We start from the raw sequence: 461,373 nt of genomic DNA on the forward strand, positions 1-461,373 counted from the left end.
GCACACACCAAGTGATTGTTTTCTTTATTTACCAGAAGAAAAAATAGCATTTATGGGGGACATTGTAACAGTGGAGACCCATGTACCTATTTATAACCCTGAAGAATTTGTTGCTATTTTGAATAAAGTAAAACAAATAGATATAGAAACAATTGTACCGGGGCACGGATGTGTAGGTAATTTGAAGTTATGTGATATATTAATCGATTATTTATCAATTTTAATACAGAAAGCAAAGGAAGCTCAGCGATACAACTTATCGCAAGAGAACTTTATGTCAGGATTTTCAACGCCTGCTGAATATAATAATTGGAAGAGTCCTAATGGAATAAAACGGAATCTTTCAACTGTATATAATTTTTACAAAAAGCCAGAATAAATTTTTAACGAACGTGAGCGTAAGTGAAACAAGCAAGCAATTATTGATGGGGAAAATAGTGAAAACATTTTAAATTGTATATTGGGGGAAATGATGTGAAATCTATTGATGTTCATCATTATGATGTGTTTAGTAAAGAACCTAATAAAGGGAATCCTGCTGGAGTAGTATTAAATGGTGATGACTTAACCGAGACAGAAATGCAAGAAATAGCTTTCAAAGTAGGATTTAATGAAACAGCTTTTGTAGTTAAGTCAGATGTAGCTGACATTAGAATACGTTTTTTTACACCAGGACACGAAATGAATTTATGTGGTCACGGAACAATGGCTACTGTGTATGCATTAAAAACCAAAGGGGTATTAGGGGATAAAACGAATTTCACCATTGAAACAAAAGTAGGGATTTTGCCGATAAAAATTAACTCAACTACTGATAGTGATATTTTAATAACTATGAAACAAGCTTCACCTCAATTTGAAGAATATAAAGGTTCGAAGGAAGATCTAGCAAATTCGATAGGATTACAAGAATCGGATATTCGTAATGATTTACCGATTCTATATGGGAGTACTGGTACCTGGACTCTATTAATTCCAATAAAACAACTTAATGCTTTTAATAAAATGAAACCTAAAAATAAGGATTTCCCTACTATTTTGAAAGAAATGCCTAAATCATCTATCCATCCTTTCTGTTTGGAAACCAATGATTCTAACGCTGATATGTATGCCAGACACTTTTCTTCACCTTATTCTGGCACAATTGAGGATCCAGTTACGGGAACCGCTTCAGGTGTAATGGGAGCATATTATGCTAAATATATAAAAAACAACATTTTTGATGAACCTCTAAATCTTATTGTTGAGCAAGGTTACGAAATTCAAAAAGATGGTCGAGTTATGGTACGGATTTCAAAAAATAGTGAGTTTTATGATGTTGATATTACAGGGAATGCGGTTCATGTTAAGGATTTTGAAGTTTTTTTAGAAGATGAATAATGTCTACACTGGGAAGCCTCCAAACTGGAGGCTTTTATCTATTACTTGATTTCATTTTATCTATAGTTTCATTTGTAGACCATGAGGCACTAGCAATTATACGAAAGTTTATTTTTGCAGCCTTGTCTCCATCTAAATCATTTATCTTTACGGAACCTGTTGCGTCGTGTACTACTGACACTTCAAATCCTTGTTCAATTAGTTCGCGCATGTGAGATTCAACGCACAAGTTCCCAGCCATACCTGCAAGAATGACGCGGGTAATTCCGTGTTTTCGCAGTTGCAAAACCAAGTCATTGGCTTCGGGTCCGTAAATTTTATGCGGACTTGTGATTATGGTTTGCCCATCTTGAATATAAGGCTTATATCGTTCAAGAAAGTCCGCACCAGAACCTTTAAAGCCTTTAAGTGATAATGGATCTTTACGCTGATACATTTTGAGATTGTGCATCGAATGTTCCATAGCTCCCCCAAACCTCCATTTTAGGTCATAGGGATAATAGTAATGAGGGGACACAAAAACTTGGAACTTATTTTCCTTTGCTGTTTTTAATAATAATTCAATGTTCTCAATCGTATGATTTTTAGCAACGCTGTCTTTAACTAAATCCCATGCTACACCTTTTGGACTTAAAAAGTCATTTTGCGGATCAGTGATCACCAAAGCGGTATTCTTTTGATACACCTTCATTCCCGGCTGTGGAAGTGTTATGGTTTGTGCTGCTGCACCATTTTGATGATAACCATAAAGATGAAGGTTGATAAAAAACGAGAACACAAAGAAACGTTGTAGAATTTTTCTCATTGAGAATCTCCTTAAATAAATTTATATACGTTTATTAAGTAATGTTTTCAATGATTGATTCATATTCACCACGGGCAAATTGTTGATTGAAAAACATATCATTATGTTTACTAACGGGTCCTGAATTCAACAAAGTAGGGTTGTTCCGACGAGCTTTTTCGTATGGTAGTAATACGCAGAATAGTGTAAGAAGCATAGTACTTAAATTTGCATTTGAGCCAAAGTGGAACAACAAAAAAGACATGGAATTTCCATGCCGGTAGTGGATTTCATCCTTTTATCACCAATATTGCAGATGCTGGAAAAAATAAGGGTTTGTTGGTTGTATTGGAAGTGTTGGTTTAAATATTGATGGGGCATACTTTCTGGTCCTCTATTGCAATTCTGGTAGGGGCCTATATAGGTTTCGGGTTTTACTGATGCAGTAATTTGTTTCCACTGATTTTCATTCATACAATAAGTATGTGACATAATATTTGAAGGCGTAAACTTTAAGATGTCAGAGCCCAAAATTACTTGTGGAGTGGGTGCATTAAAAATCGTCAAAAGATGAGTGTTATCAACAGCAGCTACTTCATAATGCCACCAAGCTTGTGGAACGTTTGCCACTTGTCCCGGTGAAATATAGTAACTGAGAATTTGCTTTGTAAATGGATTTAACATTGATACAGTCGCAGCACCAGAAATACAATAGACTAGCTGTGCAGCATTTTGGTGATAGTGAGGTTCTACAACATTATTAGTACTAAGGAAAATGTCTAACAGCGAAACATTTTCCAATGTATTCAACTGTTCCACACCTAATATGTTTATATAGTTGTTGGTGTCTTTTTTAAAAAAGGGACTTTTATTTATGTCAAATGAGTATTGGGTTGATGGAGATTTGTGATCAATATTTGAAACCATAATTTTTCTTCACTCCCTAATAAATGCAATAAAAACAAACTTTATAGGCATGTTTTGTACCTTCAATTATTTTGGTGATTTTAGTTATTAAGAATTAATTCTTTGCCACTACGAAGATAAAACGCAATAAGTGGAGAATAAGTTTGTGAATATAATGTAATGACAATATATGATTAAAAAGGGGAGACTTATATGGGGAACCGTGATAATAGTGGTAATGATAATTTGATTGATCGAATTATCAAAGATTCTAAAATTGATGACGAAATGAAGAAAAACCCTGGTTTCGGAAAACCATTTCCAAAAAATTTCTATAGTGGAGATACATACAGTAATTTTTTAAATACTGCAAAAAATGCAGGTTATTTACCCCCTTGGATAAGTATACAAAAGGAAATACGTGAGAAAATTGCTTTAACATTGAAAATGATTGAACAAAATGCCATTGAAACTAAAATAAAAAGCTCAATTGATGAAATTAACGAGAAAATAGTAAAATATAATGGTTCTTGTCCACCAAATATGCAACGTGGAAAGATAAGCATAGAAAACATTGCGAAACAATACAAAGTTTGGGAATAGAAAATTTATCGAAATTTATGTTTCACAAACGGGTGTAAATATTCAAGAAGGTAATCGCCTCTCAGTCCTTGAACTATTAATATGAAAATTTCATAAAGCAAGGAGACATTTTAACATGACAACTCCAAATAAAAATTTAAAGATTTGTAACAAAGGACATCAATATTATAAAAGTAGCGATTGTTCAACTTGTCCGATTTGCGAGCGGGAACGAAGACCTGAAAATGGATTTCTTGCAATGCTTTCAGCACCAGCAAGACGAGCGTTGGAAAACAATGATGTAACATCATTACAGAAGTTATCATCATATAGTGAAAAAGAGATTTTAAAATTTCATGGTATGGGACCTGCTTCCTTACCGAAACTTAGGTCTGCATTAAAGGAAAAGGGGTTATCTTTTAAAGACTAATTTTTATACTTTAAATAGGGGTTCTTCTTCGAATAAATGGGGCTTGAGCTGAGGATTGGGATTGCAACAGCGATCCATTTTTCTTCTTGTTCTAACGGAGCAGGATTCAACAAAAAAATGAGGCTATTTATAACAGATAGCCTCATTTAATTTATAAATATAATTCAACCATGTTTTAAAGGATTTACTTTTGCAGATAAATGGTGATAAGTAGAATGAGCTTTTAAATTCTAATAAAAAAAATTAATGGATTTTTTTGGAATTATATCCTCGTTCTCCATAAGGTTTAAGTTGTTCTAACCATTTTTCCTCAAGTTCTAACAATGCTTCTTTCTCGGTAAAATACGGGTCATCTTTCTTTTTAAGGATCTCTAATACTTCAAAAGTAAAAATGTCTTTCCCAAATTGGATCCATTCTTCTTGAAGTGCCTTATTGGAATGGGTACCTGTTTCAAGCATTACCTTTACCCCATTTAGGGATTTCAAATTTTTAGTGCTTCCGATAAAAATTTTTTGGTTTTTGCTATTTTTAATTTGATAGACTCCTGCTTCAATAGGTATTTCTTTATAAATTTTTTTAAGTTCTTTTTTTCGGTCCATTTATTCTTACCTTCTTTCTACGTTTATTTTTTTAGCCAGTATTGGCTTCCGTCTGGTTTTCTGTCTAAAAAGCCGTATTCGAATAAATATCTTCTGATTACGACATAATCATCATAAATGGTTTTTAATATTTGATTTAATTCATTTTCATCATAAGTATGTTCACTATCTAAGTTTTTCGCGATTTCCCGAAGGACAATAAGCCGCTGCTTTTCCTTAGGAGGGAATTTCTTTAAGGTTCCGCTTGTTCCTTCAGGGAAGAATTTCTTAATAGTTTCATCCTGTTCATCTAGTGTAATATCGTATCGATCATCTACCAATCTGGCTGTTTTATGAGGAGGTATAAAAGCTGGTGCATACTGATCTCTATCTTTTAATAGTTCCATTATTGCTAAAAAAATCTTTGCTTGACGCTCCTTCTCTTTTAGTGCAAAACGGTGATGCCTAATGGTGGAGGTACTTCCAATATCCATGTCCATTTGGACTTCTTTATCGCTTTTTCCCTGATAAAAGAGACTAAGGAGTTGATTCTGATGGTCAGTAAGACCGGTGAATTTCTTATCCAGTCTTATTAAGGAATCAAATACCGAATTATGTGTCCTTTCGATATGAATACGTGTATATCTTTCAGCTTCATACAGAATCCCCTCATAAGGATAAATAATTCCTTTTTCGAATTCCTTCCCACATAACAGGCATTTATAAGAATCAAAATCTTGAATGTATCCCCGTTTAAGTTCTTCTAATGACGCGTTCCAAAAAAAATCCGAAATTTCCATTATGAAAACACAACCAATCAAAGATTAATCGTTTCATAAACAAAAGTAATTTATGTTTATGTATATATAAACATAATAAATAAGTGTTTGTATTACGTCAATGAATTTAATGGAATTTAAATAAAAATTTGACGGGCTAGATGATTACTTACCGACCTAGAAAGGAGAAAAAACCATGAAAAAGAAAAGACGTAAAGAACTGAAGCCCAAAAGGAGTATAATCCTCTCGGGCTTCTGATGTGGTTTATCTGTTATGGTTAATTTCATTCATGAACCGTTCAATTGTTTCTTGTATATTCATCACACCAATGTTCCCTTCTTTTCGCTTTCTTAACGCTAAGGATTGGTTCTCGACCTCTTTATCGCCGATAACAAGCATATAAGGAATCTTTTGTTTTTCTGCTTCTCTTATCTTCAATCCCATTTTCTCAGACCTGTAATCGACTTCCACACGTAAGCCTGCTGCTTCCAAGTTGGATTTCACATCATTTGCATAAGCTACTTGTGATTCCGAAATAGGAATTATTTTTGCTTGAACAGGTGATAGCCAAAGGGGAAATTCTCCAGCAAAGTGTTCAATTAGAATAGCCAAAAAACGCTCTACTGAACCAAAGATGGCTCTATGAATCATAACGGGACGATGAAGTTTATTATCCTCACCCACATAAGAACAATCAAACTTTTGAGGCATTTGAAAATCCAATTGGACAGTGCCACATTGCCAGCTTCGTCCTAGTGAATCTAAAATATGAAAATCAATCTTCGGACCATAAAAAGCCCCATCACCAGGGTTGATTTGGTAATTAACCCCTTTACTCTTCAAAACAGATTCCAATGCTAATTCAGCTTGATCCCAGATTTCTTCAGAACCCATGAATTCTTCGGGTCGTGTAGAAAGCTCTACCTTATAGTCAAAACCAAAGTGAGAGTAAAACTCATCAATTAACGCTAGAACCTTATCAATTTCGGACTCAATCTGGTCAACTCGAACAAATAAATGTGCGTCATCTTGAGTAAAGGAACGAACTCTTAATAGTCCATTTAAAGAACCTGAAAGTTCATGTCGGTGGACTAATCCAAGTTCAGCAAAACGGATTGGCAATTCCCGATAACTTCGTCTCTTGCTGTTGAAAATTAAGATAGCACCAGGACAGTTCATTGGCTTAATGGCATAATTTTGTCCATCAACATTGGAAAAGTACATATTTTCGTGATAGTGATCCCAATGACCTGATTGTTCCCAAAGTTCCTGTTTCATCATTATGGGTGTTTTAATTTCCTGATAGCCTGCCCTTTGGTGTTTCTTTCTCCAGAGATTTTCAAGTTCGTTCCGAATGACCATGCCATTTGGTAAGAAAAAAGGCATTCCTGGAGCCTCTTCCATTGAAGCGAATAGTTCTAACTCTTGACCTAACTTTCGATGATTTCTTTTTTCTGCTTCCATTTGGTTCATCATGTTTGTCCTCCTAATTTTAAAGTTATATAAAAAAAACGCACTCATCCCAACAAAAGGGACGAGTGCGGTCGTGATACCACCCTAATTCCAAAAAGTGCGCCAAAGCCTACTTTTTGCTCAAAAAGATAACGGATTTACCGATTATAGATACTCTGGTTGACCCATTTCCCCACAATAGCTCCAAGGTGGTAAACCATTCGATTTTCTTCAGGGCTTACAGCCAATGACCCTGTTCTCTGGAAAGAAAATACTCAAATGATTCATGTCCTTTTCATCGCATTTCCTTATTCCTTTTCTAAAAATAAAAAACGCACTCATCCCAACAAAAGGGACGAGTGCGGTCGTGATACCACCCTAATTCCAAAAAGCGCGCCTAAACCTGCTTTTTGCTCAAAAAGATAACGGATTTACCGATTATGGATAGTCTGGTTGACCCATTTCCCCACAATAGCTCCAAGGTGGTAAACCATTCGCCTTTCTTCAGGGCTTACAGCCAATGACCCTGTTCTCTGGTAAGAAAATGAACGTATGATTCATGTCCTTTTCAACGCAATAACTAATTATTTTTTTATAAAATAAAAAACGCACTCACCCCAACAGTAGGGACGAGTGCGGTCGTGATACCACCCTAATTCCAAAAAGCGCGCCAAAGCCAGCTTTTTGCTCAAAAAGATAACGGATTTACCGATTGTAGATATTCTGGTTGACCCATTTCCCTACAATAGCTCCAAGGTGGTAAACCATTCGATTTTCTTCAGGGCTTACAGCCAATGACCCTGTTCTCTGGTAAGAAAATAACCAAATGATTCATGTCCTTTTCATAGCTAAATTAGATTTGTTATTTATTGTTAATGGCAATTTTAATACACATTTTTTAAAAGGTCAAATATTTTTTGAACAATATATAATGATGGAATATGAATTCGAATAACTAAGTATCGAATTTATTTAAAAATTTTTACAAGGGAAGTCTATAGGAGGATTAAATAATTTTCTTATTATTTTAAATTGGTTGTTATTTTAAATTGATATTGTAACAGCAATAGTGTATGATACATAGTATAAATTGTATACTGTATGACATATAGCAAATAAAAAACGAGGTGGGTGAATGAGTACTTTATTGAATTCATTAATTACAGAGCTTAGGAGAGGAACGTTAACATTAGCCGTTTTAAGTCAATTACAAACTCCTCAGTATGGATATTCACTTGTTCAGTTATTGGAGGAATCGGGCATCACCATTGATCAAAGTACCTTATATCCATTGCTTCGCCGATTAGAAAAGCAGGAGTTAGTGACGAGTAGTTGGGACACATCTGAGAGTAGACCCCGTAAGTACTATGTTTTAAGTGAATATGGTTTAGAGATCTTTTTGCAGTTAAAAAGGGAATGGATTAAGAATTCGAAAGAGCTCTATGGCTTATTAAAGGGGGAAAAAGAGGATGAATTTGATTGATATATATATCCACGAAGTTACTCGGAGGCTGCCTGAAAAAAATCGCGAGGACATTGCTCTGGAGTTACGGTCAACCATTGAGGATATGCTTCTTGATAACTATAGCGAAGAAGATGTAAAGGCGGTCCTTGAAAAATTGGGGAACCCAGTAACATTAGCTAGTGGATATCGAGATCAGCCAATGCATCTAATTGGTCCACGTTATTTTGATGTATATATTACGTTATTAAAAATGATTTTACCGATTGCCACTGTTATTTCTTTGATCTCAGTAATTGCTGAATATGTTATTGGATATGGTGGTGAGGAAACCGTAATTAATAGTGTTTTGACTATTATTGGTGGAGGAATAAGGGGAATCATTGAAGTAGGGATCCAAACCTTTTTTTGGCTAACACTTGTTTTTGCCATTTTGGAACGAACAGATAAAGGAAAAGATGGTCAGCCATATACAACAAAGTTAACAAAATGGACTCCTGATGATTTGAAAAAAATTTCTGTTATTCCCAAGAAAAAAGCTATTTCGAAGCTTGAAGTATTTGGAAGTTTGATGTGGACTGCAATTTGGGCAACTTTCTATTTTTATGCGAATCATCTAGTAGGTGTATATGAAGGCGGCGACAGATTTAAATTTGTGACTCCATCTTTCAATCAAGAAGTATTACTTGAGTATTGGCCAATCGTTCTTGTTGTGATCGGTTTTGAAATAGCATTAGCACTCTACAAACTAATCAAAGGACAATGGACGAAAAGAATGGCATTATGTAATGCTGCTCTCCAGCTTATTGCTACTATTACATTCATTGTAATAGTAAGAAACCCGAATATATTGAACCAAGATTTTATTACGTATATGACTAATTTATTTACCATTACTTCTAATCAATTTGAAACGTGGTTAGTTAGCGGAGGAATTTCCATCTTTATTTTATCTGCGGTAATCACTGTAAATGATGGCTTTCGCAAGGCAAGAATTCGATAATTGGTATTAGCATATTAATGTGAAGGGTGCAAGAATTGAATAAAGCAACGCTCTCGGTGCGTTGCTTTTTATCGTACCTTAATCTAAAATATTTTTAGTTTACCAATTTTAGGTTCTTTTATTTTTCGCTGCGGGATTTTATAAAATATGTCCCTCCTATTGTGACAAGTGGAAAAATGCATGAGAAAAGGTTAGGAAATTAGGAATGTTAAAAAATTTAATTAACTTAAATACAAATTATGACAAATTTCACATCTTTCAATCAAGTAGACTAAAACTAATGTCTTAAGAAAAAGTAAAGTTTAGGATGTTATAAAGTTAGATGACACTTACGTCTGGGACACAGGTTAGGGGGAAGGTTTGTGAGAAGTACGTTAAATGAAACAGGTGTAGAAATAGAAATTGATAAAGGACGGTTTAACACATTCAGAAAGCTTATGAACTGGAAGTTCATTACAATCAGCGTAATCATTATAATTGCACTCATTTTTACAGCTATCTACTTTTATCAGACAACCCGGTTCAATGCACTTATCACCATCAATAACATAAAGGTCGGTGGACTGACTGCAGATCAAGCACTAAAAAAACTAGAATCATCTGTATTAAAAAACGAAGTTTATGTTGGAAAAGAACGAATATTTGATGGGAAAGATACGAAGATGGGATTTACGAAAGAGGATCTGCCCAGTGTCAAGAAATTATTAGGAAGCCAGTGGACGTTCTTACCTTCCTCAAAGGCAAAAAATTATTCCTTGATGCCAAGTCAAGGCGATCAATACCGAAGCCAAACGTTGAAAAAGCTATTAGAGGATAAGCTTACACTCATGAATGAGAGCTTAAAAGCCCCTCAAGATGCTGATGTCCGTTTGGAAAATGGCAACATCATCATCTCCAACAGTACTCCGGGAACGCAATATGATGTCGCCAATTTAATAACGCAGTATCAAAAACAGGAATATACAAGTGAAATTCATTTGAAACCCATATACCTACAGCCAAATAAAGAGGACAGTCCACTTGTAACAAAAAAAGAGAAAATGCTTCAAGATTTTCTTCAACAAACCGTTGATTATAAGGTGCAGGATAAGGTTTATTCTGTAAAAGGCAGCGATGTCATTAAAAATGCTTCTCTGTCAAAAGATATGCAAGTTGTTTTTGACCCGGCTGATATTAAGAACAAAGTTTCTGAGATTAATAGTTCACAATCAACATTAAATAAAAATTTCTCCTTTAAGACCCATTCAGGTTCAGTCATATCGGTAAAAGGAGAGTCCTATGGCTGGGCCCTTGATGTTGATAAAGAAACAAAGCTGATTCAGGAGGCCTTTGAAAAAGGCGAAAAATCAATTTCTGCCGAAGCTATTTACGGGGATGGCTGGAGCACCTATGGCACCGGCTATCAAACAACAACGAACAATGGCATAGGCGACACTTATGCGGAAGTATCCATTGCGGAACAACGGATTTGGATTTATAAAAATGGACAATTAATGGTCACTACCAATGTGGTTACAGGCTGGCATGGTGTTGATCAGGATACACCTCCAGGAGTGTGGTATATCGAGTTTAAACGATCACCATCCATCCTTAGGGGTAGTGAAGTAGGTAATCCGAATTATGAGGTTCCTGTAACTTATTGGGCACCCTTTACACTCAGTGGCTGCGGATTCCACGATGCCGGCTGGCGGAGAAACTGGGCAGGTGATGCCTATCTAACGCAAGGATCAGGTGGCTGTGTCAACGTCCCGCCAAGTGTTATGGCTTCCGTATATGACAATCTTGTCCAAAACGAGCCAGTTGTCATATATTAAGAAAGGATTAATTGAAATCTATTTTAGCTAATGTAATGGCTAATAATTATTCAACTAAACGTGGCATTACTTTAACAAAAAAGTAATGCCATTTTCTTATGAGAATGATCTGGTTAGTAGCAAAGTTGTAGAATAGAATTTAGATAAAATGGTATTCTTGACTTTTCTATTGTGGGATCTAGGAATCTATTTGCCTACCATCTTTGCTGGATAAAAGAGCTTGGACATTTTGGCAGTACACAGACCGCGGACGATTGGATGGATATAGTGGAGAGGAAAAGTCCATTGACCTAAATGTATTTTATGGTAGCAATAAAGAATTTTTAAAATATGGATATTAGAGAACAAGTTTTGGGAGGGGAGTGTAATGAGGGTTACTCCAAAAGAATTTTGTATTCATAATTTACGTTATATTGTAAGGTCTGCAATAGTGAAAGATGCGAAAAGCTTGTCTGAAGTAAGATTGCAGATAGATGGTGAAACAGAAAATTTAGATCGAGAAAAAGGCGAGGCGTACATAGATGAATCAGGTTTTAAACAGATCATTAAAGATGACACAGAAAGTAGTAGTAATCTATTTTTAGTTGCTGAAGCTAATGAAAAAATTGTAGGTTTTTCAAGATGTGAAGGGAACAAATTGAAAAGATTTTCTCATAAAGTAGAATTTGGAGTCTGTGTATTAAAAGAATATTGGGGATATGGAATAGGAAGAAACCTTTTAAAAGAATCTATTGATTGGGCAGATTCAAATGAAATAAAGAAAATAACTTTAAATGTTCTTGAAACCAATGATAAAGCTATAAAGCTTTATGAAAAATATGGTTTTGAAGTGGAAGGTATTTTAAAAAAAGACAAAATTCTATCTGACGGGAATTACTATAATACCGTTGTGATGGGAAGATTTAAAGGATAGGGATTAGATAACAATCCAATTCTAACGGATGGTTGAGGGAGTTCTGGAGAGTGTTTTTTGGAACCCTTTTTTAAAAAATCCAGTATGGTAACCGTAATAGGATGAGCAACGATGAGGGTAAATGATTATTACAAATTAGTAAAATAATTATAACTATAATGATATCGAAGGTGAAAGATGAATATTAAGGTTATATTACAAGGTCTACTTATTGGAATTATTATGATAATCATTTTAATTTTATTTCAGAAAATAACCCATATAAATGTGCCTACTTGGCTCGGTAATATTATAATTTTGGGCCTTATTGTTTTATTTTGTAAAAAGACTAAATCCTCTAATTAACCAGTATCAAATAAGAACGTATTTTTATATATTTTCTGTGGTGAAGTACTGATAAGTGAAAAATTTCACTTAAATTAACGGATCAGGAGTTGAAAAAGGAATTTAAACTGGGTTAGTAGAATTAGTTATATTGAACTTTGAATTATTTTAATATTAAAATAATTTATCGTTTGACTAATTTTCTAAATACGGAGGGATTTCGTGAAGACACTTTTTAGATATAACTGGATGGTAAGAGAAGAATGGTATCGGTGGTGTGAAGGATTAAGTGAAGAGGAACTTCTACGAACAAGAACTGGCGGAGTAGGTAGTATACTACATACACTCTTCCATATAGTTGATGTGGAATGGAGTTGGATACGCCTTTTACAAGGTAAAACAGACTTTGATGAGAGTTTCGATGGTTATAAAAGTTTGAATCAGGTTCGAAAATTGGACTCTGAATTTCGTTCGGAAGTGGAGAACTTTGTGAACAATTGGGATGATAGTATGGAAAATCAACTATTATACGATACTCTACCAGATGGAAGAATTGTAACTGACACTTGGGGTGAGGTTATACGACATGTCATTGCCCACGAAATTCACCATATAGGACAATTATCAATCTGGGCAAGGGAAGAAGGGAAAAAGCCTGTGTCTGCAAACCTTATTGGACGTGGGCTTATCTCTCAATCTAATACATAATGGAAAAAGTAATTAATTTAGTTGTATTCTTTTTAAACGGGGCGATTGTTCATTAAGGACAGTCGCTTCTTTTACTAACGCTCAAGCTAGCGAAAGACAGTCATTATCGAGAGGGTGAAAGAAACTTTGAACAACATGGATAAAGATAGATTCTTTTTAGAAATGGCTCTTGAAGAAGCCGAACGATCCTTAAAGGAGAACACATATCCAATAGGAGCCGTTATTGTTGATGAAAATTATAATTTAATTGCCAAAGGAAGAAATAGAGTATATCCTCAGCAAGATGCCACAGCTCACGCAGAAATTGATGCCATAAGAAATGCTGGACAAGTAATATTAAATGCAAAAATTAACCGAGAGATATTTACTATCTATACCTCCTTAGAACCTTGTCCAATGTGTACAGGTGGGATTTTGTTTGCAAATATAAAAAAAGTAGTTTGGTTGTTAAATGATGACTTGGGTTTTGGTGGGTTTAGAAAAATAAAGAGTACAAACATTTTTGATGAAAGATTTAAAGAAGTGGAACTAATTGAAGAACCTTATGACGACTTAAAGAAGAGACAAAAAGAACTTATGAGCAAATGGGCAATAAATTCTAATAACATTGTAAACTTACGGGATGCTATAAAGAAATAATTCCTTAAGAAAAGGAAAGTAATGTGTGAAGTAAACGAATTCTAATATTGAATGGTTGACCTAATTTTGTAAAAATATTTTGCAGTTCCATTGATAGGCAATAGCCTCCAAATAAAATGGTAAACCAGTAGAAAAAAACAACTGGTTTTCTTTGATAATTTATGTAGATCCTCAACAATTGTTGGAACTTTGTTGAAAGATAAGAGCGTACATTTAACCATGACTTATGCTAAAAATTTTCAAGGCGACTTAGCAACTGTATGATAAAAGAATAAACCCTACAAAATGGTGCACAAAATGTCGGATGATTAGATCAAACTCCTGCTATTCTCTTTATATAAGGAGGTCATTGAATTGGATTTGCTCAAAAATATGAATAGTGCCATTAAATTTATTGAGGAAAATCTGACAAACGATATTGACTTTAAAGAAGTTGCAAGGCTGGCTTACTGCTCGGAATATCATTTTAAAAGGATGTTTTCCTTCCTTGCAGGTATTACACTATCCGAGTATATTCGCCGAAGACGACTTACGCTTGCAGCGTTTGAGCTTAGAGATAACAACATTAAGGTCATTGATATTGCGATAAAGTACGGTTACAACTCACCAGACTCTTTTGCAAGAGCGTTTCAAAATTTGCATGGTATCACACCATCAGAAGCGCGAAGTAATGGCCATTCACTTAAAGCCTATCCACCGATGTCCTTCCAATTATCTATTAAAGGAGGCAGAGAATTGAACTATCGAATTGAAGAAAAAGAAGCATTTCGGCTTATTGGAATTAAAAAAAGAGTTCCTATCATTTTTAATGGGGTTAATCCTGAGATTGCTTCTATGTGGGAAAGTTTAGATGAGCGAACCATAAATGAACTTAAAAAACTATCGAATGTCGATCCTGCAGGATTGCTAAGCGCATCTACGAACTTTTCCGAAGGCAGGATGGAGGAAAAAGGGGAGCTTGATCATTATATAGGCGTAGCAACCACAAGGGATTGTCCAGATAACTTAACACTGCTTGAAGTTGCTTCATCTACATGGGCGGTATTTGAAGCAGTCGGCCCTTTTCCTGAAACACTTCAAAATGTATGGGGACGAATTTATTCCGAATGGTTTCCATCCTCTAACTATGAACCAATAGAAGGGCCAGAAATCCTTTGGAATGAAAAAAGAGATGTAACCTCACCAACATTTAGAAGTGAAATATGGATCCCCGTTTTAAAAAAGTAAGAATAAATGTAGGATAAAAGCAGACACATATTAGATACATCTAACATGTGTCTGCTTTTTGTTTTTATTTAATTACCCTCATCCGATTGATTTTCCTCAGTATTTTTTTAAATTGAACTTTTATCTAGTAGGGAAGGGATAATCAAAAAAGCCTACCTTTTTTTCTTTTTTGAATTATCTACAATAAGTTTATTTTTATTAACGGTTTCTAACAAAACTTGCACATGATAGTTTTTTTCATCAATACTTACAACACTCGAAACTTTTCCTTTACGGCCTTTAATTGTTAAATCTTCACCCACGGACGGAACACGTTTAAGCAGCTGATTTAATAAAAGTTTTTTGTTATCGAAAAAATGAACTACAAACATTTTGGTCTCACCCATTTCACATGATATGTTTTACATAAAAATACTTAAATTGTATCTTTCATATAAAATATAGGTTTAGAGATAGATTTAGACCAAATTACTAAAATAAAATCTTCGTATATTCCATGAATCATATGAAAGAGGCAAGATAAATGAATAAATAATGACATATGTCCTTTTTTTATTTTAGGAAATATTTTATATATGGAATATATAACCAACAGGAGGGCTATAATGAATGAAATTTTTAATAAAGACTTACTAAAGTTTTACTTACAAGAACATAAATTAGATAACCTGTTCAATCAAGAAATTTTGCAAGAAATGCAAATGCTTCAATTGAATAAAGGAGAAATTCTTTGCAGGCAAGGGGATAAGCTAGAGCAAATGTATTTCTTGGTTAAAGGTAAATTGAAAATATCTAAAACACTACCAAATGGAAAATCTCTTCTATTAAGATTTAGTAATCCTTTGGCAATTATAGGGGATATTGAGTTTACAACTCAATATGAGATTATGATAAATGTAGAATCTGTATATGAGAGTTTGTTAATAAGAGTTAATTTTAATACATTATATAAAAATTTTTATAATAATCCTGAATTTCTACAATTTATCCTTAAAAAAGTTAGTCATAATTTATACTTATTTTCTAATTTTACAAGTTTTCTTCTTTATCCAGTTGAAAACAGACTCGCCAGTTATCTTATATCAATTACTAACGAAGAAAACCACTATATATTTTCTGAAGAAATGAAAACGCCAAAACTGACTGAATTAGCTGATTTACTTGGTACTAGTTACAGGCATTTAAACAGGGTCATAAAAAAACTTAGTTTAGAATCTATTATTGAAAGGAAAAAAGGAGTTTTTTACATAAAAGATATACAAAAATTAAAGGAATTAGCTATTGGTAATATATATGAATAGCAAAATGGAGGGAAGGAAATGCAAGGAGTTATATTTTCATTAATCGCAGAGTGTTAATCAGTCTTCAATCGGTTTTTAATACTAGACTTAGTGAAAAACTTGGGCTATGGCAGACTAATACAGTTGTACATGGGTTAGGATTTCTTGTGTCTATGCTATTATTTTTGATTATAAGGGACGGCAACGTTAGTAAATGGAATGAGATTGATAAAGTTTACCTTTTGGGTGGGGTTTTTGGGGCGTTTGTTGTTTACACTGTTATGCAAGGAATAACAAAACTCGGTCCTGCTTATGCGGTTACATTATTGCTGGTATCTCAGTTAATCGTAGCATTAATCATTGATACTTACGGGTTATTTGGAACAGAAAAGGTTGCATTTACAGCCAATAAAGGTATAGGAATAGCAATAATGATTATTGGAATTTTAGTTTTTAAACTTAAATAATCTCAATGATCATTAGTGAATGGGCCACTTGTGGTTTGTACCTCCTGCACCCTGTGATGAATATGAATTTTAAATAGCAATTTTGGGGTTCATTTTCAATTGAATACATAGAAGTTGTTTAGTTAAAAGAGCATTTCTTTAAGAAGGGGAAATGCTCTTTTTCATTGAAATTAAAGTCAGTTTAATCGCTTTATCACTCTAGATAATATGTTCTGCAATATAACCGAGTAGATTCACTTTTTCACCTAGTTCATGATAATCAAGAAAAATACCAGGGTTATCTGTCGAACCAATAACTGCCTTGGACTGAATCTTTAATCCTTCTTTCTCTAAATTATTCTCCAGATAATTTGGATATAAGACATGTTGATGTGAATTCGGATAAAGCGTACGAAAATTTAGTAAAGAGGTTGCTCCTTCATGGTAATATAAGTAGTTACCAATAACCTTAGTATCTTGATTAATATAAGTTTGCAATAAAGTAATGGGGAAAACATTCTTATTCGAACAAATATCGTTTATGGTAATACTATCTATTATGATATCTATTGACCCTGGTTTTAAAGGAAGATTATAGTCAGTATTTTGAATATAAATGACATGAAGTTTCGGATTGTTTCTTTCGATAAACTGCCTCAATTTTTTAATCATAGTCAAAGAGAATCCACAAAAAATATAAAAGGTGTCAAGGTCAAGTGATGATACGTACTTTGGTAAGGAAACAGAGACATCAATATTTGTTTCAATTACGACTTTATTGGATAAATTTTGTTCCTTCAATAACTTAATGATCCATTGATCGCCTTTTTCTCTTAAACTGACAAAGTTTGGATTGAATTCTGTCATTGTATCATCATCTAGGATGCAGTAGGGAGATTCCTCTAAATTTGAAGTAATAATTATTCCATCCTGTATCGAGGTAAAATAACCACATGAACAAGTTAGTTTTGCTTCAGAAATATTACTGTTCAATATGGATGCATCAGAAATAATCAATGGGATTTTACAATACGGACAATAAAAAAATGGAACAAATGATATTGGGACACCGGTAGAACTACATGAAACACTAGGCTGATCGAGGGAATGTAATTTATTATCCAAAAGCTTAATGAATCGGTTTAGTTCCTTTTTTGCTTCTAAAAAAGTGTTTTTCTTCTCCAATAAGAGTTTTTTGTAATAGCCAATGTCAATATTAATCGTTAAACGTTTGTACGAAAGGAATTGCTGAATTTCTTTTAATGAGAATTGCAGAGTCTTTAGTTCTAATATTAATTTCATGTCATCAAGGCAGGATTGATTCATATGAAACTGGGTTCCCTTTTTCTCCGGAACTAAAAGCCCTAGTTCTATATAGTAACGAATAGTGTCGATAGAAACATTAAAAAGTTTCGCAAAAGATCCGATTTTCAATTTTACCCCCTCCAAACTCCTAAAAAAGTGGTCATTAACTCCATATTTTTAAGAAAAAATCCAATAATATGCTATTGACATAAAGTTAAACCTAACAATTATTATAATTATAGAGATTTTACAAAACAATCAAAATATATGAAAAATTCTAAATAATTTTTCAGAAAAAAAGGAGGTAATTGTGTGGCTGCGGAAATTGTATTTCTAAATGGTGAATAATAATTTGTGATATGAAATTATGAAGGAAAAAAATTAATGAAACTACTAAAAAGGAGTCGCATTTTCATGAACAGTTTATCATTATGGGCTGCTACAGCCAATCCAAAAAAAAATCGACCTGTACTAATAGGAAATGAAACTACTGACGTAGTCATTGTAGGAGGTGGCTTTACTGGTATATCTGCTTCCCTCCATTTACAGCAAAAGGGGTATAACACGGTTGTATTGGAACAAGAAACCGTGGGCTGGGGAGCAAGTGGCCGTAACGGTGGGATGCTTTTGCCTGGATACAAACCTACATTAGTAGAGCTTGTCGATAAGTGGGGCTTAGATGAAGCAAAACAACTTAATGAACTTTCATTAGAGAGTTTACAACTTGTTGAGCAATTAATAAATGATTATCAGATTGATTGTTCCTTCCAAAAAACAGGATATGTTGTTGCTGCTTTTAAAGCAAAGCACTTCGAAGGGATGAAGAAAGAAAGTGAATACGTCAACAAGCATTTTGGATATGAAACAAAAATAATAGAAAAACATCAAATGGGTGAGGTGATCAATTCAACAGCATATCATGGCGGTTTGGAAGATCCTTTGGCTTTCTCCTTTCATCCTTTAAATTATGTACTTGGTTTAGCGGAGGCGGCTGAATCACATGGTGCAAAGATCTATGAAAAATCGAAAGTTTTAAATGTGAAAAGAGATTCAGGATATGTGGAAGTATATACAGAATCAGGAAGAGTAAAAGCAAAAGAACTCATTATGGCTACAGATGCTTATTCTGAAAAAATAATGAAACCTTTGCATCGGGGGATTCTTCCTATTAGTAGTCAGATCATTGCGACAGAAATTTTACCAGAAACCACGCTAAAAAGACTTCTTCCAAAAGGACAAATGATATTTGATACGAGTAACTTCTTATACTATTTCCGGAGGACACCAGATTCCCGAATTGCATTTGGTGGAGGAGATATTATTCCGAACCGCGGTGAAAGCGTATACAACGAAGTGTACGACGCGATGATTAATGTCTTCCCCGATTTAAAGGGATGTAATGTTACTTATCGCTGGGATGGATTAATTGGTGTAACTAGAGATATGTTCCCTGTACTCGGAAGAATGGAAGATGGCACATTCTTCGCTGCAGGTTATTGTGGTCACGGTGCTTCTTTAGCTACTCTTTTTGGAAAATTACTTGCACAATACGTTGTGAAAGAAAGTGAAGAAATGTATCGATTTGGACAAATGAAGTTAAAACCATTTCCGTTTTCAAGTCAGAAAGGATTACTGATCAATTTAGCAAGTAAGTATCATCGTTTACTTGATTGGTTGGCGTAAAGGAGAGGGTAAAAATGATGGAACTTAATATGTATATTGATGGAAAATGGATTACTTCTATATCTGGGGAAAAAAGGGAAGTTAAAAATCCCGCAAATGGGAAGGTAATTGCATTAGCTGCTGAAGGTACTGCTGAGGATACAATTTATGCTATATCGATAGCACGTAAAACCTTCGAGAGTGGCGTCTGGTCTACACTTCCTTTTAAAGCTCGTGCAAATTATTTGAATAAAATCGCTAATTTGTTGGAAGAAAACGCAGAGGAAATAGCGATGCTTGAAACATTAAATAACGGAAAGATGTTATTGGCTGCAAAAACAGATGTTCAAAATGCGATTGATTGCTTCCGATACTATGCAAGCCTTATTACTCAACCAGAAGGTGAAATGTATAATGCCGGCGACTTAGTTCAGACAATCGTTATTCGTGAACCAATAGGGGTGTGCAGTCTTATTGTTCCATGGAATTTTCCACTCCTTATGGCTTCGTGGCAGATTGCGCCAGCACTAGCAGCAGGAAATACTATAATATTAAAACCTTCAGAGATCACACCTGTTACAGCTGTTAAGCTGTTCGAAATTATTGAAAAAGCTGGTGTGCCAGCAGGAGTTGCAAATTTAGTGTTGGGAACTGGAAATATTGTTGGTAGTGAAATGGTAGATAGTGATTGGGTAGATAAAGTGGCTTTTATTGGTGGGACGGAAACAGGTAAGAAAATTATGCGTCATGCTGCAGAAAATGCAAAGAAAATTTCATTAGAGTTAGGAGGGAAATCGCCAAACATTGTGTTTGCTGATAATGACTTGGAAATTGCAGTAGATAACGCATTATTCAATATTTTCTTTAATAGTGGTCAGGTATGTACGGCAGCGTCCCGTCTTCTAATTGAAGAGAGTATTCACGACAAATTTGTCGATAGATTGATAGAGCGTGCAAAAAAGATTGTCATTGGTCAAGGTAATAAAGATACAAGTGAAATGGGACCGCTTGTTAGTGAAGCCCATATGCAAAAGGTATTAAGGTATATCGAAATAGGAAAACAGGAAGGTGCAACACTTGCTTGTGGAGGTAATAGAATTATAGATAACGGGTTTGAAAACGGCTTTTTTGTTGAACCAACTATTTTCACCGATACTAGACCGGATATGAGAATTGTTCAAGAAGAGATATTTGGCCCAGTATTAGTTATTCAAAAATTTAAAGATGAAGAAGAAGCAATCACATTAGCAAATGACACAGTATATGGATTGGCTGGTGCTGTTTTTTGTAAAGATATAGAGAAAGCGATGCGTGTAGTCAGAAAAATTCAGGCGGGAATTACCTGGGTGAACTGCTATCATGTAGCAACGGTACAAGCTCCTTGGGGTGGTTATAAACAGAGTGGAATCGGAAGAGGTTTAGGAATATTTGCCCTTGATGAATTTTCAGAAAGAAAACAAATTAATGTAAGCTATAAGGCACACCCTGTTGGATGGTTTTCTAATTAACAAATGCAATTAAGGGAGGAAAGTTATGAAGAATATAGATGTTCAAGAACAAACTATTATTAATCCTAAAGCATTTGCAGAAAGGGAATTAGGAACAAAAAACATAAAGAGTTTGTTTTACCGTTATATTCTCCTTGCTATTCTAGGTAACATTTTTTTGGTCATTCCTTCATTTGTGGACGGAAATATTGTAGGGCAATTGGGGACAAAAGAGATGGCAGGGGTTGGTATTGGTTATACCGTACAAGTTCTCTCTCGTGCTATAGGTGTACTTATTGGAGTTGGAGCAGGAGCGGTTGTTGCCCTAAGATTGGGAGCTGGCAAAATCGATGAAGCGAGAAGTATTGCTGGTCAATCGATCTGGTTAGGTGTGATCTTGTCGACGGTTATAAGTATCTTTGGTTATATCTATAATGAACCTCTAATGCGTTTATTTGGTGCGAATGATGCGGCTCTACCATCCGCAATACAATTTGGAAACCAAGCTTGGATTTTTTTCCCGTTTCAGGTATTAGCGGTCATCCTTAGTATTCTTGCTATTCTCGATGAACGACCAGGACTTAGCACGTGGAGTTGGTTAGCTGGATCGATTTTGGCAGCTGTTGTTGAATTAATTCTATTTCATAAGTTTCAATATGGAGTAGTAGCTTCTGCTTGGTCTAATAATATTTGTACGTCGTTCCCATGTCTTCTAATTTTTTATTTTCTTTTTAGTAAAACTTTGTTAAAACCTAAGCTGAAGGACATTAGAATAAAGTTTAGCAACATTATAGAAGTTAATGCCACTGGTTTTGCCTCATTCTCAATTCAACTTACTATGTTTATCTCCATTATTGTCATCAATAATTTGTTAGCTTCTTTAGGGGGAGAGTTACATGTATCTGCCTTTACAATTCAAAATGGATATATTGCCAACTCTCTCATCCTTTTAATTCTGGGAATCACAACAGGTATTCAACCTTTAATTAGTTATAATTACGGCGCTAGACTTTATAATCGAGTAAGGGAAGCTACTTCGTTAGGAATAAAATTCACATTAATAATGTCTATTTGCTTTACAGCATTATTATTTATTTATACTGATTCAATCGTTCGTTTCTTTACAGGAGGAGACGCTGCTTTGCAAGATATTGCTGTATGGTCGACCAGAGTGTTAAACTTTACTTTTCCACTTGGGGCGATCATTTTGCTAATATCATGTTACTTTGAAGCAATCGAGCAAAACATTAAGGCAACATTTATAGCAATTGGGAGATCCTTTATTTTTTCGATACCATTATTCTATATTCTATCTCATTTTTTGGGGGTAAATGGTGTATGGTACTCAATGCCGGTGGCGGACGTACTTTCATTTATAGTAGCTATTTTCTTTATGTATAGAGAGTTTAATAGATTAAAGAGTATTAATGAAAATGAAAAATATAGAGATATTGAAGAAATAATTTAATTGATTTTGTATTCATTATAGTTTTATGAGGAGGAAGAATTATGGCTTTTGTAGTTAAAAAAATCTCAACTCAAGAATTTGAGCAACTAGGGATTGATACATGGGAGCCTTGGGAAAACACAACACACAAGGCTCCATGGAAAGTAGAAGAAACTGAATCATTCTATGTTCTTGAAGGAGAAGTGAATATTACAGTAGGAGATACAACTTATAATGTAACAGAAAATATGCTGGTTTCTCTTCCAAAAGGACTTGTTTGTATTTGGGATATTCCTAAATACTTAAAAAAAGTGTATAAGCTAAATTTTGAGATGGATTAAGTCGCGTGTCGGATAACATAATGTTTCAAGAAGATTGGATGAAACCCACATAAAAGTAAGAGAACAAAGGATATACCTATAATACTTTCTTTATTTAAATGAAAGATTGTAGCAGCCAAGAGCTTTTTCAAAAAAAGCCTTGGCTTTTTTAATCTATATCAATTACTAAGAAATAACTGTTTTATAGGTAAATACACATATTTGAGAGTACAAGTTGATAGGACAATGACTAGAGAATATGATGACGTAAGATTAAAAGTAAAGGAGGTTTTTTTATGTATCCTAGTCATTCAAATTTGTATTATAACAATCCATATAGTCAGGAATCTTATTTTTATTCAACGCCATCCCAAGAGGAGAATTATTATAATACAACCGTTGATGAAAGACAATTTGGCACATTTTTTCCCCCAATGGTACCACCAACGGCTCCACCACCGGGTCTGGGACCACAGGTTGGACCACCCGGGGCTCCACCACCGGGTCTAGGACCACAGGTTGGACCACCAACTGCTCCACCACCGGGTCTGGGACCACAGGTTGGACCACCCGGGGCTCCACCACCGGGTCTAGGACCACAGGTTGGACCACCAACGGCTCCACCACCGGGTCTAGGACCACAGGTTGGACCACCAACGGCTCCACCGCCATCATTTGTTCCTCAACAACAAGTAGAAGCCTTTGCAGTGGATCCAGGTAGTATTAGAAGATGTTTATTCAGATATACGTATGTATGGCTAAGAGGTTTTGAGCAATTTTGGTTTTATCCAATATTTGTAGGTCTAACTTCTGTAGCAGGGTACCGTTGGACCGGCTTTAGATGGGTTTATTTCGGAATTAGCTTACGACAAATTCAATCGTTTACTTGCTTTTAATAGGAAATAATGAGTTTTTTTGAAAATTTCCTTTTACTAATTAAAGAAAAAAGAAGAAATGCACTTGGCACTTCTTCTTTTTATGTTAAATGGTAACAGGTTCTTTTTGATCAGTTTCTTCTAGGCTGTCCATTGGTCCAAAAAATTCAAAATGGATTTGTTCTCCTTTTACACCTAAATCCTTTAAGGAACGATTGATCGCTTTCATAAACGGCACTGGACCGCAGAAATAAAAGTCAACATTCTCAAGAGATACATTTTTTTCAAGCCAATCCCGAGTTACATATCCTTCTACATCAAAGCGATTGTTGTTTCGATCTTCTTCGGTTGGTGAATCGTAAAAAACATACGAATTAACATTTTCGAGATCTGACAAAGCTTGTATTTCTTCCTTTAGTGCATGCACATTGCCATTTGCAGCTGCATGGATAAAGGTAACTTTTCGTTCAGGTTGGACATCAACCACTGTTTTTAACATACTAACCATTGGAGTTAAACCAACACCTCCACTTATCAATACAACAGGGGTGTTACGGTTAGTATCTAGAACAAAGTCTCCTGCTGGAGCACTTACCTTTAGAGTGTCTCCTTCTTTTACCTTAAGATGAAGATAGTTAGAAACCATTCCATCAGGATTGGAAGTACCTGCTTCTCGCTTAATACTAATACGGTAATAGTCTTTTCCAGGTGCATCAGATAAACTATATTGACGGATATGTGTATATTCCTCTCCTTCAATTTCTAGTTTAATGCTGATGTACTGACCTGGAAGAAAAGAAGAAATTTCTTTTCCGTCCTCAGGTTTTAGATAGAAGGAGGTAATTACTTCACTTTCTTTCACCTTACGATCAACAACAAAGTGGCGGAAACCGTCCCATCCACCTTGCTGACTGGATGCCTTATCATACATTTCAGCTTCTACATTGATAAATGCATTGGCAATCTCGCCATATGCCTTTCCCCAAGCATCAATAATTTCATCATTAGCTGCTTCTCCTAAAACATCCTTAATGGCTAATAAGAGATGTTTTCCGACAATCGGATATTGTTCGGGTTTAATTCCAAGACTTCTATGTTTATGTCCAATTTGCTTAACTACAGGAAGGATGGCTTCAAGATTATCAATATTCTTTGCGGCCGCATAAACAGCACCGGCAAGTGATCTTTGCTGTCTGCTCTGTTTTTGGTTTGCATGGTTAAAAATATTAAGTAATTCAGGATGGTTACTAAACATTAATTGATAAAATCGAGTAGTAATGGCTTCACCATGCTTTTCTAATACAGGTACTGTTGATTTAATAATGTCGATTGTCTTTTGATCTAACATAATAAAACACTCCTTATACAGTAATCTCTATTTCTATAGTGATTATATAAAATAATTAAAATCGAGTTAGTGATTCAGCTCACTTAAAACTAAAGTTAGTTAATTATTCCTATTTTAAAAGATTTAATATACTTTAGTCACATAATTGTCCATAACTTTTAAAAGTAAGTATCGACGTCCCTAACCTAAGGACTTTCATAATGAGCGATTCCGCAGCTCGCTTTAGTAAATTATCTTTGAAGGAATTGACATATTGACCACCTTCTCAAAGAACCCCACTATCCTTGAGGTTTATGATAAAATAAGGCATAAGTTAAAATAGGATCACATATTTAGCTGGAATAAAATGCTGAAAGGCTGGTGTATTACCTTTGAATATTCTTGAAACAGATCGACTTATCCTTCGCTTACAAACAACCGAAGATGCGGCGTTTATCCTTGAGCTCATGAATACCCCTTCTTGGTTGCAGTTTATAGGCGATCGGGGTGTGAGAACGATAGAAGACGCAAGGGCCTATATTTTAAATGGACCGATTCGTATGTATGAACAATCCGGTTTCTGTCTTTTTTTGGTGGAACGAAAAGAGGATCAAGTCCCGCTTGGAATCTGCGGCCTTGTAAAAAGAGATTCATTGGAAGATGTGGATATTGGATTTGCATTTCACCCAAAATATTGGGCAAAAGGATACGCCTATGAAGCAGCTTCTGCGGTGATGGCATATGGAAAAGATACGCTTGGGTTAAATCGCATTGTGGCGATCACTACTCAAGACAACCACGCTTCAGCTAAGCTGCTCGAAAAGGTGGGCTTGCAGTTTGAACGATTGGTTCAGCTGGCCAATGATCCTGAGGAGCTTAAGCTATTTGCATTTGATAGTTGAAAAAATAACCATATAAATTAATAGTTGAAGCGCCCAGCGAAGAGATAACTTCGCTGGGCGCTTCTTCTTTTCTTAATAGATCCATGATGGTATGATTCTAAGTCTTAGAATATTTACTAAAGTATCTCCTTAATCTGATAATTATCAAGGTCAAGACCTCGTCCTTCGTGAATAATAAGATTGCCCCATACACAACCACACAAGACATTATAGTGACAAAAAAATAAATTGTTGGACGGGTGAAAAACATTTTAATGACGAAAGAAATAGGAATAAACAGCAATGAAAAATATAGGTACTTGATTTTAGAAAAATTAAACAGCGAATAGTTCATTTTTAATGATTTTCGGATAAAGATATTTTCAAGCGCAAGCAATAAGAAATTGGTAATTGTAGTAGTCACAATGGCTGTTGTTGGCGATAGCCATTTCATCTGAAGTAATCCCACTTTTAATAGAAGGTTAAGCAGACCACAGATAAAGACTAATTTAACAAGTACATTTTCCTTCCTTTTAACATAGATAATTTGGTTCGATTGGATCGATTCAATTCCGACCGATATCATATAAATGGAAAATACAGCCAGTACTGGCCCGGAACTTGCAAACTTTGCCCCCCCATAAATTAGTACACTAGCATTTGATATAACTAAAAGCCCGATGGACGCAGGGAAAAGAAAAGCAGAATAAATTTTCGAGATATTGTTAAGGAGGATGAGATAGGAGTCCTCATCCTTACTTCCCGATAGATACGACAAGCGCGGAATCGTTACTTGAATAATACTTAGGATTAATGTATTGATAATCCCCATCATTTGTTGTGCCATTACATAATAGGAGACTGCTGCGTCACTGATATACTGCAGCATAAACCGGTCAAGCTGGTTATAGAGAACATTTGCATTTGAAAAAACAACTACTATTAATAATGGTTTGATATGCTGCTTGATAGTGATGTTAGAAAAATCAAGTTTAATTTTTCTTTTAACATAGATGAAACTAACAACATAATTGAGAACCGTCGTAAGAATTAATAAAAACGCGTACTCTTTATAATCATTAGTCGTTTTAACAAGCCTAAACAAGAGTACGACATAGATTATTTTAATGATGATCGTTTTGACAGTGATAAAATCATATTTTTCAATCGCTTCATTTACCCATTCTACATAAAAAATATTACAGACTAAGTTGATGGAATACATCATTAAAATCGGAAAGTAGGCTGTCCCTCTATATCCCACATATGAAAATAGTAAATAGGAGAGAAAAGAAATGAGGCTTGTCGCTATATTGATGATAAACATGCTTGAAAAGAATTGATTCACCTTTACTGGGTCATGCTTGATCCGACTCATTTCTCTTAATCCGTATTGATAGACACCGAAAACCGCAAAAATGAAAAAATAATTATAGATTGTTTCTGTTATTTGTACCTTTCCAATGGAATGGGCACCAAGTGTTCGGTAGACATACGTACCGATCAATAAAGGAATAACGATATTAAATAAGTTCAGTAATATTTTATAAATAATGTTTTTAACTAAAGATGTCTTTTGCATAGTACACCAATTGCCCCTTCTTGAAGAAAGAACGCCAGTATCAATGATCGAAATTATTTCTTTGAAAATTGCATTTCTGACATTTTGCTCACCCGAATACTTTCCTCCTGGATGGCCTAAAAAGGCCCGTCAAATTGTGGCTGGCAGTTGTGAGTCATAAAACCAACCATTTTCAAAAAATGCCTATTGAAAGTGAAATTATCGCTTACATCAAAATAAGTAAACCGAAAGTAGGCTGGTTCAATCTTATAGGTAAAATAATTCATTTCATGTTTGAAAATACTATATTCATCTTGAAAACATCCCTATTTAAATATTCTTCTGTGCTGATTTTTCATTTTATTTTCATTATCGGGTATTGAAATCTAACAATGCAGGGACATTTTCTGTTTATAGTGTTATTTTTCCTTCAAAGGTATAATCAAAAGAGAAAATATTAATCAATCCATTCGAAAAGGGTTTTAACTAATTGTGCTTACCATGTATACGATCCGTATCCGTTTCTACTTTATATTTCTAGGAAGATTTGAGATAACGATTCGTTTTTTAGCCAGTTAAAATCTATCCTTAATATTGCATTGTCTCGGCATCTAAGTTCCAATTTACACAAATAATAAGAGTAAATCAATTAGTTTTCTTTTATTTTCCATTACTTTCCTTTTTGATCTTGAGCGAAAATTAAGGTTCTTTTGGAAAAATTAAAATGACTGTCATCTCCAAGTAGATAGAAAGCATCTAATTGAATCCTTTTGGATGAATGACTAAATATTCATTAGATGAAGCAACGAGAGGAGTTACACATGATTGATAAGATAAAAAAATCGATAATTTCGTTTATCATTACAGGTATTTATGTATTTTTATTAATCTTCGTCGTCGAGTGGATTTATCTTGGAAGCTTTAATAATTCATACATATGGATAAAGAATTTTACCAAGCCATTTACCTATAATTTTATTATAGTCTTTTTACTTTTTAGTTTGTTACAAATTTTTCGTCGGAAATTGTGTATCATTTTCACATTTCTTTTAACGGTACCGTTTATTGTTCTTGCCATCGCTAGTAGATTAAAAGTTGAAATCCGTGGTGAACCGGTATTACCGCCAGATCTTTTCCTAACAACTGAGGCATCAAATATGACCAGTTTCTTCTCGCATAATTTGATTACTTGGCTGATAGTCGGGGCAGTGGTCGCCATTGCTTTTGTGACCTTTCTTGTCTTTATCATTCCGAATCAGAAGAAGAGAAACTGGATACAAATCTGCTTGGCAGCCCTGCTGTTTTTTACCTTTATCGGTGTTTATAATGTGGAAACGAAACAGGATGATACCTTATTAAAACGAAAGCTGGATATTACATACTATGGTTGGAATCAAAAAGCAACTACACAACAAGACGGTGTTATTGCAGGTTTTCTTCTTAATATGAAGCTGTTAAAGGTTGAAACGCCTAATAACTATTCACAAAAGACGATCGAAAAGATTACGAAAAAAATACCGACTCCTTCATACTCCGATTCGGACAAGCCCAATGTCATTATGATTCAGAGTGAGGCATTTTGGGATCCCACGGTCATGAAAAATGTTGAATTTAATAAAGATCCATTACCATTTTTCCATAAATTGCAACAAGAAAATACGTCAGGTACGGTGACCGTTCCTGTATTTGGAGGAAATACAGTTAACACCGAATTTGAGGCATTGACAGGAATGTCTTTGCAATTTTTACCGGTAGGTTCGATTCCTTATATCAATTATGTTACGAAACCAATTCCGGCCTTACCTTATATTTTTCGAGAAAACGGATATGAGGCAACAGCCATTCATACCTACCATAATTGGTTTTATTCACGAGATACGGTATTTAAAAACCTGGGTTTTAATCGCTTTGATAGTTTGGAATATATGCCAAATCCGATTCCAGATGGGGACTTTTACCATGATAAAACCATAACAGATGAAATTATGCGTAAAATCAATATGGGCAGGGATAAGCCTAATTTCATTTATGCGATTACGACGCAAAACCATGGACCTTATCCAACAACCGGGAAAAAGCCTTATGCCAACATGGAGGTAAAATTAAAATCTGGCCAGGACTTTACTCCTGATGCCAAGAACCAACTAGAAACCTATTGCGATAATCTGACGGAAATTGACAAACAGCTTGAAAGTCTAATTACCCAATTGCAAAATACCAAAAAGAAAACGATTGTCGTCTTCTGGGGTGACCATCTACCGCTCTTAGGTGATGATTATAAAGTCTATCGTGAGGCAGGCTATTATAAAGATGCACCACAGGACTATGATCAATATTTAAGAATGTATTCAACTCCTCTTCTTATTTGGGACAATTTTTCTGGGAAAAAGGAAAACCTTCACATTGGGTCAAACTTACTTGGACCCGTTCTTTTGGACCGTATCGGCATGCAAGGTGACAATTTGACGAATTATTTATTAAATGAATACAAAAATGATGGGTTAACGAAAATTGTAAGACCGGATTTTCTCGCTAAAGAAAATATTAAACCAAATGTCATCTCAGATTTAAAACTGCTCCAATATGACACGCTCTTTGGAAAGATGTACGGAGTGAAAGATAAACAGACCATTCAACCGGATCCGACCTATCGATTAGGATATGTAGACCCAAAAATAACGGGTGCAAAGTTAGAGACGATCGATGGAGAGCAAATGCTGGTCGTGCAAGGGGAGAACTTTACCCCGCAGAGTTATGTTAATGTCAATGGCAAAGATATAGCCAGAGACTCCGGTGATGAAAATGGTATCCGCGTTCCAATGGCAAAGCCATCGGATACGATGAAAATTGGCGTCAATATCATGGATACAAATGGAAAAATCCTTTCAAAAAGTAATACAATCGTATTAAAGAAATAGGCAAAAAAACTTAGGGAAGGGAGATCCCTAAGTTTTTTTTTCATATGATATGAAAATTTCTACTGGATCAACAGAATATTTCAATTCACGCTATCAAATTTTGTATAGATCAGTTTCGTTTGTGAAAAATTCGGTATCATTTGCGAAACTCAATTAATAAAGCTTTCAATTTTTTCTAAAGCTATTTTAATAGTTACCGATACAGATAATAGTGTAAAACTTTTCACATCCTACAAAATAAGTTTTATAATAGCTTTTTCATTCCATTCATAGAAATTCACCAGAAGTTTAAGGAGTTACAAAAATGAGTCCAGTACAAATATTCCAATCCCTTTTTAATACTGAAAGCTTCCAAAATGGTTCGCTAGTTTCTTTAAAACCAGGACAATTGCTTTATGGTCGAGTGGAGAAATTTCTCCCTAATGATACGGCTATTATCCAGATTGGGAATGTAAAATTATTGGCTCATGTTAAAGCATCTCTATCGACAACTGATCATTACTGGTTTGAAGTTCGTTCTAATGGCGATGATGGAATTCAGCTCAAAGTAGTTGAGGGACAAGGAAATCAACCATCTCATTTGTTGGAAGAGCATTTCAAACTTTCTGAAACGAAAATCACTGGACAGCTTTTACAGTCATTTTTAGAAAGAAATGTCCCATTTACCAAAGAACAGCTGCGAACATCCATCACCTGGATCAATCATGACGGGGATATATCCCAAGAAATAACGGCTCTAGAATGGATGATGAAAAAGGATTTACCGTTTACGAAACAAACCTTTCAATCGTTAGTAGCCGTACAAGAGTCGGCCTCCTTTTCAAGTCAATTAGAAGAAATAGGAAGATATTTAGAAGACCCTAAATTCGCCTCATTTAAGACGACCGAACCATTAAAACAAATGATCGCTACTATTTTTGAGAATCATATAATAGACAAAGTAAGTACTGGTACAGACGTTAAACAAATGCTGCAATCTATGGTTCATCAATTAGGTCTTGAATACGAAAAAGAAGTGAAAAACACGCAAAAATTAATAGAACTTCATTCCTTAAAACCGCTATTAATGAGTGCTATCCATGAGCTAGGGACAAACGGAAGGGAATTAGAACCAGTTCTTAATCGTTTAACGGGAATGCAATTAATCGCTCAGGATCCAATTGGACAAATGCAACAAATGGTGATGCAGCTGCCAATATCATTTAGGGAAACGCAAACGGATGTCACGCTGCAATGGAGCGGTCGTAAAACAAAGAATGGAAAAATTGACCCCGATTATTGCCGAATCTTATTTTATCTAGATTTACAGAATTTGAAGCAAACCGTAGTAGATATGCAAATTCAAAATAAGCTGATTCATGTTTCAGTTCTAAACGATACGAAGGAAATAGAATCGATTGTTCCTGTTCTAACGCCAACATTAAAAGAAAAACTCGAGAACCTTGGCTACAAACTCTCGTTTATAAAAGTGATTCCCTTCTCAGAAAATAAAAAGATGGTCCTTCTACGCATCAATTCCTCAAATGTATTAAGCGAGTATTATCAAGGGGTGGATATTAAAATATGAACAAAAAGATGAAAAAGGTTGTTGCTCTTTCCTATGATGCTACGATCCAATCTGCACCAAAGGTAGTTGCAAAAGGGAAGGGGATGGTGGCTGCAAACATCATTGAAAAAGCAAAAGAGCATCAACTGCCCATCCAAGAGGATGCCTCCTTGGTTGAGCTATTAAGTCAGGTACAAATCAATGAAACCATCCCTGAACAGCTGTACGAAGCAGTTGCGGAGGTTTTTGCGTTTATATATAATGTAGACCGTCAACATTCGAAGTCTTGAAGTTGAAAAAGAGTGCCTGACACCCATGTAGTTTACAAAATACTCGACATCGTTTCGACAAATTTAGTTCGTTTCGATTATGGTATTATGTAAACATAATGATTCATAGGGGGATATAGAATGTTTGATGTTTTACTGAAAGAAGCTGAGGATTTTATTCGATCGTGCTATGGCGAGTTGAATAAAACCGAGCAGGAGATAGAGACAAGAATTGAAGAAATAACGAAAAAGGTACAAAGCGAAGGTTTTTATGAACATACTGCAGAGGAATTAGAATATGGAGCCAAAGTGGCTTGGCGCAATAGTAATCGATGTATTGGGAGATTATTTTGGGATAGTTTGAACGTAATTGATAAGAGATATGTAAACAAAGAAGAAGAGATTGCTGAAGCCTTATTTGAACATATTGAAACGGCAACGAATTATGGCCGAATACGCCCGACGATCACCATTTTTCCACAAAAAAAGGATTATCACTCCGTCCGGATCTGGAATCACCAAATAATTCGCTACGCAGGGTATGAAACCGAACAAGGTGTTATCGGAGATTCCGACTCGGTATCTTTTACAGAGACGTGTATAAAATTAGGGTGGGAACCGAAGTATGGCAAATTTGATGTATTACCTCTTGTTATCCAGATAAATGATCATCAGCCAAGGTTATTTGAGATTCCTGCTAACCTTGTTCTTGAAGTACCTATTCGTCATCCTCAATATGAATGGTTTTCAGACCTACAGCTTAAATGGTATGCAGTACCGATTATCTCCAGTATGAGTCTGGAAATTGGTGGTATTACATATACGGCTGCTCCTTTTAATGGATGGTACATGGGAACTGAGATAGGGGCAAGGAACTTAGCAGATGAATCGCGTTATAATATGCTTCCACAAATAGGATCTTTAATGGGATTGGATATCAGTACTAATATTTCTTTATGGAAGGATCGGGCTCTATTAGAATTGAATGCAGCTGTCCTGCATTCTTATAAGGAAGATGGGGTAAGTATCGTTGACCATCACACGGCTGCACAACAATTTAAAAAGTTTGAAGAAATCGAGATAGACAAGGGAAGGCAAGTAACGGGTAATTGGGCTTGGCTCATTCCACCATTAGCACCAGCAACAACACATATATATCATAAACCATATAAAAATGAGATTAAAAAGCCTAATTATTTTTATCAACCTAATCCGTATTGATTTTGAAAAAATAGCCAACATCATGTTGGTTATTTTTTTTGATCGAAAATGAATAAACATGTTGGTTTGAAATAAAGTTTGATTAAAAGTGTGTTGAAAACGTTGATTTTATAATAGAAGAAAACCACGCATTTTGAAAAAAGATTGATCATCTCCTTCCCTGCTTGTTCAACAAACGGACCATATTCTTGAATAACTAATTGTGGAAATAATGGAATTTTGAGATGATTGTTATTAAGTTAAGGCAGGTTTAATAACATCAGTAACTTTATTCAGAAATAAATGCTGAAAATAATGGAAATATTAAACTTGGCGAGAGATACAATATCTAAATGATTAAAGGGAGGAAGAATTATGGCCAATAACGTAAGATCCAGAAGAATAATTTTAGATTTAGCAGTTACTTTAGATGGTTTTATTGAAGGGAAAAATGGGGAAGTTGATTGGTGCATCATGGATTCTGAGATGGGGTTTATTAATTTCTTAAATCAAATTGATACTATTTTGTATGGAAGAAAAAGCTACGATTTATGGGGACAATTTACTCCAGAAATTGAAGATACTGACACTGAAAAAGGAATATGGGAATTAGTTTATAGTAAAGAAAAATATGTGTTTTCCAGAACGCAAAAAGGGACTGATAGTAAAGCAATATTCATAAATGATAATATTCTTGAAGAAGTAAATAAATTAAAGAATAAGCCTGGTAAAGACATCTGGTTATATGGTGGAGCAAGTCTTATTACAACTTTTATCAATTTAGGGCTTGTTGATGAATTTAGATTATCTGTTCACCCTGTTATTTTGGGAGAAGGAAAACCGTTGTTTATTGATATAAAACAAAGATTGAATTTAAAAATGGTTAATACAAGAACGTTCTCCTCTGGCGTTGTGCAACTAATCTATCATTTGAATAGGAATTAATATATTACACATTCCAAAGATAAAATACAATTAATATCATTAGGAAATACTCGATAGTAATTTTCACTTCTTCAACAAGAGGCCGCAAGATTTGAACAATGATGGACTGTTTTAGCAGTCCATTTTTCTTGGCCTTAATCAGTTAAATGGTAGTTTAATTGAAAAAGGACGGAACTCCTAAACTATCTCGATATTAGAATTTTTCGCAAATTTGGTAACTATATACCAGAAGGTATCCACTCCCTTTGTATAGAATTGGTTTAGATAAGATCAAAATTTTATCAATTGGGAGTGGTTCACTATGTTAGCTTTTGCACTACAAGGCATTGGGGGAATGAATTCATTTGCGGCTGGTGTACTTCAAACGCTTCGGAAAAAGGGTGTTAAACCAGATTTGATTTCAGCTACCAGCGGTTCTATTTTGTCAGCATATTTATTTTTACAAAAAGATCCTAATGCTATTGAAAAATATTATGATGAGTATTTTAAATCCGAAGATAATGGAATCCCAACTTTTTTCAAATTCATGCAATATGCATACTTTGGCATTCCTAATAAATTTTCTCCTAATTACCTCAACATTTTGGAAAGACTGCGTGACAATTGGCCTTTCTTGACATTGGAGGAATGGATTAACTTCTACTTCCCTAACAAAGTTTACAAATCTGAAATTCCTCAACAATTTTTTGATGATATCGCCAATTGTTTTTCCACCAATGAGGAAGTAGGAATTGTTATGAATGCATATAATGTTAATAACGATCAGGCAGTTTTGTATGTGAACGAACGTGCTCTGAATACAATGGAATTAACTAAGAGGGGAAATTTTGAGATCAAACCAATAACTCCGGATGGTGTGAGAGCATGTATACAGCTGCTTCAATATGGAGACTTTAAAGGGGAGTATGATGGAGCTTATCAATATAATCCGATATTGTCTCCGTTAGTTGTAGCCGACGAGATTATTTTGGTGACAGTGGAGCCACTTGGTAAATCTCTGGCCCCAATCGAAAACTACTTTGATATCGAAGACTTTCAATTGAAGATGTTATTTAAAAATGCCCTTTATGCAGAGCTTAATGATATTTATCAGATTAATAAACTTATTGAATACGGAAATAAGCTGGTTCGTCCAGAATCAGAAACTAAACCGTATAAAGAGTACAAACCGATTAAAGTACAAACAATTCAGCCTACAATTCATCGTGGATACTTTGAATATTTTGTGGAAACCCCTGAATTTTACCAGGATGGTGTGTCGCAAGCAAAAAAGTTTATTGAAGATAGTCTAAATAGGGAGACACAGATTGTAGGTGGATACTAATCAACATGTTGGGATAGCCGCTAGACTAATGAAGAATCATTTAACCATGCATGGTAAATCTTTATCAGTTAATGGTTCTCGTAAGACTAAAAGAGGTTTATCTTCCAATGGAGGCACCGACTTATTGAAACGGAAAAATTGAGTCACGGAAGATATAACGATTTCAGAAGTGTTGATGGTTAAATTTATTTGGATGAGGTGGAGCGCCGGATGCTATGAAAGGGCACGTACTTGTTTGAACGGGGAGAAAAGGGAGTGATAACTTCAAACCCTTACCTATGTGTATAAATAACTAAAAAGCCATTTTTGCAGCTCTTTTGCACTTTTCGATCTTCCGCAAAAGGGCGCGTTTGTGGAACAAGAAGGAAAAGGGTGATACATATTATACATGACTAATATGTATTACCCTTTTTTTGACTTTTTCGTTTTAGGTCTTGAAAACTTCAAAATGATCAATCTTTTTAATAAAACTACAAAAAACATTTTAAATGTAGTCAAACGTTCCTATCGGCGAGAAATAGAGGAGGAAGACGCTTGAAAATTTCACCAAAAAGGCATATTGGTAAAACAAAACGAGAAAAACAAATAGCTAGAATATAAAACTTTGTATTCCTCTCTATCAGCATACCAAGTTAATAAATTTGACTAATTAACTTACTAATAGTAAGATACTTTTGCTGTAGGGTCTGCCCTCAGCGGTTTAATAGATTTAGTACAAAGGGGGAACTGCCCCAGAAAGGAGTTAGCATGGTAATGAATCCTATACCTGTATCTGTTTTAAATCTGGCTCCAATTAGGGAGGGACAAACTTCCAAACAAGCCATAGATGCGATGGTGGAACTGGCGCAGGTCACAGAAAAAATGGGGTACCGACGATATTGGATCGCAGAGCATCATAATTCACCGACATTAGTTAGTTCAGCGACATCTATATTAATTAAACATACGTTAGAACATACCGAGAACATCCGTGTTGGATCAGGCGGAATTATGCTGCCTAACCACTCACCATTAGTGGTAGCCGAACAATTCGGTACCATGGCAACCATTTATCCAGATCGTGTGGACCTCGGTTTAGGCCGAGCACCTGGAACAGATATGATGACCGCTAGTGCCCTTAGAAGAACGAAACATGATTCTGTTCATTCTTTTCCAGATGATGTTCGTGCATTACTTACTTATTTAGGTCCAATAGAACAACAAAGCTATGTAAAAGCTTATCCTGGAGTTGGAACGAATATTCCGATTTATATCCTAGGGTCATCCACGGATTCTGCTTACCTAGCAGCAAGTTTAGGACTGCCTTATGTATTCGCAGCCCATTTTGCCCCAAGATATATGGAAGAAGCCATTTCAATTTATCGTAATCGATTTCAGCCTTCTGAATACTTGGACAAACCGTATATGATGGTGTGTTTAAATGTGATTGCGGCAGAAACCGATCAAGAGGCCAAATGGTTATCCACCACTATGCAGCAATTTTTCTTGAATGTGGTACGTGGTACTCGAAACCCATTGCGGCCGCCTGTTGAAAATATGGACGAATTGTGGAATCCGATGGAAAAAGAAATGGCTACATCGATGTTAAATGTGACGTTACTGGGGAGTAAAGAGTCGATAAAAAAACAATTAACAGACTTTCAAGGAAAATATGATGTGGATGAACTCATGGCTGTTTCGTATATCTACGACCCAGAAAAACAAAAACATTCATATGAACTATTAAAAGAAGTGGTAGAAGGGAAATAAGCAATACCAATAGAAACGGTGCCTGACACCCAAAGAGAAAAGTAGGGGACAGGCATCAGTTACCTCGATTTTTCACGATTTTTAACCCACTTCATTAGAACATGGATCACTTCTTCCAGTCCTTTTCCCTCAGAAGTTAATTCATATTCCACTTTTTTAGGGGAATTGTCAATCATTCTTTTGATAATTAATCCTTCTTTTTCTAAATCACGCAACCGCTCTGTTAAAAGTCGATCCGAGATTCCAGGGATCGATGAAATGATTTCATTGTATCGTTTAGGTCCCTTTATCAGAGTATAAATAACTGCACCCATCCATCGTTTGCCGATAAATTCAATGGCACTATGAAAATTAACGCAAATAGGCTGCATTTCATTTTCAGACTGTGGTAAGCAATTGTGTTTAATTTGTTCACTCATCGTTAAATACCTCTTTTTACTTTTCTCTTACATCATATCATGTTTTTAAAGTTGACGAAATGTACTTACAAATAGTAAGATAATTTTGTCCTTACTAAAAGTAAGTTATTAAACGTCATTGGAGGAATAAGGAATGCAAACAGTGTTAACAAAAAGTTTGTCTGAAGTGATTAAGGAACGTCACTCCGTTAGAAAATATGATCCAACCTATAAGATTTCTCAAGCAGAAATAAAAGATATACTATCAGAAGCAACACTAGCACCATCTTCTAGTAATCTTCAACCATGGCGCTTTATCGTCATTCAAGACCAAGAGACAAAAAAAGAGCTAAGATCGATTGCTTTCAATCAAGAACAGGTTGAAACAGCCTCAGCAATCATTGCTGTTTTGGGTGATAAAGAAATGTATAAAAGTGGAGAAAAAATTTACGGAAGTGCCTTGGAAGCTGGCTACATAGATGAAGTGACTATGCAAAGGTTAATCGAAGGCACCAATTTTTATCCGCAAGCTTCTGAAGAAGTGAGAAAAAATATCGCTTCCTTTGATGCAGGACTTCTATCCATGCAATTGATGTTGATTGCAAAAGATCGTGGCTTCGACACTGTCACAATGGGTGGCTTTAATAAACAACAATTTGCAGAAAAATTCAATGTTCCTGAGCGGTATTTCCCAGTCGTTTTGATTGCAGTTGGGAAGGCAGCTGCACCTGCCCACAATACGACTCGCATGCCACTTGATGATGTAATGATTGATTATATTTAAGGAGTCCTTATAAGGGACAAGCTCACCACTTGTGAAAAAGTAAAGGTGGAATAGGTGGGGTTAGATTAAAGAGGCTGAATCAAAAGTTCGTTCTTAAATGGGCTTTTTGGTTAGTCTCTTTTTTTGGAATGAATAGAAGCCCTTTAGTTTCCCGAAAAATAGAATTTTGTCTGATTTTGGGAAAGTATGAGACCCCTAGATTCCCTAAAAATAGGATTTCCCCTGATTTCAGGAAAGTAGAAGGCCCCTAGATTCCCAAAAAATTAAAACTTGCCTGAATTCGGGAAAGTAGAAGACCTCTAGATTCCTGAAAAATATGATTTTTCCTGATTTCGGGAAAGTAGAAGGCTCCTAGGTTCCCGAAAAAAAGAAATTTGCCTGATTTCAGGAATGGTTCAAGTTACTTATTTATATATTAAAGCATTTTTGAATCGGTGTATCAGGCACCCCTGAGATCAAAAAAGTATTTTTTGTAGTGCTTGTTTTTCTTCTTCGTTTAATGGTACCAATGGTAGTCGGACTTCTCCTACGTGGATCCCTCTTAAATTTAATGCAGCTTTTACCGGTGATGGGCTTGGAGCGGCAAATAATGCTTTCATAATTGGGAGAAGGGCTCGATGCTGAGAAGCTGCCTCTTGAACAGCACCATTTTTAAATTGATTGATCATTGCTTGCATTTCATTCCCGATAACATGGGAAGCAACGGAAACAACACCCGCTCCTCCGATGGCCATGACCGGTAACGTTATTCCGTCATCTCCACTGTACAGCGTAAAATCTTCAGGCGTTTGGCTAATGATTTGGGCCATGGCATCAAGATCGCCACTTGCTTCTTTAATTGATACAATATTGTCGATTTGTGAAAGACGAACAATGGTTTCAACAGAAATATTGACAACACTTCGGCTAGGGATATTATAAAGCATGATCGGTAATGACGTTGATTCGGCAATCACTTTAAAGTGTTGAAATAATCCCTCTTGGGATGGCTTGTTATAATAAGGTGCAACAAGCAAAATTCCATCGACTCCCGATTCCTCAGCTAGCTTTGTTAAGGCAATTGATGCTCTCGTATTATTTGAGCCGGTACCAGCGATGACCGGCACTCTTCCAGCAGCAACTTCCACAACAAATTGAAATAGCTTCACTTTTTCATCCGTCGTTAAGGTAGGGGACTCTCCAGTGGTGCCGGCAACTACTAATCCATCTGAACCATTGTCTATTAAGTAATTGACGAGTAATCTTGTAGCGTTAAAATCCATCTCGCCATTTTGATCAAAAGGCGTAACCATCGCGGTTAAAACTTGGCCAAAATTCATCAATCTCACCCTTTTACTTTTTTTTGAAAATGAAGCGGTGGTTCAAGCCATAGAGAATCAACGCAAAAAAGCAGCAACGAGGGTTCGCTGCTGCATTGGAAACAGAAAATAAATCGTTCCTCAGCGTGAGATAGCCCTCCATATAGTTTCCTATATGACAGTTCTGTATTTCTTCAATAACAGAACCAGCTTCAAGAACAATGAGGTTCTCTGAAGCTTCGGCAAATTCCCCTTTTCACCATCGTCACTGGATCTCATCATCCTCAGACGGTGTACTAATGGTCTTTGCGCCTCTATCCTCACTTCAAAAGGTAATGAAGTAAGAAAATTTATAATTGAATGTAATATAACAGAATCAATATGCTGGCGCAATACTTTTTTGAAAAGTTAGTAAAAAAGGAAAAATAAAGAATTCGTGAACGTAGTTGGTGCCTACGTGCATGAAAGAGGTAAAAAACATAGAAATCATGAACGTAGAAGAGGTCTAAGTAAACGAAAAAGCAAAGCAAGAGACAAATCGTGAACGTAGAAGAGATCTACCTGAATGAAAAACCTAAAAAATCGAGAAATCATGAACGTAAAAAAATGCAGTAATCATCCGTTCTAGCTAGTTCATCGACTAGAATTACTTTCTCCCCAAAAATTTATTTCTCTACCATTCTCTTCGCTTAAGAACCATAATATTTAATAAGAGACATGTAAAAAGACCGCGAAGAGCGGTCTTTTCAGTGAAATAAGAGTGGTATCTAATGAAACTGCACATCAATTTTCTTTTTGTCGTCTTTAATTAATTTTGGCATTTTTACTTCCAATACTCCATTTTTATATGTAGCTGAGACTCCCTCATGAGAAACGCGGCACGGTAGAGTAATAGTTCTATGAAAACGGCCTACATGGCGCTCTCTCCTGTGCATGTTTTCTTCTTTTACTTCATGAACTCGATTGATTCTGCCACTGATATGTAACTGATTATTTTCAATATCAAGATCAACATCTTCTTTCCTTTCAAGGCCAGGGAGGTCGCAAGTGGCAATTACCTCATGGTCTGTTTCATGAACATCCACACGAATTCCACCTAAATGTCCCGCATGTTCAAATGAAATAGGGGAACCTGAAAAGAAACGATCAAAATCTCTCCTCATGTATGGTAGATGTTTAAAAGGATCATAAGGCACCAATTCCATGATTATTACCTCCTAATCATATTTGCACATATAGATATTGTTCCTCGGTTTCAACAGAATATTCTCCCGTATTCATGATTCTCACTGTATTTCTAGACTTAAAGGGTATATTAAGACGCGCTTGTTCATACAAATTACTACAAATAAAATCCACACCAAGACAGTGCAATCCACAACTTTACGCAAACAACTTCGTGGTATTCTGTTGCTTTTTAAAAAAGCTCAAAAAAAGGAGTGGTTTCTATGTTTAATTCGGTAAAAGGGAAAACGGTGGTTGTAACAGGTGGCAGTAAAGGGATAGGGAAAGGAATTGCCCGAGTTTTTGCAGAGCAGGGAGCGAATGTGGCAATCGTGGCGAGAGATGTAGAAGCGGCAGAAGATTGTGCAGCGGAAATCAAGGCCGGAGGGGGAAAGGCCAAAGCATTCCTTGGTGACGTAAGAGAACGGGAATCGATGCAGGAAATGGCCAAAAAGGTTGCTGAAACATTTGGTGGTATCGATGTATTGTGTGCCAATGCAGGAATTTTTCCATCCGCACCTCTCGAAACGATGACGAATGAAGAGTGGGACATAGTGATGAATACGAATGCAAAAGGAGCATTCCATGCTGTTCAGGCATGTATTCCATATTTAAAACAAGCAAAATACGGGCGAATCATCCTAACATCCTCCATTACCGGTCCTGTTACAGGTTATCCCGGTTGGTCCCACTATGCGGCAAGTAAGGCTGCTCAGTTAGGTTTTATGAGAACAGCAGCACTAGAATTAGCAGGAGATAACATTACGGTTAATGCGGTTCTACCGGGAAATATCATAACGGAAGGTTTAGAAGGTTTAGGCGATGATTATTTACGAGAGATGGCCTCAGTTATTCCAATGAAAAAATTGGGCAGGGTTGAAGATATTGGTTATGCCGCACTATTTTTAGCTTCAATGGAAGCAGGTTTTATTACGGGGCAGACCATCATAGTGGATGGCGGACAAATTTTACCAGAGAACTAAGTAGCATTCTACTCTGTTCATGAAAAGGTAGGTGGTCCTCTAAATGTCGTTATCTTTTGAAGAACGCAAAAAAACAATCTTAGAAACTTTAGAAAAAGAAGAGAAGGTTCAAGTAAAAATTCTTGCAAATTTCCTTCAGGTATCAGACGAAACCATTAGGCGCGACTTAGATCGACTTGAAAAAGACGGCATCGTTAAAAAGGTGTATGGCGGAGCGATAAAGTCAGCGGTTCATCAGTGGGAATTACCTTTTGATCAAAAAAAGACGATGAACCAAATGGAAAAACGAGCCATTTGTAAGACGGCGTCAAGCCTTGTGGAAGATGGGGACATCATCATGATTGGAAATGGCACCACTCCGCTAGATATGGTGCATTATTTAGCGGAGAAGGATATTACGTTGATTACTCATTCTGTTCCCGTGATGCTCCTTGCCATGGAAGGATTTAATGGACGGGTTATTTTTGTCGGCGGTGAATTTGAACGAAATCAACAATACACGAGTGGTCCTCTATCGGAAAGAACGCTTGAGCTTATGAAGGCAAACAAGGCCTTTATTGCAGCTGGAGGAATATCTGTTGGGAACGGGATTACCGATTATGATATTACTGGTTCAAGCATCTCCCGAAAAATGATGGAACGTGCTGAGGAAGTCATCATCTTGGCTGATCATACGAAATTTGGTAAAACGACCTTTGCCCATATGTGCTCATTAACAGATGTGTCAATGATCATAACGGATAATCTTTGCCATGAGGATTGGATGAAAATATTAGCCGAAAAGAATATAGAGCTCATAATTGCGAATGAAAAAATATAAACGATTCTACTAATAAAGGAGTGAGATTAGCAGAAATGTTTGAATGGACGAGTAAAAAGGGTGTCCTAGAAGATTCGATCAATTGGTGGAATCCAGGTAAAACGAGTCAATGGCAAAAAGACGGAATTGATTTAGTTATGGACAAAAGGGAAGGCTATTATTTTTACGATATGGATGGAAAGCAGTTAATGGATGTCCATTTGAATGGAGGTACGTATAATCTGGGTCACCGAAATCCAGAAATCATTGCAACGTTAAAAGAAGCTTTAGATGATTTTGATATCGGAAATCATCATTTTCCTGCGATGACACGGGCCAAGCTTGCTAAAGAAATGGCCAAATGCACACCGGATGCTCTTAATTATACGATTTTCTCCAGTGGTGGAAGTGAGGCGATAGACGCTGCGATTAAATGTGCTCGATATGCAACGAAACGGAAAAAAATCGTTTCCATTCAAAATGGATACCATGGTCATACCGGACTTGCTGTTTCCTTAGGGAACGAACGATATTCCCGTCCATTTTTAAGTGAAGGGGATCCGGATGAGTTTCTTCATGTTCCATTTAATGATATAGAAGCAATGGAGCAGGCACTCCGATTTGAAGAAGTTGCAGGTGTGGTGATCGAAACGGTTCCAGCAACTTACGGATTTCCAATGCCGAAGAGAGATTATCTCAATTCTGTTAAAAGAATGTGTGAAAAATATGGTACATTATTTGTGGCAGATGAAGTCCAAACAGGGTTAATGCGGACGGGAAAACTGTGGGGAATTGAACATTACGGGGTAGAACCGGATATTTTGGTCACCTCTAAAGGCTTAAGTGGTGGTATTTATCCAATCGGAGCTACAGTTGTCAGCAAAAAAGCAGGTAATTGGATGAATGAGGATGGCTTTGCCCATATTTCTACATTCGGCGGTTCGGAGCTTGGATGTATTGTCGCATTAAAGGTGCTAGAAATTTCACAGCGGCAGGAAGTAAGACAAAATGTCGATTTTGTTGCCCGATACGTTCGAACAGGACTTGAACAAATCAAACAACAATATTCAGATTTTTTTGTGGGTATTCGTCAATTAGGTGTGGTCATGGGGCTGGAATTTAGCCACCCGAAAGGCGCTATCTATGTCATGCAGTCTCTCTATAAAAATGGCGTATGGGCCATTTATTCGATGCTAGATAATCGAGTACTGCAGTTTAAGCCAGGACTTCTTTTAGATAAAGGATATTGTGACGAATTACTGTCACGATGTGAACAAAGTATAAAACAAGCTGTGAAAATGGTTTATAACTATAGCTAAAACATCTATGAAGGAGGAAAAAATGTGAGTAATACCTCTTTTGACCCTTTGAAAGAATCAATCGAAAAATTTACAAGGATAGCAGGCAATGCCGTTAAATTTTACCCCATATTATCTCAATCTACGATTCAACTATTAAATTATTCCGAAAATGCCACTTTTTTAGTGAACACTACCACAGGTGAAAAATATATTTTACGGGTTGGGCGCCCGTTATATCATTCAAAAACAGAAATCGAAAGTGAACTTGAATGGTTGAAATTGATTAATAAACATTCTTCGATAAAGGTTTCATTGCCGATTGTAGGAGAAAATGGTGAATATGTTCAAGAGGTAGAAGACGAAAATATATCACACTTCTGTGCCTTATTTACATTCTTAGAAGGTGATGCTCCAAATGAAGAGAATGAACATGATCTCATCAGTCAATTTGAGGTTCTAGGTGATATTACGGCTCAATTGCATGAGTACAGCATTCTGAATCGCCATCAGCTTCAACAAATGAAACGCATCGAATGGGACTACACTTCGATTTTGGGAACAAAACCGAAGTGGGGAAGATGGCAGGATGGCTTAGCAATGACAGATGATCGTTTAGAGCTGTTTGAGAAAGTATCAGAAAAAATTAAACAAAGATTAGCTCTCTTTGGAAAAAGTCAAAGCCGATACGGATTAATTCATTCCGATTTACGACTTGCTAATTTGCTTGTTGATGGCCAGCAAATCAAAATAATAGATTTTGATGATTGTGGATTTGGCTGGTATTTATATGATTTAGCTACCTCTTTAAGTTTTATAGAACACAAACCTTATATTCCTACTTTAATTAACGCCTGGCTGAAGGGATATCGCAAGGTTCGTTCTCTTTCGCAAGAGGAGGAGCTTGAAATTCCTACCTTTATTTTAATGCGCAGATTACAGCTAATAGCTTGGGTAGGCAGCCGCCATAATGAAACCACTCGGGAGTTGGGGAGTGCATTTACCGAAGAGACAGACGAGTTGGCAAAAAAATACTTAGAAAAGATGGAAATTTAGTACCTGGAAAAAGCTTGTGATCAGGTTACAGCGAGGAGGTGAGGAAATGGATCAGGAGTTAGTTGAAAAAATCACAAAATTAGTGCTCTCAAAGTTAGAAGAGTATTCAAATCCTTCTGAAGAACATTATGTTCCTCTTACACACGAAGAGTTACAAAAATGGGATGAAATCTCAATCGGATTTTCCAAAAAGTCAAATTCCTCGCTAAAGGAGGATCCTGAATATAAACCGCTAACACAAGAGGAAATCAAAAAATGGAATCAGTTCACTTCCTCAACGGTTTTTTCTAAAGAAAATCGCTCATCATTGAAATAAAGAAGGTTGAAAAAATTTTTAAAATAAATTATTAGAATATTATAAAAATTTATCGAAAACACTTTAAGAATACATTCACTCATCTAAAACAATTGTTAATTAGTTAGGAATGATGATGGATAAAATTTTCGGTGATTAATCCGTTTGCAACCTATTGGAGGGAAGGGATGAAGAATGTCGAAAGCTGGTTTAGCGTTGTTTGAACAGAAATCAACGGTTGGCGTTGCAAGGCAAATCAGTCCAATTGATACAATGATTTACTCTGCAGCAAATCCAGGTTTAATGTTTGCGCTCGTTTATATTATGTGGGCGCCATTTTTGTATCCAGGTGCCCACATGGTTTGGGCCATTTTAACAGTAGCCCAGATGTTTATTATTGCAGGTCTTTATTGGTTATTCTCAGTCTCTATGCCTCGGTCCGGTGGGGAATATATTTACATTAGTCGGATTCTACACCCGTCAGTAGGTCTTATGGCAAGTTTTATGATCACCTTTACCTCAATCTCTTGGACTGGAATCCTCTTGAATTGGATTATCAAATGGTCCATCGTCGAATTCTTTTATTCGATTGCGTTGATCAATGGAAATGACACAACTTGGCTCCATTTAGCAGAGTTTTTTAATAAAAATTGGATGCATGCCATTATCGGAACCGCTTTGCTATTGTTCATTTACTTTATCTATTATAAAGGAACAAAGTGGATGGTAAGATTGGCCTATTTAACCTTAGGTGCAACACTCGCTGGGGCAGTTGTCTTTATTGTAGCAAACCTCATCACTGGTCAAGGAACATTTGCGAATAATTTTACTCATTTGTCTGGCTTGGCATACGGTGATGTCATTAAGCTTGCTGCAGCTGATGGTTATCCGACAAAATTCCTGTTCGGTGCAACGGTGATGGCTGGTTCTACTTATATTATATTAAATACTCTAGGTTCCACTTTTGGGGCCAATCTTGCCGGTGAGGTTCGTAACGTGCAGAAGTCCCAGCTGCTTGCATTGTTTGGATCACTGACGATTTTAATGGTTGTTTGGGCGATTTTCTATTTAATGTCATATCTTAACTTTGGCGATGTTTGGTCAAACAGCTTGTATTATCTTTACAATTCAGGACATGATGCCTATCCATTTAAGGGGTATGATCCATTTATCACAATAATGATTGGAATTATGACAAAGAATCCGATTTTTGTATTTTTAATTGCTGTCTGTTTCGCGATCGCCACCTTTGGTTCAGCAGCAGGCTTAGGATTTGGACCATCCCGAAATATTGTGGCCTGGTCATTTGACCGCTTAATCCCCAGTAAATTTATGGAGTTGAATCCAAAGACAAATTCACCAACCTATGCTTTAAGAACCGTTATTGTGGGCGCTTGGGTGTTCCTAATGCTTGATATTTTCTTACCATCATGGACAGCCAATATCGCCTACACCATTTTCACCTGGTTTTTAGCGTGGATCTTTTTGGGGATTTCTGGAATACTTTTTGCAAGCCGAAAGAAAGTATTGTTCAACTCTTCTCCGCCCGTTGTCAAAACAAAATTCTTGGGCGTGAATTTAGTAACAATTTTAGGCTGGCTGACGCTTGCCATCAGTGTTTCCATTTGTTACTACCTTCTCATTCCATTTTTTAGAGGAGATTTACCGTTTACGATGATTGTAGTCTCCCTATTATTAATGTTAATTCCCATTCTTGTCTATTTTTTGATGAAACGTTCTCACGCAAAAAAGGGGATTGATATTGATATCCAATTCCAGGAAATACCTTCTGATTAATAGTTTTTGAGATTGAATGTGAGTTTCCAAAATTGATATGGGGTGAGGGATTTGAAGATTTTTTATGCAGGGGACCTGCATGGTGGAGAAACAGCCTTTCGGAAATTTACGAATGCCGGTCCGTTTTATAAAGCTGACCTAGTCTTATATGGTGGCGACTTTACTGGTAAAATGGTTGTACCGATTGTGAAAAAATCAGGAGTATATACTTGTAAATATTACGGTTCAACTGTGAAGGTGAAAAAAGTGAAAGAACTCCCAGATTTAGAAAGGAATTTACGGGATGCTGGATTTTATCCACTCGTCATAACAGAGTCGGAACTAAATCAATTAACCGAGGAAGATGCTGAACGAATCATTAAAGAAAAGCAAATCGAAGTTTTGAAACAGTGGGTTGAACTGGCCGATGAAAGATTTAAAGCTGCCGGGATCCCGTGTATCTGCATTCCTGGTAGTGTGGATGACTTTTATCTTGATGAGATTTTAACCTCAGGAACGTATATTCAAAATGGCGATGGAAAAATAATCGAGATGGCTGGATATGAAATCCTTTCATTAGGCGGCGGCAAACCAAGTGTATTTCAATATCCACGTGAATTTAGTGAAGAAGAATTAGCAGATAAGATTGATAGTTTGGCAGCGCAAGTGAAGGATATGGATAAATGCATCTTTAATATTCATATCCCACCTTACGATACCGATTTGGATCAAGGGACCTTGTATGATGAAGAGTTAAAGCCAGTCTTGGATGGAGATGCCTTAGCGACAGCACCTACTGGAAGTAAATCTGTTCGTCAAGCAATTGAGAAATATCAACCATTACTCTCTTTACACGGTCATGTTCACGAAAGCCGTGGAGTAACAACGATTGGTAGAACCGTCTGCATCAATGCCGGCACAGACTATGACCAAGGCATGCTGCGCGGAGCATTAGTCGATATCGGTTCTGATGGAAAAGTATCCTACTCGCTTACAGCAGGATAAATAAAATTTGCAGACCCGAGTCGTTTTAGTGTTTAGATTAAAGATTTTTGAAACCGTTTTCAGACATTACTTTGGTATGATTAGTGGATTTTACACATAGAAGATAACTTTAAAAAGGCTGACCTGAAATGATATTCGGGTCAGCTTAATTATTTTTATAAAATATTTTTTCATTATCTATATTTTTTAATTGGCAAAGGGAATTAAAGAAGCAGTCAGTAAGAAGGGATCATAGAAAAGTTTTTTTAACATATCCAAACGGTTATAATAAAGGATGATTTCATTCATCTTGGAATAGATAGTAAGCAGTAGACAGGAATTAATAAAGGGGAACCATTGATGTCAAACGAAAATGAATTGATTAGATTTGAGCATGTGTATTATACATCTGGCGATGTGCCAATTTTAAAAGATATTACAGGCTCATTTATCGAGGGCAAAATCACTACACTTGTCGGTCCTTCTGGAGCAGGGAAGACAACGTTAATAAAATTATGTAATGGACTGATATCTCCGGATTCAGGTGAAATTTTTATTAAAGGGAAAAAGATTGAAAATTATAACCCAGTCGAATTGCGTAGGAAAGTGGGGCTTGCCCTCCAAAGTGCAACGATGATAAGCGGAAGTGTTTGGAGAAATCTTTCACTGCCCTTGACTTTACAAGGAATGCAGCTAACTGATGAGAAAGCGAAGGAATTATTAAAAATGGTCGGCCTAGAAGAAAGATTCCTGCACCGAAATGTGATGGATTTATCCGGTGGTCAGCGTCAAAAAGTTTCCATTGCCCGAACACTTGTTAACAAGCCAAAGGTACTGTTGCTTGATGAAATAACATCTTCGCTTGACCGAGTATCCCAACAGGATATTGAAGAACTTATAGTAAGAATTAATAAAGAATACTCAACTACCGTAGTTTGGATCACCCATAATTTAGACCAAGCAGTTTCGATTGGAAACTATTCTTGGGTTATGATGGGTGGAGAAGTGGTTGAGATCGGGGAAAGTGAAATCCTTCAACATCCTAAAGATGAAAGAATACAACGCTTTGTAAGGGGGGACATGGAATGAGTTATCTAACTTTAGCAATTGCCCTTATTTTCGTTCTAATCCCGCTTATTTTATCGAAAACATTGAATCTAGGATTAGAAAAGGATACCATCATTGCAACCGTTCGATCGACATTACAATTATTGATTGTCGGGTATATCTTGAAATTCGTATTTGCTTCAAACAATTATATTTTTATTATCCTAATGTTGATGCTCATGATTGGAGCAGCAACACAAAATACAAGAAAAAAAGGAAAATCCATTAAGGGCATGACATGGAAACTGGTGGTAACCTTCGTGTTCGTTGAAGTGCTGACCCAAGCAATCCTGCTCGGATTTCACATTACACCTTCAACAGCACAATACATAATTCCTATTAGTGGGATGGTCGTCGGGAATTCCATGGTGCTAGCCATCTTGTTTCTTAATAGGTTCACTGCAGAAGTTGAAGCACGTCAGGATGAAACGGAACTGATTTTGTCACTTGGTGGAACTCCAAAGCAGGCAATCCATACATCCTTGATCACCTCCATCAAAGCAAGCACTATTCCAACCATTGAAAGCCAGAAAACAATTGGTCTCGTTCAACTTCCAGGAATGATGAGTGGTCAAATTATTGCAGGTGCCAATCCCATTCAAGCTGTGCAGTTTCAGTTATTGATTCTTTTCCTATTATTAACAACAGCAGTTGTCACTAGCATTAGTATCGGCTTTTTATCTTATCCAACCTTATTTAACAAGCGTATTCAAATGCTAAGGCAATAAAAAAGAAAACTAGCATAAGGTGCCTGACACCCATGACGTTATAACGCCATGGGTGTCAGGCACTTTTTTTGATCATAGTGTGGTAGGTGTCAGGCACTAATGATTAATTAACTAAAAATTTACAATAAATAAACGTATTGTTAATAATGTAATAGTTTAATTAAATAGTAAAATGATAGAAAAAAAGGGAGCGAGAAGGGAATGGAGAAAGTGAAAAAGAAGAAAATTATTTCAGCAGGGCTAACATTGGGGCTTACATTGAGTTTAATGATCCCAGCGGCAACTCCTTTTCAGGCAGCAGAAGAGGTAAAAATTAAGTCAGTAAAATTCAATGGAATGGAAGCTCCGAAGACATTAGATGAAATGGCAAGTGTACAATCGAAGGCTTCTGTAAATGTTACATATTCAAATGGAGAAACAAAGACTTTTCCATTAGTCTACAATAAGCTTTTCCAAACGAATGATAAAATTGTCACAAACAAAGGTCAAAAAATCGCTGCTGGTACTCCAATCGATGTGAATGGAAACCCTATAATGGACCACAGTGTTCCAACAGATGTAGTTCCATTTATTTCTGATTCGCCGGACTCTAACAGCTTAATGCGTCCAATGGGGAATGACAATTCTTTATATTTAGTAACTCATTATGAGTATCAAACTATAGATCATACTGGCAAGTCTGCTTATGGGGTTGTACCTGCTTCTATGACTGTTTCAAAGTTAATGCAAAATACACAAACAGGCGAATTACAATTAATGGATGCAGTTAAAGCCGATATGTCAGCAGGAAATGGTATTTGGATTCCTTGTAATGGTTCCCTTACACCGTGGAATACTCACTTAGGCTCTGAAGAATATGAACCAGATGCTCGCAAGTTTGAGAGCAATCCAACTTCTGATCCAACAAACGTAAAGTCTTTTGCCAAATATTACTTTGGAGATGAAGCAAAAGCAAATCCATATTTCTATGGATTCATTCCAGAAGTGACAGTCAGTCCGACCGGCACAACAAAAGTAGTAAAGCACTATAGTGCTGGAAGAAAGTCCAATGAGCTAATGCGCTTCATGGATGACAAGCGTACTGCATATTTTGGTGATGACGGTTCATATACGACTATGTTTATGTATATAGCGGACAAGGAGGCAGACCTGTCTGCAGGGACATTATACGCAGCTAAATTTGCCCAAACTGGAACCGAAAATGGTGGAAGTGGAAACATAAACTGGATTAAGCTAGGCCATGCAACGGATGATGAAGTAAAAAACATCATTGATAAGGGCGGCGCTAACGGTCAACCGATTAAATTCAGCGATATATTTGATGTTTCCGATAAACCTCAGGATGGTTTCACCGCTGTGAAACAATATTCTTATGGTAGTATTGAATATTTAAAATTAAAACCAGGAATGGAGAAAGCTGCTGCTTTCCTAGAACCACGTCGTTATGCGGCCATGCTAGGAGCTACTTCCGAATTCAATAAAATGGAAGGAATAGCTGCAAACAATAAGGATAAAAAATTATATATGGCGATAACGGATGTAAGTAAAGGAATGGAAGCAAACTCCAACGATCCAACTGATGATATCCATTTACCTAAAATTAACTCCGGCGTTACATTTGAATTTAACCTGACAAACGGTTTAAAAGATACAAATGGCAATAATATTAACAGCAACTATGTTGCCGCTAATATGCACGGATTAGTTGTAGGTAAAGATTTACCGACACCAGATGAATATGGAAATACCGCCGATCCAAATTCAGTCGCGAACACTGACAATTTAAGTTATTCTGAAGAACTTAGAACATTATTTATTGGTGAAGACAGTAGTAAACATATAAACAACTTCGTATGGGCTTATAATGTAGATACGAAAGAATTAACTCGAATTTTATCAGTCCCTGCTGGAGCAGAAGCTACAGGTCTTATGGTATCAGAGGCCATTAATGGGTATACATACATCATGAGTAACTTCCAGCACCCTGGTGATGAGCTAGACAGTTTTAAACCAACCAAGTTTGCCATTAATGATTTAAAAAATGCCGTTGATAAATATATTGGAATTAATAAAGCAGGAATGGTAGGTTACTTAACTTTGGGACAACCAGTCCAGACATCTAATAATAATGACGCCAATACAACACCTGGAAACGACAATGGGAATAATAACACAACACAAGGTACAAATGATAACAACGACAAAGGAAATGCACTCCCTAATACAGCTACATCTAATTTTAATTTTATATTAAGCGGATTGGCATTAATCTTAGCTGGAGTTGGTGCATTCTTCTTCCGAAAAAGGTTATCCAAATCGGAGTAACATTTATTTAGAAAACGATTGTTGATAGGGAGTCTCAATGACCGAAACCGCACTATTTTTATGAAAATGGTCGTTGATAGAGAGTCTCAATGACCGAAACCGCACTATTTTTATGAAAATGGTCGTTGATAGAGAGTCTCAATGACCGAAACCACACTATTTTTATAAAAATGGTCGTTGATAATGGGTCTCACCGACCGAAACCGCATTATTTATATAAAAACGGTCGTTGATAGTGAGTCTCAATGCCCGAAACCACTCTTTATATATAAAAAAGGTCATCGGCGAGGTATCCTCGAATGCACAAAGAGTTTTAATGATTCCAACTAGTTGCATTAGAAGCTTTTCCCTGTTATACTGAAAAAGAATTATTTTTGTTTTCGGTGGGATTAAAAGTGGTAAACTTTCTGTCTTGAAGACCTGAGCAAGGATAGTAACAATATGTGTGCAAAGCACACGAGGAGGATATAAACAATGGAACAAGGTAAAGTAAAATGGTTTAATGCAGAAAAAGGTTTCGGATTCATCGAACGCGAAGCAGGAGACGATGTATTCGTACACTTCTCAGCTATCCAAAGCGAAGGTTTCAAAACACTTGAAGAAGGCCAAGCTGTTACATTTGATGTAGAACAAGGTCAACGTGGCCCACAAGCTACAAACGTTCGTAAAGCATAATTGAAACCAATAAATAAAAAGACTCTCTCGCAGAGTCTTTTTTTGTTTGGGTTTTGTTACAGCTTATTGTTGATTTTTCCACTATGTTGATTGGAGCGGAAATCAACAGGCAAGTTTAACAGAGCCAAAAAAACCCTACTCAGGTACGAGTAGGGCGGAGATGCGAATAACGTAAAGCAAATGGTAGATAAAGTATAGCATACATTCATTGTAATCCAAAATTTTTTAGAAATCCTTGCCCGATTTGAAGCTAGGATTCTAAATGAGTTAGACACATATAGAATAACTAAGAGCTGTCGTGAGTTTTGGTATAACTACAACCATTCATCAGGAACTTGGCTATTATCGGCGATTGAGTAAGCTGCATTCGTTATGGCTTGTGCTAAAGTATCTCCAGTTGCGCACACGTTATCAAAGCAAACCTCGGAAACTCCATTTGTTGTATATGTAAAGCCTAACTTTTCTAATCTTTCAACGATTACCATTGCATTTTCAAGGGTCTGCTCGGGTTGAAACTCAGAAACATTAATGAAAACACCTTTTTCATAATCATACCATCGATCCCATCTATTTAATTTCCAGCCTAGGATTCTACGTGCTATAATTTCTATTTTGTTCATTCCGTATTGACTCCTTCTCTCTTAAAGAGGCTGATTTGAAAAGGTCGTTTATAACGATCTTTTGGATCAACCTTATTTTTATGAAAATTTATACTCTCTATAATGCTCTTTTGTGCACCGAAACGATAAAGGATTTCAAGGAATCATTTTAAAAATTGTATAAGTGACAGGATAATCTCAATAAAAATGAGAATTACCACGATCCATTCAACGAATAGTCCCCGGATTGAATGACTGATGGTGGAAAAACCGTCCATAATGTTATATAAAATTTCGGTTTTGCTCTTTAAGATTTTATACCGATCGTTTAATTCAAAAAACTCCGTTAACTGGTCGTAAAATTCACCAGCAGTTTTGCTTGTCCATGTAATATCAGGTTTATCCAGAATCATGATATAGGCAAGGGTGTTGTACTCGTGACGAACGATTTTCGCGGTCATCCTTGCCAGTTCTTTGTTGCCGATTCGGAGATTGCCTTTTTCGAGCCGGTCGATCAGGGTTTCAAGCTTATCGTGGATCTTTCCGAGTTGTTCTTCCGTTTTCTCGAGCGCCACCGATTTAGCAAGCACAGTGGAAATTAATTCTGGGTAGAAAATTTCATATTCAGGTACTACCACATATTCGTCCGCCAATTCGATGTTTTCGGTTTCACTAATGTGAAGGCTATAATCGTCAGTGTATCTATCAAAATTCTTGATATCGATGTCCGGCACCAAGGAATGGATGTATTTTAAAAAGACCATAATCTCATCGTCGTGCGAGTGATTAATGAAGACAACGCTGCCAAAGGAGAAAAGCAGAACTCTTTGAGATTCATTTACCTCTTTATTGAGGATGGATTTTAGAATATCGTCTCTCAGGATTAAGGGCTCTTCCCAGGTGAATTTTTTGGGAATGCTGCAATGAACCGCGATTTTGTTTAAATTAATTTCACCAGTAACTGCAAATGCTTTAAAAGTAATAGGTTCCATTATGCTCACTCTTTTCTGCGATTTGGTTATGCTTCAATTTAATACTATTTTATCCTATCCAAAAACAAATTTGAACAAATCTTTCAATTATGAAAGTTTTGATCTGGATCCTGCATTTTGGATGAATTTTATAAAAACTGGACATTGTGTCATCACTTAATTGACAAGTGACACGGCGTCACATATACTTGTTTTGTATTTTGTATGACACAGTGTCATATTGGTGATAGATTGGAGGGTGAAATCGTGCCAAAACCAACTTTTTTTAATCTTTCAAAAGAAAAAAGAGAAACTTTAATGAAAGCTGCTATAAAAGAATTCTCAAGAGTTCCACTGAATGATGCATTGATTGCTAATATTGTAAAGTTTGCCGGAATTCCGAGAGGCAGTTTTTATCAATATTTTGAGGATAAAGAAGATTTATTTTTTTACTTGTTAGACCAATACGCCGAGGAAAATAAAGAGAGTTTTATTTTATCTTTAGAAAAAGCAAATGGAGATCTCTTTGATACATTTATTGTAGAGTTTAAACGCATGATTGTAAATTTTAGAAAAAAAGAGAATCGAGACTTTTTTAAAAATGCCTTTCTAAATATGAATCATAAAGTAGAGACCGCCATATTGAAATCTTCAGATGAAGAAAAATTTTATCATCATTTTATTGATATTAAAAACTTTATAAATATAAGTAAGCTAAATATCGCTGATGAGCATGAACTACTACATGTCATACAAATACTCATGGCGGTGACTATGCACAATCTTATTCAAAATTTTGCTAGAGAATTACCTTTTGAGGATTCACTAAAAAATTATACTCTAGAAATTGAATTATTAAAGAAAGGTCTTTGTAAGAAGATAGATGGATGAAAATAACACCTACTTTGGTGATCAAATAAACAAAAACACTCGATGTTAATGCGGAAAGGTAATAAAAAATGCGAAAAATTATACAATTTTCTTTATCTAACAAATTTGCATTATGTCTCTTAACACTTATAGTAGCTGTTGCTGGATTGTATTCTTCAATGAATATGAAAATGGAGACTTTGCCAAATATTACAATGCCAGTTATCACCATTTCAACGATTGACCCTGGTGCAACACCGCAAGAAGTAGACGACCAAGTTACCAAGCCTGTTGAACAGGTCGTTCGTAATTTATCCGGTGTGAATAATGTGTCATCGAGCTCCAATAAAAACGTTTCCTCTATCCAAATTGAATTTAATTATGGTACCGATTTGGACAAAGCAGAGAATAATTTAAAGGATGCAGTTAGTAAAATTCAATTTCCAGAGAACGTCCAGAAACCTACTATAACTCGCTTGTCCTTCAATGCATTTCCGATTGTTATGTTGAGTGTGACTCAATCTGGACAATCGCTAGCCAGCCTGACGGACACAATTAACAATAAATTAGTTCCAAGTCTTCAAGGAATTAAAGGTGTCTCTTCAGTTGATGTTTCGGGACAAGAGGTAAATGAAGTTGATCTTTCCTTTAAAAAAGATCAATTAGAGAAGTATGGTTTAGATGAACAGACAGTCCAAAATATAATTAAGGGTGACAATCTGAATTATCCACTGGGATTGTATAATTTCAATGATACACAGCAATCAGTTGTAGTGAATGGAAAATTGACAACCCTTGATGAACTGAAAAATTTACCGATTCCTATTGTAGGCTTGGGTGGAGCTCAGCATGCGAATCCACAAGCTGCTGGTCCATCTGCTAATTTGAATCCAGCTGGACAAGGCCAGGGAGCAGGCATGATGGCACCGCCAAGTGAAGTGCAGCTTCCAACTGTAAAGCTTAGCGATATTGCAGATATCAACATGGTTGGGAAATCGCAATCGATAAGCCGAACTAACGGAAAGCCGTCGATTGCTGTTCAAATTGTTAAATCTTCAGATGCAAACACCGTTGATGTTGGGAATGCCGTTCATAATGCGGTTGTAAAGGCTCAGAAAGATATACCAGGTCTTCATGTTGTGACGACAATGGACCAAGCACAGCCAATAAAAGATTCTGTTAAAACGATGCTTGAAAAGGCCATCCTAGGTGCCATTTTTGCGATGATCATTATTTTGCTTTTCTTAAGAAACTTTAAATCGACCATCATTTCAGTTGTTTCGATTCCATTATCCCTTTTAATTGGAATGGTTTTACTAAATCAGATGGGGATTACGTTAAATATCATGACGTTAGGTGCTATGACGGTTGCGATTGGGCGGGTCATTGATGATTCCATCGTTGTAATTGAAAATATTTACCGTCGTATGTCACTTTCGGATGAACCATTAAAAGGTCGTGAACTCATTATTTCCGCAACAAAAGAAATGTTTGTTCCGATTATGAGCTCAACGATCGTAACGATTGCCGTATTCCTGCCAATGGGCTTAGTTACCGGGATGGTCGGAGAACTCTTTTTACCATTCGCTTTAACCATTGTCTTTTCTCTGTTAGCTTCCTTATTGGTCGCTATCACAGTGGTACCTATGCTGGCACACAGCTTTTTTAAAAAGGGTGTTAAACAAAAGTTAAGGCATGATAAAAAGCAATGGAAGCTAGCTACCTATTATCGAAACATCCTCAATTGGTCATTAAATCATAAATGGGTCGTTTCGATTATTGCGATTTTTCTACTAGTTGGTTCGTTATGTCTTGTTCCATTTATTGGTGTCAGCTTTATTGGTTCTGATGAGCAAAAATCAATAGCAATTACGTATAGTCCAAATCCAGGCCAGACCCTTGATGATGTAAAGAAGGTTGGAACAGAAGCTGAAAAGTATTTCGAACATCGTTCACATGTGGAAATCGTTCAGTACTCCATAGGTGGCGGTAATCCAATGATGATGGGACCTGGTCAAGATAATAGTGCATTATTCTTTGTTCAATACGCGAAAGACACTCCAAACTTTGCAAAAGAACAGGAAAAAGTGATCGCGGATCTGAAGAAAATGACAACTAAAGGTCGATGGGGAACCGTTGATATGTCAAGCTCTGGAAGCTCCAATAATCTAACAGTTAATGTTTATGGAAATTCTATTGAACAAATAAAACCGACCATTTCGAAAATCCAAGCCATCATGAAGGATAACAAAAATCTCAAAAATGTAGATACAAGTCTTTCAAAAAATTATGTTGAGTACTCGCTTGTAGTTGATAAAGAAAAGCTAAGTGAGCTTGGTTTAACAACGGCTCAAATTGGTTCGGCCCTAGGGCAAAACAATCAGCAGCAACTTTTGACTTCTATCAAACAAGATGGAAAAGATATGAATGTCTATCTCGAAAGTGACACAAACACCTATAACAATATTGATGATTTAACGAATAAAACAGTGACGTCACCAACTGGAAAGACGGTGAAAATATCTGATGTCACGAAAGTAGTGAAAGGTCAAACATCCGATACCATTACACGAAAAAATGGTGACATTTACGCGAGTGTTACAGGCGAAATTAAAACCAAGGATGTCTCTAAGGTGAGTCAGGATGTTCAAAAGGAAGTTAATAAATTGAGCTTGCCTACAGGGGTAAAAACATCTATGGGTGGTGTGACACAAGATATTAACCAGTCATTTTCACAGTTAGGCTTAGCTATGCTTGCAGCGATTGCCATTGTGTATTTAATCTTAGTGATTACGTTTGGAAGTGCTTTGATACCATTAGCGATTCTTTTCTCGCTTCCATTTGTTATTATCGGTGCGTTCATCGGCTTATTTATCGCTGGGGAAACGATCAGTATCTCTGTTATGATTGGTGCACTCATGTTAATCGGTATTGTAGTTACAAATGCGATTGTATTAATAGACCGCGTTGTTCGTAAGGAAAAGGACGGATTATCTACGAGGGAAGCAATCCTTGAGGCAGCATCGACTCGATTACGCCCGATCTTGATGACTGCAATTGCGACCATTTGTGCCCTTATCCCACTTGCTGTTGGGATGGAAGGAGGAAGCAGTGGTCTGATTTCAAAAGGTTTAGGTATTTCCGTAATCGGCGGTTTAACCAGCTCGACCTTATTAACCTTGATTGTAGTTCCGCTAGTATATGAATTACTAATGAAACGAAGAAACAAGAAAGCAAAAATGAAGATTGAAGAATAAAAAGGAGGCTTCGGCCTTCTTTTTTTTTGACTGTGTTTAAGGTCATTGTTGATTTTTAAAACTATGTTGACTGGAGCGCAAATCAACAGGCAAGGTTAATACAACCCTTTTTTTAACTCAATAAAAAATCTGAAGCTAATTTTTAGATTAATTTACCAATGGTATCATTTGTTTTTGGAATGCGTGGCAGGTGTCATATATTGTATGTCAACGTTTACATTTTTTCTATTTTGTTTTTACAAAATTTCAGTTATTTTCTAAATTAGGTGAATATTTATTTGATATAAAGCAATTTAGAACAATTATCGAGAAATGGTAAAAAATAAATTTGTATTTTGTTCAAATACTATTTAACATTTGTTCATAACATATGCTATAGTATTTGAGGAGATAGTAAAGGTAAATATGAAAACGTTACCCATAAAAATGTAAGTGGATTCAAAATAAGTTACTTCTCAGAAAAAATCACATCAAATTGGAGGAAATCATGAAATACATCATTGCCATCATTGGATTACTTGTTGTTTTAGGACTTGCATACGTGGCAAGTAATAATCGGAAAAATATTAAAGTCAAACCGATTATCCTAATGGTTATCATTCAAATAATATTAGCAAGTTTATTATTAAATACAAAGTTTGGATTAGTAGTAATTAAAGGATTTGCAGACGTTTTTAGTAAAATATTAGAATATGCTGGCAGTGGAGTTTCTTTTGTGTTTGGAGGACTTGCCAATAAAGGTGAAATGTCTTTCTTCCTTAACGTCTTACTTCCAATTATTTTTATTTCAGTATTAATAGGTATTTTCCAATATTTAAAAATACTCCCACTCATCATGAAGGGTATTGGCTTATTGTTAAGTAAAGTCAACGGTATGGGTAAATTAGAGTCGTATAACGCAGTTGCTTCCGCTATGGTTGGACAATCAGAAGTATTTATCACCGTTAAAAAGCAGCTAAGCAAATTACCTCCTAATCGTTTATATACGCTATGTGCTTCAGCCATGTCGACTGTTTCGATGTCAATTGTCGGTGCCTATATGACAATGATTCAACCAAGATATGTTGTTACAGCACTTGTCATTAATTTATTTGGGGGATTTATTATTTCATCTATAATTAACCCATATACGGTTAAAGAAGAAGAAGATATTCTCATTATCCGAGATGAAGAAAAACATTCCTTTTTTGAAATGTTAGGGGAATATATTCTTGATGGATTTAAAGTTGCAATCATTGTCGGTGCGATGTTAATCGGTTTTGTTGCATTAATGGCAGGCATCAATGATGTCTTTCATATAATTTTCCACATTTCGTTCCAAGATATTTTAGGTTATATCTTTGCGCCTTTTGCTATTATTATGGGGGTTCCAGTTTCAGAAGCTGTACAAGCTGGTGGAATTATGGCAACAAAACTTGTTACAAATGAGTTTGTAGCAATGATGGACTTAACAAAAATTCAAGGACATTTTAGTCCTCGTACATTGGGAATTATTTCTGTTTTCCTAGTATCATTCGCAAACTTTTCCTCGATTGGAATTATTGCTGGAGCTGTAAAAGCCTTGAATGAAAAGCAAGGAAACACAGTTGCGAAATTTGGATTAAAACTATTATATGGCGCAACATTAGTTAGTGTATTATCAGCTGTGATTGTAAGTATTGTTTTATAAATAATCATTTGAAAAAGCAATTTCTTTTCTAAATAGAAACTGCTTTTTCTATTTTTGAAGGAGGGAAAGAGGATGTTTAAGAGTGCCTGACACTTTTGAACATCCACATTTATATGGGTTTTGTTGGTTTATTTTTATCCGGTGCAGTATTATTTCTCAACAGTCTTTTGCTATTAGGGAAGGCAGAAGCAAAGAGTGTTGGAATCTTTAATATTTTCGTAGGAACCATTCAAATGATTATTCCATTTTATTTAATCGTTGTTTCAAATCAAAATAATTGGGAACTATATAATGATGCGTCCATTTTTTTATTTGGCTTAACCTATTTATATGCTGGGATAACCTTTTTGAAGGGGCTTGAGGGAAATGGTCTCGGTTGGTTTTGTTTATGGGTTGCAATAATTGCGGTTGTTTATACCATTACAGCAATGATTCATTTTCATGATGTTGTCAATGCATTAACATGGGGAATGTGGGCATTTTTATGGTTTCTATTCTTTTTATCAAATACGCTTAAAAAGAAAATTGAATATTACATTGGTCTCGTTGCATTTGTTCAGTCCTGGGTAACGCTAACTATTCCAGCATTGCTTTATTTCTTAGGTGTCTGGAATACACAAATTGTTATTCATATCTGGACTTACGTTTTAATACTTTCTATTATCTTTTTTGTCGGAAGCCTTTTTAAATTGAAATATTTATTTAAAAAAGAGAGTGTAAGAGAAGAAATTCAAGTGGTATAGACTTGACTTACAGGTGTCAGTCCCCCGTCGCTTTAATGCGGTAGGGGACTGACACCAGTTTCTCTTAAAAGTACGGTTAAATAATATTGCCGTTTTTTTTGGCATCATATGTTAATTGTTCACGAAATTTCGGATGAGCGATTCTAATTAATGCCTTTGCCCGTTCGGAAATACTCTTTCCTCTTAGTTCCGCTACTCCGTACTCCGTCACAATCCGGTCGACATCATTCTTCGAGGTTGTTACGACCGAACCAATTGTTAATTGTGCTTTAATTCGTGAAATGCCTTCGTCACTTGTTGTTGAATGCATGCAAATAAAGCTTTTTCCTTGCCTAGCAAAAAGAGCACCCCTTACAAAATCAAATTGTCCTCCGCTTGAGCTATAATATTTACCACCAATTGTTTCAGACGCACATTGACCGAAGAAATCTACTTCTGTTGTTGCATTAATAGAAATCATATGGTCTTCTTTAGCAATTTCCCTCGGATCATTTACAATATGAACTGGTAGAAATTCGACACTTGGATTCTCATGGATAAAATCATATAGTCGTTGTGAACCTAGTGCAAAAGTGGTGACAATTTTCCCGATATATGTGTTTTTGCATGTACCGTCAACAGCCCCCACCTCCACTAAATCAACAATCCCATCGGATAATAGTTCTGTATGAATGCCTAAATGACGATGATGTTTTAATAGCCCCATGACTGCATTAGGTACTGACCCTATTCCCGCTTGAATCGTATCCCCATTATTAATACTTTCGGCAATGTAGCTCGCAATTTTTTTATCCTTTTCACCAATGACAGGAATTTTTGTTTCGAATAGCGGTGTAGTCGCCGTACAATACCCTTCAATTTGACTAATGTGAATTTGATTTTCCCCAAATGTTCTCGGCATGTTTGGATTGACTTCTAAGAAAAATGGTGCCTTACCGATGAAGCTAGCTACATAATCCGCTTGAGTACCTAGAGAAAAATAACCATGCTCATCCATCGGAGCAGCAACCGCTAATACAAGTGATGTTTTCGTATTCTCAGCTAAAATTCTCGGAACATAGTGAAAATGATTTGGAACGAGCTCACATTTTCCTTGTAAATACGCTTTTCTTGTTGCTCCACTTAAAAAATAGGCGACATGAAGTAGGGAACCCTTCATCTCCCCATAAATATAGGGTCGAGGTCTTAAGGCGTGCATTTGATGAATACGGACCCCTTTGATACAAGAAGCATTTGCTTCTATTACATCGAGTAAAATATTAGGCTCCCCATTAGCTAGTGGTAAAATTATATCATCTCCATCTTGGATGATATCTAACACATCTTCTGGCCTTTTCTCCTTTTTTGTTACCCAATCATGTAATAATAATGTCATCTGCATCCCCTTACTTTGTCAATTAATGTCTATATTTACATAATTATCATAATATATTATGCTACTTTTGTATTATGAATTTTTTATCAATTCAGAAACACTTTTGATAATCTAAAATTCCTTTATTCTATACCCCAATGATAATGTTAAAATGAGTGAAATCTTGTGGGAGGATTGTGTTGGAACCAATCGGCAAATTAAAAACCGAATTTTAACAATATATACAAATTCTAATTAGACAGGTGGAGTAGCCAAAGTCATTTCTTTCCTTGCAAAAAAATAACCAAGCAGAATGAGTATACGATAAACTCACGATGCCTGGTTTAATGTTTTTTGATTCTATCATTGGATTTATTCCTGTTAAATTTTCCTCAAAACCGCACGGACCGGACTTCCATCTGCATCAACTAATGGAAGAGGGAGGGCTGCTAGTTCATAATCTCCCGGCTGTACTTCGTCTAACACAAGTCCTTCTAATATATGAATTCCATTATGTGTGAGTTCATGATGTGCGGAAAGTTCTTTGCTATCTAGTGGATCGACTGATGGTAAATCAAGACCAATCAGTCGAACTCCAAGCTTTGCAAGATACGCTGCTAGTTCCGGTTCTAAAGGCGGGATCGATTCGGGAAACAAATATCTGTTCTTCCATGTATCTGTTCGGATTAACAGGCGTGTTACCCCTGCTAAATCTAGCTTTGATAATTCATTGACTCCAATTGATTTGATATTTGGCAGGTGGACCACTCGAGCCTTACCAATATATAAATTGATATCTAAATCAATTACTTTTTTTCCATTATTATCAAAGTGAAACGGAGCATCAATATGAGTACCAGTATGAATGCTCATCTTAATTTGACCTACATTAACAGAACCACTTTCCTCTTTACTCCAAATGACTTCATAACGAAAAGGGGTATCCCCGGGCCAGACCGCGACCTCTTTATCAAGCCGCTGAGAAATATCAATCCAGGTATTCATGCACTTGACCTCCAATTTTTATAGTTTTGTACGAAGACTCAATAGTTCCGGAAAAAATGGCTGGTCAAGAACCCGTTTTAAATAATTGACACCTGAAGAACCACCAGTACCTTGCTTATGGCCAATAATCCTTTCAACAGTTGTCATGTGATGAAATCGCCATAATTGCTGTTGATGTCCAATGTCAACTAGCTTCTCAGCCAACTCATATAGATCCCAGTATTTCTCTGTATTTCGATAAACAGTTAGCCATGCATCTTCAACACTAGCATTAGAGGCATAGCTTTGTGACCAATCCCTGTTTAACGCTTCTTCATCAATAACTAGGCCATGTGCTGCAAGAGCTAAAACGGCTGCATCATATATACTTGGTTCATGAAGAGATTTGTTTAACACCTGATATAATTCTGGCTGATGCTTATAAACAACAAGTGTGTGAGGATTCTTTTTCCCTAAAGCAAATTCAATCAAACGATTTTGATAGGATTGGAATCCTGAAGCATGACCCAATTTTTCACGAAATTCCATGTAATCAGATGGAGTCAAAGTAGAAAGGACACTCCATGACTGAATTAACTGCTGCTGAATCCGTGAAACGCGTGAAAGCATTTTAAACGAGGGTTCCAAATTGTTACGGTGGATACACTGAATTGCAGCATTGAGCTCATGAATAATAAGTTTCATCCATAGTTCACTCGTTTGATGAATAATAATAAAAAGCATTTCATCATGATGATTGGAAAGTCGATTTTGACTTGATAAGATCATGTCGAGACTGAGATAATCACCGTAAGACATTTCCTTATGAAAGTCTGTCTGAATGTCTTTTTCTAGATTTTGATTGTTGATCTCCGGATTTCCCATGATTATATGCCTCCAATATCGTAGTTTATTAGTTCTTAGTCAATGCGGGCCCAGGTTTGTTCGTTACTAAAAGGGGGCATCTGTTTTTCTTTTATGCTATGACTTCTCGTTCATTCGAAAATTTTTCATATTCCTTTTCTGTCATAATTTTTTTAAGGGTTTGAACCACTCTCCAAACTTCCTCATATGAGGTATAGAGGGCAACAGGAGCCAAGCGTATGATGTTAGGTGCACGGAAGTCAGGAATAATCTCGTTTTCTTTTAATGACTTACATATGCGGGCGGCTTCTCTATGCTCAAGGCAGACATGACCACCGCGGCGCTCGTCTTCTCTAGGATTTCCTATCACAAACTCCATATCTGCTAACTCAAGTTCAATTAAGTTCATAAAATATTGATTGATGTGAAGCGATTTTTGGCGGATCCTTTCAATGCCAGCTTCTGCAAAAATTTCTAAAGAACCAATTAGAGGCGCAATGCTTAACACATGAGGCGTGCCAATTTGATAGGCTCCTGCTGATTCAGCTGGTATAAATGTATGTTCAAGGTCAAATTGAATGTCTTTTTTCGAACCAAACCATCCTGCGAGTCCGGGATTTGTTCCGAAATGTTTTCGATTGACGTATAAACCACCCACAGAACCAGGACCGCTATTTACATATTTGTAGTTACACCAATACGCAAAGTCAACATCCCAATCACTAAAGGAATGAGGAATAGCGCCAACAGAGTGACAAGCATCAAATCCGATGAGAATCCCGCGCTTATGTGCTTCTGCAGTTAATCGTTTAATATCCAATAGTTGACCGCTGCGATACAGGACCGTCGGTAGGACAATTAATGCTACATCATCGGTCATGGCAGCAATCAGGTCATCTTCTTCTATTAATCTTCCATCCCTGCTTTTTACACGAATAAGTTGGGTATAATGGTTAAACCCGTGGATGCGAAGCTGGCTTTGTAGGGCATAGATGTCGGTCGGAAAGGTAAGTTCATCTGCTACAATTTTTGTTCGTTTTCCTTTAGGCCTATAAAAAGTAGCCACAAGCTGGTGAAGATTCACTGTTGTGGAACCGCTTACAATAACTTCGTCAACAAAAGCACCTACTAAGGGGGCCATCATTTCTCCCAATTTCTCTGACATGAAGAACCATGGGTGCTTTCCTTTTGTCCAGCCATCGATTCCATACCTCTTCCAATCTTCTAACGTTTCTAGAAGTGTACGCTCTGCTCTTTTTGAAAGGAGGCCCAATGAGTTCCCGTCCATATAGATGGAATGGGGGTAAACATAAAACTCTTCTCGAAAACAAGCAAGTGGATCGTCCTTGTCCAGCTGTTTTGCGTATTCAAATGTAGGTTGAAAATGGTCTATGTTCATGAACATCCCTCGTTTCTATGATTCAATCAATCATGAAAAATCATAACAAAGAATCAGACATGATGCCAAGGAAATAATAAGAAAAAAATTAATTTTGCAAATAATTCATATTTTTAATAGAAGTGAATAGGTGAGGAAAAAGAAATGATTAAAATAAAAAGGCGGACTGCAGACGGACATTGAAATAGGGGATTTAAAGATAATTAAAATGAAAAAAGCTTGGATAAAACAGTCCCAATTGGACGTATTCTCCAAGCTTTTTTTCATCAATATTACTAGAGTGAGGTTGGAAAAACGAATCCTGTTATTGGTAAAATCATCATAGCTTGAAAAATATAAGCTATACATTTACCCTATATTTTCGATAGGGCAAACCGATTCGATTAAACCGAGGCGCTCTAAACCGTATCGTACCCCGTCTTCTTCTGAAGAGAGTGTAACCATTTTGGCAGCTTGTTTCACTTCATCACGGGCAGAGCCCATCGCCACTCCCATTCCTACCAAAGAAAGCATTTCAATATCATTTAAACCATCTCCAAATGCAACAGCTTCATCGGGAGCAATGCCGAGCTTTTCTAATAATATTTTTAGACCCACAGCTTTATTGGAATTGACCAAATTCACATCACATGTTCTTGAGCCTGTTGAAGACCACCTTCTGATTGATAATTCAGGAATCTTTGATTGATAAGTTAACTCTGCCTCCAAGTCACAATGAAGGAATAATTGGTAAATATCTTGTTCCATCCAAAAATGAGGTGGTGCAAGTTCTGGCTTCCAGTAATCATGCTGGAACGCCTCCATTACGAAAGGATGGCTTAGATCAGTTGTTTTAAAGTTTTTACCACCTAAAAAAGTAAGAGGATGTTGATATTTATGAGACAAGTGAAGTAATTTCTTTAGGATATTTTTCTCAATTGTATTCTGGTAAATTTCTTTTCCTTCATGATGAACATACGCACCATTAAAAAAGACCATGGAATCCACGCCTATTTCTTGAATAATGCTCTCAGCAAAATAGGGAGCTCTCCCAGTAGCAATGACAACTTTTATATTATTCTCTTTTAACTGCCGAACCGCTTCCTTTGTTGCGTGACTAATGGTTTTTCCATGCGGAAGAATGGTTCCGTCAATATCTAAGATGACAATCTTGTATTTCATTAAACATTCTCCTTACAATGCTAATCTTTTCAATATGAATCTTGTACTTCCTAAGTACAGTATAACATGTTTGCCGAAAAAACTTATGAAACTAGCATTAAGACTATGTAAATCATGTAACAAATCATTTTTAAAGCCAGAAGATATCCTTTTATTGTTAGGTATATGTCAAACGCTGACGGAACTGGCTGGGGGATCTATAAAGCTTTAAGGGATTCTTATTTCTTAATTAAGTGATTCCATGAGGAAGACGAGGATGAAGATGAATAGGGCTTCTAAATGCCAAGAAGTAGGCCGAGCATGTTACTAGCATCTTTGGTTTATTTATATCTTGATGATAATGCATGTCCGCCCTTGTGTCGAATTGGTTGAGGGGGAGAGTCAGGAAAATGCGAATTTACAACGTTAAGGAATTTCCAATATTATAAACCCAATTCCTCATTAAAATTGAGAAATTGGGCTTTTTCAGAAAACATCAAGATTTAAAAATGTACTCTGTTTTAAAAGAAGAGTATTAATTATCTCTATGTATATACCAAATTGAAGATTAATCCATCTTTAAAAACTGGTTAAGAAATATTTAAAGGAATTTTCTTTATCCATTTAAATTCCCCAAACTTAAATAATATCAGGGAGTTTTCTTCAGATATCATTAATTGCCTCGATCCTTTCCTTGTTGTTAAACTTTCTAATTATATCTAAATAGTTCTAATTGTTTACTACTTCTTCCGGCGAGAGATTGGCCGCTTAAAATAATAAAATTATTAATTGTAAAACAATTAAAAATATTTTGAGTTGACAAATAATTAATATAAATAATAAACTTAGAGATGTAATTTTACATTAATATATTAAATGAATGGGGGTCTTATTTTGAAAAATAAAAAAATATATGGATCTCTTTTACTTGCAGGAATCCTTACCACAGGCTTGTTAGCCGGTTGCGGCAGCACTTCTACTACATCATCAAACGCCACTGGATCTTCTTCACAGCAAACAATTAAGGTAGCAGCAGATACAACTTTTCCTCCATTTGAATCCGAAAAGGATGGAAAGGTCCAAGGATTTGACATTGACATGATTAACGCAATTGCTAAGAAAGAAAATCTGAAGGTTGAACTTTCTACTATGCAATTTACTGGCCTTATTCCTGCTCTTCAGGCTAAATCAGTCGATGTGGCAGTAGCCGGAATAACCATAAAGAAAAGTCGATTAGCTGTAGTTGATTTCTCAAACGCCTACTATAAGTCGGGGATTTCAGTTCTTACTAAAACGTCCTCTTCTGCTAAAAGTTTAAATGATCTAAAGTCTAAACTTATTGCAACCAAAAAAGGTACATCATCTGTTGACCTGTTAATATCGAAAGGTATTCCGGCTCAAAACATTAAGCAATTCGATAATATCTCTGATGCTTATAGTTCACTGGAAAGCGGCGGCGCTGATGCAGTTGTGTTTGATAGTCCGGTTAACTCGGATTATTCCAATAGTCATAAGGATGTACATGTCATTCAATCCATCCCTACTGGCGAGTATTACGGAATTGCTGTAGTTAAAAAGAATCCAGATTTATTGAAAAAAATCAATGATGGTTTAAAGGCCATTAAATCAGATGGTGAGTATGAGAAACTATTTGACAAATACTTTGGCGGAGATAAAAGTGGAGTCGTCAATGAGGATCTTGCCCCAGATAAGGCAGCATTAAACGAATAAATATGCTGAATAAATATGTAACCTGATATGAGGCGTAGCTCTCTTCTGCTACGCCTTTGATTGTGGACATCAAAAGATGTCAATGCATCGGCCATATAGGCCCGCCAATAGGTGTGTTTTTGCTAACATTAAGGGGGTAATCCTTTGAACTCTTGGAACATTATGGTGAATGCTTTCCCTCAATTATTTCATGCTTTAGGGCGAACCGTTGAATTTTCACTGATTGCGATTATTCTTGGAAGTATTATCGGACTTATATCTGCATTATTCAGGCTTTCCCGTTTTCGTGTATTACGGGGACTAAGCTGGGTATACGTTGAGGTGTTCCGCGGAACTCCGCTCCTTGTTCAACTTATTTTTATTGCCTTGGGACTACCTACGGTTATTCCATTAAATCAATGGTTTGGTTCAGGTGTATACCCATACATTGCAGCCGGAATTGGATTGGCCTTAAATGAAGGCGCATATATTACAGAGATCATTCGGGCCGGTATTCTTAGTGTAGATCGTGGGCAAAGCGAAGCGGCACATAGTATCGGGATGACCCGCTTTCAGGCAATGATCCATATTATTTTGCCGCAGGCGTTTAAACGAATGATTCCACCTTTGGTCAACCAATTTGCCCAAACAATTAAGGATACGTCCTTGCTCGCTCCTATTGCAATTGTCGAACTCCTTTACACAGGACAGATCATTGTTGCTCAAAACTTTGCCGGATTTCAAATTTATGGTGAAGTGGCCATTCTGTATCTAGTCGTTATTTTCGCACTTACACGTTTTGCCGGTTACCTGGAGAGGAGGCTGCAAATTGATAAACGTTGAGCATTTGAAAAAATCATTTGGCATATTGGAAGTTTTAAAAGATGTCAATGTAGAAATCCATCCCCAAGAAGTGGTTGTTGTAATCGGTCCTTCAGGCAGTGGAAAAAGCACCTTTCTTCGGTGCTTAAATGGATTGGAAACAACAACGGGTGGAAAAATTACAATATTCAACACAGAAATCACCCATCCCAAAACAAATATTCATCAAGTTTGTCAAAAAGTTGGGATGGTTTTTCAACGATTTAACTTGTTTCATCATTTACGCGTCCTTGAAAATATTACGATTGGACCTCGAAAAGTGTTAAAAATGTCAAAGGAAGAAACTGACGCATTTGCACGGAAGATACTTGAAAAAGTGGGACTGGCTCATAAAGAAAACAGCTATCCGGACGAGTTATCCGGAGGTCAGCAGCAGCGTGTGGCCATTGCTCGTGCCTTGGCCATGAAACCTGAGGTGTTACTCTTTGATGAACCAACTTCGGCACTTGACCCCGAAATGGTGGGTGAAGTGTTAAAGGTTATGAAGGATTTGGCAAAGGAAGGCATGACTATGGTTGTAGTAACCCACGAGATGGGCTTTGCAAAGGAAGTTGGGGATCGAGTTTTATTTATGGATGGGGGAACCATCATCGAAGAAGGAAAGCCAGATGAGCTGTTTACGGCTCCTAAGCACGAAAGGACCAAAAGCTTTCTTGGGAAGATTCTACGATAATTAAAGACTCCCCGGAACCGAATAGGACTGTTGGCTAAATCGGAACAATCGATGGGCCGGCAGTCTTTTTTAGTTGTTTTCATACGAAATTAAAATGACCATTTTTGGGAGGTGCCCATACAGAAAATTTTTTTTTGAGAACGTGTGCTCTTTTTTAGGCTTTGAGCTGAGTAACTACGTCAACTCATTTTTTCGTTGTCAGTAATAGTACAAACTTTCTTGTTCATATTCTGACAGTAGGGAGAGTGGGGCAGCGTGAGAAAAAACAGAGAAGAAATTCTAAAAGGGAGAAAGCTTACTAGAGAGACACATGTTGAAGGAATCTGAGTTGTTCGAGTATATGGGGAGCTTAACTTGGAGAGATTGATCAAACGCTTATTGAAACGTAAATCAATTATTGGGTAATACCGAGGAAGAGAGTTTCAATTCATTTGGAGCATCTTTTTTTTGCATATTTGTTGCAAAATTTAAATAGTAAGTTTAAAAACCAAAAACACTGAAATCGAAGACGTGGTGTATATATTTTAATCGTCTACTTTTACCTTAATATCCCCGACAGTATCGATGTGAAGTTTTTCTTCCTTTACGGTATCATTAACCCGTTTTAGTTCTTCAAATTGCTTCTTAAATATGTCAACTTCCTCGAGGACCGTTGGATGCAAGCTTACCTCAATACGCACTTCACTCAAAGGAATTCGTATGGTTTCCATTTGTGCATCAGTGTTACCTTTTGGATTTGCGATCTTTTTCTCAATGATAAGCTCTTCACGGGTTACAGGAACCGTAATTTGCTTCGCCTCGATATAGGTTTTTTTATATACCTTAACATCTGCTGTATCAACCCATTTCTTGCTTACCTGCATTTCCTCCTTATGTAGGTGGAACGTTACATCTTCAGGATGGTTATGTTTTGAAATTTCCTTTTCGGGCACATTTATCCCCTCCATAAAAAAATGGTGAAACACCTATTCACAATTTGAAATGAATAGGTGTTTTGATTTTTAGCTTTGATTTATATCGCTTAAGTCTGATTCATCGGTAATGATATCAACACTTCCAGTTGTATTTACATGAGCCTCTTCGCGTTTGAGCGTCTCTTGAACGTGCTGAGTTTCCTCAACTTGACGTTTGGATGCAGTGATCTCCTCAGTCGTAACAGTATACTTGTTTACTTCTACTTCCTCCTGGCTAACAGGAATATGGATGGTTTCTTCGGAGCTGATGGAGTCATCACTACGTTCATTATTTATCTTCCTTCTTTGTATGACAACTTCTTCGTGCATGACAGGTACATCGACGGATTTTTGTTCTTCAACAATATCTTTAGAGAGGACTACCTCACCAGCATCGACATTATTCTTCGAAATGTCTAATTCTTCCTTATGAAGCTGGAGTGATCCGTTCGTTTCAGGATCACGGGAAGCAGAACTCGTATCGTTCTCTTTAGTCCTTGTAGTGTTTTCTGTTTGGTCATCCCCGAATAGACCTAAAAAGTCGGCCATAATAATCCCCCTTTAAGCTGATTTTGGGCAAGCCTTTTTATCATGTGTTAACGCGAGGTATTTATCCTAAAATTAATTGGATTAATTAAATTTTTTGTTGATAAAAATAAAGAAGAAAAAATATTTTTTTGGTTCATTGGTAACCAGTTTGGTGGTTTGTTTTAGATTTTGGTCACCAATTTTTTTATGGTTTTATTTAGGATACTAATAACAGGAGAATGGCTCAAACGAACCGAGTAAAATATTTAGTTATGGTTGGTGAATAATAATCGCTTTTGTTCAAAAAAAACACTAAATCAAAGGAAATGCATGCTGCTAATTATTTAACAAGTGCCATATGTCTTACGGAATCAAGTTATTCATATTCCTATTTTTTTAAATTAATTTATTGACGATTACCCTATTTTAATATATTATGAATTTGAGATATTAATAACTGAGATAAAAGGGAGAATAGAAATTATGAACATATTAGTTGTAAAAGCAAATAACCGACCAGCTTCCGAAGCTGTATCAAGTAAAATGTATGAGACATTTATGGAAAATGTTGAAGGTGTAAATGTATCTACATACGATGTTTTTGCAGAGGACATGCCTTACTTTGGCCAAGATTTATTCAATGCTTTTGGTAAAGTACAATCAGGAGCTGAGATGACTGATGTAGAACAACGCATTTTAGCTGCAAAACAGAAAGCAATGGATGCATTAGCTGCAGCAGACGTCGTTGTATTTGCTTTCCCACTATGGAACCTAACAATCCCAGCTAAATTACAAACGTTCTTCGACTATGTTTTCCAATCAGGTTTCACATTCAAATATAACGAAAATGGTCAATTAGAAGGCTTAATGAAAGACAAAAAGGCTATTATTCTAAGTGCACGTGGAGGGATTTATTCAACACCAGAAGCAGCCCCAATGGAAATGGCTGCGACTTATGTTAAAAACGCTGTTAGCTTTTTCGGGATGGAAATTGTGAATGAAGTCATTATCGAAGGTCATAACGCAATGCCTAACCAAGCTGAGACCATCATTGCAGAAGGCTTAGCAAAAGTGGCAGAAGTTGCAAAAAGATTTTCAGCAGTAAAAGCATAAGTTGGGGGCAGTTCCCCATTCAGCTAAAGATTAATGTATAAAAGTAGGGCAGAGGGAGAAATCTCTTTGCCTTTTTTGTTGTATTTGCTATTTTTCTTGGGTAATCGGATTATCGTGTTGAAGTAGTTCAAAAAAAGAATTTCCATTTGAGCTTGAACCTTACGTAAGGTAATGTTTTATTATGGTCTTAACAATAATTAAAATAATAGAAAGGAAAAATACTATGGAGAATACAATTGTTAAGACACTAATATTTGATAAACATGTTCGTTTACTTTTTGTTGATAATACGAAATTGATTAATGAAATTCTTAGTCTGAACAAAATAACAAACAAAATTCTAAAACTTATATTAGGTAAAACTTTATCTGTTGTTAGTTTAATTTCTGGTACCTTAAAAGGAGATCAAAGAATAAGTCTTCAAATGATAATGAGTGACCCAAAATATAAAGTTTTTGCTGATGCTGATGCACAAGGAAATGTTCGTGGGTACCTCAATGGAGAATTATTGAAAGCTCCTTTTGATTTTATTACGAATGTATCGCTTGATCATCTTATTGGTCATAAAGGAACTATTCGTGTGATAAAAGGCTCTGCTATGAACCAATTTACAGGTATAACTGATATGCCTTACCGAAACATTGTTGATGACATTTCACATTATTTTAATCAAAGCGACCAAACTCAAACTTATATTGGAGCCAATATTGGATTTGGAAATGATGGTCGCCTCCTTTTCAGTAATGCTGTATTTGCTCAATTACTTCCAGGTGCTCCACTTGGTCTTATTGATGAAGTGAAGCACGTTTTTAATACAAATCAAGAGCTTTTTATTAATTTAAGGAATTTTATAGGGAATAATATTGAAGAAAAGCTGAGTGAGGTATTTACGGATGTAAATGTTATAGGATATAGTTCCGTTCAATTTTTCTGCGGATGTTCAAAAGAAATGTTATATGGGATGCTTCATTCTTTAAACAAGAACGACTTAGAGCAAGCAATTAGTAATAAAGAGCTTATTGAAACAGTTTGTCAAATTTGTGGAAGGACATATACCTTTGGACAAAGTGAAATCCAAGGACTTCTTAAATAGAAATTTTAGAGGAGATTGGTAATTACATTTCAAAAGGATGTGACATGTGTGAAAGAATACTGGAAAGTAGGGGAGCTTGCAACATTAACGGGATTAACGATTAGAACTTTAAGATATTATGATCAAATAAAATTATTTTCTCCCTCTCAATATTCAGAATCTGGACACCGTCTTTACACAAAATCGGATTTGACCAAACTACAACAGATTTTAGCTTTAAAACAAATAGGTTTGTCTTTAGATGATATACAGGATGTAATGACGAACCTGGATAAAAATTCTGCTACAGACATTATTGAAACTCAAATAACTCGTATAAAAAGAGATATACAAGTTCAACAGAAATTACTATATGAATTAGAAAGAGCTTTAATAACGATTCGCAGTAAAAATATAATGTCCGTAGAAGAAATAACAAAATTACTAGGGGTAATGAAAATATATCAAGAAAAATACTTTACAAAAGAGCAATTAGACATCATGAAAAACTATTATGATAATACTAATGCAGACGCTTTAAAAGAAGTAGAGCAAGAGTTTAAAATAATATTAGAGAAAATTCGATTAGAAATAGAAAAAGGCACATCCGCTAAGAATAGTAAGGTGCAAGAATTGGCAAAAAAATGGAGTGATATTGTTTACTCATTCACAGGCAACGACCAAGATATAACGAAACAAGCTGAAAAATTCCATAACGAAAACCCTGGAAATGAGTTGCAATTTGGGATGGACACCGAAGTTTATAAATATATAAAGAAAGCATTAGAATGAAAAATACCATTCTTCACTTATATTGAGTAAATGTAAATGATAAGCTGTTAGACAGCTTTTTTTATTTTGTTATACAATGGCAAATAAAGGGAAAATAAAAATGTAAGACAATATGCTTAACATCCAGAATCTATTCCCCCGACTTTTCACAAACTGCTTATGAAAAAGTATATGGTGCTGACTTTTCCACACTGTCTAAGCTAATAGATGAGGGTTCTTTTTAACCCTCTATCCACACTATTTTCCGATTACCTGTTTTTCTTTTGCATCACTAGTACTTTACTGATCGGGTATTAAAATGGAGAGGTGTTAGGTGGTTTAATTATAAAATTTTTATTTTACAAGAATTTTATAGAATAATAGGAAACCTACTCCAATTTACTTGTGATAATGTATAAATTCAAACTAGCCCGCAAGCCCCCGCCTTCAGGTGTGGGGATAGGGCATTTTTAATCAAAAGTAGTTTATTTGATTTAGTTGTATGGTATAATTTACCTATGGAAAGTTATATGAAGTACAAGTCAAATAATAATGTCGTTTATTCCTGTAAGTATCATGTTGTATGGAGTCCAAAGTATCGGAGAAATGTTTTAGTTGAAGAAGTAGATGAAAGACTCAAATCTATTCTCTTTGAAGTGGCCAATGGAGTGAAAGCGGAGATTATCGAATTAGAAGTCATGCCCGACCACGTTCACCTTTTAGTCGAGGTAGACCTCAATTTGGTATCAACAAATTGGTTCGCCATTTAAAAGGGGTTTCTTCCCATATTCTTCGCAAAGAATTTCCTTGGCTAAAAAGCCGTATTCCTTCTCTTTGGACAAACAGTTATTTTGTTTCCACCGTTGGTGGAACTACTTTGGATGTAGTGAAACAATACATTGAAAATCAGAAAGGAGTTTAAAAGGATATGTCAGAAGAAGAAAAACGAGAATCCACCCCTACTTTTACCGCTACGATTCGCTTAAAAACCCCTCCTAAACAAGTAAAACATCTTCTGATGCTATCCGATTGTGCAAGGCAATTGTATAATGCTTGTTTAGGAGAAGGGATAAAACGACTTCACCGCCTTCAACACACGACCCTCTACCGAGAAACAGTTCAACTCCCTAAAACAAAGAAGTTTAAAACACAGCGTTCTTCTCAATTTAAATTTTTAAATGAAACCTTTGGATTTAAAGATTTATTCAATGCTTTTGGAATTAAAACGAAGAATGATTCAAAGTTTATAGTCGAACATCTTGGTACGCATGTTTGCCAAAAAATAGCGACAAGAGCCTTTAAAGCGGTACAAAAAGTAGCTTTAAAACAGGCGAAACGGGTCTTTTTCAAGTCAAAAGGTGAGTTTGTTTCTTTTGAAGGAAAAAACAATGAAACCTTTCTTACCTATTCCAATGGGTATGTATTCATCGGGGATATGACGTTAAAATGCCTAATTAACCCAAAGGATAAATGGCTTCAACATGCTCTACAGCATCGAGTGAAATTTTGCCGGATCATTTCTAAAATCATTAAAGGAAATCCACACTTTTATGTTCAGCTAATTTTAGAAGGATACCCCTATCAGAAGGTCAAAATGGGAGACGAGACAATGGGATTAGATATTGGTCCTTCCACGATTGCCATGGTATCGGACACAAAAGCGGAACTGAAAGAGTTTTGTAAAAAAGTGGTAAAGATAGATAAGGAAAAACGGGTAATTCAACGAAGGCTAGATCGTCAACGAAAAGCCAACAATCCGCAACATTACAATGTGAATGGAACCATCAAGAAAGGCAAAAAGGTATGGAAAAACTCCAAACGCTATATTAAGACAAAAAATGAGTTGGCAGAAATGGAACGGAAGTTAGCGGAGACCAGAAAAATGCTTCATGGATGGGAAACTAACCGAGTCATTGAAAGGGCAAATACCGTAAAATTAGAAAAGTTGTCGTATATTGCCTTTCAAAAACTCTATGGCAAGAGCGTGGGAAGAAAAGCCCCGAGTATGTTTGTCAAAATGTTAAAGCGGAAAATGATGGCTTATGGCGGAACCGTACAGGAATTTTCCACTTACTCTACCAAACTATCACAAACCTGTTTATGTGGAACAATAAAGAAAAAGCGATTGAAGGACAGATGGCATGTCTGTGAATGCGGAATCCACGCCCAACGAGATTTGTTTAGTGCTTTTTTAGCTAAACACGTTACCAAGTCCCATAAGTTATCGTTAAAAGAAGCCAAAAAGGAATGGGATAAAATCAAACCCTTGTTAGAAACTTGCGTCAGTGATTTAAAAGAAATGAAGAAAGAAAGGAAATTAATTTCTACGTTTGGAGTCTAAAATAATAAACAACGGTGTAGACACGCTCCGTGGGTCAATAAGCTGTGAGATGGAAGGAAATCCAACCACACGAACGAAGTTCGTCAGAACGGTTTCGACCTAAAAAGTTTCATTAGGCAAAGGTGATGCCAAGCCTCTTTCTTTTCGCATTTAGGTTTGGAGAGCCAAAGTTGGTATGAAATAGAACCCCCTGCCTTCAGGCATGGGGAGTGTCAGAGACGATTCATTATGAAGAAACCAATTTTAAAATCGCATAAACAAGCGAACTAATCACTACCGTATTCGGGCGGATACAGTTTGTGTAGGAATTGTTAGTCAAACTAGGCAAGAGTTTTTAGATTGAGCTGCTGTTATGGCACCTTTTATTATTTGATGTCAAAATTAGGTATTGCTTTAGGACAAGGCAAAAAGATATATCTTTACTCTACGAACAAAGAAGTTAATAACTTTGAAACTACAACTAAATTTTTCATTTGTCGTTGATAAAGTTATTGGAAATATAGATGATTTTTTAGAAAAAGTAACTAATAAAGAAGGTTGTTAAGCTTACAGGAGCTTTTGTACAATAAAAGATTGCGAAGAATTGTACTGAAGTTAACGGATGCTATACTTCAAGATGGGACGCTACGGTGACCCCATCTTTTTTGTTCTTCAACTTAAGGTCGGGTTTAGTTAAAGAAACAACAAAGAATTATTTTAGATAGAAAATAAAAATGAATATTAAAAAATTCTTATCTTAATCAGAATAAGATTTTTTTTGGAAATGTTTTATTCAAAACACGTAATAAGACCGTAAACTTTTATATTATATTTAATTGTTAAAAAATGTGAATTTTAATAGTCTGGATAAAAAGCCATTGCTAACAGGCAGTTAGTTAAGAAAAGGGAATTGTATATAAAATTTCTAATATAATGTAAAATCAAGAAATAAAAGAGTCGTAAGGTGGAAGTAAAGTCGATAGAAATATACTCTTAATAAAGAAGATAATAATGAAATTGGAAATTATTATTCAATTTCTTGATTTGCCTTTTGAATTATTGCAATTAAATCAGATGAATGATATGGAGGAGTGGGGAAAAGTATGATTCGTGCTATAGATGTTTTATCTGATCAGTTGTTAGCAAATGCTAATGACCCTAGCTGGTATCTACCATTTTCAGACTCAGTAGAAAATTTGTCAGAAGAAGAAGCATTATGGAAGCCTAATGAACATAGTAATAGTATCGCTGAAATAGTGCAGCATCTACTTTATTGGAATGAAACTTGGCAAACTAGATATCAAAAATCTCATTTCAATGCTGTACCTTCCATAGGAAATAATAATAACAGCTTTATCATTCCAGAAAATCAAACATTTAATGATTTAAAAGAAGGATTATTAAAGGTTTTATTACAGTGGCAAGATCTACTTACAGAAGAAAAAATCGAAAGCAATGTAAATGGTTTCCCTGTACCTGCCCAATGGTGGGCGATACTTGGAAATGTAGCAACTCATAACGCTTATCATATTGGTCAAATCATTTATATTCGGAAGCAGCAAAAAAGTTGGAAAGTAAATGCTGGAGAATAGGAATTCAATAACATCTTTGAATAAATCTTCCTTAATCAATCGCTTTATGGGGGAAGAATCACAGAAATGATCAAACTATTTTATTAACAAATGATTCAATTGAATATATTAAGAGTGTATTTTAATCAAACATTAATCTTCAGTTTATTGCAGGAAGGACAGGACATCTAATTTCAGCTGAGGAAATTGAAGTGGAATCCATTAGCGTAGTGAAAAGCTGCTGAATGTTCAGCAGCTTTTTAAATCAAATAATTTTAATGTTCCAACACAAATTCATTTTTACCTTTATCTAAATTTTGAATGTTAAACAACTGTTCATATAGTCCTTTTTTGTTCATTAACTCTTCGTGAGTTCCATGCTCCAGTATTTCTCCATCTTTTATGAAGATAATTTGGTCCACGTTTGTAATAGTCGATAAGCGATGAGCTATAATAATGGTTGTTCTGTTTTTTGCTAATTTATCAAGAGAGTCTTGTATTAATGCTTCAGATTCCAAGTCCAACGCTGATGTTGCTTCATCTAGGATCAATATTTTGGGGTTCTTTAGAAAAACTCTTGCAATCGCAATTCTTTGTTTTTGACCACCTGATAATTTAACCCCTTTTTCTCCGATCTCCGTATCATATCCATTAGGAAGATTGAGAATAAAATCATGGGCGTTAGCAGCAATTGCAGACTTAATCATGTCCTCCTCAGATGCGGAAGGATTTCCTAATAAAATATTTTCCCGAATAGTACCACTGAATAAGATATTGTCCTGTAATACCATACCTATGTGACCTCTAAGACTTTGTTGAGTAACGTCACATATATTCATATTATCAATAGTGATACTGCCTTTTTCAATATTGTAAAATCGAGGAATTAGACTAATAAGAGAGGATTTTCCTCCACCACTCATTCCAACCAAGGCAACTGTGCGACCAAAGGAAATAGTTAAATTTATGTCCTTTAAAATATAATCCGAATTCTTATCATATCTAAACCAAACATTTTTAAATTCGATTTCACCATTTACATTTGTCAGTTTCTTAGCAGAAGGTTGGTCTAAAACATCATAAGGTTGATTCCATAACTCTAACACCCGATCAAGAGAAGCAGTTGCTTGAGTTAGGAGAGTAGATGAATTGACTAACCTCCGTAGAGGACTATAAATATTATTTAAATAGCCAAAGAAGGCAACAAATGTACCTAAAGTTAGTTCTCCTTTAATGACTTTATATCCCCCATAGGCAATAACAAGCAAGGGAGCTATATCAGTCAAGGTATTAATAATTGCGTTAGTTAAAGCATTCCACTGGGCCACAGCCATCGCTTTAGTTAGAAAATTTTTGTTTCTCTTGTCAAATTGGTTTTGATCATATTCCTCTAATGTAAAACTTTTTACAACTGGTATTCCAGCTAGCCGTTCATGAAGATAAGACTGCACATCTGCAAGAGATTGTGATCGTTGTTTTGTTAATAATTTTAACCGTTTATATAATGTCTTTACAGAAATAGCATAAAGGGGAAGGATGGCAATAGCCATAAATGTCAATTTTACATTCATTGTGAACATAAAACCTAATGCAATGGTTAAGGTGAACATATCTAACCAAATATTCATCATACCTGTTTCTACGAGGTTTTTGGTTTGCTCAACATCGTTCATGACACGAGAGATGATTTCTCCAGTTTTATTGTTTTGATAAAACCGAAGAGACAGTTTTTGTAAATGCCCATACAGCCGGTCACGAATATCATAGAGAATCCTACTTGTAATTTCTTGGGCAAAATACTGACGATAATATTCAATAGGAAACCGAATGATAATAAATAAAACGGATGCTATTGAAATAACATAGGTTAGATGCATAATTTTATCACTTAACGGGATTTTTGCCAAAAGAATGGAATCCAATGAATACTTCATAATCAATGGCAAAGTTAAAGGAATTCCGAACTTTATAATTCCAATAATCAATGTGATAATAACTAGCTTCCAATAAGGTTTAACAAACTTACTGTATAATTTTAAACTAGACAAATAATTAACACTCCTTGCTGTATAATAAACCTACTAAACTGTTACAAAAAAGAAAGCCAAAGTCTGAAAAAATTTACAACCTTGGCCCTTTTCTTCATAAATATCCGATTTTGGTAAGAGAATTAAGGAAACATATCCGTAAAGATATTTTATTTAATAAAACCTTTTATGACAACCGATTTATTACGCTTGTCATGATTAAGTTTTTTATATATGGAGCAACATCATCACCATAAACAAAAATCAAAAATTCTTCGTTGAAATTAATTTTTGAAAAGAGAAGGACATTAAAATTGCAGTTTTCAAATAAAGCCAAAAAAGTTTTTAGTATTGCATTGCCAGCCATTGGCGAGTCATATCTTCAGAGTTTGCTTGGAGTAGTTGACTCGTTTTTTGTCTTCTAGCGATTATGCAGTAGGCGTTACAAATATCTATAGCATGACTTATATAGGGGTTTTCAGCCATTTCAGCAACGCTTTCCGTGTTTTTATCGAGAGCATTTGGAGCAAAGGATGAAAAACGAAGCAAGTCCGTTATTTTTCATGGTCTTTTTATATCTATACTAATTGGATTGCTTTTTTCTGTGGTTTCAATTGTTTTCTCTAATCCATTATTAGCAATGGTTGGAGCCAACGAACAACTGAAAAACACCGCATTTGTTTATTTTAAAGTGGTTTTAGGCTTAACCCTATTTATTGCATTATTTACTCCTCAATCAGCCTCTTTCGTGCAATAGGGGATTCAAGGACCCCTTTCCGTGTTAGGATTGAAATGAATGTTATCCATATTATATTGGATTATGTTTTGATTTTTGGGATTGATTCATATACTGGTTTAAATCATATGTCGCTAAGTGAGTATGATCAATCAGTCCACAGAAGGACCATAAGAAATACGATAAGTAATGCGGTCCTTTCCATTGAAACGTTGTGTCCGGTGGTAGGCTCTATTCCAAATGTAATCTCTAATATAAAACCACGGAAGTGGTGTACTCTTTTGGTTTAGATAAATTTGATTTTTCACGGAGTAATCTGTTAAATATAAAATAAGTTCTTTACTTTAAAAAATTTATTCACAGATGTCCTCTAATTTTTTAAATAGGGGGCATTTTTAAAACTAAAATGTCAAACATTACATAATAAAAGGGTGAAATTATTTAGAATGACGCGTTCAAATAAGGTATTTCGTAAATTTCTCAAATGGCTATCTTTGTCCGTTGTAATTATCATAGTTTTCTGTGTTGGAGTTACTCTTTTTATACAATTTTATCCTTTTGGGAAGAGTCCAATATTTTCAAAAATGGACTATCCTATAAAGAATACAACCAAATCTGGAAAACCTGGTGATCCAATTAATATCCTCATTTTGGGGTCTAAACAGACAATTAACAGATATTTTCAAGAAGCAGGGTGGAAGATCCCAGATCCATTAACTGATAAAACAAGTGTAAAAATAACGGAAGCTACTTTGGGTAATTTCCCGTATCCCACAGCTCCTGTAAGTGACCTTTATTTATATCATCGAAAGCAAGATTTAGCTTTTGAAAAACCAACTAAAAGCGTCCAAATTAGGGACCACATTCGACTTTGGAATACCAATACAACAATCAATGATGAGGAAGTGTGGTTGGGTTCAGCTACCTATGATCACGGGATTGAACTTAGTGGTAGGACGCATATGCCCACTCATCATATTTCACCTTCTGTGGACGAAGAGAGAAAAACGGTTGTCCAAGATTTAAAACCATTTATGAAATCTACACTTGTTGTATCGTTTGATCAACCTAACCTTTTTGGCTTCAATGGTGGCGGAGATTGGTATTACACGGACGGGAATATAGCAGTTTTATCTGTCCAGCCTTTGAATAAAAATGAATTTTCTACTCATTCAATGGCACTATCTTTAAAACAAAGAGTGTTCCAAATCCTTTCACCACTACTAAATTTATTTTGATAACATTTGATCAAATGATTTCTTATTCATTGCCATATTGAAAGTTTGTGAATTATTCTACTTATACGAACGGGTACTTTAATTGAGGAAGGGATTGCTGCGGCGATCCTTCTTTTTTTGCTATTCAACAAACAGACAGTTTAGTTCATAAAGGGATAGTATAAGTATCCACTCCTATTTATAATAAAATTAGGTATTTATTACAAAGGAGTTAAATTGATGGAATCCTATCTTTCAATTGGAAAAATAACTGTTAATCTCCCTGATCATAGTTCCAAGGAGTTTTTTATCTTCGAGGACTTCGCAACTTTATTTAATTTGGAATCTAATTATGAAGCTGAGAGTTTTATTAAAAAGAAAATAAAAGAAAACGGTATTACGAAAAAAGTTGATATTGATTCAGAAACCGACTTTGTTTCCATACGAATCAAAAATGCCAGTGCAATTTTAGAAATTGCAATCTTGATAAATGAAATAGCAAATGTCCCAATCAATAAAGATTTAATTAAAGATTTGAAAAAGAAACTAATGGCATTTAAGCCACCAAGGAAACAACAATGGGGAATTGGTGATATTTTTTCAATACCGTTATCAGACAAAACTTTTTATTTTGGGCAAATAATAGCTGTGAATGGTTCGACTCCTGCTTGTATAATTCTTAACCTCAACAAGAATATCAATAACCTTGTGGGAGATACTGAACTGACCTCGAAGGATGTATTAGGTGCATTAAGTTTTATTCCCGACAGAATAAATAATTTTACCTTTACTTAGGCAGGTTGATGAAACGGTTAAAAGAAATCCAATAATTAATTCTCAGCATAGCAGCGTTGGCATAATTAATTTTTGCGAAGAAATTAAAACCAGAGGAACTACATCTCCTTATTGGGGGTTTATTGATAATAAAAACTATCTTAAATAAGTTGATTGTGAATTGTATCACTTAAACAAACTGGTGCATTACTGAAACAACGGTAATGCTTTTTCTTCAAGAAACGGTTCAATTTAATTGAACAAGGTGAATGAAATAAAGGATTAAATTTCCGTATGCAACAAATGATGGGTATAGTAGAATACGCTTGTTTATAACAATGAAAAAGCTTGCTTTAGAAGAGGTATGAAAAATGAAATTTCTTGCGTTTTTTATAATCTTTATTATTTTTTATGGCATCTTTGATTGGATCATAAAAAAAACTAATTTTCATCACAAATTATTTAATAACAAATTACTTGGTAAGCCTCGAAAGTATAAATTTAAATTCACCAGATCTGTTTTAATTATTATAATCTTTCTCTTTACATTCATCTTAGAGTTAGAGAAAAGTTCCTTTAATGAAAAATATGGTAAATTTAATTATATAAGTATTATAATAGGTGCCTTTTTGGGTTCTATCTATGTAAACTTTGCTCCATTGATTTTTAGTAGAAATCCATCATTAAGAAAAGATAATTTAAAGGGTATAGCAAAATTAATGTATCAGGATGTCTCAGATGATCTTTGGGATAAAGAGAACCTTACGAAAAAAAATTTAGATTTCACTATTGAAAGCATACGATTTATTGATATGTACTCAAAAAGATTAATGAATTCCAATCTTCTGAATGAGCACAAGGATAATTTCGTGCTTCGAATTGGTGCATATATTGGTGAAGTGATTAAACGTAAAATAAATCAGGACTTTAACTGGTACGAGATGGATTCAGTGAAAGAATATTCCTACAATGTTGGTGGATTAGATAGTAGAAAAAATCAAAGTGTTCTTTATTCCGAAAAGAGGGATATTGTTATTTCACCCTTGTCTGTGGTATTTCAATTCCTAGAAGGAAACTCCCCATATACTAATTTACAATCTTATGTAGAAGAAATGATTAAGAACAATTCTTAAAAAAAATAAATAATATTCCACTTTATAACAACAAAATGAGAAAAAATTATTCAACTATCGGGGTGCGTTGATCCTAGAGGGATTAACTCTTATTTTTGTGGAACTTCTTCAAAGGTTTAGTTGAAGTAGGAAAAGTATAAGACACTACAAGAATCAGAGACTACTATGTTCTTCGGTATTGCCGACTTCATAGTAGTTGAAGGAGGCATCCCAAACCCACCTCATCCCATTAACGATGAAAGGAGCAAGGTAAGAGTTAGCTGACCATTTGGCGTGTACTACGTAAAGTTAAGAACTTCTTTGTATTTGCATATGAGAGTACATTTAATCTAATTCATTAAATTTTGAAAATTGTGTTTTTTATCAACGAGTTTATCCCATACAAAAAGCTCTCTAACGAATATATTAAAATTAGATTAAAAATATTTTTTTAATCTAAAAAAATATTAATAGAAGGGAGTTTTTTATCTAGAATGAAATTACGAAATGACTTTCTCTACATTGGTGACGGCTCTGACAACACCGTGAAGACTTTCGACGCAGAAACAGGGAGGTTCCTAGGCAGTCTTGTCGTATTAGACTGCAACTGTTTGCAAGGTCCTGTCGTACCAGGAAGCAACTGTTTGTTCGGTCCCCGAGGGATTATTTTCGACCATAGAAACAATCTTCTTGTCACCAACCAAAACGTAGGACAACCTCAAAATGGTGACGTTTTGAATTACAATGGACAGACCGGTGCGTTTCTGGGTGAATTTGTAAAATCTAATGAACCAGGTGCCCCGTTTGCACCACGCGGCATCGTTTTCTCGAAACAAAATATCCTGTTTGTGGCTGACATGGGTGACGTAGGCGTACCGGGAGAAGTACGGATGTATGATGGCACCACTGGGGTGTTTCTTGGAAATCTCGACCACTCCGGCTTCACCGGACAGTTCCATCCACGCGCTGTGGTCATTGGTCCTGACAGCTTGCTGTATGTTTCTGTACGCAACCTTCCACAGCTGGAAGGCGGATCGGTTCTGCGCTTTAACCCGAAAACTGGGCAGTTCATTGGAGTTTTCATTGAAAGTAATAATGTCAACGATCTTAACCGTCCGGAAGGTTTGGTCTTCGGTCCCGACGGCAACCTCTATATCACCAGTTTTAGAAGGGACGGGAGTGACACAGACAAAATACTAATCTTTCACGGCAAAACGGGCAAGTTTCTCGACAAGATTGATCTCGATGCAGTAGGGCAGCCGCGTGCATTTGCACAGGCACTCCTGTTCGGTCCCGATGGAAAACTGTTTGTCCCCATTAATGGCGACGGTCCTGACACAGGATCAGTGCGACGATACGACGTCCATTATCATCAAAAGACATTCGATGTGTTCGTACCACCTGCCTTAGCAGGAGGACCGTTAGGGATGCCGTGGTATCTGACATTTGGCAATACGGATCCCGCGACACTTGATTACATGGGTGACGAGGAAGAAAGTAGCGACCAACATTACCATCATCCTCCACATCCACCTCATGAAAGTAGTGACGAGACCAGTAGTTGACTTATGAAAATACAAGGAAAGACCGTTACTAGCGTTTAGATAGCGGTCTTTCTTTGGACAAGGTGTAACTTTTCTAAAAGGTCAGATTCACAAATTTCTTTGATTTGTCATACAATATTCCTTACAGCGAGATGAGTTTGCCAAGTTTAGAACGTCACACAGGTCAGGGTGGTTCTCACGAGAATGCTATTACGTCTTTATTTTTCTCTCATGTAGATAGTGAAGGAATATACTTAAGCTAAAGGGGGCGATGCTTAAATAAGGCATCGCCTTTTCCTTGTTCGACTAATGGACAGTTGAACAATCGTCATTAGCTTTTTTTCAACAATCGGGCCATTTATTGAATAAATTACTTTAAAATAAACCGGATATTTATATAAATATACAGATAAGATTGTGAGGGGTTGAACTTAAACTGTATTATAAGGTGTACTACGAGCAAAACGATGAAAACATACGTTAAGGATCTGTTTAGAAAATCAGGAATAATTGAATACCTTATTGCAGTCTTGTTTAAAGTGCATCCCGGAACACATTTTGTGCATACTTCTCTAGAGCTTAAAATACCTATAACTAATAGTTAAAATACCATGTCTTGAATTGCGTAACAGGTTATATTGTAAATTATTCTCGAGGCAACTTACTACACTGTGATGTTGTTGAAAATATCACATCTGTAAATATGTGTAAAAGGAGAATGAAAATGAAACACCGTAAGCTTGGAAACAATGGTCCGTCAGTATCTGCCATAGGCTATGGTGCTATGGTATTAGTTCATGGTATGTATGGCGAAGTCGAAGACACGCTATCGGTAAAAACGATTCAACACGTGATTGACAGTGGCATCACAATGATTGATACGGCTGACGCATATGCTAACGGACACAACGAGGAACTTGTAGGTCAAGCCATAAAGGACCGTCGTGACAAGGTTTTCCTTGCTACGAAATTCGGCATCGTATTTGATGCAAATGAAACCAGCACACCGGTGACAACAAACTGGAATGTGTTACCGATTAACGGGAAGCCTGAATACGTTCGAAAAGCAATTGATGGAAGCTTAAATCGCCTGGGCGTTGATTACCTCGATTTGTGGTATGCGCATTTCCCTGATCCGAGCACGCCAATCGAAGACACAGTCTCTACCATGGCGGAAGTGGTTCAAGCAGGTAAAGTGAAGTATTTAGGTCTAAGTAATGTGACTGCGGAGCAGCTCCGGCGAGCCCATGCTGTTCATCCAATAACCGCTGTTCAATATGAATACTCCCTGTGGTCACGTAATGCAGAGACAGATTTGCTTCCAACAGCCCGTGAACTGGGTGTGGGATTTGTACCATGGGCTCCGCTTGGCAGTGGATTTTTGACGGGTACAGTCAAGTCAGTTAGTGAAGGTGATTTCCGAAACTTTAACCCACGATATCAGGGTGAAAATTTGAAAGCCAATCAGGATCGATTTGCGCCAATCAAGGCGATGGCCGAGGAACTGAATGTAACACCTGCCCAACTGGCCTTGGCATGGCTATTGCACAAGGATGAGCACATTGTGCCTATTCCAGGGTCTCGAAATCCTGTACACATAGATTCCAATGCAATGGCAACTGAAATTAGTTTGACACCTGAACAGTTAAAACTGCTTGATACTTTAGCACCGCGAGATTTGGCAGCAGGCAAAACCCTGCTGTAAAACTACCAATACAGATTGTCTTAAATTGTCTGATTTTGGCTGGTTTAAGACGATTTTTTATTAGAATGTTTAGGAGTAATCATCTTGGGTGGCTTGAATCGTTTCCGCTACCTCTTTTACCACACTAACGAATTCCTGGACCAATGAAGAGTGTTGGTTCAATTCAATCCAACCTAAAGCGATTCTTAACGGTTCAACATTGCGGATAGGTAGCCAGATAATATCCGGTCAAGCGTAGAATTAAACCATAGATATTGGTAACTTGGATAAGGGATGGTAAAATGTTGAAAAAATTGACCGTAATTGGATTTGGAAGCACGCTAATTGGGGTAGGAATAAATGGTTTTATTCTTCCGTTTCAATTGATTAATGGAGGCTTTTTTGGTATCAGTCTATTGTTGAATTATCTATGGGGATTAAAAGTAGGTCTGGTGTTTATCCTTTTAAATATTCCTGTTTACTTATTTGCCTTAAAATCTGAACCATCATATTTTATTAACGGGTTGATTGGTGCGATTTTTTCAGGAATGATGCTTGAATTTTTGATACCGCTAAATGGAACCATTCACCTTCCGATTGTGAGTAGTGTAATTGTTGGCGCTGTCATCATTGGAATTGGTGTTGGGGTCATGTTACGAAATAAGATTAGTCCTGGGGGAATGGACCTGCTTGCATTATTAATTGCAAAATGGTCAAAGGTGAATGTAGGTGTGATTATTTTTTTCACTGATGTTGTAATCATTATAACCGGTCTCCTGCTTATAAGGGATGCCCAATTTTTTTATTCCTTATTAATTGTCACAATTGTTGGTTTACTAGCAACCATTATTACCTCTTTTAAAAGTGCAAATATATTTACCGAATAATGTAAGAAGGTTAATACCAAAGGTATAACAAGTAGCGAATTTATAGTTTTTGTTAAATTAACGGAAGCCTTAGAAAAATAATTAAGAAACCATATTTGCAGCCTTTTCACTTTTATCATTATTCCACGAACGGGCGCTTTTCTTTAGTAAGAAGGCGTCTTTTTGATATGCCCCTGCACATTAAGGTATTAGATTTGTTGAGGTAAAAAAGATTGTGAGGATTTTCACTTAAACTAACTGGGCAGTTTAGTGGAAGAAGGAATATTCCTTATCCATAAAGATTATTTATGTAAAACCACCAAATAATGCCTTACGGCCAATTTCAAACCATAAAAAAAGCACCCATTTTTAGAGTAACGGGTTCTCTTTTGAGGTGCAAACATCTAAAAAGCATACTAAATAACAATCGAAAAAGCATGGTAATACGCATAAGAATTCGCCATGCTTTTTGTTTTAATAAGAAGAATTTAACAGATTGGCATATAAGAAAAGAAATAGGCTTGATATAATATATAAAAAGGAAAATTATGCAATTGTTATACCTTTTATCTAACTCGTATAGAATATAGGAGTTTTATAAAGCTGGTGTTTCTGATTGAAACAATAGATGGTATTAGAGGTGAACAAAGTTGATAGGTGATTTGATGGAATTCCTAAGTATTTTATTTCTTAATTTTAACCCATATAAAAAACGTTATGCAAAGGAAAATCTTGAATGGGTGAAACAACAAAACTGGTGTTTAAGTTACAAAAGTGACCCAAAGTGGGAAGATATGTTAGACCATGACAAAAAGATGTTTCGAATTTTAGGTTCGTATCCAAATAAAAAACTAATAAATGACAGAGAGATACAAGAAATTTTAAAAAGGAATTAATAGGTCATTATGAAATGTGGAAATTGGCTTGGAAACTTAAATAATCTAATAGGTGGAAGAAAATCTAAAAACTGCAAAGGATTGTTGTCCTTTGCAGTTTTTCTTGCATATAGATAATGGCCTTGAAATCAAACACTTTATTTGTTAATCCAATTCGTTAGCAGGGAATAGAATTTGTTGATTCTTGTTTTTTTATACAATAATTAACATGGCTATTCACATATTATTAAACAACCAAATTAGCAGATGAAGAATATTCATTCGTAAGAGCTTATTTACTATGTGATTTACCATACGATTTCGGACTCTATTAGTGTTGAGATTTGCTGTTTTACACCCTTAAGGAGAACCCGTTATTTGTAGAGCACTTTTTCTACTTTTCTTTTACCGAATTCTTTTTATCCTTTGTTCCCATTGTTGCCGCAGCAATCAACAAGCATACAATAGCTGAACTAACCCCTATTACCCCTTGATGCAGAAAATTCGAGAAAATAATATTTAAAACACTTGATAAAATAATTAAAATGAATGTAATTTTTTTTAATCTCATACAATCTCCCCATTCCTCATTTATCTATTTCGAAATTTTAGCATTATTTAACAAAAAAAAGAATGGATTTTTTTTAAATGTTAACAAAGTTTGTGAAGGATTACACTTAAAGTAACGGGTGCATTAGTGGAACAAGCTACCAAAAAAGAATTAAGAACTAGCGAAAGGAAGTAATTACCACAAACTATTTGTAAAGGTTGTATAAGGATTTGAACCAATTCAAGTTGGAAATATTACTTCGGGGGTTGAGGTAAAAGGGAGTTACTATTTATGTCAGAGCAATTAACATCCCTAATTCTATTTTACTTTTTAACTTTAGCGATTATACATAGTGTTAGGGTAATAGAATTTATAAGATGCCAAGTAAATCCAAAGGTCGTACCCCATATCCACGCCGACAACAAGATGTTTATCGGAAATTCTTTCTATTAGTTGATTTTGTTTGTTCTACATTTTAAACTTCATAGTAGGGTTCCTCCTAAAGTTGTGAGTTAGAGTGGTGTCTATACTCATTTCTTACTGAGGAGCCCTATTTTATTCAAAGTAGAAAAATAACGTTCTACAGGAATGCTAACGTGGCAAGTTTATTGAAAATGGGACTACTTTTAAATGACTTCGTTTGATGCGAAATCAATTTTAGATTAAATGGGTGATTAAAATTTTGAGATTTTCAAGTATTGTACTATGATAAATTTAATTTCATTATTTGAGTTGAGCAATGGTATGGGACAGTGACCTTTACTATTACACAATCTAGAGAACATTTTACCTAAGGAGTGGTTATAATGGCATGTGTTTTATTTATTAACGGTTGATCAGAAGGACATATCAATCTAACTATTGGAGTTGTGCAAGAGCTTATTTCGCGTGGAGAAGAGGTAATGTACTTTACGATAGAAGCTTTTCGAGAGCGTATTGGGGAGCTATTGTACGAACATTTGACGGTCAAAAATTTTTAAAAGCCTTTATCTCAGGTGGAAGAAATTATTTACTCACTGGCAATGGGAACAGTTCATCCATTTAAAATAGGAATGGCTTCAGGGATAAGTAATGTATGTCGGCAAATTGGAACAGCTTTTGACATTGCTTTTATGGGGGGCAATGCTTTCAAACCGTTACAATATCTATATACACGATAAAATCACAGCTCTGGACGTTCCTAGTTTGCCTGCCGTTGCAAAACAAAACATGATTCTGGAATTCAAAAAGCAGGAACCATTGCAGGAATTTTTCGACTTTTAGGCAATACATCCCAGAAGACTTACGCACATGAACCAATCTTTCCAACAATTCAACATATTGCACGAACATCATTTGTTAATGGAACGATTGATATTTTTAAAATTGCTGGATGCATATTGGCTGCGGGTGCGATCCTTACCCTTATTCTAATTTGAAATAAAGATATGGTTCATATCTAACAAGAAACATAGAATAAAATTTGGTAGATAAAATGAACCTTTTAAAATGATTTCCCCCACTAAAATAAACATTCAAAAGACATGGCGAAATTTAATCCTTGTTTTTATTAAATTATTTTTCTATACCATAAATAAGCAGTTTTTATTTTCAGGAGGTAGTATTTATGCATCACATACTTATATTTTTACATGTATTAAGTGCTTTATTGCTAGGAGCTTTTATTATTGTCCCTTTTATTGTCAAGCGTCTTAATACTTTATCGTCGTTGGAGCAAACGGAATTATCTGGTACTTTGTTAATTTTGGTTAAAGTGGGGGAAATTGCATTAATTGGATTACTGTTGACTGGCGGTGGAATGATTAGTGAATTCAGTGAGATGCCTTCATCACTATGGATGACCGTATCGGGTATTTTATTACTTATTATTGGGGCTTTACTTGGTATGATGCATAGTAAATTAAAGGTATTAAGTGCATCAAATCAGGATAAAAACAAAACTAATGGATACCGTAAAAGATTACGAGTTTATAGTTGGATAACAATGGTGGCTGTTCTTCTAGCTATTTTAGTTATGACTAATCCTGAGCTTTTATAAAATAATCATAATAATTTTCTTGATCTTCCACAATCGGGCGCAATTCTACAGCAGGAATAGTGCTCTTTCTTTATGTTAAGTGGCCAGATTATTGAGGAGAGACTGAGCTATATACATTATTTATTCAACAATTTAATATCAATCAATTTCGGTGAGCCTTTTCATAAGTAAATGAGGTTGAAATAGAATCTTTTTATAATTGAATTTAAAATGCATATCGTTTCATTATGGAAAATTGAACCGAGAATGAGTAAAAGCACCTGATCATTTATAAAGGATCAGGTGTTTTTATTTCGTAAAACATATAATTTTTTACAACCTTTTTATAATACAACTTAAAATAACTTTGAAATTGTGATTCAAATCCTGATTTGATTTTTTTAAGTGTTGTACGATGAATTTAAGTTAATTAAGAAACACTTTCAATAAAAATTAAGGGGGACTAAAACAGATGAATAAAGTGATGTTAGCAAAGAATACTTACTTGTTAGGAAAAATGGACGACAGAGAAGTACCATTCCATAGATTAATTTTAGCAAAAGGAACAACTTACAACGCCTACTTGCTAAAAACGGAAAAGCCGACGGTTATCGATACGGTAGATTTGGAGTTTGGCAGAGAATTTGTAGAGTACTTAAGTGAATTAATCGATCCTAAAGAAATCCAATATATCGTCATTAACCATACGGAACCAGACCATTCAGGTGGATTAGCAGCGTTAGCAGGAAGAGCACCTAATGCGACGATTGTTTGTACAGAAATTGCAGTAAATGAACTAAAAGAAATGTACAAGCTCCATAGCAGAAGTTTCCTAGTTGTAAAAGATGGAGATACATTAGATATCGGTGGAAAAACACTGAAGTTCAAGGAAACCCCCTATCTCCATACTGAAGAAACGATGATTACTTATTGTATTGAAGATAAAATTCTATTCCCTTGCGATATCTTTAGCACTCATGTTGCAACTAATGCGTTTTTTGCTGATGAAGCAGACTTTGATATTATAGAAGACTTTATCGGCTACTACAATGCGATTATCCACCCACATAGAAGATATGTAAGAACAGTAATTAATGCATTACAAGAATTAGATGTTCAGATGATTGCCCCTTCTCACGGCTATATTTTACGAGAAGACATCCAAAAGTACATTGATCTATATGCAACAATGAGTGCTGATACGATTAATGACAAAAAAGTAACGATCGTGTATACAACGATTAGGAACAGCACGAAAAAGGTAGCAGACAATTTAAAGAAGATTTTTGAAGAAAATAACATCCAAACATCTGTTTTCAATGCTGATAAGTCAGATAAAGCTACAATCCTAGAAAGTATTAAGGAAGCGGATGCCGTATTCATCGGTAGTTCCACTAAATATGCAGATATGATTGGAAATCTTGAGGATGTTCTTAAAGATCTGATAAAGATGGATCTTGAAGGGAAAATTGGCGCTGCCTTTGGGTCATATGGTTGGAGCGGAGAAGCAATCGAAGTAATACAGGACTACCTAAATCAAACAAATTTGGATGTTCAAAGCACATCACATGTCATTAAAACAACTGGCATGACTCATGTGGAGTTTCCTGTGAGAGTGAGGTTCACTCCTAAAGATGAACAATTGAAAAAAATTGAGCACTCAGCAACATACGTAGCCGATTTACTACTAAGTGCAATTTAATATCACTATAAGTGGGTGAAGTAATGAATAAAAATTATTGTATTATAGGGACAGGCGTTGCAGCGGTAAATGCAGCGAAAGAAATCCGAGTACATGATAAGGAAGCAAATATACTTTTATTTGGAGCTGAAAAGTCATTACCCTATAACAGAATCAAATTATCGAAGGAATTATTTTCAGACTTAAGCAGTGAAAAGGTCCTGATTAAAAAGAAAAAATGGTATCAGGATCATAATATCCATACACTATCTAATACAAAGGTTGATAAAATCGATATAGATAATCGTGCCATCATTACGTCAACGGGTGAAACGATTCATTATGATAAATTACTCATTTGTACGGGGGCTAAAAATAGAAAACTTCCAATAAATGGTGTGGATAAAAAAGGTGTCTTTACGATTAGAGAAATGCATGAGGCAGAAGACTTCAAAGCATTTATAGAGGACAAAACGAGTATTGTAAATATTGGTGGGGGCATCCAAGGAATAGAAACTGCTTGGTCCATCTATATGGCTGGTAAAAAGGTTTCGATCGTTGAAGTTGCTCCGAGGCTAATGTCTAGACAGCTTGATGAAAAAACTAGCACTTTACTAAAGAATAAAATTGAAGAGGCAGGGGTAGATATCTATTTAAATACCTCAATTAAGCAGATAATTGGTGAAAATGAAGTAGAAGGTATCATCGTCGGTGACCAAACGATTCCATGTGATAGTGTCATCTACTCAATCGGAGTGGTTCCAAACATTTTCTTAACAGAAAATACTCTAATCAATACAAATAGGGGTATTGTTGTAAATGAAAGAATGGAAACGAATGTTGAAGATGTTTATGCAGCTGGCGATGTAACAGAGCTAAATGGTGAAGTGGAGGGCCTGTGGGGCAGGGCAATGGATCAAGGAAAAGCTGCAGGTAAGAATATGGCATCTGCTTCCGAGCTTTATCAGAAGACGACCCCGTTTACTGTGTTTAATGCCTTTAATCTTGCCCTCTTTTCAATTGGATTAATAGATGAAAGTCATTGTGATACAACTATCATTGAAGAAGATGGCGACGAAAAGTACACTAGAGTATTTATTAAAGATCATAAAATCATTGGTGCTATTTCTCTTGAGGGTATAGCGGCCTCTACTCCATATAAAACAGCTATTGAAAGCCAAGTTTCATTAGTTGGTCTGGACTTAAAAAATATCTCTATAAGAGCTTTAATGAGTGAAGTGAAAGACAGGCTTGTAGTATCACACTAAATAATAGGAGGCATTTAGCCTTGAAAAAATATATTTGTTTACCCTGTGGTTATATTTACGATCCTGCTGTAGGGGATCCGGATGAAAGTGTTGAACCAGGAACAGAATTTCAGGATTTACCAGAGGATTGGGTATGCCCAGTTTGTGGCGAAGAAAAAGATAAATTTGCAGAGGTAGAAGAATAAGGACTATATGTGAGTAAAGAGAACTATCATTTGCTAACGACTCTTAAATCATTTACTTTACCACAGCTTTTGGGCTGTGGTATTTTTTATAAAATCAGTGTGATTTAAAACACACTATCGCCTATAGAACTATGGTAAATTTCCGTTATTAATATTCATTATCAAATGAATAATAGGAATAAGATATAAACTTTTACGGCAAAACCAGAGGCGGAAGGATGTCATATCAACCTCATACGTGAGTAATTCCGTTTTAAAAAATAAAAACAATAAATTATTATAGGTGATGGTAATGAAGGAACATAATTGTAACCATGATAATCATAAAATTAAAGGGCCTTGCCCTAAAAAAGTTCCAATTTTTGGGGAACTATCTGATAAGGAAATCCTAAAAGTAGCTAAAATGACAAAACATATCCAATTCAAAAAGGGGCAAATGCTTCTACATGAGGGAGAGAAGTCAGATAAATTATTTATTGTGAATAAAGGGCAAGTAAAAGTGTCTAAACTAACTTTGAATGGAAAAGAACAAATTTTATATATTTTGACAAGTGGGGAATTTTTTGGGGAACTGGATCTTTTTAATAGTGATGAAGTAAACAATTTTAGTGTATATGCAATTGAAGATACCGAGATTTGCCTGTTAACTAAATATGATATTGATCGTATTATGGAAGCAAATCCAGAAATTTCATTAAAACTTTTAAAAGCTGTGACAAAACGGTTAGCCCATACAGAAAATTTAGCACAAAATTTAGCAACTAAAGATCCTGAAGTAAGATTAATCTATATGATTTTGGAATTCTGCCAAAAATTTGGAACAAAGAAAAATGAGGGAATTCTTATTGAGTTACCATTAACGCGAGAAGAAATAGCAAGTTACGTAGGTGTAACAAGAGAAACGATAAGCCGGAAACTTAGTAAGTTTGAGAATTTAGGCTTAATATCTTTATCTGGTAATAAACAGATCTTTGTTAGGAATCATTTAGCTTTAAGAGAATATATACAGTAGATATAAAATACACAACATTGTGGTCAGATCTCCACTCAGCTAAAGTTTAATGCGGTAAAGTATAAGCTAATGGGAGGAATTCTACAGCATGAATTGTGCTCTTTCTTTATATTTGGGCGCAAGAATTGAAAAAAATGGACTGTTTCAGCAGTCCATTTTTCTTGGTCTTTAATCAGTTAAATGGCAGGATAATTGAGGAAGGAATTTGAATACCTTTACGAACTATGTATTAAAATATTCGAAACAAAACAAAAATGGACTAACTTTATGACATTAAATAAATACGCGATTTGTGCATTTAATGCTGCAATTCTTTCTGTTGTTTTTAGTTCCTTACTACGTGCCAATGGGATTGGTGTTACTTGGAGTCCATAAAACAATTTATGTCAGACAAAAGGAAGAAGTTATTCAAAAGCTCCTGACCGAAAATTTAGTTCAGAAAGTGTAATTTATTAAGTTATTTTACTCGCAGGCAATTCTATTTGAGTGATCATAACCTAAATAGTATTTATTTTATTGGAATGAGTGAGGTGCTTGTAAATCCACATTTATTTGATGAACTGTCAATACTGACCGATATGGAGTCTTTGAAAGATAAAAATACAGAGTAAAATTATCATGTTATGAAATGTAAGTCATACAGAATTACATAGAGTTAAGGGCAAACCTGCCAAAAGGCAGGGACGCAAAGCTACAGGGTCTAAAGCGCTTAAAGTGCTATGATAGCCTAGCCGCCAAATATTGCTAAGAGCCTGCCCTCTCATAGGACAGGCTTTTGTTTTGAGAGACATAGCAATTTTTGATGAATGTTTTTGGAGGACTCTCCTTTGCTGCCCTTTGCTCGCGGTGAAAAGGGGACCTGTATGTTTCTAGTGGCCATTAGCAATGCATTTTATACCTTATTTAATTTTTTCTTATAATTTGCCTTTTTGTGCTCAATAAGAGCCAGTTGTGCTTCAATCTCCTGTTTTTGGGCTAAAAGGATTGTTTCCTGATTTAAGACAATGGAGTATTTTTCTTTCAACTCTATTGTATCATCATTTGAGAGGCCAATATAATGACGAATCATGTCAATTCCCATTCCTGTGCTTCTCATACATTGGATCATTCTTAATCTCATGATTTGATCATCAGAGAACAGGCGGATATTATTCCGGTCCCGCGCTATATTTTGCAATAAGCCGATTTCCTCATAATAGCGGATTGTAGGTTTGGGCAGGTTCGTTATTTTTGATACTTCCTTGATGGGGTATTTCGGCTCAGTGCCATAAATAAATTCTTCCATAATTTTCTCCTATTTCACTTGATTCAAGTTACTTGAAGCGTTTGAAAATTATTATAGCATACGAGTCAAGAGTTTTTATTGTTGAACCGGCAGATTCCATAAAAAGTTCTTTTTCAATATTTTATATTTTTTATCAATATTTTTTATTGACTTCAAGTTACTTGAATAGAGTACAGTGATCCAGGAAGCATTAATTATAAATATCGCATAGGAGGTAAAGGAATGAACAGAAACGTTAAAATCAAACTTATTGACAAGGTATATATCAATGGAGAATTTGTAAAACCTGACGGGACAGAAAGGATGGACATTATCAACCCGTCAACAGAAGAAGTAATCGGACATGTGGTTTTGGGAAATGAGTCAGATGCCCGAAAGGCGATTGGAGCTGCGAAAGAAGCATTTAAGTCTTTCTCAAAAACTTCCATTGCGGAACGGGGACAAATGCTTGAAAGGATACATGATGCAATCTTATCAAGGGCTGCTGATTTAAACCAGGCGTGCATGGAGGAATATGGCGCTACAGCTAAGGCAGGAGATTTTAGAACCCGAATCTCAGCTGACAGCTTCCTTTTGGCAAAAGAAGCGATGGAAGCCTATGAATTTACAAAATGCATCGGGAAAGCCAAGGTTGTTCTTGAACCCGTGGGTGTCATCGCTGCGCTCACACCCTGGAACGCAAATAATTCCCAGATCGCTATAAAGGTTGCTACAGCCATATCAGCAGGCTGTACGATTGTTGTAAAGGCCAGTGAATTTTCCTCCATTCAGACTCAAATACTGGCCGAGTGCTTCCATGACGCCGGATTGCCTGCCGGGGTAGTCAATATTGTATACGGGCTAGGTACTACCGTCGGCGCCGAATTATCCCGCAATCCGGACATTGCAATGATTTCGTTTACGGGCTCTGTGAATACAGCAAAAGCCATACACCATAGTGCTGTTGACACAATGAAAAGAGTCGTTCTTGAATTGGGCGGCAAATCAGCAAATATTATTCTGGATGATGCAGACTTTACAAAAGCGATTCCTCGTGCCGTTACAAGTTGCTTTGGAAATCACGGACAGATGTGTATTGCTGGCAGCAGATTGCTGGTTCCGGAGCATCGGCTTGATGAAGTGAAAGAACTAATAAAACAGGCGGTTGCAAATACTAAGGTGGGCTATCCCTGGGAAGAAGATACATTTATTGGCCCCATGATGAATGAGAATCAATACAAAAGGGTTCAGCGGTATATCAAAATCGGTATGGAAGAAGGTGCGGATTTAGTCATAGGCGGTGAAGGACACCCAAAAGGTCTGGAAAAGGGGTATTTTGTAAAGCCGACCGTTTTTGCAAATGTAACCAGAGATATGACGATTGCGAAAGACGAAATATTTGGACCCGTCCTGTCAATTTTAACGTATAGAACAGAGGAAGAAGCGGTAGAAATTGCAAACGATACAGAATATGGATTAGGCGCATATATCAGTTCCTCTAATTTGGAAAAAGCCAGCATAATTGCCTCCCAGCTCATTGCCGGAACCGTGTACATTAATGATGTCATTCTTGAAATGAGGGCTCCTTATGGTGGGTTTAAGCAATCAGGAATCGGTAGAGAATGTGGCATATATGGTCTTGAAGAATATCTTGAACCCAAAACCATACTGATCTCTGATTGATATATTTCACCGATAGACTCCGAAAGCTGTTTGTCAGTATTGAAAAGGATAGGTCTAAGCTATCGTAAAAATTTCAGGGCAAATCCATCTAAAGGTGGAGACGCAAAGCCGTAGGGTCTAAGGCACTTTGTGCTATGATTGCCTGGCGGCCAAAAATCATAAAATATCATATAAAGAGGTATTATGATTTTTGACGGATGATTCATAGGTAGTCCACTGGTCTTTTGCTGTTTGCTATCGTGAAAGGATTCCGTATGACTACCTGTTTTTATTATATTAGGAGGGCGAAATAAAGACGGCAGAATACATGCCTTCAGCCCTCCTATAATTCTATATAACCAAAAGCCAGCATTTTGCCTTAATGGACAAAGTGCTGGCTTTTTCTTTTCGACAAAATCATGGAAAATCCGTCCTGAAATACCTATATGTATTGGGATAGGGAGGCGAACACCTGACCATAACGCTGCCAGAGGCATTCCAGTTAATAAACTGAGTTAAATAAGTTCAATTAAAATAAATAAAGTCAGCGTTTTTTGGAGCTAACAGGGTGTTTATCTTGAACAAGATTTAAACAATGATCTTCCACAATCGGGCGCGTTTATTTAGGAACGCGTCTTTATTATTTAAGGGCCATTTTGTGGAATAAGCAGGAGTCTGTTCAAGAATTTCAATCATTATTAATGCTTAGTTATTTCAACTATCTGTCAGGTAAATAAAGAGTAATGCCTTCAATTAAAAACGCTTCAATCCATATTAATTTTTAAATTCGTCGGAACTTGTGAAAAAATAAAATGTGTTACAGTATGTGCGATTGGATTTACTTCATCAATGAATTTTTCTGCTTTAGCGAAAGTTTCAAACTGCATTTTAAGCATATAGCACGCACTTCCTGCTATTCGATAACAGAATTCTACATTTGGAAGTTTCTCAATATAATTTTTAAAAGATTTATAGTCACCATTTTTAACTGTTGCTTCAATTATGCATTGGATTGGTAAACCTAATTTCTCATAATCAACTTCTAAAGTATATTTCTTTATAATTCCAAATGACTCCATTTGTCTTACCCGTTCAGTTACTGATGGGGAGGACAGATTCACCCTTCTCCCAAGCTCGCTCATTGATAAACGGCTGTTATTATGTAGTTCATCTAAAATATTTTTGTCAATATCGTCTATTTTCATTTTTATAGTTTTCCTCCTATAATCATTAATTTTAAAAAGAATTAATTTGAAAATTATTATAAATTTAATGTGATTTAGTTATTTTGTTTTTTATAATTAATTCATGATCAAATATAGCAAGGAGGAACTTACATGGCAAGAATTGTTGAATCTAATTTCGGGGAAACACCTTTTCAAAGACTATTGGGGCATAATAAAGGTGTAATGGAAGGATGGAATCAGTTAGGAAATGTGTTAGAAAAAGATGGACTACTAACATCTAAATTAAAGGAACAAGTAAGGAGAACATTAGCTCAAAGTAACGGATGTGAGTATTGTAGGGCCAAAGGAAAACCTGATCCAGGTAAGTTTGATGAAAAAACATCAATTGCAGTTGGATTTGCAGAAGTCTTTTTAAAACAAAAAGGTGACATAGATGATTCAACTTTTGATGTTTTGGGAGAATGTTTCACTGAAGAGGAAATAAGTGAATTATGTGCATTTATTTCTTTTACGACTGCTTCACAATATTTTGGTGCAATGATGAAATTAGAACCTGAAATATAACCAATAGACTTATTCAATAAAAGGGCGCTATCCTTGAAGAAGAAGGATAAGCGCTCATTTTCCATTTAAGGGCCATTTAGTTGAATAAATTAACCATTTACCAACCGCTTCAAGAAGTAGACACAGGACAGAAAATGAAATGATTGCTTTACTTAGCAATCTGTTTTTACAATATTGACATTGATTCAAAGTACAAATAACTCTTGAATTTTTTTCCATATCTTTTATAATTTATTTATCAATAAATAATTGAGGAGATGGAAGTATTGGCTGGCCACGAAGATCGCAAACAACAAATTATCGATAAAGCGGTAGGACTATTTGCAGAACTTGGATATTATAAAACAACTACAGCTATGGTGGCTAAAGAAGTAGGAGTTACACAACCGTATGTGTTTCACTTTTTTAAAAATAAAGAAGAACTTTTCAAGGCAGTTAATGACAGGGCAATGAATCGAATATATGAAACGTTCACCCAAGTTGAAGCACCTCCTGATCGATTGATGGAGACGATGGGGCACGCTTTTATTCAAATCATGGAAGTCCATAGAGATGAGATTCTCATGGTCATGCAAGCTCATGCCATTTCTGAACCAGAGATTCGTGATTATATGAAAAAGCAGTTTCAGATCATATATGAAACTATTGTCGTGAAGTTTAAATCGGCAGGAATTTTGAACCCAGAGGAAGCAGCTTCGCAATTTATTGGAACAGGACTCTTAATTACGGTCTCAGAAGTTTTAGATTTACCACAATTACTCTGTTTTAAATCAAAGTAACCATTCAAACTATAAAGACGAAATAAGGCAGAAGAAAAGCTGCCTCCTTTATTCTAATTTTATTTATTTATTAATAAATAAATTTTAATCTAGTTCCATTCAAAAATGAAAGAAAGGAATGATTGATTGATGAAAGCGAGTAAGGGAAAGGTTGATATTTCTGAATTGAAGCTATTTAGAGGAGAAAAGCTGCTCGTAATGATTAGTTTGCTCGGGTTTTTGCTTGCAATTGGGGTTGCTCTTTATATCGGAATATTTGGGAATGTGGTTTTACCAGAAGGAAAATTAGATCGTGCGTTTTCCTTTGACGCAGCAATTGCATTGTTTCTTTTGTCCATAGCAGCCATTTTACCAATATCGGGTCTAAGTTTACGCAAACGTGCTGCTGCTCGTTGGTTTTTTATTCCTGCAATTCTCTATGCTTATGCGATCGAAACAATTCAGCAATTTCGCGGGATAAATCCACGATTTTCAAAAACTGGTTCTAAAACAGCCGATATAATTGCTGGTGCTTTATTCGGGCTTGATTCGCTATTGATCATCATTGTAGTTGTGCTGATTGCTATCTCGTTCTATCGCAAAAGACAGGCGAATGAACGTCCCCTTGTAGTTCTGGGCATCCGGTATGCATTTCTATCCGTCATGTTTGCCTTTGCTTCTGGTTTATGGATGATTGTTCTGCAAAGTAGATATACAGGGGATTCAGGAAACCTAATTGTCCTCCATGGTCTTGGTTTTCATGCTTTGCAAGCATTACCGTTGTTAGGATGGTTATCCGAGAAGGCACGAATTGAAAATCAGTACGCACGACGGCACATCCATTTTGGGAGTTTAGCTTGGACTATATCTATCCTGTTGATTACTGTACAAACAGCCTTAGGACGTTCCGTTTTTGAATGGACTGCACTTCCAATCCTTTCAGGCGTTATGCTACTTATCTGGTTTGGAACAGTTGTTAAAATTGTATTTAATCTTATTTGGCCGAAGACGGTGAATCTCGATACATCATCGCACAGTGACTAATCAAAGGAGGGGATATTAAAGATGTATGAAAAGTTATTTTCTCTTGCAAGCTTAGTTATGCCATTTTGGCTTGTCTTAATAATCGTTCCGAAATGGCGAGTTACACGGTTTCTAGCGAATAATGCCGTTTTTCCTATCTATCTTGCCGCACTTTATGTTATTGGAATAATCATTACGATTGCAGGATCTGGCTTAGGATTCGTCCATAATTTTGGTTCTGTAGAAGGTGTCATTAAATTGTTGTCCCAACCGAACTTCGCTATACTTGTCTGGATTCATATACTTTGTTTCGATCAGACTATCGGCCATTATGTTTTTAAAGATAACATGGAACACCGATATTTACCCATACCGGTCCAATCAATTATCTTATTCCTTATCCTAATGTTCGGCCCTCTTGGATTTTTGTGTTATCTAATACTGCGAAAAATACTGAAAAAAGAGAAGAAGATTTTTCATGTCTAGACCAGTCGCGAAAGCCACACTATATATAAAGCCACATCTTGTCGTATCATAATTTTAGTTTACGAAAGTACAAAAAACCGACTTTCTTAAAGGAAGCCCTTTTATGTTCAATTTCATCCCTGTATATAAACCAAAGCACTCCTATTCGGAATCGTTAGCTTAGAATCAACCCTACTTTATTCTACAATCGGGCGCTATCATGGAACAACGATATGCGCTCATTTTCCTTTTTAGGGCCAGATTTTTGATTAACATTTTTAATTGTTTTGTGAAGATTTTGCAGAAATGTACTTAAGCTAACGGGGCAGGATAGTTTAATAACAAAAAAGGATGCCTCCAACATTTACGGGTTCCGTTTTGGTGGAGGAAATGCAATTTAATATCTAAATTTTTCTCCCTTCCCAAGTGATTTCACATCTAAAATTACGAAAAAATAGCTTACCTATTCGGTATCCTTAGATTGTCGAGAAAGTTATTAGGTAACATATTTATGGAGAAACATGAATAACTTTAATAATACGTGATTTAATAAAAAATCAGCGAAGTTGATTTTTACGCTTCATCATAAGGTTCCTTAGTTTTATTCCCTATCAACATGAAAATCACTCGATGTGGAAAGGAATGAAACGTGATGAAGGTTTTTTTTTCAGGTCTTTTTGCGTTCATTGCAACCAATGTTGATGACCTTTTTATATTGGTGACTTTATTTTCTCAAAAAAACGACACATTTAATAAAAAGCACATAGTTGTAGGTCAATATATCGGCTTCTCGATGTTAATATTGGTAAGTTTACTTGCATCTTTAGGATCTTTATTTATTCCGAAACAATGGATTGGTCTTTTAGGCTTTCTACCCCTGTACATGGCTTACAAACTTTGGAGAGAGCTTGGAACCGAGAAAAAACAGGAAATTGATCTGAATCTTGAAATACAAGATGGTTTGAAACCAACTTCCTTTTGGAATGCATTTATAAACCGAAACACTTATAAAGTTGCTACCATTACATTTGCAAACTGCTCGGATAACTTTGCAATCTACATACCTATTTTTGCAGTTGCTTCTCTTTGGGGAATCTTCTTTACGGTTTTCGAGTTTATGATATTAGTTGGATTATGGTGTTGTCTTGGATTCTTCATTAGCAAGCGTCCTGTTGTTGCAAAAACCGTTGAGAAATACGGTCATATTTTACTTCCATTTTTGCTAGTCTTCTTAGGAATTTATATCCTTATTAGTAGCGAAACCTTCAAATTATTGGGACTTTGAAATAGGCTTCTTCAGCGTACTCCAAATTTAGGAAATTCAAAACATTGGATTGATTAGGGGAAGCTAATCAATAGAAAAACGAGAGAACGGTCCTGTTAAGGACTAGTAATTTGTGAAGTATTCTACTTTATGTAACGGGTGCTAGAGTTCAAGAAGGATTGCTGCTACGATCCTCTTTTTTTGTTCGACTAACGTAGCAGGTTAGTCTTACAATAATTCTCGAATTACACTTTACATATACTCACTTATATGTTAGATTACTCAATAATAAATTTGACAAAGGGAGGTGCAAGCAATGTTAACTGTTTTTAGAATTCTGTTTGGTAAAAATGTAAAAATTGGAAATGGTTTAGCGGACAAAGGGAGTAGTCTGTCCTTTTTTATGCTATACAACCATACAAAAACAGTTATCGGAGCTTTGCCTCTATGGCAAATAAATTACAAGGCAATGACTTAGAGTCCTTATTTATTTGTGCATATTTTTTTGGCACCGATAATTCTATCGGTGCTTTTTTTGCGTTTATTTTTAACTTAAGGGATAGACAACTCCTTTCTATTTACTCCTATAAAACTAGTGAGTCTTATGGAAGGATGAGAAAGATGCAATTAATACAAAGCAATAAGTATAGAAGAATAAAAGAATTCTTAAGGGAACATAATTACCCTAATTTTAGAATGAAACAAATATTGAATGCCATTTTTAAAGAAAGAATAAATAAATTCAACGAAATTAATGTACTTCCAAAATCGTTAAGAGAAATTTTAGTTAAGGAATTTGGAGAGTCTATTTTAAATGTTGTTCCTTTAAAGGAACAACATTCTGAGCAAGTCACTAAAGTCTTATTTGAAATTTCAGGAAATGAAAAAATAGAAACGGTAAATATGAAATATAAAGCTGGGTGGGAATCATTTTGTATATCTTCTCAGTGCGGATGTAATTTTGGGTGTAAATTTTGTGCAACAGGTGACATTGGATTAAAAAGAAATTTGACCTCAGATGAAATAACTGACCAAATCCTCCATTTTTACTTACAAGGTCATTCAATTGATAGTATTTCTTTTATGGGGATGGGAGAAGCGTTAGCCAATGTACAAGTTTTTGATGCCTTAGATGTACTCACTGATCCTACGCTGTTTGGTTTAAGCCCTCGTAGGTTATCTATTTCAACTATTGGTATTATACCAAGTATAAAAAAAATGACTCTGACTTATCCGCAAGTCAATTTGACGTTTTCGTTACATTCTCCATTTAATGAACAACGAAGTAAGTTGATGCCGATTAATGATAGGTATCCATTATTAGATGTAATGGACACATTAGATGAACATATACGAATTACATCAAGAAAAGTATATATTGCTTATATTATGTTACCTGGTGTGAATGATTCTATTGAACATGCTAAAGAAGTAGTAAGTCTATTAAAAGGTCGATATAAAGAAGGACGTTTATATCATGTAAATTTAATCAGATATAACCCAACCGTCAGTTCTCCTTTAAGGTTCGGTGAAGTTGATGAAGGTTATGTTGTTAATTTTTACAAAAAATTAAAATCATCAGGTATTAATGTGACCATTAGAAGTCAATTTGGAATTGATATAGATGCTGCTTGTGGTCAATTGTATGGAAATTATCAAAAGAGCAACAAGCAGTAATTTGGGGTGAAGATGATGCTGATATTGTAATCCATAAAAAAAATTGTTAATATAAAAATACAATGATGAAAGGACTGATGGATGGACAATGATTAACTAACCTTTATTTTTATTTGAAATGAATAACTTCAAACTACAAAATATAGGGTTAGTCTATCCATTTTTATAAATCAGTTAACACTTTATTTGTCATGATTCTAATGGGCAAAAAAGAACTTATTTAATATAAGTGTAAGACTAATCCTTCCAGTTACAAATTGGGAGGATTTTTTATTCTCTCATAGATAGGATTAATTTTTTTTAATCTGTAACTTTAATCTAATAAATAAAGGAGAGAGAGAAATGAGCAATTCAGACACTATTGTTACGCATGTAATACTCCGTATAAGTCGTTAATATCCATCAAATTTATACGGAGAAATTTAGAATAGATGGATGTGCCGACTTTGTATAAAAAGTAAAAAGTGTTGATATACAAAGGAGGAATTATCATGTCAATGATACAAGTTCAAGACTTAACTTTTTCTTATCCAGGTAGCTTTGACAATATTTTTGAAGGTGTAAACTTTCAAATAGATACGGATTGGAAACTTGGATTTATTGGTAGAAATGGACGAGGTAAAACAACATTCTTTAATTTATTATTAGGTAATTATGAGTATAGTGGGAAAATCACTTCTTCAGTAGAATTTAATTATTTCCCTTACCCAGTTTCGGATAAGAACATGTTCACTCATGAAATCCTTGAAGAAATTTGTCCCCAAGCAGAAGATTGGGAATTTCTGCGTGAAATATCCTATTTAAATGTTGATGCCGAGGCCATGTATCGACCATTTAAAACATTATCAAATGGAGAACAAACAAAGGTGTTGCTTGCTGCACTTTTTTTGAATGAGGGTCAATTTCTATTAATTGATGAGCCAACCAATCATCTAGACACTGATGCACGAAAGATGGTCTCTGATTATCTAAGGAAGAAAAAAGGGTTTATTTTAATTTCACATGACAGAATCTTTATAGATGGATGTGTTGACCATATCTTATCTATAAATAGAGCAAATATTGAAGTTCAAAGTGGTAACTTTTCTTCTTGGAAGTTAAATTTTGATAGACAGCAGGAACACGAAGAGGCAACAAATCAGCGTATACAAAAAGACATAGGGAGATTAAAACAGTCTTCAAAGCGTTCAGCAGGTTGGTCTAATCAAGTGGAAGCTTCCAAAAATGGGACAACGAATTCGGGTTCTAAGTTGGATAAGGGTTTTGTAGGACATAAAGCGGCAAAGATGATGAAGAGAGCAAAGAACCTTGAATTAAGGCAACAAAATGCAATTGAGGAAAAGTCAAAACTGCTAAAAAATGTGGAAAAAACCGAGTCATTAAAGTTAGAACCATTGGAATTTCAGTCAAATGAATTGATTGTTTTGGCTGATGTGTCTGTTAAGTACGATGACCAAATAGTGAATAAGCCAATTAGCTTTATAGTTGAACAAGGTGACAGAATTGTACTTGATGGAAAGAATGGAAGCGGAAAAAGTAGCATCCTAAAATTAATTCTAGGAAATCCAATACAGCATACAGGCTCAATGAATTTAGGTTCAGGCCTCATCATTTCCTATGTCCAACAAGATACTTCTCATTTGAAGGGACTGTTATCGGACTTTATTGAAGAGCATGAGATTCATGAAACGTTATTTAAATCCATCCTACGTAAGATGGATTTTGACCGAATTCAATTTGAGAAAGATATATCTCATTATTCTGGTGGACAAAAGAAAAAGCTGCTTATAGCTAAAAGTTTATGTGAAAAAGCTCATTTATATATTTGGGATGAACCGTTAAATTTTATTGATATTTATTCGCGCATGCAGATTGAAGAGCTTATTCAAAGTTTTAATCCTACAATGGTTATTGTTGAGCATGATCAGGCATTTCAACAAACAGTTGCAACAAAAACTATATCTATGTAGTTAAATATGAAGAATTGAAGATATAATCAGTAAATCAGGTTATTAAATTATAGGGTGCTTTACTTTAATAATGAGTAAAGCCCTTTTCTTCTTCAACGAAATTGCTGGGTCATTATCCTGACGATTATCTAAATATCTTTTTAGCCAAATTTCACAACGTATATTAAAATAAACTTCCCTTTCTTTATCTCCTTTTCCACGGACAATTGCTGATCGGTTTGACCAATTAATGCTATTTTTCTCTTACGAAACAATTTCTCCAATACGGCAACTAGTGGAAAACATAAATTCAAATAAAGCTTTTTCCATAGGGGTGTAGCACACTTCACGTATATGTTCAATTTCTCTTTCCGTTAGAAACTTGTGTATACGCTTTCCTACTTTAGGTTCTTTAATCTTTGCTAAATATGTCCTTCTTCGTGTGACCAACGAAAAGGTGACTTTATATACCGTATACGATGAGCTAGGCTTGATGGCTTTAAATTTTCACTTGATTGTGACAAGTATTCTTTTAATTTTGTTGTGGTAATTGATTCAATAATCACATCGCCAAAATTTAGAGGAATTATTGATGTAATAATCGAAATTAAAACGGGATGGTTAATTCAACTATAGGACAGGTTAGCTCAATAAGTTGTGTGGTAAAATTAGGTATAAAGAGCAGCTGAAACAAGAGGGGATCTTTGTAGCTTTAAAATAAAGGTTGATCAAATGTACCTTGCAATCCTCATATTTATGCTAAATAAAAAAAATCCATTTTGAAAAAAGATGATCAAAATGGACTCTTTTTCAGTAGATTTAAGTTTGATTTTTATAAAAAAGTTTGATTATTTTCCACCTGTGTTTTTTCACCATTGCGCCTTTTTCTGGAAGACCCCCAAGAGGCATATCCTTTAGATAAGAAATAAGCAATAATTATTAGGATAGCCAAGCTACCGTCAATCAGTCCAATAAACCCAGCCCCTTCGGCATTGTCCTTCATCAGAACTAAGGCGGAGACTGCCATAGCAATCTTGTGGAATATTACCAGTTCCCATATTCCGGTATAACGAGTCGGTTTGAAGGCTAATAATGTAAAAATACCTGCAAAGGTAATAAATCCAAGCAATCTCCACAGTTCAACAATCTTTTGATTAGTTGAGGCTATGACAACATTTTCAAAACCGCTGATAAAAGCAACGATTGCACTCAAAGCACAAAACAACATGATCCATCGAGCAATTTTTACTGCCATTGAACCACTCCTTTTTAAATTACTCAACAGTTCCTTAATCCAATTTTCCACTTCAAGTATTCCTATTTACTATAAAAATCACCCCTTTAGATAATCATATCCAAAGGAGCAAAGCTTCGTAACTTTTTTATAAACGTTGCAACTTTATTTTAAACATCGCATCTTTTTTACAAGCGTCCCGACTTTATTTTAAATCCACAATCTTTTTAATTGGTTCTCATTTTTGTTTATAAAAAGGAGCCTTATTCCATAAATGGGCATGAGAACAGAATAAGAAGTGCGTCCTTTCTTGCTTTAATACCAGATTTTTAAAGAATCAAAGGAATACTACAAAACACTAAATAGAATTTGAATACGGGGTATTGCAAAAAAACAGGATCACAGGAGATGTGGGATATGAAGATCAATAGAATAGATCATGTGGGTGTAATCGTAAATGATCTTTCAGCAGCTAAAGCGTTTTTTCTCGATTTTGGACTTGAAGTGCAAGGGGAAGGAGAAGTGGAAGGAGAATGGGTGGATCGGGTAGTTGGGCTTAATAACGTTAAAGGAAAATGTGTAGTATTGCAGCCGACAGACGGTCAGGCAAATATAGAGCTATTTAAATTTTATACGCCGTCAGATGAACAAGATATTCAGAAACCTTTTGCAAATACGCTGGGTATCCGACATATTGCATTTGCTGTTGAAGATATTGAAGCTGTTGTTGCCAAATTGAAAAAGAAGGGCACGGAAATCTTCAGTGAGATACAGCAATATGAAGATAGTTATAAGTTATGCTACGTTCGTGGACCAGAGGGAATTATTTTGGAGTTGGCTGAGGAAATCAAATAAATATTGAGGGGGACTTTGAATTGATTTTAATCTCCAACTTGGTATTCAAACTGGTTCTAACGTAAAAAAACAACTTTGTTGCATTGAACTTCAATCATATTGACGGTATCCATTTAAAAGACGTTGTAAAGTTAAGCAAACGGACGCGATTGTTGAGTAATTTTAGCAACTTTATATCAGTTCTATATTGGGCTTGAACAGGATTATTTTGCAGGTATTTTTTGACAGAATCCACTTCTCCCTGGGGAAAAGTGGATGTACTGCGCTTGTTTCCATTTATGCCCATCTGTTTGCCGATTTCGCAGCTTCGCTGGTACTGCCCCTAATTTATCTTCTTGTTATTAAAACTGGTAAGAAGTTTAAAAAAAGAGTAATTACAAATTTAAATCCTTTGTTCGTTGTGCAACGGGTGCTTAGTTGAATAAGAAACCCAGAAAAAGGACCTCCGAAGGGGTCCTATGTTTTTTTACAAATTATTTTTTAAAAGAGCCTTTGAAAAAATTTTATGGATTACTTAAGTTTCTTGTAATGTTCACTGAACACTTTAAAAAGCCTTTCATCTCCGCCGCGGTCGGGATGGAGGGCTTTGAGCAGTTTCTTAAATTCTTTTTTAAGATTATGACTGTTCGAGTCTTGATTCAATCCCAACAACTCACCGTAGTGAAAAGTACTAGGTTCGGTGACTTCAATCTGTGCGTTAAGTAATTTTTTTAAGGTGCGTACCTTTGATTGTTCAATATGTATACGTGTTTTTAAAAGCTCTATTTGCTCGGTAAGGTTGCGGTTTTCTTGAAATGACTGTTCTAATTGGGAAGTAAGGTGATCGAAATGCTTTTGTATTATAAATTCAATAAGATCCTTAACATTGATTGTGTATGTGGTTTCTCTTCTTTTGTTTATTTTGGCTATTATTTTGCCTTCCTCAATCCAATTCATTACTTCTTCAGTACTGGTGGCTATGCCAGCCGAGGTTAATTGTTCTGTAGCTTCTTTTATGTTCAGCATAAATTATCACTCTCTTTTTTAAAAAAACTTGGAATTTAAAGATGGTTCCCCAGCATTCTTTAATGCAGATAGTATTATCATATCATTGAATTTTTTCAGAAAAAGAACAGGAGTGTGACATTAAATTAAAGTCTTTTTAAAAGGTGACTACAGACTTAAAATCTGAAGTCTTATAAACAACGAAAAAAGTGTCTTGGAATCGTAGTTTTATTAGTATAAACAACTGATTAACATACGATGAAAGAAGAATCTTGAAAATAGGCATCAACCATAAGTTGTATTTTAACAACATTCTATAATACTTCAACGTGAAATAGGCTCTTTGTTTAGTAACAGGGACCTAAAAGCAATCATAATTTGTTGAAGAGAGTACAAATCGTATCTGATGTTTTCATTACACAAAACTGACAATTGACTTTCAACTCTCTATTCAAGTTTAACATGAGCAATTAAATACAATGAGGAGGAGAGAATACAGAATGCTACAAAATGATCTACAAGGGTTGGGAATCGACCCTTACCAAGTTGGTCAGTTAGTTCCTATGGATCCTCAGAGCCAGGATCCGCGCTTGATGGGTATGCGCTGTGGCGGTATCGGTGGTATCGGCGGTATGCGTTGCGGCGGTATCGGTATGCGTTGCGGTGGTATGTGTGGCGGTATGCGCTGCGGCGGTATGTGTGCAGGCCGTTGCGCAGGCTTTCGTTGTGGAGGTTTCCGCTGCGTTGGTTTTAGCTGTTTCGGCTGTTTCGGCTGTGGAGGCTGTGGTGGCTGTGGAGGCTGTGGTGGCTGCTATGACGGCTACTATAACTGCTATAACTGTGTCGAAGTTGTTGTTGTTTAAACATTGTTTTGACTTGTTGGAATTAAAGGTGAAATTTTATGAAAAGGAAGTGTCCCTGCAGGTTTTGCCGCAAGGGCACTTCTTGCATTATGGGGCTTTTATATTTATTGGAGATCTGGTAGCACAATTTACTGAAAGAAATACTTCCATTTTAAGAGATTTCATTGAGGAAGTTCCTTACCTAGTTACCGATGGATATAGTAAACTTAGCCATTCAAGCCCATTCATATGGGTTATTTTTATTTTTGACGTTATTTTGTATAGGGGAGGATTACTAGTTTTCATAGAAGAGATTTAGTATGAGAAGACTTATTGCCCCATATGTCACCTTTAGGTTGGGAACATCACCCATAAGTTGTATTTTAGTAACATTTTATATACTTCAACGTGAAATAGGCTCTTTGTTTAGTAACAGGGACCTAAAAGCAATCATAATTTGTTGAAGAGAGTACACATCGTATCTGATGTTTTCATTTACACAAAACTGGAAATTGACTTTGCAACTCTCTATTCAAGTTTAACCTGAATAATTAAATTCAATGAGGAGGAGAGAATACAGAATGCTTCAAAATGAGCTATATGGGTTGGGAATCGACCCTTACCAAGTTGGTGAGTTAGTCCCTATGGATCCTCAGAGCGAGGATCTTCGCATGATGGGTATGCGTTGTGGCGGTTGTGGCGGCTTTCGTTGCGGCGGTTGTGGTGGCTTTCGTTGCGGCGGTTGTGGCGGCTTTCGTTGCGGCGGTTGTGGCGGCTTTCGTTGCGGCGGCTGTGGTGGTTTTCGTTGTGGTGGTTTTGGCTGCTTTGGTTTTAGCTGTTTCGGTTTCGGTTTCGGTCTTAGCTGCTTCGGCTTCGGTAGCTGCTTCGGTTTTATTTAATTGTTTTGGCAGTTTTAGCCGTTTGGGTGCTGGTAATTTCCAAAAGAAAAAATTAATTTTATGAAACGAAAATGCCCTTGCGTGATCTATCGCAGGGGCACTTCATTACTGGTTATCATATTGGACAAAAAATCGTACATAAACTGATAGTGCATAATTAGTACGATTATGAATAAGGAGGAGCTGAATGACAAAACTGAACTCGTCCTCACGTCTGAAGGTCAAAAGGGATACATTTTTTCTTCCGGATCCAAATGGTGGTGTGTATTTTAGAAACAACTCAAGCTCATTCCGAATGGAAGGTAATACAATCTATCAGTGGATTGAAAAATTGATCCCAATGTTCAATGGGGAGCATACATTGGGAGAATTGACAACGGGATTAACTACTCCGTATCGGGACAGAGTGTACGAAATTGTAGAAACGTTGTACGAGAACCATTTTATTCGAGATATAAGCAAAGAGGCTCCACATCAATTAAATCGAATCGTTCTTGAAAAGTATGCTTCACAAATCGAATTTTTAGAGAATTTTATGGAATCTGGTGCGTACCATTTTCAAGAATACCGTCAGGCTAAAGTTCTGGCTGTGGGCTCTGGCCCCTTTATGGTTTCATTGGTTTCCGCGTTAATCGAATCAGGTCTACCCAATTTAAATGTCTTGGTCACAGATTCCATTCCTACCAATCGGCAGAGGTTAAATGAACTGATGCAAAATGCCCGAAAAACCGATCCCGAAGTCGAGATAAAGGAAGTACCCTTTCATAAAGACGCCGGGAGTAGTTTCTGGAGAGAAACAGTTCAGCCCTACGATTGGATTCTATATGTCTCGCAGGATGGCAATGTAAATGAGTTAAGGGATCTTAATCTGGTTTGCAAAGAAGAAAAGAAGGCATTTATGCCCGCCATCTATTTAGAACAGGTGGGGTTATCTGGTCCATTTGATCATCCGGATTCAGAGGGATGCTGGGAGTCGGCATGGCGCCGAATCCATCAATCTGCACTAGAAAAAGATCGGCCGCCTCATTCCTTCTCTTCAACAGCGGGATCTATTCTGGCGAATGTTTCCGTATTCGAATTTTTCAAAAAGGCTACAGGGATTGCAGATTCCAATGAGAGCCATCAAATTTACCTGCTTGATCTTGAAACCCTCGAAGGAGACTGGCTTTACTTCATCCCACATCCATTGATTACGTCAAAACGTACCCCGAGACAGGTGGAAGATTTTGATGTGGGGCTCAGACAGGAAACAGACAGAAATGAACCATCGAGTAACCTTCTCGCATATTTTAGTGGATTAACTTCAGAAGAAATCGGAATTTTCCATACCTGGGAAGAACGAGATTTAACCCAACTTCCACTTGCACAGTGCTATGTTCAAGCGGTTAACCCTTTGTCAGAGGGGCCGGTAGAGCTGCTTCCAGAAGCTGTCTGTGCGGGACTAACACATGAGGAAGCAAAAAGGGAGGCCGGGCTGACAGGGTTAGAAATGTATGTGTCACAAATGATAGATTCTCACGATTTAGGATTAAAGCATCAGAAAAATAAGGTGGGTGCAATTATACCAGAGGGTTTTATTGGTATCGGTGCAGGAGAAACAATCGCAGAGGCTGCTTGTAGAGGACTTCAAGTGTATCTAGATGAAGAACTGAAAAAAACACACCCAAATGCGGTTTATCGTTTTAAGCTGGGAGCCCTCGAAGATAAGCAATGCAGATTTTATTTTAATGCCCTGACTACCTTGAATGGTGCGCCGACAATTGGTTTAAAAGAGGATGTACTAGGCTTCCCTGTAGTATGGGTAAGGTCGAATAGCCGTTGGTACACCAGGGCAGGTTTAAATACAACATTGGCATTACGAAATGCATTGCAACAAGCGCTTTTGGATGCTCAAAACCAGGTGAATACCGCAGTAAGGCAAGAGCAGGAGTCAACGGTTTTTCTGGAAAAAAATGAAGCCAAACTCGATATCCCATCTTGTGATGAAATAACGTCTCAGGAGCTATTACAATCGTCCATTCAGGTATTGAACCGGAACCATATACGGCTAGTAGTCTATGACCTTGCATTCGAGCCTTTTTTAAAACAAGAGCTGGCAGGGGTGTTTGGTGTTCAGGTACAAGAGGGGGGATCCTAATGGCTGCTCATATATTAATAGATGGTGAGGGTTTATTAGCGGATTATGTCTATGATCAATTGTCCCCCAACTATCTTGTAAGGCGCCAAAGCATTCTTGAAGAGGTACCCGAAAATACGCAATTAGCTCTTGTCCTTCACGATACGTGGAATCCATTCATTCATCAAAAAGCGGAAGAGAGGTTCAGGGCTTTAGGTATTCCGTGGCTTCGAGGTTTCGTTTCGTTTGGTGAGGGAATCATTGGTCCATTGGTACGCCCTGATATACCGGGATGTTCTAACTGTGCTGACATCAGGCTTATGTTAGCTGGACCTGATCGCCAAGAAATGTGGGGGCTTCGTGTGAAAACGGCTGCAGGAGAACGATTACTGCGTGATGCATGGGCATCACGAACGGGACTATCGCAAATGGCAATCTTGATCAGTAACGAAGTGCAGAGGGTTCTTCAAGGAGAAAGCAGCTGTTTAGAAGAACGGGTGTTCATTACGAATCTGAGAACGTTAACAATCTCTAGCCACTTTTTCTTGCCAGATCCGTTGTGCCCTATGTGTAGTCCATTACCTAAAGACACATCTGAATTAGCGCAAATTAGGTTAGAATCTAGTCCTAAATTGAATCCTACTGGTTACCGCTGTCGTTCGATGGATGAATTAAAAAACGTGCTAGTCAAAGATTATCTTGATTATCGTACTGGGGTCATGAATGGGAAAATGCAGGATTTCAGGCTGCCGTTTGCTGATGTTTTAGTGAACATGCCGTTGTTTGATGGGGACGAGGGAGTAGCAGGGAGGACAAATTCTTATGAAATGAGTGAGCTAACTGCCATTTTGGAAGGTTTGGAAAGATATTGTGGGATCGAACCTCGCGGAAAAAAGAGGGTAGTTCGTGACAGTTATCACAATTTGGCGGATAAAGCACTAAATCCTGCAAAGGTAGGTTTACATGAGAAGGAACAATATGCAAAACTCGATTTTCCGTTTAAACCCTTTCATCCTGATAAACCAATGAATTGGGTCTGGGGATATTCATTTTTACAAGAACGTCCTATTCTGGTTCCAGAGTTACTTTCCTATTACAGTTTGGGTAATGGAGAAGGCTTTGTTTATGAAACCTCCAACGGCTGTGCGTTAGGGGGAAGTTTAGAGGAGGCCATTTTCCATGCGATTATGGAGGTTGTCGAGAGAGATTCATTCTTATTAACTTGGTATGCAAAGCTTCCCCTTCCTCGTCTTGACCTTAGTTCTGCTAACGATAAAGAATTACAGATGATGGTCAGCCGTATACGTGAGGTGGTTGGTTATGACCTGCATTTTTACAATTCGATGATGGAACATGAGATTCCAAGCGTTTGGGCAGTGGCAAAAAACAGAAGATCCAAGGGTACTAACCTCATTTGTGCAGCGGCAGCGAATCTAGATCCTATAAAGGCAGTGAAAAGTGCGATTTTCGAGCTTGCAGGAATGATGATTAGGCATGACGAAATATTGGAGAAAAATCGACAGAAATATGAAGAGATGTTACAGGATCCGTTTGCAGTACGTACCATGGTTGACCATGGCATGCTCTATGGACTAAGAGAAGCAGAGGAACGTCTTAATTTTTTAATGGATGAAAATCGTCCTTTACGAACGTTTGAACAGGAATTTAAATGCCCACCGGTGAATACCGATTTGAAGGATGATCTTCAGGATATTCTTGATAGGTTCCGCCGGTTAGACCTGGAGGTTATTGTGGTTGACCAAACGTCACCGATAACCAAACGAAACGGCTTATTCTGTGTAAAGGTATTGATTCCTGGAATGTTACCAATGACATTTGGGCATCATCTTACCCGTATAAAAGGACTTGATCGTGTACTCAACGTACCAGTGAAACTTGGGTTTTATAAGCAGCCATTAACATATGAACAACTTAATCCCTATCCCCATCCTTTTCCATAACTGAAGTGTAGGAGGGTACCAGGTTGGAACTAGATACATTTCTTTACAATCTGCATTTTGACACAGATAAAATCGGTCCGCCGGATTGGCAACCGGATTGGGAAGACGCACCACTTCCCTATAAACTCTACCGTGGCTTACCAGAAATTCCATTAACCGCAGATGTACCGTTAACTCTCAAGGAGCGAGAAGCTGATGCAATACCCAACCTGGAGGAGTTGGGTCATTACTTATGGTATGTGTACGGACTAACTAGATACGCTCAATCTCCTTTCATTGAGGGCACCGATGAAAAAGCTGAAGTGAGCTACGCCCAGTTGTTACGAAGATTTGTTCCTTCTGGAGGGGCGTTATATCCAAATGAATTATATGTGTATGTAAAGTTGGAGGACGTACCAAAGGGAATTTACCACTACGATGTTGCACACCATCGCCTTTTATTGCTGCGAGAAGGAAATTACGATTCCTACTTATCCAGAAGTCTTGGAAATCGTTATAATCTTTCAGACTGTTTTTGCGTTGTTTTTGTATCGACTGTTTTTTGGAAAAATTTTTATAAATACAATAATTTTTCCTACAGGCTACAAGGGTTAGATGCAGGTGTGCTAATTGGGCAATCGTTGGAAGTGGCCAATCGGATAGGGTTCTCATCACGGGTATGTTACCAATTTCTTGATCGTTCTATCAATCATTTGCTTGCGCTAGACCAACAGGACGAAAGTGTATATGCTGTGATCCCATTATCTATTTATCCAACTATTTCTAATGTTGACCAATTTAAAGAAAATATTTCTGCAACGGAATTGTCCCGTGAGGTTCCATTCCTCAAGCATGAAACATATAACCGTTCAAAAAGAGTCATTGATTACCCGGTGCTGAAAGAGATGAATGAAGCCTCGATGTTGGAAACAACACAAGCATTTGTGAACATAAAAAAAGATGAGTGTCTTAACAATTCCTTAGGTACGGAGTTGATCATGTTGCCATTTACGGAGGCAATTTCGTACGATCTATCATCCGTTTGCAGGGAGCGGCACTCTCCTGATATTGATTTTATGATGGGGAAAGTCAGTCTAACAAAAATATCCACTTTGTTAAAAGAGACTTTTTCATTATCGTATCAAAAAGACCTTGACAACTTACATGGGAATGCTGAGACTGGTTTAAATTTGTATGGCAGTTTTTATAACGTGGAGGGTGTTCAAGATGGTGCTTACGCCTATGACAAAAGCGCTCATGCACTTCGGAGAATATCTAATGGGGATTTCCGGGAGTATATGCAATATAGTTTAACAATGCCCAATCTAAATCTGTTTCAGGTTCCGCTCTGCCTGCATGTTGTTGGAGACAAGGACCACCTCAAAAAGGAACTGGGCTATAGAGGATACCGAATTCAACAGATGGAAGCGGGTATACTCGTGCAAAGGCTGCTCTTGATAGCTTGTGCCCTAGAGATGGGGGGGCACCCACTATTAGGATTCGACTCGAACCAAAGTGATGAACTTTACAGAGTCAATTCGAAAGAAAAAACATGCCTGATACTAATCCCTGTCGGTCCATACCGTCCCCGCGCCTGGTTAAAAGGAAATTTGAATAGCTAAAGATAGACAAGAGTAAAGAAGCATTTTGGAATTGATGGAAGTGAATTTGGAGAGACTTCAAGGATTGGACTGGTGAAAAAAGAGAATGATCCATTTCCTGGTAACGAGTTCTCTTTAAGGGTGAAAAACGGCAAATCGCAAAGCAAATAGGGTACGAAATCGCATAGATTTTCTACCCTATTTTTTATTGTTAAAGTGTTAGTTATATTTACTAGTTTCTTTGACATTTTAAAAAATACTATCCAGCGGTCATAGTTTAATATTAAAAAGGATGCCCCTCTTTAACTATTTAAAGGGGGCATTCGTTTGTTTTAGGGGTTACTTATGAATCATTAGAAAATGAGTCAAAAGTCGGAAGGTGGTTTTTTTTATTAGGTAGAATTTTCATAACATTCAAATAAATAAGGGGGTTTTTTTATGAAGAAAAAAGGACTGAAGCTGGCATGTACAGGCTTAGCGCTTGTCTTGTTGACGTTGGGAAGCACCCAATCCATCTTCGCTGACAAGCAGGCCGCACAGAAGAAACCGGTTGTTGGAACATTAACTGTTGCAAATAAGGAGCAATTCAACAAAACGGATAATCCCATTTCAATTGGTGTTCCCCTTTCTATTCCTTCAACAACACCAACCATTGTAAAAGTGCTGGATAAGCAGAAATTCGGAAATGCGGTGCCATCGGTAAAAAGTGAGGTCGATCTGCCGTCCGGAAAATGGGGGAAAGTATTGTTAACTATTACAGGGGCTCAGCAAGGAAGACAATATGACCGCCTTTTCCAAATTTGGGCCGGCAGCTCCCAACTATTTGTAGGGGTTACACCTGAACCGACAAAAGACGGAATTGAATGGAAGATTCAAAAGGATGTTACGGAATATCTCCCCATCCTCCAAGGGAAACAAGTGCTGACAACAAAGCTTGAAAACTATGTAAATAGCACTTATACAGGTGTACCGGAGATGTCCGTGCAGCTTGAATTTTACCCCGAGGAAAAGGGCAACAAGGAAAAAGATGATGATCCTTTAAAAATCAAAACACCTGAAAAAATTGTCTCTATCACCAAGGATGCGTCCCCTTTTTATTTGTATGATAAAAATCCATCCATGGATGTTCCGCTTGATTTACCGAACGACTTGATTGGAGCATATCTAGACCTTTATGTGGTTCCACAAAATGATGATGAATTTTGGTGGTCATTGCAGCCGGCATTCCGTGAGATAGAGGTTTATGTTGACGGGCAGCCCGCCGGGGCAATATGGCCGGATCCTACCTTATTTACGGGCGGTGTGAATCCATATTTATGGCGTCCGATACAGGGTATTAATACGCTGGACATGCCGTCTTACCGCGTTAATTTAACGCCATTTGCAGGACTATTAGGGGGCAAACATACATTAAGTCTGAAAGTCGGTCAGCATATTAATTATTGGCTCTTGAGCGGTTCCTTATTTTTATACGAAAATGACGGGAAACCAACAACAGGGAAAATTGTAAAAAATACTTTATCATTCCCAACCAATTCCGATAAAACGAAAGATGATTTGTTTGGAAATGACAATAATTTGTTCGGAGAAAATGCTAACCAAAGCTATGAAATCGAGGGGACTATTGAGTCCAAAGGGGAAAGTTATACTTCTCGCATCCAAATGAACCGGAATCTGACCAGTGATCAAACGAATTATAATGAAGGCGGCGTTCAGCTCGTTCATAATGCACAGGTTGTTACTTCAGATGAATCGTTTTCGAAGCGGGGCCAAAGGGCAGCAACTAAGCATACTGAAACGGTTTATACCCTTGATTGCGGTTCAGGCTATATGACTCCAACTAATGGAACATCAGGATTCTTGCTGCCGTCAAATTTAATTCAATCCTTGCATGTTTACAATGTGCTTGATGGTCCTGCCATGAAGGCACCTTATGAAAGCACACTGTATTTAAATACACAAGGTTATGCCACTCTCAATCGCGCAAGTAAAGATACAGCGCAAGGTGCCACAACCGCAACGGTTGATTTTAAAGATTCAATGGAACACTCTTATCATCAAGTGTTAATGTCCCATGGAGGGCAAGTGACTTACAATTTAGAGCTTGGGTCATTAGCTAAAAAGGGGAAAGGAAATAAATAGTCGTTTTTAATGGCCCATCCTAAACAGGAAGGGCCCTTATTTTTTTGCCTTCCTTTTCAGTATCTATGATAACTTACACGTCGGCCCGCTACGACCAAAATTACATTGATAAGAGTTCTAAACAAGCTCAAAAACGAATAAATTTTTTGAGACATCAATGTACATCAAGGAGGGATTTATTTATGTCAATAGAATCTCAATTTGTTGAGGCGTTAAGTGGTTTACTATATGCCTCTGCTACAGCTGGGATTGCTGTGATCACACCAAAAATAAAGGACTTTGTGAAAGCACATACCAAGGAAAAAACGGCAACTGTAGCCTTTAATGCTTTAGATGGTTTAGCCAAAATTGCGCAGTCGGTTGTAACTGATTTTAATCAACGAATTGTGGCCGATGCTAAAGCAAATAAGGCAATGCATGCTTGGACACCAGAATTAGCTAAACAAATAAAAAAGGATGCTGTGGCAGCTGTTCTATCTCAGGGATCCTGCTTTATTAAGCTCTTCGATAAAACGTCAGAAGAAATTAAACCGTTAATTTCAGTATTAATAGAACAAGCTGTTTCTAAAAGTAAGATTCTAACTTAAAAGAATTTAATGTATGAATTCTGAATTTGAAGATGAGATTGACGAGGAAAAATAAACAAAAATTTCCAATACTAGCTAATAAAAAACTTATTAGTTATTCAATTAAAGTGCGCTTTTCTGGAGTAAGATAATTATTTATGGGCTGATCGGTTTTTACCGATCAGTCTATTTTTTTCTCATAGGGTACACCCTATTGAGAGGACTGGAACTTATTAAAATTTAAAGGCTCTGAAATATCTTGAATACATTATCAAAACTGTTTAAATGGTACTTACTTCCAGAGCGGCCCTTCATTTCTCGAATCGTTTCCTTACCCCATAACAAGATTTTGTTATAAATTGTGCAACATTCCCAAAACAGCATTTTGTTTACTATTATGGTAAACATTATAATGTAAAAATTCAGAAAATTAAATTGACAGATGGTGTAGCATCACATAGAATAATGATGATAGAAATTTCAAAAAAGTAAGATAGGAGCTGATTAATCATGAGGCATCGAAAAAAAATAGTTCAATATTCAGAAATGACTATAAAAGAGGCTGGACTCCAATTCTAATCAGAATCGGAATCCAGCCTCTTTCTTTATTTTACTAAAGCATTAGAGGAGTGAGATAGATGTTAACATTAACAGGTCAAAGTTTAACTTTAGAACAAATGAAGGAAGTTTTATACGATAATCAGAAGGTAAGAGCTTCAGAAAACAGTTTTGAGGCTGCCAGAAAGAGTAGGGAAGCCGTAGAAAGAATTGTTTCAGAATCAAAAGTCGTTTATGGAATTACAACGGGTTTTGGTAAGTTTAGTGATGTCCTTATTAATAAAGATCATGTTCAAGAACTTCAGCTTAATTTAATTCGTTCACATGCATGTGGAGTGGGTGAACCATTTCCTGAAGTTGTCGCAAAAGCAATGGTTCTCCTTCGCGCTAACGCACTTTTAAAGGGCTATTCTGGAATTAGACCGCTTGTTATTGAAAGGTTATTAGATTTAGTAAACAAGGATATTACCCCAGTGATTCCACAACAAGGTTCTCTTGGGGCAAGTGGAGACTTGGCACCGCTTTCACATTTGGCATTAGTGTTAATCGGAGAAGGAGAAGTATTCTATAAGGGAAATCGAGTGAGCTCACTTGAAGCATTTCAAAAAGAAGGAATCTTTCCAGTTACGCTTCAGGCAAAGGAAGGACTTGCTCTCATTAATGGAACTCAAGCAATGACAGCAATGGGAGTGGTAAGCTATTTGGAGGCAGAACAACTTGCGTACCAAAGTGAGTTAATTTCCTCTATGACCATTGAAGGGCTAAATGGAATTATTGATGCCTTTGCTGAAGAAGTTCATATTGCACGAGGATACAAACAGCAAATAGATACAGCAGCGCGAATCCGCGGTTACTTAAGCGATAGTCTATTAACGACGATGCAGGGAGAATTAAGAGTACAAGATGCTTATTCACTCCGATGCATCCCGCAAGTTCATGGTGCCACATGGCAAGCACTCGATTATGTAAAAGAAAAATTAGAAATCGAGATGAATGCTGCAACGGATAATCCATTAATTTTTGATGATGGGGAGAAAGTAATCTCTGGGGGCAACTTCCATGGCCAGCCAATTGCTTTTGCAATGGACTTTATGAAAATTGCAGTTGCGGAAATGGCCAATATATCAGAAAGAAGGATTGAACGATTAATCAATCCACAGTTAAATGATTTACCGCCATTTTTAAGCCCTGAGCAAGGCTTGCAATCAGGGGCTATGATCATGCAATATGTAGCTGCATCTCTTGTATCAGAAAACAAAACTTTGGCACACCCGGCAAGTGTAGATTCTATTCCATCCTCAGCAAACCAAGAAGATCATGTGAGTATGGGAACGATCGGTTCAAGACACGCACATCAAATTATTCAAAATACGAGAAGAGTTCTGGCCATTGAGATGATTTGTGCGATGCAGGCGGTTGAATACCGTGGAGTGGGAAAAATGGCAAGTACAACAAAGCGGTTTTATGATATAGGAAGATTAGTTGTTCCTTCCATTATAAAGGACCGGATTTTTTCTAAAGATATTGAAAATGCTGCTGAATGTTTGAAAACTATGGATTTGATAAAATTACTTCCGCAATTAAACGATGTAAAATCTACTAACCAATTGTAATAGAAATCATGGAATTGAAAGAAGTTTTATCTGAAATTCTCCGTTAATGATTGGTTTTGGTATCCTCAGAACAATTCTTGACGGGGAAGCTGTTCATATTGATCGAGCATACAAAGAGCCCTATTGTTGCTTTCTTGCTTATGATGATGGGTCTTACTATAGTTTTCGCTTACATTATATGTAAAGAAAGAAAAGTTATCTTTTATTTTGGAGGGGTTTTTTGATGTGGGTAATCACTGTCTTTGCAAATGAAAACACTACCATGTTTGAATTTGACACAGAAGAAGAAGCAAGAGAAGCTTTTAAGAAAATTTCAGGTTTTACGATTCTTACCGAGGTTGTTTATTTTAATGATCCTTGCTTCGCTTAAAATCTTTACTTTATAGGTTCTGGTATAGAGCCTTCCAGTTATCGAGCAGAGAGGTACCCTCCTAAGGATACGACAATTGAAATTTGAAATGTAGTTATTGGGGGCAGTCAATTCATGGTGGCAGGACTATGTTTAGTAAAAGAGCTTAGATCCTAAGCAGCTTGATTTCGATTCGCCTTCACCTCTTTTGGAAGGTAAAATCGCCAAAGAGGTTCCAGGTACCTTCGTCTTAATTAAATTGATAGATATTTGGAGTGGAAATATGACTTATTCAATAAAACTTGTAAAAAAAAATGAACAAGCTACGAATTTATGGTCTAGTGGAAAAACAACGCAATTGGCTATTTATCCTGAAGATGCGGATTATAGTAAAAGGAATTTCCAATGGCGCATTAGTACTGCTGATGTCGAAGTAGAAGAATCCCTATTTACGCATCTACCAGGTATCCAAAGAGTAATAATGATAATTGATGGTGAAATGTATCTTGAGCATGAAGGAAAACATTCGGTGGTTTTGAAGCCTTTTGAGCAAGATCGCTTTGATGGTGGATGGACAACAAGAAGCAAAGGGATCGTTAAGGATTTTAATTTAATGTTATCAGAGGGATGGGATGGAGGGCTTACCTGCATTCAGGTTAATAAGGATATTCAAGATTTAATATTGGATTCGACAGGAAAGGCAGAGGTTTTTTATTGTGTTGAAGGAATGGTAAGAGTTGAAATAGGTGAAGAAGAGCCTTTATTTTTCGAAAAAGGTGATACATTGATTATTATGAGGGAGAATTTATCTGAAGAAATGAGTATTAAGTTTTGTAATAAAATTAAAAAAGAGGTTTCTATTATTAGAGCAAGCATTGTTGATTAATACCAGGAGGCCTGATTCTCAGGACGGTAAATCTCTTTGAAATGTGTCATTATGTTAGCACCTACCTATCATTTGTCTTAAATTTTAAATTAGAGGTATCGCCAACATTTCGGAATTTTGTACGTTAAGGGGTTACGACAATGGTGTTACCCCCTAAATATAATTTTTTGCATATTGAAGCAAAAAACTTACGATTATACCTATCGTTATCTGAATATTCTTATTAGCTTTTATTTGGTACAAAAACTGCATATCAACTGAGGGCGCTTATGAAGTTATTTAGGTTAATAAAATTAACTGCTAGATATTTTTAGACATGTTGAAGAAAATTTTGTAAGTGCTTTCACAAAAAAAGGGAATATATTGAAGCAAAAAACTTACGATTATACCTATTGTTATCTGAGTATTCTTATTAGTTTTTATTTGGTACAAAAATTGCATATCAACTGAGGGCGCTTATGGAGTTATTTAGGTTAATAAAATTAACTGCTAGATATTCTTATACATGTTAAAGAAAATTTTGTAAGTGCTTTCACGAGGAGGAAACAAACGAACAAAGGGAGGATGAAGTGAGTATGAATTTATCTCAACAAAAATTGGACGTTGCAGAGCAATCGCCTCAAGAAGAAAAAAAGTTAAAACGAGCTTTGAAATCTCGGCATTTAACGATGATTTCGATTGGAGGGGCAATCGGAACAGGATTATTTCTCGGAAGCGGTGCGGCTATTTCCCAAGCAGGACCGGGAGGGGCATTGTTTGCTTATCTATTTATCGGGGCAATGGTGTACTTTGTCATGACAAGCTTAGGGGAACTATCTGCCTTTATGCCGACAAGCGGTGCATTCAGCACATACGGGACCAAATTTATTGACCCGGCATTTGGTTTTGCTCTGGGATGGACATATTGGTTCAGTTGGGCTATGACCATTGCCGTAGAGTTAACTGCCTCAACGATGGTGATGAAATTCTGGTTTCCGCATAGTCCATCATTCATATGGAGTCTTTCATTTTTAGCCTTAATTTTTCTATTAAACTATTTATCCGTTAAGGGGTATGGTGAAGGGGAATATTGGTTTTCCATTATTAAAGTGGCTGCGATTATTATCTTTATTGTCATTGGGCTGCTAATGATTGTTGGAATTATGGGCGGACAAGCAATCGGATTTAAAAACTTTACAGTAGGAAAGGCGCCTTTTAGTGGTGGTATACTTGGCACTTTTGCGATTTTCCTTGCTGCAGGATTCTCTTTTCAAGGTACGGAAATTGTTGGGGTTGCTGCTGGCGAAAGTGAAAACCCTGCTAAAACGATACCGAAGGCTGTTAAAAGTATTTTCTGGAGAATCCTCATCTTTTACGTATTGGCAATTTTTGTAGTAGGGCTCATTATCCCCTACAACAACCCAGATTTGCTAAGTAATGATATTATGGTTAGTCCATTCACGCTTGTATTTAAAAAGGCTGGGCTTGCCTTTGCAGCGGGACTTATGAACGCTGTCATTTTAACAGCCATTTTGTCGGCAGGGAATTCAAGCCTATATGCTTCAACTCGGATGTTATATGCCATGGCAAAAGAAGGACAGGCGCCGAGGATTTTTGCAAAACTTAATAAGCGTGGTGTTCCTTTTGCAGCCATTATTTTAACCACGCTTATAGGCATGCTTGCCTTTTTATCTTCCATCTTTGGTGATGGCGTTGTGTATATATGGTTAATGAATGCAGTCGGCATTACAGGCTTTATTTTCTGGCTTGGAATTTCTGTGTGCCACTATCGGTTCCGCAAAGCATATGTTGCTCAAGGTTATTCGCTTGATAAGCTGCCTTATCGGGCAAAATGGTATCCATTTGGACCAATCTTTGCGCTTGCTGTTGGTTTACTCGTCACTTTAGGCCAAAACTATCAGGCGTTTCTTGCAGACAAAATTGATTGGGGCAGCGTAATTGCCTCCTATCTTGGCATTCCTCTATTCCTTTGCTTATGGTTTGGCTTTAAGTTCATAAAGAAAACAAAGGTAGTAAAACTGGAAGAATGCGAATTTGATTTTGACTATGCGAAAAAACATGATTGATCATTTTTAGGATAGGGAGTCCCGATTTTGGGACTCCTTTTACATATATATGGGGTACGGCAAGAATTCGTTCTTTTTGGGGCCACTCATAAACAAGAGAAATTTTTTTATAGAAGGCTTAGTGACAAGGTTCTTGCTCTAGACCGCAAATTAAATAGGCCCAGTAATAGCGTTGCTGGGGTTTGAGTGTAAGTTCACAATCAAATTCAAGGAGGAAATAAAAATGAACAAGGTACAAACTATACGAAAGTAGGAAAGTCCATAAGTGGTGATTAATTTTTGTTTATCAATTGGGTTATTGCAGGATGCATAAAATTCTCCTTATTTATGCATCGATCAGGCCTCGTAAAAAGCTGGAAACGTTGATTTTTTAATATCTATAAAATCATTCATAACAATAAAAAACGTGATAATTCTAAATCATCATTGAGAACTAAATATGATACTTACTTCTTCAACCGGTGCATTACTTTAATTAAATACGGCTCCTTTTCGTGTGTAGCTCTACACTTTGGTTTTATTTTTGAGTAGTAACATTGTGACCAAGTGCAATCTACAATTAAAGACTGTTGCGATTTAGAGTTTTTACATGGATTCAAAAAAATTTAATTTCCTACAATAAAAATGTTGATATTAATTATTGAATGATGTTATAATTATTAATTTGCTAAAAAATTACCTGTATGTTATACTTAATAAGGTTTCAAATTTGGAGGTGTTCTAGATGTTTCATGTTGGTGATTCCATCGTTTATCCAATGCAGGGTGCCGGTGTTATTGAAGCAATAGTAGAAAAGGAAATTCTAGGCGAGAATCATAGGTATTATTTGATAAAAATGCCAATCAGGGACATGCAAGTAATGATTCCTATTGTCAAAGTAAAAAAATCACGGATTCGCTTAGTTGCCAATATACCTACACTTGAACACGTATTGAACATTTTTCAATACGGGCAAACAGATACAACACTTTCAATGAAAGAAAGATACAAGATTAATGCGGAAAAGTTGAGAACAGGTAATATTCAAGATGGTGCAGAAGTTGTACGAGATTTAATGCGCTTAAACAAAAAGAAAGCTCTCAATTCAAGCGAAAAGCAAATGCTAGAGAGCGCACGGAAGATTTTCATTAGTGAACTGGGCATAATTAGAGGGATCACTGATAATCAGGCAAAAGATTTGTTAAATAAAATGGTTGGATGAGTGCCTTTTTTTAATATGACCTAAAATGCTTCTGTCTTTAAATTAGCTAAAGTTACTTTAAAACCAGGGGGAATAATTTTTTGGCAAACACTCATACATTCTCCAAGGGAGAAGAAATTGCGAATTCTATTAGCCATGGGGTAGCAGCACTTTTAAGTGTTGCAGCATTGGTTATATTAATTGCTTTATCAACTGTTCATGGAAATGCATGGCAAATCGTTAGTTTTACGGTTTTCGGAACAACAATGTTACTTCTATATACTTGTTCTACTCTTGTACATGCACTTCCACCTGGTAAAGCAAAAGATATTTTTGAAATTCTTGATCATTCCGCCATTTACTTTTTTATAGCAGGATCCTATACACCCTATTTGTTTCTAGTGATTAAAGGTTGGGAATCTTGGACTTTATTTGGAGTCGTATGGGGATTGGCGATTATTGGTACAGTCCTTAAGTGCTTCTTTGTTAAAAAATTTTTGGTAACATCAACAATTTTATATGTCATTATGGGCTGGCTCATTGTGATTGTTTGGGACCCCATTACAAGCGCAATCCAACCAGAAGGAATAATCCTTTTAGTATCAGGTGGTATTTTCTATACTATAGGATCCGTGTTTTATGTTTGGAGAGGTTTTAGGTATCATCATGCTATATGGCACATTTTCGTCATTGCTGGTTCGGCAGCTCACTTTTTTGCGGTATTATGGTATTTAATTTAGTGGATTTTAGGATAGTCCTTGTTGTTCATTAGATTAAAGAACTATCTCAGTATGCATCCGAATTAATGGGTGTTTTTTATTGGGGGAAAACAAAACAGGACCCATCCGGGGTTGTTGACAAATAAAGGCCCAAAGCAAAAAGAAGACAAATCACTACAGTATTTAGTGGTTCGTCTTCTTTTTTATTACTATATTTTGTGCCTTGGAGTACCAAAAAGCAGTTTGTCAACAGCCCCATCCGTTTACTTTTAATAACACAAAAAGAGAAATAATTTAACATAAGAAAAAACCAAAAATTAGATGAAAGGAGTTGACTTAATGATCCTAAGATAAGTACATTCTAATAGTCAGAAATTTCGATTTCTTTATTTCGCTACTTCATTCCTGTATATCCCTCGCATCCTTCTAAACGGTGAACCCAGCCAAAAAAGGAGCGAATTGGAACGGCTTGCATCTGCCTATTACTATTAATGGAATAATCACCAAAAGCGTAAGATTGTGAAGAGTTACACTTAAACTATCGAGATACTTGAGTTCAAGAAGGATTGCAGTCACAGGATCCTTATTTCTTATTCGAATAACGGAGTTTTGTTGATAAAGCACATACCTTCGTATTGTCTATTTACTGGTATAAACTTTAATTATTAACAAATAATCATCTTATTACAAACTTTTTTTGTCAATTATTATCGTGTAAACAGGGATGTCTGCCTTTCTTTCCTAATTAGCTTGTAAAAATAATACATATGTGCATTCTATCAAGTCGTTAAGTCCAATATAAAAAATAGTAAACAAATAGAAGGGGATTGAAGTATGACAACATTTCATGAAATGGGCATTAGTGAACCCATTCAAAGAGCGATTACGGATATGGGATTTGAAGAAGCATCTCCTATTCAAGAAAAAGCAATTCCCATGGCTTTGACAGGGAAGGACATTATTGGTCAAGCACAAACAGGTACAGGAAAGACAGCTGCATTCGCCATACCGATCTTGGAGAAAGTGGATACGAGCAAAAAATATGTTCAGGCGATTGCAATTGCACCGACAAGAGAATTAGCTATTCAGGTTTCAGAAGAGATCAATCGGCTTGCGAAATACGTGGGCATATCTTCTCTCCCTATTTATGGAGGGCAGTCAATTGACCGCCAAATCAAAGCATTAAAAAAGGTCCCACACATTATTACGGGAACACCTGGAAGACTTTTGGACCACATTCAACGTAAAACGTTGAAGTTAGATCGCATCTCAGTGGTGGTACTGGATGAAGCTGATGAAATGTTAGATATGGGCTTTCTAGAGGATATTGAACGAATCCTCAAAGAGACCCCTGAAGAAAAACAAACCTTGCTGTTCTCTGCAACCATGCCCAAACCGATTCAAAATCTTGCGGAAAGGTTTATGAACGATCCGGAGTTAGTAAAGATAAAAGCGAAGGAAGTTACCTCTCCATCGGTAAAGCAAATATTTTATGAGGTTAATGAACGAGATAAATTTGAAGTGCTTTGCCGTTTGCTAGACGTGGATAACCCAGAATTAGCCGTAATTTTTGGAAGAACAAAAAGACGCGTGGATGAATTAAGTGATGCATTGAATAAAAGAGGGTATCTTGCTGATGGGCTACACGGAGATTTAAATCAACGACAGCGAGATGTGGTGATGAATAAATTTCGTGAGGGAAACATTGATATTTTGGTTGCGACCGATGTGGCTGCGAGAGGAATTGATGTTTCAGGGGTTACCCACGTCTACAATTTTGACATTCCTCAAGACCCGGAAAGTTATGTTCACCGAATCGGAAGAACGGGGCGAGCAGGTAAGACAGGGTTGGCTATTACATTTGCTACACCGAGGGAAACCGGACAGATTCACAGTATTGAAAAAGCCTCGAAAGGAAAGATCCAGCGCAAATCAATACCGACGGTAGCAGAGGCAAGGGAGTCTATACAGAGAGCCGCAACAGAAAAGATGATTCAATTGGTTGAAAAGGAGGAATACAAACAGTTTAAACAAGCAGCAAGCGAATTGCTAGAACAATACGATTCGATAGCGTTAGTTTCAATTGCCTTGAAATTGTTGTCGAAGGAACAGAGGGATGTTCCCGTTCAGCTAACGTCCGAGACACCGCGATATGCAAATAAGCCTAAAATAAAGGCACAAGAGAAAACAAGGAGAAACTATAAAGGGAATAGGGAATTTGCGGGAAAAGGGGCAATTGGTAAGCAGAGATCCTCTCGAAAAAAGAAAGGATTATGATATTAATGGACGAAAACAGCCCAGATATAATTAGAGAAGCATTATGCGACAGAGGATGAGTATTATTGGGTATGCATTGGTTGCTACAATGATCTTAAAGGGCACTTTGTTCCTATGCGCATTAAAATCACCCATGTTTGTAATAAATATCCTTTACTTGGAAAAGCTATTTAGGGATATTCTGTATCACACCGCTCTTTTTAAATGTATCCGTATCCCCAATCCAACAGTCAGCTACGGATACATCTTCTAATCACCGTGATAATACACAATAAATAAAAAATATCTTGAATATAATTATAATGGTGATAGTCAAAATCTGAACATTTAATAATCGCTACTTCGGTGGCAGAACATATACATCTTAATAGTTAGGATCCTTGCAAACACATTCGAAAGATGCTATTCTTTAAAATAATTATTTTTGTTCGGTGTAAAGGATAGCATATGTAAAGCTTTTCGTCTTGATAATCACTGAGAGCAAGGATAGTATTACATTGTGTGTATTTACACACTAGGAGGCAACACAAATGGAAAAAGGTAAAGTAAAATGGTTCAACAGCGAAAAAGGCTTCGGATTCATCGAACGTGAAGGTGGAGACGATGTATTCGTTCATTTCTCAGCGATCCAAGGCGAAGGGTACAAATCTCTTGAAGAAGGTCAAGCAGTGACTTTTGACGTAGAGCAAGGTCAACGTGGACCCCAAGCTTCAAACGTTCATAAAGCTTAATTATAAGAACGAATATAGAAAGACTCTTTAGAGTCTTTTTTATTTTCTTAATAACATTAAAACCCCACTCACGAGTGAGTAGGGAATGGAGAACGGTAAATCAAATGGTAAAATTAGTGTAACATACAATTACGAAATTTCCTAATTATAATATATCCGGTTGAAACGTTCGCTCTTTTTAAATTTTATTTGTTTAAATCGAGGGATTGCTTCTCATTATTTTTTTTATAAGAATTTATGAGACAAATTGGAATCTAAATTAAAGGTGATTTAGTTTAAAGAGGAAATTTTTCCTAACTACAAGTTAATGATGATAAATTGTTATTATTCTTCAATTAATTCTTCTTCAAAGAAAAAGGTTTTTGGATATTCATTAACAATGTAAGAGTACCTTTTCATGTTTTTAACATACTGACATTTATAGATTGTTACTGATTTACCGGACGCTTTAATTTTTACTTTCTCCCCAATAGTAAATAGACTTTTCCTCATTCTCTCACCCAATTTTAGAAATCCAAAATAATTAAATGATAAATTATTACTTATTGTCTTTGATGCATACTTTATAATATATAAGTTTGTCAGAACTTCATAATAATATCCAGATCTTTAGCTTAAAATTTATTTTTTAATTCTGCTGATATGAGCGTATTTCTGTGTAAAAGGAAGAAACGTTGTTTCACTAAGGAAGAGGGTTACTCATATGAGAAAGTGAAATTATTACCATTCATATTGAATATCGTCTTTTGTCACCGTTGCATTTTGAGAAATAGAAGGAATATATTTAGCATTTGATATGATTCCTCTAAATTTGTTATAATAAAATGCTTTTAACATTTTTGAGGGGGAACATCATTTTTATGTCAGTAGCAATAGGCAGCAAAGTACAAGGTAAGGTAACAGGCATTACTAATTTCGGAGCTTTTGTGGAATTACCGGAAGGCTCAACCGGTCTAGTGCATATCAGTGAAGTTGCAGAAAGTTATGTAAAAGACATTAATGACCATCTTAAAATGGGCGACATTATTGAAGTAAAGGTACTTAGTGAGAAAGACGGAAAAGTTGCTTTGTCGATTAAACAGGCGATTGATCGGCCTGAAGGACAAACCTCTTATGGACAACGTTCACAACGCCAAGGAAGAGCTGATAACCGTTCAAAGGACTTTCGATCAAAAGGTAATTTCAAACCAAAAGAAAGTTTTGAGGATAAATTGGCACGTTATTTAAAGACAAGTGAGGAGAATTTGTCTACCCACAAAAATAACACTAGCGCAAAACAGGGTGGTAGAGGCGGAAGACGCGGATAAATTGTTACGTTTTTTAATACTTCATCATATAGATAAAGGTAAGCCTGTAATTGGCTTGCCTTCTTTAATGTAATTTAACAGTCATAAAAACAATATCAGAGCAATCTTGTCACAGTTACAATTAACGTTTTTATAGTCAAAAGAAAGAACATTAAAGCTTCCAAGTAGGAAAGTCACTATCCTTTTGTATCTCATAGTCTTTCATTCTGGAGTATGCGTTAGCTAATTTAGACACTATAAATCCTTCAGGACTCGAGATTTCTATACGATCGTTTAACTCGTGAATTCTAATATTCGCAAACATATTTGCTACCTGGGCTAAATTTTCAATAGTATCCATTAATTCAGGATGGTTATTATAATTAGATTTAGCTATGAAGTAAATATACTCCAGTTTATTTCTAATTAGTTTAAGCGTTTCGATATCAAACTGTTGACTTTGCATAAGTTTTTCACTCCTCGTAAATACAACATATGGGAGTAGAGGAAATTAAATACCAAAAACGATAAATATAAGAAATGAGATAGGAGAGCAGCAAGTCCAAGTCCATTTTTTACTAATCCGATACTCGAAAGCAATACACATATATCCACCGTATCAGCATATTATACTGTGACACAAAAGGAGGATAACAACTATGATCAGTGAAGAAGTGAGCAAGAAAATTGAAAGTATCATTCATCCGAAAGTCCGGAATATTGTAAGAGCTTGTGTAGAACAAGGCTGTAGGTTCAGACAGCACCCCAGCAATCCTAATTTAATTAACTTGTTTGATCCTGTTCGAAGAAAAACGATCATAGGGGACATTAATCCTTTAAGTCAAAGAGGGTATTTTACACTAGAAACGAATAATGGCCGCTTTAAGTCTTTTAGAAATGAAATGATTGGATTGGATATAAATCAAGTGGATTTTGAAGAAAGTGTACTTAAACAGTTAAACCATTAGGCTTGTTAACAACAACAAATAATCCTGCTCACAGGAGATTCCGCTCAAACTCTGCAAATCCGCTCAAAATGGTTAAAATCAATTTCTCCGTTTCCGTATTCTAAACTTGGCCCATATGAAAACATGTACTTTGACGACATGTTAAAATTGGTCTCTAATGATTTGAATTGCGTCTACAGCTGAACGGGCAAAATGGACCAATTTTGTTACCATAAGGGTATCGCCCACTTTCAAAAGTGAAAGTACTATTTGAAACTGAGGCCGTTCCTCCTTTATCCCAGTGGATTTTTCGGGAAAAATCTTGTCACAACCTTCCTGGTCTAGTGAATCTGTGCTTCTCTGATTATTGAGCGGACACAGGAGGGTAAAGTTATTGCAAAGCAAGATCTAAATTTTAAAGAAGGTAGACCGGGTAAGTTTAAAAAGGCGCAGATCGAGCACGCCTTAAAGCTGCTGAAAAAAAACTCTTACAAACAAATTGGGCAAATGACGGGAATCAGTAAAAGCACGCTGATCTGGGCAAAGAAGCGCATGGAAAGTGAGGAAGCATGAAAGAACTCTGCGCTTACTGCGGTAATTGGTTCTTGAAATAGGGAATGTTGCAGATCTCCAGTAATGGTATGTCATCACAGCCAGGATTTTCATATACAATAAAAAAACCAAAAACGATCCATCTTGAATTGAATGTGCTTCTTTATTATTAAAATAATGGAGCAGATGTTTGGAATAAGTCTCTTTTAACGGAGACTTTTTTATTTGACAATTTTTCTTCATTATAAGTTCCCAATTGGGAACCCAAAGTTATTCCTTGGTTTCCTTTAATAGTTTCCCAAACAACCATATACAACTTGAAAACACTTTGTTTTGAAAATATGTAGAAAAATATATTGGCATTTGAGCAACATCAACTCATTTTCGTTGTCGGTAATAGGACAAACTTTCTTGTTCATATTCTGACAGTGGGGAGAGTGGGGCAACGTGAGAAAAAACAGAGAGGAAATTCTAAAGGGGAGAAAACTTACTAGGGAGACACGACTTGAGGGAGTCGGAGTTGTTCGAGTATATGGGTACTTGACTTGGAAAGACTGATCAAACGCTTATTAAAAAGTAAATCAATTGTGGGATAACTCGGAAGGATTGAGTTCCAATTCACTTGGAACAGAGCCTCTTTTTTTTGCATATGTGTTGCAAAAAATATGTTTGTTGATTGCTGCGGCAACAATGGGAACAAAGGATAAAAATAATTCGGTAAATGAAAAGTAGAAAAAGTGCTCTAAAAATGTAACGGCTTCGGTTTTTAGGTTGAAAAATCGAATTAACAATACATTTAGCAATACTAATTGGTCTGCTTTAATTTGTTGATATATAAGGATTATGAAACGTTTAAAAAATAAAAACAAAGCAGTTGATAATGCGAAATTGAGCTTTTTTTCTATTTTGTTAATTTGCTTGCAAATTAAGATACTTATTCTATTGTGATTTCTCCCGTTGATTAACATTATTTACTACATAACAGAACCCGTTAACATAATGTAGGCTTTTTATCATACATTTAAATCGGAGGTGAAAAGGATGCCGAGAGCAAAATATAGATCAGCGGATGTTGGTCTGATGGCAAGGATGATGAGAGCAGAAGCCGAAGGTGAAGGAAAAGTGGGAATGTTGCTTGTAGGGAATGTCATAGTTAATCGTCTAAAAGCAGATTGTTTAGACTTTAAAGGTCTAAGGACAATTTCACAAGTAATTTTTCAAGTACAAGGAGGAAATTTTTCTTTTGAAGCTGTGCAAAAGGGTAATATATTTTACCAAGCTCCAAGAACTGCAGAGAAAAGATTAGCAAAACAAAATTTGGATTACTGGAGGAATTATCCAGCTAAACATTCCTTATGGTATTTTAATCCTCATGCTCCATGTCCACCAACATGGTACGACCAACCATTTGCAGGGCCATATAAACAGCATTGTTATTATGAGCCGAAAGAATGTGAAAGTGCATATAGGTGGTAAAAAAATTAATCCCACACAATTTGTGGAATTTTTTTTTTCTTCATTGCCTTCATAAGAAACTAGTGTTAGTCCTAATAGTTGCTCTAATTGATTGATCTTTTCAATTCTTTTTCTGTAAGAGTAGCAATTCTGTTATTCATTTTTTTCCATCTGCGTGGGATTATGAACCTTATACTAGATATATTAAAGAAGATATCTAAAAGAAAGATTGTGAATAATTGTACTTAAAGTAACTGGGGTAAGAGATTATAGTGCCGGAGAAGATTGTATACACAGATACATTTGTAGATGCAGATGGTAATCCTATCGGCAACATCCCCGAAATCCTTGTAACAATGACATTTATTGAACAAGAAGGTAAAACGAAAGTTATTACACTTTCCCAATTCGCTTCAAATGAGACCCTTCAACAAGTAAAAGATATGGGTGTAGTCGAAGGGTTTGCCTCACAATTTGACCGCCTCGGCCTTCTTTTGGAAGATATGAAATTACTCATTAACAATTAGAGGAGTTGTTGTAATGGCAGCTCCTTATTATTTATTTGTGGCATATAGGTGTTAAATATGCTCCTTTCGAAAAAAATAAGGCTCCAGAAAGTCAGTCAAAACTGACTTTCCGGAAACCTCCGTTTTAAGTAATAATTGATGAAACTTCTTTGGATTCTTTCCGAATCACTTCATCTATTTTTTTAATAAACATATCAAAAACTCTTCTTTTTTCTTCTAAATCTTTTATGTATTCCTTAAGTTGATTATAGTTTTCTTCAAAAGGTTTATGATACATTTCTCGAATGTTTCCTATAAGCTCCTCATTGACAGTCGATTGAATGACTTGTTTTGTTATACCATATTTATAGGAGTAAACCTTTAATTCCTGTGCCACTTGGTCGTATTCTTTTGCTATTTCTGAAAGGACTTGGGAAATATCATCCTTCCATTCATCTAATGATTTTTGTAAATAAGTTTTTGCGATCGACTCTTCCATACAGACACCTGCCTAATTCCTTCATTATCATGTGTCTTTTATTATAACGTTGTTTATTTACAAAGAAATTTCGGTTAGATTACAAAGCATTGTCATTATTTGAAGTTCGGAAGAACGCTAAGGTACATAGTGGAATGGAACCATAGAAAAAAGAATTAGGATGTTAAGGAAAAAGGACTGTTATACGTTTGATAAACAGTCCTCTCATTTTTAGAGATGATGCCTTTTCTCTGAAGTTTTAGTTGCCCGTTTTCTATAGATTAGAAACATCCCTATACCGTTTACTAAAATTAAACCAAAAATAGTGTTACCAAGAGGTGCCCATCCGTCCTTTCCTATCAAAAGTAATGAAAGGATAACTTTTCCAATGAGGGTAACATTTAATATGACTAAACCTAGTTTCAGTGAATGCTTCCAAAAGGCCATTCCGACCGAAAACACAAAAATCATCATAAAAGCAACCGTAATAATCGCAGAAACGGGATTGCTTAAAAGCATTTTTTCGTATTCTAAAACTGTCTTCATTTGCGAATTTATCGTTTCTGGTGCAGGGAACCAAACCATACTACTCATCATTATTACAAATGTTAGGATAAGACCTTTCCAGCTATGTTTATATGCAAAATAAGCCAATATAATTAGGAAGAGGGGGCGAATATACCAGCTTAATGGATTTAAATGGCGCTGAAAAGCCCAATTGAGAATTTCATGAAAGTCCATATCATTCACTCCTCATGTTTGTTCGGCGAAGTTGTCAAAGCATTGGCAACAGCACTAAACATAATATCTTCAACCTTCGAATAGACCTCTTCTCCAAAATCTTTTCTGTGAATTTCCATCAACATAGCCGCACGCATAACGCCAACTATGACCACCGGATCATCATTAATCATCCGTCCCATTTTTTGCTGTTTGGTAATATAAGTCATCAAAGGGATAACATTCCGCTTCATTTTCCTTTCAACAAATTCAGGAGTTACCCTCAGCTTGACCATTTCTAATTCTTCCGGATGTGTCATAAGCCTTTGTGAGAGTAAATTTGTACGTAGTTCATGTACCATTTGATGTAAATAAGCTAATATCCCATCATAAACACTAACTGTCTCTTTTACCCTCCCCCAAACACGTTCCTCCATTCCGACAGCTTCAATCTCCAATAGTTCTAAATACATCGATTCTTTTGAGTCGTAAAACGTGTAAAATGTACTTTTTGCAATCCCAATTGCCTGAGTTAATTGTTCAAGTGATGTTTTTTTCAAACCCTGGGCAATAAATAACTTTTTTCCAACATCCATTAAATTTTGATGGAGTTTCTCTTTTTCAAAGGGAGGCAACTGTGGCATCTTGTCATACTCCTTTCTTTAAAAACAAAAAAACAAATTGTATTTTTGTTTTTTTATATATTCTATGCTCCAATATTTCAAAGTGATTCCATTTTTTATCGCGGGGATAAATTATTATTGCTAATTGGGGTAGGTTTAGGGATATTTGTTGGTTATGTGGTTGGTTTAGCAAGAGGAATTATGCGAGTAATAAAAGTAACACAAAAAGAAGATGTGTTCTTACCTACTGGAAAATTAAAATTTGATAAATTGGAAAGTTAATCTTTATGAAAGGAGAAATAATGAATTATAAGGTTCTAAAAGATATAAAAGCAATGTCTGGTTTTGTTTCAACTATAAAATTGAGTGCAATAGCAGTAGCACTTGCAATATTTAATATTAGCTATTGGGTAATTTTCGTCATTTTATCTATTTTAGTTTTGTCTCTAAGCGTATTTAAGGCTGATAAGTTATACAATGGTAATAAAGATAATTAGATAACTTCATTACTTATTACAATAACGATAATTTGTTGTACCTTATGAGCAGATTCGATAGCTCTTTTTTATTGTAGTTTTATAAAAAAGATTGTTCATTTAAAACAAAGTTCGATTATTTAAAATAAAGATTTATTATTTAAAATAAAGTTTGATTATAAATCCTGTGTTGATATGCAGGATTTTTTTTGTTCCACAATCGGGCCAGATTGTTGAATAAGATTAACAAAGGATTTAAAAAGCAGGATGTTTTATAAAAATGTAGAATCTTATACAGAGTTCTTTTATTTGTTAGAAAATCCTTGGAATTGTAAAGGAGGAGAGGACTTTGCAACGAATTAACTTGCTTTTAAACGTCCTAGATTCAACTTTCGATAAAGAGAGTTGGTATGCACCGTTAAAACATGCAATAGAAGGACTTACAGCCGAACAGGCTAACTGGAAACCATCTGGAAAGGCAACTAAAACCATTTGGGAGAATGTTAACCATCTCATTTATTATAAAGAGAGACTTGCTGTAAACTTAGAAGGCAGTGAATGGACACATAATCTCGACGGTGATGAAACATTTAATCTTACCAATCAACCTAATGACGATAAGGAATGGAAAAAAGTCGTTGAACGTGTCGAAAGCGCTCAACGCAATTTAAGACAGGTATTGAGTACAATTTCCGATGAAAAGCTTGACCAAAATTCACTTGAGAGGAAATTACTTGACATCATGCTTCATGATGCTTATCATACAGGGCAAATTATTCAATTAAGAAAAATGCAAGGGTCTTGGCCGTCAAATCGTTAATTGAACAAAAATTTTTTTGTTTTGGTGAATTAATTTAATGATAGGGGCTTCATAGTTTTTCCATTATAGGGCGCGTTTATTTAGAAACGCGTCTTTTATATTTAAGGGCCAGATAATGGAATAAACTAAAAGGACAGTTAGATATGGTTCCTTTATCACACAACCATACAGTTGCTTATATTCAAGGAGGTAAAACATGGATTACATTTCACCGAAAGAAGCGGTGTTAAAGGTGAAACGGTGGCCTAAAGATACCATAGCGGTGGGTCGTCGTCATACCGTTGGGCTTAAATCTGACGGAACGGTGATGGCTGTGGGTGATAATAAAAATGGCCAATGTGATGTAAGCGGCTGGCGCGATATTGTGGCGGTCGCGGCTGGTAATGTTCATATGGCGACGAACACGGGTAATGCTCATACAATCGGGCTTAAATCTGACAGTACTGTGGCGGCTGTGGGGTGGAATAAGCATGACCAATGCGATGTAAACGACTGGCACGATATTGTAGCGGTTGCGGCGGGTTGGCGTCATACCATTGGGCTTAAATCGGATGGCATGGTGGTAGCAGTGGGCCGAAATAATGAAGGTGAATGCAATGTAAGCGGCTGGCATGATATTGTGACGGTCGCGGCGGGTGACTGGCATACAATCGGTCTTAAATTGGACGGAACGGTGACGGCTGTGGGTAATAATCGGTATCGCCAGTGCAATGTAAGCGGCTGGTGCGATATTGTGGCGGTCGCGGCGGGTTATCTTCATACAATCGGTCTTAAATCGGACGGAACGGTGACGGCTGTGGGTTTGAATAAACATGACCAATGCGATGTAAGCGGCTGGCGCGGTATTGTGGCGATAGCGGTGGTTAGTAATCATACCATTGGCCTTAAATCGGACGGTACTGTGGCGGCTGTGGGTTGGAATGAGTATGGCCAATGTAATGTAAGTGATTGGCGCGATATTGTGGCGATAGCGGCGGGGTGTGCCCATACCGTCGGACTTAAATCGGACGGCACGGTGGTTGCAGTGGGTGATAATGAATATGGCCAATGCGATATAATCGGCTGGCGCGGCATCCAACTGCCCGGCAATTAGTTTTTAATAACAACAAGCCAGAGAATCACTGAACGATTAATGAGCATTGTTTTAGAAATAAGGCTATTCCATTAAAGAGTGCAAGAATTGAACAAAGATGGACTGTTTCAGCAGTCCATTTTTCATGGTCTTTAATTAGTTAAAGCGGCAGTTTACTTTAAGAAGGATTAAGGGCGGATGCGTTTTTGGGATGCTGCTATGCTGCATGAAGGAACTAGGAGAATGAAAAAATTGTTTAAGGTGACGCAATAAAAAAAGGTGTCTAAATTAAACTTAGTCACCCAAATTTGTTAGAAAAAGCTTTAAAAAGTGAAACTACGACCTGTTAATAGACTAAAAAGTGCAACTATTAATGCAATACGAATTAACATTCTTACTCTTCGCCCTCTAATTCTAGTTGACAAAATGATGCTATCACTACCCACATATTCAAGTGTCCCTGTATATGTTCCATTACTTGTGACAACTTCTACTTCTTGGCCTTCAAGCTGAGAAGCAAAGTGTCTAAAATCTTTACTGCTGCTCATCTAAAACAACAACTCCTTTCAATTTATTAAATGAATTTTTTTTAAAATTGTTTGGATATTTGTAGGACAAACTCAGAATTTTTTCAATTGGGTGTGTTTTTTCCTCAATGAAACTGCGATGATCTATTAAAGCACAAAAGGCTGAAAAAACGTTAGCCATGATTCCGTTAAAGGGCCAGATTGTTTAGAAAATGAATCTTCAATAATATATATATATTTTGAAATAGGTATGGTAATCTAATAGTAATTTTGTTAAAAAAAGGGGAATTTATCCAGTGAAAAAATTATATTTAATTTTAGGGCTAATTGGTACTGTTTTTCCGTATTATTTTTTTATACAGTTCCTCAGGGATAATGGACTTGATTTAGGTTTATTAATGGAATTATTATTTACTAACACGATATCGGCCTTTTTTGCAGTTGATTTTATAATCTCATGTGTTGTTTTCTTGGTATTTATGTTCAATGAATCGCGAAAGTATAACATTAAAGAAAAATGGATTTGTCTTTTATCTCTGTTTACAGTTGGATTATCTTTAGCACTACCTTTATTTTTGTTTTTTAGACATTCTTATATTAATAGTAACGATGAAGTATAAATTAGAAAATAAGCATGTTCCAGCTAAGATAAGTAAAATGTTTATTCAAGTATCGGGCGCAATTCAAGAATAAGAATGCGCTCCTTCTTTATGTATAGGGCCATTTAATTGAAGATAGAGGAGAAATTATGGGGTATGTAGAATAAAAAAGTACGAATTTAAATGCATTTCCAGTTACATCATTTTAGAAAAAAAGGAGAGAAATGAATGACATCATTTGTAAAAATACACGTAATGCATTGTGGAGATGTAAAAGTAGATAAAAGGTTAGCTTTTAAAGATAATGTTTTATCTAATGTACCAAAGCTCGGAGAAAGGTCTAAAGAAGATCAAATTTGGATTCCAGTGTCGTGTTATTTAATTGAGCACCCACTTGGCTTGACCGTAATTGATGCTGGCTGGAGTGAAAAAGTACGTACAAGTCCAGAGGAACAATTAGGATATGCTTATCAATATTGCCATCCAAGACTATTAGAAGGACAATCTATTAAAGAACAACTTGCAGTTAGAAACTTAACCCCATCAGATATTGATTACCCTCATTTCTCATCTGGATGTGGATCATATAAGTGGTATTCATTTACTGGAGGGTGCAAAAAAATTTATTGTAAGTGAAAAAGAATGGAATGCTGCTAAGGATTACCAAATAGCAAGATGCAAAGAAATCGATTTTCATCCATTTTCACTTCAACCAATTCCTTTCGGTCCTTATCAATTAGGAAAAGACTTATTTGATGACGGACTTGTTTATCTTGTATTTACACCTGGTCATACTCCCGGACTCATTTCTGTACTTGCTCGTGTGGAAGATGGTTGGATATTACTGGCTTCAGATGTTGGCTATTCTCAAGAGTCATGGAATCACTCTATACTTCCTGGGTATACCTCTAATGATCAGCAAGCTTTAGAATCGTTGGAGTGGGTTAAAACATTCTCCCAAAGAGAGGATTGTGTTGCAGTGATAGCCAATCATGATCCTTTTGTGAAATTTGGTATTTATTAATTGTTAGATTCAAATTCCAAAACTAAAAAAAAAGAGAAAAAGTGTTTAGTTCATTAATAAACCTGTCGATGACCTAACTAAAGCACAAAATTTCTTCGACTTTGAAATGTTTGATAAAAAAGCAGATGTTATTATGATTAATGGTGAAGGTTTTACTCTTGTACTAAGCAATCCACATGCATTTGGAGGTGTTACTCCAAATATCCTGAACTCATGTTGATAGGGGGAATATACCTATGAAAAAGCGAGTAATTGGTCATAACGGTTCTCTGGTTTCAGAGATTGGCCTTAGATTTATGGGGATGTCGTGGTTATATGGTATGGTAATGCTAATCGAAACGAAAGCATTGCAACAATTCACGCTGCACTTGAAGAAGGCAGTACACTCTTTGATACAGGGGATTTCTATGGCGATGGACACAATGAATTTCTTCTACGTGAAGCTTTACAAGGATCCACCGGGACAATGCGTTTATTTCAGTGAAATTTGATGGTAAGCTACACTCGCAGGGCAAGAATTTATCAGGATGGAGATAACCAACCTCATGCAATAAAGAATTTCCTTGAGGATACTCTACTACGTCTAGGTTTGGAATACATCGATCTTTATTAGCCAGCCCGTTTAGATCCAAACGAATCAATTGAAGAAACGGTTGGTGCAATTGCCGATATGTTAAAGCGGGATATGTGCGGTATATTGGTCTTTCTGAAGTAAGAGTGGATACAATTCGTTGCGCACATGCAGTACATCCAATTAGTTGGTTGCAAATAGAATACTCACTATTTAATCGGGACATTGAAACCTGTTATCAAAAAGAACTCTTTCCCTTTTTGTAGTGCTTTAAAAATCTGTCGTAGGATTGAACTTTATGTGCAATCAATAATAAGAAAACTTAATATTAATAAGGTCCTCTAATTTTTATAACTCATTAATCCTTATATATCGAACCTTTCACTATTTTCCTTATTATCCAAAATGGACTGTATAGAATATAAAAGCTCAAAATCATCGCTAGCTCCACAGTGAGAAGATACCACGGCCAGGGCCCGAAATAATTTAAAATAGTCATTCCTGCCTTTTTCATAATGTAGAGGTAGTTCGAACCCAATACCTTATTAAGGAAAAAGACAAAAACACCATATATGTTTTATCCACCAATATGATAATTGCCAGAGTGAAACGAAAAAGATTTCGATTCCTCTTCTCCTGAAGATTTTTTCTAAACACAAACAGGAGGATACAGAGAACCAATATAATTGCCATAGTGATGAGATGATCGGCTGAATGTTGCAAATAAATGAAAAAATCCGTATATTCGACAAAAAGATCATGATATACGGCTATTTTGTGATGCGTACCAGAAGGTGTGCTTATTTTTTATAATTCGGGGTTACAATTCAGCTATCTACTAACCTATTTAATTCGGATTAGATATCCCTAATTTGTCAATTTTTCTGTATATGGTTCTGACACTGACTCCTAACTCCTTAGCTACTAGCTCTTTCCCTTCAAAATCATATCCATATTGATTGAGTTTTTGGATAATGACATCTTTCTCCATATCATTTAAGACTCCTTTATTTTGTTGTATAGAACGAATGATAGGTTTCGATTTACTGATAAAATCCGGTAGTGACAATTCGGTTAATTGTGTGCTTTTTTCCATGTTCATGCTGTACTCGAGAACATTTTCTAGCTCACGGATGTTCCCAGGCCAATGATATTGCTTTAATTTCTTCAAAAATTCCTTATCAAATGTGTTAATGAACTTTCCGGTTCGTGTTTGTAATTTTTCCACTAAGGTTTGTACTAGATCTTCAAGGTCATCTTTTCTTTCCCTTAATGGCGGTAAATGGAGTGGAATCACATTTAACCTGTAATAAAGATCTAAACGAAACTGTTTTGCTTCCATTAGTTTTTCTAAAGGTTGATTAGCTGCGGCAATAATTCGGGCATTTACTTTTTTTGTAAAGGTTCCGCCGATTCTACGTACCATTCCATCCTGCAAAACCTTTAAAAGCTTAGGCTGTAAATGCATAGGAAGGTCTGTAATCTCGTCCAGAAAAAGTGTGCCTCTATCGGCCATTTCAAAATACCCAGGTTTGCCTTTTTTTCTTGCCCCTGTAAATGCTCCTTCTTCATAACCAAAAAATTCGCTTTCAAACAAAGATTCGGGTATGCTAGCACAGTTTATTTCGACAAAATCACCATTTCGAAACATACTTTGATCATGAATGAGCTTTGCAAGTAAGCTTTTTCCTGTTCCTGTTTCTCCTGTAATGAAGATAGGAGAGGAGCTATTTTTAATATTTTTTATTAGCTCCTTTAATTTTTTTAGTTTATGACTGTTTCCAAGAATGTACTCCATGTGCTTTCGATTTTTCTTAAAAACATAACTGCTCGGTTCATTCAGGTTGTATACTATAATATCACTTAATTGTGACATCCAATATATATACTCTATTTGACGGCCAATCAATTTTTCTTGCCCATTTAAAGAAAAACTTACGAATGAAAGATATCCGTAATGATTTCCATTTTGCACAATATTTTTCACAATTTCTGCTGTTGACGGACAGTTTTTTTGGAAATGACAGCCCTGACACATCTTCATATGGCCTGGTTTTATTACAAAATTGACAGGTTGTTCACATTGTTTTTGAAAAAAAGGCAAATGGACACGGGTTCCTTTCTTGTTCTTGTACTCTTTTGTAGATGCAATCAATATACCTTCAGGATTAAAGAAAGCGATTTCAATTTGTAAAAGTTCTGCAAATGCATGAATCACTTTGGTGATTACAATAATTGAAGACAATAGTAAGCACTCCCTTTATTTTAATATATTTTCCATTTTTAGAAAATTCGATTAAAGAAAAAGAATTGTAAAGGTTTAAGTTCACTATTATTTTATGGATACCGAACGATTGGTTTAAAATGGTAATTAGATAATGACTATCTACAATCTTATGTAAGAAAAAAGGAAGTTTACTCATTTTGAGTATAATTCTGAAAATGCATAATTGTCAATTTATTGACAAGATTGACAAAATATATGCTGATAATTCATTAAAACCTATTGATTTTATTGGCCTAGTAAGTTGGCACGTTTATTGCATTATAGAATATTGACATAACTGATTAGGAGGGGGATACACATGGATTAGGAAGGTGTCGGTTGATAGAGGTTAATTTTGGAATAATCAAATGATTTATAGAGTTATAGTAAAGTCTTTCCTGCGGTTAGGACTTGATACGAGTAAAAGCAGATTTTTCATAAGGAATCAGCGTCTCATCCTAGTTGCACCAGTCCTCTTTCTATTTATAAATTATCGATTGTACAAGAACTTGTTTAACCCCCTATCCAGCATTTTTTATCAAGTAACCTATACAAAAATAATTTGAATAAGAGGTGTATTTTATGAAGAAGAAGGTAACGTCATTAACTCTGCTTATTGGTGTGATTTTCCTTTTTATTTTAAGTGGTTGTGGTGTATCCAACAATACAAAGGTGTCGGGAACAACTGATGAGAAAAAAGAAAAGGACGTAAAGATGAATCTGATAAACAAAGGAAAATTGACATTTGCCATGAGTGGTTTACTTAAGCCTCTTAATTATAAAGAAGGGGATAAACTGGTTGGTTTTGATGTTGAAATTGGCATGGAAATTGCTAAGCGGATAGGGTTAGAGCCCAATCCTGTAACAAATCCATGGGAAACGATTTTACAAGGGCTAAAAGGGAAAAAGTATGATGCAATCATCGGTAGTATGACGGCTACTGAAGAGCGTGCGAAACAAGTGGATTTCTCAAATCCTTACTATATTTCTGGCGCGCAAATCTTTGTAGCTGATTCTAATAATACTATTAAAACAAAAGCAGACTTGAAGGATAAAAAAATAGGAGTTGTACAAGCAAGTACGTATAAGCAAGATGCTGAGCTTTATACGAAAGACATAAAAAGTTATCCAAGTGATATTTATGCATTACAAGACCTTGGTCCCGGCCGCGTTGATGCTGTAATTACAGATAGGATCGTGGGGATATTTGCTATGAAAGAGTCAGGGTTAAAAATCAAGCCTGTAGACGATGTTATAAAAAAAGAAAACATTGCGATTGCTGTTAATAAAGACAACCCAGCACTATTGAAAGCAATAAATGATGCAATTAAATCTATGGTTGAAGACGGTACTTACGAAAAGATTAGCATAAAATGGTTTGGAGTGAATCTTCTAAAAAAATAAACAGTTTTAGATGGTTTATATTACTGAGGGGGTGAAGTACTCTTGAATTTTATAAGAAGTATTGCTTCTATTTTCCAATCACATGGTATTGAATTTCTAAAAGCAACCTCGATTACTATAGAGCTAACAGTTGTTTCATTGATGATTGCGATGGTAATTGGTATGATTTTTGCCTTTTTTAAAGTTTCTAACATTACCATTCTTGAAAAACTGGCCGATGTTTATATTTTCCTTGTTCGAGGAATGCCTTTGATAGTACAGCTTATGTTCTTATATTATGGTATATCTAGCGTGTTCGTTCTAAGTGATTTTACTGCAGGTGCACTTGCCCTAGGGATTCATTCTGGTGCCTATATAGCTGAAATTTTTCGAGGAGCGATTCAATCAATTGATCGAGGACAAATGGAGGCAGCTCGCTCCTTAGGGATGCCATATTCTCTATCAATGCGCCGTATCATTCTTCCCCAAGCATTTAAAAGGGCTATTCCATCATTAGGTAATCAATTTATTATTGGATTAAAAGATTCTTCCCTTGTGGCATACATTGCTGTAACAGAGTTGTTCAACCATGCTCTCTCTGCTCAAGCTGAAAACTATATGCCTTTTGAGACCTATTTTGTGGTCGGAATTTATTATCTGATTCTTGTTCTAATTTTTACCCTAATCTTTAACAAAATTGAGAAGAAATTAGACGTTGGTAAGAGTAAGAATAAAGGAGGTAAACGATTTGATCAAAGTAAAAAACTTGTGCAAAGAGTTTGATGGATTGCAAGTTTTAAATAATATTTCTATTGAAATTAAGAAATCAGAGGTTGTAGTACTAATCGGGGCAAGTGGATCAGGAAAAAGTACTTTACTAAGATGCCTTAATTTTCTTGAAATAAAGAATAGTGGAGAAATCGAGATTAACGGACAAGAAGTTGATTTAAACAAAATGGACCTCAACAAAGTAAGGGAAGAAATGGGAATGGTATTCCAGCACTTTAATTTATTTCCGCATATGACGGTGCTGGCTAACGTGATTGAAGCACCTGTTCATATTCGGAAGAAAAGTAAACAGGAAGCAATTGAGAAAGCAATGGAGCTTTTAAATAAAGTAGGCTTGGCAGATAAAGCACATCAATATCCTGAACAATTATCCGGTGGACAAAAGCAAAGGGTCGCAATTGCCAGAGCGTTGGCAATGGAACCGAGTGTCATGTTATTTGATGAGCCTACATCGGCATTAGATCCCGAACTTGTTGGAGAAGTGCTTGAAACTATGAAAAACTTAGCAAGAGACGGAATGACAATGGTGATAGTTACACATGAAATGGGGTTTGCACGTGAAGTTGCGGACCGTGTAATAATGATAGCAGATGGAAAAATAATCGAGGAAGGCCATCCTAAGGACTTCTTTACTGATCCAAAGGAAGAACGGACACGTAGATTTTTACAACAAGTGTTATAGAGTAATTGCGAGAGATCTATAAGGCGCGAGCTCAGGCTTAAATATCAGAGAAATATAAATAAGTAATAGAATGCAAGAAGGAGCGTGTATACAAATGCTTTCTAGTCGCGAAGAAGTATTAAAATTGACTGATAAATTAGTTAATATTGAAAGTGTTGTCAATACTGTTGGTGAAATTGATATTGCAAACAGTTTATATCATCTTCTAGACTCCTTACCTTATTTTCAAAAAAACCATTCTCATCTTGTTAAGTCAAGAACAGAGGATGATGAAATTGAACGTTATAATGTACTTGCATTTGTGAAAGGCACAAAGGTGAAGAGTAATAAAACTGTAATCTTAATGGGGCACATTGACACAGTAGGAATTGAGGATTATAGCCATTTAAAAGACAAGGCATGTTTTCCAAAAGAACTAATGAATGCGCTTTCATGTGAAAATTTGCCAGATCTTGTACATGAGCACTTAGATTCAGGTGAGTGGTATTTTGGTCGTGGTGTTTTAGATATGAAAAGCGGGGTAGCAAGTCATCTTTATCTACTAAAATACTATTCCGAGCACCCTGAAGAATTAGTCGGCAATCTTGTATTATTAGCTGAGTGTGACGAAGAAGATAGTTCTCATGGTGTTTTGTCCGCGCTTAAGGATTTAAAGAGATGGAAAGAGGAGCATCAATTTGATTATCAAGCCCTTATAAACTCCGATTTTGTAGCACCACGATTTGAAGGTGATGAAAAACGTTATATATATAAAGGGACAGTTGGGAAGTTGCTTCCTTCCTTCTTCATTACAGGATCGGAAACGCATGCAGGCTCGTGCTTTGAAGGGGTGGATCCGAACTATATAGCAGCGGAGTTGACAAGACAAATTAGCTACAATCCTGATTTGTGTGATGAATCACTAGGAGAAACCCCCGTCCCACCAGTTTCTCTAAAACTAACGGATTTAAAGCCAACCTATACAATACAAACAGCTTTATCCTCCTACGTTTATTTTAATTTCTTTATTCATTCATGGTCGCCCCAAGATGTACTGATAAAGCTTAAAGATCAAGCAGAAATCGCATTTAATAATGCGTTAAAGAACTTGAAAGAGAGACATCGAAAATATTGTGAAAGAAGTGGGATGTCTTATAGCGATTTACCATGGAAAACTAGAGTACTAATCTACGAAGATATGCAGAAACTACTTGTCGAACAGTATGGAGAGCAATTTATCCAGCATATGAATAAATTTAAAGCAAAACTTCTATTAGACAAAACACTGGATACGCGAATGTTTGCAGCGAGGGTCGTTGAAGAAGAATGGAACTGGATGAAAGATAAAAGTCCAGCTATTATCTTGTTCTATTCATCGCTCTATTCACCTCGTATAGAGTTGACTGGTAAAACTGAACGTGAACAAAACTTGTTAGATGCTCTTGATCACGCAATTGAAGTTGTTCAACCATATTACCCCTATCCGATTGTAACAAGGAACTACTTTCCATATGTTTGTGATATGAGTTGTGTAGCGTTAAGCGATGACGAGGAAGGTATTCGAGCAGTGAGTGAAAACAATCCCAGCTGGGGTACAAAACATTACGTAAATTATCAAGCAATTCGAGAGATTAACGTGCCTACTATCAATATTGGACCATATGGCTATGATGCACATAATAGGTACGAGCGGATGGAAAAGCACTATTCAACTGAAATTGTACCGAATATCACGAATGAAGTTATTTGCAGGCTTTTAGGCATGGATAGCAAGCAAACTATCAAACATATAGATGACAAAAAGGCTAAACGATAAACTTTAACATAGCTTTTTATAAAGACTAGATCACATATTCATAATAAATGAAAGGAGAATGCAAACTAATAAAGTGGATGCAAAACGGTATTAATTATTAGCATCACTTAGGATGAAATCGAATGAAAAGTGGGGTGGAAAAATGACGAAACCAAGTAATAAGGAATTTAATAATAAAAATAAACCTCTTCCAAAAGTGGATGTTGAATTTGGGGGAGAAAATGAACTTGAAAATAAAGCTTTAAGAGCGCAAAAAAAAATGGCAAAACAAGTGAACGAAAAACTATAAATAAATTGGGCACGAGGCTGTTGATCAAGAGATTGTCAACAGCCTCGAATGTTATGAAATACAAGAGAAAAAGCGTATGAGTTATCGTTTGTTCAAGGTGAACTCTCGATCATTTTAGACTAAATCATGCATGAAATTAGCATGAACAAAGCAATACCATAGATTACTACATAGATTACTACAGAGAAAAAAATCTATGTTGTTTCTATTAAATAAATTCATTAAAAAGACTGAACACATGATTGTTTATTTGTGAACACTCTATGTTAGTCTTTTTCTTTTTATCAACCAAAATGGACTGTATAGAATATAAAAACTCAAAATCATCGCTAGCTCTATCGTGAGAAGATACCACGGCCAGGGCCCGAAATAATTTAAAATAGTCATACCTGCCTTTTTCATAATGTAGAGGTAGTTCGAACCCAATACCTTATTAAGGAAAAAGACAAAAACGCCATATATGTTTACAAGAAGAATGGTCACCCACATAGAAGGAATGGTCGGCCAGTAGTTATAGGCCACCACCATAAACAAACAAGCCAGCACCACTCCTCCATGTGAAATAAAAGACTGGAAATATAGAAAGTGAGGAAAGGAAAACTTGTAAAGATCAGGTGTCAAGATCACTTGGATGGCACTGCCTAACCCCGCAAAATACATGAATTGAAAAATTCTGTAGCTTTCTGTTAGCAGCATCACAACGGCAAGAAGAGCAGCAAGATCACTAAGCTGAAGCGGTAATGCCTTTCTTGCTGTCCAAGCATGCTCACTTACAAGCCAAAGATGGTATAAAATATTATCCACCAATATGATAATTGCCAGAGTGAAACGAAAAAGATTTCGATTCCTCTTCTCCTGAAGATTGTTTCTAAACACAAACAGGAGAATACAGAGAATGATTATAATAGCCATAGTGATGAGATGATCGACTGAAAAAGGACGAAATAATTCAAGTTTTGAATGATATTGAAAATATGGTTTCATCTTATTATCTCCATTGCCTGTACCGATTTTTAGGAAGATTTCCTAACGTTAATATTCGAAAGAGTGCCTTTTTTAATACAATAAATCCATTCCTTTTCCAAGGGTAAATACGTTCTATATGGGTATACTGTGGAAAGGATACGCTAAGATATTGGTCTCTGTTATTTAATGAGAATCGCAAGGACTTTAATTTTTGGTTGTGTAAAAGGTCATTGTTGATTTTTGAAACTATGTTGATTGGAGCGGAAGGCGCGAGACTCCTCGAAAATGCTATCGCATTTCCTTCGTGCGTGGGCGGATTCCAGGAAGTAATTCAATGTCCTGCGGGAGTACGGGGCAGGGCAGACCCCGCAGGCGCTCAAGCGCCGAGGAGGCTCCCCGGAACGCCCGCGGATGCTCGCTTCTTGAGCGCAAATCAACAGGCAAGTTTAACACAGCCTAATTTTTTTATTGAAAAATTAAGTATTGAGGTGAAAATATTCTGGAAATTAGTGTTATGACATTTAATATCCACCATGGCAGGGGAAGAGATAAACAATTAGATCTTAATCGAATTGCCGAGATTATCGCAGGAAGCGGTGCTGATATCATTGGTTTGAACGAAGTGGATAAATATTTTTCAAAAAGAAGTGATAATCAAGACCAGATTGGTTGGCTGGCAAAACAATTAAACATGCAGCATGCTTTCAGCCCTTCATTGTCTCTAAGGTTTAAAAAAACAGCTCCTGCAAGGCAGTATGGAAATGCACTTTTGTCCCGTTATCCAATCGTCAACGCAAAAAGTCATCTACTTAATATCCTACCAGGAATTGTCGAAGGAAGGTCAATACTCGAAGCCACACTACAGATAAACGAAAAATGTTTGAAAATCAATGTGACCCATTTAAGTCTGAATCCCATTCTGCATCGAAAGCAAACTAATTTTATGATCAACCAGTTCATTAATTCGTCTGATCCCACCATTATTATGGGTGATTGGAATATGAAACCAGAATCAAGAGATTGGAGAAAAATAACGCATGAATTCCAAGATGCATGGAATATTGCCGGCAAAGGGGCTGGATTCACTTATCCATCGCTTCGACCAAGGTCCAGGTTGGACTACCTGTTTGTCAGTCCTCATTTTCGTGTTATTAACGTAGATATTATCACAAATAACCCAAAAGCCTCCGACCATTTACCGCTAAAAGCAACATTTTCATTCTGTTAATATGATATTTCCTTCTAACATAATTTTAAAAAAATATTCCATAATAATACAAAAGTCTATTTGAAGAGAGGAGCGGAATGAATGACATCAGACCAAATTCAAAAAAAGAAAGTCATTCTGCTTATGATTGATACATTAATGGATTCGTCTTTACAAGAAGCTATTAAAAGTGAAAAAGCTCCTGCCTTACAATTTTTTATTGAAAATGGAAAATACTTTTCAAATCTTGTTAGTCCATTTCCAACCATGTCAGTAAATGTTGATAGTACTTTATTAACAGGTGTATACAGTGATAAACACAAAGTTCCAGGCTTAGTTTGGTATAACAAAAATGAAGAGAGAATTGTAAATTATGGAGGTCATGTTTTTGAACTGATTAAACTGGGTCTAAAGAAATCCATGGAAGACATATTTTATAATTTAAATCATGAGCATTTAAGCAAAAAGCACCCAACCATTCATGAAATTTTACATGAAAGGGGAATTCAAAGCGCATCCATAAATACCCTTTTATATAGGGGGGATATCCAAACCAAATTGAAAATACCCTTTCTCTTATCAGTGTTTACGGGCTTAAATAGAGAGATGATGTCGTTTTCGCCGAACTTATTCACTTATGGAGCCATGCACAAGATTAATCCATTAAAAAAGAACTCATACTTTTGGCAAAAGTATGGATTCAACGATAAATTTTCAGCAAATGAACTAAAATACCTTATAAACCGAAATAATCTACCCCCTTTTACGATTGTTTATTTTCCTGATTTAGACCATAGCACACATGTAAATGGAAGAAATGATATTAAGGGAATTGCAAAAGTAGATCAACAGCTGCAAGAAATTTTAAATCAGTTTCCATCCTGGGAAGAAGCTTTATCCAATATCATATGGATTATTCTTGGCGATAATGGTCAGGCGTGGATCGATCAAAATCGAAATCATGCTTTAATTGACCTTAGAAAGAGTTTGGGTTCGTATCGAATCGTAAAATTGAGAAAAGGGGTTTCGGTGGAAGACGAAATTGTTCTTGGTGTAAACGAGAGAATGTCGTTTATATACACTCTCGATTCTCAAAAGATTCCTTTAGAAGAAATCGCTAAGATCTTACAGAAAGATGATCGAATTGATGTGGTTGCGTTAAAAAAAGGAAATACAGTAACTGTAACATCTGGAATACATAGTGGGAATCTTCAATTTCATCCTGAAGGGGAGTTTTTCGACGAGTATAACCAATCGTGGTCAATAAAAGGAAATAATGAGATATTAAATCTAACTATTACTGAAAATAGTATCGAATATGGAGAATACCCAGATGCCTTAGCAAGATTATATTCATCATTTTATTCCCATGAAGGGGAATACATCATTGTAAGTGCAAAACCTGGATACGAATTCAAAGGTGAGGGTTCCCCTACACATGTAGGTGGAGCAAGTCATGGGGGATTACACAAACAAGATTCTTTAGCGTCTATGATCATTTGTGGAACCGATACAACCCCAAAGCATATGCGTATTTTAGATCTTAAGGATTGGCTTTTGACGTTAATTTCATAAAAAAAAACTGCAAAGCGTATCTTAAAGAAACCTTTGCAGTTTTTTCATGTTTCTAAATTGGTATTTTTTCACAAAACCGTTAACTCGGTTTCAATGGGATATCTTCGCATGAATTCCTTCGTCGAAATGGCAATGATTTTGGGACTGAGGAGCTCTCCTTTTGTTTGTAACCTTTGTTTTCCTTGAGGATGAACAACGAGCAATAAAAGGCGCAAATAGATATTGGTTAAGAAAAAGAATAGCCCTCTAGGCAAGTCAGTTACGGTAAAACCGAATTGCTTGGTCCCTCGATGGATCATAGAAATCCCGTATAAGCCTTTAATCTCTTCATATTTCGGATGATTAAGAATGAAACCAAGCGTTTTCGGCAATAATTGTTCGGTTGTTCGAATCATTTGGATGGCTAAATGAATAGAGGAACGGGAATTTGTCCCCATTCTAAAAAGCATTTCATTATTAAGATGAAGTTCAAGCACACGATCTCCTCTTTTAATGATCTCTCCATCCAACAATTGTATCGGTTTACCCCAATAAGTGCGTACTCTTACGTTCAAGAATGGCTGATTCTTATCAATGGGCTGAATAGTAAATAACCTATAAAATAAATGTTCCCATTGGATCCATAAAAAGATCATTATTTTCTTTTTCCAGCTAATTTCCGGTGTCAATACTGGTTGATCTAATTTCATTTGGTATTCCTCTCTTCATTTGTTCTAATTCCTCTACTTCAAATTACCCTGTAACAGAGAAGTTTGGGATAGATACTTGACGTTTCATTTGAACAATGACATCGAGAGCATCAAATGTGGATCTTTTTTTAGAAAAAAGTCTAGTGTTTTCTTTCATTTTTTTTAGGAGCTTAGGATCAAATAATAAATGTAAGAGCTTTGTTTTTAAATCAGTAAGATTTTCAGCCAACATGGCCACGCCCGCATGCACTAAAAACTGAGCATTATCCTGTTCTTGACCAGGAAGGGGGTTATAAAGCAACATGGGTAATTCCATCGCCATCGCTTCTGAAGTCGTTATTCCTCCTGGTTTTGTGATCATGATATCTGAGATGGCCATAAGTTCATGAATATAGTCAATATATCCGGTCAAATAGATGCGATGCTTCGAGTGTTTAAATTCCTCTGTTACCTGATGGCGTAATTTCTCATTGTGTCCACATACAATAATAAGTTGTATGGATTGTGGTAAAGCATTTAACGCTCGAAAGGTCGTTAATCCATCGCGTATGATACCATATCCTCCGCCCATTACTAAGATCGTAGGCAAGTCAGGATCTAGCCCAAATTTATTTATTAATTCTATCTTATCATGTGCTTGAAAAAATTTGGGTCTAATGGGTATTCCTGTATCAGAAATTTTAGAATCATCAATTCCTTGGTGATTTAAAGCTTGGCGAACCATATTCGAACCAACGATATATTGATCGGTAAGGGGGTGAATCCAATAACTATGATCAGTATAATCAGTGATGATGGTCACGGTAGGAATATTGATTAATCCATATTGTTTTAGTTTTGACATGACCCCAGCTGCAAACGGAAACGTACTTACAACAACTGAAGGCTGGACTTCCTGTATCAATTTCAGGGTTCGTCCCATTCCGGGTGAAAGAACGGCATTCAACTTTATTGAAAAAGAGTTAACCTTACGTGTTTTTTGGAAAAAATAACCATATAAACGAGGGAATTTTTTAATTCCTTTCATGTACACATATTGGCTTAAGGGGTAAAGATAAGAATATCCCAACGCCATAAAATCAAAAACGACTGATTCTACATCTGGCAGACTCAATTGTGTTGCCTCGTGGATCGCGTTAGCAACTTGTTGATGTCCCTCTCCAAAGGTGCCAGATAGAATGAGAACTTTATCTATTTCCCTGGAATTTATAGCATTCACCCCTCTATATGGTATTTTCAAGGCCCAGAAAACTGAATCTAGAGTTCATATGTACGACTCTTGTTATCTTTTCCCTTTCCTTTTCCCTTCTATACGCGAGATATGACCGAGATACTTGTAAAAAAGAGGCAAAAGCATAGATTCGTTTTCCAGTTTTCAAAAATAAATAATTTGTTCTCTTATAAACATATTCGGAGAGTTGAAGATGGCTTGTACACATGTCACTCATTAAATAAAACTTTTTAGTGCGGGTTTAAAGGAAAATGATGAACGGTGGAAGCCCTAATAAACCGCTTTTTTTGATGTTCCGGTATTAGATGAATACGGAAATCAGAATCATTATATTTAATTTGTTCTCGTAATACTCCTTTATTAAGGTATATGCACTTCTATTTGATTTTCATACACCATTCACGTCATCGGTAAAATAGGCAGGAATGTTAGTTATCCAAGTAGAATATTATTAACAATTATTTGGATAAGGTGGTGTTTGGATGTTAAAGGCTTGCTGGAGGAATTTGCGATATATCCTGGATCATAAACTGAATGTCCTGGTTGAATGCTGGATTGAAGGATTATATATCCAAGGGATTACCCACGATTTATCAAAATTTTAACGAAAAGAATTTTTCTCGTATGCGAAGAAATTCTTTTACCGCGGAGAAAAGACGGCTGACAATGAACTGAAATGGAAATATGCGTGGCTTCACCACCAGCGAAAAAACAAACACCATTGGGAATACTGGGTGGTTGATCCAAATAATAAGCAGGCTTTGCCCATGCCGAGAAAATATCTCATCGAAATGGTCTGTGACTGGCGTTCGTTTTCAAGGAAATGGGGAAGGAAGGTCAAACCTGCGACGTTAGATCTTTCCGAAAAGATCGTGTTACATCCTGATACCAAAAAAGAGTTAGAGATGATTATGAAGAGAAAAAGGGAAGAGGATGCCAGAAATACTGCGGTCAAATTATACAAATCATCGATTATGACCGCCACCATGTTTTTTGAGTTCCAAACAGTAAGCAAAATGGCTGTTCATTTAGCTTTTCTTGTTGAACGGGTGCAAAACTGGAACAAAGGAAATGCTTTTTCTTCTTCAAGTAACGGATCATTGTGATTTATTGAATCTAAATAAAACCCCATGATTTAAGACACTATTTCTGTTCACTTCAATCTTTAGACCCTTACACATGAACGGCATCCTTTCTTTATATATACTTCAGGAAAGTTAGCAGGCTTTGTCTTTGTTAGAGAATTTGAGAGACTTGAAAAAGGGAAAATTAAATGGCTCGTGTCAGAGTCCTTTATCATAAAAAAGGATCAGAAACAAGGAATTGGTCGATTAGCTGCTCAACAAGTTTTTGACATGTTCAGAAAATGGATTGTTGCGCAAATTGAAAGCGGTATTATTTCGCAATTGTTTTGGGAACAGGTAATTTCCGATTATACCCAAGGTCAATTTACGAAAACGCATCTGGGAAAACAACCTGCATACGAATTTGAATCAATCTGAAAGTCTAAGCTAACGAGCAACGAGAGTGGGGTAGCGTGCCGCGCCACTGCTGAAGAATATACAAAGCTAATTGCAAAAGGAGGTCGGCATCGTGCGAAATGAAGCAATCTTAGTGGTCGATGATGAAGAAGGCATTCTGATCATGCTTGAGAATCTTCTTCGAAAAGAAGGATATACCAATATTACAAAAGCCGGCTCCGCTGCTGAAGCGCTCATGGCTATGCAGACGGCGCGCTTTGATATGATCGTTTTGGATGTCATGCTTCCGGATATGGATGGGTTTTCCTTATGTGTGGAGCTGCGTAAAATCGTAAACAGTCCTATCCTGTTCCTTACCGCCCGCTCTAGCGATTTGGATAAGCTGCAGGGTCTGTACCTGGGCGGAGACGATTATGTAACGAAACCGTTCAACCCGATGGAAGTTATCGCACGGATTCAGGCTCATTTGAGGCGGAGCTCTCTATATACGTCTGATGTTTTAAGCGCTGAGGAGATGTATCGGTACGATACGTTTACAGTTAACCGTGCCACTGGCCAACTGATCGTAGGCAATGTGGACACACCTTGTCCTGCCAAAGAGCTCGAATTGCTGCTCTATTTTTGCAAACATCCGAACCGGGTATTCACCGCACAACAATTATACGAACAAGTGTGGGGCACTATGGTGCTAGGGGACGAGAAAACTGTCGTGGTCCACATCTCCAGACTTCGAAAGAAGCTGGAGGCCGATCCGTCCGAACCCAAGCTAATCGTTACGTTGAGAGGGATCGGATATAAGTTTGTTCCGCCCTCGGGAGGTTAGGACAATGAATTTTATGCTCCGTGTAGCTTTGCAGCTGTTGGTAGTTTTCGTTTTCATGTTTGCATGCATTCAAGCGATTGTCATAGGAGTGGCGTGGTTATTTTGGCCGCAGACGATCTTGACCGGGAACAGTTCAAGCGGCTTTAGGATCTTTGTCATAACCTTGTGCTCCATACTTTTTATACTGACTTTTCTCCTGATCGGCTGGTATTTGGGGAAGCCGGTTTATTTCATCATCGTATGGATCAGACGCTTGGCGAACGGTCAATATGATTTTCCCATACGATGGGATAAGATACACTCCCATAAGAAAGGAACGTTGAAAATTCCGTATGCGGTCTACAAGGAATTGTTCCAGCATTTACGAATGCTTGCGAACACGCTGCAAACAAACGAGAAGGAACTGCGGGAGTCGGAACAAGCGAAACAAGAATGGATTCGAGGCATATCACACGATTTAAAAACGCCGTTAACCTACATATCCGGTTATTCCACCATGCTGATGAATACAGAGTATCGGTGGAGTGAAGCGGAACAAAAGGAGTTTCTAGCCATCATTCAACAGAAAGCGGTTCATCTGCAAGAACTGGTGCAGGATCTCAATGAAACGATTCAAGGGCAAATCCCGCTAAAACCCGAGGAAGCAAATATCGTTGAGCTGGTACGCAGAACGGTGGCGGATGTTAGTAGTGCGCCTTGGGCAAACGGCTATCTTTTTATGATGGATGCGAAGTCAGACCCAATTCCGTTATCCTTCGATCCGAAGCTACTGACACGGGCTGTTCGCAATTTGCTCGTCAATGCGGTCGTTCATAATCCGGAAGGCACAGAGATTGCGGTTCATATTTCATGTTCCAATGACAGGACGGCGGAGATACGGATCGACGATAACGGAATCGGATTCAGCGAGACGCTCGTTAAAAGCGATGCAGCCATACCACCTTTCGAACGTGGGGGTTTGGGACTGTCCATTGCCAAGCAACTCATTAAAGCCCATGGCGGAGATTTGATCGTCGTCAGCCAGCCGAATGAAGGAACCTCTCTGTCCATAAGGCTGCCATTGATGAAAAGTTAGGATGAAGTTTGTTTTCCGTTTACCTGCTGTTTACTTGCGCTCCTTATAATAACGGTAACAACACCGTTTATTAGGAAGGAGACTTGCAATGATTGAGAAACATGCATGGTGGTTGTCTAAAAGATGGGGATATGCAGCGTCTGTCGCATTAGTTCCCTATGCGATTTTAAAAAGCCTTTGGGCGATAGGGTTCGCCGTTCTGGCTTCGGGGAAAGGCATTGAGGAGCTTCATGCCGCTATGAAGGGCGACTCTGGTCAAATCATCAGCTTTCTATACTCTCACGGAATCGACATTACCGCCATATTGGCTTTAATCGCATCTCTGCTTGCGCTTGCTTTGGTTCAAAATTGGGGACAGAAGATCCCGCGCTGGTTTTTGCTCGTCCCAGCGGGGGTGGGCGGCTTGTCATTCATTTACATTAGCCTCGTAACATTTTATAAGCTTATCGTCGGCGACATAAGTTTTTCCAACACCTCGACATTTTCTCCTTGGGTGCTGCTCCCGGTATACGGAGGATTCTTCACATGGGGAGTTACGATCTGTTTGGCCGCTTTGTCTTACGGGATCAGAACGAGAAAGCGTACCGGTCCGCTAAAACGAGGGATGCTGAAGCAGAAGTCGCACATTGTAGCAAGCGATGGAATTTCATGTAATGTACCAAATACCAAGGAAATTGAATGGAAACCTTCTTCGCTTAGCTGGTGGAGGCGTTGGCCGGAATGGGTCCGGTACGCAGCCATCGTTTGGACACTCATCTATGGTGCGTTGGGGTTGTACTGGTCGCTTGGAGGCTCTGGCTTTCCATTAGGATTGGTGAACGACCCAATTACGCAAAATTCGTTTTTTAAAAATGTCACAGCCACGGAAGCTGGGCCGGTTATTTCTATGTTCTGCTTTCTTGGCGTGATAGTACTTTTCAAGTGCAATTTCAAAGCGCGCGGTTTTATCCGTACGATGCTCCTCTTTTATACTTGGAGCGCTGCGACGATTCTCTGCTTAGCAATCCCTGATGCCCGGGCGCTTATTGTAGTGGCTTACGCTCCCATTTATTTGATTGTGTCGCTTTTCTGGACGTTGCCGGTCCATTATTTCGATCACATCACATGGCCAGTGGTAAACCAATTTATTTGCATTGCCGGCGGTTTGCTGTGGGCAGCCACGGCTTTGTCCTTCCAACGCCTATCCAGAGACGCTTGCCAATATTGTGGTCGCAAAATCGATTCGAGCCATTGGATGGCTTCCGACTCCGCGGCTCGTTGGGCAAGATGGATTACCTATGTTGCCATCCTTGCCCCCGCTTATTACGATATCACCCGCATCGCATGGCTGCTGGGAATCCCTCTGGGGATTACAAAGGAATTATTTCAAAGCCTTCAGGATACAGGGGCCAATTGGGCCGGAGCGGGTCTTGCCTTGGTATCGATCGGCGGCACCATCCTGACACGTGGGCTTATTAAGTCGTGGGGTGAGGTCTTCCCTCGTTGGATTCCGTTATGGGCCGGAAAGCGCGTCCCTCCTGCTCTGGCCATCGTTCCTGCTGGGCTGGTCTCTATCATGTTGACCATTACCGGCATTGAAGTCGTCCTCGGGTTCTCAATTAGAAATTTGCAAAACTGGGGAGCTTCAACCCCGCTCTTGCTGTTTCTGATTTGGGGGATAGCGCTGGGAGTAGCTACGATTTTCTATTATTACCGGAGGCAGGGGCGTTGCAACCGCTGTGATCTATAAAGTGTGCAAGAGTTGGAGTCGACAATGGACCCAAGAAAAATAAGACCATATAAAAAATGGTCAACTCGAAAAATCTGGCAAACCTTATATTACGAACGGGTGAAAGAGTTGAAGATCAAGCCGCCAATAATGGCGGCTTTTGTTATTGTGCTCCCACAGTTTGATACGATTTTCTCTCGAACGAAGATTCCGCCCAAAACAACTTTAAGAAGCCATAATCGGTTGGGTACTTTTGTTTTTGTTTTTGTATAACATATTTTAAAAATCGTATAAGGGGTTATCAGACTTTAATATTTCACTTATTCGCAGCATTTGCAGAATTTGAAAGAAATCTGATCGAGGAACGCTCTGTTGCAGGAAGGGTAACTGCAAGAGCGTTTGGGCATCTTGGTAGGCGACCGGAGAAGTACGGATCAATAGAAATTGAAATGATGAAACTTTAATCGAAAGTGGTACACCGATTAATGATGTTGCGGAAAAGTGTGGCGTGTTTCGCACTACAATTTATCGCTATTTAGAAAAACAGTAAATCGGAAGTAATGAAGAAACCCAGCTAATCTACTCATGAAAGGTAGATGGGTTTTAAAGTTGTATGTGAAACTCTTGATGTGGATAGAAATTTTGATTTAACGGATAATGGGGACCCGACTGTACCGTCTACATTTTCATGTGAGCAATGTGGAGGGCAAATGTATCCTTTGCATTATGAAAGTGTTCACGGATATGAGCACAAACTACCGGATTTTCTCTAAACAAAAAAGGACCGGGCAGTTTGCCCGGTTTTTCTTAAGTTTTTTATTGTGAATATTAGGTCTATTCAGTATATTTAATGTAATATCAAAGGAGTGAGGAAGGTAAAATGAATCAATCCTATTTTTATTTAAAACTAGAAACACATCAATTACATATGTCTTATAAAAATGAAAAACGTCGCGTGCGTGTTTTATTGCCGAAAAATTATGATAAAGATGAGGCTAAAAATTATCCAGTTGTCTATATGCATGATGGACAAAATGTTTTCTTCAGTAGTGAAGCTTATAGCGGGTATTCATGGAAAGTTATTTCGGCAATTAAACTAAGCCCCGATTTACCGAAGATGATTGTTGTTGGGATAGATAACGCTGAACAAGATCGAATTAATGAATATACGGCTTGGAAAATTACTGAAAGCCCACTTCCTGAAGATATTGAACTAGGTGGAAGAGGCGAGGAGTTTGCTGAGTTTATCATGACAGTCGTGAAGCCGTTTATCGATAAGCATTACCGAACTAAATCGGATAAATATCATACAGCGATGATTGGCAGTTCACTTGGAGGAAATATTTCGTCTTTTATGGGTATTGAATATAAAGATCAAATTGGTGGTTTAGGCATTTTTTCTTTAGCCAATTGGATTACAAGTAAAGCCTTTGACAGTTATATTGCTAGAGAAGAGTTGGATCCTGAACAACGCGTGTACATTCAAGTTGGGACTCAGGAAGGCGATGATGCCGATCGACAATTGATGTATGGAAATATGAAGCAGGCATATATCGATTGCTCCCTTAAGTATTATAAACAACTGATAAAAGGCTCTGTTCCAATTGATAGCATTCGTTTAAATATTTTTGCGGATGAAGAACATGATGAAAAAGCTTGGGCAAAACACCTGCCAGAATGTTTACGTTTCTTAAGTGAGAAGTGGTCTTGAATGAACTGAATAATTATATTTGACTGCATTAGATCATGGGAGGAATCTATCACTTTTTTTGAATATTTTTGGAAGTTTAGATTGATTCTAAATTGAAATAATTTTACCTTGGTTGTAAAAATAATGAATTTTTTGATTCTGAGAAAGGAGCTTTTTTATGAATTATATTTTGATATCACCATATTATCCAGGTAATTTTCAGTCATTTGCTCATCGTTTAAAAGACGCAGGTGTCAATGTTTTAGGAATTGGCGAAGAGCCATATGACCAATTAGGTTCCGAATTACAAAACGCTTTAACAGAATATTATCGTGTGAATAATTTAGAAAATGTAGATGAAGTGAAACGTGCTGTTGCATTTTTATTTTATAAACATGGTCCAATTGACCGCATTGAATCCAATAACGAATACTGGTTAGAACTTGATGCGCAGTTGCGTGAGCAATTTAACGTGTACGGCAATAAAACGAATGACTTGAAAAAAGTTAAGTATAAATCTGAAATGAAGAAGCTGTTTAAAAAAGCAGATGTGCCTGTTGTAGATGGAAGAATCGTTAAAACTAAAAAGGAGTTATCTAAAGCCATTGATGAATTAGGATTGCCAGTTATCGCTAAACCGGATAATGGAGTTGGATCAGCTGCAACCTTTAAATTAAGTTCAGAAGAGGCTGTACGTCATTTTGAAGAAGAATGGGGAGAAGCACAAGTGTACTTCTTAGAACCATATGTCGAAGGAGGCGTGCTTTGTACATTTGATGGTTTAGTGGATCAGAAAGGGAACATTGTTTTCCAAACAAGCTTTACATATAATGTGCCAACTCTGGAACTCGTTAAGGGTCAGTTGGATTTAGCTTATGTGATTCAAAAAGAAATTGATCCAAAGCTCGAAACTTATGGAAAGGCGATTGTGAAAGCTTTTGGCATGAAAGAACGCTTTTTCCATATTGAGTTTTTTAAAATAGAAACTGGGGATTATGTTGCACTTGAATATAATAACCGCTTGGCTGGCGGCTACACGATTGATATGTACAATTTCGCGTACTCCATTGATTTATTTGCTCAGTATGCTTCTCTTGTGACAGGAGGAGAATTTAAGGAGTCCGATGCCGAAAACCAGTTTTGTGTCGGTGTAACACAGCGTGATGCGTATGAGTATAAACATGATACGAATGCTATTTATGAACGGTTTGGCGACCGTGTAAAGTTTGAACAGCGCATGCCAGATGCGTTTGCGGAACTCCAAGGAAATCAATTTTATGCGATTAATGCAGATTCGCATGAAGAAGTCGATGACATTATCCGTTTTGTACATGAACGAAAAAATAGCAGCATTGCAAACGTATAGGGATAGGAGATTTTTCTATGCATATAGAACAGTTAAACCATTGGAGTGGCGAATTAGGACGTGAAATGCTGTTGAACAGATATGGACACAGTGGCATGCCAATCGTAGTTTTTCCTTCATCTGGAGGGACGCATTTTGAATACTATGATTTTGGAATGATTGATGTGTGTCATGACTTTATTGAATCCGGAAAAGTTCAGTTTTTTACATTGGCTAGTATAGATAGCGAAAGTTGGCAGCACGACTCAAAACCGGCGCATGACCGTGCATTAGCTCATGACGCATATGACCGTTATGTGATTTCAGAAGCTATTCCATTTATTAAACATAAAACAGGTTGGTTTGATCCAATGATGACAACGGGGTGTAGTATGGGGGCATATCATGCGTTGAACTTTTTCTTGAGACATCCGGATGTCTTCCAAACAACCGTTGCACTTAGCGGTGTTTACGATGTGCGTTTCTTTTTTGGGGATTACGGAAATGATCCGCTTGTATACGAAAATTCACCGAGTGATTACATATGGAATCAAAATAATGGCTGGTTTATTGATCGATATCGTTCAGCAGATATCATTATTTGTACCGGGCTGGGTGATTGGGAACAGGATGGGCTGCCTTCATACTTTACATTAAAAGAAGCCTTTGAAGAAAAACGAATTCCAGCATGGTTTGATGAGTGGGGCGAAGATGTTTCGCATGATTGGGTTTGGTGGCGATGCCAAATGCCGTATTATTTAGGAAAATTACTTTAATAAAATGTCAAAAAAACATCAGTACGGTTGAGTCGCTGGTGTTTTTTGACAGTTGATTTTTAGGTAATGAATAATTGATGTCGTATTAAAAGTAGCAATAAACACTTAATTGTGGTGATAAAAAGGCAATAAAATAACAATATACTGTCGTCGTTAAAAGAAACCCATAATAATATATTATGGACAAAATTCTCACTAAACATATAAAACCATTTAATATAAAAATAGACACCTTCGGTGTCTATTCAGGAGACAAAAACCCCACTATTCATAAGTGAGGAACTTTAATTACTTTTTTAGGGCTACTCTACTTAGGTAGATCTTTTTATATTTTGAAAGTAAGATTGTGAAGAAATGTACTTACACTAACGAATGCGTTGCTTAAAGATCCAGCTGCCATAATTGGTGGCTTTTTTGTTATTCAACTAAAGGTTCAGTTTAGCTTAAGAGGGATTTGGAATGAAAGTGTAGAATTTAAATTGAAAACACTTTAATTTTAGGAGATAAAATGAAAAATAAAGTGGTTGAGGATTTTTTCCGTTCGGCAGTGCATTATTGCAACATAATAGAAAATTTTGATTCCAATCAGGTACACAATAATTTAAAGGCTCTCCTGGTTTCACTCGTAGATTTGTATTCCAAAGCATTGTATCTTCCCAAAGTTGAATTAGAAAACGATGAAGTAGCTGACGTTGATATATCTGTACCCCAAATTAATTTTAATTAATACGATTATTATTGGGAGGTCTTTAACCCTTATGACTTAGAGGAGCCTGTGGGGGCAAGTTTATCTGATGACATATTAGATATTTATAAAGATGTTAAAAAAGGTATGCTTTTATACGAGAAATACGAGCATATAGAGGCTATTTGGGAATGGAAATTTGGGTTTGAAATACATTGGGGCAGTCACGCTGTTGATGCAATACGTGCTCTACATTCGGCTAATTTTAATTAATTTTTATTGGGATAGGGACTAATATGTATAGGAAGAGAGTGTATTCTGGTGGATAAAAATGATTGGAGACTTACTAATCAAGAAAAATATCTGTTCGGTAAAACTCTTACCCTAAAGAAATTTATTCCCACAAAAACAGACCACGAACACTGTGAGTTTTGTTGGCAAAAGATTGTGGATGAAAACCACCCAGATATAATTAGAGAAGCTTACACGACAAATGATGAGTATTATTGGGTATGTCCTGATTGCTACAATGATTTTAAAGAGATGTTTAAGTGGAAATAGAAAATGATGCATTAATATATTGTGATTTGTTTCACTTACACTAACGGGTGCAATAGTCGAAGATTGGGTTGTTGAGACAGCCCTTTTTTTGTTCCACTAAAGGGCACTTTAATTTAATAAAACTAGAGAACATATTATATATGACTAATCTTGGAGTGAAGGTTTATTTTGCTAGGGTTTTGTTAAAGCAAAATTGGTATATGGTTAAGTAACATACATTGACTTAAAAAGTATCCCATTAGCTTCATGGGGGATATGCAAAAGATACTTCTGTTTCATCTAAGCATCCTTTTGCAAAATAAAAAGAGGTGGGAGACCACCTCTTGATAAGATGGAAAATCTATTACAGACTATTAAGCCCCTTGCCTGTGCCATACATATTTTTTACTAGCAGAACCATTAATTTATACCTGGTATTTTTTTCTCCATTTAGTACTAAATGATTGTTTGAGTGCGTATTTTATTGGTGGACAATAAGTCATACTATTCTATTTTTTTAGGAGTGATTTCCCAATGAGGACCTTTGACACGATTATTATTGGAAGCGGACATAATGCCTTAATCACGGCAGCCTATTTGTCTAGAGCCGGTCGAAGTGTGTTAGTTCTGGAAAAGAACGACCGGCCAGGCGGGTTTCTCCGTACCGAAGAATTAACTTTACCAGGATTCAAGCATGATGTATTTTCAGCTGCCCATCCTCTATTATTAACCGGCCCTGCTTACGCTGATCTTGGCCCATCGCTGGAGGCTCGGGGTCTACGATATCTAAATACCGATTTGCCGACTGGTGTATCGATGGAAGACGGCAGGACTGCTGTACTCCCTCGTGCCTTTGAGGATTTCGTGTCTGAAGCGGAGAGGCTTGCTCCTGGGGATGGTGCTGAACTTGCCAAAATGTTTGAGGGATTCCAGCCTTACGCAAATGATGTTTTTTCATTATTTAATGTCGACCTCTCCCTTCCTGGCTCTTTGGAAAAAATAAACCGCCTTATGCATAACGAAGCTGGCAATGGTTTTTCACCATTCGCGGCTTCTCTATTCTCTACTGCACGAAACACTGTTCGCTCCTTTAAATCTCCAGTTTTAAAAGCGATGATTGCTTCCTGGGTCACCCATCTGGGCCGGACGCCTGATGAAGTCGGAAGTGGAATCTGGGTTCCACTTACCGTTATGGCATTAATGGGCGGAGGGATGCCGATACCTGAGGGCGGAAGTGAAATGCTTGCGAAATCTCTTGCACAATTTGTAAAAGATCATGGAGGCATTATACGAACAAACACACTTGTTAACGAGATTTTGGTAAAGGACGGCCGTGCAATTGGCGTCCGTACGAATGATGGTGAGAAATACCATGCAGCCCACTCTGTGGTCGCTTCCACCACGCCAGATCAACTCTATTTATCTCTACTTAAAGATACAGAGACTAGTCCTGTAATTCGGACTCAGGCGAATAAATATCGTTATGGAAGAGGTTGTGTGCAAATAAACCTTGCTTTAAGCGAGCCGCCAAAATGGGCCGATGAGCGCTTTAACAAAGTTGGCCAGCCGCATTTGACAGATGGGTTGGATGGTTTTACGCTGGCCATCGCTCAAGGGACGGCTGATCTTTTGCCAGAGAAACCGACATTTACTGTTGACTGTCCTACAAACTTGGATCCGACGCGTGCTCCAGCGGGTAAGGCAATCATGCGGATTCAGGTACTTGAAGTGCCCTGCCGCCCGCGTGGTGATGCTGCTGGAAAAATTAATGTCGGAGATGGAACATGGACGAAGGATTTAACGGAGAAGTTTACTGAGAGAATCCTAAATGTGGTAAGTAAACATATTCCTAATATACCGAGTGCAGTTATCGGTAAACATGTCGTGACTCCAAATACGATTGCCCAGTTCAATCCAAATGCCGGGCCTGGAGATCCATACGGCGGGGCACACGACCTCGGTCAAAGTTATTTGTTCAGGCCTCTTCCAGGACAGCCAAGCCACCAAACAGTAATTTCGAACCTGTTTATGCTTGGGGCAGCAACCTGGCCAGGGCATGGTGTGAATGGTGGATCGGGATTTATTGTCTCCAAGAAGCTTCTTTCTCAGTGAGCTTTTATGTAACATTTATAATGTTTATTTTAATAGAAGAGCATTCGAATTAGGAGAATCATTAACATCATGGTTTGCGGTCTATTGTATGGGAATACGAACCATCAATTATCTTCCCAAACCACACGTTTTTGATCGCTTTTTTTACTGCGCTTCTTCAACTAAAGGGGCATTAGTGGAAGAACAATTTTAGGACTGAGACATATCTTAGTTAGTCCATTAAGGGCCCTTTTCTTTAGTAAGAAGTCGTCTTTTTGATATGCCCCTACACATCAAGGGATTAGATTTTATTAAGATAAAAAAAGATTGTGAATATTTTCGCTTAAACTAATGGGTAGCGTTTATCCAAGAAGGATAACGCTTCTTTTTGTTGAACTTATTGTACTAACGATTCAGTTTTGTTTAAGAAAGAATATACAATATGTTAAAATTTTGATAATCAGGAAAAAAATTGCCAGAAAACAATATCGTATTAGGGAGAGAAGAAAATAGATGTTTGGACTATCAAAAAAGGAAACCAAAAAGGACGATGAAGATATTTCACAAGAAGAACAGGAATACATTGATAGTAAAAAGGGGACAAATCCCTATGGGATGATTGTTTTCTTTATGGGTGGATTATCCTTTATGAAAGGATACACTTATGTATTTATTCCGATTATAACAATAATCTTTGGAATAATAACTTATAGAACATATGATAAGGAAAAAGAAGATAATCCGTTTCCATTTTATATCGGTATCCTTTTAGCCTTAATTGGTATATTTACGTTTATAACACATCAAACACCCATATTTGCTTAATATTTTTACAAGGGGAATGTTTTCTAAACATGGCTTTAGTTGAAAACTATAATATATTATTGGCTGCTTTATTAGAGTTTTTGCACCATATCAACATTAGAATTTGGCAAATCAAAATAAAAAAAGTGATGATTAAACCATCACTTTTTGTTATGTAGTAAGAGTAAGTTATTTACCAGCTACAGCATCCTTTAATTGCTTTCCAGGCTTAAATGCAGGTACTTTTCCGCCTTGGATTTCAATTTCTTCTCCAGTTTGTGGGTTACGTCCCTTACGAGAAGCACGTTCACGAACCTCAAAGTTACCGAAACCTATTAATTGAACTTTATCTCCATTTTTTAATGCTTCTAAAATAGAATTAAAAACCGCATCTACAGCTTTGCCAGCATCTTTCTGTGTAAGTTCGGAAGTTTGGGCTACTAGACTCACAAGTTCTGTTTTATTCATTGATAACACTCCTTAAAAATAAATTGAACCCTTATGGGGCGTACCTAAGTTTTACCATATCGCACATAAGTTCGCAACTATTAAACTAAGGTGAATGTTACCTATTTGTGAGAATTTTCACTTAAACTAAAGTGGCAGTTTTATTTAACAAGGGTATTCCCTTTACTTTAGTGAATTATTAATATTGAAAGTATTCTTAAAAATAAGGAGTTGATTTGTTGTGTGAAGGATTAGAAACTAAGCACAAAAGGTCATGAGTATATCCACACTTATACTTTATTAAAAATGGGGAAGATGTAGATCGTGTTACAGCGCCAGATGCCAATGAAAAAACAATTATAAAATTTGTGAGCAAATAAAATGACTGGATCGCTGCCATGCTCGGAAGCCCATCGTTTGATACATGCCGTACCCGGTTCCTAATGACCTAAGGGTGAATAGTATTGTGTATAAACTAACTGGAAAGGAAGAGAAATATACTATGGATATTACACCACAAGAAGAATCCATGATTAAGGCTTTCCGTGAGACTGACTTACCTCCTTTATTTGTGCTCATACGAGTCAGAAATGATATTGCAAATGACATTGCAAATATCAATGAGAACCAAAGAGGTGACATTGTTAAAGCATTAGAAAAATATATCGGCTCACTATGGGAGGACTATCATGAAGGGAAAAAGTCACAAGATAAAGAAAGCACTTAACTAATACAATATAGTAGCTGCAACCCCGCACCACTGTTTTATTCTACTGGACTTTTTGCGGGATGGATTTGCTATGCGGCATGATTTTTCGCCTATAAAAATCGATGAGATAACCTCGATTTTTTCGCTAAAGGGGCCGATTCTTAAATAAGGGAGATTGCCTTTCTTATTGAACATACCCCGCTAATAGAAATAACTCAGTTGTTCCATTATAGGGCGCTTTTCTTAAATAAGAAGGCGTCTGTTTGTATTGTACTGGATTCTGGAACAACACTTATTAGGGATTGGCGTAATATTAAGGTGTAGAAGAGATTGTGAAGGATTCCACTTAAACTATCGGGTGCAAGAGTTTAAGATTGGGATGGCTGCGGCGATCCTTTTTCTTGTTGAGCTAACGTGGCAGGTTAGTGGAAGAAGGACTATTTTTATAGACTAAAAAAAGCTAAGATTTAATCTCCTAGCTTTTTGTGCGTAAGAATATCATTTTAAATAAAACGAACATCTCTATAAATAAAATCACCGTTTGGATTTGTTTCATAATCAAAACAGATTAACTGAAAAGGAATACTGTCTTTTGTTTGAATTGAACCTAATATTTTAATCCCATTTTTAAAAAATATTTCTTCTACTTGTTGAAGCGTTTTACCTCCTTCAGAAAAATTTAATTCGTTTATGATTTTTTCTTTATCCTGCGCATCTTTTAGGATTATTTGAGTGTTATACAAGGATTGAATTGGAGGAAAGGCACTGTTTACAAGAAACAGAACCCTTTTTCTTAAATATGCTGAAGAACATCCATTACATAGGAGGAGTAAGACCAGTAAGCACAGGAACGACTGAAGTTGCTGTAATGGCAAGTTGCTGAGTTTGTAATACTTTTACAGTAAGTTCCAGAATGGTTTTTTCCGTCAACGTGATAAAAGTTCCCTCAGCCGGCGGTTCTACTGGTGAAAAATCAAGTTCAAAGAAGTTTGCGGCTACTAACTCACCAAATGGCTGTTCATTGAATTTGACAAGATTGTTGAAGAAGAATTTATCCAAGCGAGCATTTAAGTTGTTTGTATCACTAAGGAAACTAGACTCGGAAGTTTCATTGATACCGAGGATTGGTAAATTAATAAGCGTTCCAGCCGTTGTACTAAGTTCTGTAAATCCAGTAAATGGAATATCGAAAACTGCATCTCTAAGCGATGTAGTACATGGCGTAATCGGTCCCCCAGCCGCAGTATATTCAATATTTTTGCGAATATGCCCTGCTATAAATAATTTAGCTCTTGAAAAGGTAAAAAAGTCAGTGCCGACAACACGTGTAAATGGTGCTTCCGGAACAATTTTCACTTGATCCAGAAATACATTTTTTTTCACTCTTTTAATTTCAGTTGTTAGAATTTCAAGGTCAATTGTTGCCTCTATAGGAATTTGGACTGTTGGCTCTGCTAATACAACAGGAACTTTAATCCTAGTAACAGTTGGTCCAGCTGTTGTTGTGGTATTTGCACTCGTAAATGAACTCAGTGGTGTTGGTGTTACTGGACAAGGACCTGGGGGGGGCGGATTGACTTGCTCGATTGGGTTGAAGATTATCATTACATCCCATTAAAAACACCTCATTTCATTATAATTTTTTTAGGTGTTACATTGTTATAGTATTCTTTGTACAAGTTAAAGAATGGACAAGCATATTAGTCATTAACATATTTTTATAGAAATGGGCTTTTTGGGCGAGCAGCCAGGTCAAACGGAACAACCAAAAGAGAAAGATACGATTAATAGAGAACTGATAGCGACTACAATCCAAGAGAAAACACGACATGGGAGGATTTCGTTAGTTACCAACGGCATGTATCCGTACCGTTCTATCATTTTACACATCACTTATCACAATTAAATGGACTCGAGTAAAGGCAAGAATTGTGAAGAATTGTACTTAAACAAACGGGTGCTTTAACTAAAAATTTGGGCATAAAAAAGGTGTTACCTTATCTGGTAGCACCTATTTTTATTATTTAAAGTCAGTTTTTATTAATAGAAGTACATTTTTTGAAATTATAAAATTATAAGGCTTAGGCAATCTGAGAACAACCCCCTGTACCAACTTGTCCCGATTGTAATAAATCATTTAAGACTTTCTGATTAATCACTTCATTAAAATCAGAAGGATGGTCTAAGGAAATTCCTCTCCGATTAGCAACAGAAATAATTATGCCTAATTCATAATACATATTTTTTGTAAGAATATCTTTTTCAATATTTTTAATAATTTCATTATAAAAATGAATTAAAAAATCAACAGGTAACTTTTCATAGAAATCCATTATCTATTCACCTCAAACTTCAACGATTGTAAGCCTTTTCAAAAATTATACCATTATTTGTTTTATTCATGATGTTAAAATTGTGTAAAAAATCTAAAAAATATAAAACATTATTGGTATTGTAAAATACGGAGTGTTTGAAGAGGATTATAAAACCGCAACTAGTATAAATTGGTTTTGTTAAAAACTACTTTAACCAGTCATTTACTGACACTACCAAGTGCAACACTAGAACAAGGAAAATGCTCTTTCTTATTAAAGTAACGGGGCAGTTTAGTTTAACAAGGGTGGGGGGGAAATGATAAAATACAATATATATTTCTTATTACATAGGTAAAGGATTGGTTATTTATGAAAAATTCAAGAAACCCTGGCAGTATTCACCCACCAGTGGCTCCATATGTGCACCAAATTGAAATAACAGGAACTAATAGATGGTTAACTTTATCAGGACAATTGGGTATGGATGTCGATGGCACAGTGCCAGAAAATCCTTTAGAACAAATGAAATTAGCTTTAGAAAATATTAAGAGAAACCTTGAAGCTGCAGAGATGGAAGTTAATGATTTAACCAAGTTAGTATTTTATTTAGTTGGTGACTTTAAAGCTAATCAAAGAAGAAAAATTATAAGTGATTTTCTCGGTGAGCACCTCCCATGCACAACAATGGTTTATGTAGTTGCATTAGCTACACCGGTGTTTAAAGTTGAAATTGATGCTTGGGCGTGTAAAGAGGCTAAATAATACTATATATAACTTGTTGAACTAACGGGTGCTAAGAGTTAAAGATCCAACTGCCATCGTTGCAGCTTTTTTTATTATGCTAACGGGGAGTGAAAGAAGGAAGCCCTAGGCTTTACAATTGTGTACTATATTTCCCAATATGATATAGCAAAAAGAAGTGCCCATACAGCAGATCATGCGAGGCACTTCTTTTTATAAAAAAATTTTTGTCGAGATTTACCTACCTTCAAAACAGCTAAAAAAACCAACTAAATAAAGCCGAAACACATCATGCCGCCAAACATCATGCCACCGCCGCACATCATGCCACCGCCGCACATCATGCCACCACCGCACATCATGCCACCACACATCATGCCGCCACAACGCATACCACCGCACATCATGCCGCCACAACGCATACCGCCACACATCATGCCACCGCAACGCATAGCCCCCATTATGCGCGGATCCTGACTCTGAGTACCCATAGGAATTAACTGACCAACTTGGAAATTTTCCATTCCTAAAATTTGGAGTTCATTTTGAAAATTGTGCATTTTTACCTCCCCTGTTTATTTAATAATTAGGTTAAACTGACATCTAACAAGAGATTTGACCGAAGAAATTTTGTCAGTTCTTTGTAAAAAAGAGATACTAAGTGTGCTCTCTTCAACAAAATATGATTCCAATTAGGTGGCTGTTACGGGTTTAAAAGCCTATTTCATGTTAAAAGAATCATAAGATGTTGTTCTGGAAGCAATGATGGCTGAATAATTTTATTCAACTTGCTTTAATGCTCAACGAAATATATCTTGAGGGGGAAGATTTGCTTTTGAAAAGGAAGGTACCCCGTCAAGCCTTATTCTTTTTTGGAACTAAAGGTGGAATACTACCCTTGTTTTGTATCGGAATAAGATTGTGAAGCATTACACTTAAACTATCGGAGGCTTTACTTCAATAACGATATTCAGCAATCGGGCGCGATTGTGAAGCAACACATATAGAAAATGATCCAACTTTTTTATAAAAATCTTATTCTTAGTTAGAAAGATGGACTCCATTTTAATCAATCTTTGTTCAAAATGGAGTTCTTGTGTTTAATAATAAACCAGGGTTTGTGATTTCATTTTAATTAAACTTTATTAAAATGCTACACATTGAGAAAAATGGCAGAACATAAAAAAGAAATAGCAAGTCAGTTATAAAACACTGGCTTGCTATTTTTTATATTTATCAAGTTTATTGCTTCTAACAAAGTTAGAAAACTGTGAAAAATGAAGGTTTGAAAGAAAGATGCACCGTTTTTATAAGCGGTCCCAGTAGCCCATAAACATCAATTCTCATAGTTTCTTTAAACAATCATTTAATTTCCGTGCTTGATTTTTGAAGTAAAGAAAAAATGCAACCCAAAAGATCGTATAGACGACAAAGGAAATTAAGAGTGTTAACAAAATATTTATGATATTAAATGGGATCCATCCGATCGTGAGTGCCAAGATGAGGTATAGGATCGTGACGGTTAAAAACTGAAGAATGGTTTGCTGGGCAAGTTTCAAATTCCTGTTTTTAAAGTACAAAGAACTGACTAAATAAATCCAGCCACAGAGAACTGAACCTATGGAGCTTTTCAAAAATAATGGTCCATCTATCATTTCTAAGCCACCGAAAAGGATATTCAAATTGGTGATTAAAACCGCAATAAAGCTTCCGAAGAAAATACCGATAAAACTACGGATAATAAATGTTTTCATTCTACTTTCCTCCTATTCAATTTTAGAGCTTCTTTAATCGCAGGGACATAGGTACGAGACACATATTCTTTCTTTCCTGATTTGAAGTAAACGCAGAGTGTACCATTGAATGATGCTTCAAAACGGCTCAATTGATTCAAATTGGCGATAACCGATTTAGACAGGCGGATAAATTTTTTAGAAGGGAGCATGGCCTCGAGCTCATATAATTTCTCTTTTAAAATAAATGAATCTGTTTCCGTTACGGCGATAATATGAACGTTTTCAGTATGAAAATAGTGGATGTCATCCGGTTTGAGAATATGTTGCATTTCTCCCTTTTTTCCAATTAGGAATTGTTGCTCCCTTCCATAGATGAAGTCAATTAGTTCCTGTATATTTTCGTCCAACTCAGGCCCTTCGATGGTAACTCTCGTTTCTTTAATTACTTTGTCAATATTAAGGAAAAGTTTCAAATTTCTGACACCTCTTTTCACCTAAAAGTATAATCGTTTAAGCTCTTGATGTCTGTCAATAAATGTTCTTTTAATTTCCTCCTCTCATTGACTTTCTAATCAAATTGTATGATGAAATTCCTTTCAAGTCTGCAAAATCCCAGTAAGTGGAGGGGAAAGAAAAGGTAACTTGTGGAAAATAGTTGATGACTTACATATAAGGAATCCCATGCTCCGTTTAACGAAAACAACAATTTGTTGAGGTAGTTATAAAGAAAGCCATAAAACCTTCAACTGTGAGAGAAGAATTGTTACAGTATTTTTTGAAAAGTTTTATTCATTACTTTGTGTAGTATTGTACTTAAAGTAAACCATCTAATAGTTTGTCAACATTTTTTATTAAAAACTTAAAATGTTTCATGATATACTAAAAATGTGCATGCCAAATAACCTTCCTAAATTCTACTTTTGGAAGGTTTTGTATTGATTAGTTTTATTTATTATTTAAGCTATATCTTGGAAAGTCGAGTTGTTTTTTAATATTGCGTAGATCCATTGTAAAAGCTTATTTGCACAGGCTATTACAGCTACTTTATAAAGCTTTCCTTCTTCGCGTTTCTTATCATAGAACTCTCGTAATCTCTTGTTGCGCGGGATGATATCTTTGGTCGTTTTCTTTTTACGACAATCACGGATGGCACATTTAACAGCTAAATATAATGCACGTCTTAGTCTGCTGGACCCTCTTTTTGTTATTCTGTTTACAGTTCCTTTGAACCTTCCTGATTCAAAGATACTAGGGTCAATTCCGGCAAATGCTACAAGTTTTTTTGGGTGATTAAACCGATCAATCTCACCAATTTCAGAAATAATCGTTGCAGCGATTTTTTCTCCGATACCAGGGATGGATTGGATAATCTTATATTCTATAAGTTCTTTTGCTAAAGCATCTATCTCAACTTCAAACACAGATAGGTGCTTTTGGTATTCTAAAAGCATATTGATATACATTTTTAGGGTTAATATATGGCTTTGATATAAGGTTTTCCGAAAAGGATTCCGTGCTGCTGCAACTATCAGTTCCTTTGCCTTTGTAGCCGCCCACTTACGAGAACGACTTTTACAGTGCTCCTTGATTTTAGCTGCTATTCTTTCTTCTTCAGCTTCTAAGACATCGTTAGATGTAGGATATTCTAGTAGAGTAAGTAAAGAAACAACAGAATATAAATCCCCAAAAACACCTCTATACTCAGGAAAAACCTGATCAAGAACTGCTTGAAACTGTAGCTTAGCTTGTACATATATTCCTGTTAAGTTTTCGTGTTGTCTTGTAAGATTACGAAGGTTTAAGAGTTGAATCCCACGCTTTTTATATGGCTCTAAATCCTCTTTATAGTACAATTCACAGAGATGATTAGCATCGATTATATCTGTTTTTACTTTCCGTAAACTCGAGCTCTTAGCTCGATAGGAGATAAGAGGATTAACAATAATTAATAAATAATCCTTCTCCTCAAAATACTGTACAACAGGGGTATGATAATGCCCTGTAGCTTCGAGTACGATCGGAAGTTTAACCCCAGTTAAACTCTCAATTTCTCTAAGAAATTGGTGTAAATTTTCTAGTCCCTCAAGGGTATGTGTTACTTTAAAACTAGTTTTGTATGGCTTTTTCTTTTCCAAGTAAGCTTGAACCTGACTTTCACCTTTAGCTACATCCAGACCTACGACTGGATTCATTTTTAAATCTCCTCCTCCAATAATGAAATTCACCGGTACCCCTAATCCTTCTTGCAGTATCATAGCTTCGCTTGTTATACGAGATCAATGTCCCAACCAGCCTCAAACATGTTTCTACAAGTAGGGGGCGAACTGTTTACTTTACGGGATCTAAGCCCCACGGGTGCTTACGTTCTACCCCGGCTACCGTAATAATAAAACCATATAAAAAATGGTCAACCAGAAATATCTGGTGACCTTATAATACGAACGGGTGCTTGAGTTCAAAGTCTAGGGTTGCTACTGCAGCCCGTTTCTTATTTCGCTAACGTGGCAGGTTTGTTGAAGAAGGAAAGTTTACCCAAAATGAGGAATATAAATGAACAATGTCAAATGAAAGGGGTGTTTGTGATGTTTAATTTTATTAAAGTTTCCCTTGAACATATCGATACAATAATATGTTTACGGCTGACACTTTTAAAGGAGTTAGGCGAATTGAATACTCCTCAAGAAGAACAACTTATGGAAACTTCAACAAGGGAGTATTTACAAACTTCACTTTCAAACAATGAATTTATATCCTATATGGCTGAAACGAATGGTAAACCTGTAAGTATTAGTGGTATGGTTCTATTTAAAAGACCACCATATTTAGAGAATCTTCAAGGTATTGAAGCCTACATTCTTAATATGTACACTGTTCCCAAATATCGTGGAAAAGGTTTGGCAAGAAGATTACTTGAACATTGTATTGAAGAAAGTAAAAAAAGTGGAGTTAAACGAATTTGGTTGCACGCCTCTAAAGGTGGGGAACCCCTATATAAAAAAATGGGTTTTACAGATAAAGATAGTGAAATGGAACTGTATCTATAATCCGTTTTGATCTTCAACTAACAGGGACGTTTCTGTAATAACAGGAATACTTTTTACTAACGGTGTAGGATACCTTTAGAATGATTTTCGATAAAACTTTAGAAGTTTAGCTATATGAGTTATAAAATAGAACTCCTGTTTCGGCAGGTTTTGATTTTTATCAACGGGAGGTTATCATGCCATTTGGTGCGTTTTTGATGGATGTTTTCTTGTTGTTATTGGTAATTGTTTATTTTGTCAGGACTTTTTTAAAGGGAATCAAGAATAAAATGACATTTATCGAAATTATAAAATCAAATTACTTTTGGATGGGTTCTATGTTAGTTTTTGCTTCCTACATGATTAACAATGTAATTCACTATTTACTAAAATAATAACGAAATGACTAACTATATACTGATTGTGAAGAATTGTACTTAAAGTAAAGTGTGCTTGAGTGAAAGATCGATTTCCGGCAATGATCGCTGCGGCGGTTATTTTTTTTTTTTTAGCTAAAGCAGCAGTATCCGAAGAAAAAAGCACCCTTTTTACAAAGGATGCCTGCATTTAGTTATTTCGTTCGGCTTTAACCTTCTTCTTTTGAAATCAATAGCCTGCCACTCTATGGTTTTTTCATTACTAAAAGTGATCGTCACTAAGTCATGTGGGGGACTGTGGGCACCTTCAAATGTTGTTACCTGGACGGTGACATTAAATAAGGAACTGCCTTGTGGCAGTTCCTTAATTTGGGTTATATTACCACAATAATTTTGTTTAATTTCGCCATATTGCCTTCTAAATAACCCTAAATCACATATGATTTATATGATTTATCAAGATAACGTTCTATAAACTCAGCTACACCATCATTTTCGTGGTGTTCTGTAACAAAATCAGCCGCTGCTTTAACTTCTTCGCTAGCGTTCCCCATTGCTACTCCAGTACCGACATGACGAAGCATCTCTATATCATTGGGTCCGTCTCCGATGGCTACGACTTCATTTGGACTAATTCGAAATGCGCGAAGTAAACTTTTTATAGCAGACCATTTGGAAACATTAGGAGCAACTAATTCAAACCCGTTATTCCAATTGATTACGTCTGCTTCCTTTTTAAACAAAGCAGATAAATCATTACTTGGTTCACCTGTTAGAACACTATATTTAAGAACATTTTGATAATTTGCCTGTCTTAAATCTCCGATATACCGTGGCGGAATTTGCCCAATTTTTGTCCAGTAATCGATTTCTTCATTTGTTTCCTTACAATAAAGCCCATTTGCAGTATGGATAATAATATTACAAGGATTTTCAGCGGTCAGATGGTGGAATCGTTCTTCATTCAGTTGGACGGTTTTCATTTGCATAGCTTTTCCTGTCTTTTCATCGTAAATCGCGGCACCATTCAAACAGATCATAGGAGTTCGTAAACCAATTTCTTTATGGTAGGGAGCGGTTACTTCATAGTGTCGACCAGTAGCTAAAAAAACCTTGACCCCCTGATCAATGAGCCTATAAATGGCTTCCATATTTCGGCGGGAAATGTTGTTTGAGGCTTTTAGTAGTGTACCATCCATATCAATAAATACAGCACGTACATTCATTTATATTGCCTCCTCATTTGTTGGTAAAACCATCATATCATCTGAATATTAAAGTCTTGTAAACTTAGTGTATGGAATCAATAAAGATTATTGGTATGCAGGGGATGGTCCAATGAAGTTAAATATATTAATCCAATAACGGGGCTTTCGTTAAAGATGGGATGGCTACGGCTATCCTGTTTTCTCATTAACTAACGGGTGATAGAGTTCAAGATGGGGTTCCAGCAGAAATGAAAGAAAATAATCGCTGCAGCGGTCATTTTTTCTTGTTGAACTGATATGTACGAAACTGTCAATCATCTGTTATCAACAATAGAAAAGGATATCTTTGATTGATCTTCATCGGACAAGCTTTGAAATATACCCAGCAAGCCATCTTAGTATACAAAATAGCTTTTATATAAGTGATATTTATAATTAAATTAAAATCTTTAATTTTATTTAATCAAAATTTATGAGTATGCTTAGTGTAATAAATGATTTTTCAGAAAATTTAGGAAATAGGATGGGAAAGGAGTGAAGTGAACTATGACCCTAAAAAGTGAAAATCCAGAAGCAAAGCAATCCCTCGTTCATGCTGATTCGAAAGTGGGTATGTGTATATTTATTAAATAAGAAAACTAATTTAATAAGAAATGAGGGGATAGTGTATGGAAAATGTTTATTTAGTAGAGGCTCTTAGGACTCCTATTGGGAGTTTTGGTGGTTCATTGAAAGATGTAGGTGCTGTGCAACTTGCAACAGAAGTCATGAAGGAAGTTTGGAAGCGATCCAGCCTTTCGGGTGAATGTATTGATGAGGTCGTGCTAGGTAATGTACTTAAATCGGGAGTCAAAGGGAACCCTGCTAGACAAGCTGCGATCCACGCCGGGATACCTGTGTCAGTACCTGCTATGACAATAGATAAACAATGTGCATCTGGCTTGCGTGCAATTACACTAGCCTACCACCAAATTCAAGCTGGAGAATCAAATGTTGTGATCGCAGGGGGGACAGAAAGTATGAGCAATGTCCCGCATTTGGTGTTGAATGCCAGGTGGGGACAGAAAATGGGAGATTTACGGACGGTAGATGCACTATTTCATGATGGACTTCATTGTGCAATTGAAGGATACCATATGGGGATTACAGCTGAGAATCTAGTGGAACGCTATCAAATTTCGCGGGAAGAACAAGATGTTTTTGCTTTAGATAGTCAGATAAAGGCGCTTAAAGCTAGAGAACAGGGTAAATTCCAAGAGGAAATCATTCCAATTCAGATAAAAACCAAGCAAGGTACCGGGATATTCACAGAAGATGAGAGTATAAAAAATACCAATCTAGGGAAATTACACAATCTGAAACCAGCTTTTAAAGAAAATGGAACGGTGACTGCAGGAAATTCTTCTGGATTAAATGACGGGGCCGCGGCTGTTATTGTTGCTTCTGAACAAGCAGTAAAGGAATACAACTTAAAACCACTTGCCAAAATTCGTTCAGTTGCAAGTGCTGCAGTGGCACCTTCTATTATGGGGATTGGGCCAGTGCCGGCGACACAGAAAGCCCTTGAGAGAGCAAATCTAACCATCCAGGATATTGAACTGGCAGAATTAAATGAAGCTTTTGCAGCACAAGTACTGGCTGTAAATAAAGAATTATGTTTGCCAGAGGAGATTATAAATGTTAATGGAGGAGCCATTGCCTTAGGGCACCCAATAGGATGTTCAGGTGCACGGATCGTGGTTACCCTAGTCCATGAATTACGACGACAAAAGAAACAAATTGGATTGGCATCCTTATGTGTTGGCGGTGGACAAGGCGTATCAATCATTGTCGAAGCGATATAAAGCGGTTACATTTTTTCTGCATTTTCGAACTCCAGCGAAATAAATAGATTGAAACCCTTAATAAATAAGGGTTTCTGATGTTTAAGCCACTTTTCATAAAGTGGTTTTTTATTTTTTTATAGGTAGATATGGACCGAAAAGAAGGAGGCTGTCCCAAAAGGTGACAGGCACCACTATATGTACAAAGTTTATGATAATTTTTCCGCAATGTTGATTGGAGCGGAAGGAGCTCGATCCTCGAAAATGCTATCGCATTTCCTTCGTGCGGTGTTGATTCAAAGATGATGATTCAACGTCCTGCGGGAGTGGGTCATGAGAGACCCCGCAGGCGCAGGCAGCGCCGAGGAGGCTCCCCTGACCGCCCGCGGAAAGCGAGCTTCTTGAGCGGAAATCAACAGACAAATTTCTTAATGTTCATGACTGAATCTCTTTATCATATTAGTATTTTTTATTTACAGATTAAAATCTTTAATTTTATATAACTGATATTTATTAATATACTTAATGTAATAATATTTTAAATATTCACAATAGAAGGTAAACAAAACGCCTATGTGAGAAAAAGGAGGGATTATTAATGAGTTATAACTTAGACGAAAATCTGCGAAGAAGTGCAATGAATTACCCAAATAGTATCGCTTGTATCTATGAAGATAAAAGTGTTACTTATCATGAACTAAATAAGCAGGTTGAAGGATTGGCTGCCGGTTTGTTTGCCCAAGGAATCAAAAAGGGTGATGGAGTGGCGCTAATATTAGGAAACAGCCCTGAATTTGTTATTGCGTATTACGGCATTTTACGGCTAGGAGCTTATGTTGTTCCGATAAACCCCATGTTTACCAAGGGGGAGATAAACTACATTTTACACAATAGTCAAGCCAAAGCGGTTATTTCTCAAGTTTCCGTAGAACATAAGTTAAAAGACATAAGGGATCAATTGGAAAATCTAAAGCTCGTAATCTATACGGACGCTGAAGATCATGAAAGTACATGGAAGCAACTGATAGAAACAAATAATAACAATTATGAAAACCCTTTCATCAACGAAGAAAACCTAGCAGTCATTCTTTACACTTCAGGAACAACTGGTAAACCAAAGGGTGCGATGTTAACGCATAAAAACTTGGCTTCGAATGCTGACGCCATTTCAAAATTAATTGAACTTAATGATAAAGATCGAGTAGTAGCTGTCCTTCCAATGTTTCATGTTTTCTGTATGACTATATGTCTAAATGCGCCAATTGCCTGTGGGGCAACGGTCCTGATCATGCCTAAGTTCAGCCCGCTCCAACTTGTAAGCACTATTCGCGAAAGAAAGGTTACTGTGTTTGCCGGCGTTCCAACTATGTACAATTTCCTTTATCAATTTCCTGATTCCACGGCGGAGGATTTCTTATCAATTCGTGTGTGTATATCTGGGGGTGCTTCGATTCCGGTCGAGCTGCTGCAAAAATTTGAAAACAAATTTAATGTTTTTATTTTGGAAGGGTATGGCCTATCTGAGACTGCTCCTCTCGTTGCCATCAATCCTTTAAAGGGAATTCGCAAGCCCGGCTCAATCGGTCTAAATATTCCAGGTGTTAAAACTAAGGTGGTAAATGAAGAGGGGAAACAATTACCTAGAGGAGTAGTAGGAGAATTAGTAGTTCAAGGACCAAATGTTATGAAGGGATATTTGGGAATGTTGGAAGCTACATCATCCGCCTTAATAGATGGATGGGTTTACACAGGTGATCTGGCAACAGTGGATGAGGATGGATACATTTACATTGTTGACCGCAAAAAGGACATCATTATTATTGGCGGATACAATGTGTACCCTCGTGAAGTAGAGGAAGTATTGTTTCAACATCCTGCAGTTGTAGAAGCAGCAGTAATTGGTATCCCGGATGGAGAGTACGGGGAAAAAGTAAAAGCCTTTATCGCAGTCAAGGATGAGCAGATTTCCGAGAATGATATTATCCAATTCTGTCAGGAGCGACTAGTGAAGTACAAGCTTCCTAATCAAGTAGAGTTTTTGAGAGAGTTACCAAAGAACTCAACTGGAAAAATTTTGCGCAGAGAATTAAGACAATTAATTGAAGTGAAGTTATAAACTTACCATATTATTGAAGGAGGATTATTTATGTCATCCATTTTAAAGGAAAAAGTTAAAGGACCAGTAGCGTGGAAAGGTGTTGACCTGGCTAAAGATGAATCATGGGTTTATTATTTGTCAGAAAAAACGATTGAATCTCTAGAAAATGCGTTATCCCATGTTAAACAAAAGGGTCTACAAGCACCTGATTTTACCAAGGAGGACTTCCCAATTCCTGATCTTGCCGATGAAATCACTTACTTTGTTGAAGAACTGGAGAATGGAAGAGGGTTTTTATTAATTCGTGGATTACCAATGGAAAGGTATTCAGATGAAGATGCGAGCATTATTTACTGGGGTCTCGGGCTTCACATGGGCATTCCAGTATCACAAAACGCAAATGGCGATCTTTTAGGGCATGTCAAAGATCAAGGTCTAAGTTTAAAAGATTCTAATGTTCGCGGATATCAAACAAAACTGCATCTTCCTTTTCACGCAGATGGATCTGATGTTGTTGGATTATTGAGCCTTCGTAAAGGAAAATCCGGGGGTCACAGCAGCATCGTAAGTTCGATGGCTGTTTATAATGAAATTCTGGAGAAGTACCCAGAATATCTTGGTATTCTTTGCCGTCCATTCATCTTTGATCGTCGCGGAGAGGAAGCGCCAGGTGAATCTCCAGTATTTTCATCACCAATCTTTAGTTTTTATGATGGTAAATTGAGCTGCAGATATGTTCGTTTATTTATCGAATCAGCACAAGAGAAAACAGGTATCAAATTGTCAGAAGTTGAAATTGAAGCATTAGACGTACTGGATTCCCTCCTTCATGATGAAAATATGCATTATAATATGTTGCTCGAAGAAGGTGATATGCAGTTCGTCAATAATTATACCGTTCTTCACTCACGTACCAATTACGAAGACTATGAAGAACCGGAACGCAAACGTCATTTATTAAGATTGTGGCTTACGATGCAAAACGGCCGTGAAATTTCGCCTGATTTTGCGATGTTTATTGATGAGAAAACAGGTAAACCTGGCCGCGGCGGTATTCCTGTCCGTCAGAAAACATCTGGTGGTATTATTGAAAACTTAAAGTAATACGGCTCAGCCCGGAAGACTTACCTTTATAATCCATTTCATGACAACATTGTTAGATTATTTGATGGGGAGCACCTTTTCAGTTTTCGGGAAAAGGTGTTCCCTTGATGGCAAAAATAAGGAGGATTTAAATATTGAGAACTCCCAAATATTCTTGGATTATATTAATATTTCTAGTTATTAGCGGTATGATCAACCAAGTAGATAAAATTGTGATTGGTTTGGTTTCCGTTCCCGTCATGAAAGAGTTCCATTTAAGTCCTTCCCAATGGGGAATGGTGGGAAGCTCCTTCTTTTGGTTTTTTGTCCTTTCCTCTATCATTCTTGGAGGCATGGCAGACTCTAAAAACACGAAAAAAATGCTGACTTGGATGTCATTGATTTGGTTGACGATTCAATTTGCTACACCTTTTGTTTCCAGTCTGTCAATGCTGGTTATCACAAGAATGATCCTGGGTGCGGGAGAAGGCCCAGCTCCTGCTCTATCAACGGCAATAATGGGAAAATGGTTTCCGAAACATAGACATGGTATAGGCTTTGGCGCCGTTCTTTTAGGAACAACAGGGGGCTCAGCAATTGCATCGCCACTATTAATCTCTTTAATCGGTCAATATGGATGGAGATCTGCCTTTATATTCATGGGGATTGTTGGACTGATTGTGCTAGTCCTATGGATCGTTTTCGGTAAAGAAAGTCCCGAAGAAATCGGGATGCCCTCATTTCATATGGAGGCTCAGCAAACATCCAGCCTTTCAAAGGTTTCTTGGCGTGAGTTTCTTCCACATTTACTGTCTAAAAATTTTATATTTACCGTTTTGTGTGGAGGATGTGCCTATTGGTTATTATCTATTCAGGCCATATGGTTTCCCGCATACTTTACGAAAGTTCAACACTTTAATGGTCAAACATTGAAACTTGCGGTGTCTTTACCTTTTCTTTTCGCCGCCATTTGCCAAATCGGATTTTCGCTTGTTTCAGATAGGCTTTATCGCAAAACTGGGGATATTCGAAAAGCACGAATAAATCTCGCCAGTTCTATGATGGTGTTATCTGCAATTTGTGTATACCTGGCCATTACTGTGAATTCAAGCGCAATTTCCATACTGTTCTTTACACTTGCTCCAGGTTTTGCGTATGTCATTCTTTCCCTTGCACCTGCCATATTAATGGATTTCTTTTCTCCTCAAAATATTGGAAAAGCACAGGGAACGTTCATTGCTCTTTCAAGTTCAACAAGTATTATTGCTCCACTCGTATTCGGATATCTTATCCAATATTCCGCGACTGAGGTAATCGGATATCGTTATGGGTTTGAAGTAACTGCTTTGGGCATGTTTGTTATCGGATTATTGTTCTGGATCGGTGTACGTCCCACAAAGAAAAGTCACATAGCGATAAAAGCAGAGGAACAATTGAACATTTAAATCATTTCCAGCAAGGAATTTAGTTTTTTGAATATGTCAGTTTGAGAGATTGGTTGAGATTAAATATTAACAATACTTATTTACAAGTTAAAAATAATAATTTTACTTAATTAATAGTTATAATTAAACTAGAAATAATAAATTCGCAATAGTCAGTCAATTTATACATGCAATCTCTAACAAATGCGAATTCCAAAAAACATATTCTTGAAGGAGGCATATTTATGTCGAGCATTTTAAAGGAAAAAGTTCAAGGGAGATCAGCATGGAAAGGTACTGAATTGGCTAAGGATGATTCATGGATTTATTATCTGTCAGAGGAAACTCTCGCAGTTCTTGAAAAGGCTGTATTACATGTTCAACAAAAAGGATTAAAGGCACCTGATTTTAAAAAGGAGGATTTCCCAATTTCAGGTCTTGCTGATGAAATTGCTTATTTTGTAGACGAGTTGGAGAATGGGAGAGGGTTTCTATTAATTCGTGGATTACCAATGGACCGATATACTGATGAAGAAGCGGCTATTATTTACTGGGGTCTCGGACTTCACTTGGGTCTGCCGATTATCCAAAGCAAAAAAGGGGATCTGTTAGGGCATATCAAAAACGTAGGTAAAGACTTTAATGATAATACAAAAGTACGTGGTTACCAGACAAATGTACACCTTGACTATCACACAGACCTCGCCGATGTCGTCGGATTATTATGTCTTCGCAAAGCGAAATCTGGCGGTTTAAGCAGTATCGCAAGTGCGATGGCGATCTATAATGAGATTTTGGAGAAGCACCCAGAGTACCTTGACATCCTCTTTCGTCCATTCGATCATGATCTTCGCGGGGAAGAAGGAGCAGGTCGATCTCCAGTAGTTCCATCACCAATCTTTAGCTATTACGATGGTAAATTAAGCTGCAGATATATGCGGCAATATGTCGAATCAGCGCAAACGAAAACAGGTATCTCTTTATCAAAAGAGGAAATCGAAGCATTTGATTTTATAGATTCCCTTACTCATATTGAAAACTTTCATATTGATATGATGATGGAACCGGGTGATATGCAATTCGTCAATAATTATTCCGTTTTTCATTCTCGGACCCATTTTGAGGATTACGAAGAAGAACACAAGAAACGCCATTTATTAAGATTATGGCTCATGATGCCAAATGGCCGGAAAATTGCCCCGGATTTTGAGTTTTATATCGGGGGAGTACCTGTTAAATAAACAGTTAGCGTTAGATAAAATCCCTTTTTTCGTACTCATACAGTATGGTGGTTTTTTTCATCGAAAAATGGTGGAAAAAACCACCATTTAATGTGTTGAAATTTAATTTAATATAGTTGGAAGTGAGGATGATGTTTCATGGCAAATTTAGATCCGCAAGCAGAGAAATATTTACAGGCATTTAATATGATGCCTCCTATTCATACAATGGATCCAAAGACCGTGAGAGAGATGCTTTTGAAAGCTCCGCATGCTGACGTAACTGTAGATCAACTTTCAAATGTAGAGGATAGAATGATTCCGGTGAGTCTGGATGATGAAATTAAATGCAGGATATACATCCCGGAAGGGGAAGGTCCATTCCCGCTATTTGTTTACTATCATGGCGGCGGTTGGGTCCTTGGAGATATTGAATCGGTGGACCCCAGTTGCCGAATGATTGCAAATAAGACGAATAATATTGTCGTATCGGTAAACTATCGTCTTTCACCTGAGTATAAATTCCCGATCCCAGTCGAAGACGCTTATGCGGCATTGGAGTGGGTCTTTAAAAACGGGACCTCTTTTAACGGAGATGTTACTAGATTGGCAGTAGGCGGGGATAGCGTAGGTGGGAATCTGGCAACGGTAGTCACGATGATGTCGAGAGACAGAAAAGGTCCCGCCATTAATGCACAGGTCCTAATCTACCCTCCGACAAACCTTGAGTTAAATACGGAATCCCATCGAAAATTCGCAAAAGGATTTGGTTTGGATCGGGAGCAATTGATATGGTTCCGTGATCATTATTTAAGGAATGAAGCGGACAGGTACAATGAGTACGCGTCCCCTTTGATTGCTAAAACTTTAAGCGGACTTCCGCCAGCCATCGTGATTACTGCGGAAAATGATGTCCTTCGGGATGAAGGAATGGCTTATGCTGAATGTCTGAAACAATTTGGTGTACCAGTTGAATATGCATGTGAGACCGGGATGATCCACGGCTTTTTTGGACACATGGCTATTTTCTCCAAGAACATTGAATCGACTGTATCTAAAATCGGCAAGTTCTTGGAGAGCACCAATATGTGAGTTAGTCTTACCATAGGATAAAAAGTTCAAAATGAAACGAGCCCCGGATTTTAGTAACGGGTCCATTGAAGGGGACAAAACAATCAAATAGTATTTAATATCACAGACCTATCCACAAAATCGGGTAGGTCATTTTTATTAATATAAAGCCATTTACACAATTTAGGCAGCAAAAAAAGCACTAATTTTAGGATAAAAATATACTTTTACAATAGCTCTTGTACGTCGGTGTTTAGTCTGATTTTTTATAAAACAAAAGGGATGCTGTTGTTACTTAGGCAGAGCAAGATTAATTTGTGATAAAATCAGCCAAAGGAAGTTGAGGAAACAGGTATTTTTCAAAAATGTGGAAATATTATGATAAAATATGGGTATAGTTGGATAAAAAAAGGGGGTTCAAAATGAAACGATATATTATGCCTTTAGGCTTAATATTACTTTTTACTCTTTTAACAGCTTGCTCATCTAAATCATCTTTAGAACTTGTAAATTCAAAAGCTGATATTGTTAATGATAAAAATAAGGTCGGTGCAATAGGTATAACAGAAGGTGATAAGAAAGGGCAAGAACTCGTACCAACGGTGTTATATTATGAATTTGAAATTAAAAATAATGGTCATAAAAAAATAGGAGGAATTGGTAAGGGGTTACAAGTTAAAATTGAACCAAGTGATAAATTAGTAGCTATCTCCAAAGAAACAGCTGGTTTTAATATTTTTAAACCCTCTTCATATGATGGAACGGGCGTAGGATACGGAACTTCTTTTGATGGGGAAATCTATCCTAATAAAAATGGGAAATACATTTTAACTTTCGATTTGGGTGTAAGCGAAGAAAACCCACAAGTTCCTCTAATAGTTCCATCAAAAGAAAAGCTAAATAAACTTAAGGATAATGCTTTAGATGCTTCTCTTATAGTAACTTTAGATGGTATAGAAATAACTCGATTTAACTTAAAAAAGAAATAGTTAAAATTGTGCTATTTAATTTGATGAAAAACAAATTAAAAACAGTAAAGCATCGGTGCTAAAACCGATGCTTTTTTAGGTGTTAAATGCTAACGAGGGTCAGTTTTGTTCATAAATTTACTTACTGAAAATATCCTTAAGGTAAGAAAGGGGAGGGGAAATGAATTCATTTACAAATAAGGTAGCTTTGGTTACAGGCGGGGGTTCAGGGATTGGAAGAGCTATAGCTATAAATTTTGCTAATAAAGGTTCAAAAGTAGTTGTGGCAGGAAGATCACCTAAAACGATTAAAGAAACTCAGAACTTAATTCGAGAAATGGGGGGAGAAGCTCTTTCATTTCAAACCGATGTGAGTTCTACTGAACAGGTTAAAAAATTAATTCAATTAACCGTAGATAATTTTGGAAGTCTGGATTTTGCTTGTAATGCTGCAGGAGTAATAGGAAGTCTTGCACCAATTGCTGATACTATAGAAGATGATTTTGAGACAGTTATCAATACTAATCTTAAAGGTGTATGGCTATGTATGAAATTTCAGATACAACAGATGCTGAAGCAAGGTTACGGAAATATTGTAAACATTTCATCGATTAATGGTTTAGGAGGAACTCCGACTGCATCAGTTTATGCTGCAAGTAAAGCTGGAGTTATTAGTCTAACAAAGTCTTCCGCACTTGAATATGCGAAATCAAATATACGTATTAATGTTATCTGTCCTGGTGCGATCCGCACACCTTTATTAGAAAAGGTATTTATGGAAACAGGAGTTACTGAAAGCCAAACTGAATCAGTTATTCCTCTAGGAAGAATTGGAGATCCAAACGATATAGCTGACTCTGCAATTTGGTTATGCTCTGATCAAGCTTCATATATAAATGGGCACGTTATGGTTATAGATGGCGGTGAATCAGCTAAAGGATGAATCTAATATCAAATTAATCTATAGGATGTTGCTTGTTCAACAATCGGGGGTTTTAGTTGAAGATGGTTTGGGAATTATGGAATCAAGAAAACTCGCCAAAAAAAGTTGCGGCGAGTTTTGCTTTTTTATATGCCAAAAGCTACGTCAAAACGATTGTCATTTTGATACAAATTTTTAAAAAAGGACCTCAAAACGGAACCCTTTAGGATTTTAATGAGGCTCGTTTTTTTAATAAGCTTTGCATATTCTACTTTTTTAATATTCTTAGTAATAAACGTTATTCCCAATGCCGCCAGTTACCGAAATGACATCGCCGGTAATCGATCCCGACAAAGGTGAAGCTAGGAAGGTAACGACATTAGCAATTTCCTCCGCTGTGATTAAGCGGTTAAGCGGACTCAATGCTGCTGCCTTACTCAAAGCCTCCTCACTTGTCATTCGTTCTCTATTTGTTTCCGTATCGACAATTCCTGGATAAATCGCATTGACAGTAATTCCATGCTTGCCTAATTCCAGTGATGCCGATTTTGTTAAATGGACAACAGATGCATTGCGGGGACCTGAGCTAAAATAGTTTCCACCGATTCTGGCAGCCAAGCCGCTTATATTGATGATACGTCCCCAATTATTTTCAATCATATAAGGTGCAACAGCCCGCATACTGCGGAAATACCCCATATACTTTTCTTCAAAATCTTTTAAAATAAGTTCATCTTTAATGCCGTGAAAATCCTCTGGATCTCCACCGCCAACCCGTGCCCCACTGTTGACGAGAATATCAATACTGCCCATGGCAGCCGCTGTTTTTTCTACCAAATTTTTGATAGATTCAGGATCCGTGATATCTGCCGTGATCGGGTAAATATTTCTTTTTGTTTCTTGCGCTAATTCATCTGCAGCAGCCTTTAAAGAGGATTCATTTCTTGAACAAATTGTACAATCTGCACCTTCCAGTGCTAACTGGCGGGCAATCGCTTTCCCAATCCCGCGGCTTCCTCCTACTATTAGCGCTTTTTTTCCAGATAACTTTAAGTCCATTGTATAACCCCCTAGTTCGATTTAACCCGCAAAACCCGGAGTGGATTTTGGAATAATTAACTCATATCTACCTCTCTTATTCTACATAAAAAGTATAGTTTATCAAAATTAAAGATTTTAATCTGTAATTTAATAGTACTAATATAAGTAGGGTGAAAACTACTTTGTTAATAAACGAAAATAAAGAAAATCACCATACTAAAACGCATCGAATCTTAAAACAGGATCGAGTCCTGGTTTCTATATAAGTAATTCTCATATGCAAATTGATAATTTTAATTTTATTTAACTGAAAATTATGAATATAATTAATGTGATAGCAATATTAACACTATTTCAATAGTTGTTATTAAAAACGCTTCCATTTAAGTAAAAGGGGGGAGAAAGCAATAGGGAAAATTTAAATTATTCCATTAGGAAACTAAGGAGGGAGTATCGTGGTGTCCATTTTAAAGGAAAAAATTCAAGGACCTGCAGCATGGAAAGGGATTGAACTGGCTAAAGATAATTCATGGATTTATTATTTGTCCGAGAAAGCGATTACATCCCTTGAAAACGCCTTAATGAAAGTTAAACAAAAGGGTTTGCAAGCACCTGATTTTACCAAGGGAGACTTCCCGATTCCTGAGCTTGTTGATGAAATCGCTTACTTTGTTGACGAACTGGAGAATGGAAAGGGATTTTTATTAATTCGTGGATTACCAATCGAAAGGTACACCGATGAGGAAGCGAGCATTATTTACTGGGGTCTTGGTCTTCATCTGGGCACCCCGGCAACACAAAATGCAAAAGGTGACCTCTTAGGGCATGTCTTTGACCAAGGACTTGACATTCAAGATTCAAATGTACGGGGTTACCAAACGAATGCACATCTTCCCTTTCACCCAGATGGATCTGACGTAGTCGGGTTATTAAGTCTTCGAAAAGCAAAATCTGGTGGATTCAGCAGTATCGTTAGTTCGATGGCTGTTTATAATGAAATTCTTGAGAAATACCCGGAGTATCTTGGTATTCTCTACCGACCATATTTATTAGACCGCCGTGGAGAGGAAGCTCCGGGGGAATCTCCAGTCTATTCATCACCAGTCTTTAGTTATTACAAAGGTAAATTAAGCTGCCGATTTAATCGCGGTTATGTCGAATCAGCGCAAGCGAAAACGGGTATCTACCTGTCAAAAGTTGAAATTGAAGCGTATGACTTAATAGATTCTCTCCTTCATGATAAAGATATGCATATTGATATGCTGCTGGAACCGGGTGATATGCAATTTGTCAATAATTATACCGTTCTTCATTCACGAACTGTTTATGAAGATTATGAAGAACCGGAACGTAAACGTCATTTATTAAGATTATGGCTCACAATGCCCAATGGCCGTGAAATTGCACCTGATTTTGCGATGTTTATCGATGAGAAAACAGGTAAAGCTGGCCGTGGCGGCATTCCCGTCCGTGAAAAAACAGCTGGTGGTATTGCAGAAAACATTAGGTAATGGAAATGAAATAATAAAAATTTAATGGTTAACATTAGTTTAATCAGTATGAATTTACCTTTATAAACCATTTCAAAAGAACACCAATTAGATTCATGTGATGGGGACTCTCTTTTCGAATATCTGGCAAAGGTTTCCCCGAATAGTAAAAGTAAGGGGAGATTTTTACATTGAAAACACCAAAATATTCCTGGGTTATATTACTATTTCTAGTTGCAACGGGTATGATTAACCAGGTTGATAAAATCATCATTGGTTTGGTTTCCGTTCCCGTTATGAAAGAGTTGCATTTAAGTCCTGCGCAATGGGGAGTGATAGGAAGTTCCTTCTTTTGGTTCTTTACCTTTTCCTCTTTCATTCTTGGAGGCGTGGCCGATTCCAGAAACACAAAAAAAATGTTAGCTTGGACCTCATTAGTATGGCTGATCGTTCAATTTAGCACACCTTTTGTCTCCAGTCTGTCTCTGCTGGTGGCTACCAGAATGGTCTTGGGAGCAGGTGAAGGGCCAGCCGTTGCTATATCAACGTCTTTAATCGGGAAATGGTTCCCGAAGCACAGACATGGTATAGGCTTTGGTGCTGTGCTCTTTGGAGCAACAATAGGGCCTGCAATTGCTTCACCACTATTAATCTCATTGATTAGCCAGGATGGATGGAGAGCTGCTTTTGTAGCAATGGGGATCGTTGGACTTATTGTGCTAGTCTTATGGATGATTTTCGGTAAAGAAGGCCCGCAAGAAATTGGTTTGCCTGTAATTGAGGAAGAGGAGCAGCATTCATCCATGCTCCATAAGGTTTCGTGGCGCCAGTTTTTCCCCCATCTTTTTTCTAAAAATTTCATTTTTATCGTTTTATGTGCAGGGTGTGCCTATTGGTTATTAGCCGTTCAAGCGGTATGGTTTCCGGCATACTTTACCAAAATTCAACATTTTAATGGTAAAACGCTAAAACTAGCTGTGTCATTACCTTTTCTTTTCGCTGCCCTTTGCCAAATTGGATTTGCGCTTGTTTCAGACAGGCTTTACCGCAAAACTGGAGATATTCGTAAAGCCCGTATAAATGTTGCTGGTCTTACGATGCTGTTATCTGCTATTTGTTTATATATTGCAAGTACGGTAAATTCAAATGCTGTCTCAATATTGTTCTTCATCCTGGCTCCTGGTTTTGGGATTGTCATTCTTTCACTTGCACCAGCCATGTTAATGGACTTTTTCTCTCCGAAAAATATAGGAAAAGCGCAAGGGGCATACGTTGCACTTTCAAGTTCAGCAAGTATTATTGCTCCGCTTGTGTTCGGGTTTCTAGTCCAATATGCACGGACTGAGTCCATCGGATATCGTTATGGATTTCAAGTAACTTCCTTGATCATGTTCGTTATCGGTTTAGTTTTTTGGGTCAGTGTGCGTTCCGCAAAGCGAAGTCAACCATCGATAAAGCCGGAAGAGCAAGTAAGTATAACTATTAATGGATGAAACGAGGAGGAGAAGAAATGAGTAAAGTTGAAAAAGAAGCAGTGGAAATTGATCGTTGTGTATCTTGTTATCAAGAATTAGCTATTATGGAGCAAAATCGCAGTGTATGTTGGGATTGTCAGAACAAGATATCCGAGACTTACTCTGATGACCATTGAAAATGGAAAGTCAAAATAAACTCGTTAGTCTTACAAAATAAAAGGGAAAATTGTGGAGTGTGAAAAAAATTGGCTGGACTTAGAAAAGTAATGACAGAATTTAATAAAGCAATTCAAGATATACAAGATGGTGCAACCATCATAGTCGGAGGTTTTGGACTTTCGGGAATACCCGAGAAGCTGATCCTTGCGTTGCGGGAAAAGGGGACAAAGGACTTAACCATCGTTAGTAATAATTGCGGCGTGGATGATTGGGGGCTGGGTCTTCTCCTTGCCAATAAGCAGATTAAGAAAATGGTAGCCAGCTATGTGGGTGAGAACAAGATCTTTGAAAAACAATTTTTAAGTGGAGAATTAGAAGTAGAGCTAGTTCCCCAAGGGACATTGGCGGAGAGAATTCGGGCAGGTGGAGCTGGTATCCCTGGATTCTATACACCGACTGGTGTTGGTACCCCGATTGCGGAGGGCAAGGAACACAGGATTTTTAATGGGAAACTGCACATTCTTGAAGAAGGGATTGTTGGAGATTTTGCTTTCGTCAAGGCATGGAAAGGCGATCTGTTAGGAAATCTTGTTTTCCGGAAGACGGCACGAAATTTTAATCCGCTTGCTGCAACCGCAGGCAGGATCACGATTGCCGAAGTGGAGCAAATCGTTGAACCCGGTGCCCTTAATCCGGATGAAATCCATACACCTGGGGTCTATGTCCAAAGGATATTGGAAGGAACCGATTATGTAAAAAGAATTGAGCGCCGTACTGTCAGAACTGATTTAACGCACGCGTAAAGGGGATAACATACCACCAAAACATTTAGGGGGAATAAACAGTGATGGATTCCAGAACAAAAATCATTAAGCGTGCCGTTCAAGAGATTCAAAATGGAATGAATGTAAATCTCGGCATTGGCATGCCTACTTTACTGGCAAATGAAATACCGGATGAAATTCAGGTATTATTACAATCAGAAAATGGCTTGCTTGGTATTGGACCGTATCCGGTAGAAGGAAGTGAAGACCCTGATCTTATTAACGCAGGGAAAGAAACGGTTACCGCGGTAATCGGAGGTTCGTTCTTTGATAGTGCGGAGTCCTTTGCGATGATCCGGGGAGGGCACATTGATTTAGCCATCCTGGGCGGTATGGAAGTATCCGAACAGGGGGATTTGGCCAATTGGATGATTCCAGGAAAGATGATTAAAGGCATGGGCGGAGCCATGGATCTTGTTAATGGTGCCAAAAGAATTGTGGTTATCATGGAACACACGAATAAGTACAATGAATCCAAAATCAAAAAAAATTGTACACTTCCATTGACAGGCCAGAAAGTGGTCCATCGTCTGATTACAGATTTAGCTGTGTTTGATTTTACATCTGAGGGTATGATTCTTAAGGAAATTCAAGAAGGTGTTACACTTGATGAAGTAATCGAGAAGACGGAGGCTTCCTTTACAATCAGCACCCATTTAATGAATGATAAAAACGATAGACAAAAGGCTCCTAGTTTAGTGTAAATGATCGAAAACTTATTTCTTCCTATTATATATAGTTTCGTAAAAAGAGAAGCTCTGTTCTAAATAGAACAGATGCTTCTCTTTTTTTCTTTCTTAACTCTTATTAATTTCGGATTTTAGATAATGAATATATTTGTTTGTAAAAGTGGATAAATGTTTATTCTCTGATCGAACTAAGCCTAAAGAAATATTTACTGCTCCATGATTCACCAAATCAACCGCAACGATGTCCCCATAGACTACAGGAGGATAATTTTTCATAACGAAATCTGGTGCGAATGTAATAGCCAGACTTTCAATGATGGCTTGGCCAACTCCTTCCATATTATTTGATGAAAGTAGGGTTTTCATGGGCTTATATTTGTTAAAGAAATCTTGAACAAAATACTTCATAAATTCACCGTTATATGTGACTAGGGTTTGATCAAGTATATCTTGCGGAGTTACGGTACCAAGAAATGCTAAGGGAGAATGTTTAGAAACATAAACCTTCTGTTTCCCAAGGATTAGTGGTTCACAAACGATTCCATCCATGTTTATGTTCCAATCGCTTGAATATGTAACCAACCCTATATCAGACTTATGTCGGTGAACATCTTCAATCACATCTGAACCACTTTTTTCAGCAACCTCCATATTTACGTGTGGAAAATCATGTCTAAAAGCTGCTATTGCTTTTACTAGTAACGTCATCAATCCGGGTAAAGATGATATTTTTAGTTCCCCCACTTCCGTGGAATTGATCATGTTGACTGTCTCTCTTATTTCCTCAAGCTTTTTCAGTACTTCAAAGGAAAGTTTTAGAATCATTCTGCCTTCATCAGTTGGCACAGCACCGTGTCCCCGGGAGCGCTTTAGAATTTTAAGACCTAATTCCTTTTCTAAGCCGGTAATGGACTGGCTGATTGTTGATTGTGTTACATGTAGGTTCTGTGCAGCTTTAGATAAAGAACTGTATTTTGCGACTTCAACAATATATTGTAATTGTTCAATATTCATAGCATTTCTCCCTTTTGAATATTAGTAATAATTACTTACACATTAAAATCTTTAATTTTATTTAATAATAATTTATAAGTATAATCAATATAGATTTAAAAATTTTTAAAATATTCTCAATTTAGGAGGAAATCAAGAATGACAACAAAGCAATTGTTTGATTTAAGAGGAAAGACAGCAATGGTTACCGGAGGAGGTAGCGGATTAGGGCGTGTAATGGCACTTGTGTTGGCAGAAGCTGGTGCAAATGTGGTAGTTTGTTCACGTCGTGTAGAGGTTTGCGAAGAAGTCGTGAAAGAAATCGAGGCGTTAGGAAGTCAAGGTCTTGCACTATCATTGGATGTAACAAATCCTGAATCTGTCGTTCAATGCTTAGATAAAGCGCTTTCACATTTTGGGAAAATCGAAATTTTGATCAACGCCAGTGGAACAGTTTTTGAAGCACCTGCAACGGAAATGTCTTTAGAACAGTGGCAATCCATGCTCAATACAAATGTGACAGGAACATTCTTGATGTGTCAGGCTGTAGGAAAACATATGATCGAAAATGAATATGGTAAAATCATTAACATTTCTTCTAGCATTGGCTTTAAAGGTGTAGACCCAGAGGCAGTAGATTCTGTAGGTTATACAACAAGTAAGGGTGCAGTTATGACTTTAACAAAGGATCTTGCTGTTAAGTGGGGCCGCCATGGAGTGTTTGTGAATTCCATTGCTCCTGGAGTTTTCACGACTGGAATGAATAACCCGGAAATACCGGGAACACTTGTTAACAAAGCAGGTGCTTTCATTGCCACCCAAGTACCGGTTAGAAGATTAGGTACAGACAATGATTTAGCAGGAGCAGTCCTTTACTTTGCTTCATCAGCTTCTGATTATTGTACGGGACAAATTTTGGTTCTTGATGGGGGCCTTGGGGCTAAGTAATTTACAGCTAGTAAACTTGTTTTGGGAATCTATCAAGTAGCTGTGTAGATTAACAATACTTAATTGCATGTTAAAAATAATAATTTTACTTAAAAGATAATTGTAAATATACTAAATTTAATAAATTCGCAATCGTTGACTACCGGAATATTGGAAGCGTTAACAAGGTGAATTTAAAAAATACATGGAAAGAGGAGATAGATATGACAGAAGTAAAAGAAATAAAAGAAGTAGTAGCATATCATGCCAATAATGTTTGTCCAGATGATCTGCCTTGGATTCCTTATTTTGGAGATGCGAAATTTAAATTACTAAAGGCCAACCCTGTGACAGGACAGAATATTACATTATTATGGGTTCCTGCGAACATGCAGCTACCGGCCCATTTCCATCCTGGAACAGTCATCGTATATACTGTCCAAGGTTCTTGGAGATATCTTGAGGATCCTTGGGTTTCCAAACCTGGTGATATGGTTTATGAGCCTGCTGGCTCCAAGCATACACCTCAGGCTGTAGGGGATGAAGATGTTATTACGTTCAATATTGTAGAAGGAACATTAGACTACATTGGTGAGAATGGGGAAATTCTTGCTAGAGATAATTGGGAGACATTCCTAAAAAAATACCATGACTATTGCGCCGCTGAGGGTATTGAACCAATTGATGTGACAAAATTTTAAAAGAATAGATTGCTAAAATATGAGGTGACTCTTTCAAAATGGGAGTCACTTTTTTATTTTCATTTTTAATAGAGTTTAACCTTGAGTATTATTCTTGTTTCCACTGTATATAAGTTATTTTTAATTATAAATTAATATATTTAATTTTATATAATTAAAATTTATGAGTATAATCTTAATAAGATTTCAAAATATTAGAATATTCTCAATAAATGAGAATTAAACGACGTAAGCCAACAGAAACTGTTTTGGAAGATGGGTAACGATCTATACCCGAAAGTTTCTAGAGCAAACAGTGTAATAAACATAATATTCCCATCCTTTAAGCTGGGAGTTTTTACACGTAGCGTTGTTTGAAAATACATATTCAAAAAGGAGTGCAATTATGAACTTTCTATTGTCTGAAGAACATCAAATGATGAAAAAAATGGTGCGTGAGTTTGCACTGAACGAATGTGAGCCAACTGCGGCCCAGCGTGATGAAGAAGAATATTTTGACATGAATATTTGGCATAAGATGGCTGACCTTGGTCTATGCGGGATTCCTTGGCCGGAAGAGTACGGAGGTGCAGGTGCCGATTATTTAAGTTATGTAATCGCGGTGGAAGAACTGTCGCGGGTGGATGCTTCCATAGGGACTACGCTTTCAGCCCACACATCGTTAGCTGGATGGCCGGTTTATAAATTTGGTACCGAGCAGCAAAAGCAAAAATATTTAAGAGCCATGGCAGAAGGAAGAAGCATGGGGGCATACTGCTTAACGGAACCTGGATCCGGGTCTGATTCCAGCGGGATGAAAACAACGGCTGTCCTTAATGGGGATGAGTGGATCTTGAACGGTTCGAAGATTTTTATTACGAACGGAGGCTATGCGGACACCTATATCGTATTCGCACAGACCAATCCGGAACTAAAGCATAAAGGTATTACCGCATTTATTGTGGAAAAAGGCTTCCCTGGCTTCTCTGTAGGAAAGAAGGAGAAAAAGATGGGCATTCGCTCTTCCGCAACGACGGAAGTAATTTTTGAGGAATGTCGTGTTCCAAAGGACAATCTTTTAGGTCAAGTGGGTGAAGGGTTCAAGATTGCGATGATGACCCTCGACGGTGGTCGGAACGGCATCTCTTCGCAAGCGGTGGGTATCGCTCAAGGGGCATTTGATAAAGCACTTGAATATGCAAAGAATCGCGTCCAATTTGGCAAACCGATTAGCTCGCTTCAAGCGATCCAATTCAAGTTAGCTGATATGGCCACTAAAATAGAAGCTGCCCGGTTATTGACCTACCAAGCAGCATGGCGTGAGGATCAAGGAATATCTTACGGACTTCAGTCTGCAATGTCCAAACTGTTTGCTGGAGACACCGCCATGGAAGTAGCGGTAGAGGCCGTTCAAGTATTTGGCGGATATGGTTATACAAGGGAATATCCGGTTGAGCGTTATATGAGAGATGCCAAGATCACCCAAATCTATGAAGGAACGCAAGAGATTCAACGACTTGTTATTGCTGGAAATCTGCTCAAATAATATTTTAAATTTTTATAAAGAAGATGGGGAGAAATTAAAGGGGATAATGGAATGACGTTCCCTGGTAAATCAATCCAAGTGTTGGGAGAGTAGTAGAGAAAAAGGCTGATAACTCAATGGTGGGAGAAGTACAAGTTTCCGGTCTTTTTGAAGCGGTCTTGCCATCTAGAAAGGATACAAGAAAATGAACATCTTAGTTTTAATCAAGCAAACGTTTGATACAGAAGAGAAAATTGTCCTCAAAAGAGGATTCGTGAGTGAAGAAGGGGCAAACTTTATTATCAATCCATACGATGAATATGCAATTGAAGAAGCACTTCAATTGAGGGATGATCATGGCGGAGAAGTAACCGTTATCACAGTAGGTCCGGAACGGGCTAAGAATGCTTTGTATAAGGCACTTGCTATGGGAGCAGACAAAGCGGTAATGGTTGATAGTGAAGATTTAAACCTTGATGAATACAGTACAACCAAAATCCTGGAGGCTGTTATTAAATATAGGGAATTTGACCTTATCTTAGCCGGCAGTGTGGCAGTTGACTATGGCTGTGGACAAGTTGGGCCGCGCCTTGCTGAGGAACTGAATATACCGCAGGTAACGATGATTACAAAGCTGGAGATTGATGGCAACAAAGCGATTATTGAGCGTGAAGTTGAAGGGGATAAAGAGATTGTCGTGGCTGAACTTCCGGTATTGGTTACTGCACTGCAGGGATTAAATGAACCGCGTCTACCTTCACTAAACGGTATCAAGAACGCGAAGAAAAAAACAATCGAGCGGCTGGAGATAGACGATTTAAATCTAGATAAGGTTTTAGAGGTAAAAACAATCACTACTGAAACATTTTTTTCAATGAAGAAAGGACATGGCCGTATCTTGAACGGAGAAATCAATGCTCAAGTTTCTGAATTGGCTGAAATTCTTCGCAGTGAAGCCAAGGTAATCTAATCACCTAGGGGGACCAAAATGAGAAAAGTACTAGTTTTGATAGAAGCTAAAGCTGGGAACCTAAGAGGTGTTTCGCTGGAGGCACTGACTGCTGCCCAGCGCATTGCGGAAGATGGGGAAATTATTGCTGTCGTTTTCGGAAGTGATGCCGTTCATTATGCAAATGTCCTAGGGAAGCATGGGGCAAATAAAGTATATATCATTCGTAACGAAGAGCTGAAGGTGTATACAACAGATGCTTACTCACAAGCGATGCGTCAGGTAATTGATGAAGTCGAACCAGATGCAATTTTAATGGGACATACAGCAATCGGGAAAGATCTTGCACCACGCATCGCAGGCCGTTTTGGGCTGGGGCTTGTTTCCGACGTTGTAGATGTCCAGGTAGAAGATGGAGAAGTAATCTTTACGCGTCCAATTTACTCAGGAAAAGCGTATGTCAAAAAGAAAGTTGTATCCGGTATCCCATTTGCAACAATCCGCCCAAATAATTTTCCAGTGTCAGAACTCAACCGAAAAATTGAGATTGTCCATTTTTATGTTGAAATTAAAGATTTACGGACGATTGTAAAAGAAGTAGTTCGAAAATCAACTGGCGGCGTAAACTTATCAGAAGCGAAAATAGTGATTGCTGGCGGGCGGGGAGTTATGTCGGCAGAAGGTTTTAAGCCGCTTCAAGAGCTTGCGGATGCCCTGGGAGGGGCTGTAGGCGGATCCCGTGGTGCATGTGATGCAGAATACTGTGATTATTCACTGCAAATCGGCCAGACAGGGAAAGTGATCACTCCAGATTTGTACATCGCGTGTGGAATTTCGGGTGCCGTTCAGCATTTAGCTGGGATGTCTACCGCTAAAGTTGTTGTAGCGATCAACAAAGATCCAGAAGCACTCATTTTTCAAATAGCGGACTATGGAATAGTCGGTGATTTGTTTGAGGTGGTACCACTTCTAACTGAAGTATTTAATAAAGTACTAGTAAACTCTTAAAAATAATTGGATGAGGGTCTAGTAGGGGGGACAGCTCATCGAATAAGGACAGGCTTTCTATAAAATTACTTCTGGAAAGGAACTTGTACATGTTTAAAAAGGTTCTTATTGCTAATCGAGGAGAAATTGCTGTTCGGGTAATTAGGGCGTGCAAGGAAATGGGGATCTCTACAGTTGCCGTATATTCTGAGGCAGATCGTGAAGCACTTCATGTGCAAATGGCGGACGAAGCATATTGTATCGGACCAACGGCATCCGCAGGGAGTTACTTGAATATTCCCAATATAATAAGTGTTGCTGGATTCACAAATGCAGATGCTATCCATCCGGGATACGGATTTTTAGCTGAGAACGCCAATTTTGCAGAAATCTGCGCAGATTGTGGCATAACGTTTATTGGTCCTAGTGCAGAAGCGATTACTAAAATGGGGGATAAATCGGTCGCTAGAGATACGATGAAAAGTGTAGGTGTGCCAACCGTTCCGGGAATAGATGGTCTAATAGAAAACCTTGAAGAAGCTGTAGTAATCGCAAAGGAAATTGGATTCCCTGTTATTGTGAAGGCAACAGCGGGCGGTGGAGGCAAAGGAATGAGAGTAGCAGTTGATGAAGAGGATTTATGTAAAGCTATTCGTCAAGCTCAGAAAGAAGCTGAAACCGCATTTGGCAACGCCGGCGTATATTTGGAGAAATACATCGAGGAACCACGTCATGTTGAAATTCAAATTATTGGAGACAGGCTTGGTAATATTGTTTATTTAGGTGAAAGAGATTGTTCGATCCAGAGACGCCATCAAAAACTTGTTGAGGAAGCCCCATCACCAGCTCTTGAGCAAGAGACCCGTGAGCGGATGGGTGCTGCAGCCATTGCTGCAGCAAAAGCTGTTAATTATCATGGAGCAGGCACGGTTGAGTTTCTTTTAGATAAAAACAACCAGTTCTATTTCATGGAAATGAATACACGGATTCAGGTAGAACATCCAGTGACAGAAATGATCACAGGGATCGACTTAATAAAGGAACAGATTTTAGTTACAGCAGGATACCCTCTATCTTTTGGACAGGAAGATATTAAAATCAACGGGTGGGCAATTGAATGCCGTATCAATGCCGAAAATCCTGCAAAGAATTTTATGCCGTCACCGGGGAAAGTCGAAATGTATTTGCCTCCAGGGGGATATGGTGTACGAGTGGATAGCTTTGTCTATCCCGGTTATGAAATTACTCCTTTTTATGATTCGATGGCAGCAAAACTTATTGTTTGGGGAAGAGACCGTGAAGAGGCCATATCGCGGATGAAAAGAGCGCTTGATGAATTTGTCATTAGCGGAATCAAGACAACGATTCCATTTCATCAAAAATTATTAGAGCATGAATCCTTTGTGAAGGGGAATTTTAATACAAAATTTCTTGAAACGAATCCATTGAAGATAGAGGTTTAATTCATCTAGTTAACAACTATTAAGGAGAGAGAAAGATGTTTAAAATCCAAGAAATTAGAGAAATAATCAAATTGGTTGATCAGTCTTCAATCAACACTTTAGAAATAAAAGAGGGAGATTCTAAAATTTCCATACAGAGAAATGCTGGATCAGCTCTAGTCGTTGGGCAGGAGGTGAAATCTGTTGAAACCCAAGCAAAACAAGTTGTTTCAGAGGCTCCATCCGTCTTAACAACAGCTGTGGACAAGGGAATTTCAAATGCCCATGTTCAAGTAGCAACAGCGAAAGAAATCATTGAAGAGGTATATAGTACACCCAAAATGGATTTAAATGAAAACCTTTCCAAAATTGTCTCGCCAATGGTAGGTACGTTTTATAGGGCACCAGGAATGGATGCAGCACCATTTGTTAAAATTGGTGAAAAAGTTGAGAAATCGACCGTTGTTTGCATATTAGAAGCTATGAAACTATTTAACGAAATTGAGGCTGAAATGGATGGAGAGATTGTTGATATCCTTGTAGAGAATGGTCAGCTCGTCGAATATGGCCAGCCTCTTTTCTTAATAAAACATACATCCTGAATCAAAGAAATAGGAAAGATTAGCTTAAACGCATTTGCAGAGGGGTGAGGCAAAAATGAGCACAGTTTATGAGAAAATTTATGATTTATGGGATCGAAAAAGTAAGGTCGTCCTAGGCGGCGGTGACGACAGAATTGAAACCCAGCATAAACGAGGTAAACTTACGGCGAGGGAACGTATTGATTTACTGCTCGATGAAAATTCCTTTGTGGAATTAAATCCATTCATTCGGCACCGTGCAACCAACTTTGGAATGGATAAATTAGAAAGCCCAGGAGAAGGCGTCGTAACGGGTTACGGCAAAATTCATGGCCGTCTTGTCTACGTATTCGCCCAAGACTTTACTGTTTTTGGCGGGGCATTAGGAGAAATGCATGCAACAAAAATATGCAAAATCATGGATTTGGCTGCAAAAAATGGGGCACCTATTATAGGTTTAAATGATTCTGGTGGGGCCAGGATTCAAGAGGGTGTTGTTTCTTTAGACGGATACGGTCAAATTTTTTATCGGAATGCCATTTATTCAGGGGTAATCCCGCAAATATCCGTGATTATGGGACCTTGTGCAGGAGGGGCCGTCTATTCACCTGCCATAACAGATTTTGTGTTTATGGTCGAAAAAACCAGTCAAATGTTTATTACAGGTCCCAAGGTAATTGAAACGGTAACTGGCGAGAAAATTTCTGCAGAGAATCTTGGCGGTGCAAATGTTCATTCCTCGATTAGTGGTTGTGCACATTTTACCGGTGATTCTGAACCGAAAGTTCTTGAAGATGTAAGAAGATTAATTTCCTATCTTCCTCAAAATAACATGGAAAGCCCGCAGTCTCAGGGAAGCGTCGAAGAAGATGATTGGCGGGAAAATCTGCTTGACTTGGTACCGCTTAATGGTACAAAGGTTTATGACATTCGTAAGGTATTAGAGCAAGTATTGGATTTTGGGGATTTCATGGAGGTTCAAAAGGACTATGCCAAAAATATCGTGGTGGGATTTGGTCGAATCGATGGAAATAGTGTTGGAATTATTGCCAATCAGCCCAAAGTAATGGCTGGGGGCTTGGATATTAACTCCTCGGATAAGACCTCCAGATTTATTCGGTTCTGTGATTCGTTTAACATCCCGATTATTACGTTCGAAGACGTAACAGGTTTTTTCCCTGGAGTTAAACAAGAGCACGGAGGAATCATTCGCCATGGTGCAAAAATTCTGTACGCCTATTCAGAGGCAACCGTGCCCAAAATAACCGTCATACTTCGAAAAGCATTTGGCGGAGCCTATGTGGCCATGAATTCAAAAGCGATTGGTGCAGACATAGTATTTGCCTGGCCTAACGCAGAAATCGCCGTAATGGGTCCTGAAGGAGCAGCAAATGTTATTTTCGCAAAAGAAATTAATCAAAGCAGTAATCCGGAAGCGACTCGTTCGGAAAAAATTAATGAATATCGAAATATGTTTGCGAATCCATATGTTGCGGCTTCGCATGGAATGGTTGATGACGTCATCGATCCTAGGGATACAAGGAAAGTTCTGAAACAGGCTTTAGAAATGCTTAGAACAAAAAAAGAAGCACGACCGAATAAAAAGCACGGCAATATTCCGTTATAGATGAATAGGAGGAGAAAAGATGATACAAAACTTTAATTTATTTGATACTTGGAAAGACTATTATTCCCAATACAGCAACCTTTTTGATGAACAAACTGCTAAGGAATTTCCGGCACAAGGAATTGGGCAGCTTTTAGAACTCCATCTTCAATTCAAAAAATGTTTGAATGAAACGACAGAACGTTATTATGAATTAATCAATTTACCATCCATACATGACCTTGCGCATATTTCCTCTCTAATTGTCAATTTAGATGCGAAAGTGGATGATTTAGAAGAATTTATGGAAGAAACCATTCAAGATGGTTCAGGGCAGCAGCAAAATGAAATAGCAAATTTAAAAAAAGAAATGAAAAGTCTTGATACGAAGCTGAACCAAATCATTTCGATGTTAAAATCTCCAAAAGAACCTATTGCAAACAGTAATGTTTAAGTGTTTCATGTAAAAAATGAATAATTCTAATAAGGGGTGGAGAAATGAGCGTTATTTTATCAAATGAATTCGAAAAGTTTATCGATCTGATACCTGAGGAGCATCAACACTTGTTAAAACGTGTAAACAAGGCAACTAAAGTATTAATGGTAGATGCGGAGCCGGAAATTGGCCCAACACCGAAAGAAGTGATTTGGACCAGAAATAAAACGAAGCTCTATCGATATATTTCTGACCAACCGAATAAACATAAAATTCCCCTTCTTTTGGTTTATGCACTGATTAATAAACCTTATCTCATGGATTTAACTAAGGGTAGCAGTTTAGTTGAATATTTGGTTAATCGCGGATTCGACGTCTATCTCCTTGATTGGGGTACACCAGGCTACGAAGACAAAAACATGAAATTAGATGATTATATAATGGACTACATCCCACGTGCAGTTCGTAAAATAATGCGGAAATCCAATGCGAAGGAAGTATCCGTGCTTGGTTACTGCATGGGCGGTACAATCACATCCATATTTGCTGCGCTGCACCCTGAATTGCCGATCCGTAACCTTGTTTTTATGACTACTCCATTTGATTTTGAAGAAACAGGTCTATACGGCGAAATGCTAGATGAGCGGTATTTTGATATTGATAAAGTGGTCCAAACACTCGGTATTATTCCTCCTGAAATGATTGACATGGGAAACAAATTACTTAAGCCGATGGCAAACATCTATGGACCTTACGTCAGTCTTTTGGATCGTGCCGAAGATGAAAAATTCGTTAAGAGCTTTAAATTATTGCAAAAATGGTTAAACGATGGCATTCCATTTCCAGGTGAGGCTTATCGACAGTGGATCAGAGATTTTTATCAAAAAAACAAACTGATTAAAGGGGAACTCGTCATTCGCGGACGTCAGGTTAACCTTAAGGCAATTACCGCTAATGTGCTCAATTTATCAGGTGAAATCGATATTATCGCACAGCCGCATCAAGTAGAAGCATTGATGGATCATATATCAAGCAAAGATAAGCAATATATTAAATTACCTGTTGGGCATACCTCGATTTCTTTTGGAAGTAAAGCTTCAAAAATAACATATCCTACGATTGGCGACTGGCTCGAAGAACGGTCTAACTAATCGTGATAAAAATGACCAGTAATTCAATTGAGTTTTTTAATATTCAAATGAATTCTCTTAAAAATCAATCATCAGAACTCCTCACAATCTCTTTAAACAATCTAGTAAAAAGTAAAAATGCAGAAGCTTTTATTCTCACCCTAGAAAAATATCTTGAACTTAGACGAACGAATCGAAACCTGTATATTAAAAATATGAAAGAAATATTTTCTATGATTCAAAAGAATAAAAGAAAATATTCCATTATGTATCCAATTAAGAAAACATTCTTTCCATTCAATAAATATATGAGATATTGAAGATAACAACGAAAACAGTATACATCTTGCAATGAAAAGAATTTGCCATTACTGCTTAATGAAGGAGTTGAAATTATGTGGGTCTGTACAAAACACATGAAAGAGACATTAGCATTGTTAGAAACTCCCCATGTTAGTAAAGCTTCATATCAAATTAAGTGTTCGCTATGTAGTAATCTTGCTATTGCAAAAGTATATTATTCGCACCAAACCAACTATTTTTCTAAAGAACAATGTAAAGCTTCTTTAAAAATAGAAACCTTTCAAAAAACAAGTTAATTGATTTTTGAAAGAATATATATGATTTAGGAAAAGAGATTAGCTACATTCTGTAAACGATGACTAGGAGGAGCTGTGTGCATTAATAGTGAAAGCACGGTTCTGGGAGGGGAGAGCACAATTTACCGCAAGGTAGAAAGGCTCCCTTCTACTCGACTAGTTAAAGTAGAGCCACCTTCGAATCCTCCTCCTTCCGAAAAATGAGCAAATAATTCACTGTACTTAAATTATACAAAAGGCTGTGCAAAAGTTCATTGTTGATTTTTCCACACTGTTGATTGGAGTGGAAGGCGCGAAGACTCCAGCGGAAGTACGGGACAGGGGAGAACCCGCAGGGCTGAAGGCGCCGAGGTGGCTCCCCGAACCGCCCGCGGAAAGCGAAGTGCCTGGAACGGGAAATCAACAGACTAGTTTAATACTGCCTTACAAAAAAAGACTGTCAATAAACCCGAAATTTTTCGAATTTGTCGACAGTCTGAGGCAAAGACTAAGGTCGTTGTCTCTATTCTTTTTTTTCTAGATTATTATCTAGATTATCATATTGAAATTTCTTTTTTAAAACATTTATTCGTTTTTTCGATTGTATGAAACTAATGAAACAAAGTAGAGACATTGGAGCACAGTACCAAACAAAAACTAATCCTCCGTTGTAATAGAATGGAAGATAAGCAACGGACACCCCAAATAATACAAACGATAATATTAAATAAACGCCTACGCATAAATGATAAAATTGATATTGAGTAAAGGTCGTTATTCCCTCTTTCATGAAATCATTTAGATGCTTATCTGTTTGATAAAAAAGGAATAAGGAGATTAGCAGTAAAAATGCATAGATTGGAAGTGAATAAATATAAAGGGGTACCCCTAATATACAAAAGTAGAAGCTAAGGCAGAAGGAAACACCGGAAAAGAATAAGGATGATAAAAATTTGTGAGTGTTAATATTTTGCTCTAATTGTTTCATACAATTCCCCCTTGAATTCTGTATCTAGTTAATAATTCATTTTATGCGCAAATATTTAATTTATGTAGTAAGGAAGGAAGAACGAAACGAATAAAAGAAAATATTACATTATTAATCCCATTAAGAAAACATTCTTTCCATTAAATAAATATATGAGATATTCAAGATAACAACCAAAATAGTATACATCTTGCAATTAAAAGAATTTGCCATTACTGCTTAATGAAGGAGTTGAAATTATGTGGGTCTGTACAAAACACATGAAAGAGACATTAGCATTGTTAGAAACTCCCCATGTTAGTAAAGCTTCGTATCAAATTAAGTGTTCGCTATGTAGTAATCTTGCTATTGCAAAAGTCTATTATTCGCACCAAACCAACTATTTTTCTATAGAACAATGTAAAGATTCTTTAAATAGGGAAACCTTTCTAAAATCAAGTTAATTGAATTTTGCAAGAACAAGAGTGGAGGGATTGAGGATGATCTCAAAAGGCTTAAAAAATGTAGTGGCTGCTGAAACGGCTATCAGCTTGGTTGATGGTGAAAAAGGAAGATTAATTTACAGGGGATATAATGCTAAAGAATTGGCTTTACAGTATTCCTTTGAAGAAATAGCCTATTTAATTTGGTATGGATTTTTACCTAATGATCATGAAAAACAAATGATTTCTGAATCATTGAAAAATAATCGTGAATTACCTTCATATGTGTATCAATTAATTCAAACCCTTCCCTGTGACATGGAAATCATGAGCCAGATTCGAACAGTTGTTTCTGCTCTAGGTACGAAAGAATTTGGTTGGAAACCTACTGTAGAACAAGCCATTCGATTAACAGCAGTCATTCCAGTCATTACAGCTGCGATTTATCGAAAAGTGAACGGCGAAAAGATTATTCTTCCAAATAGAGAGTTAGGTCATGTAGAGAACTATCTATATATGTTAACTGGTAAACGCCATTCTTTCGCACTTATAAGGGCGTTGGAAGGATATATGATCTTAACAATGGAGCATGGGATGAACGCTTCAACTTTTACATCCAGAGTCGTTTCTTCTACCGAATCAGATATGGTTTCTGCCGTAACAGGCGCGATCGGAGCCATGAAAGGCCCATTGCATGGCGGTGCACCTACAGGAGTAATCGATATGTTAAATGAGATTTCAAATAAAGAAGATGCAGAAATATGGATTCGTCAAAAGCTAGAGAGGAAAGAAAATCTAATGGGCTTTGGACACCGGGTTTATAGAACACGCGATCCGCGGGCAGAAGCGCTAAGTGAAATTACCAAACAAATTGGAGCAGATGATGAATGGCTTGAGCTAGCTTATTATGTTGAAAAGCTTGCGGTACAATTACTTGAAGAATATAAACCTGGAAGAAGAATCAACACGAACGTTGAATTTTATGCTGCTGCAGTCATGAAGGCAATTGATATGTCCCCTAGTTTGTTTACACCAACTTTTACGGTCAGCCGGATGGTAGGCTGGACAGCCCATGTTATTGAACAGTCACTGGATAACACCATTTTCCGTCCGGAAGCAAAGTATATTGGGAAACAAACTGTTGAGCTTCAATCCTTAGTTTAAATAGAGCTGTTAAGCCATAATGCAATCCCCTTCAAGTGTACAGAGGACATTAAATTAACTTTCTCGAAGGGGATTTTTTAAAACTAAAAATATCGAAATAGACTTGAACCACTTTAAATGTACAAGTTGTTCCTAAAAAGCTCTGTAATAGTGCTTTATTCGATTTTATAGATATCCAATTTTTGTTGAAAGACGCGTGTTTCAAGTTATATTGGCATTGATACCTTGCAGAAGGTATGGATTTTCAGCAACTTTATTCCAACCATTATAATCATCCCTATAAAGGGTATGTTCTAAAAAAAAGGCTCCCTTCTACTCGACTAGTTGAAGTATCGCCACCTCCTTCTGAAAAATGAGCAAATCCATTCAAGAACAAATTACCAATATTTAAAGCAAATTAACATTTTATAAAAAAGGAAGGAACGTGCCCATGTATAATTACAATCCGTATTATCAAAACGGAATCAATGAACAACAGCAGGTTTCAGTTAAGTCAACTGTGATGAGAAGGTGGACTTGTGGCTTGAGGTACTAAAAAGGTATTTATTCGATGAAATCGAGGGAAACTTGTTTTCCTATGTAGAAAAGTCATGAAATCCCCCGTGTTTGTACGACAACAAGAAGGGACAAGGACTATTTCTAATGCGGAAGAGCAAAATTCTATTCAACTGTTAGATTGTGTCTAATTAGGGACAATATGTAATGAATTGATTTGTTTTGTAATTTCTCCTTTACAATTAACATGAGAATTAAATGGAGGAGGACTTGTATGAATTTTGATACTAAGGAACTAAATGTTGTGTTTCCAAATGAAGTGCTTAATGGGAAGAAAATAGAAAGTGTAATGATTAGTCCAATTGATAGGCAAATTGGTGTAGCGGCATTGACAGGAAAAATTAAAAACATGCAATTATTAAGACTTTATCAAATAATTAAGGTGGAAGATGGGAATTTTGTACCCACCCATGAAATTGGAGCATTCACATTCAATACAAAGGATAAATTAAAGGATTTTATAAAAAGTCTGCCGGAAATGTCTGCAATAAAAATACTTATGTTAATGAACCCTTATCCATTACTATCTAATTAATATTAGTTTGGTATTTAGGCATTTTTTATAAAAAGCATTATCGAAAAAACTGGGTTAGAATTAATCCAGTCTTTTTTGTTAGACGCACGACTCAAAATCGTGTTCCGTGAGGAGTGTCGGTTCGACCCCGACCACCGGTATCAAAAAGTTACGAAAGAAAAACGAGAATGCTCGTCATATCAACGTTTTAAGCGTTCCTGCTACGGTGGGGACGCTTTTTCGTTGCCCAAAATGCCGTCTACGAATAAGTTCAAATCTGACGCACCTGTTAATACGCAGTGGAGGTCGAACAAGTCGATGAGCAGAAGAAAAAACGTGTTAGATCAACGGGAAATACGGATTATGGAGACGAAGGTGAAGACATACGTAGAGTCGTTTGCATCAGCGTTGGATTTATTTTTGAAGGACTGTGAGATACGCAATTTACGTCCCCACACAATTCGTTACTATCAGAATGAAATCTATGCGTGTTTAAACCAACTAAGAGAACAGGGGATTAACGTTGATACGTTGTCTCCCATTCAGATTACGCAGGAACATATTCGAGAGAATGTGATTACTTTTATGCGTCACCAAAAGGGTTTACGGATTGTAACAATTAATACACGGTTACGAGCCTTACGAGCGTTCTTCAACTATCTGTACAAAGCTAAACATATTCCAAATAATCCGTTTGACGGAATAACCTTGCTGAAAGACAGAAAGACCGTAATAGCAACTTTTACAGCAGAACAACTTAAGAAACTGTTTAAACAGCCAGACCTTAGGACGTTCACAGGAGTACGTGATTACACGATTCTAATGCTGTTATTGGAAACAGGTATACGTGCTAACGAATTGGTCGGAATCACCTTACAAGACATTTTGTGGGGGGACGACTTAATCGTAATCAGACAAGCTAAAAGCTATCGTCAGCGTCAAGTGCCAATTACTAAGCCAATGCGACAGCAACTGAAAAAGTACCTTGCGATTCGTGGCAGTGTCGAAACGAATGCTTTGTTTGTAACAGTCGATAACAATCCGTTATCTAAACGAGGTCTGCAGAATCAGATTAAAAAGTATGGCGACTCAGCAGGGATTAAGGGAGTACGTTGTAGTCCTCATACCTTTCGGCATACGTTTGCCAAATTATCCGTGCAGAACGGTGCTAACATATTCGAGTTACAAGCAATCTTAGGACATACATCATTTGAAATCGTTAAGACCTACGTTAACCTATTTGGGAATGACGTAAGGGATCGGCATAAGGAATTTTCTCCCCTGAAAATGTTGAATAACAGAATATAAGTAATAAATAGTCTCGGGCGTAGCCATTTAGGTTACGTCTTTTTTGTGTTCAACCAAAATTTTTTTAGGTGATTGCGTTATATTTGCTGATTTTGACCGGACTATTAAGTGAATTTATTTTGAGGGAGGCGCAACCAAGTTACGCAACTTACAAGAGAAAAATTTTTTTAAAATCGTTATAAAACTGATTTCTGACCGGATTGTTAAGGTGATAGGGGGGTGAATCAATCAAATCGTCAAAGCGTTCCTAGAATTATCAAAACCAATGGAAAAAATTCTAACAAATTATTGAAAGCGAGGAAATAAAAATGAGTGAGCAAAGTAAGAAAGAGTTAACAAAGGAAGAAATTCAACAGATTCGAAAACGGTATGCAACTGAGAAATGCGACTACAAGCAATTAGCAGAGGAATTTGGCGTATCTAAGAACAAAATCAAAGAAGTTTTAAAAGGAATCGTCAAACTTAAGCTAACGGTATTACAACGTTTTAACGAAAAGTGGTCTGAAGACGAGAATGGATGCCACATTTGGAACGCATGCACGGACAAGGACGGCTATGGAAAGTTTAAGATGGATGGTAAACCGATGCGAGCAAATCGTGTATCGTATCAACAGCACAAGGGAGAAATCCCCAAAGGACTGATAGTACGTCATACTTGTGACAACCCAGCTTGCGTTAATCCTGATCATCTAATTTTAGGTACGCAGAAACAGAATAATGATGACAAAGTTGAACGCTTCAGAGATCGGCGGAAATACTCTGCCATTGACTGCCTAGAAATGCTCTTTCGGTCTCAAATCAATGTTTCAGAGGACTCAATTATGAAAAGTTTCCGCATTACGAAAGATACGCTGAAAAGGAAATTAAAAGACATGGCAAAGACAGCTGATGATCCGGCTGAAGATAAGGTGTTTTACTACAGGGGGCGAGCAATGTTTGAAGAAAAACAGTCTGAGCAGGAGCCATTTAATCCTGTGCAGATTGATTGGGTAATCGAATAGTTTGTTAGATTCATAACTTCATAGACGGTTTCTCTGTTGTCGTGAAATCCATGGAAACGGGGAGCCGTTTATAACATAAAAGCACAACCTAATTACGGAAAGAGGTTAACTTGATGTCAACTAATAGACAACTAATGGATACAATTACAGGAGAATTATATGATATGGATCAGTATTACTTACGAGCCAAATCGTCCGATGAAGCATTTAAACAATTTATTACGAAAGACAACCGCCATTTCTCATTTGCAGATATGGACACTATCAAAATCATTATTTCCAACGTCTCAACCGTTCATTGTGGCTACCTTTTAATTCTTCTATGTTATATGGAATATGAGTCAGGCAGGTTAAAACTTACTAGAAAAGAGCTGCCAAGAGCGTTAGGAACGTCTGAATCGACATTCATTAGGCTCTGGAAAGAAATGTATAGCTACGGAATAATTAGTGAAAAAAATGGGGAATTCTACGTGAATCCCTATTTTCATTTCAGTGGCCAGCCAAAGCATAATCGTGTCATTAAGTTGTTCAAAACCACGTTAAAACAGTTAAAAGACCAGTTAACAGCATCTGAACTCGGATTTCTGTACAAGTTGTTGCCTTACGTACATTACGATACAAATATGATCTGTGCTAATCCGTTTACAGACCCAGAGAATATCCAGTTTCTGAACAAAACTCAGATTGCGTTACTAGTCGGAATGGACGAAAAGAAGACGTCCAAGCTGTTGGATAAACTACGTAAAATAGGAGTGATAGCCGAAACAATACGTCAAGATGATAGACGTGACCGCATTTTCACTATGAATCCTTACGTGTTCTTTCGTAAGAGGGGACAACCAGACGATACCTTATGTGGTTTGTTCGCTTCAACTCCTTATGGTAAATGAGAAATAGGTGTCTTTTTTGACAGTAAAATGGCGTAATAGGTGTCCTTTTTGACATTAAGAAAAAGTGCCTTCAGCCGTTGGTACGTATGGGTTAAAGGCACTTTGATGCCAAAATTACTTCTTTATCTTAGACACTTACGTATTTATCATTCTAGAAAATGAGTATTAAGGTTATTCGTAATAAACGTTTTAACGTAATAAGCCTTCCCCTTTATTAACCTTTACAGGCTAAAAAGGAAAAGGTAATGTCCCCAAAGCTTATCATCTTTAGTAACATTAAATAATATAAACGATATATTTTTGGTGAATTCTGCGTTTAGCAGGATTCTAATAAGTGGAGCGTTAGCTACCTTATTACTTAACGATATAAACGTTTAATACGTTAATAAAAACGAAATTACGTTATTGGACGGATTTTAGGTAACTGATAAGAACGTTAAACCAAAGTGTTAACCTAGTTAATCGTAGTAATACCATTCATCACTTGTTAACGTAAATAAAAACGGCACAGAATATGTGAACAGCGTTTGTATACGTCTAAGTGACGGCTTTAATCGGTATTACCTAATTACACTAGATGTAACACGTCCCTAAATGACCTATATGAAAATCTCGGGGTTAACGACTCTGAAATTCAACAACCTAGATGTACCAAGCGTTTGGAAGGGATTGTAAATCCGATTGTAAGGTAGGTTCGCTTGACGTTATGACATTAAAAAAGAGACGGTATATTCCGTCCCTATCTGCTTTCGTATTCCTTCATTTTCTTGTAGAACGTTGCTTTCTTCATATCGACTTGTCGCATAAATTCGACCGCTGTAATCTCGCCAGACTTCCAACGACCGTACAGGAACTCCCAGTTTGACGGTAATTCTAACGGTGGTCTACCAAACTTAACTCCTTTTTTCTGTGCTAAAGCGATTCCCTCAGACTGTCTAGAACGGATTTCTTCACGTTCCTTTTGTGCGAAGGCAGCCAATATCGCCAAAACCGCCTGTTGGATCGCTTTAAGTATTACGTCATCTTGTTTAGCATCTGTATTCAGCATCGGTTCTTTAATAAACTGTAGGTTAATGCCGTTCTCAACGAAATAACGGTACTCTTTCAACGTATTATCCATGTTTCTGCCCATCCTAGTGATACTGTCGAATACAACGGTATCTTCCGTACGTAGGATATTCTTTAGTGATTGATATTGAGGACGGTCAAACGTTGATCCGCTTTGTTTGTCGATGAAAATATCTCGTTCCTCAATGTCATTCTGAAGCATCGTTTCAACCTGTCTACCTTCGTTCTGTTGCTTAGAACTAACACGGACGTAACCAAATCGTTTAGTCGTCATTGTCAATCTCTCCCGTCTTATTGTCTATGAGATTAGCATACAACGACAGTCTACAAATGTCTATTTAAATTTATAGACGTATATAAAATCAATTTATCACGTTTATAGACGCTAAAATACTGCATTTCGGAACGTCTACTATTGTGTACTTTTATAGACGATACCGTTGGTATCTATGCTATATGACGGAATTCGGAAGAGATCAATTAGAAACGATTGAACGTTGTAATGACGAATCAGTGGTAGCCACCTTATCACAAGACTTACACCATGTTTATATCGTAATACGCCTAGTGTAATTCAGGTATGCAAACGAAATCTCAGAATCCCTGAATGGTACATTAAAGCCGATAAAAATTGTTTTTTGAACTAGCAGGATTGTCTAATAAGAAAATGGTAAAACATGTTATCATTTAATGTGAAGAGAATACTAAAAAGTGGGTGGTATCCGATGGATTGGATAAAAGTTAAAGATAGTAAAGATATTGAAAATCTTTTGAGCAAATTTGGTGGATTCCATGATAGTTGTTTAAAGGAATTGTACATGTGGACTGAGAGTTACGTTGATAAAAGTTTATCGATGGGTATATCACCAGAACTCGGTACTAATGTAAGAATACTTTTCCAAAGGCAGTATCGTGACCCATCCGCAATTGAATTATTATTTGAAGGTGTAACCCAATTTCACATCGTTCCAAGACCAGATTCAATCATTTATGGTGCAAAACTGATTTTACATGAAGGTTTCTTTTATTGGGCTGATGAATATGGTTGGGAACCAGAAGACTATATTCTTGGTACAGATAACTGGCTTTCTGCCGAGAGTCTAAAATGGCGTGAAGTTAGTTCATGGATGGGGAAACAAAATAGATACGGTGTAATTAAAGAAGGCTGAAGGATGAGTTATTAAACAAACGGGTGCTTTACCTTAGTAAGATTCGTTAAGACGTAAGGGTAGCCACCGTATCACAAACGAAGGGGGGCGTTCATATCGACATTTGCTTAGTGATGAACGAACATGAACGTCAATTCTCGAACCCTTGATGAGTCAATTATGGGAGATACCACTGTCTCACCGACATCAGCTGTTCCATAGATCCCATACCCGTTATAAATAATTTTTCGGAGTCGTAAATCTCGAGGGTCTCATTAGACGATTTAAAACCAAAAAATACGTTATTGACTAACGGTTCAGCTTACTTGAAGAAGGATTATAGTTATACAATGGCAAAATAGATTAATTAAAAAAAGTTCTAAACAAACGGAGGTTGGAGTCGACAATGGACCCAAGAAAAATATTTTTAATTGAACTACACGAGATAATTAAAAATAGTTCAGAAGAGATACGAAATCATATAGTGAGCCCATCCGAAGATAATATTGTATGGGATGAGTTTAAATTGAGCGAAGAAGAAGTAGCTGCTTTAAAAAAATATAAATTTGATGATGTAGCCTTATCAGCGATTGAAAAAACAGTTAGAGATACTATTCTTGTGGCATTTCACGATGCTTTTTCCTTATTGGACGCTGTAAGGGACCCAGAAGTTGTTGAGCTTGATGATACTTGGCTTGGATTAACACTTAGCGAGCCTAATGAAGAAGAAGAGAACGAGGGATTTCTCCACGATGAGGTTTATGATGCCTATTGGGATTGGTCGGAACAGAGAAATAAAGATGATGATTAATAATGAATAAACAGCTTTAGTTCGCAATAGTTTGTGATATTTTGTTCTTACGCTAACGGGGGCAAGAGTTGAAGATCAAAGTTGTCATTGAGGAATCTTTTCTTATTGTGCTAACGGTTCAGTATACTTGAAGAAGGATAATTAAATATCGGCATTGAATATAACAATTGATTGTTAACCGTCAAATGAGGTGATTTGGTGACACAAGAACGCAAAGAAATAATAACTTTGAGGATAAATCAAGACAAGGAAGACGAATGTCTTATTATAGTAAGTTTATTTGGGAACAAAGAGGTTGGAATTGCTGTGTCGGAGGTACAAAATGGAGACGCGGAAATATGGTTAAATTTAGATTATGCTAAAAAAATTTCTGAGGCTTTGAATCAAGCAATAAAGCAAATTGAAGAGAATTATTAAGGTTTCCTTATTCAGCTAAACTGGGTGCTTTAGTTGAACTAAGAAATATAGGACAGCTATATGGATTTACGTCTTCCCGTTTTTCTTATTTCACTTAAGAAAAGAATATTAATTTACAAAAAGAGGTAATTTTCTTGCGTATAATCGTATTATTCGTCTCTTCATGTGTATTATTTCTTGGGATTTTCATCCTTCATGATTCTCTTACTCCTCCCCCTGAGAAAAGTGAAATGAGTTCTATATCAGGTGAATTTGACCATTATGTACCAGATGGAGGAAAATACCCTAAAGCTGAACTGCATCTTACAAATGGATCTGTATACTTCATAGTAAACCCTGAGTATCAAGTATTTGCTGAAGATGCATTTTTGAAAAATGTTAAAAAAAGGCAAGAAATCGATCTTATTGTCGATAGTACTTCCGGCTCAAATTTTATTATGATGATAAAATCAGGGAAAGTAACTTATCTGTCATTTCGGGACGCATATAACTCCGAACGACAAGACAAGATATGGGGGCTTGTTTTAGGCAGCATCATCCTTTTGCTTTCAATTATGTGTTTAGGCGGAGGGATTCATCTCACGTCTTGGAGTATCACATTAAACGAGTCGAATGACAATTTTATTTATAAGACCGCTTTCGGGCGAACATACACCATCTTTTATCATGATATCTCTTACTATAAAACAGGAAAGCTCGCATTAATATTTAAGTACAATGGGAAATTTTTTGTGGTCAACCCTTACGCAGAAAACTATCGTCCTTTTCTTCATATTCTTATTAAGAAGGATGTAAAAAAAATATTTAAGCGTGTTAATATACGTTATTAACAATCCTGTTTTCGTTTGTTTTTATTGAGTAAACATTAATTCTGAAGAATTGTTCTTAAACTATAGGGTGCTTTAGTTGAAAAAGAACGGTCGTCAAAATGGCGATCTTTCTTCATTTTCTATAGCGTAAGAACGTTCTTTTTAATGATACATAGCCATAAGGGGGGCTACCGTATCACAAAAACGACCCCATGTGTTATATCGGATGTGCCTAGTGATATACGAACATGGACGAGGAATCTCGAACCCCTGACGGTCGGCCATAGGAACGCCACCCCGTCTTAACGAAATCAATCGCTCTACATTGCCAAATTCGTTCTAAAAATTTTGCGGTAATCGTAAACCTCGGGGGCCTATGCAGTACCATCCCTAGTTGATATAATGTATGCCAACAGGTAATCGTGCGAATGAACTTTTTCGTTCTCAGTAGTCGAACGTAAGAAAACGCTGAATGGACGGCATATCTCGTAAATAATTTCGTAATTGAATTTTTTAACACGACTCAAAATCGTGTTCCGTGAGGAGTGTCGGTTCGACTCCGACCACCGGTATCATAAAACATACGTTATCATTCGTCCAATATGCGAGAATATGGCGTAATATCAAGCGTTTTCTACTACGGTAAGAGATGCTTTTTATTTTGTTTAGCGTCATATGTACCGTCAACTACTACGCTCTAATCGTGTGCGAAGATTATTACGCAATCTAAGGAGGTAGTAGTAAATGGCAAGACGTAGCAACATTTTAGACGAAGAAGAATTAGCAATAATAAGTAAAAAAACGAAAGTGTATGTTGAAACGTTTGAGGACGCAATTAACCTGTTTTTAAAAGACTTCGAAATACGCAACCTTAGACCCCACACGCTCAAATTTTATCGGAGTGAAATAAACACTTTTTTAAGCTATCTTAAGGAGTAGGACATAGTCGTAGAAGCGCTTAAGCCGTACCAAGTCACAGTGGAGCATATAAAAGAAAACGTAATTTTATACCTACGGAAATATAAAGGCGCTAAAGTAATATCAGTAAATACACGCTTGCGTGCGCTACGTGCGTTCTTTAACTTTCTTCATAAAGAGAAGCATATACTAAAAAATCCATTCGAACATATCACGCTGCTAAAAGATCGCAAGCATATTAAAGCGACCTTTACGAAAGATCAATTGAAAAAGTTGTTCGCTCAGCCTGACCTAAAGACGTTCACAGGAGTGCGTGATTATACGATAATGCTGCTTTTATTAGAAACGGGTATACGTGCGAATGAAGCGAAAGGGCTAACGCTAGCAGATATTCGTTGGGAAGACAGCTTAATATGTATACGAAACGCAAAGAGCTAAAGAGAGCGTGTAGCAATACAGGCGACAATGAAGGAGCAGCTAAAAAAGTATATTGCGATAAGAGGTTATGTTGAGACAGACGCATTATTTGTGACAGTAGACAATACACCTTTATCGAATAGGGCGCTACAAAACAGAGTAGAAAAATACGGAAAAGAAGCTCAGTTAAAGGGCGTTCGTTGTAGCTGCCATACGTTCAGGCATACATTCGCAAAACTATACGTACAGCAGGGCGCAAATATATTCGAGCTTCAAACGATATTAGGGCATACAAGTATGGAAATCGTTAAGACATACGTAAACTTATTCGGTACAGATGTACGAGACAGACATAAGGAGTTTTCGCCATTGAAAGTATTAGAGCAAAAGAGATAAATGGCACTAACAGTAGCGTTATTTTTTGTCCATATACACGCCCACGGCTGCCTTTTTTCATTGTATAATTAAGGAAATGTTAGTAGGAGGACACGATGACCATTTATTTGTTTCAGTTAGAGGCAACCCCACTCCCAGATAATCCAGAAAGTGAAGAATGTATAGGCGCATATGTAAATTGTTGGGTTAAATCAATAAATGAAAATTCAGCATGGATTAAAGTTAAAAAGTACGTCAAAAATGAAGGTTGGAAAATAATAAATATTGAAGACCAATTTTATCGCTAATCGAGAAATGTATGAAGTAGACGAAGAACTTCTTGAATGCTTTGACGAAGCATTTAGAGAGGGAATTTCCGCAATCTTTTATACTTTCGCTAGTGAGGACGATGAATACGTTAATTAATCACATATCTGACGGAGAGCGCGTAGTTAGAAGGCTATTGCGCTCTTTTTTGTATAGGGGAAGAGCTACCCAGTATCTATGAAAGTATGAAAGACCTACGAAGTTAAAAACGAATAGCGGCGCATTATACGGCTGCGCTTTAATTGCATAAAAAGCCGATAGGGGGCGAAGCAAAAGAACGTTTGCAAACCGTCATTTATAGACTCTCCGTATTTTTGCTATGATGAAAGCGGTAATATGCGCCTTAAAGACGGAGCGCCCAAAGAAGTACGCAGAGAATTTAACCGCTACATTAAGACATATGCGGATTGGCAGAGTAGGAATGAGCAAGGGCTTGATCTGCCGCCGCTTGTAAGCATAGACGAAGAGGGGCAAAATATTGGGGAAGTATAAATTATCGCAATTACTTTTATTCATGGCGGCGCTTAATGCGTTCGTGGGCGTAGCAGCAGCGAAATTAGATATTGTATATTTTATAGCGGGACTAGGAACATGCGCATTATTTTACTATCTGTGTTATGAACTAAATAGCGAGAGAGCAGCATATTAAATAGCATTTTAAATGCTTTAGCAAGGGAGCTTGAATGGGCGCTCTTTTTTTAGGAATTAGACAACGAAGGCAGCGAAAGATAATGCGAAGGGCTTGTGCAGTACAGTGTATAGCAAACTAGCAAAAACAAAAACGAGCGCAATAATGCGCCCGTTTTATATATGCTATTTAACGCTACCATTAATAGTATGCTACTATAATATTTCTCTATTCATGATTTTGTAGCTCCCACTTTCTTGACCTATCGTCTATGTTGCTAAGTAGCTTTAATAACTTTTCGTTCTGTTCTCGTCTTTCCTCGTTTTGCTCGATAAGCTTCGCGCAGAATAAGAACATAGCGCTTGATATGATTCCAGAAAGAAGCGCCGCAAATGCTAAGAAAACTAACCCACCCCGTGCGCTGCTATATACGTTTGGCATAAAGATAAATGCGCCAACGAAAACTAAAGCACCTGATACAAATGATAAGTACGCTATACCTTTTAGTAGTTTGTGTGTAAGCATGCTGTTCATTATGTCTTCCCTCCTATGTATTACCTTATTTTACTATTATAGTAGGATAGAAACAATAGGAAGTATGGAATTTATAGGATTGTTACTTGGGTATCAACTGTAAATCTTTTTTGGAAGTACCTATACAACTGAGAATCGCTATCAATAAAGGGTTTAAGACTATCAAGGTGATAGCGTTTAGGTTTACGTTGGTTTGCAATATACGGTATGGGGTATATTCGAGCGCTGCATGTTCCTGCCAGAGACCAAGCCTAAAACTCATTGGGTGCGTTTCTTTTTAAAGATTAATATTCAATTAGCTGCGCTTAAGTTGGTGTCATAACTTAAAAGTTTTGACTCCATAGAATAAAAACTGTGAAATATAGGTAGTTAGTGGTGTCATAAATTAGGTTCAAAAAATGGGGAGAAAATTATGTTTTACGGCTATGCAAGCTGGAAATACATTCTTACAAACAAGTAGAGGAAATTACAGGGATAAGTAAAGTTCGCTAATTAGGGCAAAAAAACAAGAGTGAACTAAAGAATGAAAAAAGAGAATTGTATGGCACGGCTGAAATGGTCGCGAAAAAAATTGAAGAAAAATAAAAAACTGACCCAAATAAATCGTAATTTATCGACCTTTTGAGTCAGCCTCTGCTAGTGTCATTTGGAAAGGCGTGTAGTATTAACTTCCAGCTCCTGTTATGCTTTCCACTCTTTTCTTAAAGCTTTTCTAGATAATTTAACGGCTTCTTCATCGTTACAGCTTTGGGCAAAACCGACAATTTTCTCATCTTCATCTTGCGAGTAGGAAGAAAAGGCTTTAAAAATACCATTTTCTAATTTAAACACTTCCGTTCTTATGGTTCCCCCAACTCGGTCTCTAGTTCTTGCATAGTAAAAGCTATCTGAAATCTGGTGTTTCTCCATTTTCTACCCCTCCCTTTTTAATTGAATGATATATCTAGTTTGGTTTAATTTCAAAAGGCGAAAATGTGAATTTGATACATCAAAGGTGTATCAAAATTAGCTTGTATTGCCATTAAAATGGTCGTTTCTAGATGTTTTGCTACACCTAATAGGTGTTAAAAATCAATTTTTCATATTTTTTAAGTTATGAAACCATATATAGAAATTAAAAAACCGTTCCCGTTTGAGGAACGGCGTAAAAAAATCCTTTATTAAACAAATGGCTCTTTTTAGATCAATAAGAAAAGCAATCTTTATTAAGAATTGCGCCCAATCGATTTATAGGTTATTAAAAAAGCATCAAACTACTTTCTTGTTAATCTATATGCTCTTTATCATAAAAATAAATCTAAATTGTAATCAATTATTAAGGGGTTATTTACTTCTTTTGTATTCTTATTAAATAGTTTTGTTATTTTATTTCTTGTTGATAATTTTGTTTCCCTCCAACGTTTTGGTGATACAACAAGATTTTCTACATGAGAAAGAATAATGTTAGACAAAATCATTTTAATTTCCCTAGTGTCTCTTTTGAGTAAATCTTCTTTTATAAATCGATAACGTCTATCATTTCTTTTAAAGTGGCTTAATAATATAAATGTTTGTCCATTTTGAGGAAAAACAGTTATAAATAAAGGCGCTAAAGAAATACTAAAATCCCCTAAATCATTTATTTTTGTACCGTTTAAGTTCTCTTCTAAGAAAGTTGCAGACGAAACTGCAATGTGATATTCTTCTCCAAGAACAATCACATTTGTAATAATATCATCATAAAACATATTTTCTAGGTCTGTGTTTAATTTTTGACGATATCTTTCTAACCTTTTTTCTGCATCTTGCGTACCAAACAATGCTCTAGAATACAATTCTTTCATATAATGTATATGCTCTTCTGATGGTGGCCCCGCCTCGAAACTACTGCTTATTGCAGTATAACTGCCCTTATCTAGTAAATCTAAAAGTGTTCTGTACATATTAGCACTAGATTTCTTCGCATGATATTCCTTTGCTGTTGCTCTATAAGTAAATAAAAATTCCTGCTCTGCATTCCCTGGTATGTAATCATAGTTTTCAATTGGTCTAAATATGCTATGATCGTGATGACCACAAAATCCAGTAAAAGTAGTGGCTTTTTTACGGCCTTTCTCTTGAAGGTCGGTTGTAATTCCATAATCATTACCTCCAACAGCACCAAACATTAGAACTTCGCCATTTTCTGAAATTTTGTTAAGTATTTTGTTATTTTGTATTGAATGAGCTTTGATTATCCTTTGACTGCAATTGCTGTCCTCATGAAAACAACCACTCCATAGATGTTTGTTCTTAAATTTATTAAAATTAATTAAAAAATCCCTAAATTTCTTATCCATTCTTCCTAATCCCTCCTAACCTTTCCTTGCAAATATTTTTCCATTTTTACTAAACTAAATAAAACAATTTCAAAACAGATATAAACTTCATTTTTTAGTTTATTAAACTATTAATGGGAGTAATTGAAGCGTTACAAAATAAATAAAAAATAAATGAGTTTTATTTCCACATATAATATTTTGAATAAAATCCTTATACCACTCGTCAATCTGGACTGTTTGTTAAACAAAAATTAAACACATCTCTTCTACAAACCTCCGCCGTTAGCCACCCATGCAGCAGAAAAATCATTGCTGCACCACAGAGAATGAAAATGGATTATGTGGTCGATACTGTTTTAATGGCTGGCGAGGAAGGTCGATGAACTATGGTGCCTTAGAGCCCGTCCGTTAGTCTGACTCCAGCGACCACGGTGCACCACCGACTGTCGCGCCCTTTAGGGGTAGCACTCATGGGAGATTAATCCTTTTTCTGGTTGTTGCGCCAGCTTTACCTGATTTTATTTTAAGTAGAAAGGTATTACTATTCGTTTTACCAGCCAACCTTATATCTTTCCTTCATGAGGCTCAGCCTTTTTTTAAAAACTGGTTTTTCTGGGTCTGTTTTTTCATGCCCTTTTTCATTTTTTATTTTCATGGGAGTTGAAGAAGAAACCTTTCCACAAAAAATGCCATAATAATTGGTGTTTGAAACAATTCGACCAGATAGCCGCGAATAATTCAGATTGTAAGACAAATGGGTGTAGAATTTGTAGCCAAAAGGATAAAAAACGAATGGTTGAACTGTTACTTCTGATCTTTTATTGATAAATGGCGATATACAATTTGAGGTACTATGGCGGTACCAATCATGTCACTTCTAGGCGAGTTTAGACCTGATTTATAGTGAAATGAATGGTCATTTCGGCATCTTAAAAGTGGATTGTAAGCGAACGAGTACCTCCTTGCTTGAAGAGAAAAACCATCCAGTCGCGATACTGCTTTTAGCCCTGGTCCACAGGATCCAAATCAACAGTATAAAAGGAAGGGGGGCGGGTGTATGCGCCTGCATTCGCGTTTATTTACACCATATCGCTCCCAAAATTTTTTTTGATTTAAAACGGTTGTGATAATGCCAATAAATATAACCTTTTTGGCGTTCATTCATTTTTAATCGGATGTTTGGATTAATGTTCATAAAAATTAGAACAGTATCATTCAGATCATCGCCTACTTGAAGGCTCCCTTTTTCATCAAAGGAAATGTAGCCCTTATCAAATAATGAATCATGATTTGGGCAGAGGAGCAATCCGTTATTTACATCTAATCGTTCTTCATTGGTCGATATACTCCATGGTTTTATGTGACTAGCAATAAGAAAACGTTCATCATTAACACCACATAAAGCACATTGTTTTGACTGAGAAAGAAGTTTCTGTTTAAACAATGATTGACCAATTCTTGTCTTTACAATTCTCTCTTTTTCAGTTTCATCTAATATCTGGTCAGCATTTAATTCTCCCGTTAAGTTCTCAATTTCTTGGATTAGTTCCATGTCACCATGAATAAGTCGGAGAGGGAATATCCATACGTTTCTCATTTTTCCGTTGATGTCAATTTGTTTTTCTGTATATGGTTTGCCAGCTAATTCGACTCGCCCTTGATATGTATATTGCTTTGGTTTTAATACTTCAAAAAAATGCATATCTACTGCATTATGGTTAGATTCTGCCAGTGTTTTATTCTGACTAGTCAAAGTTTGATCTCCTACTTGCCCCATACCTGTATAGTGGAAGACGTCGCCTTCAACTCGGTCCTTGTATAGACCTGTTTTGTCTGAAATCAAAACTAGAGTATTGGTACGATGTGAACGCCGCATTCCACCTTGTGGAGCGCATAAAAATATACTTGTTAGCTGTTCATTGTTGATAATTTCTCCTGGCTTAATTGCAATGTCCATAGTGAATCCCCCTATACTTGAATGTGCTAATTTTACTATAATAAATTATTGATAGGAACTCTATTATAAAAGTGGTATCTTAATGAATATTTATGGGTGGCAAGGCAGTTTCAAGGAATTTATTGAAATAAACGTGGATCACTTAGTTAATTTACTTTGTATGCATATCTACAATCGACCGGTAGAAGAAGCACAAATTAATTCGGCTGAAAAAGGTACTTTATCTCAAATAAATGCCTGGTATGACTGCATCCCAAAAGTATATTCAAATAAGAGGAGTAATTGATACGGATGCTCTATTTGTTACTCTTGATGGTGAGAAAATGTCTAAAAGGCAATTTCAGAATAGGGTAACATATTACGGTAAACAAGCGGATATAAAAGGAGTTAGATGTTCTTTCCATACGTTTAGACATACTTTTGCAAAATTAAGCGTGAAGAACGGAGCTGGGATATTTGAATTACAACAGATTTTGGGGCATACAAGCATGGAAATGATCAGAGTGTATGTAAATCTTTTTAGTGATGATGTAATGGATAAACATAGAACGTTTTCTCCATTGGTTAATATAAAGGTTAGAATGTAGTCAGTTAAGTAAGAAACACATACGTATTCTTCAATCGAAACAAAAAAGGAACCTGCAATAGTCGTAAATAAATTGACAAGATAACTTTTTAAAAATCTATATCTTTTTTATGAATCACTATACCCCTAATTCTTTCATGGTTCTTGTTAATCCTCGAAACAAAGTAACGTAAACAAGGTTAATCAAAGAGGTGTCGTTTAGGTACCTCTTTCTTTTAAGGAGACGAAAAAAAATGAACAAAATATCATTCGAGATTCATTATAAAGCCTATAATAGAACAACTCAACGAAGCTCGTTTCTATTAATAGGAAGAAAAACCGAGCAAGTCGCTTTCGAATGGTGGAAACAAATTAGAAAGGAAATGTCATTTCACACCGAGTTAGATAAGGTAATTGTAAATGGTGATCAGGATGTTACGGATATTGTTAAGGAATTAGAATCGTAAGAATTGAGAAATATTGATGATAATTGGAATTTACCATTTTAAGCCCTCTTGATTAACGGAGAAAAATATAAAACTATCGCCAACGAAATTGGTTGCTCAACTAAGACCGTTCAGCATGCGGTGCAACATGACCAAATGTTAGCGATTTTCAAAGTGTCTGATCGTTTCGAACCTACTCTTGATGGTAAACTGAGTAAAACTACAAATCTAGTTCAAGTGATTGCTTATGCTCCGTTCGAGTTTGTTCAAAGTGTGTTCAAAGTCGTTGAAAGAACCGTCAAAAAGACCGTCAAATTGGTATAAATGGCGAAGGAAAAGCTTTCTAGTGGTAACTCATCAAAGAGCCAAAACAACGCCGAACCAAGCCTGAAACAGGCTCCAAACAAGCCTAAAAACGTAATCGTTCTGATAAGTATCTTGTTCAATCTTATGATAATTCTTGGAGCCAACAAACAAGAAATGAGCAAGGATAAACAAGTAGCAAAAAGAAATTTAATTGCTGATAAATTAACGAAGTTTAGAGATTCAAAGTAAGTTTAATTAATGACAAAAGTTTACATTTACGATTTTGAACCAACAAACGAAAGATTGGAACAAATTGAACTAGAGATCATAGAAGGTCAACTAACTAATCCTTGGGAAGATGTTAAATAATGGAGGTTTAGTAGATGGGCGTTTTGGTTCTTGGCTTGGTTCTCATTCTGATTATGTTCATTGGAATGTTGTCTTTAAAGTTTTGTATGCTGAAATAGGTATTTGCAAGGTGCCGATTTCAGGGAAAAAAATATATTGAAGAGGATAATTGCCATGTTAATTGCATCAAGTAATCGAGCATTAGAGATCAAAAACGTATTTAACAAACTTAACTATCTTAAACGCGAATTAACTCTGTCAGAAAATACTTTAGATGAGAATAGCCGGAACTTTCATAAACTATAGTTTTATAAAACGTTGCTCGACCTTGAGTTGTCACTTAGGTTTTTACAGCGTAATATAAAGGAAGATGCAGCATGAAAATAAATTTAACATTGGAGGCAAAACAAAATGGCATTTATCGAAATAAACTTACACCACAAGATATTAAACCCGACACGGGTTATAAACACAAATCAAATAGCCGATATTAATGCTCGAGAGAATCGAATATTGAAAAACTGGCACGGTACGGTAATCCACTTAACAAGTGGGGAAATTTTAGAAGTTGAAGAAACCCAAGAAGTCTTGATGAAAATGATCCAAAAAGCTGAACAAACCGGAGAAATCGTTAAATCTAATGCCGGTAAATTCTCGGGCATCAAATTAGAAAATCAGCGAATTGAGAAAACAGATGCAGAAAAGAAAATGGAAAAATTTGTGAAAAAGGAAGTCGAAAAACGATTAGAAGAAGAAAGGGAGAAGAAATTCCTACAAGCACGGTCCGAAGGTAAAGGATTCTTTAAATCGTTATTTGCGAGTAGAAAATGAAGATATTTTGAGGCAACAACTTAACAGGAACCGGAGATCTTGATACGGCTCTTGATCTACATAAAACAAAATGAGGAAGTTGATAGAATAAAAGAGTATCAGAGGATCTCGCTTTGAAGCGATATTTATATGTGAAAATGAAAAATTCAAAAATGGTCGAAAGGTTATCCAACTCGGGTGACTATTTTTTTTTTCGCTAACGGCTCATACCTTATAAAGTGGTTTTTGTAAATCGCTCCTAGGAGCCCTTGTCAGGATTAGTCAAAGTGGAATAAACACAAATCAAAGTATATTTTTGAATCCTTATCAAGTAAGGACTCACTCTGATATTTTTATTAAAGAGATCGTATGTTATCGATAACCACAATCGATCCTTTTTGGTGGATGGTACTTTTTTGGGCATAAAAAAAGACCGCTAGAGCGATCTCTATTAGTTTTTACATATGCGAGGAGAAAGTGAAAAAATATTCACTTTACAAAAATGGAATACATTTATACGATTTCAACACAATAAAAGAATCTGCTAAATGGCTTGAAAATCTTATTGGGTGATCTTTGTATCAGGGGTTAACAGGTTTAAGAGATGGATGGAAACCTAAGGAACATTCACAACTATTCGGTTATGAAATCAAGATAAATCATTTAAATGAGTGATACAATAATAGTTTTGAGGTAATATTTAAAATTGGATCAAAAGCCATCCTATACGGGTGGCTCCAGACTGTCGACAAATCCGAAAAAATCGGGTTTGTCGGCAGTCTTTTTGTTTGTATAATTAAAGTACAGAGATGTAAATGAGGTAGATGAAATGCTAACTAAAAATACACAGATGAATCGTGATCAAATAGAAATGATTGCTCTAGAACAACTTGTTCCTGCTAACCATTTGGTTCGGAAGATCGAAACTGCTATAGACTTTTCATTTATCTATTCATTAGTACAAGATATGTATTCATCTGAGCGGGGACGTCCAAGTATTGACCCTGTTGTATTGATTAAGATCGCCTTCATCCAATATACCTTCGGTATTCGTTCCATGCGTAAAACTATAGAAGAAATCGAAACAAATATGGCCTATCGTTGGTTTTTATGATAAGATCCCGCATTTTTCAACGTATAGTAAAAACTATGAGCGACGCTTTAAGGATACGGATTTATTTGAACAGATTTTTTATCGTATTTTGAAGGAAGCAGCTGAAAAGAAAATGATTAGTAGCGAGCACGTTTTTATAGATTCTACACATGTTAAAGCAAGTGCAAATAAGCATAAATTCGAAAAGAAAATGGTATGAAAAGAAGAGAAAGCATATGAAGCACGTCTGAAAGAGGAGATTAATAGTGATCGTGAAGAAAACGGGAAAAAGCCATTTCCTTCAGATAAATTTAATAAAGAAGAATATAAAGAAATTAAAGAGAGTACTACAGATCCAGAGAGTGGTTATTACGTAAAGGACGAGCGAACAAAACAGTTTGCGTACTCATTCCATCAGCTGCTGATCGAAATGGTTTTGTTCTAGGTACGATTGTTACGCCAGGGAATATCCATGATAGTGTCATCTTCGAGCCACTTCTTGAAAAAGTAATTGAAAAACATGATAAACCTAATGCTGTTGCTGCTGACGCTGGATATAAAACACCTGCCATTGGTCAATATTTATTTAAAAATGATATGACTCCTGCTCTACCTTATACTCGCCCTCGTACAAAGGATGGTTACCTAAGAAAGCATGAGTATGTTTATGATGAATACTATGATAGTTATATCTGTCCGCAAGGACAAATGCTGAAATATGCAACAACGACGAAAGAAGGATATCGTCAATACTTCTCTAATCCGATTGAGTGTCAAAATTGCCCATTAATTTCAAATTGCACTCAAAGTAAAGAGCATAAAAAGCTGATACAGCGTCATGTATAGGAGAACTATCTAGAAGCAGCCAATCATCTTCGTCATACTGAAGAAAATAAAAGCATTTACGCAAGACGTAAAGAAACGATTGAACGTGTCTTTGCAGATGCTAAGGAAAAGCATGGTATGCGTTGGACAACCTTAAGAGGCCTAAAAAAATTGTCCATGCAAGCGATGCTTACTTTTGCTGCCATGAATTTGAAAAAGATGGCCAGTTGGACATGGAAAAGTCCAGAAATGGCGTAATAGTAGGTGGAGGATAGGCCTAAATTCTGCTCTTTACGAGCAAAATTACCACAAAAAGGCAGCCGAATGAACTCATTCGGCTGCCTTTTGTCTACAATCTGGACAATCCTGTATAGGATTGTTTTTTCTAGATGCCTTATGTTAGCTTACATGGTTAATAAGAACTAGTTATCCCAATCATAACATCCAGAAGAATCATTTTTTCTAGTAAAATTTCTCAATGTTAATATATAATAGAAGTATTAAATCTAATTAATTAAGGACTAACGTATGTTTGTAGCATTAGATAAAGATTATCATTTAGTAGATGTGAAGCAAGGGATAGAGAAATCTATTTTTTATTGCCCCTGCTGTTTAGAACCTGTGCATTTTGTTCGTTCACAGAAGAAAGTATGGTATTTTAGGCATAACAAGTTGATAGGGGAGAAAAAACGACAAGAATGTGAGTTATTCAGTAGTAATCTTTCTTTCTCATATGAAATTGATTTAGAGGAAGAGTGCAATCGAAAGATACGACTACAACTACATAGAGGTGATAAAACACATTTTTCTTTACTTTTCCCAAAACTTACGAAGGGGCAAACGTTACGTCAAGAGGATAATAAGAGTTATTTTCATGTGACTATAGAAGAGACAAAGCAACAAATTAGCTCTGTGAATTTAATGCATAATTGTGAAACAAATTTTTTACCAGTTTCGTTATGTGATTCATATACAATTTCGATTTCTGAAGAAGTGATAGATAATGCTATTACAGAAATATATCAAGGGGGTTACTATCCTCTTCAAAAGCCTGCTCTTTTTAAACCAATTGCAGGTAGAATTATTCACATTCCATATGTTGATATTACCATCCAAGATGAATTTTATATTCTGTCGAGACAAATGTTATTTTTTGCACAAGACATTCATGTACTTGAAACAGAAAAACTTAATACATTCACTTTATATAAGTGTGTGATGAATGACGCATTTTCAACGGATTGTATTTCCTGGTTCAAACGTGTTCTCAGCAAAAACTTACTACCCTCGAGTTACCATCTCGATGTTATAAAACCTGTAAAGTTTATTCGAGGTGATGGCTTGTTTCAAATTCAACAGGCAAACCTTGAGTTAAACCTCGCTTTTACAGGAAAACAAAACGAGCAGCAATTATTGAAAATTAAGCATCCTAATGAGCAAATCACGTACCAAAAGGTGACACCTGGTATTGTAAAATTACAACTTCCACAGTACGGTATCTATCAGATATCCGTCGCCTTACAGCGTGGTCCTTGGTTAACTATTAATCAAGTCAAGAAATTGACGACCTTTGATGTAGTTTCACCGAGCTGGCTTATTAATAATGAGGAAGTAATTTTTCGACAAAACATTATAAAAGGTGAGCAATTTGTAACCAAAAGCGTTTTCCCAATATGTTATTACAGTGGTTCCACTAAGAGTCACGGTAAAAAAACAGTGTTTGATTTTAAAGAAGAAATGGTTGCGAGTATCCCATATCTATGGAGTGTTAAGCTCCGAAAACCAAAGCTAGACATAAAATTAGATTTTCAAGAACTTCTCTTTTTCTATAAAACACAAGCAGAACTTGTGAAAGTAGATTCGGTTACGTACCAAAGTATTTTAGCGAGAATTGAGGCATCGAAACATCGACAATTATTGACTTTTGTTAGAAGCTATCCAAACATGATTCCAAAAAGATTTATAGATAGGTGAATAAAACAATATGATTGTATTAGGAAGAACAAAGTCTTTATCCTTTGCCAACACTGATATACCTGAACGACTTGTAATTGATGTTGTGGGAACTTTATCAGATAACAGTTTAATTCCACTTCATGCGGATGTCCGTCAACAAGCTCTACCCAATAACGGAAGAGTCTTCATTCCGAATTACTTCTCAGTGCCTGAGGAACATCAATATAAACTGTGGGAACTGAATGAAAGCCTTACTTACGAACCGTCATTGGCAAATTCTAGCAAATATGTTTTGGGTAAGGAGGTGCATAATGTCCCACTTTATGAAGTGATTACTTTACAAGGTAATTTCGAAACTCAAAAAAATTTAATTGAAACAAAGCTTCGTAATTCAATTAATTCTAAAGAAACACCACTTCCCAACGTTTTATTTACTACCGAAGACGGATATGTCATTGGCCCTGTAAAAATAAAACACTTGGTAGATGAAGCTTACACGTTAGTAGAAGATAATTTTGTTGCAGTTTACAAAATAGACATCTCGCTAACAATGATACACAATCGTTTATTCACAATTGCAAAGTTATTAGAAGATGATTTTGTAGGTTTTATTGATGTAGCAAATGATGAGCGTGCTGTGCGCGCTGCGTTGAAAATTTTAAAAGAGCAATATGAATACGGCGATCTCTCTCGCAAGGTCATTGCCCGGTTATCACAGATTTATACCTCGACAAGCGGAGAAATGAATCAACGTTTAACTCGTGTACAGCAAATCATTCAATCGAAAACATTTAATGAAGAAACAGAATTGTTTTTCCGTAATCAATTTTTAGATTTACCTTATGTACAACAAATGATAGAAGCAAATAAAAATGATGCTTTTGAAAAATTACTTGTGGACTTTAAAGTAAAGCATCGTGACTTAATAAAAGAAGTTGAAATAACGGAACACGCATTAGAAAACAAAAATCTTGAACTTACACATACTGAAGAAGTAATACAACAAAAAATTGCTCTCTTACAAAATATTGAGGAAAGTTTTTCCGTAAAACTTACGCAGCTGGAGAAGCAATTCGCAGATGTATATGTAGAGCACTTTTTACGACAAGGAATTAATGTCCAACAACAAATACCACAAACTAATCATTCACAAAAAGTAACAGAAATTCCACAAGCTTGTGTAAAAGTAATTACTAATAATGAACCATTTGCTTCTATAGATAAAACACTAGAAATCTTTCATACTAGTCGCAAGCGTTTGCATATTCGAGATCGTTATGAAACACTCCATAAAACAGTATTAGGGGCTATTTTATTTCGCGATCCAGTCATTATAGCGGGGACTCATAGCTTTGAGCTTGCACAGTTTATTGGACGAACATATAGTGCAAATCAGTTTTATTCGATTGTACCAGAGGTGAATTTGTTTAGCTTTGCGGCACTGGAAAATTTAACACCACACGCAGAGGATATATTAAGCGCAGTTCATATCCATAACTTGCACTTTACGCAAGGAGAATTTGCACTAAAAAGTTATGTGGAACTAATGAAGTGGAATGACAAGGCAACACAGTTACTTATCCTAACATTTGATGACGTTCAGCAGGCAAAAACATGTATTACTTCACTTAGCTGTACACCATTACTTTATGCTGAAGATTTTCTAAACTTTGCAGTACTTCCAAGGAAATTTATCACGGTCAACTTTGCTCAAATTGACCTTTCTGAAGTTGAAGATTTAGAACTAGAGGATTGTTCAACATTTAATAGAGAATTTGAAGCATGGTTTGAAGAAAAATTTGGTTACAAATTTGAACAATCCTTTGTTTTAGATAATTGGTTAAGCATTCTCACTTCAGATTTAGACGGCTCAAATGAAAGTGAGCTCGAGCACATATACAAATTATTTGAGCATTATATTACTAGCTTAAAGCGAGACGGAAAATCATGAACTGGATACAGTACTTAACAGAAAAATCGTTATATGTGAAAAGTATACTATCCTCTCAAAAGCAAATGGGCATCGACAAGGTACATTTCCGGCAACTTACGCCTGTGCTTAACCGTTTACTAGAATATGCACCACAAGAAGCACAAGAGTTTCTTAAGCACAAAACAGATACATCGGCTCAATGTTTACTTACTTGGCTAGCTACTATTGGAGAAATTATTAAGCTAGATAATGGATACTACGCTATTTGGCCAGCTTGTAATTTGGTGCTTCCTAGAACAAAGCAACAAATTGGAGTACGTTATGTCCTTGACCATGAGATACAACCAATTACGATTACTAGTAAACCTAATAAAACAAAGCCTATTTTAGCCATGACAGATTATTTGTATACATCTTCTTTACAAGAAACACTAAATGACTATAAGTCGTTTACTAAAAGCAATGATATAGACACGATTTACCGATTCACGAAACATGGCAAACAACAGGTAACGAAAAATTTTACCCCAAATGAATTGTATTTCGCAGAGAAGAAACAAGTATTTGTACATGGTGGGCATAAAACTGACCGTTTCCTTGCAAAATTTCAAAATGGTTGGCATATTCAGCAGGTGGCAGAACGAAATGTCAGGAGAGTTTATTATGCATTGAATGCACGGGCAGGTCGCTATTATACGTATAGTTTAAAAAAGCATACGGTGTATACAGAACTAGAGTTACAATTTTGCTTACCGCATGAGGAATTTGCAATGATTTCTTTAATTGGGATGCCAAAAATATTTAAAAATGCGAAGACCTTTTATATCCCAAATATGTATGTAGAAGATATGATTGCAATTTTACAAAGGTTAGAGATGAAAGAGAGATGTTAAATGGATTACACATTAAATAAAGTAGCCGATCGCTTACAAAAAAGGTTAGTTGAATATATTGAAACGCGTTATGTGATCAGTAACGATATTTTACAAAAAAAACGTCATTCTTTGCTTGAAACACCTGGAACATTGCGTACAGCACCGTATATTGAAGCAACTCCTGTTTACGAGCTTGGGAGTACGTATCAAGAGATGAATATTCTAGCAAGTACGAAATCGCTGATGAATGAGCTTGCCGAGTATGGCATCGGTGTATTCCCACGTCCATATGTCCATCAGCAAACAGCGATGGAAGCATTCTTAACTGACAATAAAGATTTGATAGTTTCAACAGGTACTGGTTCTGGTAAAACGGAATCATTTTTACATCCAATGCTTGCTACTCTTTACGAAGAAGCTGTGACAAGACCAGCATCTTTTGCTCGGCGCGGTGTGCGAGCACTTATTTTATATCCGATGAATGCTCTTGTAAGTGACCAAATGACACGTCTTCGTAAATTAATGGGGGATGAGCGTGTCAAATCACGCTTTCATGTACATGGTCGTAATCCGCAATTCGGGATGTATACGTCTAGAACGCCGTATGCTGGGGCTCCTAACAAATTTAAAGATAAATTACAGTTGCAACCAATTTTAATGCATTATTTGGAAGTGGAGAAAAATAATCCAGATATCGCTAAGCAATTAAAAGAGCGTGGTAAATGGTATGCTAAGGATTTACAAGCATTTAAAGACTCAAAAATGCCAAAAACATTTCGCTATACAACTAGCCCTAATGATGCTGAACTATTAACCCGTCATGAAATGCATGAAACACCTCCAGATATTTTAGTTACAAACTATTCCATGCTTGAATACATGCTCATGCGTCCAATTGAGCACACAATTTGGCAGGATACGAAGGACTGGCTAGCGAGTGATTCAGCCAATCAATTTGTCCTTGTACTAGACGAAGCTCACATGTACCGTGGTACAAGTGGTGCTGAAGTTGCTTTACTAATACGTCGCTTGCAAGCAAGACTTGGTATCTCACGCGACCGTATGAAAGTAATCTTAACATCAGCATCACTCGGCAAAGAAGGAGACACAGAAACACCAATTCGCTTTGCACAACAACTAACAGGAGCGGCTGAATCCCGTAAATTTAAGTTAATTACTGGTAAAAAAGAAACTCGTCCACAAGGCAAAACAATGACACCTGATGAAGCATCTCATTGGGCAAACATTGACTATCCGCTTGTTGCTGAATGGAATAAAAAATATAAAGATATAGTAGAGCATTTACAGCCAATTTTTGAAGCACTAAAATTTGATACACTTCCAGCAGACAAAAATGAATTCCAAGAATTTGTATTCAAACAGTTAAATGGATATGGTCCAGTTGAACAAGTAATTAAGAAAATTAGTGGTAATGCAACATCAGTTGAGGAGCTTGTTGAAACTGTTTGCCCAAAAGTATACTTTCCAACAGCTGAAAAAGCAATTAGTAATCTATTACTTCTAGCAAATATGGCCGTTAAAAACGGACGGGTTTTATTACCGGCACGTTTGCATTTGTTCTTTAGAGGATTATCGGGTGTGTTTATTTGTATGAATCCGAACTGTGATAATTCAGGATTCCTAGGAAAGATCTATGATGCATACCGAGAGCAGTGTACATGTGGTAGTCGGGTATTTGAATTATATACACATATGTTATGTGGTGCCGCTTTTATTAAAGCGTTTTGTGAAAAGGATACAAATTTTCCAACGTATTTATGGAGTGAACCAGGAAGCGACATTGTTGGTGAGCCACTAGAAGAAATTCATTTACTAATAGAAAAGCCGAACGATCGTGCGCTTGAAGGTAAAACATTAAAACCCCTATGGATAAATGTGAAAACGGGATATATAGTTGACTCACCTCAGCAAGACACAAATTTTATTCGTGTTTATATGTCCTTGGAAAGACCGAAGAAAAATCGTAAACAGAAATACTATTCTTCTGCTAAATCATTTAATACTTGTCCTTGTTGTTTAAAGAAATCACAATATAATATTCGCGATCTACGTACAAAAGGTGACCAGCCATTCGGTGAGATTGTGCGTGAGCAATTTGCAATTCAGCCACCAGTCAGTGGTAAAGAAAAGCTACCAAACGAGGGCCGTAAAGTATTAATATTCTCAGACGGACGTCAAAAAGCCGCACGTTTAGCACGTGATATCCCGTTAGAAATGGAAAAGGACGTTATTCGTCAGCTAATTCTACAAGCAACTACATTAAAAAAAGGTAGTATTAAAATTGACAATTATCTCTATAACACATTACTTTATTTGCTTAATGAAAATCGTGTCCAAATTTTAGAAGGCGATGAGCGAAAAAGTGTTCAAAATGATGCCGATTATTTAAAGAAAGAATACGATAATGATCTTGATTATATTTTTGAAGAAGCGTTAGAACCATCTAAAACTTTAATTAAACGCATCTATCAAGTTATAGGTAATCCCGGCTTTTCCATTTACGATACAGCAACAGGTTACGTCACATTAAGTGCACCGATACTAAAACGTAAGTATCAAAAGGTTGAGGACTATATTTCAAAAGAAGATTTTGAAACAATTGTCATCTTATTTATTAAGGAAATGCTAGCGGATGTATCGATATTTGACGCTGTACTAACACCAAATGATCGTAAAGAAATTCTTGGACAATATCGTTCTGAAGAGGATTGGAGCCGAAATTACGGGGGATTAAGCCGTAGTTTAAAGAAACTAATCGAACACCTTGCTCCAGGTCATGTACAAGAAATTATAGATGAACTGTACAGTCTTTGCCAAATGCAAAATGAACGCTACTTGCTAAAAAAGGATCCACTTATTATTAAGCATGCACTAGAAGAGACTTGGTATTACTGTTCAGACTGTCGTGAGATTCATTTACGAACAGCCAATAATCTTTGTGTTAACTGCTTAAGCGATAACTTGAAAGAGTTGACACCGAATAGCGAAGATTTTAATGCTTTAAAAGGATTCTGGCGCTCTCCAATTCAAGAAGTTCTTGATAATCGACGTATTAAAAATATCCGAGTAGAAGAACATACTGCACAACTTTCACAAAAAGATGTTCGCCATGCACTTGCAACAACTGAAAAGTATGAGCTTGGCTTTCAAGATATTGAAATGGACAAAGGTATGGGTGTTGTCGATATTTTAAGCTCCACAACAACAATGGAGGTAGGAATTGATATAGGTTCCTTAACGGCAGTCAGCCTCCGCAACATGCCACCGCAACGAGAGAACTATCAGCAGCGGGCTGGGCGGTCGGGCCGTCGTGGATCGTCATTATCAACAGTTATCACATATGCTCAGGATAGTCCTCATGATCATTACTACTTCGACAATCCGAAGAAAATGATTAGCGGTGACACACGTGATGCGTTAATTTATATTAACAATAAAAAAATTGTCCAACGTCATATCAATGCCTTATTTATCCAAACATACTTTCATAAAGTAGTGCACACCAGCTTAAAACACGAAAAGTATACAAAAATCAATGAATCACTGGGCTTTACAGTGGACTTCTTTGAAGGAGAGCCACCGTTCAATTTTGAATCATTTGATGAATGGCTTAGCGAACAAAATTATAGGAAATTCAAAGGTATTCCAGGAATATATGATATTATCCCTCAAGATATGGTTGCTGAAGAAGATGATCCAATACGTGTGAAGGAAATGCTCATTCGTGAAACGATGGACATCCTATTAGAAAAGCTTAGAGCGAAATATGAGGAAAACATCGACTCTTTAAAATTAGCTGATGAAGATGAAGCGGAAGAACATGTAGCCACAAGAATGTTCATTGAATTCTTATTCAATTATGGATTCTTACCATCATATGCGTTTCCAGTCGATTTAACAAGCTTCTATATACAAAAGAAAGAAAATAAAGAAATTGTGCTAGAACAACAACCACAACTACAGCTAAATCGTGCTTTAAGTGAATATGCACCAGGCCGCATGCTTGTTGTGAATAAAAAGAAATACCGTGTGGGTGGAATTTTCAACCCATACTTGAAAAACCCGTTTAGCGACGAAGTTAATCATCAGCTCGATGAAGTCGTTTATTGCGATCGATGTCATTTTACAAAGCTTGAGCACTACACTGAAACAAGATGTCCAACATGTAATGCAAAACTAAAACGTATGCCATATATGCGACCAACAGGTTTCTCACCAGAGATGGGTAGAGAACTACAGGATTTTGATTTAGAGCAAGATTACAGTTATACAAATGATCCGCAATTACCGTTTACTCATAGCCATGAATCCTTAGAGTTCTCAATACTCTACAATGGCAATATTCAGTATGCGACAAAATTAAATGATGAACTCATCATCATGAATCGTGGCGTACAGCGTCAAACCGGATTTAATATGTGTAAAGATTGCGGCTTTATTCAACCTGTATATGAAGGCATAGAGCCACCAGCAAGTCATTTAAAACCTTTTTTAACAGTTGGTCGTGATAATGAGTGTAGAGGGGAATTACTCCAAGTCTTTTTAGCAAACAGATTCAATTCAGATTTATTATTCATTCGACTCCATCTCTCAAAACAGCTTGACGTAGGCGATATCAAACCCTGGTTAAATAATTCTCTAACAACGATTGGTGAAGCATTTAGCTTAGCAGCTGGTCGTGTTTTAGACATTGATGCACAAGAACTTTCTGTCGGTCATCGCTTTGTACGAGGAGAAGACAATGAACTGTACGCAGATATATACGTCTTCGATACACTGGAAGGAGGTGCAGGCTATTCGTTAATGGCAGGAGAAAAAATGCAAGACATCCTAGAGGAAACATTAAAAGTCCTTAACGTATGTCCAAACGATTGTGACTCGTCATGTTATAAATGCTTGCGTCACTACAATAATCAGTTTAAACATAAGTCTCTCCATCGTAAGCTTGGTTACGAGCTGCTTCATTATTTAATGACCAACCAAATTAAATCTTATGATGAAACTGACCAACAACTATGGCTTAGTCGCATTATAGAAACGCATCAGCTATTCTCAGGAACAATTTCTATTCCGTTCAATAAGCAAAATAACATCGTCTACATTGAGCTTTTTGGTCAGAAAATAGCGTTGAAAAATAATATCATTGCAATGAATAATGACGACTTTTTATATTTCTCACCATTTGAGATTCAATTCGACTTGCCAAATGTCTATTTGAAAGTAAAGGGAGCGAAGGAAGAGAGCAACCAGTTCTAAAATACTTACGTACAATATTTTACACCGATTTTCCCATTTTTGCAGTCCGCCTTTTAGCCAATAGCGACGAACATGCGCCCAACAATTTTCGATGGTGATGCCTTCTATTATGTCATAGGACGAATAACCATCACAGACAATCGTTCCAGAATAATTTTCTATGAACTTTTCAAGAACATAGCAATCTCGTGATAATGAACTATGAAACAGAACAATTGGTGGACATTGACTAGGCACACTTCGATGCACCCAGTTGAAGGCGTTAGATTAACCTGATTTTCCATCGGATCGGTTGATAATTTGTCCATATATTTCATCGACATGTAAAATCGATTTAGCCATCATCAACTTTTTAATATGTTCGTAAATAGGCAATAACCAGTCATGTGCTTTACAAATGACCCAATTGGAGAGTTTCTTATCATTCGTGTTTAGGCCATAACATTCCCATTCCATTACCTGAAGGTAAAAGGGCAAGAATTGATTTCTACGACCTCTTGAGTTTCCCTATTAAAATTTATAAATAGAAAACTTTTAAAATAACTAGATATTAATAATACTTTTAAGCGAAGAAAAAAACTGCAAAAACTCTCGAAGCCGTTCGTTGAAATGTTTCTGGACTGGGTTGAAAAATCACAATTCTACGGGAAAAACGAACTCGCAAAAGCAGCCGAATACACACTTAATCGGGTGAATGGACTAAAAGCAATTTTGGATGATGGCCGCATTGAAATCGATAACAATCCAGCAGAAAACGCCATCCGTCCAAATATTATTGGTCGAAAAAATTGGCATTTTTCCGTCAGCGAAGCCGGTGCCAAAGCCAACTCCATCTGTTTAAGTATCGCAGAAACGGCAAAAGCGAATAGAGTGGATTTCTATCAGTAACTTATGACGGTACTGTCGAATCTACCAAATCTAGATATTCATAGAAACCCAGAAATAATAAATCAATATATGCCCTGGTCAAAAAATATCCAAACAGCATGTAGAAAAAAATATAGCCGTATATTCTGATAAAAAATCAAATATATACGGCTATTTATGTTACCTACCGATAGGTGCGCTTAATTTTTATAATTCGGGCTTAGATTGTTCAGTTAATTTCTCGAATAAAAATGTGAAAGATGAAAGACCAAAACAATATTTTTCTTATCATTAAATTTATTTTTAACTTATATAAAATTTGTCATGAGTGATACAATATTCCTAGAAAATTTACTATAAGGAGTACGACTGGTGGGAAAGGTATTTTTGTTTTTTTCTAACACAGTAGAAGAATTCGAACCATTTATTAAAACAGGAACTTTTTATTGGCCTCGATCAATTACGACAATAACTAAGTATCAAAAAGAACAAAATGTTGACTCAATTGAGGAAAACGTAGGTGACACTGTTTATATAATAGCCGGAGCAAGGGTTAAAAGTAATATTAAAGATCCTGTCTTAAAAAATAGAATAACAGGATCTCCTATGATAACACATAAAGGGACAGTGGAAGAAGTATTTGATCACCCAGTTATGGGATATAGATATACTCATGGGCGTAAACCAGATCAGTCATTTATGCTTCCTTTTGAGTTCCTTGAAGAATTATTTCAACTTGATGAATATTTAGGAAAGCCCTTTTCAGAAGAAAATAAAGAAGAGCTGAAGCTAGCAATTGAACTTGGGAAAATAATCAATTCATTATTAAATACCGGAGATATCCAGTTTAAACGAGCATATTACAAAAATAATGGTATTTTTATTCAAGATGATGATTCGAAGAGTTTATTTAAACTAGATAGTGATCTAACAGAAATTTCATTTGAAGAAGCCGATGTTAATGATAGGCTTACTTATCGAGAAATGCCAAGTAAACAGTCGTTATTAAGAATAGTAAAAGAGTGCAATAAGGTAGGATTAGTCGGATTTTCATTAATACAAAACTTGAGAACATGGAGAGGAAAAGAATTTGTTAAAGTTAGTATTGAAGAGGAGATATTTAAAGAGGTAGATGGAAGGTTGCAAGAAGGTGTATCCACCAGACTAATCCTTAAAGAGGACGACAGTGATGCTTTAATTACTGAAATTAAGCGTAACATTGAAGTATGCTCAATTAATGCTATTACTCGTAAGGAAGTGTTACAATTGGGATTTCCAAAGAATCAAATATTGTATGGTCCTCCTGGTACTGGTAAAACTTATAATACAGTACTATATGCCGTTGCAATATGTGATAACAAAAGTCTTGAATCATTAGAGAATTTACCGTATGAGCAGGTTTTGAATCGTTATAACGATTTAAAAAGGGACGGGAGAATAGCCTTTACAACTTTCCATCAGTCATATGGCTATGAAGAATTTATTGAAGGAATAAAGCCAGTAATAAGTCGTCAAGATGATAATTCTACCTCAGATCTAAAATATGAATACACTTCCGGAGTTTTTAAGAATTTTTGTGAAACAGCAAAGAATGACCAGGCATTTGTAGTACAGCCTTACGTTTTTATTATTGACGAGATTAATAGAGGAAACATTTCGAAAATTTTTGGAGAGTTAATTACATTAATAGAGCCTACTAAGAGAATTGGAGAGTTAGAAGCTGCAACAGCAATCTTACCATATACAGGAGATTCTTTTGGGGTTCCGAATAATGTATATATTCTAGGAACAATGAATACAGCTGACAGGTCAATTGCACTAATGGATACTGCTTTGAGAAGAAGGTTCAAATTCATTGAAATAATGCCAGATTCTAATGTTCTTGCGGATATTCAAGTTGAGGGAATCGATGTAGCAGTTATGTTGGAATCTATGAACGAAAGAATAGAGTGTTTATTTGATCGAGAGCATACAATTGGACACGCATATTTTACATCCCTAGCCGAGGACCCCTCAATAAAAAATCTTGCAGGCATATTTTTGAATGCTGTTATTCCACTGCTTCAAGAGTATTTTTATGAAGACTATAGCAAGATACAATTAGTGCTTGGGGATAATGCAAAAGCGGATAATTCATTGAAATTCATTCTCGATACAGGTATTAAAGTGAGTAAATTATTCAAAGGCAATCCGGATATTGATTTACCAGAAAAGAAATATGCAATTCAGATTGATGCTTTTTATAGGGCAGAAAGTTATATACAAATTTATTAAAGAGTGGTGGAGAGATGGACAAACTGTTAGAGGTTTGTGAGTTCGAATCAATAACCTGCAATAAGGATTTTGAAAGCCACGCTTCTTTTAAGTATTTAAATAATGAGGTTTTTACTGAATTAGAACATTTAATTTTGGATTTTAACGATACCAAAGAAGCAGACGCAATGGATTTTTTTAAGATTGGTATACGCCGTAATGTTGGCAAGGTGATCCAGGCAAAGAATTATGTTGGACTGATTCAAATGAAAAGTGGACTCCAGGTCCAGATTCTTCCGAAGATTTCGTATAGCGAGATTGAGGATACAAAAAAAACATTTCTTAGAATGCTCCGGAGTATGAAGGACTTTCCAACTAAAGTGTTCAACGATGCAAATCTTAAAACAGACCGAATGAATCTTTATGAAATTTTTATTAATATGTATATCCAGGAAGTACGCGGGCTTATTAAAAAGGGTATACGATCAAACTATTTATCTGAAGAGGATAATTTGACTTACTTTAAAGGAAAATTGATTGTTCAGGAGAATGTTAAGAAAAATCAAGTACATAAAGAGCGATTCTATTTACGATATGACAAGTTTGATGTGAATAGGCCAGAAAACCGTTTACTTAAATCCACTCTGTTGAAGTTGCAAAAAATATCAAGTAGTGTAGCCAATATCAAAGAAATAAGGCAACTACTTTCCAGCTTTGAAATGGTTGAACCTTCTATGAATTTTACGAAAGATTTTTCACGTATAGTCATTGACAGAAACACAAAAGATTATGAGACATTAATGCGCTGGTCAAAGGTCTTTTTACTAAATCAAAGCTTTACAACTTTTTCTGGCAATACAACTGCGAGAGCGCTACTTTTTCCAATGGAGAAGGTTTTTGAGGCATACGTTGCTATGAACTTAAAGAGAGTGTTGGCAGACCTACCTTGGGAGATTTCAACGCAAGATAAAGGATATTATTTATTTGATACTCCAAGGAAATTTGCTTTAAGGCCAGATATAGTTATAACTCGTGATGATGGAAGTAGGATTATATTGGATACAAAATGGAAGGCTCTTACGAATAATCCAAGGCAAAATTACAGAATTTCACAAGCCGATATGTATCAGATGTATGCTTACTCCAAGAAGTACAATACACCGGAAATTTGGTTGTTATACCCTGTGAGTGAGGGAATGAAAGATGCTGATATTAGTTTTTTTTCGTATAAAGAAGATTCAGTAGAAACCAACGTAAGATTGTTTTTTGTAGATGTGACAAGAATTGATGAAAGTCTTTGTTCGTTGAAAAGCCAGTTAATAAAACAATAATCAATAAATGAAATGGAATGTAAATAGAACTAATTAGTTTTAGGGATTCACAGAAATAAGTTCCTCAAAAATTATTGGGGGACTCTTTTTATATGTAACTGAAGTATATTTAAAGATGGTATTCATCATTGGTGGTATTTGGTATTATTTTGTCTTTTAAACTATAGCTCTAACCCATTTTCAATCCATTCCATCACGGTTAATACTCTCCAATGATCTATAGAATTGCCGTTCATAAAGCTATAAAATTCTGCCTCTTCATCAGTTACTCCCTTAGTTTCCTCGTCATGAATCAAACATTCCGGATTCAGTGGGTTGATCTAAACTCCATAAGTCACCTCCTCCATAATAATGTTCCCACGCTTGATCATATTTGTTTCCCGAACATAAAAGAAGAATAAGACATCATTATATTGTTCCCCACAGTTTCTTTAAAGGCTTTTAAGAAATCACTCCTCAACTTTCTGTGTTCATCTTATAAGTAATCCATTAATTCTTCCTTTAAATATTCGTCGAAAATTATTGAGTCTTCCCCGTACATACTTTCCAAGTCATAAAATGATAAATCCTCAAGACCATATTTACGCATATACTCTTCAATCATTTCTTATGAAACCTTAGCATCATACTTTCTAGCTAATCTTACCCAATCCTTCGTTTCGAAACCTTCATCATATAAACATTCCAACAAATCAATATCCCTCGATTCATCAATAATTAAATAGCAAAAATATTCAATGTAGGAATCATTAGTAATTCTTGACCATTCTCCACATAACCATTGTCAAATAAAAGATTTTGAGCTTTTTCATACCAGTCTAATTCTGATAAATAATGGGTAAATGACTATTAAAAAACTTGTGAATAACCTTCGAAGTCACTAAAAAGTAAAAAGAGAATACCCCAAAAGTCTATGCCTTTGAGAACTCTCTTTTTGTACTATAGCATAAATATTTTAAAAGTTTCCCCGACACTTATAATGTATGGGGGACAATAATTATGTTTCTCAAACGGTGGTTTGTAAATTTTCCACTTCATTTGTTTCTGATGCTTCCTTTTTTTGGGCTTCAAGAACAAGATTAATCAAGCCGTCTCGATTAAAGAGTTTTACATTATTCGATTTGGCTAATTCCTGAGCTTCTTTTGAAAAGTATTGATTTGTTATAACCCAAGCATCTTGAGTATTATATTTACCTTTGGACGCAACAACTTGTTGGATTGCATCAACTCCTACATTTCTTTCATATCGTTTTGCCTGAACTGATACACGCTTACCTGCCCTATTCGTTAGAATAAGATCAGCCCCAAAATCTTTTGATTTCGGAGTTGTTTCCACCTGTTGGACACCAAGATTTTTCAATAAAACGGCGAGAAATTCCTCGAAATCTTCACCTTTCATTACATCGATTCTTTCAATGCCAGATTGCAATAGCCTTTGTTCATAATCCCGCCGAGCTTGGATTTCTTGCTGTCTACGAAACTCTTCTTCTTTTTTTCGTTTCTTACGATTTCGATACATCATGACCGCAGATAACACAATCAGTAAAAGCATTATAGGAGCAAGCCATTTAACGTAAATCATAAGAAAAAATAAGATAATCAATCCAATGAGTAAACCACCAAGACCTCCCATTAGCCTTCAATCCTCCTTATACGATTTTAAATGAACTCACTTAGATAATTTAATTATATCGCAAGTACTAAAAAAATGATTGAAAAAAGAGACGATTCAAATTTGAACTATCTCTTTTTATAAAGCTGTCTCCATTTTTAGTAAAAAGAGAGTCTTCATAGCCTTCACAAGTTTTTTTTATTTGTTCAATTTCAGACATGTAAACGATATGTATTTGTCACCCCACGTTAAAGGAAAGATTTTGTGCACTTTTGCAAGACTCCTTAGACATATTGGTAACAGCAAATCAAAAGAAGGAAAAACCGCATGCATTTGTGTAATAGTCCCTTCTGAAATTGCTGAAAAAACAAAGAAGGAAAAATTTGAAAAAGTATTGTGAAAAAACCAGAGACTAAACGACATATCGGTGCAAAGCTATTGCGTGATTCTAAACGAGGTTTTGTTAGATAAGCAGGAAAGGAGAAATTTTTAAAAAGGCATAGTGAATAAAACGGGGGTAACTATCAAAATTGGGCTTCCTTTAAGATTTTTTGTATGTGGATGACAAGTTGTATATACAGTCTACAGAAGAAGATTATTGGAAAAAAGAGGAGAAGTATTTCGCAAATGTCGATAAGACAGTTTCATGATGTTTGTTTGTTAAAAGTTTTGGTTTAAATTGTGTAGAGACTGGTTTGTTTTGATCGATAAATCCTTTGTAAAGGGAGTTTTCGATTTTTCGAATCAGTTGCTGTTGCTCCATTAAATTCACATCATTTCATTCGAATTTTCATTTTTCTTCCTTTGCAATTCTCTCTACCGCTGGGACATCCGCAGGGGCGAAATTCAGTTGTGTAAGTTCGTCTCGCGTAACCCATTTCGTAGCAGCATGTTCTGATGCGGTAGGTTGTCCATCTACTAGTTTTGCTTTGTATGTTTCAAGTCGTACAATTACGTTTTCATATTCATACTTTGTATCTTCTACTTTTGCACGTACTTGAATAATGCAAGCAAATTCCTCTTGAATTTCGCGTTCTAACGCTTGTTCAGGTGTTTCTCCAACTTCTATTTTACCACCCGGAAATTCCCAATAATGTGCCAAAGTCATTTCTGAACTTCTTAACGCACAGAAGATTTCATTTTTTTCATTTTCAATAATTGCACCAACGACGTGGACTGTTTTTTTCATAATAGATCACCTTTATTCTATTTCTTAATATAAGTTTAGCTTATTTTAAGTAAAGGAGTAAGAAAAGAAGTTTTAGTAAGAGGATTTCGAAGTAACTCATAGAAGAAATTGTAAAAAATAAAACTTCCATAGATACATCACAGGGACCGGGGACCGTATCATAAGTAAATGAGGTTATTACGATAAGAATAGAACTGTGTTTTTATAATATAAACCAGAGACCGAAAAGGAAACTGTTCTTTGATTATTAATGTGCTATTTAGTTAGGTTAAATTTAGTTTCAGCTTTAAATCTCCTTCTTATGCCGCCATTGACTAAAAGTGTTCCGACTTTGCTTAACTGATAGATACACAACAATTTTTTGAAGGTAGTGGTAAACTAAAATTAATACCATACAACTATCTGAACAATCATTAAAAGTGAAGTAGATGGTTCTGATTTAGAATTGGTTATAAATGTAAAAATAGTCCTTTTTGGTTCTATTTCATTATCAACTTTATCTAAGGATGAAAATATAACAATTATTGCCACATTACGATATAATAATATTATTATTTTTTGAGGAGGTAACAATTTTGCCAGTATACAACAAACTGGTCCGTGACCTAATACCACAAGTAATTGAAAGCACCGGAAAACATTTTTCAACAAGAATATTAAATAATGAAGAATATATAAAAGAACTAAAAAATAAAAGCTTTGAAGAATTAGAAGAATATATAAAAGCTGATAATGATAAAGATGCCATTGAGGAGTTAGCTGATCTATTAGAAATTATCCATACGTTAGCTGAATGCCACGGAGCATCTTTTGAAAAAGTGGAAGAAGTTCGTCAAAAAAAGGTAGAAAAACGAGGTGGCTTCAAAGAAAAAATCTTTTTAATTGAGGTTGAAGATGAGTAATGTTCAACTGATAGTTCGAGAATACGGAAGCCATATCATTGAAAAATTAGAAAAGGCTACAACTATTTGTATCTTAACTTCTTTTGTGATGAAGTCTGGTGTTGAGTTTTTAAAAGAGGCATTGAAGAAGGCAGCTGCAAATGGGGCTGAGATTAAAATTTGTACCGGGGATTATTTACATATCACACAGCCGGACGCACTTGAGAACCTTTTGGCTATTGATGAACGGATAGAGATCCGGATATGGAAAAGCAATGGAGTATCCTTTCATCCAAAGGCTTATATTTTCCAATCATACAATGAGGATTACTTGTTTGTCGGGTCTTCCAATTTATCTAGATCTGCATTAAACCAAGGTGTTGAATGGAATCTTCTAGTCAGTGATGCAAAGGAAGTATTTGACGAAGCACAAGATGAATTTTTAAAAATCTTTTATGCCGAACAAACGGTTCCATTAAATAAGGAAACTTTAGATGATTATAGGGTTAGTTATAAAGAGTTTGAAAGAAAATTTCCGTCTCTTTCTAAAAAATGGAGTGATTTAGAAGAATTGGAATTGATGCTTCCTTCGGATCAGGATCAACATAAACAGCCTGTGGTGATTTCGGATACTTCAATTCCATATAGGGCAATTACACCACGTTTTGCACAGCTTGAAGCACTTGAGGAGTTAAATAAAACACTCGATGAAGAGTATAATAAGGCCTTAGTGGTGATGGCAACTGGGCTGGGTAAAACATACTTGGCTGGTTTTTTTGCTCAAAATTTTAGAAGAATTCTTTTTATCGCTCACCGAGAAGAAATACTCTATCAAGCTAAAGATTCTTTTAAAAAAATCATGCCGGAAAAAGAGGGGGGAATCTACAATGGGAAAATAAAAGAAAGCCACGCAGATTCCATCTTTGCATCTATTTATACTTTAAGCATGAAAAATCACCTGGAACGGTTTCTGCCAGATGAATTTAACCTCATCATCATTGATGAATTTCATCATGCTGCGGCGGATTCTTATAAAAGGGTGCTGGATTATTTCAAACCACGATTTTTACTGGGGATTACGGCTACCCCTGACCGAAATGATAATAAAGATGTTTATGCCATTTGCGGTGGAAATGTTGCATATAGACTCGACTTTTTGGATGCCATTGAACGTAGATGGCTATCACCGTTTAAGTATTATGGGGTTTACGATGATACCGATTATAACCAAATTACTTGGCTGGGTAACCGTTATGATGAAGAAGAATTACTTCAAGCACAACTAAAAGAAGAATTGGCGGAAAAGATCCTACATGCCTGGGAACAGAAAAAGAAAACGAGAACTTTATGCTTTTGTTCTTCGATTAGACAAGCCAACTTCCTATCAAACTATTTTAATCAATCTGGGTATCGAACGATTAGCCTCCATTCTCAACAAGTAGATATAACCAGGAATCAAGCCATTTCACAACTTACAAATGGGGAGTTAGATGTTATTTTTACGGTAGATCTATTTAATGAGGGTGTCGATATACCAGCTATTGATACATTATTATTCGCTCGTCCCACTGAATCATTAACCGTCTTTACTCAGCAAATTGGAAGAGGTCTTCGTTTGCATCCTGGTAAAGATACGTGCGTGATAATTGATTTAATTGGAAACTACCGTAATGCGGATATTAAATTAAGTATATTTGATACAGAACCGAACGAAGGGAATAAGAGAAACATTCAACCGACTTTACCAGAATTTTGTGAATTAGACTTAGATATTCAAGTTGTTAACTTTTTCCAAGAAATGTATTTAAAAAGACAGCCAAGAAAAGAGAAATTGCTTAGTGACTATAATATCCTAAAGCAGGATTTGGGGAGAAGGCCGACTTATTTAGAATTGCATCTAATGGGAGGATCAGAATCATCCCATTACAAACAAGAATTTAAATCATACTTTGGTTTTCTAAAATGGGCTGGTGAATTAAAGGACAAGGAAGTCGAAGTTTATGCTCGTTACGAGAAATGGTTTATTGATGTTGAAAAGACAGTCATGACCAAGAGTTATAAGATGGTTGTTTTATTAGCTATGCTAGAAAGAGGGATATCGAACTGGTATAAACCAATTTCTTCAAAACAAACAGCTACATTTTTTCATCATTTTTTAATGGAAAAAGAACATCGAAAACGAATTGATTTTTCAGACAAGGGTGCTTTAAAGCTATGGACATATGATGAAAAAGCGGTTAGTAATTTAATTGCTTCGATGCCAATGACAAAATGGAGCAGCAGTTCTAAAGGATTAATTTCATATGAAAATGACTTATTTATATTAAACTTTGGTGTAGTTGAAGCCTATGAAGAAATTCTTTTTAACTGGACAAAAGAAATTTGTGAATACCGTCTTCATTATCATTTTGAGAGGAAAGCTAAAAGTACTTTCTCCTATTAAACCTTTATAAATTAGTTAGTAGTGAACGATGGGGAAAAAATGAAATATTTCCAGCCCTAATTAATAAATATTATTTGTAAAATTAATTTTTCTTGTTGAAGGATGGTGAATGGTGGAGGAAACATAGTGTTTGCGTAATCTTGGATATAGGGTTAATGAATAAAAAAAGCCTAAGTGAAAAGAAGGAGGATAAGATGACACAAAATCATTTTTTTTCATTAAATACAAGACAACATGGAACTCGTGTTAGTCGGGTTAAACAAGAAAACACTACTAATGCAGCAATAGCTTCATTACGTATTGCTCTAAAAAACTATTTCAGTACTTATGATGTTAGTAAGCGGTACATATCTATTAAAGGAAGTACTCCTAATGGAGAGGAGGAAACTAGATTAGCTAGTTACTTATCCTACCAAGAAAAATATTTGCAGACTATTTTCCATTTTCATCATTTTTTAGAATTGCTAATAAAGGATGAATTACGAAGTATTAATCCTTTATTGGCTGTTAAGTTAGAAACTGACAATGCAAAGTCTATTATGGATTTAATTCAAAGAGGAGTGGATAGTGAAAGTATCAATAATCAAACTGTTGAATTTATGGTAGCAGTAAAAAGGTTAAAATCTTTAGCAGGTAATGACTGTGAAATTTCAATTATAGTAACAAAATATCTAAGGGTACTAACGGATTTAAATACATTAAGAAATCGTGCTTGGCATAGGGGAACGTATATACTTCTTTATAGTGAGTTGGATAGATTTATAGGTTTAAACGTGTTACCATGTGTTTTAGATTTCATTGAAAATTCGCAGTATAAAAACACTGAGAGATATTGGAAATATAAATTACCTAAAATTGGTCTAGACCCAATAAATATGATAACTAAAGCTGTGAGGAAGGAAAAAATTGATTATTCAGAAGTTGCTTTTTATAAAGCAATTGGGTTAGCATCCTATAACATTCCAACAGAATATTTAACGCTAGGTAAGCGATCACAAAGTCCTTCAGAAAGAAAAGCCAATGCACTAATAAAAGGCGAAGGATATGAGGTATTGGAATGCTTTGTCTGTGGTAAAGAGTCACTTGTGAGTTATAGAGAAGATGATTGGGATTATGATGAAAATAACCTACCTACTAATGGGTGGTGGAGAATATATGAATTAGAGTGTGAGGAATGTGGGCTGAAGGTTGATAGAAATTTAAGGAATCCGCATGAATATGGAATTAATATACCAGATCTATGGGTTGGTGGTGAACTTTAATTCTATTTTGGGTTATTCGAACATAGGTGATAATTTCCATTGGATTTGCGAATTAGTATAGTCATTGCGCATGGTATGAGGAGATGTCGGGGGAGATATTCCAGAACTAAATTATATGATTTTTTTAGGATTGTTTATATTGATAATTATAAAAATTAATGATAAGTTCCGCATAATATATTTATATAAATAGAATCAATTCATTACTTTGAGGTGTTAAGCGGAACCAAACCAGTAGGTAAATTACATATGTTCTATTAGTTCGATTTTTATTTATTAATTAACAAAATAGTGATATATTCATTTTAGATATATTTAGGGGGCCATTTTTCCCGGTTGGGGCACTAGCAGCTTTATTTGGATTTCTAATAGTTTTACAGATACTGTTTAAAGCTAAAAATCAGGTGGTGGTTGCAATGGAAAATAATTTCGTATATACATGTTTAGCAGATATAACAGGTCATTTGGCTTCAATATGTGGGTCAGCATTAGTGACAGCTGCTATGTCCCCCTAAGTATGTTAAAAATCATTAGGTGTACCCTTCAATGTAACCATTAGGAGCTTTTTTTTCAATAAATTAAAGCTAATAGTCAAGCCTCATTTTCTTGTCATACAAGGGATTGGGGCTTTATATTTTGAAAAAAGGGGAAATATTATGGAAGTATGGATAAAAAATTTAATATTTAGTGATAATTCAGAAGTCGCATTTCAAAAGAATGATATAACAATTATTGTAGGTCCAAACAATTCCGGTAAAAGTACTGCCTTGAAAGAAATAGATTACTTATCAAGAAATCCTATGTTCTCAGGAAATGTTATAAAGAAATTAACATATATTAAAGAAGGAACGGAAGAAAGTCTCTTAGATTTTCTTGAAAGAAATTCAAAAAAATATTATTCCTCTAATCCACTGCCAACCTATACAGGCTTTGGTTTCAGCATATATGAAAATACCGCGAAGAATTTATGGAATTCAGATAATGGTCTAGGGGAATTGGGGAATATTACAACAAAAATCCTTACTACAGAAGCAAGATTGACTGCCGCCAATCCTGCTCCTAATATTGCAATTACAAGAGAGCCATTAACCCATCCAATTCACTACCTACAGATAGATGATAATATTGAATTGGAATTTAGCAATTATTTTAAAAAGGCTTTTGGAAAAGATTTAGTTCTAAATAGAAATGCGGGTAATGAAGTACCACTGCATATAGGAAACCGACCAATACCAAAGGAAGGTGAGGATAGGGTTTCGTTAAATTATATTAAGGAATTAGAATTGTTACCCAAGCTTCAAGAACAAGGTGATGGAATGAGGAGTTTTGTAGGAGTACTATTAAATACTCTTACTTCTATACATTCCATACTTTTAATTGACGAGCCCGAGGCTTTTTTACATCCACCTCAAGCTAGGCTTTTAGGGAAAATGATTACACAAGACTCCCAACGACATAAACAATTATTTTTATCTACTCACAGCAGTGACTTTTTACGTGGAGTTCTAGATACAAATTCAAAAAATGTTAAAATTCTCAGAATACAAAGGAATGATAACTTAAATCAAATAAGTTTACTTAATAATGAAGATTTAAAAGAATTTATGCAAGATCCATTACTAAGACACTCAAATATTTTAGATGGCTTATTTCATAGTAAGGTAATAATATGCGAAAGTGATTCAGACTGTAGATTTTACTCTTCCATATTCAATTCAATTTATGACGATGCCCAATTAACAATTCCTGATGTAATGTTTATTCATTGTGGAGGTAAGCATAGGATTCCTTTAATAATTAAGGCTCTTAAAAAATTGAATGTTGATATTTCAGTTATTACAGATTTTGATGTATTGAATAACATAAATCCCTTACAAATTATTGTAAATAATCTTGGAGGAGATTGGAATTCCGTATCTAGTAGATGGCAAGTATTAAAAAGTAGAATTGAACAAATTAAGCCTGAACTTGAGACCAAGCATGTAAAGCAAAAAATATATGAGATTTTGGAGACTACACACGAAGTAGTCTTTCCTCAACGAAATGTTATTGAGATTAATAATATATTACGGAATACTTCAGCCTGGTCATTGGCAAAAAAGTCTGGAAAAAGTTTTATTCCCGCTGGTGATGCATTCGGAGCATTTAATGAAATAAATGAATATTTTAAAAATATAGGACTTTATATTGTTGAAGGTGGTGAACTTGAAAGCTTTGTTAGAAGTATTGGTAATCACGGTCCAAAATGGGTTAATGAAGTATTAAGTAGTAAGGATTTATCCAATGATCCAGAACTGGAAATCGCTCGGGAATTTGTAAAGAAAGTGGTCAATTTTAACAGGTATACCAAAACATCCAAAACAAGGTAATAAAGCTTACTAATAAAAGTATTGTTATTAATTAAATCTTATCATTGATTTTTTAATAAAGCTATTTACATGAAGACTTTATCGTCTTGTTACTTTATTTGAGTTTATAGTTCTCAAGATTATTTAAAACTAGTCAGCACGTCTTGTTTTGCGAAGTTCACTCTGGGCATTTTGCATTTACTGTGAAAACACCAGAAATAGGAATACGCCCTATCTTAATCTCATTTATTTTCATCTTTGTAAATTGCACAGCAATTGGACAGAACTTTTAGTAACAATGGGGTCCTGATATATTAGATTCAATGGAATTTTTTATACATAAATAATGTATAAATTAGGGTTTAGGGAATTGACAGGGTTGAGGTCGCTTGTTTTGCAGGAAGATATTATATAAAACAACTAAGGATAAATCCTTAGTTATAAAAGGTAATTAAGATCATTCTGCAGTCCCCACTCCGAAGGGGGACTGCAGACATTGTCGGTAACATAACCATAAGCTTGGTCTTAAATTAATAAATGAATTGGTCCCATTTTGGTAACATACTTTAGATCATTAATGAAAATTAAAAACCACAAAAGATATTAAAAAGCTGAAATTTCAACGAAAAGTCGGGACATAAAGAATCTAAAGATACAAAAAGTATCGAAAAATAAAACGATACCTCTAACTTCAAAGCTGATAATGATTCTTTTTCATCAATAAAAATAGCGTGATGTTTTTTAAAGGGAATAAACGAATCAATGTCCCCAACATAGGGAGAATCATTTGTATCATCATGGCTATTGTAATACTCTTTTAATGCTTCGTGAAAAACACCTAAATCCCAACGCCCAAAATAAGAATCAGGATATTTAATATGCTCCGGGATAGGAATTTCTTTTGGACTATATTCTCCCAATTTTTCATTTAGTAAATCCATGAGACTCTTTGAATCAAATGTGTCCATCATTGAAAAAAACCTGCGACGTCTTTTCCAGTCAGTGGTAGGCATCTTCAAGAGTTCATATAATCCTGCTATAATCTTCACCTTTCTAACCTTCTATCAAATGATTCTATTTACCGTTTATTTCCTATCTGGGAGTATATTATACATGAGAACCAATAACAATCTGAAGTATACTCGGCATGTTTTAAACCACTCGGCCTCTATGCCACTAATGTTTGAAGGTCAAGTTCAAAACTTCAGAAGTATAAACCATAGATTTCATTTTTTATGGGTACTTAAAGGTGAACAAAGCTACGATATTTATTACTTTTCTATACTTCTACAGTCAGTAGTCCAGACATGTGGAGTGCGTGGTGTTGAAAGAGTTAAAATAGCTTGGTATCAATAGGTTTAGCGACTTTTAACTAAATATAGAAGTGTATTTTATGTTCCCTCGGGCTAATAGTTCGGGGGATTTTTTGACCCCCGGGGTCTTACTTTTACGCGGAATCATGAATTGTTGTGAAGATGTGTCTTTTGTAGAAAAATTAAAATGGTATAATTCTGAAGAAGTCTAATAATTTTGCATCTATTAATAAGGAATCTTTCTAAGTATATTGTTGAATTCTTATTTATTGTGTTTAAGATGGTATGTTATTAATGTTAAATGGGAAGCACGATATTACCAAAAATCTGTAATAGATATTGGAACTAAAATGTGAGTTGAGTTGAATGGGTTGGACAATTAAATGAGTAGCAAACTGACAAGGTCCTACGATTAAAATGGGTAGTAAATAATAGCTTATTGTAAAAATATAAATTCACTCAAGTACATTTTAGGAAAAAGAGTTATGGGTGGTATTATTGAAATAATGTCGAATTTTGTAGGGGGATTTAAGGATGGCTCTACTTCAAGATGAATTAAAAATAACAAAGATTCAAGAATTACTTGGAATGAAATTAGCTTTACCATCATATCAACGTCCGTATACTTGGAGTGTGAAGTCTACAAATACGCTTTTTCTTGATACTTATAATGCCTATCAAGAAAGTGTACAAGAATACAGAATTGGCTCTGTCATTTTACATAAGGAAAATGAAAAATACAACGTTGTGGATGGCCAACAGCGACTGACAACCCTTTCGATTCTTCTATACTGTTTAGGTGATGAGGATCAGGGGCTATTACGAGAAAAATATAATCAACTATCTAATGATGCAATAGTGACTAATTTTGAAATTTTATCTAAGCGGATAAGTGAACTTTCGGAAGATGCGCAAAGCAAATACAAAGAATATTTACTCGAACATTGTAGTGCAGTACAAATTGTCACAGACAGCGAGCAAGAAGCTTTTCAATTCTTTGATTCACAAAACTCCCGTGGCAAAGAGTTAAAACCACATGATTTATTGAAGTCATATCATTTACGTGAGATGTATGATGAAGACGATCATCAGAAAGTAAGAATTATCAACCAATGGGAAAATGTGAACCAGGATGATTTGAATGACTTATTTAAAATTTATCTTTACCCGTTGACGCAATGGTATAAAGGAAAGAGTGGTTTGGGTTATTCTTCAAGTAAGATTGATGTATTCAAAGGGATTAAAACCACGAATGTGTTTAATTATGCTATCTATCATAAAGCAAGTAACCTTTTCGTTGAACAGTTTAATGCAAATGGAAGCAGTGAACTTCTTGCATCTAAAGCATTAAATCAATTTCAATTAACACAGCCACTGATGGCAGGAAAACGATTTTTCAATTATGCACTTCACTACGGAAAGCAACTTGAGCAAATACAAAAATTAATAAATAAGTTTCACACTAAAGAACAAGTTCCGAGTAGACGTTCTGGAGATCTTTACGTAAAACAATTATATGTATGTGCGTTATTGTTTTTTGCTGATCGCTTTGGTATTGAAAGCCTATCTAAAGGTGTGATGCAGCAACTATATACATGGAGCTATTCTTTGCGACTGGCTATGGATGCTGTAAATCATAAGACAATCAATAAGTATGCACGAGGAGAACATGAACGTGTGAACAAGGATTTGGATCTGTTTTCAGAAATTAGTGAAATGAACTATGCTGAAGAATTAAAACTTATTGTTTTGGAGCAACCCAATATTGAGAATAAAAATAAAGAGAAGTACAAAGCGGTGTATGATTTACTTTGTAAATGGAATAGGTGGTAGGAGATGGATAATAATTTAAAAATCGTACCGGTATCAGGCATTTTTACTAATATTAGTTATGTTATTCCAATTTACCAACGGAACTATGCTTGGGTAGAAATGCAAATTGAACAACTGATAGAAGATATTGATAGTTCAATTGACGATCTTAATAAAAACTATTTTCTTGGAAATCTTATTGTTAATCAAACTGATAATAATGTTTACGAAGTAATAGATGGACAACAAAGATTGACCACATTATTTCTATTAGAAAATTATCTTGGCATGAATTTTGCGAAAGATGTGTTGAGATTTGAGGCACGCGAAAAATCAAACCGTACACTTAACATGATAAACAATAAAAACAATGCTGAATTACTGGAGGAACTAGTATCTGTTGAAATCTTAGCGGGTTATCAAATCATAGATAACTATTTTAAAACTAAAGATATAGACAAAAATGAGTTAATGAAAAAACTTGAAAAGGTTTTTCTTGTTCGTGTACAAGTTCCGAAAGGTATAGATTTAAATCATTACTTTGAAGTCATGAATACTCGAGGAGAGCAACTAGAACTTCATGAAATAGCAAAAGCAAAGTTTTTAGAAGTTTTAGATACAGAACACGATAAAAAAACTGCAGCATTGATTTGGGAAAAATGCTCTGACATGGACTCATATATCCAAATGAATTTTGATCCCAAAGTAAGAAAAGCTCTTTTTACAGAAGATTGGGCTAGCATCAAGGATAATATCTGTGATTTTGATTCAATTAGGGAAAATGTTCCGAATGATGAAGAGGACAGAAATTCAGTTCCATTGATTGAAATACTAAAGAATAAGAAACTTCTTAATAATGGTGTAAGTAAGGATGAGGTTGAGAATGAACGTTTTGAATCGACTATTTCATTCCCCAATTTTATACTACAGGTAAACACAGTAATTGAAAAGTTAGGGGAGGAAGATTCAACACTTGATGATAAACACTTCTTGGATAATTTATCATGGGCCTGGGAAACCGCTGATAGAGCAAAGAACTTTTTATATCATATGCTAAAATGCCGTGTGTTGTTTGATAAATATATTTTGAAACGCGAATATGCTAGAGATTATAAAGAAGCTGGAAAATGGTCGTTACAACGTATAGAGAAATATCGAGATGGGAAAAGCGATAAACCCAAATATGTAGGCACTTTTGGTGATGATGTTAGTCAGAATAATAAACAAATAAGAACGCTGCAATCCTGCTTGCGTATAACCTACACATCACCTAAGACTATGCATTGGATTTCACTGATCTTAACCAAGTTATTAGAGAATGAATCATGTGACATCATTGAAATCCTTGAAGATTACTGCAAAACAAAAGTTATCCAATCAAACTTTGAGGATGAGAAAATTAGTGGATTTGGTTATGAAAGAATCGTATTTACATACCTTGATTATCTTTTATACAAAGATGGGTATTCTTACTTTGATAGGGAAATTATCCCACCATTGCGTGATGACTGGCAATTTCAATTTAGAAGTTCCATTGAACACTTCCAACCACAACACCCAGTGGAAGGTGTACATTGGGAACGGGATGACCTAGATGGTTTTGGAAACCTTGCATTAATTACTGTATCAGGAAACTCGAAGTTTTCTAATTTGCCACCAGCAGGAAAAATCAGCTCTTACCCAAGCATTATCGAGCAAAGTTTGAAACTTAAGATCATGAAAGAATTAGTCAATCACGATGATGAAAAATGGACGGAAGAAAAAGCAAGCAAACATAAAGAAGAAATGTTTAGGATTTTGAAGGGTTAGTATTTATGAATGAAAGTTAATGATATCAGGCATTTAAAGATAAGAGAATCCGCCGTTATTATTTAAGGATGGGCTTTATAACATAAGTGCAAAACCACGAGCATCCCATGTGTTGCCACATACACTCCGCGCATGTGGAGACGGTGGTATTGATGACCAAAATGTAAATGCTGAAAAGTGTTACAAATAAAGGCTTTCAGAGGATGATAGTAATGTTGTCAATACAACCTAAGGTTGAAAAGAGTATGTGAAACGTGTAGTTTTCAAGGTGTATTTATTGCAGGGTTGACGAAATAAGATTACTTTTTAGGTAGCGAGAAGATAAGGTGGATGGCAAAGGCATGTTGACAAGACATAAAGGATGCTATCTAAAAAGGTTGAGTATATATTGGCTCTGAAATGAGATAATGGCAAGTACCGATTTATGGATTCATGATTTATTAATGCGAGAAAATATTGAACTCGATGCAGGACAAGATTTTTCATGGTAAGAAGATAGAAGTATGACAGTTGTATGTCGGCTTGGAAAGAAGATATGGGGAGATATATATGGGAAAGGATAATTTGGCTGAAAAAGTATTAGACTATTGGTTTGCATTAGAATTCCTGTCACAGGATTCATATCCTGAAAGCTGGGATGTGCAAAATAGAATCAAGAGCCACAAAGAAAAGGTGCACCTTGGGACAATTAGAAATAACACAATATCCCATTTCATACCATTAAGTGGTAATGAAGACTTATATGAAGTACTTTCGAAAGAGGCCTATGCTTGTGGAATGAAAAAATGGGGAAATCTGACCATTTATATAGGCAAGGTAAAAAGGGAGAAGTGCATTGAATGCATTTCAAAGATTTTACCATTTGATCCAGAGGATGAAAATAGACCAGAAAAAAGCTCGGACAAGATTGCATGGGTTAGTTTGCAACTTTCTCCGGATGGAAACTATGTAGAGCATTCCTTGTCCTTATCGACAATAATCTGGGCTCTTAATCAGATTAAAAATGCAAAAGGGAATATCTCCGATTCTCTAGATGACAAACTATATAACGATGCAAAGGAAAAACTTGAGAAAAAGTTCTTTGATAAAGAATCTACAACAAACGCAAACAATAACGAGGGAAAAAAGCAGGAAACAAATACTTCTGAGCAGAATGCTGATGAGGAAGAAAAACTACAGACATTTTCTGCAAGTGTCATTTCTCTTAAGAAGCTGCATGATTTATATGAAGAAGTAGAGAAAAAATATATTAAAGGAAACATTCAGAATACAGAAGATGATAAGGATGCCTATGAAGAGATTTATGGTATCAGCTTCCAACTCTTTTCAGACGAGACTACCAAAGAGAAAAAAGAGGATGATAACTATCTTGGATTAAATCATGATTATTATTCAGATGATATAAAGCTTGTTATCGAGAGGAATCGATGTGGAGCTTTAGTTAAAGATGGATACATGGGAAGTGAAATCCTGAAATACGTTACTATATTAGAAGGCGAGGAAACGACCAAGAATAATCGAATCGATTTGGTAGATCCAAAGGAGCAAGGAGAGCAGGAGTATTTAAGTCAGATGAACGAGATCTTATCAGTTGAAAATGCACCTTTAGGAAAGTGGCCTTCAAGATTTATGCCTGCGTTTATGCAGCAAATGGCAGTGAATTTAGCTATCGGTAAAGGTACGTCTGATCTATATGAGGTAAATGGCAAGGTATTCTCTGTAAATGGACCTCCAGGTACTGGAAAGACAACACTTCTTAAGGAAATCGTTGTAAGTAATATTATAGAGAGAGCTATTTTATTATCAAAATATGATGACCCTAACGATGCTTTTGTGCAGCATGATTTTATTCATGGAGAAAGAGAAGAAAACGCATATTCTACATACACACGGCATTGGTATAGTTTGAAAAATGACGCGATTAATAACTATAGTATTTTGGTAACATCTTGTAATAATGCGGCTGTTGAAAATATTTCTAAAGAACTCCCTAAGAGTATGGTTGGTGATTTGACATCGTTAGATGGTGATCCTGAAGAATTAAGGAATATGCTCGCAAAGGTTGGAAAACTTTTTGATCCTGCTGAATCGAAAGTGATTGAAACTACTCATCAAGGTGAGACCTATAAGGACGTTTATTTTACAAAGTATGCACAGAATCTCCTAGATACTAGTGTGGCATGGGGATTAGTTGCAGCATCATTAGGAAAGAAATCTAATCTAAGTAATTTTTACAAGCATGTGCTTTATCCATTAGGACGTGACTTTTATAAAAATAAGGATATGGCGCCAGATAGGGTTAAATCATATAAGGCTTCAAAAAAGAAATTTGAAGAACAGCTTAAAGTTGTAAGAGATATGCAGAATACTCTTAGAAAGGCAGGAAATTTATTTGCGCAGAAAGTAGCCGCAGAACGAGAGGAGCATGAAACTGTTGAAAGCTGTAATGCGTTAATTTCAGCAAGCAAGGTAAAAATTGAAAGTGCAAATCAAGGAATAACAGAATTAATTGCCAGAGAAGAAAAACATCGTACAAAAGCAGTTTCTTGTAAAACTGCATTTCGTCAAGTAGATGAGGAACTCAGCAACAAAAAAAGAGAATTGAAAACTGCTAAGTCAAAGTTAAAAGAACTTTTGGAAAAAGAAGTATGCACAAGAAATTCAATGCGTGTATGGACAAAAATTTTTGGTAAGGCTAAATATGAAGCTGCCATGAAATTGGCCGATGAATATAAGAAAGACGCTGAGAATCAGAGGGTTCAAGTGAGTTCATTGGATTCAGAAATAAAACAGCTTACGGAGACTTCCAAGCAGGCAGAAGCTCTTTATAATCAGACACAGCGAGAATATGATGAACTAAAAGTACAGAATAATAGTAATTCAAAAACTATTTCTACAGAAGAAAAGAAGATTGCGGATTGTGAGTCAGAGATATCAAAAGCCCGTACTAAATTCGAAAGTGTTAAGAAAGAGTATGAGTCCGAAATTGCTAAATTTGCAGGGACAGATGTTGTAGATACAGGTCTGATAATAGACGAAGAATTTGTAAGCCATTTGTTATCGAATGATGTAGATGAATCAACAACTGCACAGGTTTCAAATCCATGGTTTACACAAAGATATAATCGTGAAAGAGAAGAATTATTTGGTTATGCCATGCGGATGAATAAGGAGTTTGTTGTATCTTCTAATCACTGCAGGGATAATTTTGTTACTTTGTCTCATTACTGGGGATTAAAAGCAGGAGACGAAAACGAAAGAATTATTTTCCATAAAGAGGACAAGGAGGATTTGATTCCGGCTTTATTCCAAACACTATTTTTATTAGTGCCTGTACTTTCATCCACATTTGCATCTGTTGGTACTTTTTTAAGGGATGTGAAGCAACCTGGGGTTATTGGAATGCTGGTTGTTGATGAGGCAGGTCAAGCTCAGCCGCAAATGGCATTGGGGGCTTTATATAGAAGCCGTAGTGCTGTGATTGTTGGAGACCCTAAACAGGTTGAGCCAGTTGTCACAGATGATTTGATTCTTCTGAAGAAAGCTTATAGTGATGAGGCATTAAAGCCATACAAGAAAAAGTCTCTTTCTGTGCAGGGATTTGCAGATCGTTTAAATACTTTTGGAACCTACTTAGACAACGGTACTGATTATCCAGAATGGGTTGGATGTCCTTTGCTGGTACATAGACGTTGCATTTCACCGATGTATGATGTTTCAAATGAGATATCTTACAACGGTATTATGAAACAGCAGACAAGATTGCCAAAACCGGAAAAGGTAAAAAAATTCATCTATGACAAATCGCAGTGGATTAATGTTAAGGGTTCGGAGAAAGGTAATAAGAATCATTTTGTTGAAGCTCAGGGACAAAAGGTCTGTGAGCTATTAGAGATAGCATTTTCTAAGAATCCTGATCCAAGTATTTATATTATTAGTCCATTTACAACTGTTGTTTCTGGGATAAAGGACTATATTGGAAAATATTGCCGTATGAATAGCGGTACAACAAAGATTAACAGAGACTATATTCTTGATTATGATCAGAAGAAGATTGGAACAGTTCATACTTTCCAAGGTAAAGAGGCTGAAGAGGTTATTTTCCTTCTTGGTTGCGATACAAGCGAAGACGCTAAAGGTGCAATACGATGGGTAAATAAAAACATCGTAAATGTTGCAGCCACACGTGCTAAATTTCGTCTATATGTGATCGGTGATGAAGATGCTTGGAAATCTTCTACATGTATCAGCATGGCAAAGGAAATAATTGATACATTGGCTATAAAGGAAATCAAGAAAATTCTTGAAGATAATTTGTCAGAGCAAGAAATGCAGGAGGCTTTAGTTGAGGCTTCGAGCGGATTACCGTCAGTAACTTCGTTTTCAGTAATGGAAATAGAGGATGAGAATGGTGTCGTTGACTATAGTGTTGATACTTCGGGCCTGATTAAAGGTTTAAATGAGGAGTTTATTAAGACAGAGTTATCTACAGAGCAACTTGAAAGGTTCGGGTTTAACGATATGAAAGATATGGATGGTTTTTCTGTAAAGGTTAAAGAAAATCTGCTTCTTGGCATGAAACTTTTCTTCTTGCTAGAGCCGGTATACAAATTGAATAATCTGCTGGATGCGTCATGTTGTGCAATACTTTTCTGCAAGGCAATGGAATTGCAATTGAAGGATTGCTTTACAAAGAGTTTAAAAGAAATCTTCCCAGATTTTAAGGTTAAAGGAACTGGAAAAGGAAGAGATAGAATTGCTTTAAAAGATGCGCAAAATAAGGAACTAACATTGGGTGCTTTTTATACTATTCTGAAAAATAATGGCGCAGAGCTTGGCCGAAAAATGAAGATGATTGGCAAAGGCACATATGATGAGGCTTGGTGGAGCTCATTTGAAGACAAATTAGGTGATTGTACTAATAGAAGAAATAAGTGTTGCCATTCTGGTTTATTTAGCTGGAAGGAGCAGTCATTCTTATTATTTGATATGTTCAAGAATGATGATGCGAAGCAACAAAAACAAAATAAGCCAATTGGTGGAATCTTGTTTGAAAGTGAGGCAGGAAAGAGTCTCGCTACCAATTGATATGTTCTCATGAACCTCGAAAATCGGTGAACATATTCCCACGCACCAAGGGGTTGAAAATAATCAATGCTATCTTGTCGAGCCATGTTGAAGCAGTCGCGTGGTTGGAGTTGGTATAATAGAAAAGCAGTTGATATAGAAATAATCTATATCATCTGCTTTTTTGTTTATAAAAATACCTTTCAGGACCGATTTTCGTTAAAATAACATTGCCGATTTTCAAAATAGTTTTTCACAAATATAAATGTCCAAACGTACTTGTGTTTGATAATAAGTTATTAAGCATGATATAAGTGTAACATTTGGCTTTATATTTTTTGACCGAGAGTTTGAAGTTGTATCCATAGTGAGAGGATTTTAGTTTGAAATGATAGATAATTTTTGGCGTAATTTACCACGATCATTTTTTGTACTTGCACCAATGGAATATGTGACAGATGTTGTTTTTCGTCACGTAGTAAGTGAAGCTGGTCGAGCGGATGTTTTTTTCACTGAGTTTACAAACTCGGATAGCTATTGTCATCCAGAGGGCATGAAAAGTGTGAGTGGCCGCTTGATTTTTACAGAAATGAGCAGCCAATGGTGGCACATATTTGGGGGGATAATCCCGAATATCTCCGTCAAATGAGTATTGGCTTGGCAGAGCTAGGATTTAAAGGCATCGATATTAATAGGGGCTGCCCTGTACCGAATGTGGCATCGAGAGGGAAAGGAGGTGGTCTTATTCTGCGTCCAGACGTTGCGGCAGAGCTTATTCAAGCAGCAAAAGCGGGCGGACTGCCTGTCAGCGTGAAAACACGACTTGGCTATAAGGATGTAAATGAGTGGGAGGACTGGATAACACATATTTTAAAACAGGATATTGCGAACCTTTCTATTCATTTACGTACAAGAAAGGAAATGAGCCAAGTAGATGCGCATTGGGAGCTAATTCCTGAAATCAAAAAATTACGTGATTGTATCGCACCAAATACGCTGCTAACAATGGAGACATAAATTTCTTTTAGAATAAATGAAATGTTAAGTTTGTCGGTAACTATAAACGAATTTCATAAATCTAAATCCATAATTAAAAATCATTGATTTAATGATAAATGACGCTATTTTTTCTAGTGCCTTGTGGTAACATTTTGGTCACATGCTTAAAATAATTAGTGATTAATAGAAATAACAAAACAGATTTAAAATCCGATGAACCATTGGTTTTAATGGATTCCCGATAATCTTCAATACTAAAGGATAACTAGAAATAACTCATTCCCACTAAAATCAAAACTGCTTGTGCGGTACGTGCCACCGGTGAATGGTCTGTTTCCTAGGGAGTCCCGCCAACTCAGTATATCAAGGATGCTATCTTTTTTATACAAAGATCAAAGGCAATGATCAGAACCAAAAAGTTAGACACGGAAATTTAGGCAGTTATTGGGGCATGAGTACGGTATTGAACCGGGCTCATGCTTTTTAGTTTTGCCTTAATTCGATTGTGATTATAGAAGTGAATAAATCTCTCTAATTATTGTTTAAAGTGCTCCAAACTCTCAAATTCCTTGAGATAAAGTAGCTCAGACTTTAAAAAGCCAAAGAAATTCTCAACGACGGCATTATCTACTCAATTCCCTTTTCGAGACATGCCTTAGATGCTCATAATCGGAGTGGGTAACGAAAATGAACTTTCTGCATGTGAACCATTTAAACCAATATACTACATTTAATTCAAAAATTAGTATTATTTTCATTTTCAGACAAAAATCGACTGTCATAGAGTTCTATAATAAGAACTAAATAGAAATATCCAAGGTGTATCATCTAATTTTTTTAAGTTAGGAGAGAAAACGTGACTCAGTTATCAGAAATACAGGTCATTGCTCAGCAAGTAGCGGAGACAGGGAATTTGAAAAGCAGAATTAATACAAAAGAAGAGGGGGGCGTGAAAGAAGCTGGATTTGTATACGGGAGAGTCCTGACGAACAATCGGGAATATGTGATAGAAAATGCACGGATTGATCTCACCTATGACCTTTCTGTTTTAAAGGGTGAAACAGAAGAGATTGCGGAGATTTGTTGTCCGATTCGATTTCAAGGGAGAGCAATCGGGGTAATCGGATTAATTGCACTTAATAAAGAGCAGCATTTGAATTTAATTGAACATCAAGAACAAATGTTGAAATTTTATATCGAATGGCTGAATTGCTAGCTTCAAAGATTTCAGAAATGGCGATGATGAAACAATGGAAAGGGATGACGGAAAAATTACAAACCATCATTGAATCGATTCATGAAGGAATTATCGCCATCGATGAAAGTGGAATACTGACACACTGTAATCACACAGATGAATTACTTTTAAAGAGAACAAAAGACAAATAATTGGACAACCTCTAGAATCCATTTTACCTGGGACACCCATATTGAATGTATTGAAGACAGGTATAGGATAAGGAACAACTTGTCTTTATGCATTTAATTCAAAAGATTTTTTAGGGTAAAAACTCTGTTGGTTTACTTAGATGATAGCCAAGCAACCTTTAATGGAAAAAAACATACATCCTATCGTAAAAATCAGTAAAAGGTGAGATTAATGAAATTAAAACAATTGCAGGAAACCATTGACCGTACTATAAAAGAAGTGTGGACCGAAAAAATCCCTTATGATTATCAATCGCATTATTTGCTAATGGAGGATTCTTTAAAGAATGCTCTTTATTTCCATTTGCGCACGAAACTTCGCAATTTGATTGATTCTAACAACATAAGGATTTATCCTGAATATCATTACAAATATTATAAAGCAGATCTTGCAATTGTGAAACTAAACGATTATCTAGGAAAAAAGGCCACCTGAAAGATGACATTCAATTCGTTCTAGCAATCATAGAAATAAAATATAAGAGTGGTGGAATTGTAAAGCACTTTGAGGATGATGTCCAAAAAGTAAAGAAATACATAGATACAAATCCAAAGGATAATACTCAATATTATTTGGCATTTGTCCATGAGGTAGAGTACGAGTTCATTGAACAGGATTCCTGGTTAACTTCGAAACAACAAAAGTGGGCAAAAGGAAGATTAACAGAGTTATCAGGATACTATTTAGAAGGACAAAATGATATGAGATGGCAAGTTTTATCTCATAATGGATTGAATCCAGATTTCCAACCAGGTTAACGGATTACTAGGAATTACCTTTATTTATGATAACTATTCGAAAGAACTATATCATTTTTTATTGGACGTCATAAGACATGCTAGAAGTGTAACTTGGGAGCTTCGGGAAGCAGAGTCTTCCAGGACCGGACATGTTGCAGCATGTTCGGTCTTTTTTTATAATATGATTTGCTTAATCCTATTAAAAATGATGATAAAGAATAAGAAACTAATTTCATTCATATTGAATCCACCCTTGATTGTATAAATAAGGAATGCTATGCAGCGTTCAATTTCGACTATTTTTCTGATATAATATATGACACTGATTAAAGGGAAGTACGATGGAAAGATAAATCAATTTATTTTCTATCATATTATTCCAAAATATTTTTCGAGGTGGATGTATTGAATAATAGCAACATAGATAAAGCAACATATGAAAAAATACAAGACGGTTTACATGGATTAAAAGAAATGACACGTAAATTGGAGCAGAAACAAGAGTTAAAAATTTGGAGTGATATATCAGTTCCAATAACAATAAAAGATGCGCTTACAAGGCTTTCAAAAGATGAATTAAGTGCGATTAGAAAACGTTTTGAGATAAAAAATGCCAGCCAGTTGAAAAAAGGGGAATTAGTCGAATTACTTAGTATGAAGATTCCTTCTTTACTAGAAACAATATGCTTGAATATGGACGAAGATGGTTACGGCCTTGTCAAGGAAATAATTCGAAATGGTGGATATATCGTAGAACCAAAATTAACTGCACATCAATTAGAATATTTGCGTAACAGCGGTATGTTTTTTACTGGTATGTATGAAGGTAAAAAGATTTTAGCAATGCCCGAGGAAATCGTTAAAAATCAGTTTTTTCAAGGGAATGACAAGCAATTCGAGTCAATCTTCCGTAGAAATACTGAATGGATTAAACTTACTCAAGGGCTCCTATACTATTACGGAACATTAAGCATCGATGAACTAGTAGATTTACTTAATAAATACATAGATGAACCTTTAAGTGTTTCTAATTATCTGCTAGTAATGGAGCATGCTAGTTCATACTATAAGCAAATCCGTATGGATTTTATTGGATTTTCGAATATAAGAGTGTTTGATCAGGAGAAAGTAAAACGTGAACACCAAATGAGAAAAGATTCAGAGTTTTTCCCATTTTCTAGAGAACAGCTGCTTGAAGCAGGTGAACCTGAATATGTTGAACGAAACGATAGCTATCTTCAATTTGTTAATTTTATAACGAATAACTACGAAATCAGCAGGAAAGAAGCTGATGTTATTGTTGAAGAGTGTGTATATGCGACTAACATTGGAGAGAGTCCAAGTCATATTCTTCAATTTCTGCAAAGCAGAATAGAATTACAAAGTACAGATATGCTGAAGGCTTGCATGGAGGAAATCACCAACCTCATGATTAACTCGAGAAAATGGTTCCTTAAAGGATTTACCACTAAAGAGTTATCTGCAGTTGAGCAGAAATCATTTGGACTATTAACAGATCGAAAGAATATTGTAGATTCCAAAACAAGAAAAAAAATTGGGAGAAATGATCCATGCCCATGTGGAAGTAATGTGAAATATAAAAGGTGTTGTGGGAGATAATTAAAAGGATTCTGTTTCCATAAGTAAATAATAGTAAAATAATAGGAACTAAGCGTAAGGAGAGAGTAGTTTTTAAAAGAAGATTATTATAAATTTTTTTGGGGTAGGCGATAGACTACCGTGCCATATAAAGTAGTGGCTTTCTTTAGCTCTTGAATAATGTCCAGCTTTGGCAGTTCTTTAATTAATACGATAAAGCTCATCTCGTTTTTCTGTATCTCTTTTTCATTAATCACCTCACTATAAACAATGAACATGACAATATAACAAAAAGTGCCAGGAACCATCCGATTGTTGGAGAGTGCCTGGCAGTTTTTTTTCATTATTATAGTGCTACAACATTTGCTAGATGTATGGTTATGTACAAGCATAATGTAATGTGATTTAAGATAATAATATTATGTAAACTCATATTGAATTAAATTAACACCTTTGAATTTAGAAGCTAAGGTAAAAATAGAAACATCGACTATTTAAAATTCTTACAAAAATTTACATAACCATGAATTGGAGAAGAAAAATTTGTATTACTATTTTTTTTAGAATTGTATTATGTTATGGGGTTCGAAAAAAAGAGGGATATTAAAAAGTGAGAAACATTGAGAGGGTTCCAAACAAGTCAATATACTTGGTGGAATCCTCTTTTAATGTTTAAATTTGATTTACCTATACAAAAATAATTATTGAGGCTTAGTAAATATTATTACGATTTTTTAAGGATTAATTGTAAAAATATGTTGAAAAATTTACAATGCAATTAAGAGTATTATTATAGACTCAATAGTTTGAAGGAAGAACAAGTTTATTAAAAAAATTGTTCATAAAAAGCACTTTTTAAAGCTAAGATGGGGCGATACAATGACTAAAGATGTTTTAAAGAATCAAGAAACTGTGATTGATAGTTTTAAAACTTTTTTTGAAAATAATCAAATTGATGAAAGGGATATTGTAGATGATGATAGATTAGACAACTTTGAACAAAAAGTAAAGGCTTGGTTAAATAATGTTGAGACTGAAGAAGAAAAACAAATCTTTCTAGTTTTATTAAAAAATTATAGTTATTACAATAAACTTAGTATAGCCCAAAGTTTTATAAATGGATTTAATATGTTTAAAAAAATTGAAACGTATCATAACGATACCATCTATATGGGGGTAGGCTCTAGAGGTGGGATATTTAATGGAAGTTCTGAATTAATACCTATTTTTAAAAGGTCAAATAAAATAGATAAATTACGTATAGTAGAAAAACCAAGAGATTTCTATGAAAAATATGATCCGAAGGATGTTAAAAACGTTGTTTTGGTTGATGATATTATTGGCTCCGGTACAACAGTTAAAAGATATTTAGAAGAGAACTTATTACGGAATTATCCTGAGTTAATACTTGGGAAAAAGATCTATATAATATGTGTTATTGCATTAGAAAAAGGCTTATCAACCTTAAATAAATTTGCAGTAAAGAACAATTTATTTCTTGAAGTTATTAATGAATATGGGATCGAAAAGGCATTTGATAAAAATAAAGGAATATTTATAAGTGAAAAAGAAAGGATAAATGCCAAAAAAATTGTACGAAAATATGATGAAAAAATTGTTAAAAGGGAAATTGATATTTTAGGCTTTAAGGAATCACAAGGGCTGGTTTCTTTTTATCATAATACGCCAAATAATACATTTCCTATATTCTGGGAAGATCCAGAGAGTAGAAGTGAAATAAATAATACACCTTGGTCTCCGATATTTGGAAGAGATGAAGGCATATCGGGTTTACCTGAAAGAGAAATTCCAACGCACAAGGATTTAGGAACAATTAAAAAAGAAAAAGAATTTAAAGATAGATTATTAAGTAAAATTTTAAAAAAACTTTTTGATTAAAGGAGATTCAATGGTAAAAGATTTTAAAGATTACTTAATTTTGCTGTTTTTTCGAGAATCTAAGGGTAGTTATATTATTTATGATTTATTAAGATTATTATCTATAAGTCAAGAATTTCTAGAAACTCGTATTGAAATTCTACTAGAGAAGGAACTACTATTTATTGATGAGAGATATAGTTATAGGATTTCAGAATTTGGCTTGAATTATTTATCAATACAAGGCTTTAATAAAATTAATTTATTTGAAATAATGAATGAAATTTCGTTAGAGGAAGAAAGCGAAAAGCGTATTTTAAAGGGTTGTCCAGATTTAACTCTCACAGATATATATATACCAAAAAATTTTAAAAATGTGATATACTCAAAAAAAGAACTAGATGGGCTATTTTAGAAATGGTATGCGCAGTCGCTACTGTTTAAGTTTAGAGTAACTATTAACAATAAATCTGCTAGCATATTTATTGTTAAAATTTTCTTCAAGTAATAAAAAATAATGGTGATTTAGCCCGTCTATTTCTCAAAAAATGAGGTTAATATGCATGATTATTTAATTAAATTAAAGAGCGCAATGCAGTCTCAAGGTTGTCCTCCAAATTATATAAATGATTGTACTAAATATGCAAGCAAACTCTTAAATAAGGGATTACCAGTTATCTTTGATAGAGAACATTTTTCTAGATTAATTGGGTTTAAATTGGAGGAACTTGAAGAGCTGTTAAAAAAAGATAATTATCGTGTTGTGAAAATACCTAAAAAAGACGGACATAGAGATTTATATATACCAAATCCTCGTCTAAAGTTAATTCAGAAGTGGATGCTTATGAATCTTATTTCCAAGGTGAAAATTTCAAAACACGCTAGAGGTTTTATTACAGATACATCATTAGTAGATAACGCCATAGAACATGTTAACAAAGATTTTGTAGTGTCTTTAGACATTAGAGATTTTTTCCCTTCTATTAATAAATATAGAGTGTACCGTATTTTCAGAAGTCTTGGCTATTGTAATGATTTAGCTGGTATTTTTACTGCTCTGTTAGTTACAAATAATGGTTTACCTCAAGGTGCCCCAACTAGTCCATACTTATCACATATAGTTTGTAAGAAGTTAGATAGTCGTATTTCAAAAGAATTAAAACATTTTGAAGGATGTAGTTTTACTAGGTACGCAGATGACTTTTCTATATCTGGAGGAAATGAAATTCTTGAAAAGATATCAAACATCATTTACATAATAAGTTCTGAAGGATTCGAGCTTAACTTCTCAAAAACTAGAATTCAATCAAATAGCCAAAAACAATTAGTTACTGGATTAGTTGTTAATGAAAAGGTAAATGTCCCTAGTTCTTATAAAAGAAGGTTAAAGCAAGAGATATATTATTGTAAAAAGTATGGAGTGAACTCCCATATGAAAAGATTAGGTATTAATAAATCAAATTATAAGTTATATCTCTATGGCAAGGCATATTATATAAAAATGATAAATCAAAAACTTGGTGAGAAATTTCTATCTGAGCTGAATGAAATTGACTGGCCTTATTGATAGAAAATTCCGCTCATACAAAATAGTCACTCATAATTTATGGTTGACTATTTTTCTGAAATAAATAAAATATTAGATTCATCAAAGATAAAAAAGATTTTTACTTACAATAGAAAATTTATAATTAAATTAAATCCCTCACTGCCAACCATAAAGACAACTTATACAATAAGTGGATTTAATAGATAATAAAAATATGGAAAACGTATAGAAGAATTTAGAAAGAAAATCTTATGATTTTTCCTGATCGTTGAGAAAGAAGACAACTGTTTTTTTATTCTTTAATTAATAAGTAAATATTATGGTTCAGAAATAACTGAAAATTATAACCAAAAAGAATATCCCAAAAGATAACATATCAAATGAAATTTCAAGCTTTTAGATGTGTATAATGATTAATAAATTGATTGAGATTGCACATGATTATTTGAATTTTTTTAGAAGTGGGAAATTGAGGATCACGGTGTAAAGAGGAAGGTCTTCTTATGCTGAGAAAAATCCGTAACAATGAAAATATAGAGAGTCAAAAGGTTTTAGATGAATTTTTTGATGAAATTAAAGATTTATACAGTGGATATTTATATAGGGGGGATGGGTTAATAAACCCATCCCCCTTTTTAAATTAGATTTGTTGAGTGCTACTGTCTTCAAAAGCGACAGAACCCTGAAAATCATTCTGCATTTTTCTTTTCATCATTACATGGTAGAGTACGGATGGAACCACCAATCCTAAAATCCAAGCAACATCAGCTCCTCCCATTGCTTTAGAAGCCGGTCCTACATAGAGAGAGGTATTCATAAAAGGAATTTCAGCGATTACTGAGACCAAGAAAGAAATAGCAGTGATTTTATTTATTTTTCCATATTTACCATTTAAGTCAAATATATCTTTAATACTGTATTCGCCGTGGCGCAGTACATAAAAATCAATTAGGTTAATGGCTGTCCACGGAATTAAAAAGTAACTAATAAATAAGATAAAGTCGATAAAGTTCGATAGAAAATGTCCTTGCCCTAAGATCTCTACCAAAGTACCGATTGCTGAGATAACAGCAATGAAAATCCCTCTGACCTTAGGCGTTACTTTCATTTTTGAAAAAGGCTCAACCGTGGTGACTGTTGACATAAAGGCCCCATATAGATTAAAAGAATTGATGGAGAGCTGTCCAAAGAGAATTGTCGCAAACATGATGAATGCGAAGCCACCAAATTGGTGAGCGAGATTTGTGCCGGATGCGCTTAAGAAATTTGGAATAGAGGTAGTTAAAAGGACGCCTAAAAGCATCATCCAAACTGTTGCTAAAACTGACCCTGCATAAGTATACCAAAAGGTTTTTGAATAATTCGTGTCGATTGGCAAATATCTGGAATAGTCAGCAACATACGGTGCATATGAAATTTGCCAGGTAGCTACAACACTAACACTTAACATAAAGATCGGCAGGTTAAAATGTGCCGGAGACCAGCTTTCTGCAGGGACAGGTAATTTGAAGACAATAATCGTAGCAACGATAAATACGAGAAAAAACAACCATGACAAGTATTTTTGGACTTTATGAATCAAATCATGGCCAAACATTGTCACAGTAAAGGTAATAACATTAAGGATAATAATACTGATTGTTAGGTTAAGATGTAACGAATTGCTCAATACTTGCGCACCTAGCAAGCCGCTGCTGGCAAAAAAGCCTAAATACATAAAAATAACAAGGATCAAAGGAATAATTGCACCAATCACACCAAATTGTGCGCGGCTTTGAATCATTTGCGGAATACCAAGCTTTGGTCCTTGAGCAGAATGGGAGGCCATGAAAATGGCCCCTATTAAATTTCCGATGATAATGGCAACAACACTCCAAAAAAGGTTTAAACCAAAGGTAACGCAAAGTGCTCCTGTCACAAGAGTTGTGATATGCATATTAGCAGCAAACCATACAGAAAATAGACCACTTGGTTTTCCGTGACGTTCATTTGCAGGAATGTAATCAATGCTTCTTACCTCAATTTTCATTCACAAAACCTCCGTTGTCATTTTTTGGAGTCTTATCTTAAGAGTGTACTTTATTTTTAGTTAAACTGATTTCTTCTGCTTTCTCCTTCTCTTTTAAAACAAAACTGAGAAGATCAAGTGCCAGGCGCGCACCAACTTGACCTGTCATACCGGCAGGATCATAGGGAGGAGCTACTTCTACCAAATCAAAGCCAATCACTTGTCCTCGTTTGGCAATTCCTTCAAGCAATTCATTGACTTCATCGTATATAAATCCACCTGGTGAAGGTGTACCTGTTCCAGGAGCTACAGAAGGATCCAAACCATCAATATCCAGAGTAAGATAGTATTTTTCTCCTTTAGGAAGTAGTTCTAACACATTCTCGATTCCCATTTTTCTTATTTGCCGTGGTGATAAAATAACACTGCCATATTCTCTTGCGGCATCGACATCTTCCTTTAGACTGCTGCTAATTCCTCGAATTCCAAATTGGAAAATTTTCTGGACATGGTCCATTTCAGATAAACGACGGATGCTGCTTCCATGGCCGTACCGTTGCCCCGAACGGTGATCTGCCCAGTCTAGATGTGCATCGATTTGAATAACATGAAATGGACCAACATCCTCTAATCCTTTTCCGACTGGGATAGTAATAGAGTGATCGCCACCTAAAACAACCGGCATTGCTCCTTTTGAAACAATTTTTCGAATGGCTTCTTCGGTGTTCTCATGACACTGCATAAGATCCCCGTGAACCATATCCACATCACCACAGTCTACTACTTTCCATTTAGGCCCCAAATACATAATGTCTTTTTCGATATCATAGGCTCCATCTAATCCAAAGCTATAAAGTGTAGATCCTTCACGAATTCCCCTAGGACCCATCCTTGCTCCTGATTTCCATTGAGTGCCCATATCATTTGGGACTCCAATGACAGCTACGTCCGCATCAAGTTGCTCTAAATCCGGACAAACAGGGTATTTACCAAAAGTACAGATACCGGTAAAAGGTAAATTTAAAACTTGCTTTTCATTATGGTTTCTCATTAAAATTTCCTCCTTTAAGATTCTTCATCTTGAAAGGTGCAATTTTCATGCCACCCCATATCGAAAGCGCTTTTAAAAAAAATCTAGTCAAAACTGACTAGCGTTCCATCACATATTTTTGTATTTTCCGATTCGCAGTTGATTGACTGATTCCTAATTTTTCAGCAAGTTTAATACTGCTGCGATATTTTTGATACATTCGGACAATATATTCCTTTTCCAGTATTTCTATGTAATCATTTAACGGCATTTCATTGTCCTCCGACTTTTTTGGTTCCTCTTCATCTATTTCTAGGTCTAGTTCGTTACTACTCGTTGTGATGATTTTCTTTTCAATATAGTTCCGTAATTCTCTGACATTACCCGGCCAAGTTTGCTGACTTAACCATGCTAGCATTGTTGGAGTAAAATGCTTATTCAAGTTATATTTCTGGTTCATTTGTTCTGTTATCTCATAAATTAGAGGAATGATTTCTTCTTTTCGTTCTCTAAGAGGGGGGATCTCAATCTTAACGACATTTATCCGATAGTATAGGTCTTCTCTGAATCTCTTTTCTTTCATCATAATTTCTAAGTCTTGATTTGTAGCACAAATGATTCGGCATTTCACTTCAATTTGCTTGGTTCCACCAATTCTCATAAAAGTATGGTTTTGCAAAACTGATAGTAATTTAACTTGAAGGTTCATTGGGAGTTCACCAATTTCATCGAGAAAAAGAGTTCCTTCACCAGCGGCTTCAAAATATCCCTTTTTACCGCCTTTTTTAGACCCAGTAAAAGCACCTTCCTCATATCCAAACAGTTCTGATTCAAATAAAGAATGGGGGATAGCACCACAGTTCACTTCAATGAAAGGATGATGTTTTCTTTCAGACATTTGATGAATCGCATTAGCAATATGATTTTTACCTACCCCTGACTCGCCCTCAAGAAGTACTGTAACGTTTATATTGGCTATTTTGGAAACAACCTCAAAGACTTTTTCCATTTTTCTATCTTTAATACTGAAGGGAAGGGTTGATTGCTTCCGTAATTTTTCAATTTCTTCTTGATAGATTTGTAATGCTTTTGCGACCTGTTCGTTTTCTTTCTTTAAAAATTCAAATTCTGTCATATCTCTTGCAATACTTATTGCGCCTATTAATTTTCCTGATTCATCATTAATTGGATAACCTGAAATAATCAGTTTTCTATTACGTTTCGTTTCTTGAATGAGAGTATCTTTCTTGTTGGTTCTTAATACGTTTGCAATGACGGAGGGAGAAAAAAGTCCCTGTTTTTCAAGTTCGAAAATATTGTGATTGATGATTTGCTCACTTGGAATACCATACACTTTTTCGGTAGATTGGCTTGTATATAAAACGATTCCTGAAGGATCAGCAATAAAGATTTCATCGAAAGAATGTTCTAAAATATGATCTAAAATATGTCTTGTTTGTAATGAATCATCGGTATTTACCTTCATCTTAATCACCTAGTCATTTTTGACTTAATTATATTCAGAAATGACTTAAAATTCAATATATTGAAACATCATATATTAATGAGTTAAAGAAATGAAATAAGAAAGCAGAGGTGAATTTTCTCTTTAATTTTGATTTTTAAAAACAATGGTAAAATAATCCTATAAATAAACATTGGATTTGTTTAAGAGGGTGGCTCTAATTTTGAATGAGGAACAAAATTTAATTCTTGTAAAGGACAAAGATAAGACCACTGAAATAGAATCTTGTAAATACGAGAATAGTAAGTGGCAGATTAAATACCTAAGCGATGGTAAGATTTATTCTTACAATTATCTAAACGTAACATGGCTAAAAAGTCCTAATTTAATAGACCATGAAACCACTATCATATACGAAAATAATCAGCCTATTACATGCATTACATAAATACTTCTTTTTGATGACTATGTAAAACTCTCGTTTAAGTCAGGGTATAAAAGGTCGCTTTTTCATATGCCTCGTGTATGCTGCTTCCAAACTCTATGACTGTTATGTTACCAACCTTTGCGGATACCTTTATACGACGTTTTTTCAAGTGATAAACCTTATAAAGTATTCCGGATTCTTCGTAAATATAATTAGCATCTATCTTCACTTTTGTTCACCCGACCTTTCCAATAATACTATAAATTACCTAATTTACTGGAAAATCCTTATGAACGTTGTGTGAATAAAAATCCCCCTTCAATAAGAAGGGGCTTTCCACTCCGTTCCGTTCAGTCCGGTACCGTTGACAGACGCCATAAGAGGCTTTCTCGCTTTTGTGAAAGATTGTTCAAACGAATAAAACGAGATCTTATTTGGTTCTCGTCTAGTTCACGTAATCAGTGTTATCGGAAGTAAAAAAGATCTTTGCTAAGGAAAGTCTTTTTTATATATTATTAGGCATGTAGCATGCCATTTTAAAACGTAATCGGTGTGATCGCAATCCCAAGAGGCTCGCCAAAACCAGAAATTGGGGAACCGATGACCGTGTTAGTGGACGTATTAATCACCGAGACTGTACTATCACCGAAATTTGTGACATAAGCCCGGGTACCATCAGGTGTGATGGCAATTCCACGAGGACGGAGCCCAACGTGAATAAAATTGTTGATGACGTCGTTGGTGGAGGTGTTAATCACCGAGACTGTATTAGAAAACTCATTTGTAACATAAGCCCGGGTACCATCAGGTGTGATCGCGATCCCAAAAGGATTATCTCCAACGGTAATAAGAGCGAATTCTTTGTTGGTGGACGTGTCAATCACAAAGACTATATCAGAATTGGAAATTGTGACATAAGCCCGGGTACCATCAGGTGTGATCGCGATCCCAAGAGGCTCGGCTCCAATGCGAGTAGGAATAGGAGAACCGATGACGGTGTTGGTAAACGTGTCAATCACCGAGACTGTACTATCACCGAAATTTGCGACATATGCCCGGCTACCATCAGGTGTGATCGCAATTCCTTGAAGAAAGGATCGAGGACTGGTTCCAACGGGAATAGGAGAACCGATGACGGTGTTGGTAAACGTGTCAATCACCGAGACTGTATTAGCATTAGCATTTGTGACATAAACCCGGCCACCATCAGGTGTGATCGCGATCCCAACAGGCCCGTCTCCAACGGGAATAGGAGGACCGGTGACGGTGTTGGTGGATGTGTTAATCACCGAGACTGTATTAGAAATGATATCGGAATTTGTGACATAAGCCCGGAGGCCATTGGGTGTGATCGCGATTCCAGTAGGAGTTTCTCCAACGGGAATAGGAGAACCGATGACTGTGTTGGTGGACGTGTCAATCACCGAAACTAACCTAAAATTAGAATCTGTAACATAAGTAAAAGGGATAACGGTAAACGAAACAATGTCATCAGGGGCAACTTCCGTTGTCCCATTGATGTTGTTGATCAACACTGTCCCTGGAAATATATTATTCGGACGTGGAAATAAAAGACCTTCAATCGTATCACCTGAAATGAGGCGTAAAGATACGATTCTATTCTGAAATTTTTGTAAATCGGGTAATAGATTAGACAACTACATCATAATCCTTTCAATGATTGTAGGGAGGCAAATGAAATGACTAGAAATAAAAATAATGCTCCCTCAATTTATTCTATGATTGCTTATTCAAACAGGTATAAACGGATGACTGAGTTCAAATAAACTAGTTTTGTTGTATTTGAACACAAAAACGCACATTCTATCTATAATACTAAACAAGAAATTAAATTTATCTTTTATGGTTAAATAAAAACCCCATCATGAGTGATGGGGCTAAAAAGGTAAATCTTCGCTTTCGGCATATTTTCTTTTAAGTTCCTGTTCTTCTAAATACTGCACTTTTTCAGTAATATCTTCACCATCTCAAATAGCTTTTTCCAATTTAGCCTGATATGACATTTCTTTTTTAATGTGCTCCCAAAAATCAAGAGCTACCTTTTCTGGTTTCCTAAGGGTTTTTTTATGAAAGCTCCTTTTAATTAATATCAACTAACAGAGCCTAAAAAATAAAAGTCTATTTCCTTTTTTCGAACATTTGTTCCTTTTAGTATATGTAAATGGTATACTTTAAGTGCAATAGAATAAGATTTTTCAAGGGTGGTTGGCACACTCCCAAACAGAAAGGGGGTGATGCTGTATGACAGTTTTTCAAGCTTTGATGCTAGCAAATCTTTTGCCAGTCTAGTCATTGCAATTCTGTCATTTCATAACCATAAAAAATAATCCACCCTTGAGTTATAGGCTCAGGTGGATTATTCCCGTCTAGCCGCCCCCTTTGAGGGACCGCCTATTGCTGGACTGGACATGTTACTGCATGCTAAAAATGAATTCATTAAGGGTATCTTCATAAGAGAATAAAAATACCGGGAATTCACTAACTTAACATCTTGATAAATTTCATTGCAAAGCTGACGGCAATAGAAAGTATTGTATATATAACTACCCAAATAAAGAAAGTTTCATTAAAAACACTGAACATCAAGATAGCGAAAACAATAAACGTAAATAAAGGCATAACAAACCATTTTCTAACCACTAAAAAGCCAATGATTGAAGCTACAATAACAGCAATTGGAAAAATAAATAATATTAAACTAATAAGGTCCATAATTATCCACTACCCTCTTACCATTATTATACAACAAAAGTGTAAATTTACACTTTTGTTTGTTCGTTATTTTTAAACAAAAAACAACAAACCTTACGAAAACAGCCTTTCATATAAAAGCACGCCGGTGACATTTCCACTGTTTTTCCTGTCCTTGTTTTTCACATAAATAAAAATTAGATACAGCTTTGCAGAAACATTTTGTTTGTCTGCAAATGAAAAAATCAAGAGGAAGGAAGTGATTCTTCCAACCAATGATGGGATTTTGAACTGAAATGGAGCAAATATAGTTGTGTGGTTTGCGGTTTTCATGTGCCAATAAATAATAGAGTTCAAGATAATAATATTATGTAAACTCAAACAGAATTATTATAACACCTTTGAATCTATAAGCTAAATGAAAAATACGTTCTCAGAAAAGTTTGGATTACTATGTAATTTCACTACTAATCAATGAATGGTTGGGCGGAAGGAAAATGGCAATTTTTAGACTTTCTCTTAAAGTTGGCCTAGTTGGTTGACTTATCGTTTTCTTAGAAGTTCCTGTCAAGCTACGAAAAATCTTGTTTAATTTTGTTCTTTGATGATCGTTCAGTATAAAAGTGTAAGCTTGAAAAATATGAATTGAGTGCCAGGTTAATTTATTAGGATCTGGCACTTTTCTCTTATTGGCTTATTTTGTCAAATCTTATAAAAGATACTTCTTGCCTTAATCTTCATTCACAAAACCTCCGTTTTCCGATTGTTTTCTTCATGCTGCAACTTCATTTTTACTTACAAACAACCCTTCTGCTTCGAGGATTTTTCCTTTTGCTAGAGTCTAGTAAAACACAATTTATATCGTGTTGTATCTTGATTCAATTGATTACCAAATTGAAAGGGAAGGGGGAGACATTTTAGGAAAAAGCAGAGAGGATACCACCCACCATATCCATTTTATTAAAATATAGGTGCGTTTTTTGGAAAATAGTGGTTGACATAAATGTTCAGTCGTTGTATGGTTAATTACATAAGTAACTAACCAACTTGGTGGTGTGTATTATGGTTTTCAAGATGGACGACAGCCGCCCAATTTTTCTGCAAATTGCCGAGTGTATCGAAGAAGATATTATCGAAGGCCGATTGCCGGAGGAATCACAAGTGCCGTCAACGAATCAATTTGCATCTTTTTTTCAAATCAATCCAGCGACAGCGGCAAAAGGTGTTAATTTGTTGGTGGACGAGAACATTTTATACAAAAAGCGGGGGATCGGCATGTTTGTGGCGACAGGCGCAAAAGCAAGGCTGATGGAGAAGCGGAAGGAGAGTTTCTATGAACAGTATGTCGTAGCGATGATTCGTGAGGCAGAAAAGCTTGGTATTACGAAAGAACAATTGACGGATATGATCCGGAGGGGAGAAGGAACGAAATGATGAACATTGTTGAAGTCCAAGGGCTGACCAAAACGTATGGCGGCGTCAATGGGGTGGACGATGTCAGCTTTAAGATGGATTCGGGTAAAATTTACGGATTGCTAGGCCGAAACGGTGCGGGCAAAACAACGATTATGCACATGCTGACAGCACAGATGTTTCCGACAAGCGGGAAGGTGCGGGTGTTCGGAGAAGCTCCTTATGAGAACAATCGCGTATTGAGTCAGGTTTGTTTTATTAAAGAAAGCCAGAAGTATCCTGATCATTTTCGAGTCATCGACGTGCTGAGGTTGTGTCCGGATATTTTTCCGAATTGGGACCAGCCATTTGCCGATCAATTGCTGAATGATTTCCGTCTGCCGTTGAAACGGAAGATAAAGAAGCTGTCTCGAGGCATGCTCTCGTCCGTCGGCGTCATCATCGGTTTGGCGAGCCGCGCGCCGCTGACGATGTTCGACGAGCCATACCTGGGGCTGGACGCTGTAGCGCGGGAGTTGTTCTATAATCGGCTGATCGAGGATTACGCGGAACACCCACGGACGATTGTTTTGTCCACACATTTAATAGACGAGGTGAGCCGGATTTTGGAACATGTGATCGTCATCGACAGCGGCAAACTTATTCTAAATGAGGATGCGGATGCAATTCGCGGGCAAGCTTATACCGCCGTAGGCCAAGCGGAGAAAGTGGAGTCCTTCATTTCCGGGCTGGAGACGATCGACCGTCAGTCGCTCGGAGGTCTATTGTCGGCGACGGTGCTTGGCAGTCTGGATCCAGGAAGGCGTAATCAGGCCGAATTGCTGGGGCTGGAGCTTACCCCGGTGTCACTTCAACAGTTGATCGTTCATTTGACCAAACAAAAATCTGATCACAGGGCGGTGGATATCCGATGAATCGAATTGCAACCGTAATGAAAATTCTTAACAAGGATAATACGTGGTTTATCGTTCCATGGTGTTTTGTATTGCTTCCTGCTTTTTTGATCAACCTCGCAATTGCCTTGATAATCCGGCCGGAAAACGGGTTTTATACCGGCGCTTTGTCTTCCATCTTCATTGTGATGATGATTAACGGCATGTATACGCTGACGCAAAGCTTTCCGTTTGCGCTAGGCTTAAGCATCCGGAGAACGGACTTTTTATTGGGGACCGTCATGACAGTCGCTGTCGTTTGCTTAGGTAGTACCGGCGTGCTTTCGGCGCTTTCCTTCCTTGAGGGTGCTGGGGGCTGGGGGATTGGGATGCATTTTTTCAACCTGCCTTATTTAAGCAATGGTTCCTTAGTGGAACGCTGGTGGACCCTGTTCGCGACAGCGTTTCATATGACCTTTCTTGGCTTCTTCATTGTCGCCATATACAGGCGTTTCGGGAGGACGGGGCAGTTCGCCTTTTTTACAGTTATTTTTCTTGGAGGGTCCGTGCTGGGGTTCCTGTGCACGTATTACGGTTGGTGGACGAACATTTTCCATTGGCTAACTGGTAATTCCGCCGCCCAATTAGCTTCGTGGCTGTTTGTTGTCGCGGTCATCTATGTCTTGCTGTCGTTCCTCATGATCCGCAAAGCAACCGTTTAGCTGGTAACACGCCCGTATGGCCGTCCGATTATTTGTCGGGTGGCCTTCGCCGTATGTATGCGGACCAGAAAAAACTTTTATTCTCATACAGGATGCTGTAATATCAATAAGGGCGCCCTAAAAATAGAAAGAGGTGCTAAATTAATATGTTCGGTATCATTCATTATGAAGTATTTTTATTAACTGGAATTTTGTTAAACTTAATTCCTGGTGCAGATACGATGAATATTGTTGGGAGAAGTATGTCACAAGGCAGAAAAGCTGGTGTATATTCTGTTTTGGGCATTATTACCGGTTCTTTGACTCACACGTTGTTCGTTGCGTTTGGTTTATCAATTATACTCGTAAAATCTGTTTTCTTATTTAATACCATTAAGATTATTGGAGTTATGTATTTACTGTATTTAGGGATACGCATGTTACTCGATAATTCCAATGCAGCGTTTCAGGCTTCTGCAACCGACAAACTAAACATACGGAAAATATACGTGCAAGGACTTTTGACGAGTCTTACAAATCCAAAAGTTTCTTTATTTTTTATTGCGTTTCTCCCACAATTTATAGATACCAAAGCTTCAGGACCCATTCCATTTCTCATCCTGGGACTGACCTTCACAACCACTGGATTGTTATGGTGTTTATTTATTGCTTATTTTTCTTCTTATGTTACAAAAAAACTAAGGGGAAACCAAAAAATAGGAATGTTTTTAAACAAAATTACAGGACTAATATTTATCGGCATGGGGATTAAGCTTCTACAAACAAAAGCTCCTCACTAAACTTGATGAAAACAACAATGCCCCCCTACAGAAATGTGAGATTAAGTTGATTCATAGATAGAAAAAAGCCCTTCAGAGGTACCTTTGAAGGGCTTTTACTTTTTTCACTATAACACTTTTAACTTAAAAAGTGTTCGCTGATTCATATTAATTTTAAATAGTCGCCAAGTTCCCGCTCATCAATATTGAAGGTTGGGGGCTCATATGGGGGTTTTCTACAATCATGATTCGTATTTTATTAGGGATGTCATTTTCTAGCGTATTTATGATCGTTAATACGTCAGACCGATTATAATTTTGCTGTATAAAATATTCTGTTGTACCAAATCGGTCAGTAATCCCAGCTTCGAGTTTAGTTATACTGAGTTTTTTCCAAACCAGGTCATTTTATCTCGAAATTTATGCTCAGCAAGAATGAATTAGGGGCTTATTCAAATTGAGAACTTCTTAACCGAGAGAAGGCAGTACGTATTGGAGTTCGGCTCATCTCAAGTTCTTTGGCTATTTCATTCTCCTATAGTAATTGGCCCGGCATCTATTCAACTGATATGATCAAGTCTCGAATCTTTGAATAAGCAATTTCTACGAGCGATGGAGATGACATGGGATGTACCCTTCCTTTCGTTTTACAAGAAAATCAGATTTACATAGTCTTTACATGGAATTAATAGGTTGTTCAAAAACAAATTGTATACTAGTTGCATACAAAGCAATTAGGAGATTAGCATAAGAAGAATTGTATTGTATGTAAAGAGTATTGATATTTATAAGTTTTTCACAAGTAGGAGGGGGTCATACAATCAAAGGGACAATGAATGAACGAACGGGAAAATCAATATCTTAGAACTCTATGAACTAGTAAATAATAGAGTGAAGTGATGGAAAAGTGAACAAAAGAAACCTAGCCAGTTACAGCTTAAAAAGTACTCACTATTTTAGGAGGAGAAACCACGATGAAGATTGGGAAAGTAAGTAAAAAAATTGCAACAGCCGCCCTTGCCGCATTAGTTTTGGGATCAGGTTCAGCTTATGCTGCCTATAATGTGGTTGTAGGCCCACAAAACAACGGAACAGGAGTAGCATCTGATGGCTGGTTTCTTAAACCTGCAGGAAGCCAAATTACATTAGGTGACTTTCCAATGGGAAGCGCCGTTTCGCCCGATCATCAATATCAGGTGGTTACCAATGCCGGCGAAGGAACTCAATCGCTGCAGGTAGTCGATCTAAAACAACATAAAATCGTTCAAACGCTATCTTATCAATCTCCAGAGGCTCTTTATTTTGGTTCAGCTTTTAGCCCGGATGGAAAGACGCTGTACGTCTCCGCTGGTGACAACAACAAAATTCGCGTCTATCAATTTGAAAATGGCACGCTAACAGAACAGGCTCCTATTAGGATGAGCGGTAAAAATTTTTATCCTGCCGGTATATCCGTTTCTGCTGACGGAAAATCACTATATGTGGCTAACAACCTGGATAACTCTGTGTCTTGCATTGACATTGCCTCTGGCCAGATCAGCAAAACGACTTCAGTCGGAAAAAATCCTTACATGGCATTCCTTAGCCACGACCAAAATACGCTGTACGTGAGTAACTGGGGAGAAAGTAGTGTTAGCGTCCTAAATGCAAAAGATCTATCGTTAAAAAATACTCTCCCTGTTGGTTTACATCCCAATGCAATAGCAGAAAACCCTATTACTGGCTTTATTTATGTAACGAACTCGGATAGTGATGAAATTTCTGTCGTTGATCCTACTACACAGCATGTTGTCCAAACAATTTCACTTGCTCCGTATCAGGGGGCGCCAACCGGAACTCAGCCGGATGCGTTAACAGTAAGTCCTGATGGACAAACACTCTATGTGGCAAATGCGGGTAATAATGACATTGCCGTGATAGATCTCAAAATCGGAAAAGTAAAGGGCCTTATTCCTACAGCCTGGTATCCCACCGGCGTTCAAGTAAGTGAAGATGGGAAACAGCTCACTATTCTTAATGCAAAAGGACTCGGTGCAGGCCCAAATACACAGATGCAGAACATTGGCAGCATGATTCAGGGATCGTTATCCTTCATTGATGTTCCGGATCAAAATCAATTAGAAAAATATACAAAACAAGTAAAGGAAAACAATCATACGAAGGAGGCTAAACAAGGTGGATTGTTAAGCAGAGACTCCGATAAGGACTTTCCGATTCCAAAAAGCGTGTCTGGGCATTCTCCGATTAAGCATGTCATTTATGTAGTGAAGGAAAACCGTACGTATGACCAAGTATTTGGGGATCTGGGAAAAGGGAATGGAGATCCAAGCTTGACCATGTTCGGAAAAGAGATTACTCCCAACCTTCATAAGCTGGCTAATCAATTTGTAACGTTTGATAACTTCTATGCGGATGCTGAGGTTAGCATAACCGGGCACAAATGGATTACGGCAGCTAAGGCCAATGACTACATTGAAAAGAACTGGTTGGCTGCTTACGGTAGAAGCCGCGGTTATGATGTTTATACCAATAACCCTGCCAATTACTCCGAAGAGGGGCACATTTGGAACAATGCCAGCAAGGCCGGTGTTTCTTTCCGTGTTTACGGTGAATATGAGAACTATAATAGCAAGACAGGCTTATCTACGCCTGTAGACCCCAGCATTGGAAATAATTATGACCCTAATTACCCAGCCTTTAATTTTAATATTCAGGATGTAGATCGAGTGAAAGAATGGGAAAAGGAGTTCAAGCAATTTGAACAAAAAGACAATTTACCGCAACTTGAAATCATGCATCTAGGTAACGATCATACCCAGGGAACCATAATTGGTGCGCCTACACCGCAGGCGGAGGTGGCCGACAATGATTATGCGCTTGGTCAGCTTGTTGACACGGTTAGTCACTCAAAATATTGGAAGGACACGGCGATCTTTGTTACAGAGGATGATGCACAAGGTGGACAGGATCATGTGGATGCGCATCGTACTGAAACGTTAGTGATTAGCCCTTATACACAGACTGGAGCAGTAGACAGCACATTATATGATACAGCCGCTATGGTTAAGACAATCGAGATGATCTTAGGGATGAAGCCGATGTCTCAGTTTGATGCAGCAGCGACTCCCATGCAGAATGCCTTCAGCCATAAGCCGAACACTGACCATTATACAGTTGTTGAACCAACGTATCCGTTGGATGCCAAGAACGGGCAAAACGCACCAATGGCTCAAGTGTCTCAAAAAATGGACTTCAGTCAGCCAGATGCTGCTCCATCCGATGAATTAAACAAAATATTGTGGAAAGCAACAAAAGGAGATCAACCATACCCTGAACAGAAAAAACAATAACATATCAAGGACTGGCGATTCTTTTTACGGTCGCCAGTTTTTTCTTGAATGAACGAGAAGGGAGTGCCTGCCCATGATGTAAACATGGATAGAAGCTGTAATGAAACGTTCCATTTTAGTCGTTATATCCATTTTACTCATTTTGGTATGGGGAGGAATGTCCGTTTACCAGATGGAACGGGACTATCTTCCCCCGATTAACAATACAACGATGATGATTAGTTTACTTGCGGACCATTATCAGGCTGATCAAGTGAAGGCTGGGTTTAAAATAAACCTATTTCTCTCTTAGTTCACCTTTTATCAGCTATCTAGAAAAGGCCCGCTTCAAAACACTTTTAATGATTTTCGGACGCATTAGTATGGTAGTAGGTTTAATTAGGTTCATTACTTTAATAAAAGAATGAAAGACCTCTTGATTTTCCGATGACAAAAGAAAGATGTTTTTTGCGTACCATTGCTGGAAGGAAAGAGCATCTGGTTTTTTCCCAATTGTTTCAGGATAACGAAAATCCTCCGTAAGCACCATATTCCAAATGGGAGAAATGATTTTTGCTGCGTGTTTATGAAAGGTTGCAGTTATTTTTTGCTGGGTTTGATTTTGATGTAACAGTTTTTTTAATTCTTGTGCTTCTAAGACTGCAATACTCATGCCTTGACCAAAAACGGGATCAATTCTACATATAGTGTCACCAATTAGTAAGAGCCCTTCAGGCAGATTCTTTATCTTATCAAATCTCCTCCAAATAATATGCGGAACATGGTAGACAGAAGTGTCAGATAAAGCGGTGGCATCTTTTATTTCTTGATAGATGTCTGGTTTTGGCAGCCTTTTTGTAAGTTCTATAAAGCCGTTCTCTGTTTTTAATACCTCTTTTTCGTGTATTTCGTTATGATATCCAATGATCGTCACAATATAACGATTTCCTTCAACCTTTGAAAGGGTTCCACCAATTTTTTCATGCGGAGGATTAGGATATACTAGTTTAATAGCCCAATCCCTTTCATGGTTTTCAGGTAGCTGAAAGAATTTACTAATGTAACTCAGCCCAATTTTAACCTTTTCTTCGGGGATATGTATTCCTTGTTGGTTTAACCAATTAGAAGTGAGACTGCTTACACCGCTTCCATCGACAATGAGGTCGGCATGTAAGGTTTTTATAGAACCGCTCTTATCTTTTGCTTTGACTCCAATTACTCGATTTTTTTCTTTATCGAAAACATAGTTTTGAACGTGATGGTTGTACTGAATGGTTACGTTTCGGATTCTTTTTAAATATTGCTCGATATGCCATTCTAGGTGTGGGCGTGTTTGAAGCGTCGAGCTGTCACCGCCATCAAAGCGAAGTTTCCAAACCCCATGGTGAAACCAAGCAAGGTCTTGGGTAGAATTTATTTTGATTGCCCCACTTGAGTGGAACTGTTCTGTGATACCTGGAAAAAGTGCTTCCAAACCATCCGAACCAGCAAAGAGGAGCGCATGTAAATGCTCGCCTTGCGGTGTTCCTTTTCTTGGATACGGTCCAATTGGTTCCTGATCACGTTCCAAAATGATGACCTCTTGGAAATAATCAGACAGCACTCTTGCTGCTAATTTTCCAGAAATACCGCCTCCGATAATAACTGCTTTTTGCAAGGATCTATCACCATCCCTAAATTTCTCGTTTTGTTGTAACATAATTCCACTTCGAATTCTTACATGCCTCAGAATTATAAATGTATGGAAACTTTTATTCTTTTAATTTATCACAGATCCACTCTCCTTAGATGATTTTTTAAGGAAGTCAATATTTTCTGTGTGATGCCTATGATGCATACAATCCGGTACAGCTAAATCGTGATAAAATGAAAGATTAAATTTTACGTAAATACAATATTCCTATTATAAGGATGAAAACAACAGGGAGTGGAGAGGAAGAAAAACTCCGCCTTAAACTAGGCGAAATATTATTTATGGATATGAATTAATCGCAAAATATGTTCTCTAATGCTCCTATTTACAGATTAGTGAATGACGATGGAAGTGTTGACATTTAATTTAGAGGATTCTTGGAAGGAGATTTATGGGAAGTTGGTGGGGGCTCTTAAAAAATAAAAGTCAATTTCCCTTTCGAACGTTTGTTCCTTTATAGACATGTAAATGGTATACTTTAAGTGCAATAGAATAGGATTTTTCAAGGGTGGTCGGCACACTCCCAAACAGAAAGGGGGTGATGCTGTATGACAGTTTTTCAAGCTTTGATGCTTGCAATATCTTTTGCCAGTCTAGTCATTGCGATTCTGTCATTTCATAACCATAAAAAATAATCCACCCTTGAGTTAGAAGGCTCAGGTGGATTATTCTACCCATATAGCCGACCCCCTTAGAGGGAGCCGTCTATTGCTGGACCGGACATGTTGCTGCATGTTCGGTCTTTTTTATAATATGATTTGCTTAATCCTATTATAACCGATGTGAAAGAAAAAGAAACAATTCATTTCATCCATAATGAAACCACACTTTGCAGATATAATTGATTGCTGTCAAACATCTTGTTTGTTTGCATTTGAAGAAATCGAGAGGAAAGAAGTAATCCTTCCATCCTACGATGTGGTTATGAATGACATGGAGCTAATATAGTTATGTGGTTTGGATTTTAGTAATAAGTAATATGGTTTAAGATAATAATATTATGTAAACTCGTGATGAATTATTATAACACCTTTAAATTCAGAAGCTAAGATAAAAATAGAAACATCGACTATTTATATAGTTTATAAAAATTTACATAACATGAATTGGAGAAATATTTTATGCCTTTGTTATGCAATAAGTCGGTTTTATATTCCCCATTATATTTACCAACAATTTATCAAAGTTTCACTATCTTTAGAGGGGAAAAATAGAATTTTGTCGAATTCTCTTTCTAAATTAATATAGATTTATAAACTTATTAACGGAGGTATTGTATATGGAAAATAAAAAATGCACTAAATGTGGGAGTGTTGAGTTCACTGATGCAACAGACTATATGCCTGTAAAACCAAATAAAATGTCACTTAAAGGCTCTAATAAAATCTATACATTTTGCTTAAATTGTGGTGAAGTTGATTCCATTCGTATTGAAAATGTAACTATTTTTAAAAAATAGATATTTGAGATTTTTTTAATAACAACAATCAAATTTAACCGAGCCCTTTTTAAAAGAAATGATAGAAATTGGTTCTGAAGTCAGGGTTTGAAAAAATAAATTAAGAGAAAATATAAATAGATAAATCTAAAAAGGAATGATATAGGACATGAACAACCTAACAAAATTCAAAATATTTAAGCCAGCTAATGAAGTATTTGAAGCATTTGTTGATCCTGCAAAAATAGGGAACTTCTGGTTTTCTTCAAGCTCTGAGAGATGGGAGCAAGGGAAGACCATTACTGTGAAATATGATGAATACAATGCACAACTGGATATAGAAGTAATCGAAATTGAGGCAAATAAGAAAATAGTGTTCCGATGGGGTGCAAATGGAGAAGGCAATATTGTTACTATTACACTAAATGAGTTGGATAATACGAGTACAATTATTGAAGTGAATGAAGAAGGTTTTAGTGAAAATGATGACGAGCTCTTAAGTCAATTGCTTGATAATAAAGAAGGTTGGGTTTTTATGTTGTCCTGTTTAAAGGGATATTTAGAATTTGGTGTTAATAAACTTAGAGGCGGATTGGTGAAGGATTGACAATTTTTCATGATGCAAATTTTTGTAATATGAAATAAAACAGGTAGAAAAAAATCAAGCTTGATTTTTTTGAATGGAGAAATCATGGAAGAAAACAGAATTTCGTTTAAAACAATTGATGAATACATTTTACAATTTCCAATTGAGGTGCAGGAGATCCTAAAAACGATAAGAAAAGTGATTAAAGAAGCAGCGCCGGATGCAAAAGAGAAGATCAGTTATCAAATGCCTGCTTTTGTTTTAAATGGGACTCTGGTGTATTTCGCTGCCTTTAAAAATCATATCGGATTTTTTCCCACTTCTAGTGGAATCAATGCTTTTAAAAAGGAATTATCGGAATATAAAGGAGGAAAAGGTTCAGTGCAATTTCCATTAGATAAGCCGATTCCTTATGAATTAATAAGTAAGATTGTTACATTTAGAGTTGCGGAGAATGTAAAGAAAGTAGAAAGTAAAATAAAAAAGAAGTCATCCAAGTAAGTCCAATTAGTTTTGGCTAAAAGGGGAGTTAATACTGATTACAGCTTAAGATTATTGTATCTTATCCATGATTAACTAAAAAGTTGGTTACCTACTATTTGTGGTTAATCAACTTTTTTTATTCTCTTTTATAGTTTAGTTATGTCTATCATTGCCTATTTCCAACCACTTTTTATTCTGACAAGAGTCATCTATTTAATACCTCACGACTGAAGCTATAGTAAAAAATTATATTCGAATAAAGTGAGGACAGTCAGCATTAGTAACATATTTCGACTTATTAACAGATTATTTGGAAGATTTAGAAAATGATTGCAATGGTTATTTTATGATGATAAGATAAATGTGCAACTTGTCTGATAAGTTGCTTTCTAGATGAGTTGAGGACTTTTGGAAGGAGGTTTTCGGAAGTCACATCGCCGTTTTGAAACTTAAAATTAGGAGGAAAAAGTACCATGAACATTTTAGTGACTGGTGGGAAAGGTTACCTGGGCAGGTATATCGTTCAAGAACTCTTAAATGAAGGGCATTCTGTTGTGAATTATAATCGGGACGTATGTTTACCTTCAGACAACCCGAAACATAGTTATGTGGTTGGCGAATTGTATGATGTCGCTAGACTTGTAACGACGATTCAAATATTTAAAGTTGATAGGATTATCCATACTGCAGGTCAATCCCATCCTGATGTTGGTATTGAAGTGCCCTTGGCAACAGCCGAAGCCAATGTCATGGGAACAATGGGTGTACTCGAGGCAGCAAGATTGACAGGTATTAAGAGAGTTGTTGTTTATAGTTCTGAATGTGCCTATGGCAATACGCACAAGGATTTAGTTACTGAAGACCACCCCTTAAATCCACGAACTCCTTATGGTGTAACGAAAGCTGCAACAGAAATGATGGCTAGAGCCTATAATGAGTGTTACGGGTTGGTTTGTATTGCCTTAAGAGTTTGTCAAGTTTGGGGCCCTGGTCAAGTGATGCAGGAGTATATACGTGATGCCATTCGAGCTGCCGTTCGTGGTGAAGCGTTCTCATTAGAGCGAGGCAGGGATCAAAAATTCCAGCTAATCTATATAACCGATGCCGCAAAAGCTTCTGTGGCAGCTTGTTTTACAGAAAATGAAAGCGCTTTATCTGTATACAACATCACAGGAGGTTATCAGCCAACTTTTGGGGAAGTTCTAACATTACTGCAAGAGATCATTCCTGATGCCCAATTTGATGTAGGCCCAGGAGACTTTGAATACGATGACCAAGGAATTTTTGATATAAGTGCTGCTAAAGCTGACCTTGGTTATATTCCCCTGATTTCTTTAAAGGAAGGTCTTGAAGCTTATGTAAGCTGGCTAAGGAATCATGATTTATAAAAGAAATAGAAATTAAGAATTTGAAGAGGAATTGTTATGAAAAAATATTCGGTAAATACAACACCACTCTACCTTACTGTAAGGAATTTGCTTTTGGAGGCTATTAGAACGGAAGAAATAGGAGACGATGGCAGACTGCCGTCTGAAGGAATGCTTTGTAAACAATTTGGAGTAAGCAGAGCAACCATCCGTAGTGCACTTCAAGCACTGGAGAACGAGGGTGTGATCACGAAGCGACATGGTAGTACTACAGTGGTGAATACCGGGGGACTGCAGGTAAAGATGCGTATCGATGAATTTAAAGGATTCTTTCAACTAATACAAGAGAGCGGACATCGGCCTTCCATCGCACATAAGGAGCTCATTCGAATACCCCACAGCCCCCAAATTGCTAATTTGTTAGGGCTCGAAAAAGACGAAGAATTTTATCAATTAGAACGACTTTTCTTGGGAGATGGGAAACCTGTTATCTTGGCTTCTGAATTCATCCCTAAAAGTAAGCTGATCAAAGAGCTGACATTCGAGGAAATTCCTGAATCCATTTTTGAACTCGCGGATTTATACTGTACCAATACAATTGCCCAAACGATCACTGAAATTAGATCAACGATCGCCACTCGCGATCTTAAAGAAAGGATGGGATTGGCAAATAATGAGACAATGCTAAAATTGGAGGAAATTCACTACGGCAGACAGGGAGAACCATTGATCTTTTCCGACATTTTAGTAAGAGATAAAATCATTCATTTTCATGCTGTAAGAAAAAGGTACTAAATTTAAAAAACTGAAAATCTTAGCGACTATGATAAATCGAATTTTGAAAATCATTTCCTTCATAGAATTATTCCTCAATCATATTAAATGGAAGATCATAAGACATTTTAATTAGTTATTTATCCTGATTTAATAGCTTAATTGATGATGCTAGGTCCATAAATGCGGTTTATCAAATTGAGTTTTATGAGAAGGAGAATGTCGATGGAAAGTCAGGAAAGCTTAAAAAATGAAAATAATGATGAGCATACCCTCAAAAGGAATCTCCACAGCTGGCATGTACTTGGTTTATCTATGGCGGATGTGTCGCCGACGATGGCTGTTTTACTCTTAACAGCAGGTGTTTTCAGCGTTGGAGGAACTTTCGCGATTGGTTCCAATTTGATTCTGGCTGTCATTGTTGTCATGATAGCCTTTACACTTGGTGAACTATCTTCGATGTATCCTTTTTCAGGTGGTATGTATTCTCTTGTAAGCAATGTTTTACCAAAACCTCTTTCCTGGATTGCCATGTTTAACTTTTTAATCCAAGGGATCATCCTTCCTGCTAGCTTTGCTTTGGGGATAGCAGATTTTTTGAGAGATTTGATCCCGGGAATTCATGTCTCCAATCAGGTCGTAGCTCTGATAACTCTTACCCTGGCCATGATTATAGCGATTATGCGTGTAGAACTCGGTGCTTGGGTCACCTTTACGATGGTTATTGTCGAGGTAGGTGTTCTGGTTACGGTTATTATCTCTGCGTTTATAAATCCGCACCAATCCTTTATGAATGTTACCTTTCATCCGGTTATGTTAAAGGATGGCCATCTTGGACCGGTGACATTTGGTATCATGATTGCAACCTTGGCGCCCGCCTTTAATGTTATTAACGGTTATGACGCTGTACTTGGCTTTTCGGAGGAAATGAAAGGCGGTCCAAGAGCCTTGGCCAAAACCGTTATTATGGCCGCGGTATTAGCAGCTGTTCTGATTATTATACCGTTGATTGCCGGCGTGATTGCTGCTCCTGACCTTGAAAAATTTTTCAGTTCGAATGCCCCGATTGTCTACTCTGTAAAACAGGCACTAGGTCCCCAAGCGGGAGCTTTGATAAATATTGGTGCTATTATTGCCCTTTTCAATGCAGCATTATCTATGTTCATGTACTTCAGCCGTGTGTTCTATGCCACAGGTCGTGACAATATTTGGACACCTGCTTTTAATAAAGCTTTATTCAAATTAAATAAGCATCGGGTTCCAGCTGTGGGTGTTATGGTACTGTTTATTCCATCTATTGTATTCCTTTTTGTTTCTCAGCTTAATTGGCTCATTATCTTTGCAGGAACCGTTATTACAGTCGTTTACTTTTTCATCGGTCTGGCTGGTATCTGGAGCCGCATTAACAATAAGACTGCCGAGCGGCCTTATAAAATGCCTCTTTGGCCTTTACCGAGTCTTATTGTTGTTCTTTTCACGGGGTTTGCGTTTGTAACCCAAGAGACACAGTATTTAATAGGCGAAATTATTCTCGCAACTGCATCATTAATTTGTTACGCATTTTTCTCCAGAACGAATAATAGCGCCAAGGTTAACGATAAAGTCGTTACGGATGCCAAATAGCAAAGGGGAAGAGTTATGGAAAAGAGAGTCGTTGTTATAACCGGAGCAGGTAAAGGGATTGGGTTGGCAACCGCCAGAAGATTTGCAAAAAATGGAGACCTGCTTGCTCTTAATTATCGGAATTCAGGTGGAGAATTAGTAGAAGTTGTTGAACTTGCTAAGGAGAATGGCGGTGATGCCATCGTGATTCAAGCAGATTTAAGCGTCCATGAGGAGGCCGTCAATTTTATCAATAAAGTAGAAGAACATTACGGGAAGATTGATGTTTTAGTCAATAATGCGGGTATTCTTCAATCAAAACCCGCACATACCATTGAATGGCATGAGTTTAATAAAATGATCGACACCAATCTAGGCTCCACCTGGTCATGCACCATGACAGCTTTACCAGGAATGATGGAACGAAAAAGCGGAAGAATCATTAATGTAAGTTCTGAATTGGGACTGATTGGGTTCCCAACCTATGCTTCCTATTGTGCTTCAAAAGGTGCAATTATCGCTTTAACAAAGGCACTGGCAAAAGAGTATGCCCATCTTGGCATCCTTGTGAATTCGGTCGCCCCTGGACCAGTTGCTACCGACATGCTGAAATACGATACGATTGAGTATAACGATGAGACGAGGGAAACGGTCCCTCTAAAACGTTTTGGAGAACCCGATGAAATTGCGGCAGTAATTGAGTTCATTGCTGGACCCGGTGGAACCTTCCTTGTAGGGCAGATTATTAGCCCGAACGGTGGAACAGCAATTTAATAATGACGCAAGCACATAAGGATATTTGACGAAAAATTGTGCAAGATGAAAAATTGTTAAATTAGGAGATGTGATGAAAGATGAGAACTCGAAACATGGCTCACCTTACTTGGCCTGAAGTTAAAGATGCAGTTGAACGAAATGCTGGGATTATACTACCGATCGGTTCAACGGAGCAACATGGTTTGCATTTACCATTATGTGTAGATTCTGTCCTTCCTTTTGAATTGGGAAAGGCAGTAGCGGAAAATCTTGATATGATTGTTGCTCCCCCTGTTAATTACGGTTATCGATCAAGACCTACAACAGGTGGTGGTCAAACATTTATCGGGACCACTTCCATCAAGGGGCAAACTCTAATGAATACCGTTGAAGATATAATAGATGAATTCATTCGTCATGGCTTTAAACGAATTGTGCTATTAAACTGGCACTTTGAAAATGCCAACTTCATCTATGAGTCTGCTTTCCTGGCCGCAGAAAAGATTAAGGCTATAAAACCAGATGTAAAGATCATGGTAATGGAATTGCCATTCCAGACTTTTTCAGAAGAAACAATGAACTTTATCTTTCCAGAAGGCTTCCCTGGATGGGGTATTGAGCATGCCTCAATCTTTGAAACATCTTTAATGCTTTATTTGAGACCGGATTTGGTCCTATTTGATAGGGCTGTAGATGATTGTGCAGATGATTGCCCATGGTATGATTTATTGCCTATACCGGAAAAAATCGTCGCAAAAAGCGGAACGCTATGGAAGGCAACTCAGGCCAGTGAAGAAAAAGGCAGAATTGCCTGGAGTGAACTTGTACCTACGGTTACTGAGGTTATAAATAAGGAACTTCCAAAATAATAGGGCATTGTTTCTAATCAATGCTCTCTGAATGCAAAAGGAGGTCTCATGCAAAAACTATCATTCGAGTTGCCTAATCATCGAACTGTTTTTTTTCAAGTGGAAAGGGCATATTCACTGGGGAACACTGGGCGAACGAAGGAATTTGTGAATCAGCATATTTCTGAATTGGAAGATCAAGGGATCCCTATACCTTCTAATACAGATCCATCTATTAGCCCTCTTACTTGTAATCTAATTACTCAGGATGACCATATGCAAGTTTTAGGGGACAACACAACTGGAGAAGTGGAATTTGCCGTTCTTATAAACGAAGAGGGTTTCTTCATTACTCTTGGTTCGGATCATGCTGACAGAATACTGGAAAGTAAATCGAGTCCGTACTTTAAGCAAGTATGCCAAAAGCCGGTTGCTCATAATGCATGGCCTTTGAGTGAGGTTATCGAACACTGGGATTCTATTCAATTGCTATGTGAAGTAAAAATGAATAATGAGTGGATCATTTATCAAGAGGGTAGTTCCTCCCTTTTGTTGGAAATTGAAAAAATGAAAGATTTACTTAATCACCATCATGCCATCCATCCAGCGGGGACCATTGTTTTTTGCGGAACGATGTTATTAAAAAAAGGCAAGTTCGAGTACGCAAAGGAATATCGTATGACAATGCACGATCCTGTATTAAATCGTTCTATTAAGCTAAATTATTTAGTAGAGACTATTTCAGACTTGACCATATAAGTAAGGATTCCGGTCGTATTATTTGGTGGTGTCCCTATAAGCATGTGAAGTTAAATGAACTATTGAAGGCTACCAAAATAGTAGCCTTTAGCAGGTTGGTATTGTCCATTTTATGGCTTATCCTGAGGCGATGAAAGGTGATGGTACCATTTCCGAAACTGTCCAAAAAATCGCCACCGATGTTTTTTTCTCAGCAATTGAGGTTACTAGAGTTAATGATGTTAAGGAGAGAAATAAGGTTACCTCTATTTTAGAATCAAGTCGGATGAAAATTGGCTTTGGAGCATAGCCGATTCTTCTAAGCAATATTCCTTTGATCCTGAAAAGCGGGAGACCGCAATTAATCTAGTAAAGGGAGCCATTGATCAGGCATACGAACTGAGAGCAGGAAAATTAGGTTTTTTAAGTGGTCCAAGACCAGAAAAGGATGAGGACCTTGCCCTTCAATTATTAACGGATTCCATTATTGAATTATGCCAATATGCCAGAAGTAAAGGAAATCTAGTTCTTTCCTTAGAGACCTTTGACGATGAGACAGATAAAAAATGTTTAATAGGTTCCAATAGGTTAGCGGTAGAGGTCGCAAAAGAAGTTCGAAAGGTGGATCTATCTTTTGGCCTCATGCTCGATTTAAGCCATCTTCCAATGCAAAGAGAAAATTGTAAGGATGCGTTAACGATTGCCCGTGATTATATTAATCACGCCCACATCGGTAATTGTTATATCAAAAATAAACATGATCCTGCCTATGGCGATCAGCACCTACGCTTCGGTTATCCTGGAAGCGAAAATGATGTGGATGAGTTATCAGAGTATTTAAGGGTGCTATTAGAAATTGGTTATATTGGGGAAGGCTCAAAAAATATTGTTGCATTTGAAGTAAAGCCAGTAGGAAATGAAAATCAGAAGTGGTTATAGCTCAGTCGAAGAGGACATTGGTTAATGCCTGTGCACGTGTTTGATTCTAGTGTGTTCGGAACTGTTTGATCTCAATGAGGGTGTCCCAAAAGTATAACTTTTAGGGGACACCCCCTTTTTTATGTGCATAAAAAAATAGGAAAATCGTTAGTTAAAGTTATAGCCTACTTATGAGGGTAATAATCTTCAACAAGGTGATATTGTCGATAGAAATGTGTTTTCATAAATTAATGGTTATAATGGACTAAAATGCTGCAAAAGTGTGGGAAGGTGTTGTGGAGAATGGAAGAATATAAAAATCTCATTTCCTTTATTAAAGAAGTTGAACGATTAAAAAATGTGACAAGGACAGCATGGACGAGTGAGGGCAGACAAGAAAGCGTTGCTGAACATTCCTGGCGTTTAAGCCTATTTGCTATGGTTCTTGAGGACTATTTTAAAGATATTGATTTTAATAAAGTATTAAGAATGTCTTTAGTTCACGATCTTGGGGAGGCATATGATGGGGATATCTCAGCTAAAGTTGTCGTCGATGTTCAAGAAAAGTTAAAAAAGGAAGAACAAGGAATAATGAAACTGACTGAAGCACTCCCAAAAGTACTCCAACAAGAACTTATCATGTTATGGCAGGAATATAATAGTGGTAAAACAAATGAAGCAAAACTAGTAAAAGCCATTGATAAAATCGAAACCATTATCCAGCACAATCAAGGGGATAACCCTGCTGATTTTGACTATCATTTCAATCTCGAATATGGAAAGAAACTTTCGGACTTTCATCCTATTATCCAGACAATCAGAGAACTCGTTGATAAGGAAACAATTCATAAGATTGACGAAAAAAATGTCTTGAAATCAGATTTTAATAATAACAAAATCGATTCGAATAATTTACAGCATAATCAACATCTTTTGTTATCAATTATTTCTGATATTGGTATTGATGAAACAATGAAGATGATCTCGAGGTTTTATCCTGAACAGTTTAAAAAAGAAATGATCAGTAATGAAATTCAAGAATTACAAAACCGGGTTACCAGTATTGAAGGGTGGATAAAGGATCAAAATCAATTGGGAAAATCACCAATGAATTTATATGAAATTAGGGGGGAATCGGGTTTTAAAGAATTCGAACTTTGGAACCAAGTTCTGGCAAAAATTCAACAAAATATCTCAAAACCTTCATTTGATACTTGGTTTGCTGGTACCTCTGCAAAATATATTGATGAAGACACTATTATGGTTTATAGCAAAAATGAGTTTCAATCTGAATGGTTAAAAGATAGATATAAGGAAGAAATCTTTTTTGCCGTGAAGGAAGTTGCTGGACTCACTTATGATCTTGAGTTTTCCGTTAGTAAAAATAATTTGAAAAAATGAATCTTGGTGTGGGGAATTATTCTAAACAGTTCCATATCACATGCAATTTGAAGTTTTATTTCACTATTATATTATTTAATTTATCTAAAACTAAAAGCCAACAAGTTTGTGTTCTGGCTAATGAAGGCAGATTTCAAATAAATTGGTATCACACCCTATTTCTGAAGACTAACGACATATTTTTTTCATTTACGACCTAATTTGGAAGACTTACGACCAATTTTCGATTCCTTACTACATTTTTGGGGGCAAATTGGTAATAACACTCTTAATCTGAAGACTAACGACATATTTTTTGTATTTACGACCTAAATTCAGAGACTTACGACCTATTTTTCTTTTCTTACAACATTATTTGGAATAAATCGGAAATAGGAATTTATTTCTAGCTACTTAGGAGGATCTGATCCCCTTAATAAAAAAAGCATTAGAATCTAAATATCCCAATGCTTCTTATTAATCCATTCAAGTTCACCAATCATCCTGTCAAAATAGAGAAAATTTACTTCGAACCGGAAGTCAAAGAAGGTTTTAAGACCTCTACAAGGCCATGCAAGCTTAAGGTATGCAACCAAATGGTACCTGGTCCTGTTAATTTCACCAAAAAGATCCCATCTCCACCAAGGAACATGTTTTTGAATCCTTTCAGTCGTTGCACTTCAAAAGATACCCGTGAATCATATGCAGCGAGATGACCTGGATGAACCAATATGGTTTCACCTGATTTTAGATAGATTTCATTTACTTCTCCGTCTACGGAAATGAACGCCAATCCATTTCCGTCCAATTTGTTGTAAATCAACCCATTTCCGCCGAAAAATCCTGTTAGACCCAAATTGCCAACGACATTGAGCGACACAGATTCTTCAGCACATAAAAAGCTGTGTCGTTGCACATGAACAGAAGGATAATGGTCCATTTGTAACGGTACGATGTGACCTGGCATGCGCGTGCTGAACGATACGTGACCGTTCCCATGAACGGCTTTGAAATGATTTAAAACAGCACTGTTTCCGGTGATGACTCTTTTAAATACGCCACCAATACCACCTGTAAAATTGGTTTCGAGTTCAATCGTTGGTGACATTGAAAGAAGAGAACCAGCTTCGCTGTAAATCGATTCACCTTTTTCTAGTTGAAGCTGTAAAGATTGCATCGTGCTTCCGTGAATTTGAAATTCCATGAATATCCTCCTGTTTGTAAATATATAACTATCATACCAGATATTTACCTAATCTATTCTCATTGTTAAGTAAAAAATACTAATTTTGCATCCTTCATTTAAGATTATATGAATATAGGTAAATTTAGGCCAAAATGTTAATATAAAGATAGAAGGTTATGATTAGAAAATGAAAAAGCAAACACGAATTGAAAACAATTAACCAGAGCTTTCCAACATTGTAAAAACACCTATGGTTAAAATAGCGATGAGGGGGAATCAGATTTTGACTGTACCTACTATTCTAATTCCAGGAATCGAAGGAACAAAGCTAGTCAATACGAACACTTTGAATTTTGATACCATATGGTCATTGATTAAAAGTAAATATGGAACAATCTATGACTTGGCTTTGAAGCAGGACAGCCGTTTTGAAGTAAGCCCGACATCGATCATTGAGCGGAGTGATGTTGAGGATGCTGCCTATTGCGATGTAGTTCATAATTTGGAGAATAAAACCTGCTCACCGGTTTATATTTTTGGCTATGATTGGAGGAAATCATCGTCAGAAATTGCCACTCACTTAGCTGCCTATATTGAATATCTCAAGCAGAAGCTTTCTGTAAAATCTTTCAATTTTGTCGCCCATAGTATGGGGGCAATGGTGTTCAGCTGTTTTTTGAAGCAGTTACAAGGGAATTATGAAACAGTTGACCATGCCGTATTGGCTACGGTTCCTTTTAAAGGTTCTGTCAGGGCTCTTATTGCTCTAACGGTAGGGGAAGGAGGAATACCGTTCCCACTCTTCAACTCTAATGATGAATTCCGGAAAATTGCACGAACGTTCCCTTCGGTTTTTGAGATGTGCCCCACTTATCAAAATGCAGTGGTGTTTGAAAACGGGACCGATGTTGATCTATTCAATCCCAATCATTGGCAGTCGAATATCGGCGATGATGACTGGGGAATGTTTTTGGATAGGGTTAATCAGATGAAAACATTCTGGGATAGCCAAAATCCAGCGATGTTGGATTTACGAGACCTTCCGCAAGAGATGAAGAAAAAGTTTCTTATTCTTGCCGGAGTGGGCGAAAAAACAAAAAAGAAAGTCATTGTTCAGCCTCAAAGTCCGGATGGCCGGGCAAAAAATTTTTTTAATTTTGATTCTCCCGATTCTGATGGAATCGATGGGGATGGTTCGATTCCGCTGGAAAGCGCATCCATTTATAAGGATGATATATTAACACTATCAGTTAAAAAGAAGTGGACTGACCTCTCCATGCACCCACTTTTCTTGAACGATGGCAGAGTACAAACTCTAATCACTCGGTTTTTATTGAATAATACATCAGATAACACCTCTGGTACTCCATGGTGGTCAGTTCTAGATGGTTCTGTCGTACAGGTAAAATAAAGATAAAAAAAGGAATGTCCCTGAAGCTTTTATGCAGACAGGGACATTTTTTTGCTTATTACGGGATCTTCTCATACGCTAATTTCATGATAATTTCCTTATGCTGCGGATATTTCTCCAACAGCTCATTTTGTGTAAATAACTTAAAGTCATTAAATTCAAATCCAGGCGAAACCATGCAGCCAACTAATGAAAAAGTATCTTTCTCCATTACAGATGAACCAAAAATTGAGTTTTTCGGAACTAAGTATTGGGGAACTTCTCCATTTTCTAGATTCATTCCGATTTTTATTTCTTCGTATTCACCATTTTCATGAATAACATGAACAGTTAAAGGACTTCCTGCGTGGTAATACCATAATTCATCTGATTTCAGACGGTGGAAATGTGAAACTTCATCAGACTTTAAAAGGAAATAAATACTTGTAAAAAGTTTTCGTTTCTCTACAAAATTTACGCTAAGCTCTTGATCGGAGATTCGTTCCTCTGATTCAAATGTACTTTTGAAATAACCGCCCTCGGGATGTGGAGTAAGGCCAAGCTTTGTAATTAAAGTTTGTATTTGATCCATGACATAACCCCTCGTAATTTATTTTACTAAGCGTACTACTAGTAAATAGTAGGTAGTTAAAATATATCTTATAGAATTGCTATATGTCTATTTTGATTTCCACTATAAATAATGTTTAAATATTTTTAAAATACAAAACATTAAGAAAACATGAGAGAAAATGAGAGAATGATAAGAAAATGTTCTTAATTGAGAAAATACGGCGATTTTTGCCGTTTTTCGATGATATAGTTTTGTCCTATACTCAATTTAATAGATTCTTTAAAAAGAACATTAAATTCAGCTGTTTTTTTTTTTTGTAAATATGTTCTTCAAAAAGAACAATTTCGGTAATAGTATTATTCACTAGGTTTAAAAAATGGTTGAATGTCCCGATGTGGAGTTCAAATAAAAAAACTACCAAAAAGGGGAAACAAGGAGGAAGAATATGAAGATCAAAACGAAGTTAGGAATGGTAGCAGCATCTGGTGCGCTAGGATTGGCACTAATCAGTGGGGGTACATACGCCTTCTTCAATTCTAAAGTGGAAGCAACGAGTACGTTTGAAATGGGTACACTTGATCTTAGTGTAAACCCATCGACGATTGTAAGTGTTAAAAATTTATTACCTGGAGACTATATGACTCGCAGTTTCAATCTGAAAAATACTGGTACTGTGGATATAGCTAAGGTACTTTTAAAAACTGAATATACCGTCACGAATAAAGATGGTGCCCCAGCAAATACCGATGATCTTGGAAAACATATCCGTGTTAATTTCTTATTTAATCAAGATAAGGCTGCTCTAGGAACATGGTTACCAGAAGATCAAGTTGTGTTTCAAACAACTCTATACGACTTACAAAATATGACACCTGATGCAGTTGAAAACAGAATATTTCATGACCATCTTGAAGAAATAGGCGGTCTAAAAAAGGGTGACAAAGATAAGCTTTTCGTTCAATTTGAATTTGTCGATAACGGAGAAGATCAAAATCAATTCCAAGGTGATTCTTTAGCCCTTAAATGGACATTTGAAGGAACACAGCCAGTAGGAAAAGAAAGAAAAAATTAAAACTTAATGAAAAAAGAGTGGGAGTCCTAACCCATTTTTTTTCTCGATATGCTTTTGTCTAAAATTGAAAGGAGGGAGGCCTATTAGACAAGGAATGCTCTTTATTTAGTTCAAAAAGGTTTAATTGAGAAAGTATTTAGAGGGGTGAAGGGGATTGAAGAGGAAGAAGTATGGAAGAGTATTTAGTAGATTACTAATTTTAACACTTATTTTTTCGTTATTTACACCTATTTTTGCTTCTGCAGAAACCGGATTAAGTCCTAAAGGCACACAAGTAAGTGATGAAAGCATTATGAAAATGAAAGCGCTTATTGCCCAACAAGAGTCATTGTTGAATCAAGAGCCATCACTATCACCAGAGTTAAAAGACCTAGAAGGTGATAATGAAGTGGGTGTTATTGTTCAATTATCAGAGCATCCCTTGGCACTTGAAAAAGGAATTAAAAAGGTTCAGGGCAAATCATTCACTTCAACGGATCGAGCGAATGTCAAAAAGAAAATTCAGTCTCAGCAAGATAATTTTGAAAAGGCTTTAGGTAATAAAGGAATTAAACATAAAAAAGGATTTACTTTTAGTGAAACATTTAATGGGATGTCACTTAAGTTGACAGCAAAACAGTTGAAGGAGCTCTTGAAGGTAAATGGTGTTGTAAGTATTGAGCCAGATTCTGAGGTTCATGCTGTAGGTGAGCCTTCAACAGATGATACTGTTAGTCAAATGATTAGTTCTGACAATCAATTCCTTGGTATCCCAGATGTTTGGGCAAAGGGTTATGAAGGACAAAATGTGAAAGTTGCGGTTCTTGACACTGGTATTGACTATTACCATCCAGAATTTCAAGGTGTCTACAAAGGAGGATATAACTTTGTCCCGCAAACTAGCCGTACGGATTATACCCGTGATCGCGCAGATGATGATCCATACGAAACCTCTCCGTTAGACCGACCAGCAGGGAAAGCGGAAGTTGATGCAAACGGTAGAACCTTCTACACAGAACATGGGACACATGTTGCCGGTACCATTGCTGCACAAGGAAATAACCCTTATGGTATTAAAGGTATCGCACCAAAGGTAGAGTTATATTCTTACCGAGTATTAGGAGCGTATGGAAGCGGTGCTACTTCTGGAATTATCGCTGCCATTGACAAAGCAGCTCAACAACATATGGATGTTATTAACTTGTCCTTAGGTGGTTCAAATAATAGCTCTACTTCAGCAGATGCGATTGCTATTAATAATGCGGCACTAGCCGGTGTCACAGCAGTTGTTGCTACAGGTAATAGTGGTCCAAACCGTGGCACGATTGGAAGCCCATCTACTGCTGCGTTCGCAATCTCAGTTGCTAACTCTACCATTCCTGAAACCACGAAAAAGGGTCAAGTAAATGTAACACTAGAAGGGTCAGCCCCTGCAAACTACAATCTTAATTTAATGGCTTGGAAGTTTGGAGTGGAGCCGGCTGATACATTAACAGGTACTTATGACGTTGTTGCAGTACCTAATTACGGAGTGGACGCTGATTATACAGGGTTAGATGTAAAAGGAAAAGTAGCGCTCATTTCTCGTGGTGGCGGTGTTGCATTTGTTGATAAAATTGCTGCTGCAAAAAAAGCTGGAGCAATTGCGACGATCATTCATAACAATGGTGGAACAAATGGGAATGGTCCTGCAGGTGTATTCCTTAGTGATTCATTCGCATTCCTACCTTCATTTGATATGTCAACTACGGATGGTAACGCCTTAAGAACAGCTATGCAAACTAAAAAAGCAACGGTTACTTTTAGCAATTTCTCTTCTTCATCAACTGGTGGAGACGACATCAATAGCTCAAGTTCGCGCGGTCCGTCAAACCCTAATTTTGACCTCAAACCAGATGTTTCTGCACCAGGAACAAACATCATGTCATCAGTTCCAGCGTATAAAAAGGATTTTCCAGATGCAAATTACACTGAATCCTACGAGCGTTTTACCGGAACAAGTATGGCTACCCCACACATCACAGGTATTGCTGCATTACTTAAGTCTGAGCATCCAGATTGGACTCCATTTGATATTAAAGTAGCAATCTCCAACACTGCAAAACAATTAGATGTAACAAAATATGATGTATTTGCACAAGGACCTGGACGTGTGCAACCATATCAAGCAGCTACAACTGAAGCACTAGCGTACGCAATGGATAAGACAGCTTTCTCTTCAAAAACATACGACAATATTAAAGGAACAATTACTTTTGGTAATGTTCCAACGAACGCAAATAATGCATCTACTGTAACAAAAGATATTAAAGTCAAAAATCTTACTGGTAAAGCCAGTGATTACACCGTTAATGTCCAAGTGACAAAAGCTGCTACGGGAGCTTTGGCCGGGGCAAACGTTACAGTTGATCAGTCGAAGTTTACTTTGGACGCCTCAGGTGAGAAAGCCTTAAAAGTAACGTTGAACGTTCCAAAAGGTGCAGGATCAACAGGTAATGAGATATTAGGGTATGTTTACATTACAAATGGAACAACTAATTTAACTTTACCGTTTGCAGGAAACTTTGCACCACCAACAGGAATTAAGGACTACTCTATAGAAAGCAAAGTAATCTCACCAAACGGGGATGGAAAACTAGATAGTACAACTGTTCATTATGAGTTTTATGATCGTCAAAATACGACATTTATTGAACTTTGGGATGCAGCCCATCAAGATGCAGGTTACTATCATGATGGATACTTAGGATACTTAGTAGCTTCTAGTTCAACAACCGTAGGACCAAAATCCGTTGTATTTAATGGAGGCTACACAGAATGGGGAACAGGAAAGAAAGCAACTGCCCCTGATGGTGTCTATACCATTGATATGTCAACGTTAAACTTAGCTGGAACAGCTGTTGCTACATCAGCATGGCTTGGTCCAATTTATGTTAAGTCTTCTCCTTCTGAATTTGTTCTTCCAGCTGCAGACAATATCATTGAAGATACTTCGTTTGAATATAAAGGCTCGATTAAGGATAAATTCATTGATTTCAAACCAGTTGTTGAACAAGTATTTGGCGAAAACTATGATGTAAACGATAAGTTAACACTAAAATATGAATTAAAAGACAAAGATGGCAATGTCATCGACTCAAAACCTGTGAAGCTAAATCAAGATGGATCATTCTCCATTCCATTTGCTGAATTAAGATCTGGAGATTACAAATTGAAATTTAGCATTTCCGATATTGCGCAAAACAGTAGTGAAAAAGAAATAACGATTAGTGTAAAGAACGATCCACAAATCGCGAAAATGGTTGTAACAAACAAAGATATTGACCAACAAATTAAAGGAAATACTAGTGTAGTTGTGCTTGCAACGCCGGCATTTTCAAAGTCACAAAATAAAATACGGGTCGAATTGCCTACTTCAGTTTTAAAAGACTTAGAGCAATCTAAAAAATCAGTTGCCTTTGCTGCACCAGGGGGCGTGCAAATCATGCTGCCTACGAAAGTGATGACACAATTAAGCAATTCTGGAGCAGATAAAGTATACTTAGAAATAAACCGTGAAAACAGCTCGATTGTTCCAGTTACTGGAACGGACGAAGCAGTATCGGATCTATATCAATTCGCATTCCGATATGAAAAAGGTAGAGACACTACTTACGTGACTACCCTTGACGATACAGTTGATGTTCGTTTACCAGTGAATGCAACTGCTGCAAAAGGATTCAAAAAAGTAGAAGCGTATGATTTTAATAAAGATAATAAATCTTTAAATCTATTAAATAGTCTGTATTTGTCTGGATCTATTGAATTTAAAGCAACTAAGCTTTCAAGCTTTGTCGCGCTTGGCAAAAATAAAAAATAAGGTTGATGTAAAAGGAAACGGCAGCATAAATGCTGTCGTTTTTTTGATATTGGCTGTGTTAAAAGTCATTGTTGTTTTTTAACACTGTTGATTGGAGCGGAAGGCGCGAGACTCCTGCGGGAGTACGGGGCAGGGGAGACCCCACAGGCGCCAAAGAGCCGAGGAGGCTCCCCGGAACGCCCGCGGAAAGCGAAGCGCCTGGAGCGCAAATCAATAACCAAGTTTAACAGAGCCTTGATATTCATAGGATAAATAGGAGGAAATGTGTTATTTAAACATTTACTTCTTTTTACATTACTTATATACTTTATTTAAATGTTCTTTACACAGAACAAACAAATATTTTATTAAATGTTTTTTTGGAATAGTTACAGTTTTATACAAAGGGGTAATTGAAAAACCTTATAAGCAGGAAGGTGAACTAGATTGAAGAAAACATTAAAAATTATTAGTAACATGATTACAATAATAGTCATTCTGAATTTAATCTTCATGACCTTACTTGTGATCTACTTAAAGGCCTCTAAAGGAGAAGCTCAGATTTTTGGATATCAGCTAAAAACAGTCTTTTCTGGATCGATGGAACCCACATTTTTAACCGGCTCTGTCATCGCCATTAAACAATTAAAGGCAGATGAAAGAGGGACTCTTAAAAAAGGCGATGTCATTACATTTCAAACGAGCAAAAAACTGTTGGTTACGCACCGGATAGTCGGAGTTACTTCTAAAGAAAATAATGTACAATATGAAACAAAGGGGGATCACAATAAGACAGCAGATACCGATTTAGTTCCGTCACAAAATGTGGTTGGTCAATATTCCGGATTTACGATTCCTTATATAGGATACATCCTAGATTTTGCTCAATCAAAAAAAGGTACTTCACTCTTACTAATAGTTTCAGGCATTTTATTGCTAGGATTTGCAATCTTTACTTTTTTCCAAGTAATGAGAGAACTTGAGAAGAAAACAAAAAGTATTGAAACAAATGAAAATACTATATGATTTCATAGCGGACCCAAAAATCGTTTTTTACGGCTTTTGGGTCTGCTTTATTATACGTTGAAATTAATTTTTAAAAATGCCTGTGTAAAGGTAAATGTTGATTTTTGAAACTATGTTGATTGGAGCGGAAGGCGCGAGACTCCTGCGGGAGTACGGGGCAGGGGAGACCCCACAGGCGCTTAAGCGCCGAGGAGGCTCCCCGGAACGCCCGCGGAAAGCGAAGCGCCTGAAGCGCAAATCAACAGGCAAGTTTAACACAGCCTTAAAAATAAAAAATTATTTGAGGAAAAAAATTAATAATGTACTTTAGTACTATTGTAAAATATAATTATTTGTAACAACTAGGAAAAGGAGATAGATTTTTCAATTGAACTTAGAAACTAAAACTACAACAAAATATACTCCATCTCCCATACATAGAAAATTTTATCTTTCAGTATTATGGAAGTTTTGGCTATGTCATGGACTGGCATTTGCATGGATGATTTTTTCCATTATATTATCCATTCCTTGGGTTAAGGATTTAGGCGAATTGGTACCCGTACCTGTCGCCATTGCCTTTATAACAGGAATTGCCTATATTCCTGGATATCTAAATGCCTTCATGGTGGCCAGTCTCTTGTTTGATCGGCAGCCTTCTTTTAAAACTCTTCATCCAAAAGAGCCGGTAAGCATTTTAATTGCTTGTTGGAATGAAGAAAAGGGCATTGTTAGTACATTACAGCAATTAGCCAAGCAAGATTATGAAGGAGAAATGCAAATCTATGTTATTGATAACAACTCGACAGATCATACAGCAGAAGTGGCAGAAAGACTTGGAAAGGAATTAGGGCTTAACATTCGTGTTATTTTTGAAGAAACACCAGGAAAAAACCATGCCCTAAATAAAGCTCTTCAGTATGTAGAGACACAACTATTAATTACATTAGACGCTGATACTTTGCTCCATCCACAAGCTGTTCGACGCCTAGTTTCACGTATGAAGTCTGCTCCGGAAGATGTTTGTGCTGTCGCTGGGGCGGTTCTTGTAAGAAATAGTCGTGAAAACTGGCTTGCCCGTATACAGGAATGGGATTACTTTTTAGGTATTGCCTCGATTAAACGCCTGCAAGGACTTTATCAAGGAACACTCGTCGCACAGGGAGCATACAGCTTGTACCTAACTGATGCCATAAAAGAAGTCGGAGGTTGGCCTGATGCAATTGGGGAAGACATTGTCCTTACTTGGGCATTTTTAGAGAGAAATTATAAGGTATTTTTTGAACCAACAGCCATTGCCTTTACAGATGTCCCTACAGAGTTTAGCCATTTTGCTCGCCAGCGAAGCCGTTGGGCAAGAGGAATGATAGAGGCTTTAAAAAGGGTAAAGCCATGGGAGCAGCCACGAATTTTCACTCGTTATTTAACAGGTTCTAATCTAGTCATGCCATACTTGGATTTTGTTTATACCTTTGTTTGGATCCCAGGACTCATCGCTAGCTTCTTTGGGATTTTCTGGATCGCTGGACCACAAACATTGTTTGTTTTACCGCTAGCCCTACTTTCGAATTATTTTCTCTATCGTTATCAAAAAGGTGTCTTTCGGGAATTAGGGTTGCACATCCGAAAAAATCGAATTGGGTTTTTCTTTTACGTCTTATGTTATCAAATGATTATGTCTCCTGTTTCGGTATGGGGATACATTCAAGAATTTATGCAATTGCGTAGGGTTTGGAAATAGTTAGAAAAGGACAGAACGAATTTAGGTGCGTTGCTGTCCTTTTTCTTTGTACAAGTATCTGCCCTCATAAAACGAAATTCCATCACGAATGTATTGTAAAGGATTTAAATGAAATAAATTTTTATTCTAAAAGAAACATTTTTTAATGTGATTTTCATTTATGATGTTTATAGTAATGTATTATGAAAGTCGAGGTGTAAAGTCTTGAAGAAATTCATTTTACTTTTTCTTGTAGTGTTTGCGTATTTTTACTATTCTCATCAAGACACGCTTCCTTCTAAGGATCAAATCCTAAGCTACTTAAACTTGAAAAGTTCACAAGCAGCTCCACAAGTAGTGTCGCCAGTACAAAAAGAATCGACCAATCTTAATAATAAGGTGGCGTCCATCCCGACTTCAGCAAAGGAAAAATATCCGACAAAAAATATTCAAACCTATCAAGTAACGGTGAACAACGGAAAATTAGTGGTGGACGGAAAACCAACGCCTTACGGAAAATTCTATCATGCTGATGGGGTCATATTGTATATTGATGAACCTAGAGCCAATAAGAAGGAAACGATTAAGGTACCTTTTAAAAATGGAAGGGTCCATTACGAATACCCTCTTATCTATACTGTAGGCGATGTTATTCTTAACCTAAATGAGTATTATAAAGGGAAAGCGGATAATCCAAATGAGGTATTGGGCTATGCAGAATATCATTTAACTGATGGTGACCCATATTTGCAGCCTAGCTATATGGTTCAAAGCAATGATCCGACTCTTATTGCCCTTGCTCAAAATATTACCTATGGAAAAAAGACTGATTCTGAAAAATCCCAAGCAATTTTTGAGTGGGTAGCGAAAAATATTGCCTATAATGCACCTTTAGTAAATAGTCCTAATCCGCCGTTATATTCCGCATTAAAAACTTATAATAGCGGTGTTGTTCTTTGTTCGGGCTATGCCGATTTAAGTGCTGCCCTCCACCGTGCTGTAGGGATTGAAGCGAAAGTGGATTACGGCGAAAATCATGCTTGGAATGAAGTGAACATAAATGGAGTATGGCAAACAGAAGACCCAACCTATGGATCTGGGTATATAAACGCTAACACGATGAAATTTGTTCACAACTATCAACCGGCCTATTTCTATAAGTCCGATAAGCATAAAGAAGGGGAATACCCTTGGTAACAGCTTCTCTGTTTTAACAGAGAAGTTTTTTTTTGAAATTGAGGGTAATTGACATTAATGATCCGTTTTTTATAGCGCCTGATTGATCGCGGAAAGGGGTGACCGAAAACTTAAACAACGGGAAAAATCGGCCACCTTTCCGGGCTTTGATTTAGTCATAGATTACTTTGCTGGTTATTTTGATCAATCATCTCTTTTACATCTTGAGCAATTTTATCAAATGTTTGATTAACTTTATTCATGATTTCATCTTGGTCAAGGTCGTAGTTTTGGTTGATATTGCTCGACATATCTTTGTTCTCCATTTTCAACACCTCCCATTGGATTTTATCGTGTGTACAATGGAAATGATTTATAACTGATACATTTTTTAAATCTATTATTATATAATTGGTTTAAAATCTTTGGGAATGAATTGAGAAGGGGATAATTTTATGTATAAACAAGGATACATTGAGGTAAGTGGGGGAAAGGTTTGGTATGAAAAATTTGAAAAAAACACAAAAGGAACGCCTGTTATCATTTTGCATGGTGGGCCTGGCTCCTCTTGCTATTCTCTTCAAGGGCTTAAAGCTCTAGAAGAAGATCGGACAGTTATTCTTTACGATCAATTAGGCTGTGGAAGGTCTGATCGGCCAACTGATCCGTCACTTTGGCGATTAGAAAGGTTCGTAGAGGAATTAGGCCAAATAAGAAGGGCGCTGGACCTTGATGAAATCCATATTCTCGGTCATTCATGGGGCACGACGCTTGCAGCCGCTTATTGTTTAACGAAGCCAAGTGGGGTGAAAAGTGTCATTTTTTCAAGTCCATGTCTGAGTGCTCCATTATGGGAACAAGACCAAAGACGCAACTTAAAAAAACTTCCAACAGAAATTCAAGATACGATCATCAGATGTGAAAAAAATGGAACGACTGATTCAAAAGAGTATCTAGAAGCAAATGAAAAATTTAATAGTGAATTTGTTTGCAGACTCGATCCATATCCTGAGTATTTAAAACAAGGATCTCATTTTAAAAATCCTGAGGTTTACAATATTATGTGGGGGCCATCTGAATTTACCGTGTTAGGGAATTTAAAAGAGTTTGACTGCACAACTCAATTGAAGGAGCTCACGTGTCCGACACTTTACACGTGCGGACGATTTGATGAGGCGACTCCGGAAACAACGGAGTTTTACAGCAGTCAAACACCTGGTTCAAAGTTCCATGTGTTTGAGCATAGCGCCCATATGCCATATGTGGAGGAGCCGGAAGAGTATATGCGTGTAATGAGTGAATTCTTGAAATCAGTCGATTCTATTTAATCACTATCAAAAATGAAAAAATTTTCTTTAATTTAGTAGAAATCTAATATAGACACATGGTTAAAAACGAGGTACTGTATCATAGTGGGGTGGTTATGGTAAAACACCATCAAGTTTACAATGTTAAGGGGTATACTCATGGGGGAATTCCGTTCGGAACGATTACAGCAATCTCGAAGACGAAAAAGAAGGAGATTAAAGCCTGTTATTAAGCAATTTTTTGTATTGTTTTTAATCGGTGCGTTGACTGTTCCTACTTACAAAATCGTCACCCATTTTATGGATGAAAACAGTAAAAAATCAAAGCCTGCAAAAACAGGGCTGCAAGTTTCAAAAAAAGAACCACAACCTGAAAAAACTCCTGAAAAACAACCAGAAAAAGTGGTAGCAACAAAGATGGAGGACGTAAATAACTCTCCGGCTATTGACGATTACTTAAAAAGTTTAAATTTTAACGGTACGGCACTGGTTGTAAAGAATGATAAAGTGATGATCGATAAGGGCTACGGGTCGGCTGATATGGAAAAGAAGGTTCCGAATAATGCGGAAACGGTCTTTTACATCGGATCGATTTCAAAGGTGTTTGTTTCTACCGCCATTATGCAGTTGCAGGAACAAGGGAAATTAAATGTAAATGATCTTCTATCAAAGTATATTCCTGATTTCCCAAATGGAAATAAAATTACGCTTTATCACTTGTTAACACACACTTCCGGTATTCCGGAACATCAAGAAACGAATGTGAAAATTTCTCATGATGATTTAATTAAGAAAATTGGTCAAGGTCAATTAAAATTTCAACCTGGGACTGATTGGTTATACAGTGATTCCAACTATGCGATCTTAGCTTACATTTTGGAAAAACAAACTGGTGAATCACTTGAATCGTATGTGACTGAACATGTATTTAAAAAAGCAGGGCTTACTCATACCGGGTTCGGAGATGCGTATTATCAAGAACCTTATCCTTCAAAGGGCTATAAACTAAAGGATGGTGCAATGGTGTCACCTTCTTTACCTGACATGTCCCAGTTATTTGGCTGTGGTGATATTTATACGACACCATATGATATGTATTTATTTGATAAGTCTCTTTATTCCGGCAAATTGATATCAGAGAACAGTTTGAAGCAGTTCTTTACTCCTTTTAAACACAATTATGCTTTTGGCTTATACAACGATCCTGGAAGCTATTCTGACCATGGAGTTCTCCCAGGTTGGAATTGTTTAAATAGCTTCAGCAAAAATGGAACTATTTATGTCGTGTTGCTTTCAAATGTCCAAAACGGTGTAAAATCATTAGGTGTTGTCAATAACCAGATTTATATGTTGTTAAAAGGAATAAATTAAAAAAATTCACCTGGAATCAGGTGGATTTTTTTTGCTGCAATGAAAATTTAATTCGCTCATAGAACGAATTTTTCCTAATTGCTAAGCCAAAAAAAAGTCCGGCCATATGCCGGGCAAAGAAAAAATATATATTAAAAGGGGGGATGAAAAAAACTCATGTTCTTTCCATGTATTCATCATAAACACTAAAAATGAACAAAGTATGACTAAACCATTAACGAAATCTTAAACTTTATCCACAGTGGTGTCAGGCACCAGATTAGAAAGAAAAAGCTATTTGAATCCAATGAAATAAATTTGATGGATTCAAATAGCTTTATTTTATATACTATCTCCCGCAATAGATTCCTATCACATTTCCATCGAGATCAAGGAATTGAGCAAATGTGCCGAAATCAGGAATTGGCGTTTCTGGGACAATCACTTTACCGCCCAATTGAGATACTTTTTCTAAATAATCAGGAATGTTATCTACTTTTATGTATAGAGTTAGATAGGTAGGTTCTTCATGTGTCCAATTAAAGATGTGACCATTCAGTCCTGCGTCCTCTTCAGATATACTCATTACCGGGCCATCATCAGTTATATTCCACTTAAAGACGCTTTCATAAAACTTTTGTGAACGATGTCCTTCTCTTGCAGCAATTTCGAAGAAACCGATTTGATGAGTTGCAATGTTCCTATTAGGTTTCTTATTTATATTGTCGCTACCTTTATAAATTCCAATGATATTCCCATCAGGATCAACGAACTGGGCAATTGAACCACCAGTTGGGACCGCCATTTCCGGCAGGATGACTGTTCCGCCCATTTCCTTCACTTTCGCCAAGCTTTCCTGTATGTTATCTACGTTAATATAGATACTGACATGTGTTGGGTGTTCTTTATGCGGCCATTTTAGAATATGCCCATTGATGCCAGAACCAGAAATTTTCAGCAAAGGGCCAACATCCGTAATTTCCCAATTAAACAGGTCCTCATAAAAGTTTTTCGCCAGGTTTCCATCTCTCGCTGCAATCACAAACATTTCAATCGTGCTACTCATGTTTCCAACTCCTAATCATTTAAAGGTGGTACTCCAAGTCACTCTCAAACTTCAGTATTACTCCTATTCCAATACGTTAAACACGTAATATGTATTCGACTCTAAACCTTAAATTCCTTTATTTCTATAAAAAAACTGGGCAAACTGCCGCGGGCATTCAAAAAGTCCCCTTAAAGTAAGAAAAAGTTATAATACCTGTATTTCGCAATTGAATTTGAGCCACTTGAAATTAGCGCAATTCACAAACTAGGAGAATGAATTTCAATACCGAGTAGGCTTGCCAGGGATTCACTACAGGCGTGACTTATTAGCGAAAGTGAACTAACAGAATATTACCATTTAGTTCGTTTAATTATAACTTTAAAAGAATTATATAAATTAAATAAGGAATTCATTGACATATTAACTACTAAGTAATACTATGTAGTAGTACTAAGTGATGTTAAGTAACAAGAGGGCTGATAGAAAAGGAAAGAGCGGGAAACCAAATGAAAAAGTTTACAACAGAAGATTTTAGTTCGTCAGAAAATTTGAAGGATGTTGTTAGCTTTTATAAAAAACTAACGGAACAACAAGAGCCGCTTATCCGTCTAGATGATTATTATGGAATGGGACCAACCTGGCTTGCGATTCACCGTGAGGATACAGTAGCTATTCTCAAAGATCCTCGGTTTATCAGAGATGTGCGAAAGCTACAGCCTACACAAGATCAACCAGATTTAGAAGATCGATCTGAGAAGTGGGAGTTTAATATAAATTTCCCAAATATGCTGGACTCTGATCCACCTGATCATACTCGTTTGCGCAGGTTAACAGCCAAAGCTTTTACCCCTCAAATGATTGCGAATCTAGAACCTCGTATTCAACAGATTACAGATGAATTATTGGATGCCGTACAGAAAAAAGGGAAGATGGATCTTATTTCAGATTTTGCTTTTCCACTTCCATTTCGGGTTATTGCCGAGATGTTAGGAAAGAAATTAGGCTTTAATTACTTCCAATCTTTTATTCCAGAATATGGCCCTTTAATGGAATAACATAACTTCCTTTTTTGAGATTGTTTTATCATTCACATTAGTAGATGAAGATTGTATCCACGAGGTAATAGTTTTATAAGTACTAACCATTTAACATTAATTTTCAAATACCCAGAATTAAAAGGAATAGTGTGCATAGCAGCATAAAGAAATAAAAGAGGGAAAGAAAACTTTAGTATAAAGGGAATATCCCTATATTAACAGAAATAAGTATGGTTATGATTACCAAATCATTTAACATTTAAAAGGAGGTAAAAACATGAGTGAACAGATACTGAAAGTAAATAAAGTAGATATATGTACAGAAAGTTTTGGAAAACCTAAGGATCCAGCTGTGCTTTTAATCATGGGAGCGATGTCTTCATTAGACTGGTGGGATGAGGACTTCTGCCTCCGCCTGGCTGATCAGGGGAGATTTGTCATTCGGTACGATCATCGCGATTTGGGGCGATCTGTCACTTATGAACCTGGTACTTCTAACTATACAATAACGGACATGGCTGACGATGCGGTTGGAGTTCTGGATGCTTATTCCATAGAGCAGGCCCATATTGTTGGAATGTCCTTGGGCGGTATGATCGGTCAGATTCTTGCCCTGAGATATCCAGAACGCATATTTACGCTTACCCTAATTGCATCAAGTGTGTTCGGGACTGAGATGGAAAAACTGCCTCAAATGGACCAAAGCATACTGGATTACCATGCGAAGAGTACTTCCATAGATTGGTCAAATCGAGAGGCGGTCATTTCCTATCTAGCGGGTGGATGGAAAACTTTATGTGGTTCCAAACCTTTCGAGGAGGTAAGAATATATAAACTTGCGGAAAGAGAGGCTGCCCGCGCTAAACAGCTGACGAGCAGATTCAATCATGCCATGCTTCAAGGCGGAGACGAGTATTACGATAGAATGGGTGAGATTAGCGTACCTGTCCTCATTATTCATGGCACTGAAGATCCAGCTCTTCCATACGAGCATGGACTTGCTCTTACGAAAGTTATTCCCCATGCTGAATTAGTGACTCTTGATGGATCAGGTCATGAGATTCATAGTGAAGACTGGGACCAAATTATTGACTCAGTTGTAAATCTTAGTTCGCGATAAAAATTTGTGATTTCACTTTTTATATTAGAAGATGCCTTATTAAATTCTATACCTGTTGTATACTGGCTAATCTATATGAAGTTAGCAAAAACACTAATCCCTTACGATTCAAGGGATTGGTGTTTATTCATATTTTATCGGTTATACGTTTTATACATTGTAGGTGAATCAACGTTTTTGGCTTCTTCAGGATCTTGTTTGCTACAGAAAAAAGTCAGGTTTTTTTCTAGATAGTCTCATAACCCTTGGGGGAAGTAATAAAGACGCTTTTCCAATTCTGGAAAAGCGCCGGATTGCGCAACAACAAGGACTCACACTTTATTTAAGTTACGGTGATCCTCCTTCTAGACTTAGAAGCTGTTTTTCTTTTAGTAATTTCCAGTTTGAATAGAGGAGACTTGGTCATTCCACGATGTACCATTAGCCATTCGCCAAGAAGTTAGATTGTTAAAAAAGTAATAACTTGTTCGGTTGCTAAAGGTGATATAATAACCGCCATAATTATTATGTTGAAACAAAGTGACCCAAGACCAAGGAGCTACATTTAAAGAAGAAATTCTGTCATTCCAAAAAGATCCCCAACGGACACCTGTAGCGTATGTCCATGTTCCAGAAGACAAGGTTACATATTTTCCGTAGCCGTCATAAGAAGTATGTTCATAGAAATAATCTGTTCCTGACATTATACCTAAATCTTTATTCGGTGAAAATTCTTTAACTTGTTGTTGATATGCTTCATATTTTTGTACGGTTGAGAAGCCAAGTACCCTTTCCCCTTGATTACTTTTTTCAATCACAATCCCAGCAATTTTTTTATGATCGTCTGATGAATATTTTACTCCATCCAGTGTGTCAATTTTTAAGTCTTGAACGGGACTCGATGTTGGACTAGCTGCATTTGCTTTGCCTTCAAAACTAAAAACCCAAGAGAAAACTAACGCTAAAGCCATTAAAGGAAAAGATAAACTACGTAAAACTCTTCTTGCCATTGAAACGCCTCCCTCATCAAATTTTAATACAAAGTAAGTATAACGAAATTGGAAAAATAATACATGGTACTTTTTTCCTTATTTAGATTTTAACGAAATAGAAGAAAGCTCAAAAGTGAATCCATTTGAGTTTCCGGCAACTGTTTAGAAAGTTCTATATTACGAAAGAGGATAAAAATAAGTAAATTAACGTTTCTTAGCTATGTAAGAAGAAGAAATTCCGAACTTTTCTTCTTCAAGGGAGGAGGAATATCTGATGGTTGGATATATTGGATTTATACTAAGTTATGCCTAATCAGACTTTATGGCAGGGCTCTTTTCCTTTTTATTTTTAAAGTTATCTTGTCACAACTTTCGCAAAAAGAAAAAAGCCTCTTTATAAGGGCTTTTTCCTGAAAATTAAAATTAGAAGCATATGGCTGTTCCGACAATAATTAATAAGATAAACAAAACAACGATTAAGGCAAAGCCACCGAAACCGCAACCAACACCACCGTAGCCAAATCCACCGCAGCCGCAGCCTCCAAATCCACCGTAGCCAAACATAATAAATCCTCCTTCCAATAAGAAAAGGTTATTTTTTAAATAAAACCAAAGCCTCCACCACAAAAAGCAGCTCCTACAATAATAAGAAGGATAAACAAGACAACAATTAAGGCAAAGCCTCCACCTGCGAATCCTACACCATCCATACACACGACCTCCTTTCAACTGTTCCCAATAAAATATGCAAAAGATCAAAATGGGAATGGGCGTTGTCTTCGTTAAATTGCCCATTCAAATTTTTCCCACGTTACATACATTACCTATGTCAAGTCATTCACCTCTCAAATGATATTTCTAAAAAGCGTTAAAGCGTCATTTTTGACGCTTTTTCTTTTTTTGTTTTTATGCCAACCTTCCGCTCAAAACATTCAAAAGGTTACTTTAGTAAATACAGCAAAAAGGAAAATCCTTCGGTGTTTTTTTGCATAAAACTTCAAATGTAACACAATTAGCCATGCATTTTTAAAAAAATCAATAAAAAAGAAACACAAAACCTTTTTGTTTCACTCTATGTAAAAAGACCCCTTTTCAAAAGATGGGGTCTTTTTACTGTTTAAGGCTTAGAAGCTACACCTAAGCCCTGCGTTAAGATTTTCTGTGATTATCTATTGAATATTAAGATAATTAAAGGTAAAGTTGAAACAGGTAAAAAATAGCAACTATTATACTAGAAAAAAAGGGATTGGTAATCTTGATTAAAATAATTGATTTTCAAAATATCCATACACTTACGAAACTATTTGAATTGCAACGAGCTTCTTATTATGTTGAAGCAGAGTTAATTGGTTTTTCCGATATTCCACCCCTAAAAGAATCTTTTGAAGAATTTCAACAATGTGGTGAAACCTTTTTAGGATATTTTGAAGAGGACGAACTTGCAGGTGCCCTTTCTTTTACAATTGAAGGGGAGGAACTGACAATTTGTCGAATGGTCGTTCATCCAAACCATTTCCGAAAAGGAATTGCACAAATGCTGTTATATAATTTAGAGGAAAATAATCAGGAAAGTACTATTATAAAAGTCTCGACTGGAAAAGATAATTTCCCTGCTAAAAGTTTATATTCGAAAAATGGTTATCAATTTGTAAGAGATCTTATGGTTGCACCAGGCGTCTACATTAGTCAATTTGAAAAATTTATTTAAATATGAAAATAGGATTTTCTATTGCTCTTTTTTGTTTTCTTATGAAAACAAGAAGCTTAGCAGGATATGAATTCTGTAGCTTTTTTTATGAAAATAAAAGGCAGCCGAATGGATGACTCATTCGACTTTGTCTACAATCTGATGCCATACTCAAAGTATGGCACTTTTCATTGTTTACGTTATGTATTTTTCGTTTCTTTTTATCAAATTTTATTTCAAAGCAACATATGCCATGTTACTTTTCATTTGTTATGTCGTTATTTTGTCATCGAAAATGACCCATAAAAGGAGCACTAAACATTATTTAGGAATTTTGTATAAAAAGAAGATTTTCAAACTAAAAAAGCAGATTCCCTAAAAATGAAAATCTGCTTTTTTTGATTTGTCTTACTACCCAATAGCGGCCATTTTCAGGAATAACTTCTCTTAATTCAATATGTGTTGTTTAAGACTTCTATCATTTAAGAAAATTTGTTTTTACAAAATTAATTAGGTTCTGTTTAATGAATGAAAATATATCCAGCCACTTATGCCAACTATAATACATGCATATAGGTTTAACCAATTAATGCTTAATAAACTTACAAGTGAAAGGGCTGCTATATCTCCTCCATATATAAGAAAACTGTTTTCGCATGAGAACGGTCTTCTTATTGTGTACCCATCATAAGTCCAATTCTACAAAGATCCTCTCGCGGATAGCCTCTAAATTTGTTCTAGTTCTTCATTTTCAATCCCTTAATAATTGTTTTAATCAGCGGCATTGATAATGACTCTAGACTTTGGTCAGTGTCGTGTATACCCCAGTGATAGATGATTCCCATTAGGCTTTGTGTGACCATTGTTGAAATGACCTCTACACTTTGGTCAGTGCCAATGGATCCTTGGTCATTAGCTTCTTCAAGTAGTGTAAAGATGATTTGAAAGAGTGAACGGTTTGAATTTAAAAAGTAAGTGTGTTCTTTTGAATTTAGAGCGGAACTATAAATGACTTTCATAAGATCTTTACCCATTTCTACTTCTAGAAAGTGCAATAACTTCTGAGTGAAAATAAATAGTTTTTCAAATGGGTCCATATCTTTCGGGAAAGAATGGAAAACTTCTAAATAATAATTGTCGACTTCTGTGAATCTCTCTAAAAATATGTCCGATTTAGCTGAAAAGTGTTGGTAAAATGAACCTTTTGAAGTACCGGTTTTTTTCACGATTTCGTCCACTGTTACTTTGTCATAACCCTTTTGACTAAAAAGTTTTAAAGCTGTTTTTAAAATTTTATCGCGTGTTACTTCTCCTCGGCGCTGCTTTTTTTTTGATTCTAGCATGAAAAATCCTCCAGAAATAATTGACAGAATATTTATATTTTTATAAAATCAGACTATGGTCCAATTATAAACAGACTGCAGTCTAGTTAACAAGTTGCTGTTTTATTCAAGAATACCTCATAGATTTCGACTATCAAAAGGATTTCTTATTTTATTTTAACCGAAAAAGAAAGCGCTTAATATAGAAATGGAGGAGAAATAATGGATAAAGTCATTGAGTCTAGTGAAATACAAAAATATTTCAAGAGTGGCGATGTAATTTTAACAGGAGGCTTTGGCTTATCAGGAACACCTTTAACGATCATTGATGAACTATTAGAAACAGATATTCGTGATTTAACGATTGTTAGTAATAATTTAGGGGATCTTGGACAAGGATTACATAAAGTATTCATGCAGGGAAAAATCAAAAAAGCAGTTGGCTCCTTTTTTTCCATTAATAAAGAAGCGGTAATAGCCTGGTCTAAAGGCGAGCTTGAAATCGATTTGCTGCCTCAAGGTACATTAGCTGAAGCAATTCGCTGCGGCGGTGCCGGAATAGGTGGTTTTTACACAAGAACTGCAGTTGGTACTGAATTAAGCAAGGGCAAAGAGGAAAGAGAAATTGATGGAGAGAGATACATTTTTGAAAAGGCTATTAAAGGTGATGTCGCTATTATAAAGGCGGAGAAAGCAGATCGAATTGGAAATTTAGTGTACCATACGACAGCTAGAAACTTTAACCCTATGATGGCTACAGCTGCAAAAATAGTCATTGCCGAAGTTAATGAAATTGTTGAAGTTGGTGAGTTGGACCCAGAATTTGTTGTGACGCCTCATGCGTATGTGGATTATGTCATCCAAAGCAAATATTCAAAGATAAGGAGTAATTATGTTGAGTATAGATAAAAGACAAATTATTGCTAAGAGAATTGCCGAAGAATTAGAAGATGGTCAGATTGTTAACTTAGGAGTTGGAATTCCTACTTTGGTTGCTTCCTATTTAGGTGATAAAGAGGTTTATTTACAATCTGAGAATGGGTTGTTAGGTATGGGACCTTCTCCTGCAGAGGAAAATTTAGATATTGATTTAATTAATGCAGGAAAAGAACCGGTTACCTATTTGAAAGGTGCATCATTTTTTAATAGTGCTGATTCTTTTGCTTTGATTAGAGGTGGTCATATTGACGTAGCGGTTTTAGGCACACTTCAGGTGGATGTTCATGGTGAAATTGCCAACTGGGCCGTTCCGAATCAGCCGATTTTAGGCGTTGGTGGAGCGATGGATTTGGTGACAGGTGCCAAAAAGGTTATTGTCGCAGCTACCTTGTTTGCAAAGGATGGAACGTCTAAATTAGTCAGGGAATTATCATATAAAACTAGCGGGATTCGAAAAGTAGATTTATTTGTTTCCGATTACGCTGTTTTTAAATTTACGGATAAAGGCGTAAAAGTTGTAGAAATGATGGAAGAGATTTCAATACTAGAATTAAGTGAAAAGGTTGGTTTTGATTTAGAGTATTTGAATGATTTAACACTCGTAAGTAACAAGTGAAGAATGGAGGACAACACATGGACAAGCAAAGAACAGTTATTGTGACAGGTGCAGCAGGCGGTTTGGGTAAAGCAATCGCAAAGGAATTTATTAAACAAAATGACTTTGTTTATGTAACGGATCTTAATAAAGGGGCTGCAGAGGAGACCGCACTTTCGCTGGGGGAAAATGCAAAAGGAATTTATTTAGATGTTACGGATGAAGCTGTTATTCAATCAACCATTGCAGACATTTTGAAGGAGAGGGGATCCATTGAGGTTTTAGTGAATAATGCTGGAATTCAATATCGTTCGCCATTAGAGTCATTCCCTTTAGAAAAATGGAATTTGCTTATAGATGTCATGCTGACAGGTGTATTCCTAATGACAAAGCATGTTTTTCCGCATATGAAGAAAGAAGAGTACGGCAGGATTGTGAATATTTCATCTGTTCATGGGAAGATGGCCACACCGGAAAAAGTCGCCTATGTTGCTGCCAAGCATGGCGTGATAGGCGTAACGAGTGTAACTGCCTTAGAGGGAGCGCCATATAAAATAACGGCTAACTCGATTTTACCTGGTCCAGTGAAAACAGAATTGCTAGTTAAGCAGCTTGATAGCTTAACAGATAAGGGAATGACGGATAAAGAAGCGCTTGAGGCTATTTTGTATCCAAGGCAAGCGATGAATCGTTTTATCGAACCAGAAGAGGTTGCTTCTGGCGTCGTTTATTTAGCATCAGATGCAGCAGGCGGTATTACGGGAGAACATATTAAAGTCGCAGGCGGCATGTAATAAAAAAAGAGGAGGAAAAGAATGGCAACTTATATTGTTAATGGAGCAAGAACAGCCTTTGGTACTTTTGGCGGGGCATTAAAAGATGTGACCGATATCGATTTAGGTGTAGCAGCAACGGAAGAGGCATTGAAAAGAAGCGGAATTCAAGCTTCTAATGTAGATGAAATCATATTTGGAAATATTATTCATACAAGCAGCAGCTCTGCTTATTTAGCCAGACATATCGGTTTAAAAAGCGGCATGGCAGAGTCATCATCTGCGCTTACACTTAATAGATTATGTGGTTCGGGCATGCAGTCTATCGTATCTGCCGCACAGTCCATTGCTTCTGGGGATGCAAAAGTAGTTGTCGCTGGAGGAACCGAAAATATGAGCTTATCACCGCATGTTTTAAGAGGCACGCGCTTCGGCTCACCGAATAAAGCACCAAAAGTTGATGATATGTTATGGGAAACATTAACAGATAACTACGTTGGCTGTGGAATGGGGATGACAGCTGAAAACTTAGCTGAAAAATATTCAATTTCCCGAGAAGAGCAAGATCAGTTTTCTGTGGAATCACAAGAAAAGGCCATTGCAGCAAGAGATATCGGCCGTTTTGCAGAGGAAATTGTTCCGGTTAAGTTAAAAGGCAGAAAAGGCAAGGAAGTCATTTTTGATACGGATGAGCATATTCGTGAAGGTGCATCTGTAGAAGGTTTAGCAAAATTGAAGCCCGCTTTTAAAAAGGATGGGACTGTTACACCAGGGAATGCGAGCGGCATTAATGATGGTGCAGCTGCTGTGTTAGTCGCATCTGAGGAGTATGTGAGTGAACATAACTTAAAGCCGCTAGCGAAAATTGTAACATGGGGCCTTGCAGGAGTTGACCCGAGCATTATGGGTATTGGCCCCGTACCAGCAAGCAAAAAAGCATTAGAAAAGGCTGGTTTAAGCTTAGGGGATATTGGTTTGTTCGAATTTAATGAAGCATTTGCTTCACAATCTATTGCTGTAATTAAAGAGTTAGGTGTCGATAAGGAAAAGGTGAATGTGAACGGAGGGGCTATTGCATTAGGCCATCCTGTAGGCGCAAGCGGTGCTAGAATCACCTATTCTTTAGCACTTGAAATGAGGAAAAGGAACGTTAAATATGGATTAGCTTCGCTTTGTATTGGCGGGGGACAAGGCATTGCCATTATTTTAGAGAATGTACAAAGCTGATGAAACAGCCAGGAGGGAATTTGATGAATCAGAATATTAAGGCTATAGAAAAAAGTACAATCCGTAAAACGATGAAACGCATTCTTCCAACTGTTTTAATTCTATATATTGTTGCTTACTTAGACCGGGTAAACTTAGGCTATGCTGCTTTACAAATGAATGCAGAATTAGCTTTATCTGCTGAAGTTTTTGGTCTTCTTTCCGGTATTTTCTTTATTGGCTATTTCTTTTTTGAAGTCCCAAGTAACATGATTATGCATAAAGTTGGGGCGCGCATTTGGATTGCCCGTATTATGCTTTCATGGGGAATTATAGTAATCTTAACTGGTTTCGCGCAAACGACGACACATTTATACATCCTGCGTTTTCTATTAGGTATTGCTGAAGCCGGATTTTTCCCTGGAATTGTTTTGTATTTAACTTATTGGTTTAGAGCCCGTGAAAGAGGACGAGCAACAGCTGCATTACTGCTGGCTTTACCGATAGGCGGCCTAATCGGCGCACCTGTGTCAACGTGGATTATTGATAACATATTTTGGCTCAATATGTCAGGGTGGAGATGGATGTTTATCCTTGAGGGTATCCCGGCCATTATCTTAGGTTTTTATACTATTTTCTTCTTAACAAACAGACCTGCAAAAGCAAAATGGTTATCGAAGGAAGAAAGAGATTGGCTGGAGGGTGAATTGAGTGCTGAACGGCAAGCAAGTTCAAAAGTAAATAAAGTCTCAAAACTAGACATGCTAAAGGATTCAAAGGTTTGGAAGTTATCTTTGCTATATTTTGCTGTTTATACAGGTATCTATGGCTTGTCATTCTGGATGCCAACCATCATTAAATCCTTATCAAAAATTGCCACGACCAACTTAGAAATAGGCTGGTTAGCCATGATTCCTTCATTAGTAGGTATTCCGGCTATTATATTTGTCGGATGGTATTCGGATCGAACGAATGCGTACAAACAACATTTAATTGTTTGCTTTATTATCACAGTATTGGGCTTTATCGGATGTGGCTTTTCAGAAAGCGTCTTTATGATGGTACTTATGTTAACAATTACATCTGCCGGATTATATGGATTTACTGGATGTTTCTTTGCCTACATGACATTTTTCTTCACCGAGTCTACTGCACCTGTTGGTATCGCATTAGTCAATTCATTTGCGGCATTAGGCGGATTTGTAGGACCGATGATTCTTGGATCTGTAGCATTTACCCAAGGAATGTTTATATTATCAGGATTACTAATAATCGGCCTTTTCACATTAATTACATTAAAATTGCCAAGTAATAATAGTGTAGACACTGTCAAAGAAACACAGCCAATTGTTACTCAATCATAACGGATAAAAGATGTTAAATCGTGTTCATCAAAAAAAAAGGGAGCATCAGTAACTGATGCTCCCTTTAACTACGGTAAAGGAAACAGAATTCGACATTAGTCAGAAAAATGAAGGAAGTTTTGGGAAGGTCTGTACTTTTGGGAAATCCGGGATATACCATCTGTAGTGCATTAATCATAACGGAGATTATCTCCCCAAATTCGTGTAGTATCAATTGTATTTTAGTTATTCTTGCTCTTCCTGTTTCCTCCACAATCTGGCCCGATTATTGATTAACACACGGATAATATACAAAATAAAAATGCCCAATTTTAAAAAATAAAGGACATCAGTCAAGATCTTTTTTATAAAGTTAATATATATTTTTAAGAATAGAACATTTTTTCCATGGCACAGGTGTCAGGCACATGATATCAAAGTGCTATCTTAGTGCTATCTTAGTGCTATTAATGATATAGAGATTAGATAGGAAGTACTAACATTTTTATAGAAAAAAAAGATCCGGCAAATTTGCCGGATAAAACAAAAATATTTTTAATAGGGGGGTCTGAAAAAGCTAATACCTTTTCATGAGATTATCTTACCTTTAAATAATGAACAAAGTGTGAACAAACCTTTAATTTTCCGATAAAAATCTTGACCGAAATGAAAATTTGATTGTTACTGTTCAAAAGATTCAACCTAAATACTTAGGAACTTATTATTGATTTCACTCATGCATTATTTCATATTATAAATAGAAACAGTTTTTTTATTAACGGAGGGGTTTCAGTGTCAAAAACGATTTATACAAACGGATTGATCTATACACTAGACGCCGGCAATCCGCTGGTGGAGGCAGTAGTAGTGGAGAATGGTAGAATTGTAGATACTGGGTCCCATGATGATATGTTGCTCCACTGGGGGAGAACCGGGTCTACTATTGTGGATTTACAAGGGAAAATGGTAACGCCAGGTCTGATTGATAGCCATTTGCATTTATCGGGAGTTGCTAACCACTTTTTAGACCTAGATTTAGTCGGTGTTAAATCCAAAGGAGAAATGCTCGAAAGGATTAAGGATAAAGCGAAAACGATCGCTCCCGGAAAGTGGCTGATTGGGATGGGGTGGGATGAAAATCTATTTACCGATGGAACTTTTCCAACAATCGAGGAACTCGATCGTGAAGCACCAAATTGTCCTATTTATTTAAAAAGGATTTGTCATCACGCCTTTTTAGTCAATAGCAAGGCCCTCGAAATGTGTCATTATCATGCATCCAGCGAAGTTCCAGCAGGTGGCACCATTGTTCTTGACCCTTTTACAAAAAAACCTACAGGACTTTTACTCGAATCGGCTTCACAGTTGATAACGAAATACATTCCAGAAAGAAAGTATGAAGAATATAAAAATGGTTTAAAGCAAGCGATGAAGTTTGCTTTAAAAAAGGGATTAACTAGCGTCCATACAAATGATCCTGCCTATTTAGGTGGTCTCGATCAAACGTATCAAATGTTTGATGAGCTGATTAATGGGGAAGGAATAGGGCTACGCTGCAATTTATTAATTGATTACCCATATCTCAAGCGTTTGAAGGAAAAAGGAATGTTTGCAGGATTCGGAAATGAAAAGCTGCAAATCGGGGCAATCAAAATCTTCGCCGATGGTGCATTTGGAAGAAGAACGGCTTTGCTATCTGAACCTTACCAAGATGATCCGGGCCAATTAGGCGAAGCAATGCATAGTCAGGAAGCTCTTTATGAAATGATTAAAGAGATAAGAGACCATGGCTTCCCAATAGCTGTTCATACGATCGGTGATAAAGCATTGGAAAATGTTTTAGATATTCTTGATCAGATTCCAAAAGTAAAATATCGTGATCGCCTCATCCACGTTTCTCTTGTTCGTGAGGAACTAATTAGGAGATTAATGGATTCAAGTAGGATTGCCGACATTCAGCCAAGATTTGTCGTCGGGGATTATCCTTGGGTGAAAGAGCGTGTCGGTGAGAAAAGAGAGCGGTTCTTATATGCCTGGAAAACGTTACTTTCATCAGGTGTTTTATGTGCTGGCGGCTCCGATGCTCCGATCGAGCCTGTTGATCCATTACTCGGTATCCATGCTGCCGTTACAAGGCGAGCACCCCTTGAAACCCATAACGGCTGGAATGAACAAGAGAAGCTTTCAATGCTCGAGGCAATCAAACTGTTCACAATTAGTGGTGCTTATGCCACAAATGAAGAAGATTGTAAGGGAACGATATCTAGAGGGAAGCTCGCTGATATGACGGTCTTTTCGAACAATCTTTTTGCAATAGAGGACCCTGACGAAGTGCTAAGGACAAAAATTGAAATGACGATTACAGATGGTGTTATCCAGTATGGTGCCTGACACCAAATTAAGGAATGTTTTTGCGGCTCATGAACTAGTAATAGTAATGGCACTGAAACTGGAAAGAAACTTAGATCAATAAAAAGCTAAATGCTAAAAGTAATAATGGTATGGAGGGAAACCTTTATGGAAAAATTCATTCTATCATTGGATCAGGGAACAACAAGTTCTCGGGCCATTCTTTTTAATAAAAACGGGGAAATCGTCCATGTAGCACAAAAAGAATTCACGCAAATTTTTCCAAAACCGGGTTGGGTCGAACATAATGCAAATGAAATTTGGGGCTCGATTTTATCTGTCATTGCCTCTGTTTTGTCGGAGTCAAATGTTAGACCAGAGCAAATTGCAGGAATTGGGATTACAAACCAACGCGAAACAACTGTTGTTTGGGATAAAGAAACAGGTCAGCCTGTTTATAACGCAATTGTTTGGCAATCTAGACAGACCTCAGAGATTTGTGAAGACTTAAAAGCAAAGGGTTTAAATGATACTTTTCGTGCAAAAACTGGACTTTTAATTGATGCTTATTTCTCTGGAACAAAGGTAAAATGGATTCTTGACAATGTCGAAGGAGCGCGAGATAAAGCGAATAACGGCCAATTGTTATTTGGGACGATTGATACGTGGCTCATTTGGAAGCTTTCTGGCGGGAAAGCCCATGTAACGGATTATTCGAACGCATCAAGAACTTTAATGTTCAATATTCATGAAATAAAATGGGACGACGAGCTCCTTGAATACTTAACTGTACCAAAATTGATGCTTCCTGAAGTACGGCCATCCTCAGAAGTTTTTGCCACAACCGAATCTTACCATTTCTTTGGTCAAAATGTGCCAATCGCAGGTGCGGCTGGTGATCAACAGGCAGCACTTTTCGGCCAAGCATGCTTTGAAGAAGGTATGGCTAAAAATACATACGGAACAGGCTGCTTTATGTTAATGAACACAGGTGAACATGCAGTTGCTTCTCAAAATGGTTTATTAACAACGATAGCCTGGGGATTAAATGGAAAAGTGGAGTATGCGCTTGAAGGCAGTATATTTGTTGCGGGTTCTGCGATTCAATGGCTGCGAGACGGTTTGCGGATGTTTAGAGATGCGAGTCAAAGTGAAAATTACGCTAACAAGGTAGCGTCAACGGATGGGGTATATGTCGTGCCAGCATTTGTTGGCCTTGGAACTCCTTACTGGGATAGTGATGTGCGGGGAGCAGTCTTTGGATTAACACGAGGAACAAGTAAGGAACATTTTGTGCGAGCAACTCTTGAATCACTTGCCTATCAAACGAAAGATGTGTTAACAGCGATGGAAGCGGATTCAGGAATTTCGTTAAAAACATTGCGGGTTGATGGCGGGGCTGTAAAAAATAACTTTTTAATGGAATTCCAAAGTGATATTCTTGGCGTTACAGTAGAAAGACCTATTGTTCAAGAAACGACGGCTTTAGGAGCGGCCTATTTAGCTGGTCTTGCTGTTGGCTATTGGAGCAGTCAGTCAGAAATTGCTACACAATGGAATATTGACAAGACAATGGAACCGAAAATGCCAGAGGAAAAACGAGAAGAATTGTATGGTGGCTGGAAAAAGGCGGTTCATGCTGCAATGGCGTTTAAATAAGGTTCCAAGAAAAGATTATCCTTCGGAACAACTAAATCATAATGAACTAAAAACCATTGATCGTTGATTTTGTATCATAGTAGCCACCCGTTTGAAATTGATACTATAATTGTACAACAAAAAAGGTATGAAACCCTTATTTTATGAGGATTTTATACCTTTTTATTTTGGTTTTGTTAAAGGTTATTATAAAATTTTTAACACTGTTGATTGGAGCGGAAGGCGCGAAGACTAAAGCGCCGAGGACGCTCCCCAGACCGCCCGCGGAAAGCGAAGCTCCTGGAGCGCAAATCGAAAACCAACTTTAACAGTGCTTTTCAAATAAAGGGTACTTCTTCAGTGCCCTCTCTTTGAAACGGGTTCTTTTTACATAGAGTGAAACAAAAAGGTTTTGTGCTTCTTTTTTTATTGATTTTTTTAAAAAGCATGGCAAATTATGTTGCAATTGAAGTTTTATACAAAAAAACACCGAAGGAATTTCCTTTTTGCGGTATTTACCTAAAATTAGAAATATCATTTGAGAGGTGAATGACTTGACATACGTAATGTATGTAAAGTGGGAAAAATTTGAATGGGCAATTTAACGAAGACAACGCCCATTCCCCCTTTTGATCTTTTGCATATTTTATTGGGAACAGTTGAAAGGAGGTCGTGTGTATGGACGGTGTAGGATTCGCAGGTGGAGGCTTTGCCTTAATTGTTGTCTTGTTTATCCTTCTTATTATTGTAGGCGCTGCTTTTTGTGGTGGAGGCTTTGGTTTTATTTAAAAAATAACCTATTCCTTATTGGAAGGAGGATTTATTATGTTTGGCTACGGTGGATTTGGAGGCTGCGGCTGCGGTGGCTTTGGCTACGGTGGTGTTGGTTGCGGTTTTGGTGGCTTTGCCTTAATCGTTGTTTTGTTTATCTTATTAATTATTATCGGAGCAGCCGTGTGGTACTAATTTAAATTCTCGGAAAAAAGCCCTTATAAAAAGGCTTTTTTCATTTAACGCAAGTTGTCACAAGTTCGCTTGGAAAAAAAAGAAAAACGCCCTGCCATAAAGTCTGATTAGGCATAACTTAGTATAAATCCAAAATATCCAACCATCAGAAATGCCTCACCTTTGAAGAAGAAAAGTCTAGAATTTCTTCTTCTTACATAGTTCTGACGATTATGCTCCACGAATGTCCAATGATAAAACAAAACTTCAAAGTAACAAAATTTATATTAGATTACATTCATTTTATATAAATACTTTAAATTATGTAAAAAATGGGTGTGATGAATTGATAACGAAATATTTTACTTTCAATACGTTGATTTAACTGGCCTTCAAGGGGCACATATGAAAAAATGGGTGAAGAGGAAAAAATAGAATTTATTTACTTTAGAGTAAAATATAAGTACTATAGGTGGCTAGAATATCTCGATTTGACATCAAGGCTTAGTAAAAATAAATAGAATTAGCTTATATCACTTACCAAGTTAATGGAGCTCTACTTCTCTTTCCATTGGATTTGAATAATTATAAAAAGTGATATATACGTTGTGGATTGCATTTGCGATTTCAATTATTGCTTTAGGTATAGACATAGCAATATTGACAAGAATCATTCGGTATCGGAGAAATGGATGATTAAAAATTGAACAACTTCTAGAAATAGCTCAAGAAGAATTTCTAAAAAAAGCTATTCCACCACGAAAGTTCACCCACATAGAGAGGATACATTGTTTTTGGATCCCATTAATCCTTTTGAAAAAGATTGGTTCGAAAACGGTAAAGCTTATGAAATCTTGTGAGGCATGTCCCATGGTTCCAAAAAAGACTCCACCTTGTAAAAGATTTAAATAGTGTTCAAAAATAACATTATATTTGTGATGGAAAACAGAAGAGAACACACCTATTTGCAGTAATTGGTATTGTGGACTTTTTTAAGATAAGAAAGGTTATTTTGACTTCAAGAATTTCCTATCTAAAACTTCAGCGGCTCGAGGTCACAAGGAGGAAGGATTATGGTGAACTTCTCAGTAAAAAATCGAGAACCAAGTTTACGATCATTGCAGAGTGAACCGTTTGATTTGTTGATCATTGGTGGAGGAATTACTGGAGCAGGTATTGCCCTTGATGCCACAACAAGAGGGTTAGATACCATTCTCTTCGAAATGCAAGATTTTGCTTCCGGAACCTCCAGCCGTTCAACAAAGCTAATTCATGGAGGATTGCGTTATTTAAAGCAATATGAAGTAAAGCTCGTCGCAGAGGTAGGGAAAGAGAGGGCGATTGTTTATGAAAATGGTCCGCACGTAACCACTCCTGAGTGGATGCTGCTACCCATATACAAGGGCGGTACTTTCGGGAGATTTACTACGTCAATCGGTCTGAGGGTATACGACTTCCTAGCAGGTGTGAAATTTGATGAACGAAGATCGATGTTAACCGCTGATGAAACATTATTAAAAGAGCCATTATTAAAAAAAGAAGGCTTACTTGGTGGCGGTTACTACGTGGAGTATCGAACAGATGACGCACGACTAACAATTGAAGTGATGAAAAAAGCAGTCGAGAAAGGTGCCAAAGCTTTTAATTATATGAAAGTTGATTCCTTTATTTATGAGAACGGAAAAATTATAGGCGTGAATGTAAAAGATCTCCTAACAGACCAAGAATATCAGGTGTTTTCCAAAAAAATTATTAATGCTACAGGTCCTTGGGTTGATACACTAAGAGAAAAAGATGGTTCCAAACAAGGAAAGCGCCTCAGACTTTCCAAAGGAGTCCATATCGTTATTGACCAGGGAAAATTCCCACTCAAACAGGCTGTATACTTTGATACCCCTGATGGCAGAATGGTTTTCGCCATCCCTCGTGCCGGAAAAACGTATGTAGGAACAACTGATACCTTTTACGATGAAGACATTACCAATCCAACAATGAATTCTGAAGACTTAGCTTACTTATTGTCGACTATCGCATTTATGTTCCCTGAAATTCAATTAAACGAGGAGGACATTGAGTCTAGTTGGGCAGGTGTTAGACCTTTAATTTTTGAAGAAGGGAAGGACCCGTCTGAGATTTCACGAAAGGATGAGATCTGGCAATCATCATCGGGTTTGATCACCATTGCGGGGGGCAAATTAACTGGATATCGAAAAATGGCGGAATTGACGGTTGATTTGGTGACAAATTTATTTAAACAGGAAGGTTTCGAAGTGATGTTGGGATGTCAGACCAGAAATCTACCCATCTCAGGAGGAGATGTTGGAGGATCACATGGATATGGACCATTTGTTTTTGATAAAACAAAGGAATTAATGCAATTAGGACTGCCCCAACAATCGGCAGAAAAACTCGTCCGATTATATGGATCGAATATAGATAGCGTAATCCAATATTTTCACAGTTTTACCGAGGAAATTGGTCTTCCGGTTGAAATTTATGCTTCTATTCAATATGCCATTGACCATGAAATGGTTGTTAAGCCAATCGATTATTTTATTCGCAGAACTGGAGCACTATTATTTGATATTCAATGGGTTCTAGAATGGAAAGAAAAAATCATTTCATTTATGGCAGAGGAACTAATCTGGCCGGAAGAAACGAAATTACTCTACACAAAGGAGTTAGACATTCATTTGGATTCTGTTAAACCGAACCATTAAAAGAGAAAGAGGATGCCCCAATAGTTCCCGGAAATAGTGCAGTTTTGCTTGCGCGGGCACTATTTTTTCTTTTTGACTTTGGGTGTCAGGCACCAAAAAGAATGAAAGCGCTTTATTAATTATCTAAATATAAAAAATAATCAAAAAATATTGACGAATCAATTTTACCGTGGTACCCTTATTTCTAAATTAACATGAATCGATGAAGAGAAGAGTAGGTTTGCTCCTTGTTCTAAAGAGAGTCGACATTTGGTGAAAGTCGATGGCAGGACAATCTGAAGATCATCTCCGAGATGCATAGCTGAACAAAGAAGTAAGTTATGCCGGTATTATCCGCCGTTATAAGGGAGCACGTACATAAAAAAAGTACGTTAATCGAGAGCCGCAATATAAATGCTTTTTGTTGCGGAAGTAGGGTGGTAACGCGAGCAAAACTCGTCCCTATCATAATAGGGGCGGGTTTTTTGTTGTTTAAAAATAAAGGAAACGGATTAGAAAAATGGGAGGGATATACAAATGAATCAGCAGGTCAATCAAAAAGAAAGAGTTGTTCATGTCGAGGATATCATTATTGCAAGTCATACGATCAAAGAAGTGATCTCGCCTACGCCCTTGCAATATAATCACATTTTATCAGAACGATACGATTGCCATGTGTATTTAAAACGGGAGGATTTACAAAGTGTTCGTTCATTTAAAATCCGCGGGGCTTACAATCGGATTAAAAAACTCAGTGAAGCAGAGATGAAAAATGGAATTATTTGTGCTAGCGCCGGAAACCATGCGCAGGGTGTTGCGTACTCTTGCCACTTATTGAATATTAACGGAAAAATCTATATGCCAAGTACGACTCCTAAACAAAAAGTGAATCAGGTGAAATTCTGGGGTAAGGAGAATGTAGAGGTTGTATTAGTAGGAGATACCTTTGACGATGCCTATGATCAGGCAATTGCCTGCAGTAAAGCGGAAAACAGAACCTTTATCCACCCATTTGATGATGCTGACGTTATTGCCGGCCAAGGGACGGTTGGAGTCGAACTTCTCGGCGATTGCCCTGATAAAATTGATTACCTATTTGCCGCGATTGGCGGTGGAGGTCTAATGTCCGGAGTAGGAACGTATTTAAAGCATTTTTCACCCCAAACAAAATTAATCGGTGTTGAACCAATGGGTGCTGCTGGGATGAAGGAATCATTTTCAAATGGGGAAGTGACCTGTCTAAAGGATATTGATCCTTTTGTCGATGGTGCAGCAGTTAAAAAGGTCGGCAGTTTAACCTTTGAGATTTGTAAGGAGATTGTTGACGATATTTTGGTTGTTCCGGAGGGAAAGGTTTGTACGACCCTTTTATCTTTATATAATGAAAATGCTATCGTGGTTGAACCAACTGGGGCACTCTCCATTGCAGCACTTGATCAATATGCAGAGCAAATTAAAGGGAAGACGGTCGTCTGTGTTGTTAGCGGTGGCAATAATGATATTAGCCGGATGCAAGAAATTAAAGAACGCTCAATGATTTATGAAGGATTACAGCATTATTTTATCGTCCAGTTTCCACAGCGACCGGGAGCATTGCGCGAGTTTTTAGACAATGTTCTAGGTTCAAATGATGATATCAGCCATTTTGAATACACGAAAAAGAATAATCGTGAAAGAGGTCCGGCATTAGTTGGGATCGAGTTGAAGGACAAAGAGGACTACCTTCCACTGATTAAACGGATGAAGGAGAAAGGTTTTATTTATCGAGAAGTAAATAAAGACAGTACATTGTTTCAAATGTTGGTTTAAAAAAATGATCAGCCAATAAGCTAAAGGGTTCCCTTTACGGGTGCTTTCTTGAAAAATGACGTAAGAAAAGACGAGTGAATTAGCACACGTCTTTTTCTTTATTCACCAGTGTTTTTGAACATTTATAATGCGTTTTGACATTACAATTGGCATTATTCTTTATTACGTACAACAATTGTTACACTTTTTTTCTGCGAATGCGTTTCTACATTAAGTTGAAACGCATTTTTTTATCAAACTAAAGGTTAGTGAAGGAAGGTATGCTGTGTTTAGAAGGAATATTTCTTAGATAATAGAAGAATTAAAGAAAAGAGAAATAGTATAATGCAGAGGGGATTAGTTATGAAAAGCAAGCTAACTACGGTTTTTATTTTATAAAGTGCTGCAGTGCAGACAATTGGTATAGCAGTTGACTTTCCTTGGAAAGGAATAACAATTTGGTCATTATCAGTTATTTTTCTTTTAATTGTTGCTTATTTCACAAAATATTTGCAGAGAAATAATACAGATAAGTTATAGAAATCTAATTAAAGGTGCTTTGCTTCAACAAGGGTGCAAGGCATTTTTGCTATTCAAGTAACGGCTCAGTATAGTGTAATAACATTGTTATCAAGTTAAACAATTCATCATTTCAGGAGTATAATTTACTTATAAAAAAATGGGCATATTAAATTGTTCAATTTAAGGAGGAGAATGCAAAATGATGGAAATATTACCAAGTGTTCTTCCTATTCTTTTTATTTTTCTCGATATGATTGTAATGATTGCCTGTTTAAGAAAAATAACTAACCAAACTTATTTTAGATATTACAACAAAATCATATGGATGTTCATTGTTGTTTTCGGCAGTATTTTGGGGCAACTAATGTATTTCATATTGGAAGATAACCGAGATTACAAATAGATATCATCTATCTATTATTGTGACTTTTATCTCAATAGTAGATATTGTTTGTGAAAATGTGTACTTAAACGATCGGTTGCTTATGTTGAATAATGATTAAGCAGTGATCTTCCACAATCGGGCGCATTTCCACAACAGGATTGCGTTCTTTTTATGTATCGGGCCATTATCTAGAATAACTGCAGGTAATTTATTTTTTATGTAGAAATTAATATACAATAATGTCCAATGTTTTTAACAATCAAGCGTATAGTCGTAGGTAATTTAGTTATATAAGGTGGGAGTCAATGTGTTAATTAAGCCAAAAAAATTGCAGCCGGGAGACCGTGTTGCAACAGTAAGTCCTTCTTGGGGAGGCGCAGGTGAGCCAGAACTTAGATGGCGATATGAACAAGGTGTAAAGAGATTAGAAGAAGTTTTTGGATTGAAAGTTATCCCAATGCCGAATAGTTTGAAAGGGGGAGACTATCTTTATAAAAATCCACAAGCTCGTGCTGAAGATTTGATGACGGCATTTAAGGATGAAAGTATTAAAGGAATAATTGCAAATATTGGTGGAGAAGATAGTATTCGCTTACTTCCGTATATTGATTTTGATGTTATACGTGAAAACCCGAAAATTTTTATGGGTTACTCTGATGTGACTGTTTCACATTTATTTTGTCATAAAGCAGGGATTTCTTCTTTTTACGGTCCAGCAATTTTAACCGATTTTGCTGAAAACGTTGAAATGGATCCATATACGATTGAAATGGTGAATCGAATGCTCTTTTCAAATGAAATTATTGGTGAAATTCAATCGGCTAAAGAATGGACGAGTGAGCGTTTAGAATGGATAGAAGAGAATAAGAATCGACGACGGACAATGCGGCAAAATTTAAGTTACGAAGTACTTCAAGGCTCAGGTGTAGCACAAGGCCATTTGATTGGTGGTTGTATAGAAGTATTAGAGTTTGCTAAAGGCACAGAACTGTGGCCTGAGAATAAATATTGGGAGAATAGCATTCTTTTCTTTGAAACATCTGAAGAAAAGCCAGAACCAAATCATATTAAGTATTGGTTACGAAATTATGCTGTACAAGGTATTCTTCAAAAAGCAAATGGAATCATTTTTGGTAAACCACAAGATGAGAAGTATTACGACGAGTATAAAGAAGAAATTCAAAACGTCATGAAGGAATTTGAATTGGAGGATAAGCCGATACTTTATAACTTGAATTTTGGTCATACTGAACCGAAGTTTATTTTGCCATATGGCGCAATGGCAGAAATTAATTGTGATAAGAGGACCTTCACGATTCTAGAAAGTGGTGTGAATTAAAAAAGTTAATGGGATAAATTGATATTATTTGCTTAATTTGTCCTTTAAACTTTTTCAGTGATTGTAATAAGATTAACTTCTTCTACGTGTATTAGTTTTATAGGAGTTTACACTTTATTCCACAAAAGATCGCTTTCCTGAAACAAGGATTAGCTTTTTTTCATTTTAAGGCGCGTTTATTAAGGACGCGTCTTTTTACGTTAATCCCTATATTTCCGGTAAGGAGTGTGGCCCTCAATTACTTAAATCGTTTCCGTACTCCTTATAAGAAAAGTGTTACAAATATTAATTAGATATTCCTGAAATTCCATTTTAGAAATATAATATTTACTAAATCTACTACTTTTGAGGGATACGGCATGGATACTTTATACGACAAATTGCCAATTGAAATTCTGGCTCAATTCTTTTTTATCAACGAAAACATTGAAAAGGTGTATTGACAGAAGCCATGCACGCCGAAATCCACTCTAGGTATAGATTTACCGCTTCATTATTATGGTGGGTATCAGCCCAAATTTGAAGTGAATCCTGAGTTACCGAATGCATGAAAATAGAAAGTGTTAAAGAAAGAGTCATAGACATGTTATTACAGTTAAATGATTTTAGTAAAGCTATTCAGGTAAACTTGTGCTTTCAAATATATCAATGAAAATTGGAGTAGGTGAACGGATTGGCATAGTAGGTGTTAATGGCGCTGGGAAATCATTTTAGGTGAAAAAACCACCTTTTTAAAGGATTCTATATTTTTAGGAAGGTGTTTGTGTTTTTTTACAACCCAGTAAAATTTTTGAATCATTCGATGGCCAGAGATTCGCAATACCTTTAAGGTTCCTTGTTTAATTTCTTTTTCCACCATAACATGAAATACGATGGCGATGCCCAGTCCTTTTTCTGCAAATTCCTTTAGAGCTAAAATACTTCCAGCTTCCATAGAATTTAAGAATGTTAATTCAACCCCTGCAGACTTAAGAACTTCTTCAGCCATTTTATGAGAGCCGGATTCGCGGATAATAAAATATTCATTCGCTAAGTCTTTCGCCTCTAACACATCCTTATCCCCAAAAGGATGTTGAGGAGAAATGGCTAAAACAAGTTCATCCTCCCAAAACGGTTCTTCTGCGAGCGTCGTCTTTCCCGCTTCCTCCACTACAAGTGCGGCGTCAATCTCCTCATTTAAAAGCTTCTGAATGATTTCATTGGTTCTTCCTACTTTGACTCTTACTAAATTATTTGCTGTTTGATTCTTATATGTTGTAATGATTTGCGGTAGAATGTAGTCTCCAATCGTGATGCTGGACCCGATTTTTATCGGTGTATTACTCGTACGAAAGTCGTTTAATACTGTAAAAGATTCCTTATGTAGGGAAAGGATTTTCTGAGCATATGGAAGTAACGCTTCCCCCGCAGGGGTTAATTTGACTCTGTTTGCACGCTCGAATAAGACCACGTCATAGGCTTCCTCTAAATTTTTTATTAGCTTACTTACCGCTGGCTGAGTAATGTTTAATTTCTCTGCAGTCTTTGAAAAATTACATAGCTCTGCTACGGTTAAGAACACATGAAACAAATGTTCCATTTCTTCTTCTCCTCCTCTTAAACAGCCGGATATATCTTTCCGGTTATATCTTAATAAAATAATGGAATTTCAATATTTTGAAAATTGAAATTATAATGTAGTAAATCGATTATAAAAAATTTTTACAAATTGGGTGATATGCACACTGTAACTAGAGTAATGATCTCGCAGCCGGTTCCAAAGAAAGGGGTGTTAAGACTAACGAAGCAAGGTTCTTAGCATGTCAAAAAAAAATTTGCCACTATTATATCATATTGGAGGTGAAGCTGTATGTCGGAAAATGAATAAACACGAAGTGATATTGTCAACCTTTACCTTAATCCTTATGAAGTATAAAAAAACAATATCTCCTAATAGTTCAGAATTTAATTATAATTCAAATTAATCAGAAATACTAACTGAACGATTTTGAGCGCTTAGGCGCTGTCGCAAAATGCGCACCCCCTCTAGAGTGAAGCTACTAGAGAAATTTTGCAATGGGTGGAAAACAATCAATTATTCAAGATCTACTAAATATTTTCGAGAAAAGAAAAAGGGAAAGGAAGTTATAACAATGCGTATAGGAATTGACGGTAGAAAAATACCTGAAGCGAAGTTCAGAGGGTCGTTAGGTACTCTCGATCATGCCAAAAGTCTTGGAATGGAAGGAGTGTTTTTCCGAACCATCCTAGATGTAAGTCCGACACTTGATAAATCGGTGATCCGTGATCTACGTCAGCGTGCCGACGAGCTCGGTCTCTATCTTGAAGCAGGTCTTGGTAAGGTAAATCCCTATGCACTTCCAGAAACACCAGAGGTGAGGGAACTCGGTGATGGGGATACTCTACTCGGTTTTCGGAGAATGATGGAGGCCTGCGCAGAATTCGATATTAGAGAACTTTGGATTTCCACTGCAGGAATAAAACAACAATACAGAGGGCGATTCACTACAGACCGCTTCAGAACTGATGTTTCCTGGGAAGACCAGCTAGAGGCCACACGGCGCTTCATGATGAAGCTAAAGCCGATTGCTTTGGACCTTGGGATTCATTTGAATCTTGAAACACACGAGGAGATTACAACATTTGAAATTCTCCGCCTTATCGAGTCTGTCGGTGAGGATGTTGTAGGCATTGTCTTTGATACAGGTAACATCTTTATTCGGGGTGAGCATCCGGTCTTTGCCGCTAAGAGAATTGCTCCGTACGTTCGTCAGACACACCTAAAGGACGCCTATGTTGAACTTATAGAAGATGGTGCATATTACCAGTCACGTATGTGCGGATCAGGTCTTGTCGATTTTACTGCGGTGCTTACTGAACTGAACAAATATCGCCCTGATCTTAACGTCACAATTGAATGTGATACTCCACGATTGGGTGCGGTAAAAGGTGAGCCGCACTTTCTAGAACTCTATAACCCAGAATGGATCGCGGGACATCCCGACCTTTCACGAGAAGAATATGCCGCATATTTTGAACTCGTTCGTGACTTCACTGAACGTATCCGTAAGGGAATGGTTAAGACCTGGCAGCAGCATCACTCAGAGAACTTTGAGTACCCTGAAGCCATCCAGTGTATCGAGTATTCAAGACAGCACATTGAAAATATCTGTAAGGAGCTTGGTATCAAAAGGGGAGATAGGGCCCATGCTTGACAAGTTACCTAAGAGAGTTGGAATCTTCGCGAAGGATCTCTGCGGTTCACCATTTGATGTACGTGATTCGGTTCAAAAGGCACTCCATCATGGGCTGAAAGGTTCTTTCATTGGGACCGCCCTCAATGCCAGTCCGACATTGGATCAGTGGGAATTGGAAGAGGTCCGGCAAGTCGCACAGGAATCAGGCATCACGCTTGGACTCGGGATCGGGATGCTTAATCCCTATCAGCCTCAACGATCCTCCGATGCATTGAAAGTCGGAAACGGGGACCTTGCAAAAGGTTTGCTTAGGTTGACGGAGGCAGCTCTCCAGCTCGGACAACCCAATGTGATGCTGGTTATTGGTATGGAAGAAGACCGCTTTAATCAGTCTGTGGCCTGGTCCGATCAATTGGCAGAGGTCACCTCTTTTTTGAAACGAATTGAACCCGACCTCCGTTCGCAAGGGTCACGAGTGCTCATCAAGACTCACGAGGAAATAACTTCTTGGGAGGTTCTGCGACTACTCGAAGTACTCGACACCGATCTTTTCGGCGTTGCATTCGATCCCGTGAATCTTATCGTACGCATGGAGGATCCGATTGCAGCAGTGGACCGTCTTGCGGGTCTTATTGGACAAGTCCACGTTGACGATGCACGCCTTAGTTGGAACGGACGCGGCTTCTCCCGAGTACTATCTCCGATAGGTAAGGGATGTATCGACTGGCCGGCCCTGATAAGTAGAATTAGTACAAGTGATCCAGATGCCTGGTATTGGGGGGAGATCCACCGCGCTGAACTAGATACACCGTTCCGGAACGAAGGGTGGTTTGAAATGCATCCGGATATCGATGTTACTGAGTTGGCAATATGGATCTCGAAGGGAATTCCACTTTCCGAGTCGCAAATGTCTCTAGTCGGAGATTTAGAAAAACGAATAGGGGAAGTTACCTCGTTTCTTACACGACAAGTTATGTATAGATAAGGTTCAGCCTGCAGGCTAATATAATTTGAAGCAATATACTTTTATCACTGCCTGAGGATGGAGACATATTAGAAAACTCTTAAATTACGCTCTTTCGAAGCAGTCAAGAATGATTAAAATGAATATTTGTGTAAAACGCTTACGTACGATGTGCAATGAGATTAGAAGAAAAAGTAAAGGGGGGGGATTTTATAGAACCTCTGGGTGATCATGCGTCCATCAACTGTAAACTTATTATGGCTGCTGTGTTCTTTCCCCCTTTCTCTTTTCAAATTGTCGCGAACTACTTTGCCGATTAGAGTAGAATCTATGAGACTTAATAAATTACGTCAGTATTAATTAACAAGGGGTGAAAAAATGTCAAGGAAAATTTCGGTTTTATTAATCGTTTTTATTCTGATTGGCAGTGTTATTGCCGGTTGCTCGAATCAAACTGCAAGTGATACAAAAGACACAAAAAGTACAAAGGATACTCTCATTATTGGGGTTCCAGATGCGCCGGTTTATATGGATCCTCAAATCCAGGCTTCAGTTGCTACATACCGTGTAACAACGCAGATTTTTGACAGACTTGTAGCTCTTGATAATAATATGAAGATTGTTCCTGCACTTGCAGAATCTTGGGAAGTAGAAAATCCAACAACTACCTTGTTCCATCTTCGCAAGGGTGTCAAGTTCCACAATGGGGAAGAAATGAAAGCTGAAGATGTTAAATTTAGTCTTGAACGAGCTATTAAAAATGAAGGCGTAAATTACAATTACCTCATTATCAAAGACATCATTATTGTTGATGATTACACAATTAAGATTGTGACAAAACAACCTTTTAATGCTCTATTGTATAGGCTTACGCTTGATGCAGCATCAATTGTAAGCAAAAAGGCAGCTACCAACGATAAAGATTTTAATGCACATCCCGTTGGCACTGGCCCATATAAGTTCGTCTCCTGGGATCTTGGCGGAGATGTTGTTCTGGAAGCAAATCCTGATTATTACAGGGGTGCACCTAAAGTTAAGAAATTGATTTTCAAGCATATTCCCGAAGCAATCAACAGATCTATCAGTCTTGAAACTGGCGAAATTGACTTAGCTTATGATTTGGCAACAACTGATTTGAAAAAAGTCAAGAGCAACAAAAATCTTAAGTTGGAGGAAACTACCAGTACAACAGAATATTATCTTGGATTCAATACCCAAAAGCCTATCCTTGATGATGTTCGCGTAAGGAAAGCAATCGCCTATGCACTTAAACCTCAGGACATTATCGATATCGTTTTTAACGGTATAGCAACTCCGGCTCGTAATACAATGCTTGCACCAAACCTATTTGGTTATACGCCCGAAACCGTTAAGTATGATTACAATTTAGACAAGGCCAAAAGCTTGCTTGCTGAAGCTGGGCACCCAAATGGCTTTAAGACAACGCTTTGGGTTCCTGATACCCAGATTCTAAAAAGTGCTGCAGAAGTAGTTCAGGGTCAGCTTAGTAAGATTGGTATTGATGTTCAAGTCAAGATGATGCAATCTGGAGCATTCTATTCTTCTACAGGAAAGGGTGAACATGACATGTTCTTTATGACAAAAACATCTATCGATCCTGATAGTATGCTTAGAGCCATCTATCATTCTGAAGCCTTTGGACTTTCGGGCAATCGTTCGTTCTGGGCAACTAAAGAAGTTGATGCAAAGTTAGATAGAGCAAGTGTGACAACAGATTCCAATGAGGCTAAACAACTTTATGCAGAGGTGCAGAAAACTGTGGCTGATCAACTTCCGGTAATACCAATAGCAATTGAGCACTTGAATGCCGGCATGCAGTCAACGGTTAAGGGATTCAACTTATATCCTGGAAAAACGCATTCCATTTATGGTACGTATTTTGAAAAATAATTTTTGATCTTAGTTTCATGCCGATAACCCATCGGCATGAAACTATAAAAAACTAACGGTCTGGTAAAAGCTGATTTTTTCAGGTAAGTCAATTAGATTTTTGGGGGTGCCAGATGCTTAAATTTATTCTCCGCAGATTGGCCATGCTGATTCCAGTATTATTGGGGGTAAGTTTCCTTGTTTTTACAATTATGAGCCTTACTCCTGGTGATCCTGTTGAGATGTATTTAGGTGATAACTATACGCATGAGGCGCATGCTGCCATGACTCACGAACTAGGTCTAGATAAGCCATTTTTTGTTCGTTATTTAAACTATATCGGAAATGCGGTTCAAGGTAATTTTGGTATTTCTTATTCAACACATCAACCCGTACTTGCTGAGATTGAAGCAAGATTTCCTAGTACCGTCATTCTTGCCATTTCTGCGCTAATTTTTGCAATTGTGTTAGGTGTTCTGTTGGGGACGATTTCAGCAGCAAAGCAATATTCCGCATTTGATTCGGCATCGACGTTTGCAGCTTTAATAGGAGTTTCAATGCCTAACTTTTGGTTAGGGCTAATGCTGATCATAGTATTTGCTGCAGGTTTAGGGTGGTTTCCATCTTCAGAATTCAGTGGGGTAAAGTCCTTGGTTCTTCCGGCAATTGCTTTAGGCACTAACTCACTTGCCATAATTACACGAATGACACGTTCTTCCCTGTTGGAAACGATTAGGCAGGACTATATCAGAACAGCACGTGCCAAGGGAGTCAAGGAGTATAAAGTAATTATTAAACATGCGCTTCGCAATGCAATGATACCGATCATTACCATATCGGGTTTGCAGTTTGGTTTTGCTATTAGCGGCGCTGTGGTTGTAGAGACCGTTTTTTCATGGCCCGGAATTGGTAGGCTTCTTGTTGAAACAATAAAATTAAAAGATATGCCTGTTGTATTAGCAATAGTCCTTATTATAGCAGTATCGTTTACGGTTATTAATCTTATTGCTGATATCCTGTACGCATTTTTTGATCCGCGTATTAGGGCGCAGTACAAGACGAAGAAGGTGTAGAGGATGAATACAACAATAATACCAAGAAAGAACGATAAATCTGAAATAATACCGGAAAAGAAAAAAAAATCCGAGTTGGTTTCAATCTGGAAACGATTAAAGAAGAATAGACTGGCCATTGCTGGCCTAGTAATATTAACTCTAATCATTCTCTTGGCTGCTTTTGCAAATGTTTTATTTGATTATAACACAGTAGTTATTCAACAAAATGCCGCAGAGAGGCTACAACCACCCTCAGCAAGCCATTGGCTTGGGACAGATGAATTAGGCAGAGATATTCTTGCAAGAATCGTTCATGGAGCAAGAGTTTCAATTCCTATTTCGTTTACGACTATTCTAATTGCTGCGGTTATAGGCGGTATCATTGGGGCAATTGCCGGTTATGTAGGTAAAACGACGGACAACATTATTATGCGGATCATGGATATTTTTCTTGCAATCCCCGGTATTTTGTTATCTATTGCAATTGTAGCTGCGCTTGGTCCAAGCATGAGGAATTTGTTGATTGCTATAAGTATAGCGAATATTCCTCCATTCGCTCGAATCGTAAGAGCTTCTGTTCTATCCATTCGTAACGAAGAGTTTATTGAAGCGGCCAGAGCGATTGGTGCAAATGATGTAAGAATTATTTTTAAACACATTATTCCCAATTCTATGGCTCCAGTAATTGTTCAAGCAACTTTGTGTATCGCTGGTTCGATATTAGAAATTGCCGCTTTAAGCTTCATCGGCCTCGGTATTCAGCCTCCCGCTCCTGAATGGGGCGCCATGCTCAGTAGCGGACGGCAGTATATACGATATGCATGGTGGATTTGCGCTTTCCCCGGTATAGCGATTATGTTAACAATTCTTTCTCTCAATCTACTTGGGGATGGATTGCGTGATGCATTGGACCCTAAATTGAAAAATTAGGAGGTAACTATGACTGTTAGCAAACTACTTGAAGTTAAGGATCTTAATGTTGAGTATAGAACTGATGATGAGATTGTTTTTGCAGTTAACTCCCTTGATTTGAGTTTGAATTCCGGAGAAAGCCTTGGTCTGGTGGGGGAGACAGGTGCAGGTAAAACAACAACAGCACTCAGCATTTTGCAGCTTGTTGCTGACCCCCCGGGCAAGATTACTAACGGTGAAATTCTTTTTGAGGGTGAAGACCTTCTAAAAGCAAAAAAGGATTCGCTGCGTCATATCCGAGGTAATAAAATATCAATGATTTTTCAAGATCCTATGACTAGCCTTAATCCTGTTTATTCCGTTGGGGATCAAATTGCGGAGGTAGTTCAACTCCATGAGAAATGCAGCAAAGCCGAGGCGAAGCAAAAGGCTGCTGATATGTTGGAAATGGTCGGTATTCCTAATGATCGGTATGATGAATTTCCACATCAATTTTCAGGTGGAATGAAGCAGCGCGTTGTCATCGCCATGAGTATCGCATGTTCGCCCAAACTTATTCTGGCGGATGAACCAACAACAGCGCTTGATGTAACCATTCAAGCACAGGTGCTGGAATTAATGAATGATTTGAAAGTTAAGTTCAACACTTCGCTTCTTCTCATTACGCATGATCTTGGTGTTGTTGCTCAGGTATGCGACAGAGTCGCCATTATGTATGCGGGTGAGATTGTAGAAACTGGAACGGTTGAGGAAATTTTTGAACATCCACACCACCCGTATACTATAGGCCTTTTTAAATCGATTCCTACGATGGATGATAAGGTTGATAGGTTAAAGCCGATCAAAGGGCAGATGCCGGATCCTACAAGCTTGCCTTCAGGTTGTTCATTCCATCCGCGTTGCCCGTACATGAATGAAGTCTGTTCAAAATTCAAACCGACGATGACTAATGTTGCAGGGACTCATTTAGTGAAATGTTATATTCACGAGGGAAAGTTTGAGTCTTCTGAGTTTATGGAGGAAGTTACACATGGCAGATAATATTCTGGAGGTTAGGAATCTTAAAAAATATTTTAAATCGAAAAACGGAACTCTCCATGCCGTCGATGATGTCTCATTCAGTATTAAGCGTGGGGAAACATTGGGGCTTGTAGGAGAATCCGGTTGTGGAAAGTCAACAATAGGCCGCTTAATACTAGGGCTTCATCAAGCGACAAGCGGGGAGATTCTCTTCAATGGGCAGGACATCTGTAAAATGAAAAAGGCGCAGATTCATGACTTGCGAAAAGATCTTCAAATCATTTTTCAGGACCCGTTTGCCTCCCTGAATCCGAGGATGTCCATTGGTGAAATTATTGGAGAACCGCTTTTAATCCATAAAAAAGTAAAGCGTAGGGCGGAGATTAATTCCGAAATTAGACGCCTAATGGATGTTGTTGGATTGAGTACAAGATTTATAAATTCCTATCCCCACGAACTCGATGGGGGACGGCGACAGCGTGTTGGAATAGCAAGGGCACTTTCCTTGAATCCACAGTTCATTGTTTGTGATGAACCAGTATCTTCTTTGGATGTTTCGATTCAGGCCCAGGTTCTGAATTTGCTAAAGGATCTGCAGGCTGAATATGGTCTGACTTATCTTTTTATCACCCATGACTTATCTGTCGTGAAACATTTTTCAGAAAAGATAGCGGTAATGTATCTTGGTCAACTTGTTGAAATTGCAGAATCCGATGAATTGTTTAAAAAAACGGTTCATCCATATTCACAAGCATTGCTTTCTGCCATACCAGTCCCAAACATACGTCAAAAGATGCAGCGAGTAAAACTTATTGGAGAACTTACAAGTCCAATTGATCCTGAACTTGGTTGTAGATTTGCAAAACGATGTTTATACGCTCAGGCAAAATGTGTAGGACAAGATCCAGAGTTCAAGGATTTTGAAAATGGTCATTTCTGTGCATGTTTTAGAGCCGATGAGTTACTAAATGTAACCATATAGCAGTTCATTTTAACCAGTAGATGAGAAAGGATATTAAGATGAAAATAAAGATAAAAGGTAGATATGTCATCGGGTTTGATGGACAGGATCATGTAATTCTCAAAGATGGGGAAGTAGTCTATGAACTGGATACCATCGTTTTCGTTGGTCATGAGTATGAAGGGGAAGTAGATCAAGTGATTGATGCAGGGAATTCGGTCGTAAGCCCTGGCTTTATTGATTTGAACGCCTTAGGGGATATTGACCATGATCTCATACATCTAGAGGCAGATGCAGCAAAATCAAAGAACCTTCTATGGTCTGAAGAATATTTCTTAAAGGGCTACCATGAAGTGATGACACCAGAAGAAGAGGCGTTCAAATCATTATATGCGTACACACAATTAATCATGCACGGTGTGACAACCGCCATGCCGATTACATCCGTTTTCTATAAACGATGGGCGGAAACCTACGAGGAATTGGAGGCGGCAGCCCATAATGCTGGAGAGCTTGGGATCCGCATGTATATGGGGCCAAGCTACCAGTCCGGGATGAGAGTTGTCAAGCCTAATGGGGAAATTGAGGTATACTGGAACGAAAAAGAGGGCGAAGTGGGCCTCAAACGTGCGGTGGATTTCGTTAAAAATTTTGACGGGGCATACGATGGGCTTATTCGTGGAATGCTCGCACCGGAGAGGATTGAAACGCAGACTCCGGAAAATCTGATCAATACGAAGCGATACAGCGAAGAACTGGGCTGCCCGATTAAGCTGCATGCAGCTCAGGGGATATTTGAATATAACGAAATCCAACGTAAGTACCACAAGACTCCGATCCGATTCCTTTACGATTTGGGATTTTTAGGGCGGGGTACGGCCATACCGCATGGTCATTATATAGCGGGCTACAGTGGGGTCAGTACGGGAGAAGGCGATGATCTGGAACTTCTGAAGGAAACGCAGACAACCCTCATACACTGTCCCCTCGTTATAGGTCGGCATGGTTCCGCTCTTGAAACATTTTCCAGATATAAAAGAAGAGGGATTAATCTTGCTATCGGGACGGATACCTTCCCGCCGGATATGTTCCAAAACATTCGATCAGGCAGTATGATTTCACGAATCCTGGAAGGTGAGGTCAAAGACTCGACCTATGCTGATTTTTACCGTGCTGCAACGTTAGGCGGAGCGCAATTCCTGGGGAGAGAAGATCTAGGACGGCTAGCTCCTGGGGCAAAAGCGGATATTATTGCTATTGATCTTGATGGATTCCACATGGGCATCATAGAAGACCCGATTAGGACAATGCTTATGTGTGGATCGGGAAGAGATGTGAAGTTATCGATAATCAATGGACGAGTCGTCATGAAAGATAGGCAAATTCCAAACTTCGATCTCGAAGAAATTAAGATGAAAGGTCAACGGTATTTCGATAAGATGCGCCTGGGTTATTTGGAACGAGATTATCAGCATCTGCCAAAGAATGATTTATTTACTCCGTCTTTCAAAGTGGTGGAAAAATACAGAGAAAGCTAATTATATTTAGTACAAGACTCTTGCAAAAAACTTGTCATATCGAAATTCGTCTAAAACTGCTTCATATATAGAAGTATTGTCGACTTATTGAACCTAAGCAAGGTAAAGCTTTTGTTGAAATTGAGCTACGTCCTCAATCCATAAGCAGAAAATTCACCATTTCAAAGAGCGAACATTCAAGAATCGTAGAGCTTCTCTACACATACAAGGAGGATTTAATCATGATCAATGAGACAGATCTGAAGCATCTGCGACGTTGTATTGAACTTGCAAGGACTGCTCTCAAGAAGGGCGACGAGCCATTCGGTTCAGTCCTTGTCTCAGCCAACGGCGATGTACTTGCAGAAGACCACAACCATGTTGCCAGTGGCGACCATACCCAACATCCGGAATTTGCGTTGGCACGTTGGGCAGCCGAGAACTTAACAGCTGAGGAAAGGAGCAAGGCGACAGTATATACCTCGGGTGAACATTGCCCTATGTGTGCTGCGGCCCACGGATGGGTTGGATTAGGCCGGATCGTTTATGCAAGTTCCTCCGAACAATTGGGTCAATGGTTGAACGAGATGGAGATTGCTGCTGTATCGCGCGTTCGCAGCATTCCGATCCAAGATGTCATTCGTGATACGGAAGTAAACGGCCCTGTTCCCGAGCTCGCGGAGCAAGTCCGTCAACTTCATCATCAGTTTTACCAAGTGAAGTAAAACGGTAGGCACGACATGCGTGATGACTGTATTCAGCAGTCCATTTTTCTTGGTCTTTAATATGTTATATGGCCGGATTATTGAAGAAGGAGTTCGACCTTCTATAAAAGAATTAACATCAAAAGGGAAGTTAAAAGAGTTGATATATATTTTAGAACGAATTGGAATAAGAAAGTTAAATAGGCTTGGCATATCACGAATTCAAACTAATTTATCGTTAAGAGAAGTAAAATATTCCGCAGTTTTGCCTTTATCCAAATGTGTATTGAAGTAACGGGTAAGTTGGTTTAGGCAGGATTGATTTTATGATCTTCAACAATCGGGCGCGATTGTTGAGCAACATAGATAAGAAATGATCAAACTTTTTATAAAAGAATGAGCCAATTTAAAATATTAAGAGCGTGTTTTGATCAATCTATTAAACAAAACACGCTCTTTTCTATGATCGTTTATCAAGGTTATTAGTATCCTTGGCTTGCTTCTTTATATACAAAACTTGAGCATCGGAGTATAGGTGTAGGTCAAAAGCTTATAACTGAAACTTTAAAAGTTGTAAAAAAATTAGGATATAAAGAATTGTATTTAAGAACAGAAAATGTTTCAGATTACTACCGAAATAGAGGATGGAGTTTTGTTGAAACTATTCCAGATGATAAAGGTCAAAAAATTGATGTTTTTAAGCTTGGTCTTAACAATTACTAAATTTAATAAATATTATAGAGTTTCAACAAAATGGCAGGATAATTGAATACGAATATTCAATATATAAAAAGGAAGTATAAATTATTTATTAATAAACTACATATAGATAAAATTTCATTATGTAAGGAGTAGAGGAGTAAATATATATGCCGCTTTCAGTTTGTCCCGCATCTGAAGTAAATGCATCAATAGAAAAAACATGGAGTTTATTATATGAACCTGCAAAGTATGGTACTTGGGCAGATGCAAATGTTATGTCTGTTTCACCAGTGGGATTTGCACAAGCAGGGCAAATTATAAATCTAACATCTAAATCATTAGGGGTAAAATGGCATGTATCTTTACATGTAATTAGTGTAGATGTAATAAATCATCGAATTATATTTGAAACGCATTTGCCTTTTAAGTTGGTTCTAAAAAACAATATTTCATGTATTGAAAATGATGAAAAAGCATGTTTAGTTCGTTATGCCTGAGAAGCTATATTCCCTTCAGGTTTGAAGGGCAGAATATTAGAGGCGATATTATCTAAGGCTTTTGAGAAAAGCATCGAGGATTCGCTATTTAGATTAAAGACAGCTGCAGAACAATTGTAAAGAATTTACTAATCTTTAAAGCGACAAGAATGTTAAGTGTTACACTTAAACTATCAGATGTTTATCTTAAATTAGATTTTAGCAATGATCTTCCACAATCGGGCGTTTTGCTGGAGTAACCAAATCCCAATCCACAGTATTAAATTGAGAGATTGGGATTTTTTACTATTGTAATTTATATTAAACATAAAGATTGTAAATTGAAGCGGAATATATAAACGAATCTAATTTAAGCAACAAATATAACGCGGTTAGCAATACAAGCAACGTTTTAGTGAGAACAAAACTTTTGAATGTAGATTATAAAGGATGGTTTGTGTTTCCCGATCCAAATCAAGTTTGTTTTTCTAAAAATTTACATAAAATTTAATTAATTATAAAACAAATCTGTTTTAATAAAGTAGAAATCTATATTGAAGAGTGGAGGAGGTTTCACATGGATAAAATCAAAAAGGATTTTACCTTTATTATGCACCTTATTCCTAAGGTTCTTCAGACACTATTGAATATTTCTCTCGTTTTTTTGGCAATTATTCTCTCCTTATTACTAATAAAGGAATTAATCATTTTCAGTCAAATTTTGATCGAAAAGGGCTCTGATGATTATAAACTTTTTCTTGCCAATATCCTAATCTTCTTTTTATATTTTGAGTTTATTACGATGATTGTAAAATATTTTAAAGAAGAGTATCATTTCCCGATTCGTTATTTTATCTATATCGGCATCACGGCACTAGTACGAATCATTATTGTTGATCACGATCTTCCCGTAAATACATTGTTATATTCACTAGCCATTTTGGTTCTTATAGTTGGGTATTTCGTTATGAATTTAACTCCTCGTGAAAGACCAGGCAGTAACTGGTTTTTTAAAAAATAATGTTTTTAAGACCACCGTTTTCATTTTAATAGTTCCCTTTTGAAGTACCCGCACAGGAAAACGTACATATAAAATCAAGAATAAAAGCAGTGGAATTTCACAACTGAAATCGCACTGCTTCTAACATTTTGTTGAACAAATATAAGCTAAAAATAGTAAAGATGCTTATCTATCTAACGGTTCAGTGTAACAAGACAAAAAAATAAAGCTTTGGATGTAAGATGATCTCCAAAGCTCTTTCATAAAATTATAATGTTTTAACCTGTTCAATTTTTAATCCGAAAATTTGAGGAGGTTCAATTTTGTTCATTTGTAAATATGTAGAGAGTTGTCCACGATGATGGATTTCATGTTCTGGAATTGCCATAAGTATTCTCCACACACTAACTTCATGACCATGAAGGGTTAAAACCTTTTTTGTCAACACATCGTTGCCAATTTTTAATAGACCCTCTGTTAATTTAATCTGACATTCCTCTAAATAATTAGAAATATCCTCAAGAGAAGCCCCTTTACAGGTATCATGTCCTGTGTATGTCCAGGAACCATGTTCAAATATACCAAGAAACATCAATCGAGATGATGCGATATGTCGCAATAGATCACCTGTAGAAAATTTATCTTCAGAAGGCTTCCAATCTAAAAGTTCAGTAGGTATTACTTTCACATATTGCATCGTTCGTTTATGAATACCATCTAAATATTTTACATATTTCTTTAAATCATGAATCATGTCGCCACTCCCCAATTTTTCTGACCTTTATTACTTATATTCCTAATATTCGGAAATTTATAACTAAACAGTTTCCCCTCGTCCCTAAATTTGAACTGGAACTTGAATTTCAAATGTAATCTCATTTGGTTTATCTGTGATTGTAATATCGACGTGCATAATTTGCAGCGCATCGCCGGTGATCCGATATCCGGGTTCATCAAGATATTCCATTATCTTACTCAAACTTTCGCTTCGGTTCCATAATAATTCACCGTTATAACGAATACAAGCAAATAACCCGGCAGGAATCGTCATTTGGCACTGTTTTGGTATTTTTTCTTTATTTTTTGCCACTGCAAAAATAATGGATGGTTCTTCAAACCGTTTCGCTCTAAGATCCACTTCCTTGATGATAATGCCTAGTCTATTACTAGCCAGAATTGGTGTCTTCTCGGTGAGCATATTCTCTAACCTTATAACACCATAACTGAGTTCCAAATTACTATTTATTTTTTCATTTAAGGTAATTAATTTCCTTCTTCCTATTTCGCGGAAAAACACCGATTGAAGTTCTTTTTCTTTCGATACATGTTCCAAGTATCCAATTTTCCCCCGAATATCTTCCTCCAATTCATGTAACTCACTCAGTTTTGACACAAGTTCCGTATGCTTGGCTTTCAAAATATCCAAGGACTTATTAAAATTACGTTCATTAAAATAATCTTTAATTTCGTCTGTACTCATCCCAAGTTGCCGTAACTCTTTAATGGTCCCTAAAACTTCATATTGAAAAATAGAATAGTAGCGATACCCCGAATCGGGATCGACAAATTGCGGTTTGAATAGGTCAATCCGATCATAGTGGCGTAAGGTCTCCGTCGTTACCCCTCGTAAGCTCGCCATTTCACCAATGGTTAATTTTTCCTTTATTTTCAGTGAAATCCCTCCCTAAAAAATATAATACACCTATTGACCTTTGTGTTACAACAAGGTTTACAATAAAAATACCAAATCTTCTAAATCATCTAAGAATTAAAACTATTAACTAGTTGGGAGTTGAGTTATGGAAAAGAAAGCGCTTGCAAGAACACTGACTTTAGCACAGGTTGTCTTTTTAGGGATTGCATGGAATAACCCCATGGTGTTTTTTAATACCTATGGAATCGCTGCCGTAACCTCAAAAGGTGTAATTACGACTGCGTACCTTATCGCTTTTCTCGCAATACTTTTTACAGCTCTTAGCTATGGCAAGATGGCGAAAGCGTACCCGATCTCAGGTTCAGCTTATACGTTTGCACAGAAATCTATTAATTCTGAGGTTGGATTCCTTGTCGGATGGACGATTATGCTAGATTATATCTTAACACCTATGGTTACGTGCTTGATGTCTACCGTTTTTTTACATGCGGTACTTCCGGGAATCCCGCATTATGTGTGGGTAATTGTGTTGACTGCTAGCATAGTGGCACCGAGTATACTAGGTGTCGAGATATCCGCTTTAGCTAGTAAAATTTTTGTTATTGCTCAAGTCATTTTTGTTTGCCTTTTCTGGATTTTAACCTTCAAAAGTTTATCAGAAGGAGTAGGGACGGGTAGTCTCTTCTCAATTAAGCCATTGTTTGATGCAAATGTTTCCATGTCCGTCATCTTGGCAGGTGCTACTATTCTCTGTTTTAGTTTCCTTGGTTTTGACTCACTCACTACGTTATCAGAGGAAACAATCAATCCCGAAAAAACGATTCCAAAAGCGATTATGATTATGTTATTGATTATTGGAGTTTTATATATTGGCTCTTCCTACTTAGCACAATTGGTGCATCCGGGGATTTCATTCAAAAATCCTGATTCTGCAGCCCTTGAAATATCTTTACTTATCGGAGGAAATTTATTTAAATCCATTTTTATTACAGCAGTGATTATTGGTAACTTCTCTTCTGGAATCGCTTCCATCACAAGCGCTTCGCGGGTGTTATATGCGATGGGAAGAGATTCCGTATTACCAAAAAATATATTTGGATATATTCATCCTAAATTTAAAACACCATCACTTGGCATCATTGTGATAGGCGTAGTTTCTTTACTCGCAATTCTATTAACCCTAGAACAAGTTATTAAGTTTATCAATTTTGGAGCGCTAATTGCCTTCACATCTGTAAATCTGTCTGTTATCGCCCATTATTTTATCAGAAATCACAAGCGTTCTTTTATGGATTGCATTCGGTACCTATTATTACCACTCATTGGCGCAGCGTTTACGATGTGGTTATGGTCGAATTTAGAAATGGAGGCGTTGATTCTCGGGGGCATCTGGATGGCATGCGGCTTGACTTATCTCGTCTATATGACGAAATGGTTCCGCAAACCACTTCCTGAGTTTCATTTTGATAAAGAAATGATTCTAGAAAATGTCCAAGACATTGATCAAGAGGTTATCCCTCAACAAGTAACGTAAAAATAACATATTGGAGGTTTGTCAAAATGTTGAAGTTGAAAATGTTTATTAATGGTGAATGGATGGATTCATTAAGTGGAGAAAAGAGTCATGTTGTAAATCCTGCAAACGGTAAAATCACGGCTGAGGCTCCGCGGGGAAGTAGAGAAGAAGCCCAAATGGCGATTAATGCAGCACGAACAGCTTTTGACTCCGGAATTTGGTCAGACTTACCGGCAGCTGAACGTGCATCCTATTTATTTAAAATTGCAGATAAGATTGAAGAAAAGGCAGATGAGCTTAGCAAACTCGAAACAAAGAATACAGGAAAACCACTTAAAGAATCAGAGTTTGATATTGCAGATACCGTGAATTGTTTTCGCTACTATGCAGGGTTAGTGACAAAGCCAAATGGTCAAACCTATCCTGTTGCCGATCCCGTTCAGGCCATTGTTGTTCGCGAACCTGTCGGTGTATGCGGATTAATCGCTCCATGGAATTTTCCATTGTTGACGGGAGCTTGGAAAATAGCTCCTGCGCTTGCTGCGGGAAATACGCTTGTATTTAAACCCGCTGAAATCACTCCGGTCACCACTTACAAATTATTTGAGATCATGGAAGAAGTGGGCATACCAGCGGGTGTTGCAAACCTAGTTTTGGGAGGTGGTTCAACAGTAGGAAATGAAATAGCGGAAAGCCAAAAGGTGGATTTGATTTCTTTTACAGGTAGTACAGAAACGGGTAGAAGAATCATGAATTCAGCAACAGGAAATATTAAAAACCTTTCCCTCGAACTAGGCGGCAAGTCACCTAACATCGTTTTTGCCGATGCCGACTTTGAGACTGCAGTGGATTATGCTTTGAATGGGATTTTTATGAATGCCGGCCAAGTATGTAATGCGGGATCCCGTTTACTGTTAGAAGAGAGCATTCATGATAAGTTCGTTGCTAGATTGGTAGAGAGAGCGAAAAAGATTCAGGTTGGCCCTGGGGATGATTCGTCTACAGAGATGGGTCCGCAAGTAAGTGAGGGGCATATGAATCAGGTGCTCGAATACATTCAGATTGGCTTGAACGAAGGAGCGAAATTAGCATGCGGCGGTAACCGCATCACTAGCAACGGGTTTGAAAATGGTTACTATATAGAGCCAACGATTTTTGTTGACACCAAACCTGACATGAGAATTGTTCAGGAAGAAATTTTTGGACCAGTTCTTGTCGTTCAAAAGTTTAAAGATGAGGCGGAAGCAATCCAACTGGCAAATGATACTGCATACGGCCTTGCTGCAGGTGTCTTTTCACAAGATGGCGCCAAAGCTTTGAGAGTTATTAAAAAAGTTAGAGCCGGAATTACGTGGGTTAATGCTTATAACCTCGCCTATAATGAAGCACCGTGGGGAGGTTACAAGCAAAGCGGGATTGGCCGCGGGTTAGGAACCTTTGGTTTGGATACGTTCACTGAGGTAAAACAAATCAATATTAATTTAGATGTTAAGCCAACTGAATGGTTTAGCAATTAAATGAATTGAGGAAACATCAATATTAAATTTGAAATATTACAAAAATAAAGGAGGAAAAATATTATGTTATGGGATTTTCATTTTAATCTGCCTTCGTCTATTGAATTTGGGAATGGAAAGGTAAAGAATATTGGGAAAAGGGCTAAAGAATTAGGTGGAAATAAAGCCCTTATTTTTACCGATAAAGGACTTGCACAAACAGGAATTTTGGACAAAATTACACAGTCATTAGATCAAGAAGGTGTCAACTATATTGTTTATGATGAAGTATCACCTAATCCAAAAGATGTAGATTGCGAGAGTGCTTATCAAAGGTTTAAAGACGAGAACATCGATCTTTTAATTGGTCTCGGCGGCGGAAGTTCAATGGATACAGCTAAAGCAATTGGGACACTTTTAACACATGGAGGGGAGCTAAGAGAACGTTACGGCGTAAATTTACTAGAACAGGAAATTCCACCACTAATTTGTATTCCAACAACATCAGGTACCGGAAGTGAGGTTACAAGAGGTTCTGTCATTACCGATACCGTGACGAAACAGAAGGAGGCGATACTAGATTTGAAAATCGCTCCTAAACTGGCACTTGTCGATCCTGAATTGACGTTAACATTGCCTAAATCGATTACAGCAGCTACAGGAATGGATGCACTCACTCATGCAATCGAAGCTTATACTTGCAAAGTTGCTAATCCACTTTCAGATGCTTTGGGACTATATGCCATTGAATTAATAGCTAAGTACCTTCCATTGGCAGTAGAAAATGGTCAGGATTTAGAGGCTAGGAAAAATATGCTTTTGGGCAGTTTAGTTGCAGGTGTCGCCTTTGATAATACGGATCTTGGGGCTGTACATGCGATGGCCGAACCACTTGGAGGACTCTATGATACCCCACATGGAGTGGCGAATTCTATTTTTCTTCCACATGTATTTGAATTTAATATTCCTTCAAATCCAGAAAAGCACGCCAAGGTAGCAATCAAACTTGGGGCAAATCCTGAAGGAAAAACAATTGAAGAAACGGCGTACGAAGGTGTTGTGCTGTTAAAAGAACTGGCAACTAAAATCGGCATTCCTAGCTTCCGAGATTTAGGCAATGTAAATCCAGAAGACTTCTCTTTCCTAGCCGAAGGAGCCTATAAACATTTGTGTACGCAGGCGAATTCAAGAGATTTAACAAAAGAAGACTATCTGAATTTATTTCAAAAGACTTATGAGGTAAAAAACACCACTTTAATTGAAAATTAATTGTTTAAAAGAAAAATGGGACTTAAGGAAGTGCTGGAGCTAATTCCTGCGGGCGAAAAATATTATGTAACGGGTGATATTGATGGAATCGATCCGTCAATCGATCCTGGAAAGGGAAAGGAAAAGAAAAAGAAGAAATGCTTTCTTAACTGGGATTGGTTCCTACGGGACGAATGAATGTTAATAAAAAGAGAGGTACGCAAAGCGTTCCTCTCCTTATTTTGTAATAAACAATTTTTTACTAATATATGAAACTTCTTTGAGTCGTTAATCGTTATAGCAACAGAAAAAGGGGTGAAGAAATGTCTGTTAAAAATCGTAAGGATAAAAATCTTCATATTGTTGATCATGATGTTTGGTTAAGAACTAATTATGAATGAATATGGTGATAAGCTAATGAAATTAGCCTATGTTTATCGATTCTATTTACAAAAATAGGTATTAAACTAGTCCACTCAGTTAAAAGTTCACATAGACTAATGATGTAACAAGACATATTCACATGGAGGTCACTTAACGATGAAAAGGAATATTTCACCATCAAATATGATGCCAAATATGCCAAATATGCCAAATATGCCAAATATGCCAAATATGATGCCAAATTTAATGCCGAATCAGATAGCACCTATAAAACCCTTACCAGTTCCTGTACAACCAATGCCAGCGCCTTACGTTCCACCACAACAATGTCCGCAATATTGCCCGCCGCAAGTATTTCCAACTCAGTATGATCCACCACTATTTTCACCAGGACAACAATTTGTAAAAACAAATCTGTCTAACGAAATAGTGACACATATTCACCCTTCTCATACCACTACAGTCAACCAGCATATGATTCATCATCAGCATCATTTCCCACACACAGAATCCTGTGTAAATGAATGCTGTGAAACACATACGATGTGCGGAGTGCCATACAACCCTTGTTGTCCGCCAACACCATTTGGATTTTAGCCATTAGACCCATTAGGGAGCAAATTCTAAACAATGTCATATACTGTGAATGTTCCTTGATATATCTTCTCCTAAGGTACCTTATGGGTACCTCTTTCATTGAAAATAAATAGATTGTACTTTTTTCCTATTTTTTAGTCTAAGAATCAGCTATTATTCGAACTAAGCACAAATATATTATTAATAAAATTATTTTATTGTACTTTTTAAAAACGCACGTTGAAGTCACCGGAACTAAGGACTAATCAATATTTTTGGACGATACCTCTGTATCTTCATTTGGTAATGGAATGGAGGGGTCATCAAATGAATTGAGGTGTTCTTTTTTCACAATTGATTGATCCGTTTCATTAAATATTGAGTTGAAATGTGGTATTAGTTCTAAAAGTGTGTCAATGGATATAGGGGATTCATTTTTTTGCGACAATGGATCTTGTTTATATTGTAGTAATGCAGACAAGCTTTCATTCAAAATTGTGTCTAAAAATTCAGGAAGAATGATAAAACTTTCAGATTCTGATTTATTGAGCATATTGTTAACCTTATTTTGTAATGATTCAACACCTTCATTTATTATTAAGGCAAAAAACTCACTCTCTGAAGAAATATTACTAAACTCATCGTGATTTTTTAAATCATTCACAAATCTTACAAAGTTACTTTTTTCATCCTCGTTAAATTCTAATGTAAAACCTATGGGGCTTTCTTTATATTCCATTTTTGGTTCTCCTTTCAAAGTAGGCATTAACCTGGTTTCATGATTAATATATTTTGTTTTGGTTAAATTGTTCTTAAATTTGAAACGTTCCATAAAAAAGGTTCTTTGTAAATTTATTAATAATGTGCATTACTTCAAAGTAAAATCAAAAAGATCAATGATTCATATAATATTGAAAATGTAGCTTGAGGTGAAGAGATGGGATTAAAGATCGAAAAAACAAAAATAAATGAAGTGCATGAGTTATTAGCCATTCAAAAAAAAGCTTTTCGTCCTGACTTAAAAAAATACAAGGATTACAAAACGAATCCCGCTTCAGAAGAAGTTGATTTTTTAATTTATAGAATTAATCATTCTATGCACTATACTATTTTCATTGATGGTAACATAGCTGGTGGAATTTGTATTATTAAACGATCAGATACTCATTTCCGATTGTTCCGGATTTTCATAAGCCCTGAATATCAGAATAAAGGGTTGGGGTCGAACATTATATCAAAAATGGAGAGTACATTTCCAAAGGTGAAAACATGGAGCTTAAATACTCCAAAGGATAATCGGAGGAATCGCCATTTTTATGAAAAATTAGGTTATAAAAAAACCGGAGAAACGAAAATTAATGATCGGCTAACATTGATTGAGTATGAAAAGAATGTAACTTGAAAAAAGGAAGGATGAATATCAACACCCCTAAAAAGGATATAAACCCTCATATAATTCCCACAACCTTAAGTTAAATTCTATATATTTCCATGTGTGAAGCAAAAAAATCCATCCTGAGAGTTACAAAAGGATGGATATAAACAATTTTAAATTGGAGCAAGCATATGTATTAGAAATAAAACCGTAAAGATCATAGCCGTGATACGGTGGAACTTTTTGCGAAATCCTGTTGCTTTTTTGTGGCGTAAGTACCCAGCAAACAAAGTGACCAAAAGGAATACAAATGATGTGTAACCCATCAACATTTTGATATTTTCATACCCAATTACTGGTCCAATTTTAACAAGGTTAATCAATACATGGCCTACGATAAGGATGGTAGAAGAAATGGATATTTTTATATGCCACTTCATAAAATATCTGGAGAAGGTTGCTAACCGAATCTTAACCTCTCTTTTATTTGTCTTTCGAATGATTAGAAAAATAAAATACATATTCACATTAAAGATAAATAAGATCATAGCTATCTGAGCTAAAAACTGGCTGATTACGATCAATGTGTTGTCATGTGGCCTAAAAAGCCATATATATATGATTGAGCCAATAATAAGCAAAACATTAACAACTGACCATATCCTATGATACACACAAATCCCTCTTTCTTGTTACAATTGGGAATTTTAGTTTTCACGAGAATTTGGTGATAACTGTGAATCTTAGGTCCAAAAGAATCAGATTATTGATTTTTAAGTTTTTTTATAAGTTCTCTTTGTTCTTCTTTTAACGATGTAATTTCCAATTCTAACATTTCTATCTTCATTATTAAAGGTGACAATGCTTCTTGAAGCATTGTACGTAGACGATCACTTTTTTCCATGTCCATTTTTGTCCTCCTTAAAAAACGTGTTACTATTATTAAAAAACAATTTAAATATTGATGTAACATTTCATAATTCCGGTATTTTTAAATCTTACATCTTACAAATAAATTAAAGGAGGGGGAGCCGCCCCTCTAATTTCTTCTTTATTTGGAAAGCTTATTTAGCACTACATACAAACTAACCCGATCATTACTTGTATTGGCAAAAGAAAGTTCTTCATCTTCACCGGTATGGATTAAATCTGTTTCAGTTACCTCTGATTCGCTGCCGTCAATGATAATGGTTCCATTTCCGGACACAACAAGTAGATAGACCTCTGCACCAGGGTGTTTATGAGCTGGCAGTGTTTGTCCGGGCAAGAAGTTTAGAACAAATGCTGTACTATTACCATTATTAAAAATAACCCGTTTTGTAAACTTTTCCTCATTAAATTCCTGATAAGTCTTAATCGATTGCCTTTCCATAATGTCCCTCCTTATTTACCACCTTCATTTTAAATAAAGGTTATGTTCAATTAAGTGATTTTAATCACTTATTTTGATATTTTACTCTGGATTAAATGCCAATATGAATAGGGAAGAGGAAATACTTTTTGAACAATAATGACATTTTGTGGTACCCCTTATAGGGGTACCACCAGCAAAACGCGAATTTACAACGCTAAGGAAATTCAAAAATAAAAAGCCCAATTTCTCAGTAAAATTGAGAAATTGGGCTTTTTCGTTATTTTAAAAATCGCCCGATTGTGGAAAATCATCAAGCTTCTATTAGCTGATTGAATAAGAATTTGTTCCACAACTATTAAGTTATGATCCTTAAAAGTTAAATTCACCTCCAACAATCCCTTCAAAGCCGTCAATCTCCATCTTTTGAATTCCCTGACCATTGCTGATCCTAAGCCAAACAACTATACCACCTCTAGCAAAATAATTAACATATCATATTCAGGAAAGGTTAGTTAGCTAATAGCATATGTTTTATTGAAAGGGTGTGATTGAATTATGGATCGGCAGAAATGGGGCGTTGGAGTATTAGTATTCATTGGCTGCATGTTTCTTGGTGGAGGAGTGGGATCTTTGTTAGGAAATTCCCAAATTGGATGGCTGATAGGAATGGGTGTTGGATTTCTTGGGATGGCTTTAACGAGACTGATTAGAAAATAATAGAACGGGTGTTCTTCTTCCGGTAAATAAGGCAATATGCAATTTGGTAATTACTTACATACTAGCCTTGTAACATGTAGTAATCGTACTCATACAAAGCCACTCTCTAACAGAAAGTGGCTCTTTTTATTTTCGGCTCTATTAAATTTCATTGATTTTTAGTCGAATTAAGTCTTATAATGTAGAATTTTTCCACATTTAAAATCTCGATTAGCTTATTTTCAAATAATCTATTTACTGTTCTTATTAGTGGGAAATTTAAATTCAAAATATACACACCTATTTACTGGTACGATTTATTAACAATTATAGCAAAAAAACTCATTCCTTCTTAAAGTAATCTGCCAGTTACTTGAAGAAGAAACTTAAAATCGGAGGCAATAACAATAATGATACTGAACTGAAAATAAGCAATTTGAAAACTTTTTCTGAAAGTTTTACTCTACCCTTTCCTTTGTACCACCCACTAAATTGCAATTTATTTCTATAAAGAACAAATAATAAAATAAAAATCGCAATTACTCCCATCCAACCATAACTATTCATATCCGTTCCTAATTTTGTATAGATATAATTGATAATGCCACTTGAAATTGCCCCGAGAAAAAGAAATATGAAAATTATTCGTATTAACTCCAATAGTACCCTCATCACATCCACACTCCAACCTTTTATTTTATAGTTAATTTACCACATATAACCATATTGTTATTGAACTATCTGCCCCTTTAATTTAAGTACAATCCTTCATAAACTTATATCCACATAAAAGTATGTAAACACTGACGATTTCATTTTTTAAATACCTCAGCATACTACAAACGAAGAATCTCGAGAAACCCCGCTTTTGTTATGTTCTTATTTTTCACACACACTTAATCGGTTCTATAAAAGTTAGTTTATCATCCTCTGAAGAGACCTTCTGCTTACGGTTAAGATAAATTTGGTAAGCAAAAAGAGGTGTTTCTTTTGAAAGATTTGGGAATGTCTATTTCCTATAGAGGATATTTTTAATAGACGAAGTACAAAAAAACAAGAATATTGTCGAATAATATAAGCGTTAAGCAAAAAGTCCGATCACACTTAATAAACAAGACATCGAGGTAATAAAGACCCCATAAAAGAAGTAAAAAGTAAACTTTCTTACAAACCAATACGATTTTTCTATCAACCTTTAACTTACACATATATATAGGCTATTGATAATCGAAATACTAAATTTAAAATTTTTCGAGGTGCGAATATGTCATTTAATCTTAAAAGTAAAGTGTTAGAGAAGAAAAAAAGGAAAGAAACACTTGTTCGTAGATTATATTTGCTGTTGCAACAAAACAGAAAATTGAAGACTAATGGAGAAGAATCTTAGATTACAGTTATCTTGGGCTACATTATGGGCTGAATTTTACATCCAATCTTATGGATTGAAATTCCTGAACCACCTTAATAATGCAGTTATTTTTGCTGCACAAAGAACTATGGGTGACAGAGGTTACTGAATAATGGCAAACAAAATGGTAGCGTTAGCTTCTCAGCAGAAGGGCTTCTTATTAGTGGTAAGTACTCGGGATTATGGGTTAGAAATTACATATACGTAACATTACTTATTCGATATTTAAAGGACGTTAAAGTTGATACCATATCCACTGTTCATCTAAAAGATTACCTGGCTAAGTCTTACGAAACCCTAAAACCTTCAAGTTTATCTCACCGAATACGTTTTATGAAATCATTTTTTCGTTGGCCACACGAGGAAGGACATGTTTCAAAAAATCTTGCTACTAAAATAAAGGAACCGAAAGCAGGGAAACGAATTCCTAAGTTTTTAACAGAAATTGAAATTGAACATTTACGTGAGGCGTGTTCCAGTCCATTGGAAAAGGCATTGTTTGAATTCATGTTTTCTACAGGATGCCGCATAGGAGAAATTGTTACATTACAGAGGAGTGGAATAAATTGGTCAAACCGTACTGCCATTGTTAGGGGAAAAGGAGATAAAGAAAGAGAAGTTTATTTTAATATCGCTGCGAAATTTGGCTTAAACGATACCTTGAACAACGCCAGGATTGCGATACAGCCATTTTTGTCACCGAACGGTATCCTCATCGAATGAGTATTGCCCAAATGAGATACATCATTAAGCGGATTTCAAAAAGGGCAGGAATTAATAAAACGATCCATCCACACCAGCTGAGGCAGAGCTATGCTACTCACATGTTAAATAATGGTGCCCCTCTTGAAGTCATGCAGAGTTTACTAGGTCACGAGAAAAGTGAGACTATGAGGATATATGCTCAGTTAAGCGGGAGTTTAAGGCAAGAGCTTTATAGGAAGTATTTTTAAGAAGGGTCGTAAAAAAGGCAATGCCGAAAAAAGCATTGCTTTTCTTCAATTCTTGCACCTGTTAGTTTAAGTGCATTTTTTCACAAACTTTAGAACTAATTTCATTTATTACAGGAATGCTGCCCCTATAGTTAAAGAAAAAAATCCTGTAAAAACAGATTTTAATCAAATTTTATTATAAATGTTCAATCTATATTTTACATAATCGAACTTTGTTTTAAATGATCAATCTTTTTTATAAAACTACAAGAACAGGTATGCTTATTTTTTCCATTGCCCCATTTTAGTTTCATTTGATTGAATTGTTAGTATATCTCTTGTGAAATTTTGTTAAGTGTTTACTTTAGATAATGCACTTACTTAAATGTAAGGGGATGATTTATCAATGATTCATCAGCGTAAATGTCCAGTTGAGACACTTATTCATGTTTTAGGTGGCAAATGGAAGCCAATGATTTTATGGCATTTGATTGAATCCAATAAGCGATTCAACGATCTGGAAAAGCTTATACCTGATGTTTCACAAAAAATTTTTTCACAACATCTCCGAGATTTGGAACGAGAAGGCATAGTCGATAGAACGGTCTACCCTACCATCCCTCCAAAAGTAGAATATTCCATTAGTGAATACGGCAAAAAATTAATCCCTGTAGCAGAAGTCATGTGTGCTTGGGGAGAAAATCATAATAAGCGGAAATATAAAGAATCAGCGTCTTAAAGCTGGTTCAATGAACTTGTACACTAATTCAATCAACTCAAAACAAAAGCTGCCACGGGATACCGGGCAGCTTTTGTTTACCTACAGTCGGCACTCCTGTTATGAATTAATTTTCTGGTTTGAGTTAATAAAACTCCTGATGGTGTAGGATTGTCGCCAATCTGTCTTTAGAAATTTCCTGTTCTCAGAACTCCGCGTGAACAATTAAGTCATCCCATTCTGTCATGCTTACTTTTAAGTAAGTACCGTACTTTAAAGTGGGTTCTTAACATAATATTAAAACGGTGCTAAGCTTGAGTTAACCAAATATTAGGAGCCATTTAAGAGGAGGAAAGAACAATGAAAATTATTGTTTTTGGAGCGACGGGGAATACAGGAAAAAGAGTGTTGGCGCGGGGGATAAAAATGGGGCATGAAATGACAGCATTTGTGCGAAATTCTGAGAAGCTTTATGATCAACTAGGTGAGCATTCCGCACAGCATGTGAAAGTGATTGTGGACGATATTATGGATCCGGTCATCGTCGGTGAGGCGCTCGCGCATCAAAACGCCGCTATTATTGCAGCCGGCCATGCGGGCCAGGGAGAAGAGTTTGTTCGTATCGTCGATAACATTATAACCCAATGTGAATGCCAACCAAGTTTCTCTGGGCGGGTATGGATGATGGGAGGAGCCGGACTGCTGGGTATTCCATATACCGATCTTATCGGCAACAATTTACCCGGCTTCCCGCCTGAGTATAAAAATCACAACCGGAATTTCGAACGGCTACAGCAGACTCAACTCGATTGGTCCATTATGTGTCCGGGAACAATGATTGATTCGATAGAGCATCCAGATCCGGTTCATCTGCATGTAACAACGGAAACATTGCCCGTTCCGATTCCGGAGATGATCAAGGAATATTCCGAGGCAGATATAGCCCGTCACTTGTTCAGCCGACTTCAAGAGCTGGTTGTTGCTTATGACGATGTCGCGAAATGTATGCTGGACCATATAGAGCTAGGAGGATCGTTTAAAAGAAAAAGGGTCGGTCTTGCCTATCAAAGCGATATTCTGGTGCACTGAGGAAAAGGGAGATGATCGGTTTGTTTGGATTACTGCTCGTTTTGCATATATTGGCTGCGATCGCCATAATTGGTCCAGCTTTCGTGATGCCCATCATTCGAAGATCCGTGAGAACCGTCGGTCAACTGCGCTTTGCTTTTAGTATAACGACCAAACTTGCCATAATACCTAAAATTGGCGGAGCCGTTCTTATTATAACCGGGGTTTGGCTTATGATCATAACCAAGATGGGGTTATCTCAAATGTGGTTGAATGTATCCTTCCTTTTATTGCTGCTCATGGTCGTCATGATCGACGGATTGATCGAGCCGCGTATGAAAAAGATCATAAAGATCGTATCTGAAAGTCAAGACCAGGGTAATGAAATACCCGCCGAGTTCGGTCTGTTGATGAAAAAAATCGTACCAATGGAGACGGCGGCACAGCTGCTGATGATTGCCATATTGGTGCTTATGGTCGTTAAGCCATTTTAAAGAAGTCAACGGGAGCGACTTGATCACAATTTAACCACTAACGCATCAAAATCCAGGGATCTATGATAATAAAGGGAGCCATTTTTTCAAATTTATCCCTTCTCGACAATCCCCATGGTAAAGAGGTGATATTATGGGGGTCAACCTTGAAGGGAGAATCATAGAAATTCGCAGTTTCCCAATAAAATCTGTTTTAGGCGAGTTATTATAAATGTTGCTTTAAAATAAAAATTGATTAAAAACACCCCGCAAATCCACATTTTACGTTAAATTAAATGAACCTGTTTTGAAAAGGATTGTTCAAAACAGGTTCATTCTTTATGAAGCACTATACAATTTTTATAAAAAAGTTTGATCATTTTCTACCGATGATCTACAACAATCGCTCCCGATTGTTGTAGATTGAAAAATGCGAAAGAGCTGCCACAATAGCTCCTCAGGAATTTTACTAAAGCACCCGTTTGTTTAAGTACAATATTTCACAATTCTTGACTTTACTCGAGTCCATTTAATTGTGATAAGTGATGTGTAAAATGATAGAACGGTAAGGATACATGCCGTTGGTAACTAACGAAATCCTCCCATGTCGTGTTTTCTCTTGGATTGTAGTGGCTATCAGTTCTCTATTAATCGTATCTTTCTCTTTTGGTTGTTCCGTTTGACCTGGCTGCTCGCCCAAAAAGCCCATTTCTATAAAAATATGTTAATGACTATTATACTTGTCCATTCTTTAACTTGTCCAAAGAATACTTTAACAATGTAAAACCTAAAAAAATTATAATGAAATGAGGTGTTTTTAATGGGATGTAATGATAATCTTCAACCCAATCAAGCAAGTCAATCCGATCCTCCAGGTCCTTGTCCAGTAACACCAACACCACTAAGTTCATTTACGAGTGCAAATACCTCAACAGTAGCTGGACCAACTGTTAGTAGGATTAAAGTTCCTGTTGTTCTAGCAGAGCCAACAATCCAAATTCCGATTGAGACAACGATTACCCTTAATAATCCTCCAGCAACTGAAATTAAAAGAGTCACAAAAAATGTATTTCTCGATCAAGTGAAAATTGTTCCGGTTGCACCATTTACACGTGTTGACGGTACTGACTTTTTTACCTTTTCAAGAGCTAAATTATTTATAGCAGGGCATATTCGCAAAAATATTGAATATACTCAGGCTGGGATTACATCGGTATGTACTGTATTTCTTACAGATACAGTTGTCGATATTCCATTCACTGGCTTTACAGAACTTAGTGTAGCGGCTGGAACGCTCATTAATCTACCAATCTTAGGTATTAATGAATCTTCCGAGTCTAGTTTCCTTAGTGACGTAAACAACTTAAATGCTCGCTTGGATAAATTCTTCTTCAACAATCTTGTCAAATTCAATGAACAGCCATTTGGTGAGTTAGTAGCCGCAAACTTCTTTGAACTTGATTTTTCGCCAACGGAGCCAGCAGCTGAGGGATTTTTTATCACGTTGACTGAAAAACTCGTCCTAGAGCTTACTGTAAAAGTATTACAAACTCAGCAACTTGCAGTTACTTTAACTACAGTCGTTCCTAATCTTCCTGGTCTTACTCCTCCTATGTAATGGATGTTCTTCAGTATATGTAAGAAAAAGGGTTCTGTTTCTTGTAAACAGAGCTTTCTTCCAATTCAATCCTTGTATAACACTCAAATAGTCCTAAAAAATGCACAGGATAAAGAAAAGATCATAAACGAATTAAATTTTTCTGAAGAAGGTAAATCGCTTCAACAAGTAGAAGAAATATTTTTTAAAAATGGGATAAAAATATTAGGTTCAATTCAAACAAAAGACAGTAATCCTTTTCAGTTAATCTGTTTTGATTATGAAACAAATCCAAACGGTGATTTTATTTATAGAGATGTTCGTTTTATTTAAATGATATTCTTACGCACAAAAAGCTAGAGGATTAAATCTTAGCTTTTTTTAGTTTTGAAAAATATCACATTATTGAAATTCTTTTTTACATAGTTTACCAGAGGGAATTGCTATTATTGAAACTTGGTTATGCTCGTGTTTCGGCTAAGGATCAAAATCCCTAACGACAACTAAAAAAAATTCGCGATATAGGAATTGAAGAACGATATATTTTTTAGACAAGAAAAGCGGAAAAGATTTTAACCGAACGCAGTATCAGGGGATATTAGCGTTTGGAATACAGTTTATCTAGGAAAGGCTACAGATTTACTCCTGAATAAAGGAGATTTACGAGAAGATTTATTAAAACATATATCTCCATTAGGATGGGAGCATATCAACTTATTAGGTGAGTATCGCTTTGATCAAAAAGGGAAGAAAGAAAAAGAAGCTAGCGAAAAATCAAATGTGTTTCGCCAACTTCTTTACTATTCTAGGAACTTTTTAGACAGCCCGTTTATTGTTAGAAGTTTACTTTTTCGAGCTCACCAATTACATATTCACCAATTTCATCAATAGCCTGCTTTGCTTCAGGTATTGGAAAGGTGTGGAATACATGCCACATATCGTCCCAAACTTTAAGAGTTACTTCAACTCCGGCATTCCTAGCCCGTTCAGCTAGGCGGATTGAGTCGTCTAATAGAATCTCGTCATTACCGACATGTATAAGCAGAGGAGGAAGATCGGCTAGTTCTGAATAAATCGGTGAGATAAGCGGATGGTGCAAGTCGTGTTCCCCACTATACATAGCTGACACTGCTCGCGTAGAATCAGGCGATAACCAAGGGTCAAGCTCTTTACGTGTTACCATTGATTCTCCTGTTCCTTCTAGATCCGTCCAAGGTGAGAGAAGAATGGCCGTTGCAGGAAGTTTGGTCCCTGAATCTTTTAATGATAAAAGCGCGGCCAGCGTAAGACCGCCGCCGGCAGAATCACCGCCAATGACGATTTTTTCATGTGCAAAACCAGAGGAAAGTAACCAACGGTAGGCACAAACGGCATCCTCGACTGCTGCCGGGAATGGCTGTTCAGGTGCAAGACGGTAATCAATGACAAGTACACGCATACCTGTCGAACGAGAAAGTTTCGCAACCAAATTCCGATGCGTGTTCAGGCTTCCCATGATATAGGCGCCACCATGAAGATAAAGGAAAACCTTATCCGACTCCGCATTCGGTGCAAAGACCCACTCTGCAGGAATTCCCTCAACCAATAATTTTTCCACAGTAATATCCGAGTCTAGCTGAGATAGTCCTGATAATTTCTCCAGACCTTGTCTAGCCTTCTCGAGATTGAATTCCCCAGTCTGTTTGGTAGTGGACTGCTTTAAAAATTGTCTTATGAGTAAACTTTCTTGACTTGCCATTTTATACGCTCCTTTCAAAATTATTACAGTTAATATTTTCTATAATGATATAATGAAGTCCTCTTTGATTTTGATTGAAAATTAAATTACTAGAATGTTACTAGAAACAATTAAATTTATTTAACTCTGAAATTAATTTTGGAAAGTTATTGAAACCGAGCATAAGACTATTCCATCTAATAGGTGAAAAACGAAAGGCTAGACTTAGAAAAAAAGAGGAGGGGAAAAATGGATGTGATAAAACTAGTCAAAAAGGCTAAAAAAGGGAATGATGCTGCTTTTGAAGAATTGATCTTTCTTTATCAGGATCAATTATACCGAACCGCTTTTTTATATGTGCAAAACAAAGAGGATGCTTTAGATGTCGTACAGGAAGCAGTTTATAAAGCTTATATAGCGATCGGACAATTAAAAAATCCGGAATTCTTTATGACATGGTTGACACGAATTCTGATCAATTGTGCAAACGAGGTGTTACGTGTAAAGAAGAAGATGTTCACCCTTTTCGAGGAAAAAAAGATCAAAACAAATGACAAGATGGGGGACAAAGCAACCCAAACCGAACAAAACATTGATTTAAGAGAAGCGATCAATCAATTAGATGAAAATTATCAGACAGCCATTATTTTGTATTATTTTCATGATTTATCGATTCAACAAATTTCCGAGCAGATGGAGATACCTGAAGGAACGGTGAAGACGCATTTGCATCGAGCAAGAAAATTGTTAAAGAAATACATAGAGGGAAGTGATCATACGTGGATAAACAATGGTTTACAAGCGAGATGAACAAAATAAATGTTCCCCAAACAGAGGTTCAGGCAGCCATTAAAAAGGGCATCGCCAAAGCACAACAAGTAAAATCAGTAAATAATAAAAATAAAAAACGATATACAGTTCCAATCGCAGCCGCTATAGCCTGTATTTGTTTCTTCGGATCAGGATTTGTTTTTCCGCAATTAGGACGAGTTTTAGCTGCAGTGCCGATTATAGGAAAAATCTATTCTTCTTTACATGATCCGGTTGGAGAAAAACTAGCAGCTAGTCAGCTCGTAACAGAATTGAATCAAAGAGCTGTCAGCAATGGTGTCGGGGTCACGGTAAACAGTGTGTATTATGATGGATGCAGAATCGGTGTCACCTTTAAGGTGGATCATTTGAAAAAGAACTCAAAGCAATTTGCTTTCGACTATAAATTAGCGGATGGCAGCTTTAAATGGATGGTAGGAACTCAAATCTCTGGAATCGTAACACCAGAAGGAGATGGCATTGGTCACATACAACTTGATTATCCGGAAAAGGAACTTCCACATAATTTGACACTGCCTTTAACGTTGACATCTATTAATCAAACAAAAGGAACATGGAATTTTAATATTCCGATAAGTCAATTACCTAATAAAAAAATAAACGTTGGGAAAGTTGTATCGAGCGCTGATAAGGAGCATGTATTAAACCTCGAAACGATTACAGTTGGAAAAGAAACAGTAGCCCTTGATTATAAAGCGGTCTATTCACTTATTGGTAAAGAAGATCTAATGCGAATTGATAAAGTAACAGATGATAAAGGGAAAGAAATTCGCTTGCTTGTTTCAGGAAATGAATTTGGAAGAAAAGAAGTGGGAAACACAATTGAATCAGATGAGCGCTCCCTGTTTGAAAAAATACCCGATGATGCAAAATTCATCATGGTTTATCCATACCTAAGGGAGACCGAACCGACTATTCTACATCCATTAAGCGGAAAAACTGCATTTGAAGTTCAGAGTGCTCGATACGGATGTAAGTTAAAGGTTGAGAAAATCGAGCAAAATAATCAACAATTAATCGTGAAATACACATTAGATCATGTGGACACGAAACATAAGAGCATTAATGAAATAAAAAACTTTGGAGAGAATCTAAGTTTAGTTGATTCTGCCTATATCGGCAAAGAAGTTGTGCCAATTGGTCACATTATCAAAGGAAATACGGTAACCGTTTTGGACGAAAAACAATTAAAATTTCAATCAACCTTTAAATTAGATGGTAAGTACGGTTTGAAAAATTTCAGCATGGAAAACTATTCATTAGGAATGGATTTTCCTATCTTATACCCTGAAAAGGACTTACCGCCGATCAAGGTTCCTTTAGATTCTAAATAATAAAGAAAAAGGGGCACTAATAATTAAAAAAGTGCCTCTTTAACATAGTTTTTGCTTTTTATTAATGTAAAAATAGTTCCCAAGAGTTGTCCTTTAGATTATTCCTTAATAAGTACTCGAAAATATGGACGCAACAAAGCTTTATCTGCGATTTTTATGCAGATATCTGCGAAAAAAACATTATATCTGCGAAACGCCTTACCTCGGTGCAAGCGTTTTAACAGAGATCGCCGGTGAGTATGTTGTTATGATACAGCCATCTAATTGCTCTTCCTTTAACAATCCGAGGTGAAGTGCAGATTTTATTTTAACATCATCCGGTTTTTTAACTACTTGGATTAAATCATTCAATTGTAATTCTTCTAATCTTTTAATCGTTTCTTCGTCGTTGTATTTTTCTGTTTTTCTAATTTGCCTCTGTAACTTGTAGCCGCTAATGGTAATTTCACCTTTATCATTTGGTCCAATCAATTGATTAAAGTATTGATGGAAAGCATCCTTTAATGTATCCATTTCCAGCTCGATTTCCTTTTTCTGTTTATTCAATTCATAATACTGCACCAGCATATCCCCTGTAATGAAAGTATCCTTCAAGATCATCCTCTCCTTTTTTCGAACGTATATTCTATGTTTATGGAAGCCAAGTAAAAAAATTACTGACTATTTCAATGGTATTCAGAGCAAATCCAAAACAGAATTTTGATTTTTGGAAAGTTTTCTGTTGTATAACAATTATTACAAAAGGTATGATATAGTTAATTTAGAAAATTCCAATTTTTAATAAAGGAGTGGAGGAAATGAATGTACCATTAATCTTACCGGAGTTTCTTGACCGTGCCACGGCTCTGTATGGTGACAAACAAGCTGTTGTGTGTGAGGGGCGTAGTTTTACATACAAGGAACTAAATGGTAGAGTGAATCAGCTTTCACACGGATTAAGGGAGCTTGGCGTGGAAAAGGGGGACAGGGTTGCCTATTTAGCACCTAATACAGTTGAAATGCTTGAAGGCTTTTACGGCATTTTTCAGCTTGGGGCAGTAATGGTTCCACTCAACATTCGGCTGATTCCAGATGATTATTTGTTCATCTTAAACCATAGTGAATCAAAAGTGCTCTTTGTGGACCAGGACTTATATCACTTAATCGTTCCTATTAAACATAAGCTGGCAACGGTTGAGAAAATCATTGTTCAGTATAAGGATGAGGAAACGGGAGAAATCGATTACGACCAATGGCTTTCAAACTATACGGTTACTGCTTTTGATCGTGCTGACCTTCATGAAGATGATGTGTGCAGCCTGTTATATACCAGTGGTACGACCGGAAATCCAAAGGGCGTGATGCTGACACACCGTAATAATTATTTGCACGCCTTAAGTACGATGCACCATTTACGCGTTAGTGACCGCGATGTTTACCTTCACGTTCTGCCGATGTTCCATGTGAACGGGTGGGGATCACCATTTTATTATACAGCCAATGGGGCGACGCATATTTGTCTAAAAAGAGCGACGCCAGAATCGATTTTTAAAGCGATGCAGGATAATAAAGTAACTGTACTTCATATGGCGCCGACCGTGTTAAATTCACTTTTACTTTATTTTGAAAAAAATAAGCCGATTCTTGATCAGGATGTTCGTGTCGTTATTGCTGGTTCTGCACCGCCACCAGCGTTTGTCACCCGCGTTGAAAAAGAATTAGGATGGGAATTTATTCAAGTATATGGCATGACAGAATCGACGCCATTAAGCCTATTTTCAACTATTCGTTCACAGTTCGCTCATTTGTCACGCGTCGAGAAGTCAAAAATCAAAGCAAAAGCTGGATATCCGATGATAGGCTGTGATGTCAGGATTGTCAATGATCTTGGCGAGGAAGTGGTCCATGACGGTAAAGAAATAGGCGAGGTGGTGGTGAGAAGTCACGGAGTCATGAAAGGATATTGGAAAAATCCCGAGGCAACAATGGAAACGATTCGGAATGGCTGGCTCCATACCGGCGACATGGGGACGATTGATGAGGACGGTCATATCGATATTGTCGATCGGAAAAAGGATATCATTATAAGCGGTGGAGAAAATATTTCATCGATTGAAGTCGAAGGGGCCTTGTATGAGCATCCGTCTGTTCTTGAAGCTGCAGTTATTGCCGTTCCACATGAAAAATGGGGTGAAACGCCACATGCTTATGTAGTATTAAGGGATAATCAACAGGTAAGCGAGGACGACATTATCGCATTTTCTCGGGAAAAGTTAGCTCATTTTAAAGCCGTCACCGGAGTTACGTTCGTCAAAGAGCTGCCGAAAACGGCTTCTGGAAAAATCCAAAAAGTTCACCTTCGCCATGAATACTGGAGTTCCAGTGGGAAATCAGACCGATTCGTCAATTAATTTGGCTTGGATAGATAAGCTATATTACTGCTTATCTATCTTTTTATTTTTAGGCTATGGAGGTACAAAATGGATTTATCAGAACTTAATCCCAAAGGAAGATTTAGTAATCGCGTAGAAAATTATGTAAAATATAGACCCAACTATCCAAATGATATAATAAAATTTTTAAATACAAATGCAAGTTTCACAAAAGAATTAATAGTTGCTGACATAGGCTCTGGAACTGGTATTTCTTCCAAATTATTTTTGGACAATGGAAATCAAGTATATGGTATAGAGCCTAATGCAGATATGAGGAGAGCAGGAGAAAAATTTCTTAATAACTATACGAATTTTACCTCTATAGATGCTTCTTCTGAAAATACTAATTTAGAATCAGAATCAGTAGACATAATTGTTTGCGGACAATCATTTCATTGGTTTGAACCAGAGCCTACAAAAAAAGAATTTTTTAGGATATTGAAACCTGATGGGTTCGTAGTAATAATCAATAACAGAAGAAAATCTGGCAGTGAATTTATGAATGAATATGTAGAATTAATTAGAAAATATTCTGATAGTGAGGTTAGTAAAACATTTAATACAAATTTTTCTGATTTCTTCGGATCAAAAACAATTTACAAAGAGGTGTTCAATAATTCTAAGACATTTAATTTAGAGATACTACAAGGAGATTTATTATCTTATTCCTATATTCCTAGTGAAGAAAAAAAAATATTTAGTACGATGATTTCAGTATTTGAACTTCTATTCAAAAAACACAATAAAAATGGGAATGTGATTTTTGATTATGAGACGGTATTGTATCTTTGTAAAATGAAGTAGTATTTCAAAATAATATAATACGTATATTTCTTTAAATGCGAATTATGGGAAGTCAAAATGGCTACCCTTAATTCGCATTTTCAACATTGTTCTTAAACATAGCCTGTTTTAAAATTCTGATTACAACATAGGGATATAGATTTTTGTTATAATAGAAAAGGAGAAAAATCCATATAGGAAAAATAGGAAAAAAATAAAGGGGTTTGAGAGGTTTATATGAATAGAAACAGATATGTTTTTTGGGGGCTTGTAATTAATACCCTCATTTCAGCACTGGACTCCAATATTATGCAAACGGCTAGTCCGACGATCGTCAAACAGCTTGGCGGAATGGAATACTTTGCTTGGATCTTTGTTGTTTATATGCTAGCGAGTACGGTTACGGTACCGCTTTACGGGAAATTATCCGATATGTACGGAAGAAAAAATCTACTTATTCTTTCGGTTGGGCTATTTACGTTAGGCTCCATCCTTGCAGGTTGTGCCAATTCGATGGTCATGCTGATTGTTTACAGAGGAGTGCAAGGCTTGGGTGCAGGTGGAATGCTTCCTCTTTCGATGATTATCGTTGGAGATTTGTTTTCGATTGAGAAGAGGGGAAGAATTCAAGCAGTTTTTAGCAGTATTTGGGCATTGTCCTCAATTGTTGGCCCCATTTTAGGTTCTTTCTTCGTTGAAACTTTAACCTGGCGGTGGATTTTCTTTATCAATATCCCAATCGGCATTGCCACTGTTCTTTGCTTGATGCCATATCAGGAAAAAATGGAATTTAAAAAGACCCATATCGACTATAAAGGCTTTTTCCTCTTCGGAATTTCTATTACACTATTATTGTTATCCACGAACGTAAAAAACCCATTATGGTACCTCGTGATTGGCTTGATCGGATTAATTGTCTTCTTGTTAGTTGAAAGAAAAGAAGCGGAGCCGTTTTTACCTGTTGCGTTGTTTAAAAACAAAGGAATTCTAACGACAAACCTTTTCATGTTATTTTATTGTCTTTCCTTTTTTGGGACATCAAACTTTATTCCGTTGTTTCTTCAACAAGGGAATCATATGAGTATATATAAAAGCGGCTTGATTCTGTTAAGTATTGCGATTGGCTGGATGTTTGGCAGTACCCCTGCAGGAAAATGGATCATTCGCTTTGGATACAAAAACTTATTTATCATTGGCAGCTTCATAACCGCTATTTCAGGCTTAGCATTATTTTTATTTATCAAAGATTTGTCCTACTCTGGTTTGTTTTGTATTTTGATGGTTCAAGGGTTCTCTTTCGGCTTGTTGTTTGCTGTTGGAACCATCGCCTCACAGGAATTTGCCGAATCTCATATTAAAGGGGTATCCACCTCCCTGCAAATGTTCTTGAGAAATATCGGTACATCCATCGGGGTGACCATCATGGGTCTCCTCATTAACCACGCTGCAAGCATCGTTATCGGAATGAAAAACGTATTCCTTTACGCACTTTGCTTCAGTATCATAACTGTACTACTCAGCTTCCTAATCCCAGCCAAAACAACAGAAGTAAGCAACAGTTAACATCCCAGGTGGGTGTCAGGCACCAAGTTAACATAACTACTAGTGTCAGGCACCTATCAATGAGGGCTTTCCAATTCGGAAGGTCCTTTTTTTGTGGGCTTTCAAGAAGAGTCGTTTTGACTGAAGAAGTTAGTTGTCTTTTTATATGTCTATTTTTATGCAATTTTGTGAATATTATAATACTAGTGATTACAATGATGGATTATTGTGGTAAATTTAGTAAGGGATTATGAAAAGGGGGCTATTAATGATAAATGGAACAAATAGTAAAGTAATTGCATAGCATATCATGGGATGAATGGTTTTATAGATTGAGGTGACTAAAAATGAAATATTTAAAACAAAGAAAGAAAAGGTTATTTTTAAGTTTTAGCTTAACGATTTTAGGAATGTGTTTTCCTTTTTATAAAGGAGACTATGTAGCATTTGGTTTTCCCGTTCAATCGCTGAATTATTACGGGGGAATTTCTATCGCATTAAATATATTTGCGCTATGTCTAAACATTTTATTTTTCTATATTACTTTAAGTTTGGTGAACAAATTTATAATATCTAGGGTAAAAGTTTGAATTTTTACCCTGATGAAAAGTGGCAATATTTAACACCGTAGTAGCGCTCAACTACAGACCTTTCTTGGGTAATCGGTGATACATAAGGAGTCATTACCATACATATTATGCATCTATAAGATACAGGAAAAAATGAATGTAATTATGTATTTTACCAATTGAAGTAGCAATCCTTTAGTCAATTCTCAGGAGTAAGAAAGTTTATTAACAAATTGAATTAAATTTGTTTTAAATTAGTGATAGGACTTACTAGTTTTAGTTTCACAAATTTTTCAAATTTAGATTCATTTTATTTTAAGTGAATTTGTTAAAGTGGTAGTAAATCATTTAATGGAGATGATCTTTAGTTGGAAAATTTAGTTACCACTGATCAAGTTATATGTGGAAATGTGTTTATGTTCGAAATGGAAAACGGGGAAACCAAATCGTTTCGAGTGATTGGCGAAACTCCAAGCCATTATATTCTTTCATTTTCAAATGAGGACGGGTCCTTAGAGGTTTTTGAAAAGCCAAAAAAGGATGTAAGCGGAATATATGATGTAAAAGAATGGTGGATTTCGCACGAAAAATAAATTAATTCTTTTCCATAATTGCAGAAGAAGGGAAAAGCATGAAGAAAAGCGAATTTTTTTTAATAATATTTTGCAATCATGGAGGAAAAGTTAATGGGAGACTTATTAAAAACCGTAGGTACAATCCGATTGGAATTTTTTGATCCTAAATACAAGCAACAATTAGAAAATTACTATTTAACAGAAGAGCATAACCAATTTACCAGCCACCCGCAGAATGCAATCGGTCTCTGTGAAGAAGAGGAAGGACGGGCTCCGGTTCTAATTCTATCAGATGACCAGACGGCAGGCTTCTTTGTTCTGCATGGATGGGAAGGAGTAAAAGAATTCTATGGGAACCAAAAGGCACTTCTTTTACGGTCTTATTCCGTTGATTCATCCTTCCAGGGAAAGGGCATTGCGAAACATTCGTTAAAATTACTGCCTTCCTTTGTCAAAGAGCATTTTCCAGAAATCAATGAAATCATATTAGCGGTTAATCTTGGTAACCTTGTTGCGCAACATGTCTACAAAAGCAGCGGTTTTGTCGATAAAGGGATTAGGGCAATGGGAAGAAAAGGTGAGATGTATATTTTACACTTGGAGTTATAGGAAAACTGAAACTCAAACAAAAATCATGTGATTTTTGTTGAATTCGAAGGCTTCCTAAAAATGGCTTTAAAATTAATTAAGGAAATAAAAAAGGAATAAATCCCCATATCCAAAAAGGATTGGGGATTTTATTATTAGTTTTCAAATGATGCTATATTTAGCAGACAAACCATCGTTCATATCAGCGTCAAATACATAAGAAATCGGGATAAAGTATCGGGCAATGTCTCCATTTTGTTCGCCGTATCCTTGGTTTCTTTTATAGGAAATGTACTGGTCAATGTATAGGATTGGCCCAATGTTCATCACGGATGCATTATCCAATGAATTTATTTTTATTCCTAAGAGATTTACTTGCACTGGTGAGAATACGACCACTTATTTATCACCTCAAATTTGATAAAATACTTAAATCACGCTGTTTTTGACTGCATTGCTCTCCGAGATATCGGGGTCAATTACCCATGAAATAGGGATATTAATAGGAGATATATCACCATTTAGTTCCCCAACACCATAATTCCTTTTGTAGGTGACAAGCTGGTCAATAAATTGATTTGGTCCAAAATTAGTGAAGGAAGCATTGTCAAGTGTATTTATTTTAAAACCGAGAAGATTAACTGCCATTGGTGCAATGATCAACTTAATCCCTCCTTAGCATTTATTATGTTATATAGTTTGGTTGAAGTGCTATCATGAATTTCATTGTCATCTAGTGTAATGCCGATAGGGATAATAGTAGTAGTGCAATCCGCGAGTTGCTGACCAAAGGCCTGATTTTTTTTGGCAGAGACATGTACTCCTACTTTCATCGTAGAACCAACAAAAACTGAACTCATTTGGTCAGGACAATTGATTTTTAACGTGGCAATATTAACCTTTGTAGGGATAAAAAACAATTTTCATTCCCCTTTCTTCCAACATTCCGAAAAATTATATTTTATAGTGTATTCAAGAGTGTTCGCTCTAAGACCATATTTTCAATAATGCTAACATGTCCTGCGGTTTTTCTTGCGTATCTGGGCATAAGTCTATGCTCTTTTCAATCTGCAACATAGTCTAGACTGTAATCTAGAAAAAGGAGTGTATACAAATGACGAACACAAGAATGTTACCGATGGCTGGCATGGGCGGTATGGGTGGATTCCCTGGTATGGGAGGAATGGGCGGCATGGGAGGAATGGGCGGATTCCCTGGCATGGGAGGAATGGGCGGATTCCCTGGCATGGGAGGCATGGGTGGATTCCCTGGTATGGGCGGTATGGGTGGATTCCCTGGTATGGGCGGTATGGGCGGATTCCCTGGCATGGGAATGGGCGGCATGGGCGGATTCCCTGGCATGGGAATGGGAGGAATGGGCGGATTCCCTGGCATGGGAGGAATGGGAGGAATGGGCGGATTCCCTGGCATGGGAGGAATGGGCGGCATGGGTGGCGTTCCTGGTATGGGAGGAATGGGCGGCATGAGCGGTGTTCCTGGCATGGGAGGAATGGGAGGAATGGGCGGATTCCCTGGCATGGGAGGAATGGGAGGAATGGGCGGTGTTCCTGGCATGGGAGGAATGGGCGGCATGGGTGGCGTTCCTGGCATGGGAGGAATGGGCGGCATGGGCGGTGTTCCTGGCATGGGAGGAATGGGCGGCATGGGCGGTGTTCCTGGCATGGGAGGAATGGGCGGCATGAGTGGTGCTCCTAGCCCGGTAAGCGTTCCTTTATCCGGTACCATAGGAAGATTTCCAGATTATGCTGGAAGTGGATACACCGTATATGGAGGTTATCCAAAATATAGCTCATCTCTAGGTCATAGTGGATACGGTAGTACAGGAGGACATGGAAATGGAGAATTTAATAGTACGACTGGATATTCAGGAAATGGCGGACATGGAGTTATGGGCGGATACTCAAGCTGCTGAGGATAAAGAAGCATGGGAGGTTTCCATGAATCGTATTATTTTTTAGAACAATTTTGGAATTGAAAAATTAAGCAATGTAAATTTTGTGTTTTTTAGAATTTTTACAAAAAAAGAAAGTGGTGTTAAACCACTTTTAAAAAAGGAAAACTTTATGGGTTAATATAGAATATGATTTAGCTTGTACGTGGATGTAGTGAACATGTCCATTTTTAAAAATTTTTTTACTCCTGGCTTAACCAATTTTTTTAACCAGTTCGATCGAGTTATTTTTTGGTGAATTAACGAGGGACGAAACTTCATAAGCATCCATTAAAGCCTCATCCAATGGTTGTAAACATTGGTTTAGATATGCTGAATCTGTTAATGCTGGGTCCAACCAGATTTTCTCATCGCTTTGCTTTAAAATACAAGGCATTCTATCATGAATATTTTTCATCAGTTCATTTGGCTCAGTGGTAATAACAGCACAAGAGTAAATTGATCTTCCTTCAGGTGATTTCCAGCTCTCCCAAATGCCTGCCATTGCAAACAAATCATCTGTCTTTAGTTTAATTCGCATGGGAGTTTTGCTTTGATTTTCGTGACGTTTCCATTCATAAAAGCTATCCGCGATGATTAAACATCGTTTCTTCTTAAAGGCATTTCGGAAACTTGGCTTCTCGGTTAGAGTTTCAGCTCTGGCATTAATCAGTTTATTGCCAATCGTCGGATCTTTAGCCCATTGGGGAATTAATCCCCATTTTAAAAACCCCATCCGGTTTGATTTACCGTCATTAATGACTGCTAAAACGGACTGTGATGGGGCAATATTGTAGCTCGGGGAATACAGCTCTTCCTCGAGAAAGGATTCAACCATAAAACGGTCGATGATTTCCTCAATGGAAGCCGTTAATGTAAATCGTCCACACATCGTCCTCACCTCATTATTTTAATAGGTTCATTATAACAAACAAAATAATTGTTAGTATTGATGATATGCATTAAAAGCGGAAGAATCGGGTTTTACAAAAATATTATTCGTAATCTGATCAGTAAAAAGAGTGAGTTAGCCAGTCACATAAATAGCTTCAAGGTGATTGGAATAGCGAAGTGAGTTTACATAACAATATTATGTTATCGGAACATCATGATTTTATATAAATGACATTAATGATTCCTATTTTTAATTTTCAAATATGACGACAAAAGCCCTCATTGGTGACAAAACTGAGTATAAAAGAAGGGAGAATGACATCAAGAGCCCTCATTAACGTCAAAATTGGGAGCAAGAGAGGAAAAAATAACGTTAATAAGCCTTATTTACTTCAAAACTGGGTTCAAAAGAAGAAAAAATGATGTTAATAGCCCTCATTAACGTCAAAACTGGGTTCAAGAGAGGAAAAAATGACGTTAATAGCCCTTATAAACATCAAAACTGGGTTCAAAAGAAGAAAAAATGACGTTAATAGCCCTCATTAACGTCAAAACTGGGTTCAAAGAAGAAAAAATGATGTTAATAGCTCTCATTTTTAACAAACCCCGAAGTCTTAGCAATGAACCCAAAATTTCTCAAATAATACCGAAAATATAAGCAAATGAACCTTTCTTTCATACAAATCATATTTTTTGCTTGTAAGTTCCTTTTAGAGTAAAAATAGGGGATTAAATTGAGCGAAATAGTTAAGCAAGTGCTAAAACCAAAAATAGTGCGTTTTAGCCAAATATTCAACAAGAAGCTAAAAAGGTCTTAGTAAAAAATAACTAAAAGAATATGGCTATAGAACTACTTTTACACTTTACTCCTTTAATTTGTTGAAAGAAAATTCCGAAAATGATACTATATAATTGTTTAAATTCTTCTGAGTTTAGACCTCCTAAAATGAGGGTATAGTTCTAGACCACTAGCCCTCCTTGAACCTTTGATCCCCATTCAAAGGTTCTTTTTTATTTTTCCAGAGCAATTGAGGTTTTGATCAAACATTCTGTTAAAATGGATAATACAATTTATGAACTCAGGAGGACTGGTCGGTGAAATTTAATACCATTAATAAATGGGATGAAGAAACATGGAGTAAGGTCAAATCCATCTATCAGCAAGCATTTGCTGAAAAAGGAGGCAAACCTGAAAAAATTATACGGAATATGTTTCGTAAACAAATTTGTTTTTTACATACGCTTGAAGAGGAAGGACAAGTTCTGGCAATGGCATTAACAGGGAGATTAAAAGGATATCAGTCTTTACTAATCGATTATTTAGCAGTAAATGAAAGTCAAAGAGGAGAAGGAATTGGACATAAAATGCTTGAAGAGATCAAAACCTGGGCAAACAAAGAGGGCGATTTTAAGGGCTTGGTCATTGAAGTAGAAGCTGATAAAACTCCTGAGAATCTTGCTCGAATAGATTTTTGGAAAAGCTGTGGTTTTTCTTTAACAGAATATATTCATCATTATATTTGGGTGCCAGAACCTTATCGAGCTATGTATTTAAAGCTGCAGCCAGAGGCAACTTTATCGGAAAGTGGAGAGGAATTGTTTGCATTTATTGGGGATTTTCATAAAGAGTCTTATCAGGGATCATAATAGAAATTTAATTGTAGGGGTACAGCCACATGCCCATCAAGTTAACAGTACCGGAAAAATAAATGTAATAAAATGGAGTTTTTTCGCCCTAAACTTTCGGCATTCAACCTGATTATTTGACAGATTCAAATAAGCCTTCCAGGCTTTATTTTTAAAAATTTCATTATTCTATGCTACTGCACGAGATTTCTGAGGACACTCATATACCACACCCAGGATATCAAATACCGTTTTCTTCTTATACCGATGGGATTTCCGACCATTTTTCTCAATCATCTGTAAGATTTGCTGGAGAACCTGGACAATGTCTTCTATATTCTCGTTTAATGCATCATGAAGGGCACCTAAATAAGTTTTCAAGATGGCCATCGTTTTTAACTCACTTACTTCCCTTTTCTTTTTCCGAAGAAGAATTTCACGCATCTGAAACATCAAAGAGGAAGTGAGGAATAACGCAATCAATTTTCCATATAAATGACACTCAAATCGTTCGATTTTAACGGGTTTGATTCAATCGATATGAAAAAAAGACTTCCATGTCTTGAAAAGGATCTCAATTTGCCAACGCAATGAATACAAGGGATAAATATGCTCTTTGTCGACGTATTCCTTAGGGATATTTGTGATATAGACATTGATACCACTTAATCGTTTGGTTCGTTCTTTATAGGTAATTCCTTTTTTCTTTTCATTTTTAGCACGAATCGCTAGCCGTTCTTCTGTTTGCTCCTGGGTTAATTTGTAGATCAGTAAGCGTGGAACCAACTTTTTTTCACGTCCGAGATAGACCTCATAGATTTCCATCACTTCGCCAGATTTAAGTTGGTTCATGATGGCCTCTAAATCGATTTCTGTATATACAGAATCTTTTTTTACTTTTCCGTTTTTAAACCGTTCTACCTGTTCATTCTTTTGGAATACGCGAACGTTTATTTTTAAACGTGAAATATAATAAGCACTACGTTGTTCGATTTGTTCAAAATCCTCTAAACAGAAGTAACCTAAATCTCGAATACACAGGTCATGTTTTTCCACCGTTTTCGCTAATTTGGCACCATATAAACCATCACTCGTGCTTCCACTTCCGACGTCTACAAGCAAAAACTCTCCGGTTTTGAGATCATATTCTAATTGAATTTTCATTTCTGCTGTATGCGCACTTCCTCCTGACCCGGGATAACGATCCGCATAGGCATCAGGAAGTTGAAAAACAGTGGCATCCAAAATCCGAATCCGATTGAAATAGCAGTCGAGATCCCATGGAATAGGCAAAAAGGAAGCTAATTGTTCACGGAAAAGACTGGTAAAAAGCGTTCGGAGAAAAGTGACTCCTGATTTATGAAACCGTTGATTGAGCCCTTCGGCACTTATCGAAACCTTTCTTGCTGCATCAAGTTGACTACATAAGGATGTCAGGGATTGAGTAGAGAGGTCATGGTCTAAAAAAGTACATAACGAAACGAAATCTTGTGCCGTCAGCTTACTTTTACGCTGGACGAACCCGGTTTGCCTGGCTAATACTTCGAGTTGAGTAGGGGAAAAGTGATGGTGTAATTCTTTACCGATTAAGTCCATTTCTTCTTGAAGGGATAGTGAGACGCCTACCATAACAAACCATTCTTTCTATAAAACGGTAGATAATTAGAAAGGATAGCGCATTTTTTGAGTTTATCCTATAAAATAATAATAGATTTGGGTTGCACCCCAGTATACAAAAGAAAAAACCAGTTTTATTAGACTGGTTTTTCTTCCTATCTTAACACTTTGTTAAATTCAATTTTTAACACTTACATGTTCAATTATACGCTTCATTGCTTGAATTTGCCCCGCATGAGCTGCTTCATGCATTAATGTTAAACCTGCAAGCTCTCCAACAGTCTTACACCCTAAGAATGGCGTATCCAAATCTTGATCTAGCTGTTCAGTAGGAATTTGCTTTAAACGAGTTAATTGATCTTTCAACTGTAAAATAAGCTGATCCATAGCAGGTATATCCCCTGTCCAATCAGCTGGTTTTGTGCCGCTTCCAAACAATTCCATATAATTCGTAGGAAGGTGAGTTGTTACATGAGGGAAACCAAACATAGTTTGTTCAGTAATTGTTAAAATATGACCTGTATGCCAATGAATTGTGTTATTAAAACCATCTGGCTGCACATCAGTTTGCTCCTTAGAAATGGACTCTACAACTTTGTTGAAGTATTCTCTTGTCATTTCAAATTGCTTGAATACAAGTCGATCCACCTTTTTCTCCCCTCTCATTAACAAAATCAACCATATTATACCAGTAAAAATTAGAAAAGAAAATAGTTAAAACCATTTTTTATGTAAACTCGTTATTAACTGGGAGGAGGACTAGATCAACAATAGGTAAGGCAACCCTAACGGCTTAAGCCGAGTGTCAGCTATTTTCAATTATATTACAGAAAGAATAGTGTTTTTTTCGTTTTGGGGTTAATGATTTGTCTTAGCTTGATGGGCATGGGTTACAGCTAACATTTTGTAATAATCCTACACTTAGAGATTCAAAATGAAAAAAGTCGATTTTCTCTACGCTAAGAATGAATCCCTCATCCATTCAAACCGATGAGGGATTCATTCTTTAATTCGTTCTCAGTGGTCTGAGATTCGGTAAACTAATCGTTCGATCAAAGTTAAACTTTTATTCTCCTAAGAGATTAATGTGTTGCCATCCTAGTAGAGAAAAGTGACTCAATAGATATTCCGGTAAAGGATTCGTCTGCATCACACACTGAGCTGCCTTGCTGAGATAAATCGTATTCCAGATAGTGATTGCATTGATTAAAATACTGAGTGCACTCGAGTTTTGAAGTTGAGCCATTAAAGTTTGTTCCCGTAATACCCCTCGTTTTCCAAAGAAAATGGCTCTAGCAAGTGAGTTTACCGACTATCCCTTGTTTAGGCCACGATGAATTCGACGCAGAAATGCTGGATCTGAAACATAATGGATGAGGAAAATGGTTCTCTCGATTTTCCTCATTTCTTGTAAGGCTTTCGCAATTTCATTTTTTCGGCTATAGGAATCTAACTTTCCCATGATTAAAGCAGAAGGTACTACTCCTTCCCGGAAAACGGGCTCATGCAAAGTTTCTCATTCGTTCGTTTCCGATGTCACAAATCAGAGCCTTACATCGTTATATATGCAAAACGTAAAAAGGAGCTGAGGAATGATGAAAGACTTGACATGCATAATCATAGGAGGCGGCTATGCAGGGCTTGCCGCACTAAAAGCAATAAAGGAAAAGAACCGTGGCAATGCCAACGGACGGCGGATTCGGCTTGTTCTGTTCGACAAGCAGCCCGGTCATTTGCGCAAATTGAGGTTGTTCCGTCCGACCACTGTCGAGGAAGAGATTATGATTCCCTGGAAGGATTTGGTTTTAGAAGGATTCGAATTCGTGCAAGGTACGGTTACGTCCGTGAATAGTGTAGAAAAACGGATTCGATATATAGATACACAAGGAAATGATGCCCGAATTCACTATGACTTTTTAGTAGTGGCTGTAGGAAGCATCGTTCGGGGACCAGATCCCGATCAGGGCGGCATCGCCTTGACCGACCAACAAGCCGCGGCAGACATCCGGGAGCGCTGGCGTGATAATATGCGGAAGGCTGCTGACGAGACAAACCCTGAGGAACGAAAGCGACTGATGACAATCGTGGTTGCTGGAGCGGGCATCAGTGGCATCGAGACGTCCGCAGATCTGGCAATCGCTATGCGGAAGGAAGCAGCGGTGCTAGGGCTGAATTCGTCTGATACCTCCATCTATTTGCTGAATGCACAGGAACGACTGCTCCCGGAAGGGCCGGAGAAAGTTGGACGGAAGTTAGATCAGGCGCTCAACGAATGTGGAGTTACAATTCTACACAATCGTAAGGCGCTGCGAGAGGAAGCAGGAGTGGTGACGTTGAGCAATGGCGATTGTCTTGCGGTTGGCCTATGTATATGGATGATTGGTCTGATACCGAATCCGGTCCTTCGAGGTATGGGCTTGCCGCTTACTCCTGATGGCCAGGTACTGGTGGATGAATGTTATCGCGTCCAAGGAGCACCGGGCGTATACAGCATTGGCGACTGTACGAGAATCGTCGATCCGAGAACCGGCAAGGCGGATCGAATGACGTGCTTTGAAGCTGGAATGCAGGGGCTACGACTTGGGAAGATCGTGATGGCCGATCTGGAGGACCGTCCCGCGCCGATTCACCAATCGCCCAAATCGAATATGGATTACTTCAACATCGGTCTGGGACAAAACGGTTTTTTTTGGATACGCAAATGGGGACTTGATATGGTCATAACAGGAAAGATTCCAGGGAAAATCAAGAAGCTGGTAGAGGATTACGCCAGTATGCTTCGATAGAAACAAAGAGACCAAGATTACAAGATTTCTAACAGCCCGAAAAAGGAGAGATAGCGAATGGAAGAACTGTACGATCAATATAGAGCGCTGCTGTTCACGCTGGGGCTCTGCGGCAGACGCGGAAGATGCGGTACAGGACGTGTTTTTTAAGGCGTGCGACGTACATCTCGAACGTTTGGAGGAGCCGAAGGCGTATTTGTGCAAAATGGTAACCAATCGCTGCCTCGATCTGCAGAAGTCGGCGCGGAGACGGAGGGAAGTGTACGTCGGTCCGTGGCTCCCCGAACCAATTCGGACGCCGACAGAGCGGGCGGTTTTTGTCCTGCGTGAGGCGCTTGGCTTCGATTATCCCGAAATAGCCGAACTGCTCGGGCAAGAAGCAAGATGGGAATATCCGAGGAGGAAACGGTCCCGGCCGAAGCGGTCGAATTGGAATGGGTTAGCCGGTTCCTCACATCCCTCGAGCAAGGTAACGTCGATCATGTGCTGTCCCTGCTGACCGAAGACGTCATACTCATCAACGACGGAGGCGGAAAAGTAATCGCGGCCACGCGTCCGTTACAAACGCACGATCACGTGGCCCGTCTCCTAGCCGGCGCGTTCGGCTTCATAAAGCCCTATTATCAGGGTAGTCTTCACTTCGAGGTTGCACCACTGAACAGTGATACTGGTATAGTACTCTGTTCGGGGGACGAAACCGTGGCCGCTATATTTATACAACTTCGACACGGAAAGCTTGCTAGAATCTACATCGTACGAAACCCGGATAAACTTACCCGGGTTTAGGTAGTCGACTGCAGATTTTTCCATAATGATAAGGAACCGGAACACTAAGATAAAAGCGTTCCAAGTCCCTTTTAAGGTTAGAATGACGATAAATGAGATGATTCGGTAGCTTGTCCTTGATTCATAACGATAATTAGCAACAAATTGAAAGATTGGGCCGCAAAGCAATGGGTCTAAATCGAGCGATTTCGATATGACAGCCGGGCTGCCGAAATAGGAAAAGTTCACTCAGCAGAAATTTTGGGGTCATGGGCGTACGAAGACTATTTCTTCGTGCGCCCAGCTGATTTTACGTTAACAAATTTAAATTACTTTTTTTGAATAAGAATATAAAACTTAAAAATAGTCAACCACATCTAATAAAAAGTTTAAAAAGGCAATTCTCTTAAGCAGAGGAAACTGGCTTTTTTTACTCATGATTTCTTAGCATAGGATTTTTACGAAATGTTGGGGTACCCCTTGTAAGGAGAAATAAATTTTAAACCACGGGATTGTAGGTGCTCCTTGGAACTAACCAATCGATTTTCTTTGTCGAGATTGGAATAACAGATGTAAATTCGAGTTTTGTTGGGCTTACCCATTATTCCAAAAATCTATTTTTCCATTCCTGGCTGGGGAGCATGCAGCTTTCTGTTTTCCCGAACCAATTATATCGATTCTTTGCAAGAATATCGTAAAAGACGTTACGGATAAATGGTGGGATGATTCGAAAGATTGATAGAATTCTCCACATGCCTTTTAGATGCCAACACACCCTTAGTGCTGCACTTGATTTCACATAGGCCTTTTCATTTTCAATCAACACAAAACTGTTAACGTCAGAAGGCAGACCATACTTTTTGAGAAGCTGCTGACCTGCAAAACCTTGAAGTGATGCAAACGAAAAATAACCATCTCTATCCCGTTTCAAAATAAACTTCACGCTGCCATTGCATAAATTACACATACCATCAAACAAAACAACAGCACTCATCCCATCACCTTCTCCATATTGCCAAAAAAGTATATTTGCACTAAGCTTAACATAAAAACTGGTGTCAGGCACCGTTCGTGTACATTTGTACGCGTGGGGTGGACAGTAGTGGAGGTGGAGTTGTGCGAGTGATTTCTATTTGTCCGAGTAATACTGAAATTATGGAATTTCTTGGATTGAGTCATTTGTTAGTTGGTGTGGATGATTTTTCGGATTGGCCGGAGTCGATTTCTAGTCTCCCCAAGCTTGGACCTGATTTGTCGATAAATTTGGATCTTGTAGAACAATTAAAGCCAGATCTTGTGCTTGCATCGTTAAGTGTACCAGGGATGGAAAAAAACGTTGAGGCGTTGGTAGAACGGGGGATCCCTCATATTGTCCTAAATCCGCAATCACTAGCCGAAATTGAAGAGGATTTGATGAAAACGGCTGAAGCACTTGGTGAAACGGAACGGGGAGTAATGGCCGTACAAACGTTTCGATCCAGGCTTGAACGTGTTAAACAGCAAAGTCAAAGGGTAGGTGATCGGCCGACTCTATACTGGGAGTGGTGGCCAAAACCGATCTTTACCCCAGGTAAAATTAACTGGTTAACGGAAATCTCTGAGGCTGCTGGTGCAATCAATCTTTTTGCTGATGTAGAGTTGGCGAGTGTTCAAACAGATTGGGAGGATGTACTGGAACGTAAACCAGATTATATCTGCTTGGCATGGGTTGGAGTTAGAAGAGAAAAGATACAGACAAGCATAGTGAAAAAACGACCTGGGTTTGAAACATTAAATTTCGATGATGACAGCAGGATCCTTATACTTGAAGAAGAGCTGTACTGTCGGCCGTCACCAAGATTAATAGACGGACTGGAGAAACTTTTTCATCTCCTTCATTCCTAAAAGCCTAACACCTTAAAAAGAAAACACTCAAATTTCGATAAATACGGTGTCAAATAGAGGTTTGGTTATTCGATTCAATAATCCTATTTTAAATGATCAATAAAAAGGCACTCCAATTTAGTTGAAATTGAAGTGCTTTTTGCTTTAATTTGAATTTTGCATCATACTACAGCTAGTATTATCTTTTTTCATTTGTTCAACACAATTCTTATGCTTTTCCTTTAAGTCTTTTTCACTTAAATTAGGAAATTTCTCTTTCATTGCAGGAAGCATTTCTTTAAAATTTCCCATTTTACACGGAAGCTTATCACTTGCAGCCATTACGCCAGTTCCCAATCCAAGAAGTAAGACAACTGTAAAAACACTAGTTAATATTTTTTTCATTTGTATTTCCTCCTCCTTGTAATATCTTCTTGCTATAGATAATATTACTACTACTTTTAAATACCGAATGGGGTAATTGTGACAGATTTAAAAATTATAATTTTTCGAAAATCAATTAATATAAAAGAGATCCGGGAGTCTTGAAATCTATTAATTTGAAAAAATCTTTTACGATCAATGAAATTATTGCTCAATGGATATTCGGATAAAAATGCGATTGGCTTTATTGGGGGAGATAGAAAAAGTTGTCTGACAGTGAATATATATAAAAAACACGACAAGTCGTCATTAGCTAACTTACTTGTCGTGCTTTTTTGCACTTAATTAAATTTCCTGGTCATTTATCGAAATAGCTGTTCCGGTGGATGTATGTTTATTAACCCAGTCAAGTGAAGTTTTAGATACCGCTGTCCAATTGGGGATTTCCGACTGATGCTTTTCAACCCAGCTCATGCAGAACTGTGGATCAAGATTGTATTCTAAGCATTGGGCCAGGAATGATTGGATGGTTGTTTCGTTACAGTTTTCCCATGACCCACATGTATTTTGCCAAACATTTTCCATTTTCGTCTGTAACGAGAGATCATTTATGAAGTTGCTAAATTGGTTTTCCATCGACTGTGCCTCCTTGTTAAAAATTACTTCCTAAGTATTTCCATGAAATAAGTAATTTATTAAAAATATAAAAAAGACGACTCAGAAATCTTTTCTGAATTTTAGAGTCGTCCTTTTAAAATAAAGCTCATTATTTAGCTAATAAAGCCAATACTGTATCTAAAATGACGTTTACTCCTTTTTCACAATCTTCCCAGGTGGTTCGTTCTTCTTCGCAATGGCTCTTTCCATTTATACTTGGAACAAACAGCATGGCAGAAGGGACAAAACTTGCAATAAATTGAGCGTCGTGCCCAGCACCACTAACCATTCTTTTATTGGAATACCCAAGCGTTTTTGCCGATTGTTCTAAAAGACGACAAATTTCAGGTTCGAACCAAACAGTATCACGTTCCCACAGTTTTGTTATTTTTATCTCACAGCCTTCGTCTAATCCTAAATAGGGGAGCCCGTGTATGAAATCCTTTACCGAGCTTACAATCTCCGGATTTTTATGTCGTGCTTCGAGTGTGAAAATTACTTTATTTGGAATGACTGTATGAATACTCGGATAAACGTTAACCCTACCAATGGTAAAGACCAATTCCTGATCAAGGATGCTTAACTTTTTACGTATTTCCGTTATTAAGTTATTGGCTGCAAAAAGGGCATCTTTTCTCATATTCATCGGGGTGGTTCCTGCATGATCCGATTCCCCAGTAATTTCAATCTCATAGCACGCCATTCCTACCACACATTCTACGATACCAATTGAAAGTCCTTCATTTTCTAAAATCGGACCTTGCTCAATATGCATTTCCAAAAAAGCTGAAGCATTATTAAGACGATTCTCAACTTCACCTTCATAGCCAATGTCTTTTAGTGCTTCCTCAAATGTAATTCCCTCAGAGTCAGATTTTTTCATCATGAGAGCTTTTTCAAATTTTCCTGAAAGCACACCTGATGCCATCATCGAAGGCTCAAATCTTGCGCCTTCCTCATTGGTGAAATTAACCAGAGTAATAGGTGTTTTTGGTTTGATTTGATTTTCCACCAATGTTCTAACCACTTCTAATCCAGCCACTACTCCTAATACTCCATCAAATCTTCCGCCTTTTTTGACCGAATCCAAATGGGACCCAATGACAATAGGGGGTCTATTTTCAGACCCTTCAAGGGTGGCATACATACAACCCATATCATCCACTTTGACTATTAAACCGATTTCTTCGCAGCATGTACGAAAGTAATCTCGGGCAAAACAGTCTTCCTTTGATAATGATAACCGAGTAACACCATTGTTTTCCGTTCGTCCAAATTCCGCAAATCGTTCTAGTTCTTTCTTGAGCCTTTCCCCATTAATCAATAACTTTTGTTTTTGCATGATGAATCCTCCTTTTTAATTCTGATAATTAAACGAGATTTACATAATGCAGTTGGTGAACTGTTAATAGATTATTTTATGAGAAAATTCAATCATTTATATTATATAACATCACGTATAGTTTTAATTAGACAAAATATAAAATTTTCCATATGATTTTTTTCATAGTTTGTAAAATAACGAATTTAAAAAGTTTGGAAGAAAAATCGTCGACTCGATTTATTTCTACAAATTTATTACTATCATTGTGTTACATTGTAAAAGTATTCAGAAAAATACCTGATAAAACCTTTGTATATTCTTCTGTCTTTCTTCCATTTTCATTTACAAGATCATCTTGATTGCTTTTTACATTACCAGTTTCCTTTTACATTATGAAAAATCAAATGCTAGCATTATTTTACAGATTGTAAGGTGAAAAGCCTATTAAAGGCTTGTAAAATAAAATAAGATGCAGAATTTTCTGTAAAATTTTAAACAGGGGGTTAATTTGTTTTCTTGGTTAAAGAAAACGCTTTCATAAAAGCGTTAGACGTAAATAAAAAGGAGGGGTTAGCCATTGGCGATTGAAAAGAAGAAACGTATTTCTTTAATCAGCCTAGAAAATAACTTTCAAGAAATCAAACCTGGATTGACAAACCAGGAAGCCATTGAAGAAGCAAATCGCTGTCTCTATTGTTATGATGCACCTTGTATAAATGCCTGTCCTACAGGTATTGATATACCAACCTTTATTAAAAAAATTGCCTCAGAAAACTTACTTGGTTCCGCAAAAACGATAATGACCTCGAATCCAGTAGGAGCAAGCTGTTCAAGAGTTTGCCCTACAGAAGAGCTATGTGAAGGAGCATGCGTCCTCAATTATTCGACAAAACCCATTATGATCGGCAGTCTCCAAAGATTTGCAACTGACTGGGCCATCCAAAATGAACAAACCCTTTTTCAGCCTGGAGAAGCAAATGGACGAACAGTCGCGGTTATTGGCAGTGGTCCTGCTGGGCTGTCAGCTGCCCGTGAGCTTGCCAGATTGGGTTATGAAGTGACCATTTTTGAAGCATCTGAACAAGCCGGCGGATTAAATACGTATGGAATCGTTTCTTTCCGTTTACCTCAAAAGATTTCCTTCTGGGAAGTAGAACAAATCAAAAAAATGAAAGTCAAAATTAGAACCAATACAGTAGTTGGCAAGGATGTATCAGCGAAATATTTGACTGAAAATTTCGATAAAATTGTGTTAGCAGCAGGTATGGGAAGAGTTCCAAACCTTGGAATTCAAGGAGAAGATTTATCTGGAGTCTATGATGCGATTGAATTTGTGAAGGCAACAAAAAACGGGGCGTTATCAAAAGACTTTGTCGGCAAACGGGTTGTCGTGATTGGTGCCGGGAATACAGCGATTGATGGAGCTACATGTTCCGTTCGCTTAGGTGCTGAAAATGTAAAGATTTTATACCGAAGAACAGAAGAAGAGATGACGGCATATGACTTCGAATATGAATTTGCTAAACAGGATGGTGTCGAGTTTCGCTGGTTAACAGCACCAATTAGAATTATTGGCGATGATCAAGGACAAGTAACAGGAATTGAGTGCATCAAAATGGAACTGGGTGAACCTGAAAAGGATGGACGGAGAAAACCGATTCCAACAGAAGGATCCGAGTTCGTGCTCCCGGTTGATGCAGTCGTCAAAGCAATCGGACAAGAAAGGCATATGGAATTGATTCAGTCATTAGGTCTCCATCATGAAGGTGGTGTCGTTAAAGTAGATCAGGAGACACTACAAACGTCCAATCCAAACATTTTTGCTTGCGGGGATATTATTTTTGGCAAAGGTTTGGGTGAAGCCATGGTCGTTACCGCTGCCCAACAAGGTAAAGAAGTAGCTTATGCCATTCATAAGCACTTTAGTGCAGTAGGGACAGCCAACTAATTTGCAAAAAAATAGAAAGGGGTAAACCGATGGCTGATTTATCTATTAATCTTGCAGGGATCAAGTCTCCTAATCCATTTTGGCTGGCATCAGCACCACCTACCAACTCAGGCTATCAAGTTCAAAGAGCCTTTGAAGCCGGTTGGGGTGGAGCAGTATGGAAAACATTAGGTGACCCGATTTTGAATGTTTCATCGAGATTTGCAGCGATAAACTTTAACGGAAAAAGAGTCGCTGGTTTTAATAATATTGAGCTTATTACAGACAGGCCCCTCGAAGTTAATTTAAAGGAAATCTATGAAACGAAAAAGCGATTTCCTAACCATACCATTGTTGCATCTTTAATGGTCGAACCGAAACAAGAAAAGTGGCATGAAATCGTTAAGCGGGTTGAGGATGTCGGAGTTGATGGTCTCGAATTAAACTTCGGCTGTCCACACGGAATGGCGGAACGGGGGATGGGGTCAGCTTCAGGTCAGGTTCCTTCCTTAGTGGAACGTCAGACATACTGGGCAAAAGAAGCAGCGCAAACTCCTGTTATTGTCAAATTAACACCGAACATAACTGATATTACCGCAACGGCTGAAGCAGCATGCAAAGGCGGAGCCGATGCCATTAGTATGATCAATACGATTAATAGCTTAATGGGTGTGGACCTCGATACATGGAATACAATCCCGCATGTAGCCGGAAAAGGAGCACACGGCGGCTATTGTGGACCAGCGGTTAAGCCGATTGCCTTAAATATGGTAGCGGAATGTGCAAGACATCCCCATATCAATGTTCCGATTTCGGGAATTGGCGGTATCTCCAATTGGAAGGATGCTGTTGAATTTATGCTCATGGGAGCAACTGGTGTCCAAGTTTGTACAGCTGCCATGCACCACGGATTCCGGATCGTCGAGGACATGATTGATGGCCTCAGCAACTACTTAGATCAAAAAGGAATTACAGCTGTTTCTGAAATAATCGGGAAATCTGTTCCAAAATACTCGGATTGGGGTAATTTGGATCTTAACTTCAATATTGTAGCAAGAATTAATACAGATGTTTGTATTAACTGCAATAAATGCCATATTGCCTGCGAAGATACATCCCATCAATGTATTGATATGCTTACGGATTCAAATGGAAAAAGCTATCTCAAAGTAAGAGAAGAAGACTGTGTCGGCTGTAATTTATGCTCGATTGTTTGTCCTGTTGACGGAGCGATCGACATGATTGAAGTCCCAAGCGAGCTTGCGCCAATGACATGGAATGAACGCCAGACGGCTTTATCATTGGCAACCTGTGAGGTAGATGTTAAAAGTAATTGATTGAAAAGCTTGGTTCGTCATTGATTCGCTGATAGAACCGTTCAATTCGCTAATAGATTTTGTAAAAACAATTTTCTGCCCTATTTACGGTGTAATTTTACACAAAAATTCAATTTGAAAGTCTTATTTGTTCGAAAACAGCCAAATTCTTATTTTAAAAATGGAGTTTGTAATCAAATAGGAGGGAAAAACAAATGAAAAAAATAATTAAAAATGGCACGATTGTCAATGCTGCAGATACCTATCAAGCAGAAATTTTAATTGAAGATGGAAAAATCACGCAAATTGGTTCTAACCTCTCAGCCATTGGGGCGGAGGTCATTGATGCCAAGGGCTGCCTTATTTTCCCCGGAGGAATTGACCCGCACACACACTTAGATATGCCTTTTGGAGGGACGGTTACAAAAGATGATTTTGAATCGGGAACTATCGCCGCAGCGTTCGGCGGAACGACAACCGTGATTGATTTTTGCTTAACCAATAAGGGCGAGCCACTGAAAAATGCCATTCAAACTTGGCATGATAAATCCAAAGATAAAGCTGTGATTGACTATGGATTTCACTTAATGATCTCTGAAATCAACGAAAATGTACTAAACGAGCTTCCGCAAGTGATTAATGAAGAAGGAATTACATCATTTAAAGTATTTATGGCTTATAAAAATGTATTTCAAGCTGATGATGAAACCTTGTTCCGCACGCTTATTTCTGCAAAAGAACATGGTGGTTTAGTAATGGTCCATGCCGAGAATGGCGATGTGATTGATTATTTAACGAAAAAAGCGATTGAGGAAGGGAAAACAGATCCGATTTATCATGCCTTAACAAGACCTCCTGAATTGGAAGGGGAAGCAACAGGAAGAGCAGCTAAACTAGCTGGTCTGGCAAATTCACAATTATATGTCGTCCATGTAACATGTGCAGAAGCAGTTGAAAAAATTGCCGAGGCACGGAGTAAAGGGTTTGATGTCTGGGGAGAAACTTGCCCACAATATCTAGTACTTGATCAAAGCTATTTGGAAAAACCGAATTTCGAAGGTGCCAAATATGTTTGGTCACCACCGCTACGAGAAAAGTGGAACCAGGAAGTCCTTTGGAATGCCTTGAAGAGTGGACAATTGCAAACCATTGGATCCGATCAATGCTCCTTTGATTTTAATGGTCAAAAGGATTTAGGAAGGGATGATTTTACGAAAATCCCAAACGGCGGTCCCATTATTGAAGATCGTTTATCGATTTTATTCTCAGAGGGTGTGAAAAAAGGGCGCATTAGTCTCAACCAGTTTGTTGATATAACCTCTACTCGAATTGCCAAGTTGTTTGGTTTATTCCCTAAAAAAGGGACCATTTCCATTGGAGCAGATGCAGATCTTGTCATTTTTGACCCGAATGTCGAGCGTGTAATTTCAGCGGAAACCCATCATATGGCCGTAGATTACAATGCGTTTGAAGGAATGAAAGTAACAGGCGAGCCGGTCTCTGTTCTTTTGCGTGGTGAATTTATCATCCGTGAAAAGCAATTTGTCGGCAAACCTGGTTCAGGTCAATATTTGAAAAGGGCAAAATATAGCACCAATACCCCGTTAAATGAAAGTGAAACATTATCCATTTAGCCTTAAAGAGCTGATAAAAGGAGTGTTCACATGAAAAAAAGTTATTTAAAATCCCCAGATTTGCTGCCCATCCGACAAAAGGACAGGAAAATTACAAAATTAGGTTACTCCTTCATGTGGGTGGGGATGGTGGTTGTTCTTGCAACTTTTGCGATTGGCGGTGCAGGAGTCATCAGTCTTTCTCTACCTTGGGTAATTCTTGCAACCATGATCGGAAGTCTTGCCATTGGGTTTTTTATTTCCTTAATCGCCGATATTGGGATTGAACATGGCTTGTCATTCCCCGTCTATATGAGAGCGCCATTTGGAACAATCGGCACCCATATCCCATCCATAACCCGTGGCCTTGCAGCTTCAATGTGGTTTGGAATTAACACCTATTTTGGCGCGACTGCCATGAATGGCATCTTAACAATATTATTTGGATTTGATAATTGGTTTGTTTGCTTTCTTATTTTTGCCATATTTCAATTGGTGAACACGGCAATGGGCATTAAGTCGATTGAGAGATTCGCCGATTTAGCAGCGCCTATTATTCTTTTAATCTCAATCTGGATGTATATATCCTTATCAGGAACCGCAACTACAGCAGGAAGAGACGTTTGGGGATGGGCGGAAAAGCCTGTTAGCGGCAGTGCAGCATTTTCAGCATTTTTAGTCGTTATCTTTAGCAATATGGGTTTCTGGGCTACTTTAAGTGCCGATATCCCTTCTATTTCCCGTTTTATCAAGGCACCGGTCAATGAAAAGAACTGGTTTAAACGAAACAAGGGCTCGTTGATTGGAAATCTAATCGCTATGCCGCTGACACAGACATTTATGATCATTATTGGCGCTGTTTCTTATATTGCGGTTTTAAACTATGATCCTGTGGTTGCACTACAAAAAGCTGCTAGCGGTATCATCCTGGCAATCTTACTATTAATGGTTGTCCTTGCCCAGTGGTCAACAAATACGGCAGCAAATGTCGTTCCTGCTGCTACGATTTTCTCGAATGTGGGCGGACCAAGGTTTCCATTTTGGGCAGGTGTCATCACAGCAGGGATCGTCGGGACTATCGTTCAACCATGGACATTGTTTGGCGTAATCATTCCCATCCTTCTTTTTGTTGGCGGGATTTTATCAGCGATTGTCGGCATCTTGTTTGCAGATTATTACCTAATAAGAAAAAGACGGGTAAACGTACCAGAATTATATGAAGATCACGGTCAGTATAAATATCTCGGGGGAGTCAACCTGGCCGGCTTTATTGCTTGGATCTTGGGTGCCGTGGCATCATACTTTGTTCCAAATTACGGTTTTTTGGTTGGATTCGTTGTCGGTGCCGGCATCTATTATGTGCTCGCAAAATATTGGTGGTTTAAAAAATATCGACAAGCGGAAATCGAGGATCCAAATGATGAGAAATATTTAGGAATTTCAGTTGGCCGTGATTGGGTAATAGATGATAAAGGATTGGAATCGGTGTTCGAGGAAATTCCCAATAATGTGGATCTATATTGATACAAAGAGCATAGTTTGGAGGGATTACATGTCTGACTACCAACAATTTTTAGGTGAAAGGGACAAAATCGATTTTCTCATTCAGAAGGGATTTCGGATAAAAGCCGTAACGGAACATCTCAATGGTTCTTCAGTTGATTTTTACGATCCGAATGGAAATGTTACGGAAACACTTCATATTGGAACAGCCAACGCGAGAAAATATTTTTCTAGTTTATTAATGAAACAGAATCAAGGGATTTTGTAATGAATAAAAAAGGATTGGTTTACCGAGCCAATCCTTTTTTGGAAAAATAGCTTAAGGAGACCCAAAAGATGAAAGAGCATTTTCAATTAACCGTTTCAGATATATTAAAACGAAAGCACTTTGAACATGCAGTGGTGTTAGCAGGGGAGGATGGTCTCCAACGCATCGTTAAATGGGTTCATGTCATGGAAGTCACGAGTATTCGAAACCTATTAAATGGTCACGAGCTTATTTTATCAACAGGTCTGGCCTCGAAAGTTAAAGAAGAATTATTTGTCTCGATGGTTAAGGAGCTAATTGAGCACAATGCGGCTGGTTTATGTATTGAAATGGGAACGTATTTGTCGGATATTCCTCCTGAGGTCATTGACGTTGCAAAAGAGCACCAATTTCCTATCATCGTTTTTCAAAAAGAAGTTCCGTTTGTTGAAATTACACAGGACATTCACTCCATCATTATTAATCAGCAATACCTAAAAATATCAGATTTAGAGAATTACTCTCAAACCCTAAATAAGCGTCTATTAACCATTGAAACCTATGAGGATATTCTGCAGTTTATTTTTTCAAGTCTTGATGTTCAAATCATTTTTCGTTTAAAAAATCAGGATTTTGAATTTGTTCCTCAAATTCACCAAAATGAACAATTGGCCATTATCAGTCAGCTTCTCGAGGCAAAAAACCAGCAAAATCATCACTTTGCTTTTTCTCCAATTTTCCTATTCGGCCAAGAATACGCAGAATTAGCTATTTTTTCTAAGGATATTCCAATTAGTGAATTCGATTTGCTCATCTTAGACAGAACGGCGACTGCATTAGCCCAGCATTTATTAAGAGATATGTATGTAGAAGAGAAAAAGCGAGCCGAAGAATTTGAGTGGCTACATGGATGGCTTGAGGGCGACCATTCGCCTGACATCATTCAAGAATATTTAATGGAAAATGGAATAAAAACAAAAACGAAAGATGCAATCGTCGTTGTCGCAAAATTTTTTCCATTAAAAGATAAATTATCTCAGGATGTTACGTACTTAAAATTATTATTTCGTTCTGTTTTTGAACAAAACGGCTTTACGGTGTTTACTATTGAAAAAAGAAACGAATTTACCTTCATTCTATTAAATAATCGAACGAAAAAGAATCTAAAGGATCGAATAAAAAATGCAATAGTTTCGATTATGGAAACAGAATTTATCCGAAAAAAAAGCTCTGTTAAGATTTGTATTGCTGCAGGTAAATTTATTGAAAACCTGAATGAGGTACATAAGAGTTATCAAACAGCAAAAGAAACACTTCGTATTCAGCAAAAAATGACAAAAGGAGAAATCAATTATTTTTATGAAGATTTACATCTTTTCCGACTCATCTCACAAATGAGTGATCATATAAATCTTCAAGAGCTGGCATCTGAATATTTACAGCCTGTCCTGCAATATGATCAAAAATACAATGGCAAGCTATTAGAAACATTAAAAACCTATTTAGAGTGTAACGGCTCAAAACAAGAAACTTCCAATAAGCTTTATATTGTTAGGCAAACTTTATATCATCGACTGCAAAAGATAGAAAACCTGTTGGGGGAGGATTTCATGAAGCACGAAAAGCGGGTCGCCATTGAATTCATGTTGCTGGTGTTTGATTATTTTTCCGCTGCTGATCCCCAAAAGCTTAATCAAATACTTTGATTCAGCAAAAATGGCATCATGGATGTAAAAAAATAAACATAGTGTTCAAATCGTGGAAGAAATCGTTGCTTCTTTTTTACATTGTGTATAATGAAAGCCCTTTGTTTATACGAGATAATGAAAGTACAAATCTAGCAAGGAGGGAAATATATGAGCGTAACAAAAAATGATACTGCTGTTTTAAAAAATTTTATTAACGGTGAATGGGTGAATTCAACAAGCGAGCAAACACTTGATGTTCCAAATCCAGCTACAAATGAATTATTGGCAAAGGTCCCCGTATCAACTAAAGAGGACGTGGATTTGGCCGTTTCCGCAGCTAAAGAGGCCTTCAAGAAGTGGAGTAAGGTTCCAGTTCCGAAGAGAGCGCGAATTCTTTTTAAATTTCACACCCTGTTAACAGAACATCATGAAGAATTGGCAAAATTGATTGTTCTCGAAAATGGTAAGGCTTACAAGGAAGCTTATGGGGAGGTACAGCGTGGTATTGAATGTGTGGAATTCGCATCAGGTGCTCCAACACTTATGATGGGAGAAACCTTATCCGGAATCGCAGAAGAAATTGATTCTGAAATGTTTCGTTACCCAATCGGAGTTGTCGGTGGGATTACACCGTTTAATTTTCCGATGATGGTACCGTGTTGGATGTTCCCGCTGGCAATTGCATGTGGTAACACCTTCGTGTTAAAGCCGTCTGAGCGCACACCGATGTTAGCTAGTAAGCTAGCAGAATTGTTTACTGAAGCAGGAGCACCTCGAGGTGTCTTAAATGTAGTCCATGGTGCCCATGATGTTGTCAATGGTCTGCTTGTGCATAAAGATATTGCTGCGATTTCTTTTGTAGGTTCACAGCCGGTAGCCAAGTATGTATATGAACGAGCTGCCGCTGAAGGCAAGCGAGTTCAAGCACTTTCTGGGGCGAAAAATCATCATATTGTCATGCCTGATGCTCATCTGGAAAGATCTGTTCAACAAATTATCAGCTCAACCTTCGGAAGTGCAGGACAACGCTGTATGGCATGCAGTGCGGTTGTAGTTGTAGGTGATAATCAGCCATTCATTGAAGCCTTAAAGAATAAAGCGGATGAGTTAATTATTGGCAATGGAATGGATGATGAAGTGCAATTAACACCAGTCATCCGCAAAGAGCACCGCGAAAAAGTTCTTGGCTATATCGAAAAGGGATTGAAGGAAGGTGCCGAACTGATCCGGGACGGCCGCAAGGAAATGAATGATTTTTCAGAAGGAAATTTCTTAGGTCCAACCATTTTCGATCACGTTACTCCAGAAATGACGATTGCGAGAGAAGAAATCTTTGCACCTGTATTAAGCCTTCTTCGCGCAAATAATTTAGATGAAGGATTGGAATATATTCGTCAATCCAGATATGGTAATGGAGCAACCATTTATACGAATGATGCGAAAGCAGCCCGCAAATTCCGAGAAGAAGCTGATGCCGGCATGCTTGGTATTAATGTAGGAGTTCCCGCTACCATGGCATTTTTCCCATTCTCCGGCTGGAAGGATTCGTTTTACGGAGACCTGCACGTAAACGGCAAAGATGGTGTAAACTTTTATACTCGCAAAAAAATGATTACGTCTAGATTTGATGGATAGGAATGCTCCTGCGCCAGTGAAAACTTGTTTCGATGATAATAAATGATTTGGAGGGAAGAATCTATGGTTCAAACGAGCAGCTCACATGACCAATTACTGAAAAAGGATGAACAATATGTATGGCATTCGATGAAGCCTTTTAACCCCAAAGCCACCATTGTTGCGGCAAAGGCTGAGGGTGCTTGGGTTACAGATACCGATGGGAAAAGATATTTAGATGCGATGGCGGGCCTATGGTGTGTTAACGCAGGTTACGGTAGAACGGAGCTTGCTGAAGCAGCATATGAACAATTGAAGGAATTGGCCTACTTCCCAATGTCACAAAGTCATGCTCCTGCTATTAAACTTGCTGAAAAGTTAAATGAACTGCTTGACGATGAATATGTCATCTTTTTTTCAAACAGTGGATCAGAGGCAAATGAAACCGCCTTTAAAATAGCCCGTCAATACCACCAGCAAAAGGGTGAATATAATCGCTACAAAATTGTTTCCCGATATCGTGGCTATCACGGTAGCTCAATGGGTGCCTTGGCTGCAACGGGGCAAGCGCAAAGAAAATTTAAATACGAGCCGCTTGCGCCTGGATTTATCCATGTTTCCCCTCCTGATTCTTACCGAGATGATTGCGATGTTACTAATCCTAGAGAACTTAGTTCCATAAAGGAAATTGATCGGACGATGACGTGGGAGTTAAGCGAAACTATTGCTGCCTTGATTATGGAACCAATCATAACAGGCGGTGGTGTGCTGATGCCTCCTGATGGCTATATGAAGGCGGCAAAAGAGGTATGTGAAAAACATGGGGCATTGCTCATTGCGGATGAAGTTATTTGTGGCTTTGGACGTACAGGGAAACCATTTGGCTTTATGAATTACGGGATAAAGCCCGATATCATTACGATGGCCAAAGGGATCACAAGCGGTTATTTACCGCTCTCTGCTACAGCTGTAAGAAAGGAAATCTATGAAGCTTTTAAAGGCACAGAGGAATACGATTATTTTCGTCATGTGAATACATTTGGAGGAAATCCGGCTGCTTGTGCACTAGCGTTAAAAAACCTTGAAATCATGGAAGAGGAAAAATTGTTTGATCGTTCACGTGATTTAGGTGACCAAGTACGATTACAGTTATCCGACCTTTTGGAGCAGCACGCATACGTAGGCGATGTCCGTGGAAAAGGGCTGCTGATTGGAATCGAACTAGTGAAGGATAAGAAAACAAAGGAGCCTTTGGCTGAAGGATTAGTAAACCAAGTAATTGCTGAATGCAAGCAGAGTGGATTACTGATAGGAAAAAATGGTGCAACAGTAGCAGGTTTCAATAATGTTTTAACATTATCTCCTCCATTGAATATCAAACAAGCTGACATGGAATTTATCGTAAAGACAGTAACGGAGGCTCTATATAAGATAGTTTAATAAATTATACTTTAAAAGCGACGGGAAAACCGTCGCTTTTTTCATCTTCTGTGAAATGTAATGAATACTAATGTGATTTTATCTAGACGTACCTTACCTTATTCTAGGCAAAAGCTTTGTAATGCCTGTCGTTTTTCCTTGGTTAAACCGAACTCATGGGCGAAGTACGCATCAATGTTTCCATACGTATTTGTAATAGACTGGAATGCGGTCTCTAAAAACTCTTCCTTTATTCCAATTATATTTTCTATGATTTGAAGACCTCTGTCATCAAAATGCGCTGAAATTTGCTGAAAGACCTTTTCAGTAAACTCTTTCATCGTTTCTTTTGTCAATAAATAATCTTCCATAACCGTATTTTTCGGAACCCCAAGCGCCGATAAAATCAGAGCAGCACCAACGCCCGTACGGTCCTTTCCGAAGGTACAATGATGTAATAATCCCAAATTATTTGGGTCTTGGATAATTTGCATCAATCGTTTGTAAGCTGGATTGTTTAGTGGCAATTTGGAATATAACTCTGTCATATAATCTAAGCTAAGATTCTTGAAGAAATTACTTCTTGCCATTTCTTCAAACGTGTCAAATTGATTGTTTTGCTCGATTGTCTGGATTCGTTCATATGTCACATTTGAAAGGATTGGGTCGGGATTCTTTTGTGCTTCCGATTCATCTCGATAATCAATAATATATTTAATGTTTAATGTTTTAAAGAAATTCATATCTTCATCTGTTAAACCAGTTAGACCGTCTGAACGGAAAAAAAGTCCAAACTTTACTGTACGGCCATCAGATGTTTTATAGCCGCCCATGTCACGAAAGTTATTTGCTCCAATAAAAGGGACTACTCGGTTTGTAGGATATGTTGCATAACGATTTGCTGTTGAAATTTCCATTTAAATAAACACCTCTTCTAATTGTAATGTGGAACACTTGCTTATAGTAGAGTTGTATGTAAACATCCTCTTATTATCGCAAGTTGTATACAAGTAGAATACTACCAAATTGTAAAAAAAACATTAATGTTTTTTTAAATTCTTGTAACTTTCGATTTTTAGTATTTGGCATTTTGTATCCGAAAAGGGTGCACAGGATGATATGTTCTAGATTCCTAAAGCTATTGTAGAACTGGTTATGTGAAAGATAGGAAGAAGAAACCACTTAAAAAAGCGTTGTATATTCAGAAAGGAAAAAAAGAAAGACGCTGTCCCAAAGGTGTCAAGCACCACTATACGTACAAGTTCATGATAATTTTTCCTCTATGTTGATTGGAGCGGAAGGTGCTCGACTCCTGCGGGAGTACGGGGCAGGGGAGACCCCACAGGCGCAACAGCGCCGAGGAGGCTCCCCGGACCGCCACTAGAGCGGAAATCAACAGACAAGTTTAACAAACCATTAATAAAAAGGTGGTGCCCCTAAAAGTTGTACTTTTGGGACACCCTCTGAGTAATGTGAGGAAAAGTCATAGAAAATCAAGTAAAATTCAAAATTTACATTCTTCCTTCCGTTACCAAACGATTTCGATAGTTGAGAAGAGTCTCTTTTACTATTTGCTTTGCACCTACATAGTCGTTGGATGCCATAGCTTGATAAACAGATCCATTAACGAGGTTAGCAGAATAATGAGGCTGGTGAGGAGTGCGCTTCCAGTTTATAGTAGCAAACATGCTAGTTTTATCATGATACGAATCCATAATTTGCAACATAGCTTGATTATTTAATGAGGAAATAATATAGCGTCCAAACAAATTGGAGTATCTGATGTATTCAGGGTAATTGTCTAGCCGGCTTGCTTCAATCTGTTTATTAAGATACTTTTCTAATTCCGAGATATCTATAGAACAACCGCGTTCATTAAAGGAATCTAACGCATGCATTTGAAAAGAGGACATAACTTCTATCATATCCAACATTTCTTTAACCGAAATTTCTTTCACCAAAATGCCCCGATTCTTTAATGAAACCACAAAACCCTCCGATTCCAAATGAGAAATAGCAGTTCGAATCGGTGTTCGACTCATATTTAGTTCATTTGCAAGTTCGTTTTCCGATAATAATGTTCCAGGCATGAAATCGCCAAGAATAATCTTTTGGCGTATTTTTGTATAGGCAATATCTATTAAAGATTTAGAAGACATTTAACTTTTTTCCTTTCATTTGTCATTTACAAAATAATCTTAAAGTAGGCGAAGAACAACTGCAAGTAAATAATCGTAAGGTTCATGAAATACAAACGAAAAATTTACAGGGAATTTAAAAGTAATTAATATATGATTTACAATTAGTCGGTATCCTACTTGTATACAACTAAAAAAGAAAGGTGTATCCAGACTAAAAGATTTACAAACTAATAAGCGCAGAGAAGTATTGTCCACAAACAAAAATACACAATAAATCAGGAGGAGACATATTATGAAGGTTTCGTCAAAAACAGTTCTATCATACGGGCTGGGGAGTCTTGGGTCGAATTTGATTTGGGGGTTAATGCTTGGTTATTTAATGCTATTTTATACCGATTACTTTGGGATTTCGGCAGCTGCTGTAGGAACATTATTTCTTGTAGCGCGAGTTTGGGATGCGTTAATGGATCCTATTATGGGCGTCATTGTAGATAATACAAAATCCAGATGGGGAAAGTTTAGACCGTATCTTTTAATTGCTCCAGTTATCATGGCTGGTCTTACGGTTCTATGCTTTTTACAGCCTCATATTAGTCCCTCAGCCAAGATTATTTACGCATATGTAACGTATATCATGTGGGGAATGAGCTACTCTGTAGTGGATGTTCCATATTGGTCCATGACAGCTGCTATCACAGACGATCCAAAGGAACGGACAAAAGTGGTTATGTTCCCTAGGGTAATGGCAATTATCGGTGCATTAGTTGTAAGTGTCTTTACCTTACCGCTTGTTAAAGCTTCAAACAGTTGGTTCCTTGTCAGCTTGATCTATGCGGTATTATGTGTCGGCTTCTTCTGGACTACATTTTTCAACGTAAAAGAACAAGTAACAGTAACACGAAATGAAAAGTTTACGTTCAGAGATGCTTTTCGCGTCATCAAATTGAACCAGCCACTTCTGATGTTATTGTTGACAATGTTAATGGAAGATACCATAACAAAATTCAAAGGTGCTTTCGGTATCTACTATTTCAAATATTATTTACATGCAGAAAATCTTTTTCCTCTATTTTCTTTAGTCAGCATAGTGCCAATATTAATAGGAGCCATGTTTATACCGATGATGTCGAAGCGCTTAGGGAAAAAGAAAACGACTATGATCGGACTTGTTGGTTCCGGTGTGTCAGGAATAGCTTTATTCTTTGTAGGTAAAAGTATGATTCCGTTCTTTATTCTATCTATTCTAGGTTCTTTGTTTTTTGGGATAGCTACGATTACGATGAGTGCCATGATTGCCGATTGTGTGGAATACGGCGAATGGAAAATTGGAAAACGGGCAGAAGGAACGGTATTTGCAACTAACACCTTCCGCTCTAAATTCGCAGGGGCGATTGGGGGAGGAATAGGAGCTTATTTGCTTTCTGGTATTGGTTATACCCCTAATCATACTCAATCAGGTACAACGTTAGTTTGGATGCAGCTATTATATACGATTATTCCAGGAATCTTGTTACTATTCTCCGTTGTGCCGCTCATTAAATATCAATTAACAGAAGCGACCTATGGGAAAATTTTAACTGAGATCAAAATGAAACGGGAAAGCAATAAAGCTAAGGTTGAGACTTTAGCTAATGTTCAGTGAAAAAACAATTTTTTCATCAGATTGAAATATTAGGCTTTGTTAAAGGTCATCATTGATTTTTGAAACTATGTTGATTGGAGCGGAAGGCGCGAAACTCCTCGAAAATGTTATCGCATTTCCTTCGTGCGTGGGCGGATTCAAGGATTTAATTCAATGTCCTGCAGGAGTATGGGGCTGGGGAGACCCCACAGGAGCTTAAGCGCCGAGGAGGCTCCCCGGACCGCCCGCGGAAAGCGAAGCGCCTGGAGCGCAAATCAACAGGCAAGTTTAACACAGCCAAATATTAAAAAGTGACCCTAGGAGGAAAAGCAGGTGGAATCTACTAGGAATTCCTTTTTAAATAAAGAGGGGAATGTTATGAAAGAGATAGAATACGGATGGCTCGAAGATTTTCAGAAATACGAGGAGAATAAGGAAAAAGGGCGGTGCCTGTTATTGCCTCATCGCTCAAAAGAGTCCTGCCTGCATGAAGAAGCTAGCCCATACAAACTATCATTGAATGGGGAATGGAGATTCTTATATCATATTAATCCAAACACGCTGCCGCATGGCATAACAGAGGATGAGTTTGACGATTCACTGTGGGACTTAATCACCGTGCCCTCTGTGTGGCAGCTTGAAGGATATGGAAAGCCGGTATATTTAGGCGCTTCGTATCCGTATCCGGTTGATACAACGCCGGAAAAAATCCCGCACATCCGTCAGGATCTAAACGAGGTCGGCATTTATAAAAGAGACTTTACAATCCCTGAAAGTTGGAACGGGCGTCAGGTATTTGTGCATTTTGGTGCAGCAAAATCTGCCATGCAGGTTTTTGTAAATGGAAAGGAAGTTGGAAAATCCAAAGGGTCCATGACACCGGCGGAGTTTTGCCTTACTCCTTATCTACGTCCCGGAAAAAACAGCATTGTGGCAATCGTTTACCGCTTTAGCGACGCAACATATCTGGAAAATCAAGATATGTGGTCATTCAGTGGCATTTACAGGGAAGTATATCTTTTCTCTGAGCCGTCAGTCCGTTTGCGTGACTGCTGGGTGCAAAGTGATTTCAATGAGGATTTTTCTTGCAGCTTCAACAAGCTGTTTTTTGAAGCCCAAAATTTCACAAACGAACCACAGACATTGCATCTATCCGCTATGCTATATAAAGATGGCCAAACATATCCGCTGGGGAAATGCCGTTTAGTGGTTGCGCCGGGTAGTTGTTCGGCGGAGTGTATCGAAAGTGACTTTGCCAGGCCGTTGCTTTGGTCGGCCGAAACACCACATCTGTATCAAATATTGTTGGAAACGCGCACTGAGCAGAGTGCCGCTGAATACAAGGCGTTCACATACGGATTCAGGAAAATTGAGATAAAAGAGAATGTACTGTATGTAAATGGGAAAAACATTAAGCTGAAGGGTGTCAACCGCCATGACTTTGACCCTGACCATGGCTGGGCCGTGCCAAGAGAACGGTATTTGCAGGATGTTCTTTTGCTCAAAAAGAACAACATCAATGCGGTGAGGACAAGCCATTATCCCGATGACCCCTATTTTTATGACCTTTGTGACCGCTATGGAATATATGTAATGGATGAATGCGACCTGGAAACGCATGGTGTGAGAGATTATATTCCTCAAGACAACATGGACCTGGTCGCTCCTTGCAGCGACCGCCTGGAACGTATGATTTACAGGGATAGAAACCATCCTTCTGTTATTATTTGGTCTACAGGTAACGAGTGCGGTGCGGGTGCTGTGATGCAGGAGATGTACAAAATTGCAAAACAGCTTGACCCTACAAGGCTGGTCCATTATGAAAGCGACTATCGGCCATCCTGTTCAGATTTTTCATCACGGATGTATTTTCCGCCCAATGCGCTGGAGAAAATGGCGCTGAACGAGGAGGTAACACCACAGGATGTAGGAGTTGGTGGTCAAAGTATTCCGCAAGAGATATTTCCCTTTATGCAAAAGCGGTTTACGCACCGCGTAGAGGATATTGCAAACAGACCGATCATTCTCTGCGAATATGCGCACTGCCTTGAAAACAGCATGGGCAATTTTCAGGAATATGTGGATGTAATCAACCGTTATGATAATATTTCCGGTGCATTTATATGGGATTTTTGCGACCAATCAATTCGCCAATTTGTAAACGGGCAGGAACGGTTTTTATATGGCGGAGATTTTGACGAAGGGGCCAGCAATACATATTTCTGTGCGAACGGCATCGTTCAATCAACACGGGAGCCCCATCCAGCATTATATCAAGTGAGAAAGTCATATCAGAACATTTTGATGTTTACAACGGATTCGGCCTTTCAGGTGCATGTCCGCAACGAGAACCGTTTTATCTCTCTTTCAGACTATTTGCTGGTGTGGCGAATCGAGTGTGAAGGTGTGAAAATTGCTGAAGGGAATGACCAGAATTTCAATCTGGAACCAATGCAAAGCGGTGTTTGGAGACCGGACTATGATTTTGCGAAGCTGCCCTCTGGAGAATGTTTCTTGACGGTGGAATTTCGTCTAAAAGAGGACTGTGAATGGGCAAGGCAAGGGTATGTAGTTGCCTATGAGCAGCTACTGATACAGAAAGCGGAGACGCAGCTTCTTTCTGTGCAGGAAGGTGAGAAAAACGCGGCGCTGGTATGTGAAGAACAGGGAAGAACGATAAAATTCAGCAATGACGTGGTGTCGATTCGGTTCGACACACGAAATGGCTTTATTAATTCTCTTGCGTTTCATGGGAACGATGTGATTAGCACCCCGGTTGTGCCGTGTTTTTACAGGTCTTTGACAGACAATGACCGTGGAATGGCTAATTTTTTTCCACCTCTAGGGCTGATGGGTGTTCCCGGTATGCAATGGAAGGATATCCATAAGAAATTGAAATTGATAAACTTTTCTTATGAAACGAAAGGGTCCACCGTGACCGTTCGATCTTGTTATACCCACCGGTTGCTGAAATCCTTACAACTTATATACCAGATAGATACAGCCGGGAAGGTGGAACTTGTCATGACGGTTATACCTGCTGAAAGCCCGTTCCGCATAGGCTTTACAACCCAAATTGCCCATTCATTCTCTCAATACGAATGGTACGGAAGAGGGCCTTTTGAAACGTATTGTGACAGGAAAAGCGCAGCCTTGATTTCGCAATATCAATCCAACATCGATGAACTGCAACAACAATACATGCGCCCGCAGGAAAATGGAAACAGGACGGATATCCGGTTCCTAAAAGTCAAAAATGCCGCAGGAGATGGATTTTGTGTGAGAGATAAATCGGGAAACGGCTTCAATTTTAGCGCGCATCCCTACACTTTGGATGACCTTGACAAGGCTGGTCATATCTTTGAATTACCTTCAAGGGAAACGGTGTCGCTTTATCTTGATGGCTATATGTGCGGGGTCGGAGGCGACTCTCCAGGGTTTGCTTTTTTAAAGCATCCTTACTATATTCATGCAGATACAGAATATACCCAAAAAATTGAGATTTCTCCTTTGTAAGCAGGAGGCAGCGTGGTATTCACAAATAAACGTTATATTTTTCAGTAAAGTAAATTATCAACCTTATTTTCCACAAACAGCTGGAAGGCACTCGTAATCTTTGATTGCGGGTGTATTTCGGTTATGTGATTTCTTGGATCGTACAATCATATAAATGAACAAATGTGCAAAATAATGCGAAAAATGTCGGAATTTATAGAGAGATGCATTGACAGGATTTTATGGTAAAATAAAAGGTGTTTACAAATGTTCTTTTGTGATTTACATAATTTCATTTTTTCTTTAAAAATGTAGGCAAGCTTATAGCAAGTGATTGAATTCACTTGCATATAGATTATTAAAGAGTTAGGAGAAGTTACTATGGGAGATGAAAAAATTTCGCGACTTGTTGAAGTGGCAAAAATGTATTATCAGTTAGATTACAGTCAGCAAGAGATTGCGGAAAAATTAGGAGTTTCCCGGCCCACCGTTTCTAGAATGCTAGTTCAGGCAGTGGAAGAGGGAGTTGTCCATATTAAAATTATTAATCCTGCCGAGGATGTTGAGCAGCTGTCAAAGAAAGTAAAAGAAAAATTTCAGCTTAAACATTGCATTGTTGCTCCTCTCCCAGAATATAGAGACGAACTCATTAAAGAGAAGCTAGGGGAAATTGCGGCAGATTACTTATATGAGATTGTGAAAAGCAGCGATATTATTGGAATTACATGGGGGACAACTTTATATCAACTTGCGAGGAAAATTCAACCAAAGAATGTTAAGGATGTTTCGATTGTTCAGCTTAATGGCGGGGTAAGTTACTCAGAATCAAATACGTATTCTTCGGAGATTCTGAATGGGCTTTCATCTGCCTTTAATACTACTCCGTATTTCTTGCCTGTACCGGCCGTGGTGGACCATGTTGTTGTCAAGCAAGCGATTGTAGCAGATCGCCATATAAAAAAATTGTTGGAGCTCGGTAAACAAGCAAATATCGCAATCTTTACTGTCGGTGAGCCAGGAGAGCAATCGACCTTAATGCAAGCAGGCTATTTTTTTGAAACCGATATTGAGATTTTGAAGGCGAAACAAGCGGTTGGGGATATTTGCTCAAGGTTTTTTGACATAAATGGGCAGATAACAAATGAAGCACTAAACGATCGCACCATTGGGATTGAATTGACCGACTTAGTCGGGAAGGAGTATGGAATCCTAGTGGCAGGTGGAAACACAAAAGTAGATGGAATTTATGGAGCACTCCGAGGAAAATATGCAAATGTCCTCATTACCGATCAATATACCGCAAAGGCGTTAGTGGAAATGGGGAGTGATGAACTAAATGGATCGACAAAGAATTAAAGAGATTGTCCAAGAGGTTGTCCAAAAAGTGCTTCAAAAGCCAACGAAAGTACCAATTGCTGTCTCTAATCGACATATTCATTTATCTCCAGAGCATCTTGACCGACTATTCGGTCGCAGTTATATGCTATCTAAGCAGAAGGACTTATCACAGCCCAATCAATTTGCAGCCAAGGAAACGGTTACGCTAATTGGTCCTAAAGGAAAAATTCAAAAGGTTCGAATCCTAGGGCCGGCGCGGGGAAAAACCCAAGTAGAAGTGTCCTTATTCGACGGCTTTACCTTAGGGGTGAAGCCGCCGATTCGGAATTCCGGCGACATCGAAGGATCTGCATCGGTTACGATTCAAGGGCCACGTGGACAAGTCACCATTCCCGAAGGTTTAATCTGTGCGGCACGTCATATTCATATGCAACCAAGCGATGGTGATGCGTTTGGGGTTTCAGATGGAGATTATGTGCAGGTGATGGTTGATGGTCCGCGCGGAGTTATTTTTTCAAATGTTCTCATTAGGGTTTCACAAAATTACAAGCTTGAGATGCATATCGATATTGATGAAGCGAATGCAGCTAATCTGAAAAATGGACAATTAGGTGAAATTGTTGCGATTGAGCGGCAAATAAGCGAGGGTGGAGGCTGATGCTGTGGAGACAAAAGAAAAAATAAGAAATCTTGTCCGACAGGCAGTGGAAGCTTACATAATGGAGCAGCAAAAAGCAAGGCAATCGATTGCTATTCTATTAACCTATCCAACGCTTCATCCAGCCGTTGTTTTGAAAGCAGTTACCCCTATAATTGAAAACAATAATGTGACATTATTTTTAACTAAAGAATGGCAGTCAGAATTTAGCAGGAAGTCCTATTTTGTAATAGATGAAATGTCTAAACAGGAAATAAAGGAAATGGCTGAAAAAACTTCGATTCTTGTTGTTCCTGTTGCATCTTACAGTTTCCTGTCTAAGCTTGCACTAACGATAGATGATGTCTTGCCCGTTTGGCTAGCTATCCAATATCAACTTGAAGGAAAGCCGGTCATCATTGCTAATCATCAAATCGAATTAAATGTTTACCAGCAAATTCATGCACCACACTCCGTTCAAGACCGCATTCAAGCCTACATTCGCCAGCTTCAAGCTGACAAAGTGAAGTGGGTTCCTCTAGAAACACTTGAGAAAACAGTAGAAGAAGTATGGAAGTCTTATAAGGAAAAGAAATCTCTTATTCTTGTAAAGCATGTGGAAACGGTCTTTCGAGACGGATCGAAGGAAATCGTTGTGCCGAAGAATAGTCAGATTACATCTGCTGCCAAGGATTTAGCGAGAGAATTAAAGATTCATATAAGAAAACTGTGAGGTGCCCTATTTTTGGTGTGCCTCGTATCGTTCCCGTAGCCTACTCTTCCGGAGCTGGACATTTCTCGAAGTCGAAATAATATCCTTTCTTATTATTAAAAAAATAGATTCTCTAAAAAGGTGGGTAGCCAATGATGATTTGTAAAGTGGTTGGATCGATCGTTTCCACCACCAAAGCAGAGAAGCTAAAAGGAAAAAAACTTCTCATCGTTCAACCCCTCGACATGAATACAATTGAGGACGACGGCAAACCGCTTGTTGCTATCGATACGGTCGGGTCAGGAGTTGGTGAGGTCGTTTTGCTCGTCAGCGGCAGTTCCGCACGGCAAACAGAAATCACAAACGGTGTACCCGCTGATGCGGCAATTGTCGGCATTGTTGATCAAATTGAAATACAAGGGTCGTTAACCTTTAAAAAAGGAGGTAGCTAATCTTGCAAATAAGTGAACACGATATCAAAAGTATGGTTGAACAAGTTTTGCAGCAATTAGAACAGGAAGCTGCGCCACCTGCTGCACCGAAAAGTGATATCAGCCTAGGGGATGGAGTATTTGCAACAGTAGACGAAGCTGCCGCAGCAGCGAAGCAGGCTTGGGAAAACTTGCACGAACTCCCGATTACTACACGAAGAAAAATGATAGACAGTATGAGAGCAATTAGCCACAAACACGTGAAAGAATTAGCTCAGTTAGCAGTGGAAGAGACGGGCCTTGGCAGGGAAGAAGATAAGATTGCTAAAATTACGCTTGCGATTGATAAGACACCGGGACTCGAAGACCTAGTCAGTACATCTTTTTCAGGTGATAATGGCCTAACAGTGGTAGAGTATGCACCCATTGGGGTTTTTGGTTCCATCACACCATCGACAAACCCTGCCGCGACAGTTATTAACAATTCCATTTCACTTGTAGCTGCAGGTAATACCGTGGTATTCAACCCTCATCCCAGTGCAAAGCGTGTTTCCATTGAAACGCTCAAGCTTCTAAATCAAGCAATTGTCGCTACCGGCGGTCCGGAAAATACTCTTACTTCGGTTGCAAGTCCAACTATTGACACATCTACCGAGGTAATGAAGCATCCTTCCATTAATGCTCTTGTCGTAACAGGTGGTGGCATTGTTGTAAAAGCAGCGATGGCTGTTGGCAAAAAGATCATTGCCGCAGGGCCGGGAAATCCACCTGTCGTCGTAGATGAAACGGCGAACATTCAAAAGGCTGCAGCAGACATCGTCAAAGGAGCAAGCTTTGACAACAACATTTTATGCACTTGTGAAAAGGAAGTTTTCGTGGTAGAAAAAGTCGCCAATTCCCTTAAAAGTGAAATGGTGAAAAACGGGGCTTTCGAGCTTAAACGCTTTCAACTAGAAAAAGTGTTAGAAAAAGTATTGGTAAAAATAGACGGGAAGTTTTACCCGAACAGAGACTTTATTGGTAAGGACGCCTATGTTATTTTACAGGCAGCCGGGATTCAAACTAGCACTGATGTAAGGCTAATTATCGCTGAAACAACAAAGGATCACCCATTGGTCATGACGGAAATGTTAATGCCAATATTAGCAATCGTTAGAGTCCCAGATGTCGACCAAGCTATCGAGAATGCAGTTATCGCTGAAAAAGGGAATCGACACACAGCGATTATGCACTCACAAAATATAACCAACTTAACCAAGATGGCCAAAGAAATCCAAGCTACCATTTTTGTGAAAAATGGTCCATCTGTTGCCGGCTTAGGCTATGAAAGCGAAGGGTTTACCACGCTTACGATTGCTGGACCAACAGGTGAAGGCTTAACAAGCGCAAAAACATTTACGCGCCAGCGCCGCTGTGTGTTAGTAGATGGATTTAGAATTATTTAATGAGGTGATGCTGATTGACAGCAGCTAAAGAAGAAAAAGAAGCCAAAAAGGAAACTGAACGCGCTAAAAAGACAGAAAAATCAGAAAGAGAAGAAAGTGTAGTGGTTCAAAAAGGAGGAAATAAAATGAGTCAAGAAGCGTTAGGGATGATTGAAACAAAAGGCTTAGTAGGTGCCATTGAAGCAGCCGATGCGATGGTGAAGGCGGCAAATGTAACCTTAGTTGGAAGAGAATTAGTTGGTGCAGGCCTTGTTACTGTAATGGTTCGTGGTGATGTTGGTGCCGTTAAAGCTGCTACGGAGGCAGGCGCTGAAGCCGCACAGCGGGTAGGTACCCTCATTTCTGTTCATGTTATTCCTCGTCCCATCACTGAGGTGAATGGAATCCTCCCTAAAGCTGAATAGGATGGTGCTGGCTTAAAGAGGATGTCCCAAAAGGGTCTGAAGCCGAAAATAATATAGGTTTGAAGGCAGTATTAAAGCTGGAACTGTGATTCGCGCATATATGCTTTAGATTCGCGCATATATTTAATTTTTCGCCCATATATCCGTTCAATTCGCGCATAAGATGTTGCTTCGTTCAATGAAACTTAAACGTCCTTTTAAGTCAGCTTCAAATTATCAATGTATTTGCCAAAGGAGAAGATCAATGAAAAAAGTTGCAATTGGCAGTGATCATGGTGGATACGAATTAAAAGAAACGTTAAAAAAATTTTTAACCGAACTTGGTTTTGAATATCTTGATTTTGGCTGTAGTTCAAAGGTAGCTGTTGATTTTCCGGATATCGCCTTTCTCGTTGGAGAATGTGTTGCTTCGAATCAGGACTATGTCGGCATCATGATTGATGGAGTTGGTGTCGGTAGTGGTATGGTTCTTAACAAAATTCCCGGGGTCCGCGCTGCAGTATGCTGGGATTTGTCTTCTGTCAAGAACAGTCGTGAGCATAATAATGCCAATGTTTTGTCAATTGGCGGTCAAATTATTGGCGAAGGACTTGCAAAGCAATTAGTGAAGACTTGGCTAGAAACGGAATTTGCTGGCGGCCGTCATGATCGCCGTGTTACTAAAATCATGGAAATTGAAAGCCGGTTCATCCGGCGCTAAAGGCTGGGTTTACACATGTTTGTAGCTAAAGTAATTGGAAATATAGTTTGTACACATAAAGATGAAAATTTAAAAGGGTTAAAGCTGTTAATTGTTCAGCCTGTAGATGATCAACTACAGGATAAAGGAAAACCGCTTGTATCGATTGATACAATTGGACAGTCTGGTGAAGGGGACCTTGTTTACCTTGCAAAAAGCAAGGAATCATCGATCCCGCTTAACAAAGAGTTGGTCCCATCTGACGCAGGTATCTTAGGAATTATTGAATATTACAATGTAAATCGAATGGAGGAAAAATAAATGAGCAACGCATTAGGAATGATTGAAACAAAAGGATTAGTTGGAGCAATTGAAGCAGCCGATGCGATGATGAAGGCAGCCAACGTAGCGCTAGTTGGAAAAGTAAATGTTGGCGGAGGTTTAGTATGTGTCATGGTACGCGGGGATGTCGGTGCGGTAAAAGCAGCGACGGAAGCAGGTGCTGAAGCGGCACAGCGTGTTGGTGATTTCTTATCTGTTCACGTTATTCCAAGACCGCACTCAGATATTGAGAAAATCCTCCCACAAGCAAAATGAAACTAGGAAAAGTCGTTGGGAATATTGTGTCAACAATTAAAACGCCCAGCCATCAAAATAAGAAGCTCATGGTTGTCATCCCAGTTGATGCTTCAAGGAAAGAAATCGGTGAGCCAATGATTGCGTTTGATCGGTTTCATGCAGGGATTGGCGATTATGTACTTATCATAGAAGAAGGCGGTTCGGCGAGGGACATTTTAGGCGACGAAAAGGGTGCCTTCGATGCCGTTATTGCCGGAATCATTGACCAGCTACCATAATGTGAGGTGAGAACGATGGAAATGGAAGCGTTAGTGGAACAGATAACCAATAAAATCTTAGAACAATTAACGAATAAACAAGAACTGAAAGAAATGAAGCCTACTATTTCTAGCAAGGTCACCCATAAAGAAGATACTTATTCGTCTATTATTACCGGTCCTTCCGTTGCAAGAATGATTGATCACACTCTTTTAAAACCCGAAAGTATAAAGGAGCAAATTATTAAGCTTTGTGAAGAAGCAAAAGAATATAAATTCGCCACAGTCTGTGTCAATCCCTATTGGGTAGCTACAGCTGCGAAAGAATTGCATGGTTCGGGGGTCGGAATAACAACTGTTGTCGGATTTCCATTAGGGGCAACGAGTACGTTTGTAAAAATTGCAGAAACACGTGATGCCATAGCCAACGGAGCGACCGAGATAGACATGGTCATCAACATTGGGGCGATAAAATCAGGTGAGTTCGAAACGGTTAAAAAGGATATTGAGGGTGTTGTATTAGCGACAAATGGCCATGCCCCCGTAAAAGTCATTATTGAGACTGGTCTGTTAGAAAATGAAGAAAAGAAAAAGGCTAGTATTCTAGCGAAAATGGCCGGTGCTAACTTCGTGAAAACTTCCACAGGTTTTGGCCCTGGCTGTGCAACTCCTGAAGATATTAAACTAATACGTGCAGCAGTTGGTCCGGAAATGGGCGTAAAAGCATCGGGATGTGTTAGAGATTTGGATACTGCTAGGAAAATGATTCAAGCCGGTGCCAATAGAATTGGTGCAAGCGCAAGTATTGCCATAGTAACAGGTAGTCAAGGTACGGGTTATTAATCCCGTACCTATGTTTTGGGAATCCTCTTTTTATCAATTTATTAATAACGATATCTCCGAATTGGTCGATAATCGCTACTATCATCATCATTCGCTGAACTACTTAGTATGTTCTCACTTTCATCTACATCAATAAAGGTTTGGTTACGGTTTCTTTCAATCGCTGTTGCCGTTTCTACATCTTCATTACTGCTCAATACTTCCAATAGCTTAATATCTTTTTGGTCTATTTCATCTTCATTTTCAGCATTGCCTTCATCTTCATCTTTTTGTACGATTTCAATTTGATCCTCTGCCACATTGACATCGTCTGTGGTAATTCCATCCATATCTACAAGAACATTTGCATTTTCAATGTTTATTTCCACCATTCCATCCCAACTGTCTAAACCATTAGGTTCTGTTTTCTCTTCTTCCAGCGCTTTTGGAATTTTCTCAAGTGCACTGGCTCTGAGATTTGCGATTCCTAGGACTTCATCTAGTAATTTTGAAAATACTTTGAAATCGACATCGTTTGTACCGCTATTTTTAATGATTGCTAAAAAGTCAGGTATGAAAATTTGAAATTCCCTTGCAAATTGCTGCGGATCCATGTCTTTAAAGGTTGTTCCGTCCAAATGGATACAATCGAAGATTAATTTCGTTAAGACACGATTAGTTGTTTGTATTGCATTAGAATCAATATCTGAATCATTTTTTAGATAAAAATTCACATCACGAAGGGTACGATAATAGCATCTAAAGGTTCTATTCGTTTTTAAAAAATTTAATTCTTCCACAAAAAGCCCTCCCTAACTAATAAAAATTTCCATTTGTATTAAGGATATGCAGAGGGCCTATTTATGGGAATTGTTTTTTATAACCTCTAAATTATTCACACAGCATTAAAAAAGGAAATGACCGATCTATTTTTAAGCATATTAAATTAACCAAAAATAGCCGGCGAAAAATACCAGCTTTTTTTGGTTAATTTAATATTATAATAGCATTTAAGTAAAACACGGATTACATTGGAGAAGTGCCGACAAACTGACCATTAATAAAAACAAACATTGTTGAAGTGCCATCTGTATATTTGAATGGGACACCAATTAATACAACACCGTTTTTATTATTTTTGATTACTTGAACAGCACCTGCTCCTTGCCATATGTATCCTTTTGCCATTGCATCGTGTTTTACGGTTTTAAAAGCATCCGTTTTGATTAAATCGGAAACCATCTTATTTCTTTCTGAACCTAAAATCGGTGACACATCGCAACCACAATCTCCATTAGAACTAGCTCCTAATGTTGTTGCTGTAGAAACTGGCTTTGTTAATTCAGCTGCTTTTACTGGGGTTTCCGCAGCAACAAAAAAACCAAAGCTTAATAGGCCTCCCATTAATAGGGGTAAAAATTTCTTCATCTCTTTTCCTCCTTTATTATAAGTCATTTATTATTTCTACCTTTATCGACAAATTCCTCCATAATATATGAAAATTTTTCAAATTTTTTTGTGACAAAAAAATGAACATAGACAATTAGATTCTTTTTAGTTAAATTTTACCGTTTTAAAAATACTAAATATTCGATAAACTAGCTTGACAGCTAGCCGTTTTCCATGGATAATAGCTAATAATTATAAAAAGTAAACGGTTGGGACTAGTAAATCTAGGGACCGTGCAAGAGAGTGAAACCCGCTGGCTGAAAGGTTTCTCACGGAAAATGGATTGAACCTGCCCACAATAACTGCTTATGAAAACATAAGACGTCCTCCCGCGTTAAGGGGTTGAGTGGGTGCTTTTAGCATCAATAAAGGTGGTACCGCGGAAACGACTTTTCCGTCCTTTACGAAGGACAGAAAAGTCGTTTTTTATTTTATTTAAAAAGAAAGGTTCGAACAAGATGAAAAAACAACTGGTAGTCGTAAAAATTGGTAGTAGTTCATTAACGACAGAAGCAGGGACTATTTCTGATGAAAAAATAGTTGATCATATTGAGGCGATTGCCTTTCTAAAGAATCTGGGGCATGATGTCATTCTCGTTTCATCTGGTGCCGTTGCGGCAGGCTTTGGCGCACTCGGGTATCCTGTTCGGCCAAAGACGACAGCAGGGAAACAAGCTGCAGCAGCAGTAGGGCAAGGTTTGTTGATGCAAAATTATATTTTAAAATTTATGGAGTTTAATATTGTTCCTGCACAAATCCTATTAACACGAGAAGATTTTTTCAGCAAGGAACGGTTTCATAATCTCTATTCCACCTTAACAGAGCTGCTACACCGAGGTGTAATACCGATCATTAATGAAAATGATTCTGTTTCAATTGAGGAGTTAACTTTTGGGGACAATGATCTTCTTTCAGCACTCGTAAGCGGGTTTTTACATGCAAACGCCTTAATTATTTTAACGGATGTGAACGGACTTTATGATGGAAACCCGAAGGAATCAATGGAAGCTAAAAAATATCACTTTATCCCAGAAATAACCGAAGATCTTCTCGCTGTAGCAGGAAATAGTGGTTCTTCGGTTGGCACAGGCGGAATGAAATCAAAGTTGCTTGCCGCCCAAAAAGCTTTGTCACTCGGTGTCAGTGTATTTGTTGGAACAGGGCTTGGTAAGGAAAAGCTCGCCGACATTTTAGCGGGGAAAGGGGATGGAACTTATATCGGTGGACCATTTCATTCCCAAATGCAAATGCGAAAACAATGGATTGCCATTCACTCACAGGTAAAAGGGATTGTTGAAATTGATGAGGGGGCCGAAAAAGCGATTGTCCAAAAGGGGAAGAGTCTTCTTTCGGTTGGCGTAACTAGCGTTATTGGTGAATTTAATGCATTGGATGTTGTCGAGGTCCGGAATCCAAAAGGGCAAATCATCGGAAGAGGGCAAAGTTATTTTTCCTCATCCGACTTGCAAAAAGTAAAAGGGCTGCCAAGTGAACAGTCCAAACCATTTTCCATTAATCAAAAAGCAGAAGTAATTCACCGCGATAATTGGGTTACTTTAACAAAGGAGTGGATTTTAGATGAGTGAACTGCTTAAAAAAGCTCAAAAATTAAAATCAGCTGCGAAAAAATTAGGCATGCTGTCGACAGTCGATAAAAATGAAGCCTTGGCCATGATGGCTGATCGAATCATGTCTGAAAAAGAATGGATATTAAGTGAGAATGCAAAGGATATTCGATTTGGAAAAGAAAAAGGATTATCCGTTTCACTTTTAGACCGATTGCTTTTAACCGAAGGAAGAATCGAGGAAATTGTAGATGGATTACGTCAATTAATCAGCCTTGATGATCCGATTGGCGAAACGATTGAATCATGGGAACGTCCGAATGGTTTACGTATCGAAACTGTCCGAGTTCCACTCGGGGTTGTTGGGATGGTATATGAGGCTCGGCCAAACGTGACTGTTGATGCTGCTAGCCTTTGTTTAAAAGCAGGCAATGCTGTCCTATTAAGAGGCAGTTCATCTGCGCTTCATTCTAATATTGCCCTCGTAAAAGTGATGCGGAAGGCACTTGCCGCTTCGAAGATTCCCGAGGATGCCGTCCAACTTTTGGAGGATACAAGCCGCGAAACTGCGCTTGAAATGTTCAGGTTAAATCAGTACCTTGATGTTTTGATTCCTCGTGGAGGCGCCGGTTTAATTCAATCTGTGATTCAAAATGCGACAGTTCCAGTCTTAGAAACAGGAGTAGGAAATTGCCATGTGTTTATTGACGAAACGGCAAACAAGGAAATGGCTATACAAATTGTATTAAATGCGAAACTGCACCGTCCTTCTGTGTGTAATGCTGCCGAAACCGTACTTATTCACGAAAAATGGCCATATATCTCTGATCTTTTGCATTCATTACAAGAACATGAGATAGAACTGCGTGGTGACGAAGAATTAGCTGCCGCTTATTCGTTTGTCAAGCATGCCACTGAAGAAGATTGGTACACGGAATATTTAGCTCCCATTTTAGCAGTGAAGATAGTCCGCGATGTAAACGATGCGATTGACCATATTGACCGTTATGGAACAAAGCATTCTGAAGCAATCATAAGTTCAAACGACCAAAATGTTCACTTGTTTTTCCAGGCAGTCGATGCTGCGGTGTTATATCATAATGCATCGACACGATTTACAGATGGGGAACAATTTGGCTTCGGAGCGGAGATTGGTATCAGCACTCAAAAGCTCCATGCTCGGGGACCAATGGGACTGAAGGCCATTACGACGACAAAGGCAATTGTGAGAGGGATTGGGCAAATCCGAAATTAAACTCCTTTTTTATAAGGAGTTTTTTTGATATAGTTAAACTATACAAACGTACATTCGTAGGCTGGTGATTCGATGACTAATACTATCCAAATATCCGTTCGAACGTTAGTCGAATATGTTTATAGCAGCGGCAGCATCGAAGCCGGATTCCGCACGCAATCGACCCTTTTAGACGGAACAAGAGCCCATCAAAAAATTCAAAAGACATATAAAGAAGGAGACCAGAAAGAAGTTTATGTCAAAATAGAAATTCCTTTCGAAGGTCTTCATTTTATCATAGATGGCAGATGCGACGGGCTTTTATTCCATGACGGCAAAGTGACAATAGATGAAATTAAGTCCTCCAAACAGCCGCTCGATAGGCTGGAGGGAGACGGCTACCCTGTCCACTGGGCGCAGGCGAAGATGTATGCTTATAGCTACGCTAAGGAGCACAACCTGCCGGAAATCTCTGTCCAACTCACCTATGTTCATGTGGAATCAGAAGCAAAGAAATATTTTAAAAAGAACTTTCTTTTAACGGAACTTGAGTCATTTGTGTACGATATCATTAAAAACTATACTCCTTATGCTAAGCTTCAGTACGAGCATCACAGCAGACGAAATGAGAGTGCAAAACAGCTGGCCTTTCCGTTTGAAAAATATCGTGCAGGACAGCGTAACCTGGCTGGGGCGGTTTATAAAACGATTTTAGAGAAAAAAAATCTGTTTGCTCAGGCGCCGACCGGTATCGGCAAAACTATTTCCACACTTTTTCCATCCGTCAAAGCCATTGGCGAAGGTCATCTCAACCGCCTTTTTTATTTGACTGCGAAAACGACGACCCGTGCAACTGCTGAAGAAGCATTTAGGCGGATGGAGTCATCTGGATTATGCATGAAAGCTGTCACCATCACTGCAAAAGAAAAGATTTGTTTTAAAGATGAAACGATTTGCCAGAAGGAGTATTGTGAATTTGCCAACGGATATTATGATCGGATTAATGATGCCATTATCGATATACTGACAAATGAAAATAATATCACGCGTGAAGTAATGGAGACTTACGCGAGAAAGCATACCGTCTGCCCGTTTGAATTTTCTCTTGACCTTGCTTACTCTGTCGATGCCATCATTTGTGACTATAATTATATTTTTGATCCGCGAGTTTCATTAAAGCGGCTATATGAAGCGGAAAAAAAATCTACAGCTATACTAATCGATGAGGCCCATAATCTTGTCGACCGTGGGCGGGAAATGTTCTCAGCCTCACTAAGTAAAAAGATTTTTCTTCAATTAAAAAAAGAATACAAGGGAATCAATCAGGCTATTTTTGAAGCTGCAGGGAAAATTAATGCTTGGTTCCTTTCTATTAAAAGAGATAATCCTGAAAAAAATGAGTTTATCATCGAACAATTAAATGAAGCATTTTTGGACCAGTTCCATGGATTTGTGGATGCTGCTGAAGAAGTCCTCATACATGGAAATGATCCTACTCTTTTAGAAGCCTACTTCATGGCTCAGCAATTTTTAAAAATAACAGAATTGCTCGATGAACAATATGTTATTTATGCTGAAAAAAATCGTATTGATTATGTTGTAAAAATATTTTGCCTCGATCCCTCTGGCCTACTGAAGAAAATGGGGAAGGGGTTTCGTTCCAAAATATTCTTTTCCGCTACTCTTTCCCCGCTTTCTTATTATCAGGATATTCTAGGTGGGGAAGAGGAGGACTATACAGTTTCAATTCCCTCTCCATTTTCGGAAGAACAGGTTCAAATTTTTATTAAACCTTTGTCAACACGGTACCGTGACAGGGAGCGAACAAAAGATGGTATTGTGACGATGGTCCGGTCATTAATCCATAACCGTCCTGGCAACTATTTAATCTTTTTCCCGTCATATCAATATTTGCTAGCTGCTTACGAGCAATTCAAACTCGTAGATGAAGGAACAACATCTACTCTCATTCAAGCAGCAGGAATGACAGAAGGTGAACGCGAAGACTTTTTGGCAGCATTTAACTCGGACCAAAAAGAAACTCTATTAGGGTTTGCCGTTCTTGGCGGTGTTTTTTCCGAGGGGATTGATTTAATCGGTGACCGGTTGAATGGTGTTTTCGTAGTGGGGATTGGTTTGCCTCAGCTTTGTTTTGAACGTAATCTAATCAAAGATTATTTTAATAAAAAAGAAAAGAATGGCTATGACTATGCCTATGTGTACCCCGGAATGAACAAGGTTTTGCAGGCTGGAGGAAGGTTAATTCGCTCGGAAGAGGATCATGGAACAATTGTCCTTGTCGACGATCGCTTTTTGCAAAAGAAGTATCAAACGCTTTTACCGCGGGAATGGCGGGGATTTTCTATAATTTAGAATTTCTTCGAAGCCATTTTTGTACTGACCCGAAAACTTCAAAAAACAAGCTGCCGGACAGGCAGCTCCTTTTATTTTTCCTTCATCAATTTGTTCAAAATAGTGTATGTGTCCATTATGTAAGTGGAATAGGTACCTCCCTAGATGGAGATGGAAGTAAATGTTTATTTGTGTGTTTGACTGTGCGGTAAGCTGTGAGATATAATGTGAATGAATTAAAAAATATTCATTCTTAAGGTTGAGGGCTAATGGATATAAAATCAGACATTTTTAAATACGGAAAAACTATATTCAGTACAAAGGGATTCAAGAAAACGAATATTAAAGAAATAGCCCAATCAGCTGGCATAGGTGTTGGAACTTTCTATAACTATTATACATCTAAAGAGCAGCTGTTTTTGGAAATCTATATCCAAGAAAATGAGAACTTCAAGAAACGGCTCATTGAATCGATTGATTTGGATCAGGAGCCGGTGAAAGTAATGAATCAATTGATCATGAAGAATATCGAGGCTATTGAAACAAATCCCATTTTGAAAGAATGGTATAGTCAGGATTTCTATAAGGAACTTGAACAATACTATAGAAATGAAGGCAGCAAAAATATTGATTCCTTTCGTGATTTTTACATGGATTTATTTAAAAACTGGAAGGCTCAGGGAAAAATCAGAGAAGATATCGACGATGATCTTTTGCCCGTTTTCTTTGATTCGTTGGTCTACATCGATACTCATAAGGATGAAATTGGCGTTCAACATTTCCCCAAAATCATTCAATATTTAGCGGAATTTATTATGCAAGGACTAACAAATCATCATAAATGATTAAAGTTGGTCTTTTTTTAACTCCAAATGAATGAATTTATTATTATTCATTCACATATTGTTCTACATGGAGGTTTAGAATTCATGAACGGTCACAAACTTTCATTCATTATCGTTTACGTGCTTTTTTTGCAGTTCTGAACGAAATGGTGCTTCAGTCTCTACCCCGAGTATTGCCCAACAGTATGATCTTCTCCCATCTCTAGTCAGTTGGATGGTCACCGTTTTTATGATCGCTTCGTTGACCCTTCTCTATGCCGGACTTGCCTTTGCTCAAACTTCCCTAAGGGAAACGATTACCCGAACGCTCCCGGCTTCACAAGTCGGTATAGGATTGGGCTTCTTCGGTCTAAGTGTCGGTGAGGCAAGCGCCATCGGAACAGGTGCGATATCGAGGTTACTCAGTACCCATTTATCGACAGATTTCGTTGTCAGTCATTTCTTGAATGAGATGGATCCATACAAGTTTATTTTTATACTCGCAACGATACTCGTCGGGCTAACCGCCATATTATATACACTATCATTTAGACATAAAGACCCGGCGCAAGCTTTGGATAAATAATTCGAAATAATGAAAATACAATATTGGGATGGGATGGAATGAAAATGAAAATGAGAATTATAGCAATCATCTTGTGTGGTCTGTTCATCTTCCCCCTATTCGGTTCAGCGCGAAGTGATGGAAAAATGCAAGTAGGGCGATCTAAAACTTCAGTCTTCTCTGAAGTGGATGCGTATATTGCTTGCGAAATGGAACGGCAACACCTTCCGGGGCTGGCTCTTGGGATTGTAAAGGGAGATCGCATTCTTTACCTTAAGGGATATGGTCAAGCCGATTCATCGGGTCGTCCTGTAACGCCTGAAACACCTTTCGGATTAGGTTCGATCGGCAAGGGAATTACTGCTATGGCCGTTCTGCAACTTGCCGAATTAGGAAAAATCGACTTAGATGCGCCTATACAGCGCTATATCCCCACCAAGTATAGCGGTGCAGAGTTCATTACTGTACGTCAGTTACTTAACCAAACAAGCGGGTTCTCACAAATCTCAACTTTTAGCAACACGCTGTCAAGTATCAACGATCAAGATCAAGCTGCTCTGGAGAAAAATGCCATGTCTTATGCGGAAAGGTTTTTAAAGCAAACCAATAAAACCGAACATCCCTATATGTATTCGAACGCAAATTATGTACTGCTCGGCTATATTGTGCAACAAGTATCCGGCCAGTCCTATGGCGACTATGTGAAGGAACATATTTTCAGCCCTCTGTCTATGCATAACAGCTTCGTTACGCTCGATGAGGCAGCTAAAAACGGACTGGCTACGCCCTACCGTCGAATAATTGGATACAACATTGCCTACGAAGGCCCCTATGTTTATATTCCAGGGGATGCGCCGGCGGGCTACCTCTATACCAGTGCGAAGGACATGAGCCATTACTTGATTGCCCAAATGAACGGGGGCCGATTTGAAGATTATTCCGTGCTCTCTTCGGAAGGCATTCGACTTATGCAGACCGAACCTGTTCCGGGAACGTACGCCATGGGTTGGATGACAGATCACATTAACGGTTTACCGGTGATCGGTCAGCCGGGTGGCTCGATAGGCTTCCAAGCCCAAACTTATATTGTTCCGGAACAACAACTGGGAGTTATCGTGTTCGCTAATGTACTTGACGCGATCGATGCCGCTTGGCCCAAAACACACGTCATTACGACTACCCACATCGCCTCCGGGGTCATAAACTTACTGAATGAACAACCGATTGGAGGATCTGGTCCAAGCATCTCGCAGAAATACTTGCTTGTAAATGGATTAATAATCATGCTAAGCGCATGGTTATTATACACGACCGCTCAAACTGCAAAGCGCTGCCTTGGGCCGTGGAGTCCTGATAATTCTGGCCATACTAAAATATCTATCAAAGTTATATTAAGAATTGTTCTGAATTTTGCAGGTCTGTTTATTGTCCTGGTGTTGAGTATGACTCAAGTTGTGCCGGTATGGCATATTGCAACAATCTATCAGCCGGACGTAATTCTTTGGCTGAAGATGATGACTGTACTTATGGCACTGAAGGGAAGCATGGATATTATTCGGTTGGTTCGGTCGATTAGGCATGAAAAAACATCAAAGTTTAAACATTGGGAATAAATAGGAAAACAGAGAGGGATTCCACTTTATAATAGGAGTCCCGCCACATCGCCATCAAGATAAGGATAAAGTAGGGCAATTCCAGAAAGATTGGCTTCGTAAATGAAAGGCGTGTTAGACAAATAGAAAGGTTATACGGACATTACGTTGATCATATTGTTTATGCAATGTTAACTGATGATTGGGGTCGAAAATAACTGCTACTTGTTCAACTAGCGAGAATCTTTAGCTGATCGAGCAACATTAAAAAGCCGATTTCCTTAGTGTGGATAATATCACAGGAAATCGGCTTTTTGATGTGAAAAATCGTTTAGAGTACAAAATTCGTAGTTCTTTGATACTTTTTGCACATCGAGTAATAATATAGGAAAAAAAGTAAGCCTATGACCCGTTTTTACACGTATCTCGGCTGAACCCCAAATTAGAGAAAAAATTTTTAATATTCCTTGACGGGAATATTCCCAATCAGGTATATTTAATTCGTGAAAACAATTTTGAATGCTCTTGCAGAACCCAATCGACTACACATAGTCGAACTTTTGCGTGACGGCCCTCTCACTGTAGGGGAAATTGCCGATCGCCTTGAGCTCAACCAGCCACAAGCTTCCAAACATCTTCGTGTACTTAGTAATGCAGGACTCGTCGAGGTACTTGCAATCGCCAATCGACGGATCTACAAGCTAAGGCCTGAGCCGTTCAAAGAGCTTGATTTCTGGCTGGAGTCCTACCGCCACATCTGGATCGAAAGATTCGACCGCTTAGACGATTACCTACAGGAACTGAAAAGGAAAGAAGGGAATCGTGACGACAAGCAGTAATCCTGTCAAAGTGTATTAAAAAAATGAAATTGGAGGAATGAAATCATGGCAAAAGGCTAAAAAACGAATAACACATTTAGGAGTATGGAGCCATTGATGATGTAAAATCAACTCTTGATCGTCTTGAGGAACAGTTGAACAAGAATTGAGGAAACAACATAAGAAAAAAAAATCTGAAAATAAGGAAGGGAATGGGTGATTAATGAAGAATATAAAAGTCGTGTATTGGATTTTTACAGGGCTGTTGGCAGCATTAATGGTTTTTGGTTCGATTCCAGATATATTGTATGTTCCCGATGCCGTTGCTTTATTTACTCATCTAGGCTACCCAGCCTACCTCTTACCATTTCTTGGAGTTGCTAAATTATTAGGTGTTATGGCGATTCTTATCCCTGGTTTTCCTAGAATAAAGGAATGGGCATATGCAGGTTTTGTATTTGATCTGGCTGGTGCAATGTATTCAACGATATCAGTGGGCGACCCTGCCAGTGTATGGCTGTCATATATTATCGGATTCATTTTGATAGCTGGCTCGTATATTTTCCATCACAAAAAAATAATTTCTGTTTCACTGAGTAGTAAGAATAGCTTAACTGTTTAACAAAAATGAAAACAGCCAAAACATTATTAGGAGGAATGGCAATGTCGAACAAAATGATTTCCAAGGTAGAGGGTCAGGAACTAACTCTGGAGCGTGTTTTTGATGCGCCGTGCGAATTGGTATTTAAAGCGTTCTCCGAGGCTGAGCATCTGAAGAACTGGTGGGGTCCTCGCGGCTGGACGCTTACGGTTTGCAACGTGGATTTTCGCCCGGGTGGCATCTGGCATTACTGCATGAAGTGCATCGATAAGAACCTAGGGGATTTTTACGGATACGAGTCTTGGGGCAAAGCGGTATATCAGGAAATCGTAGAGAACGAGAAGATCGTCTACGTCGACTACTTCTCTGATGCCGAAGGCAATGAAGCGGAGGGGATGCCATCGAGTAAGACTACGATGACTTTTGTAGAGCACGAAGGTAAGACGAAACTCATTAGCCGGACTCAATACGATTCTGCCGAAGCGCTCAAAACCGTATTGGATATGGGGATGGAGCAAGGAATTACTGAAACTTGGGATCGTCTCGCTGAGCATCTGCAATCCCTTCAATAACCTCTACATTATGAGTCCGTTCGGCATAGAATATATAAGGAGCTTTGTTCAAAAGCGAAGTAGATGTGTTGCACTATTATGAAAATAAATTTCTGTAAGTAATTATTTTGCAGGAATGGAGAAAAATAAATAACAAATCAAAAATACACAACTCATTAATAAATTTAAGCCGATTCCAATTAGGAAACGGCTTTTTTAATTCAGAAAAAAATGGTATCGTTAGATTCTTTAAGACCATTAAACCTTACTTACCGTTGTTAAAAACGGGGGAATTGTCTTAAAAAATGAGCTTAGCGTTGTAAATCCGCATTTTCCTGACGCTACCCCTAGTTTCCCGAAAGATTGAATATTGCCTGATTTCGGGGATGTAGAAGGCCTCTAGTTTCCCAAAAAATTGATTTTTCTCGAAATCGGTCAAGTAAATTTTAGAAAATCAACACCATTTATTAACAAATCCAAAAAAAATAAAGAAACATGCTGCAGCATGTTTTAAATTATAGGATAAGAAAGTATAAAATTTGACTTCGAGAATTATCTAGCTTCAGGCGCCCAGCGCCTAGTGTACTTCGCTCTTCTCCCTACGATAAGTCAACATCGGATCGCTCCGCTCTCCGTGTTTCCTTTATATCAGTCGAAGCGCTCCAGTCCATACGGCGCTAAACGGGCGCCTTTCGCTTTTCTTATTCCTCACGGTTGTCTTTTAGATATTTATGAAATGGACACTTTGAAAGAGTCGTATCATCATCATGAAGAAAATATTGTTTCCATTCAAAATTATCGTTTTGACCATAGGAATTTAGATCCGGGTGAATGGAAATGGTATCATATTCTACCAAACGCTCTCGGATTTTTGATTTTATTTTTAATGATTGTGATGTAGATGAATAAAAATTTTCTAATACCGACCTTGGTGTGACTGCAATGAGAAAATAGGGGAAGTAACGGCTCAATCTATTTTCATGGGATGGAGTCGCACAATACACAAACAATTGCTCTCCATGGAAACAAAATTCCCACAATGGATCATGCGGATTTGTTGGAATATGGCTTGGCCACTTCACAACATCCATTTCACAAACCTGATTCAATTGAGTCCAAAAAATCTGTTCATATTGTTCTAAACTATATTGTTCTTGAGTAGGTTCATAAAAAATGATGAGAGAAGTATAGGCACCTATTTTTCGATAACTTTCTGCATATTCCTTCAGTATTTCGGCAAGTTCCACGACTGAGGATTTGCTGTCCAGTTTGGATATAAACGCGTATCTAAAGCGATTAAGCTGATGTCCTATGGTGGCAGGTATACAAGGAAAAGGTCTGTATTGATTTGTCATTTTCTCTTCAAATTTATCAAGCGCATCCTTTTTCCATGATTCAAGGGGAATTTGGCGGATAGATTCATTTGAATATAGGCTCATTTTTCCATGCACTCCTCTCAGCTATAAGATATGAATCGTTTAAGAATGGGTGAATGTCCCAATAAAAGTGGTTGACTTAGATTACACTCAATGATGCTTCCTTAATAATAAAATTGGAATAATTATGTATTTATAAAATGGATGGGGGAATAATAGTAAAGATAAAATCTTTAAAGGAGCTTACGAATGCTAATTGAAGAAGGAGCCAAGTATCAAATTTCTCAAGGTGTCCAATGGAACTTTAATTCTGCTGAAACGATGACGGTCATTAGTAATAATGGAATTACGGTCCAGTTTTTACTCGATGAAAACAAGGGACGTGGCTCTATGCCGATTGACCATTTATTTTATTTATTAAAAAAAGCGAATCTCACGCAAATACCAAATAAGCGAATGTTATTAAATACAGATACGACCGAGGAACAAATTGGATAGTGACAACCTTTTTATTCAAAGCATTATTTCGAATAGAAATAGTGTTTTTTTCTTTTAATCGAGCATTTCTTCAATTTCATTAAGTAAAAATTAGTATGAAGCACAAAAATGTTGTTTGATAATTCAGTTTAATGATAAAATGAAAGCGCTTTAAAAACAGATAGGAGTGACAGTTTTGGAAAAATTGACCGAGGCGGAAATTCAGGAGAAGTTAACAACAACCCCAAACTGGAAGTTAACTGATGAAAAATGGATTGAGAGAAAGTATCGATTTTCAGCATTTCTTAACGGCATTGAGTTTGTTCAAAGTGTTGCCAATCTATCTGAGGAGGTTAATCATCACCCATTTATAGCCATCGACTATAAACTAGTTACGCTAAAATTAACTTCATGGCATGCAAAGGGTCTAACAGCGTTAGACTTTGACTTAGCTAAACAGTATGATGAACTATTCTTACAAATAAAAAAATAGATCCAATGTAAAGGGAGTGTTCTAAACGAATGGAGAAAGCGAAGAAGATTCCAAGGCATTTACAAAAATATGTTGTGGATCAGCAATATGAAAAATATTCACCGATTGACCAAGCGGTGTGGCGCTATGTAATGAGACAGAATCACCATAATCTAAAAGAAACGGCCCATTCAGCCTATGTGGGTGGTCTTAAATCATCCGCGATTTCTGTAGAAAAAATCCCAAATGTGACTGAAATGAACGAGTCATTAGAACCGTTCGGATGGGGTGCGGCAAATATCGATGGTTTTATCCCAGGAGTTGTTTTTTTCGATTTTCAAGCCAACGGGATATTACCAATTGCTTCTGACATTCGCAAACTAGAAAACATTCAATACACTCCAGCACCGGATATTATTCATGAGGCTGCTGGTCATGCTCCAATCCTTTGTGAAGAGAAATTCTCGGAATATGTGAAGCTATTTGGAGAGATAGGATCCAAGGCACTTGCAACGAGTGAAGAGCATGAACTATTTGAGGCAGTCCGCACTTATTCCAATCTATTAGAAAGTGGCCATGCTACTAAAGAAGATATCGAGGATGCTAAAGCAGCTTGCGATGAAAAACAAGCAGCTGTTAGGGAACTGTCCGAAGCAGAGCAAATTTCCCGCCTTTATTGGTGGACGGTTGAATACGGTCTAATCGGTACCATAGACAAACCGCAAATCTATGGGGCTGGCCTCCTTTCTTCGGTAGCGGAAGGACGCAGTTGTTTGTTACCTTCAGTTACTAAACTGCCATTTCAACTAAGGCAAGTGATAGAAACCGGATTTGACATTACCAAACCACAACCACAGTTATTTGTATGCGAGAATTTCGAACAATTAATAGATGCCGTAAATGAATTTTCGGAAATAATGGCGTTTAAGGTGGGGGGAACAGAAAGCTTAGAAAAAGCACTTCGCTCTAATCATACCGCCACCATTCAATACAGCTCAGGGCTTCAAGTAACCGGAACGTTAGGAACCATCATCAAAGACGAGAATGGTGAAGCGATTTATATAAAAATGATTAGTCCAACGGCATTAGCCTATGAAAACACAGAATTACATGGTCATGGTAAAACAACCCATCGGGATGGCTTCGGTGCGCCAATCGGGAAGCTATTAAATATTGAAACGTCCCTTGAGGATTTTTCAGATGAAGAGCTTAATAGAATTGGAATAGAGCATGGAAAAGCTTGCACGTTGAATTTTGCAAGTGGGGTCAAGGTTCACGGAGTACCTACTCAATTTGTACGCAAAAATAGGAAACTATTACTCATTTCCTTTACGAGTTGTACCGTTACTTTACATGATGAGCTGTTATTTGATCCAAATTGGGGAAGTTATGATTTGGCAATTGGCGAAAGAATCAGCTCTGTTTTTGCAGGCTCTGCCGATTCTGAGCAGTATTATGCTGACTTAGAGGCAGTGGAGACAAAACCATTCTTCAGCAGAAAGCTTACACTGCTTGAACAATTGTATGGCAAAGTAAGAAACATCCGTGAAAAATCCAATATTGTCAGCCAAAAAGATGAACTTTCAGGGGTCATTGAAATTCTAACAAATGACTTTCCTCATGATTGGCTACTGAGAATCGAAGTCATCGAACTCTTAGAAAAGCACAATTTATTACCGGAAGAAAAAACCTTGCTGAAAGAGCAATTGGAAAAAATTAAACATTTAGATGAAGAATTTCCTGTGTTAATTGAAAGAGGTCTGATGCTAGCTCCATATTAGGACAATATCTTTTAACTCAAAAAAAGGAGGATGTCTTCAGGACATCCTCCTAATTTCTTAAATAAAAGACATTTTTCTTATGACTCTTTATTTTCTCATTTTGTTGTGTGTTGTTTTTATATTTCTTCTCGTAATTCATAAACATGGATACATTGACTAAAATACCTACCGCAATCGCTAATTGAATCAGTGAAGATCCGCCATAACTGACGAATGGTAGTGGAACACCGGCTAACGGTAAAAGTCCGGAGACACCAGCAAGGTTAACAAACGCTTGAATTCCAATCATACTGGAAATTCCGGTAGCAAGTAAACTGCCAAACGGGTCCTTGCATCGTGTTGCAATACGAAACCCTTTTAAGACGATGAAGGCTAATGAAAGAATGACAAAACCAACACCCCATATCCCTAATTCTTCAGCAATTACAGCTATAATAAAATCAGTATGTGGTTCAGGTAAATAGCCCAGTTTTTCAATACTTTTTCCCAATCCTAAGCCATTTATCCCTCCGGAGCCGATCGCTAAGTATGAATTCACCAGGTGATAACCAGAGGTTTGTGAGGCGGAAAACGGGTCGTTCATGACTGAAAAACGATCCATTCGCTTTGCAGTAAATATTTTATTGTGGAAAATAATCACCATTGGTATTAAGACCAATAATGCTATTCCTGCAAGTTTAAACAAATTCTTAAAACTAATCCCTGATGATACGATGATCGCAGTTGAAAAGGCTAAAATCAGCTCAACTGTTCCAAAGTCCGGTTGGCTGGCAATCAGAAAACAAACGAGTGCTAAATAGATTAAAGGAGGGACAACCCCTTTATTAAATTCATTTATGTAGGTTTGCTTTTTTGCATAAACAGCTGATAAATAAATAATGACACATAGCTTTACAAATTCTGAAGGTTCAATACTAATCGGGCCTAATTTAATCCAGCTTTTTGCCCCGCCAGCCACATGACCAAAGAGATCTAGAACCATTAAAACGGATATAGAACCTGCAACCAAAACCATTAGAACTTTATTGTTCTTCAGCGCCTTATAAGGAAATAAAGCGGTCAAAACAAAAACAAAAAATGCTATGATCATAAAGAACTTTTGTTTTTGATAAAAGAAGTCACTTGAAACTCCGTACCTTTGTACTGCCATTGCCTCACTAGCACTATAAACCATAACTAATCCAAAAAGAGATAGTAAAATGACGGCAATAATTAATGAATAATCATATGATCTCAGCATTTTCTTAAACATAATCTCGTCCTCATTTTTTAATGTTGTATTTTCTATAATAATCTAAATATGTGCTGATGTCTTAGCACGAAACTACTATCTATTCAAATTTAATAAAAATTTAATAGTTGAAGGGACTCTAGAAGTGAGAAATCCTTTAAAAATGTCATGAATTATATTAAAATTGAAAAGCACGCATGCATAATCTGCTGTGGAAGCGCTTTATTATTATGCGAATGGGGATAAAAGGGGGAAATGGAAGTGACTGCAACTCATACGAAATCTGAAGAAATTATTGTAAAAACACAAAAATTTGGTGCGAATAACTATTATCCGCTGCCAATCGTTATATCAAAGGCTGAGGGAGTTTGGGTTGAAAGCCCTGAGGGAGATCGTTACATGGATATGCTTAGTGCTTATTCAGCCGTAAACCAAGGGCATCGTCATCCAAAAATCATCCAGGCATTAAAAGATCAAGCAGATAAGGTAACCTTAACATCAAGGGCCTTCCATAGCGATCAGCTTGGGCCTTGGTATGAAAAAGTAAGTAAATTAACGAAGAAAAATATGGTTCTGCCAATGAATACTGGTGCAGAAGCTGTTGAAACAGCTCTTAAGGCTGCCCGCCGGTGGGGCTATGATGTAAAAGGCATTGCTGAAAATCAAGCAGAAATCATTGCTTGTAATGGCAATTTCCACGGACGTACCATGGGTGCCGTCTCTTTATCATCTGATCCAGAATATAAGCGCGGTTTTGGTCCTATGCTACCAGGTATTAAATTAATCCCATATGGAGATATAGATGCTTTAAAAGCAGCTATTACCCCAAATACCGCTGCGTTTTTAATTGAGCCTATTCAAGGTGAAGCGGGAATTATTGTTCCACCACAAGGATTTTTAAAGGCGGCAGCAGAATTATGTAAGGAAAACAACGTATTGTTCATTGCTGATGAAATTCAAGCTGGCTTAGGGCGAACTGGAAAAATGTTTGCATGTGAATGGGAAGAAGTTATTCCTGATATGCTCATTTTAGGTAAGGCTCTTGGCGGCGGGGTATTCCCAATTTCCTGTGTTGTGGCTAATTCTGATGTGTTAGGGGTATTTAATCCTGGTTCCCATGGCTCTACATTTGGGGGCAATCCACTTGCCTGTGCTGTTTCGATTGCAGCATTAGACGTACTTGTGGATGAAAACCTAGTGGAACGCTCACTTGACCTTGGCAATTACTTCCTTGAGCAGATAAAATCAATCCCATGTCCCATTATTAAGGAAGTAAGAGGAAAAGGTTTGTTTATTGGTGTTGAGCTTACAGAAGAAGCAAGACCATATTGTGAGCAATTAAAGGATGAAGGGCTATTATGTAAAGAAACCCATGATACGGTGATTCGTTTTGCTCCACCACTCATCATTTCTAAAGAAGAGATCGATTGGGCAGTTGAAAAAATTAAAAAAGTATTAGCTGCAAAATAAACTATATTTCTACTATAACGACGAGGTGTCAGAGATGTCTGCTACGACAGTGCAAAATGAAATGAAAAAGGAACAACAAGACGAACAAGAATCATTAAATTTATTCTATTCTACGCAAACAGTCATCCAAAAAGCTTTAGCAAAATTAGGCTATAACAATGAAATGTATGATTTACTAAAAGAACCGTTAAGATTGTTAACAGTCCGCATACCGGTGAAAATGGACGACGGTACAGTTAAAGTTTTTACTGGCTACCGCTCACAGCATAATGATGCAGTTGGCCCAACAAAAGGCGGCGTTCGTTTCCATCCGGAAGTAAATGAAGAAGAAGTAAAAGCATTGTCCATTTGGATGAGCTTAAAATGCGGAATTACCAATCTTCCTTATGGAGGCGGTAAAGGCGGTATTATCTGCGATCCTAAGAAAATGTCCTTAAGAGAGATTGAAAGATTAAGCCGTGGCTATGTTCGTGCTATTAGCCAAATCGTTGGACCTACAAAGGATATTCCAGCTCCGGATGTATATACAAATTCACAAATTATGGCATGGATGATGGATGAGTACAGTCGCCTAAGGGAATTCGACTCACCAGGATTTATTACAGGTAAACCAATCGTTCTAGGTGGATCTGAAGGCCGTGAAACGGCTACTGCTCGTGGAGTAACGATATGTATTGAAGAAGCGTTAAAGAAAAAAGGGAAAGAACTTCAAGGTGCCCGCGTAGTCATTCAAGGCTTCGGAAATGCCGGAAGTTATCTAGCAAAATTCTTACATGATGCCGGTGCAAAAGTAGTGGCTGTTTCTGATGTCTATGGTGCTGTACACGATCCAAATGGACTTGATATAAACTATTTACTAGATCGAAGAGATAGCTTTGGTACATTCTCGCAGCAATTTACTAATACAATTTCAAACACAGAATTACTAGAATTAGAATGTGATATTCTTGTTCCGGCAGCCATTTCTAACCAAATCACTGCACATAATGCCGCTCAAATTAAGGCATCCATAGTAGTAGAAGCAGCAAATGGACCGACAACACTAGAAGCAACAAAGATTTTAACAGAACGCGGTGTTCTCCTTGTTCCGGACATTCTTGCTAGCTCTGGTGGGGTAACGGTATCTTATTTTGAATGGGTCCAAAATAATCAAGGTTATTATTGGTCAGAAGAAGAAGTTGATGAAAAGCTCGTAAAAATTATGAAAAGTTCATTTGAAAATATTTATCAAACTGCAAATAGATACAAAGTGGATATGCGCTTAGCAGCCTATATGGTTGGAATAAGAAAAGTAGCAGAGGCCTCTAGTTTCAGAGGATGGGTATAAACTTTTTTACGTAATAAAATTAATTACTATAGCTCTTTCCGTTGATTCGGGAAGAGTTTTTTTAAATTGTCTTTGTTCTGCTCGTGATTATAGCCCATTTTTTTCGTTTTTTTACAACTTATTACACTGCCGATAGTTGAATGATGTTAAAATATGTCTAGTAAAATATATTTTTAGGGGGATTTAGATATTGGATACAAAGTTCACTAAACCAAAGAGTTTTGGAGAAATACTCGATCATACCTTTTCGTTAAGTAAAGATCGCTTTAAGGACTTTTTCTTGATTTTACTCATTTTTATGGGGCCGGTTTACTTGATTGAAGCTATCATCCAGCTATTATCAGGTACGAGCTTCTTTAGAGCAGTGGGAAGTGGAAATGGGTGGTTTGAACAAATTCTTTCGAGTTTTAAAGAAACGCAAACCATTGATCCTAATAGTTTAGCTACTGAGCTTAAAACCCTAGTAGGAACTATAATTGTCGGATTTATTGGTGCACTTTTTTTTCCAGTTGCGAAGGCAGCTGTACTTCTTGTCATCCAAAGGGTTCAAAAAAATGAAGAATATACGATTGGTTTAATGATTAAACAAGCCTTTTTACGCTTTTTTCCCATTCTTTGGAGCAATATTCTATATTATCTAATTTATTTTGGTTTATTCGTTGCATCTATTATCCTCGTTGCGTTTACGGGTGGCATCGTTTCGTCTAAAAATCTTATTCTCGGCATAGTGTTAGCAATCCTTTTAGGTTTAGGCTGCATCGTTGGAATGGCTTGCTTGATGACCCGCTGGAGCTTTTATTTTGGTTCAGTAGTGTTGGATCATCAATCACCTGGTTTTACAAGAAGCTGGAGGCTGTCAAGAAAACGGACATGGATCTCAATTGGTCTTTACCTTGTGTTTTATTTGATTACTATATGTATTGATTCTGCAGTACAATCGACATTTGCTCTCGTATTAGGAAATAGTGTATTGTTATCGATTATTGTAAACATCGTAACCCTTTTAACATCTCTATTTTTCTATGTTGGGTATGGTGTGATATATCTTGATTTAAAAACGAGACATGATGCCGATGATTTAAAAGAAATGATTGATGACTATGATATTACAACACTCTAAAGTCGGGTGATTAACATGCTAGATGCAAACAAGGCAAGAAATGAACTTAAGGATATTCTGAATCAGAAGGAATACCGAATTTATTACCAAGATTCTAAGAGTTTGCTCGAGGTGTGGTGGGAAAAAGCAAAGGAATGGATTGCCCATCTGCTACAAAAATTATTTCCGTCTATCCATTCAGCAAGTAAAGCATCCGGCCCGATTTTGATCGCAGTGATTATAGCGGTGTTAATTCTTTTAGGGGTTGCCATCTTTTTTATCATACGCCATCAAAGACGGAAACGCATGCTAAGCAACCGAAAGCCGCTTCAATCGATGAAAGAAATGAATTGGTCGTTCCAAAGGCATTTAGAGGAAGCAGGGAAACAGGAAGCTTTAGGAGAGTACTCGCTTTCAACCCGCCATCTATTTTTAGCATTGCTCCTTTATTTTCATGAACAGGAATGGCTTGTGGCAAGAATTTGGAAAACAAATTGGGATTACTATGACGAACTAAGGAAAGTAAACCAACAAGACGCTCAGCAATTTTATCAGCTCGCTACATTTTTTGATGAAGTGACATATGGAGGGCGTCAGGTTCGAAGAGAAGAATACATTGAGTTTCAAAGCGAGGTCATGAACTGGCTTGGGAATGAGGCTAAAAAGCTGGGGGAAAGGGGGTAGAAGAAGGTGCAATCAAAAAGACAAACTTGGTTTTGGCTTGTTGTTCTACTCCTTTTCTTTATCATCATCAGTATTTTTGGCAATTCACAAAAGCCAAAGGTATATCCAAATTATGTTTCTGACTCTCCTTCCCCTAGCGGCGTGAAAGCATTTTATACATATTTACAAAAGGAAATGGAAGTTAAAAGCTGGTCTTATTCACCAAAAATGCTTCCAACTGGTCCAGAAAAGAAATTACTCATAATGGTCGAGCCTTCTGTTGTTCCAGATCAGGTAGAAATGGGAGAATATAAGCGCTTCATGGAAGCCGGAAATACGATTCTATTATTAAAGAACAATCCGAAAGGGATGTTTGATTTACAGGTTAGTCCATTAGATTCAAATGCTCCAGTAAATAAAGCCTTAAAAGTATATGATCAAAATAAAAAGGCTTATCGGGCTGAAATCAATTCCTCGATCCGATTACTTTCTAACAAGAATGAGGAACGTCTCCTTTATGATAATAATGGCACCGTTGCATTAAAACAAACATTTGGTCATGGTCAACTGATTGTCGCCATTGCTCCCGAGTGGATCACAAATGGTCAAATCTTAAGTGAGGACCATTTGGCACTCATTCTTCATCTACTGAATGAAAGTAATACACACACCGTTTTATTTGATGAATATATTCATGCCGGGCAGAATACCTCAACGATGTTAAATGTATATCCTAAATGGTTTTTACTCATCCTGCTGCAAATCGTATTCCTCACCATTCTTTGGCTTTGGTACAAAGGAAAGCGTTTTGGTCCTATTTTTGTTCCAAGGGAAGAAACGGTTCGGTTTAGCGATGAAGGGATACGAGCATTAACTGCCTGGTATCTCAAAGGACGACGCTATCATGATTCTTTCTTAATCCAAGCTGATTATGTCAAGCTTCTCCTTCAGGAGCGGTGGAAGATTCCTTTCAGCAAGGAATGGAAGGATCTTTCTCCATTCTTGGAACGAAAGTGGCTTGGGGTTCCAAAAAGTGATATTGGTCCATTCCTAAATGGGGTGGCAACAATGGTTGAAAAAGAAAAAATGAGCAAACAAGAATTCTTGCAATGGTCGAGAAAGCTTGAGCTATTACGGAAAGAGGTGGAGGAAGGGTGAGAGTAGAATTATCATCCTTTTTAGAAAAATATGAAGAACGGATTTTAGGTCAGAGTCTTAATCTTAGATTGTTATTATCTGCTATATTAGCAGGAGGTCATGTCCTCCTAGAGGGGGTTCCTGGTACTGGTAAAACGCAAATGGTGCGAACGATCGCTGGACTTCTAGATGGAAGCTTTCATCGCATTCAATTTACCCCGGACCTACTTCCAAGTGATATAACAGGAAGTATGATTTACAACATGAAAGAGAGTAGCTTTCAAACATTAAAAGGACCTATTTTCACCAATATTCTCTTAGCCGATGAAATTAATCGGACACCGGCTAAGACCCAGGCAGCTCTTCTAGAAGCCATGGAAGAAAGGCAAGTAACCATACAAGGTGAAACCTATTCCTTACCTGAGGTATTTTTTGTAGTCGCAACCCAAAACCCAATCGAATTTGAAGGCACCTATCCGCTACCTGAAGCACAGCAGGATCGTTTCTTATTTAAACTACATATAGATTTTCCTTCCTTTGAGGAAGAAAAAAATGTGTTAAAAAATGTGATTGAAAACAGCTTTAACGAAACACCTGTTTCTCAGGTCCTAGATTTGAATACTTTTATCAAAATTAGAAAAGAGATTGAGCAGGTCACAGTTGGTGAGAATATTTTAGAATATCTTTTACAAATTGTCAGGAAGACAAGAGAATCGGAAGCCATACGTTTTGGAGCGAGTACCAGGGCAGGGATTTCCATTGGGAAAGCCGCACAAGCATGGGCATATTTAGCCGGACGGAATTATGTTACCCCGGATGATATCAAAATGACAGCTAAGCCGGCACTAAGACACCGTATTCAGTTATCCCCGCATATAGAATTGGAGGGAGCAGCCGTTGACCAAATCATTGAAGAGCTTGTGGGGTCGGTTCCTGTTCCGCGATAGAGGGATTATTCCAACAAAAAGAATCATGCTCGTCTTCGGTCTCCTTTCTCTTACATTATTAGTAGGAGCTGTACGAGGAATCTCATGGGGATTCATATTGACGATTAATGGACTGGTTTTTTTAGTAAGTCTTATCGATTTACTATTTTCTCCGAAAAAAAATCAGCTTTCCTTTAACCGTATATTACCAGAAGAGATGGAGAGAGGTCTTCCGTATACCATCCAGCTTGAAGTAAACAATCATTCTCAGCATTCTTTTTCGTATCGGATGGTAGATAACCTGCCGCAATCGTTCGTTCAGCCATTTCCTATCGTGGGAATGGCGGCAAAGGAAGCTGTAACCGAAGTAACCTATGAAACGACCGCATCGGTAAGAGGAAAATATGAAGTCACAAAGCTTTTTTGCCGGTATCGAAGTTTCATTGGCTTATGGGAAAAGCAAACAACAGTGGATATAGTGGATACCGTGAAAGTCATTCCTGATTTAACCGAAACGAAGCAGTATTTAGCCAATGCCCAGCAATTTTTAATATACGAAGGTTTAAAGATTCGTAAGCAGAGAAGCGGTGTAGGCGAGTTTTCCAAAATCAGAAGCTACGTTGTAGGGGATGACCCGCGGAAAATCAATTGGCGCCAAACTGCTAAACTGCAAGAAGTGATGACAAATGAATATGAACCAGAGCACGGGAAGTATATCACCATCTTACTTGATTGTGGCAGAATGATGGGGGCTGAATTGAAAAAAGGGAACCGCTTAGAAAAAGTGTTAGAGGCAGCTTTGACTGTCGCGGCGGCTGCTCTAAAAAAAGGTGACTATGTTTCTGTCCTAGCTTTTTCAAAGGAAATTAAAGTATTTGTGCCCCCTGCGAAGGGAATGGCGCATTTGCAGACCATCCTCCAAGCGATTTTTGATGTAAAGGTGGATGCAGCTGAGTCTAATTATGCAGCTGTCTTTCAATATTTAGAAATCGTTCAAAAGAAGCGCAGCTTGCTCTTATTATTTAGTGATGTTCGTACATTCCTTCATGAGGAAAGCGCATTGTTGTATTTAAAACGATTAAGGCAGAGGCATTTGTTCTTTATGATGGGGATTGAGGATCAGACACTTATTAATAGAATAAAAGAAGAGCCAAAGGATGTTCAAACCGTAATGATGAAAAGTATTGCTCAGCAGCAAATGCTAATTAAAAAGCGGGAAAAAATCAAATGGGAAAAACAGGGCCTCCAAATGGTGGAGGCCCGAGAGGAAAAATTAGCGATTGCAGCTGTTTCTCATTATATTGACATTATGAATCAAAATCTCCTCTAGTTTCACTTTTAGATAGTTTTAGCTTTCCGATGATCACATAGAGAATTAAGCCCAACACTGTTAGGAGTGCGACGATGTACTTTGCTTCAAGTGGGATAGCAGCAGGAGTGATAAAGCCCTCTATTATACCAGCGATGACAAACAAAGGAACCGTCCCGAGCAGGAGCTGTACGGAGCGTTTGGCCTGCTCCTTTAATTGGAATCCTCTTGAATAGTGTCCCGGTACAAAGAGCTTATAGCCCATTAATAATCCGGCACCGCCGGCAATAAAAATGGCTGTAAGCTCTATCATCCCATGTGGAACGATATATGCCCAAAAATCATAGGATTTTCCATGTTGCCAAAACAGTGCAGCGAGTGCTCCCATCAAAATTCCATTCGAGACTAGTATATAGACGGTTAAAATCCCAAATGTAACACCACCGGCAAAGGCTAAGATTGCCACTTGAATATTGTTCGTCATAATGCTAGCGGACATAAGGGAGGAATCGACGGCGGCGCCGTTTTTTCCTAGATGTTCGGGTGAAACACCTTGGGCGACCTCCGGTGGTAGAATAGAATAAATATGTAATGGGTCGTTCATGACTGATAGGAAACTTCCGATTGCACCGATGATAAACAGGACCATGGCAACCAAGACAAATTTCCATTGTTCTAGTAGTAAGCCAATAAATTTGGTGCTAAAAAAATAGCGAATTTGTTTTCCACTAGAAATTTGATCTTTATAAAAAAGATTATGTGATTTTGAAACAAGTCCGTTTAAGTATCCGGTTACTTCGTCATTTGGGAAGTAGGTTTGGCAATATGAGAGATTCTGAGCTGCCTTTTGATAGAGTCGATAGAATTGTGTAATATTGGACCCAGTAATCACCTTTTTGCTCTTATTTAACGACGTAACCATTTGTTCAAGCTGTTTCCAGTCTTCACGATGCTTTTTAATAAATTGTAAAGAATCCATTTTGACACCTCCTTGTTTAAACAGTATTATTTTCTATTCCTTATTATAGTAATGATGTAGAAAAATAGAAACACCTAAAGATAATTACAACAATGAAATGGGGGAAAACCTAGTGAACAAAGACCAAATGGATATTAAAACACCTGAATACGTATCGCTTCAGTTTCAGCTAGCAGGTTTAGGGAGCAGAGCTGCAGCCTTTATCTACGATCAGGTTATCTTAGGCTTCGCAAGTATTCTGTTATTCTTTGGAAGTCTTTTTGTGATGAAGGGGATGTCATCTTTTCCGTTTTTTCAGGATGAGAATCTTGTTCCTCTTGCGATTATCGTTATTGTCCTGTTTATCCTTAAATGGTGTTACTTTTTTGCCTGCGAGTTTTTTTCTGGAGGAAGGACGATTGGAAAGAAAATTGTGGGAATCCGTGTGATTCAGGAAAATGGTCACAGCATCACTTTGCTATCAAGCTTCATTCGCAATCTGCTGCGTATCATTGATGCCTTGCCAACCAGTTATTTCCTTGGCATCGTGATGATTTTACTTCATTCCAAGCATAAAAGGCTGGGCGATGTAGTTGCAGGAACGATCGTCGTTCATGAGCGAAAAGCAAAGCCGAAAAAGAAGCGGTCTCCTATTGAAAAAGAAATTCAGCGCCGTGGACTCTCCCAAGCTAGTCTAACAGTTGACGAATTTGCATTAAAATCATATACCTCAAAAGATTGGAAGCTGATTAGTACATATGTAAGTAGATTTCATGATTTACCATTAGTAGAAAGAAATCAGCTTACAAAACAAATCGCAGAAATTTTGCTTCCTAAAATCGGGATGGAAGTGGAAGGAAGTAATGAACAAGATTTAGAAAATACCCTCCTCGTGCTATATTTACTACTGAAAGAGGAATGGGAGTTTGAATTATAGTGAAAATGGAGGATGTCCCAAAAGGTGACAGGCACCACTATATGTACAAAGTTCATAATAATTTTTCCGCAATGTTGATTGGAGCGGAAGGCGCTCGATCCTCGAAAATGCTATCGCATTTCCTTCGTGCGGTGTTGATTCAAAGATGATGTTTCAAGTCCTGCGGGAGTACGGGGCAGGGGAGACCCCACAGGCGCAGGTAGCGCCGAGGAGGCTCCAAGGACCGCCACTAGAACGGAAATCAACAGACAAAGTTTAACAGACTATTAATAAAAAGGGGGGCCCTAAAAGTAATACTTTTGGGACATCCTCTTTATGTTTTGTTTAAAATCAACCACGGTCTTGTTTGATTTTGTCAAATCCCTCCGACTTTTGTCGTATTTTCAAAAATCAAATCGAAAAATTTACATTTACGATGTATAATAGGAACTTGGTATTATAGGATTTTATCAATCTTAAAGTTGAAGAAGGAGGAAATGATTTTAATGGAATGGACATTAGCGTGCTTGTTTGGAATTTCTGCTTTGTTGCTAATCGTTTCGATAAAGAAAAATCGTAATGCGTCAAAAGAAGAACAAAAAGGAATCGATCTGGTTCACGTATCTTTGATGAAAGAAATAAATGATATCCAAGAAACCATTCGCAATATAGAACTTGACATAGAAGTTGTCATGAAGGAAGCAGGAAGTCAACTTTCTCCTCAAGAAAAACTATTCATGCGTGAAGTTCTAGACTTGTATAAACGAGATTATTCCATGGCAAGTATTGCTGAGAAAAAACAAGTACCAGTGAGTGAAATTGAAGAGCTGCTTGCTCCTTTTCAAGCATTAAAGAATGAAAGGAGAAAAGTTGCAAATGAGAATTAACTTATTGAGCAGCTTTGCAGCAGGGATCCTTATTACGACAACTATTTGCAGCGCTGTTTACATTTTTGATAAAGGGAACACAGCGAAAACATCAGAAAAAATAATCGTAAAGCAAACAAATGCTCAACCATCTGAGACTGATATGAAAAACAAGCTTTCATCAGTTGGCTATGTCGTCCAAACGAAGGATGAATATGATAAGACTATAAACGATGCAAAAGCAGCCGCACAAAAAGGAGCAGCACCTGACCCTAACAAACCCGTCTCCAAAGTAGTGTTGAATGTTTCAAATGGGATGACAAGCATCGATATCGGGCGCGCACTACAAAAAGCAAATATTGTCCCGGATGCATATGCCTTCTCGAAAGATATCGAGGGTAAAGGATTGCAAAAAAAATTACGTCCTGGTATTTATGAAGTGGACAGCAGTATGACATACGATCAAGTCGTTTCAACTATTTTTAAATAATGTTTCTAATTAAATAGGCTACTTTAATAATAGATACATAAGGACACTTCTATAATCAAGGAAGTGTCCTTTGTTTATAAGAACTATTTATTTCGTTAGTAGTTTGTGAATTTGTCCTTTACCGATGATAGTATTTTATATTATAATGTCCTTAATTACGAACAAATTCCTCTTCGATTAACCCAAATTATTACCCAATTTAAAGTGTTTCTCTCCTATTAAAATTTTAATCCTTTATTACGGAATTCTTCTATATTGTGATATTTCCTTGAAATGATCTATTTTTAAGGAGGTGATTTAATGTCCTAAAAAGTGATAATTATATTATTTTATTAGTCTAAGTTTCATATCCTCTAAGATCTGCTTTAAGTTCAGCCAACACATCTTGAATCTTCTCCTTGTTATTGAAAAATTCCTTACTAAAAAAATCCTAGATTATATAAAAAGAGGGGATGGAGTTATTTTATGGCGAAAAATCGAAAAATTTGGGCAATTCTTTCTTCCGCTGCTTTAGCCAGCAGTATTTTACTACCGACTACTATTGTAAACGGGCAATCTCAAGCGTATAATCCTAATCCGAACGTCTTGGATATCGGTTCTAAGCTTCGTGCCGAAACATTGGAAGAAGCGAAGGCAGCAAATAAAATTGATTTGCAAGGTGCCAGCACAGAAAGTAGTCAAACAACTAGTGGAGCAACTAATTCATTAACACAAGCAAATGTGGGTTTAGAAAAAAAGTGGTTAACGCACAATGACTATACAGGGAAATATGCCTTAACCGACTTTACCCTTCGTGCAGTAGGTAAATATGGGGAAGTTTGGGTAGCAAACAATTTGAATTTCCCTGCTAACGATCCTCGAAATGGTAAAGTATCAATTTCAGATGCTCAAGTCAATTACTTGCTAAACGAGTTTGATGCAAGAATGTATGAAAAGGAAGTTTCATTTTTTGGTGCTCCTGCTGAGCGAAAAGGTGAAGATGGCTATAATGGCTGGTATAAAGATGACAGCGGAAGAACGGTTATTTTAATCGACAATATCAAAGACCAAAGTTATTACAACTCTAACTATCCAAGTTACATAGCTGGTTATTTTTCACCAACCATCAGTGACTTTGTTGATCGAAATGTCATGACGGTTGATTGCTATGACTGGCTGAACCGTACGGGTCCTAATTCTGCAAATCCATATTTGTATGAAGGAGTATTCGCACACGAATTTCAGCATTTATTACACCGTGATACTGATAGCTCCGAAGAAAGTTTCGTGAATGAAGGACTGTCTGATTTTGCCCAATATCTTGTAGGATATGGGCACCCAATGGGACATGTGAATTTCTTTATGAATAATCTCCGTAATTCTTTAACACTTTGGGGAGACCAATCTGATTTAGAGATTCTTGGCGACTATGGGAATGCTTATCTTTTCCAACTTTACATGTATGAACATTTTGGAGAGCCGTTTATACAAGCCGAATTTAAGAATCAAAAACATGGTATTGCCGGAATTAACGATGCACTAAAAACTATTGGAGCAAATACTGACTTTGAAACCCTTTATCAGGATTATATGACTGCAATAATGCTTGATGGAAAATATCAAGGTAGTAGTCAATATAAGTTTAATTTAATAGATTTAAAGCCTAATGTTGATGCTGTAAAACAGAATACTGAAGTGCCGGCATGGGGAACAGATTTCAAAACGATCATTCCTGATAAGAAAATTGATCACTTATACTTTAAAGGATTGGATTTCTTAGGAACTAATTGGACAACTGCCCAAGATACTTTGAAAGGAACGGTCCTTTGGGGAAATAAGGGCGACCAGGCTGATAATTTTCTAATCAAGGAACTTGATTTAACGAATTTATCCCAAGCAAACCTTACCTTTGATACAAAATATGATATTGAAGAGCAGTGGGATTTTGGCATGGTTCAAGTTTCAACTGATAATGGGAAAACTTGGACATCTCTTTCGAATGGAGATACTCGTAGTGATATTGTTGATAAAGGCTATCCAAAAATTAAAGAAAATGTTCCTGGTTTTACTGGCAGCTCACATGGCTGGAAAACAGAGTCATTCGACCTCAACAAATACGCCGGACAGAAAGTATTGCTCGGCTTCCGTTATATGACAGATTGGGCCTCAACTGATGCTGGCTGGTATCTATCAAACCTTAAATTAAATGGCAACACTATTGATGAAATGAAATCTACAACTGGATTTATGAGTTTAGAACAGGCCACTAAAGAATACGTCAATTATCAAGTACAATTTGTTGGCTATAAGAAAGGTGTAGCGAAGGGGTCAGAAAGTCATGTAAAAGTCATTCGCTTCCCAAGCTTAGTCAACATGTCCGAGTCAGACCGTGTTGATTTACGGGGTATGTTGCGGAATGCGGAGTTCGAAAAAGTGGTTATGATGGTAACTTACGATGCACCAGAAGGTAAAAACGGCAGCGTAAATTACAATTACGATGTAGTAATGAATTCAGCAAAGAATAAAGTAAAACAATAGATTTTGAATAAGAAAGTCAGGAAGCTGTCGCAAATTCACTTTATGTGGACTTATTGCGACAGCTTTTTTTATGCACGGTAAACCTCCTTTACGTGAAGTACCAATATTAAGGATTCTTAAGGTTTTTTCCAATAAAATGTTAAGTTTTAGTTTCTATACTAACCTTGTAAGTTGACTGAAGCAGCTTTAAAAGTGCTGATGATACCTCAAGAGCCAATGTGCTGGAGAGAAATACAGGGAGGTAACGGGTTAGTATGAAATGGATAAAATTTTTAATAGAGTCAATTAAAGCACCAAGAACTGTTGGCGCTATAGCACCTAGTCAAAATAAGCTTGCTAAGGAAATGATGGCAGACATAGATTTTGACAGTGCAACGTGCATTGTGGAATATGGACCAGGAACTGGAGTATTTACTGATGAACTCATTAATAAAAAGGGAAAGCATACAAAATTGATAATAATTGAAAATAATAAGGTGTTTTACGACCTTTTGGGGGTTAAATATTCCAATTGTGATAATATTATAATAATTAATGATTCTGCTGAGAATATCGGCGAGCACTTAAAAAAGCATAGTATTGAAAGAGTGGATTATATCGTTTCAGGTCTACCATTTACTAGTCTGCCAAAACATATTTCTAATAAAATATTAGCTGCCACAAGAGAAATCCTAAAAGAAGGCGGAATGTTTATTACTTTCCAGTATACGTTATTAAAGAAGGACTATATTGCAGGTTACTTTAAAAGTGTAAACTATTGCAGAGTATTACTAAATTTTCCTCCAGCCTATGTTTTAAGGTGCAAAAATGCTTAATTGAAGAGGAGTTTGATTATGGCAAATAGGATTCTAATAGTGGATGATGATGACGAAATAAGAAAAATCACGGGAATATATTTAGCCAATGAAGGCTTTGAAGTACTTAAAGCGGAAAATGGACCGGAAGCCCTTGAAGTTATTAAAAATCATGTAGTGGACCTTGTCATTCTAGATATTATGATGCCAGGGATGGATGGTATTGAGGTTTGTCTGAAAATTAGAGAAAAGGATGTAATGCCAATTATATTTTTATCAGCAAAATCAGAGGATCTGGACAAAATTCAAGGACTGGCATCAGGAGCTGATGATTATATTATTAAGCCTTTTAATGCCATGGAGCTTATAGCAAGAGTCAAATCAAATCTAAGAAGATATACTAAGTATTCTGCTACACAAAATGCCAATAAAAATTTAATTGAAATAGGAAACCTAACAATAAATGCAGACACTAGAGAGGTTTTTATTGGAAACAATAATGTTAGACTAACTCCTAAGGAGTTTGATATTTTAGAGCTTTTAGCAAGAAATAAAGGGATTGTCTTTAGTATAGAAAAAATATACGAGCGGGTATGGGGAGAAGCGTTTTATAAATCAGATAATACTGTTATGGTTCATATAACAAAAATAAGAGAAAAAATTGAGCCGGATCCAAAAAAGCCAATATACATTAAGACCGTATGGGGAGTAGGTTATAAGATTTGAAAAGGTATGTATTTAGAAGGAGTTTAAGTGCTAAGCTTTTATATAAAATAGCTCTTAGCTTTTTCATATCCTTAGGAGCATTATGGGTATTATCAAACCTTTTTATAACTAAATATATTGTAGATCATAGAGAGGACATTACTGCAGTAATATATAACCTTTTAGTAGTCGGTATATATGTATTAAGTATTGCTATATTCAGTTTAATTTTCTTGCTGCTAGTAAATAGTGAGGTAAAATATATTAAATATATTGGTCATCAGGTAAAACGGATTTCCACCAAAGAACTAGGTTCAACACTGGAAGTGCGAGGCAATGATGAACTTGCAGAGCTTTGCAAAAATATAAATTCTATGTCAATAGAAGTGAAAAATAGGTTTGAAAAAGAGAGAGAACTAGAAAAAATTAAAACCGAGCTTATAGCAAATGTTTCTCATGACTTAAGGACTCCACTTACTTCAATAATAGGCTACCTCGATATTTTATTAAGTGAAACCGTTAAAAATGGTGAAGAACAAAAGGAATACTTGAATTCAACCTATAGTTTGTCAATGAAGTTAAAAAGACTTATAGATGAACTATTTGAATATACAAAGCTGTCAAATAGTGAAATAGAATTGGAACGAACAGAAATAGATATATGTGCTCTCATTAATCAGTTGCTAGGGGAATATACACCTATTTTTGAGGCTAAAGGTTTAAGGATTATTCCTTTTATACCTGAAGATAAGTTAATTGTGAACGTAGATATTGAAATGATCGTTAGAGTATTTGAAAATATATTAAGTAATGCTGAAAAATATAGCATTAAGCCCTCAGACATAGTGGTTAGAATAGAGAATGAAGGAGAAGCAGTTAGTGTATCCTTCACTAATTACACAGAGAATATACCACAGGAGAGTATTGATAAAATGTTTGAGAGATTTTATAGAATTGATCAATCTCGTTCTAGTAAAGTACCAGGATCTGGACTCGGGCTCGCTATTGCAAAGAAAATAGTTGAATTGCACCATGGAGAAATATTTGCCGAGATCAATGAAGATAAAATCACCTTCAGAGTTAAATTGAATTTGGAGAATTAAAAGCTGTTTTTTTGAAAAATTCATTAATTGTAGATGAATTTGACACTCATTTCTGTTTTTTAGTATTAGCTAACGTATAGGAAAAAGCAAACGGCTCGGTATAGGACTGAGCCGTTTGCTTTTTAAGTACAAATATTGATACAAAACACATTACAAATTCATTTAAAGTTGTGCTAACATGGCTATACTAGATTTAGAGAATGGAGAGGATATCCGATGAAAATAAATCAATTAATTGCCAACAATATTAACCGTTTAGATACCGTCTTGCCGGAAGATCAATCGTTAGGAATTGCTGGTTTGTCCGGATCTGGTAAAACCACATTTTGTCAAACCATTGGTGAAGAATCCAAGAAGCGTCTCGTTTCCTTATTGCCTAAGGCTGAATATCAGTATTTGTTTCCCAATATAATGGAAACGAATTTTAGTGGCATCAAGATGGAAGACATGCCTTTAGTTCTTTTTCTAGGGAGATCATCGATTTCTTCTAATCCACGTTCAACGATTGGCACCCATACCGGCGTTTTTAAAGAGATTCGTGAGAGGCTTGCAGAAAACTTTCATCTTTCGCCAGAAGTTTTTTCATTTAATAATGCATTAGGCTGGTGCCCTGAGTGTAAAGGGCGGGGCACTACCAAAAATGTCGAATGTAAAAAGTGTGAGGGCAGACGCTATAGTCCTGAGGTTGAGCAAAAAAGAATAGAATTATTGAATCAACCACATAGTATTTCCGATATCAACAATTTAAGCGTTGAAGCGGTTTATTCTCTTGCAGAGGAATTACATATTAGTGAAGCGAAACAACTTATTCTTAAACATATTATCAATATGAATATTGGTTACTTAACATTGAATCGGATCATGGGGACATTGTCAGGCGGGGAATTAACACGGCTTTACTTGGCAGAATTCATGGCAGCAAGTTGTAATACCGTGATTATTATTGATGAAATCTCCGTTGGTCTTGATCACCAAACCCTATTGAAAATTTTAGAACAGATTAAACAATTAGGCTATAAGAATCAAATTTGGTTGATTGATCATTCTGACACGGTGCTCGATGCGACAGATGAGCAATTGTTCTTTGGGCCTGGCAGTGGGAAATACGGCGGAAAAATTGTCGATGAATCACCGCGTCCAAAACCTGTTCTTTGGGAACGAAATCAGGCAATGCCAACAGAATATTATCAATTTCATGATCTTTACTGTCGTAATATTCAAATGGCTGAAATTCAGATTCCCAAAAATAGACTTGTAACCGTTACAGGTGAGTCTGGATGTGGTAAATCGACACTTGTCAATGAGTGTATAGCCAAGGATTTTCTGAAGCGATATCCAAAAGATAAACTGGTCATGGTAGGGCAGGACCGAAACCAATCGATTACCAGCCGGTCAACAGTTGCGACTTTTCTTGATATTAAAAAGAAACTCACAAAATATAGTGAAGATATTGATGATATTTTTCTGCGCTCGATTGAAGATATTATTGATGAACTACCAAATGAAGACATCGCTCATAAACGCTTGAGTTTACTGATCAAACTAGGACTGGGTTATTTGACATTAGAAAGAAAGACACAATCCTTATCGACTGGTGAATTTCAATGTGTCCATTTAGTTTCTGAGCTGTTTACCAACTCAAGAAACCCACATACGCTGTTTATTTTCGACGAGCCTTCAAAAGGTTTATCACAAAATATATTAAATCAATTCATTGATAGTATTCGGGTCATTCTGCAGGATGAATCTGTCAGCATCATGATGATTGAACATAACGCCTATATGCTGGAAAGCTCTGATTTTATCATTGATTTTGGTAACAGACAGCTTGAACCTGTTCGACATCTTGAGGTTGTCAGTCATGATGATTATTTTTGTCAAAAAAAGAGTGCAGAAAGAGTTGACCCATTGCATATTTCTTCAACACTCAAGCAGCAAAAGGGTATTCACTACTTAGAAGAAAATCATATTGCCTATTTTAAAAATGCAGAAAACGTCTATAAGGGTGGCATCTTAAAAAGCCTATCTTCCATGGCCCGTCTGATTTATGGTGAATACGAATCTGACACAATTGCACCCGTCATCGCCATTAATCTTGAAAGGCATTTGTATAGTCAATATAGTTTTCTCTATGAAATTGGTGGACTAATCAACCATATTGTGTCTTCTCATCCGACCAATAAAGACACAAGAAGCTTCGATTTCTATAATCAAGAAAATCATTGTCCATACTGTTCTGGTCGCCGGGTTATTGAAAAATTTGATTTTGATATTGTCATTCAAGACAAAACTGCACCATTCTGGGATGGCTTATTACATCCAGACGTGATGAAGGTATTAAAACATTATCAATATCCGAAATTGCAATTCCTATTTGATGAGATCAAGAATGAACTTGGTCAGGATATTAGTAAAAGCTATACCGAAATGACGGAAGAAGAAAAGCATACCTTTTTATACGGGTATTGGGAAAAGTCATTCTATGATAAAGCAGGCAAGACACGGAGGACATGGGAGGGCTTTAATAAGATCATAGGGATGTATATGGTTATTTCAAAATCCATTATTAAAGAGCAAATGAAAGAATCAAAAGTGAGGATAACCTGTCCAGTCTGTCAAGGAATCGTGCTAAACCACCATAAAAAATTAAAATTTGGTGAAACAGATATTCGTGAGATTATTCATCAGCCTATTGATCAGGTTATAAAAAAAGTAGGGAAGTTACCAGAACTAGAAAAACTAAAAGCAATTGTTGGTGGCGATATTGCACTTACGGAAGATGGCTCCTTACTTCCTAGGGAAACACAAGTATCGCTGAAAATGCTTGAACTGGAACTAGCAAGCTTTGTAGGTTATGAAATGGTATTACAAAATGTTTTACCATTCTGGGACAGAATTAAAGGTAATATTGAAGCTATAAGTCGCAAAAATCGGATCACAATATGTGATTTTGCCAATATAGACGAAACTAGAGAAACGATTATTGATAAGTATTTCACCAATGGAAAATACAAAAAACTGACTTATGTCTATGAAGCGTTTGGTTACAAAAAAATTGTTACACAAATTAATAAGATTAAAGCAAGTCATCCTTGTCCATTTTGTAAAGGGAAGAAAGTCATTTCAGAAGATAATCTGCATGATGGCGTGTTTAAATTAACAATTCCATGTGTCAGTTGTTATGCAAGTGGCATCAATGATGAAGGGCGTAAGGAAATCGTCGATGGCATAGACGTACAAACATGGCTAACTGGCAAAGTAAGTGATGTTGTTGCTGAAAGCTTAAATCTTGAGGCTGTTGCAGATATCCCAATTTTCAACCGTATTCGTGAGTTGAATAAACGAGAAATGATGACGATATACCAATTCCTTGAGCAAAATAATTAAATTAGAATTTATTAAAACAAGCGATATTTTAATACAGAGCTAAATGTTAGTCAGTGAAGAAAACTCATTTGCAATAATAAATTGCAAATGAGTTTTTATGCTATTCTGAAGAGGAGCTTGTTGGTTTAAAAGAACCGTTGTAAATCCGAATTTTCCTGACGATACCCCTGTCTGGGCATTTTAAAGGAGGAACTATATGTATACAAGATTTTCTAAATTTATTTGTACATTTATAACAGTTGCATTAGGTCCTTTACTTTACTTATTTATATCTTTCTATGTAAAAACAGGATATAACTTAACTAGAAAGCAAGCAGGTTTAATAGGAATATTTTGTATGTTGTCATATAGTTTGGGGGTTATTGTGACTTTAGTACAAAAAAACATAATTAGCAAAAAATAGACTACCTGTTATTGTTCAGAAAACAATCTCTTTTCAGCCTTTTAATCATGTTATAATAAGCCAGGAGGTGAATTATGGAATCTGAAAAATGGTATAAGAACCCCCTCAACATAGTGATTCTAAAAATGGTAATCCCTATAATTCTTGTTTTAGTTCTAATTACCGAAAAGAAAATGTTGGGGACATCAATCCTGACCTTTACGCAAGAAAATAAGTGGCTTATTCTTATAGGATTTTCAGCTGTCATTCTATACATAAGTTGGGCATTTGAAGCCTTTTTTAAAAAACATAAGCAAAATCTACGAAAAACTTGGTATTTCTTTTTTATTGTTGGGGTTGTACTATTCCTTGATCATACAGGGTTTAATGTAAAAGAATGGGAACGACTCACATTGCTTGCAGCAATGTTCATCTTTGTTGATTTAGCTTTGTTTCTTACGCCATCTATTAAGAAAATCGGTGGAGCTGAAATGGAGCAAATCAATGAAGTGGAAAGTGTCAATGAAGAAATGAAAAAGGTAATTATCCAAACACAAAATAGAAGTTTGCAATTTACAGATATATTAGACATGATGCAAATATCATCTTTTGAAACGCAGGAATGGAATGAAATAGACAGTTATCGAGAGAGTTTAGAAGATTTTTTATATTCTTACGGAGAAACTTGCAGGCAAGTGATTACCGTATTCAAGAAAGACAATAACAACTTTTTTAAGCAAGAAGTAGGTACGATACTTGGGGTAAACCTTACGGAAGAACAAATGAAATCCATAAATGACAAAACAGTGGTTCATATTAATAAACAAATCGCTCTCATTCCGTATCTCGAAAAAGTATTTCCCGTAGTCATTTCTATTGAATCGGAAAAGGAACATGTGTTAGATATAGACATAGATCATATCATTAATCTGTCTTTAATACATAGTTGGTTGAAAAAAACGCAGGAAGAGCAACCTGAATGGCAAACAATATAGATAAAAAAGTGTAAGTTTGATAGAATTAGGGTAATAGATAGGAAAGGAGTGGATAAAATGCCCGAGCGTACAAGCACAACAAAAAGTCCTGTCGTAAGTGTAGATGAAAGACGCAGTGGTAGGGTTAAGTCTCCTTTTTTACGTGAGAAGACTACTCGAACAACTCCACGAACTTCTCCATCATTGTATACTAAGGAGTTATTTAAGAGAAGCGATGAAGCAGTAGGTCGTTTAAAAAATAGTCGTTTAGGTTAAATGAGAAGATAGGACAGGAGCTGTTCCTGTCTTTTTTGTTTAAACCCTTCATAAATTGACCATACAGACAGTATAAATGTACTAAGATTTGTATGGGAGATGATCCAATGGGAGAAAAAAAGAAGAAAAACCCCTTTTTGACAGACAAGCCCTCAGGAACCTTACCAAAGCGTGATAAAGATAATAGTTTACTTTTAAATTTGAATAAGAAAATGAAGGATAATATTGATAAATTAAAGGAAAGCAAATAGCGTTAGCTCATTTGCTTTTTTAATTCTTATCTTTTTACGCAATTTTTTAAAGGGAATTACTAAAATATGGAGAAAAATTTAGGTAGAAAAGGAATTTATAAAAAATTCCAATATTTAAATCGGTTTTAATCGTTTAGAAGAAAGGAATAAAGGATGAGATTATTACCCCATTTTAATTTCCAACGCCTCCAATGGAAGTTGACTCTATACTATATTTTAATTACCATAATTGTTCTTCTTTTACTTGAAGTGGTAGGTTTCCTCGTTTCTCTTGCTCTCGTCAATTATTATACGAATCGTACACTTGAACTGCAGGTTGCTACTCAAGCACAAGTGATAGCTTCCAATTTTAATGGCCCCTTTGTCAATCAAAATAAACTAGAGAAAGCTTTAGACGATTGGCCATTTGAGGTTGGGGTTGAATTCCAAGGATTTTCTATGGTCATCAACTCAGAAGGGCAAATGATTGCAAGTAGTGGAGGGAAGGCGCAGCAAAAAATAGATATTCAATCGGAACTGCCTGAAAAAGTTCAAAAGGATATTCAAACTGCTTTGTCACTTTCTCCCTCAGAAGCTCGTAAACTAAAAACGTATCATTATACTCGTGATGATATCTTGTATATTGTTGCACCATTAGCAAATGAAAAGGATGTACGAGGGACCCTAGTCTTAAAAGCTAAAGATATACATTTTTCATACGTAAATTTTTGGAGGACAACTTTTCAATTTTTCGGTTTGAGTATTTTAGCATTCCTGTTAGGTGCAGCATTTGTTGGTATTGCCTTTGGTATCTTTACATCAAGAAGTCTAGTTCGCAGGATTCGTAGAATTTTATCTTCAACTGATCGATGGAGTGAAGGGGATTTTACAACATTTGTGGACGATCCTTCTAAAGATGAATTAGGACAGTTGTCACGGAGACTGAACCAGATGGCGAAACAGCTTCGTAACTTATTTCGTATACGGCAAGATTTAGCTACTCTTGAGGAGCGGAATCGGTTAGCGAGAGAGCTTCACGACAGTGTGAAGCAACAGCTGTTTGCGACCTCAATCTGGTTGAATACGAGCAAAACCCTTATCGGAAAAGATGAGAAAACATCTAAAGATCATTTGATGAAAGCGGAAAACCTGTTACGTCAGACACAACGGGAATTAAGTGCATTAATACGTGAATTACGTCCAGTAGTTCTGGAAGGTAAGGATTTAACGGATGCACTTAAGGATTATGTTGATATGTGGCAGGAACAAACAGGTATTCACGTAGACTTTAAGACAATTGGAAAGCAGCAGGTTTCCCCTATTATTGAAGAGGTGTTCTTTCGCATTACACAGGAAGCGTTGCACAATGTGGCGCGTCATAGTCAGGCTAGCAGGGTGACGATTCATTTGATTTGTGAAGAAATCGTTACTCTTTTCATTCAAGATAATGGCTGTGGATTCGATATAAATAGCCATAACCATCAAGGAGTTGGTCTATCCTCAATGCGTGAGCGGATACACATACTTAAGGGACAAATTGAAATCCAAAGCATGCCTGGGGAAGGTGTAAAGATTACCGTTCAATGTAACCAAAAAGAAATTCCTACAGATAGTAAAGTAGGTATTAGAAGTTATTTAGATGAGGTGAAACAAAATGGCGACGACAGAACCAATTTCGATTTTAATAGTGGATGATCACACAATTGTAAGACAGGGGTTAATTACTCTGTTCACTATTCAACCCGATTTTCTTGTAGTGGGGGAGGCAGACAATGGGGAAAGGGCTGTATCGAAGGCAGCGGAACTTATTCCTGATGTTGTTCTAATGGATTTAGTGATGCCAGGCATCAATGGGGTTGAGGCGATTCGAGAAGTAAAACAAGTAAGTCCCCGTTCACAGGTAATTGTACTAACTTCATATCATGAGGATGAGTATATTTTTCCTGCTCTTCGTGCTGGTGCGATTTCCTATGTTCTTAAAGACATAGAGCCTGATCAATTAGTTGAAACAGTTAAGAGGGCTGTACAAGGAGAATCCATCATGCATCCGCAAGTAGCTGCTCGAGTTGTTCAAGAGATTCGGGTAACAAATCGAAACTCTTCCAATCCTTTTTCCGAACTAAGTGAACGTGAACTTGAAGTACTGCGTTATATTGCTAACGGCCTAACAAATGCTGAAATTGCAGAACAATTGTTCATTAGTGAAAAAACAGTTAAAGGCCACGTTAGCAATATTTTAAGTAAACTGCACATGCTTGACCGTACGAAAGCAGCGGTTTTTGCCTGGAAACAAGGATTTATGCAGTCTGATTAAAAAATGTAAAATAAATACAATTTAACTAAACTCGTCAAAAATTGACGAGTTTTTTTACGTAATGGAGCAGTTCTTCTTTTAATTGTACCAGCTTAGGATTTCAAAACTTCAACTTCATCCTTTTATTCCTCGGATTAAAATCAAAGCGGGGCTGAATGTTTTCTAAGATGAACGCTACTCTAGAACTGTTCCTAAACAGTTCTGTAGATTCGTTTCAAACTCTTCCTCCCATTGTAATATGAAGGTATTCATAGATGGAACGATTTCCCACTATGAAAGAAGACTGAGTCCTTCATTGCAGCATAGTACCCAAGACAGATGCTCAGTAAAAATAAATGATGATATACAATAAAATTTTTATGAAAAGGATGATTTAAATGGAATCTACATCACCTCTATTGAAGAAAAAAACAATTAAATCAGTAAGAGGTTGGCCCTCCTTGATTGGGTATGCTGCTATAATTTGGTCGGTACTATATGGGTTTTTACAACTTTATTGGTTACTTGGAGGGGACGGTTACCCTTTCAAGCATGAAGAGAGTATAGGCTTGTTCTCAGGAATGATCACCTATCTTTCTGCACAAGCTGGAGGAATTATATTTGTCACTCTTTGTTTCCTAGGTATAGGAATCGGTATTGATATGCAAAGAAATTCAAAAAGTTTTCTTCCGCATTGGTTCGTCTTAGCTTATGCGTGGGGATTAGCTGCTTCATTAATTCTCTTTGTTCCAGATATGACATTAATCGCGATGATGGGTTATGCCTTCATGCTAAAATTTGCTTTTAACTGGACGATGTTTAACCAGATTATTT

General features: G+C 37.0%; 431 protein-coding genes, 20 pseudogenes, 4 riboswitches and 4 other annotated features (2 of these 459 running past the window's edge). Of the genes and pseudogenes, 341 read left to right on the top strand and 110 right to left on the bottom strand.

Annotated features, from left to right (window positions below; genetic code table 11):
• Positions 1 to 379, top strand: partial view of an MBL fold metallo-hydrolase gene (locus tag BN1082_RS13320; protein WP_090635103.1) — the 3' portion only. The gene continues 566 nt to the left of window position 1, outside the view; the window shows 379 of its 945 coding nt (coding positions 567-945); the start codon falls outside the window, past its left edge; its stop codon occupies positions 377 to 379.
• 95 nt (positions 380 to 474) lie between these two features.
• The gene (locus BN1082_RS13325; RefSeq protein ID WP_090635104.1) at positions 475 to 1,380 is read left to right on the top strand and encodes a PhzF family phenazine biosynthesis isomerase; all 906 of its coding nucleotides are present in this window, start codon (positions 475 to 477) and stop codon (positions 1,378 to 1,380) included.
• 34 nt (positions 1,381 to 1,414) lie between these two features.
• Here the strand turns inward: BN1082_RS13325 and BN1082_RS13330 are convergent, their stop codons facing one another.
• Together BN1082_RS13330 and BN1082_RS13335 are read right to left on the bottom strand one after the other, a co-directional pair.
• Entirely contained in the window at positions 1,415 to 2,185 is a 771-nt protein-coding gene (locus BN1082_RS13330; protein WP_090635105.1) for a cysteine hydrolase family protein, read from the bottom strand.
• A gap of 201 nt (positions 2,186 to 2,386) precedes the next feature.
• Entirely contained in the window at positions 2,387 to 3,091 is a 705-nt protein-coding gene (locus BN1082_RS13335; protein ID WP_090635106.1) for a cupin domain-containing protein, read from the bottom strand.
• A 192-nt stretch (positions 3,092 to 3,283) separates the two neighbouring features.
• Here BN1082_RS13335 and BN1082_RS13340 point away from each other — a divergent pair, with 192 nt between their 5' ends.
• Positions 3,284 to 3,673 (top strand): DnaJ family domain-containing protein, encoded by a 390-nt coding sequence (locus BN1082_RS13340; RefSeq protein WP_090635107.1) that lies wholly within the window; start codon positions 3,284 to 3,286, stop codon positions 3,671 to 3,673.
• Between the two features lie 115 nt (positions 3,674 to 3,788).
• Positions 3,789 to 4,082: an RNA polymerase alpha subunit C-terminal domain-containing protein gene (locus BN1082_RS13345; RefSeq protein ID WP_090635108.1), complete on the top strand. Its 294-nt coding sequence runs from the start codon at positions 3,789 to 3,791 to the stop codon at positions 4,080 to 4,082.
• 243 nt (positions 4,083 to 4,325) lie between these two features.
• On the opposite strand, the gene BN1082_RS13350 is transcribed toward BN1082_RS13345, so the two are convergent.
• The 3 genes from BN1082_RS13350 to thrS form a co-directional block, all read right to left on the bottom strand.
• Complete coding sequence (locus BN1082_RS13350; protein ID WP_090635109.1) at positions 4,326 to 4,682, bottom strand: GIY-YIG nuclease family protein; 357 nt, start codon at positions 4,680 to 4,682, stop codon at positions 4,326 to 4,328.
• 23 nt (positions 4,683 to 4,705) lie between these two features.
• A complete protein-coding gene (locus BN1082_RS13355; RefSeq protein ID WP_090635110.1) occupies positions 4,706 to 5,461 on the bottom strand; it encodes a DUF2087 domain-containing protein in 756 nt (251 codons plus the stop codon).
• Between the two features lie 244 nt (positions 5,462 to 5,705).
• On the bottom strand, positions 5,706 to 6,917 hold the full coding sequence (gene thrS, locus BN1082_RS13360) for a threonine--tRNA ligase (RefSeq protein ID WP_090635111.1): 1,212 nt from the start codon (positions 6,915 to 6,917) through the stop codon (positions 5,706 to 5,708).
• 51 nt (positions 6,918 to 6,968) lie between these two features.
• Positions 6,969 to 7,201, bottom strand: a binding site (T-box leader).
• A 314-nt stretch (positions 7,202 to 7,515) separates the two neighbouring features.
• Positions 7,516 to 7,748, bottom strand: a binding site (T-box leader).
• A gap of 280 nt (positions 7,749 to 8,028) precedes the next feature.
• On the opposite strand from thrS, the gene BN1082_RS13365 reads away from it, so the two are divergent.
• The 8 genes and pseudogenes from BN1082_RS13365 (at position 8,029) to BN1082_RS13400 (ending at position 14,983) form a co-directional block, all read left to right on the top strand.
• Positions 8,029 to 8,376 (top strand): PadR family transcriptional regulator, encoded by a 348-nt coding sequence (locus BN1082_RS13365; protein WP_090635112.1) that lies wholly within the window; start codon positions 8,029 to 8,031, stop codon positions 8,374 to 8,376.
• Positions 8,363 to 9,358, top strand: a complete 996-nt coding sequence (locus BN1082_RS13370) for an HAAS signaling domain-containing protein (RefSeq protein ID WP_090635113.1) — start codon at positions 8,363 to 8,365, stop codon at positions 9,356 to 9,358. Before BN1082_RS13365 ends, BN1082_RS13370 begins: the two co-directional genes overlap by 14 nt.
• 437 nt (positions 9,359 to 9,795) lie before the next feature.
• The gene (locus tag BN1082_RS13375) at positions 9,796 to 11,172 is read left to right on the top strand and encodes a L,D-transpeptidase family protein (RefSeq protein ID WP_090636461.1); all 1,377 of its coding nucleotides are present in this window, start codon (positions 9,796 to 9,798) and stop codon (positions 11,170 to 11,172) included.
• A gap of 197 nt (positions 11,173 to 11,369) precedes the next feature.
• Positions 11,370 to 11,513, top strand: a pseudogene (locus BN1082_RS28195) (GH25 family lysozyme); the annotation flags it as partial.
• Between the two features lie 26 nt (positions 11,514 to 11,539).
• On the top strand, positions 11,540 to 12,085 hold the full coding sequence (locus tag BN1082_RS13385; protein WP_090635114.1) for a GNAT family N-acetyltransferase: 546 nt from the start codon (positions 11,540 to 11,542) through the stop codon (positions 12,083 to 12,085).
• 546 nt (positions 12,086 to 12,631) lie between these two features.
• Positions 12,632 to 13,117 carry a DinB family protein gene (locus BN1082_RS13390; protein WP_090635115.1) on the top strand — a complete coding sequence of 162 codons (486 nt, stop codon included), beginning with the start codon at positions 12,632 to 12,634 and terminating at the stop codon, positions 13,115 to 13,117.
• Positions 13,118 to 13,252: 135 nt separating this feature from the next.
• Positions 13,253 to 13,756 (top strand): nucleoside deaminase, encoded by a 504-nt coding sequence (locus BN1082_RS13395; RefSeq protein ID WP_090636463.1) that lies wholly within the window; start codon positions 13,253 to 13,255, stop codon positions 13,754 to 13,756.
• Positions 13,757 to 14,110: 354 nt separating this feature from the next.
• A complete protein-coding gene (locus tag BN1082_RS13400; protein WP_090635116.1) occupies positions 14,111 to 14,983 on the top strand; it encodes an AraC family transcriptional regulator in 873 nt (290 codons plus the stop codon).
• Between the two features lie 152 nt (positions 14,984 to 15,135).
• Here the strand turns inward: BN1082_RS13400 and BN1082_RS13405 are convergent, their stop codons facing one another.
• On the bottom strand, positions 15,136 to 15,354 hold the full coding sequence (locus BN1082_RS13405) for a hypothetical protein (RefSeq protein WP_090635117.1): 219 nt from the start codon (positions 15,352 to 15,354) through the stop codon (positions 15,136 to 15,138).
• A gap of 234 nt (positions 15,355 to 15,588) precedes the next feature.
• On the opposite strand from BN1082_RS13405, the gene BN1082_RS13410 reads away from it, so the two are divergent.
• Both BN1082_RS13410 and BN1082_RS13415 read left to right on the top strand, forming a co-directional pair.
• On the top strand, positions 15,589 to 16,284 hold the full coding sequence (locus tag BN1082_RS13410) for a Crp/Fnr family transcriptional regulator (RefSeq protein WP_090635118.1): 696 nt from the start codon (positions 15,589 to 15,591) through the stop codon (positions 16,282 to 16,284).
• Positions 16,285 to 16,334: 50 nt separating this feature from the next.
• The gene (locus BN1082_RS13415; RefSeq protein ID WP_245640424.1) at positions 16,335 to 16,730 is read left to right on the top strand and encodes a DMT family transporter; all 396 of its coding nucleotides are present in this window, start codon (positions 16,335 to 16,337) and stop codon (positions 16,728 to 16,730) included.
• 198 nt (positions 16,731 to 16,928) lie between these two features.
• Here the strand turns inward: BN1082_RS13415 and BN1082_RS13420 are convergent, their stop codons facing one another.
• Complete coding sequence (locus BN1082_RS13420) at positions 16,929 to 18,143, bottom strand: MerR family transcriptional regulator (protein ID WP_176699781.1); 1,215 nt, start codon at positions 18,141 to 18,143, stop codon at positions 16,929 to 16,931.
• 285 nt (positions 18,144 to 18,428) lie between these two features.
• Between BN1082_RS13420 and BN1082_RS13425 the strand changes: the two genes are divergently transcribed.
• From BN1082_RS13425 to BN1082_RS13445, 5 genes are all read left to right on the top strand, one after another.
• Complete coding sequence (locus BN1082_RS13425; RefSeq protein ID WP_090635120.1) at positions 18,429 to 19,697, top strand: NAD(P)/FAD-dependent oxidoreductase; 1,269 nt, start codon at positions 18,429 to 18,431, stop codon at positions 19,695 to 19,697.
• 14 nt (positions 19,698 to 19,711) lie between these two features.
• A complete protein-coding gene (locus BN1082_RS13430; RefSeq protein ID WP_090635121.1) occupies positions 19,712 to 21,184 on the top strand; it encodes an aldehyde dehydrogenase family protein in 1,473 nt (490 codons plus the stop codon).
• A 25-nt stretch (positions 21,185 to 21,209) separates the two neighbouring features.
• Positions 21,210 to 22,631, top strand: a complete 1,422-nt coding sequence (locus BN1082_RS13435; protein ID WP_090635122.1) for an MATE family efflux transporter — start codon at positions 21,210 to 21,212, stop codon at positions 22,629 to 22,631.
• Between the two features lie 41 nt (positions 22,632 to 22,672).
• A complete protein-coding gene (locus tag BN1082_RS13440) occupies positions 22,673 to 22,951 on the top strand; it encodes a cupin domain-containing protein (RefSeq protein WP_090635123.1) in 279 nt (92 codons plus the stop codon).
• Positions 22,952 to 23,226: 275 nt separating this feature from the next.
• On the top strand, positions 23,227 to 23,826 hold the full coding sequence (locus BN1082_RS13445) for a hypothetical protein (protein ID WP_090635124.1): 600 nt from the start codon (positions 23,227 to 23,229) through the stop codon (positions 23,824 to 23,826).
• An 85-nt stretch (positions 23,827 to 23,911) separates the two neighbouring features.
• Here the strand turns inward: BN1082_RS13445 and hmpA are convergent, their stop codons facing one another.
• Positions 23,912 to 25,153, bottom strand: a complete 1,242-nt coding sequence (gene hmpA / locus BN1082_RS13450; protein ID WP_090635125.1) for an NO-inducible flavohemoprotein — start codon at positions 25,151 to 25,153, stop codon at positions 23,912 to 23,914.
• Positions 25,154 to 25,524: 371 nt separating this feature from the next.
• Between hmpA and BN1082_RS13455 the strand changes: the two genes are divergently transcribed.
• Positions 25,525 to 26,034 carry a GNAT family N-acetyltransferase gene (locus BN1082_RS13455; RefSeq protein ID WP_090635126.1) on the top strand — a complete coding sequence of 170 codons (510 nt, stop codon included), beginning with the start codon at positions 25,525 to 25,527 and terminating at the stop codon, positions 26,032 to 26,034.
• Between the two features lie 97 nt (positions 26,035 to 26,131).
• Here BN1082_RS13455 and BN1082_RS13460 read toward each other — a convergent pair whose 3' ends face one another.
• Complete coding sequence (locus BN1082_RS13460; RefSeq protein WP_090635127.1) at positions 26,132 to 27,595, bottom strand: oligosaccharide flippase family protein; 1,464 nt, start codon at positions 27,593 to 27,595, stop codon at positions 26,132 to 26,134.
• A gap of 800 nt (positions 27,596 to 28,395) precedes the next feature.
• Between BN1082_RS13460 and BN1082_RS13470 the strand changes: the two genes are divergently transcribed.
• The 8 genes from BN1082_RS13470 (at position 28,396) to BN1082_RS13500 (ending at position 37,525) form a co-directional block, all read left to right on the top strand.
• Positions 28,396 to 30,492, top strand: a complete 2,097-nt coding sequence (locus BN1082_RS13470) for an LTA synthase family protein (RefSeq protein ID WP_176699782.1) — start codon at positions 28,396 to 28,398, stop codon at positions 30,490 to 30,492.
• Positions 30,493 to 30,796: 304 nt separating this feature from the next.
• The gene (locus BN1082_RS13475; protein ID WP_090635130.1) at positions 30,797 to 32,059 is read left to right on the top strand and encodes a hypothetical protein; all 1,263 of its coding nucleotides are present in this window, start codon (positions 30,797 to 30,799) and stop codon (positions 32,057 to 32,059) included.
• Positions 32,056 to 32,328: an EscU/YscU/HrcU family type III secretion system export apparatus switch protein gene (locus BN1082_RS13480; protein ID WP_090635131.1), complete on the top strand. Its 273-nt coding sequence runs from the start codon at positions 32,056 to 32,058 to the stop codon at positions 32,326 to 32,328. The genes BN1082_RS13475 and BN1082_RS13480 overlap by 4 nt, the downstream gene beginning before the upstream one ends.
• A 120-nt stretch (positions 32,329 to 32,448) precedes the next feature.
• A complete protein-coding gene (locus BN1082_RS13485; RefSeq protein WP_090635132.1) occupies positions 32,449 to 33,528 on the top strand; it encodes a nitric oxide synthase oxygenase in 1,080 nt (359 codons plus the stop codon).
• A gap of 354 nt (positions 33,529 to 33,882) precedes the next feature.
• On the top strand, positions 33,883 to 34,452 hold the full coding sequence (locus BN1082_RS13490) for a dihydrofolate reductase family protein (RefSeq protein WP_090635133.1): 570 nt from the start codon (positions 33,883 to 33,885) through the stop codon (positions 34,450 to 34,452).
• Positions 34,453 to 34,753: 301 nt separating this feature from the next.
• Complete coding sequence (locus BN1082_RS13495; RefSeq protein WP_090635134.1) at positions 34,754 to 35,776, top strand: patatin-like phospholipase family protein; 1,023 nt, start codon at positions 34,754 to 34,756, stop codon at positions 35,774 to 35,776.
• Positions 35,766 to 35,918 (top strand): hypothetical protein, encoded by a 153-nt coding sequence (locus tag BN1082_RS27515; protein ID WP_176699783.1) that lies wholly within the window; start codon positions 35,766 to 35,768, stop codon positions 35,916 to 35,918. Before BN1082_RS13495 ends, BN1082_RS27515 begins: the two co-directional genes overlap by 11 nt.
• A 605-nt stretch (positions 35,919 to 36,523) precedes the next feature.
• Complete coding sequence (locus tag BN1082_RS13500; RefSeq protein ID WP_090635135.1) at positions 36,524 to 37,525, top strand: LLM class flavin-dependent oxidoreductase; 1,002 nt, start codon at positions 36,524 to 36,526, stop codon at positions 37,523 to 37,525.
• 59 nt (positions 37,526 to 37,584) lie between these two features.
• On the opposite strand, the gene BN1082_RS13505 is transcribed toward BN1082_RS13500, so the two are convergent.
• Positions 37,585 to 37,944 carry a winged helix-turn-helix transcriptional regulator gene (locus BN1082_RS13505; RefSeq protein ID WP_245640426.1) on the bottom strand — a complete coding sequence of 120 codons (360 nt, stop codon included), beginning with the start codon at positions 37,942 to 37,944 and terminating at the stop codon, positions 37,585 to 37,587.
• Between the two features lie 133 nt (positions 37,945 to 38,077).
• Here BN1082_RS13505 and BN1082_RS13510 point away from each other — a divergent pair, with 133 nt between their 5' ends.
• Positions 38,078 to 38,707: a nitroreductase family protein gene (locus tag BN1082_RS13510; RefSeq protein WP_090635136.1), complete on the top strand. Its 630-nt coding sequence runs from the start codon at positions 38,078 to 38,080 to the stop codon at positions 38,705 to 38,707.
• Positions 38,708 to 39,162: 455 nt separating this feature from the next.
• On the opposite strand, the gene dapA is transcribed toward BN1082_RS13510, so the two are convergent.
• Both dapA and BN1082_RS13520 read right to left on the bottom strand, forming a co-directional pair.
• Positions 39,163 to 40,026, bottom strand: a complete 864-nt coding sequence (gene dapA, locus BN1082_RS13515) for a 4-hydroxy-tetrahydrodipicolinate synthase (protein WP_090635137.1) — start codon at positions 40,024 to 40,026, stop codon at positions 39,163 to 39,165.
• A 123-nt stretch (positions 40,027 to 40,149) separates the two neighbouring features.
• A riboswitch (Lysine riboswitch) is annotated at positions 40,150 to 40,330 on the bottom strand.
• A 442-nt stretch (positions 40,331 to 40,772) separates the two neighbouring features.
• Complete coding sequence (locus BN1082_RS13520) at positions 40,773 to 41,210, bottom strand: Hsp20/alpha crystallin family protein (protein WP_090635138.1); 438 nt, start codon at positions 41,208 to 41,210, stop codon at positions 40,773 to 40,775.
• A gap of 243 nt (positions 41,211 to 41,453) precedes the next feature.
• On the opposite strand from BN1082_RS13520, the gene fabG reads away from it, so the two are divergent.
• The 10 genes from fabG (at position 41,454) to BN1082_RS13570 (ending at position 52,580) form a co-directional block, all read left to right on the top strand.
• Entirely contained in the window at positions 41,454 to 42,212 is a 759-nt protein-coding gene (gene fabG / locus BN1082_RS13525) for a 3-oxoacyl-ACP reductase FabG (protein ID WP_090635139.1), read from the top strand.
• Between the two features lie 43 nt (positions 42,213 to 42,255).
• A complete protein-coding gene (locus BN1082_RS13530) occupies positions 42,256 to 43,032 on the top strand; it encodes a DeoR/GlpR family DNA-binding transcription regulator (protein WP_090635140.1) in 777 nt (258 codons plus the stop codon).
• Between the two features lie 20 nt (positions 43,033 to 43,052).
• Positions 43,053 to 44,330 (top strand): class-III pyridoxal-phosphate-dependent aminotransferase, encoded by a 1,278-nt coding sequence (locus BN1082_RS13535; protein WP_245640427.1) that lies wholly within the window; start codon positions 43,053 to 43,055, stop codon positions 44,328 to 44,330.
• Positions 44,331 to 44,354: 24 nt separating this feature from the next.
• The gene (locus BN1082_RS13540; RefSeq protein WP_090635142.1) at positions 44,355 to 45,365 is read left to right on the top strand and encodes a phosphotransferase enzyme family protein; all 1,011 of its coding nucleotides are present in this window, start codon (positions 44,355 to 44,357) and stop codon (positions 45,363 to 45,365) included.
• 46 nt (positions 45,366 to 45,411) lie between these two features.
• Positions 45,412 to 45,681: a hypothetical protein gene (locus BN1082_RS13545; RefSeq protein ID WP_090635143.1), complete on the top strand. Its 270-nt coding sequence runs from the start codon at positions 45,412 to 45,414 to the stop codon at positions 45,679 to 45,681.
• A gap of 174 nt (positions 45,682 to 45,855) precedes the next feature.
• On the top strand, positions 45,856 to 47,457 hold the full coding sequence (locus BN1082_RS13550) for an APC family permease (protein ID WP_090635144.1): 1,602 nt from the start codon (positions 45,856 to 45,858) through the stop codon (positions 47,455 to 47,457).
• Positions 47,458 to 47,508: 51 nt separating this feature from the next.
• Entirely contained in the window at positions 47,509 to 48,441 is a 933-nt protein-coding gene (locus tag BN1082_RS13555) for a metallophosphoesterase family protein (RefSeq protein WP_090635145.1), read from the top strand.
• Positions 48,442 to 48,780: 339 nt separating this feature from the next.
• Complete coding sequence (locus BN1082_RS13560; protein ID WP_090635146.1) at positions 48,781 to 49,509, top strand: ABC transporter ATP-binding protein; 729 nt, start codon at positions 48,781 to 48,783, stop codon at positions 49,507 to 49,509.
• Entirely contained in the window at positions 49,506 to 50,255 is a 750-nt protein-coding gene (locus BN1082_RS13565) for an ABC transporter permease (protein ID WP_090635147.1), read from the top strand. Before BN1082_RS13560 ends, BN1082_RS13565 begins: the two co-directional genes overlap by 4 nt.
• A 201-nt stretch (positions 50,256 to 50,456) precedes the next feature.
• Positions 50,457 to 52,580: an LPXTG cell wall anchor domain-containing protein gene (locus BN1082_RS13570; protein ID WP_176699784.1), complete on the top strand. Its 2,124-nt coding sequence runs from the start codon at positions 50,457 to 50,459 to the stop codon at positions 52,578 to 52,580.
• Between the two features lie 162 nt (positions 52,581 to 52,742).
• Here BN1082_RS13570 and BN1082_RS27520 read toward each other — a convergent pair whose 3' ends face one another.
• Complete coding sequence (locus BN1082_RS27520) at positions 52,743 to 52,916, bottom strand: hypothetical protein (protein ID WP_176699785.1); 174 nt, start codon at positions 52,914 to 52,916, stop codon at positions 52,743 to 52,745.
• 138 nt (positions 52,917 to 53,054) lie between these two features.
• On the opposite strand from BN1082_RS27520, the gene BN1082_RS13575 reads away from it, so the two are divergent.
• On the top strand, positions 53,055 to 53,255 hold the full coding sequence (locus BN1082_RS13575; protein ID WP_090635148.1) for a cold-shock protein: 201 nt from the start codon (positions 53,055 to 53,057) through the stop codon (positions 53,253 to 53,255).
• A gap of 314 nt (positions 53,256 to 53,569) precedes the next feature.
• On the opposite strand, the gene BN1082_RS13580 is transcribed toward BN1082_RS13575, so the two are convergent.
• Together BN1082_RS13580 and BN1082_RS13585 are read right to left on the bottom strand one after the other, a co-directional pair.
• Complete coding sequence (locus tag BN1082_RS13580; RefSeq protein WP_090635149.1) at positions 53,570 to 53,875, bottom strand: BC1872 family protein; 306 nt, start codon at positions 53,873 to 53,875, stop codon at positions 53,570 to 53,572.
• A gap of 143 nt (positions 53,876 to 54,018) precedes the next feature.
• Positions 54,019 to 54,846 (bottom strand): RMD1 family protein, encoded by an 828-nt coding sequence (locus tag BN1082_RS13585; RefSeq protein ID WP_090635150.1) that lies wholly within the window; start codon positions 54,844 to 54,846, stop codon positions 54,019 to 54,021.
• A 246-nt stretch (positions 54,847 to 55,092) separates the two neighbouring features.
• Between BN1082_RS13585 and BN1082_RS13590 the strand changes: the two genes are divergently transcribed.
• The 4 genes from BN1082_RS13590 to BN1082_RS13605 all read left to right on the top strand — a co-directional run bounded on the left by BN1082_RS13590 (position 55,093) and on the right by BN1082_RS13605 (position 61,364).
• Complete coding sequence (locus BN1082_RS13590; protein WP_090635151.1) at positions 55,093 to 55,716, top strand: TetR/AcrR family transcriptional regulator; 624 nt, start codon at positions 55,093 to 55,095, stop codon at positions 55,714 to 55,716.
• Between the two features lie 68 nt (positions 55,717 to 55,784).
• Positions 55,785 to 58,952 carry an efflux RND transporter permease subunit gene (locus tag BN1082_RS13595; RefSeq protein WP_090635152.1) on the top strand — a complete coding sequence of 1,056 codons (3,168 nt, stop codon included), beginning with the start codon at positions 55,785 to 55,787 and terminating at the stop codon, positions 58,950 to 58,952.
• A 487-nt stretch (positions 58,953 to 59,439) separates the two neighbouring features.
• Entirely contained in the window at positions 59,440 to 60,621 is a 1,182-nt protein-coding gene (locus BN1082_RS13600; RefSeq protein WP_090635153.1) for a NupC/NupG family nucleoside CNT transporter, read from the top strand.
• A gap of 113 nt (positions 60,622 to 60,734) precedes the next feature.
• Positions 60,735 to 61,364 carry an AmiS/UreI family transporter gene (locus BN1082_RS13605; RefSeq protein WP_090636466.1) on the top strand — a complete coding sequence of 210 codons (630 nt, stop codon included), beginning with the start codon at positions 60,735 to 60,737 and terminating at the stop codon, positions 61,362 to 61,364.
• A 76-nt stretch (positions 61,365 to 61,440) separates the two neighbouring features.
• Here the strand turns inward: BN1082_RS13605 and BN1082_RS13610 are convergent, their stop codons facing one another.
• From BN1082_RS13610 to BN1082_RS13630, 5 genes are all read right to left on the bottom strand, one after another.
• Complete coding sequence (locus BN1082_RS13610; RefSeq protein ID WP_090635154.1) at positions 61,441 to 62,739, bottom strand: acetyl-CoA hydrolase/transferase family protein; 1,299 nt, start codon at positions 62,737 to 62,739, stop codon at positions 61,441 to 61,443.
• A 360-nt stretch (positions 62,740 to 63,099) separates the two neighbouring features.
• Positions 63,100 to 63,723, bottom strand: a complete 624-nt coding sequence (gene kynB, locus BN1082_RS13615) for an arylformamidase (protein WP_090635155.1) — start codon at positions 63,721 to 63,723, stop codon at positions 63,100 to 63,102.
• 18 nt (positions 63,724 to 63,741) lie between these two features.
• Positions 63,742 to 64,587, bottom strand: coding sequence for a tryptophan 2,3-dioxygenase (kynA, locus tag BN1082_RS13620; RefSeq protein ID WP_090635156.1), 846 nt, complete (start codon positions 64,585 to 64,587; stop codon positions 63,742 to 63,744).
• A 91-nt stretch (positions 64,588 to 64,678) separates the two neighbouring features.
• Positions 64,679 to 65,965: a kynureninase gene (gene kynU / locus BN1082_RS13625; protein WP_090635157.1), complete on the bottom strand. Its 1,287-nt coding sequence runs from the start codon at positions 65,963 to 65,965 to the stop codon at positions 64,679 to 64,681.
• Between the two features lie 348 nt (positions 65,966 to 66,313).
• Positions 66,314 to 67,126 carry a Cof-type HAD-IIB family hydrolase gene (locus BN1082_RS13630; RefSeq protein ID WP_090635158.1) on the bottom strand — a complete coding sequence of 271 codons (813 nt, stop codon included), beginning with the start codon at positions 67,124 to 67,126 and terminating at the stop codon, positions 66,314 to 66,316.
• 873 nt (positions 67,127 to 67,999) lie between these two features.
• Here BN1082_RS13630 and BN1082_RS13635 point away from each other — a divergent pair.
• The 3 genes from BN1082_RS13635 (at position 68,000) to BN1082_RS13645 (ending at position 70,370) form a co-directional block, all read left to right on the top strand.
• Positions 68,000 to 68,836, top strand: coding sequence for a basic amino acid ABC transporter substrate-binding protein (locus tag BN1082_RS13635; protein WP_176699786.1), 837 nt, complete (start codon positions 68,000 to 68,002; stop codon positions 68,834 to 68,836).
• 144 nt (positions 68,837 to 68,980) lie between these two features.
• Positions 68,981 to 69,658, top strand: a complete 678-nt coding sequence (locus BN1082_RS13640) for an amino acid ABC transporter permease (RefSeq protein ID WP_245640428.1) — start codon at positions 68,981 to 68,983, stop codon at positions 69,656 to 69,658.
• On the top strand, positions 69,645 to 70,370 hold the full coding sequence (locus BN1082_RS13645; RefSeq protein WP_090635160.1) for an amino acid ABC transporter ATP-binding protein: 726 nt from the start codon (positions 69,645 to 69,647) through the stop codon (positions 70,368 to 70,370). The genes BN1082_RS13640 and BN1082_RS13645 overlap by 14 nt, the downstream gene beginning before the upstream one ends.
• Positions 70,371 to 70,894: 524 nt before the next feature.
• On the opposite strand, the gene BN1082_RS13650 is transcribed toward BN1082_RS13645, so the two are convergent.
• Complete coding sequence (locus BN1082_RS13650; protein WP_176699787.1) at positions 70,895 to 71,302, bottom strand: YsnF/AvaK domain-containing protein; 408 nt, start codon at positions 71,300 to 71,302, stop codon at positions 70,895 to 70,897.
• Between the two features lie 69 nt (positions 71,303 to 71,371).
• A complete protein-coding gene (locus BN1082_RS13655) occupies positions 71,372 to 71,872 on the bottom strand; it encodes a YsnF/AvaK domain-containing protein (RefSeq protein WP_090635162.1) in 501 nt (166 codons plus the stop codon).
• Positions 71,873 to 72,334: 462 nt separating this feature from the next.
• Here BN1082_RS13655 and BN1082_RS13660 point away from each other — a divergent pair, with 462 nt between their 5' ends.
• The 6 genes and pseudogenes from BN1082_RS13660 (at position 72,335) to BN1082_RS13685 (ending at position 78,719) form a co-directional block, all read left to right on the top strand.
• Positions 72,335 to 72,964 carry an FMN-dependent NADH-azoreductase gene (locus BN1082_RS13660; RefSeq protein ID WP_090635163.1) on the top strand — a complete coding sequence of 210 codons (630 nt, stop codon included), beginning with the start codon at positions 72,335 to 72,337 and terminating at the stop codon, positions 72,962 to 72,964.
• A 223-nt stretch (positions 72,965 to 73,187) separates the two neighbouring features.
• Positions 73,188 to 74,057: an Hsp33 family molecular chaperone HslO gene (locus BN1082_RS13665; RefSeq protein ID WP_176699788.1), complete on the top strand. Its 870-nt coding sequence runs from the start codon at positions 73,188 to 73,190 to the stop codon at positions 74,055 to 74,057.
• Between the two features lie 48 nt (positions 74,058 to 74,105).
• Complete coding sequence (locus BN1082_RS13670; RefSeq protein WP_176699789.1) at positions 74,106 to 74,828, top strand: MerR family transcriptional regulator; 723 nt, start codon at positions 74,106 to 74,108, stop codon at positions 74,826 to 74,828.
• Between the two features lie 509 nt (positions 74,829 to 75,337).
• A pseudogene (tnpA, locus tag BN1082_RS13675) lies at positions 75,338 to 75,729 on the top strand (IS200/IS605 family transposase).
• A 6-nt stretch (positions 75,730 to 75,735) separates the two neighbouring features.
• On the top strand, positions 75,736 to 77,148 hold the full coding sequence (locus tag BN1082_RS13680; RefSeq protein WP_090635166.1) for a zinc ribbon domain-containing protein: 1,413 nt from the start codon (positions 75,736 to 75,738) through the stop codon (positions 77,146 to 77,148).
• A gap of 1,082 nt (positions 77,149 to 78,230) precedes the next feature.
• Positions 78,231 to 78,719 (top strand): DinB family protein, encoded by a 489-nt coding sequence (locus BN1082_RS13685; protein WP_090635167.1) that lies wholly within the window; start codon positions 78,231 to 78,233, stop codon positions 78,717 to 78,719.
• 254 nt (positions 78,720 to 78,973) lie between these two features.
• On the opposite strand, the gene BN1082_RS13690 is transcribed toward BN1082_RS13685, so the two are convergent.
• Complete coding sequence (locus BN1082_RS13690; RefSeq protein ID WP_090635168.1) at positions 78,974 to 80,746, bottom strand: ABC transporter ATP-binding protein; 1,773 nt, start codon at positions 80,744 to 80,746, stop codon at positions 78,974 to 78,976.
• Between the two features lie 463 nt (positions 80,747 to 81,209).
• On the opposite strand from BN1082_RS13690, the gene BN1082_RS13695 reads away from it, so the two are divergent.
• The 8 genes from BN1082_RS13695 (at position 81,210) to BN1082_RS13730 (ending at position 89,554) form a co-directional block, all read left to right on the top strand.
• Positions 81,210 to 81,482, top strand: a complete 273-nt coding sequence (locus BN1082_RS13695) for an MATE family efflux transporter (RefSeq protein WP_090635169.1) — start codon at positions 81,210 to 81,212, stop codon at positions 81,480 to 81,482.
• Positions 81,483 to 82,045: 563 nt separating this feature from the next.
• On the top strand, positions 82,046 to 82,699 hold the full coding sequence (locus BN1082_RS13700; protein WP_176699791.1) for an LssY C-terminal domain-containing protein: 654 nt from the start codon (positions 82,046 to 82,048) through the stop codon (positions 82,697 to 82,699).
• 219 nt (positions 82,700 to 82,918) lie between these two features.
• Positions 82,919 to 83,473 (top strand): hypothetical protein, encoded by a 555-nt coding sequence (locus tag BN1082_RS13705; protein ID WP_090635171.1) that lies wholly within the window; start codon positions 82,919 to 82,921, stop codon positions 83,471 to 83,473.
• A gap of 350 nt (positions 83,474 to 83,823) precedes the next feature.
• A complete protein-coding gene (locus BN1082_RS28200) occupies positions 83,824 to 84,585 on the top strand; it encodes a hypothetical protein (RefSeq protein ID WP_245640429.1) in 762 nt (253 codons plus the stop codon).
• A 473-nt stretch (positions 84,586 to 85,058) separates the two neighbouring features.
• Entirely contained in the window at positions 85,059 to 86,129 is a 1,071-nt protein-coding gene (locus BN1082_RS13715) for a Vgb family protein (protein ID WP_090635172.1), read from the top strand.
• A 703-nt stretch (positions 86,130 to 86,832) separates the two neighbouring features.
• Entirely contained in the window at positions 86,833 to 87,813 is a 981-nt protein-coding gene (locus tag BN1082_RS13720; protein ID WP_090635173.1) for an aldo/keto reductase, read from the top strand.
• A 281-nt stretch (positions 87,814 to 88,094) separates the two neighbouring features.
• On the top strand, positions 88,095 to 88,679 hold the full coding sequence (locus tag BN1082_RS13725) for a YitT family protein (RefSeq protein ID WP_090635174.1): 585 nt from the start codon (positions 88,095 to 88,097) through the stop codon (positions 88,677 to 88,679).
• Between the two features lie 629 nt (positions 88,680 to 89,308).
• Entirely contained in the window at positions 89,309 to 89,554 is a 246-nt protein-coding gene (locus tag BN1082_RS13730; protein ID WP_090635175.1) for a hypothetical protein, read from the top strand.
• 373 nt (positions 89,555 to 89,927) lie between these two features.
• Here the strand turns inward: BN1082_RS13730 and BN1082_RS27525 are convergent, their stop codons facing one another.
• Positions 89,928 to 90,104 carry a hypothetical protein gene (locus tag BN1082_RS27525; protein ID WP_176699792.1) on the bottom strand — a complete coding sequence of 59 codons (177 nt, stop codon included), beginning with the start codon at positions 90,102 to 90,104 and terminating at the stop codon, positions 89,928 to 89,930.
• Between the two features lie 827 nt (positions 90,105 to 90,931).
• Here BN1082_RS27525 and BN1082_RS28205 point away from each other — a divergent pair.
• The 7 genes and pseudogenes from BN1082_RS28205 to BN1082_RS13765 all read left to right on the top strand — a co-directional run.
• A pseudogene (locus tag BN1082_RS28205) lies at positions 90,932 to 91,098 on the top strand (macrolide family glycosyltransferase); the annotation flags it as partial.
• 71 nt (positions 91,099 to 91,169) lie between these two features.
• A complete protein-coding gene (locus tag BN1082_RS13740) occupies positions 91,170 to 91,346 on the top strand; it encodes a hypothetical protein (protein WP_176699793.1) in 177 nt (58 codons plus the stop codon).
• Between the two features lie 343 nt (positions 91,347 to 91,689).
• Positions 91,690 to 92,121, top strand: a complete 432-nt coding sequence (locus BN1082_RS13745; RefSeq protein ID WP_090635177.1) for a hypothetical protein — start codon at positions 91,690 to 91,692, stop codon at positions 92,119 to 92,121.
• Between the two features lie 451 nt (positions 92,122 to 92,572).
• The gene (locus tag BN1082_RS13750; RefSeq protein ID WP_090635178.1) at positions 92,573 to 93,802 is read left to right on the top strand and encodes an FprA family A-type flavoprotein; all 1,230 of its coding nucleotides are present in this window, start codon (positions 92,573 to 92,575) and stop codon (positions 93,800 to 93,802) included.
• Positions 93,803 to 93,825: 23 nt separating this feature from the next.
• Positions 93,826 to 95,049, top strand: coding sequence for an NAD(P)/FAD-dependent oxidoreductase (locus BN1082_RS13755; RefSeq protein ID WP_090635179.1), 1,224 nt, complete (start codon positions 93,826 to 93,828; stop codon positions 95,047 to 95,049).
• A gap of 20 nt (positions 95,050 to 95,069) precedes the next feature.
• Positions 95,070 to 95,234: a rubredoxin gene (rd, locus tag BN1082_RS13760; RefSeq protein ID WP_090635180.1), complete on the top strand. Its 165-nt coding sequence runs from the start codon at positions 95,070 to 95,072 to the stop codon at positions 95,232 to 95,234.
• 292 nt (positions 95,235 to 95,526) lie between these two features.
• The gene (locus BN1082_RS13765) at positions 95,527 to 96,246 is read left to right on the top strand and encodes a Crp/Fnr family transcriptional regulator (protein WP_090635181.1); all 720 of its coding nucleotides are present in this window, start codon (positions 95,527 to 95,529) and stop codon (positions 96,244 to 96,246) included.
• Positions 96,247 to 96,896: 650 nt separating this feature from the next.
• Positions 96,897 to 96,985: riboswitch (cyclic di-GMP riboswitch) on the top strand.
• A 153-nt stretch (positions 96,986 to 97,138) separates the two neighbouring features.
• Here the strand turns inward: BN1082_RS13765 and BN1082_RS13770 are convergent.
• Entirely contained in the window at positions 97,139 to 97,531 is a 393-nt protein-coding gene (locus BN1082_RS13770) for a MerR family transcriptional regulator (RefSeq protein WP_090635182.1), read from the bottom strand.
• Between the two features lie 222 nt (positions 97,532 to 97,753).
• Between BN1082_RS13770 and BN1082_RS13775 the strand changes: the two genes are divergently transcribed.
• Positions 97,754 to 99,193, top strand: a complete 1,440-nt coding sequence (locus tag BN1082_RS13775; protein ID WP_090635183.1) for an aldehyde dehydrogenase family protein — start codon at positions 97,754 to 97,756, stop codon at positions 99,191 to 99,193.
• 67 nt (positions 99,194 to 99,260) lie between these two features.
• A riboswitch (cyclic di-GMP riboswitch) is annotated at positions 99,261 to 99,347 on the top strand.
• A 589-nt stretch (positions 99,348 to 99,936) separates the two neighbouring features.
• Here BN1082_RS13775 and BN1082_RS13780 read toward each other — a convergent pair.
• Positions 99,937 to 100,377: an Lrp/AsnC family transcriptional regulator gene (locus BN1082_RS13780; RefSeq protein ID WP_090635184.1), complete on the bottom strand. Its 441-nt coding sequence runs from the start codon at positions 100,375 to 100,377 to the stop codon at positions 99,937 to 99,939.
• Between the two features lie 132 nt (positions 100,378 to 100,509).
• Between BN1082_RS13780 and BN1082_RS13785 the strand changes: the two genes are divergently transcribed.
• The 8 genes from BN1082_RS13785 to BN1082_RS13815 all read left to right on the top strand — a co-directional run bounded on the left by BN1082_RS13785 (position 100,510) and on the right by BN1082_RS13815 (position 108,080).
• Complete coding sequence (locus BN1082_RS13785; RefSeq protein ID WP_090635185.1) at positions 100,510 to 100,923, top strand: carboxymuconolactone decarboxylase family protein; 414 nt, start codon at positions 100,510 to 100,512, stop codon at positions 100,921 to 100,923.
• Positions 100,924 to 101,189: 266 nt separating this feature from the next.
• Complete coding sequence (locus BN1082_RS13790; protein WP_090635186.1) at positions 101,190 to 101,702, top strand: TetR/AcrR family transcriptional regulator; 513 nt, start codon at positions 101,190 to 101,192, stop codon at positions 101,700 to 101,702.
• A gap of 129 nt (positions 101,703 to 101,831) precedes the next feature.
• Positions 101,832 to 102,725 carry a hypothetical protein gene (locus BN1082_RS13795; protein ID WP_090635187.1) on the top strand — a complete coding sequence of 298 codons (894 nt, stop codon included), beginning with the start codon at positions 101,832 to 101,834 and terminating at the stop codon, positions 102,723 to 102,725.
• 21 nt (positions 102,726 to 102,746) lie between these two features.
• A complete protein-coding gene (locus BN1082_RS13800; protein WP_090635188.1) occupies positions 102,747 to 103,190 on the top strand; it encodes an ABA4-like family protein in 444 nt (147 codons plus the stop codon).
• Positions 103,191 to 103,821: 631 nt separating this feature from the next.
• Entirely contained in the window at positions 103,822 to 104,454 is a 633-nt protein-coding gene (locus tag BN1082_RS13805) for a cadmium resistance transporter (RefSeq protein ID WP_090635189.1), read from the top strand.
• A 295-nt stretch (positions 104,455 to 104,749) separates the two neighbouring features.
• The gene (locus BN1082_RS27530) at positions 104,750 to 104,911 is read left to right on the top strand and encodes a hypothetical protein (RefSeq protein WP_176699795.1); all 162 of its coding nucleotides are present in this window, start codon (positions 104,750 to 104,752) and stop codon (positions 104,909 to 104,911) included.
• Between the two features lie 143 nt (positions 104,912 to 105,054).
• Positions 105,055 to 106,110 carry a Cfr family 23S rRNA (adenine(2503)-C(8))-methyltransferase gene (locus BN1082_RS13810; RefSeq protein ID WP_090636472.1) on the top strand — a complete coding sequence of 352 codons (1,056 nt, stop codon included), beginning with the start codon at positions 105,055 to 105,057 and terminating at the stop codon, positions 106,108 to 106,110.
• 491 nt (positions 106,111 to 106,601) lie between these two features.
• Entirely contained in the window at positions 106,602 to 108,080 is a 1,479-nt protein-coding gene (locus BN1082_RS13815; protein ID WP_090635190.1) for an Lsa family ABC-F type ribosomal protection protein, read from the top strand.
• An 811-nt stretch (positions 108,081 to 108,891) separates the two neighbouring features.
• Here BN1082_RS13815 and BN1082_RS13825 read toward each other — a convergent pair.
• Positions 108,892 to 109,314, bottom strand: a complete 423-nt coding sequence (locus BN1082_RS13825; protein ID WP_090635191.1) for a hypothetical protein — start codon at positions 109,312 to 109,314, stop codon at positions 108,892 to 108,894.
• 396 nt (positions 109,315 to 109,710) lie between these two features.
• Between BN1082_RS13825 and BN1082_RS13830 the strand changes: the two genes are divergently transcribed.
• Positions 109,711 to 110,148: a VOC family protein gene (locus BN1082_RS13830; protein WP_090635192.1), complete on the top strand. Its 438-nt coding sequence runs from the start codon at positions 109,711 to 109,713 to the stop codon at positions 110,146 to 110,148.
• Positions 110,149 to 110,658: 510 nt separating this feature from the next.
• On the opposite strand, the gene BN1082_RS13835 is transcribed toward BN1082_RS13830, so the two are convergent.
• Positions 110,659 to 111,153, bottom strand: coding sequence for a J domain-containing protein (locus BN1082_RS13835; RefSeq protein WP_245640430.1), 495 nt, complete (start codon positions 111,151 to 111,153; stop codon positions 110,659 to 110,661).
• Between the two features lie 542 nt (positions 111,154 to 111,695).
• Here BN1082_RS13835 and BN1082_RS28890 point away from each other — a divergent pair.
• The 16 genes from BN1082_RS28890 (at position 111,696) to BN1082_RS13910 (ending at position 131,617) form a co-directional block, all read left to right on the top strand.
• Positions 111,696 to 111,995: a hypothetical protein gene (locus BN1082_RS28890; RefSeq protein ID WP_425412170.1), complete on the top strand. Its 300-nt coding sequence runs from the start codon at positions 111,696 to 111,698 to the stop codon at positions 111,993 to 111,995.
• Positions 111,919 to 112,293, top strand: coding sequence for a hypothetical protein (locus BN1082_RS13845; RefSeq protein ID WP_141650865.1), 375 nt, complete (start codon positions 111,919 to 111,921; stop codon positions 112,291 to 112,293). Before BN1082_RS28890 ends, BN1082_RS13845 begins: the two co-directional genes overlap by 77 nt.
• 325 nt (positions 112,294 to 112,618) lie before the next feature.
• Positions 112,619 to 112,873, top strand: a complete 255-nt coding sequence (locus BN1082_RS13850) for a hypothetical protein (protein ID WP_425412171.1) — start codon at positions 112,619 to 112,621, stop codon at positions 112,871 to 112,873.
• A 187-nt stretch (positions 112,874 to 113,060) separates the two neighbouring features.
• Positions 113,061 to 115,010, top strand: coding sequence for a putative thiazole-containing bacteriocin maturation protein (locus BN1082_RS13855; protein ID WP_090635196.1), 1,950 nt, complete (start codon positions 113,061 to 113,063; stop codon positions 115,008 to 115,010).
• Entirely contained in the window at positions 115,010 to 116,950 is a 1,941-nt protein-coding gene (locus BN1082_RS13860) for a TOMM precursor leader peptide-binding protein (protein ID WP_090635197.1), read from the top strand. The genes BN1082_RS13855 and BN1082_RS13860 overlap by 1 nt, the downstream gene beginning before the upstream one ends.
• A 23-nt stretch (positions 116,951 to 116,973) precedes the next feature.
• Complete coding sequence (locus tag BN1082_RS13865) at positions 116,974 to 118,551, top strand: SagB family peptide dehydrogenase (RefSeq protein WP_090635198.1); 1,578 nt, start codon at positions 116,974 to 116,976, stop codon at positions 118,549 to 118,551.
• Between the two features lie 417 nt (positions 118,552 to 118,968).
• Positions 118,969 to 120,672 carry a peptide-N4-asparagine amidase gene (locus tag BN1082_RS13870; protein ID WP_090635199.1) on the top strand — a complete coding sequence of 568 codons (1,704 nt, stop codon included), beginning with the start codon at positions 118,969 to 118,971 and terminating at the stop codon, positions 120,670 to 120,672.
• Between the two features lie 182 nt (positions 120,673 to 120,854).
• Positions 120,855 to 121,259 (top strand): hypothetical protein, encoded by a 405-nt coding sequence (locus BN1082_RS13875; protein WP_090635200.1) that lies wholly within the window; start codon positions 120,855 to 120,857, stop codon positions 121,257 to 121,259.
• A 617-nt stretch (positions 121,260 to 121,876) separates the two neighbouring features.
• Positions 121,877 to 123,409, top strand: coding sequence for a histidine ammonia-lyase (hutH, locus tag BN1082_RS13880; RefSeq protein ID WP_090635201.1), 1,533 nt, complete (start codon positions 121,877 to 121,879; stop codon positions 123,407 to 123,409).
• A 220-nt stretch (positions 123,410 to 123,629) separates the two neighbouring features.
• Positions 123,630 to 123,779 (top strand): hypothetical protein, encoded by a 150-nt coding sequence (locus tag BN1082_RS27535; RefSeq protein ID WP_176699763.1) that lies wholly within the window; start codon positions 123,630 to 123,632, stop codon positions 123,777 to 123,779.
• A gap of 187 nt (positions 123,780 to 123,966) precedes the next feature.
• Positions 123,967 to 124,644 carry a HutD/Ves family protein gene (locus BN1082_RS13885; RefSeq protein ID WP_176699796.1) on the top strand — a complete coding sequence of 226 codons (678 nt, stop codon included), beginning with the start codon at positions 123,967 to 123,969 and terminating at the stop codon, positions 124,642 to 124,644.
• Between the two features lie 575 nt (positions 124,645 to 125,219).
• A complete protein-coding gene (locus BN1082_RS13890) occupies positions 125,220 to 126,710 on the top strand; it encodes an amino acid permease (protein ID WP_090635203.1) in 1,491 nt (496 codons plus the stop codon).
• Between the two features lie 724 nt (positions 126,711 to 127,434).
• Positions 127,435 to 127,911, top strand: a complete 477-nt coding sequence (locus BN1082_RS13895; protein ID WP_141650866.1) for a CarD family transcriptional regulator — start codon at positions 127,435 to 127,437, stop codon at positions 127,909 to 127,911.
• 80 nt (positions 127,912 to 127,991) lie between these two features.
• Complete coding sequence (gene trhA, locus BN1082_RS13900) at positions 127,992 to 128,630, top strand: PAQR family membrane homeostasis protein TrhA (RefSeq protein ID WP_090635204.1); 639 nt, start codon at positions 127,992 to 127,994, stop codon at positions 128,628 to 128,630.
• A gap of 813 nt (positions 128,631 to 129,443) precedes the next feature.
• A complete protein-coding gene (gene cshA / locus BN1082_RS13905) occupies positions 129,444 to 130,886 on the top strand; it encodes a degradosome RNA helicase CshA (RefSeq protein ID WP_090635205.1) in 1,443 nt (480 codons plus the stop codon).
• Between the two features lie 530 nt (positions 130,887 to 131,416).
• Positions 131,417 to 131,617: a cold-shock protein gene (locus BN1082_RS13910; RefSeq protein ID WP_090635206.1), complete on the top strand. Its 201-nt coding sequence runs from the start codon at positions 131,417 to 131,419 to the stop codon at positions 131,615 to 131,617.
• 324 nt (positions 131,618 to 131,941) lie between these two features.
• Here the strand turns inward: BN1082_RS13910 and BN1082_RS27540 are convergent, their stop codons facing one another.
• On the bottom strand, positions 131,942 to 132,109 hold the full coding sequence (locus tag BN1082_RS27540; RefSeq protein ID WP_176699797.1) for a hypothetical protein: 168 nt from the start codon (positions 132,107 to 132,109) through the stop codon (positions 131,942 to 131,944).
• Between the two features lie 368 nt (positions 132,110 to 132,477).
• On the opposite strand from BN1082_RS27540, the gene BN1082_RS13915 reads away from it, so the two are divergent.
• The gene (locus tag BN1082_RS13915; RefSeq protein ID WP_090635207.1) at positions 132,478 to 132,924 is read left to right on the top strand and encodes a S1 domain-containing RNA-binding protein; all 447 of its coding nucleotides are present in this window, start codon (positions 132,478 to 132,480) and stop codon (positions 132,922 to 132,924) included.
• 151 nt (positions 132,925 to 133,075) lie between these two features.
• Here the strand turns inward: BN1082_RS13915 and BN1082_RS13920 are convergent, their stop codons facing one another.
• Positions 133,076 to 133,369: a hypothetical protein gene (locus BN1082_RS13920; RefSeq protein WP_090635208.1), complete on the bottom strand. Its 294-nt coding sequence runs from the start codon at positions 133,367 to 133,369 to the stop codon at positions 133,076 to 133,078.
• A gap of 193 nt (positions 133,370 to 133,562) precedes the next feature.
• Here BN1082_RS13920 and BN1082_RS13925 point away from each other — a divergent pair, with 193 nt between their 5' ends.
• A complete protein-coding gene (locus BN1082_RS13925; RefSeq protein ID WP_090635209.1) occupies positions 133,563 to 133,871 on the top strand; it encodes a hypothetical protein in 309 nt (102 codons plus the stop codon).
• A gap of 141 nt (positions 133,872 to 134,012) precedes the next feature.
• On the opposite strand, the gene BN1082_RS28895 is transcribed toward BN1082_RS13925, so the two are convergent.
• Entirely contained in the window at positions 134,013 to 134,255 is a 243-nt protein-coding gene (locus BN1082_RS28895) for a recombinase family protein (protein ID WP_176699798.1), read from the bottom strand.
• Here BN1082_RS28895 and BN1082_RS27545 point away from each other — a divergent pair.
• From BN1082_RS27545 to BN1082_RS13945, 3 genes and pseudogenes are all read left to right on the top strand, one after another.
• A pseudogene (locus BN1082_RS27545) lies at positions 134,211 to 134,423 on the top strand (recombinase family protein); the annotation flags it as partial. The gene BN1082_RS28895 and the pseudogene BN1082_RS27545 sit on opposite strands and share 45 nt — an antisense overlap.
• 1,020 nt (positions 134,424 to 135,443) lie before the next feature.
• Positions 135,444 to 135,878 carry a cell wall hydrolase gene (locus BN1082_RS13940; RefSeq protein ID WP_090635212.1) on the top strand — a complete coding sequence of 145 codons (435 nt, stop codon included), beginning with the start codon at positions 135,444 to 135,446 and terminating at the stop codon, positions 135,876 to 135,878.
• Between the two features lie 251 nt (positions 135,879 to 136,129).
• Complete coding sequence (locus BN1082_RS13945) at positions 136,130 to 136,384, top strand: SRPBCC domain-containing protein (RefSeq protein WP_245640433.1); 255 nt, start codon at positions 136,130 to 136,132, stop codon at positions 136,382 to 136,384.
• Positions 136,385 to 136,508: 124 nt separating this feature from the next.
• Here BN1082_RS13945 and BN1082_RS13950 read toward each other — a convergent pair whose 3' ends face one another.
• The 3 genes from BN1082_RS13950 to BN1082_RS13960 all read right to left on the bottom strand — a co-directional run bounded on the left by BN1082_RS13950 (position 136,509) and on the right by BN1082_RS13960 (position 138,205).
• Complete coding sequence (locus BN1082_RS13950; protein WP_090635214.1) at positions 136,509 to 136,862, bottom strand: hypothetical protein; 354 nt, start codon at positions 136,860 to 136,862, stop codon at positions 136,509 to 136,511.
• 210 nt (positions 136,863 to 137,072) lie between these two features.
• Positions 137,073 to 137,582, bottom strand: a complete 510-nt coding sequence (locus tag BN1082_RS13955) for a hypothetical protein (protein ID WP_090635215.1) — start codon at positions 137,580 to 137,582, stop codon at positions 137,073 to 137,075.
• A 5-nt stretch (positions 137,583 to 137,587) separates the two neighbouring features.
• Entirely contained in the window at positions 137,588 to 138,205 is a 618-nt protein-coding gene (locus tag BN1082_RS13960; RefSeq protein WP_090635216.1) for a TetR/AcrR family transcriptional regulator, read from the bottom strand.
• 117 nt (positions 138,206 to 138,322) lie between these two features.
• On the opposite strand from BN1082_RS13960, the gene BN1082_RS27550 reads away from it, so the two are divergent.
• From BN1082_RS27550 to BN1082_RS13975, 4 genes are all read left to right on the top strand, one after another.
• Positions 138,323 to 138,466: a hypothetical protein gene (locus tag BN1082_RS27550; RefSeq protein ID WP_176699799.1), complete on the top strand. Its 144-nt coding sequence runs from the start codon at positions 138,323 to 138,325 to the stop codon at positions 138,464 to 138,466.
• Positions 138,467 to 138,486: 20 nt separating this feature from the next.
• Complete coding sequence (locus BN1082_RS13965) at positions 138,487 to 138,681, top strand: hypothetical protein (RefSeq protein ID WP_090635217.1); 195 nt, start codon at positions 138,487 to 138,489, stop codon at positions 138,679 to 138,681.
• 328 nt (positions 138,682 to 139,009) lie between these two features.
• Entirely contained in the window at positions 139,010 to 139,480 is a 471-nt protein-coding gene (locus BN1082_RS13970; RefSeq protein ID WP_090635218.1) for a DinB family protein, read from the top strand.
• A gap of 196 nt (positions 139,481 to 139,676) precedes the next feature.
• Positions 139,677 to 140,573 (top strand): RCC1 domain-containing protein, encoded by an 897-nt coding sequence (locus BN1082_RS13975; protein WP_090635219.1) that lies wholly within the window; start codon positions 139,677 to 139,679, stop codon positions 140,571 to 140,573.
• A 302-nt stretch (positions 140,574 to 140,875) separates the two neighbouring features.
• Here the strand turns inward: BN1082_RS13975 and BN1082_RS13980 are convergent, their stop codons facing one another.
• Positions 140,876 to 141,100, bottom strand: coding sequence for a hypothetical protein (locus BN1082_RS13980; protein WP_090635220.1), 225 nt, complete (start codon positions 141,098 to 141,100; stop codon positions 140,876 to 140,878).
• A 275-nt stretch (positions 141,101 to 141,375) separates the two neighbouring features.
• Between BN1082_RS13980 and BN1082_RS13985 the strand changes: the two genes are divergently transcribed.
• From BN1082_RS13985 to BN1082_RS28900, 5 genes and pseudogenes are all read left to right on the top strand, one after another.
• On the top strand, positions 141,376 to 141,699 hold the full coding sequence (locus BN1082_RS13985) for a DUF2834 domain-containing protein (protein WP_090635221.1): 324 nt from the start codon (positions 141,376 to 141,378) through the stop codon (positions 141,697 to 141,699).
• 207 nt (positions 141,700 to 141,906) lie between these two features.
• A complete protein-coding gene (locus BN1082_RS13990; RefSeq protein ID WP_090635222.1) occupies positions 141,907 to 142,314 on the top strand; it encodes an MBL fold metallo-hydrolase in 408 nt (135 codons plus the stop codon).
• Positions 142,229 to 142,702: an MBL fold metallo-hydrolase gene (locus tag BN1082_RS13995; RefSeq protein ID WP_176699800.1), complete on the top strand. Its 474-nt coding sequence runs from the start codon at positions 142,229 to 142,231 to the stop codon at positions 142,700 to 142,702. Before BN1082_RS13990 ends, BN1082_RS13995 begins: the two co-directional genes overlap by 86 nt.
• A gap of 236 nt (positions 142,703 to 142,938) precedes the next feature.
• Positions 142,939 to 143,193, top strand: a complete 255-nt coding sequence (locus tag BN1082_RS27960; RefSeq protein ID WP_245640434.1) for a hypothetical protein — start codon at positions 142,939 to 142,941, stop codon at positions 143,191 to 143,193.
• A 190-nt stretch (positions 143,194 to 143,383) separates the two neighbouring features.
• Positions 143,384 to 143,539, top strand: a pseudogene (locus BN1082_RS28900) (aldo/keto reductase); the annotation flags it as partial.
• Positions 143,540 to 143,631: 92 nt separating this feature from the next.
• On the opposite strand, the gene BN1082_RS29010 reads toward BN1082_RS28900, so the two are convergent.
• Both BN1082_RS29010 and BN1082_RS14005 read right to left on the bottom strand, forming a co-directional pair.
• Complete coding sequence (locus tag BN1082_RS29010) at positions 143,632 to 143,847, bottom strand: TMEM164 family acyltransferase (protein ID WP_483814926.1); 216 nt, start codon at positions 143,845 to 143,847, stop codon at positions 143,632 to 143,634.
• 273 nt (positions 143,848 to 144,120) lie between these two features.
• Positions 144,121 to 145,518 carry a sigma-54 interaction domain-containing protein gene (locus BN1082_RS14005; protein ID WP_090635224.1) on the bottom strand — a complete coding sequence of 466 codons (1,398 nt, stop codon included), beginning with the start codon at positions 145,516 to 145,518 and terminating at the stop codon, positions 144,121 to 144,123.
• 603 nt (positions 145,519 to 146,121) lie between these two features.
• Between BN1082_RS14005 and BN1082_RS14010 the strand changes: the two genes are divergently transcribed.
• The 5 genes from BN1082_RS14010 to BN1082_RS27555 all read left to right on the top strand — a co-directional run bounded on the left by BN1082_RS14010 (position 146,122) and on the right by BN1082_RS27555 (position 150,477).
• Positions 146,122 to 146,943 carry an ABC transporter substrate-binding protein gene (locus tag BN1082_RS14010; RefSeq protein ID WP_090635225.1) on the top strand — a complete coding sequence of 274 codons (822 nt, stop codon included), beginning with the start codon at positions 146,122 to 146,124 and terminating at the stop codon, positions 146,941 to 146,943.
• A 60-nt stretch (positions 146,944 to 147,003) separates the two neighbouring features.
• A complete protein-coding gene (locus tag BN1082_RS14015) occupies positions 147,004 to 147,705 on the top strand; it encodes an amino acid ABC transporter permease (protein WP_425412172.1) in 702 nt (233 codons plus the stop codon).
• Positions 147,671 to 148,393 carry an amino acid ABC transporter ATP-binding protein gene (locus BN1082_RS14020; protein WP_090635227.1) on the top strand — a complete coding sequence of 241 codons (723 nt, stop codon included), beginning with the start codon at positions 147,671 to 147,673 and terminating at the stop codon, positions 148,391 to 148,393. The genes BN1082_RS14015 and BN1082_RS14020 overlap by 35 nt, the downstream gene beginning before the upstream one ends.
• 94 nt (positions 148,394 to 148,487) lie before the next feature.
• On the top strand, positions 148,488 to 150,188 hold the full coding sequence (locus tag BN1082_RS14025) for a M20/M25/M40 family metallo-hydrolase (protein WP_090635228.1): 1,701 nt from the start codon (positions 148,488 to 148,490) through the stop codon (positions 150,186 to 150,188).
• Between the two features lie 112 nt (positions 150,189 to 150,300).
• Complete coding sequence (locus BN1082_RS27555) at positions 150,301 to 150,477, top strand: hypothetical protein (protein WP_176699764.1); 177 nt, start codon at positions 150,301 to 150,303, stop codon at positions 150,475 to 150,477.
• A gap of 261 nt (positions 150,478 to 150,738) precedes the next feature.
• Here the strand turns inward: BN1082_RS27555 and BN1082_RS14030 are convergent, their stop codons facing one another.
• Positions 150,739 to 151,461 (bottom strand): YwaF family protein, encoded by a 723-nt coding sequence (locus tag BN1082_RS14030; RefSeq protein WP_090635229.1) that lies wholly within the window; start codon positions 151,459 to 151,461, stop codon positions 150,739 to 150,741.
• Between the two features lie 496 nt (positions 151,462 to 151,957).
• Here BN1082_RS14030 and BN1082_RS14040 point away from each other — a divergent pair, with 496 nt between their 5' ends.
• Both BN1082_RS14040 and BN1082_RS14045 read left to right on the top strand, forming a co-directional pair.
• Positions 151,958 to 152,671 carry an endonuclease/exonuclease/phosphatase family protein gene (locus tag BN1082_RS14040; RefSeq protein ID WP_090635231.1) on the top strand — a complete coding sequence of 238 codons (714 nt, stop codon included), beginning with the start codon at positions 151,958 to 151,960 and terminating at the stop codon, positions 152,669 to 152,671.
• Between the two features lie 81 nt (positions 152,672 to 152,752).
• The gene (locus BN1082_RS14045; RefSeq protein ID WP_090635232.1) at positions 152,753 to 154,225 is read left to right on the top strand and encodes an alkaline phosphatase family protein; all 1,473 of its coding nucleotides are present in this window, start codon (positions 152,753 to 152,755) and stop codon (positions 154,223 to 154,225) included.
• A 68-nt stretch (positions 154,226 to 154,293) separates the two neighbouring features.
• On the opposite strand, the gene BN1082_RS14050 is transcribed toward BN1082_RS14045, so the two are convergent.
• A complete protein-coding gene (locus BN1082_RS14050) occupies positions 154,294 to 154,914 on the bottom strand; it encodes a YkoP family protein (protein WP_090635233.1) in 621 nt (206 codons plus the stop codon).
• A 43-nt stretch (positions 154,915 to 154,957) separates the two neighbouring features.
• On the bottom strand, positions 154,958 to 156,133 hold the full coding sequence (locus BN1082_RS14055) for an MGDG synthase family glycosyltransferase (RefSeq protein ID WP_245640435.1): 1,176 nt from the start codon (positions 156,131 to 156,133) through the stop codon (positions 154,958 to 154,960).
• Between the two features lie 632 nt (positions 156,134 to 156,765).
• Here BN1082_RS14055 and BN1082_RS28215 point away from each other — a divergent pair.
• The 16 genes and pseudogenes from BN1082_RS28215 to BN1082_RS28560 all read left to right on the top strand — a co-directional run.
• A pseudogene (locus BN1082_RS28215) lies at positions 156,766 to 157,251 on the top strand (DUF5662 family protein); the annotation flags it as partial.
• Positions 157,252 to 157,425: 174 nt separating this feature from the next.
• Positions 157,426 to 157,647 (top strand): hypothetical protein, encoded by a 222-nt coding sequence (locus BN1082_RS14065; protein WP_090635234.1) that lies wholly within the window; start codon positions 157,426 to 157,428, stop codon positions 157,645 to 157,647.
• Positions 157,648 to 157,738: 91 nt separating this feature from the next.
• Positions 157,739 to 158,449 (top strand): response regulator transcription factor, encoded by a 711-nt coding sequence (locus BN1082_RS14070; RefSeq protein ID WP_090635235.1) that lies wholly within the window; start codon positions 157,739 to 157,741, stop codon positions 158,447 to 158,449.
• A 4-nt stretch (positions 158,450 to 158,453) separates the two neighbouring features.
• On the top strand, positions 158,454 to 159,524 hold the full coding sequence (locus BN1082_RS14075; protein WP_090635236.1) for a sensor histidine kinase: 1,071 nt from the start codon (positions 158,454 to 158,456) through the stop codon (positions 159,522 to 159,524).
• A gap of 88 nt (positions 159,525 to 159,612) precedes the next feature.
• Entirely contained in the window at positions 159,613 to 161,253 is a 1,641-nt protein-coding gene (locus BN1082_RS14080; RefSeq protein WP_090635237.1) for a hypothetical protein, read from the top strand.
• A 24-nt stretch (positions 161,254 to 161,277) separates the two neighbouring features.
• On the top strand, positions 161,278 to 161,505 hold the full coding sequence (locus BN1082_RS14085; RefSeq protein WP_090635238.1) for a hypothetical protein: 228 nt from the start codon (positions 161,278 to 161,280) through the stop codon (positions 161,503 to 161,505).
• A gap of 35 nt (positions 161,506 to 161,540) precedes the next feature.
• Positions 161,541 to 161,782: pseudogene (locus BN1082_RS14090) on the top strand (helix-turn-helix domain-containing protein); the annotation flags it as partial.
• A 330-nt stretch (positions 161,783 to 162,112) separates the two neighbouring features.
• Positions 162,113 to 162,943, top strand: a complete 831-nt coding sequence (locus tag BN1082_RS14095) for an alpha/beta hydrolase (RefSeq protein WP_090635239.1) — start codon at positions 162,113 to 162,115, stop codon at positions 162,941 to 162,943.
• A 157-nt stretch (positions 162,944 to 163,100) separates the two neighbouring features.
• On the top strand, positions 163,101 to 164,288 hold the full coding sequence (locus tag BN1082_RS14100; RefSeq protein WP_090635240.1) for an ATP-grasp domain-containing protein: 1,188 nt from the start codon (positions 163,101 to 163,103) through the stop codon (positions 164,286 to 164,288).
• 17 nt (positions 164,289 to 164,305) lie between these two features.
• The gene (locus BN1082_RS14105; protein ID WP_090635241.1) at positions 164,306 to 165,043 is read left to right on the top strand and encodes an esterase family protein; all 738 of its coding nucleotides are present in this window, start codon (positions 164,306 to 164,308) and stop codon (positions 165,041 to 165,043) included.
• A 508-nt stretch (positions 165,044 to 165,551) separates the two neighbouring features.
• On the top strand, positions 165,552 to 165,770 hold the full coding sequence (locus BN1082_RS14110) for a hypothetical protein (protein ID WP_090635242.1): 219 nt from the start codon (positions 165,552 to 165,554) through the stop codon (positions 165,768 to 165,770).
• A gap of 12 nt (positions 165,771 to 165,782) precedes the next feature.
• A pseudogene (locus tag BN1082_RS14115) lies at positions 165,783 to 166,001 on the top strand (DUF5063 domain-containing protein); the annotation flags it as partial.
• A 48-nt stretch (positions 166,002 to 166,049) separates the two neighbouring features.
• Positions 166,050 to 166,289, top strand: coding sequence for a hypothetical protein (locus tag BN1082_RS14120; protein WP_090635244.1), 240 nt, complete (start codon positions 166,050 to 166,052; stop codon positions 166,287 to 166,289).
• 513 nt (positions 166,290 to 166,802) lie between these two features.
• The gene (locus tag BN1082_RS14125) at positions 166,803 to 168,380 is read left to right on the top strand and encodes a phytoene desaturase family protein (RefSeq protein WP_090635245.1); all 1,578 of its coding nucleotides are present in this window, start codon (positions 166,803 to 166,805) and stop codon (positions 168,378 to 168,380) included.
• Between the two features lie 492 nt (positions 168,381 to 168,872).
• Complete coding sequence (locus BN1082_RS14130; protein WP_090635246.1) at positions 168,873 to 169,184, top strand: hypothetical protein; 312 nt, start codon at positions 168,873 to 168,875, stop codon at positions 169,182 to 169,184.
• A 29-nt stretch (positions 169,185 to 169,213) separates the two neighbouring features.
• Entirely contained in the window at positions 169,214 to 169,342 is a 129-nt protein-coding gene (locus BN1082_RS28560; RefSeq protein ID WP_281177014.1) for a hypothetical protein, read from the top strand.
• A 10-nt stretch (positions 169,343 to 169,352) separates the two neighbouring features.
• Here BN1082_RS28560 and BN1082_RS14135 read toward each other — a convergent pair whose 3' ends face one another.
• Complete coding sequence (locus BN1082_RS14135; RefSeq protein WP_090635247.1) at positions 169,353 to 169,631, bottom strand: HU family DNA-binding protein; 279 nt, start codon at positions 169,629 to 169,631, stop codon at positions 169,353 to 169,355.
• A gap of 445 nt (positions 169,632 to 170,076) precedes the next feature.
• Between BN1082_RS14135 and BN1082_RS14140 the strand changes: the two genes are divergently transcribed.
• Positions 170,077 to 170,337 carry a hypothetical protein gene (locus tag BN1082_RS14140; protein ID WP_245640436.1) on the top strand — a complete coding sequence of 87 codons (261 nt, stop codon included), beginning with the start codon at positions 170,077 to 170,079 and terminating at the stop codon, positions 170,335 to 170,337.
• 485 nt (positions 170,338 to 170,822) lie between these two features.
• Here BN1082_RS14140 and BN1082_RS27560 read toward each other — a convergent pair whose 3' ends face one another.
• Together BN1082_RS27560 and BN1082_RS14150 are read right to left on the bottom strand one after the other, a co-directional pair.
• Positions 170,823 to 171,062, bottom strand: a complete 240-nt coding sequence (locus BN1082_RS27560; RefSeq protein WP_090635248.1) for a hypothetical protein — start codon at positions 171,060 to 171,062, stop codon at positions 170,823 to 170,825.
• A gap of 73 nt (positions 171,063 to 171,135) precedes the next feature.
• A complete protein-coding gene (locus tag BN1082_RS14150) occupies positions 171,136 to 171,924 on the bottom strand; it encodes a CsxC family protein (RefSeq protein WP_090635249.1) in 789 nt (262 codons plus the stop codon).
• Between the two features lie 121 nt (positions 171,925 to 172,045).
• Here BN1082_RS14150 and BN1082_RS27565 point away from each other — a divergent pair, with 121 nt between their 5' ends.
• Entirely contained in the window at positions 172,046 to 172,225 is a 180-nt protein-coding gene (locus tag BN1082_RS27565; protein WP_176699801.1) for a hypothetical protein, read from the top strand.
• Between the two features lie 175 nt (positions 172,226 to 172,400).
• On the opposite strand, the gene BN1082_RS14155 is transcribed toward BN1082_RS27565, so the two are convergent.
• The gene (locus BN1082_RS14155; RefSeq protein ID WP_090635250.1) at positions 172,401 to 172,652 is read right to left on the bottom strand and encodes a hypothetical protein; all 252 of its coding nucleotides are present in this window, start codon (positions 172,650 to 172,652) and stop codon (positions 172,401 to 172,403) included.
• A 351-nt stretch (positions 172,653 to 173,003) separates the two neighbouring features.
• Between BN1082_RS14155 and BN1082_RS14160 the strand changes: the two genes are divergently transcribed.
• Positions 173,004 to 173,396 (top strand): RidA family protein, encoded by a 393-nt coding sequence (locus tag BN1082_RS14160; protein WP_090635251.1) that lies wholly within the window; start codon positions 173,004 to 173,006, stop codon positions 173,394 to 173,396.
• Positions 173,397 to 173,644: 248 nt separating this feature from the next.
• Here BN1082_RS14160 and BN1082_RS14165 read toward each other — a convergent pair whose 3' ends face one another.
• From BN1082_RS14165 to BN1082_RS14180, 4 genes are all read right to left on the bottom strand, one after another.
• A complete protein-coding gene (locus BN1082_RS14165; RefSeq protein ID WP_090635252.1) occupies positions 173,645 to 173,935 on the bottom strand; it encodes a heterocycloanthracin/sonorensin family bacteriocin in 291 nt (96 codons plus the stop codon).
• Between the two features lie 783 nt (positions 173,936 to 174,718).
• Complete coding sequence (locus tag BN1082_RS14170; RefSeq protein ID WP_090635253.1) at positions 174,719 to 175,129, bottom strand: DUF3021 domain-containing protein; 411 nt, start codon at positions 175,127 to 175,129, stop codon at positions 174,719 to 174,721.
• Positions 175,126 to 175,584, bottom strand: a complete 459-nt coding sequence (locus BN1082_RS14175) for a LytTR family DNA-binding domain-containing protein (RefSeq protein WP_090635254.1) — start codon at positions 175,582 to 175,584, stop codon at positions 175,126 to 175,128. Before BN1082_RS14175 ends, BN1082_RS14170 begins: the two co-directional genes overlap by 4 nt.
• Before the next feature lie 483 nt (positions 175,585 to 176,067).
• Positions 176,068 to 177,303 carry an IS110 family RNA-guided transposase gene (locus BN1082_RS14180; protein WP_090635255.1) on the bottom strand — a complete coding sequence of 412 codons (1,236 nt, stop codon included), beginning with the start codon at positions 177,301 to 177,303 and terminating at the stop codon, positions 176,068 to 176,070.
• Between the two features lie 390 nt (positions 177,304 to 177,693).
• On the opposite strand from BN1082_RS14180, the gene BN1082_RS14185 reads away from it, so the two are divergent.
• Entirely contained in the window at positions 177,694 to 178,155 is a 462-nt protein-coding gene (locus BN1082_RS14185; protein WP_090635256.1) for a GNAT family N-acetyltransferase, read from the top strand.
• Positions 178,156 to 178,331: 176 nt separating this feature from the next.
• A complete protein-coding gene (locus tag BN1082_RS14190) occupies positions 178,332 to 178,529 on the top strand; it encodes a hypothetical protein (protein ID WP_090635257.1) in 198 nt (65 codons plus the stop codon).
• 153 nt (positions 178,530 to 178,682) lie between these two features.
• Here the strand turns inward: BN1082_RS14190 and BN1082_RS28905 are convergent, their stop codons facing one another.
• The gene (locus tag BN1082_RS28905) at positions 178,683 to 178,955 is read right to left on the bottom strand and encodes a DUF3888 domain-containing protein (RefSeq protein ID WP_090635258.1); all 273 of its coding nucleotides are present in this window, start codon (positions 178,953 to 178,955) and stop codon (positions 178,683 to 178,685) included.
• Positions 178,940 to 179,737: an HAD family hydrolase gene (locus BN1082_RS14200; RefSeq protein ID WP_090635259.1), complete on the bottom strand. Its 798-nt coding sequence runs from the start codon at positions 179,735 to 179,737 to the stop codon at positions 178,940 to 178,942. The genes BN1082_RS28905 and BN1082_RS14200 overlap by 16 nt, the downstream gene beginning before the upstream one ends.
• 650 nt (positions 179,738 to 180,387) lie before the next feature.
• Here BN1082_RS14200 and BN1082_RS14205 point away from each other — a divergent pair.
• The 9 genes from BN1082_RS14205 to BN1082_RS27570 all read left to right on the top strand — a co-directional run bounded on the left by BN1082_RS14205 (position 180,388) and on the right by BN1082_RS27570 (position 190,555).
• Complete coding sequence (locus BN1082_RS14205; RefSeq protein WP_090635260.1) at positions 180,388 to 181,563, top strand: thiolase family protein; 1,176 nt, start codon at positions 180,388 to 180,390, stop codon at positions 181,561 to 181,563.
• 577 nt (positions 181,564 to 182,140) lie between these two features.
• Positions 182,141 to 183,658 carry a long-chain-fatty-acid--CoA ligase gene (locus tag BN1082_RS14210; protein ID WP_090635261.1) on the top strand — a complete coding sequence of 506 codons (1,518 nt, stop codon included), beginning with the start codon at positions 182,141 to 182,143 and terminating at the stop codon, positions 183,656 to 183,658.
• 30 nt (positions 183,659 to 183,688) lie between these two features.
• Entirely contained in the window at positions 183,689 to 184,744 is a 1,056-nt protein-coding gene (locus tag BN1082_RS14215; RefSeq protein ID WP_090635262.1) for a TauD/TfdA family dioxygenase, read from the top strand.
• 134 nt (positions 184,745 to 184,878) lie between these two features.
• Complete coding sequence (locus tag BN1082_RS14220) at positions 184,879 to 186,168, top strand: MFS transporter (protein ID WP_090635263.1); 1,290 nt, start codon at positions 184,879 to 184,881, stop codon at positions 186,166 to 186,168.
• 224 nt (positions 186,169 to 186,392) lie between these two features.
• Positions 186,393 to 187,388 carry a TauD/TfdA family dioxygenase gene (locus BN1082_RS14225; RefSeq protein WP_090635264.1) on the top strand — a complete coding sequence of 332 codons (996 nt, stop codon included), beginning with the start codon at positions 186,393 to 186,395 and terminating at the stop codon, positions 187,386 to 187,388.
• A 138-nt stretch (positions 187,389 to 187,526) separates the two neighbouring features.
• Positions 187,527 to 188,459 (top strand): alpha/beta hydrolase, encoded by a 933-nt coding sequence (locus BN1082_RS14230; protein ID WP_090635265.1) that lies wholly within the window; start codon positions 187,527 to 187,529, stop codon positions 188,457 to 188,459.
• Between the two features lie 401 nt (positions 188,460 to 188,860).
• Positions 188,861 to 189,427, top strand: coding sequence for a hypothetical protein (locus tag BN1082_RS14235; RefSeq protein ID WP_090635266.1), 567 nt, complete (start codon positions 188,861 to 188,863; stop codon positions 189,425 to 189,427).
• Positions 189,428 to 189,587: 160 nt separating this feature from the next.
• Positions 189,588 to 190,349, top strand: coding sequence for a glucose 1-dehydrogenase (locus BN1082_RS14240; RefSeq protein WP_090635267.1), 762 nt, complete (start codon positions 189,588 to 189,590; stop codon positions 190,347 to 190,349).
• A gap of 56 nt (positions 190,350 to 190,405) precedes the next feature.
• On the top strand, positions 190,406 to 190,555 hold the full coding sequence (locus BN1082_RS27570; RefSeq protein WP_176699802.1) for a hypothetical protein: 150 nt from the start codon (positions 190,406 to 190,408) through the stop codon (positions 190,553 to 190,555).
• Between the two features lie 58 nt (positions 190,556 to 190,613).
• Here BN1082_RS27570 and BN1082_RS14245 read toward each other — a convergent pair whose 3' ends face one another.
• Positions 190,614 to 191,387, bottom strand: a complete 774-nt coding sequence (locus tag BN1082_RS14245; RefSeq protein ID WP_090635268.1) for an SDR family NAD(P)-dependent oxidoreductase — start codon at positions 191,385 to 191,387, stop codon at positions 190,614 to 190,616.
• 437 nt (positions 191,388 to 191,824) lie between these two features.
• Here BN1082_RS14245 and BN1082_RS14250 point away from each other — a divergent pair, with 437 nt between their 5' ends.
• From BN1082_RS14250 to BN1082_RS14265, 5 genes are all read left to right on the top strand, one after another.
• Positions 191,825 to 192,880, top strand: a complete 1,056-nt coding sequence (locus BN1082_RS14250; protein WP_090635269.1) for a TauD/TfdA family dioxygenase — start codon at positions 191,825 to 191,827, stop codon at positions 192,878 to 192,880.
• Between the two features lie 170 nt (positions 192,881 to 193,050).
• On the top strand, positions 193,051 to 194,352 hold the full coding sequence (locus BN1082_RS14255) for an MFS transporter (RefSeq protein WP_090635270.1): 1,302 nt from the start codon (positions 193,051 to 193,053) through the stop codon (positions 194,350 to 194,352).
• A 17-nt stretch (positions 194,353 to 194,369) separates the two neighbouring features.
• Positions 194,370 to 194,510: a hypothetical protein gene (locus BN1082_RS27575; RefSeq protein WP_176699765.1), complete on the top strand. Its 141-nt coding sequence runs from the start codon at positions 194,370 to 194,372 to the stop codon at positions 194,508 to 194,510.
• A 90-nt stretch (positions 194,511 to 194,600) separates the two neighbouring features.
• Positions 194,601 to 195,296, top strand: a complete 696-nt coding sequence (locus tag BN1082_RS14260; RefSeq protein WP_090636479.1) for a CoA transferase subunit A — start codon at positions 194,601 to 194,603, stop codon at positions 195,294 to 195,296.
• Between the two features lie 44 nt (positions 195,297 to 195,340).
• Entirely contained in the window at positions 195,341 to 196,021 is a 681-nt protein-coding gene (locus tag BN1082_RS14265) for a 3-oxoacid CoA-transferase subunit B (RefSeq protein WP_425412173.1), read from the top strand.
• A 93-nt stretch (positions 196,022 to 196,114) separates the two neighbouring features.
• Here BN1082_RS14265 and BN1082_RS14270 read toward each other — a convergent pair whose 3' ends face one another.
• Positions 196,115 to 197,020 carry a LysR family transcriptional regulator gene (locus BN1082_RS14270; RefSeq protein ID WP_090635272.1) on the bottom strand — a complete coding sequence of 302 codons (906 nt, stop codon included), beginning with the start codon at positions 197,018 to 197,020 and terminating at the stop codon, positions 196,115 to 196,117.
• A gap of 138 nt (positions 197,021 to 197,158) precedes the next feature.
• Here BN1082_RS14270 and BN1082_RS14275 point away from each other — a divergent pair, with 138 nt between their 5' ends.
• From BN1082_RS14275 to BN1082_RS27580, 11 genes are all read left to right on the top strand, one after another.
• Positions 197,159 to 197,947: an SDR family NAD(P)-dependent oxidoreductase gene (locus tag BN1082_RS14275; protein ID WP_090635273.1), complete on the top strand. Its 789-nt coding sequence runs from the start codon at positions 197,159 to 197,161 to the stop codon at positions 197,945 to 197,947.
• Between the two features lie 203 nt (positions 197,948 to 198,150).
• The gene (locus BN1082_RS14280) at positions 198,151 to 198,627 is read left to right on the top strand and encodes a 2,4'-dihydroxyacetophenone dioxygenase family protein (RefSeq protein ID WP_090635274.1); all 477 of its coding nucleotides are present in this window, start codon (positions 198,151 to 198,153) and stop codon (positions 198,625 to 198,627) included.
• 385 nt (positions 198,628 to 199,012) lie between these two features.
• Positions 199,013 to 200,152, top strand: a complete 1,140-nt coding sequence (locus BN1082_RS14285) for an acyl-CoA dehydrogenase (RefSeq protein ID WP_090635275.1) — start codon at positions 199,013 to 199,015, stop codon at positions 200,150 to 200,152.
• A 184-nt stretch (positions 200,153 to 200,336) separates the two neighbouring features.
• Positions 200,337 to 201,101: an electron transfer flavoprotein subunit beta/FixA family protein gene (locus tag BN1082_RS14290; RefSeq protein WP_090635276.1), complete on the top strand. Its 765-nt coding sequence runs from the start codon at positions 200,337 to 200,339 to the stop codon at positions 201,099 to 201,101.
• 18 nt (positions 201,102 to 201,119) lie between these two features.
• Positions 201,120 to 202,088 carry an electron transfer flavoprotein subunit alpha/FixB family protein gene (locus BN1082_RS14295; RefSeq protein WP_090635277.1) on the top strand — a complete coding sequence of 323 codons (969 nt, stop codon included), beginning with the start codon at positions 201,120 to 201,122 and terminating at the stop codon, positions 202,086 to 202,088.
• Positions 202,089 to 202,177: 89 nt separating this feature from the next.
• On the top strand, positions 202,178 to 203,530 hold the full coding sequence (gene accC, locus BN1082_RS14300) for an acetyl-CoA carboxylase biotin carboxylase subunit (RefSeq protein WP_090635278.1): 1,353 nt from the start codon (positions 202,178 to 202,180) through the stop codon (positions 203,528 to 203,530).
• Positions 203,531 to 203,565: 35 nt separating this feature from the next.
• The gene (gene accB, locus BN1082_RS14305) at positions 203,566 to 204,111 is read left to right on the top strand and encodes an acetyl-CoA carboxylase biotin carboxyl carrier protein (RefSeq protein WP_090635279.1); all 546 of its coding nucleotides are present in this window, start codon (positions 203,566 to 203,568) and stop codon (positions 204,109 to 204,111) included.
• Between the two features lie 55 nt (positions 204,112 to 204,166).
• Positions 204,167 to 205,717, top strand: coding sequence for an acyl-CoA carboxylase subunit beta (locus BN1082_RS14310; protein WP_090635280.1), 1,551 nt, complete (start codon positions 204,167 to 204,169; stop codon positions 205,715 to 205,717).
• 19 nt (positions 205,718 to 205,736) lie between these two features.
• The gene (locus tag BN1082_RS14315; RefSeq protein WP_090635281.1) at positions 205,737 to 206,150 is read left to right on the top strand and encodes a hypothetical protein; all 414 of its coding nucleotides are present in this window, start codon (positions 205,737 to 205,739) and stop codon (positions 206,148 to 206,150) included.
• Positions 206,151 to 206,194: 44 nt separating this feature from the next.
• Positions 206,195 to 207,283 carry a class III poly(R)-hydroxyalkanoic acid synthase subunit PhaC gene (gene phaC / locus BN1082_RS14320; RefSeq protein ID WP_090635282.1) on the top strand — a complete coding sequence of 363 codons (1,089 nt, stop codon included), beginning with the start codon at positions 206,195 to 206,197 and terminating at the stop codon, positions 207,281 to 207,283.
• 395 nt (positions 207,284 to 207,678) lie between these two features.
• Positions 207,679 to 207,861 carry a hypothetical protein gene (locus BN1082_RS27580; RefSeq protein ID WP_176699803.1) on the top strand — a complete coding sequence of 61 codons (183 nt, stop codon included), beginning with the start codon at positions 207,679 to 207,681 and terminating at the stop codon, positions 207,859 to 207,861.
• A gap of 502 nt (positions 207,862 to 208,363) precedes the next feature.
• Here the strand turns inward: BN1082_RS27580 and BN1082_RS14340 are convergent.
• Positions 208,364 to 208,828: a hypothetical protein gene (locus BN1082_RS14340; protein WP_090635286.1), complete on the bottom strand. Its 465-nt coding sequence runs from the start codon at positions 208,826 to 208,828 to the stop codon at positions 208,364 to 208,366.
• A 473-nt stretch (positions 208,829 to 209,301) separates the two neighbouring features.
• On the opposite strand from BN1082_RS14340, the gene BN1082_RS14350 reads away from it, so the two are divergent.
• The 5 genes from BN1082_RS14350 to BN1082_RS14370 all read left to right on the top strand — a co-directional run bounded on the left by BN1082_RS14350 (position 209,302) and on the right by BN1082_RS14370 (position 214,682).
• Positions 209,302 to 210,414 (top strand): citrate synthase/methylcitrate synthase, encoded by a 1,113-nt coding sequence (locus BN1082_RS14350; protein WP_281177015.1) that lies wholly within the window; start codon positions 209,302 to 209,304, stop codon positions 210,412 to 210,414.
• Positions 210,415 to 211,183: 769 nt separating this feature from the next.
• Positions 211,184 to 211,504 carry a hypothetical protein gene (locus BN1082_RS14355; protein ID WP_090635289.1) on the top strand — a complete coding sequence of 107 codons (321 nt, stop codon included), beginning with the start codon at positions 211,184 to 211,186 and terminating at the stop codon, positions 211,502 to 211,504.
• A gap of 297 nt (positions 211,505 to 211,801) precedes the next feature.
• Positions 211,802 to 212,791, top strand: a complete 990-nt coding sequence (locus BN1082_RS14360) for a tyrosine-type recombinase/integrase (RefSeq protein WP_090635290.1) — start codon at positions 211,802 to 211,804, stop codon at positions 212,789 to 212,791.
• Between the two features lie 308 nt (positions 212,792 to 213,099).
• The gene (locus BN1082_RS27970; RefSeq protein WP_218055160.1) at positions 213,100 to 213,792 is read left to right on the top strand and encodes an HNH endonuclease signature motif containing protein; all 693 of its coding nucleotides are present in this window, start codon (positions 213,100 to 213,102) and stop codon (positions 213,790 to 213,792) included.
• A gap of 134 nt (positions 213,793 to 213,926) precedes the next feature.
• Complete coding sequence (locus BN1082_RS14370; RefSeq protein WP_245640437.1) at positions 213,927 to 214,682, top strand: helix-turn-helix domain-containing protein; 756 nt, start codon at positions 213,927 to 213,929, stop codon at positions 214,680 to 214,682.
• Positions 214,683 to 215,421: 739 nt separating this feature from the next.
• Here BN1082_RS14370 and BN1082_RS14375 read toward each other — a convergent pair.
• Positions 215,422 to 216,024: a recombinase family protein gene (locus tag BN1082_RS14375; protein ID WP_090635292.1), complete on the bottom strand. Its 603-nt coding sequence runs from the start codon at positions 216,022 to 216,024 to the stop codon at positions 215,422 to 215,424.
• Between the two features lie 418 nt (positions 216,025 to 216,442).
• Between BN1082_RS14375 and BN1082_RS14380 the strand changes: the two genes are divergently transcribed.
• The 7 genes and pseudogenes from BN1082_RS14380 to BN1082_RS27585 all read left to right on the top strand — a co-directional run bounded on the left by BN1082_RS14380 (position 216,443) and on the right by BN1082_RS27585 (position 221,464).
• Positions 216,443 to 216,919 carry a hypothetical protein gene (locus tag BN1082_RS14380; protein WP_245640438.1) on the top strand — a complete coding sequence of 159 codons (477 nt, stop codon included), beginning with the start codon at positions 216,443 to 216,445 and terminating at the stop codon, positions 216,917 to 216,919.
• 385 nt (positions 216,920 to 217,304) lie between these two features.
• The gene (locus BN1082_RS14385; RefSeq protein WP_090635294.1) at positions 217,305 to 217,709 is read left to right on the top strand and encodes a hypothetical protein; all 405 of its coding nucleotides are present in this window, start codon (positions 217,305 to 217,307) and stop codon (positions 217,707 to 217,709) included.
• Positions 217,710 to 217,907: 198 nt separating this feature from the next.
• Positions 217,908 to 218,126, top strand: coding sequence for a hypothetical protein (locus BN1082_RS14390; protein WP_090635295.1), 219 nt, complete (start codon positions 217,908 to 217,910; stop codon positions 218,124 to 218,126).
• 134 nt (positions 218,127 to 218,260) lie between these two features.
• Positions 218,261 to 218,956 carry a hypothetical protein gene (locus BN1082_RS14395; RefSeq protein WP_090635296.1) on the top strand — a complete coding sequence of 232 codons (696 nt, stop codon included), beginning with the start codon at positions 218,261 to 218,263 and terminating at the stop codon, positions 218,954 to 218,956.
• Between the two features lie 723 nt (positions 218,957 to 219,679).
• Positions 219,680 to 220,666, top strand: a pseudogene (locus BN1082_RS14400) (tyrosine-type recombinase/integrase).
• Between the two features lie 95 nt (positions 220,667 to 220,761).
• On the top strand, positions 220,762 to 220,953 hold the full coding sequence (locus BN1082_RS28220) for a hypothetical protein (RefSeq protein WP_245640439.1): 192 nt from the start codon (positions 220,762 to 220,764) through the stop codon (positions 220,951 to 220,953).
• A 355-nt stretch (positions 220,954 to 221,308) separates the two neighbouring features.
• Positions 221,309 to 221,464: a hypothetical protein gene (locus tag BN1082_RS27585; protein ID WP_176699804.1), complete on the top strand. Its 156-nt coding sequence runs from the start codon at positions 221,309 to 221,311 to the stop codon at positions 221,462 to 221,464.
• Between the two features lie 364 nt (positions 221,465 to 221,828).
• Here BN1082_RS27585 and BN1082_RS14410 read toward each other — a convergent pair whose 3' ends face one another.
• The 4 genes from BN1082_RS14410 to BN1082_RS28225 all read right to left on the bottom strand — a co-directional run bounded on the left by BN1082_RS14410 (position 221,829) and on the right by BN1082_RS28225 (position 226,391).
• The gene (locus BN1082_RS14410; RefSeq protein WP_090635297.1) at positions 221,829 to 222,134 is read right to left on the bottom strand and encodes a hypothetical protein; all 306 of its coding nucleotides are present in this window, start codon (positions 222,132 to 222,134) and stop codon (positions 221,829 to 221,831) included.
• A gap of 681 nt (positions 222,135 to 222,815) precedes the next feature.
• Complete coding sequence (locus BN1082_RS14415) at positions 222,816 to 223,043, bottom strand: hypothetical protein (RefSeq protein WP_090635298.1); 228 nt, start codon at positions 223,041 to 223,043, stop codon at positions 222,816 to 222,818.
• Positions 223,044 to 223,417: 374 nt separating this feature from the next.
• Complete coding sequence (locus tag BN1082_RS14420; RefSeq protein WP_090635299.1) at positions 223,418 to 224,452, bottom strand: hypothetical protein; 1,035 nt, start codon at positions 224,450 to 224,452, stop codon at positions 223,418 to 223,420.
• Between the two features lie 1,057 nt (positions 224,453 to 225,509).
• Positions 225,510 to 226,391 (bottom strand): HNH endonuclease, encoded by an 882-nt coding sequence (locus BN1082_RS28225; RefSeq protein WP_245640440.1) that lies wholly within the window; start codon positions 226,389 to 226,391, stop codon positions 225,510 to 225,512.
• A 254-nt stretch (positions 226,392 to 226,645) separates the two neighbouring features.
• On the opposite strand from BN1082_RS28225, the pseudogene BN1082_RS14430 reads away from it, so the two are divergent.
• The 11 genes and pseudogenes from BN1082_RS14430 to BN1082_RS14475 all read left to right on the top strand — a co-directional run.
• A pseudogene (locus BN1082_RS14430) lies at positions 226,646 to 226,978 on the top strand (tyrosine-type recombinase/integrase); the annotation flags it as partial.
• A gap of 232 nt (positions 226,979 to 227,210) precedes the next feature.
• Complete coding sequence (locus tag BN1082_RS14435; protein WP_090635301.1) at positions 227,211 to 227,423, top strand: hypothetical protein; 213 nt, start codon at positions 227,211 to 227,213, stop codon at positions 227,421 to 227,423.
• Between the two features lie 153 nt (positions 227,424 to 227,576).
• The gene (locus tag BN1082_RS27590) at positions 227,577 to 227,726 is read left to right on the top strand and encodes a hypothetical protein (RefSeq protein ID WP_176699805.1); all 150 of its coding nucleotides are present in this window, start codon (positions 227,577 to 227,579) and stop codon (positions 227,724 to 227,726) included.
• Positions 227,727 to 227,957, top strand: coding sequence for a hypothetical protein (locus BN1082_RS14445; RefSeq protein WP_090635303.1), 231 nt, complete (start codon positions 227,727 to 227,729; stop codon positions 227,955 to 227,957).
• 109 nt (positions 227,958 to 228,066) lie between these two features.
• Positions 228,067 to 228,216: a hypothetical protein gene (locus BN1082_RS27595; protein ID WP_176699806.1), complete on the top strand. Its 150-nt coding sequence runs from the start codon at positions 228,067 to 228,069 to the stop codon at positions 228,214 to 228,216.
• 251 nt (positions 228,217 to 228,467) lie between these two features.
• On the top strand, positions 228,468 to 228,887 hold the full coding sequence (locus tag BN1082_RS14450) for a hypothetical protein (RefSeq protein ID WP_090635304.1): 420 nt from the start codon (positions 228,468 to 228,470) through the stop codon (positions 228,885 to 228,887).
• A gap of 808 nt (positions 228,888 to 229,695) precedes the next feature.
• Positions 229,696 to 231,042 (top strand): annotated as a pseudogene (locus tag BN1082_RS14455) (IS1182 family transposase).
• A gap of 270 nt (positions 231,043 to 231,312) precedes the next feature.
• Positions 231,313 to 232,758 (top strand): competence protein CoiA family protein, encoded by a 1,446-nt coding sequence (locus BN1082_RS14460; RefSeq protein WP_090635305.1) that lies wholly within the window; start codon positions 231,313 to 231,315, stop codon positions 232,756 to 232,758.
• 10 nt (positions 232,759 to 232,768) lie between these two features.
• Complete coding sequence (locus tag BN1082_RS14465; protein WP_090635306.1) at positions 232,769 to 234,691, top strand: hypothetical protein; 1,923 nt, start codon at positions 232,769 to 232,771, stop codon at positions 234,689 to 234,691.
• On the top strand, positions 234,688 to 235,566 hold the full coding sequence (locus BN1082_RS14470) for a hypothetical protein (RefSeq protein WP_090635307.1): 879 nt from the start codon (positions 234,688 to 234,690) through the stop codon (positions 235,564 to 235,566). The genes BN1082_RS14465 and BN1082_RS14470 overlap by 4 nt, the downstream gene beginning before the upstream one ends.
• Positions 235,567 to 240,825, top strand: a complete 5,259-nt coding sequence (locus BN1082_RS14475; protein ID WP_090635308.1) for a DEAD/DEAH box helicase — start codon at positions 235,567 to 235,569, stop codon at positions 240,823 to 240,825.
• 11 nt (positions 240,826 to 240,836) lie between these two features.
• Here BN1082_RS14475 and BN1082_RS14480 read toward each other — a convergent pair.
• Positions 240,837 to 241,308, bottom strand: a pseudogene (locus BN1082_RS14480) (IS66 family transposase); the annotation flags it as partial.
• 81 nt (positions 241,309 to 241,389) lie between these two features.
• Here BN1082_RS14480 and BN1082_RS28230 point away from each other — a divergent pair.
• From BN1082_RS28230 to BN1082_RS14495, 3 genes and pseudogenes are all read left to right on the top strand, one after another.
• Positions 241,390 to 241,842, top strand: a pseudogene (locus BN1082_RS28230) (IS66 family transposase); the annotation flags it as partial.
• Positions 241,843 to 242,064: 222 nt separating this feature from the next.
• Complete coding sequence (locus BN1082_RS14490; RefSeq protein WP_176699807.1) at positions 242,065 to 243,966, top strand: McrB family protein; 1,902 nt, start codon at positions 242,065 to 242,067, stop codon at positions 243,964 to 243,966.
• Positions 243,967 to 243,980: 14 nt separating this feature from the next.
• The gene (locus tag BN1082_RS14495) at positions 243,981 to 245,276 is read left to right on the top strand and encodes an McrC family protein (RefSeq protein ID WP_090635309.1); all 1,296 of its coding nucleotides are present in this window, start codon (positions 243,981 to 243,983) and stop codon (positions 245,274 to 245,276) included.
• Between the two features lie 475 nt (positions 245,277 to 245,751).
• Here BN1082_RS14495 and BN1082_RS28565 read toward each other — a convergent pair whose 3' ends face one another.
• The 4 genes from BN1082_RS28565 to mutT all read right to left on the bottom strand — a co-directional run bounded on the left by BN1082_RS28565 (position 245,752) and on the right by mutT (position 248,077).
• Complete coding sequence (locus BN1082_RS28565; protein WP_281177016.1) at positions 245,752 to 245,880, bottom strand: hypothetical protein; 129 nt, start codon at positions 245,878 to 245,880, stop codon at positions 245,752 to 245,754.
• Positions 245,881 to 246,282: 402 nt separating this feature from the next.
• Positions 246,283 to 246,909, bottom strand: coding sequence for a restriction endonuclease (locus BN1082_RS14500; protein ID WP_245640442.1), 627 nt, complete (start codon positions 246,907 to 246,909; stop codon positions 246,283 to 246,285).
• 574 nt (positions 246,910 to 247,483) lie between these two features.
• Positions 247,484 to 247,651 carry a hypothetical protein gene (locus BN1082_RS27600; RefSeq protein WP_176699808.1) on the bottom strand — a complete coding sequence of 56 codons (168 nt, stop codon included), beginning with the start codon at positions 247,649 to 247,651 and terminating at the stop codon, positions 247,484 to 247,486.
• Between the two features lie 27 nt (positions 247,652 to 247,678).
• Positions 247,679 to 248,077, bottom strand: a complete 399-nt coding sequence (gene mutT / locus BN1082_RS14505; RefSeq protein WP_090635310.1) for an 8-oxo-dGTP diphosphatase MutT — start codon at positions 248,075 to 248,077, stop codon at positions 247,679 to 247,681.
• A gap of 575 nt (positions 248,078 to 248,652) precedes the next feature.
• Between mutT and BN1082_RS14510 the strand changes: the two genes are divergently transcribed.
• From BN1082_RS14510 to BN1082_RS14525, 4 genes are all read left to right on the top strand, one after another.
• Positions 248,653 to 248,979: a nucleoside triphosphate pyrophosphohydrolase gene (locus tag BN1082_RS14510; RefSeq protein WP_090635311.1), complete on the top strand. Its 327-nt coding sequence runs from the start codon at positions 248,653 to 248,655 to the stop codon at positions 248,977 to 248,979.
• A complete protein-coding gene (locus BN1082_RS14515; protein WP_090635312.1) occupies positions 248,972 to 251,401 on the top strand; it encodes a DEAD/DEAH box helicase family protein in 2,430 nt (809 codons plus the stop codon). The genes BN1082_RS14510 and BN1082_RS14515 overlap by 8 nt, the downstream gene beginning before the upstream one ends.
• Positions 251,402 to 251,595: 194 nt before the next feature.
• A complete protein-coding gene (locus tag BN1082_RS14520) occupies positions 251,596 to 252,663 on the top strand; it encodes a hypothetical protein (RefSeq protein WP_141650868.1) in 1,068 nt (355 codons plus the stop codon).
• Between the two features lie 656 nt (positions 252,664 to 253,319).
• Complete coding sequence (locus BN1082_RS14525) at positions 253,320 to 255,032, top strand: ATP-dependent nuclease (protein WP_090635314.1); 1,713 nt, start codon at positions 253,320 to 253,322, stop codon at positions 255,030 to 255,032.
• Positions 255,033 to 255,595: 563 nt separating this feature from the next.
• On the opposite strand, the gene BN1082_RS14530 is transcribed toward BN1082_RS14525, so the two are convergent.
• Entirely contained in the window at positions 255,596 to 255,952 is a 357-nt protein-coding gene (locus BN1082_RS14530; protein WP_176699809.1) for a hypothetical protein, read from the bottom strand.
• A 906-nt stretch (positions 255,953 to 256,858) separates the two neighbouring features.
• Here BN1082_RS14530 and BN1082_RS14540 point away from each other — a divergent pair.
• From BN1082_RS14540 to BN1082_RS14555, 4 genes and pseudogenes are all read left to right on the top strand, one after another.
• Complete coding sequence (locus BN1082_RS14540; RefSeq protein ID WP_090635317.1) at positions 256,859 to 258,157, top strand: DUF262 domain-containing protein; 1,299 nt, start codon at positions 256,859 to 256,861, stop codon at positions 258,155 to 258,157.
• A 3-nt stretch (positions 258,158 to 258,160) separates the two neighbouring features.
• Positions 258,161 to 259,945: a DUF262 domain-containing protein gene (locus tag BN1082_RS14545; protein WP_090635318.1), complete on the top strand. Its 1,785-nt coding sequence runs from the start codon at positions 258,161 to 258,163 to the stop codon at positions 259,943 to 259,945.
• A 549-nt stretch (positions 259,946 to 260,494) separates the two neighbouring features.
• On the top strand, positions 260,495 to 265,033 hold the full coding sequence (locus tag BN1082_RS14550; RefSeq protein WP_090635319.1) for a DEAD/DEAH box helicase: 4,539 nt from the start codon (positions 260,495 to 260,497) through the stop codon (positions 265,031 to 265,033).
• A 367-nt stretch (positions 265,034 to 265,400) separates the two neighbouring features.
• Positions 265,401 to 266,020: pseudogene (locus tag BN1082_RS14555) on the top strand (tRNA dihydrouridine synthase); the annotation flags it as partial.
• A 424-nt stretch (positions 266,021 to 266,444) separates the two neighbouring features.
• Here BN1082_RS14555 and BN1082_RS14560 read toward each other — a convergent pair.
• Positions 266,445 to 266,663 (bottom strand): annotated as a pseudogene (locus BN1082_RS14560) (IS3 family transposase); the annotation flags it as partial.
• Positions 266,664 to 266,867: 204 nt separating this feature from the next.
• Between BN1082_RS14560 and BN1082_RS14565 the strand changes: the two are divergent.
• From BN1082_RS14565 to BN1082_RS14585, 5 genes are all read left to right on the top strand, one after another.
• The gene (locus BN1082_RS14565) at positions 266,868 to 267,227 is read left to right on the top strand and encodes a GAF domain-containing protein (RefSeq protein ID WP_090635320.1); all 360 of its coding nucleotides are present in this window, start codon (positions 266,868 to 266,870) and stop codon (positions 267,225 to 267,227) included.
• Complete coding sequence (locus BN1082_RS14570; protein WP_090635321.1) at positions 267,212 to 267,400, top strand: PAS domain-containing protein; 189 nt, start codon at positions 267,212 to 267,214, stop codon at positions 267,398 to 267,400. The genes BN1082_RS14565 and BN1082_RS14570 overlap by 16 nt, the downstream gene beginning before the upstream one ends.
• Positions 267,401 to 267,611: 211 nt before the next feature.
• On the top strand, positions 267,612 to 267,875 hold the full coding sequence (locus BN1082_RS14575; protein WP_090635322.1) for a hypothetical protein: 264 nt from the start codon (positions 267,612 to 267,614) through the stop codon (positions 267,873 to 267,875).
• Between the two features lie 137 nt (positions 267,876 to 268,012).
• Entirely contained in the window at positions 268,013 to 268,198 is a 186-nt protein-coding gene (locus BN1082_RS14580; RefSeq protein WP_090635323.1) for a hypothetical protein, read from the top strand.
• 387 nt (positions 268,199 to 268,585) lie between these two features.
• Positions 268,586 to 269,800, top strand: coding sequence for a YecA family protein (locus BN1082_RS14585; RefSeq protein ID WP_090635324.1), 1,215 nt, complete (start codon positions 268,586 to 268,588; stop codon positions 269,798 to 269,800).
• Positions 269,801 to 269,886: 86 nt separating this feature from the next.
• Here the strand turns inward: BN1082_RS14585 and BN1082_RS14590 are convergent, their stop codons facing one another.
• On the bottom strand, positions 269,887 to 270,123 hold the full coding sequence (locus BN1082_RS14590) for a hypothetical protein (protein WP_090635325.1): 237 nt from the start codon (positions 270,121 to 270,123) through the stop codon (positions 269,887 to 269,889).
• A 535-nt stretch (positions 270,124 to 270,658) separates the two neighbouring features.
• Between BN1082_RS14590 and BN1082_RS14595 the strand changes: the two genes are divergently transcribed.
• The 4 genes from BN1082_RS14595 to BN1082_RS27605 all read left to right on the top strand — a co-directional run bounded on the left by BN1082_RS14595 (position 270,659) and on the right by BN1082_RS27605 (position 273,850).
• Entirely contained in the window at positions 270,659 to 271,678 is a 1,020-nt protein-coding gene (locus tag BN1082_RS14595) for a phosphoribosyltransferase (protein ID WP_090635326.1), read from the top strand.
• 10 nt (positions 271,679 to 271,688) lie between these two features.
• A complete protein-coding gene (locus tag BN1082_RS14600; protein WP_090635327.1) occupies positions 271,689 to 272,072 on the top strand; it encodes a hypothetical protein in 384 nt (127 codons plus the stop codon).
• 144 nt (positions 272,073 to 272,216) lie between these two features.
• Positions 272,217 to 273,224 (top strand): reverse transcriptase family protein, encoded by a 1,008-nt coding sequence (locus BN1082_RS14605; RefSeq protein WP_090635328.1) that lies wholly within the window; start codon positions 272,217 to 272,219, stop codon positions 273,222 to 273,224.
• 485 nt (positions 273,225 to 273,709) lie between these two features.
• Positions 273,710 to 273,850 (top strand): hypothetical protein, encoded by a 141-nt coding sequence (locus BN1082_RS27605; protein WP_176699810.1) that lies wholly within the window; start codon positions 273,710 to 273,712, stop codon positions 273,848 to 273,850.
• Here BN1082_RS27605 and BN1082_RS14610 read toward each other — a convergent pair.
• The 7 genes from BN1082_RS14610 to BN1082_RS14635 form a co-directional block, all read right to left on the bottom strand.
• Positions 273,847 to 275,235 carry a purine-cytosine permease family protein gene (locus tag BN1082_RS14610; RefSeq protein ID WP_090635329.1) on the bottom strand — a complete coding sequence of 463 codons (1,389 nt, stop codon included), beginning with the start codon at positions 275,233 to 275,235 and terminating at the stop codon, positions 273,847 to 273,849. The genes BN1082_RS27605 and BN1082_RS14610 overlap by 4 nt on opposite strands.
• A gap of 37 nt (positions 275,236 to 275,272) precedes the next feature.
• Complete coding sequence (speB, locus tag BN1082_RS14615) at positions 275,273 to 276,265, bottom strand: agmatinase (RefSeq protein ID WP_090635330.1); 993 nt, start codon at positions 276,263 to 276,265, stop codon at positions 275,273 to 275,275.
• Between the two features lie 97 nt (positions 276,266 to 276,362).
• Positions 276,363 to 277,730, bottom strand: coding sequence for a sigma-54 interaction domain-containing protein (locus tag BN1082_RS14620; RefSeq protein WP_090635331.1), 1,368 nt, complete (start codon positions 277,728 to 277,730; stop codon positions 276,363 to 276,365).
• A gap of 461 nt (positions 277,731 to 278,191) precedes the next feature.
• Positions 278,192 to 278,365, bottom strand: coding sequence for a hypothetical protein (locus tag BN1082_RS27610; protein WP_176699811.1), 174 nt, complete (start codon positions 278,363 to 278,365; stop codon positions 278,192 to 278,194).
• Between the two features lie 307 nt (positions 278,366 to 278,672).
• Complete coding sequence (locus BN1082_RS14630; protein ID WP_245640443.1) at positions 278,673 to 279,794, bottom strand: beta-propeller fold lactonase family protein; 1,122 nt, start codon at positions 279,792 to 279,794, stop codon at positions 278,673 to 278,675.
• A gap of 452 nt (positions 279,795 to 280,246) precedes the next feature.
• Entirely contained in the window at positions 280,247 to 280,450 is a 204-nt protein-coding gene (locus BN1082_RS27615; protein WP_176699812.1) for a hypothetical protein, read from the bottom strand.
• 185 nt (positions 280,451 to 280,635) lie between these two features.
• Entirely contained in the window at positions 280,636 to 280,869 is a 234-nt protein-coding gene (locus BN1082_RS14635; RefSeq protein ID WP_090635333.1) for a DUF2651 family protein, read from the bottom strand.
• 1,041 nt (positions 280,870 to 281,910) lie between these two features.
• Here BN1082_RS14635 and BN1082_RS14645 point away from each other — a divergent pair.
• The 6 genes from BN1082_RS14645 to BN1082_RS27025 all read left to right on the top strand — a co-directional run bounded on the left by BN1082_RS14645 (position 281,911) and on the right by BN1082_RS27025 (position 288,255).
• A complete protein-coding gene (locus tag BN1082_RS14645; RefSeq protein WP_090635335.1) occupies positions 281,911 to 282,282 on the top strand; it encodes a GntR family transcriptional regulator in 372 nt (123 codons plus the stop codon).
• Positions 282,279 to 283,175, top strand: coding sequence for an ABC transporter ATP-binding protein (locus tag BN1082_RS14650; protein ID WP_090635336.1), 897 nt, complete (start codon positions 282,279 to 282,281; stop codon positions 283,173 to 283,175). Before BN1082_RS14645 ends, BN1082_RS14650 begins: the two co-directional genes overlap by 4 nt.
• A complete protein-coding gene (locus BN1082_RS14655; RefSeq protein WP_090635337.1) occupies positions 283,172 to 283,855 on the top strand; it encodes a hypothetical protein in 684 nt (227 codons plus the stop codon). Before BN1082_RS14650 ends, BN1082_RS14655 begins: the two co-directional genes overlap by 4 nt.
• A 146-nt stretch (positions 283,856 to 284,001) precedes the next feature.
• Positions 284,002 to 284,634, top strand: a complete 633-nt coding sequence (locus tag BN1082_RS14660) for a LysE family translocator (protein ID WP_090635338.1) — start codon at positions 284,002 to 284,004, stop codon at positions 284,632 to 284,634.
• Positions 284,635 to 285,587: 953 nt separating this feature from the next.
• Positions 285,588 to 287,963, top strand: a complete 2,376-nt coding sequence (locus BN1082_RS14665; protein ID WP_090635339.1) for a bifunctional YncE family protein/alkaline phosphatase family protein — start codon at positions 285,588 to 285,590, stop codon at positions 287,961 to 287,963.
• Positions 287,964 to 288,063: 100 nt separating this feature from the next.
• Entirely contained in the window at positions 288,064 to 288,255 is a 192-nt protein-coding gene (locus BN1082_RS27025; protein WP_141650869.1) for an efflux RND transporter permease subunit, read from the top strand.
• 15 nt (positions 288,256 to 288,270) lie between these two features.
• Here the strand turns inward: BN1082_RS27025 and BN1082_RS14670 are convergent, their stop codons facing one another.
• Complete coding sequence (locus BN1082_RS14670) at positions 288,271 to 289,641, bottom strand: FAD-dependent oxidoreductase (RefSeq protein ID WP_090635340.1); 1,371 nt, start codon at positions 289,639 to 289,641, stop codon at positions 288,271 to 288,273.
• 542 nt (positions 289,642 to 290,183) lie between these two features.
• Between BN1082_RS14670 and BN1082_RS28910 the strand changes: the two genes are divergently transcribed.
• The 14 genes from BN1082_RS28910 (at position 290,184) to BN1082_RS14725 (ending at position 300,546) form a co-directional block, all read left to right on the top strand.
• Positions 290,184 to 290,270, top strand: a complete 87-nt coding sequence (locus tag BN1082_RS28910; RefSeq protein WP_396953995.1) for a putative holin-like toxin — start codon at positions 290,184 to 290,186, stop codon at positions 290,268 to 290,270.
• Positions 290,271 to 290,451: 181 nt separating this feature from the next.
• Positions 290,452 to 290,583, top strand: a complete 132-nt coding sequence (locus tag BN1082_RS28570; protein WP_281177017.1) for a hypothetical protein — start codon at positions 290,452 to 290,454, stop codon at positions 290,581 to 290,583.
• Positions 290,584 to 290,914: 331 nt separating this feature from the next.
• Positions 290,915 to 291,094, top strand: coding sequence for a hypothetical protein (locus BN1082_RS14675; protein WP_090635341.1), 180 nt, complete (start codon positions 290,915 to 290,917; stop codon positions 291,092 to 291,094).
• 148 nt (positions 291,095 to 291,242) lie between these two features.
• On the top strand, positions 291,243 to 291,680 hold the full coding sequence (locus BN1082_RS14680; RefSeq protein ID WP_090635342.1) for an SRPBCC family protein: 438 nt from the start codon (positions 291,243 to 291,245) through the stop codon (positions 291,678 to 291,680).
• An 84-nt stretch (positions 291,681 to 291,764) separates the two neighbouring features.
• The gene (locus tag BN1082_RS14685) at positions 291,765 to 292,160 is read left to right on the top strand and encodes an iron chaperone (RefSeq protein ID WP_090635343.1); all 396 of its coding nucleotides are present in this window, start codon (positions 291,765 to 291,767) and stop codon (positions 292,158 to 292,160) included.
• Between the two features lie 455 nt (positions 292,161 to 292,615).
• Positions 292,616 to 293,530 (top strand): NAD-dependent epimerase/dehydratase family protein, encoded by a 915-nt coding sequence (locus BN1082_RS14690; protein ID WP_090635344.1) that lies wholly within the window; start codon positions 292,616 to 292,618, stop codon positions 293,528 to 293,530.
• A 36-nt stretch (positions 293,531 to 293,566) separates the two neighbouring features.
• The gene (locus BN1082_RS14695) at positions 293,567 to 294,304 is read left to right on the top strand and encodes a GntR family transcriptional regulator (RefSeq protein ID WP_090635345.1); all 738 of its coding nucleotides are present in this window, start codon (positions 293,567 to 293,569) and stop codon (positions 294,302 to 294,304) included.
• A 204-nt stretch (positions 294,305 to 294,508) separates the two neighbouring features.
• Positions 294,509 to 295,906, top strand: coding sequence for an APC family permease (locus BN1082_RS14700; RefSeq protein ID WP_176699813.1), 1,398 nt, complete (start codon positions 294,509 to 294,511; stop codon positions 295,904 to 295,906).
• A gap of 15 nt (positions 295,907 to 295,921) precedes the next feature.
• Positions 295,922 to 296,659, top strand: coding sequence for an SDR family NAD(P)-dependent oxidoreductase (locus BN1082_RS14705; RefSeq protein WP_090635347.1), 738 nt, complete (start codon positions 295,922 to 295,924; stop codon positions 296,657 to 296,659).
• Between the two features lie 80 nt (positions 296,660 to 296,739).
• Entirely contained in the window at positions 296,740 to 297,510 is a 771-nt protein-coding gene (locus BN1082_RS14710; protein WP_090635348.1) for a creatininase, read from the top strand.
• A 48-nt stretch (positions 297,511 to 297,558) separates the two neighbouring features.
• Positions 297,559 to 298,248, top strand: a complete 690-nt coding sequence (locus tag BN1082_RS14715; RefSeq protein ID WP_090635349.1) for a DUF2848 family protein — start codon at positions 297,559 to 297,561, stop codon at positions 298,246 to 298,248.
• 112 nt (positions 298,249 to 298,360) lie between these two features.
• A complete protein-coding gene (locus BN1082_RS28235) occupies positions 298,361 to 298,537 on the top strand; it encodes a hypothetical protein (RefSeq protein WP_245640444.1) in 177 nt (58 codons plus the stop codon).
• A 71-nt stretch (positions 298,538 to 298,608) separates the two neighbouring features.
• On the top strand, positions 298,609 to 299,166 hold the full coding sequence (locus BN1082_RS14720) for a sugar phosphate isomerase/epimerase family protein (RefSeq protein WP_245640473.1): 558 nt from the start codon (positions 298,609 to 298,611) through the stop codon (positions 299,164 to 299,166).
• A 282-nt stretch (positions 299,167 to 299,448) separates the two neighbouring features.
• Complete coding sequence (locus BN1082_RS14725) at positions 299,449 to 300,546, top strand: HD domain-containing protein (RefSeq protein WP_090635350.1); 1,098 nt, start codon at positions 299,449 to 299,451, stop codon at positions 300,544 to 300,546.
• Positions 300,547 to 301,048: 502 nt separating this feature from the next.
• Here the strand turns inward: BN1082_RS14725 and BN1082_RS14730 are convergent.
• Complete coding sequence (locus BN1082_RS14730; RefSeq protein ID WP_090635351.1) at positions 301,049 to 301,729, bottom strand: TIGR00266 family protein; 681 nt, start codon at positions 301,727 to 301,729, stop codon at positions 301,049 to 301,051.
• A 265-nt stretch (positions 301,730 to 301,994) separates the two neighbouring features.
• Here BN1082_RS14730 and BN1082_RS14735 point away from each other — a divergent pair, with 265 nt between their 5' ends.
• Positions 301,995 to 303,122: a lipase/acyltransferase domain-containing protein gene (locus BN1082_RS14735; protein ID WP_176699814.1), complete on the top strand. Its 1,128-nt coding sequence runs from the start codon at positions 301,995 to 301,997 to the stop codon at positions 303,120 to 303,122.
• A gap of 58 nt (positions 303,123 to 303,180) precedes the next feature.
• Here BN1082_RS14735 and BN1082_RS14740 read toward each other — a convergent pair whose 3' ends face one another.
• Entirely contained in the window at positions 303,181 to 303,693 is a 513-nt protein-coding gene (locus BN1082_RS14740; protein ID WP_090635353.1) for a cupin domain-containing protein, read from the bottom strand.
• A gap of 427 nt (positions 303,694 to 304,120) precedes the next feature.
• Here BN1082_RS14740 and BN1082_RS14745 point away from each other — a divergent pair, with 427 nt between their 5' ends.
• The 5 genes from BN1082_RS14745 (at position 304,121) to BN1082_RS14770 (ending at position 312,486) form a co-directional block, all read left to right on the top strand.
• Entirely contained in the window at positions 304,121 to 304,747 is a 627-nt protein-coding gene (locus BN1082_RS14745) for a TasA family protein (protein ID WP_090635354.1), read from the top strand.
• Positions 304,748 to 304,901: 154 nt separating this feature from the next.
• Positions 304,902 to 308,585 (top strand): S8 family serine peptidase, encoded by a 3,684-nt coding sequence (locus BN1082_RS14750; protein WP_090635355.1) that lies wholly within the window; start codon positions 304,902 to 304,904, stop codon positions 308,583 to 308,585.
• Between the two features lie 426 nt (positions 308,586 to 309,011).
• The gene (gene sipW, locus BN1082_RS14755; RefSeq protein ID WP_090635356.1) at positions 309,012 to 309,590 is read left to right on the top strand and encodes a signal peptidase I SipW; all 579 of its coding nucleotides are present in this window, start codon (positions 309,012 to 309,014) and stop codon (positions 309,588 to 309,590) included.
• Between the two features lie 367 nt (positions 309,591 to 309,957).
• Positions 309,958 to 311,310 carry a glycosyltransferase family 2 protein gene (locus BN1082_RS14765; protein WP_245640445.1) on the top strand — a complete coding sequence of 451 codons (1,353 nt, stop codon included), beginning with the start codon at positions 309,958 to 309,960 and terminating at the stop codon, positions 311,308 to 311,310.
• Between the two features lie 204 nt (positions 311,311 to 311,514).
• Positions 311,515 to 312,486 (top strand): transglutaminase domain-containing protein, encoded by a 972-nt coding sequence (locus tag BN1082_RS14770; RefSeq protein WP_090635358.1) that lies wholly within the window; start codon positions 311,515 to 311,517, stop codon positions 312,484 to 312,486.
• 155 nt (positions 312,487 to 312,641) lie between these two features.
• Here the strand turns inward: BN1082_RS14770 and BN1082_RS27620 are convergent, their stop codons facing one another.
• Positions 312,642 to 312,791 (bottom strand): hypothetical protein, encoded by a 150-nt coding sequence (locus tag BN1082_RS27620; protein WP_176699815.1) that lies wholly within the window; start codon positions 312,789 to 312,791, stop codon positions 312,642 to 312,644.
• Positions 312,792 to 312,920: 129 nt separating this feature from the next.
• On the opposite strand from BN1082_RS27620, the gene BN1082_RS14775 reads away from it, so the two are divergent.
• Together BN1082_RS14775 and BN1082_RS14780 are read left to right on the top strand one after the other, a co-directional pair.
• Positions 312,921 to 313,793, top strand: a complete 873-nt coding sequence (locus BN1082_RS14775) for a proline iminopeptidase-family hydrolase (protein WP_090635359.1) — start codon at positions 312,921 to 312,923, stop codon at positions 313,791 to 313,793.
• A 138-nt stretch (positions 313,794 to 313,931) separates the two neighbouring features.
• The gene (locus BN1082_RS14780) at positions 313,932 to 315,143 is read left to right on the top strand and encodes a serine hydrolase domain-containing protein (RefSeq protein ID WP_090635360.1); all 1,212 of its coding nucleotides are present in this window, start codon (positions 313,932 to 313,934) and stop codon (positions 315,141 to 315,143) included.
• A 328-nt stretch (positions 315,144 to 315,471) separates the two neighbouring features.
• Here the strand turns inward: BN1082_RS14780 and BN1082_RS14785 are convergent, their stop codons facing one another.
• Positions 315,472 to 316,188 carry a VOC family protein gene (locus BN1082_RS14785; protein WP_090635361.1) on the bottom strand — a complete coding sequence of 239 codons (717 nt, stop codon included), beginning with the start codon at positions 316,186 to 316,188 and terminating at the stop codon, positions 315,472 to 315,474.
• A gap of 488 nt (positions 316,189 to 316,676) precedes the next feature.
• Here BN1082_RS14785 and BN1082_RS14790 point away from each other — a divergent pair, with 488 nt between their 5' ends.
• Entirely contained in the window at positions 316,677 to 317,225 is a 549-nt protein-coding gene (locus tag BN1082_RS14790) for a cytochrome P450 family protein (RefSeq protein WP_090635362.1), read from the top strand.
• 259 nt (positions 317,226 to 317,484) lie between these two features.
• Positions 317,485 to 318,327 (top strand): CBF family alpha/beta fold macrolide esterase, encoded by an 843-nt coding sequence (gene mleCBF / locus BN1082_RS14795; RefSeq protein WP_090635363.1) that lies wholly within the window; start codon positions 317,485 to 317,487, stop codon positions 318,325 to 318,327.
• Positions 318,328 to 318,695: 368 nt separating this feature from the next.
• Here the strand turns inward: mleCBF and BN1082_RS14800 are convergent, their stop codons facing one another.
• The 3 genes from BN1082_RS14800 to BN1082_RS14810 form a co-directional block, all read right to left on the bottom strand.
• Positions 318,696 to 319,316 (bottom strand): beta/gamma crystallin family protein, encoded by a 621-nt coding sequence (locus BN1082_RS14800; protein WP_090635364.1) that lies wholly within the window; start codon positions 319,314 to 319,316, stop codon positions 318,696 to 318,698.
• A gap of 405 nt (positions 319,317 to 319,721) precedes the next feature.
• A complete protein-coding gene (locus BN1082_RS14805; RefSeq protein WP_090635365.1) occupies positions 319,722 to 319,862 on the bottom strand; it encodes a YjcZ family sporulation protein in 141 nt (46 codons plus the stop codon).
• 35 nt (positions 319,863 to 319,897) lie between these two features.
• On the bottom strand, positions 319,898 to 320,008 hold the full coding sequence (locus BN1082_RS14810) for a YjcZ family sporulation protein (protein WP_090635366.1): 111 nt from the start codon (positions 320,006 to 320,008) through the stop codon (positions 319,898 to 319,900).
• A 545-nt stretch (positions 320,009 to 320,553) separates the two neighbouring features.
• Here BN1082_RS14810 and BN1082_RS14815 point away from each other — a divergent pair.
• A complete protein-coding gene (locus BN1082_RS14815) occupies positions 320,554 to 321,006 on the top strand; it encodes a GNAT family N-acetyltransferase (protein WP_090635367.1) in 453 nt (150 codons plus the stop codon).
• Positions 321,007 to 321,722: 716 nt separating this feature from the next.
• On the opposite strand, the gene BN1082_RS14820 is transcribed toward BN1082_RS14815, so the two are convergent.
• On the bottom strand, positions 321,723 to 322,328 hold the full coding sequence (locus BN1082_RS14820; protein ID WP_090635368.1) for a TetR/AcrR family transcriptional regulator: 606 nt from the start codon (positions 322,326 to 322,328) through the stop codon (positions 321,723 to 321,725).
• Positions 322,329 to 322,529: 201 nt separating this feature from the next.
• Here BN1082_RS14820 and BN1082_RS14825 point away from each other — a divergent pair, with 201 nt between their 5' ends.
• From BN1082_RS14825 to BN1082_RS28915, 14 genes are all read left to right on the top strand, one after another.
• On the top strand, positions 322,530 to 323,216 hold the full coding sequence (locus BN1082_RS14825) for a CoA transferase subunit A (RefSeq protein WP_090635369.1): 687 nt from the start codon (positions 322,530 to 322,532) through the stop codon (positions 323,214 to 323,216).
• On the top strand, positions 323,200 to 323,862 hold the full coding sequence (locus BN1082_RS14830) for a 3-oxoacid CoA-transferase subunit B (protein ID WP_090635370.1): 663 nt from the start codon (positions 323,200 to 323,202) through the stop codon (positions 323,860 to 323,862). Before BN1082_RS14825 ends, BN1082_RS14830 begins: the two co-directional genes overlap by 17 nt.
• A gap of 17 nt (positions 323,863 to 323,879) precedes the next feature.
• Entirely contained in the window at positions 323,880 to 324,635 is a 756-nt protein-coding gene (locus BN1082_RS14835; protein ID WP_090635371.1) for a 3-hydroxybutyrate dehydrogenase, read from the top strand.
• Between the two features lie 21 nt (positions 324,636 to 324,656).
• Complete coding sequence (locus BN1082_RS14840) at positions 324,657 to 325,841, top strand: acetyl-CoA C-acetyltransferase (RefSeq protein WP_090635372.1); 1,185 nt, start codon at positions 324,657 to 324,659, stop codon at positions 325,839 to 325,841.
• A 23-nt stretch (positions 325,842 to 325,864) separates the two neighbouring features.
• Positions 325,865 to 327,184 (top strand): MFS transporter, encoded by a 1,320-nt coding sequence (locus BN1082_RS14845; RefSeq protein WP_090635373.1) that lies wholly within the window; start codon positions 325,865 to 325,867, stop codon positions 327,182 to 327,184.
• A 771-nt stretch (positions 327,185 to 327,955) separates the two neighbouring features.
• Positions 327,956 to 329,554 carry an amidohydrolase gene (locus tag BN1082_RS14850; RefSeq protein WP_090635374.1) on the top strand — a complete coding sequence of 533 codons (1,599 nt, stop codon included), beginning with the start codon at positions 327,956 to 327,958 and terminating at the stop codon, positions 329,552 to 329,554.
• 126 nt (positions 329,555 to 329,680) lie between these two features.
• Entirely contained in the window at positions 329,681 to 331,171 is a 1,491-nt protein-coding gene (gene glpK, locus BN1082_RS14855; RefSeq protein ID WP_090635375.1) for a glycerol kinase GlpK, read from the top strand.
• A 657-nt stretch (positions 331,172 to 331,828) separates the two neighbouring features.
• Positions 331,829 to 331,939, top strand: coding sequence for a YjcZ family sporulation protein (locus BN1082_RS14860; protein ID WP_090635366.1), 111 nt, complete (start codon positions 331,829 to 331,831; stop codon positions 331,937 to 331,939).
• Between the two features lie 36 nt (positions 331,940 to 331,975).
• A complete protein-coding gene (locus tag BN1082_RS14865; RefSeq protein ID WP_090635376.1) occupies positions 331,976 to 332,116 on the top strand; it encodes a YjcZ family sporulation protein in 141 nt (46 codons plus the stop codon).
• Positions 332,117 to 333,168: 1,052 nt separating this feature from the next.
• Entirely contained in the window at positions 333,169 to 334,815 is a 1,647-nt protein-coding gene (locus BN1082_RS14870) for a glycerol-3-phosphate dehydrogenase/oxidase (RefSeq protein ID WP_090635377.1), read from the top strand.
• Between the two features lie 193 nt (positions 334,816 to 335,008).
• Positions 335,009 to 335,261, top strand: a binding site (T-box leader).
• A gap of 70 nt (positions 335,262 to 335,331) precedes the next feature.
• On the top strand, positions 335,332 to 336,603 hold the full coding sequence (ilvA, locus tag BN1082_RS14875; RefSeq protein ID WP_090635378.1) for a threonine ammonia-lyase IlvA: 1,272 nt from the start codon (positions 335,332 to 335,334) through the stop codon (positions 336,601 to 336,603).
• Positions 336,604 to 337,303: 700 nt separating this feature from the next.
• Positions 337,304 to 337,507: a PLDc N-terminal domain-containing protein gene (locus BN1082_RS14880; protein ID WP_090635379.1), complete on the top strand. Its 204-nt coding sequence runs from the start codon at positions 337,304 to 337,306 to the stop codon at positions 337,505 to 337,507.
• 289 nt (positions 337,508 to 337,796) lie between these two features.
• Complete coding sequence (locus tag BN1082_RS14885) at positions 337,797 to 338,828, top strand: S66 family peptidase (protein WP_090635380.1); 1,032 nt, start codon at positions 337,797 to 337,799, stop codon at positions 338,826 to 338,828.
• 648 nt (positions 338,829 to 339,476) lie between these two features.
• Positions 339,477 to 339,542 carry a hypothetical protein gene (locus BN1082_RS28915; protein ID WP_141650883.1) on the top strand — a complete coding sequence of 22 codons (66 nt, stop codon included), beginning with the start codon at positions 339,477 to 339,479 and terminating at the stop codon, positions 339,540 to 339,542.
• On the opposite strand, the gene BN1082_RS14895 is transcribed toward BN1082_RS28915, so the two are convergent.
• The gene (locus tag BN1082_RS14895; protein WP_090635382.1) at positions 339,517 to 340,407 is read right to left on the bottom strand and encodes a LysR family transcriptional regulator; all 891 of its coding nucleotides are present in this window, start codon (positions 340,405 to 340,407) and stop codon (positions 339,517 to 339,519) included. The genes BN1082_RS28915 and BN1082_RS14895 overlap by 26 nt on opposite strands.
• Before the next feature lie 433 nt (positions 340,408 to 340,840).
• Between BN1082_RS14895 and BN1082_RS14900 the strand changes: the two genes are divergently transcribed.
• The 11 genes from BN1082_RS14900 to psiE all read left to right on the top strand — a co-directional run bounded on the left by BN1082_RS14900 (position 340,841) and on the right by psiE (position 353,247).
• A complete protein-coding gene (locus BN1082_RS14900) occupies positions 340,841 to 342,043 on the top strand; it encodes a sugar phosphate isomerase/epimerase family protein (RefSeq protein ID WP_218055161.1) in 1,203 nt (400 codons plus the stop codon).
• Complete coding sequence (locus BN1082_RS14905) at positions 342,036 to 343,010, top strand: sugar phosphate isomerase/epimerase family protein (RefSeq protein WP_090635384.1); 975 nt, start codon at positions 342,036 to 342,038, stop codon at positions 343,008 to 343,010. The genes BN1082_RS14900 and BN1082_RS14905 overlap by 8 nt, the downstream gene beginning before the upstream one ends.
• Positions 343,011 to 343,367: 357 nt before the next feature.
• On the top strand, positions 343,368 to 344,900 hold the full coding sequence (locus BN1082_RS14910; RefSeq protein WP_090635385.1) for an ABC transporter substrate-binding protein: 1,533 nt from the start codon (positions 343,368 to 343,370) through the stop codon (positions 344,898 to 344,900).
• A gap of 113 nt (positions 344,901 to 345,013) precedes the next feature.
• The gene (locus BN1082_RS14915) at positions 345,014 to 345,952 is read left to right on the top strand and encodes an ABC transporter permease (protein ID WP_090635386.1); all 939 of its coding nucleotides are present in this window, start codon (positions 345,014 to 345,016) and stop codon (positions 345,950 to 345,952) included.
• 3 nt (positions 345,953 to 345,955) lie between these two features.
• Positions 345,956 to 346,864 carry an ABC transporter permease gene (locus BN1082_RS14920; protein ID WP_090635387.1) on the top strand — a complete coding sequence of 303 codons (909 nt, stop codon included), beginning with the start codon at positions 345,956 to 345,958 and terminating at the stop codon, positions 346,862 to 346,864.
• 9 nt (positions 346,865 to 346,873) lie between these two features.
• Positions 346,874 to 347,887, top strand: coding sequence for an ABC transporter ATP-binding protein (locus BN1082_RS14925; RefSeq protein ID WP_090635388.1), 1,014 nt, complete (start codon positions 346,874 to 346,876; stop codon positions 347,885 to 347,887).
• Complete coding sequence (locus BN1082_RS14930) at positions 347,877 to 348,848, top strand: ABC transporter ATP-binding protein (RefSeq protein ID WP_090635389.1); 972 nt, start codon at positions 347,877 to 347,879, stop codon at positions 348,846 to 348,848. Before BN1082_RS14925 ends, BN1082_RS14930 begins: the two co-directional genes overlap by 11 nt.
• A gap of 38 nt (positions 348,849 to 348,886) precedes the next feature.
• The gene (locus tag BN1082_RS14935; RefSeq protein WP_090635390.1) at positions 348,887 to 350,365 is read left to right on the top strand and encodes an amidohydrolase family protein; all 1,479 of its coding nucleotides are present in this window, start codon (positions 348,887 to 348,889) and stop codon (positions 350,363 to 350,365) included.
• 221 nt (positions 350,366 to 350,586) lie between these two features.
• Positions 350,587 to 351,069 carry a nucleoside deaminase gene (locus BN1082_RS14940; protein WP_090635391.1) on the top strand — a complete coding sequence of 161 codons (483 nt, stop codon included), beginning with the start codon at positions 350,587 to 350,589 and terminating at the stop codon, positions 351,067 to 351,069.
• 848 nt (positions 351,070 to 351,917) lie between these two features.
• Positions 351,918 to 352,247, top strand: a complete 330-nt coding sequence (locus BN1082_RS14950) for an SRPBCC family protein (protein ID WP_090635393.1) — start codon at positions 351,918 to 351,920, stop codon at positions 352,245 to 352,247.
• 556 nt (positions 352,248 to 352,803) lie between these two features.
• Complete coding sequence (gene psiE / locus BN1082_RS14955) at positions 352,804 to 353,247, top strand: phosphate-starvation-inducible protein PsiE (protein ID WP_090635394.1); 444 nt, start codon at positions 352,804 to 352,806, stop codon at positions 353,245 to 353,247.
• Between the two features lie 247 nt (positions 353,248 to 353,494).
• Here the strand turns inward: psiE and BN1082_RS14960 are convergent, their stop codons facing one another.
• Both BN1082_RS14960 and BN1082_RS14965 read right to left on the bottom strand, forming a co-directional pair.
• A complete protein-coding gene (locus tag BN1082_RS14960) occupies positions 353,495 to 353,980 on the bottom strand; it encodes a DinB family protein (protein ID WP_090635395.1) in 486 nt (161 codons plus the stop codon).
• Between the two features lie 84 nt (positions 353,981 to 354,064).
• Positions 354,065 to 354,865, bottom strand: a complete 801-nt coding sequence (locus BN1082_RS14965) for a MerR family transcriptional regulator (RefSeq protein WP_090635396.1) — start codon at positions 354,863 to 354,865, stop codon at positions 354,065 to 354,067.
• A 160-nt stretch (positions 354,866 to 355,025) separates the two neighbouring features.
• Between BN1082_RS14965 and BN1082_RS14970 the strand changes: the two genes are divergently transcribed.
• The 5 genes from BN1082_RS14970 (at position 355,026) to BN1082_RS14985 (ending at position 360,121) form a co-directional block, all read left to right on the top strand.
• Positions 355,026 to 356,414 carry an APC family permease gene (locus BN1082_RS14970; protein WP_090635397.1) on the top strand — a complete coding sequence of 463 codons (1,389 nt, stop codon included), beginning with the start codon at positions 355,026 to 355,028 and terminating at the stop codon, positions 356,412 to 356,414.
• A gap of 26 nt (positions 356,415 to 356,440) precedes the next feature.
• On the top strand, positions 356,441 to 357,913 hold the full coding sequence (locus tag BN1082_RS14975) for an aldehyde dehydrogenase family protein (protein WP_090635398.1): 1,473 nt from the start codon (positions 356,441 to 356,443) through the stop codon (positions 357,911 to 357,913).
• Between the two features lie 63 nt (positions 357,914 to 357,976).
• On the top strand, positions 357,977 to 359,161 hold the full coding sequence (locus tag BN1082_RS14980) for an iron-containing alcohol dehydrogenase (protein WP_090635399.1): 1,185 nt from the start codon (positions 357,977 to 357,979) through the stop codon (positions 359,159 to 359,161).
• Positions 359,162 to 359,338: a hypothetical protein gene (locus BN1082_RS27625; protein WP_176699816.1), complete on the top strand. Its 177-nt coding sequence runs from the start codon at positions 359,162 to 359,164 to the stop codon at positions 359,336 to 359,338. It abuts the gene before it with no gap.
• A 342-nt stretch (positions 359,339 to 359,680) separates the two neighbouring features.
• The gene (locus tag BN1082_RS14985) at positions 359,681 to 360,121 is read left to right on the top strand and encodes a CotD family spore coat protein (protein WP_425412158.1); all 441 of its coding nucleotides are present in this window, start codon (positions 359,681 to 359,683) and stop codon (positions 360,119 to 360,121) included.
• A gap of 241 nt (positions 360,122 to 360,362) precedes the next feature.
• Here the strand turns inward: BN1082_RS14985 and BN1082_RS14990 are convergent, their stop codons facing one another.
• On the bottom strand, positions 360,363 to 360,839 hold the full coding sequence (locus BN1082_RS14990; protein WP_090635400.1) for a hypothetical protein: 477 nt from the start codon (positions 360,837 to 360,839) through the stop codon (positions 360,363 to 360,365).
• 198 nt (positions 360,840 to 361,037) lie between these two features.
• On the opposite strand from BN1082_RS14990, the gene BN1082_RS14995 reads away from it, so the two are divergent.
• Positions 361,038 to 361,502, top strand: a complete 465-nt coding sequence (locus BN1082_RS14995; RefSeq protein WP_090635401.1) for a GNAT family N-acetyltransferase — start codon at positions 361,038 to 361,040, stop codon at positions 361,500 to 361,502.
• A 146-nt stretch (positions 361,503 to 361,648) separates the two neighbouring features.
• Here BN1082_RS14995 and BN1082_RS15000 read toward each other — a convergent pair whose 3' ends face one another.
• The 3 genes from BN1082_RS15000 to BN1082_RS15005 form a co-directional block, all read right to left on the bottom strand.
• A complete protein-coding gene (locus BN1082_RS15000) occupies positions 361,649 to 362,149 on the bottom strand; it encodes a hypothetical protein (protein WP_090635402.1) in 501 nt (166 codons plus the stop codon).
• A gap of 89 nt (positions 362,150 to 362,238) precedes the next feature.
• Positions 362,239 to 362,385, bottom strand: a complete 147-nt coding sequence (locus BN1082_RS27630) for a hypothetical protein (protein ID WP_176699817.1) — start codon at positions 362,383 to 362,385, stop codon at positions 362,239 to 362,241.
• Positions 362,386 to 362,526: 141 nt separating this feature from the next.
• Entirely contained in the window at positions 362,527 to 362,847 is a 321-nt protein-coding gene (locus tag BN1082_RS15005) for a cupin domain-containing protein (protein ID WP_090635403.1), read from the bottom strand.
• Positions 362,848 to 363,384: 537 nt separating this feature from the next.
• Here BN1082_RS15005 and BN1082_RS27635 point away from each other — a divergent pair.
• From BN1082_RS27635 to BN1082_RS15035, 5 genes and pseudogenes are all read left to right on the top strand, one after another.
• Complete coding sequence (locus tag BN1082_RS27635; RefSeq protein WP_176699818.1) at positions 363,385 to 363,546, top strand: hypothetical protein; 162 nt, start codon at positions 363,385 to 363,387, stop codon at positions 363,544 to 363,546.
• Between the two features lie 1,585 nt (positions 363,547 to 365,131).
• Positions 365,132 to 365,886, top strand: a pseudogene (locus BN1082_RS15020) (tyrosine-type recombinase/integrase).
• A 385-nt stretch (positions 365,887 to 366,271) separates the two neighbouring features.
• Positions 366,272 to 366,604, top strand: coding sequence for a winged helix-turn-helix transcriptional regulator (locus tag BN1082_RS15025; protein ID WP_090635406.1), 333 nt, complete (start codon positions 366,272 to 366,274; stop codon positions 366,602 to 366,604).
• A 339-nt stretch (positions 366,605 to 366,943) separates the two neighbouring features.
• Positions 366,944 to 367,672 carry an NAD(P)-dependent oxidoreductase gene (locus BN1082_RS15030; protein ID WP_090635407.1) on the top strand — a complete coding sequence of 243 codons (729 nt, stop codon included), beginning with the start codon at positions 366,944 to 366,946 and terminating at the stop codon, positions 367,670 to 367,672.
• 14 nt (positions 367,673 to 367,686) lie between these two features.
• Positions 367,687 to 368,145 carry a DUF2269 family protein gene (locus BN1082_RS15035; protein WP_090636496.1) on the top strand — a complete coding sequence of 153 codons (459 nt, stop codon included), beginning with the start codon at positions 367,687 to 367,689 and terminating at the stop codon, positions 368,143 to 368,145.
• Positions 368,146 to 368,653: 508 nt separating this feature from the next.
• On the opposite strand, the gene BN1082_RS27640 is transcribed toward BN1082_RS15035, so the two are convergent.
• The gene (locus BN1082_RS27640) at positions 368,654 to 368,833 is read right to left on the bottom strand and encodes a hypothetical protein (protein ID WP_176699801.1); all 180 of its coding nucleotides are present in this window, start codon (positions 368,831 to 368,833) and stop codon (positions 368,654 to 368,656) included.
• Positions 368,834 to 368,944: 111 nt separating this feature from the next.
• Here BN1082_RS27640 and BN1082_RS15040 point away from each other — a divergent pair, with 111 nt between their 5' ends.
• The 3 genes and pseudogenes from BN1082_RS15040 to BN1082_RS28920 form a co-directional block, all read left to right on the top strand.
• A complete protein-coding gene (locus BN1082_RS15040; RefSeq protein ID WP_090635408.1) occupies positions 368,945 to 369,742 on the top strand; it encodes a CsxC family protein in 798 nt (265 codons plus the stop codon).
• Positions 369,743 to 369,814: 72 nt separating this feature from the next.
• Positions 369,815 to 370,054, top strand: a complete 240-nt coding sequence (locus BN1082_RS27645; protein ID WP_090635409.1) for a hypothetical protein — start codon at positions 369,815 to 369,817, stop codon at positions 370,052 to 370,054.
• Positions 370,055 to 370,318: 264 nt separating this feature from the next.
• Positions 370,319 to 370,450 (top strand): annotated as a pseudogene (locus tag BN1082_RS28920) (Tn3 family transposase); the annotation flags it as partial.
• Positions 370,451 to 370,556: 106 nt separating this feature from the next.
• Here the strand turns inward: BN1082_RS28920 and BN1082_RS15055 are convergent.
• On the bottom strand, positions 370,557 to 371,459 hold the full coding sequence (locus BN1082_RS15055) for an alpha/beta hydrolase (RefSeq protein WP_090635410.1): 903 nt from the start codon (positions 371,457 to 371,459) through the stop codon (positions 370,557 to 370,559).
• Positions 371,460 to 371,687: 228 nt separating this feature from the next.
• Here BN1082_RS15055 and BN1082_RS15060 point away from each other — a divergent pair, with 228 nt between their 5' ends.
• Together BN1082_RS15060 and BN1082_RS15065 are read left to right on the top strand one after the other, a co-directional pair.
• Positions 371,688 to 372,248: a sigma-70 family RNA polymerase sigma factor gene (locus BN1082_RS15060; protein WP_090635411.1), complete on the top strand. Its 561-nt coding sequence runs from the start codon at positions 371,688 to 371,690 to the stop codon at positions 372,246 to 372,248.
• Complete coding sequence (locus BN1082_RS15065; RefSeq protein WP_090635412.1) at positions 372,218 to 373,603, top strand: DUF4179 domain-containing protein; 1,386 nt, start codon at positions 372,218 to 372,220, stop codon at positions 373,601 to 373,603. The genes BN1082_RS15060 and BN1082_RS15065 overlap by 31 nt, the downstream gene beginning before the upstream one ends.
• A gap of 198 nt (positions 373,604 to 373,801) precedes the next feature.
• On the opposite strand, the gene BN1082_RS15070 is transcribed toward BN1082_RS15065, so the two are convergent.
• Complete coding sequence (locus BN1082_RS15070) at positions 373,802 to 374,203, bottom strand: hypothetical protein (protein WP_090635413.1); 402 nt, start codon at positions 374,201 to 374,203, stop codon at positions 373,802 to 373,804.
• 197 nt (positions 374,204 to 374,400) lie between these two features.
• Between BN1082_RS15070 and BN1082_RS15075 the strand changes: the two genes are divergently transcribed.
• The 5 genes from BN1082_RS15075 to BN1082_RS15100 all read left to right on the top strand — a co-directional run bounded on the left by BN1082_RS15075 (position 374,401) and on the right by BN1082_RS15100 (position 380,095).
• The gene (locus BN1082_RS15075; protein WP_090635414.1) at positions 374,401 to 375,993 is read left to right on the top strand and encodes a long-chain-fatty-acid--CoA ligase; all 1,593 of its coding nucleotides are present in this window, start codon (positions 374,401 to 374,403) and stop codon (positions 375,991 to 375,993) included.
• A 69-nt stretch (positions 375,994 to 376,062) separates the two neighbouring features.
• Positions 376,063 to 376,821, top strand: a complete 759-nt coding sequence (locus BN1082_RS15080; RefSeq protein ID WP_090635415.1) for a class I SAM-dependent methyltransferase — start codon at positions 376,063 to 376,065, stop codon at positions 376,819 to 376,821.
• A 216-nt stretch (positions 376,822 to 377,037) separates the two neighbouring features.
• Complete coding sequence (locus BN1082_RS15085; protein ID WP_090635416.1) at positions 377,038 to 378,363, top strand: MDR family MFS transporter; 1,326 nt, start codon at positions 377,038 to 377,040, stop codon at positions 378,361 to 378,363.
• Positions 378,364 to 379,279: 916 nt separating this feature from the next.
• Complete coding sequence (locus BN1082_RS15095; RefSeq protein WP_090635418.1) at positions 379,280 to 379,504, top strand: hypothetical protein; 225 nt, start codon at positions 379,280 to 379,282, stop codon at positions 379,502 to 379,504.
• Positions 379,505 to 379,582: 78 nt separating this feature from the next.
• A complete protein-coding gene (locus BN1082_RS15100; protein WP_245640446.1) occupies positions 379,583 to 380,095 on the top strand; it encodes a GNAT family N-acetyltransferase in 513 nt (170 codons plus the stop codon).
• Between the two features lie 141 nt (positions 380,096 to 380,236).
• Here the strand turns inward: BN1082_RS15100 and BN1082_RS15105 are convergent, their stop codons facing one another.
• Genes BN1082_RS15105 through BN1082_RS15115 form a run of 3 tightly spaced genes read right to left on the bottom strand, consistent with a single transcriptional unit; the run spans position 380,237 to position 380,994 of the window.
• Positions 380,237 to 380,473: a hypothetical protein gene (locus tag BN1082_RS15105; protein ID WP_090635420.1), complete on the bottom strand. Its 237-nt coding sequence runs from the start codon at positions 380,471 to 380,473 to the stop codon at positions 380,237 to 380,239.
• A gap of 30 nt (positions 380,474 to 380,503) precedes the next feature.
• Positions 380,504 to 380,737, bottom strand: a complete 234-nt coding sequence (locus tag BN1082_RS15110; RefSeq protein WP_090635421.1) for a hypothetical protein — start codon at positions 380,735 to 380,737, stop codon at positions 380,504 to 380,506.
• On the bottom strand, positions 380,734 to 380,994 hold the full coding sequence (locus tag BN1082_RS15115; RefSeq protein WP_090635422.1) for a hypothetical protein: 261 nt from the start codon (positions 380,992 to 380,994) through the stop codon (positions 380,734 to 380,736). Before BN1082_RS15115 ends, BN1082_RS15110 begins: the two co-directional genes overlap by 4 nt.
• A 194-nt stretch (positions 380,995 to 381,188) precedes the next feature.
• Between BN1082_RS15115 and BN1082_RS15120 the strand changes: the two genes are divergently transcribed.
• Positions 381,189 to 382,007 (top strand): hypothetical protein, encoded by an 819-nt coding sequence (locus BN1082_RS15120; RefSeq protein WP_176699819.1) that lies wholly within the window; start codon positions 381,189 to 381,191, stop codon positions 382,005 to 382,007.
• Between the two features lie 232 nt (positions 382,008 to 382,239).
• Here BN1082_RS15120 and BN1082_RS15125 read toward each other — a convergent pair whose 3' ends face one another.
• On the bottom strand, positions 382,240 to 382,917 hold the full coding sequence (locus BN1082_RS15125; RefSeq protein WP_090635423.1) for an SOS response-associated peptidase: 678 nt from the start codon (positions 382,915 to 382,917) through the stop codon (positions 382,240 to 382,242).
• A 1,097-nt stretch (positions 382,918 to 384,014) separates the two neighbouring features.
• Here BN1082_RS15125 and BN1082_RS15130 point away from each other — a divergent pair.
• A complete protein-coding gene (locus BN1082_RS15130; RefSeq protein WP_090635424.1) occupies positions 384,015 to 384,566 on the top strand; it encodes a GNAT family N-acetyltransferase in 552 nt (183 codons plus the stop codon).
• Positions 384,567 to 384,734: 168 nt separating this feature from the next.
• Here the strand turns inward: BN1082_RS15130 and BN1082_RS15135 are convergent.
• From BN1082_RS15135 to BN1082_RS28245, 3 genes and pseudogenes are all read right to left on the bottom strand, one after another.
• Positions 384,735 to 386,174, bottom strand: a pseudogene (locus BN1082_RS15135) (IS4 family transposase).
• 165 nt (positions 386,175 to 386,339) lie between these two features.
• Positions 386,340 to 386,810, bottom strand: coding sequence for a DinB family protein (locus tag BN1082_RS15140; RefSeq protein ID WP_090635425.1), 471 nt, complete (start codon positions 386,808 to 386,810; stop codon positions 386,340 to 386,342).
• A 418-nt stretch (positions 386,811 to 387,228) separates the two neighbouring features.
• Positions 387,229 to 387,672 (bottom strand): annotated as a pseudogene (locus BN1082_RS28245) (Tn3 family transposase).
• Positions 387,673 to 387,754: 82 nt separating this feature from the next.
• Between BN1082_RS28245 and BN1082_RS15155 the strand changes: the two are divergent.
• Together BN1082_RS15155 and BN1082_RS15160 are read left to right on the top strand one after the other, a co-directional pair.
• Positions 387,755 to 388,948: an NAD(P)/FAD-dependent oxidoreductase gene (locus BN1082_RS15155; protein ID WP_342666654.1), complete on the top strand. Its 1,194-nt coding sequence runs from the start codon at positions 387,755 to 387,757 to the stop codon at positions 388,946 to 388,948.
• Positions 388,949 to 389,005: 57 nt separating this feature from the next.
• Positions 389,006 to 389,734 (top strand): annotated as a pseudogene (locus BN1082_RS15160) (sigma factor).
• A gap of 125 nt (positions 389,735 to 389,859) precedes the next feature.
• Positions 389,860 to 389,947, top strand: a riboswitch (cyclic di-GMP riboswitch).
• A 367-nt stretch (positions 389,948 to 390,314) separates the two neighbouring features.
• On the opposite strand, the gene BN1082_RS15165 reads toward BN1082_RS15160, so the two are convergent.
• The gene (locus BN1082_RS15165; protein WP_090635429.1) at positions 390,315 to 390,707 is read right to left on the bottom strand and encodes a thiol-disulfide oxidoreductase DCC family protein; all 393 of its coding nucleotides are present in this window, start codon (positions 390,705 to 390,707) and stop codon (positions 390,315 to 390,317) included.
• A gap of 122 nt (positions 390,708 to 390,829) precedes the next feature.
• Here BN1082_RS15165 and BN1082_RS15170 point away from each other — a divergent pair, with 122 nt between their 5' ends.
• Entirely contained in the window at positions 390,830 to 391,597 is a 768-nt protein-coding gene (locus BN1082_RS15170) for a cobalamin-binding protein (protein ID WP_090635430.1), read from the top strand.
• A gap of 144 nt (positions 391,598 to 391,741) precedes the next feature.
• Here the strand turns inward: BN1082_RS15170 and BN1082_RS15175 are convergent, their stop codons facing one another.
• The 3 genes from BN1082_RS15175 to BN1082_RS15185 all read right to left on the bottom strand — a co-directional run bounded on the left by BN1082_RS15175 (position 391,742) and on the right by BN1082_RS15185 (position 393,959).
• The gene (locus BN1082_RS15175) at positions 391,742 to 391,981 is read right to left on the bottom strand and encodes a hypothetical protein (RefSeq protein WP_090635431.1); all 240 of its coding nucleotides are present in this window, start codon (positions 391,979 to 391,981) and stop codon (positions 391,742 to 391,744) included.
• Positions 391,982 to 392,305: 324 nt separating this feature from the next.
• Positions 392,306 to 392,596, bottom strand: coding sequence for a hypothetical protein (locus BN1082_RS15180; RefSeq protein WP_090635432.1), 291 nt, complete (start codon positions 392,594 to 392,596; stop codon positions 392,306 to 392,308).
• Positions 392,597 to 392,726: 130 nt separating this feature from the next.
• Positions 392,727 to 393,959, bottom strand: coding sequence for a Zn-dependent hydrolase (locus tag BN1082_RS15185; protein WP_090635433.1), 1,233 nt, complete (start codon positions 393,957 to 393,959; stop codon positions 392,727 to 392,729).
• A gap of 559 nt (positions 393,960 to 394,518) precedes the next feature.
• Here BN1082_RS15185 and BN1082_RS15190 point away from each other — a divergent pair.
• The 8 genes from BN1082_RS15190 (at position 394,519) to BN1082_RS15225 (ending at position 405,289) form a co-directional block, all read left to right on the top strand.
• Entirely contained in the window at positions 394,519 to 395,889 is a 1,371-nt protein-coding gene (locus tag BN1082_RS15190) for an NAD(P)-dependent oxidoreductase (protein WP_090635434.1), read from the top strand.
• A gap of 29 nt (positions 395,890 to 395,918) precedes the next feature.
• Entirely contained in the window at positions 395,919 to 397,205 is a 1,287-nt protein-coding gene (gene preA, locus BN1082_RS15195) for an NAD-dependent dihydropyrimidine dehydrogenase subunit PreA (protein WP_090635435.1), read from the top strand.
• Positions 397,206 to 397,399: 194 nt separating this feature from the next.
• The gene (hydA, locus tag BN1082_RS15200; protein ID WP_090635436.1) at positions 397,400 to 398,818 is read left to right on the top strand and encodes a dihydropyrimidinase; all 1,419 of its coding nucleotides are present in this window, start codon (positions 397,400 to 397,402) and stop codon (positions 398,816 to 398,818) included.
• Between the two features lie 30 nt (positions 398,819 to 398,848).
• Positions 398,849 to 400,321: an NCS1 family transporter gene (locus BN1082_RS15205; protein WP_090635437.1), complete on the top strand. Its 1,473-nt coding sequence runs from the start codon at positions 398,849 to 398,851 to the stop codon at positions 400,319 to 400,321.
• A gap of 28 nt (positions 400,322 to 400,349) precedes the next feature.
• The gene (locus BN1082_RS15210) at positions 400,350 to 400,568 is read left to right on the top strand and encodes a hypothetical protein (RefSeq protein WP_090635438.1); all 219 of its coding nucleotides are present in this window, start codon (positions 400,350 to 400,352) and stop codon (positions 400,566 to 400,568) included.
• A 68-nt stretch (positions 400,569 to 400,636) separates the two neighbouring features.
• Positions 400,637 to 402,253 (top strand): PucR family transcriptional regulator, encoded by a 1,617-nt coding sequence (locus tag BN1082_RS15215; RefSeq protein WP_090635439.1) that lies wholly within the window; start codon positions 400,637 to 400,639, stop codon positions 402,251 to 402,253.
• A 150-nt stretch (positions 402,254 to 402,403) separates the two neighbouring features.
• Positions 402,404 to 403,870 (top strand): CoA-acylating methylmalonate-semialdehyde dehydrogenase, encoded by a 1,467-nt coding sequence (locus BN1082_RS15220; RefSeq protein ID WP_090635440.1) that lies wholly within the window; start codon positions 402,404 to 402,406, stop codon positions 403,868 to 403,870.
• A 63-nt stretch (positions 403,871 to 403,933) separates the two neighbouring features.
• On the top strand, positions 403,934 to 405,289 hold the full coding sequence (locus BN1082_RS15225) for an aspartate aminotransferase family protein (protein ID WP_090635441.1): 1,356 nt from the start codon (positions 403,934 to 403,936) through the stop codon (positions 405,287 to 405,289).
• A gap of 98 nt (positions 405,290 to 405,387) precedes the next feature.
• Here BN1082_RS15225 and BN1082_RS15230 read toward each other — a convergent pair whose 3' ends face one another.
• On the bottom strand, positions 405,388 to 406,185 hold the full coding sequence (locus BN1082_RS15230) for a tyrosine-protein phosphatase (protein ID WP_090635442.1): 798 nt from the start codon (positions 406,183 to 406,185) through the stop codon (positions 405,388 to 405,390).
• A 594-nt stretch (positions 406,186 to 406,779) separates the two neighbouring features.
• On the bottom strand, positions 406,780 to 407,427 hold the full coding sequence (locus BN1082_RS15235; protein ID WP_090635443.1) for a GntR family transcriptional regulator: 648 nt from the start codon (positions 407,425 to 407,427) through the stop codon (positions 406,780 to 406,782).
• A gap of 274 nt (positions 407,428 to 407,701) precedes the next feature.
• Here BN1082_RS15235 and BN1082_RS15240 point away from each other — a divergent pair, with 274 nt between their 5' ends.
• The 13 genes from BN1082_RS15240 to deoC all read left to right on the top strand — a co-directional run bounded on the left by BN1082_RS15240 (position 407,702) and on the right by deoC (position 419,850).
• Entirely contained in the window at positions 407,702 to 409,051 is a 1,350-nt protein-coding gene (locus BN1082_RS15240) for a glycoside-pentoside-hexuronide (GPH):cation symporter (protein ID WP_090635444.1), read from the top strand.
• Positions 409,052 to 409,408: 357 nt separating this feature from the next.
• A complete protein-coding gene (locus tag BN1082_RS15245; protein ID WP_141650872.1) occupies positions 409,409 to 412,546 on the top strand; it encodes a glycoside hydrolase family 2 TIM barrel-domain containing protein in 3,138 nt (1,045 codons plus the stop codon).
• A gap of 360 nt (positions 412,547 to 412,906) precedes the next feature.
• The gene (locus tag BN1082_RS15250) at positions 412,907 to 413,881 is read left to right on the top strand and encodes a DNA-binding transcriptional repressor DeoR (protein WP_090635446.1); all 975 of its coding nucleotides are present in this window, start codon (positions 412,907 to 412,909) and stop codon (positions 413,879 to 413,881) included.
• Positions 413,862 to 414,521 (top strand): phosphate propanoyltransferase, encoded by a 660-nt coding sequence (gene pduL / locus BN1082_RS15255; protein WP_090635447.1) that lies wholly within the window; start codon positions 413,862 to 413,864, stop codon positions 414,519 to 414,521. Before BN1082_RS15250 ends, pduL begins: the two co-directional genes overlap by 20 nt.
• Positions 414,522 to 414,525: 4 nt before the next feature.
• Positions 414,526 to 415,233, top strand: coding sequence for a hypothetical protein (locus tag BN1082_RS15260; RefSeq protein ID WP_090635448.1), 708 nt, complete (start codon positions 414,526 to 414,528; stop codon positions 415,231 to 415,233).
• Between the two features lie 131 nt (positions 415,234 to 415,364).
• Positions 415,365 to 415,664, top strand: a complete 300-nt coding sequence (locus BN1082_RS15265) for a EutN/CcmL family microcompartment protein (protein WP_090635449.1) — start codon at positions 415,365 to 415,367, stop codon at positions 415,662 to 415,664.
• Positions 415,665 to 415,666: 2 nt separating this feature from the next.
• On the top strand, positions 415,667 to 417,088 hold the full coding sequence (locus BN1082_RS15270; RefSeq protein ID WP_090635450.1) for an aldehyde dehydrogenase family protein: 1,422 nt from the start codon (positions 415,667 to 415,669) through the stop codon (positions 417,086 to 417,088).
• 125 nt (positions 417,089 to 417,213) lie between these two features.
• On the top strand, positions 417,214 to 417,492 hold the full coding sequence (locus BN1082_RS15275; RefSeq protein ID WP_090636498.1) for a BMC domain-containing protein: 279 nt from the start codon (positions 417,214 to 417,216) through the stop codon (positions 417,490 to 417,492).
• A 244-nt stretch (positions 417,493 to 417,736) separates the two neighbouring features.
• Entirely contained in the window at positions 417,737 to 418,192 is a 456-nt protein-coding gene (gene rpiB, locus BN1082_RS15280) for a ribose 5-phosphate isomerase B (protein WP_090635451.1), read from the top strand.
• Positions 418,193 to 418,207: 15 nt separating this feature from the next.
• Positions 418,208 to 418,492: a EutN/CcmL family microcompartment protein gene (locus tag BN1082_RS15285; RefSeq protein WP_090635452.1), complete on the top strand. Its 285-nt coding sequence runs from the start codon at positions 418,208 to 418,210 to the stop codon at positions 418,490 to 418,492.
• Positions 418,493 to 418,768, top strand: a complete 276-nt coding sequence (locus BN1082_RS15290; protein ID WP_090635453.1) for a BMC domain-containing protein — start codon at positions 418,493 to 418,495, stop codon at positions 418,766 to 418,768. It begins immediately after the preceding gene.
• A gap of 26 nt (positions 418,769 to 418,794) precedes the next feature.
• Positions 418,795 to 419,028, top strand: coding sequence for a EutN/CcmL family microcompartment protein (locus tag BN1082_RS15295; RefSeq protein WP_218055162.1), 234 nt, complete (start codon positions 418,795 to 418,797; stop codon positions 419,026 to 419,028).
• A 174-nt stretch (positions 419,029 to 419,202) separates the two neighbouring features.
• Positions 419,203 to 419,850 carry a deoxyribose-phosphate aldolase gene (deoC, locus tag BN1082_RS15300; RefSeq protein WP_245640476.1) on the top strand — a complete coding sequence of 216 codons (648 nt, stop codon included), beginning with the start codon at positions 419,203 to 419,205 and terminating at the stop codon, positions 419,848 to 419,850.
• 41 nt (positions 419,851 to 419,891) lie between these two features.
• Here the strand turns inward: deoC and BN1082_RS15305 are convergent, their stop codons facing one another.
• On the bottom strand, positions 419,892 to 420,629 hold the full coding sequence (locus BN1082_RS15305) for a hypothetical protein (RefSeq protein ID WP_090635455.1): 738 nt from the start codon (positions 420,627 to 420,629) through the stop codon (positions 419,892 to 419,894).
• Positions 420,630 to 420,855: 226 nt separating this feature from the next.
• Positions 420,856 to 421,257 carry a hypothetical protein gene (locus tag BN1082_RS15310; RefSeq protein WP_090635456.1) on the bottom strand — a complete coding sequence of 134 codons (402 nt, stop codon included), beginning with the start codon at positions 421,255 to 421,257 and terminating at the stop codon, positions 420,856 to 420,858.
• A 217-nt stretch (positions 421,258 to 421,474) separates the two neighbouring features.
• Positions 421,475 to 421,683: a binding site (T-box leader), on the top strand.
• A 53-nt stretch (positions 421,684 to 421,736) separates the two neighbouring features.
• On the opposite strand from BN1082_RS15310, the gene proB reads away from it, so the two are divergent.
• The 9 genes from proB (at position 421,737) to BN1082_RS15355 (ending at position 431,401) form a co-directional block, all read left to right on the top strand.
• Positions 421,737 to 422,864, top strand: a complete 1,128-nt coding sequence (proB, locus tag BN1082_RS15315; RefSeq protein WP_090636503.1) for a glutamate 5-kinase — start codon at positions 421,737 to 421,739, stop codon at positions 422,862 to 422,864.
• A complete protein-coding gene (locus tag BN1082_RS15320) occupies positions 422,857 to 424,098 on the top strand; it encodes a glutamate-5-semialdehyde dehydrogenase (protein WP_090635457.1) in 1,242 nt (413 codons plus the stop codon). The genes proB and BN1082_RS15320 overlap by 8 nt, the downstream gene beginning before the upstream one ends.
• 72 nt (positions 424,099 to 424,170) lie before the next feature.
• The gene (locus BN1082_RS15325; RefSeq protein ID WP_090635458.1) at positions 424,171 to 426,450 is read left to right on the top strand and encodes an ATP-dependent DNA helicase; all 2,280 of its coding nucleotides are present in this window, start codon (positions 424,171 to 424,173) and stop codon (positions 426,448 to 426,450) included.
• Positions 426,451 to 426,698: 248 nt separating this feature from the next.
• Positions 426,699 to 427,274, top strand: a complete 576-nt coding sequence (locus tag BN1082_RS15330; RefSeq protein ID WP_090635459.1) for a TetR/AcrR family transcriptional regulator — start codon at positions 426,699 to 426,701, stop codon at positions 427,272 to 427,274.
• A 229-nt stretch (positions 427,275 to 427,503) separates the two neighbouring features.
• Positions 427,504 to 427,839: a hypothetical protein gene (locus tag BN1082_RS15335; protein WP_090635460.1), complete on the top strand. Its 336-nt coding sequence runs from the start codon at positions 427,504 to 427,506 to the stop codon at positions 427,837 to 427,839.
• Positions 427,840 to 427,877: 38 nt separating this feature from the next.
• Positions 427,878 to 429,431 carry a serine hydrolase domain-containing protein gene (locus BN1082_RS15340; RefSeq protein WP_090635461.1) on the top strand — a complete coding sequence of 518 codons (1,554 nt, stop codon included), beginning with the start codon at positions 427,878 to 427,880 and terminating at the stop codon, positions 429,429 to 429,431.
• Between the two features lie 482 nt (positions 429,432 to 429,913).
• The gene (locus BN1082_RS15345) at positions 429,914 to 430,249 is read left to right on the top strand and encodes an ArsR/SmtB family transcription factor (RefSeq protein WP_090635462.1); all 336 of its coding nucleotides are present in this window, start codon (positions 429,914 to 429,916) and stop codon (positions 430,247 to 430,249) included.
• A gap of 202 nt (positions 430,250 to 430,451) precedes the next feature.
• On the top strand, positions 430,452 to 430,850 hold the full coding sequence (locus BN1082_RS15350; RefSeq protein ID WP_090635463.1) for a DoxX family protein: 399 nt from the start codon (positions 430,452 to 430,454) through the stop codon (positions 430,848 to 430,850).
• Positions 430,851 to 430,891: 41 nt separating this feature from the next.
• Positions 430,892 to 431,401 (top strand): SRPBCC domain-containing protein, encoded by a 510-nt coding sequence (locus BN1082_RS15355; RefSeq protein ID WP_090635464.1) that lies wholly within the window; start codon positions 430,892 to 430,894, stop codon positions 431,399 to 431,401.
• A gap of 680 nt (positions 431,402 to 432,081) precedes the next feature.
• Here the strand turns inward: BN1082_RS15355 and BN1082_RS15360 are convergent.
• Positions 432,082 to 432,819, bottom strand: coding sequence for a YqcI/YcgG family protein (locus BN1082_RS15360; protein ID WP_090635465.1), 738 nt, complete (start codon positions 432,817 to 432,819; stop codon positions 432,082 to 432,084).
• A gap of 186 nt (positions 432,820 to 433,005) precedes the next feature.
• Between BN1082_RS15360 and BN1082_RS15365 the strand changes: the two genes are divergently transcribed.
• From BN1082_RS15365 to BN1082_RS15375, 3 genes are all read left to right on the top strand, one after another.
• The gene (locus BN1082_RS15365) at positions 433,006 to 433,254 is read left to right on the top strand and encodes a hypothetical protein (RefSeq protein WP_090635466.1); all 249 of its coding nucleotides are present in this window, start codon (positions 433,006 to 433,008) and stop codon (positions 433,252 to 433,254) included.
• A gap of 175 nt (positions 433,255 to 433,429) precedes the next feature.
• Positions 433,430 to 433,726: a 4a-hydroxytetrahydrobiopterin dehydratase gene (locus BN1082_RS15370; protein ID WP_090635467.1), complete on the top strand. Its 297-nt coding sequence runs from the start codon at positions 433,430 to 433,432 to the stop codon at positions 433,724 to 433,726.
• A 29-nt stretch (positions 433,727 to 433,755) separates the two neighbouring features.
• Positions 433,756 to 435,486 carry an aromatic amino acid hydroxylase gene (locus BN1082_RS15375; RefSeq protein WP_090635468.1) on the top strand — a complete coding sequence of 577 codons (1,731 nt, stop codon included), beginning with the start codon at positions 433,756 to 433,758 and terminating at the stop codon, positions 435,484 to 435,486.
• A 49-nt stretch (positions 435,487 to 435,535) separates the two neighbouring features.
• On the opposite strand, the gene BN1082_RS15380 is transcribed toward BN1082_RS15375, so the two are convergent.
• Complete coding sequence (locus BN1082_RS15380) at positions 435,536 to 436,738, bottom strand: FtsW/RodA/SpoVE family cell cycle protein (RefSeq protein WP_090635469.1); 1,203 nt, start codon at positions 436,736 to 436,738, stop codon at positions 435,536 to 435,538.
• A 240-nt stretch (positions 436,739 to 436,978) separates the two neighbouring features.
• Between BN1082_RS15380 and BN1082_RS15385 the strand changes: the two genes are divergently transcribed.
• The 7 genes from BN1082_RS15385 (at position 436,979) to BN1082_RS15415 (ending at position 444,669) form a co-directional block, all read left to right on the top strand.
• Positions 436,979 to 438,187 (top strand): ornithine--oxo-acid transaminase, encoded by a 1,209-nt coding sequence (locus BN1082_RS15385; RefSeq protein ID WP_176699820.1) that lies wholly within the window; start codon positions 436,979 to 436,981, stop codon positions 438,185 to 438,187.
• A gap of 34 nt (positions 438,188 to 438,221) precedes the next feature.
• Positions 438,222 to 439,514 carry a Glu/Leu/Phe/Val family dehydrogenase gene (locus BN1082_RS15390; RefSeq protein WP_090635471.1) on the top strand — a complete coding sequence of 431 codons (1,293 nt, stop codon included), beginning with the start codon at positions 438,222 to 438,224 and terminating at the stop codon, positions 439,512 to 439,514.
• A gap of 190 nt (positions 439,515 to 439,704) precedes the next feature.
• On the top strand, positions 439,705 to 440,634 hold the full coding sequence (locus BN1082_RS15395) for a hypothetical protein (RefSeq protein ID WP_090635472.1): 930 nt from the start codon (positions 439,705 to 439,707) through the stop codon (positions 440,632 to 440,634).
• Between the two features lie 15 nt (positions 440,635 to 440,649).
• The gene (locus BN1082_RS15400) at positions 440,650 to 441,297 is read left to right on the top strand and encodes a DUF4129 domain-containing protein (protein ID WP_090635473.1); all 648 of its coding nucleotides are present in this window, start codon (positions 440,650 to 440,652) and stop codon (positions 441,295 to 441,297) included.
• Between the two features lie 6 nt (positions 441,298 to 441,303).
• A complete protein-coding gene (locus tag BN1082_RS15405; RefSeq protein ID WP_090635474.1) occupies positions 441,304 to 442,434 on the top strand; it encodes a DUF4350 domain-containing protein in 1,131 nt (376 codons plus the stop codon).
• Positions 442,431 to 443,360: an AAA family ATPase gene (locus BN1082_RS15410; protein ID WP_090635475.1), complete on the top strand. Its 930-nt coding sequence runs from the start codon at positions 442,431 to 442,433 to the stop codon at positions 443,358 to 443,360. The genes BN1082_RS15405 and BN1082_RS15410 overlap by 4 nt, the downstream gene beginning before the upstream one ends.
• Positions 443,311 to 444,669, top strand: coding sequence for a DUF58 domain-containing protein (locus BN1082_RS15415; RefSeq protein ID WP_245640447.1), 1,359 nt, complete (start codon positions 443,311 to 443,313; stop codon positions 444,667 to 444,669). The genes BN1082_RS15410 and BN1082_RS15415 overlap by 50 nt, the downstream gene beginning before the upstream one ends.
• Here the strand turns inward: BN1082_RS15415 and BN1082_RS15420 are convergent.
• Positions 444,647 to 445,627: a stage II sporulation protein M gene (locus BN1082_RS15420; RefSeq protein WP_090635476.1), complete on the bottom strand. Its 981-nt coding sequence runs from the start codon at positions 445,625 to 445,627 to the stop codon at positions 444,647 to 444,649. The genes BN1082_RS15415 and BN1082_RS15420 overlap by 23 nt on opposite strands.
• 112 nt (positions 445,628 to 445,739) lie before the next feature.
• Between BN1082_RS15420 and BN1082_RS15425 the strand changes: the two genes are divergently transcribed.
• From BN1082_RS15425 to BN1082_RS15490, 15 genes are all read left to right on the top strand, one after another.
• A complete protein-coding gene (locus tag BN1082_RS15425; protein ID WP_090635477.1) occupies positions 445,740 to 446,543 on the top strand; it encodes an RDD family protein in 804 nt (267 codons plus the stop codon).
• 485 nt (positions 446,544 to 447,028) lie between these two features.
• On the top strand, positions 447,029 to 447,409 hold the full coding sequence (locus tag BN1082_RS15430; RefSeq protein ID WP_090635478.1) for a hypothetical protein: 381 nt from the start codon (positions 447,029 to 447,031) through the stop codon (positions 447,407 to 447,409).
• On the top strand, positions 447,399 to 447,878 hold the full coding sequence (locus BN1082_RS15435; RefSeq protein WP_176699821.1) for an MltG/YceG/YrrL family protein: 480 nt from the start codon (positions 447,399 to 447,401) through the stop codon (positions 447,876 to 447,878). Before BN1082_RS15430 ends, BN1082_RS15435 begins: the two co-directional genes overlap by 11 nt.
• Before the next feature lie 465 nt (positions 447,879 to 448,343).
• Positions 448,344 to 450,395: a M6 family metallopeptidase gene (locus BN1082_RS15440; RefSeq protein WP_090635479.1), complete on the top strand. Its 2,052-nt coding sequence runs from the start codon at positions 448,344 to 448,346 to the stop codon at positions 450,393 to 450,395.
• 254 nt (positions 450,396 to 450,649) lie between these two features.
• Positions 450,650 to 451,210, top strand: coding sequence for a class I SAM-dependent methyltransferase (locus tag BN1082_RS15445; RefSeq protein ID WP_090635480.1), 561 nt, complete (start codon positions 450,650 to 450,652; stop codon positions 451,208 to 451,210).
• Positions 451,211 to 451,228: 18 nt separating this feature from the next.
• Positions 451,229 to 451,915, top strand: a complete 687-nt coding sequence (locus BN1082_RS15450; RefSeq protein ID WP_090635481.1) for a response regulator transcription factor — start codon at positions 451,229 to 451,231, stop codon at positions 451,913 to 451,915.
• Positions 451,912 to 452,997, top strand: a complete 1,086-nt coding sequence (locus tag BN1082_RS15455; protein WP_176699822.1) for a HAMP domain-containing sensor histidine kinase — start codon at positions 451,912 to 451,914, stop codon at positions 452,995 to 452,997. Before BN1082_RS15450 ends, BN1082_RS15455 begins: the two co-directional genes overlap by 4 nt.
• A gap of 216 nt (positions 452,998 to 453,213) precedes the next feature.
• Positions 453,214 to 456,384 carry an ATP-binding cassette domain-containing protein gene (locus BN1082_RS15460; protein WP_090635482.1) on the top strand — a complete coding sequence of 1,057 codons (3,171 nt, stop codon included), beginning with the start codon at positions 453,214 to 453,216 and terminating at the stop codon, positions 456,382 to 456,384.
• Between the two features lie 196 nt (positions 456,385 to 456,580).
• On the top strand, positions 456,581 to 456,787 hold the full coding sequence (locus BN1082_RS15465; protein WP_090635483.1) for a hypothetical protein: 207 nt from the start codon (positions 456,581 to 456,583) through the stop codon (positions 456,785 to 456,787).
• A gap of 74 nt (positions 456,788 to 456,861) precedes the next feature.
• Entirely contained in the window at positions 456,862 to 457,761 is a 900-nt protein-coding gene (locus BN1082_RS15470) for a type II toxin-antitoxin system SpoIISA family toxin (protein ID WP_090635484.1), read from the top strand.
• Between the two features lie 57 nt (positions 457,762 to 457,818).
• Positions 457,819 to 458,016 carry a hypothetical protein gene (locus BN1082_RS15475; protein ID WP_090635485.1) on the top strand — a complete coding sequence of 66 codons (198 nt, stop codon included), beginning with the start codon at positions 457,819 to 457,821 and terminating at the stop codon, positions 458,014 to 458,016.
• A 107-nt stretch (positions 458,017 to 458,123) separates the two neighbouring features.
• Positions 458,124 to 458,267, top strand: coding sequence for a hypothetical protein (locus BN1082_RS27650; protein ID WP_176699823.1), 144 nt, complete (start codon positions 458,124 to 458,126; stop codon positions 458,265 to 458,267).
• A 153-nt stretch (positions 458,268 to 458,420) separates the two neighbouring features.
• Positions 458,421 to 459,941, top strand: coding sequence for a HAMP domain-containing sensor histidine kinase (locus BN1082_RS15480; RefSeq protein ID WP_090635486.1), 1,521 nt, complete (start codon positions 458,421 to 458,423; stop codon positions 459,939 to 459,941).
• Positions 459,901 to 460,560 (top strand): response regulator, encoded by a 660-nt coding sequence (locus BN1082_RS15485; protein WP_090635487.1) that lies wholly within the window; start codon positions 459,901 to 459,903, stop codon positions 460,558 to 460,560. Before BN1082_RS15480 ends, BN1082_RS15485 begins: the two co-directional genes overlap by 41 nt.
• A 398-nt stretch (positions 460,561 to 460,958) precedes the next feature.
• On the top strand, positions 460,959 to 461,373 hold the start of the coding sequence (locus tag BN1082_RS15490) for a hypothetical protein (RefSeq protein WP_176699824.1). Its footprint extends 635 nt past the window's final position; only the first 415 of its 1,050 coding nucleotides appear in the window; the start codon lies at positions 460,959 to 460,961; the stop codon falls past the right edge of the window.

It is taken from the genome of Neobacillus massiliamazoniensis (assembly GCF_001048695.1).
GTDB classification, from domain to species: domain Bacteria; phylum Bacillota; class Bacilli; order Bacillales; family Cytobacillaceae; genus Neobacillus; species Neobacillus massiliamazoniensis.

Coding starts and splice junctions, on each gene's coding strand:
- BN1082_RS13330 (WP_090635105.1), bottom strand. CDS start 2,185: ATGAGAAAAATTCTACAACGTTTCTTTGTGTTCTCGTTTTTTATCAAC.
- BN1082_RS13335 (WP_090635106.1), bottom strand. CDS start 3,091: ATGGTTTCAAATATTGATCACAAATCTCCATCAACCCAATACTCATTT.
- BN1082_RS13340 (WP_090635107.1), top strand. CDS start 3,284: ATGGGGAACCGTGATAATAGTGGTAATGATAATTTGATTGATCGAATT.
- BN1082_RS13345 (WP_090635108.1), top strand. CDS start 3,789: ATGACAACTCCAAATAAAAATTTAAAGATTTGTAACAAAGGACATCAA.
- BN1082_RS13350 (WP_090635109.1), bottom strand. CDS start 4,682: ATGGACCGAAAAAAAGAACTTAAAAAAATTTATAAAGAAATACCTATT.
- BN1082_RS13355 (WP_090635110.1), bottom strand. CDS start 5,461: ATGGAAATTTCGGATTTTTTTTGGAACGCGTCATTAGAAGAACTTAAA.
- thrS (WP_090635111.1), bottom strand. CDS start 6,917: ATGATGAACCAAATGGAAGCAGAAAAAAGAAATCATCGAAAGTTAGGT.
- BN1082_RS13365 (WP_090635112.1), top strand. CDS start 8,029: ATGAGTACTTTATTGAATTCATTAATTACAGAGCTTAGGAGAGGAACG.
- BN1082_RS13370 (WP_090635113.1), top strand. CDS start 8,363: ATGAATTTGATTGATATATATATCCACGAAGTTACTCGGAGGCTGCCT.
- BN1082_RS13375 (WP_090636461.1), top strand. CDS start 9,796: ATGAACTGGAAGTTCATTACAATCAGCGTAATCATTATAATTGCACTC.
- BN1082_RS13385 (WP_090635114.1), top strand. CDS start 11,540: ATGAGGGTTACTCCAAAAGAATTTTGTATTCATAATTTACGTTATATT.
- BN1082_RS13395 (WP_090636463.1), top strand. CDS start 13,253: ATGGATAAAGATAGATTCTTTTTAGAAATGGCTCTTGAAGAAGCCGAA.
- BN1082_RS13405 (WP_090635117.1), bottom strand. CDS start 15,354: ATGTTTGTAGTTCATTTTTTCGATAACAAAAAACTTTTATTAAATCAG.
- BN1082_RS13410 (WP_090635118.1), top strand. CDS start 15,589: ATGAATGAAATTTTTAATAAAGACTTACTAAAGTTTTACTTACAAGAA.
- BN1082_RS13425 (WP_090635120.1), top strand. CDS start 18,429: ATGAACAGTTTATCATTATGGGCTGCTACAGCCAATCCAAAAAAAAAT.
- BN1082_RS13430 (WP_090635121.1), top strand. CDS start 19,712: ATGATGGAACTTAATATGTATATTGATGGAAAATGGATTACTTCTATA.
- BN1082_RS13435 (WP_090635122.1), top strand. CDS start 21,210: ATGAAGAATATAGATGTTCAAGAACAAACTATTATTAATCCTAAAGCA.
- BN1082_RS13440 (WP_090635123.1), top strand. CDS start 22,673: ATGGCTTTTGTAGTTAAAAAAATCTCAACTCAAGAATTTGAGCAACTA.
- BN1082_RS13445 (WP_090635124.1), top strand. CDS start 23,227: ATGTATCCTAGTCATTCAAATTTGTATTATAACAATCCATATAGTCAG.
- hmpA (WP_090635125.1), bottom strand. CDS start 25,153: ATGTTAGATCAAAAGACAATCGACATTATTAAATCAACAGTACCTGTA.
- BN1082_RS13460 (WP_090635127.1), bottom strand. CDS start 27,595: ATGCAAAAGACATCTTTAGTTAAAAACATTATTTATAAAATATTACTG.
- BN1082_RS13470 (WP_176699782.1), top strand. CDS start 28,396: ATGATTGATAAGATAAAAAAATCGATAATTTCGTTTATCATTACAGGT.
- BN1082_RS13475 (WP_090635130.1), top strand. CDS start 30,797: ATGAGTCCAGTACAAATATTCCAATCCCTTTTTAATACTGAAAGCTTC.
- BN1082_RS13480 (WP_090635131.1), top strand. CDS start 32,056: ATGAACAAAAAGATGAAAAAGGTTGTTGCTCTTTCCTATGATGCTACG.
- BN1082_RS13485 (WP_090635132.1), top strand. CDS start 32,449: ATGTTTGATGTTTTACTGAAAGAAGCTGAGGATTTTATTCGATCGTGC.
- BN1082_RS13490 (WP_090635133.1), top strand. CDS start 33,883: ATGGCCAATAACGTAAGATCCAGAAGAATAATTTTAGATTTAGCAGTT.
- BN1082_RS13495 (WP_090635134.1), top strand. CDS start 34,754: ATGTTAGCTTTTGCACTACAAGGCATTGGGGGAATGAATTCATTTGCG.
- BN1082_RS13500 (WP_090635135.1), top strand. CDS start 36,524: ATGGTAATGAATCCTATACCTGTATCTGTTTTAAATCTGGCTCCAATT.
- BN1082_RS13505 (WP_245640426.1), bottom strand. CDS start 37,944: ATGAGTGAACAAATTAAACACAATTGCTTACCACAGTCTGAAAATGAA.
- BN1082_RS13510 (WP_090635136.1), top strand. CDS start 38,078: ATGCAAACAGTGTTAACAAAAAGTTTGTCTGAAGTGATTAAGGAACGT.
- dapA (WP_090635137.1), bottom strand. CDS start 40,026: ATGAATTTTGGCCAAGTTTTAACCGCGATGGTTACGCCTTTTGATCAA.
- BN1082_RS13520 (WP_090635138.1), bottom strand. CDS start 41,210: ATGGAATTGGTGCCTTATGATCCTTTTAAACATCTACCATACATGAGG.
- fabG (WP_090635139.1), top strand. CDS start 41,454: ATGTTTAATTCGGTAAAAGGGAAAACGGTGGTTGTAACAGGTGGCAGT.
- BN1082_RS13530 (WP_090635140.1), top strand. CDS start 42,256: ATGTCGTTATCTTTTGAAGAACGCAAAAAAACAATCTTAGAAACTTTA.
- BN1082_RS13545 (WP_090635143.1), top strand. CDS start 45,412: ATGGATCAGGAGTTAGTTGAAAAAATCACAAAATTAGTGCTCTCAAAG.
- BN1082_RS13550 (WP_090635144.1), top strand. CDS start 45,856: ATGTCGAAAGCTGGTTTAGCGTTGTTTGAACAGAAATCAACGGTTGGC.
- BN1082_RS13560 (WP_090635146.1), top strand. CDS start 48,781: ATGTCAAACGAAAATGAATTGATTAGATTTGAGCATGTGTATTATACA.
- BN1082_RS13565 (WP_090635147.1), top strand. CDS start 49,506: ATGAGTTATCTAACTTTAGCAATTGCCCTTATTTTCGTTCTAATCCCG.
- BN1082_RS13570 (WP_176699784.1), top strand. CDS start 50,457: ATGGAGAAAGTGAAAAAGAAGAAAATTATTTCAGCAGGGCTAACATTG.
- BN1082_RS27520 (WP_176699785.1), bottom strand. CDS start 52,916: ATGCAACTAGTTGGAATCATTAAAACTCTTTGTGCATTCGAGGATACC.
- BN1082_RS13575 (WP_090635148.1), top strand. CDS start 53,055: ATGGAACAAGGTAAAGTAAAATGGTTTAATGCAGAAAAAGGTTTCGGA.
- BN1082_RS13580 (WP_090635149.1), bottom strand. CDS start 53,875: ATGAACAAAATAGAAATTATAGCACGTAGAATCCTAGGCTGGAAATTA.
- BN1082_RS13585 (WP_090635150.1), bottom strand. CDS start 54,846: ATGGAACCTATTACTTTTAAAGCATTTGCAGTTACTGGTGAAATTAAT.
- BN1082_RS13595 (WP_090635152.1), top strand. CDS start 55,785: ATGCGAAAAATTATACAATTTTCTTTATCTAACAAATTTGCATTATGT.
- BN1082_RS13600 (WP_090635153.1), top strand. CDS start 59,440: ATGAAATACATCATTGCCATCATTGGATTACTTGTTGTTTTAGGACTT.
- BN1082_RS13605 (WP_090636466.1), top strand. CDS start 60,735: ATGGGTTTTGTTGGTTTATTTTTATCCGGTGCAGTATTATTTCTCAAC.
- BN1082_RS13610 (WP_090635154.1), bottom strand. CDS start 62,739: ATGACATTATTATTACATGATTGGGTAACAAAAAAGGAGAAAAGGCCA.
- kynB (WP_090635155.1), bottom strand. CDS start 63,723: ATGAATACCTGGATTGATATTTCTCAGCGGCTTGATAAAGAGGTCGCG.
- kynA (WP_090635156.1), bottom strand. CDS start 64,587: ATGGGAAATCCGGAGATCAACAATCAAAATCTAGAAAAAGACATTCAG.
- kynU (WP_090635157.1), bottom strand. CDS start 65,965: ATGAACATAGACCATTTTCAACCTACATTTGAATACGCAAAACAGCTG.
- BN1082_RS13630 (WP_090635158.1), bottom strand. CDS start 67,126: ATGAAATACAAGATTGTCATCTTAGATATTGACGGAACCATTCTTCCG.
- BN1082_RS13655 (WP_090635162.1), bottom strand. CDS start 71,872: ATGGCCGACTTTTTAGGTCTATTCGGGGATGACCAAACAGAAAACACT.
- BN1082_RS13660 (WP_090635163.1), top strand. CDS start 72,335: ATGAACATATTAGTTGTAAAAGCAAATAACCGACCAGCTTCCGAAGCT.
- BN1082_RS13665 (WP_176699788.1), top strand. CDS start 73,188: ATGGAGAATACAATTGTTAAGACACTAATATTTGATAAACATGTTCGT.
- BN1082_RS13680 (WP_090635166.1), top strand. CDS start 75,736: ATGTCAGAAGAAGAAAAACGAGAATCCACCCCTACTTTTACCGCTACG.
- BN1082_RS13685 (WP_090635167.1), top strand. CDS start 78,231: ATGATTCGTGCTATAGATGTTTTATCTGATCAGTTGTTAGCAAATGCT.
- BN1082_RS13700 (WP_176699791.1), top strand. CDS start 82,046: ATGGACTATCCTATAAAGAATACAACCAAATCTGGAAAACCTGGTGAT.
- BN1082_RS13705 (WP_090635171.1), top strand. CDS start 82,919: ATGGAATCCTATCTTTCAATTGGAAAAATAACTGTTAATCTCCCTGAT.
- BN1082_RS28200 (WP_245640429.1), top strand. CDS start 83,824: ATGAAATTTCTTGCGTTTTTTATAATCTTTATTATTTTTTATGGCATC.
- BN1082_RS13715 (WP_090635172.1), top strand. CDS start 85,059: ATGAAATTACGAAATGACTTTCTCTACATTGGTGACGGCTCTGACAAC.
- BN1082_RS13720 (WP_090635173.1), top strand. CDS start 86,833: ATGAAACACCGTAAGCTTGGAAACAATGGTCCGTCAGTATCTGCCATA.
- BN1082_RS13725 (WP_090635174.1), top strand. CDS start 88,095: ATGTTGAAAAAATTGACCGTAATTGGATTTGGAAGCACGCTAATTGGG.
- BN1082_RS27525 (WP_176699792.1), bottom strand. CDS start 90,104: ATGAGATTAAAAAAAATTACATTCATTTTAATTATTTTATCAAGTGTT.
- BN1082_RS13745 (WP_090635177.1), top strand. CDS start 91,690: ATGCATCACATACTTATATTTTTACATGTATTAAGTGCTTTATTGCTA.
- BN1082_RS13750 (WP_090635178.1), top strand. CDS start 92,573: ATGAATAAAGTGATGTTAGCAAAGAATACTTACTTGTTAGGAAAAATG.
- BN1082_RS13755 (WP_090635179.1), top strand. CDS start 93,826: ATGAATAAAAATTATTGTATTATAGGGACAGGCGTTGCAGCGGTAAAT.
- BN1082_RS13765 (WP_090635181.1), top strand. CDS start 95,527: ATGAAGGAACATAATTGTAACCATGATAATCATAAAATTAAAGGGCCT.
- BN1082_RS13770 (WP_090635182.1), bottom strand. CDS start 97,531: ATGGAAGAATTTATTTATGGCACTGAGCCGAAATACCCCATCAAGGAA.
- BN1082_RS13775 (WP_090635183.1), top strand. CDS start 97,754: ATGAACAGAAACGTTAAAATCAAACTTATTGACAAGGTATATATCAAT.
- BN1082_RS13780 (WP_090635184.1), bottom strand. CDS start 100,377: ATGAAAATAGACGATATTGACAAAAATATTTTAGATGAACTACATAAT.
- BN1082_RS13785 (WP_090635185.1), top strand. CDS start 100,510: ATGGCAAGAATTGTTGAATCTAATTTCGGGGAAACACCTTTTCAAAGA.
- BN1082_RS13795 (WP_090635187.1), top strand. CDS start 101,832: ATGAAAGCGAGTAAGGGAAAGGTTGATATTTCTGAATTGAAGCTATTT.
- BN1082_RS13800 (WP_090635188.1), top strand. CDS start 102,747: ATGTATGAAAAGTTATTTTCTCTTGCAAGCTTAGTTATGCCATTTTGG.
- BN1082_RS13805 (WP_090635189.1), top strand. CDS start 103,822: ATGAAGGTTTTTTTTTCAGGTCTTTTTGCGTTCATTGCAACCAATGTT.
- BN1082_RS27530 (WP_176699795.1), top strand. CDS start 104,750: ATGTTAACTGTTTTTAGAATTCTGTTTGGTAAAAATGTAAAAATTGGA.
- BN1082_RS13810 (WP_090636472.1), top strand. CDS start 105,055: ATGCAATTAATACAAAGCAATAAGTATAGAAGAATAAAAGAATTCTTA.
- BN1082_RS13815 (WP_090635190.1), top strand. CDS start 106,602: ATGTCAATGATACAAGTTCAAGACTTAACTTTTTCTTATCCAGGTAGC.
- BN1082_RS13825 (WP_090635191.1), bottom strand. CDS start 109,314: ATGGCAGTAAAAATTGCTCGATGGATCATGTTGTTTTGTGCTTTGAGT.
- BN1082_RS13830 (WP_090635192.1), top strand. CDS start 109,711: ATGAAGATCAATAGAATAGATCATGTGGGTGTAATCGTAAATGATCTT.
- BN1082_RS13835 (WP_245640430.1), bottom strand. CDS start 111,153: ATGCTGAACATAAAAGAAGCTACAGAACAATTAACCTCGGCTGGCATA.
- BN1082_RS28890 (WP_425412170.1), top strand. CDS start 111,696: ATGGATCCTCAGAGCCAGGATCCGCGCTTGATGGGTATGCGCTGTGGC.
- BN1082_RS13850 (WP_425412171.1), top strand. CDS start 112,619: ATGGATCCTCAGAGCGAGGATCTTCGCATGATGGGTATGCGTTGTGGC.
- BN1082_RS13855 (WP_090635196.1), top strand. CDS start 113,061: ATGACAAAACTGAACTCGTCCTCACGTCTGAAGGTCAAAAGGGATACA.
- BN1082_RS13860 (WP_090635197.1), top strand. CDS start 115,010: ATGGCTGCTCATATATTAATAGATGGTGAGGGTTTATTAGCGGATTAT.
- BN1082_RS13870 (WP_090635199.1), top strand. CDS start 118,969: ATGAAGAAAAAAGGACTGAAGCTGGCATGTACAGGCTTAGCGCTTGTC.
- BN1082_RS13875 (WP_090635200.1), top strand. CDS start 120,855: ATGTCAATAGAATCTCAATTTGTTGAGGCGTTAAGTGGTTTACTATAT.
- hutH (WP_090635201.1), top strand. CDS start 121,877: ATGTTAACATTAACAGGTCAAAGTTTAACTTTAGAACAAATGAAGGAA.
- BN1082_RS13890 (WP_090635203.1), top strand. CDS start 125,220: ATGAATTTATCTCAACAAAAATTGGACGTTGCAGAGCAATCGCCTCAA.
- BN1082_RS13895 (WP_141650866.1), top strand. CDS start 127,435: ATGTTTCATGTTGGTGATTCCATCGTTTATCCAATGCAGGGTGCCGGT.
- cshA (WP_090635205.1), top strand. CDS start 129,444: ATGACAACATTTCATGAAATGGGCATTAGTGAACCCATTCAAAGAGCG.
- BN1082_RS13910 (WP_090635206.1), top strand. CDS start 131,417: ATGGAAAAAGGTAAAGTAAAATGGTTCAACAGCGAAAAAGGCTTCGGA.
- BN1082_RS27540 (WP_176699797.1), bottom strand. CDS start 132,109: ATGAGGAAAAGTCTATTTACTATTGGGGAGAAAGTAAAAATTAAAGCG.
- BN1082_RS13915 (WP_090635207.1), top strand. CDS start 132,478: ATGTCAGTAGCAATAGGCAGCAAAGTACAAGGTAAGGTAACAGGCATT.
- BN1082_RS13920 (WP_090635208.1), bottom strand. CDS start 133,369: ATGCAAAGTCAACAGTTTGATATCGAAACGCTTAAACTAATTAGAAAT.
- BN1082_RS13925 (WP_090635209.1), top strand. CDS start 133,563: ATGATCAGTGAAGAAGTGAGCAAGAAAATTGAAAGTATCATTCATCCG.
- BN1082_RS13940 (WP_090635212.1), top strand. CDS start 135,444: ATGCCGAGAGCAAAATATAGATCAGCGGATGTTGGTCTGATGGCAAGG.
- BN1082_RS13950 (WP_090635214.1), bottom strand. CDS start 136,862: ATGGAAGAGTCGATCGCAAAAACTTATTTACAAAAATCATTAGATGAA.
- BN1082_RS13955 (WP_090635215.1), bottom strand. CDS start 137,582: ATGGACTTTCATGAAATTCTCAATTGGGCTTTTCAGCGCCATTTAAAT.
- BN1082_RS13960 (WP_090635216.1), bottom strand. CDS start 138,205: ATGCCACAGTTGCCTCCCTTTGAAAAAGAGAAACTCCATCAAAATTTA.
- BN1082_RS13965 (WP_090635217.1), top strand. CDS start 138,487: ATGAATTATAAGGTTCTAAAAGATATAAAAGCAATGTCTGGTTTTGTT.
- BN1082_RS13975 (WP_090635219.1), top strand. CDS start 139,677: ATGGATTACATTTCACCGAAAGAAGCGGTGTTAAAGGTGAAACGGTGG.
- BN1082_RS13980 (WP_090635220.1), bottom strand. CDS start 141,100: ATGAGCAGCAGTAAAGATTTTAGACACTTTGCTTCTCAGCTTGAAGGC.
- BN1082_RS13990 (WP_090635222.1), top strand. CDS start 141,907: ATGACATCATTTGTAAAAATACACGTAATGCATTGTGGAGATGTAAAA.
- BN1082_RS27960 (WP_245640434.1), top strand. CDS start 142,939: ATGAAAAAGCGAGTAATTGGTCATAACGGTTCTCTGGTTTCAGAGATT.
- BN1082_RS14010 (WP_090635225.1), top strand. CDS start 146,122: ATGAAGAAGAAGGTAACGTCATTAACTCTGCTTATTGGTGTGATTTTC.
- BN1082_RS14025 (WP_090635228.1), top strand. CDS start 148,488: ATGCTTTCTAGTCGCGAAGAAGTATTAAAATTGACTGATAAATTAGTT.
- BN1082_RS27555 (WP_176699764.1), top strand. CDS start 150,301: ATGAAATCGAATGAAAAGTGGGGTGGAAAAATGACGAAACCAAGTAAT.
- BN1082_RS14030 (WP_090635229.1), bottom strand. CDS start 151,461: ATGAAACCATATTTTCAATATCATTCAAAACTTGAATTATTTCGTCCT.
- BN1082_RS14040 (WP_090635231.1), top strand. CDS start 151,958: ATGACATTTAATATCCACCATGGCAGGGGAAGAGATAAACAATTAGAT.
- BN1082_RS14045 (WP_090635232.1), top strand. CDS start 152,753: ATGACATCAGACCAAATTCAAAAAAAGAAAGTCATTCTGCTTATGATT.
- BN1082_RS14050 (WP_090635233.1), bottom strand. CDS start 154,914: ATGAAATTAGATCAACCAGTATTGACACCGGAAATTAGCTGGAAAAAG.
- BN1082_RS14075 (WP_090635236.1), top strand. CDS start 158,454: ATGAATTTTATGCTCCGTGTAGCTTTGCAGCTGTTGGTAGTTTTCGTT.
- BN1082_RS14080 (WP_090635237.1), top strand. CDS start 159,613: ATGATTGAGAAACATGCATGGTGGTTGTCTAAAAGATGGGGATATGCA.
- BN1082_RS14085 (WP_090635238.1), top strand. CDS start 161,278: ATGGACCCAAGAAAAATAAGACCATATAAAAAATGGTCAACTCGAAAA.
- BN1082_RS14095 (WP_090635239.1), top strand. CDS start 162,113: ATGAATCAATCCTATTTTTATTTAAAACTAGAAACACATCAATTACAT.
- BN1082_RS14100 (WP_090635240.1), top strand. CDS start 163,101: ATGAATTATATTTTGATATCACCATATTATCCAGGTAATTTTCAGTCA.
- BN1082_RS14105 (WP_090635241.1), top strand. CDS start 164,306: ATGCATATAGAACAGTTAAACCATTGGAGTGGCGAATTAGGACGTGAA.
- BN1082_RS14110 (WP_090635242.1), top strand. CDS start 165,552: ATGAAAAATAAAGTGGTTGAGGATTTTTTCCGTTCGGCAGTGCATTAT.
- BN1082_RS14125 (WP_090635245.1), top strand. CDS start 166,803: ATGAGGACCTTTGACACGATTATTATTGGAAGCGGACATAATGCCTTA.
- BN1082_RS14130 (WP_090635246.1), top strand. CDS start 168,873: ATGTTTGGACTATCAAAAAAGGAAACCAAAAAGGACGATGAAGATATT.
- BN1082_RS28560 (WP_281177014.1), top strand. CDS start 169,214: ATGGCTTTAGTTGAAAACTATAATATATTATTGGCTGCTTTATTAGAG.
- BN1082_RS14135 (WP_090635247.1), bottom strand. CDS start 169,631: ATGAATAAAACAGAACTTGTGAGTCTAGTAGCCCAAACTTCCGAACTT.
- BN1082_RS14150 (WP_090635249.1), bottom strand. CDS start 171,924: ATGATAATCTTCAACCCAATCGAGCAAGTCAATCCGCCCCCCCCAGGT.
- BN1082_RS27565 (WP_176699801.1), top strand. CDS start 172,046: ATGGGCTTTTTGGGCGAGCAGCCAGGTCAAACGGAACAACCAAAAGAG.
- BN1082_RS14155 (WP_090635250.1), bottom strand. CDS start 172,652: ATGGATTTCTATGAAAAGTTACCTGTTGATTTTTTAATTCATTTTTAT.
- BN1082_RS14160 (WP_090635251.1), top strand. CDS start 173,004: ATGAAAAATTCAAGAAACCCTGGCAGTATTCACCCACCAGTGGCTCCA.
- BN1082_RS14165 (WP_090635252.1), bottom strand. CDS start 173,935: ATGCACAATTTTCAAAATGAACTCCAAATTTTAGGAATGGAAAATTTC.
- BN1082_RS14170 (WP_090635253.1), bottom strand. CDS start 175,129: ATGAAAACATTTATTATCCGTAGTTTTATCGGTATTTTCTTCGGAAGC.
- BN1082_RS14180 (WP_090635255.1), bottom strand. CDS start 177,303: ATGAATCCAGTCGTAGGTCTGGATGTAGCTAAAGGTGAAAGTCAGGTT.
- BN1082_RS14185 (WP_090635256.1), top strand. CDS start 177,694: ATGTTTAATTTTATTAAAGTTTCCCTTGAACATATCGATACAATAATA.
- BN1082_RS14190 (WP_090635257.1), top strand. CDS start 178,332: ATGCCATTTGGTGCGTTTTTGATGGATGTTTTCTTGTTGTTATTGGTA.
- BN1082_RS14200 (WP_090635259.1), bottom strand. CDS start 179,737: ATGAATGTACGTGCTGTATTTATTGATATGGATGGTACACTACTAAAA.
- BN1082_RS14205 (WP_090635260.1), top strand. CDS start 180,388: ATGGAAAATGTTTATTTAGTAGAGGCTCTTAGGACTCCTATTGGGAGT.
- BN1082_RS14210 (WP_090635261.1), top strand. CDS start 182,141: ATGAGTTATAACTTAGACGAAAATCTGCGAAGAAGTGCAATGAATTAC.
- BN1082_RS14215 (WP_090635262.1), top strand. CDS start 183,689: ATGTCATCCATTTTAAAGGAAAAAGTTAAAGGACCAGTAGCGTGGAAA.
- BN1082_RS14225 (WP_090635264.1), top strand. CDS start 186,393: ATGTCGAGCATTTTAAAGGAAAAAGTTCAAGGGAGATCAGCATGGAAA.
- BN1082_RS14230 (WP_090635265.1), top strand. CDS start 187,527: ATGGCAAATTTAGATCCGCAAGCAGAGAAATATTTACAGGCATTTAAT.
- BN1082_RS14235 (WP_090635266.1), top strand. CDS start 188,861: ATGAAACGATATATTATGCCTTTAGGCTTAATATTACTTTTTACTCTT.
- BN1082_RS14240 (WP_090635267.1), top strand. CDS start 189,588: ATGAATTCATTTACAAATAAGGTAGCTTTGGTTACAGGCGGGGGTTCA.
- BN1082_RS14245 (WP_090635268.1), bottom strand. CDS start 191,387: ATGGACTTAAAGTTATCTGGAAAAAAAGCGCTAATAGTAGGAGGAAGC.
- BN1082_RS27575 (WP_176699765.1), top strand. CDS start 194,370: ATGAGTAAAGTTGAAAAAGAAGCAGTGGAAATTGATCGTTGTGTATCT.
- BN1082_RS14260 (WP_090636479.1), top strand. CDS start 194,601: ATGACAGAATTTAATAAAGCAATTCAAGATATACAAGATGGTGCAACC.
- BN1082_RS14265 (WP_425412173.1), top strand. CDS start 195,341: ATGGATTCCAGAACAAAAATCATTAAGCGTGCCGTTCAAGAGATTCAA.
- BN1082_RS14270 (WP_090635272.1), bottom strand. CDS start 197,020: ATGAATATTGAACAATTACAATATATTGTTGAAGTCGCAAAATACAGT.
- BN1082_RS14275 (WP_090635273.1), top strand. CDS start 197,159: ATGACAACAAAGCAATTGTTTGATTTAAGAGGAAAGACAGCAATGGTT.
- BN1082_RS14280 (WP_090635274.1), top strand. CDS start 198,151: ATGACAGAAGTAAAAGAAATAAAAGAAGTAGTAGCATATCATGCCAAT.
- BN1082_RS14285 (WP_090635275.1), top strand. CDS start 199,013: ATGAACTTTCTATTGTCTGAAGAACATCAAATGATGAAAAAAATGGTG.
- BN1082_RS14290 (WP_090635276.1), top strand. CDS start 200,337: ATGAACATCTTAGTTTTAATCAAGCAAACGTTTGATACAGAAGAGAAA.
- BN1082_RS14295 (WP_090635277.1), top strand. CDS start 201,120: ATGAGAAAAGTACTAGTTTTGATAGAAGCTAAAGCTGGGAACCTAAGA.
- accC (WP_090635278.1), top strand. CDS start 202,178: ATGTTTAAAAAGGTTCTTATTGCTAATCGAGGAGAAATTGCTGTTCGG.
- accB (WP_090635279.1), top strand. CDS start 203,566: ATGTTTAAAATCCAAGAAATTAGAGAAATAATCAAATTGGTTGATCAG.
- BN1082_RS14310 (WP_090635280.1), top strand. CDS start 204,167: ATGAGCACAGTTTATGAGAAAATTTATGATTTATGGGATCGAAAAAGT.
- BN1082_RS14315 (WP_090635281.1), top strand. CDS start 205,737: ATGATACAAAACTTTAATTTATTTGATACTTGGAAAGACTATTATTCC.
- phaC (WP_090635282.1), top strand. CDS start 206,195: ATGAGCGTTATTTTATCAAATGAATTCGAAAAGTTTATCGATCTGATA.
- BN1082_RS27580 (WP_176699803.1), top strand. CDS start 207,679: ATGAAAGAGACATTAGCATTGTTAGAAACTCCCCATGTTAGTAAAGCT.
- BN1082_RS14340 (WP_090635286.1), bottom strand. CDS start 208,828: ATGAAACAATTAGAGCAAAATATTAACACTCACAAATTTTTATCATCC.
- BN1082_RS14355 (WP_090635289.1), top strand. CDS start 211,184: ATGAATTTTGATACTAAGGAACTAAATGTTGTGTTTCCAAATGAAGTG.
- BN1082_RS14360 (WP_090635290.1), top strand. CDS start 211,802: ATGAGCAGAAGAAAAAACGTGTTAGATCAACGGGAAATACGGATTATG.
- BN1082_RS27970 (WP_218055160.1), top strand. CDS start 213,100: ATGAGTGAGCAAAGTAAGAAAGAGTTAACAAAGGAAGAAATTCAACAG.
- BN1082_RS14370 (WP_245640437.1), top strand. CDS start 213,927: ATGGATACAATTACAGGAGAATTATATGATATGGATCAGTATTACTTA.
- BN1082_RS14375 (WP_090635292.1), bottom strand. CDS start 216,024: ATGACGACTAAACGATTTGGTTACGTCCGTGTTAGTTCTAAGCAACAG.
- BN1082_RS14385 (WP_090635294.1), top strand. CDS start 217,305: ATGGACCCAAGAAAAATATTTTTAATTGAACTACACGAGATAATTAAA.
- BN1082_RS28220 (WP_245640439.1), top strand. CDS start 220,762: ATGACCATTTATTTGTTTCAGTTAGAGGCAACCCCACTCCCAGATAAT.
- BN1082_RS27585 (WP_176699804.1), top strand. CDS start 221,309: ATGCGCCTTAAAGACGGAGCGCCCAAAGAAGTACGCAGAGAATTTAAC.
- BN1082_RS14410 (WP_090635297.1), bottom strand. CDS start 222,134: ATGAACAGCATGCTTACACACAAACTACTAAAAGGTATAGCGTACTTA.
- BN1082_RS14415 (WP_090635298.1), bottom strand. CDS start 223,043: ATGGAGAAACACCAGATTTCAGATAGCTTTTACTATGCAAGAACTAGA.
- BN1082_RS14420 (WP_090635299.1), bottom strand. CDS start 224,452: ATGGATAAGAAATTTAGGGATTTTTTAATTAATTTTAATAAATTTAAG.
- BN1082_RS28225 (WP_245640440.1), bottom strand. CDS start 226,391: ATGGACATTGCAATTAAGCCAGGAGAAATTATCAACAATGAACAGCTA.
- BN1082_RS14435 (WP_090635301.1), top strand. CDS start 227,211: ATGAACAAAATATCATTCGAGATTCATTATAAAGCCTATAATAGAACA.
- BN1082_RS14445 (WP_090635303.1), top strand. CDS start 227,727: ATGGCGAAGGAAAAGCTTTCTAGTGGTAACTCATCAAAGAGCCAAAAC.
- BN1082_RS27595 (WP_176699806.1), top strand. CDS start 228,067: ATGTTAAATAATGGAGGTTTAGTAGATGGGCGTTTTGGTTCTTGGCTT.
- BN1082_RS14450 (WP_090635304.1), top strand. CDS start 228,468: ATGGCATTTATCGAAATAAACTTACACCACAAGATATTAAACCCGACA.
- BN1082_RS14460 (WP_090635305.1), top strand. CDS start 231,313: ATGTTTGTAGCATTAGATAAAGATTATCATTTAGTAGATGTGAAGCAA.
- BN1082_RS14465 (WP_090635306.1), top strand. CDS start 232,769: ATGATTGTATTAGGAAGAACAAAGTCTTTATCCTTTGCCAACACTGAT.
- BN1082_RS14470 (WP_090635307.1), top strand. CDS start 234,688: ATGAACTGGATACAGTACTTAACAGAAAAATCGTTATATGTGAAAAGT.
- BN1082_RS14475 (WP_090635308.1), top strand. CDS start 235,567: ATGGATTACACATTAAATAAAGTAGCCGATCGCTTACAAAAAAGGTTA.
- BN1082_RS14495 (WP_090635309.1), top strand. CDS start 243,981: ATGGACAAACTGTTAGAGGTTTGTGAGTTCGAATCAATAACCTGCAAT.
- BN1082_RS28565 (WP_281177016.1), bottom strand. CDS start 245,880: ATGATTGAAGAGTATATGCGTAAATATGGTCTTGAGGATTTATCATTT.
- BN1082_RS14500 (WP_245640442.1), bottom strand. CDS start 246,909: ATGGGAGGTCTTGGTGGTTTACTCATTGGATTGATTATCTTATTTTTT.
- BN1082_RS27600 (WP_176699808.1), bottom strand. CDS start 247,651: ATGGAGCAACAGCAACTGATTCGAAAAATCGAAAACTCCCTTTACAAA.
- mutT (WP_090635310.1), bottom strand. CDS start 248,077: ATGAAAAAAACAGTCCACGTCGTTGGTGCAATTATTGAAAATGAAAAA.
- BN1082_RS14515 (WP_090635312.1), top strand. CDS start 248,972: ATGAGTAATGTTCAACTGATAGTTCGAGAATACGGAAGCCATATCATT.
- BN1082_RS14520 (WP_141650868.1), top strand. CDS start 251,596: ATGACACAAAATCATTTTTTTTCATTAAATACAAGACAACATGGAACT.
- BN1082_RS14525 (WP_090635314.1), top strand. CDS start 253,320: ATGGAAGTATGGATAAAAAATTTAATATTTAGTGATAATTCAGAAGTC.
- BN1082_RS14530 (WP_176699809.1), bottom strand. CDS start 255,952: ATGGATTTACTAAATGAAAAATTGGGAGAATATAGTCCAAAAGAAATT.
- BN1082_RS14540 (WP_090635317.1), top strand. CDS start 256,859: ATGGCTCTACTTCAAGATGAATTAAAAATAACAAAGATTCAAGAATTA.
- BN1082_RS14545 (WP_090635318.1), top strand. CDS start 258,161: ATGGATAATAATTTAAAAATCGTACCGGTATCAGGCATTTTTACTAAT.
- BN1082_RS14550 (WP_090635319.1), top strand. CDS start 260,495: ATGGGAAAGGATAATTTGGCTGAAAAAGTATTAGACTATTGGTTTGCA.
- BN1082_RS14570 (WP_090635321.1), top strand. CDS start 267,212: ATGGCTGAATTGCTAGCTTCAAAGATTTCAGAAATGGCGATGATGAAA.
- BN1082_RS14575 (WP_090635322.1), top strand. CDS start 267,612: ATGAAATTAAAACAATTGCAGGAAACCATTGACCGTACTATAAAAGAA.
- BN1082_RS14590 (WP_090635325.1), bottom strand. CDS start 270,123: ATGAAAAAAAACTGCCAGGCACTCTCCAACAATCGGATGGTTCCTGGC.
- BN1082_RS14595 (WP_090635326.1), top strand. CDS start 270,659: ATGACTAAAGATGTTTTAAAGAATCAAGAAACTGTGATTGATAGTTTT.
- BN1082_RS14600 (WP_090635327.1), top strand. CDS start 271,689: ATGGTAAAAGATTTTAAAGATTACTTAATTTTGCTGTTTTTTCGAGAA.
- BN1082_RS14605 (WP_090635328.1), top strand. CDS start 272,217: ATGCATGATTATTTAATTAAATTAAAGAGCGCAATGCAGTCTCAAGGT.
- BN1082_RS27605 (WP_176699810.1), top strand. CDS start 273,710: ATGCTGAGAAAAATCCGTAACAATGAAAATATAGAGAGTCAAAAGGTT.
- BN1082_RS14610 (WP_090635329.1), bottom strand. CDS start 275,235: ATGAAAATTGAGGTAAGAAGCATTGATTACATTCCTGCAAATGAACGT.
- speB (WP_090635330.1), bottom strand. CDS start 276,265: ATGAGAAACCATAATGAAAAGCAAGTTTTAAATTTACCTTTTACCGGT.
- BN1082_RS14620 (WP_090635331.1), bottom strand. CDS start 277,730: ATGAAGGTAAATACCGATGATTCATTACAAACAAGACATATTTTAGAT.
- BN1082_RS27615 (WP_176699812.1), bottom strand. CDS start 280,450: ATGACTAGACTGGCAAAAGATTTGCTAGCATCAAAGCTTGAAAAACTG.
- BN1082_RS14635 (WP_090635333.1), bottom strand. CDS start 280,869: ATGGACCTTATTAGTTTAATATTATTTATTTTTCCAATTGCTGTTATT.
- BN1082_RS14645 (WP_090635335.1), top strand. CDS start 281,911: ATGGTTTTCAAGATGGACGACAGCCGCCCAATTTTTCTGCAAATTGCC.
- BN1082_RS14650 (WP_090635336.1), top strand. CDS start 282,279: ATGATGAACATTGTTGAAGTCCAAGGGCTGACCAAAACGTATGGCGGC.
- BN1082_RS14655 (WP_090635337.1), top strand. CDS start 283,172: ATGAATCGAATTGCAACCGTAATGAAAATTCTTAACAAGGATAATACG.
- BN1082_RS14660 (WP_090635338.1), top strand. CDS start 284,002: ATGTTCGGTATCATTCATTATGAAGTATTTTTATTAACTGGAATTTTG.
- BN1082_RS14665 (WP_090635339.1), top strand. CDS start 285,588: ATGAAGATTGGGAAAGTAAGTAAAAAAATTGCAACAGCCGCCCTTGCC.
- BN1082_RS27025 (WP_141650869.1), top strand. CDS start 288,064: ATGAAACGTTCCATTTTAGTCGTTATATCCATTTTACTCATTTTGGTA.
- BN1082_RS14670 (WP_090635340.1), bottom strand. CDS start 289,641: ATGTTACAACAAAACGAGAAATTTAGGGATGGTGATAGATCCTTGCAA.
- BN1082_RS28910 (WP_396953995.1), top strand. CDS start 290,184: ATGACAGTTTTTCAAGCTTTGATGCTTGCAATATCTTTTGCCAGTCTA.
- BN1082_RS28570 (WP_281177017.1), top strand. CDS start 290,452: ATGAAACCACACTTTGCAGATATAATTGATTGCTGTCAAACATCTTGT.
- BN1082_RS14675 (WP_090635341.1), top strand. CDS start 290,915: ATGGAAAATAAAAAATGCACTAAATGTGGGAGTGTTGAGTTCACTGAT.
- BN1082_RS14680 (WP_090635342.1), top strand. CDS start 291,243: ATGAACAACCTAACAAAATTCAAAATATTTAAGCCAGCTAATGAAGTA.
- BN1082_RS14685 (WP_090635343.1), top strand. CDS start 291,765: ATGGAAGAAAACAGAATTTCGTTTAAAACAATTGATGAATACATTTTA.
- BN1082_RS14690 (WP_090635344.1), top strand. CDS start 292,616: ATGAACATTTTAGTGACTGGTGGGAAAGGTTACCTGGGCAGGTATATC.
- BN1082_RS14695 (WP_090635345.1), top strand. CDS start 293,567: ATGAAAAAATATTCGGTAAATACAACACCACTCTACCTTACTGTAAGG.
- BN1082_RS14700 (WP_176699813.1), top strand. CDS start 294,509: ATGGAAAGTCAGGAAAGCTTAAAAAATGAAAATAATGATGAGCATACC.
- BN1082_RS14705 (WP_090635347.1), top strand. CDS start 295,922: ATGGAAAAGAGAGTCGTTGTTATAACCGGAGCAGGTAAAGGGATTGGG.
- BN1082_RS14710 (WP_090635348.1), top strand. CDS start 296,740: ATGAGAACTCGAAACATGGCTCACCTTACTTGGCCTGAAGTTAAAGAT.
- BN1082_RS14715 (WP_090635349.1), top strand. CDS start 297,559: ATGCAAAAACTATCATTCGAGTTGCCTAATCATCGAACTGTTTTTTTT.
- BN1082_RS28235 (WP_245640444.1), top strand. CDS start 298,361: ATGGCTTATCCTGAGGCGATGAAAGGTGATGGTACCATTTCCGAAACT.
- BN1082_RS14725 (WP_090635350.1), top strand. CDS start 299,449: ATGGAAGAATATAAAAATCTCATTTCCTTTATTAAAGAAGTTGAACGA.
- BN1082_RS14730 (WP_090635351.1), bottom strand. CDS start 301,729: ATGGAATTTCAAATTCACGGAAGCACGATGCAATCTTTACAGCTTCAA.
- BN1082_RS14740 (WP_090635353.1), bottom strand. CDS start 303,693: ATGGATCAAATACAAACTTTAATTACAAAGCTTGGCCTTACTCCACAT.
- BN1082_RS14745 (WP_090635354.1), top strand. CDS start 304,121: ATGAAGATCAAAACGAAGTTAGGAATGGTAGCAGCATCTGGTGCGCTA.
- BN1082_RS27620 (WP_176699815.1), bottom strand. CDS start 312,791: ATGGAGAACAAAGATATGTCGAGCAATATCAACCAAAACTACGACCTT.
- BN1082_RS14775 (WP_090635359.1), top strand. CDS start 312,921: ATGTATAAACAAGGATACATTGAGGTAAGTGGGGGAAAGGTTTGGTAT.
- BN1082_RS14780 (WP_090635360.1), top strand. CDS start 313,932: ATGGGGGAATTCCGTTCGGAACGATTACAGCAATCTCGAAGACGAAAA.
- BN1082_RS14785 (WP_090635361.1), bottom strand. CDS start 316,188: ATGAGTAGCACGATTGAAATGTTTGTGATTGCAGCGAGAGATGGAAAC.
- BN1082_RS14790 (WP_090635362.1), top strand. CDS start 316,677: ATGAAAAAGTTTACAACAGAAGATTTTAGTTCGTCAGAAAATTTGAAG.
- mleCBF (WP_090635363.1), top strand. CDS start 317,485: ATGAGTGAACAGATACTGAAAGTAAATAAAGTAGATATATGTACAGAA.
- BN1082_RS14800 (WP_090635364.1), bottom strand. CDS start 319,316: ATGGCAAGAAGAGTTTTACGTAGTTTATCTTTTCCTTTAATGGCTTTA.
- BN1082_RS14805 (WP_090635365.1), bottom strand. CDS start 319,862: ATGTTTGGCTACGGTGGATTTGGAGGCTGCGGCTGCGGTGGATTTGGC.
- BN1082_RS14810 (WP_090635366.1), bottom strand. CDS start 320,008: ATGGATGGTGTAGGATTCGCAGGTGGAGGCTTTGCCTTAATTGTTGTC.
- BN1082_RS14820 (WP_090635368.1), bottom strand. CDS start 322,328: ATGCTAGAATCAAAAAAAAAGCAGCGCCGAGGAGAAGTAACACGCGAT.
- BN1082_RS14825 (WP_090635369.1), top strand. CDS start 322,530: ATGGATAAAGTCATTGAGTCTAGTGAAATACAAAAATATTTCAAGAGT.
- BN1082_RS14830 (WP_090635370.1), top strand. CDS start 323,200: ATGTTGAGTATAGATAAAAGACAAATTATTGCTAAGAGAATTGCCGAA.
- BN1082_RS14835 (WP_090635371.1), top strand. CDS start 323,880: ATGGACAAGCAAAGAACAGTTATTGTGACAGGTGCAGCAGGCGGTTTG.
- BN1082_RS14840 (WP_090635372.1), top strand. CDS start 324,657: ATGGCAACTTATATTGTTAATGGAGCAAGAACAGCCTTTGGTACTTTT.
- BN1082_RS14845 (WP_090635373.1), top strand. CDS start 325,865: ATGAATCAGAATATTAAGGCTATAGAAAAAAGTACAATCCGTAAAACG.
- glpK (WP_090635375.1), top strand. CDS start 329,681: ATGGAAAAATTCATTCTATCATTGGATCAGGGAACAACAAGTTCTCGG.
- BN1082_RS14860 (WP_090635366.1), top strand. CDS start 331,829: ATGGACGGTGTAGGATTCGCAGGTGGAGGCTTTGCCTTAATTGTTGTC.
- BN1082_RS14865 (WP_090635376.1), top strand. CDS start 331,976: ATGTTTGGCTACGGTGGATTTGGAGGCTGCGGCTGCGGTGGCTTTGGC.
- BN1082_RS14870 (WP_090635377.1), top strand. CDS start 333,169: ATGGTGAACTTCTCAGTAAAAAATCGAGAACCAAGTTTACGATCATTG.
- ilvA (WP_090635378.1), top strand. CDS start 335,332: ATGAATCAGCAGGTCAATCAAAAAGAAAGAGTTGTTCATGTCGAGGAT.
- BN1082_RS14880 (WP_090635379.1), top strand. CDS start 337,304: ATGATGGAAATATTACCAAGTGTTCTTCCTATTCTTTTTATTTTTCTC.
- BN1082_RS14895 (WP_090635382.1), bottom strand. CDS start 340,407: ATGGAACATTTGTTTCATGTGTTCTTAACCGTAGCAGAGCTATGTAAT.
- BN1082_RS14900 (WP_218055161.1), top strand. CDS start 340,841: ATGCGCACCCCCTCTAGAGTGAAGCTACTAGAGAAATTTTGCAATGGG.
- BN1082_RS14905 (WP_090635384.1), top strand. CDS start 342,036: ATGCTTGACAAGTTACCTAAGAGAGTTGGAATCTTCGCGAAGGATCTC.
- BN1082_RS14910 (WP_090635385.1), top strand. CDS start 343,368: ATGTCAAGGAAAATTTCGGTTTTATTAATCGTTTTTATTCTGATTGGC.
- BN1082_RS14915 (WP_090635386.1), top strand. CDS start 345,014: ATGCTTAAATTTATTCTCCGCAGATTGGCCATGCTGATTCCAGTATTA.
- BN1082_RS14920 (WP_090635387.1), top strand. CDS start 345,956: ATGAATACAACAATAATACCAAGAAAGAACGATAAATCTGAAATAATA.
- BN1082_RS14925 (WP_090635388.1), top strand. CDS start 346,874: ATGACTGTTAGCAAACTACTTGAAGTTAAGGATCTTAATGTTGAGTAT.
- BN1082_RS14930 (WP_090635389.1), top strand. CDS start 347,877: ATGGCAGATAATATTCTGGAGGTTAGGAATCTTAAAAAATATTTTAAA.
- BN1082_RS14935 (WP_090635390.1), top strand. CDS start 348,887: ATGAAAATAAAGATAAAAGGTAGATATGTCATCGGGTTTGATGGACAG.
- BN1082_RS14940 (WP_090635391.1), top strand. CDS start 350,587: ATGATCAATGAGACAGATCTGAAGCATCTGCGACGTTGTATTGAACTT.
- BN1082_RS14950 (WP_090635393.1), top strand. CDS start 351,918: ATGCCGCTTTCAGTTTGTCCCGCATCTGAAGTAAATGCATCAATAGAA.
- psiE (WP_090635394.1), top strand. CDS start 352,804: ATGGATAAAATCAAAAAGGATTTTACCTTTATTATGCACCTTATTCCT.
- BN1082_RS14960 (WP_090635395.1), bottom strand. CDS start 353,980: ATGATTCATGATTTAAAGAAATATGTAAAATATTTAGATGGTATTCAT.
- BN1082_RS14965 (WP_090635396.1), bottom strand. CDS start 354,865: ATGGCGAGCTTACGAGGGGTAACGACGGAGACCTTACGCCACTATGAT.
- BN1082_RS14970 (WP_090635397.1), top strand. CDS start 355,026: ATGGAAAAGAAAGCGCTTGCAAGAACACTGACTTTAGCACAGGTTGTC.
- BN1082_RS14975 (WP_090635398.1), top strand. CDS start 356,441: ATGTTGAAGTTGAAAATGTTTATTAATGGTGAATGGATGGATTCATTA.
- BN1082_RS14980 (WP_090635399.1), top strand. CDS start 357,977: ATGTTATGGGATTTTCATTTTAATCTGCCTTCGTCTATTGAATTTGGG.
- BN1082_RS14985 (WP_425412158.1), top strand. CDS start 359,681: ATGAAAAGGAATATTTCACCATCAAATATGATGCCAAATATGCCAAAT.
- BN1082_RS14990 (WP_090635400.1), bottom strand. CDS start 360,839: ATGGAATATAAAGAAAGCCCCATAGGTTTTACATTAGAATTTAACGAG.
- BN1082_RS14995 (WP_090635401.1), top strand. CDS start 361,038: ATGGGATTAAAGATCGAAAAAACAAAAATAAATGAAGTGCATGAGTTA.
- BN1082_RS27630 (WP_176699817.1), bottom strand. CDS start 362,385: ATGGACATGGAAAAAAGTGATCGTCTACGTACAATGCTTCAAGAAGCA.
- BN1082_RS15005 (WP_090635403.1), bottom strand. CDS start 362,847: ATGGAAAGGCAATCGATTAAGACTTATCAGGAATTTAATGAGGAAAAG.
- BN1082_RS27635 (WP_176699818.1), top strand. CDS start 363,385: ATGGATCGGCAGAAATGGGGCGTTGGAGTATTAGTATTCATTGGCTGC.
- BN1082_RS15025 (WP_090635406.1), top strand. CDS start 366,272: ATGATTCATCAGCGTAAATGTCCAGTTGAGACACTTATTCATGTTTTA.
- BN1082_RS15030 (WP_090635407.1), top strand. CDS start 366,944: ATGAAAATTATTGTTTTTGGAGCGACGGGGAATACAGGAAAAAGAGTG.
- BN1082_RS27640 (WP_176699801.1), bottom strand. CDS start 368,833: ATGGGCTTTTTGGGCGAGCAGCCAGGTCAAACGGAACAACCAAAAGAG.
- BN1082_RS15040 (WP_090635408.1), top strand. CDS start 368,945: ATGGGATGTAATGATAATCTTCAACCCAATCAAGCAAGTCAATCCGAT.
- BN1082_RS15055 (WP_090635410.1), bottom strand. CDS start 371,459: ATGGCAAGTCAAGAAAGTTTACTCATAAGACAATTTTTAAAGCAGTCC.
- BN1082_RS15060 (WP_090635411.1), top strand. CDS start 371,688: ATGGATGTGATAAAACTAGTCAAAAAGGCTAAAAAAGGGAATGATGCT.
- BN1082_RS15070 (WP_090635413.1), bottom strand. CDS start 374,203: ATGATCTTGAAGGATACTTTCATTACAGGGGATATGCTGGTGCAGTAT.
- BN1082_RS15075 (WP_090635414.1), top strand. CDS start 374,401: ATGAATGTACCATTAATCTTACCGGAGTTTCTTGACCGTGCCACGGCT.
- BN1082_RS15080 (WP_090635415.1), top strand. CDS start 376,063: ATGGATTTATCAGAACTTAATCCCAAAGGAAGATTTAGTAATCGCGTA.
- BN1082_RS15085 (WP_090635416.1), top strand. CDS start 377,038: ATGAATAGAAACAGATATGTTTTTTGGGGGCTTGTAATTAATACCCTC.
- BN1082_RS15100 (WP_245640446.1), top strand. CDS start 379,583: ATGGAGGAAAAGTTAATGGGAGACTTATTAAAAACCGTAGGTACAATC.
- BN1082_RS15120 (WP_176699819.1), top strand. CDS start 381,189: ATGACGAACACAAGAATGTTACCGATGGCTGGCATGGGCGGTATGGGT.
- BN1082_RS15125 (WP_090635423.1), bottom strand. CDS start 382,917: ATGTGTGGACGATTTACATTAACGGCTTCCATTGAGGAAATCATCGAC.
- BN1082_RS15155 (WP_342666654.1), top strand. CDS start 387,755: ATGATGAAAGACTTGACATGCATAATCATAGGAGGCGGCTATGCAGGG.
- BN1082_RS15165 (WP_090635429.1), bottom strand. CDS start 390,707: ATGAGTGCTGTTGTTTTGTTTGATGGTATGTGTAATTTATGCAATGGC.
- BN1082_RS15175 (WP_090635431.1), bottom strand. CDS start 391,981: ATGAAAAAAATATTAACTAGTGTTTTTACAGTTGTCTTACTTCTTGGA.
- BN1082_RS15180 (WP_090635432.1), bottom strand. CDS start 392,596: ATGGAAAACCAATTTAGCAACTTCATAAATGATCTCTCGTTACAGACG.
- BN1082_RS15185 (WP_090635433.1), bottom strand. CDS start 393,959: ATGCAAAAACAAAAGTTATTGATTAATGGGGAAAGGCTCAAGAAAGAA.
- preA (WP_090635435.1), top strand. CDS start 395,919: ATGGCTGATTTATCTATTAATCTTGCAGGGATCAAGTCTCCTAATCCA.
- hydA (WP_090635436.1), top strand. CDS start 397,400: ATGAAAAAAATAATTAAAAATGGCACGATTGTCAATGCTGCAGATACC.
- BN1082_RS15205 (WP_090635437.1), top strand. CDS start 398,849: ATGAAAAAAAGTTATTTAAAATCCCCAGATTTGCTGCCCATCCGACAA.
- BN1082_RS15210 (WP_090635438.1), top strand. CDS start 400,350: ATGTCTGACTACCAACAATTTTTAGGTGAAAGGGACAAAATCGATTTT.
- BN1082_RS15215 (WP_090635439.1), top strand. CDS start 400,637: ATGAAAGAGCATTTTCAATTAACCGTTTCAGATATATTAAAACGAAAG.
- BN1082_RS15220 (WP_090635440.1), top strand. CDS start 402,404: ATGAGCGTAACAAAAAATGATACTGCTGTTTTAAAAAATTTTATTAAC.
- BN1082_RS15225 (WP_090635441.1), top strand. CDS start 403,934: ATGGTTCAAACGAGCAGCTCACATGACCAATTACTGAAAAAGGATGAA.
- BN1082_RS15230 (WP_090635442.1), bottom strand. CDS start 406,185: ATGGAAATTTCAACAGCAAATCGTTATGCAACATATCCTACAAACCGA.
- BN1082_RS15235 (WP_090635443.1), bottom strand. CDS start 407,427: ATGTCTTCTAAATCTTTAATAGATATTGCCTATACAAAAATACGCCAA.
- BN1082_RS15240 (WP_090635444.1), top strand. CDS start 407,702: ATGAAGGTTTCGTCAAAAACAGTTCTATCATACGGGCTGGGGAGTCTT.
- BN1082_RS15245 (WP_141650872.1), top strand. CDS start 409,409: ATGAAAGAGATAGAATACGGATGGCTCGAAGATTTTCAGAAATACGAG.
- BN1082_RS15250 (WP_090635446.1), top strand. CDS start 412,907: ATGGGAGATGAAAAAATTTCGCGACTTGTTGAAGTGGCAAAAATGTAT.
- pduL (WP_090635447.1), top strand. CDS start 413,862: ATGGATCGACAAAGAATTAAAGAGATTGTCCAAGAGGTTGTCCAAAAA.
- BN1082_RS15265 (WP_090635449.1), top strand. CDS start 415,365: ATGATGATTTGTAAAGTGGTTGGATCGATCGTTTCCACCACCAAAGCA.
- BN1082_RS15275 (WP_090636498.1), top strand. CDS start 417,214: ATGAGTCAAGAAGCGTTAGGGATGATTGAAACAAAAGGCTTAGTAGGT.
- rpiB (WP_090635451.1), top strand. CDS start 417,737: ATGAAAAAAGTTGCAATTGGCAGTGATCATGGTGGATACGAATTAAAA.
- BN1082_RS15285 (WP_090635452.1), top strand. CDS start 418,208: ATGTTTGTAGCTAAAGTAATTGGAAATATAGTTTGTACACATAAAGAT.
- BN1082_RS15290 (WP_090635453.1), top strand. CDS start 418,493: ATGAGCAACGCATTAGGAATGATTGAAACAAAAGGATTAGTTGGAGCA.
- deoC (WP_245640476.1), top strand. CDS start 419,203: ATGATTGATCACACTCTTTTAAAACCCGAAAGTATAAAGGAGCAAATT.
- BN1082_RS15310 (WP_090635456.1), bottom strand. CDS start 421,257: ATGAAGAAATTTTTACCCCTATTAATGGGAGGCCTATTAAGCTTTGGT.
- proB (WP_090636503.1), top strand. CDS start 421,737: ATGAAAAAACAACTGGTAGTCGTAAAAATTGGTAGTAGTTCATTAACG.
- BN1082_RS15320 (WP_090635457.1), top strand. CDS start 422,857: ATGAGTGAACTGCTTAAAAAAGCTCAAAAATTAAAATCAGCTGCGAAA.
- BN1082_RS15325 (WP_090635458.1), top strand. CDS start 424,171: ATGACTAATACTATCCAAATATCCGTTCGAACGTTAGTCGAATATGTT.
- BN1082_RS15330 (WP_090635459.1), top strand. CDS start 426,699: ATGGATATAAAATCAGACATTTTTAAATACGGAAAAACTATATTCAGT.
- BN1082_RS15335 (WP_090635460.1), top strand. CDS start 427,504: ATGATCGCTTCGTTGACCCTTCTCTATGCCGGACTTGCCTTTGCTCAA.
- BN1082_RS15340 (WP_090635461.1), top strand. CDS start 427,878: ATGAAAATGAAAATGAGAATTATAGCAATCATCTTGTGTGGTCTGTTC.
- BN1082_RS15350 (WP_090635463.1), top strand. CDS start 430,452: ATGAAGAATATAAAAGTCGTGTATTGGATTTTTACAGGGCTGTTGGCA.
- BN1082_RS15355 (WP_090635464.1), top strand. CDS start 430,892: ATGTCGAACAAAATGATTTCCAAGGTAGAGGGTCAGGAACTAACTCTG.
- BN1082_RS15360 (WP_090635465.1), bottom strand. CDS start 432,819: ATGAGCCTATATTCAAATGAATCTATCCGCCAAATTCCCCTTGAATCA.
- BN1082_RS15365 (WP_090635466.1), top strand. CDS start 433,006: ATGCTAATTGAAGAAGGAGCCAAGTATCAAATTTCTCAAGGTGTCCAA.
- BN1082_RS15375 (WP_090635468.1), top strand. CDS start 433,756: ATGGAGAAAGCGAAGAAGATTCCAAGGCATTTACAAAAATATGTTGTG.
- BN1082_RS15380 (WP_090635469.1), bottom strand. CDS start 436,738: ATGTTTAAGAAAATGCTGAGATCATATGATTATTCATTAATTATTGCC.
- BN1082_RS15390 (WP_090635471.1), top strand. CDS start 438,222: ATGTCTGCTACGACAGTGCAAAATGAAATGAAAAAGGAACAACAAGAC.
- BN1082_RS15400 (WP_090635473.1), top strand. CDS start 440,650: ATGCTAGATGCAAACAAGGCAAGAAATGAACTTAAGGATATTCTGAAT.
- BN1082_RS15420 (WP_090635476.1), bottom strand. CDS start 445,627: ATGGATTCTTTACAATTTATTAAAAAGCATCGTGAAGACTGGAAACAG.
- BN1082_RS15430 (WP_090635478.1), top strand. CDS start 447,029: ATGGAATGGACATTAGCGTGCTTGTTTGGAATTTCTGCTTTGTTGCTA.
- BN1082_RS15435 (WP_176699821.1), top strand. CDS start 447,399: ATGAGAATTAACTTATTGAGCAGCTTTGCAGCAGGGATCCTTATTACG.
- BN1082_RS15440 (WP_090635479.1), top strand. CDS start 448,344: ATGGCGAAAAATCGAAAAATTTGGGCAATTCTTTCTTCCGCTGCTTTA.
- BN1082_RS15445 (WP_090635480.1), top strand. CDS start 450,650: ATGAAATGGATAAAATTTTTAATAGAGTCAATTAAAGCACCAAGAACT.
- BN1082_RS15450 (WP_090635481.1), top strand. CDS start 451,229: ATGGCAAATAGGATTCTAATAGTGGATGATGATGACGAAATAAGAAAA.
- BN1082_RS15460 (WP_090635482.1), top strand. CDS start 453,214: ATGAAAATAAATCAATTAATTGCCAACAATATTAACCGTTTAGATACC.
- BN1082_RS15465 (WP_090635483.1), top strand. CDS start 456,581: ATGTATACAAGATTTTCTAAATTTATTTGTACATTTATAACAGTTGCA.
- BN1082_RS15470 (WP_090635484.1), top strand. CDS start 456,862: ATGGAATCTGAAAAATGGTATAAGAACCCCCTCAACATAGTGATTCTA.
- BN1082_RS15475 (WP_090635485.1), top strand. CDS start 457,819: ATGCCCGAGCGTACAAGCACAACAAAAAGTCCTGTCGTAAGTGTAGAT.
- BN1082_RS27650 (WP_176699823.1), top strand. CDS start 458,124: ATGGGAGAAAAAAAGAAGAAAAACCCCTTTTTGACAGACAAGCCCTCA.
- BN1082_RS15480 (WP_090635486.1), top strand. CDS start 458,421: ATGAGATTATTACCCCATTTTAATTTCCAACGCCTCCAATGGAAGTTG.
- BN1082_RS15485 (WP_090635487.1), top strand. CDS start 459,901: ATGGCGACGACAGAACCAATTTCGATTTTAATAGTGGATGATCACACA.